This is a genomic window from Prosthecomicrobium sp. N25, assembly GCF_037203705.1.
Lineage (GTDB): Bacteria > Pseudomonadota > Alphaproteobacteria > Rhizobiales > Ancalomicrobiaceae > Prosthecodimorpha.
In genome coordinates, this window is sequence record NZ_JBBCAT010000001.1 from 2823001 (window position 1) to 3239058 (window position 416058).

Consider the following 416058-nt stretch of genomic DNA (forward strand, 5'->3'; position numbering starts at 1 on the left):
CGGCCCGCCACCTGCGCGGGCCCTGCCGGATCGACCGGGCCGCGGCCGACTTCGGCTGGCGCCCGCGCTTCGACCTCGACGCCGGCCTGGCCGATTGGCTCCGGAGGCTCGCGTGACCGGGCCTCGTGCCGCGGGCGCGGGTCCTGGCGGGCAGGCCCGTGCCCGTGCCAAGCTTGCGGCCCACGCGGCGGAGCGCTCGCCATGACGGACGACCACGACACCCGCGCCGCGCCGGTCCTGCAGCATCGGACCAAGGCCGAGGCCGTCTACGAGCACCTGCGCGAGCAGATCGTCAACGGCACCTACGCGCCGGGGCGGCGAATCACGCTCGCGGAACTCTCGGCCGAGATCGGGCTCTCCAACATGCCGATCCGCGAGGCCATGCTGCGGCTCGAGCGGGAGGGCCTGCTCGTCAGCGAGCCCCACAAGGGCATGCGGGTCGTACCCCTGTCGCTCCGGGACGCCCGCGAGATCTTCGAGATCCGCTGCGAGCTCGAAGGCCTGGCGGCCTGGCGCGCCTGCCGGGCCGGGGACGCGGGGCTGGCGGACGACCTGGAGGCGCTCAACGCCCGCTTCGCGGCCGCTCATGCCGCCGCCGACTTCACCGGCCTCGGCGCCGCCAACTGGGCGTTCCACCGCCGCATCCTGCAGGCGGCCGCGAGCGCGCAGCTCGCCCGCGCGCTGGAGGACGTCTGGACGGGCTCGCAGCGCTATCGGCTCGGCTACCAGCTCATCCCGGGCCGGGCCGCACACACCATCGCCGAGCACGCCGCCATCATCGCGGCGATCCGGGCCGGCGACCCGGAGGCGGCGCGCGCCGCCGCCCGGGCGCATATCCAGCGCGCCGGCGAGGAGCTGGCCGTCACCGTCGCCAACACCCCGGAGACCTGACATGCCGATGGCCGGCCTCGACCTTCCCGCCCGGGTTCTCGTCGCCGGCGCCGCGGGCGCGATCGGGAGCGCGCTGGCCGCCCGGCTCGCCGGGGCGGGCGTCTCCGTCACGGGGACCGACCTCGGCGAGCGGCCGCAGACCTCCGCCGCATCCGACTGGATCGCGGCCGACGTGACCCACCCCGGCGCGGCGGAAACCTTGGCGGACGCAGTCGCGCCCGGGCTCGGCGGCTTCGTGTACGCGGCCGGGATCCTGGATCCCGCGCCCTGGGACGTCGTCGAGCCCGAGGCGATGGACCGGATCTTCGCCGTCAACGTGAAGGCCCCCTTTCTCATGGCCCGGGCGCTGGCCACGCGGATGGAGCCGGGCGGCGCGATGCTCTTCGTCGGCTCGATCGCGGCGCTTCGGGCATCGCCGAAGACGCCCTTCTACGGCGCGTCCAAGGCCGCGCTGCACCATCTCGCCGCCACGCTGGCGGTCGCGCTGGCGCCGCGCGGGATCCGGGTCAACGTGATCGCGCCGGGCCTGATCGACACCCCGCTCAGCGATGCGCTCGACCGGCGGCTCGCGGACGAGCGCGGCGTCACGATCGCTGAGGTCCGGGCGGAACGGGACGGGGCGGTCCCGCTCGGCCGGCGGGGCACGCCGGAGGAGGTCGCGGCGGCGGCGCTGCCGCTCCTGGCGCGCGAGGCGAGCTACACCACGGGAAGCGTGGTGTTCACGGCCGGAGGCGCCCTGGCCGGGGTGACCTGACGACGCTCCGGCGGGCAAGCCGGACCCTGCGCCGTCGAACGCGGGCCACACGGCCATGTCCTCAAGGGCGTTGCCGGTAGGTCACGAAGGCTTGTATGCGATTGGTCAAGGGATATCGCGTAGTTTGGAGCGGGTCGCGCTCCGGGGAGCGGGGCCCATCGGCGGCATCAGCGTACGGGGCCTCATGAAGATTGCCATCGTTCTGGCGGGGATCGGCGCGGGCGGCGCGGAGCGCGTGGTGAGCCTGATGGCAGCCGACCGGGTGGCGCGCGGAGACGAGGTCCATGTGATCGGCTTCGCGCGCGCGGCCGAGGCGAGCTATTTCTCGCTTCATCCGGCGGTCAGGCTCCATGCGCTCGACGACGGCGGCCGCGAGGGCACGTCGATCGCGCGCACGCTCGTCCGCATCCTCAGGCTGAGGCGCGCGCTGAAGGCGATCGGCCCCGACCTCGTCGTCTCCTTCCTGACCAAGATCAACATCGTCACCCTGCTGGCGACGCGCGGCCTCGGCATTCCCGTCGTGGTCTCGGAGCGCAACAACCCGGAAGCCCAGCGCAGCCACCCGCTCTGGGGGCGGCTCGGCCGAATCGCCCTGCCCTGGGCCGACGGCCTGGTCATGCAGACGGACCGGATCCGCCGGACCCTGCCGGACCGACTGCGGGCGAAGGCAGTCGTGATCGCCAACCCCTGCGAGATCCGGCCCGAGCCCGTCAGCGCCGCGGCTGCGCCGCGCCGGATCGTGGCCGTCGGCCGCCTGACGGAGCAGAAGGGCTTCGACCTGCTGATCGACGCCTTTCGGCGAATCGCGGACAGGTACCCGGACTGGTCGCTGGTGATCTTCGGCGAGGGGCAGGACCGCGCGAGACTCCAGGAACAGGTGGCCGCGGCGGGACTCGCGGAGCGGATCACGCTGCCTGGCCTGACGACGAGCCCCGGCGCCTGGGTGCGCGAGGGGCGGGTCTTCGTCCTGAGCTCGCGCTACGAAGGCTTCCCGAACGTTCTCGTCGAAGCCATGGCGGCCGGTCTCCCGGTCGTCTCGACCGCCTGTCCCTATGGCCCGTCCGACATCGTGGAGGACGGCCGGTCCGGCCTGCTCGTGCCCGCCGAGGATGCCGTGGCGCTGGCGGCGGGCCTCGACCGCCTCCTCTCCGACGCGCCGCTGCGGGCAGCGCTCGCTGCCGCCGCGCCCGCCGCGGTCGGCCGCTTCGCCAAGACGACCGTCTTCGGCCAGTGGGACGCCCTGTTCCGGCGCGTTCTGTCCGGCACGCCGCCCGAGGCGTCCGGCGTGATGGTCGGATCGGACGCCGGGAGCGGCGGATGAGAGGGCCGGCCGGGGCCAAGCCGCCGATCCGCGTCGTCGCCGTCGACGACCACCCGATCGTGCTGGCCGGTGCCCGGGCACTGATCGGCGCCACGACCGACATCGTCTGCGTCGGCACCGCCTCGACCGGGAGCGAGGCCCTGGCGCTGCTCGAACGCGAGCCCTGCGACGTGGTCGTCGTCGACGTGACGCTGCCGGACATGAACGGCTTGGCGCTCGCCGCCGAGATCACCCGCCGCGGCCTTCCCGCAAGGCCCCTCCTGCTCACGTCCGACGGGGATCGCGGCCTCGTCCAGCGGGCCCTGCAGGCGGGCGCCAAGGGGTTCGTCGAGAAACGCTCCTCGGGCGAGAACCTGCTGCTCGCCATCCGGACCCTGATGCTCGGGGGGCTTTTCCTCGACAGCTACTCGGCGCTGGAAATGGCCGTCGGCTCGGAACCGGGCCCGACGGAGACCCAGCTCGGCACGGTCGGCCTCACGCCGCGCGAGCTCGACGTGCTGCGCCTCGTCGCCCTCGGTCATTCCAACAAGGAGATCGCGGCGCAGTTCGACCTGTCGGTCAAGTCGGTCGAGACCTACCGGGCGCGCGCGACCGAGAAGCTGTCGCTCCACTCGCGCGCGCAGATCGTGCGCTTCGCGCTGAGCCAGGGCTGGCTCTCCGGCGACTGACCGGCGCCCGCCCCGGCGCCCTTGTCAGGGTTTCCCCGGCTTCAGGTAGAGGGCGAGCGTGCCGAACCGGTCCTTGACGGCGAAATCCTCCACCTTCACGTAGCCGTTCGCCTCCGCGAAGCGGGCGAGCGGCGCCTCCAGGACCTTGTCGAAGCCGAGCAGAACGGCGGCCGGCGGGTCCTTCTGCAGGAGGGCCTCGATCTGGGTCGGGCTGGTGAAGCGGTAGTGCTGGGCGAGATCCGGCGGGGTGAGGTCGCCAGTGCGGTACGCGAAGGGACCGGTGGCGAGTTCGGCATAGACGGGAAGCCGGCCCTCCAGGGGATAGATCGGGTTAAGGGTGGCGACCTTGCCCGTCGCCCCGGCGGCCGCCATGCGGCGGGCGAGGTCGAGGCCGGCGGCATGGACCCGCGCCACCTCCCAGCGCTCCGGCTTGAGGGCCGACGGCGCGGCCTGCGCGAGGCGGGGGGCGTTGACCACCAGAGCCACGAGGGCTGCGGCGAGGAGCGCGGTCGAGGCCCGCCCCCTCCCCTCCGGCCCCAGCCGGGCGAACAGCATGGCGACCAGGAGCGGCAGGAGGGCGAGCGGCGGCGCGAAATATTGGGGGAAGCCGGGCGTGGGCACGAAGCTCATGACGATGCCGACCAGTCCGGCCAGGGCCACCACGGCCACGAGGGACCCGGGAACCGGCGCCGTGCGCGGCGGGGCCTCCGGTTCGCGCCGGAAGGCCAGGAGCAGGACGGCGACGAGGCCGACCAGCGCCAGCGCCACGCTTCCGCCGAGCCAGACTTCGTGGGCGAGCAGGACCTTGGCGCCGGCCGTCACCGCCGCGCCTTCGTCGGCGGCCTCCGGGAGCTTCCAGTAGGCAACGTGGGGCCCGCGGTGCCAGGCGACGACGTGCGCCATGAAGCCGGCCGGGTCGCGCGCCAGGGGGACGAGGATCGGCAGGCCGCCGAGGATCCCGCCGAGGCCGAGCGGCAGCAGCACCTTGACGAGGCGCCCGGCGGCGGAGAGACCGCGCGGCAGCAGCAGGGCGGCCAGCACCACGACGGGGACGACGACCACGGCGCTGATCTTCATGGACGCGCCGAGCGCCAGCATGAAGCCGGCCAGGAACACGAGCCCGGGATTGCCCCCGGCGCGCAGGCCGAGGATGAAGAGGGCGAGGCCGAGATACGAGAAGGGCAGCGGCAGGAAGTTGTTGGTGGCCGCCATCCCGGTCTGGCTCAGGAACAGCTCGTTGCAGACGGTCAGGATGGTGATCGACCAGCTCGCGATGCCGGACCGGGTGAAGGCATAGGAGACGACAAAGAGAGCGACCAGGAAGAAGACCCAGCCGATCAGGATGCCGACGCGCCCGGTGAGCAGCAGGTTGTCGACCCCTGAGAGCTTGGCGAGGCCATGGAAGTACCAGGCCGTGCCGGGCACGTGATTGTAGAAGAAGTCCCGGTAGATCTGCATCGTGTCGAGGAGACGGACCGGCGGCACGTACATGAGCTCGTCCTTGCGCAGGTCGAAGGTCATGATGCGCAGCGCCAAGCCGGCGAGGAGGGCGAGCGAGAGGAGCGCGAGGGCGGCCGTGCCCAGGGCGCCGGCGGCCGTGCTCCGCGTCGCGCCGCGCGCCGCGAGATCGTCAGCGGTGAAATCGGTCATGGGGCAAACCTCTGGCCGGACCCGCGCCAGGCGCCGGCGTGCGAAGAACGGTGTGCGGGAATGCGGGCCGCGGTTCGGCCGGGTCGATTACATTCATGAACGTTAGCGCATGTTTTGTACGGAGTATCGGACGACTTTCCGAATGAGTAAACAACGGATCCGGCTGCATCCTCGGTGAAGGTCCCGACCGGCGAGTAGGGAATTGCCTGACAGGCGTACAGCTTGCGCGGTGATGAGCGCTACGTTAGCATTTCTTCCAAGATGCACTTGTGTGTCATGAATTTCGACTGGTGCGAGTGCTCGCGAATTCGTGAAGGCGATTAATCATCTTGCAAAGAAGATGGGGCCATAGCTGGCTGCACGATAAGTTCCTGCTGTAGAATTGATCCAACGCTCCGGATCGAGACCGCGCCGCCCGCCCCGCCCCTAACCGCGCGGCGGCCCGTTGCCGCGGCCCAGACACGTCCCGCTTCTCCGCTCCGCTCCTGGGAGGTTCGCATGAAAGTCGTTCTTCTGGCCGGTGGCCTCGGTTCGCGTCTCGCCGAAGAGACCACGCGCGTGCCGAAGCCCATGGTCGAAGTGGGCGGGCGCCCGATCATCCTGCACGTGATGGACATCTACAGCCACTGGGGTCACCGCGACTTCATCGTCGCCGGCGGCTACAAGTGCATGATGCTGAAGAGCTTCTTCCACAATTACTACCTGTCGACCGCCGACCTCACGGTGGCGCTCGGCAACGGCTCGATGATCCTGAAGCCCACCCGCCCGCTGGACTGGAACGTGTCGGTGGTGGACACCGGCCTCTCCACCATGACCGGCGGCCGCCTGCTCCGGCTGCGCGACTGGCTCGACCGGGACACCTTCATGGTCACCTACTCGGACGGTGTCGGCAACGTCGACCTCGGCGCGCTGCTCGCCTTCCACCGCAGCCACGGCAAGCTCGCGACCGTCACGGCGGTCCAGCCGCCAGCCCGCTTCGGCAACCTCGAGCTCGACGGCGACCAGGTGACCGAGTTCACCGAGAAGGTCCGCAAGCACGAGACCTGGATCAACGGCGGCTTCTTCGTCTTCGAGCCGGGCGTGCTCGACTACATCCCGGGCCTCGCGGAGCCGCTGGAGATGGCGCCGCTCACGAACCTCGCGCGCGACGGTCAGCTGATGGCCTACAAGCACACCGGGTTCTGGCACCCGATGGACACCATCCGCGACCGCGACACACTGAACAACTACTGCGCCTCCGACCAGACCGTGCCGTGGCTCGACTTCGGCGGCGCGGGCCCGGTCCCGGCCGGCCAGGCGACCCTGGCGGGCGCGAGGACCTGAGGCATGGCGCGCATCACCACAGAGGCCGGCCTCGAGCGGGTGTTCCGCGGCAAGCGGGTGCTGCTGACCGGGCACACCGGCTTCAAGGGCGGCTGGATGGCCCTCTGGCTGCGCCGGCTCGGCGCCGAGGTGACCGGCATCGCCCTGCCCCCGCCGACCGACCCGTCCTTCTGCAAGGCGGTCCGGCTCGAGGAGCTGGTCGACAGCCGGATCGGCGACATCCGTAGCGAGCAGGACTTCGCCCGGGCCGTCGGCGGCCAGGACTTCGACGTCGTCATCCACATGGCCGCGCAGGCGCTGGTGCGCGCCTCCTACACGGCCCCGGTCGACACCTACCTCACCAACGTGGTGGGGACGGCGGTGGTTCTCGAGCAGGCCCGGCGCATGCCGTCCCTCAAGGCCTGCGTCGTCGTGACCTCGGACAAGTGCTACGAGAACCGCGAGTGGGTCTGGGGCTACCGCGAGAACGATCCCATGGGGGGCAAGGACTTCTACTCGTCCTCCAAGGGCTGCACCGAGCTCGTGGCCGCGGCCTACCGGTCCGCGCACTTCTCCCGGGACGACGGCCCGCAGATGGCCATGGTCCGTGCCGGCAACGTGATCGGCGGCGGCGACTGGGCGGCCGACCGGATCGTGCCGGACCTGGTCCGCTCGGTGGAGACAGGCGAGCCGACCCGCATCCGCAGTCCGCGCAGCGTGCGCCCCTGGCAGCATGTGCTCGAGCCCGTGCGCGGCTACCTGACGGTCGCCGCGAACATGATCGAGAACGGTGCCCCCTACGCGGGCGGCTGGAACTTCGGTCCGGACCGGCACGGCACGGTCGACGTCGGCACCCTCGCCGACATGATCGTGGCCCGCTGGGAGGGCGGCCCGCGCTACGTGGTCGAGCCGCGCGCCGGCGATCCCCACGAGGCGCGAATCCTGCGGCTCGACATCACCAAGGCCGAGGTCGACCTGGGCTGGCAACCCCTTCTCGACATCGGCGAGACGGTCGGCATGACGGTCGACTGGTACCGCAACTATCACGGCAATCCGGACGGGATCCGGGCGTTTTCCGAAGCCCAGCTCGGCCGCTACGCGGCGCTCTGGGAGCGGGCCGGCTGAACCCGACGCGGCCCTGGGATCCGTAGGCTTTCGAAGGAGATGACTTGATGCGAGTGAATTACGGGCAGGCCGTCTACGGCGAGGAGGAGATCGCCGCGGTCGTCGACACGATGCGCTCCACCACCCAGATGGGTGCGAAGGTGCGCGAGATGCAGACGCGGGTGGCCGCGCTCTTCGCCAAGCAGCACGGGATCATGGTGAACTCCGGCTCCTCGGCGAACTACCTGGCGATCGAAATCCTGAAGCTGCCGAAGGGGTCCGAGGTCGTCACCCCTGCCCTCACCTTCGCCACCACGGTCGCCCCGATCGTGCGGGCCGGCCTGGTCCCGGTCTTCGTCGACGTCGCCGACGCGACCTACAACATCGACGCCGACGCCATCGAGCGGGCGATCTCGCCGAAGACCAAGGCGCTGATGATCCCCTCCCTGATCGGCAACCTGCCCGACTGGGACAAGATCAAGGCCATCGCCGACAAGCACGGCCTGATCGTCATCGAGGACAGCGCCGACACCCTCGGCGCGACGATCAACGGCACGAGCTCGGGCACGCGATCGCACATCTCCACGACCAGCTTCTACGGCTCCCACGTGGTGACCGCGGCCGGCAACGGCGGCATGATCTGCGTCAACGACGAGGACCTCGCCCGCCGCGCGCTGCTGCTGCGCTCCTGGGGCCGGACCTCCTCGCTCTTCGTGGAATCCGAGGCGATCGAGAACCGCTTCAACGTCTCGCTCGACGGCATCTCGTACGACGCCAAGTTCCTGTTCGAGGAACTCGGCTTCAACGTCGAGCCGAGCGAGATCGGCGCGGCCTTCGGGCTCGTGCAGGTCGGCAAGCTCGACCAGAACATCGCCGCCCGCGAGCGCAACTTCGACGCCCAGTACCGGTTCTTCAAGGACTACGAGCACTGGTTCAAGCTGCCGAAGCAGCTGCCCGGCTCGCGCACGGGCTGGCTCGCCTTCCCGCTGACGATCCGCGCGGATGCGCCCTTCTCGCGGCGCGAGCTGCAGATCTACCTGGAGAAGCGGGACATCCAGACCCGTCCAGTCTTTACGGGCAACATCCTGCGGCAGCCGGCGATGGCCAATGTCGAGTACCGCGCCTTCGGCAACGGCTATCCGGTCGCCGACGAGGTGATGCGCGGCGGCATGCTGCTCGCCTGCCACCACGGCCTGGAGCAGGCGCAGCTCGACTTCATGCACGAGAGCTTCCGCGAGTTCGCGAAGGGGTTCTGAGACCGCCGCAATGTTCGGGGGGCTCCGGCCCCCCGGCTTCCGTTCGGCAGGCGGCGGCTGCCGTGATATGAAATTGCGCGATGCCCGGCTGCAAAGCCTTCATGTTTTCGACGTAGCGTGCCCGGCGTGCCGGTCGGAATTGCGAGGACGGAGGTGAGCGCCATGGAAATCGTCAAGGCCCCGAAGGTCTCGGTGCTCGTCCCCTGCCTCAACGAGGAAGAGACCGTCCAGCGCTGCTACGACACGATCGTCGCCACCTTCCGCGCGCTCCCCGGCTACGACTACGAGATCGTCTTCACCGACAACCACTCGACCGACCGGACCTTCGAGATCCTGAAGGAGATCGCCCGGGCGGACCGGCGCGTGCGCGTCATCCGCTTCAGCCGAAACGTCGGCTACCAGCGCTCGGTGCTGACCGCCTACAAGGCGGCGAGCGGCGACTGCTCGGTGCAGGTCGACTGCGACCTGCAGGACCCGCCGGAGCTGATCCCCGAGATGCTCGCCCTCTGGCGGCAGGGACACCAGGTGGTCTACGGCGTCCGCCGGTCGCTGAAGGACAGCTGGCTCGTCGCCCGCATGCGGCGCGGCTTCTATTGGCTCATCAACGCCATGAGCGAGGACGACCTGCCGCTCAACGCGGGCGAGTTCCGCTTGGTCGACCGGCGCATCCTCGACGAGTTGCGCAAGGTCGAGGACACCTCGCCCTACATCCGCGGCCTGATCAGCTCCATGGGCTTCTCGCAGGTCGGCATCGAGTACGACCGGGCCGCGCGGGTCGCCGGAGAAAGCAAGTTCCCCTTCCGGGCCATGCTGTCGTTGGCCGTCGACGGCATCCTGAACCATTCGCTGACGCCGCTGCGGCTCGCCTCCATGGCGAGCCTGCTCGTCGGCACGCTCACCATGGTGCTCCTGTTCGGCTACCTGATCGGCCGCCTCCTCTTCGGCCAGGCCTGGCCGGCCGGTTTCGCCACCACGACCGTCCTGCTGCTCCTCTCCATCACGCTCAACGCCATGTTCCTCGGGATCATCGGCGAATATGTCGGCCGTATCTTCATGCAGTCGAAGAAGCGGCCGACGCCGGTGATCGAGGCGTCCCTGAACGGCGAGCCGCTGGCCGCCGCGCACGACTACGCCGTGCCCGAGGCCCGCGCCCGCTGATGCCCGTCGATGCCGCCCGCCGCCTGATCCGGTCGGAGCGCGATCTCGGGCAATTCCTGCGCTTCGCGACCGTCGGGGCGATCACGACCGTCATCGACATCGTCGGCTTCGCCCTGCTGGTCACCGTGCTGCCGCCCGCGCCGGCCAACCTCTGCTCCTATTCGATGGGGCTGACCGTCAGCTATCTCCTGAACAGCCGGTGGACCTTCGGGGTGTCCCGCAACCCCGCCCAGGCGGTGAAGTTCGTGGCGGCCACGCTCGCCGGCCTCGGGCTCTCGACCTTGCTCGTGGCGAGCCTCTCGCTCGTCATCCCGCCGATTGTCGCCAAGGTGCTGAGCGTGCCCGTGGTGTTCGCCTGGAACTACCTGACCGTCCGCTTCTGGGTGTTCCGGGCGTAGGGGATCGGTCCCACCCGCTCATCCCCTCCCACTATGTTCCGACCTCTCGGTCTGTCTTTGCCGGGCTTGTCCCGGCAATCCAGGCCACGAAGACGGCATGCGCGTCCTGGATGCCCGGGACAAGCCCGGGCAGGACAGAAACGAAGACCGTGCAAAGGGTAGAGACTTCGCGGGCGGGGCGTCAGACCTCCGCCGTGAACTCCATGCCGTCGAAGGCCGGCTCGACATGGTCGGGCAACTGGGCCTTGAGGATGCGGTAGTCCAGGTCGATGTGCATGTGGGTCAGGATCGTGCGCCGGGCCTTCAGCCGGGCGGCCCAGGCGATCGCCTCCTCGACGGAGAAGTGGCTGGGGTGGGGATGCCAGCGCAGGGCATCGAGGATCAGCACGTCGAGGCCGGAGAGCGCCGGCAGGGCCTGGTCGGGAATGCCGCTGACGTCCGGCGAATAGGCGACCGCGCCGAAGCGGAAGCCCAGGGACGTGATGTCGCCGTGGAGCTGGCGGTAGGGCAACGCCGTGATCGGCCCGCCGGGCCCGTCGACCGTCACCGGCACGCCCTCCTCGATCCGGTGGTCGTCCGCGATGGCCGGGTAGCTCGACCCGGGTGGGGTCTTGAAGATGTAGCCGAAGGCGGCGTGGACCCGCTCGGCCGTCGGCGCGTCCATGTGGACCGAGACACGGCGGCGGCGGTTCAGCACGAAGGCGCGCAGGTCGTCGATGCCGTGGACGTGGTCGGCATGGGCGTGGGTGACGAGCACGCCGTCGACCCAGTCGACATGGGCGTCCAGCATCTGCTCGCGCAGGTCCGGCCCGCAGTCGACCAGCACCCGGGTGACATTGCCCACGGCATCGCGGCGGGTGACCAGCAGGCTCGCCCGGCGGCGCCGGTTCCGCGGGTTCGCCGGATCGCACTGGCCCCAGTCGCCGCCGATCCGGGGCACGCCGGGCGAGGAGCCGCAGCCGAGGATCCGGAAGGTCAGCGTCGCGGCCATCGGCGGGTCAGCGCTCCGCCTTCGTGAAGAGGCGGTAGAAGTTGTCCGTCGTGATCCGCGCGATCTCGTCCTCGCTCACGCCGCGCACCGAGGCGAGGACCGCGGCGGTCTTGGCCGTGTAGGCCGGCTCGTTGCGCTTGCCGCGGTAGGGCACGGGGGCGAGATAGGGCGCGTCGGTTTCCACCAGGATGCGGTCCTCGGGCGCCTCGGCGGCCGCGGCCCGGATCGTCTCGGCGGACTTGAAGGTGAGGATGCCCGAGAAGGACAGGTAGGCGCCGCAGGCCAGGCCGCGGCGGGCGAGCTCGAGCCCGGAGGAGAAGCAGTGGAGCACCATCGGGAAGGCGCCCCGGGCGGTCTCCTCCTCGAGGATGCGCGCCACGTCCTCGTCCGCCTCGCGGGCGTGGATCACGAGCGGCAGGCCGGTCATGCGCGCCGCCGCGATATGGCGGCGGAAGCCCTCCTCCTGGGCGTCGCGCGGCGACAGGTCGTAGTGATAGTCGAGCCCGGCCTCGCCGATCGCGATGCAGCGGGGGTGCTCGGACAGGCGCGCGAGGTCGTCCGGCGTCAGGTCCAGCTCCTCGTGGGCGTTGTGGCAATGGGTGCCGACCGAGCACCAGACCGAGGGAAAGCGCTCCGCGATTGCCTTGATGCCGTCGAACTTCCGGACCCGGGTGGAAATGGTCACCATCCGGGTCACGCCCGCCGCATGCGCCCGCTCGACCACCGCGTCGAGCTCGGACGCGAAGTCGGGAAAGTCCAAGTGGCAGTGGGAATCGACGAGGGACATGCGCTCGGGGTTTCTCCTGGGGGCCGCGCCCCGACGTGTGGACACGGACAGGCGGGGGCTCAGGCGTCCGCCGCGGCCTCTGGCTCCACGTATTTCGGGAACACCGGGGCCGGCGACGGCAGCACCGTTCCCCCTGCAATTCGCGTGCCGATCGCCGCGAAATCCCGTGCTCCCGGGCCCTGGCCGAGCAGGTCGAGGAGCCTGCCGCAGGAGCCCGGCATCACCGGCTGAGTCAGGATCGCGACGATGCGGATCACCTCGGCGGTGACCCAGAGCACCGTCTCCATCCGGGCGAAGTCGGTCTTGCGCAGGGCCCAGGGCTCCTGGACCGTGAAGTAGCGGTTGGCTTCCGCCACCACGAACCAGGTCGCCTCGAGCGCCCTGTGCATCTCCGGCACCTCGTAGGCGGCCCGGCAGGTCGCAAGCAGCGCGTCGGCCTGCGCCAGCAGGGCCTTGTCGGCGTCGGCGAGCGGCCCCGGGTTCGGCAGCACGCCGCCGCAGTTCTTGGCGATCATGGAGAGCGAACGCTGCGCCAGGTTGCCGAGGTCGTTGGCGAGGTCCGCATTCATCCGCGCCACGATCGCCTCGTGGCTGTAGCTGCCGTCCTGCCCGAAGGCGACCTCGCGCAGGAAGAAATAGCGCACCTGGTCGACCCCGTAGGCCTTGGCGAGGTCGAAGGGGTCGATGACGTTGCCGACCGACTTCGACATCTTCTCCCCGCGGTTGAACACAAAGCCGTGGGCGAAGACGCGCTTCGGAAGGGGCAGGCCCGCCGACATCAGGAAGGCCGGCCAGTAGACCGCATGGAAGCGGATGATGTCCTTGCCGATCATGTGCATGTCGGCCGGCCAGTAGGTCCGGTACTTCTCGGAGGCCTCGTCGGGGAAGCCGGCGCCGGTGATGTAGTTGGTCAGGGCGTCGATCCAGACATACATCACGTGTCCCGGGGCGTCCGGCACCGGAATGCCCCAGTCGAAGGTCGTCCGGCTGATCGAGAGGTCGTCGAGGCCGCCCTCGACGAAGCTGATCACCTCGTTCTTGCGCGCCATCGGGCCCATGAAGTCCGGGTTCGCCGCATAGTGGTCGAGGAGCTTGGCGCCGTAGGCGGAGAGGCGGAAGAAATAGGTCTCCTCCTCGGTCCACTCGACCGGGGTGCCGGTGCCGGTGGAGCGGCGCACGCCGTCGTCCCCGACGACGGTCTCGGCTTCGGCGTAATAGGCCTCGTCGCGGACGGAGTACCAGCCCGCATAGGTCGACTTGTAGACGTCCCCGTTCCGCTCCATGCGCCGCCAGATTTCCTGCACGGAGGCGTAGTGGCGGGGCTCCGTGGTGCGGATGAAATCATCGTAGGAGACTTGAAAAAGGTCGTCCATCTCCTTGAACACGGACGAATTCCGGTCCGCGAGCTGGCGCGCCGTCATGCCCTCCTTCTGGGCCGTCTGATGCATTTTCAGGCCGTGCTCGTCGGTGCCGGTCAGAAAGAAGACGTCGTAGCCGTCGAGCCGCTTGAAGCGGGCGATCGCGTCGGTGGCGACCTTCTCGTAGGCGTGGCCGACATGCGGCCGCCCGTTCGGATAATCGATCGCCGTGGTGATGAAGTAGGTCGGCCTGGTCATCGATCCGTCATCCTCGCGCGGGCGCGCGGCGTGCGACGCACCCCGCAGGTCTCGGTGTTGGGGATACTCAATAACGCGCCGCTTCGACAAGGGTGCGGACGAGCGAAAGGAGTGCGGCACGACGGTCGAGGTTGAGCGCGTCGACGGTGGCGATGTCGCGGGCGACGGTCCGGTGCGCCTCCGCCCAGGCCGCCGCCCGCCCGCCCTCGCCCGCCGCGGCGGCCTTGCGGGCGCGGGCGACCGCCTGCGCCTGAAAGAAGTCGACCGCCGTCTCGAAGGCCTCGTCGGCGCCGCGTCCTGCGACTTCGTCGGCGAGCTTGTGCAATTCGCGCAAGTCGACCGTCGGCAGCCGCGCCATGATCGCGTCGATGCGGCGGTGGAGCGCGACGCCGTCGCTCTCGATCATCAGGATGGCGCGGCGCAGGCTGCCCTCGGCGATCCGTGCCGCTGCCGCCATGGTGGAGGCGTCCGTGCGTTCGGCGAAGCCGAGTCCGCGGAGCCCCTCGACGACGGTCTCCTCGGAGAGCGGCTGGAGCCCGAGCCGGCGGCAGCGGGAGCGGATCGTGGGCAGCAGCCGGCCCGGCTGGTGGGAGACGACGAGGAACAGCGAGCGCGCCGGCGGCTCCTCCAGGATCTTCAGGAGGGCGTTGGCGGCGGCCGCGTTCATGTCGTCGGCCGGGTCCACGATGGCGATCCGCCAGCCGCCCTCGGCCGCCGTGGAGCCGAAGAAGCCGACCGTGCGGCGGACCTCGTCGACGGGCAGCTCGGTCTTGAAGCGCTTGTTCTTCTCGTCCCAGGGCCGGCGCAGCGCGAGGAGGTCGGCATGGGCGCCGCTGGCCACCCGCCGCGCCACCGGCGAGGCGGGATCGACCGACAGGTCGCGCGCCGCCCTGACGGCGGCGGAGGCCGGGTCGGGGTTCGCGAGCACGAAGCGGGCGAAGCGGAAGGCGAGCGTGGCCTTGCCGACACCCTTGGGGCCGCCCAGGAGCCAGCCGTGGTGGATTCGGCCCGACCGGTAGGCGTCGAGCAGCGTGGCCTCGGCGTCCGCCTGCCCGATCAGGGTGTGGCGCTCGCGCGGGAGCGGCAACCCCTCGATCGAATCGACCTCGGGGGCGGCCTCCTGGACCTGGGTGCTGGCGCGCGCCATGACGATGAATGATCCGATCCGCTAGCCGGCGCGGCCGGCGCCCTGCCCGAGCCGCGTGGCGATCGCATACCATACCGCGTCGGCGACCGTCGCGGTGTCCTGCGTCGCGTCGACGACCGCGAAGCGGGACGGGTCGGCGCGGGCGAGCCGCAGGAAGGCGTCGCGCCGGGCCTCGTGGGCGGCGGCGTCCTCCTTCTCGAAGCGGTCGGCGGCGTCGACCCCGCGCCGCGCGGCGGCACGCTGCAGGCCGACCTCGGCCGGCAGGTCGAGCAGGATGGTCAGGTGCGGGCGGAGGCCGTCCAGGGCCACCGTCTCCAGGGCGTCGATGACCGCCGGCTCCACGGCCGACTGGTAGACGCGCGTCGAGTCGGCGAAGCGGTCGCAGAGGACCCAATCGCCGCGCGCGAGTGCGGGCCGGATGGTGGCGTCGACGTGATCGGCCCGGGCGGCGGCGAACAGCATGGCCTCGACCTCCGCCCCGAAGCGCTCCGCCGCGCCGGAGAGGATCATGGCCCGTATCGCCTCCGCGCCCGGAGAGCCGCCCGGCTCGCGGGTGGTGACGACGCCGATGCCGGCGTTCCGGAGGCGATCGGCCAGGAGCCGCACCTGGGTCGACTTGCCGGCACCCTCGCCGCCTTCGAAGGTCACGAAGCGGGCGGGTGGCAGGTCGACGGGCGGCGGGGCGCCCGTCACTGGAACCCGACGGTTTCGCGCGCGACCCGGCCGACGACTTCGAGCACGGCGTCCATGGCGCGGCTCTGCAGGGTGCCGAGCCCGACGGCATCGGCGGTGTAGAGAGGCGTCTCCTGGATCACGGTCTCATCGCGCAGGACCTGCAGCTTGCCGATCTGGACGCCTTTCTCGACGGGCGCGCGGACGGGCCCCCGATAGACGATGCGGGCGCGCAGCTTGTCGCGGTTGCCGCGGGGCACCAGGACGTTGATGGCCTTGGCGCCGACCAGCTTCACCCTGCCCTCCGTGCCGCCGAAGACGCTCGCCTCGCCGGCCGGCTCGCCGGCCTTGAAGAGGGTGATCTGCTCGAAGTTGCGGAAGCCCCATTCCATCAGGCGGCGGGCGTCCTCCTGCCGTTCCTTCTCGGTCTTGAAGCCGCCCATGACGAGGACGAGGCGCTGTCCGTTCTGCACCGCCGAGCCGACGATGTTGTAGCCGGATTCCTTGATGTAGCCGGTCTTCAGTCCGTCGGCGCCGATACCCTCCGCAAGCAACGGGTTCCGATTGAACTGGCGGATCTTGTTGTAGGTGAACTCGCGCTGCCCGTAGACCTTGTACAGGTCGGGGTGGTTGGAGATGATGTAGCGCGTCAGCGTGGAGTATTCCCGGGCGGTAATCTTCTGGTCCGGGTCCGGAAGGCCCGTCGGGTTGTGGAAGACCGACTTGGGCATGCCGATCTCGCGGGCCTTCTTGGTCATCAGCTCCCCGAAGGCCTGCTCGGTGCCGGCGATGCCCTCCGCCACCGTGATGGCCGCGTCGTTGCCCGACTGGACGATGATGCCCTGGATGAGGTCGTTGACGGTCGCCTTGGAGTTGATCGGCAGGAAGGTCGAGGAGGTTCGCGAGGGCGCCCCGCCCGTCCGCCAGGCGTGCTCGCTGACCACGAACTCCGTCTCCATCGAGACCTTGCCGGCCTTGATGAGATCGAACAGGACCGCGATCGTCATCATCTTGGCGAGGCTCGCCGGCGGGAAAAGCTTGTCGGCGTTCTTCTCGTAGAGGACGGTGCCGGACTCGTGGTCGATCAGGATGGCCTGTTCGGCACGGGTCTCGAAGCCCTGGTTCGCCGCAGCCGCCTGAGCGGCCGAGCTCTGCGCGTGGCCGGGCGGCGGCGCGCCCGCGAGCGTCGCCGCGGCCATCACCAACCCCATCAGCGCGGCCGCCATCCGCCGCGCCACCGATACACCACTCATCTTCGAACTCCGGGCCTCCGGACGGACCACGGGAAAGAGGGAGCCGCCACTCCCGCCCGACTCGCCGTCGCCGATCGTGAGCCAATATGGGCGATCCGGCGCCAAGCTCCAATGGCCGGCGCGGACTCTTCCGCCCTGGGGACGCGTCCGACGCTCGGGGCGACCTGTGGTCGCGGGCGCCGCCTCAGCGGCGGAGCAGCGGGAATTCGGGTCCGTCCTCCGCCGAGGCGAAGCCCATGAGCCCGCGCGGACGCGCCGTCTCGGAACTGCGCCAGCGGGGCGGAGGGGCCAGCTCGGACTGCGGCACCGGTCCGGGCCTTGCGCGCGGCGGGGCGGCGGGCAAGGCTTGGCGTTCCGTCGCCGCGATCATGTCGCCGATGTCGCCGGTCTCGGGGTCGTCGTCATCCGCGCGAGCCGGCCGGGCCGGCCGTGCGGTCGGCCAGGCCGCCTGCGGGCGGACCGCGGCGGTGCGGACGGGCTCCGGCGCGGGCCTGAAGGTCGCGGCGAGTGTGCCGGTGAGGCTCCGGCCGAAGGAGCCGTTCATGGCCGTCACGGCGACCGGATCGGCGCCCTCCGTCAGGGTCGAGGCCAGCATGGTGTCGTCGGAGCCTTCCAGCGGCGCCCGGCCGGCATACTGCACGCGTACCCGGGTGATGCCGCGGCCCTTGAAGCCGAGCAGGTCCGCGGCGCGCTCCGAGACGTCGATCTCGCGGTTGCCCGCGTAGGGGCCGCGGTCGTTGACGCGCACGACGATCGATCGGCCGTTGGCGAGGTTGGTGACCTTGGCGTAGGAGGGCAGCGGCATGGTCGGATGCGCCGCCGAGATCGACATCCGGTCATAGACCTCGCCGTTCGCCGTCTCGCGCCCGTGGAACTCGTGTCCGTACCAGGACGCCACGCCTGTGCGGTCGTAGGCGGGGTCCTCCTGGGGGACGTAGACCCGGCCGCCGATCGTGTAGGGCTTGCCGACCTGCGCCCGGCCGCCGCCCTTCGGCACCGGGTCGCCGTCGGCGACGACGCGCCGGCTCGCCGAGACGCCGTATTTGGGATCGACGCCGGCGTGGTCGGTGGAGGCGCTGCAGCCTGCCAGCACCGTGGACGTCAGGACAAGACCGGCTGCGGGCCAGGACCGACGCCCGCGTACGCACCGAAAACTCTGGGTCATGGCAACTCCTGCCCGGCCGTACGCGCCGAGTGGGCCTGTTTCGGTCCGGCAGGGTGCCCGAAGATCGCTAACGAAGTCTCAACCGGGTCGGAAGAAGCGCCGGCCGGAGCCGGCTCAGTCGCCGATGCGGGCGGTGCCGCTCAGGCCGTCGTCGCGGGTCCAGGCGAGCTGGGTCGGCGCGGTCTTGCGGAGGGTGAAGCAGAAGACCTTGCCGTCGTACCAGGTGGTCCAGCGCTGGCAGAGGCGCCGGCCGTCGACCCACCAGCGGCCGCTGTCCTTGGGGCGCATGACGCGGCCGAGCCCCACCGCCTCCCCCGAGCCGTCGACGCGTCCATCCGGCCTGTAGGTGAGCGGGAACTCGCCGCCGAGAGGCACCGCGAGGTAGATCCGCCGGCCCCGGACGGTCTGGTCGATCTCGCGCCCTTCGAGCGTGTCGGCGGCCGCGGGGGCGGCCAGGGCAGGAAGCAGCAGGGCTGCGAACGTCGCGTGGGTGGGTCTCATCGAGGCTCTCCCTGGGATCGGATCGGCGTTCCTACGCGGCAGGGCCCTGCCCGGATCAGCGGCACGATTTCCGGGTGACAAGGATCTGACGGGTATGGTCTTCTGCGCGCCCGCGGGTTCGCCCGGGATCAGGCTCGAACCCCTCTGGAGTTTCGCCGCGAAACTGATACGAAAGACATCCGCTATCATCGAACCGTCACGAAGGCGGACATATGAGGCCGGACATGGGAGCCGCTCGCGGAAGCGGGTCCGTCCCCGGCCCGATTGGGAGGAATGAAGACCATGACGAAGACGCGCATTCTCGTCGCTGCCGCCCTGGCGCTCGGCGCCACCACCTCGGCCCAGGCTCAGGTCGAGATCCAGTGGTGGCACGCCATGACGGGCGCCAACAACGACCGGATCGTGAAGCTGGCGACCGACTTCAACGCGACCCAGTCGCAGTACAAGGTCGTGCCGACCTACAAGGGGTCCTACGCCGACACGATGAACGCCGGCATCGCCGCGTTCCGGGCCGGCAACGCCCCGCACATCCTGCAGGTCTTCGAGGTCGGCACCGCCACCATGATGGCCGCCAAGGGCGCCGTGAAGCCGGTCTACCAGATGATGGCCGAGACGGGCGAACCCTTCGACCCGAAGTCCTACCTGCCGGCGGTCACGGGCTACTACTCGACCGCCAAGGGTGACATGCTCTCCTTCCCCTTCAACTCGTCGACCATGGTCATGTGGGTCAACAACGACGCGCTGAAGAAGGCGGGCCTCGCCGAGCCGCCGAAGACCTGGCCCGAGGCCTTCGAGGCGGCCAAGAAGCTGAAGGCGGCCGGCTGGGACAAGTGCGGCATCTCGACGGCCTGGACCACCTGGGCCAACATCGAGGAGTTCACCGCCTGGCACAACCTGTCGCTCTCGACCAAGGCGAACGGCCTCGACGGCTTCGACACCGAGCTGAAGTTCAACAACCCGGCCGTCGTCCGGCATCTGACGAACCTCGTCGAGATGCAGAAGGACAAGACCTTCGACTATTCCGGCCGCACCAACGAGGGCGAAGGCCGCTTCACCTCCGGCGAGTGCCCGCTCTTCCTCACCTCCTCGGCCTTCTACGGCAACGTCAAGGCCAACGCCAAGTTCGAGTATTCGACGGCCTTCATGCCCTACTACCCGGACGTCCAGGGCGCTCCGCAGAACTCGATCATCGGCGGGGCCTCCCTTTGGGTGATGGCGGGCAAGCCGGCCGATGACTACAAGGGCATCGCGAAGTTCTTCACCTATCTGTCCAAGCCCGACGTCCAGGCCTGGTGGCACCAGGAGACCGGCTACCTGCCGATCACCCCCGCCTCCTACGAGCTGACCAAGTCGCAGGGCTTCTACGCCAAGAACCCGTCGACCGAGACCAGCGTCAAGCAGATGGCCTTCAAGGCGCCGACCGAGAACTCTCGCGGCCTGCGGCTCGGCAACCTCGTGCAGATCCGCGACCTGTGGGCCGAGGAGATCGAGCTCGCGCTGGCCGGCAAGAAGTCGCCCCAGCAGGCGATGGACGACGCCGTGTCGCGCGGCAACGCCGTGCTCCGGCAGTTCGAGCGCACCGCGGCCCGCTGATCGCGCCGGCCGGGCACCCGCCGGGCGCGGCCCGGCGGACCCCTGCCCGCCCTCCTTCGACGGAGACGGCCGCCGGCCCAGCGCCGGCGGCCTCGACTGCCCTCCGACCGGCCGCCCCCATGGACAAGCGAACCGCCTTCTCGGGGAAGCTCCTCCCCTTCCTGCTGCTGAGCCCCCAGCTCGCGGTGACGCTGATCTTCTTCTATTGGCCGGCCGCCCAGGCGGTGCGCCAGTCCTTCTTCATCGAGGATGCCTTCGGGACGACGCAGATCTTCGTCGGGCTCGAAAACTACGAGCTCCTCTTCAAGACACCCGAGTACCTGCGCGCCGTAACCAACACGGCCGTCTTCTCGGTGCTGGTCGCGTCCCTGTCGCTCGGGCTGGCGCTGCTGCTCGCCGTGCAGGCCGACAAGCACATCCGCGGCGCGACCGTCTACAAGACGCTGCTGATCTGGCCCTATGCGGTCGCCCCGGCGATCGCCGGCGCCCTCTGGCTCTTCATGTTCCAGCCCTCGCTCGGCATGGTGGCGCAGGCCATCCGGGCCCGGGGCGTCTCGTGGAACCCGCTGCTCGACGGCGTCGACGCCATGGTGCTGGTCGTCCTGGCGGCGACCTGGAAGCAGATCAGCTACAATTTCCTGTTCTTCCTGGCCGGCCTGCAGGCGATCCCACGCTCGGTGATCGAGGCCGCGGCGATCGACGGGGCGCGGCCGATGCGGCGCTTCTGGACGATCATCTTCCCGCTCCTGTCGCCGACCACCTTCTTCCTGCTCACGGTCAACATCGTCTACGTCTTCTTCGACACCTTCGGCATCGTCGACGCGGTGACGCACGGCGGCCCCGCGCAGGCGACCACAACGCTTGTCTTCAAGGTCTTCAACGATGGCCGGCTCGGCGGCGACCTCGGCGGCTCCGCGGCGCAGTCCGTGATCCTCATGGTGCTGGTGATCGCGCTGACCTCGATCCAGTTCCGCTACATCGAACGCAGGGTCCAGTACTGATGGTCGAGAACCGCGGCCTCCTCGGGCGGATCGTGCCGCATGTCGTCCTGCTCCTCGGCGTGTCCGTGGTGGCCTTCCCGGTCTACCTCGCCTTCGTGGCCTCGACCTGGGACGCCCAGACGATCGTCAACGGCCAGCTCGGCCTGACGCCGGGCCCCTACCTCGTCGAGAACTACACGCGCACGCTGGTCGAGGGGACGAAGTCGTCCACCCGCGCGCCGGTGATGGGGATGATGCTGAACAGCCTGATCATGGCGCTCATCATCGCCCTGGGCAAGATCTTCATCTCGCTCCTCTCGGCCTTCGCGGTCGTCTACTTTCGCTTTCCGTTCCGGATGGCGGCCTTCTGGCTGATCTTCTTGACCCTGATGCTGCCCGTCGAGGTGCGCATCTATCCGACCTACAAGGTCGTCGCCGACCTGCACATGCTCGACACCTATGCGGGCCTGACGATCCCGCTGATCGCGTCGGCGACCGCCACCCTCTTGTTCCGCCAGTTCTTCATGACCGTTCCCGACGAACTGGTGGAGGCCTCGAAGATCGACGGCGCAGGGCCGATGAAGTTCTTCCGCGACACGCTGCTGCCGCTCTCCATCACGTCGGTCGCGGCGATGTTCGTCATCCAGTTCATCTACGGCTGGAACCAGTATCTCTGGCCGCTCCTCATCACCACCCGCGACGACATGCAGACGATCGTCATCGGCATCCGCAAGATGATCGTCACCCAGGACGCGCTGACCGAATGGCAGGTCGCCATGGCGACCGCCGTGCTCGCCATGCTGCCGCCCGTGGCCGTCGTGCTCCTCATGCAGAAGCTCTTCGTCAAGGGCCTCGTCGAAACGGAGAAGTGAGTATGGCCGAGGTCCTCCTCGACAGGGTCGGCAAGGTCTACGGCGGCAACGTCGAGGCGGTGAAGCAGGTGAGCTTCGCGGTGCCGGACGGCGCCATGTGCGTCCTCGTCGGGCCCTCCGGCTGCGGGAAGTCGACGCTCCTGCGCATGATCGCGGGCCTGGAGACGATCACCTCGGGCGAGGTTAAGATCGGCGGACGGGTCGTCAATACGGTCGAGCCGATGGACCGGGACATCGCCATGGTGTTCCAGAACTACGCGCTCTACCCGCACATGTCGGTCTACGACAACATGGCCTACGGCCTGCGGAACCGCGGCACGCCGAAGGACGAGATCGACGGCCGCGTGCGCGAGGCGGCGCGGATCCTGGAACTCGGCGACCTCCTCGCCCGCCGGCCGCGCCAGCTCTCCGGCGGCCAGCGGCAGCGCGTCGCCATGGGCCGCGCCATCGTGCGCAAGCCGCAGGTGTTTCTTTTCGACGAGCCGCTCTCCAATCTCGACGCCAAGCTGCGCGTGCAGATGCGCGTCGAGATCAAGCGGCTGCAGCGCGCGCTCGCCACCACGTCGGTCTACGTCACCCACGACCAGCTCGAGGCCATGACGCTCGCGGATATGCTCGTGGTGATGAACAAGGGCCGGGTCGAGCAGATCGGCGCGCCGCTGGAGCTCTACGAGCGGCCGATGACGACCTTCGTGGCCGCCTTCATCGGAGCCCCGCCGATGAACCTCCTGGACGTCGCCAACGGGTCGTCGGGCCTGTCGGTCGCCGGGGCGAGCGGCGGGCTCTCGGGCGGCGCCGGCCTGCCGATCCCCGGGAGCGGGGCGATCCTGGGGATCCGCCCGGAGCACCTGCACGTGCTGTCCGGCGACGAGGTGCCCGAGGGCGGGCTGGCGCTCGACTACGCGGTATCGGCCGTCGAGGCGGTCGGCGCGGAGACGTTCCTGTACGGGACGCTCGGCGAGCGGGGCCCGAACGTGGTGGTGCGCGAACCCGGCAAGGTCTGGGCGGAGCCCGGGACCCGCCGACGGGTCGCGGCCAGGCGCGACGCCCTGCATCTCTTCGACAAGGCCAGTGGCCAGCGCATCCCATTCTGAAGGGCGGGAGTCCGGGGCGACGGGGGGCGGGCGGCGAGTCTTCCCAAGGGTGTCATCCCGGCCATCGAGCCGGGACCCATTGGCCTCACCCGCGGCACGGCCCGCCCCATCACGGCCCGCCCTTTCACGCATGGCCGAGACGGGCTGACCCGCCATTGGATCCCGGCTCGATGGCCGGGATGACAAAAAGGGGTGGGCCTCCCTTAGGCCGCCCGTCCGTCCCTGTGGCAGGGTCCTCGCCGTCTCTGGGTGAACCAGTCAAATGGCGATCCCTTACGGAGGCCCCTCCGGCCCGCCGAACCTAGCCGCCGTCGCCCTGGCGCTCGGCCCGACGGGCGGCACGGATCCGTTCGCGTTTGCCGGGCTTCTGCGGGCGCGGGCGCTCGTCGCGGACGGGGGCGCGCGGCGCGCGCTCCTCGCGCGGCGGGCGTTCCTCCCGGGGCTGGCGAAGCGGCTCCTTCGGCGCACGCTCCTCCCGTGCCGGGCGTTCCTCGCGCGGGGGACGCTCGGTCCGGGGCGGGCGTTCCTCGCGCGGAGGACGCTCGGTCCGGGGCGCACGGTCCTCCCGAGGGGCCCGCTCCGCGCGCGGCGGGCGGCCCTCCTGGCCCTCCGGCCGCGGCGCCCATTTCGTCTTGGCGGGCCGCGCCTCGCCGTCGGCGGGCACGATCTGCACCTCCTCGTCCTGCGACTTGCGCACCGCGGAGGCGAACTTCGCCGCGGCCTCGCGGGAGATCTCGAACTTGGTCTCCCGGTCGAAGATGCGGATCGAGCCGATGTCCTTCTTGGTCACATGGCCGATGCGGCAGATGAGCGGCAGGAGCCAGCGCGGGTCGGCGTTGCGGTTGCGCCCGACGTTCATGCGGAACCAGACGCCGTCGACCATGCGCGGCGGCGCCCCGGCGCCCTCCTCGCGCGGCGGGCGCTCGCGGCTCTCCCGCGGCTCGCGGATGCCGCGCGGCGCGCCGGCGTCGAAGATCTCCTCCGGTTCCGGCAGGCGGGCCCGGTAGAGCCGCACCAGAGCGGCGGCGAGTTCGTCGGCGGGGCGCGTCTCCAGGAGCTTGCGCCCGAGCACGAGGTCCTCCTCGGACTGGCCCTCGGTGAGGATCGGGTCGCTCATCAGGCGCTGCTGGTCGAGCGCGCGGATCTCGTCGGCGGAGGGCGGGTTCGCCCAGGTCACCTGGATGCGCGCGCCGCTGATCAGCATCTCGGCCTTGCGCCGGCGGGTGTAGGGGCAGAGCAGCACGCAGACGCCCTTGCGTCCCGCCCGGCCGGTGCGGCCGGAGCGGTGCAGGAGGGTTTCCGGATCGTTCGGGAGGTCGGCGTGGATGACGAGGCCGAGGTCGGGCACGTCGATGCCCCGGGCGGCCACGTCGGTCGCCACGCAGATGCGGGCGCGGCCGTCGCGGATGGCCTGCAGGGCGGTCGTGCGGTCGTGCTGGCTGAGCTCGCCGGAGAGCGCCACGGCGGCGAAGCCGCGCTCGACCAGCGCGCCGTAGAGATGACGGACGGACTCGCGGGTCGTGCAGAACACCATCGCGGCCGTGGCCTCGTGGAAGCGCAGCACGTTGACGACCGTCTTCTCCACGTCGTTCGGTGCGATCCGGATGGCGCGGTACTCGATGTCGGCATGCGCCTCGCCGGCGCCGGCGACGTCGATCCGGTAGGCGTCGCGCTGGTAGGTGCGGGCGAGCGCCACGATCGGCTTCGGCAAGGTGGCCGAGAAGAGGAGCGTCCGGCGCTCGGCGGGGGTCGACTCCAGGATGAACTCCAGGTCCTCCCGGAAGCCGAGATCGAGCATCTCGTCGGCCTCGTCGAGGACGACGGCGCGCAAGCCCGAGGGGTCGAAGCTGCCCTTCTCCAGGTGGTCGCGCAGGCGGCCCGGCGTGCCGACGACGACATGGACGCCCTCGGCGAGCGCCCGCCGTTCGCGCCGGATGTCCATGCCGCCGACCAGCGAGGCGACGCGGGCGCCGGCTTCCGCATAGAGCCACTCGAACTCGCGCTTCACCTGAAGGGCGAGTTCGCGCGTCGGGGCGATGACGAGGGCGAGCGGGGCGCCCGCCGGGGGCAGCCGCTCCGCCTCGCCGATCAGGGTCGGGGCGAGGGCCAAGCCGTAGGCGACGGTCTTGCCCGAGCCGGTCTGGGCGGAGACGACGAGGTCGCGTCCGGCGGCGTCCGGCTCCAGGACGGCGGCCTGGACGGGGGTGGGGTCCTGGTACTCGCGCGCCAAGAGGGCGCGGGCGAGCGACGGATGGGCGGCGGCAAAGGCCATGATGGCGGCTGTCTCGGTGTCAGGGAGTCCGGCCGGGCGGCTCCCGTTCAACGGACGAGGGAGCGGCGGCGTTCCGGCAGGATCGGTCGCCTGATACCCGATCCGGGCCGCCGACGCCAGTGCGGATCGAGCCGCACCCCCTAAGGTGGCTCACGCAACATTGATCGCCGGACCCGCGGGACCTGCCGCAGCGAGACTCTGGACCAGAAAACTTGTGCAGTGCAATAGAAGCGGCCTCCTGCACCGCGGACCTTCCCCGCCGTCTCCTGACAGGCCCTGTCACCAGCGCAAGCTATTCCGCTGTCGTGGCCTTGACTTCGGCGTCCCGCGGGGCGAGATGAGGGTGCGAATGAACGTTCGCTCTCACCCGAGGCTCCGACCGATGTCCCGATCCCAAGCCGCCGCCCTGGTCGAACCCTCCGCCGCCCTGTGCTGCGCGGCGGCGGCGGGGAGCCCGCACGAGCAGCGGCGCAAGCACGTCCTGCACGCGGCGGAAACCTGCTTCGCCCGCTCCGGCTTCCATGGGGCGTCGATGCAGGAAATCTGCGCGGAGGCGCAGATGAGCCCGGGCGCGCTCTACCGCTATTTCCGCTCCAAGGACGAGATCATCGACGCCATTGCGGAGGAGGATCGGATCCGCAACGCGGCGCTCCTGACCCGACTGCATGCGGAGGGGGAGCTCCTCGACCGCCTGACGTCGCTCGCCTGCAACCATCTCGCCGACATGCGCCGGCCCGGCGCGGCGGCGGTGATGGCCGAAGTGATGGCGGAAGGCATGCGAAATCCGCGCATCCGCGAGAAGTTCATGGTCAACGACTGCGAGGTCCGCGACACGATCCGGAGCTTCCTGCGGTCCATGTCCGACATCGGCGCCATCGATCCGGTGACGGACATCGAATCCATCATGAGCTTCATGTGCGCGCTCATCGACGGCCTCGTCCTGCGGGCCGCCTACGAGCCCGACCTGACGCCCGAACGCATCGAACCCATGCTCCGTCCGGTGATCGCGGGCCTGCTCCGCCCCGTCCCGGCTTCCGTTTCGAACGACAAGTGATCGCCATGTCCCGTATCGGCAAGAAGACCTTTTCCCTCGCGGACAGCCTGCTCAACGGCACGGCGGTGGCCGTCGTGCTCGGCGTCGCGCTGGCACTCTCCCCCGTCGGCCAGGTGGAGGTCGTGCGACCCGCGGAGGCCAACACGCCGCCGCCCTCGGCCTCGCCCCTGGCAGCCAGGCCCCCGGCGATCTCCGTCGTCGAGGCGGACCGGCGCGAGATCGCCGAGTCCGTCATGGTGACGGGCTCGCTGATCCCGCGCGAGGAGGTCGTCGTCGGGGTCGACATCGAGGGCCTGCGCATCATCGACCTGCTGGTCGACCAGGGCGACCGGGTGACGGCCGGCCAGGTCATCGCGCGGCTCGCCGACGACACGATCCGCACCCAGATCGCGCAGAGCGAGTCCAACATCGCCCGTGCCGAAGCCGCCATCGCCCAGGCGAAGAGCAACATCGCCAACGCCCAGTCGGCGGAGGTCGAGGCGGGGCTGGCGCTCGAGCGCGCCACGCCGCTGCGCGACAAGGGCATCATCAGCCAGGAGGTCTTCGAGACCCGCACGGCCGCCGCACGCGGCACCAAGGCCCGCCTGGAAGCGGCGCGCGCGGCCCTCGAGGTCGCCACCGCCGACCGCGGCGTGCTCTTGGCCGCCCGGCACGAGATCGAGCTGAGGCTCGCCAAGACCGAGGTCAAGGCGCCCACCGACGGCGTCGTCCTGTCGCGCAGCGCCCGCCTCGGCGCCGTGCCGTCGAGCATGAGCGATCCGCTCTTCCGCATCGCGCGCGGCGGCCGGATCGAGCTCGACGCCGAGGTGACCGAGGCGACCCTTCAGAAGATCCGGGTCGGCCAGCGGGTGGAAGTGACCCCGGCCGGCGCCGACAAGGCCGTGGCCGGCGAGGTCCGGCTGGTCTCTCCCCAGGTCGAGACGGCGACCCGGCTCGGCAAGGTCCGGGTGGCGCTGCCGACGGAGTCCGTGTCCGTCATGCGCTCGGGGTCCTTCGCCCGCGGGCGGATCGAGCTTGCCCGCCGCGAGGGCGTCACCGTCCCGCGCTCGGCCGTCATGGTCGAGAGGGGGCAGGCGAGCCTGCAGGTCGTGAAGGACGGCAAGGTCGAGACCCGCAAGGTCGAGACGGGGCTGTCGGGCGATGGCCGCGTGGAGATCGTCAAGGGGCTGGCAGCCGGCGAGCAGGTGGTCTTCAAGGCCGGCACCTTCGTGCGCAACGGAGACGCGGTCACGCCCGTGCCGGCCAGGCCCGAGGAGGTCGAGGGATGAATTGGAACGTCTCGGCCTGGGCCATCCGCAATCCGGTGCCGCCCATCCTCCTCTTCGTCGTGCTCTGCGCGCTCGGCTGGCTCAGCTTCATGAACCTGCCGATCACGAAGTTCCCGAACATCGACGTGCCGGTGATCGCCGTCACGGTGACCGAGCGCGGCTCGGCGCCGGCGGAGCTCGAGAGCCAGGTGACCAAGCGCGTCGAGGACGCCGTCTCGGGCGTCACCGGCGTGAAGCACATCAAGTCCGACATCACCGACGGCCAGTCGCTGACCGCCATCGAGTTCCGGCTGGAGATCAACTCCGACCGCGCGCTCAACGACGTCAAGGACGCGATGGCGAAGATCCGGGCCGACCTGCCGCGCACGGTCGACGAGCCGATCATCCAGCGCATCGAGGTCGAGAACCAGTCGATCGTCACCTTCGGCGCCGCCTCGCCGGGCATGACCCCCGAGGAGCTCTCCTGGTTCGTGGACGACACGGTCGTGCGCGCCATCCAGGGCCTCAAGGGCGTCGGCCGCGTCGAGCGCATCGGCGGCGTGAAGCGCGAGATCAAGATCGCGCTCGACCCGGACCGGCTGATGTCGCTCGGCATCACGGCGGGCGAGGTCAACCGCCAGCTCCGGTCGACGAGCCTCGACCTCTCCGGCGGCAAGTCCGAGATCGGCGGCCAGGAACAGGCGATCCGCACGCTCGCGAGCTCGCGCACCGCCGCCGAGCTGGCCGACACTAAGATTTCCCTCTCCGGCGGCCGGCAGGTGCGCCTGTCCGAGCTCGGCAGCGTCACCGACGTCTGGGAGGAGCCGAAGAGCTTCGCGCGCCTCAACGGCCAGCCGGTCGTGTCCTTCTCGGTCTACCGGGCCAAGGGCGCCTCCGACACGACCGTGATGGACGCGGTCAGCAAGAAGGTCGAGGAGATCGGCAGGGCCCACCCGGACGTGGCCTTCTCGAAGATCGACGACGGGGTCTACTCGACCTACGGCAACTACGAGTCCGCCATGCACTCGCTCCTCGAGGGCTCGGCGCTGGCGGTGCTCGTGGTGTTCCTGTTCCTGCGCGACCTCAGGGCGACGATCGTCGCCGCGGTGGCGCTGCCGCTCGCCGCGATCCCGACCTTCTGGGCCATGAGCGTGATGGGCTTCTCGCTCAATCTCGTGAGCCTGCTCGCCATCACGCTGGTCACCGGCATCCTGGTCGACGACGCGATCGTGGAGATCGAGAACATCGTCCGCCACATGCGGATGGGCAAGTCGCCCTACCGCGCCGCCATGGAGGCCGCCGACGAGATCGGCCTCGCGGTCATCGCCATCACGATGACGATCATCGCGGTCTTCGCGCCGGTCAGCTTCATGGGCGGCATCGCGGGCCAGTACTTCAAGCAGTTCGGCCTGACGGTCGCGGTGGCGGTGTTCTTCTCGCTCCTGGTGGCGCGCCTGATCACGCCCATGATGGCGGCCTACCTGTTCCGCAACCCGGGCCACGAGGAGCAACACGACGGGGCGATCATGCGCGCCTACACGGCGGTGCTGCGCGCGACCCTGCGCTGGCGTTGGGTGACGCTGATCTTCGGCGTCGTCTTCGCGATCGGCTCGATCATGTCGGCCTCGACGCTGCCGCAGGGCTTCATCCCGCCGGACGACCAGTCGCGCATCGTGGCCTCCATCGAGCTGCCGCCGGGCGCCAAGCTGGACGACACCGCGCGGCTGACCGACGAGGCGATGCGGGAGCTCCGCAAGCTGCCGGAGGTGCGCGACGTCTTCGTGGTGGGCGGGTCCTCGCCGACCGGGACGCTCGAGCTCCGCCGCGCCAAGCTGACGGTGCAGCTCGTCCGCAAGCACGAGCGCAAGCGCTCGCAGAAGATGGTCGAGGGCGACGTCAGCCGGATCCTCGGGTCGGTGGCGGACCTGCGCTACTACTTCGTCAACGAGCGCGGCGAGCGCGAGCTGACGGTCGGCCTGCTCGGCGCCGACGGCCGGGCCGTCAACGATGCGGCGCTTGCGCTGCAGAGCCAGATGCGGGCCGAGCCGATCTACGACAACCCGACCGCCAACGCGGCGCTCGACCGGCCAGAGATCCGCATCACCCCGCGCTTCGACCTCGCGGCGGACCTCGGCATCACCCCGGAGGCGATCTCCGAGGCGATCCGTATCGCCACCATCGGCGACAACGGGCCGAACCTCGCCAAGCTCAACGTGGGCCTGCGCCAGATCCCCATCCGGGTGCAGGTCGGCGAAGAGATGCGCGCCGACATGGAGGCGATCCACGCACTGCGCGTGCCGACCGCGCGCGGCGGCTCGGTGCCGCTCTCCGCCGTCGCCGACATCGGCTTCGGCCAGGGCCCGTCCTCGATCGAGCGCTACGACCGCGAGCGGCGGGTCACGGTCGGGGCGGCCATGTCGAAGGGCCACGCCTCGGGCGAAGGCCTGCAGAAGCTGATGTCGCTCCCGGCCGCGCGGAACCTGCCGCCGGGCGTGCGCATCCAGGAAACGGGCGACACGGAGATCCAGGCCGAGGTGTTCGGCGGCTTCGCCTACGCGATGGGCGCCGGCATCATGATGGTCTTCGTCGTCCTGATCCTGCTGCTCGGCAACGTCTTCCGGCCGGTCACCATCCTGGCGACCCTGCCCCTGTCGGTGGCCGGCGTGGTGCTCGCCCTGCAGGCGACGCAGAACCCGGTGTCCATGCCGGTGGTCATCGGCATCCTGATGCTGATGGGCATCGTCACCAAGAACGCCATCATGCTCGTCGACTTCGCGGTGGAGCAGGAGAAGCACGGCGTGCCGCAGTTCGAGGCGGTCGTCGACGCCGGCCGCAAGCGGGCCCGCCCGATCGTGATGACCACCATCGCCATGGTGGCCGGCATGATCCCGGCCGCCATGGCGACCGGCGAGGGCGGCGAATTCCGCGCTCCCATGGCGATCGCGGTGATCGGCGGCCTGATCGTGTCGACGATGCTGTCGCTCGTCTTCATCCCGAGCTTCTACACGATCATGGACGACATCGGTCATCTGGTCGGCAAGGTGCTCGGCTGGATGCTCCGGCCGAACGCGCCCGACGAGGACGAGGCGGATGCCGTTCCGGGCCACCCGCACGGCATTCCGGTCCTCAGCGCCGAGGCCGCGGCGACCGCGACGGCGGTGCCGCTGGCCGTCGCCATGGCGGCGCCGACCCCGCCCGCGGCCGCGATCGTGCCGGCGGCGGCGGCCCCGGTCACGGTGGTGCCGGTCCCGCCGACCAGCCTCGCGGCGCCGGCCGTGGTCGTGCCCCTGCGCGAGCCCAAGCCGATCGCCGTCCCGAACGGCCGGGACGAGGCGAAGCCGGATCTGCCGCAGGCGGCGGAGTAGGATGCAAGGGGTCGCGCGAGCGGCCCCTTCGCACATCCGGCGGCATCAAACGCTGCGGACGCCCTGCGGGGGTCGGACGGGCTACTCGCCCTGCCCGGCCGCGGCATCCCTGAAGGCGTGCTCGCGGCCTTGTGGATCGCGGACCGTATAGGTGCCGTCCTGGCGGCTCTCCAGGTAGCCGGGCCCGATCGGCACCTTGCCGTGGCCGCCGGGGATGTCGAGCACGTAGGTCGGCTGGCAGAGGCCGGAGACGCGGCCGCGCAGGTCACGCATCAGCGCCTGGCCCTCGGCGATCGAGGTGCGGAAATGACCCGTGCCGCGGGCGGGGTCGAGATGGTGCAGGTAGTAGGGTTTCACCCGATTGGCGACGAGGCGCCGGAACAGCCCTTCGAGCGCGTGGGGCGTATCGTTCACGCCCGCGAGCAGGACCGTCTGGGCGAGCAGCGGGATGCCGGCACGGGAAAGCCTGCGGATCGAGTCCAGCGCAGAATCCGTGAGTTCCTCGGCGGTATTGACGTGGAGGACGAGCCAGACGGCGACACGTCGGTCGAGCAGGCGCAGGAGGTCGTCCGTCACGCGGCCGGGGTCGACGACCGGGACGCGCGTGTGGATGCGGACGACGCCGAGGTGCGGGACGGCGTCGAGCGCGTCGAGCAGCGCCGCGAGCCGCCGGTCGGAGAGTACCAAGGGGTCGCCGCCGGACAGGACCACCTCGAAGATCCCCGGCCTTGCGCGGACGTAGTCCACCGCGGCGGCGAGGTCCGCCGCGCCGAGGAGACCCTCGCCCGGGCCGACGGCCTCACGCCGGAAGCAGAAGCGGCAATAGACGGCGCAGACCTGCAGGGGCTTCAGGAGCACCCGGTCAGCGTAGCGGTGGACGAGCCCGGGGAGCACCTCGTGCACCCCGTCGCCGGTCGGGTCGGCCATTTCGCCGGGCGCGATCTCGAGCTCGGCCGCATCGGGGAGGAACTGGCGGGCGACCGGCCCCTGCCCCGCCGGGTCGATCAGCGCCGCCATCTCGGGCGTGATGCGGAGCGCGAAGTCCTCGATCACGCGGGAGAGGTCCGCCGCCTCGGCCGGTGCCACGAGGCCGGCGCCGACGAGGTCTCCGACCGTGGTCAGGGGACGCGAGGTCGGTTCGGCGCCCGCGGCCGTGGCGTCGACGACGCGCAAGGGAGCCACCTTCATGCCACCTCGACGACGGCGTCGAGGCCGCCGAGCTTGGCGAGCTGGCGCAGGCGGCGCAGCACCACCTCGCCCTCGAGCTGGGCGAGCTGAGGCGGCAGGGAGAGGATGAGACGGTTGTCGCGGGCGTGGATGCCGACCTGCGGTATGATCCCCGGCATGGCGGCGGACAGGATGTAGGCGACCCGGAAGGCCGCGCCGAGGCAGCGGGCGCGCTCCTTGTAGCGTGTGGAGGCGAGTTCGCGGATGCGCGGGCTCAGCGCCTCGTCGATCAGGCCCATGTGCCGGTAGAAGCTGGCGAGCGCCAGGTAGGCCCGGCCCGGGTGGTCGACGCCGATGAAGGCGGCGTGGGCGATGATGTTGAGGCTCTGCTCGCCGCGATAGTCGGGATGCGCGCGCCAGCCGATGTCGGAGAGGAGGCAGGCGGCGACCCGGAGGCGCTTCTCCTCGGCCGTCTCGTCGATGCCGAGCGCCTCGAAGACCCTGCCGGTCCAGGGGCCGAGCTCGTGGGCGTGGCGGGGCGAGCGGGACCGCAGGGCGGCGAGCTCCTCCGAGGCCGAGATGAGGGGGTCGCGCCGTCGCTCCTCCTCGGGCAGGAGGTCGTAGAGATGACCCTCGCGCAGGCCGAGGGCGGAGAGCACGACCTCCTTCGGCCGGCCGAAGCGGATGATCTGGGCGAGCACGGTGGCGCCGTAGGCGAGCAGGTCGCGGCGCTGCTTGGAGATGACCTCGATCCGGTCGAGGGCGTCGATGTCGCCGCGCCCGACCATCCGGCAGAAGTCGAGCGCCTCGTCGGCCCGGATGGCATATTCGTGCATGACATGCAGCGGATAGCCGGTCTGGTGCATGTGCAGCTTGGCGAGCGAGCGCCAGGTGCCGCCGACCGCGTAGAAGGCCCGGCCCGGGAGACCCGTCAGCACCTCGGAGGACTTCAGGATCTCCTCGGCGATCTTCTCGGCCCGGCGCGGCGACCCCTCCGCGGCCTCGGAGAGGCGGATGCCGCCGAGCGGGTAGGTCCGCCCCTGCCCGACCCGCTGGCCCTTGAGGTCGACCAGTTCGAGGCTGCCGCCGCCGAGGTCGCCGGCGACCCCGTCGGGCTCGTGCATGCCGGACTGGATGCCGAGCGCGGCGAGCCGCGCCTCCTCGGCGCCCGACAGCACCTGCACGGGGACGCGGCAGATCCGCTCCAGCTCCTCGATGAAGGCCGGCCCGTTGGCGGCCTCGCGCGCCGCGGCGGTCGCCAGCACGTGCAGGTCCGCCACGTTGCACTGGTCGGCCAGCTGGCGGAAGCGCCTGACGGCGGCGAGCGCGGTGGCGACCGGCTGCTCGCCGAGCCGGTTGGTCTTGCCGACGCCCTTGCCGAGACCGGCGAGCACCTTCTCGTTGAAGAGGAGGGTGGGCGACCGGCAGAGCCGCTCGTAGATGACGAGACGCACCGAGTTCGAGCCGATGTCGACGACCGCGATCGGCCCCGCGCCGGCGAGCCGGCCGGGGGCATACTCGGCGCCCTCCAGCGCGTCAGTCACGATGACGTCGGAGGGGTCGGGGCGGATCGGACTTGAGGGATTTTCCACGGCCTGACAACGATGGGTTCGTCATGAAATACTTGTGCACGTTGAAAGGTTCCTCGCCTTCCCGCGGCACGATCCGCTCGTGTCCCCCGTCGGCCAGGAGCCGCCAGCTCTGCTGGTTGTCCCGGAGGTTCGCGACCATGATCTGGTCGAGCACCTGCTCGTGGACGGTGGGGTTCGTCAGCGGCGCGAGCGCCTCCACGCGCCGATCCAGGTTGCGCGGCATCATGTCGGCCGAGCCGATGTAGACGATCGCCTGCGGCGTGGGAAGCCCGTGGCCGTTGCCGAAGCAGAAGATGCGGCTGTGCTCGAGGAAGCGGCCGACGACCGACTTCACCCGGATGTTCTCCGAGAGCCCCGGCACGCCGGGCCTGAGGCAACAGATGCCGCGCACGATGATCTCGATGGAGACGCCGACCTGGCTCGCCGCGTAGAGCGCGTCGATGATGCGGGCGTCGACGAGGGAGTTCATCTTCAGCCAGATCTGCGCCGGGCGGCCGGCGCGGGCATGCTCCATCTCGGCCTCGATGTGGCCGAGGATGCGCGAGCGCACGGTCAGGGGCGAGATGGCGATCTTCTCGAGTTCCTGCGGCTGGGCGTAGCCGGTGATGAAGTTGAACACCTTGGCGACGTCGCGGCCGATCGCCGGGTCGGCGGTGAAGAAGGAGAGGTCGGTGTAGATGCGCGCCGTGATCGGGTGGTAGTTGCCGGTCCCGATGTGGCAGTAGGTCGCGAGCGACCCCTGCTCGCGCCGGACCACGAGCGACAGCTTGGAATGGGTCTTCAGCTCGACGAAGCCGAAGACCACCTGGCAGCCCGCGCGCTCCAGGTCGCGCGCCCATCGGATGTTCGCCTCCTCGTCGAAGCGGGCCTTCAGCTCGACGACCGCCGTGACCGACTTGCCCGCCTCCGCGGCCTCCGCCAGCACCTTGACGATCGGGCTGTCCTTGGAGGTCCGGTAGAGGGTCTGCTTGATGGCGACCACGTCCGGGTCGCGCGCCGCCTGGGTCAGGAACTGCACGACGACGTCGAAGGACTCGTAGGGGTGGTGGACCACGAGGTCCTTCGCCTTGATGGCGGCGAAGCAATCGCCGCCGAATTCCTTGATGCGCTCGGGGAAGCGCGGGACGTAGGGGGTGAACTTGAGCTCGGGTCGGTCGACGGCGACGAGCTGGGACAGTTCGGTCAGGGCCAGGAGCCCGTGGACCAAGAAGACCCCGTCCGGCCCGACTCCGAGGGCCGTCGCCACGAAGCCGCGCAGGCGCTCGGGCGTTTCGGCCTCGATCTCCAGCCGGATCACGGACCCGCGCCGGCGACGCTTCAGCATGGTCTCGAAGACCCGGACGAGGTCCTCGGCCTCCTCCTCGATCTCGATATCGGAATCGCGGATGACCCGGAACGCGCCCTTGCCGCGCACGTGGTAGCCGGGGAAGAGCCCGCCGATGTGGAGCCCGATGACGTGCTCCAGGCTGATGAAGCGCTTGACGCCGGGTTCCGCTTCGAGGGCGGGGAGCTCGATGAAGCGCTCGATCTTGGACGGGATGCGGATGAGCGCCGTCATGGTCGCGCTCCCGCCGGTCTTGGCGAGGTCGAGGACGAGCGAGAAGCCGAGGTTGGGGATGAACGGGAAGGGGTGCGCCGGGTCGCAGGCGAGCGGCGTCAGGACCGGGAAGACGTGGGTGAGGAAGTACTGATCGAGCCACAGGCGGTCGGCCTTGTCGATCATCGTGCCGTCGACGATCTGGACGCCCGCCCCGAAGAGCTCCTGCTTCAGCTCCCCGTAGAGGCGCTGCTGCTCCTCCGTCAGGGCGCGCACCGCCTCGTCGATGCGGGAGAGCTGCTCGGCCGGGGTCAGCCCGTCGTCCGAGCGGGTGACGATCCCGGCGAGGTGCTGCTCGACGAGGCCCGAGACGCGGACCATGAAGAACTCGTCGAGGTTGTTGGCCGAGATCGACAGGAAGCGCAGGCGCTCGAGGAGGGGATGGTTGACGTTCGCCGATTCCTCGAGGACGCGGCGGTTGAAGGCGAGCCACGAGAGCTCCCGGTTGACGAACCGCTCCGGGCTCGTCGCGAGGTCCGACGGGGGCGTCGACGTGACGATCCGCGTGCCGCCCGTCGGCAGGCCCGCCGAGAGGACCGCATCCGCGGCGGGCGGCGCCTCGCGCGCGGGTGTGGGCCGCGCCGGAGCCGCCGCCTTCTCGCGGGTTCGCCTCTGCGGCGGGCGGGCGTCTGCATTGGCGTCCATGTCTCGTCCCCTTCCGGCCGGGATTCGGTCTCCCCGGCTCTCTTCGTGGCGGAGGACCGTCCTATCTCCGCTTCATGACGGATTGTCGTCCGCCGCAGGCTCCGCGTCGAGCCCGGGCAATTCCGGTTCCCGCGGATGCAGGCGGTCGACGACCCGCATCGCCAGGCCGCGGGCGATCGGAGCCTTGGCGGCGAGCGCCTCGCGGTCGATCGCCTCCACCACGTCCCGCGCGGCGGCATAGGAGCGCTCCATCCGAATGGCGACGCCGTGCAGGAGCTGGGGGTCGACGGCGGCCTGCCGGTCGGCGAAGAGCTTGGCGAGGAGCGCCTCCAGGAGTGCGTCGTCGGGCTCCTGGAGACGGGCGGGGGTCGCCGCCCTCAGGCGCGAGGCGAGGTCGGGAAGGCGGAGGCCCCAGGCCGCCGGTTCGGTGCGGGCGGTGAGGAGGAGCTGGCGGCCTGCCGCCTGGACGGCGTTGACGAGATGGAAGAGCGCGGTCTCGTCGAGTCCCGGGCCGAGGTCCTCGACCACGACGGGGCCCGCCGCGGCGAGCGCGAGCGGGTCGGCGCCGCCGAGATCCCGGGCGGCGAGCACCGAGGCCCCTGCCCGCTCGGACCAGATCGCCACCAGATGGCTCTTGCCGGAACCCTCCGGCCCGGTCACCAGGACGACCGGCGACGGCCAGGCCGGCCAGGCCTCGAGGAGATCGTGGGCCGCACGGTTCGCCTCGCCGACGACATAGTCCTCCGGCCCGCGCCGAGGCGGCAGGGCGAGGTCGAGCGGCAGCTGTGAGGTCGGCCGTCTAGGCGCTGGCGCCATCGGGATCGTCGCTTCCGGATGCGGCGTAGAAGGGGCTGGCCAGGTATTGCTCGAGCGCGAAGCGGGCGAGCACCCCGACCGAGGCGGCGACGGGCACGGCGACCAGCATGCCGACGAAGCCGGCCATCGATCCGAAGGCGAAGAGGGAGAAGAGCAGCCAGACCGGATGGAGCCCGACCGAGCGGCCGACCCAGTTGGGCTGTAGCACGTAGCCTTCCAGCATCTGGCCGGCGAAGAAGACGGCGAGCACCGCGAGGATCCACTGCCACTCGGGCCAGAATTGGGCGATCGCCACGCCGACCGAGGCGATCAGCCCGACGCCGAAGCCGACGAAGGGGATGAAGCCCAGGATGCCGGCGAGGAGACCGATGAAGAGCCCGAAGTTCAGGCCGACGAGAGTGAGCCCCGTGGCGTAGAAGATGCCCATCGCCAGGCAGACCGAGATCTGGCCGCGCACGAAGCCGGCGACCACCGCGTTCATGTCGCGCGCCAGGCCGCGGATCGTCTCCCGGTGGCGCAGAGGCAGCCAGCTATCGATCTTGTCGACCATGCGGTCCCAGTCGAGCAGGAGGTAGAAGGCGACCACCGGCGCGATCACCAGCAGGGTCAGGATCGACATGATCGCCTGCCCGCCGTTCCAGATCGACTGCAGGACGCGGGTAATCCAGCCGGCCCCCTGGCTCAGGAAGGACCCGAGCTGGGCCTCCAGGTCCTTGGCGTTGGAACCGACGAGCTGGCCGAGACGGCCGTCCATGGCCCTGGAGCCGAAGGCCTGCAGGCGGGTGACATAGTAGGGCAGCCGGTCGACGAAGCCGCCGATCTGGTTGACGAGCAGCGGCACGACCAGGATGAGGATCACCGTCAGTCCGACGATCAGGCCGATGACGATGGCGAGCGTCGCCAGCGGTCGGGTCAGGCCGAGCCGCTCCAGGCGGTCGGCCAGGGGGTCGAGCAGATAGGCGAGCGCCATGCCGGACACGAAGGGCAGCAGCACGTCGCTGAACACGTAGAGGAAGGCGATGAACACGGCCAGGGCGGCGATCCAGAACTGGACCTGCTTCGTCAGGCTCAAGACGCCGTTCCCTCTCTCGTCCCAGGCGCCCGACCGTCAGGCGGTCGGCGGCGGGCTCACCGCCATCTGCCTCATCCAGCCGACCAGATAGGCCGCCCCCGAGGCGACGGTGGTCGCCGCGACGACCCAGATCCCCGCAGCCACGGCGGCGGTGAGGTCGACCGCGAAGGCATGATCCCCCAGAACCGTGCCGGCTAGCAAGATCTGCGCGAGCGTATTCGCCTTGGAGACGAAGAGAGGCCGCACGGCCACCGGTTTCCCCAGGATCCACGACAGGAGGTAGGCGCCGATGATGAGGAGGTCGCGGGAGACCACCAGGATCACCAGCCAGCGCGGCAGGTCGCCGCCGATGCCGAGCGCCACGTAGGTGGCGACCAGCAGGGACTTGTCGGCGATGGCGTCGAGGTGGGCGCCGAGCTCCGTGCCGAGGTTCCAGCGCCGCGCGATCCAGCCGTCGAAGGCATCCGAGGCGCCGGCGACGACGAAGATCCAGAAGGCGAGGTCGAGCCGGTCCTCGGAGATCGCCGCCACGGCGAGCGGCACCAGGATGAGCCTGGCGACGCTGATGAGGTTGGGCAGGTTCAGGTTCGGGGTCATGGCCGGTCCGTCCGCCTGAAGAGAAGTGGCGCGGGGAGCCCGTGCCGCCAAGGGCGTGCCGTGCCGCTTGCCCAGGCTGCGCTTCCGCGCCATATCGGACCGATGTCCAGCGCCACCCCGTCCCCCTCCCCCGTCCGCGAGCCCGGCGCGGCTCCCGCGCCGGCCGCCATTCTGGTCGCCGCGCACGGCGACGGCGGCGACCTTCGCCGCAACGCGGCGATCCGGACGATCGCCGAGCGCCTCGCGCGGCGGGTCGACGTGCCGGTCGCCTGGGCCGTGCTGAAGGAGCCCGACAGCTTCCCGGCCGCCCGCGCCGATCTCGGCACGGCGGCCGAGGGTCCGGTCGCGGTCTATCCCTTCTTCATGTCGGACGGCTACTTCGTCCGCGTCAAGCTGCCCCGCATGCTCGCCGCGAGCGGCTTCCCCAGACCGCAGCTGCTGCCTACCTTCGGCACCGATCCGCTCGTCGTCGACCTCCTGGAGCGGCGGCTCAGGTCGGTCGCCGCCCTGCAGGGCGGGTGCGAGCCGAAGGACTTCCGCATCCTGCTGGTCGGACACGGCTCGGGCTCCGGCGAGCCGGCCTCGCGCCTGCGCACGGAAGCGGTGGCCGCCGAGCTCGGCTACCGGGGCCTCGGGCGCGTCCACGTCGCCTTCATCGAGGAGGCTCCCTTCGTGGAGGACGCGTTCCGGGACGTGGACCCGCAGATCGTCGTGGGCTTCTTCGCCTCGGAGGGCACGCACGCCCTCGACGACGTCGCTACCCTGGTGGCGGAGCGCCCGCAGGTTCTGCACCACATCGCCGCGATCGGCTCGGACCTCGGGGTCGCCGACATGATCGCGGCGCGCATCGCGGAGGCCGCAGGATCGCTGCACGACGGTAACGAGGCTTGCATTTCCGGCGAAACCGCTTAACTCCGCGGCGAGCGAAACGAGCGCCGGACCTTGCCTCCGGCCGCGAGCGGAACGATCCGACCATGATGGACGACCAGGCGGCCGCAGCCCCGGCGCGGAACCCGAAGATTTCCTTCGTCAGTCTCGGCTGCCCGAAGGCCCTCGTCGACAGCGAGCGGATCATCACGCAGCTGCGGGCGGAGGGTTACGAGCTCTCGAAGAGCCACTCCGGCGCCGACGTGGTCATCGTCAACACCTGCGGCTTCCTCGACAGCGCCAAGGCGGAGAGCCTGGACGCCATCGGCAAGGCGATGGCGGAGAACGGCAAGGTCATCGTCACCGGCTGCATGGGCGCCGAGCCGGGCGAGATCGAGGAGAGCTACCCCAATCTCCTCGCCATCACGGGACCGCAGGCCTACGAGAGCGTCGTCGGCGCGGTGCATGCGGCGGTGCCGCCGGCGCACGATCCCTTCCTCGACCTGATCCCGCCGCAGGGCGTCAAGCTGACGCCGCGCCACTACGCGTATCTGAAGATATCCGAGGGCTGCAACAACCGTTGCTCCTTCTGCATCATCCCGAAGCTCCGGGGCGACCTCATCTCCCGGCCGGCCGCCGACGTGCTGCGCGAGGCCGAAAGGCTCGTGAAGGCCGGGGTCAAGGAACTCCTCGTCATCAGCCAGGACACCTCGGCCTACGGGGTGGACCTGCGCTACGCCGAGAGCGCCTGGAAGGACCGGCAGGTCCGGGCGAAGTTCATCGATCTCGCGCGGGAGCTGGGCGACTTCGGCGCCTGGGTGCGCCTCCACTACGTCTACCCCTACCCCCATGTCGACGAGGTCGTCGGCCTGATGGCCGAGGGCAGGATCCTGCCCTACCTGGACATCCCCTTCCAGCATGCCGCCCCCTCCGTGCTGAAGGCGATGCGCCGGCCGGCCCACCAGGAGAAGACCCTCGACCGCATCCGCGGCTGGCGCGCCGTCGCGCCGGATCTCGCGATCCGTTCGACCTTCATCGTCGGCTTTCCCGGCGAGACGGAGGAGGACTTCCAGTTCCTGCTCGACTGGCTCACCGAAGCGAAGCTCGATCGGGTCGGCTGCTTCCGCTACGAGCCGGTCCGCGGCGCCCCGGCGAACGAGCTCGGCGCACCGGTGCCCAAGGCGGTGCAGGACGAGCGCTGGCATCGTTTCATGAAGCACCAGCAGGCAATCTCGGAGCGCCTCCAGAAGGCGCGCGTCGGCCGGCGCGTGCCGGTGATCATCGACGAGGCGGGGCCGACAGTCGCCAAGGGCCGGACCAAGTGGGACGCTCCGGACATCGACGGCACGACTTACGTAACGTCACGTCGCCCGCTTCGTATTGGTGAAATCATCACTGTGAAGATCGACAGATCCGACGCCTACGACCTCTACGGCACAGCTACGGGGTAGTCGCATTCCGCAGCAAAGCCGGACCCGCGCGGGCGACGAACACTCGTTATTCGCATATGCGCCTATTCGCACTACTCTATATTAAGATTGGCATGAAACTCTCCGTACCGAAGGCGCGACGGCGCCGAACCCTGCGGTTGCGGAGGGCACGACATTGCGAATCCGACAGATCATGTTCGGCCTGAACCTGGCCTCCTTTTTCGTCTCTGCCGCACTGGCCGCGACAGTCTTCTACATCGTCGACCGCCACTCCTCCGCGATGGACCTGATGCAGGCGGGGACCACGGCGCTCCGCCAGCAGTCGGATGCCGACATGGCGCATGACGCGATTCGGGGCACGGTCTACCGGTCTCTCCACGCGGCCGCCACCAAGGACGGTTCGGTGCTGGCGGAAGTCGGCAAGGAATTCGACGAGTACGCGGAGGTCTTCCAGTCGCGCATGGGGCGTCTCGAGAAGGCCGACCTCGGCCCGGAGATCGCGGGCGCGGTGGCCAAGGTGAAGCCGTCGCTGCTCGACTACGTGAAGACGGCGCGGTCGATCGTCGAGTTCGCGGCCAAGGGCGATCCGGCCAAGGCCACCGCGAGCCTGCCGGCCTTCGACAAGGCCTTCAAGCTGCTCGAGGACGAGATGGAGGCCCTGAGCGACCGGATCGAGGCGGCCAACACGGATTTCAAGTCTCTTGCCGACGAGGCGGCCTTCTACGGCACCATCGCCAAGTATGTGGGCCTCGTGGCCGCCGTCCTGATCTCCGCCATTCTCGCCTTCGTCGCCAACCGGCGGATCAGCGGCCCGATCGGCCGGCTGACCCGGACCATGCGCGCGCTCTCCGACGGGGACCTCGCGGTCGCCGCCGAGGGGGCGGACCGCAAGGACGAGATCGGCGACATGGCCCGCGCGGTCGCGGTGTTCCGGGACTCCATGGTCGAACGCAGCCGCCTCGAGGAGGCGGCCCGGCTCGAGCAGGACAAGCGCGACGCCGAGCGCCGGGAGCTCGAACGGATCATCCTGCAGTTCCAGGCGGACATCGGCCACGTCACCGAGAATCTCGGCACCGAGATGCACCGGATGGAGAAGACTGCCGATACCCTCGGGTCGGTCGCCCGAGTGACGGCCAGCCAAGCCTCGGCCGCGGCCGCCGCCTCAACCGAATCCTCGGCCGGCATCCAGACCATCGCCTCGGCCACCGAGGAGATGGGGGCTTCGATCGGCGAGATCGCCGACCGCGCCACCAAGGCCTCCGGCATGGTGCTGACCGCGACGGAGACGGCCGAGCGGACCAACCGGGACATGGCCGCGCTCGCCGAGACCGCGCGTCAGATCGGCACCGTGGTGGAGATGATCCGCGGCATCGCAGAGCAGACCAACCTGCTGGCCCTCAACGCCACCATCGAGGCGGCGCGCGCCGGCACCGCCGGCCGGGGCTTCGCGGTGGTCGCGTCCGAGGTCAAGTCGCTCGCCGAGCAGACCGCGAAGGCGACGGGCGATATCGCCCAGCAGGTCGGCGCGATCCAGTCGGCCGCGCGCGCGACGGAGGAGTCCGTGCGCGGCATCGTCGCCATGATGGAGAACGTCAACGGCCTGACCGCCTCGATCGCGACCTCCGTCTCCGAGCAGAGCAACGCGACCCGGGAGATCACCGCCAACATCACCCAGGCCTCGCAGGGGTCGAGCGAGGTGGCCGGCAGCGTCGAGAGCGTCATGGGGGCGGTCGCCGAGACCGAGATGGCCGCCGCCAGCGCGCGCGGGGTGGCCGAGAAGCTCTCGCAGATCACCGATCGGCTCTCCAAGACGGTCGAGGACTTCCTCGGCACGATCAACGGCGAGATCCGCGACCGCCGGGGCGCCCGCCGCCTCCAGGCCGCGCGGGACTTCGAGGTCCAGCACGAGGGGCGCGTCCATCGGTCCCGCATGACCGAACTCAGCACGACCGGCGCGCGCCTCGGCACCGTCCCGGGCATCTCCGCGGGGTCGACGGTCCGGCTCCGGCTCACCGGAGAGCTGGACGTCTCGGCCACCGTGATCTGGCTGACCGCCGACGAGTTCGGCGTCCGCTTCGCACGGCCGATCTCCGATCACGATGCCGCCGCAGTGGCCGGGCGGGCTGCCGCCTGAGCCGCCCTCCCCCGATCAGCTCACCAGCCGGCAGCGCTCCCAGACCTCGGGTTCGGCGGCCGGCTGGTCGGCCGGGTAGGCATAGACCCAGTCCTCGCCGTTGAGGCGCAGGAACCGGACGGTGCCGCCGAACTCCTCCTGGTCGGGCACCCGGTAGCGGAACGCGTGGCGGGTGTAGTCGCCCTGCATCGACGTGCCGCCGGGCGTGATGATGGTCGATCCGCTGATCTCCATGCGCCGCCCGTCCTTTCGGCACCACTTGCCGTCGATCGAATCCGCCATGGCCGGCCCTGCCGCGACCCCCGCGGCGAGGGCCACGACCCCGAACATCCACGCGCGCATCGTCAAACCCCGTCGTCTGAACGCCGCTCCCGCAGCGGCAGCGCGCAGGCTAGCGCAGGCCCCGTCCGGCGACCAAACACGCTTGCGCGAACGGGTGCGGCTCAGCGGGGACGGAGCAGGTCGGCGAGCGTCCCGGCGACGATGAGCGTCGCCGCCTTGAGGTCGGCCAGATCGAGCCGCTCGTCGGGCCCGTAGGCGCCCGAGGCCGTCACGGATCGCGGCCCCGCGCCGTAGAGGACGGTGGGGATGCCCGCCGCCGCATAGTGTCGCCCGTCGGAATAGAGGGGGGCGCCCGTCGCCTCGATCGGCCGGCCGAGCACGGCCTCCGCCTTGCGCCGGATCAGGGCGACGAGGTCCTCCACGCCGGGGCGCGGGCGCAGAGGCTCGGCGAGCATGAGCCGGCGGCATTCCACCTCGATGCCGGCGCGATCTCCCGCCGCGGCCTCGATCAGGCGGATGAGGTCGGCCTCGACCGCCTCGCCGTCCTCCTCCGGGATCAGGCGGCGGTCGACCCGGATGACGGTGCGGTCGGGAACGACGTTGATGGAGATGCCGCTCGACACCGTGCCGACGGTCAGGCGGGCCGAGCCGATGCCGGGCTCGGCGCTGACGATGCCCGCCAGCCGCCGGCGCTCGCCGTAGAGGGCCGCGAGGACGGGCGTGGCCGCCTCGAGGGCGTCGGCACCCTCCTCGGGAAGGGCCGCATGGGCGGCGCGGCCGCGGATCACGATCTCGAGGTGGAGACAGCCGGCATGGACGACCGTCACCGCGTGGGTGAAGCCCGCCGCGATGACGAGGTCGGGACGGGTCAGGCCCTGCGCCAGGAGCCACTGCGGCCCGACATGGCCGCCGGCCTCCTCGTCGAAGGTGATGTGGAGTTCGACCGTGCCGGAGAGCCCCTCCCCGGTCCGGCGCAGCGCGTCGAGCGCGAAGGCGTAGGCGGCGATGTCCGACTTCGAGACCGCGGCGCCGCGGCCCCACAGGGCCCCACGTAGCACCTCGCCGGCGAAGGGGTCGAGCGACCAGCCGCTGCCGGCCGGCACCGTGTCGCCGTGGGCCTGCAGGGCCACCACCGGACCGACGCCCGAGCCGAAGCGGTGGCGGACGATCAGGTTGACGACCGACTTCAGACCGTGCTGGCGCGCGAAGGGCTCGGGCACCGCATGGCGCTCGACCGTGAAGCCCAGGGCCTCAAGGGAATCGGCGGCGGCCTCCGAGATCGCGCCGAAGTCGGCGGGCGGGATCTCGCTGCGGGTCTGAACGAGACGCCGGAGGAACTGCACCTCCGCCTCGAAACCGTCTTCCACGGCGGCCGCCAGCCTCTCGGTTGCGGCCGCCTCGGGACTTGGGACCTCGATCATGCCTTCATCCGTGCGGGCGGTCCCGGCCCGCAGGGCGGCCGGGAGGAACGCCTACCGCCTTCACGTATGCGACGACGGCGGCGCCTTGGCAAGCTGCGGCGCGGCGCGGGTCAGGGCAGGAGCACGCTGGCGCCGGTCGTCCGGCGGCCCTCCAGGTCGCGGTGGGCGTCGGCGGCGTCGGCCAGGGCGTAGCGATGGTTGACCGGGATGTGCACCGCGCCGCTGCCGACCCGCGCGATCAGGTCGTTGGCGGTCGTCTCCAGGTCCTCGCGTTTGGCCGTGTAGGTGAAGAGGGTCGGCCGGGTCGCGAAGAGGGATCCCTTCTGCGACAGCAGGCCTATGGGGAAGGCCGGCACCGGTCCGGAGGCGTTGCCGAAGGACACCCACATGCCGAGCGGCTTCAGGCAGTCGAGCGAGCCCGGGAACGTGTCCTTGCCGATGGAGTCGTAGACGACGTCCACGCCGGCACCGCCGGTCAGCTCCTTCACCCGGGCGACGAAATCTTCGTTGCGGTAGTCGATCACGTGGTCGTAGCCGTTCGCCCGGGCGAGCGCGCATTTCTCCGGACCGCCGGCCGTGCCGATGGTCGTCGCCCCGAGCACCTTCGCCCATTGGCCGGCGATGAGGCCGACGCCGCCGGCGGCGGCGTGGAAGAGGAGCGTCGTCCCCGGCCCGACCTTGAAGGTGCGGTTGAGGAGATACTGGACCGTCATGCCCTTCAGCATCATGGCGGCGGCGGTCTCGTCTGCGATGCCGTCGGGCAGCTTGATGAGGCGGTCGGCCGGGACGAGACGCTTCTGCGCGTAGGAGCCGAGGGTGGCCACGTAGGCGACCCGGTCGCCCGGGGCGACGTGGGTCACGCCCGGGCCGACCGCCTCGACCACGCCCGATCCCTCGTTGCCCGGGATGAAGGGCAATCCGGCCGGCGCCGGATAGAGGCCGGAGCGGTAGTAGCAGTCGATGAAGTTGATGCCGATCGCCTTGTGGGCGACCAGCGCCTCCCCGGGACCGGGCGCGGCGACCGCGACATCGGCCAGCCTCAGGACCTCCGGTCCGCCGGTCTCGTGGATCTCAATTGCCTTGACCATCGCGAGCACTCCCCCGTTCGGATGGCGCGACAATGGGGCGGCCGGCCGGGTACGGCAAGAGTGCGTGCCGTGCCGGGCCCGCATGGCGGAACCGCGCCGCCGGGCCGGCGTTCCCGTGCGGAGGGGCGGAGACCCGACCCCCACCGAGGAGGACGCCCATGATTCCCGATCCGACCGGCGCCGACGCGCGCACCGTCACGGCCTTCTTCGACGACAAGGCGGCGGCCGAGCGCGCCGTCGAACGCCTGCAGGCGGCGGGTTTCCGGCCCGACGACCTGCGCTTCGTGGCAGGCACCCAGAAGCAGGCCGCCGAGGCCGGGTTCGCCCGCGCCGAGGACAAGGGCCTGTGGGAAACCTTGACCGACTACCTGATCCCCGACGGGGACCGGCTGATCTACGAGGAGGCCCTGAAGCGGGGCGGCTACCTCGTCACCGCGAGCGCCAATTCCGGCAGCTACGAGCGCGCCCTCGACATCCTCGACGAGGAGGGCACCGTCGACCTCGACCAGCGCGAGGCCGAATGGCGCGCGTCGGGCTGGACCCCGGTCGACATCGAGCGACCGGCCGAGCCCGGCGGTCTCGACCGCAGCCGCGAACCCAACGTGCTCGACCGCGGCTACGACCCCGCCGCCGAGCGCCGCGGCATGCGCGACACCAGCCACGGCCGCACCCGGGCCCGCGGCTACGTCTGGCACACCGGCCCCTGAGGCGCGGGCCCGTACCTCGCGGACGGAACCGGGGCGGCGGACCTCGCGAAGGCGCCGGCACGGCACGGCGGCCCCGGAGCAGGGCCACGGATCGGATCGTCGTCCCCACTGAGGGCGCTCTGATATATCTTGCATGCAAGTTTGCCTCCGGTTAACCTGACCCCTGCGGCACATCTTTGGCCGCCGGGGGACAGGCGTTGGCGGCACGATCGACTCGGATGGGGGCGGAGGCGCCGCAGCTCTGGCGGGCGAACCGGCCGAAAGGCTCGTCCGAGACCGTCTACGCGGACCTGAAGGCCCGCATCCTCACGCTCGACATCGTGCCCGGCGGCTCGCTGTCGGAGCCCGAGCTTTCGCTCGCCTACGGTGTCAGCCGGACGCCGGTGCGCGAGGCGCTGATCCGCCTCGCCGACGAGGGTCTGGTCGACATCGTCCCGAAGTCGGGCACCTCCGTCGCGCGGATCCCCCTGGGGCTCCTGCCGGAGGCGATCGTCGTGCGCAAGGCGCTCGAGGAGGCCACGGTGCGCGCGGCGGCCGAACGGGCGACGGGGAGCGCCGTCCTGCAGCTCGAGGCCGCCCAGGCCCGCCTGACCGAGGTCGCCGAGCAGGGCGACTTCGAGGCCTTCCACCTGGCCGACGAGGCCTTTCACGCCACCATCGCGGCGGTCGCGGGCTATCCCGGGATCTGGACGCTGGTCGAGCGCGCCAAGATGCACATCGACCGCTACCGCCGGCTGACCCTCCCGCAGGAGGGGCGGCTCAGGAAGGTGATCGTCGAGCACGCGGCGGTCCTCGACGGCATTCGCCGACGCGACCCCGACGCGGCGTCCGCCGCCATGCGCGACCACCTGGCCGGGCTGGAGATCAGCATCGACCAGGTCCGCGACGCCAACCCGGACTTCTTCCAGTAGCGGGCGCGCTGGCGCCCGACGGACTTTTCACGAGGCGGACGGAGATCCGCCGGACCCATCGAACGGGAGGACAAGCATGTTGAGATACCCCGGACGCATCCTGCTGGCGGCTGCCCTCGCCACCGCCGCCGCCATCCTGCCGGCTTCGGCGCAGACGAAGCTGCGCTGGGCGCATGTCTACGAGACGAGCGAGCCCTATCACACCGAGGCGGTCTGGGCCGCCGAGGAGATCAAGAAGCGCACGGGCGGCAAGATCGAGATCTCGGTGCACCCGGCCTCGCAGCTCGGCAACGAGAACCAGATCAACGAGGGCCTCGGCCTCGGCACCGTGGACATCATCTACACGGGCGTCGCCTTCGCGGGCTCGATCCACAAGCCGCTCGCCATCACGAACGCGCCCTTCGTGCTGCGCGACTTCGACCACTGGAAGGCCTATCGCGGCTCGAAGCTCTTCCGCGACATCGCCAAGGGCTACGAGGACAAGACGAAGCACAAGGTCGTCGCCCTCACCTATTACGGCCAGCGCCACCTGACGGCCAACAAGGCGATCACCACGCCGGAGGACATGAAGGGCATGAAGCTGCGCGTGCCGCCGGCGCCGCTCTTCCTGATGTTCACCAAGTCGGTCGGCGCCAACGCCACCCCGATCGCCTTCGCGGAAGTCTACCTCGCCCTGCAGAACAAGACCGTCGACGGGCAGGAGAACCCCCTGCCGACCATCATGGCCAAGAAGTTCTACGAGGTGCAGTCGCACATCATGCTGACGGGCCACATCACCGAGTCCCTCGTCACCATCGTCGGCGGCCACGTCTGGGCGCGCCTGGACGACGGCCAGAAGAAGGTCTTCGAAGAGGTGCTGACCGAGGCGGCCGGCCGGGCGACCGACCAGATCCGGGCGTCCGAGCAGAAGCTCGCGGACGAGTTCCGCAAGCTCGGCAAGACCGTCGTGGAGGTCGACCGGAAGCCCTTCATCGCCGCCGCCGTCCCGCTCCACAACGACGCCTCGGCGGGCGCCGGCTGGAGCCAGGCCGAATACGACGCGCTCCAGGCGCTGAAGTGAACCACGGGCGTCGGGCCCGGCGCGCCTTCCGGGCGGCCGGGCCGGACGACGCCAGGGTCGGCCGGGAGGCCGCCGAGGAGACCTGCCAGAATGCAGCCGCGCGAACCCGACGACCTTGCCGAGGCGCACTTGATCGTCGCCGAGGACGAGGAGGTCAAGATCGAGTTCCACGTCGACGACGTGATCGCCTTCGCGATCTTCTGGGCGATGGCGATCGTCGTCTTCGTCCAGTTCTTCAGCCGCTACGTCCTCAACGACTCGGCCGCGTGGACCGAGGAGATCGCCCGCTACATGCTGATGTGGACGACCTTCATCGGCGCGGCGGTGGTCATGCGGCGGGGCACCAACATCGCCGTCGAGGTGCTGCTCCACTGGCTGCCGCCGGCGGGCTTCCGGGCCGTGAGTTTCCTGGTCGACGTCGCGACGGTCGGCTTCGTGGCGCTGCTCTGCTGGTTCTCGATTCTCATCACCGATCGCATGGGGATCCAGCGGATGACCGTAATCGACGTCTCGATGTCGGTCGTCTACGGCGGGATCGCCTTCGGCTGCTTCCTGATGCTCTTCCGCGCCCTGCAGCGCTTCGCCGCCAACGCCCGCCGGGGCTGGCGTCCCGATCCGAACGCGCCCGCGCTGATCATGGATTGACCCGATGGCCGTGTTGTTCGTCGTCTTCCTGGTGGCGCTGCTCGCGGGCGTGCCCATCTTCATCGCGCTCGGCGGCGCCTCGCTCGCCTACACACACTTCATCGCCGGCATCCCGGATTTCGTGGTGCTGCACCGGATGGCGGGCGGGGTCGATTCTTTCCCGCTGATCGCCGTCCCCTTCTTCATCCTGGCCGGCAACCTGATGAACACGGCCGGCATCACCAACCGCATCTACGACTTCGCCACCGCGGCGGTCGGCTGGCTGCGGGGCGGGCTCGGCCACGTCAACGTGCTCGGCTCGGTGATCTTCGCGGGCATGTCCGGGACGGCGGTCGCCGACGCCGGCGGGCTCGGCACCATCGAGATCAAGGCCATGCGCGACCATGGCTACCCGGACGGCTTCGCGGTCGGCATCACGGCCGCATCCTCGACGATCGGGCCCATCATCCCGCCGAGCCTGCCGATGGTCATCTTCGGCGTGATGGCCAACGTCTCCATCGGCCAGCTCTTCGCGGCGGGCTTCCTGCCGGGCCTCCTGATGGCCGGCGTCATGATGGCCTATGTGACGTGGTACGCGCACCGTCACGGCATCGGCCGCGACACGGCCTTCCGCTGGGGGCTGCTCGCGCGGACCTTCGTGCGGGCCGTCCCGGCCCTGCTGACGCCCGTCATCATCATCGGCGGCATGTCGTCGGGCGCCTTCACGCCGACGGAGGCGGCCATCGCGGCCTGCGCCTGGGCGCTGCTGCTCGGCGTCGTCTTCTACCGGACCCTCGACTTCAGGCGCTTCTACCTGATCTCTGTGCAGACGATCGAGACGACCGCGAGCGTGCTGATCATCGTCGGGGCCGCCTCCCTGTTCGGTTGGGTCCTGACCGTCACGCAGGTGACCGAGCAGGTCACCCAGCAGCTCCTCGGCATCACCACCGACCCGCTCGTCCTGCTTCTCATCATCAACCTGATCCTGCTGGTCGTCGGCTGCTTCATGGAGACGATCGCGGCCATCTCGATCCTCGTCCCCGTCTTCATGCCCGCAGTCCTGAAGGTCGGCATCGACCCGGTCCAGTTCGGGGTCATCATGGTGCTGAACCTGATGATCGGCCTGCTGACGCCGCCCGTCGGCATCGTCCTCTTCGTGCTGTCGCGGGTCGCCGGAATGTCCTTCGACGCCACGGTCCGGGCGGTCCTGCCCTTCCTGGTGCCGCTCCTGATCGTCCTCGTCCTGATCTCCGTCTTCCCGGTCATCACGCTCGCGTTGCCGACCCTCTGGTACCGATAGAGGCCCCTCGCACGGCGCGGACGCGTCCGCGCCCACGCCCCGGCGGGCCATGAGCCGCGAGGCCCGCCGGGGCGCTTGGCGCCTGCGTGTGCAATTGAACGAATTCGGGGCATAAGAATACAATCCGTCGGACGGGCCGGTCGTGCCGATCTGCGATGGTTGCTCCATTGTCGGCCCCGCCCGTCCCCTCCCGACACCCGCTCCGACATGATCCTGGCCCTGCGGCACCGCGGCGAGGCCGGATTGGCACGACCTTTGCTGACACTTCGCTGAAGCGGCGCCGTCGGATCGGCGCCGTCCGGATCGACAGCAGAGGACGCGCCCGCAATGGCCTCCTACATCCTGATGCGGATCTTGTACACAATCCCGATCCTGATCGGCGTGTCGCTGATCGCCTTCGGGCTCATCCACCTGGTGCCGGGCAACCCGCTCGACCTGCTGCTGCCGCCCGAGGCGCCGAAGGAACTGGTGGACCAGCTGAAAGCCAAGTACGGCTTCGACCAGCCGCTCTACATCCAGTATCTCAACTGGCTGGCCCGCACGGTGACGGGGGACCTCGGCAACTCCGTCTTCTCCGGGGCGCCGGTGCGCGAAGAACTGATCGACGCGCTCGGCAACACGCTGGTGCTCGCCATCCCGGCGGCCCTCCTCGGTTTCGCCATGGGGACGTTCCTGGGTGCGCTCGCCGGCTTCAACCGGGACACCTGGATCGACAAGCTGGCGTCCGCGCTCGCCATCACGGGCGTGAGCATGCCGCACTACTGGGGCGCCATCTGCTCGGTGATCGTCTTCTCGGTGCTGCTCAACTGGCTGCCCGCGACCGGCATGGGGCCGTCCGGCGGCGTCCCGGAATCCTGGGAGGACCTCACCCATATGGTCCTTCCCGTGGTGACCCTGTCGCTCATTCCCATGGGCGTGATCAGCCGGCTCGTCCGTGCCACCGTGCTGGAGATCTGCGGCCAGGAGTTCACGAGCGCCCTGCGCGGCAAGGGGCTCCGGCGCGCCCGGGTCGTCTACCACGTGATGAAGAACGCGGCGCCGCCCGCCATGGCGCTGATGGGGCTGCAGTTCGGCTACCTGCTCGGCGGCTCGATCCTGGTCGAGACCGTCTACAACTGGCCCGGCTCCGGCCAGCTCATGAACCTCGCCATCTTCCGGCGGGACATCCCGGTCCTGCAGGCGACGGTGGTCGTGCTCGCCTCGTTCTTCGTCGTCATCAACCTCACGGTCGACGTCCTCCAGGCGGCGATCGATCCGCGCATGCGCCGCTGACACGCGAGGAGACATCATGACGGATATCACCGCCGGTCCTATCACCGCTCCCGCACCCGTCCAGGGCAAGGGCTACTGGCGCCTCGTCGGCGAACGCATCCTGCGCGACAAGGTCACGCTGGTCGTCGCCGCCGTCCTGGTCACGATCGTGCTGATCGCGATCTTCGCGCCGCTCGTGACAAGCTACGACCCCTATACGGGCAAGATCGGCAACCGGCTGCAGCCGATCGGCACGCCCGGCCATTGGCTCGGCACCGACGAGGTCGGCCGCGACCTGTGGACCCGGCTCGCCTACGGGGCCCGGCTGTCGCTGCTGACGGGGGTCACGCCGGTGTTCTTCGCCACCCTGATCGGCGGCACGCTCGGCATCGTGGCGGGCATCGGCGGCCGCATCCCGAACACGATCATCATGCGCACCATGGACGTGTTCTACGCCTTCCCGTCCGTGCTCCTCGCCATCGCGATCTGCGGCGTGCTCGGGGCCGGGCTTTTCAACACCATGCTGTCCCTGACGATCGTCTTCATCCCCCCGCTGGTGCGCGTCTCGGAGAGCCTGACGACGCAGGTGCGCAGCCTCGATTTCGTCGAGGCGGCGCGGGCGACGGGGGCGAGCCTCGCCATGGTGATCCGCCACCAGGTGATCGCCAACGTGCTGTCGCCCATTCTGGTCTACGCCACGAGCCTGGTCTCGATCTCGATCATCCTGGCCGCGGGCCTCTCCTTCCTCGGCCTCGGCGTCGCGCCGCCGGCGGCGGAATGGGGGGCCATGCTGAACGCCCTCCGGCAGTCGATCTACGTCAATCCGGTCAACGCGGCCCTGCCGGGCTTCGTCATCCTCGCCACGTCCATGTCCTTCAACCTGATCAGCGACGGCCTGCGTTCCGCGATGGACGTCCGGCTGCCGCGCTGAGGAGGGTCAGACCATGTCAACCGAACCATCGACGAACCCGGCCCATCCCGACCTCGACGCGCGCGACCGCGGCGGGCCCGCGCAGCCGCTCCTGATCGTCAACGGCCTCAAGAAGCACTTTCCCCTGAAGGGCGGCCTGCCCTTCACCAAGAGGCCGGTCGTCCAGGCGGTCGACGGCGTCTCCTTCTCGGTCCGCAAGGGCGAGACGCTCGGCATCGTCGGGGAGTCCGGCTGCGGCAAGTCGACGACGGCGCGCCTCCTCATGCACCTGATCGAGCCCGACACGGGGGATATCGTGTTCGACGGCGATCCTGTCGGGGGCCTGCGCGGCATCAGCATCCGCGAGCTGCGCCGGCAGATGCAGATGGTGTTCCAGGACAGCTACTCGTCCCTGAACCCGCGCGCCCAGATCGCCGACATCATCGCGTTCGGGCAGATCGCCCACGGCACCCCGTATGCGGACGCGCGCGCCAAGGCCGAGGACCTGCTCGGGCGCGTCGGCCTGATGCCCAACCTGTTCGCCCGCCGGTATCCGCACGAGCTCTCGGGCGGCCAGCGCCAGCGGGTCAACATCGCCCGGGCGCTGGCCATGGACCCGCGCCTCGTCCTCCTCGACGAGGCGGTATCGGCGCTCGACAAGTCGGTCGAGGCCCAGGTGCTGAACCTGCTGCAGGACCTGAAGCACGACCTGAAGCTGACCTACATCTTCATCAGCCACGACCTCAACGTGGTGCGCTACATGAGCGACCGGGTGGTCGTCATGTATCTCGGCCGCGTGGTCGAGATCGGCGACGTGGAGGAGATCTACCGGCACCCGCGCCACCCCTATACCCGTGCGCTCCTATCCGCCATGCCGACGCTCGACCCGCGCCGGCGCACGGAGGCGCCGCCCCTGACGGGCGACCCGCCGAACCCGATCGACCCGCCCTCGGGCTGCCGCTTCCGGACCCGCTGTGCCTTCGCGGAGACCGTCTGCGCCGCCAAGTCCCCCGCGCTGGTTTCGCTCGGCGACGGGATCGACCACGAGGTCGCCTGCCATATGGACATCGCCGGGTCGGGGCACAGCAAGGCTCCGCCCGCTCCCGTCGTCGAACCGGTCCTGGAGGCCGCCGAGTGATGAACGTCCACGCCCATTTCGTCGAACAGCTGCACGGCGCCGCGCCGGTCCCCACGCCCGCCGACCTCGACAAGGTCGTCGACATCCAGGACATGACGGTCACATTCCGCTCGCGCGAGCGGACGGTCCATGCGGTGAACGGGGTGAGCTTCGCCCTGAAGCGCGGCGAGGTGCTGGGCATTCTCGGCGAGTCCGGGTCGGGCAAGAGCGTGACGCTGCGCGCGCTGATGCGGCTCTTGCCGGGTCATGCCGAGGTCGGCGGCAAGGTCGTCGTCGCCGGCCGGGATGTCGCGACGCTGTCCGAGCAGAGCCTCGAGGACGTACGCGGCCGGTCGATCTCGATGATCTTCCAGGAGCCCATGACGGCGCTCGATCCGGTCTTCACCATCGGCGAGCAGATCGCCGAGACCGTCCGCCGCCACGAGGGCTGCGACCGGCGCTCCGCGGAGGCCCGCGCGCTCGAGCTTCTCGAGCTGGTGCAGATCCCGTCCGCCAGGCGGCGGCTCAAGGCCTATCCGCACGAAATGTCCGGCGGCATGCGCCAGCGGGCCATGATCGCGCTCGCGCTCTCGTGCCGGCCGAGCGTGCTCCTCGCCGACGAGCCGACGACGGCGCTCGACGTGACCGTCCAGATCCAGATCCTGCTGCTGCTGCGCAAATTGCAGAAGGAACTCGGCATGGCGGTGATCTTCGTCACCCACGACGTGGGCGCGGCGGTCGAGGTGTCGGACCGCCTCGCGGTCATGTATGCCGGGCGCTTCGTCGAGACGGGGACATCGCTCGAACTGATCGAGGGGCACCGCCATCCCTACACGAAAGGTCTCCTCGATTCGATGCTCCACGGCGACCGCCGCGGTCAGCGCCTGGAGACGATCCCGGGCGCCCCGCCGAGCCTCGGCGCCGCCCCCTCCGGCTGCTCCTTCGCGCCCCGCTGCAAGTGGGCGAAGCCGTCATGCAGCCTGACCCTGCCCGATCCGACGGCCTTCTCGGACACCCACATGGCCCGCTGCTTCCGGATGGACCCGTCCGCCCCGGGCTTCGCCATGAAGGCGGACGCGTAAGAGACCATCGCGGTCCGATCCCGGACGCCACCCTGCCCCGCATCCCCGGCCGAAGCGCTGGGCCCCAGCGCCCTCCCCCGGCCGCAGCGCTGCGATCCGCCGCCCACGCAGGATCCCGGATCGGCGGCGCGTTCCGCGCCTTGTCCGGGAATGCGGTCGAGGGGCATGGGCCCAGCGGGGCCGACTTCGTTTGCCCCCCGCCCTCTCCCCCGCATCCCCGGCCGAAGCGCCGGGGCCCATCGCCCTCCCCACGCCGCAGCGCCACCGGATCCCGCACCGCCCTGGGCCCCGGATCTGCGGCGCTGCCGCGCCTTGTCCGGGGATGCACGGGGAGAGGCGGACCCGACGGGGGCGGATCCCCGGCTGGGACTGGAACCCGACATATTTCAATGCCTTCAATCCACCCCGCCGCCCGAACCCGGGGCACCACCTCTCCCCCGCATCCCCGGCCGAAGCGCCGGGGCCCAGCGCCCTCCCCCCGCCGCAGCGCTTCCGGATCCGCACCGCTTGGGCCCCGGATCTGCGGCGCTGCCGCGCCTTGTCCGGGGCTGTGCGGGAGGGGTTCGGGAAGGGCGCTCAAGGGTCGGTGCGGGCCGGCCCGGAGGAAAGGTCCGAAAGGGCAGCGCGGACGGAGGTCGCGCTCGGGCGGGGTTCGTCCACGGCCGTCACGCCGCCGGCGGGATGTCGCCGCGGGCCCAGCCTTCACGGACCGCCGCGACGTGGTCCGCCGTGCGGCCGGCCTCGATGGCATGGCGCAGGCCGGCCATCAGGTCCTGGTAGTAGGAGAGATTGACCCAGGTCAGCAGCATGGCGCCGAGCGCCTCCTCGGCCTTGACGAGGTGGTGCAGGTAGGCGCGCGAATAGTCGCGCGCGGCCGGGCAACTGCTCTCCTCGTCGAGGGGGCGCGGGTCGTCGGCGTGCCGGGCGTTGCGCAGGTTGACCTTGCCGCGCCGGGTGAAGGCCTGGCCGTGACGGCCGGCGCGGGTCGGCATGACGCAGTCGAACATGTCGATGCCGCGCAGGACCGACTGGACGATGTCGTCCGGCGTGCCGACCCCCATCAGGTAGCGCGGCTTGCGGACGGGGAGTTCGGGACAGGTCGCCTCGAGGATGCGCAGCATCACGTCCTGCGGCTCCCCGACGGCCAGCCCGCCGACCGCATAGCCGTGGAAATCCATGACGCCCAGCGCCCGGGCGGACTCGACGCGGAGCGCCTCGTCGTCGCCGCCCTGCACGATGGCGAAGATGCCGTGACCGGGCGTGCCGATGAAGGCGCGCCTCGACCGCTCCGCCCAGCGCAGGCTGAGGTTCATGGCGCGCTCGATCTCGGCGCGGTCGGCGGGCAGCGCCACGCACTCGTCGAGCTGCATCTGGATGTCGGAGCCGAGCAGGCCCTGGATCTCCAGGCTGCGCTCGGGCGACAGGACGTGGCGGCGGCCGTCGATATGGCTCTGGAAGGTGACCGCGTCCTCGGTGATCTTGCGCAGCTTGGCGAGCGACATGACCTGGAAGCCGCCGGAATCGGTCAGGATCGGGTGCGGCCAGTTCATGAAGCGGTGCAGCCCGCCCAGCCGCGCAACCCGCTCGGCGCCGGGGCGCAACATGAGGTGGTAGGTGTTGCCGAGCAGGATGTCGGCCCCGAGCGCCCTCACCTGCTCCGGGTACATGGTCTTGACGGTCGCCTGCGTGCCGACCGGCATGAAGGCCGGCGTGCGGATGGTCCCGTGGGCCGTTGTGACCACCCCGCGCCGCGCCGCGCCGTCGGTCGCCAGGAGCTGGAACCCGAAGGCGCCCGCGCCGCCGCCCGGGTCGGGCCCATTGTCGACAGGGCCGGGCATGGCGTGCTGGCTCACGATTCCTCCGCCCTGAACAGGAGCGACGCGTCGCCGTAGGAATAGAAGCGGTAGCCGTGGCTTACCGCATGCCCATATGCACGGCGCATGCAATCGATTCCGCTGAAGGCGCTGACCAGCATGAACAGGGTCGAGCGCGGCAGGTGGAAGTTGGTGACGAGCGCGTCGGCGGAGCGGACCGGCCGGCCCGGCGTGATGAAGATGGCGGTGTCGCCCTGAAAGGGGTGGATCCGCCCCGTCTCGTCGCAGGCGCTCTCCAGGAGCCGCAGGGACGTGGTCCCGACCGAGACGATCCGGCCGCCGCGGGCGCGCACGGCCTGGAGCGCGGCGGCCGTCTCCGGCGAGACGGTCCCCCATTCGGCATGCATGACGTGACGGTCGGTGTCGTCGGCCTTCACCGGCAGGAACGTGCCGGCCCCGACGTGGAGCGTCACGAAGTGCCGTTCGATCCCGGCAGCCGCGAGGCGGTCGAGGAGTTCCGGGGTGAAGTGCAGGCCGGCGGTGGGCGCCGCGACGGCCCCTTCCTGGCGCGCGTACACGGTCTGGTAGTCGGTCAGGTCCTCGGCGTCGGCGGGGCGCCGGGCCGAGATGTAGGGCGGCAGCGGCACGGTGCCGACCGCCTGGATCGCCTCGTCGAGATCCGGCCCGGAGAAATCGAAGGCGAGCAGCACCTGGCCGTCCTCGCCCTTCTCGGCCACGGTCGCCCACACCTCGCCGAGGAAGCAGACCCGCCCGCCCTCGCCGAAGCGCAGCCGGTCGCCGGGCTTCAGCCGCTTGGCCGGCCGTGCGAAGGCGCGCCAGGCGTGGCCGGCCTCGCGCTTGTGCAGCGTGAAGGCGACGGGGGTCCGGGCCTCGCCGCGGTGGCGGACGCCGTGCAGCTCGGCCGGGATCACGCGCGTATCGTTGAAGACGAGGGCATCGCCGGGCCGGAGCAGGTCCGGCAGGTCCCGTACGATCCGGTCCTCCAGGCGGCAGCCCTCGCCCGGCCGTACCACGAGCATCCGCGCCGCGTCGCGCGGATGACAGGGACGAAGCGCGATACGGTCGGCCGGCAGCTCGAAATCGAAGAGGTCGACGCGCATCGCGGGCTCGAGGTCGTCAGGCCGCGTCGGCCGCGACCTTCAGGGACAGGATCTTGTCCGGATCACGGACAGGCTCGCCGCGCTTGATCTTGTCGACGTTCTCCATGCCCTCGGTGACCTTGCCCCAGACGGTGTACTGGCGGTCGAGGAAGCGGGCGTCGTCGAAGCAGATGAAGAACTGGGAGTTGGCGGAGTTCGGGTTCTGGGCGCGCGCCATCGAGCAGACGCCGCGCACGTGCGGCTCGCTGTTGAACTCCGCGCGCAGGTTCGGAAGGTCGGAGCCGCCGGTGCCGGTGCCATGCGGGCAGCCGGTCTGGGCCATGAAGCCCTCTATCACGCGGTGGAACACGATCCCGTCATAGAAGCCGCGGCGGGCGAGCGTCTTGATCTGCTCGACATGGAGCGGCGCCAAGTCAGGGCGCATCTCGATGACGACGCGGCCCTTGGTCGTCTCCATGATGAGGGTGTTTTCGGGATCTGCCATGGGTCACCTTTCTCGGTCGGGCCCGCCGGCGGCGGCGGCCCCCTCGGGTGCCGCTTATCCAACGAAACGCCGCGCCCCGCAACCTGGACCCCGGCGGGGGTTCTCAGGCCCGCAGGTCGCAATCGAAGAGGACGTCGCCGCCGAGCGGATAGACCCGGGTCGCCGGCCGGAGGCAGTCGCCGAGGGTGCGCGCGCCGGGGAAACAGATGCCGGTCGGCCCGTCTCCGATCAGGACGGGAGCGACCATCACGTGGAGCCGATCCAGGGCGCGGGCGGTCAGGAAGCGCGAGACCGTGCCGATCCCTCCCTCGACCAGGATGCGGGGCAGCCCGGCGCCGACGAGCGCGGCGACGACCGCGCGCGGGTCGACGCCGTCCGGGCCGAGGGCGACGCGCAGCACCTCGGTGCCGGCGGGATAGGTGCGCGCGACGTCCTCTCCGACGACGACCAGGCGGCGGGCGCCGTCGTCCCGGAAGAGCGTCAGCCCGTCCGGCAGCCGCCCGCGCGGATCGAGCACCACCCGGGCCGGGTTGGGCCCGTCGACGAGGCGGACGTCGAGCCTCGGATCGTCCGCGATCGCCGTCGAGACGCCGACCAGCACGGCGTCCACCAGGGCGCGGACCCGATGCAGGTGGGCGAGCCCGCCCTCCCCGTTGATGTACTTGCTGTGGCCGGCCGCGGTCGCGACCCGGCCGTCGAGCGACTGTCCGAACTGGCCGATCACAAAGCTGTGACAGGACCGGGCGAAAGGGCCGAAAAGATCCGCCCATGGGGCGGGAACCGGCCGGCTTCCGTGGCGCGCCTCCAGGATTTCACGCCATTCCTGCGAGCCGGGCACGCCGTGCGCGAGATCGTGAACCGTTGTTCCGGCCGCCGCGGCCCCGTCCGCTGTCATCCAGTTGCGCGCCTGCTATGTATATGGGCAACGTCGGGGTCGGGCGTCCTGCCGTGCGGCAGGTCGCCGACGCACTCCGCCTGAATAGTTCGTTTCGGCCGGTCGCGAAAGATGACCACCGGGAGGAGTTTGCGAATGTCCGATATCGAGGCCCTCGTCGGAACGCCGCGCCGGCTCCAGGTGGAGCGGGCGACCGTGGAGTTCCGCTCGGGGCGGCCCTGCCTGCTCGTCGACGGCGCCAGCGTCGTTCTCGCCGCGCCCGTCGACAGTCTCGACGAGGGCCGGCTCGGCGTGGTCCGGAGCTTCGCCGAGGGCGGCGCGCCGCGGCTCCTGCTCACGGGCCGGCGGGCCCACTGGCTCGGTCTCATCGACGAGGAGCCGGCGGTCGTCGCCGTCAAGGCGGATCGCGACGCCCGCGGGCTGCTGGACCTGGTGCTCGGAGACCGGGAGCGGGTGGAGGCCGGCGTGCGACCCGCGATCGAGGCCGCGGACGCGGCTGGCCATGCGGCCGTGGAGCTCGCCCGTCTCGCACGGCTCGCCCCGAGCGCGCTGGTTCTGCCCCTCTCGCCCGCCAAGGCCGAGAGCCTCCGGCCGTTCCTGGCCTGTGTTCCCGTCGATGCGGTCATGGCCTACCGCCGCGAGGTGCCGGCGGACCTGCAGATGGTGTCCCAGGCGCGCGTGCCGCTGAAGCCCGGCATCCCCACCCGCTTCGTCGTGTTCCGCGGCGCCGGCAGCCTGCACGACCAGGTGGCGATCGTGATTGGCAGCCCGGACACGGCCGCGCCCGTGCCGGTCCGGCTCCATTCCGCCTGCATCACCGGCGACCTGTTCGGCTCGCTGAAGTGCGACTGCGGGGACCAGCTCCGCAACACCGTCGAACGCTTCCAGGCCATGGGTGGGGGCGTGCTCCTCTATCTCGACCAGGAGGGTCGCGGCATCGGCATCGCCAACAAGATGCGCGCCTACCGGCTCCAGGAGACCGGCTTCGATACGATCGACGCGGACGCGCAGCTCGGCTTCGCGGACGACGAGCGCAGCTACGAGGAGGCGGCGCGCATGCTGCAGCTCCTCGGCTACACGCGCGTGCTCCTGCATTCCAACAACCCGCGCAAGGGCGAGGCGCTGCGTCGCGCCGGTCTCGAGGTGGTCGCCCGCGAGCCGGTGCTCACGCCGGTCACCCGCGAGAACGCCCGCTACCTGAAGACCAAGGCGGAGCGCGCCGGGCACCTGATCGACTCGGCCTGGGTCGACGAGGTCGAGGCGGCGCTGACCGCAGCGGCGCGGAGCACGGCGGCCGAATAGGAGTCACGACGGAGCGGCCGCGGCCGCGGCGCGGAGGGCGATGCCATGGAAGCCGTGGAATCGGATCGATACCGACGGCCCGCCCGGGTCTTGCACTGGCTGATCGCCGTCCTGGTCATCGGCAACATCATCGGCGGGTTCGTGATCGCCAACGTCGAGGGCGTGGACACCATCTACAACCTGCACCGCTCGACCGGCTTCCTCATCATGGTGCTGGCGATCCTGCGGCTCCTCTATCGCCTGACGAACCCGCCTCCGCCGCTGCCTACCCATATGCCGGCGCTGCAGAAATTCGCGGCCGAAGTCGTGCACTGGGCGCTCTACGGCTTCATGATCGTCACGCCGATCGTCGGCTGGGCCGCCAGCAACGCCTTCGGGGCGCAGGTCTCGATCTACTGGCTGTTCGAGCTGCCGGCGATCGTTGGCAAGGACGAGGCGCTGTTCAAGTCGCTCATCGCCGCCCACCAATGGCTCGGCATCGGCTTTCTGCTGGCGATCCTGGTCCATATCGGCGGCGCGCTCTTCCACACGGTCGTGCAGAAGGACGGGATCCTGGCCCGCATGTGGCCGGTTTAAGTCCCGTTCGATACTTGACACACAATAGCGTCAATACGAGTAGACACTCGCGGAGGAGCCTCCTACACTCCTCTTCATGCGCTATCCGGCTCCTCATGCGGTCCTCGAACTCCTGAAGCCGATCACGTGGTTCGCCCCCATGTGGGCCTTCGGCTGCGGCGTGGCCGCGTCGGGGCGACCGCTCTCCGAAGGATGGGCGCAGGCCGGGCTCGGCATCCTGCTCGCCGGTCCCCTCGTCTGCGCCACCAGCCAGGCCGTCAACGACTGGTACGACCGGCACGTCGACGCCATCAACGAACCCGGCCGGCCGATTCCCTCAGGGCGCATCCCCGGCCGATGGGGCTTCGTGATCGCCTGCCTGTGGACGCTCCTGTCGCTCGCGGTGGCCTGGACGCTCGGTCCGATCGTGGTGGGGGCGACGGCCTTCGGGCTCGCGCTCGCGTGGGCCTACAGCGCGCCGCCGCTGCGGCTGAAGCAGAACGGCTGGTGGGGCAACGCGGCGGTGGCGCTCTGCTACGAGGGGCTGCCCTGGATCACCGGCGTGGTGGTCATGTCCGCCGTCCTGCCCGACTGGCGCGTGATCGCGACGGCGGCGCTCTACAGCCTCGGCGCCCACGGCATCATGACGCTGAACGACTTCAAGTCGGTCGAGGGGGACACGCGGATGGGCATCCGCTCGCTCCCCGTCCAGCTCGGCGTCGACGGGGCCGCGCGCCTGGCATCCTGGGTGATGGGCCTGCCGCAGGTCGCCGTCATCCTCATCCTCGCCGGCGCCGGCCGTCCCTGGCACGCCGTCGCCATCCTGGGGCTCCTCGCGGTCCAGGTCCGCCTCATGCAGGTCATGATGCGCGATCCGAAGGGCAAGGCGGCCTGGTACAACGCGACCGGAACGACCCTCTACGTGCTCGGCATGCTGGTCGCCGCCTTCGCGCTCCGTCCCGTCTGAAGGAGGCCTCCATGCAGCCCGCTTTCGGCTGGATCGCGATCGTCCGCCTCGGCCTCGTGCAGACGGCGCTCGGGGCGATCGTCGTGCTGACCACCTCGACGCTCAATCGTGTGATGGTGGTCGAGCTCGCACTGCCGGCCCTGGTGCCGGGCCTGCTGGTGACCTTGCATCACGGCCTGCAGATGCTGCGCCCCCGCTGGGGATACGGCTCCGACCGGGGCGGGGGCCGCACACCCTGGATTCTGGGCGGCATGGCGGTGCTCGGGGCCGGCGGAGTCCTCGCCGCGGCGGCCGTCGCGCTGATGAGCCTGTCGACCGGCGCGGGCATCGCCCTCGGCGTCGCGGCCTTCGGCCTCGTCGGGATCGGCGTCGGGGCGGCCGGCACCTCGCTGCTCGTGCTGCTCTCCGAGCGGGTCGCGCCGGAGCGCAAGGCGCAGGCCGCCACGATCGTCTGGATCATGATGATCGCCGGATTCGTGGTCACCGCGGCGACGGCGGGCCGCCTGCTCGAGCCCTTCTCGATGACCCGGCTGGTGCAGGTCGCCGCGGGCGTCTCGGTCGCGGCCGTGCTGCTCTCGGTCGCCGCCCTGTGGCGCCTGGAGCCGCGCACGGTCGTCCCGTCCGGCGCCCGCACGGCGGACCCGGAGCGCCGCGCCGCCTTCCGCCAGACGCTCGCGGCGGTCTGGGCCGAGCCCGAGGCCCGGCGCTTCACGGCTTTCATCTTCGTCTCGATGCTCGCCTACAGCATGCAGGACCTTATCCTCGAGCCCTTCGCGGGCACCGTCTTCGGCATGTCGCCGGGCGAGACCACGCGGCTCGGGGGGATCCAGAACGGCGGCGTCCTGGTCGGCATGATCCTCGTCGCGGTGCTCGGCCACCGGACCGAGCGGACGCCCGACGGGGTGCTGCGCCGCTGGATGGTCGGCGGATGCCTCGCCTCGGCGGTGTCGCTCGCCCTCATCGCGGCGGCGGGGGCCGCTGGACCGCCCTTCCCGCTGAAAGCGGCGGTCGCCGCGCTCGGGCTCTCGAACGGCGCCTTCGCGATCGCGGCCATCGGTTCGATGATGGCGCTCGCCGCGGGCGGGCGCTCGGCGACGGGGGATCGCGACCGGAACGGAACGCGCATGGGCGTATGGGGTGCCGCGCAGGCGATCGCCTTCGGGCTCGGCGGTCTCGTCGGCACGGCGGCGGCCGATGCCGCACGGCTCCTGGTCGGCTCGCCCGCCCTCGCCTATGCGGCCGTCTTCGCGGTGGAGGCCGGCGTCTTCGTGGTGGCGGCAGGCATCGCCGCGCGCATCCGCGCGGAGGGCGCCGGCACGGCGACCCGCCAGAGCTATCTCGGCGCCGGCGGCCCGCAGGCGGCATGACGATCACGACGGACAGGGAGGGGAAAGGCATGGCGATCGTGGAGGAAACCTACGACATCGTGGTGGTCGGCGGCGGACCGGCGGGGGCCACAGCGGCGGCCGACCTCGCAAGGGCGGGCCGCCGGGTCGTCCTGCTCGACCGGGCGGGGCGCATCAAGCCCTGCGGGGGCGCCATCCCACCCCGACTGGTGCGCGACTTCGCGATCCCCGACTCGCTGATCGTCGCCCGCGTCAAGGGCGCACGCGTGATCGCGCCCTCGGAGCGGTCTGTCGACATGGCCATCGACGGCGGCTACGTCGGGATGGTCGACCGCGAGCATTTCGACGAATGGCTGCGCGTCCGGGCTGCCGAGGCCGGCGCCGAACGGCGGACGGGAACTTTCGAGAGCCTGGTGCGCGATCCGGACGGGACGGCGGTCGTCGTCTACCGGACCAAGCCGCTGGCGCCCGAGATCCGACTCAGGGCACGCGCCGTGATCGGTGCCGACGGGGCGAATTCCGGTGTCGCGCGCGCGGCGCTCGGGCCGAAGGCGAAGGTGCCTTTCGTGTTCGCCTACCACGAGGTTGTGCGCGCGCCGGCGCCCGGGCCGGCCTATGACGGCCGGCGCTGCGACATCTATTACCAGAAGCCCTATTCGCCGGATTTCTACGCCTGGGTCTTCCCCCATGGCGAGACCGCTTCGATCGGCACCGGCAGCATGGAGAAGGGGTTCCCGCTTCGGGATGCCGTACGGCGGCTGCGGGCCGACAAGGGGCTCGAGGGGGCCGAGACCTTGCGCCGCGAGGGTGCCCCCCTGCCCCTCAAGCCGCTCAAGCGCTGGGACAACGGGCGTGACGTGGTCGTCGCCGGCGACGCGGCGGGCGTCGTCGCCCCGGCGTCGGGCGAAGGCATCTACTACGCGATGGCGAGCGGCCGGATGGCGGCGGAGGCCGTGGAGGGCTTCCTCGAGACCGGGGACGCGGCGCAGCTCGCCGGCGCGCGGCGGCGCTTCATGAAGGCGCACGGGCGCGTGTTCCTGATTCTCGGGATCATGCAGCGCTTCTGGTACACGAGCGAAGGCCGGCGCGAGCGCTTCGTCGCCATGTGCGGCGACAAGGACGTGCAGCGGCTGACCTGGGACGCCTACATGAACAAGGAACTGGTCCGGGCGGACCCGATGGCCCACCTGCGCATCTTCTGGAAGGACGTGATGCAGCTGGTCGGCGTGGTGTCGGCCTGGGGCAAGCGGTCCATCGACACTTGAGGCCAGACGTCGGCGGGCCCGTGCCGGGGAGCGCCCGGCCGGGCCGGCTCGTTCAGTCGGCCGCGCCGTCGTCGGCGCCCAGATCGCCGATGCCGTACCGGCGCAGCTTGGCATAAAGCCCCTGACGGGACAGGCCGAGGATCTGGGCGGCGGAGGCGCGGTTGTCGCCGGTCAGGTTCAGCGCCGCCTGGATGCACATCTGCTCGACGAGATCGGTCGTCTCGCGGACGAGTTCCTTCAGGGACACCCGGCCGACGAGCTCGGTGAGCTGCCCGACCGACCGCGTCAGGTCGGATTCGCGCGGCGTGGAGATGGGCCGGTGCTCGGGGAGCGACCGGATCAGCAGGCTGTAGCAGGGCACGGGACCGGTCGGGGCGGCCACCGCTGTGATCTCGACTTCCTCCTGGGCCCCGTATTCGCCCCGAAGGATGGTGGAGAAGTCGCGGATCGCTCCGTGCTCCTTGAGATTCGACACCACGAGGTCGACGTCGACGCCGGGCCGGCCGAGCCAGCGGTCCAGGCGCTGGCCGCGGGCCTGGTCGAGACTCGCCACTTCGGCGAGCGCGAGGAAGCTCTCATTCGCCTCGACGATCCGGCGGTCGAGGTCGATCATCACGAAGGCTTCGGGGAAGCCGCGCAGGATCTCCAGCGCCTGGCCGGGAACCATGCGGTTGACGCCGTCCGGGGCGACGGATCCGTCCGGCGGCGACAGTCGCGCCAGCAGGTAGGTGCCGCCGTCCTGGCGAAAGGCCGAAAAGGACGCGACGACCTCAGGCTGGTCGGAGGCCGGCCTCAGTCGGGCGGGGTCCGCGCGGCCGACCGCGCGCGCAGAGGCCACAGCCTCCTCAAGAAGGGTCGCCGAGGCGGCGCTGAAGAGGTCCTCGAGCGACTTGCCGACCATGCGGTTCGACGGCACGCCGAGCAGGATCGCGGCCGCGCCGTTCGCCTCGGCGATGCGCCGGGACCCGGCGTCGACGATCAGGACGGCCTCTGAGGACATCTGGAAGAGCAGGCGATAGCGCGTCTCGGCGCCGCGCAGGCGCTGGTACTGGCGGTCCACGGACCGCTGCAGGTCGACCATCTTCTGCTGGAGACGGCCGAGGCCCCGGAGGTCGCGGCCGAGCGCGATCGCGCCCGACCCCTCGATGCCCATGGCGATGAAGCGGATGGGGACGTCGCCGCCCTCCTGGGCGAGGTTCACCTCGCGCCAGCGGGCCACGCGCCCGCCGCGCGATTCATCCAGGAGACGCGTCACCTTGTCACGGCTGTCCTCGGCCACGATATCGACCCAAGGGCGACCCATCACGTCTTCGATGGCCAGGTCCTCGGAGCCGATGGCGACGTCGCGGATGACGCCGCTCGAATCCAGGAAGAAGGCGAGGTCGGCCGACGCGGCGATCAGATCCGCGGCGGCCGTGGGCGCAAGCTGAGCGAGCCAGGCATCCGGAGACGCAAACCGGCCCGTTCTGCTTTTCGAGACCGCTGCCTCCATGATGGCGCCCTTCGCGTGGTGCCCAATGACTATGTGGCTAGTCGCCTCCTCGCGTCAGCGGGACGCAACATGCTACGTATCTGAACGATCGCTTGTCGCCCGTCAACAGCCGAGATGTCGGCTCCTACATCGGCGACCCGGCCGATGTCGGCGTTGAACCACTGCCCGCCAACCATGACGACCAGATCCGGGTTCCGCGACGCCGCCTTCACCTCTGCGATCAGATCGGCGAGCTGCGCCCGATACCGTTCCGAACTCATGGAGAAGCCCGCGATCGCGAACCAATCTTCTCGCGCGGCACGGACAATCCGCGAGGGGTCGCCGTCCTCGACCAGGAAGGGATCCCACCCTCCCCGGCGGAAGTGCTCCTCGACCATGAGGAGGCCGAAGGTGTGCTGCTCTCCCGGTGCCGGCGCCAGCAGGGCTCTGGGCGAGGGATCGGCGGAGGGCAGGCCCTCCACGTGATCTCGACCGAAGTCCCGCAGGATCTGGTGCAGACGGCAGAGCCCCATCGTCACGTCGAAGAAGCTGCAGTCGTCCTCGAGCCAGTACTCACCCAGCCGCCGGGCCGTAGGCCCGAGCAAATCCGCCAGCAGAGACTCCGAGGACATCCCGGAGTTCATGAGATTTTCGAGATAAGCTTCGGCCGTCTCCACCTCATCGGTGATGACGATCCGGGCAAACTCCTCGACTCTTGCGTTGTCGAGTCGCAGCACCGATGATTCCGGCGATCGCAACCGGCGAGCGTCAGCCTTGTGAGACAGCAGCAAACGAGGGATTACTTCCCCTTCTACCATCCGAGCGAGCTTGATGTACTCCTCGAAATCGCCGCCGCTTCCGTTGCGGCCGGGTCGGTCCGCACCTTCATGCGGTCCGAAGCAGTCGCAGGCATTACCCCTCCCGGAGGTACCCGTCACATCGGTGGCCTGTTCAAGGCCATCCATGGGGTCCCCTTCCCTTCGCCACGGCGTCACCCGTCGCGTGCTTCTAGCGTCAGCCTCGATTGACAATGCGTCAACGTGGCCTTGGGCACGAATTGCGAAAGAATGGACCGGATCGTTTCCGGGCTGGAAATGATTGATCCGCAATTCCCCTTACCTGACCATAAGGTAACTTGAAAAGCCTGAGTGTCTCACCGGATTTACGTCAAGCTAGATTGACAACTCGTTTCGCTCAGGTAGCCTCCGATCAGGGAGGTAGAGCGTCATGCGCAGTCAGCACGCCGGGTCCGGTCAGACGTCGGGCCTCTACACGGCAGAGGAAAGACGGCGCCGCGACGCCTCGCCCTGGACGCTGGTGCAGGGGATCCTGGCACCGCTCCAGTTCGCGGTCTTCGCGGTCAGCCTGGCACTGGTGCTCCGCACGCTGCTGACCGGAGAGGGCGCCGCCGCCGCGACCGCTTCCGTCGTCCTCAAGACGCTCGTCCTCTACGCCATCATGGTCACGGGCTCGATCTGGGAGCGCGACGTGTTCGGGCGCTGGCTGTTCGCCCCGGCCTTCTTCTGGGAGGACGTGGTCAGCATGCTGGTGCTCGCGCTGCATACCGGCTACCTGGCAGCCCTGCTGACCGGCGCGCTGTCGCTCACCGACCAGCTGCTGCTCGCGCTCGCCGCCTACGCCAGCTACGTCGTCAACGCCGCCCAGTTCCTCTGGAAGCTCCGCCGTGCGCGGCTCGAGGCGCCCGGCACCCTCGTGACGGAGGGTGCGCGATGAGCGACGCGGCTTTCCTCGATCACGGGACGGGCCCCGGCTGCCGCGACGTGCGGCAGGAGCGCGGGCAGCGCGAGGTCTTCTGCGGGCTGACCTCGATCGTGTGGATGCACCGCAAGATCCAGGACGCGTTCTTCCTGGTCGTCGGCTCCCGCACCTGCGCCCACCTCGTCCAGTCGGCCGCCGGCGTCATGATCTTCGCCGAGCCGCGCTTCGCGACCGCCATCATCGACGAGCGCGATCTCGCCGGCCTCGCCGACCTCGACGACGAGCTCGACCGCGTGGTCGGCCGCCTGGTCGAGCGCCGGCCCGACATCCGCCTGCTGTTCCTGGTCGGGTCCTGCCCGTCGGAGGTCATCAAGCTCGACCTGTCGCGGGCCGCCGCCCGGCTCTCGACCCGGTTCATGCCGGAGTGCCGCGTCCTCTCCTATTCGGGCAGCGGCATCGAGACGACCTTCACGCAGGGCGAGGACAACTGCCTCGCCGGCCTCGTCCACGAGATGCCCCGGGAGGCGGCAGGCGCCGCGCCGTCGCTGCTCGTGGTCGGCGCCCTGGCGGATGTGGTCGAGGACCAGTTCCGGACCCTGTTCGCCGGCCTCGGCATCGCCGACGTCCGCTTCCTGCCGCCCCGCCAGGGGCGCAGCCTGCCGGCCGTCGGGGCCGGGACCCGCATGCTGCTCGCCCAGCCCTATCTCGCCGAGACCGCCCGCCTCCTCGAGGGGCGCGGCGCGCGGCTCCTGCCCGCCCCCTTCCCGTTCGGCGCCGAAGGCACGACCGCCTGGCTGCGCGCCGCCGCCCAGGCCTTCGGGGTCGACCGGGGTCGGTTCGACGCGGTAACCGGGCCCGGACGGGCCAGGGCGCAGGCCGCGGTGGCACGCCGGGGCGCGGACCTCGCCGGCAAGCGGGTGTTCTTCTTCCCCGACAGCCAGCTCGAGGTGCCGCTCGCCCGCTTCCTCGCGCGGGAATGCGGCATGGAGCCGGTCGAGGTCGGGACGCCCTACCTCCACCGCCAGCACCTCGCCGCCGAGCTCGACATGCTGCCGGCCGCCGCCCGGATCGTCGAGGGCCAGGACGTCGACCTACAGCTCGACCGCTGCCGCGCGGCCCGTCCCGACCTGACCGTCTGCGGCCTCGGCCTCGCCAACCCGCTGGAGGCCGAGGGCTTCGCAACCAAGTGGTCGATCGAGCTCCTGTTTTCGCCGACCCAGGGCTACGAGCAGGCCGGCGACCTCGCCGACCTCTTCGCCCGGCCGCTGCGCCGCCGCGCGCTCCTGGAGGTGTGAGATGCAGCTCACCCTCTGGACCTACGAAGGCCCCCCGCATGTCGGCGCGATGCGGATCGCCGCCTCGATGACCGGCGTCCACTACGTGCTGCACGCCCCGCAGGGAGACACCTACGCGGACCTGCTCTTCACGATGATCGAGCGCCGCGACTCGCGCCCGCCGGTCACCTACTCGACCTTCCAGGCGCGCGACCTCGGCGGCGACACCGCGGAGCTGTTCAAGACCGCGGCCCGGCAGGCCTACGAGCGGTTCCGGCCGGACGTCATGCTGGTCGGCGCCTCCTGCACGGCGGAGCTGATCCAGGACGATCCCGGCGGCCTCGCCCGCGCGCTCGCCCTGCCGATCCCGGTCGTGCCGCTCGAATTGCCCGCCTACCAGAAGAAGGAGAACTGGGGCGCGGCGGAAACCTTCCTCCAGCTCGTTCGCGCCCTGGCGGCTCCCGGCGCCCGGGCGGAGCGCTCGGCGTCCGTCTCCTCCCGGCCGCCGAGCTGCAACATCCTCGGCGCCACGGCGCTCGGCTTCCGCAACCGGGACGACGTGCCCGAGGTCCGGCGGATCCTGGAGCGGCTCGGCATCGAGGTCCGCGTCGTCGCGCCGCTCGGCGCCACCGCCGCCGACATCGCCCGGCTCGGCGAGGCCGACTTCAACGTGGTCCTCTACCCCGAGATCGCGCAGCGCACGGCCGACTGGCTGAAGCGCACGTTCGGCCAGCCGATGACCACGGTCGTGCCAATCGGCGTCGGGGCGACCCGCGACTTCATCGCCGAGGTGAAGACGCTGGCGGGAATCGACAAGAGCTTCGGCCGGGAGCAGACGCGGCTGCCCTGGTACGCGCGCTCCGTCGACTCAACCTACCTGACCGGCAAGCGCGTCTTCGTCTTCGGCGACGCCACGCATGCGATCGCGGCGGCCCGGGTCGCCTCCCGGGAGCTGGGGTTCGAGGTGGTGGGCCTCGGCACCTACAGCCGCGAGTTCGCCCGGGAGGTGCGCGCCGCGGCGGCCGGCTACGGCATCGAGGCCCTGATCACGGACGACTACCTGGACGTCGAGGCCCATGTGGCGTCGCTCCAGCCCGAACTCGTCCTCGGCTCCCAGATGGAGCGCCACATCGCCAAGCGGCTCGGCATTCCGGCCGCGGTGATCTCGGCGCCCGTCCACGTCCAGGACTTCCCGGCCCGCACCTCGCCCCAGATGGGCTTCGAGGGTGCCAACGTCCTCTTCGACACCTGGGTCCACCCGCTGATGATGGGGCTCGAGGAGCACCTCGTCACGATGTTCCGGGACGACTTCGAGTTCGGCGAAGGCCGCGCGCCGTCCCACCTCGGCCATGCGCCGGCCCCGGCCGCCCCGGCCGAGGTCCAGGCGACCGAATCCCCGGCCGCCGCGGCGCCCGCCGCCGGCTCCCCCGTTCCCTGGACGCTCGATGCCGAAAAGGAGCTCCGCAAGGTGCCCTTCTTCGTGCGCGGCAAGGCGCGACGCAACACCGAGGCCTACGCGGGAACGCGAGGCATCGCCCTGATCACCGTGGAGACGCTGTACGATGCGAAAGCGCATTTCGGCCGCTGATCCGACGCCGATCCGGATCGCGATCGTGACGCTCGACTGCCACCTCTCGAGCGTGGCGGAGCGCGCCGCGGATCGCCTGCGCGCGGAGCTGCCGGGCCTCGCGTTCAGCCTGCACGCCGCCGCGGAGTGGGACGATCCGGCGGAATTGGACGCAGCCCGGCGGGCTGTGGACCGCGCCGACATCGTCTTCGCCTCCATGCTGTTCATGGAGGACCACATCCGCGCCATCATGCCGGCCCTGGAGGCCCGCCGCGAAACCTGCGACGCCCTGGTGTGCTGCATGTCGGCGCCCGAGATCGCCCGGCTGACCCGCATGGGGCGCTTCTCCATGGCCGAGCCGGCGAGCGGCCCGCTGGCGCTCCTGAAGCGGCTGCGCGGGGCCAAGGGCTCTGGCGGGGCGGCCTCGGCAGGCGCCGAGCAGATGAAGATGCTGCGCCGTCTGCCGAAGCTCCTGAAGTACATTCCGGGCACCGCGCAGGACGTGCGCGCCTACTTCCTGGCCCTCCAGTACTGGCTCGCCGGCTCCGAGGACAACCTCGTCAACCTCGTCCGCCTGCTGGTCTCCCGCTATGCGGACGGCACCCGGAAGGGACTGCGCCAGGCCATCACCGCCGAGGCGCCCGTCGAGTATCCGGAGGTCGGCGTCTACCATCCGCGCCTGCCCGGCCGCTTCGGCGAGGACGCGGCCCGGCTGCCCGCCCCCGCCAAGCCCCAGGGGACCGTCGGCGTCCTGGTCATGCGGTCCTACGTGATCGCAGGCAACGCGGCCCATTACGACGGGGTCATCGCGGCCATCGAGGCGCGGGGCCTCCGGGCCATCCCGGCCTTCGCCAGCGGCCTCGACGCGCGCCCGGCGATCGAGCGCTTCTTCATGGCCGGCGGCCGGCCGGTGGTCGATGCGGTCGTGTCGCTGACCGGCTTCAGCCTCGTCGGCGGGCCCGCCTACAACGATGCCCGCGCCGCCGAGGAGACGCTCGCCGCGCTCGACGTGCCCTACCTGGCCGCGCACCCGGTGGAGTTCCAGACCATCGAGCAGTGGCAGGACTCCGAGCGGGGCCTGCTGCCGATCGAGGCGACCATCATGGTCGCGATTCCCGAGCTCGACGGCGCGACCGGACCGATGGTCTTCGGGGGCCGCGCCGAGGCGGAGGGCGGACGCTCGTCTCGGTCGATGAGCGTGCATGCCGAGCGCGCCGCCATGCTGGCCGCCCGCGTCGACCGGCTGGTGCAGTTGCGGCGCAAGGCCCGGGCGGAGCGCAAGGTCGCGGTCGTCCTGTTCAACTTCCCGCCCAATGCCGGCGCGACCGGTACGGCCGCGTTTCTGTCGGTCTTCGAATCGCTCTTCAACACGCTGAAGGGCCTCGCCTCCGACGGCTACCGGGTCGAGCTGCCCGCGTCCGTCGACGCCCTGCGCGACCGGATCATCGAGGGCAACGCCCGCATCTACGGCGCCACCGCCAACGTGCTCGCCCGCATCCCGACTGCCGACCACGTGCGCCGCGAGCGGCACCTCAAGGAGATCGAGACGGCCTGGGGGCCGGCGCCGGGGCGGCACCAGACGGACGGGCAGTCCATCTTCGTGCTCGGCGCCCAGTTCGGCAACGTGCTCGTCGGGGTGCAGCCGGCCTTCGGCGTCGAAGGCGATCCGATGCGCCTCCTGTTCGAGCGGAGCTTCTCGCCCACCCACGCCTTCTCGGCCTTCTACCGCTACCTGCGCGAGGACTTCGGCGCGGACGCGGTGCTGCATTTCGGCACCCACGGCGCCCTGGAGTTCATGCCGGGCAAGCAGGCCGGCATGACCGCCAAGTGCTGGCCGGACCGGCTCATCGGCGACCTGCCGAACCTCTACCTCTACGCCGCCAACAACCCGACCGAGGGCGCCATCGCCAAGCGGCGCGCGGCCGCCACCCTGGTCTCCTACCTGACCCCGCCGATCGCCTATGCGGGCCTCTACCGCGGTCTTCTCGACCTCAAGGCCTCGATCGACGGCTGGCGGCATCTCGACCCGGACGCGGAGGACCGCGGGCAGGTCGCGGCGCTCGTGCAGGCGCAGGCGGCGGTCGTCGACCTCGCCGCCGCGGAACCGGCCTGGGGCCCGGAGGAGGCAGAGGCGCGCATCGCGACCCTGGCCGCCGCCGTCTACGAACTCGAATACACGATGATCCCGCACGGCCTGCACATCGTCGGCGAACCGGCCGGCCCGGCCGCGCGCGTCGACACGCTCCTCTCCATGGCCGAGGCGGTGCACGGCGTCCGGCTCGACCGTCCCGCCGTGGAGGCGATCGTCGACGGCAGCGCCCCGCTCGACGTCTCGGCGGACGCCGGCACGGCCGGGATCCTCGCCGAGCTGCAGGCGACCGACCGGCTGCTCGCCCGCGACACGGAGCTGACGGCGATCCTCGCCGCGCTCGACGGCCGCTACATCCGTCCGGCGCCCTCCGGCGACCTGCTGCGCACGCCCGCGATCCTGCCCACGGGGCGCAACCTGCACGGCTTCGACCCGTTCCGCATCCCGAGCGCCTTCGCGCTGCGCGACGGCGCCCGCCAGGCCGCCCGCCTGCTCGCCCGGCACGTCGCCGACGGCCATCCCTTCCCCGAATCGGTCGCCCTCGTGCTGTGGGGCACCGACAACATGAAGACCGAGGGCGGTCCGATCGCCCAGGCGCTCGCCCTGATGGGCGCGCGGCCGCGCTTCGACAGCTACGGCCGGGTCTGCGGCGCCGCCCTCGTCCCGCTCGACGAACTCGACCACCCGCGCGTCGACGTCGTCATGACCATCTCGGGCATCTTCCGCGACCTCCTGCCCCTGCAGACGCGGATGCTCGCCGAGGCCTCCTACCTGGCCGGCACGGCCGAGGAGCCGGTGACCCGCAACTTCGTGCGCAAGCACGTCCTGGGCACCCAGGCCGAGAAGGGCTTCGACCTGGAGACGGCGTCGCTCAGGGTCTTCTCGAACGCGGACGGCGCCTACGGGGCGAACGTCAACCAACTGATCGAGCATGGCGGCTGGACCGGCGAGGACGAGCTCGCCGAGACCTACACGCGCCGGAAATGCTTCGCCTACGGCCGCTCGGGCGCGCCGGTGAAGCAGGCCGCGCTCCTCGACTCGATCCTGTCGCGGGTCGACCTCGCCTACCAGAACCTCGAATCCGTCGAGCTCGGCGTGACCACGCTCGACCAGTACGTGGACACGCTCGGCGGCGTGACCCGGGCCGCCAAGCGGGCCCGCGGCGCGGCCCTGCCCGTCTACATCGGCGACCAGACGCGCGGCGAGGGGACGGTACGCACGCTGTCCGAGCAGGTCGCCCTGGAGAGCCGGACCCGGATCCTGAACGAGAAGTGGTACGAGGGCATGCTGAAGCACGGCTACGAAGGCGTGCGGCAGATCGAGGCCCACGTCACCAACACGCTCGGCTGGTCGGCCACCACCGGCCAGGTCGCCCCCTGGGTCTACCGCGAGATCACCCGCACCTTTGTGCTCGATCCGGCCATGCGCGAGCGGCTGGCGAGCCTGAACCCGACCGCCGCAGCCCGGGTCGCCGGGCGTCTCATCGAAGCGCACGAGCGCAGCTACTGGACGCCCGACGAGGAGACCCTCGCGGCGCTCCGGGAGGCCGGCGACGCGCTCGAGGACCGGCTCGAAGGCGTCTCGGTCGACGTGGCCGCATGAGGATCGAGAGGGGACCTTCATGAATCACATGCCCATCATCAATCGCATCGCCAAACGTCCGGACGGGGACGGCAGCGTGCAGGTCCAGATGGACCAGCGGATCGACGTCGGCACCGCCAAGGTGTTCGCCGTCTACGGCAAGGGCGGAATCGGCAAGTCGACGACCTCGTCGAACCTGTCGGTCGCCTTCTCGAAGCTCGGCAAGCGCGTCCTGCAGATCGGATGCGACCCGAAGCACGACTCGACCTTCACGCTGACCAAGTGCCTCATGCCGACGGTCATCGACGTGCTGGAGAGCGTGAACTTCCACACCGAGGAGCTCCGCGTCTCCGACTTCGTGTTCGAAGGCTACAACGGGGTCATGTGCGTCGAGGCCGGCGGGCCGCCGGCGGGCACGGGCTGCGGCGGCTACGTCGTCGGCCAGACCGTGAAGCTCCTGAAGGAGCATCACCTTCTCGAGGACACCGACGTCGTCATCTTCGACGTGCTCGGGGACGTCGTGTGCGGGGGCTTCGCTTCGCCCCTCCAGCATGCCGAGCGGGCCCTGATCGTCGCCGCCAACGACTTCGATTCGATCTTCGCGATGAACCGAATCGTCCAGGCGATCAACGCCAAGGCCAAGAACTACGGCGTCCGCATCGGCGGGGTCATCGCCAACCGCTCGGTGGCGACCGACCAGATCGACCGGTTCAACGCCGCCTCGGGCACCCGCACGCTCGCCCACCTGCCCGACCTCGACGCCATCCGCCGGAGCCGCCTGAAGAAGGCGACGCTCTTCGAGATGGATCCGACCCCGGAGATCATCGCCGTGCAGCAGGAATACCTGCGGCTCGCCGCGATCCTTTGGGCCGGCGGCGAGCCGCAGCCGGCGCGGTCCCTGAAGGACCGAGAGATCTTCGACCTGCTGGGCTTCGACTGACATGAGCGCGACCTATTCCGAGCGGCGCGGCCAGCTCGAGACCTACTTCGACCGGACCGCCCACGAAGCCTGGAAGCGGCTCACCTCGGACGCCCCGGTATCGGGCATCCGGGCGACCGTGAGGGCCGGGCGGGACGACATGCGGCGCACCCTGCTCTCCTGGCTGCCCGCCGACCTCTCCGGCCGGCGCGTCCTAGACGCCGGCTGCGGCACCGGGGCGCTCGCGGTCGAGGCCGCCCGGCGCGGCGCCAGGGTGCTCGGCATCGACATCTCGGCCAATCTCGTCGGCATCGCCCGGGAGCGCACGCCGTCGGACCTCGGCGGCGGTGCGGTCGAGTTCCGCCCGGGCGACATGCTGGACCCGGCAGCCGGGCTCTTCGACCACGTGGTCGCCATGGACAGCCTCATCCACTACCCGGACCGCGACATCGTCGGCGTGCTCGCCGGCCTCGCGGCCCGGACGGCGGGGTCCGTGGTGTTCACCTTCGCGCCCCGCACGCCGGCGCTGGCCGCCATGCACTTCGTCGGACGGGCCTTCCCGCGCGGCGACCGGGCGCCGGCCATCGAACCGGTCACCGAGGCCCGCCTGCGTGCGCTGATCGAGGGCGACCCGCGGCTCTCGCAATGGCGGATCGGGCGCACGCTCCGGATCTCGCGCGGCTTCTACATCAGCCAGGCCATGGAGCTCGTGCGCTCATGAAACGGCTCGAGGCGACCCTGGTCGGTCTCTGGACGCGGGTCGGCACTCGCTTCCTCCCCTTCGCCGACGCGGCGACGGCGGACCTGCCGCTCGGCCGCCTGATCCGCCTGTCGCTGTTCCAGGTCTCCGTCGGCATGGCGACGGTGCTGCTGGTCGGCACGCTCAACCGGGTGATGATCGTCGAACTGTCGGTCCCGGCCTCGATCGTGGCGATCGTCGCAGCCCTGCCGCTCGTCTTCGCCCCTCTGCGCGCGCTCGTCGGCTTCCGCTCCGACACGCACCGCTCGCATCTCGGCTGGCGGCGCGTGCCCTACATCTGGTTCGGCACGCTCCTGCAGTTCGGCGGCCTCGCCATCATGCCCTTCGCGCTGCTGGTCCTCTCCGGCGACGGCGAGGCGCCCGCCTGGGCGGGGCAGATCGGGGCGGCGCTCGCCTTCCTGCTGGTCGGGGCCGGCCTGCAGACGACCCAGACGGCGGGCCTCGCGCTCGCCACCGACCTAGCCCCGGAGGCGAGCCGGCCGCGCGTGGTGGCGCTCATGTACGTCATGCTGCTCGCCGGCATGGTGCTGAGCGGCGCCGTCTTCTCCGCCGTCCTCGCCACGTTCAGCGAGCTCAGGCTGATCCAGGTCATCCAGGGCGCGGCCGTCGTCACCATGGCGCTCAACATCGCGGCGCTCTGGAAGCAGGAGGCCCGCGACCCGGCGCGCACCCGCCACGACCGGGAAACCCCGGCCTTCGTGGAGAGCTTCCGCGTCTTCCTCGCCGAGCCGAAGGCCAAGCGGTTCCTGGTCGCCGTCGGGCTCGGGACGGCCGGCTTCGCCATGCAGGACATCGTGCTCGAGCCCTACGGCGGCGAGGTGCTCCACCTCTCCGTCGGCGAGACCTCGGCGCTGACCGCCATCCTCTCGGTCGGGGCGCTCGCCGCCTTCGCGATCGCCGCACGGGTGCTCGGGCGCGGCTTCGATCCGTGCCGGCTCGCCGCCATCGGCGCCGTCGCGGGCCTGCCCGCCTTCGCGGCCGTGGCGCTCGCCGCGCCGCTGGAGTCGCCCGCCCTCTTCCGGGCGGGGACGCTCCTCATCGGCTTCGGCGGCGGATTCTTCTCGGTCGGCACGCTCACCGCGGCGATGGACCTGGAGCGGACCGGCCGGACCGGCCTCGCGCTCGGGGCCTGGGGCGCCGCGCAGGCGACCGCCGCCGGCACCGCCATCGCGGCGGGCGGCTTCGTCCGCGACCTGGTCGCCGGGATGGCCGTCGCCGGCCGGCTCGGCCCCGCCGTGACGAGCCCGTCCGCCGGCTATGCCGCGGTCTACCAGATCGAGCTCGTCCTCCTCTTCGCCACCCTCGTCACCCTCGGGCCGCTCGCGCGCTATGCCGCCGCGGCGCGGCCCGCGAACGAGACCCCCTTCGGCCTCACCCAATTGCCGGGCTGAGGCGATACCGCCGGGAGAAGTCCCATGCAGAACTCCTTCACCAGCTACATCGACCTCGCCCAGGTCGTGCTCTACGCGTTCTGGCTCTTCTTCGCCGGCCTGATCCTGTACCTGCATCGCGAAAACAAGCGCGAGGGCTACCCCCTCGACAGCGACCGCAACAACGACCGGGTGACCATCACCGGCTTCCCGGCCCCGCCGCCGCCGAAGACCTACCTGGTCGCCCACGGCGATCCGATCGTGGTGCCGCATCCCTCGCGCGACGACCGCCGCCCCGTGAAGGCGAAGCCGGTCGCGCCCTTCCTCGGCGCCCCGCTGGTGCCGACCGGCAATCCGCTGGTCGACGGCGTCGGCCCGGCCGCCTACGCGATGCGGGCGGACGTGCCGGACATGACCTACGAGGGCGAGGCCAAGATCGTGCCGCTCCGGGTGGCGCACGACTTCTTCGTCGCCAAGGGCGATCCGGACCCGCGCGGCATGAAGGTGGTGGCGGGCGACCGCTCGGTGGTCGGCGAGGTCGTCGACGCCTGGGTCGACAAGGCCGAGTACATGTTCCGCTACTTCGAGGTGGCGCTCGACAGCGGGCGGCGCGTGCTCCTGCCCAACCACTTCGCGCGGATCGACGGCAAGCGGCGGACCATGACGGTCACCGCGCTGCTCGCCGAGCACTTCCAGGAGGTGCCCGCGCTGAAGAACCCCGACCAGGTGACCTTCCTGGAGGAGGACAAGATCACGGCCTACTACGCCGGCGGCCTGCTCTACGCCACCCCCGGCCGCTCGGAGCCGCTGCTGTGAGCGCCGCCGCGGAGATCCCCGAAGGCCTGCCGGAGGCGCTGCCCGAGGGCGAGCGGCTGCTCTGGCAGGGCCGCCCGGCGACCCTGCCGCTCGCGATCGAAGCCTTCCACCTGCGCAAGGTGGCGGCCTATTTCGGCCTGCTCCTCGCCTGGCGGTTCGGTTCGAGGCTGCATGACGGCCTGCCGGCCGGCGAGGCGCTCGCCTATGCGGCCTGGATCCTGCCGCTGGCGGCCGGCGCGCTCGCGCTGATCGCGATCCTCGCCTTCGCGACGGCGCGCACGACGATCTACACCGTGACCTCCCGGCGCGTGGTGCTGCGCATCGGCGTCGCCCTGCAGATGACCGTCAACCTGCCCCTCTCGATCGTCGAGAGCGCGGCCGTGAAGCGGCGCGCGGACGGGTCGGGCGACATCGCGCTGCGGCTCGAGCCGGGCGTGCGCGCCGCCTACCTGGTCCTCTGGCCGCATGTCCGCCGGTGGCGCTTCACCCGGCCGGAGCCGTCGCTGCGCTCCGTTCCGGACGTGGCGGGGGTCGCCGACCTCCTGTCCGAGGCCCTCGCGGCGACGGCCGTGCCCGAGATCCAGCCGGAGCGGGCCCAGCCGGCTCCCGCCCCGAAGTCCCGCCGGCCCGCTGCGCTGCAGCCGCGCGTCGCCTGAAGGAGACGGAAGCCATGACCGAGACCGCCGACAAGCCCGTGCCCACCGCCGCCGTCCTCGGCGCACTGGTCCTGGTCGCCGGCGCGGTCGCGGTCGCCGCGCTCGGCCACTACGGCGGCATCGGCCGCACGGTGATGCCAGAGGCCGCGGCGGTGGCGGTCAAGGACCTGCGCTTCGAGGACCGCGGCGGTGCCGTCGCCGTCCTCGACGCCGACACGGGAGCCGAGGTCGCGCAGCTCGCGCCCGGCACCAACGGATTCATCCGCGGCGTCCTCCGGGGTCTTGCCCGGGAACGCCGGATGAGCGGAACGGGGCGGGAGCCGCCGTTCCAACTGGTCCGTCGCGCCGACGGCCGCCTCACCCTCGTCGACCCGACGACGGGGCGGCGGATCGAACTCGACGCGTTCGGGCCGACCAACGCGGAAGCCTTCGCAAAGCTTCTGCAACCTGGGGAGAAGCACTCATGACAGCCTGGTTCGAAAGACGGACGTTCGAGGTGCCCTGCACCGTCGACATCGAGCACACGCCGGAAAGCCTGCATGCCTACGTGGAACTGGACGGCTGCGAGATCGAGCCCGGCGACACGGTGCTCGTCCACGGCGCGCCGACCCGCGTTCCCTTCGGCGAGAAGCTGACCGCCCGCTGCCGGGCGAGCGTTACCCGCGCCAACCGCATCGACCGGGCGGTCACCAAGGTCGCCGCCTATCTCGAACTGACCGAGCTCTACGAGGTCGGCTTCTCGGACGGGAGGCCGTCATGATCCGCGTCGAAGGCGGCGGCCAGGCCGCGACCCTTGCCCAGGCGACCGAGGAGACGATCCTGTCGCCCCGCTTCTACACCACCGACCACGAGGCCATGGACAAGCTCGACATGAGCCGCGTCCGCGCCGAGTGGGACGACGTGATGGCCGAGCTCGAGGCCGACCACAACAAGGGGCACTTCAAGCGCACCGAGGAGTTCGCCGGCGCGACGCTCGACAAGATGCCGCCGGACCTGCGCAAGGAGTTCACCGACTTCCTGGTCTCGTCCCTGACCGCCGAGTTCTCCGGCTGCGTGCTCTACGCGGAGATCAAGCGGCGGATCAAGAACCCGGAGATCCGCAAGCTCTTCGCCTACATGAGCCGGGACGAATCCCGCCATGCCGGTTTCATCAACGAAGTCCTGAAGGATGCCAAGATCGGCATCGACCTCGGCTTCCTGACGCGGGCGAAGAAGTACACCTACTTCCGGCCGAAATTCATCTTCTACGCCACCTATCTCTCCGAGAAGATCGGCTATGCACGCTACATCACCATCTATCGGCAGATGGAGCGGCACCCGGAACATCGCTTCCATCCGATCTTCAAGTGGTTCGAGAACTGGTGCAACGACGAGTTCCGGCACGGCGAGGCCTTCGCGCTCATCATGCGGGCCGACCCGAAGCTGACCTCCGGCATCAACCGGCTCTGGATCCGCTTCTTCCTGCTCGCCGTCTACGCGACCATGTATGTCCGCGACCACATGCGCCCGGCCTTCCACAAGGCACTCGGCATGAGCCCGGACGAGTACGACCGCAAGGTCCTGGCGCTGACGAACGAGATCTCCAAGCAGGTCTTCCCGCTGATGCTCGACCTCGACAACCCGACCTTCTGGGCGGGGCTCGACCGGCTGTGGCGGCTCGCCGAGCGGATCGAGGCGGCCAAGCAGGAGAAGGGCATCGGCGCCCGCATTCGGCAGTACGGCCTCGCGGCCCGCGCCGCGCTGACCTTCGGCCGGCTCTACCTGCTGCCGGTCAAGCCCAACGCGCTGCCCGACAACGTCCGTCTGGCTCCGGCCTGGTGAGGGAGGGGCCGACGTGCCCGCGACCGGCCTTTCGATCGGCTACGTCCTCGTCCTGTGGTGGGTCTCCACGGGCCTGATCCTCTATCTGGACGGGCTGCCGCGGTGGACCTTCCGCTGGACCATCCTGGGGGCGACCGTCCTCCTGGTGGCGGGGGTCCTGGGACTTGTGGCGAGCCGGGACGAACCGACCGTCACCGGTGCGCTCACGGCCTTCACCTCGGCGGTGCTCGTCTGGGGGTGGAACGAGGTCCTGTTCCTGACCGGCGCGCTCACCGGCTCCTACCGGGGCGGCTGTCCGGAGGGGATCCGTCCGGGCCGGCGGTTCCGGCTCGCGGCCTCGGCGATCCTGCACCACGAGATCGGCCTCGCCGCGTCGGGCCTGGCGGTCATCGCCCTGACTTGGGGCGGGGACAACACGGTCGGCGCGTGGACCTTCGCGGTGCTCTGGATCATGCGGCTCTCCGCGAAGCTGAACATCTTCCTCGGCGTCCCCAACGTGGGTGCAGAGTTCCTGCCGGCGCACCTCGCCCATCTTGCGAGCTTCTTCCGGCAAGCACCCATGAATCCGTTGTTTCCCGCTTCCATCGCCTTCGGCCTCGGCGGTCTCGCGCTGCTCGTGGCCGGCGCGGTCGCGGCCGAGGGGGCGAGCTTCGAGCGCATCGCCGCGACGCTCGTGGCCACCCTCCTCGGCCTCGCGGTCGTCGAGCACCTCTTCATGGTCCTGCCGATCCGTTCGGCGGACCTCTGGCGCTGGGGCTTCGCCAGCCACGCCGCCCGACCCATCCAACCGCCGCAGGCCGGGGTACCGGGCCTGACGGCCACGCCCAAGGACACCACCAGGGGGGTTCCATGAACTACGAGGCATTCTTCCGGAAGGAACTCTCCGCGCTCAGGAAGGAAGGACGCTATCGCGTCTTCGCCGACCTGGAACGCCAGGCGGGGCGCTTCCCGAAGGCGACCATGCACACCGAGCAGGGCACCCGCGAGGTGACCGTCTGGTGCTCGAACGACTATCTCGGCATGGGCCAGAACGAGGCGGTGCTCGCCGCCATGCACGCCGCGCTCGACCGCTGCGGCGCGGGCGCCGGCGGCACCCGCAACATCGGCGGCACGAACCACTACCACGTGCTCCTGGAGCGCGAGCTCGCCGACCTCCACGGCAAGGAGGCCGCGCTCCTGTTCACCTCCGGCTACTCGTCGAACTGGGCGAGCCTCTCCACGCTCGCCGCCGGCATGCCGGGCTGCGTGGTGCTCTCCGACGCCGGCAACCACGCCTCGATGATCGAGGGCGTGCGCCACAGCCGGGCCGACAAGCGGATCTTCCGCCACAACGACCCGGAGGACCTGGACCGGCTCCTCAGCGAAATCCCGACCGACCGGCCGAAGCTCGTCGCCTTCGAGAGCGTCTACTCGATGGACGGCGATATCGCCCCGCTCGCCGAGCTCTGCGACGTCGCCGAGGCCCACGGCGCCATGACCTACCTCGACGAGGTGCACGCGGTCGGCCTCTACGGGCCGCGCGGCGGCGGCATCTCCGAGCGCGAGGGCGTGCGCGACCGGCTGACGGTGATCGAGGGGACGCTCGGCAAGGCCTTCGGGGTCGTGGGCGGCTACATCACGGGCTCGGCCGCGCTCTGCGACTATGTCCGCAGCTTCGCCTCGGGCTTCATCTTCACGACCGCACTGCCCCCCGCGGTGGCGGCCGGGGCGATCGCGTCGATCCGCCACCTGAAGGAGAGCCAGGCCGAGCGCGCCCGGCACCAGGACCGGGTCGCCAAGGTGCGCGCGGCCCTCGACGCCGCCGGCATCCCGCACATGGCCAACCCGAGCCACATCGTGCCGGTGATGGTCGGCGATCCGGTCGTCTGCAAGGCGATCAGCGACACGCTGCTCAGGACCCACGGCGTCTACGTCCAGCCGATCAACTACCCGACCGTGCCACGCGGCACGGAGCGGCTGCGGATCACGCCCAATCCGTTCCACACGGACGAGGACATCGCCCACCTGGTCGAGGCGCTCTCGACAATCTGGGCGGTGGAAGGCCTGAAGCGGGCCGCCTGAGGCCCACCCACCCGCCCGCGTTCCCGAAAGGACCGGCCATGAGACGACCGCTGAAAGTCATCCTGGCGAAGCCGCGTGGGTTCTGCGCGGGGGTCGTGCGGGCGATCGACATCGTCGAGCGGGCGCTCGACGACTACGGCGCCCCGGTCTACGTGCGGCACGAGATCGTGCACAACCGTGCCGTGGTCGAGGATCTGCGGGCGCGGGGGGCGGTCTTCGTCGAGAGCCTCGACGCGGTACCGGAAGGCGCGCTGACCATCTTCTCGGCCCACGGCGTCTCGAACGCCGTGGAGGCCGAGGCGGCCGGGCGGGGGCTCGACGTGATCGACGCCACCTGCCCGCTCGTCCAGAAGGTCCACGCCCACGGCCGCGCCTATGCGGAGAAGGGCTACGACGTCGTCCTGATCGGGCATGCCGGCCACCCGGAGGTGGAAGGCACGCGCGGCCGCGTTCCGGGCCGGCTCCACGTGGTCGGCACCGTCGGGGAGGTCGCCGGCCTCGAGGTCGCCGACCCGGAACGCGTCGCCTACATCACCCAGACGACCCTGTCGCTCGCCGACACCCGGGAGATCATCGCCGCACTGACCCGGCGCTTCCCCGCCGTGGTCGGCCCCGACATGCGCGACATCTGCTACGCGACGCAGAACCGGCAGCTCGCCGTCCTGCGCCTCGTGGAGGAGGTGCAGGCGCTCGTGGTGATCGGGTCGCGCAACAGCTCGAATTCCAACCGGCTGCAGGAGATCGGCGCCGCCGCCGGCATCCCGAGCCGGCTGATCGACGGCCCGGCGGACCTCGACCCCGCCTGGCTCTTCGGCGTCGACACGATCGGAATCACCGCCGGCGCCTCCGCGCCCGAACGGCTCGTCACCGAGACGGTGACGCGGCTCGACCACTTCCGGGACGTCTCCGTCGAGGTCCTCGACGGCGTCGAGGAGACCGTCCGCTTCCGCCTGCCCGCCCGCCTTATGACGGCGCGGCGCGCCCTGCGATCCTGAGGAGCGCGCGCCCATGGCCCGCATCGCCGCGAAAATCCGCCCGTCGAAGACAACGCCCGAGGTCGCGCCCGTGACTCTGCGCCTGGCGCCGCCCGCGCCCGAGCCGGAGCCCCGGCCGGCCGTCTTCCCCTTCTCCGCCATCGTCGGGCAGGAGGAGATGAAGCGGGCCCTGCTGATGGCCGCCGTCGACCCGAGCCTCGGCGGTGTGCTGGTCTTCGGCGACCGGGGGACCGGCAAGTCGACGGCGGTGCGCGGGCTCGCCCAGCTCCTGCCGAAGCGCCGGGTGGTCGCGGACTGTCCCTACGGCTGCGCGCCCTCGGGCGGTTTCCTCTGCGAGAGCTGCCGGTCGCCCCGCAGTGGCCCGCGCAAGACCCGGCTCGCCCCGATCCCGGTCGTCGACCTGCCGCTCGGCGCGACCGAGGACCGGGTTGTCGGCGCACTCGACCTGGAGCGTGCCCTGACGCGGGGCGAGAAGGCCTTCGAGCCGGGGCTGCTCGCCCGCGCCAACGGCGGGTTCCTCTACATCGACGAGGCGAACCTGCTGGAGGACCATCTGGTCGACCTGCTCCTCGACGTCGCCGCCTCGGGCGAGAACGTGGTGGAACGGGAAGGCCTGAGCGTGCGCCATCCGGCCCGCTTCGTACTGATCGGCTCGGGCAACCCCGAGGAGGGCGAGCTTCGCCCGCAGCTCCTGGACCGCTTCGGCCTCTCCGTCGAGGTCACGACGCCGACCGACATCAAGACCCGCGTCGAAGTCATCCGGCGCCGCGACGGCTTCGAGCGCGACCGGGCCGGCTTCGCTTCGGCCTGGGCCAAGGAGGACGCGAAGGTCCGCCGGCGCATCGAGGCCGGGCGCTCCCGGATCGAGGGGATCGACGTGTCCGACGGCGTGATCGAGGCTGCGGCGCGGCTCTGCCTCGCGCTCGGCACGGACGGGCTGCGCGGCGAGCTGACCTTGGTGCGCGCCGCCCGGGCGCTCGCTGCCCTGGACGGGGACGAGGTGGTCGGGATCGGCCATCTGAGGGCGGTCGCCCCCTCGGCGCTGCGCCATCGCCTGCGCCGCAACCCGCTCGACGACGTCGGATCCACCGTCCGCATCGAGCGGGCGATCGAGGAGGAGTTCGGTCCGTGACGGTCCCCGCGAAGGCGGCCGCGGCCGAACCGCGACGCCTGCCGGACGCCGGCGGGCATGGTTCCGGGGGCGGCCCGGGGGCCGCCGCGGACGCGGGCGACGCGGGTGCCCTCGCCTGGGCGGACGCGGTCACGGCCGCGCTTCTCTTCGCGATCGATCCGGTTGGGACCGGCGGCATCCTGGTCCGGGCCCATGCGGGACCGGTGCGGGACCGCTACATCGCCCTACTGCAGGGGCTGATGCCGCAGGGCGCGGCCTGGCGCCGCCTGCCGGCCGGCATCGGCGACGGCCGCCTCATCGGCGGCCTCGATCTCACCGCCACGCTCGCGGCCGGACGGCCGGTCGCGGAGCGGGGCCTCCTGGCGGAGGCGGACGGCGGCGTGCTGGTGGTCCCGATGGCGGAGCGGCTGCCGGCCGGCACCGCCGCCCGGCTGGTCGCCGCGCTCGACAGCGGCCGCGTGGTCCTGGAGCGCGACGGGCTCAAGGGGGTGCATCCGGCCCACTTCGGTGTCGTCGCGCTGGACGAGAGCCTCCCCGACGAGGACGGCCCGGCCCCGACCCTGGCGGAGCGGCTCGCGTTCCGCGTCGACCTCACCGCCGTCCGGATCGCCGATCTCGGGGCCGCGACGGAGGCCGACGACCTTTCCGGCCTCCGCCGGGCCGTCCGCGACGTCCGGCTCTCCGCCCCCATGGCCGAGGCGCTCGCGGTGGCCGCGGTCGCCTTCGGGGCCGGATCCCTGCGGGCGGACCTCCTGGCCGCCGCCGCCGCGCGGGCCTCGGCGGCGCTCGGCGGTGCCGCGGAGATCGCCGAGGACGACGTCATGACGGCCGTCCGCCTCGTCATCCTGCCGCGCGCCACCCGGTTGCCGGCCGCCGAAGCCGAGGCCGAGGCCGCCCCCGCAGAGCCCCCGCCGGCCGAACCGGAGGCGACCGAAACCGACGCCGCCGCGCCGGACCCGGCCGACAAGCCGCTCGCCGAGCGCATCGTCGAGGCGACCCGGGCGGTGTTGCCGGCCCATCTCCTCGCCGCGCTCCAGACCGCGCCGGTCCGCCTCGCCGGCCCGCGCCACGAGGGGCGGGCGGGGCCGGCCGGCAAGGCCGCCCTGCGCGGCCGGCCGCTCGGCGCCCGTCCCGGCGACCCGCGCTCCGGCGCGCGCCTCGATCTCGTGGAGACGCTGCGCGCCGCCGCGCCCTGGCAAAAGCTCCGGGCGGGCGTCGCCCCCTCGCCGGCCGCGCCCGGCCCCCTCGTCCGCATCGCGCGCGGCGACTGCCGGATCGTCCGGTTCCGCCACCGCACGCGCACCACCACGGTCTTCGTGGTCGACGCCTCGGGCTCCTCGGCGCTCAACAGGCTGGCGGAGGCGAAAGGGGCGGTCGAGATCCTGCTCGGCGACTGCTACGTCCGCCGCGACCGGGTCGCCGTCGTCGCCTTCCGGGGCCGATCCGCGGACCTGATCCTGCCGCCCACCCATTCGCTGACCCGCGCCCGGGCCTCCATGGCCGGGCTGCCGGGCGGGGGCGGCACGCCGCTCGCGTCCGCCATCGAGGCCGGGACCGCGCTCGCCGGCGCCGTGCGCCGCCGGGGCGAGGCGGCCCAACTCGTCTTCCTCACCGACGGCGCCGCCAACGTCGCCCGCGACGGGGCGGGCGGCCGGCCGCGGGCTGAGGCCGACGCTCTGGCGGCGGCACGGGCGCTGCGCGCCGAGGCCCTGCCCGCCCTCGTGATCGATACCGCCCCCCGCCCAGCGCCGCGCGCCCGCGCCATCGCCGAGGCCATGGGGGCCCGCTACCTCGCCCTGCCGCAGGCGGATGCCGCCACGATCGGGGCCGTGCTCAAGGCCGCGACGCCCGCGGCAGCCTGAACGAAGAAGCCCGGCGCACCGACGCCGGAGACCGGGAGACGGACATGCCGCTTCAGACCCCCCTGCTCGACCGGGTGCGCGTGCCCGCGGATCTCCGTCAATTGCCCGAGGAGGACCTGCCGCAACTCGCCGAGGAACTGCGCCGCGAGCTCGTCGACGCCGTCTCGCGCACAGGCGGCCACCTCGGCGCCGGGCTCGGGGTCGTGGAACTCACCATCGCGCTCCACTACGTGTTCGACACGCCGCACGACCGGCTGATCTGGGACGTCGGCCACCAGGCCTACCCACACAAGATCCTGACCGGCCGGCGCGACCGCATGCGCACCATCCGGCAGCCCGGCGGCCTCTCCGGCTTCACGAAGCGCTCAGAGAGCGACTACGACCCCTTCGGCGCCGGCCATTCCTCCACGTCCATCTCCGCCGGGCTCGGCATGGCGGTGGCGCGCGACCTCGACGGCCGGCAGGACAACGTCATCGCGGTCATCGGCGACGGGGCGATGTCGGCCGGTCTCGCCTACGAGGCGATGAACAACGCGGGGTCGATGGACGCCCGCCTGATCGTCATCCTGAACGACAACGACATGTCGATCGCACCGCCGGTCGGCGCCCTGTCGACCCATCTCGCCCGGCTCCTGTCGGGCAAGACCTACCTGTCGATCCGGGACGCCGGCAAGCAGCTGACCGGCCACCTGCCCGGGCCGCTCGACCGCACCATCACCCGCGCGATCGAACACGCGCGCACCTTCCTGACCGGCGGCACGCTCTTCGACGAACTCGGCTTCTACTATGTCGGCCCGATCGACGGCCACGACCTGCCGAGCCTGCTGCCGATCCTGCGCAACGTGAAGGCGGCCGAGAAGGGGCCGATCTTCCTGCACGTGGTCACCCGCAAGGGGCACGGCTACCTCCCCGCGGAGGTCGCCGCCGACAAGCTGCACGGGGTGGTGAAGTTCGACGTCGCCACCGGCGCCCAGCAGAAGCCCAAGCCGTCCGCACCGGCCTACACGCGGGTCTTCTCGGACGCGCTGATCGACGCGGCCGCCCGGGACGACCGGATCGTCGCCATCACGGCCGCGATGCCGTCCGGCACGGGCCTCGACCGCTTCGCCGAGGCGCACCCGCGCCGCTTCTTCGACGTCGGCATCGCGGAGCAGCACGCCGTCACCTTCGCGGCCGGCCTCGCCGCCGAGGGCTACCGGCCGTTCTGCGCCATCTATTCGAGCTTCCTGCAGCGCGCCTACGACCAGATCATCCACGACGTGGCGATCCAGGGACTGCCGGTCCGTTTCGCCCTGGACCGGGCCGGCTTCGTCGGCGCCGACGGGGCGACCCACAACGGCGCCTACGATCTGGCCTTCCTGTCCTGCGTGCCGGGCATGGTCCTGATGGCGCCGGCCGACGAGGCCGAGCTCGCCCTCATGGTGGCGACCGCCGCCGCCCACGACACCGGGCCGATCGCCTTGCGCTTCCCGCGCGGCGAGGGTCTCGGCGTGGCCATGCCCGAGCACCCGTCCCCGCTGGCGATCGGGCGCGGGCGGATCCTCAGGGAAGGCGGGACCGTCGCCATCCTGTCGCTCGGAACGCGCCTCGCCGAGGCCCTGAAGGCCGCCGACGAACTCGCCGCCCTCGGGTTCCCGGCGACCGTTGCGGACGCCCGCTTCGCCAAGCCGATCGACACGGACCTGGTCGAGCGGCTGGCGCGCGAGCACGAGGTGCTGGTGACGGTCGAGGAGGGCTCGCCGAACGGCTTCGGCGCGACCGTCCTGCAGCATCTCGCCGCCTGCGGGCTCCTGGACAACGGACTCAAGATCCGCACCCTCGCCTTCCCGGACGACTATCTGGAGCACGACCAGCCGGCGGCCATGCATGCCCGCATCGGAATCGACGCCCGCGGCATCGTCGGGGCGGTGGTGGCGGCGCTCGGGCTCGACAGGGCCGCCCCGGCGCTGCGCGCCTGAGGGCGGGAGATGAATGTGGCCCGCAAGCTCGACTGGGACAGGGACGGCGCCGACTGGCCGAACCGCGAAGCGAGTCGCTTCGTGGAGGCGGGCGGGATGCGCTGGCACGTCCAGGTCGCGGGCGAGGGGCCGGGCCTCCTCCTCCTGCACGGCACCGGTGCGTCCACGCATTCCTGGCGGGATCTCCTGCCCCGCCTCGCCGAGCGTCACCGGGTGGTCGCCCCGGACCTGCCCGGCCACGGCTTCTCGGAGACGCCGCCCGGAGGCGACTATACCCTGCCCGGCCTGGCGCGGGCCGTCGCTACGCTCGCCGGCGTCCTCGGCTTCGCGCCCGATCTCCTGGTCGGTCATTCCGCCGGAGCCGCGATCGCGGTCCGCATGGTGCTCGACGGGCTCTGCCGGCCGCTCGGGATCGTCTCCGTCAACGGCGCGCTGGTGCCCTATGGCGGCATGGTCGCGCCCTTCTTCGCCCCGCTCGCGCGCATGCTGGCACAGAACCCGCTGGTGCCGCGCGTCTTCGCCTGGCAGGCGCGCAACGGTCCCGCGGTCGACCGGCTGATCGGGAAGACCGGCTCCCGCATCGACGAGACGGGGGTCGACTTCTACCGCAGGCTGGTACAGACGCCCTCCCACGTCGCCGGTGCGCTCGGCATGATGGCGAACTGGGACCTGAAGACCCTCGGCGAGGACCTGCCCCGCCTCGAGGTGCCGCTCACCCTGGTGGTCGGCGGCGACGACCTGATGGTGCCCGCCGACGACGCCTTCCAGATCCGCCGCGTGGTCCCGTCCGCCTCGGTCGTCTACCTGCGCGGCCTCGGCCACCTTGCCCACGAGGAGGACCCGGACCGCTTCGTCGAGATCATCGACCGCGTCCTCGTCCTCTGCCGCCTCGGCCGGCCCCACGATCCCGCCGGCACCGGAGACCCGCCATGACCGCACCCGCCCGCCCCTCCGCCTTCTCCGCCCGTGCCGCCGCCCAGCCGCACGCCATCGTGGTCGGGTCCGGCTTCGGCGGCCTCGCCGCCGCGGTGCGCCTCGGCGCCCGTGGCTACCGCGTCACCGTGCTGGAGCGGCTCGACGAGCCGGGGGGGCGCGCCTCCGTGTTCCGGCAGGACGGCTTCACCTTCGACGCGGGCCCGACCATCGTCACCGCACCGTTCCTGTTCGAGGAGCTCTGGACGCTCGCCGGCCGGCGCATGGCCGACGACGTCACCCTGACGGCGCTCGATCCCTTCTACCGGATCCGGTTCAACGACGGGTCGACCATCGACTGCTCGGGCGACGAGACCCGAATGCGAGCGGAGATCGCCCGGCTTTCTCCCAATGACGTCAACGGCTACGAAGCCTTTCTGAAACTCTCGCGCGAGGTCTACAAGACCGGCTTCGTCGAGCTCGGCGACGTGCCCTTCGACCGCTGGACCGCCATGCTCGGCGTCGCCCCGGACCTCGTCCGCCTGGGCGCCCACCGCAGCGTCTACGGCACGGCGGCGAAATACGTCCGCGACGAGCGGCTGCGCACGCTGCTCTCCTTCCACCCGCTCTTCATCGGCGGCAATCCCTTCTCGGTGACCGCGCTCTACGTGCTGATCTCCTGGCTGGAGCGCGCCCACGGGGTGCATTTCGCGATGGGCGGCACGGGCGCGCTGGTGAAGGGGCTCGTCGGGCTGATCGAGGGCCAGGGCAACACGGTGCTCTGCGGCCGGGAGGTGACCGAGATCCTTGTGGAGGGGCGGCGGGCCACCGGCGTGCGCCTGGCGAACGGGGAGACGCTCCGGGCCGACGTGGTGGTGTCGAACGCGGATTCCGCCTGGACGCTCCGCAAGATGCTGCCCGAACGGCTGCGCGGCCGCTGGACCGACCGCAAGCTCGACCGCGCCCGCTACTCCATGAGCCTCTTCGTCTGGTACTTCGGTACGAACCGCCGCTACGAGGACGTGCCGCACCACACCATCCTGATGGGTCCGCGCTATCGCGAGCTCCTCGCCGACATCTTCCGTCGCAAGGTTCTGGCCGAGGACTTCAGCCTCTATCTGCACCGGCCGACGGCGACGGACCCCTCGCTGGCACCCCCGGGCTGCGACGCCTTCTACGCGCTCTCCCCCGTGCCGAACCTTGAGGGCGAGGTCGACTGGGACAGCGCGGCCGAGCCATACCGCCAGCGCATCGCCCGGCATCTGGAGGAGACCCTCCTGCCCGGCCTCGGCGACGCGGTGGTCACGTCGCGCCTGATGACCCCGCTCGACTTCCGCGACCGCTACCTCGCCTACCGCGGCGCCGCCTTCGGGCTCGAGCCGATCCTGACCCAGAGCGCCTGGTTCCGGCCTCACAACCGCTTCGGCTCCGTCGAGCGGCTGTACCTGGTCGGCGCCGGGACGCATCCGGGCGCCGGCCTCCCCGGCGTGCTGACCTCCGCCAAGATTCTCGACGAGGTGGTGCCCGATGCGGCCGCTCTCTCCCACTGACCTCGCCCCGGAGGAGCCGACCGGTTGGGGCGGCTCGCCGACGCGCGCGGCCGTCTTTCCGGAGGCCGGGCACCGGGCCGACCTCGCCCAGTGCCGGGCTCTCCTCGCCACCGGATCGCGCTCGTTCTTCACCGCGTCGCTGCTGCTGCCGGCCCGGATCCGGGAGCCCGCCTCGGCGCTCTACGCCTTCTGCCGGCTCGCCGACGACGCCGTGGACCTCTCGGCCGACCCGGCGGCCGGTCTCGCCGGCCTGCAGGGACGCCTCGCCGCCGCCTACGAGGGGCGGCCGGAGGACCATCCGGTCGACCGGGCCTTCGCGGGCGTGGTGCGCCGCTTCGACATTCCGCGCGCGCTGCCGGAGGCGCTGTTCGAGGGCTTCGCCTGGGATGCGGAGGGCCGTCGCTACGAGACGCTCGAGGACCTGGAGGGCTACGCGGTCCGGGTCGCGGGCACCGTCGGCATGATGATGTCCGTCCTCATGGGCCGGCGGGCGCCGGAGGTGCTGGCGCGCGCCTGCGACCTCGGCGCCGCCATGCAGCTCACCAACATCGCCCGCGACGTGGGCGAGGACGCCCGCGCGGGCCGGATCTATCTGCCGCTCGCCTGGCTCCGGTCGGAGGGCATCGACCCGGCAGGCTTCCTGGCGCGGCCGGAACCCTCCCCGGCGCTGGCCCGCATCCTGGAGGGGCTCCTCGCCGCCGCCGACCGGCTCTACGCGACCGGGGCGGCCGGCATCGGCCGTCTCCCGGCGGGCTGCCGCCCCGCGATCCGGGCCGCAGCGCTGATCTATGCCGAGATCGGGCGCGAGATCCGGCGCAACGGACTCGACAGCATCACCCGGCGGGCGGTGGTCGGCGGGCGGCGCAAGGCGTTGCTCGCGGCCCGCGCGATAGCTCCGATCGCGCCGGGCACGGGCGGGCTCCACGGGCCGCCGATCGCGAGCGCGGCGGGGCTGGTCGAGAGGACGGCTGGCCCGTCCGCCCACGCGGACGGCCCCCGCTCGGGCGCCGAGCGGATCGTCTGGGTGGTCGACCTGTTCGACCGGCTGGAGCGGGCGGAGCGGGCCCGGCGGACGGCTGCGCGCCGGCCGGGTTCCTGAGCCATGGACGAGTGGTACGGGCTCATCGAGATGATCCTGGTCTTCGCCGTCATCCTCGGCTGGGCGGTTCGGGAACTCATCTCCGTGCGGCGGGCCCAGCGGACCGACCGGGAGGACGGGCGCGACCCGTCCTGAGCCAGCCGATCACGGCCGCGCGAGGCCCTTGCCCGCGCCCGGCACCGTGCTAGCCTCGTTCCCATGCGCGATCGCCGGTTTCCCGCCCTCCTCCGGTTCGCCCTCGCCGCGGTCGCCGCCGTGGCGGGCGGGGTCGGGACGGCGCAGGCGGATTGCACGTGCCGGGCGCTCGGGCGCGACTTCGCCCTCGGGCAGACCGCCTGCCTCAGGGTCGGCGACCGCAGCCGCCTCGCCCGCTGCGACATGGCGCTGAACAACACCTCGTGGACCTTCATCGACGAGTCCTGCCCCGCCGTGTCCGAGGCCGAGGCGCCGATGACCGTGGCGGTGCTGCCGCACCTGCATATCCACGAAGGCAGCGGGATCGACGACCACTGACATCGGCCCGCCGTGCCGGGCCGTTCGGGCAGGGTTGCGCGGATCGGCTTGACTCCGGTCCGGCTTCTCCCGTACCGCCGACCCTCGCACCGCAACAAGACCGGACCCGCCGGAGCGGGGCGGGCGCGCGCGAGAGGAACCGCCATGGCCGACGTCTTCATCTGCGACTATGTCCGCACGCCCATCGGCCGCTACGGCGGCGCCCTCGCCCGCGTCCGGGCGGACGATCTGGCGGCGGCCCCCGTGCGCGAGCTGGTCCGCCGCCATTCGGGCCTCGCCGGCGCCGTCGAGGAGGTCTATTTTGGCTCCGCCAACCAGGCCGGCGAGGACAACCGCAACGTCGCCCGCATGGTCGCGCTCCTGTCCGGCCTCGGCGAGGCGGTCCCGGGCGTGACCCTCAACCGGCTCTGCGCCTCCGGCCTCGACGCGGTCGGCACGGCGGCGCGGGCGATCCGGGCGGGGGAGATCGAGCTCGCAATCGCGGGCGGCGTGGAGAGCATGACCCGGGCGCCCCTCGTCATGGGCAAGGCGCAGGAGGCCTTCCAGCGCTCCGCCGAGGTCTACGACACCACGATCGGCTGGCGCTTCGTCAACCCGCTCCTGAAGGCCCAGTACGGCGTCGATTCGATGCCGGAGACGGGCGAGAACGTCGCCGAGGAGTTCCAGGTCTCCCGCGCCGCGCAGGACGGTTTCGCGTTGCGCTCGCAGGCTCGCACGGCGCGCGCCAAGGCCGAGGGGTTCCACGCCGGAGAGATCGTCCCCGTCGAGGTGCCGGGCGGCCGCGCCGGCCCGCTCTCCGTGGCCGAGGACGAGCACCCGCGCGCCGACACCACGCTGGAGACCCTCGGCCGTCTGAAGCCGATCGTGAAGCCCGGCGGGACCGTCACAGCCGGCAACGCGTCGGGGGTCAACGACGGCGCGGCGGCGCTCGTGCTCGCCTCCGCGGCCGCGGCCGACCGGCTCGGCCTGACGCCGCGGGCCCGGGTCCTCGGGCTCGCCTCCGCGGCCGTGCCGCCGCGCATCATGGGGATCGGCCCGGCACCGTCGACGCGCAAGCTGATGGAGCGGCTCGGGCTCACCATCGGCGCCTTCGACGCGATCGAGCTGAACGAGGCCTTCGCGTCCCAGGCGCTGGCGGTTCTGCGCATGCTGGGGCTGCCGGAGGACGCCGAGCACGTGAACCCGAACGGCGGCGCCATCGCGCTCGGCCACCCGCTCGGCATGTCGGGCGCCCGTCTCGCCGGCACCGTCCTGCGGCAGCTCGAGGCGACCGGGGGGCGACTGGGGCTCGCCACCATGTGCGTCGGCGTCGGCCAGGGCGTCAGCCTCGCTCTGGAGCGGGTGTCCTGACCTGTCGCAAAAGCGACGCGGCCGGCCGATCGCGCCGCCGCGCGGGCCCGTTGGCGCCATGAATCGGCCCGATACGGATGCTTTTGAAAAGGCAAAGCTTATCGGCTATGGTCGATCAGCTCCAACCCTCCGGGTTTCCTGGCATCGGGCGACGCCGGCGGGTTTCCTGCCCGGGCGGCCCGCGCCAGGGAAAACCGCGAGCCACCCCCTGCATCCCGGCCGATGACGCGCACCGACGTATCCGTTGACCCTGCAAGTCCCGACCGCCGGCGCTTTCTCGCCTCGTCGCTGTCGGTCGGCGCCGCCGTCGCCCTGTCGGCGACCCTGGCGAGCCGGGTGGCCGAAGCTCAAACCGCCAACGGCGAACGCACGCCCTTCTCGCGGCCTGCTCTCCTCGACGAGGCGCGCAAGAGGGCGGCCGAACCCTACCAGGAGCCGCGCTTCGACCTGCCGGAGCGATTCGCGAACCTCACCTTCGAGCAGTACCGCGACGTCCGCTTCAAGCCGGACCGCTTCATCTGGCGTGGCGAGAACCGCGGCTTCCAGGCGAGCCTGACCCACACGGGCTTCATCTATCGCCAGCCGGTCGACATCTTCATCGTCGAGGACGGGATGGCGCGGGAGATCAAGTTCGACCGCGACCTCTTCGACTACGGCCAGAGCGTCCGCCCGCCGGACCCGAACGTCGACCTGTCCTTCTCGGGCGTGAAGCTGCGCCGGCCGGTCGGCAACGGAGACCGGCTGGAGGAGTTCGCCCTCTTCCAGGGCGCGACCTACTTCCGGGCCCTCGGGCGCGGCCAGCTCTATGGTCTCTCCGCGCGCGGCCTCGCCATCAACACGGGCGACGAGCGGGGCGAGGAGTTCCCCTTCTTCGAGCGCTTCTGGCTGGAGCGGCCGGAGCAGAACGCCAACTCGGTCGTCATCCATGCCTTCCTGGATTCGAAGTCCTGCACCGGCGTCTACCGCTTCACGCTCCGGCCGGGCGACGAGACGGTCGTGGACGTCGAACTCACGCTCTTCCCGCGCGTCGAGATGGACCATGTCGGGCTCGGCACACTGACCTCGATGTTCCTCTACGACGGCACCAGCCGCACGCGCTTCGACGACCTGCGCCCCGCGGTCCACGGCTCCGACGGCCTCGCGATCATCACGGGGCTCGGGGAGCACCTGTTCCGGCCCCTCAACAACCCCCGCAACCTTCAGATCTCCGCCTTCGTGGACCAGTCACCGCGCGCCTTCGGCCTCGTGCAGCGGAAGTCCGGCTTCGACGAGTTCGAGGACCTGGAGAACCGCTACGACCTGAAGCCGAGCTGCTGGGTGGAGACGGTCGGAGATTGGGGTGCGGGCGCGGTGCAGCTCCTGGAGATCCCGTCGGAGAGCGAAATCCACGAGAACATCATCGGCTACTGGCGACCGAAGGGGAAGCTGCCGCCCAAGCAGGAGTTCGCCGCCGCCTACCGGCTCCACTGGGGCCGGACCTGGCCGCCGACCGGCGATCTGGGCGTCGTCGCCGACACCCGTTCCGGCCAGGGATCAAATCCCGCCTTCCGCCGTTTCTTGATCGACTTCGAGGGCAGGATGCCGCCGGCCGGCGCCGTGCGCGCCGAGGCCTCCTCGTCCTCGGGGCGGATCTTGAACCTGATCCTGAAGCCGAACCCGGTGCGCGGCGGCTATCGGGTGGTCTTCGAGCTCGACACGCGCAACACCCAGCTCGCCGAATTGCGCGTCCTCTTGACGGACGGCAGCAAACCGGTCAGCGAAACCTGGCTCTATCGCTGGACCGCATGACGTCCCGAACGGATCACGAGATGGCCGCCGACACGCCCGACGAGACCGGTACGCTGGAGCACCCGCCCGTCGAGGACCGACACGGCGAGGCGAAGCCGGAGACGCCCGCACGCAGCGAGGTCGGGACGCTCGGCGCCTTCATCCCCTCCGTGCCGCCGGAGAGCGCGCTGGCGATGCCGGTGCAGAACTTCTGGCGCTGGGACGGCGCGAAGCCGTCCGTGACCGACCGGCCGACCGACGGGGCCACGCTGCTCGCCCGGATCGCCGTTTTCGGCGGCGCCATCCTGCTCTCGATCTTCGGCATCTCCGAGATGGTCGGCGTCGTGCGCGCCGGCGGCATCGTCGGCCTCGAATGGCCGCTGATCGTGCTCTTCGGGACCACCTTCTCGTGGATCGCACTATCGGCGTCGAGCGGCGTGGTCGGCTTCGTCGCCGGTCTCTTGGAGCGGCGCATGCCGCGGCCGGCCGAGCGGCCCCTCGCCTCGCGCACGGCGCTCGTCATGCCCGTCTATAACGAGAGCCCGGCCCGGACCATGGCGGCGCTTGAGGCGATGGCGCAATCGATCGCCGCCGAGGGCGCGGCGAGCCATTTCGAGATCTTCATCCTCTCCGACACCACCGATCCGACGGCCTGGGTAGAGGAGGAGATCGCCTTCATGCGCCTGCGCCACCGGCTCGCCGGGACCATGCAGGTCTGGTACCGGCGGCGGCACAAGAACGTCGCCCGCAAGGCCGGCAACGTCGGCGACTTCGTCACCCGTTGGGGCGGGCGCTACGACCACATGCTGGTGCTCGACGCCGACAGCCTGATGGAAGGCCGGACGATCGTCACGCTCGTGCGCGCCATGGAGGACGATCCGCGCGCCGGCATCGTCCAGTCGCTGCCGCTGATCGTCAACCGGAACACGCTCTTCGCCCGCCAGCAGCAGTTCGCCGGCCGCATCTACGGACCGCTGATCGCCCGCGGCCTCAGCATCTGGACGGGGCGGGACGGCAACTACTGGGGCCACAACGCCATCATCCGCACGCGCGCCTTCGCGGAGGCCTGCGGCCTGCCCGACCTCAAGGGCCGCAAGCCCTTCGGCGGGCACGTGATGAGCCACGACTTCGTCGAGGCCGCCCTGATCCGCCGCGCGGGCTGGTCGGTGACGATGCTGCCCTGGCTCGGGGGCTCCTACGAGGAGAGCCCGCCGTCGATCCTGGACGTCGCCTCGCGCGACCGGCGCTGGGCGCAGGGCAACCTGCAGCACACGCCGCTCGTCTTCGCCAGCGGGCTCGCCTGGCCGTCGCGGATCCACTTCGCCACCGGCATCATGAGCTACCTCGCCTCGCCGATCTGGCTGATGCTGCTCCTGACCGGCCTCGCGCTCGCCCTGCAGGCGCGGTTCATCCGGCCGGAATATTTCTCCAAGGACTTCTCGCTCTTTCCGGCCTGGCCGCGCTTCGATTCCGAGCGCGCCCTTCAGCTCTTCCTGATCACCATGGCGGTCCTGATGCTGCCGAAGGTGCTTGGGACGATCGAGAGCATTCTGCGGCCCGAGATCCGCAAGCCCGCCGGCGGCGGCTTCCGTATCCTCGCCAGCATGCTGCTGGAGACCCTGCTCTCGGCCCTCGTGGCCCCCGTCATGATGCTGATCCAGAGCCGGCACGTGATCGAGATCCTCTCCGGCCGGGACTCGGGCTGGAAGACCCAGCGGCGGGACGACGGCGGCATCCCGGTCTCCGAGGTGTTCCGCCACCACTGGCAGCATGTGGCGATCGGCGTGGTCATGGGGCTGGCGGCCTATGCCATCTCGCCGGCGATCCTCGCCTGGATGGCGCCGACCCTGGTCGGCCTCGTCGGCGCGGTCGGCATCTCCTGGGCGAGCGGATCGATGGCCCTCGGGCTCGCGCTGCGCCGGGCCGGGCTGCTGACCATTCCCGAGGAGACGTCCCCGCCAGGGGTCATCGAAAGCGCCGCCCGCTTCCAGGCCGACGCCGAGGAGGACCTGCCGGAGGTGGAGGACGGGCTGACGCTGGTCGTCAACGACCGGCGCGTGCGGGATCTCCACGAGCGGCTTCTCCTGCCCGTGCCGCTGCGCGAGCGCGGCAAGCCGGACCTCGAGCCCGTCATGGCGGAGGCCAAGATCCGGGAGGCCGTTTCGGTCGAGGAGGCCCTGCGCTGGCTGACGCCGAAGGAGCGCATGGCCGTCCTGTCCCAGCCCCAGCTGCTGGCCCAGTTGGACCGCCTCCTCGTGCCCGTCGACCAGCGCCCCACGCTGGTGCCGGCCGGCTGAGCCAGTGCCCCGTGACACCGCCTTTGCCGGCATGCCGTTGGCGTCCGGCTGACGCGATCCGGCGCGGTGGCGCCTAACCGGCGCCCCAACCGGCCCGCTTCAGCCGCTGCACCGCCACGTCGAGCGCCGACAGGAAGGTCGAGCGCTGGCGGCGGTCGAAGGGCCTCGGGCCTCCGGTCACGGCTCCGGCGCTGCGCAGGTCGTCCATGAGATTGCGGGTGGCCAGGGCCATGCCGATCGAGTCGGGCGTGAAGGGCTTGCCGGTGGGACCGATCACGGCGGCGCCGGCCTTGACGCAACGATCGGCCAGGGGGATGTCGGCCGTGACCACAACCCGGCCCGGGCCGGCGCGCCCGGCGATCCAGTCGTCGGCGACGTCCGGGCCCGCCGGGACGACCACCCGCTCGACCAGAGGGTCGGCCGGCACCTGCATCCAGCTGTTGGCGACGAGGAAGACCTTCAGGCCGTAGCGGCCGGCAACCTTGTAGATCTCATCCTTCACCGGGCAGGCATCGGCGTCGACCAGGATCTCGATGCGCTGCGGGTCCGACGTCGCGCCGTCCATGGCCCCTCCCCTGAAATGCAAGAAGGGCTCCCCCGGAGGAGAGCCCTTCCCGATTACAATTCCGCCGCGGTCCGCATTGCGGACGCTTCGCAGCCGGTCAGGCGGCGCGACTCTCGACCGAGGCGAGAATCCAGGCCACGCAATCCGACGACCGCGGATAATCACGAGTAGACACTGGATCACCTCCTTTCGAACGTTGACGACGGGATCGAATATGGGCCCGTCGCGCCGAGTCGAAAAGGGGGGCGCAAACCTCTGTACGGGGATCCAAACCAGCTGTGCCCAAAATGCCGCGGCGGCTGCATCCGCGTGGGACCCCCAGCAGACAAATCCGTTCATGGAAGGTTCTATGTTGGACCTTATCGCACCTTGGCGATCCGGTGCGCCAGTTCCACGGCGGAGCGGACGCCGAACTTCTCCAGGATACGGGCGCGGTGGACCTCGACGGTGCGCATTGTGATGCCGAGGCGGTCGGCGATCTGCTTGTTCATCAGGCCGGCGAGGAGGAGGTCGAGCACCTCCTGCTCACGGGCCGAGAGACTGGCCAGCCGGTCGGCGACGCCTTGCGCGGCGCGGGTCTCGTCGTGGCGCCGGGATTCCAGCTCCAGGGCGGCGACGACACGGCCGACGAGGTCGTCCGCGTCGAAGGGCTTCTCCAGGAAGTCGTGCGCTCCGTTCTTCAGGGCCTGGACCGCGATCGGGACGTCGCCGTGGCCGGTGAGCACGATCACCGGCTGGGCCGCGTTCTGGGCCTTGAGGCGGTCCAGCACGTCGAGGCCGGAGAGGCCGGTCATGCGCACGTCGAGCACCACGCAGCCGCGCCAGCCCGGACGCCAGGCCGCGAGGAAGGCCTCGCCGGAGTCCCAGACCGTCACCGGAAGACCGCGGGTCCGGAATAGCCAGCCGAGGCTGTCGCGGACGGCCGGGTCGTCGTCGACCACATGCACCCCCGGGGCAGCGGGTTCGGGCGCGCTCATTCGGCCGCCTCCGCGTCGGCCCATGCGGCCGGCAGCCTGACGGTGAAGACCGCCCCGCCGCCGTCCCGCTCGCCATGGTCGAGGCGGCCCCGGTGGAGCTCGGCGATGGACCGGCAGATGTTGAGGCCCATCCCCATCCCCTCGGGCTTGGTCGTCACGAAGGGCGAGAAGAGCCGGCCGGCGACGGCGGGCTCGATCCCCGGTCCCCGGTCGGCGACGCGGATCTCGACCTCCGGGCCGCCCTCCCCGCGGACGAGGGACACGCCGACCTCGAGGATCCGCCGCCGGCCGGGCGGCGTGGCGGCCATGGCCTCGATGCCGTTGCGGACGAGGTTGAGCACCACCTGCTCGATCAGGATGCGGTCGGCGCTGATCTCGGGCAAGCCGTCCTCGATCGAGAGGTCGATCTCGACCTGGTTCTTGCGCGCGTCCATGACCGCGAAGGCCGCCAGCTCCTCGACCAGCGGGCCGACCTGGACGGGGGCGAAATTGGGCTGGCGCTTGCGCACGAAGTCGTGGACGCGGCGAATGATCTGCCCGGCGCGTTTGGCCTGCAGGTCGAGCTTCTCGAGCGCCGCCGTCACCTCCCCGGGGTCGAAGGCGCCGGAGCGCACGAGGCTCAGGCAGCCGGCCCCGTAGCTCGCGATGGCGGCGAGCGGCTGGTTCAGCTCGTGGGCGATGGTGGAGGCCATCTCGCCCATGGTGATGAGGCGCCCCGTCCGCTGCAACGTCTCGGCCTGCAGCCGTTCCATCGCCTCGGCGCGCTTGCGGTCGGTCACGTCGATGATCGAGCCCATCCAGCCGCGGTGGCGGCCCGCCTCGTCGATCAGCGGCGCCTCGTAGACGAGGACGTCGAACACGGTGCCGTCCGGCCGGCGGAAGCAGGTCTCGAAGCTGGTCGGCTGGGGCGCGCCGCCGGAGAGCGCGTCGTGCCGCGCGAGCGTCTCCTCGACCAGGTCGGGCACCCAGTAGGGCATCGGCGGGCTCCGGCCCACGAGGTCTTCGGCCCGGTAGCCGACCATACGGCAGAAGGCGGGATTGACGTAGAGGATCCGGCCGTCCAGGTCGCGGGCGCGCATGCCGACCGTGAGGCTGTCCTCCATCGCCTTGCGCAGGGCGTGGGCCTCGGCGAGGCTCGATTCCGCCTCCAGCCGGCGCCGGTAGTGTCGGTTGAGCGCGAAGATCGAGAGCGCCGCGAGCGCGGCGAGGCCGAAGATCGCCGCCACCATCGCGTCCTGGGTGCGGCTCGCGCGGGCACCCGTCGTGGTGATCGACAGGACGACGTCGGGGAGCGGCGGATCGAAGGACAGCGTGTAGCGCTCCGCGCCGGGGGCGGGCACCAGCGACGACTTCCGCGCCAGTTCCGAGCCGTCGCGATCGACCAGGGCGACGAGGTTGTTCTGCGTGATCCACCAGGGAACGTGCTGGGCGAGCAGCCGGTCGAGCGAGATGCGGGCCAGGACGGAGCCCACGATGGCGCCTTGGCGCAGGACGGGGACGCGCAGGTCGGCGACGTAGCCGTGCTGGGCGGTGCGGACCGCGGGACCGACGATCGCGCCGGACAGGCCCGGGATGAGCGGCGGCTCTTCGGCCGGCTCGGCCGCGGCGGTCTCCTCCGGGTAGGCGGCGCGCACCTGGCCGTCGCGGTCCCGCCAGACGGCGGAGACGATCTCCGGGCGGGCCCCGACCAGGCCGCGCAGGCGGGCGGCGACCGCGTCGGGACGGGGCGGCGCCTGGGCGAGGTCGAAGGCGATCTGCTCGACGCTCTCGCGGCTGCCGGAGATCTGGAAGCGCAGGGCCTGCTCGACCCAGAGGGCGTCGCGGATCAGGGTCTGGCGCGTCTCCTCCCTCTCGCCGCGGTCGGCGAACCAGACGAGCGAGCCGACGAGCGCGGCGATCAGCACGATGGCGACGAGCGGAGCGAGCTCGACGCCGCGGTCGAGTGCCGTCCGGCCGCGCCGGCGCGGCTCCCACGACGGCGCGAGCGCCCGGTCCCGATGTGGAGACGTCTCGGTCACACTGTCGCGGCGCCTTCCTTCGCGGCGTCCTCCCTGCCGGAATGGTGGCACCGCTCGCTTCGGAAATCCACAATGGCGTGGCCGGGGCGCCCGGCCCTAAGCTCGCCGGCCGGCAGGGTCCGCAAGAGACCCGGGAGAGATGGGGAGGCAGACATGGTGCTTGGTCGTCTCCGTTGGCTCGCGGGCGCCCTGATCGCGCTGGCCGGCCTGGCGGGTCCCGCCGGCGCGGCGGACTATGTCATCCGCTTCAGCCACGTGGTCGCGCCGAACACCCCCAAGGGCAAGGCGGCGGAGCGGTTCCGGGAGCTCGCGGAGCGCTACACGAACGGGCGCGTGCAGGTCGAGGTCTATCCGAACAGCACCCTCTACAAGGACCGGGAGGAGCTCGAGGCGCTGCAGCTCGGCGCGGCGCAGATGCTCGCCCCCTCGCTCGCCAAGTTCGGCCCGCTCGGGATCAAGGAGTTCGAGGCCTTCGACCTGCCCTTCATCTTCCCCTCGCGGGCGGCGCTGCGGCGCGTGACGGAGGGGCCGGTCGGGCGTGGCCTTCTCGAGAAGCTCAAGGAGAAGGGCATCGTCGGGCTCGCCTACTGGGACAACGGCTTCAAGATCATGAGCGCCAACGTGCCCTTGCGCCTGCCGGAGGATTTCCGGGGGCTCAGGATGCGGATCCAGTCGTCGCGGGTGATCGAGGCGCAGATGCGCGCGCTCGGCGCCGTGCCGCAGGCGACCGCCTTCTCGGAGGCGACCCAGGCGCTCAGGGCCGGGGTGGTCGACGGCACCGAGAACCCGCCCTCGAACATGTACACGCAGGGCATGCACGAGGTGCAGAAGCACGCCACCCTGTCGGACCACGGCTATCTCGGCTACGCGGTCATCGTGAACAAGAAGTTCTGGGACGGCCTCCCGTCCGACGTCCGCAAGGCCCTGGAGCGTGCCATGGCGGAGGCGACCGCCTACGCCAACGCCATCGCGCAAGAGGAGAACGACGCCGCGCTCGACGCCATCCGGGCCGCCGGCACGACGGACCTCCACAGTCTCACGCCGGAGGAGCGCGCCGCCTGGATCCGGGCCCTGAAGCCGGTCTACGACGAGATGGCTCCCAGGATCGGGCGCGATCTCGTCGAGGCCATCGTGCGCGAGGCCGGCAAGGCGGACTAGCGGCACCCCCCGGGGTGACGCAGGGGAGCCGGCACGGTACTGTCCCGAGGGCGCCCTCGGTCGCAGGTCCCTCGTCCCCGCCCGGAGTTCAGATGTCCCCCCTCGCCCATTCTCGCGCCGCCCTGGCGCTTCTCGCAGCCGTCGTCGCCGTTGCCGGGCCCGCCTCGGCGCAATCGGCGGCCGAGCGGGAGGCCCAGCGTCTCCAGGGGCTCCTGGAATCCTATGTCGGAACGCCCGCGCCCGGCGACGCCGCGACCGTGACGGTCGCGGCGCAGCCCGGCTTCTACCGCGTGAGCCTCTCCCTCGACCGCCTGGCCCGGCCGCTGGCCGCCCACGGCGTCGCCGTGGACCCGGCGGCGCTGGAGATCTCGATCGCGCCGCGGCCCGACGGAACCTGGCGGCTCTTCGACATCGCCTATCCGCCGCTCACGATCCGGGCGGGCGAACGAACCACCCTTATCTCGCTGGACGGCACCGTCTACGAGGGGGTCTTCGATCCCGTCGTGGCCTTTTCGCGCAGCGTGACCTTCACGGCCGCGCGGCTGGCGAGCGAGAGCAGCGGCGCGGGCGCGAGCAGCCGATCCGAGGCCCGGGACTACCGGGTGGAGTCCGGGACGGTCGCCTCCGGTCCCGAAACGGCCAACACGCGCGCGACGACGACCGTTCGCGACGTGACGCAAACGATGTCGCTGGAGCTGCCCCTGCCGGCGCTGCCGGACGGCCGCCTGGTGATCACCACCGCGTCGGCCACGCAGTCGCTGGACGTCGTGCTCGACGAATGGAAGCCGCGCCGGATCCTCGATCTTTGGGCCTTTCTGGTCGCCCATGCGGGCCCCCGGCTGGTGCCCGCCAAGGCCGAGCTGCAGTCGGCCCTGTCGGCCGCCCTCCCCCTCTGGCGCCGGCTCGCGGTGGTCGGCGGGGCCGACGGGTTCTCGGTCCGCAGCGGGTTCGGCGAGATCTCCGCGAAGCACATCGGCGGCGGCCTGCGCCTCGGCGGCCTGACCCGCTCGTCGGGGCTGGGCCTTCAGCTCGACGCCAGTGGCCTCGCGGTCGCGGGGCCGAACCTGCCGGACTGGACGAAGCCGCTCCTGCCGACCGACCTGGCGCTCGACGCCGATCTCACCGGCTTCGACCTGGAGGCCGGTGCGCGCATCCTGATCGACGGCCTGGAACCGGAAAGCGAGCGCCCCTTCCCGGCCGAGGTCGCCGACCGCGCCGCCGGCGCGGCACTGCCGGCGAACGGCTTCGGCCTCAAGGTGCAGCCCGGGCGGCTGAAGGCGGCCGTCTACGAGGTCGGCTGGCAGGCCGATCTCACGGTCGGCAAGGACGCCATCTCGGGCCGGGCGACCGTCACCGCCAAGGGTCTCGACCGCGCCATCGCGGCCCTGAAGGCCGGCGGACCGGGCACGGCCGCGCAGGCCACGGTCGGCCTCTACGCCGCCAAGGCGCTCGCCAGGCGGGAGCCGGACGGCACCGACGTCTGGGTGTTCACCTTCGACGCGAAGGGCCGGCCGCTCGTCAACGGCAAGCCGCTCGGCGGCAAGGGCTGAGCGGCGCCGGCCATTTCCGGTGACAAACGCGGCCGATGGCTCTATCAATCGCCTCGGCCAGGAGCCGGGACGGGCAACATGTTCCTCGTGATCGACAACTACGACAGCTTCACCTACAACCTCGTCCACTATGTCGGCGAGCTCGGCGCGGCCCTGAAGGTCGTGCGCAACGACAAGATCTCGGTGGACGAGGTCCAGGCGCTCGATCCGGAGGGCGTGATCCTCTCGCCCGGGCCCTGCACCCCCAACGAGGCCGGCATCTGCCTCGACCTGATCGGCCGCCTCGGCGCCACGACCCCGATCCTGGGCGTCTGCCTCGGCCACCAGGCGATCGGCCAGGCCTACGGGGGCCGGGTGATCCGCGCGCCGCAGCTGATGCACGGCAAGACCTCGGTGATCCGCCACACCGGCCGGGGTGTCTTCCGCGGCCTCAACAACGATTTCACCGCGACCCGCTACCACTCGCTGGTGGTCGAGCGCGATACGCTGCCGGACGGACTGGAGGCGGTGGCGGAGGCGGACGGGCTGATCATGGGCCTGATGCACCGGGAGCATCCGGTGCACGGCGTGCAGTTCCACCCGGAGTCGATCGCCTCGGAGAACGGTCACCGCATCCTGCAGAACTTCCTCGACATCGCCCGCGACTTCAACCGCACCCGCCCGCGCCGTCCGGCCGCCGCCTGAGCTCCGAGAGACCGACGATGACCGACCTCAAAGCCCTGATCGGCAAGGCCGCCACGGGCGCCACGCTGAGCCGCGAGGAGGCCCGCACGGCCTTCGACGTCATGATGTCGGGCGAGGCGACGCCGGCGCAGATCGGCGGCTTCCTGATGGCGCTCAGGGTGCGCGGCGAGACGGTCGACGAGATCACCGGCGCGGTCGAGACCATGCGCGAGAAGATGCTGCGGGTGTCGGCCCCGGCGGACGCGATCGACATCGTCGGCACCGGCGGCGACGGCTCGGGCAGCTACAACGTGTCGACGGCCTCGGCCTTCGTGGTGGCGGCCTGCGGGGTGCCGGTCGCCAAGCACGGCAACCGGGCGCTCTCCTCCAAGTCCGGCGCCGCGGACGTCCTGCAGGCACTCGGCGTGAAGATCGACATCGGCCCGGAGAAGATCGGCGAGTGCGTCAAGACGGCCGGCGTCGGCTTCATGTTCGCGCCCTCGCACCACAGCGCCATGAAGCATGTCGGGCCGGCGCGGGTCGAGCTCGGCACGCGGACCGTGTTCAACCTGCTGGGTCCGCTCTCCAATCCGGCCGGCGTGACGCGGCAGATGACCGGCGTCTTCGCGCGGAGCTGGGTGGAGCCGATCGCCCGCGTGCTCGGCAATCTGGGGGCGCGGCGGGCCTGGGTGGTCAACGGTTCGGACGGGCTCGACGAGATCACCACCACGGGGCCGACCGCGGTGGCCGAGTGGCGGGCCGGCGAGATGCGCGTCTTCGAGGTGACGCCCGAGGCCGTGGGGCTGGAGCGGGCCCGGCCGGAGGACCTGAAGGGCGGCGACGGCAGCGTGAACGCGGCCGCCCTCAAGGCGGTCCTCGGCGGCGAGCGGATGGCCTACCGGGACATCGTCCTGATGAACGCCGGCGCCGCGCTGGTCGTCGCCGACCGGGCGGCCGACCTCGCCGAGGGCGTGCGCCTCGCCGCGGAGGCGATCGACAGCGGGCGGGCGCGCGAGCGGCTCGAGGCGCTCGTGCGCGTCTCCAACGCCTGAGCGGACCCGATGACCGACATCCTGAAGCGCATCGAGGCCTACAAGCGCCAGGAGATCGAGGCCGCCAAGGCACGGATCTCCGAGGCGGAGTTGCGCCGCCGCGCCGCCGACATGCCGCCCCCGCGCGGCTTCCTCGCCGCCCTCGAGGCGGAGCGGGCCGCGGGCCGGCCGGCGCTGATCGCCGAGATCAAGAAGGCGAGCCCGTCCAAGGGGCTGATCCGGCCGGACTTCGACCCGCCGAGCCTCGCCGCCGCCTACCGGGACGGCGGCGCCGCGTGTCTCTCGGTGCTGACCGACGGGCCGTCCTTCCAGGGCCGGCCGGAGTATCTCGCCGCGGCCCGGGAGGCATCCGGGCTTCCCGCGCTGCGCAAGGATTTCCTCTACGATCCCTATCAGGTCGCCGAGGCTCGCGCCTGGGGCGCCGACTGCATCCTGATCATCATGGCCGGCGTCGACGACGCCACGGCGCAGGCGCTCGAGGACGCGGCGGAGGCCCTCGACATGGACGTGCTGGTCGAGGTCCACGACGAAGCGGAACTCGCAAGGGCGCTGCGCCTGCGAAGCCGGATGATCGGCATCAACAACCGCGACCTGAAGACCTTCGAGACGACGCTCGCCACCTCCGAGCGCCTCGCCCCGATGATCCCGTCCGACCGCCTGATCGTCGGCGAGAGCGGCATCTTCACGCCGGCCGACATCGCACGCCTGGAGGCCGTCGGCATCGGCACCTTCCTGGTCGGGGAGAGCCTGATGCGCCAGGCGGACGTGGCCGCCGCCACCCGCACCCTGCTCGCCCGCTAGGGCTCGACCGGCGCCAGGCGGACGTGCGGCACCGCCCACATGGTGGACACGTGGGAGCGGGGCGTGGTCGTAGGGGACGGCCGGGTGTTCGGCCTTGCCGACCTCTATGTCGCCAGTTCGGCCGTATTCCCGACGCCCCCCGCCACCCGCGCCCTGTTCGCTCGCCAGGGTTCGACGACGACCGGTCGCCTGCGTCCCGTTGCAAGGCTTGACCGTGGGGGGGGGGGGGCGGCCGGCGCCGGTGATTGCCGCGACCGCAGCCCCGGGGGCCCCGCCTCCCGGAAGAGCGTCGGTCTGGCTGCATCCACCATCGGATCCGGAGGGCGCCGAGGGCAACGGTCGCCTCCGGGGTCGGCCCCCTGCCGCCACGCCGCGTCGGCGAGGGTCGGACAGCCGCTTGACCCTGGATGTCCCTGACTCTAAGGTCCGCCCGCCTTTCGCCGGCCGGTCCTCCGGCCCGGACACGGGCCCGAAACCACGCCAGGACCCGACGGCCCCATCCCCGTCCCCTGCGCCGGGCCCGCCCGCCAACGAAAGCCGGGCCGGTAGCTCAGTGGTAGAGCACGTGACTTTTAATCATGTGGTCGCGGGTTCGATCCCCGCCCGGCTCACCAACAAAATCAACGACTTAAGCCCTATTTTCGAGGCCCTTTGGAACCCACGGTTCCGAAGTTGGTTCCATATGGGTTCCAGTCTGATCGACGCTCGCGGCCGCACTGGGCTGTGGATAGACCCGGATCCGGATCCGCGACCTCGGTCTCTCGCGGTACTCTCGCACATGCCCGACGCGCCCGCGCCCCTCGACGAACTGCCGAAGCAACCGAACCCGAACGCCTCCGGTCTCTTCATGACGGATGACGAACTTCGGGTGCTCCGCGATGCCCTCGCCCGCGAACCGGCGATCGTCCGCGCGAAGGTCTATGGGTCGCGGCAGACGGGCATCCGGAGGGAGAAGGACCCGCCCTCGGATCTCGACATCGACCTCGCGATCGAGATCCCGACGGACGACCCGGAGGACGCCTTCACGGAGTTCCTGGAAGCCCGGTGGCGGCTCCACGCCGCGCCGGGTCTCCGGCTTGAGGTGGAGGATCTGACCGACGCCGGATCGCCTCGCTACGCCGCCCGTCAGGCGGGCGTCCTGATCTTCGACCGCTCCGACCCATGAGGCACTACGGACCCCCTGCCCTCATCCGCGACCTGACCCGTCTCGGCGTCGTCCAGGCGAACGCATGGTGCCCTCGCTGCCAGAGGCGCGGGGCCTTCCGCTCGATCGGTTCGCGGAGACGGTGCCCTTCGTCGCGATCAAGCGCCGGATGGTCTGCTCCGGGTGCGGGGAGCGCGAGGTCGACCTCATGCCGGACTGGACGGGGTATCGCCCGGCAGGAAGAATGTAAGAGGCAGCATGGAGGGATATTCGCTATGACCGCACTGACGAGGCCCGCCATATTAGCAATCTCTGCGGGGTTGGTACTCGGCACAGCCGTACAAGCCCAGCCGAGCCAGGAATGGAAGATCACGAGCCGTAAATCCGACGCGTTGGCCGAAACTCGTTCGGGCAGCATGTATGTGCGCCTGACGGGTCGATGTAACTCCGGCAGTCCGCATGTAGTCGTTTCCTTGGAGGGCTACCGCGGCAACGCGCTTCGGAAAATCGATCAGGTCGACCAACCAGTCACCTTTGTTGCCGAGGGTCCTGACGGCCCAACGGAACATCGTGGTTCGATGTTCGTGTTCGCTGACGAAGTGGCAATGCAAGAGCCCTTGCCCACGTATTTCGTCGATCGACTTGCGACAGCGGACCGGCTGCTGATCCGCAATGCCTCTGGCCGATCCATCGTAACCGTTTCCGTAGCAGGTGCCCGGGAGTTTCCTTCTCGCATTACGAGCCTATGCCGAAACGTTAGGCCCTAGGCAACTTGTCTCGATCGGCCCGGGAAATGGCCTCGCCGAGGTCGAGTCCGACGTCCGCCTCGACGGACTTCGCGAGGCGATCCTTTTCTCCTGTTCCGCGAACGCGGCTCACGGCGAGCGCCGGATGGCGGCCCGAATCGCGGCCGTCGAGGACCGGGTGCACAGCTACATCACGCTCGATCTTGACGGGGCGAGGGCCGCGGCCCACGTCGCGGAGACGGAGATCGCGGCCGGCCGCGGCAGGGGCCCGCTCCACGGCATTCCCTTTGCGGTGAAGGACAACTACGACGCCGCGGGCCTGCCGACCACGGGCGGTTCCCGGCTCCTCCAAGGCAACGTCCCCGGCCGGGACGCCACGCTGGTGGCGCGCCTGAAGGCGGCCGGCGCGGTGCTGATGGGCAAGCTGTCGACCTGGGAGTACGGCACCGGCAACGGTGGCGAGTACTTCGACCTGCCCTACCCGCCCGCGCGCAATCCCTGGGATCCGGAGCGCTTTCCCGGCGGCTCCTCGACCGGAGCCGGCACGGCGGTGGCGGCGGGCACCGCGACGGTGGCGCTCGGATCCGACACGACGGGCTCCGTCCGCCTGCCCGCGGCGGCTACGGGGACCGTCGGACTGAAGTCGACTCAAGGACTACTGCCCAAGACCGGCATCCTGGCGAACTGCTACGCGATGGATGTGCCCGGGCCGATCACCTGGACGGTGGAGGATTGCGCGCTCCTGATGGACGTGCTGGCCGGCCGGGACCCGGCGGACCCGACCTCGCTCGCGGCGCCGGGCGCCGATCACCGGCGCGGCTTGCGGGCCGGCATCGCGGGGCTGCGCATCGGCGTGATCGCCGACCTCGGCCCCGGCATCCCGGCCCCGGACGCCGATCTCGTGGCCGCCTTCGAGGCCGGGCTCGCCGTGCTGCGCGATCTCGGCGCGGTTCTGGTCGAGGCCTCCTTCCCGGCCCCGGTTGCCGACTTCTACGCCTGTACCAGGGTCATCGGCCCGGTGGAGTCGGCGACGATCCACGAGCGCGAACTCGTCGAGACGCCCGGGGCGATGGGCTTCGCGCTGCGCGACAAGCTGATGTTCGGCACCATGGTGCGCGCCGTCGACTACATCGCCGCCCAGCGCCGCCGGCGCGCGCTCGCCGCCGCCATGGACGCGCTGATGAGCCGCTTCGACGCGGTCGTCACCTTCGGGGCCTGCCACGTGGCGCCGCGGCTCGGGGTCGAGCCCGAGATGACGGCCTTCACCACCGACACCGCCCTGGTGCCCTTCAACATCTCCGGCCATCCGTGCCTGGTCCAGTGCACCGGCTACGGCACCTCCGGGTTGCCGCTCCACTGGCAGATCGCCGGACCCTTCCTCGCCGAACCCACCATCCTCCGGGTCGCGGCGGCCTACGAGGCCGCCACGCCCTGGCGCGACAGGAGACCCGAACCATGACCGCCGTGACCCCGCTGAAGGCCCCCGACCCGCTGGTCCACCTCACCCTCGTGGAGGCCTCGCGCCTCGTCGCGGCACGGCGCCTGTCGCCCGTCGAGCTGGTCGAGGCCTTCCTGGCCCGCATCGAAGCCGTCGACCCGATCGTGCACAGCTACATCACGGTGCTCGCCGACCGCGCCCGCGCCGCCGCCAAGGCCGCCGAGGCGGAGATCATGGCCGGCCGCTGGAAGGGGCCGCTGCACGGCATCCCTTTCGCGGTCAAGGACAACTATCATGTTAAGGGAATCCGGACGACCGGCGGCTCCCGCCTGATGCTCGACTACGTGGCCGACGAGACCTCGACGGTGATCGAGAAGCTGGAGGCCGCCGGCGCCATCCTGCTCGGCAAGCTCAACACCTGGGAATACGGCACCGGGACGGGCGAGATCTACGACGACCTGCCCTTCCCGCTCGCGCGCAATCCCTGGAACCCGGCCCGCCACACGGGCGGCTCCTCGACCGGGGCGGGGGTGGCGGTCGCGGCCGGCACGGCGATGTTCGCGCTGGGCTCGGACACCGGCGGGTCGGTGCGCCTGCCCGCGGCGGCGACGGGGGTCTACGGCATGAAGGCGACCTACGGCCTGATGAGCCGCGCCGGCTGCCTGCCGAATTGCTGGTCGCTCGACGTGGTCGGGCCGCTCACCTGGACCGCCGAGGACAATGCCATCGTGGCGCAGGCCATGGCCGGCTACGATCCGCGCGACCCGCAATCCGCGGCGGTCGCCCCCTACGACCTGAAGGCCGGCTTCGAGGCGGGCCTGAAGGGGCTCACGATCGGGGTCGTCCGCGACCTCGGCGCCGACGCGCCCTCGATGGACGCCGACGTGGTCGCCAGATTGGCCGAGACGGAGGCGATGCTCGCCGACCTCGGGGCCACCGTCGTGGAGATCTCCCTGCCGGCGCCCCTCTCCAAGTACCGGTCCGTGACGGGCACCATCAACTGGGCCGAGAGCCTGTCGATCCACGAGCAGGACTTCATGGAGCGCAGCCACCTGATGGGCCGGGCGCTCAAGGACAAGATGACCGCCGGGTTCAGCGTGCGCGCCGTCGACTACGTGGCGGCGACCCGCTACCGGCGTCAGCTCGCGGTCTCCACGGACGCGGTGATCCGCACGGTCGACGCCGTGCTGACGCCCTGTACCTTCATCACGGCGCCGAGCTTCGAGGACCAGGACCGGCTGGTGAAGTTCACCTTCGGGTCCGCCACCTCGATCTTCAACGTCACCGGCCACCCGGCCATCTCGATCCCGACCGGGTTCGACCGGGACGGCATGCCGACCTCGGCGCAGATCGTCGGCCGCTACTTCGACGAGGCGACCACCTACCGGGTCTCGCGCGCGCTGGAGAAGGCGGCCGGCACCCGGGACCGCCGCCCGGCGCTCTGACCCCCAGCCTGGAGAAGCCCATGTCCACCGCTCCCGAGTATCCCGCCTGGACGCAGGCCGAGATCGACGCCTTCGCGGCCCGCTACGGGCTCGTCAACGCGACGCCCGAGCACCTGGCGCGCATGCGCGAGCTCGCCGACCGGGTCGCCGCCGCCGGACGCGCCATCCCGCGCATGCCGAACAAGGGTGACGAGCCGGCGAGCACGTTCCGCGTCCCGCTCGGCTGACCTCCAGACCCTAGGGCGCGTCCTACCCGGCCGACGCTTGCGCCGGCCGGGGCTGCCGTGCGTCGATGCACGCGGGGACTCGGCTTCCCCCGGGGGGGCCGGAGCCCGGGCCACCCGTCCGCAAAGGGCCGTGCGCCATGGTCTCCGATAGCCTGTGGATCTGGCTGACGCTCGGCGCCGTCGGGTTCCAGACGCTGCGCAACGCGATGCACCGGGTGGCGGCCGCGACCCTGCCGGTCGCCTCCGCGACAACGGTGCGCTTCATCTTCGCTCTGCCCTTCGCGGCGGCGTTCTTCGCAGCCGTGCTCGCGGGAACGGGTCGTCCGCCCCTCGCGCCCACCCCCGGTTTCGTCGGCTTCGTGATTCTCGGCGCCGTGGTGCAGACCCTCGGATCCGGGCTGATGCTGCTCGCCATGCGGGAACGCAGCTTCGTGGTCACCATCGCGCTGACCAAGACGGAACCGATCCAGGTCGCCCTCTTCGGCTTCGTCCTGATGGGCGAACGGGTCGGCCTCGGCGATCTCGCCGGCGCCGCCCTCGCCTGTGCGGGCGTGCTGACGCTGATCCTCGCGACGGGGCATGCCGCGCTCGGGCGGACCTCCGTGCGGCCGGCCCTGCTCGGTCTCGCCGCCGGCGGCCTCTTCGGCTGCGCCGCCGTCGCCTATCGGGCCGCCATGCTGAGCCTGCCGGAGGGCCCCTTCTTCGTCAGGGCCTCCGAGACGCTGCTTGCGGCGCTGACCCTGCAGGCCGCGCTGATGATCCTGTGGCTCAGGGCGCGCCAGCCGGGCGCGCTCTCCCGCATGGTCTCCCAATGGCGGCTGTCGCTCGGGGTCGGCGGCGCAGGCGCGATCGCGTCGCAGATGTGGTTCGCCGCCTATGCGCTGCAGTCCGCCACGCTGGTCTCGATCCTGGGCCTCACCGAGGTGATCGCCGCCAACATCGCCTCGGCCCGCTATTTCCGGGAGCCGCCGACCCGGGCCGAATGGACCGGGATCGCGCTCCTGGTGGCGGGCGTGGCGCTCGCGCTGGCCGACTGACCGCGCCCCCTGACCATTCCCGTCAGTCCGGCACCGACAGGGCGCGCTGGTTGTAGAGGATCTTGCGGATGCGGGCCTGCTCCTCGGGCGGGAGCTTGGTGACGTCGGTCGACAGGTCGGCGCCGACCGCGAGGCCGCGCTGGACGGCGGGCCGCGCCCCGACCGCCTCGAACCAGCGCCGGAAATGCTTGAACTCGGCGATGTCCTGGCCCTGGCCCTTCCAGTTGACGGTCCACGGGTAGCAGATGATGTCGGCGATCGTGTAGCGGTCGCCGGCGATGTAGGGCCGGTCGCGCAGGCGCATGTTGAGGACGCCGTAGAGCCGGTTCGCCTCGTCGGTGAAGCGCCTGACCGCGTAGGACTGGTCGCCTTCCCGGTCGCCGAGGCGCAGGAAGTGGCCCGCCTCGCCGAGCTTCGGCCCCTGGTTCGCCATTTGCCAGACGACCCATTGCTGGATCTCGACCTTCTCGCGCAGGTTCTCGCCCCAGAAGGCGCCGGTCCTTTCCGCGAGGTAGAGCAGGATGGCACCGGATTCGAACACCGACAGGGGCGGCCCGCCGTCGGCCGGCTCGTGGTCGACGATCACGGGCATGCGGTGGTTCGGGTTGAGCCTCAGGAAGTCGGGCTCGAACTGGTCGCCGCGGGAGATGTTCACCGGCACGACCCGGTAGGGGATCGCGGCCTCCTCGAGGAAAATGGAAACCTTCTTCCCGTTGGGCGTCGGCCAGTAATAGAGATCGATCATCGGAACCTCCGAGACGGGTCAGGAAACCTGCAGTCTAACGGGGTTCCGGGGGGCCGCGCCGCTCGCTCCCGGCGGGGCAGCCATGACGGCTCGGCCGGACGGTCTCCGATCGGAGACCGTTCCCAGCCGGTCAGTTGCCGTTGCGGGCGATCCAGTCCTGGGCCAGGGAAACGGCCTGGCGGCGCTCCTGCTCGCTGGCGACCGAGAAGGCCTGCTCCTGGGCGTCCCGGATCCAGTCGTCCGAGGCGCCCTGGGCGCGGGCGCGGGCGATGGTCAGCCACATCAGGCCCTGCACCGACCGGCGCGGCAACTCGGCTTCGCCGGAGAAGAGCATCTGGCCGAGCAGCGCCATGGCGCCCTGGTGGCCCTTGCGGGCGGCGAGCTTCAGCCAGCGCGCAGCCTGCTTGGGGTCCCGGTCGGGGGTGCGCGGGTCGAGGTAGATGCGGCCGAGATTGTACTGGGCGTCGGCGTCGCCGAAGTAGGAGGCCGCGTAGGTGAAGATCTCGCGGGCCTTGTCGACGTTCGGCTTGACGGCCGTGTCCTGGATCCCGGTCATGTAGTAGGAGCCGAGCGCCACGAAGGCGCTCGCCACGAAGGCGGCCGAGGGCGAGCCGGGCTGGTCGTCCGCGTGGCCGTTGGCGATCTGGTTGAAGATCTCGAAGGCCTTGAGATCGTTGGTCGGCACGCCCTCGCCGTTGCGATAGATGCGGCCGAGCAGGTAGAGCGCGCCCGGATGCCCGCGCTCGCCCGCCCGCTGCAACTCGACGACCGCCGCGGCCTGCTTGCCCTGGTAGTAGAGCAGCCGGCCGTTGCGGAAGGACTCCTCGACGGAGCTCTCCGGGGGACGCGTGGTCGAGGCGGGATCGAGCGCCAGAACCGGTCCGGTCCAGGCCGCAAGGCCGATCAGGGCCACCGCCGACGCACTTGCTATGCGAAGAAACTCACACGTCCGCATAACAGACCTTTTCACCCTTACCGCCCGGATGCGTGACCGCCCCGTTCTTCGCCGGCCCGACCGTCTGGGCATACTTCCAGATCGCGCCCGAGCCGTAGTCCGTCTCCCGCGGCGTCCAGGACGCGCGGCGCCGGGCCAGTTCGTCGTCCGCCAGCGCGACCGAGATCTCGCCCGCCACCGCGTCGATGGTGATCACGTCGCCGTCCCGAAGGAGCGCGATCGGCCCGCCGACCGCGGCCTCCGGCCCGACGTGGCCGATGCAGAAGCCACGCGTGGCGCCGGAGAAGCGCCCATCGGTGATGAGCGCGACCTTGTCGCCCATGCCCTGCCCGTAGAGGGCCGCCGTGGTCGAAAGCATCTCGCGCATCCCCGGGCCTCCCTTCGGCCCCTCGTAGCGGATGACGAGAACCTCGCCCTCCGCGTAGCGACGCGCGCGCACCGCCTCGAAGCACGCCTCCTCGCTGTCGAAGCAGCGTGCCGGTCCGGTGAAGCGCAAGTTGTGCATCCCCGCGACCTTCACGATAGCCCCCTCGGGCGCAAGGTTACCCTTGAGTCCGACGACGCCACCGGTGGCCGTGATCGGCGTATTCGCCGGCCTGACCACGTCCTGATCGGGGTTCCAGGGAACATGGGACAGGTTTTCGGCGATTGTACGACCAGTCACGGTCATGCATTCGCCATGAAGGAAGCCGTGCTCCAGCAGCGTCTTCATCAACAGCGGCACACCGCCGGCCTCGAACAAGTCCTTGGCGACGTAGCGTCCGCCCGGCTTCAGGTCGGCGATGTAGGGCGTGCGGCGGAAGATCTCCGCGACGTCGAAGAGGTCGAAATCGAGGCCGGCCTCGTGGGCGATCGCGGGAAGGTGAAGAGCCGCGTTGGTGGAGCCGCCGGAGGCGGCGACGACGGTCGCCGCGTTCTCGAGGGCCTGCCGGGTGACGATGTCGCGCGGCCGGATGTTCTTCGCGATGAGATCCATGACCTGCTCGCCGGCGGTCATGCAGAAGCGGTCGCGGATCTCGTAGGGGGCGGGGGCCCCGGCCGAGTACGGCAGGGCGAGGCCGATCGCCTCCGAGACCGTCGCCATGGTGTTGGCGGTGAACTGGGCGCCGCAGGCTCCCGCGGAGGGGCAGGCGACCTTCTCCAGCTCGTCGAGATCCGGGTCCGACATGGCCCCGACCGAATGCTTGCCGACCGCCTCGAAGACGTCCTGGATGGTCACGGGTCGGCCCTTGAAGGTGCCGGGCAGGATCGAGCCGCCATAGATGAAGATCGACGGCACGTTCAGGCGGACCATCGCCATCATCATGCCTGGCAGCGACTTGTCGCAGCCGGCGAGGCCCACGAGGGCATCGTAGCAGTGGCCGCGCATGGTCAGCTCGACGGAGTCGGCGATCACCTCGCGGGAGACCAGCGACGCCTTCATGCCCTGGTGCCCCATGGCGATGCCGTCGGTCACCGTGATGGTGCAGAACTCGCGCGGCGTGCCCCTGGCGGCCGCGACGCCCTTCTTCACCGCCTGGGCTTGACGCATCAGGGCGATGTTGCAGGGCGCGGCCTCGTTCCAGCAGCTCGCCACGCCAACGAAGGGCTGGTGGATCTGATCCGTCGTCAGGCCCATGGCATAGTAGTAGGACCGGTGCGGCGCACGCTCCGGTCCCTCCGTCACGTGACGGCTCGGCAGTTTCGACTTGTCGATGCTGTTCGCCACGCCTGAACCCATTCCCCCCGGCCCGGTTGGGCCCGCCGGCGTCCTTCTCCGGCCGCTTCCGACGAGCCGGACGCTCGATCCGATTTGTGTCCGAATGGCGGCGGCTCTCTTTTGCGAAGACTATGCGAGATCCATTGAAAAAGGGTGTTGCAGCCTTGTCACAAAGATGAGGGGAAGTGTTCGCGACACCCGGCCGGCCCGCCGGTGCCGCCGGGCTTCGCGATGCCGGGCCCCTGCCGGCCGCACGGATGCTATTCTGGGCAACCAGAGATTCGCGGGCGAACCGAGCCGTGGCCGACCGACGTGACGATCCCATGATGCGCCTCCTCGCGACCGAGGAGACCGGCAGCGTCGCGGCGCTGGCGGCGTGGGGATTCGTGGCCGTTCTCGCCGTGGCAGCGGGCTTCGCGTCCTGGCAATACGCCCCGCCGACCCGGGCGTCGCGGCCGCTGGATGCGATCGAGACGACGGGGGCGATCCCGCGGCCCCAGCCGGTCCGTCCCGGCGCGCAGCCGCCGCCCGCCGCCGACCCCGGGGCCGGCCTGCAGCGCGACCTGGAACAGATCCGACAGGAGATTGCGGACCTCAGGCGCCTGATCGGGAGGACCGACCAGAGATCCGATCTCCTCGCCCGCCGCGTCGGGCAGCTCGAGGATCAGGCGGCCGTGCTCGCCAACGGCCTCGCCGACCTCGCCGGCGGGCGCACCGGAACGATCGACAAGCGACCTGCCGCTGCCGCCCCCGAGCCGCCAAGGACCGATACGCAGAAGCCCGAGCCTCAGCCGGAGGCCGCGCCGCGCATCGGCCCGCGCACCAGTCTGGAGCCGGAGCCGCGGGCCGACGCGATGCCGGCCGCGACGGCCAACGCCTCCCCGTCGACCTCCAGCGCGGCCCCGGCCACTCCACCCGCCCCTGCGGCCGTGCCGTCCGCGGCAGCGCCCGTCCCGGTCCGCACGGTGGCGATCGATCCGGGCCCGCCGCCCTCCCCGCCGTCGCAAGCCTCCCCGCCTGCCGCCCAGGTCGCAGCACCGACGCCGCATGCTCCGGAGGCGTCGCCGCCCGCCCCGCCGCAAGCCGCTCCGCCGCGTCCGGCCGGGGCCATGGCCGCTCACGAGCAGCCCGTTCCGTCGGGCCCCCCGGCAGGGCCGGGCCCGATGGCCGGGCCATCCGTTCCGGCTCCGCCCGCGGGCGGCGGGCCCTCCGTGTCGCCCGCTGCAGCGGGCCAACCGGCGGTCCAGGCCGCTCCGGCGCCGGCCGATCCCGGCAAGGCGCGTCCGGCGGCGCGGCCGAACCAGGTGCCGACCATCTCGATCGGCAACAAGACGCAGATCGCGGAGCGGCCGGGCCCGCCGACACCACTCGTGCCGCCGGCGGCCCCGCCGACTCGCATCGACTACGGCGTCGACCTCGGCGGCTTCCGCAACCTGCCATCCCTGCGCAAGGCCTGGTCGGACCTCGACGGGAAGGCGCCGCGGCTGACGCGCTCCTATGCACCGCTCGCCCAGGTCAAGGAGAACGACGAGAGCCTCGAGGTCCGGCTGATCGCGGGCCCGTTCCCGTCCTCGGCAGAGGCGGCGAAATACTGCAAGCAGGCCCAGTCGGCCGGCATCCCTTGTGCGCCGGCCGCCTATGCCGGCCAGCCGACCGGGCGCTAGGCCAGGGCGGCCCGGCCCTCAGCTCTTGGCGAGGCGGTCGAAGGCGACCAGGGTCTCGAGCAGGCCGGCCATGTCCTTCAGATGGACCATGTTGGGGCCGTCCGAGGGGGCCCGGTCGGGGTCCTGGTGGGTCTCAATGAAGACACCGGCCACCCCGACCGCGACTGCGGCACGGGCGAGCACCGGCACCATGCGGCGGTCGCCCCCCGACGAGGTCCCCTGCCCGCCCGGCTGCTGCACCGAGTGGGTGGCGTCGAAGATCACGGGGGCGCCGGTCTCGGCCATGATCGGCAGGGCGCGCATGTCCGAGACGAGGGTGTTGTAGCCGAAGCTCGCGCCGCGCTCGGTCAGCAGCACGTTCGGATTGCCCGCGCCGGTGATCTTCGCAGCGACGTTTTTCATGTCCCAGGGGGCGAGGAACTGGCCCTTCTTGACGTTCACGACCCGGCCGGTCTGCGCCGCCGCGACCAGCAGGTCCGTCTGGCGGCACAGGAAGGCGGGGATCTGGAGGATGTCGACCACCTCGGCGACCGGCGCGCACTGGGCGGCGTCGTGCACGTCGGTGAGCGTCGGCAGGCCCAGCGTCTCCCTGATCTCGGCGAAGACCGGCAGCGCCGCGGCCATGCCCATGCCGCGCTGGGCGTTGAGGCTGGTCCGGTTGGCCTTGTCGTAGGACGTCTTGTAGACGAGGCCGATGCCGATCCGGCCGGCGATCTCCTTCAAGGCGGACGCCATCTCCAGCGCGTGGGCGCGGCTCTCCATCTGGCAGGGTCCGGCGATGAGCGCGAGCGGAAGACGGTTGCCGAAGCGGACGGGGCCGACGACGACGGTCTCATGGGGCGACATGGCGATTCCGTTCGTTCCTGACTGGGACAGTGCCCGGACGCATACGCGCTTCCGGCCTCCGGCGCCAGCGCCGGCTTCAGCCGGCACCGCTCGCCGGCTCGAACGCGACCGTGACGCCGTGCAGGGCCGCGGCCGGCACGACCAGCGTGCCGGCATGCTCCATCGGGGCGAGCGCCGAGGCATGGAGGTGGCCGCGGGCGGCCTCGAGGTCCCGGACCGCGATGCGGAGGGCCGCGATGGAGAGCGCCTCCGATCCGCCGAGCGGCGGCTCCAGCCCGTAGCGGAAATGGAAGCCCTGGGGGGTAAGGACCTCAATCGCACCGCGCGGGGTCGCGATCTCCAGTCCGTAGCCGGTCATGTGGAGGGTCCGGGTGCCGACGAAGGCCGACAGGAAGGCGTGGTGGTCGGCCGGATCGCGGGCCGTCAGGGTCACGGCTGCGATCCCGACCGCACCGTTGGCGTGCCTCTGGTAGGCCGGGCGCCAGAAATTCTCGGGGAAATGCTGGCGGCAGGTGAAGAAGCCGGCTTCCGAGGGCGAGGCGGAGGTCGCCGGCCCGGGCATCGCGAAGGCGAGACTGAAGGCGACCGTGCGGACCTCGCCACCCGGCCCGGTGGCGGCGCGCTCGAAGTCGAAGCGCTCGAAGGTGGTCAGGCCGAGGGCGCCGTACTCGGCGATGTCGCGGTCGGAATCCCCCGATTCCAGGACGAGCATCGACGCACCCTCGCGCCGGGCCAGGAAGTCGCGGTTGAAGGCGCCGAAGGAGAAGCGGCCCGGGGTGGGGTCCGGGATCAGCGCCGGCCGGTCGACGGCCAGGATCTCCAGGAAGGCACCGTCGAACTGGACGAGGCGATTGCAGGTCCCCCAGGGGTGGCGGGCGGCCGGGGTCAGCGTGAAGCCGAGCCGCTCCCAGGATTCCGCCCCGGCGTCCAGGTCGTGGACGGGCAGGACGACGTGGTCGATGCCGCGCGGACCCGACATCTCAGACCGCCATCGCGGCGGCGTTCAGGATGCCGCCGGTCAGGGACACGGCGCCGAGGAACAGGCCCGCGGAGACTTCGCCCTTCTCGATCCGAGAGCTGACGTCCCGAAGCAGGGCGAGGCGCACGATCCAATAGACGACGACCTGGATCAGGATGGCGATCACGGCCCAGACCAGGAACTCCGCCAGCGCACGCGAGTGCATGGCCGCGGAGGCGAGCGGCAGCGCGTAGCCGATCATGCTTCCCCCGAAGGCGATCGCCGCCGCCGGATTGCCGGCCCGGATGAGCGCCAGTTCGTCATGGGCGGTGGCGATCCCGTAGACGGCCGAGTAGATCCCCACCATGCCGATCGACAAGCCGACATAGACGAGAAACGGCCCGAGCCCCTGCAGGCTGTCGGTCACCAGCGAGACATCCATTCCTCGTCCCCCCATCGTCGCGCGTCGCGGTCCCGTTCTAGCCGAGGCGGGTCAAACCGCAAAGCGCCGACCCTGTTCCCCGGGTAACAGCCCCGCCCTGTCGGCAAGCCTACCGTCCCCCCAGATGGCGGCACGAGCCGGCCGCCGGGGACGGGAGACGGGACGATGAACGCGATCAGGTACGTGGCGGCGGGCGGGGCGATCTACGGCGGGTTCTTCGGGTTCTTCTCGGCGGTGTTCGCGGCCGCGCATCCGGTCGCCGTCAATGCGCCGGCGAAGCCCGTGATCCAGTTCGTGCTGGCGATGCTGTGAGCGGGCCGGCCGTCAGACGAGCCGGCTCTGCTCCATCGCCGCACTGATGAAGGAGGTGAAGAGCGGGTGCGGCTCGAAGGGGCGGCTCTTCAGTTCGGGGTGGTACTGGACACCGACGAACCAGGGATGGTCCTTGAGCTCGACCGTCTCCGGCAGGACGCCGTCGGGCGACATGCCCGCGAAGGACATCCCCTTGGCCTCCAGCCGATCGCGGTAGGCGATGTTCACCTCGTAGCGGTGGCGGTGGCGCTCCAGGATCTCGGTCGCGCCGTAGATGGACGAGATCAGGCTGCCGGGCGCGAGCCGGGCCCGGTAGGCACCGAGCCGCATGGTGCCGCCGAGGTCGCCGCCCTCGGAGCGGCGCTGCAGCTCGTTGCCCTGCAGCCACTCGGTCAGGAGGCCGACCACGGGCTCCGAACACGGACCGAACTCGGTTGAGTTCGCCTCCGTCACGCCGGCCAGATTGCGCGCCGCCTCGATGACCGCCATCTGCATGCCGAAGCAGATGCCGAAATAGGGAATGCCGCGCCTGCGAGCATAGCCGGCGGCCGCGATCTTGCCCTCCGTGCCGCGCTTGCCGAATCCGCCGGGAACCAGGATGCCGTGCACGTGCTCGAGGAACGGTGCCGGGTCCTCCTTCTCGAAGACCTCCGATTCGATCCAGTCGATCTTGACCTTGACCTTGTTGGCGATGCCGCCGTGGGTCAGCGCCTCGATCAGCGACTTGTAGGCGTCCTTCAGCCCCGTGTACTTGCCGATCACCGCGATGGTGACCTCGCCCTCCGGGTTGTGGATGCGGTCGGAGATGCTCTCCCAGCGCGACAGGTCGGGCTTCGGCGCGCCCGTGATCCCGAAGGCCGCCAGAACCTCGTCGTCGAGACCCTCCCGGTGATAGGCGATCGGGACGTCGTAGATGGAGGCCACGTCGAGCGCCTGGATCACGGCCGAGGGGCGCACGTTGCAGAAGAGCGAGAGCTTCTTGCGCTCCGATTCCGGGATCTCGCGGTCGGCCCGCACGAGCAGGATGTCGGGCTGGATGCCGATGGAGCGCAGCTCCTTCACCGAATGCTGGGTCGGCTTGGTCTTCAGCTCACCCGCGCTCGGGATGTAGGGCATCAGCGTCAGGTGGATGTAGACGGCGTGTCCGCGCGGCAGGTCGTTGCCGAGCTGGCGGATCGCCTCGAAGAAGGGCAGGCCTTCGATGTCGCCGACCGTCCCGCCGATCTCGACCAGCACGAAGTCGTAGCCCTCGTTGCCGGCGACCACGAACTCCTTGATGGCGTCCGTCACGTGCGGGATCACCTGGACGGTGCCTCCGAGATAGTCGCCACGCCGTTCCTTGGCGATGATGTCCTGGTAGATCCGGCCCGTGGTGATGTTGTCCTGCTTGTTCGCGGGACGGCCGGTGAAGCGCTCGTAGTGGCCGAGGTCGAGATCGGTCTCGGCGCCGTCGTCCGTCACGAAGCACTCACCGTGCTGGTACGGCGACATCGTGCCGGGATCGACGTTGAGGTAGGGGTCCAGCTTCCGGAGCCGGACCTTGTAGCCGCGTGCCTGCAAGGCCGCGCCGAGAGCGGCGGAAGCCAAGCCCTTGCCCAGGGAGGAAACCACGCCGCCGGTGATGAAGACGTACCGCGCCATGGACCTCGACCCTATCTGGCGGCCGGCCGATTCGCAAAACGGCGGCAAGCCACTGCGCAACAAAACAGTGGACATCCCCGGCGGACCTTCCCGGCCCCGGCGCGACGTCCCGGCGATCTCATGTCACGGGGCGCGTGGGGGGTGGCCCGAACGGCCCGTCCCTGCCCGCGCCCGCCGGCGCGCTGCCGCGCCCGAAGAAGAAGCGGCGCCGTCTGCCGGCGCCGCCCGTGGTTCACTGCTGCGGCGCCGGGGCCGGCGCGGCCGGGCGCTGGAGCTGCTGCAGCTGGTCGAGGATGCCGCCGCCCTGGCCCGGCGCGGCGGGAGCCGGCGTGCCCGGGGCGGCCGGCGCACCCTGCCCGGCCGGCGGAGCGGCGCGGTCGAGGATGGAGGACGGCCGCTCGGTATGGCCGCCGGCGAGGATGGCCAGCACCAGGGAGGTCACGAAGAAGGCCGTCGCCAGAATGGCGGTGGCACGGGTCAGCACGTTGGCGGTGCCGCGGGATGACATGAGGCCGCCGCCCCCGCCGCCCATGCCGAGGGCGCCGCCCTCCGAGCGCTGCAGGAGCACGACGCCCACGAGCGCCGAAACGACCATCAGATGAATGACGATGATAACGGTTTCCATCGATCGCCCAGATGTCTCCGCGCACGGCAGGGCCGCGGCGGACGATTGTGCAAGCCGAAAGCGTCCGGCCGGACCGTGACCGGCCCGTCCAGACGCTCACATGGGGAGCCGCGAACGGCGGCGCAAATTCGGGGGCCGTCTTACACGAGCTTTTCCACGAAGGCCAGAGCGCCGGACCGAAGGGCCGTCACCGGTAGGCGCCCGCGATCCCCAGGAAGTCCGCCGCCTTGAGGCTCGCGCCGCCGACGAGCGCGCCGTTCACGTTGTCGACGGAGAGAAGTTCGGTCGCGTTGGAGGGCTTCACCGAGCCGCCATAGAGGATGCGCACCCCGCGCCCGGCCCCGCCCAGCGTCGCGACCAGCCGCTCGCGGATGAAGGCGTGCATCTCCGCCACGTCGGCGGCGGTCGGGGTGAGGCCGGTGCCGATGGCCCAGACGGGCTCGTAGGCGACGACGAGGGTCTCCGCGGTGGCACCGTCCGGCAGGGACCCGGCGAGCTGGCCGCCGACCACCTCGAGGGCCTTGCCGGCCTCGCGCTCGGCCCGGGTCTCGCCGACGCAGACGATCGCCGCGAGGCCCGCCCGAAAGGCCGCCTCGGCCTTCGCCTTGACGGTGGCGTCCGTCTCGCCGTGGTCGGTGCGCCGCTCCGAATGGCCGACGATGACCGCCGTCCCGCCGGCGTCGCGGATCATCTCGGCGGCGATGTCGCCCGTATGGGCGCCGGACGACTTGGGATGGCAGTCCTGTCCGCCGATGGCGATGCCGGTGCCGGCGGCCGTCTCGGCGAAGAGCGCGAGGAGGGTCGCGGGCGGGCAGACCATGAGATCGACCTCGGCGGAGAGCGCGGCGTCGTAGCCCTCGGCCATGGCGCGGAGCTCCGCGGCGGCGGCCCTGAGCCCGTTCATCTTCCAGTTCCCGGCGACCAGCGGCTTCATTCGACGCGCTCCTTCTTCCCTGCGGGCCAGCGGCGGTTCGGTAGCAGAAGCGGGACGGCGGCGCGAGCCCGCTTTTCGGCGGCCGGCGGCGCGGTTCCGGGTCGTTTGCCCGCCTTGCTCTCGCCGGACGCTCTCCCTATAGTCCGCGCCGCTCGCGGGGGCCCTCCCGCAGGTCGACGGATGCCGGAAAGAGTGGTCCCAGCCGGGCCGGCGGCATCCCCCTCAGGAACCGGTTCCGCCTCCATGCTCGACGTCCTGCGCCGCAGTGCCTCCGGATGGGTCTCCAAGATCCTCCTCGCCTTCCTGATCGTGAGCTTCGGCGTCTGGGGCATCGCCGACGTGTTCCGCGGCTTCGGCTCCACCACGGTCGCCGAGGTGGGGCACACGAAGATCAGCGCCGTCGAGTTCGATACCAACTATCGCCGGCAGATCGACCAGATCGGCCGGCAGCGCGGCCGGCCCATCTCGCGCGACGAGGCGCTGCGCGCGGGACTGCCGAACCAGCTTCTCAACCGGATGATCTCGGACGCCACGCTCAACGAGGCGGCGCGCCGATTCCGGCTCGGGGTGAGCGACGCCGAGGTGGTCCGCCAGATCCAGTCCGACCCGACCTTCCAGCCCGCGGCCGGCCGTTTCGACCGGGGCCTTTTTGCCCGCACGCTGCAGCAGAACGGCTGGAGCGAGGACCAGTACGTGGCGCTCGCCCGCGAGGCGGCCAACCGCCAGCAGCTGATCGACGGGGTCGCGGGCGTGATGCCGGCGCCCAAGGTCCTGCTGGAGGCGCTGAACCAGTACCGCAACGAGGAGCGCGTCGTCTCCTACATCCGCCTGGAGCCCTCCGCGCTCGGCGAGATCGCCGATCCGGCGCCGGACGTGCTGCAGAAGTTCTTCGAGGAGCGCAAGGCGGCCTTCCGCGCCCCGGAGTACCGGAAGCTGGTGGTCCTCTCCATCGACCCGAAGAGCACCGCCAAGCCGCAGGACGTCACCGACGATGACGCCAAGGCCGTGTACGAGCGCTCCGCCGCCCGCTTCGGCGATCCGGAGAAGCGCCGTGTGGACCAGATCCCGTTCGACAAGCCGGAGGACGCCGAGGCCGCGGCCGAGAAGCTGAAGAGGGGCGCCTCCTTCGACGACCTCATGGCCGAGCGCAACCTCAAGAGCGAGGACGTCGACCTCGGCCTCCTGCCCAAGGCCGGATTCCTCGACCCGGCTATCGGCGACGCGGCGTTCCGGCTCGAGAAGGCCGGTGACGTCAGCCAGCCGGTCAAGGGCCGGTTCCGGACCGTGATCCTCCGCCTCGGCGAGGTGAAGCCGGCCGGGCGCAAGCCTTTCGACGAGGTCAAGGCGCAGCTCAAGACCGAGATCGCGGAGGAGCGGGCCGGTGCCGAGATCCTCGGCCTCCACGACCAGGTCGAGGACGCGCGCGCCGGCGGCGCCCGTCTCGAGGAGATCGCCAAGCGCTTCAAGCTGACCCCGGTCGCGGCCGAGGTCGACAAGACCGGCCTGCAGCCGGACGGGACCGAGCCGCGGGGCCTTCCCGAGCCGGCCAAGATCGTGGCGGCGGCCTTTGAGAGCGACGTGGGCGTCGAGAACGACACGCTCCAGCTCGGCACCAACGGCTTCATGTGGTTCGAGGTCACCGGCATCACGCCGGCGCGCGACCGCACGCTCGACGAGGTCAAGGACGACGTCACCGCCCGCTGGAAGGCCGAGCAGACCCGCACCGGGCTCGCCGCCAAGGCGGCCGAGCTGGTCGCCCGGCTCGAGAAGGGGGAGGACATCGAGGAGGTGGCCCGCTCGGTCGGCACGGAGGCGAAGACCTCGCCCACGCTGAAGCGCGGCGAGCCGGCGGAAGGCCTGGCTGCCACTGTGGTCAACGCCGCCTTCGGGGGTCCCGAGGGCCATGTCGCCACCGTGCTCGCCGACAACGACGCCCGGGTCGTGCTGAAGGTGAAGGACGTCTCGGAGGTCGCCTTCTTCGGCGACTCCGATTCGACCAAGGCGGAGGCCAAGGAACTGGCCGGCGACATCCAGTCGACGCTGCTCGACCAGTATGTCCGCCAGCTCCGCGCCGAGATCCCGGCCACGGTCAACCAGCAGCTCGTCTCCCGCCTCGTCGGCACCAACCCGAACCAGTGAGCCGGACCGTCCGATGCGTATCGAACCGGCCGAGGACGCCTTCCTCGACGCCCTCTCCGCCGGCCGGCCGACGGTCGCCTGGACCACGCTCGTCGCCGATCTCGAGACGCCCGTCTCGGCCTACCTGAAGCTCTGCGGCCGGCGGGACCACTGCTTCCTGCTCGAATCGGTGGAGGGCGGCGCGGTGCGCGGCCGCTATTCGATGATCGGGCTCGATCCGGACCTGGTGTTCCGGGCAAAGGGCGAGGCGGGCGAGGTGAACCGCCGTTTCGCGCAGGACCGGCAGGCCTTCGAACCCGTGGAGGGCCGCTCGCTGGAGGCCCTGCGCCGGCTCATCCACGAGAGCGAGTTTCCGCTGCCCAAGGGCCTGCCGCCCATGGCGGCCGGCATGTTCGGCTATTTCGGCTACGACATGGTGCGGCAGATGGAGGAACTCGGCGCGCCGAAGGCCGATCCCGTGGGCATCCCCGACGCGATCCTGGTCCGGCCCCGGACCATCCTGGTCTTCGATGCGGTGAAGGACGAGATCACGGTCGTCACCCAGGCGCGCCCCGCCCCGGGGGTGACGCCGGCGCAGGCCTATGCGCGCGCCGTCGACCGGTTGACCGAGGTGGTCGACACGCTCGACCGGCCGATCGACAAGGCGGCCTACGAACTCGGCGAGGTCTCGCTCGACGTGCCGATGGTCTCCAACACGTCGAAGGAGGCCTATTTCGACATGGTTGCGCGGGCAAAGGATTACATCCGCGCCGGCGACATCTTCCAGGTCGTGCTGTCCCAGCGCTTCGAGGCGCCCTTCTCGCTGCCGCCCTTCTCGCTCTACCGGGCGCTGCGGCGGGTGAACCCGGCGCCGTTCCTCTATTTCCTCGACTTCGGCAGCTTCGCGGTGGCCGGCTCCTCGCCGGAGATCCTGGTTCGCGTGCGCGACGGCGACGTGACCATCCGCCCGATCGCCGGCACGCGGCCGCGCGGCCGGACGCCCGAGGAGGACAAGGCGTTCGCCGCGGAGCTTCTCGCCGATCCGAAGGAACTCGCCGAGCATCTCATGCTGCTCGATCTCGGCCGCAACGACGTCGGCCGCGTCGCGGAGATCGGGACCGTCAAGGTGACGGACAAATTCTTCCTCGAATACTACAGCCACGTGATGCACATCGTCTCGAACGTCACCGGCCGGCTCGACCCCGCCCACGACGTGCTCGACGCGCTGGCCGCCGGCTTTCCGGCCGGCACGGTCTCGGGCGCCCCGAAGGTGCGCGCCATGGAGATCATCGACGAGCTCGAGAGCGAGAAGCGCGGCCTTTACGCCGGCTGCGTCGGCTATTTCTCGGCCGACGGCGCGATGGACACCTGCATCTGCCTGCGCACGGCCATCGTGAAGGATGGCCGCATGTATGCCCAGGCCGGTGCCGGCATCGTGGCGGATTCGGTGCAGGAATCCGAGTACCAGGAGTGCGTCAACAAGGCCAAGGCCCTCTTCCGGGCCGCCGAGGAGGCCGTCCGCTTCGCCAGCGCGGCGGGGCGGCGCCAGTAGGCCGGGTCGGCCCCGCCCTACCCCGCAGCACGGTCGTGCCGTGCCGGGCGAGCGACGGGCTCCGGCCCGACGGTCCTCAGCGCGAGGACCGGATCACCTGGATGTCGAGGTCGCGGATCTTCTTGCGCAGGGTGTTGCGGTTGAGGCCGAGGAGTTCGGCGGCCTTGATCTGGTTGCCGCGGGTGGCGGCGAGGGCGGCGCCGATCAGCGGGTATTCCACCTCGCGCAGGATGCGGTGGTAGAGGCCGGGCGGCGGCAGGCCGTCGCCGAAGCCGCCGAAATAGGTGGTGAGGTGCTTCTCCATGGAGGCGGAGATGCCCTCGTCGCCGGTCTTCTCCTCGGGGGGCGAGATCAGCGCCGGCTGGCTCAACTCCTGGTCGATCACGTTGGCGGTGATGACGTCCTGGGGATAGAGCGCGGCGAGCCGGCGGATGAGGTTCTCGAGCTCGCGGATGTTGCCCGGCCAGCGGTAGCGGCGCAGCCGGTCGAGGGCCGCCTGCTCGATCTGCTTGGCCGGCAGGCCCTCCTTCTCGGCGAGCGAGAAGAAGTGGCGGACGAGGTCGGGGATGTCCTCGGAGCGCTCGCGCAGTGGCGGCAGGCGCAGCGGGACGACGTTCAGGCGGAAGTAGAGGTCCTCGCGGAAGAGCCCCTGGTTGATGAGCTGGCGCAGGTCCTTGTTGGTCGCCGCGATGATGCGCACGTCGGTCTTGATCGGGGTGCGGCCGCCGACGGTGGTGTACTCGCCCTGCTGGAGCACGCGCAGGAGCCGGGTCTGGGCGTCCATCGGCATGTCGCCGATCTCGTCCAGGAAGAGCGTGCCGCCCTCCGCCTGCTCGAAGCGGCCGGCCGACCGGCTCGCCGCGCCCGTGAAGGCGCCCTTCTCGTGTCCGAACAGCTCGGACTCGATCAGGTCGCGCGGGATCGCCGCCATGTTGATGGCCACGAAGGGTCCGTTGCGGCGCTTGCCGTAGTCGTGCAGCGCGCGGGCGACGAGCTCCTTGCCGGTGCCGGACTCGCCCGTGATCATGACGGTCAGGTCCGTCTGCATGAGGCGGGCGAGGACGCGGTAGATGTCCTGCATGGCCGGCGAGCGGCCGACGAGCGGGATCGCCTCGGCGTCGGGCTCCGGTTCGGCGCTGCGCTTGTGCTTGGGCTCGGCCAGGGCCCGGCCGACGATGGTGATCAGTTCCTTCAGGTCGAAGGGCTTCGGCAGGTACTCGTAGGCGCCGCGCTCGGAGGCCCGGATGGCGGTCATGAAGGTGTTCTGCGCGCTCATGACGATGACCGGCAGGTCGGGCCGGAGCTTCTTGATGCGCGGCAGCAGGTCGAAGGCATTCTCGTCGGGCATCACCACGTCGGTGATGACGAGGTCCCCCTCCCCTTGCGCGACCCAGCGCCATAGGGTGGCCGCGTTGGACGTCAGCCGCACCTCGTAGCCGGCGCGGGAGAGCGCCTGGTTCAGGACCGTTCGGATCGCGGCATCGTCGTCTGCGACGAGGATGTTGCCGGAGGGCATGGTGCTATCCTTCCTTGCGGGCGCCGCCTGGGCCGGCGCCGTCGATCAGTTGCCCCCGCGCGCCGGACCCGAATAGGCCGGCATGAGCACGCGGAACGTGGTTCGGCGCGGCTGGCTCTCGCATTCCACGACGCCGCCGTGATCGCGGACGATCTTGGCGACGAGCGCGAGCCCGAGGCCCGAGCCGTTGGTCTTGGTGGTGACGAAGGGGTCGAAGAGGTGCGGCAGCAGGTCCTCGGGCACGCCCGGACCGTTGTCGCGCACGCAGAACTCCATCGGCAGCGTGACCTTGTCCTTCGATCCCGGCACGGAAAGGCGGACGCCGGGGCGGTAGGCCGTGGTCAGCACGATCTCGCCGTCCGGCTGGTCGCCGATCGCCTCCGTGGCGTTCTTGACGAGGTTCAGGAACACCTGGATGAGCTGGTCCCGGTTGGCGAGGACCGGCGGCAGGGACGGGTCGTACTCTTCGACGATCTTGACCTTGCGGGCAAATCCCGACTGGGCGAGCCGCTTCACGTGATCGAGGACCGTGTGGATGTTGACCGCGGATCGCTCGATGGGGCGCTCGTCGGAGAACACCTCCATGCGGTCGACCAGCTTCACGATCCGGTCCGCCTCGTCGCAGATCAGGCGGGTGAGCGCCCGGTCCTGGTCGTCGACGGACTGCTCCAGGAGCTGGGCGGCCCCGCGGATCCCGGACAGCGGGTTCTTGATCTCGTGGGCCAGCATGGCGGCGAGGCCCGTCACCGTGCGGGCGGCGCCGCGATGGGTGAGCTGCCGGTCGATCTTGTCGGCCATGGTGCGCTCCTGGAGCATCACCACCACGGCGCCCGGCTCGTCGATGACGGGACCTGCGTAGATGTCGACCACCTTCTCGGTCCCGATCCTCGGGCTCGACACGTCGACGCGGTATTCGGAGACCGGTGCCTGCCGCTCGCGCACCTGGCCGATCAGCTCGAGGAGCGGGCTGCCGAAGGGAACGAAGTGGGAGAGCGCATGCCGGCGCATGAAGGCGGCGCTCGCCTGGAAGAAGTTCTGGGCGGAGTCGTTGGCCTCGAGGATCATGCCGTCCGCGCCGATCATCACCACCGGATTCGGCAGCGCGTTGAGCACGGCCGCGGAGGCCGAGGCGGTCGGGTCGGGGAACTGGCGCGGGGTGCGCGCCGCGTTGGTGGTCATGCGGCTCTCCTGACGGCCGTGCCGGCGAGAGCCTCGCGGACGGCGGCGTGGATGGCGGGGATGTCGAAGGACGTGAGCGCGACACGGCGCAGGGCGGCGGCGATCGGCCGGCCCGCCTCGGCGGCGTCGAAGTACCAGGCGAGGTGCTTGCGGGCGGCCCGGAGACCCTTCGGCGCGCCGTAGTGCTCGACCATCGCGGCGTGGTGCTCGACCACGAGGTCGGCCAGCTCGGGGCCCGTGGGTTCCGGCAGAGAGGGAGCGCCCGCGAGGGCGCGCGAGACGGCGCCGGGCAGCCAGGGGCGTCCCTGCGCCCCGCGCCCGATCATGACGCCGTCGGCCCCGGATTCGGCGAGGATCCGGCGCGCGTCGGCGAGGCCGAGGACGTCGCCGTTGGCGATCAGGGGAATGGCGATCGCCTCGCGCACGGCCCGGATGGCGGGCCAATCGGCCGAGCCCTCGTAGAACTGGTCCCGGGTGCGGCCGTGGACCGTGACGAGCTGCACGCCCTCGGCCTCGGCGCGGCGGGCGAGTTCGGGCGCGTTCAGGCTGGAGCGGTCCCAGCCCAGGCGCATCTTCAAGGTCACGGGCACGCGGACCGCGGCCACCGTGGCGCGGATGAGCTCCACCGCGAGGTCCAGGTCGCGCATCAGGGCGGCCCCGGACCAGCCGGTTGTGACGCGCTTCGCCGGGCAGCCCATGTTGATGTCGACGACATCGGCGCCGTTCGCCTCCGCCATGCGCGCGGCCTCGGCCATCCAGTGCGCCTCACGCCCGGCGAGCTGCACCACATGCGGCGCCATGCCCTGGCCGGCCAGCCGCAGCGCCATCTCCGGGTCGCCCTCGGCCAGCGATTCGCTCGCCACCATCTCGGTGACGACGAGATCGCATCCGAACCGCGCGGCGAGCCGGCGGAACGGCAGGTCGGTGACGCCGGACATCGGAGCCAGATACACCGGGCACCGGAACTGGTATCGTCCGAGCCTCACGCACCGTTGCGTGGCGACGTCGGGGGTCGAGGAACTCACATTCGTGCTCATTCAGTGTGCATCGAAACCACGTGATTACATCTTTGGCAGATTTTGCCGCAAGAGCAAGCGTCTTCCCGCGGCGCAACACAGGCTTTCGCGCATGACATCCGAGGGATACGGATGACGGACAAGGCAGGGCCGGTCCCCTCCGCCGGCGATCAACCCCGAGTTGCTGCAATCATCGTCGCCGCCGGGTCGGGGCGTCGCCTTGCCGGCGCGGTCGGCGGCCGGCCCAAGCAGTATCTCGATCTCTGGGGACAGCCGCTGCTCGCGCGCACGCTCGCCCGCTTTGCGGCGCATCCGGCGATCGGCAGCATCCTGACCGTGATCGATCCCGCGTTCCGGGACGACTTCGAGGCCTGCAGGGCGGGCCTCGCCGGCATCGCGGACCCGGTTGCGGGCGGAGCGACACGGCAGGCGTCGGTGCTGGCGGGGCTCAGGGCGCTGGCGCCCGACGAGCCGGACATCGTGCTCATCCACGATGCGGCGCGACCCTTCGTCTCATCTTCGGTCATCGAGCGCACGGTGGCGGCGCTGCGGGAGGCCGAGGCCGTCCTGGCCGCCGTCCCGGTGGTCGACACGGTGCAGAAGGCCGATGCCTCGGGTCTGCTTCTCGAAACGATTCCGCGCGAGGGGCTCTGGGCGGCTCAAACGCCGCAGGGCTTTCGCTTCGCCCGGATCCTGGCGGCCCACGAGGCCGCCGCGGCCGCCGGTCGCCACGACTTCACGGACGATGCCGCCGTGGCGCGCTGGGCAGGGATTGAGGTGCGCACCGTCCTGGGCGACCCCGGCAACGTCAAGATCACCACCGCGGACGACCTCGTCGCGGCGGAACGGAGGCTGCGGATGGAGGAGATGCTGGCCCTCGCAGACGTGCGGGTGGGCACGGGCTACGACGTGCACCGGTTCACGGAGGGCGACGCGGTCGTGCTGGCCGGCATCCGTATACCGCACACGCACAAACTGGAGGGCCATTCCGACGCGGACGTGGCGCTGCACGCCCTGACCGACGCGATCCTCGGGGCGCTCGGCGACGGCGACATCGGCAGCCACTTCCCGCCCTCGGACATGCGCTGGAAGGGCGCCGATTCGGCCGTGTTCCTGCGCGAGGCGGCGCGCCGCGTTGCCGCCCGGGGCGGCATGATCGCCCATGCGGACATTTCGATCGTCGCCGAGGCGCCGAAGATCGGGCCGCACCGGGAGGCGATGCGCGCGCGCGTCGCCGACATCCTCGGCATCGACGTCGACCGCGTCGGCGTGAAGGCGACCACCAACGAGGCGCTCGGCTTCGTGGGACGCCGCGAGGGCATTGCCGCGATCGCGACCGCCACGATCCGCCTGCCCTTCGAGCCCGCCCGCCGATGACGAACCTCGCGCCCCTGCTCCCTGCCGCTTCGGCCTTCGTCGCGAAGGCCCGGGCCGCCGGGCTGACCGTCGCCACCGCCGAGTCCTGCACCGGAGGGCTCATCGCCGGGGTCCTGACCGAGATCGCGGGATCGTCCGCGGTGGTCGACCGGGGGTTCGTCACCTACTCCAACGAGGCCAAGGCCGAGCTGCTCGGGATCGACCCCGCGCTGATTGCGCGTGTCGGCGCGGTCAGCCGCGAGGTGGCGGTCGCCATGGTCGAAGGGGCGCTCACCCGGTCGCGCGCGGACCTCGCGGTGGCGGTCACGGGCATCGCGGGGCCGGGCGGCGGCTCGGCCGCCAAGCCGGTCGGTCTCGTGCATCTCGCGGCCTTGCGACGCGACGGCGTACACGTCCACCGCGAATGCCGTTTCGGCGACATCGGCCGCTCCGGCGTCCGCCTGGCCACCATCGAGGTGGCGCTCGCGATGCTCGACGAGCTCGCCTGACCGGGTCCGAGGTCAGCCCCGCATCGCCCGGCGCAACTGCTCCTTGCTCAACCCGGTCAGGTCCGGGTCTCCGGCGGGCTCTCCCGAGTCCAGGCGCCCGCCTCATGGAGCGCGATGGCGACGGCCTGCTCGGGGTCCGCGACCTACTCGTCGCTCCTACCCTCCAGGTCGCCGTTCTTGAATACGTGCATACTGCGTCCGGGTTATTCATTAGTGATTTCGCATGCGTAGGCATGGTAACGTCCCTGACGGACCGGAAAGCGGATCGACGCTCGACGGCCGCGCACCGTTCGGGAGGCGGCCGGAACCAGGGCAATCCGGGCCGGTTGTCCCCCTGAGAGGGACCACGCGTGGGGGGCATCCGACTGAACCGGAGGAGACCACGATGAATCTACCGAAGATTGCTTTCGCATCCGCCGCATCGGCGGTGCTGGCCATGGCGGTGCTGCCGGCGACGACCGGCACGGCCGAGGCCGGCAAGCGCTATTGGAACGGCCACGGCTACAGCAAGCACTGGAAGGGCCACGGCCACTACGGCCATTACTACGGGCGCGGCTGGTACGGCGGCCCGCGTGTCGTCGTCGGTGGCTACTATCCCTACTACGGCGCCTACGGTGGCTACTACGGCTATTACGGCCCGCGCTGTTACTGGAAGCCGAAGGCCAACGGCTCCAAGTACATCTGCCGCTGAGGCTGAAGACCTGCCCCCGGCCGCTCGCGGCCGGGGGCCGACTTTTCGACCGGCGGCCTCCGGTCTGCTGCACCCGCGATCTGAGGCTTCGGCCCGCTGCGCGGCGCGCCTCCTCGCAGTTCCGGCAGGCGTCGGCACAGACCCGGCACAGTTCATCCATGCCGGCATGAGGCCTTCATTCCCCGCCGCAAAACCCCCGAGCTTCGCGGCAGGGGTCCACGACCCGCTTTCGTCGGCGCCTCGTCGCGCGTGCCACACACCCTGCGGGTGAGTGCCGATCATGGCTCGGGTTTGCAGTCCAGGCGCCTGGGTTCGCGGGCTTTGCATCTCGCAGGCGATTCCGGCCCGCCCGTCCGGGGAGCTAAGCCTGGACGAACGTCCTTGCTGCCGACACCCCGATCTCCTAATCACATGAGGAGTTCTGCATATGTAGGGCGGGAACGGGATCGATGCAGGACAAGCGGGCCTGGGACGGAATCGCGACGGATCCGGAGGGCTTCCCCGACCGCCTCCGGCAGTACGGTCCCATGGGGGCGGAGATCGCCGCGTTCGACTGGTCGACAACGCCGGTCGGCCCGATCCAGGCCTGGCCGGCCAGCCTGCGGACGATCGTCCACACCCTCGCCTCGTCCGGTCAGCCGATGGCCCTGTTCTACGGCCCGGCGCTGACGACCATCTTCAACGCAGGCTTCGCCCCGATCCTGGGAGGGCGTGCGGAGACGGCGCTCGGGCTGCCGCTCGCGGTCGTGTGGCACGACGTCTACGACGAGATCCTCCCGATGGTGCGCCAGGCCCTCTCAGGGCGAACGGTCTGGATGGCCGACCTTCCGCTCACCATGTGGCGCAACGGCTTCGCGGAGGAAACCCACTGGACCTTCTCGTACAGTCCGGTCCTCGACGACGAGGGCCGGGTCGTCGGCTTCCTCGACGTCGTGACGGAGACCACCGAGGCGGTGTCCGGCCGCAAGGCCCTGGCGGCGGCGAACCAGTCGCTTTCCGCCGAAATCGAGACGGCCCGTCGGGCCCTGGTCGCCCGCAACGAGGCGGAACGTCAGCGCGCGGCGCTCCAGCGCGAGCTGGTGCACCGGATCAAGAACCTCATCGCCGTCGTCCAGGCGATCGTCGTCCAGACGATTCGGGCCGCCACCTCCCTGGACGAGGCCGCCGACACGGTAACGGCCCGGCTCAGCGCCTTCGGGCGTGCGCAGGACATCTTCACCGAGAGCCAATGGCAGGCCGCCCCCCTGCACCGGATCGTCGGGGCATCCCTCTCCCCGTACAGCGAGCTGCTCGACCGGATCTCGGTCGACGGCCCGGACATCGAGCTCGACGCCCAGCAGGCGCTCGGCATCGCGCTCCTGCTGCATGAACTCACCACCAACGCGCTGAAGTACGGCGCCCTGTCCAAGGACGGCGGCAGGGTCGCCATCCGGTGGGAGTCGGACAGCGAACGCTTCGCCCTTTCCTGGGAGGAGAGCGGCGGCGCGCCCATCCCGCCACCGGGACGCAAGGGCTTCGGCAGCCGCCTGATGGAGCGGGTGGTCCCATCCTATTTCTCGGGCACGGCTTCGGCGATCTACCCGGAAACCGGCCTCGTCTACCGGCTGGAAGGCCAGCCGCTGGGGACGGGCATCGATCCGGCCGATTGACCTTCGCCCGGGGCGGGCGCACACCCGCTCGGCGGCTTGGGACCGTGCCGTCCGATATGTGACCCAGGGAGGGAACGAAATGGCATCGACCATGGCCTGGGGCGTGCTGAGCCCGGCGGGCATCGCTGTCAACAAGGTGATCCCCGGCATGCTGAAGAGCCCGGGGGTCCGCCTCGCCGCCATCGCCTCGCGGGATGCGGGCCGCGCCCGCGCGGCGGCCGATCGCTTCGGGGTCGCCAAGGCCTACGGCAGCTACGAGGAGCTGCTCGCCGACCCGGAGATCGGGGCCGTCTACAACCCCCTGCCGAACCACTTGCACGTGCCCTGGTCCGTCGCCGCGCTCAGGGCCGGAAAGCACGTGCTCTGCGAGAAGCCGATCGCGCTGACGGCCGCGGAGGCCGCGGATCTCGTGACGGTTCGGGACGAGACCGGGCGGCAGGTTCTCGAGGCCTTCATGGTGCGCCAGCACCCGCAGTGGCTGAGGGTTCGCGACCTGGTCCGGGACGGCGCGATCGGCGACGTCCGGCTCGTGCAGACGACGCTCAGCTACTTCAACGTCGATCCCGCCAACGTCCGCAACAAGGCGGACATCGGCGGCGGCGCGCTCTACGACATCGGGTGCTACGCCGTGCTGCTGTCGCGCTTCGTCTTCGGCGCCGAGCCGCGGCGGGCCGTCTCGCTGGTCGACCGGGACCCCGACATGGGCACTGACCGGCTGACGAGCGGCCTCGTCGACTTCGGCGAGGGCCGGCGGCTCGCCTTCTCCACCGCCACCCAGCTCGTGCGCGCCCAGCGCATGGAGATCTTCGGCACGACCGGTCGGATCGAGGTGCCGGTGGCGCTGAACGCGCCGCAGGACGGGACGACCACCATCCTGGTCGACATCGGCGGCGCCATCGACGGGTCCGGCATACGATCCGAGACGCTGCCGGCCTGCGACCAGTACATGCTGCAGGCCGAGACGGCGATGCGCGTCTTCCGCGGCGAGGAGGCGGCCGAGTTCCCGATCGAGGACGCGGTCGCCAACATGAGGGTGGTCGACGCGCTCTACCGGTCGGGTGCCAACGGGTCCTGGCAAGACGTCTGAGATTTCAGCATTCGCCCGGTTTCCGCACGTGGTTGCCGCTTTTCGATCCCTTGCGTTCCCACCGGGGCGCGGGCAGGATCTCGTCATCTTTCCCGGGGCGTGCGTCCGGGCAAAATGAAAAGGATCCATCCATGACCTCGACCCGTTGGACCCTCACCCGCCGCCACTTCGGCGGGCTCGCGCTCTCGACCGCGGCCATCGCGGCCTGGCCGGGCGCCTATGCGACCGCCGCCACGCCCAAGGACACGCTGGTCCTGGCCTTCGCGTTCGACGACATCATCACGATGGATCCGGCCGAGGCCTTTGAGATCTCGGCGGGCGAGATCATGGGCAACTGCTACGACCGCCTGATGCGGCTGAATGCCAAGGACACGTCCAAGGTCGACCCGGACATCGCCAAGTCCTACGAGGTGTCCGAGGACGGCAAGCTCTTCACCTTCAAGCTCAAGACCGGCCTGAAGTTCGCCTCGGGCAACCCGATCACGGCCGACGACGTCGCCTATTCGCTGCAGCGCGCGGTCACGCTCGACAAGACGCCGGCCTTCATCCTCACCCAGTTCGGCTTCACGAAGGACAACGTCAAGGACATGATCAAGGCGGTGGATCCCGCCACCGTGACGATCACCACCGACAAGGTCTATGCCACTTCGCTGGTGCTGAACTGCCTGACCGCCAACGTCGCCTGCATCGTCGACAAGCAGCTCGTCGAGAGCAAGGCGCAGGGCGGCGACATGGGCTACGCTTGGCTGAAGACGAACTACGCGGGTTCGGGCCCCTACAAGCTGCGCGAATGGCGCGCCAACGAGCTGATCGTGCTCGAGCGCAACGAAAACTACTACGGTGAGAAGGCCAGGCTCGGCCGCGTCATCTACCGCTATGTCAAGGAGAGCGCCACCCAGCGCCTGATGCTGGAGAAGGGCGACATCGACATCGCGCGCAACGTCACCCCGCAAGACATCGACGCCCTGACCGGCGCCGGCATGAAGACCAGCGCGACCGCCAAGGCGACGAGCTACTACATCTCACTGAACCAGAAGAACCCGAACCTCGCCAAGCCCGAGGTCCGCGAGGCCTTCAAGTACATCATCGACTACGACGCGATCGGCGCCACACTCCTGAAGCACATCGGCACGATCCACCAGCACTTCCTGCCGGTCGGCATGCTCGGCGCCCTGGAGACGAAGCCCTTCTCGTACAATCCCGAGAAGGCGAAGGAGCTGCTCGCCAAGGCGGGGCTGAAGGACGGCTTCAAGGTGAGCATGGACGTGCGTACGGTGCAGCCGGTGCAGGGCGTCGCCGAGGCGATCCAGCAGGCGGCCGCCAAGGTCGGCATCCAGATCGAGATCATCCCGGGCGACGGCAAGCAGACCCTGACCAAATACCGGGCGCGCCAGCACGACATCTACATCGGCCAGTGGGGCGCGGACTATTGGGACCCGCACACCAACGCCGACACCTTCACGCGCAACCCCAACAACGCCGACGACGCCAAGTCCAAGCCGCTCGCCTGGCGCAACGCCTGGGACATCCCCGAGCTGACCGCCAAGACCAACGCCGCCGCCCTGGAGCGCGACACGGCAAAGCGCACGGCCATGTACGCCGACATCCAGAACGAGTTCGTCAAGACGAGCCCCTTCGTGATGATCTGGCAGCAGACGGACGTGGCGCTCTACCGGCCCAACGTGGAAGGCTTCCAGATCGGCAAGACCTCCGACAACACGGCGCTCTACGTCGTCACCAAGAGCTGAGGACGTCCCGCGGCCGCCCCGCCCTGCCCCGGCTCGCCGGCGGCGGGGCGGTCGCGGCGGCGGTCCCCGTCGGCTCGCCGGCCCTGCCGGTCCGGCCTGCATGGCCGGACCGATCGAGGGACGCCTGAGCCGTCCCGGCCCCTTCGGAGCGCCGCATGTCCCTCGCCGACATCTCCCGACCGTTCCGCGCCTCCCGGGCCTATGGCTACGGGTCGGCGGTCGGGCGATTCTTGGTGACGGTGATCCTCACCTATCTCGGTCTCCTGGCCGTGACCTTCTTCATCGGGCGCGTCATCCCGATCGACCCGGTGCTCGCCATCGTGGGCGACCGGGCGCCCGAGCACGTCATCCAGCGCGTCCGCGAGGAACTCCACCTCAACAAGCCGCTGTGGGAGCAGTTCGCCATCTACATCGCCAAGGTGCTGCAGGGCGACTTCGGCACCTCGGTGCTGACGACCCGCCCGGTCATGCAGGATATCGCCCGGGTGTTCCCGGCCACGCTGGAGCTGGCCACCCTGGGGACGCTGATCGGGGCCGGGCTCGGCGTGCCGCTCGGCGTCTGGGCGGCCGTGCGCCGGGGCGGCATCGTCGACCAGGTGGTGCGGGTGATCGGGCTGGTCGGCTATTCGGTGCCGATCTTCTGGCTGGGGCTGATGGCGCTGCTCGTCTTCTACGCCCGGCTCGGCTGGGTCGGCGGGCCGGGCCGCATCGACGTCGTGTACGAGTACACAGTCCCGACCGTCACCGGCGTCATCCTGTTCGACGCCGCCATGGCGGGCGAGTGGGAGGCCTTCGGGAACGCCTTCTCGCACATTATCCTGCCCGCCTCGCTGCTCGGCTACTTTTCGCTCGCCTACATCAGCCGCATGACCCGGTCCTTCATGCTGAACGAGCTGAACCAGGAATACGTGGTCGCGGCGCGCGCCAAGGGATTGTCGGAAACGCGGATCATCTGGCGGCACGCGCTGCGCAATGCGGCCGTGCCGCTCGTCACCGTCATCGCGCTCTCCTACGCGGGGCTGCTCGAGGGTTCCGTGCTGACCGAGACGATCTTCTCCTGGCCGGGGCTCGGCTCCTACATCACCAACTCGCTGCAGAACGCCGACATGAACGCCGTTCTCGGCGGCACGATCGTGGTGGGCTCCGTCTTCATCGGCCTCAACCTCTTCTCCGACCTGCTCTACCGCCTGCTCGACCCGCGCACGAGGATTCGCCGATGACGGCCGACGCCGCCCCGCAGTCGCTGCGCGACTGGCTGCTTTCCGAGCGGCCGCAGTCCCGGCGCCAGGCCGCGTTCGGCCGCGCCTACGCGGTCTGGCGCGACTTCGCCCGCAACCGCCTCGCCCTCGTCGGTCTCGGGATCGTGCTCGCGCTCATCGCCATCGCCCTGCTCGCCCCGATCCTCGCCCCCTACTCGCCTGTCGAAGGAGGCGACCTCAGGACCGCCCGGCTGCTGGCCCCCTCGGCGGCGCACTGGTTCGGCACGGACGACCAGGGCCGCGACATACTCTCCCGGCTGGTCTGGGGCTCGCGCATCACGCTCTTCGTCATCGTGCTGGTGGCGGTCCTGGCGGCGCCGATCGGGCTCCTGGTCGGGACGGTCGCGGGCTTCGCGGGCGGGCTCGTCGACGCGGCCCTGATGCGCGTCACCGACATCTTCCTGGCCTTCCCGCGGCTCATCCTGGCGCTCGCCTTCGTGGCCGCGCTCGGCCCGGGCATCGAGAATGCCGTCATCGCCATCGCGATCACCTCCTGGCCGCCCTATGCACGCATCGCCCGGGCCGAGACGCTGACCATCCGCAACGCCGACTACATCGCGGCCGTCCGCCTGATGGGGGCCTCGCCGTTCAGGATCGTCCTGCGGCACATCATGCCGCTCTGCGTTTCCTCGGTGGTCATCCGCGTGACCCTCGACATGGCCGGCATCATCCTGACCGCCGCCGGCCTCGGCTTCCTCGGGCTCGGGGCGCAGCCGCCCTCCCCCGAATGGGGCGCCATGATCGCCAACGGCCGGCTCTACGTGCTCGACCAGTGGTGGGTCGCGGCCGCGCCCGGCGCGGCGATCTTCGTCGTGAGCCTCGGCTTCAACCTGCTGGGCGACGGTCTGCGCGACGCCCTCGACCCGAAGTCCGACCGATGAGGCCGCTGCTCGAGGTCGAGGATCTGCGCGTGACCTACCCGGCCCGCGACGGCGGGCGGATCGACGCCGTGCGCGGGGTGAGCTTCACGCTCGGCCGCGAGCGGCTCGGCATCGTGGGGGAGTCCGGGTCGGGCAAGTCGCAGACCGGGCGGGCCATCCTGGGTCTGACGGCGGCGAGCGGGACCGTGACGGCAAAGCGGCTGGTCTTCGACGGGATGGACCTCCTGACCATGCCGGCGCGCCAGCGGCGCGAACTGCGCGGCGGCCGCATCGCCATGATCCTCCAGGACCCGAAATACTCGCTGAACCCGGTCATGAGCATCGGCGACCAGATCGTCGAGACCCTGAGGACGCATGAGACGCTGTCCGGGGCAGAGCGGCGCCGACGGGCGCTCGCCATGCTGGAGGCCGTGCAGATCGACGATCCGGAGCGCGTCTACGACCTCTACCCGCACGAGGTCTCGGGCGGCATGGGCCAGCGCGCCATGATCGCCATGATGCTGATCGCCGAGCCCGACCTGCTGATCGCCGACGAACCGACCTCCGCCCTCGACGTGACCGTGCAGCTCCAGGTGCTCGCCATCATGGACCGGCTCGTGCGCGACCGCGGCATGGGGCTGATCTTCGTCTCCCACGACCTGCGCCTCGTCTCCTCCTTCTGCGACCGCGTGCTGGTCATGTACGCGGGCCGGGTCGTGGAGGAGATCGAGTCGGGCCGGCTCGACCGCGCCACCCATCCCTACACGCGGGGCCTGCTCGACTGCCTGCCCCGCCTCGGCGAGAGCCGGCATCCGCTGCCCACCCTCGACCGCAAGCCGGAGTGGGCGCGATGACGCCGGCCATCAGCATCCGCGACCTCGTGGTCGAGTTCGGCCCCTACCGTGCGGTCGACGGGGTCTCGTTCGACGTCGCCCCGGGCGAGAGCTTCGGCCTCGTCGGCGAATCCGGGTCGGGCAAGTCGACGGTGCTGCGCGCCATCTGCCGGCTCGTCCCGCTCGCGGGCGGCACCATCACGGTGACGCCGGCCACCAAGGGCGCGAGCGCGCCGGCGCCCGGCTCCAAGGCCTTCCGGCGTGCCGTCCAGATGGTCTTCCAGGACCCCTACGGCTCGCTGCACCCGCGCCAGACGGTGGACCGGCTGCTGGCCGAGCCGCTCGCCATCCACGGCATCGACGACCAGGAGACCCGCATCGTCCGGGCGCTGGACGAGGTCGGGCTCGGCCGGGGCTTTCGTTTCCGCTATCCGCACCAGCTCTCCGGCGGCCAGCGCCAGCGCATCGCCATCGCGCGGGCGATGATCCTCGAGCCGGAGATCCTGCTGCTCGACGAGCCGACCTCCGCGCTCGACGCCTCGGTCCAGGCCGAGGTCCTGAACCTGCTGGAGGACTTGCGCCGGCGCCGGGGGCTGACCTTCCTGATGGTCAGCCACGACCTCGCCGTCGTCACGCACATGTGCTCCCGGCTCGCCGTCATGCAGAAGGGCCGGATCGTCGAGGCGCTGTCGTCCGACGACCTCGCCAGCGGCCGCGTCGCGACGGAGTACACGCGCGTGCTGATGCAGGCCTCCGAGGGGTTCCGGCGCACGGGCTGAGGTCGTGTCAGCCCCCCGGCGCACCGGCCTCGGGCGGCAGGCGCCGGCTCAGGAACCAGCGGCGATGGGTCGGCACGGGGTCGCCCGGCGCGCTGGCGAGGACCCCGAAGGGCTCGTAGCCGAGCCGCCGGTAGAAGGCCGCGGCGCTCCCGTTTGACGTGTCCAGCCAGGCGCCGCGGCAGCCCCGGACCCGCCCCTCGGCCTCGGCCGCCGCCATCAGGGCACGCCCGACCCCACCGAGCCGCAGCGCGGGGGAGACCCACAGCATTTCGACATGGAGCCAGCCATAGCCGGTGGAGGCCATGAGCCCGGCCACGATCTCCCCGGCCGCATCCTCCCGCAGGAAGGCGAAGCGGCTGTTCAGCGACTGCGGCACGGTCGCGCGGAGGTCGGCAAGGAGCCGGGCCTCGATCGTCGCCACGAGGTCGCCGGGAGGGTCGTCGACGCGCCGGAGATGCATGGCGAGGGTTGCCTGTCCGTCCGTGTCTCAGGGCGTGAACGCGATGGTGGCGACGGCGCGACGGGTCCGGTCCGCCGACCAGGGCGCGGGGCTCGAGGGGGTGCCCCTGATCAGCGTGCCCTGCCCCTTCCGCAGCTTGACGGTGCCGCGCGCGGTGCGGACATCGACCTCGCCGGATAGTACCAGCACGCCGTATCCGCCGTCGATGCGGCCGCCCCAGACCGTCGTGCCGCGCACGCCGAGGGTCGCCACCGGGGTGCGGATGCTGACCGCCCCGCCGGACTTCTCCTCGACCTTGCCGCCGACGAACAGGAAGGCCCCGCGCGTCACGCGCAGGTCGAGGCCGCCGCCGGCCTTGGCCGGGTCGTAGACGAAGCGGTCGACGACGAGGCGGCCGTTCTCGCCGAGGGTCAGTTGCGTGCCGTCCTGCAAGGTCGCCTGCAGGCGCGCCTTCGGGCCGGAGACGAGAACGTCCTCGTAGAGGATGTTGGTGGCCGGTTCGAGCCGGCGGGTGCCGGCCTTGGAGGTGGCCGTGACCTCCGCCTCGACCTTGTCGACCTTTCCGACCGCCTGGGCGGAGGCCTCCCCGGCCCATGCCGCCCCCATGCCGATCGCCGCCAGGGCGATCCGCTTCCATCCGCAAGACATCGATGCTCTCCTCCTCACCCCGCCAGTGCGACCGGCGGGGCCTTCTCCAAATCGGCGTCGGCGATCCGGCGCAGACGCGATCCCCAGGTCCGCACCGTCTCCAGCGCGGCGCCGAGCGGCTGCGGGCGCCCGAAGAGCCAGCCCTGCCCGTAGCGGCAGCCGAGCTGCACCAGCTCGGCATGCTGCGCGGCCGTCTCGATCCCCTCCGCCACGACCGGCACCGCGAGCTGGTCGGCGAGCCGGATGATCGTCTGGACGATGCGGAGGCCGGTCGGCTCGCTCATGCCGGCAACGAAGCTGCGGTCGACCTTCAGGGTCGTGAAGGGCAGCCGCGCCAGGTAGGCGAGCGAGGAATAGCCCGTGCCGAAGTCGTCGACCGCGATGCCGATGCCGGCGGCGCGCAGGCGCTTCAGAACCGTGATGGCCTCCTCGGGGTCGGCCATCAGCGTCGACTCGGTGATCTCGAGCTTCAGGAGGCGCGGGTCGATGCCCTGCTCGGCGAGCCGCGCCTCGATCTCGTCGGCGAAGCCGGCCGCCCCGAGGTCGCGCCCGGACACGTTCACGGCGACCACCGGCATGGCGCAGGCCTCCGGGCAGGCCGCTGCCGCGATCGCCAGGTCCGGCATGACCCGGCACACCTCGGCGACCGCCCAGCGCGTCAGTTCCGTGATCAGGCCGGACGCCTCCGCGATCGGCACGAAGACCGCCGGGGACAGGAAGCCGCGCGTGGGATGCTTCCAGCGGACCAGCGCCTCGAGCCCGGCGAGCCGGCCGGTGGGCAGGTCGACGATCGGCTGGTAGTGCAGCTCGAGCTGGCCCTTGCGGATCGCCGCGGCGAGCTCGCGCTCCAGCCGGACCTCCTCCAGCGCCGCCGCGGCGAGGTCGACCGCGTCGGTGCGGACGGGCAGGTCGAGGCCCGCTTCCGCCCCGAGCATGCCGCGGAGCCGGCGCAGCAGGATCCCGAGGCTCAGCCGGACGATCGGATCGGCCTCCGCCAGCCGGCGCGCGAACTGCTCGGCCGGGATCTCGTAGAGCACGGCCTCGGTCGCCGCCACCGCGTGAGCCGACCGGGTGCCCCCGTCGATGATGGCCATCTCGCCGACGAACTCGCCGGGCCCGCACGCCGCGATCATGCGAACGCCGGACGGGTCTTCGACCCGGATCTCGACGGTGCCGGACTCGACCAGGTAGGCCGACCGTCCCGGGTCTCCGGCTCGGAACAGGAACTGCCCCGGAAGGAGCCTCACGCGGTGTGTATCGTCCAAAATGCCGGCCCCGATTTCCGATCAGGTCGGGATCCTGACTGGCAGGCTTTAACAATCTCATACGGGAATCCGCGGATCCGGGGCGGGCGGTGTCGATTCGCATTTTCGCTTTCACGGAATCACAAGCCCGCGGCTGCTAGGGGAAGTCGACCGGCCCGCCCCCGCGGCCGCTCCCCCTTGCGGAGTTCGCCTTCTTGCGCAAGCCATCGCGCCGCATGCTGTCGTTCCTCGCCGGCCTGGGCCTGGCGCTGGCGCTCGCGTTCGGCGGCGTGCAGGGGTCCGCCCCCGTCGAGGTCCTGCGCGTCGCCGCTTTCGACGCCCTGCAGCGGCTCTTTCCGCGCGCGCCGACGGGCGCGCCCGTGCGGGTGGTGGACATCGACGAGGCCAGCCTCGCAGCCCTCGGGCAATGGCCCTGGCCGCGGGATGTGCTGGCCCGGCTGACCACGCGCCTGACCGAGCTCGGGGCTGCCGCGATCGCCTTCGACGTGGTCTTTCCGGAGCCCGACCGCACCTCCCCGGCCGCCCTTGCGCAAGCGTGGGCGACCGACCCGTCCGTCGCCCGCCTCGCCGCCGCCGCGCCACTTGCCGATCACGACCGCCTCTTCGCGGCGGCGCTGGCCGCGGGCCCGACCGTCCTCGGCGCCGGGCTGCTCGCTGGGGCGAACGACGTCCGGCCGGCCGCCAAGGCGGCCGTCGCGACCCTGGGAGACGACCCCGCGGCGGGCCTTCCCGCCTTCGCGGGCGCGCTTGCGAACCTGCCTCTCCTGGAGGCGGCGGCAAAGGGGGTAGGCAGCTTCAGCTTCGCGGCCCGCGACGGCGCCATGGTCCGGCGCGTGCCGCTCCTCGCCCGCCTCGGCGACCGGATCGTGCCCTCCCTCGCCCTCGAGGCGCTCCGCGTGGCGACCGGCAGCGACACCGTCGTGGTCCGGCGCGACCCCGGCATGGGCTGGGCGGGCGCCGGCCTCGACCTGCGCCTCGGCGACACCGTCCTCAGGACCGAAACGGACGGGTCCCTGCGGCTGCACTATGCCGAGCCCGATCCGGCGCTGCGGATCTCCGCCCGGGAGGTCCTGGGGGGTCGCCCGGCGGACCTGCGGAGCCGGATCGCGGGACACATCGTCCTCGTCGGCACCAGTGCGGTCGGGCTCGGCGATCTCCGCCCGACCCCGCTCAGCCCCTTCATGCCGGGGGTGGAGATCCACGCGCAGGCGCTCCAGCAGATCCTCTCCGGCCATGGGCTGCACCGCCCGGACTGGCTGCCCGGGGCGGAGGCGCTCGCCGCTCTCGCGGCGGGGATCGCGCTGGCGGCCCTGGCCGGCTTCGCCCGGCTCGGGATGGCGCTCGCCGCCATAGGCATCGCGGCCGGCGGGTTGCCTCTGGCGTCCGTCCTCCTCTACGCGACCGCGCGGGTCCAGGTCGATCCGGTCTGGCTCCTCGCCGGTTCGCTCCTGCCGGCCGCCGCCGCCGTGATCGCCCGCCACGGCCTCATCGAGCGGGAGAGCCGCCGCCTCGTCTCCGCCTTCTCCCAATACCTGTCCCCGACCCTCGTCGAGCGTCTCGCCGCCGACCCGTCGAGCCTGCGCCTCGGCGGGGAGACGCGGGTCATCACCTGCCTCTTCACCGACCTGGAGGGCTTCACCGGCTTCACCGAGCGGGCCGAGCCCGAGACGCTGGTCCGTGTGCTGAACGCCTACCTGGACGGCCTCTGCGGGATCGCCATGGATGGCGGCGGGACGGTCGTGAAGCTCATCGGCGACGCCGTCCACGTGGTTTTCAACGCGCCCCTCGACCAGCCGGATCATGCGGACCGGGCGGTCGCCTGCGCGCTCGCCATGGACCGCTTCGCCCAGGCCTTCACGCGCGAGATGGCGGCCGGGAAGATCCGCTTCGGGGTGACGCGCATCGGCATCCACACGGGCCCGGCCGTGGTCGGCAACTTCGGCGGCGGACGACGGTTCGACTACTCGGCCTATGGCGACACCGTCAACGTCGCGGCGCGGCTGGAAGCCGCCAACAAGGTGCTCGGAACGCGCATCAGCGTCTCGGCCGCGACCGCGGAGGCGGCCGCCGCCCACCGCTTCCGGCCCTGCGGGTCGCTCCTCCTGAAGGGCAAGACCGTCGCCATCGACGCCTTCGAGCCGGTCGAGGACGGCCGCGACCCGACCGCCGACATGGTCCGCTTCCTGCGCGCCTTCGCGGCGCTCGCGTCGGGCGATCCGGGCGGCCGGGCGGACATGCTCGCCTACACGGCGAGTTTCCCGGACGATCCCATCGCCCGGCTCATGGCCCGACGCATCGAGGCCGGCGAGGACCCCCTGACGATCCGCGCCTGAAGCGCCATCCGCGAGGGCGTCCGGGCAAGGGGGCGCCTCTCGACGCCGCGGGACAACTGTGCTGAAACAACGTCCTCTACAAGAATCCGACAATGGGAGGACCGTCATGACCATCTCGATCGATCGCCGCCGCTTCGTGGCCGGCGTTTCCGCCGCCACCCTCGCCGCCCCGCTCGCGTTGGGCTCCGCGGCCGCCCAGGAAGGCGTCCTCCTGCGCCTCTCCTCCCCGGCGACCCCGACCGACCAGCGCGCCCTGGCGCTGATCGAGGTCTTCGGCCCGGCGGTCAAGGGTTTCGCGACCTTCCAGCCGCACTGGAACGCCACCCTGTTCAAGCAGGGCACCGAGCTCGAAGCCATCGCGCGCGGCAATCTCGAGATGTCGATCGCCTCCGCGCAGGAACTCGCCACGCTGATCCCGGCCTGGTCCATCTTCACGGCCGGCTACCTGCTGCGCGACGCCGAGCACCAGAAGAAGGTGTTCAACTCGGGCCTGATGGACGATCTCAAGAAGCAGACCGAGGACAAGCTCGGCGTGAAGCTCCTGACCGTCATGTATCTCGGCCGGCGGCAACTGAACCTCCGCACCGACAAGGAGATCCGCAAGCCCGAGGACCTCGCCGGCCTCAAGCTGCGCATGCCGAACTCGGAGGCCTGGCTGTTCCTCGGGCAGGCGCTCGGCGCCAACCCGCTGCCGCTCGCCTTCACGGAGATCTACACGGCGCTGCAGACAGGCGCGATCGACGGGCAGGACAACCCGCTGCCGACCAACCGTGACTCGAAATTCTTCGAAGTCACGAAGCAGATCGTGCTGACCAGCCACCTCGTCGACCAGAACTACCTGGCGATCTCCAAGAAGGTCTGGGACAAGCTCACGCCGGACCAGCAGAAGACCCTCCAGAAGGCCGCCGACGACGCGGCGGAGCTCGGCCGGCAGCGGCAGCTCAAGCTCGAGGAGGAGCTCGAGACCTTCTTCAAGGAGAAGGGCCTCAAGGTCTACGCGCCGGACGTCGACGCCTTCCGCACGCGCGTCCAGAAGGCCTATCTGGAGTCCAAGTTCGCCAAGGACTGGCCGGCCGGCCTCGTCGAGAAGATCAACGCGGTGCAGTGATCGCGACACCGGCTCGCCGCCGGTCCTGACCATCCCGGGGCGGCCGTCGCGTGCCGCCCCGCGGGCCTTCCCCTCCCTCCCTCCGGTCAGTCACCATGCGACCCATCACGAGATGGCTGCGTGCGCGGGCGGACGACGTCGCCGTCGCGCTGCTCGCCCTGATGTTCACGTCCTTCCTGGTGCAGATCATCTCGCGCTACGTCTTCAACGACCCGCTCGGCTGGACGTTGGAGGCCTGCCTGACGACGTGGCTCTGGCTCGTGTTCTGGGGCTCCGCCTTCGTCCTCGACGATCGGGACCACATCAAGTTCGACGTGCTCTACGTCTCGGTCAGTTCGGGGATGCGGCGGGCCTTCTCGATCGCCTCGGCGACCGCGATCGTGTTCGCCATGGCGGCGTCGTTCCCGGCGACCTGGGACTACATCACCTTCTACAAGATCAAGTCGAGCGCCATCATCGGCATCCGGCTCGACATCGTCTTCGGCATCTATGCGGTCTTCGCGATCGCCATCATCGTGCGCTACGGGGTCCGGGCCTGGCGGCTGATCCGGGGCGCACGCATGGAAGACCTCGACGGGGAACCGCGGTCATGAGTTTCCCGTTCGCGGTCGCCCTCGTCACCCTCTTCGGCCTCGCCGCCATCGGCGCGCCGATCTCCCTGGGCATGATCGTCTCCGCGGTCGCCTACCTGTTCGTGAAGGGGCAGGACCTCGGCCTCGCGGCCGAGCAGGTCATCCAGGGCATCTACGACAGCTTCGTGATCCTGGCGGTGCCGCTCTTCATCGTCGCCGCCAACATCATGAACGCCGGCACGATCAGCGAGCGCCTGCTCCAGTTCTGCGTTCTGCTGGTCGGTCGCGTCCGGGGCGGACTCGGTCACGTCAATGTGGTGACCAGCATCATCTTCTCGGGGATGTCGGGCTCGGCGATCGCCGACGCTGCCGGCATCGGCAAGCTGATCACCGAGATGATGGCCAAGGACGGCCGGTATCCCCGCGGCTATGCGGCCGCGCTGACGGCGGCCTCGGCGGTGATCGGCCCGATCATCCCGCCGTCCATCCCGATGGTGATGTACTCGCTCGTGTCCGATGCCTCGATCGGCTACATGTTCATCGGCGGCTTCCTGCCGGGTCTGCTGATCGGCCTCGTGCTGTCCGTCGTCAATCATTGGATCGCAGTGAAGCGCAACTTCGCGCTCGAGGAGCCCGTGCCCCTTTCGGAACTGCCGAGGACCACGTTCCGCGCCCTGCCGGCCCTGATGATGCCCGCCATCCTGCTCTACGGGATCTACGGTGGCGTCGCGACCCCGACCGAGGCCGCGGCCGTGGCAGCGGCCTATTCCCTGATCCTCGCCGGCATCTTCTACCGGGCGATCTCGCTCAGGGACCTCTACGGCGTCTTCCTGGAGAGCGCGAAGGGCTCCGCCTCGGTCGGCCTGCTGATCGGCGGCGCGCTCATCTTCAACTACATCGTGGCCAGCGAGAACATCCCCGGCCAGGTCTCCGAGTGGCTGAAGGACGTGCAGGTGTCGCCGCTCGTGTTCCTGATCGGCGTGAACGTCCTGCTCCTGGTGCTCGGCTGCTTCATCGACGCCTCGACCATCATCCTGGTCATCGTTCCCCTGTTCATACCCGCCTGCAACGCCCTCGGCATCGACCTCGTGCACTTCGGCGTCGTAGTCGTCATCAACACCATGATCGGGTTGATCACCCCGCCCTATGGCGTCCTCCTCTTCGTCACCAATGCGGTGACGGGCATCCCGCTCCGCGAGATGATCGACGAGATCTGGATCTTCATCGCCGTGCTCGTCGCCACGCTGGCGATCCTCATCCTCTTCCCCGAAAGCGTCCTCTGGCTTCCGCGCCAGTTCGGCTACGTCGGTTAGCGCCGGGCGGGCGCGTCCGGAGGCCGACCGCGGGGTCGCGCGTCGACTACGATGCGCCAAGACGAGACGCTCGATTCGCGTCACCCTGGCGAGGCCATTCACGGCCGGGCCGCCCCGCAGACCGGCCCTGCCGAAGCCTTCCCGAGCACCAGAAGGACGAGTCCATGAGCAAGGAAGAGAAGGCGCTCCGCCAGGCGATCATCGACAAGTGCCGCTGGATGAACGCCGCGGGCCTGAACCAGGGCACGGCCGGCAACATTTCGGCGCGATACGGCGACCGCATGCTGATCACCCCGAGTGCGACGCCCTACGACCTGTGCGAGCCGGAGATGATCGCCTCCATGCCGATCGACGGCGACTACGGCACCTGGGACGGCCCGCTGAAGCCGTCGACCGAGTGGCGCTTCCACCTCGACATCATGAAGGCGCGGCCCGAGGTCGGCGCGATCGTGCACACCCACTCGACCTTCGCCACCATCCTGGCGATCGCCCGCAAGCCGATCCCGTCCTGCCACTACATGATCGCGGCCTTCGGTGGCATGGACGTCCGCGTCGCCGACTACGCCACCTACGGCACGGCGGAGCTCTCGGCCAACGCCCTGAAGGCGCTCGAGGGCCGGACCGGCTGCCTGCTCGCCAACCACGGCATGATCGCCACGGGTGCCAGCCTCGACAAGGCGATGTGGCTCGCCGTCGAGCTCGAGACGATCGCCAAGCAGTACTACCACACGCTCCTGATCGGTGGCCCGGTGCTCCTGAACGAGGCCGAGATCGAGGACACCCGCAAGGGCTTCGCCACCTACGGGCACCAGGAGCCGAAGAAGAAGAAGCTCAAGACGGCCGGGTGAGCGGCGTGACCGGGCTGCCGCCGCGACGCGGAAGAGATCCTCGACCGCGCAAGGCTGCTCAATCCCGGACTTCCGTGAAGCCGCCGTCCGGGTGCACCACCCAGCGCCGGGATCCTGCGAAGACCCCGGCCACCTGCCCGGTCGACGCCACGGCCCGCAGCACGGCGAGCACGTCCGGCCGCTGCCAGGCGGTCGGGGTCGCCGGATCGGTTTCGGCGACGAGGCCCGCTCCGTCCGGCGGGACCACGAAGACCACCTTGCAGCGGTCCGGGCGGAGCGCGTCGGGCATCATGACGTGGGCCGCCTCCGGGGCCTTGAGCCAGAAGCATTCGAAGTCGCGGCAGCTCGTGGGCCGGGCCTCGTAGACCGTGCAGCCGCGCCCCTTGGCGCAGGACGGGCACCACGATCCCCGCGGCTTCTCCAGCTCGCGGATGCCCAGGACCTTGCAACAGAGCGTGCAAGTACCGCACTCGCGCCGCGCCATGTCCACCGTCTCCCGACCGGCCGTCCCTCCGCGGCCCTCCGGCTGGGTAGCAGATCGCGCGGCGAGCCGCCATCGCGACACTCACGCCGCCGCCGCGAAGCGCTCGTCGAAGGCGTAGCCCGCGCCGCGGACGGTGCGGATGGGGTCGCGCTCGCGGCCCCGGTTGATGGCCTTGCGCAGCCGGCCGACATGGACGTCGACCGTGCGCTCGTCCACATAGACGTCGCGGCCCCAGACCCCGTCGAGGAGCTGCTCGCGGGTGAAGACGCGGCCCGGCGTCGTCATCAGGAACTCGAGCAGGCGGAACTCGGTCGGGCCGAGGTGGATCTCGCGGTCGCCGCGGCGGACGCGGCGGGTCTCCTTGTCGAGCTCGATGTCGCCGGCGGCGAGGCGCGAGGAGACGAGCTCCGGCTTGGCGCGGCGCAGCATGGCCCGGATCCGCGCCATCAGCTCGGGCACCGAGAAGGGCTTCACCACGTAGTCGTCGGCACCGGTCGCGAGGCCGCGGATCCGCTCGGCCTCCTCGCCGCGGGCCGTCAGCATGATGATGGGCAGCCGCTCCGTCTCGGGCCGGGTCCGCAGGCGGCGGCAAAGCTCGATTCCCGACAGGCCGGGCAGCATCCAGTCGAGCAGGAGCAGGTCCGGGACGGCTTCCTTCAGCCGCAGATCGGCGTCGTCGCCCCGGGCGCAGGCGTCGACCTCGTGGCCCTCGGATTCCAGGTTGTAGCGGAGGAGAAGCGTCAGCGCCTCCTCGTCCTCCACGATCAGCACGCGCGCCATGGCGGGTCGGGTCTCCGGACAATCAATCGTCGGACAGGACATTGATGAGATGGGAGGTGTCGCCCTTCGGGCGGTCCTCGGCCAGCTGCTCGCCCGTCACCACGTAGTGCACCGTCTCGGCGATGTTGGTGGCGTGGTCGCCGATGCGCTCGATGTTCTTCGCGCAGAAGAGCAGGTGCGTGCAGATCGAGATGTTGCGCGGGTCCTCCATCATGTAGGTCAGGAGTTCCCGGAAGAGCGAGGTGTAGAGGGCGTCGATCTCGTCGTCACGGCCACGCACGCGCAGGGCCCGGGCGTCGTCGCGGGCCGTAAAGCTGTCGAGCACGTCCTTGAGCTGCTCCAGCGCGATCTCGGCGAGGTGCTCAACGCCGATGACCAGCTTCTTCGAGTTGAAGTTGCCGTTGATGGCGATGACGCGCTTGCCAATGTTCTTGGCGAGGTCGCCGACGCGTTCGAGGTCGTTGGAGATGCGCAGGGCGCCGACGATCTCGCGCAGGTCCATCGCCATCGGCTGGCGCTTGGCGATGATCAGGATCGCGCGTTCCTCGACGTCGCGCTGGAGACGGTCCAGGCGCGCATCGGTGGTGATGACCTTCTGGGCGAGTTCGGAGTCCATGCGGACGAGCGCCGTGATGGAGTCGGCGACGAGGCCTTCCGCGAGGCCCCCCATTTCGGCGATCGACCCGGAGAGCGCCTTCAGTTCCTGCTCGAAGGAGCGGACGATGTGTTCGGCCATGATTCCCCTCGCCTTCCTCAGCCGAAGCGGCCGGTGATGTAGTCCTGCGTGCGCCGGTCGGTCGGCTTGGTGAAGATCACGTCGGTCGGCCCCTCCTCGACCAGGCTGCCCAGATGGAAGAAGGCCGTCTTCTGCGACACGCGGGCGGCTTGCTGCATCGAGTGGGTGACAATGATGATGGTGAAGTTCGAGCGCAGCTCGTCGATCAGTTCCTCGATGCGCGCGGTGGCGATCGGGTCCAGCGCCGAGCAGGGTTCGTCCATCAGGATGACCTCGGGGCCGACCGCGATGGCGCGGGCGATGCAGAGGCGCTGCTGCTGGCCGCCCGAGAGGCTGGTTCCGGAATCACCGAGCCGGTCCTTGACCTCCTCGAACAGCCCGGCCTTCTGCAGGCTGGAGGACACGATGTCGTCCAGGTCCGCCTTCGAGCGGGCGAGGCCATGGATGCGCGGGCCGTAGGCGACGTTCTCGTAGATCGACTTCGGGAAGGGATTGGGCTTCTGGAAGACCATGCCGACCCGGGCCCGGAGTTGCACGACGTCGAGCTCGGGATCGTAGATGTCGGCGCCGTCGATCTCGATCCGGCCGTCGACCCGGGCGATCGGGATGGTGTCGTTCATCCGGTTGATGCAGCGCAGGAAGGTCGACTTGCCGCAGCCCGACGGCCCGATGAAGGCGGTGACGCTCTTCTCGGGGATGTCGATGGTGACGTCCTTCAGGGCATGCTTCTCACCATAGAAGACATTGACCCCACGGGCGCTGACCTTCGGCCGCTGCTCGACCGTGGTACCCGGCTTCTCGACCATGATGTCCATCATTCCTGCTCCCCCGGAGACTACGGGACGGCCGACCGGGTCACCAGCGGCGTTCGAACTTCTTTCTGAGCACGATGGCGAGCCCGTTCATGACGAACAGGAAGGCCAGCAGCACCAGGATCGCGGCGGCGGTCTTCGCCTGGAACGCCACCTCGGGCAGGTCGGACCAGAGGAAGATCTGCACCGGCAGCACGGTCGCTGCATCCGAGATGCTGTGCGGCACGTCGACGATGAAGGCGACCATGCCGATCATCAGGAGCGGCGCCGTCTCGCCGAGCGCATGGGCCATGCCGATGATCGTTCCGGTCAGAATGCCCGGCATGGCCAGCGGCAAGACGTGGTGGAAGATGGCCTGCTGCTTGGAGGCGCCCACCCCGAGCGCGGCCTCCCGGATCGAAGGCGGCACCGCCTTCAGGGCCGCCCGGCTCGCGATGATGATGGTCGGCAGGACCAGGAGCGCAAGGACCAGCCCACCGACGAGCGGGGCGGACCGCGGCAGGCCGAAGAAGTTCAGGAAGACCGCCAGGCCGAGAAGACCGAACACGATCGAGGGCACGGCCGCGAGATTGTTGATGTTGACCTCGATCAGCTCGGTCCACCGGTTCTTCGGCGCGAACTCCTCGAGGTAGATGGCGGCCCCGACGCCGAGCGGCAGGCAGATCACCAGGGTCACCAGCATGGTCATGGCCGAGCCGACGAGCGCGCCGAGGATGCCGGCCGATTCCGCCTCGCGGCTGTCGCCGGTGGTGAAGAATGACCAGTTGAATCCGGCCTCGACCAGCCCCTTGCCGCGCAAGAGTTCGAGCACCGCGATTTCTTTGTCGGTGATCTTGCGGACGCTCTCGCCGGCATCGATCTGAACGAGCTCCCAGGTTCTGGAGGCCGCCGACGCCGCTCCGGCGAGCGGCACGAGGACTTCGCCCTCGATCCGTTCGGGGGTGACCTTGCTCGCCTTGACGACGCCGCCGTCGACCCGGACGAGCGTGGAGCCCTGGAAGCCCGGTGCGGCAGGCGTGAACGATCCGGCCGGCCCTTGGAGCACGGCCGTGCCGCCGTCGACGGACAGAGTCAGCGCGGAAGTCCCCGCCGTCCGGCGCACGTTCGACGTGAAGCCCTTCAGGTAGAGATCGGCATCGTCGGAGACCAGCGCCGAGACCTTTACGGTCGTGCCGATGAGGGCCGGGTCGGCGCCGACCTTGCGGCGCAGGCCGTCCGCGGCACTGGACGACAGCATGCTGTTCAGGGTCTTACGGCCGGCGCGGTCGGAGAGCGCCGGCACCTGGGTGTAGAGCGCCTCACGCACGACCTTCGCGAAATCGCCCGCCTGCTTGAAGTCGTCCGGGTCGCGCCGGCCGCTCGGGTCGACGGTCTCGGCCGTCAGGGGGACGTCCAGGACCAGGGCGTGGGTCGTGAAGGCCGGAAGCGCCTTCAGAACGATGTCGGCCAGGAGAAGGACCAGGAACAGACCCGCGAAGGCGATCGCAACCACGCCGTAGGCCTTGAAGCGGGCCTCCGCGCGGTATCGGGCCTTGATCCGGGCGCGCGCCGCGTCGGAGGTGATGTCGACCGACCGGCCGGATGACAAGGAGAGATCAGTCATACTGTTCCCTGTACTTCTGGACGATCTTCAGCGCGATCACGTTGAGCGACAGCGTGAAAAAGAACAGGACGAAGCCGAGCGCGAAGGCGGAGAGCGTCTTGGCGCTGTCGAACTCCTGGTCGCCCACCAGAAGGGTCTTGATCTGCACGGTCACCGTCGTGACCGCCTCGAGCGGATTGAAGGTGAGGTTGGCAGCGAGGCCGGCGGCCATCACGACGATCATCGTCTCGCCGACCGCGCGGCTGATCGCCAGCATGATCGCCGACACGATCCCGGGCAGGGCCGCGGGCAGGACCACCTTGCGGATCGTCTCGGACCTGGTCGCGCCCATGGCGTAGGACCCGTCGCGCAGCGATTGCGGCACCGCATTGATGATGTCGTCGGAGAGAGACGAGACGAAGGGAATGATCATCACGCCCATGACGAGGCCGGCGGCCAGCGCCGACTCGGAGGCGACGTCGAGACCGAGGGAGACGCCGGCGCTGCGGATCATCGGCGCGACGGTCAGGGCCGCGAAGAAGCCGAAGACCACCGTCGGCACGCCGGCGAGGATCTCGAGGATCGGCTTGGCGGTGGCGCGGATCCGCGGCGAGGCGTACTCGGCCATGTAGATCGCGGAGAAGAGGCCGACCGGCACGGCGACACACATCGCGATCACCATGATCAGCGCCGTTCCGACGAACAGGGGGACGGCGCCGAAGGCCCCGGACTGGCCCACCTGGTCCGTACGGATCGCCGTCTGGGGCGACCACTGGAGCCCGAACAGGAAGTCGTACCAGGGATAGCGGGCGAAGAAGCGGAGGCTCTCGAACAGGACCGAGAAGACGATGCCGACCGTCGTCAGCACCGCGACCACCGAGCAGGCGATCATGATCCACAGGACCACGCGCTCGACGCGGTTACGGGCGCGGAAACGGACGTCGACCTGGTTCAGCGCCCACCAGAGGCCCACCCCGCCCAGCCCGAGCCCGACCGCCAGACGCGCCCAGTCGGAGACCGTGCTCCAAGACTTCATCGCGGCGGCCGCCGCGGCCACTTCCGGCCGCGCCTCGCCCGTGAAGGTTCCTGCATTGAGGTTGGCGATCTCGCGCAGGAGGGTGGCGCGGGCCAAGGGGTCTGACGGCTGCATGGCCGGTGGCAGGGAGCCGAGCGCGGCGGCCTCGATCAGTCCGGGCACGAGCGCGGACCAGAGCACCATGACGAGGATCATGGGGGCGGCGGCGGCGGCGACCACCCACCAGCCGTGATAGGAGGGAAGGGAGTGAAGCTTCGCGGTGCCGCCCGCCTGCAGGGAGAGCGCCCGCCCGCGCCCCATCACGAAGGAGGCCAGGACGAGCACGAGGAGCGCGGCCAAGTAAATCGTCGACATGCGGTCACCCCGCCCCCTCGGTTCGAGGGACGCCGGCCCGACCTGACGGTCGGGCCGGCCGGTTCAATCAGGCGATCAGAGGCCTTCCTTGCCGATGACCGCGAGTTCCTTGCCGACCTTGGTGGTCGCGGCGCGCTGGTCCTTCGGCAGCGGGATCAGGCCCTTGTCGGCCAGGTACCCGTCCTCGCCCATCGCCTTGTCGGACACGTACTCGGCCACGAACTCCTTGAGACCGGGGATCACGCCGACATGCTGCTTCTTGACGTAGACGAAGAGCGAGCGGGAGACCGGATACTTGCCCGACGCGATCGCCTCGAAGGTCGGCTGCTGGCCGGCGACCGTCGCGCCCTTGATCTTGGCGGTGTTCTCCTCGAGGAAGGAGTAGCCGAAGATGCCGAAGGCCTCCGGGTTGGAGTCGAGCTTCTGGACGATCAGGTTGTCGTTCTCGCCCGCGTCGACATAGGCGCCGTCCTCGCGGATCGACTTCCAGGCCGTGTCGAAGGCCTTGGCGTCGGCCTTCTTGAGGGCGTCCATCGCCGGGATCTTGGCCGCGCCCGGCTCCATGACGAGCTCGAGGAAGGCGTCGCGCGTGCCCGAGGTCGGCGGCGGGCCGAGCACTTCGATCTTCTCGGCCGGCAGCGAGGGATCGATCTCGTTCCACATCTTGTAGGGGTTGGCGACCAGCTTGCCGTCCGGGCCCGGCACCTGCTTGGCGAGCGCCAGGAAGAGCTGGGACTGGTTGACCTTCAGGTCCGGCCCCTTCTTGGCGTTGGCGATCACGATGCCGTCGAAGCCGACCTTGATCTCGACGATCTCCTTGACGCCGTTCTTGTCGCAGTCCTCGAACTCGGAGGCCTTGATGCGGCGCGAGGCGTTGGTGGCGTCCGGGTGGCCCGCGCCGAGGCCGGCGCAGAAGAGCTTCATGCCGCCGCCCGTGCCGGTCGACTCGACCACCGGGGTCTTGAACTTGCCGCCCTTGCCGAACTGCTCGGCGACGGCGGTCGTGAAGGGATAGACGGTCGACGAGCCGACGATGCGGATCTGATCGCGGGTCTGGGCCTGTGCGGCGCCGGCGAGCGCGGCAGCGGCGAGGCCGAAGGCGGCGGCGGTCGCGAACCTGGTGATCGTCACGGGAGGTGTCTCCTCGGAATAAGGGGGTCCGGCCCCTCCTGCCGGAAGGGCCCGCCGGGCGCCGCGCCACCGGGAACCCGGCAGTCGCTGGACGATCGTCCGGCAAGCGCGGTTCTACAGGTCGACGGATTCACAATTGTGACAGTCCAAGTTCCTGTGCCAGCAAGGCTTTTGTCTCGGGACCTGGCGGGCGTGACACATCGCCTACGTTGCGGAGCGACCGGTTCCCGAGTGCGCCTGCCGGCCGACGGCGCAGGCGGACGTCGCAAGATGAACTTAGACCAATTATAAAGTATTGATCCTGCAAGGATTTTTCTTGCGGCGGCGGCTGCGCGCCCCTAGAAGCGGACCTCGGCCGCACCGAACCTTCCGTGTATCCGCCGGCCTGGAACCCTACCGATGAGCAAGTCCGCGCTGTTCGCCACGACCGTCCTTCTCGCGCTCGCCGCCGCGCCTGCGGTCAGGGCCCAGCAGGCGCCAGAGCCGAAGGCGATCCTGGAGACCTACGCCAGCATCGGGCAGGCGATGTTCGAGGATGCCCATGCGGCCGGACGGCAGCTCAAGGTGGCGGTCGACGCCCTCCTGGCGGAGCCCAGCGAGGCGAAGCTCGCCGCGGCACGCGCGGCCTGGAGGGCGGCGCGGCCTTGGTACCTGCACACGGAGCCCTTCCGCTTCGGCAACAAGATCGTCGACGAGTGGGAGGGACGGGTGAACGCCTGGCCGCTCGACGAGGGACTGATCGACTACGTCGACGTGGCCTCATACGGCGACAGCTCGGACGAGAACCCGCTCTACCGGGCGAACGTGATCGGCTCCCGGACGGTCCGGATCGGCAAGAAGCTCGTCGACGCGTCCAGGATCACCAAGGCGCTGCTAGCCAAGACCCTGCACGAGGCGGGGGGCGTCGAGGCGAACGTGGCGACCGGCTACCACGCCATCGAATTTCTGCTCTGGGGCCAGGACCTGAACGGCACCAGCCCAGGCGCGGGAGCCCGGCCGGCGACCGACTTCATGCTCAAGGGCTGCAGCAACCAGAACTGCGACCGGCGCCGCGACTACCTCGCCGCCGCGACCGACCTTCTCGTCGAAGACCTCGCCGAGATGGCGGCGGCCTGGAAGCCGGGCGGCAAGGCCCGCAAGGCGCTGGCGGCGCGCGGCACCGGCGGGCTCGCGGTCATCCCGACCGGCATCGGCTCCCTCTCGTATGGCGAGCTCGCCGGCGAGCGGATGAAGCTCGGCGTGCTGCTGCACGATCCCGAGGAGGAGCAGGACTGCTTCTCCGACAACACCCACAATGCCCATGTGGAGGACCAGGTCGGCATGATGGCGGTCTGGACCGGCCGCTACACCCGCCTCGACGGATCGGTCGTCTCCGGCCCGAGCCTCGCGGCCCTGGCGGCCGCCAAGGCGCCCGACAAGGCCGCCCGGCTGGAGGCGGCCATGAAGGCGGCCTACGACCGCCTCGACGCCATCCGGCAGAAGGGCGAGACGGGCGGCATGGCCTACGACCAGATGCTGGCGAGCGGCAATGCGGAGGGCAACAAGCTCGTCCTGGACGGGGTGGACGCGCTGGTGGCGCAGACCCGCGCCCTGGAGGCGGTGGTCGCCGACCTCGGCCTCACGATCGAGGTCGAGGACTCCAGGAGCCTGTCGGACCCGAGCGCGGTGACGCGGTGAGGCGGGCGGGCACGGGCCGGGGCGCCGGCCTCGACCGGCGAAGGGTCGTCGGGGGGCTGGCGGCCGCCGCCGGAGCGGTCGTGCTCGGGTCATCGGCCCAGAGCCGGCCGGCCTGGACGGCCGCGCCCCTGCCGCCGGCGGTCGAGCCCGGCGCGCCGGCGACCCACGACTGGACCTTCGAGGCGGCGGAGCGGGAGGTCGCCCTCCTCGGGGCCGACGCGCCGCCCGTGAAGGCCTGGACCTACACGCCGGAGCCCTTCCCGGTCCTGCGCGTCAGGCGGGGCGACCGGGTTCGCGCGCGCCTCGTCAACAGACTCTCCGAGCATGTCTCGATCCACTGGCACGGTCTGCGCATCCCGAACGCCATGGACGGGGTCCAGTACCTGACCCAGCCGCCCGTGCAGCCCGGCGGAAGCTTCACCTACGCCTTTTCGCCGCCGGACCCGGGCACCTTCTTCTTCCATCCCCATTGCAACGAATCCGGGCAAGTGGGTCGTGGCCTTGCGGGAATTCTGGTCGTGGAGGGCGACGAGCGGCGCAAGCCGGACCGGGAGCTCGTCGTCGCCGTCAAGGACTGGCGGCTCGGGCCGGACGGGCGCTTCCTGGACTTCGTCACCCCGGAAGGGGCGAGCCGGGCCGGCACCTTCGGTACCTTGCGCAGCGCGAACGGGCGGCGGAGCGTCACCGAGACCGTCCCGGCGGGCGCCGACCTGCGGGTCCGGCTCCTGAACCTCGACGCGACCCGGGTCATGGAAATCGGCATCGACGGCGCCGAGGCCGCGATCATCGCGGTCGACGGCCACGCCATCGCGCCGGTGGCCCTCGACGAGCGGGGGCTGGAGACCTGGCGGATGGGGCCGGCCATGCGGCTCGATCTCCTGGTCCGCACGCCGAAGCCGGGGGGCACGGCGCGGATCAGCGACTACTTCTCCGCCGAGCCCTGGACCGTGGCGACCCTCACGGCGACGGGCAAGCCGGTCCGCAAGGCGCCGCTCGACCCGGCCATTCTGACGCGGCCGGTCTTCCCCGAGCCGGACCTCGCGGGCGCCGAGCGCCTCGCCTACACGTTCACGGCGGCCTCCGACTCCATCGCGAGCTACGCGGAGGCGATCGGGGAGGACAGTGTCCGACGGGTCCTGATGGACTCCCTCTGCGTGCGCGACCGGACCTTCTGGGCCATCAACAAGCTCTCCTGGCCAAACGCCGCCGATCCGCGCCTGCCGCCCCCGATGGCGATGCTCGCCGCCGGGCGGACCTACCGGCTGGAGCTCGTCAACGCGACGCCGCACCCGCATCCGATCCACCTGCACGGGCACGTCTTCCGCGTCCTGACGTCCTCGATCGGCGGAAAGCCGGTCTACGCGGCCGACACGGTCCTGCTCTCGCCCAAGGAGCGGGTGGAGATCGCCTTCGTGGCCGCACCCGGGGACTGGATGTTCCATTGCCACATCCTGGAGCACCTGGAGACGGGCATGATGGGCTACTTCAGGGTCGTCTGATGCGCTGGGTCACAGCCGTCGCGCTGCTGGCGCTCGCCCTCCCCCGTCCGGCCGCCGCGGACGGCCTCGACGTGGCCATCGGCGAACGGCTCTTCCGGCGCGCCTGGGTGCCCGGAACGGCCTCGACGGGGGCGGCCGACGGCCTCGGCCCGCTCTACGCCGCGCGCTCCTGCGCGGCCTGCCACCGGGGCCTGGCCCGGGCCGCCACACGCGCGCCGGACGCGGCCGACCACGGCCTCGCCTTCCGCCTCGGCGACCGGAGCGGGGCGCCGGATCCCGGCCTCGGGCGGCAAATCCAGCCGATGGCGGCGGCTGGCGTGGCGCCGGAGCCCGTTCCCTCCGTCGCCTGGACGCGGGTCGACCTTCCCGCCGGCGCCGGCCGGGTCGCGACCGAGCGGCCCGTCGCCGCCGCCGGCGCGCCCGGCCTCTCGGTCTCGCTGCGCGCGGCCCCGGCCCTCGACCAGGTCGGACGCCTCGCCGCCATCCCGGCGGAGGCCGTCCTGCGGGTCGCGGCCGAGCAGGCGGCGGGCACGGAGGGCGTCGCCGGCCGGCCGCACCGCCTGGCCGACGGGCGTATCGGCCGCTTCGGCTGGAAGGCGACCGCCGCCACCCTGCCCGACCAGGTCGCGGACGCGTTCCGCCTCGATCTCGGCCTGTCGACCCGCCGGCATCCGGAGCCCTGGGGCGATTGCACGCCCGCCCAGACGGCCTGCCGGTCGGCCCCGCACGGCGCGCTGGCCGGCGAGACCGCCCCCGAAATCGACGAGGCGATCGTGCTCCGCCTCGCCGCCTTTCTGCAGGGGCGCGGCGATCCGGGCGCGGGCCGGCCGGAGCCGCGGGGCCCCGGGCCCGCGCTCTTTTCCCAGACGGGCTGCGCCACCTGCCACCGGCCGGATCTCCCCTCACGGGTCGGCGCGGCCTATACGGACCTGCTCCTCCACGACCTCGGCCCCGGCCTCGACGACGGGGTCGCGGACGGGGCGGCCCGACCGCAGGACTGGCGGACCGCGCCGCTCGCCGGCCTCGCCGCCGCCGAAAAGTCCGGCTTGATGCATGACGGCCGCGCGCGCACCCTCGAAGAGGCGGTCGCGTGGCACGGCGGCGAGGCGACCTCCGCCCGCGCTCGCTTCTTCGCCCTGCCGCGCGCGGAACGGCGGGCGCTCCTCGACTACCTCCGAAGCCTCTGAAGGGCCGATCCATGGCGACCACGGGTTCGATATCGACAGGCCGGAGCCGCGGGACGATGCCCGGGGCGTGGCGTGGCGCCGTGGCCGGCGCCGGAGTCCTCATGGCCCTGGCGTCCGCCGCCGTGCCGTCCGCCGCTCGCGGCGAGGGCGGGCCCGCGCCCGAAAAGCTGGTCGAGATCGCCGGCCGCCTGCGCGACGGCTTCGCGGTCCCGCGCTATACGGCGCTGGCGCAGGCCGCCGCGGCGGAGCGGACCGCCTGGGACGCCTATTGCGCCGGCCCGCGCAGGCCGGCCGGGGTGGACGGCCTGAAGGCCGCCTTCGGGTCGGTGGCCGACGCCTGGGCGGCCGTGGAGGTGCTCCGCTTCGGGCCGGTCGCGGAGGGCCAGCGCTACGAGCGGATCAACCACTGGCCCGAGCGCCGCAACGCGGTCACGCGCGGGCTCGCGGGGCTGCTCGCCGGGTCCGGCGAGGACGGGCTCGCCCCGGAGACCTTCGCGCAGGCGAGCGCGGCCGTGCAGGGCCTGGCGGCCCTCGAGCGGCTCCTCTTCGACGCCGAGGCCGCCGTGCAGCTCGCGGCGCAGACGCCGGCCGGCGTGCGCCGTTGCGCGGTCGGGCAGGCGATCGCGGCCAACCTCGCCGCGGTCGCGGAGGCGGTGCGCGCCGGCTGGGCCGAGCGCTCCGATGCCGCCGCGCGCGCCGAGACGCCCGATGCGGCCCGGGAGGTGCTGACGCGCGCCGCCACCGACGTGCTGACGCTCTACCGGGCGCTGCAGGAGCAGAAGATCGGCCTGCCGCTCGGCAAGTCGCCGGTGGAGGCGAAGCCCCAGGCCGCGGAGTTCGCGCGTTCGGGCCGGGCGGCGCGCACGATCGCGTCGAACCTCGAAAGCCTGGAGGCCCTCGCCGCGCTCCTGATCGATCCCGCGCTCGACTACCGGGCCGCGACCCTGGCGACCGCCGCCTCGGCACGCTCGATCGCTGAGACGATGCCCGGCGACATCGGTCCGCTCGCGGCCGGCGCCAAGACGCGCTCGCGGGTGGTGCTGCTGAAGTCCGCGGTCGAGTCGGCCCGCCAGCAGGCCGAGGAGGCTCTGCCGGCCGCCCTCGGAATCACGCTCGGGTTCAACTCGCTCGACGGGGACTGAGATGATCGACCGGCGCAGCCTCGTCGTCGCGCTCGGCGCGGCGATCGCGACGGGCGTCTCCGGCGGCGCGCGCGGCGCCGCGCCGCTCTATGCCGGCTGCCGGCTCGACCGGGGCGGGCGCGCGAGCCTCGCCCTCTTCGACCTGGAGGGACGGACGCTCTTCTCCACCGACCTGCCCGCCCGCGGCCACGACGTGGCCGTCTCGCCGGACGGCCGGCGGCTCGTCGCCTTCGCGCGCCGTCCGGGCACCTGGGCGGCCGTGATCGACGCGGCGACCGGCACGGTGGAACGGACGATCCTCGCCGCGCCGGGCCGGCATTTCTACGGGCACGGGGTCTTCTCGCCCGACGGGGCGCTCCTGACGGCGACCGAAAACGCCTTCGACCAGGGCGAGGGGCTCCTCGGCCTCTACGACGCCCGCGACGGCTTCCGCCGCATCGGCGAGGTGCCGAGCCGCGGCGTCGGCCCGCACGACCTGGCGCTCATCTTCGGCGGCGACGTCCTGGCGGTCGCCAACGGCGGTATCCGCACCCATCCGGAGACCGGGCGCGACATGCTGAACCTCGAGACCATGCGGCCGAACCTCGCCCTGCTCGGCCGCGACGGGGCGCTGCGGGACGCCTTCGAGCTGCCCGAGGCCTGGCGGCGGGCGAGCCTCCGGCACATCGCGGTCGGGCGCGACGGCACCATCGGCTTCGGCTGCCAGTACGAGGGTCCGGCCGAAGACGCGCCGGAACTCGTGGGCGTGGTAACCCCGGCCGGGCGCCTCGAGCTCCTGCCCGTTCCGGAGGACGCCAACCTGCGCTTCGACAACTATATCGGCTCCGTCGCCTTCGACGCCTCGGGGGAGATCCTGGCGGCGACCAGCCCGCGCGGCGGGGTGACGGGCTTCTGGGACGTGCCGGGCCGCCGCTTCCTGGGCCTGAGCGCGCTGCCGGACGTGTGCGGCGTCGCCCCGGCGCCGGCCCGGGCCGGCCTCTTCGTCCTGACCTCCGGCAACGCCGGCGTCCGCCTCGCCCTCGCCGGCACGGCCACGCCCGGCCGGCTCGGCGGGTCCGACCTGGACCGCTGGGTGTGGGACAATCACATGACGCGGCTCGGCTGAGCGGGATCCGGGCCCGGCGGCGCGCCTCAGACGAGCCCGGCGACGAGGTCCGCGATGGCCAGCGAGGAGGTCAGCCCGGGGCTCTCGATGCCGAAGAGATTGACCAGGCCCGGGATGCCGTGGTCCGCCGGGCCCTGGATGACGAAGTCCTGCGCGGGCGCGCCGGGCGGCACGATCTTGGGGCGGATGCCGGAATAGCCCGGGGCGAGCGCGTCGTCCGGGAGCCCGGGCCAGTAGCGCCGGATGGCGGCGTAGAAGGCCGCGCCGCGCGCCGGGTCGACGCGGTAGTCGACGTGGTCGACCCATTCGACGTCCGGGCCGAAGCGGGCGTTGCCGCCGAGATCCAGGGTCAGGTGCGTGCCGAGGCCGCCGGGGACCGGCACCGGGTAGATCAGCCGCGAGAAGGGGGATCGTCCGGTCAGGGTGAAGTAGTTGCCCTTGGCGAGCCAGGCCTGCGGCACGCGGGCGGGGTCGAGCCCGGCGAGGCGGCGGGCGAGCGCGGGCGCGTCGAGGCCGGCGGCGTTGACGAGGGTCCGGCACGCGAGCCGCATCGGCTCCGCCCCGCCGACGTCGAGCTCGAAGCCGTCGTCCCGGACGCGCGCGCCCTCGAGCGGGCTCAGGAACGCAAAGGCCGCGCCGGCGGCCTCGGCGTCGCCCTGCAGCGCGGCCATGTAGGCGTGGCTGTCGAGGATGCCGGTCGAGGGCGACAGCAGCGCGCCGACCACGTCGAGCGCGGGCTCCAGGGCCGACACCTCGACGCGCGACAGGGGGACGAGGTCGGGGACGCCGTTCGCGGCCGCCCGGGCGCGGATCGAGCCGAGTGTGGCGGCCTCCGCCTCGGTGGTCGCCACGATGAGCTTGCCGCAGCGCCTGTGCGGAAGGCCGCGCGCCTCCAGGTAGGCGTAGAGCTTCGCCCGGCCCTCGACGCAGAGCCGGGCCATCAGGCTGCCCTGCGGATAGTAGATGCCGGCGTGGATGACCTCGCTGTTGCGCGAGGAGGTCCCGGTACCGATCGCGTCGGCCTTCTCCAGCACGATCACCTCGCGCCCGGCCTCCGCCAGGGCCCGGGCGACCGCGAGACCCACCACGCCGGCTCCGGCGACCACGCAGTCGACGCGTTCCATCAGCCCCCGTCCTCGACCAGGAAGCGCCGCACCACCGCGAGGAAGACCTCGCCGAACTCGCGCAGCTTGGCCGCGCCGACTCCGTGCACCTCGCCCATCTCGGCGAGCGACTGCGGCCGGGAGCGGGCCATGTCGATCAGGGTCCGGTCGGCGAAGACCACGTAGGCCGGCACGTGACGCTCGCGCGCGATGGCGGTGCGCTCCGCCTTGAGGCGCTGCAGGAGCCGCTCGTCGGCCGGCGACAGATCGGCGGTGGCGGCCGCGGCCTTCTCGCGCCGGGTGGCGCGCTTCTCCGACCGCTCGGCGACGATGGCGTCGCGGCGCAGCTCCACCGTGCGCCGGCCCTTGAGGACGGCAACGCCCTCCTCGGTGATCATCCAGCGGCCGTGCTCGGTCATGTCGACGGTCGCCAGGCCCGCCGCGTAGAGCTGGCCGAAGATGGAGCGCCACTGCTCCCGCGTGAATTCCTTGCCGACCCCGAAGGTCGGGAGACGGTCATGGCCGTATTCGACGACCCTGTCGGTCCCGGCACCGAGGAGGATGTCGACCAGGTACTCGCGGCCGAATCTCTGCCCCGTGCGCATCATGGCCGAGAGCGCCTTCTGGGCCGCGACCGTGCCGTCCATGGCGACGACGCCGTCGACGCAGACGTCGCAGTTGCCGCAGGGTGCGGTCGTCTCGCCGAAATAGGCGAGCAGCGCCTGCCGGCGGCAGCGCGGGGCCTGGCAGAGCGCCACGAGGGCGTTGAGCCGCTGGTGCTCGACCCGCTTCTGCTCGTCGGAGGCCTGGCTGTCGTCGATCCAGCCGCGGTAGCGCTTCAAGTCCTCCCAGCCCCAGAGCGTCAGCGTCTCGGCGGGCAGCCCGTCGCGGCCCGCGCGGCCGATCTCCTGGTAATAGGCCTCGATGCTCTTCGGCATGTCGGCATGGGCGACGAAGCGGACGTCCGGCTTGTCGATGCCCATGCCGAAAGCGATCGTGGCGCAGACGACGACGCCGTCCTCCTGCAGGAAGGTGTCGAGCGCGCGGGCGCGGTCCTCCTTCTCCAGGCCGGCGTGGTAGGGGATCGCCCGGAAGCCCCGGCCGGCGAGGCTCGAGGCCATGTCCTCCGCCCGCGCCCGGGTGGAGGCGTAGACGATGCCGCTCTCGCCCTTGTGCTCGTCCAGGAAGGCGGCGATCTGCTTCGGGGTGGACGACTTCTGGGTGATCGCCAGCCGGATGTTGGGCCGGTCGAATCCGTGCACGAAGACCTGCGGCTCGCGGCGGAAGAGGCGGGCGACGATGTCGTCCCGGGTGGCTATGTCCGCCGTCGCGGTCAGGGCGATCACCTGCGGGCTGCCGAGCGCCTCCTGGATGTCCCCGAGCATCAGGTACTCTTTCCGGAAGTCGTGCCCCCACTGGGAGATGCAGTGCGCCTCGTCCACGGCGAGGAGCCCGATCCCGGCCGATCGGAGGAAGCCCTGGGTGTCGCTCATCGCGAGCCGCTCCGGCGCGACGTAGAGGAGCTTCAGCCGGCCGGCCCGGATCTCGTCGTAGATGGCCCGGTTCTCGCCCGGCGCGTTGGTGGAGTTCAGCGCTGCCGCCGCGATCCCGTTGGCGCGGAGCTGGGCCACCTGGTTGGCCATGAGCGCGATGAGCGGGGAGACGACCAGGGTCAGGCCGTCGCGCAGGATCGCCGGGAGCTGGTAGCAGAGCGACTTGCCGCTGCCGGTCGGCATCACCGCGAAGACGTCCGAGCCGCCGAGGACCGCCGCGAGGATCTCGTCCTGGCCCGCCCGGAAGTCCTGGAAGCCGAAGATCGAACGGAGCGCCGCGCGGGCGCGGTCGAGATCGGGCATGCGGGGATACTCGCCGACGGGGGTCGGCAGCACTGGTACCGGCCGGTGCCGGGAGGGTCAACGCCGGAATGCGGGCCGGTGCCGCACCTTCACGAAAGAACCACGGCTCGGGCGGAAACTCGACGGGACCGGGCGTAGTTGCGACCCTATGTAATAGGCCGCGGGCATGCCCGGGCTGGCCCGCAGGAGCATGCGAGCGAGGGGCACTCTCCATGAATATCAATTACATGGCCGAACTTCTTGCGACCGTGAGTGAACGCGCCTCGCGACTCGTGGGGTTGGGCCCCAAGCCGCGCCCGGCGCTGGCCCGGACCGACATCGCGGTGCTGGCGGCCGATCTCGTCTCCCATCGGGGCGAGGCTTCGGGCGTGGCGATCGCGGCGGAGATCCTGTCGCGCTACGCCGGACTCGCCCCGGAGGAGCGGATTCGCTTCCTGACCGGCCTCGTCGAGCGGTTCGGCCCGGACGAGGAGCGGGTCGCCCGGGCGGTCGAGGCCTGGCGTCGCGACCCGAGCCCGCTCGCGGTCAGCGAACTCCACATCGCCGCCGAACCGCTCCGCCAGGAGCTGCTGCGCCGGCTCAATCTCGCGCCGGGCGGTACCCTCGCCCTCGTGCGCCTGCGTGCCGACGTGCTCGAGTTGACGGCCGACGAGCCGGCGCTGAAGGTGCTCGACACCGACCTGGTGCACCTGTTTTCCTCCTGGTTCAACCGGGGCTTCCTGGTCGTGCGCCGGATCGACTGGTCGACGCCGGCCAACATCCTGGAGAAGCTCATCGCCTACGAGGCCGTGCACGAGATCGACGGCTGGGACGACCTGCGCCGCCGGATCGAGCCGACGGACCGCCGCTGCTACGCGTTCTTCCATCCGCAGCTCGCCGACGAGCCGCTGATCTTCGTCGAGGTCGCCCTGACGGCCGGCATCCCCGAGGCGGTCGCGCCGCTGCTCGCGCCGGACCGCGCGCCCCTGCCCGCCAAGGAGGCGACGACCGCGGTGTTCTACTCCATCTCGAACTGCCAGGCGGGGCTCGCCGGCATCTCCTTCGGCAGCTTCCTGATCAAGCAGGTCGTCGAGGAGTTGAAGCGCGACCTGCCGCAGCTCGCGATCTTCGTGACGCTTTCCCCGGCGCCCGGCTTCGCGCGCTGGCTGGACCAGGAGCGCAATTCGGACGAAAGCCCGCTGACTCCCGCCGAGCGCCAGGTCCTCGACGCGCTGGACAGTCCGGGCTGGCATCGCGATCCGGCCGTGGCGGGGCGGGTCGAACCGGTCCTGAAGGCGGCGGCCGCCCGCTACTACCTGGAGGCGCGGACGGACCGCGGCCGTCCGGTCGACCCGGTCGCCCGCTTCCACCTCGGCAACGGCGCGCGCCTCGAACGCATCGACCATCTCGGCGACGTCTCGGCCCGCGGCCTCGAGCAGGCCTACGGACTGATGGTCAACTATCTCTACGACCTCGATCGCATCGAGGAGAATCACGAGGCCTATGCGGAAAGGAAGGTCGTGGCGGCGAGTCCGGCCGTGCGGGCGCTCCTGAAACGCGAGTCCTCGCGCGAGCTCGCCTGACCGGCCCGGTCTCCGCAGGAATTCCTGACCGCGCGGTGACGGCTTTTGATTGGCGTCAATGCCTTGGCATGCCAGATTGGCGTCAATGGCGTCACGCGCGGGCGGTCCCCGCGATCCGGTTCGCCGTGGACGCGAACGAAGGGAGGAACCGATGAAAGCCAAGGACGTGATGACCACGGGCGTCGTGACGGTGAAGCCGGACACCAGTGTCTCCGCCATCGCCACCCTGCTCCTGGAACGCCACATCAGCGCCGTTCCGGTGGTGGACGACCTCGGCACCCTGCTCGGCATCGTGAGCGAGGGCGACCTGATCCGTCGCGCCGAGACGGGCACCGACCGCAAGCCGTCCTGGTGGCTGGAGCTTCTCCGGACGCCCGAGGACAAGGCGCTCGCCTATGTGAAGAGCCACGGCCGGCGCGCCGACGAGGTGATGACCCGCGACGTCGTCACGGTTGAGGAGGACACCTCTCTGCGCGACATCGCCCGGCTTCTCGAGGAACGCCGCATCAAGCGCGTGCCGGTGGTCAAGGGCGGGCACCTGGTCGGCATCGTCAGCCGCGCCGACCTCCTGCGCGGCCTCGTCACGGCCCAGCAGGCGGCCGAGGCGAGCGCGGACGACGAGGGCATCCGCCGCAGCATCCTGGAGAGGGTGCGGAGCGACGCGGGGGTCGTCGACACGCTCCTCAACGTCACGGTGGCGGCCGGCATCGTCCATCTCTGGGGTTCGGTCGACACGCCCGGCGAGCGTCGGGCCGTCCATGTGGTCGCCGAGAACACGCCCGGCGTGAAGGAGGTCGTCGACCATCTTCGCGTGCTGCGCGGGTGAACGCCGGGGCTCAGCGGAGGGCCCCGGGATGGCTGCCCCATGACATCCGCGCCGCGGGACCTTAATCCTGGCTTCGCAGGGCCGGTCGACTCGGGCCCAGGGAGCCCCGCATGCCGGACATCGTCACGCTGACCATCAACCCGGCCATCGACCTCTGGTCGGAGGCCGAGGTGATCCGGCCGACGCACAAGATCCGGACCTGGAACGACCTCTACGATCCGGGAGGCGGCGGCATCAACGTGGCGCGGGTGCTCACCAACCTCGGGGCCGACGTGGAGGCGATCGCGATCGCGGGCGGGGTCACGGGGGCGCTTCTCGGCGAGCTGATCGAGGAGGCCCGCGTCCGCTACCGGCTGGTGCATACGGACGGCCGGACGCGCATCAATCACGTGGTCTTCGAACGGCGCAGCGGCGCGGAATACCGCTTCGTGCTGGACGGCCCGCGCGTGTCGCCTGCCGAGATCGAGGCCTGCCTGCGGGCTGTCGCCGAGGTTCCGTGCCGCTACCTCGTGGCGAGCGGCAGCCTGCCCCCCGGCGTCCCGGCGACGGTCATGGCCGAGATCGGCCGCATCGCCGCCGCATCGGGGGCCCGCTACGTTGTGGACACCTCGGGCGAGGCCCTGCGGGCGGCGCTCGCCGGGGGCGGGGTCCACCTCGTCAAGCCGAGTCTCGGGGAACTCCAGGAGCTGGTCGGCGAGGACGTCAGCGACCCGGCGGCGCAGGATGCCGCGGCCATGCAGCTCGTCGAGACCGGCCGGGCCGACATGGTCGCCGTCACCCTCGGTCCGGACGGCGCCCTGCTGGCGAGCCGCGACGGGGTGCTGCGCAAGGCGGCCCTGCCGGTCGAGGTCCGCTCCACGGTGGGGGCCGGAGACAGTTTCCTCGGCGCCGTGATCTGGTCGCTCGCCCGCGGCGAGAGCCCCGCCGAGGCGCTCGCCTGGGGCGTCGCGGCGGGCGCGGCGGCGATCTCTCAGCCCGGAACCAAACTCTGCACCCGCGAGAACGTCGAACGCCTGCACGCGCCGGTACGTCCGGCCACTCCCTCCTGAAGGAGACAACGATGTCGGGCCCTTCGGATCACCTGCTCTTGGCCGGCCTTTCCCTCCTGGCCTTCTGGCTGACGGTCGAGTTCCTGGTCTGGGCCTCCCATCCCCGCCCGCCGCGCCGCCCCCGTGCCCCGAACCGCGCCCGCAACCGACGGGGCGTCGGCGAGACCTGACTGCGGCTCGCGGCGTCTCGACCCCTTGCGCGGACGTCGGTTCCGTCATGTCCCCGCACGCCCGGCCCTGGCCAGCCATGTCCACGCACATTCCCGGACAAGGCGCGGCGCTCTCCCCAGCCGGTCCGCACTTGCCTATTGTGCCGAAAGCCAAAGACCGACAGCCATCACGGAGCCTCCCATGCCCAACCTCCTCGTGAAGCCGAGCCGGACGAGCGGCCGGGTAGTCCATGTGACGCCCGAGAATGCCGGATGGACCTATGTGGGCTTCGACGTGGTCAAGCTGGCTCCGGGCGAGGCCCACGGGGCGGAGACGCGCGACCGGGAGGTGTGCCTCGTGCTCGTCTCCGGCAAGGCCCGGGTCCAGGCCGGCGATCTCGAGACGGGCACGATCGGCGAGCGCATGTCGCCCTTCGAGGGAAAGCCCTGGTCCGTCTACGTGCCGGCCGGCAGCCGCTGGCGGGTCACGGCGGAGACCGACCTGGTCCTCGGCATCTGCTCGGCGCCCGGCAGGCCCGACTCACGTCCGGCGCGTCTCATCGGACCCGACGCCTGCTCGCAGGAGACGCGCGGCAAGGGATCCAACATCCGACACGTCACCAACATCCTGCCGGAGACCGAGCCGGCCGACTCCCTGCTGGTCGTGGAGGTGATCACGCCCGGCGGCAACACGTCGAGCTATCCGCCGCACAAGCACGACCGCGACGCGCTGCCCGAGGAATCGCTCCTCGAGGAGACCTACTATCACCGCCTGAACCCGCCCCAGGGCTACGCCTTCCAGCGCGTCTACACGGACGACCGCTCTCTCGACGAGGCCATGGTCGTGGAGGACGGCGACGTCACGCTGGTGCCGAGGGGCTACCACCCCTGCGCCACCATCCACGGCTACGATCTGTATTACCTGAACGTCATGGCCGGCCCGAAGCGGACCTGGAAGTTCCACAACGCGCCCGAGCACGCCTGGCTGCTGAAGGCCTGACCGGGCGCCGCGGGCCTATTTCCGGAAGGCCTTCATCTTCTCCCGGAAGGCCCGCGCCCAGCCCTCGCGCACGACCTGCCGGCCGCGCCCGATGGCGAGGCCGTCCGCCGGCACGTCGGCGGTGACCACGCTGCCGGAGCCCACATAGGCCCCCGCCCCGATCCTCACAGGGGCGACCAGCGACGAATTGGAGCCCACGAAGGCGTTCGCGCCGATGTCGGTCCTGTACTTGCCGAAACCGTCGTAGTTGCAGGTGATGGTGCCGGCGCCGATATTGGCCTTCGCGCCCACGCGCGCGTCGCCGATATAGGCGAGGTGGTTGGCCTTGGCGCCCGCCTCGACGGTGGCGTTCTTGATCTCCACGAAGTTGCCGATATGGGCCTCCGGGCCGATGTCGGCCCCCGGGCGGAGCCGGGAATAGGGGCCGACGATCGCGGCGGCGCCGACGCGCGCGCCCTCCAGGTGAGAGAAGGCGCGGATGCGGGCGCCCGCCTCGACCGTCACGCCCGGGCCGAAGACCACGTTCGGCTCGATCACCACGTCCTGGCCGAGGACGGTGTCGTGGGAGAAGAAGACCGTCTCGGGCGCCGTCAGGGTGACCCCGGCCGCCATGGCGGCGCGGCGGCGGCGGTCCTGGAAGACGGCTTCCGCGCGGGCGAGCTGCGCCCGGTCGTTGACGCCCTGGAACTCCGGCTCGTCGCCTTCGACGACGGCGGCCGAGAGTCCCTGCGCGACGGCGATCTCCACCGCGTCGGTCAGGTAGTACTCGCCCTTGGCGTTGGCGTTGCCGACCCGGTCGAGCAGCTGCAGGGCCTTCAGCCCGCGGAAGCCCATGATGCCCGAATTGCACAGGGTCACGGCCCGCTCGGTCTCGCTCGCGTCCTTGTCCTCGCGGATCGCCACCAGCCGGTCGTTCTTCGTGAGCAGGCGGCCGTAGCCGGCCGGCTTCGGCGTGCGGAAGCCGAGGACGACCACGTCCGTCCCGGCGGCGAGCCGCGCCCGCACGGCGAGCAGGGTCTCGGGCGTGACCAGCGGCGTGTCGCCGTAGAGCACCACCACGTCGTCCGCGCCCGCCTCGATCGCCTTGCGGGCCTGCAGCACCGCATGGCCGGTGCCGAGCCGCTGCTCCTGCACGAAAACCTGGGCCCCGGGCGCCGCCTTCGCGACGGCGGCGGCCACCGCCTCCATGCGCGGGCCGACCACGACCGCGATCCGGTCGGCGCCGGCCGCCTGGGCCGCCGCGATGACATGGCCGACCATCGGCCGGCCGCCGATCTCGTGCAGCACCTTCGGGATCGCGGACTTCATCCGGGTCCCCTCGCCCGCGGCGAGCACGATCATCAGGCAGGAACGGGTCATGGGCAGCGAGTCTCCGGGCCAACGGACCGGGACTATAGCGGGCGGAGCGGGGGCTCCGGCAAGGCTTCGCTGAAAACGCGGTTTCCGGGGTGGCTAACCGCCGAGCACCTCGAGCCCCTGGCTCCAGAAGTCCGCCTCCAGCCGGCTCGCCTGGCCGAAGATCGAGGCGAGATCCTCGAAGCGAGCCTCGGTCATGGCGCGCGCGGCCAGCCGGTCGAGCGTCGCGCGGGCGGCGACGGCCACCTCGCGGTAGGGCTCGCCGGCATATTCGGCGATCCACTCGCGGTAGGGGTTCGACTCGGAGAGCGCCCCGGGCCGGGCCGCCAGCGCCGCCGCGATCTCCGCATAGCCGACCACGCAGGGCGCAAGCGCCACGTGCAGGTCGAGGAGGTCGCCGCGCAGGCCCGTGTCGAGGACATAGCGGGTGTAGGCGGTGGTGGCGCGGGCCTCGGGGGTGCGCTCCAGGTCCCGCGGCGAGAGGCCCCAGCGACCGCAGAGGCGGACGTGGAGGTCCATTTCCACGTCCAGGATCGCCTTCAGCCCCGCATGGGCCGCCCGCATGTCCTCGAGCGTCCGCCCCTTGTAGACGGCGAGCGCATAGGCGCGGGCGAACTGGACCAGGAACAGGTAGTCCTGGACGAGATAGCTCTGGAAGGCGGCGGCCGGCAGCGTCCCGGATCCGAGGCCTTCCACGAAGGGATGGGCGACATAGGCCCGCCAGTCGTCGGGACGGGCGGCGCGCAGGCGGTCGAAGAGGTCCATGCGGCGGGCTAGCCGACCGCGTCGATCTTGGCCGGCCTCAGCTCGACGGATTCGCCGCAGCCGCAGGCCGAGACCTGGTTCGGGTTCCGGAACACGAAGCCGGAGGAGAGCTTGGTCGTTTCGAAGTCCATGGTGGTGCCGAGCAGGAAGAGCGCGGCCTTGGGGTCGACGTAGACCTTGACCCCCTTCTCCTCGACCACGTCGTCCTTCGGGTCCGCCGTCTCCACATAGTCCATCGTGTAGGACATACCGGCGCAGCCGCCGTTCTTCACGCCGACCCTCAGTCCCGCGACCGCCTGGTCCGAGCCCGCCATGATCTCCTTCACGCGGTCGGCGGCGGCGTCCGTCAGAGAGATCACCTTCAGTCCGAACATCGGCTTCTCCCCGTCAGTACCAGTCGAGCGCGACGCGGGCTTCTTCCGACATGCGGGACTGGTCCCACGGCGGATCGAAGACCATGCGGACACGCACGTCGTTGACGCCCTGCACGGCGCTGACGGCGTTCTCGACCCAGCCCGGCATCTCGCCGGCGACCGGGCATCCCGGGGCCGTCAGGGTCATGTCGATGTCGACGTTGCGGTCGTCGTCGATGTCGATCTTGTAGATCAGCCCGAGTTCGTAGATGTCGGCCGGGATCTCGGGGTCGTATACGGTCTTCAGCGCGCCGACGATGTCGGCCGTCAGCCGCTCGAGCTCCTCCGCCGGAATGGCCGAATCCGCGGGCCCGACGATGACGGGCGCGGTCTCCTGGCGGTCGTCCACTCTCAAGTCCATGGCCTGATGCCCCTCGGTTCCGCCACGTCCGTCGTCATGCGAAGAAATCATGAGCCTTTTGAAGGGCTTCGGCAAGCCTGTCGACCTCGTCGAGCCGATTGTACATCCCGAAGGATGCACGGCATGTGGAGGTGACGCCGAAACGCTTCAAGAGCGGCTGGGCGCAATGGGTCCCCGCGCGCACCGCAACCCCGTAGCGGTCGAGGATGGTGGCGACGTCGTGGGCATGGGCGCCTTCCAGGTCGAAGGCCACGATGGCGCCCTTGCCGGGCGCATGGCCGTAGATCTTCACCCGGTTGATCGACCCGAGCCGCTCGTGCGCATAGGCCCTGAGGCTCTCCTCATGGGCGGAGATGCGGGCGCGGCCGACGGATTCGATATATTTCAGCGCCGCGCCGAGCCCGACGGCCTCGATGATCGGCGGCGTGCCGGCCTCGAAGCGGTGCGGCGGCTCGCCGTAGGTGACCCACTCCTGGGTCACGTCCCGGATCATCTCTCCGCCCCCGAGGAAAGGCGGCATCTCGGCGAGCAGCTCCCGACGGCCCCACAGGACGCCGATGCCGGTCGGACCGTAGAGCTTGTGGCCGGTTATGCCGTAGAAGTCCACGCCGAGATCCTGGACGTCGACCGGCATGTGGACCGCCGCCTGCGCACCGTCGACCAGCACCTTGGCGCCGACCGACTTCGCCACCCGGACGATGTCCTTGATGGGCGTCACCGTGCCCAACATGTTCGACATGTGGGTGACGGCCACCACCTTGGTGCGCGGCGTCACCAGCTTCTCGAAGTCTTCGAACAGGAAGTTGCCCGCGTCGTCGACCGGCACCCACTTGATGACGGCGCCCTTGCGCTCCCGCAGGAAGTGCCAGGGGACAATGTTGGAGTGGTGCTCCATCAGCGAGAGGACGATCTCGTCGCCCTCCCCGATCCCCTGCCCGAGCGAGTTGGCGACCAGGTTGATCGCCTCGGTCACCGACTTCGTGAAGATGATCTCGTCCGTCGAGGCGGCGCCCAGATAGGCCCGGACGATCTCGCGGGCCTCCTCGTAGGCCTCGGTCGCGGCATTGGCCAGGTAATGCAGGCCGCGATGCACGTTGGCGTATTCGGAGGTCATCACCTTGACCATCCGGTCGATCACCGCCTGTGGCTTCTGCGCGCTCGCCGCATTGTCGAGATAGACGAGGTCGCGGCCGTTCACCTTCATGGACAGGATGGGGAAGTCCCGCCGGATCGCGTCGACGTCGTAGGGGGTCGTATCAGCAGCGAACGTCACGTCCTGTCGCCTTTCGTCCCGGGGCCCGCACCGCCCCTCAACCGCACCCCCGGACGGACCCGCGCCATGCGGGCCCCGGTCCGGGGCTCGGGACTCGGGGCCGGCGTCAGCCGGCCCGCGTCGCACGGCGCTCCAGCCAATGCTCGACCTCCGCCGCCACCGCGTCCCGGACGGCCTCGTTCTCGATGGCGTCGAAGACCTCGCCCAGGAACGCCACGATCAGCAGCTTCTCGGCCTCTGACTCCGGGATGCCGCGGCTCATGAGATAGAATTTCAGGCGGTCGTCGATCTCGCCCGTGGTGGCGCCGTGGCCGCAGACCACGTCGTCGGCGAAGATCTCGAGCTCCGGCTTGTTCATCGCCTCGGCGGAATCGGACAGCAGGATGGCGTTCGACGACATCTTGCCGTCGGTCTTCTGGGCGTGCTGGCGCACGACGATCTTGCCCTGGAAGATCGACCGGGCCTCATCGTCCACCACCGCCTTGTAGAGCTCCCGGCTGGTGCCGTGCGGCACGGCGTGGTCGATCACCAGCGTCGTGTCGCCGTGCCGCCGGCCGTCCAGCAGCGTGGCGCCGCGGGTGGAGAGCGTCGCGTGCTCCCCCGCGAAGGTGAGGAAGAGCTGCGACCGGGCGACCGCCGCGCCGGCTCCGAGCGCGAAGTGCTCGAGCGCGGCCTTCTCGCCGAGCGTGACCACCAGGGTCGAGAAGTGAACCGCAGTCACGGCCTCGGTCTGCAGCTTGATCCAGGTCGCCTTTGCGCAGTCCTCGAGCCTGAGCTCCGTCACCGCGTTGGTGTGCATCGGCACGCCCTCGGGGCCCCGGAAGGTCTCCAGGAAGGTGACCTCCGCGTTCGGCTCGACCTCGATCACGTGCCGGAGTGCGACCGACGCGGCCGCGCCGGTTGAGACGTGAGCGATCTCGATAGGCTTCTTCGGCTTGGCCTTGGCGGATACGCGGATCACCATGCCGTCGCGCATCAGCCCGGTGTTGAGCGTCACGATCGGGTCGGCGCTGGCGGCCGCGGAGATCCCGAGCCGCTCGCCCAGGGTATGGCCGTGCGGCAGGAGGGTCGAGAGCGGGTGCGTCGAGACCCCGTCGAGACCGGCCACGTCCGACAGGAGCGGCTCGAAATGCCCGTTGACGAAGACGAGGCGGTGACGGTCGACGCCCGCGAGGGAGGCCGGAGCCGCGGCGACGGCGCGCGCCGTCTCCGGGTCGGCCGGCCGGGCGAGGGGCGGCACCCCGCGCAGGAGCGCGCGCAGGTCCGTGTACTTGTACTCCTCGACCCGCCGATGCGGCAGGCCGGCCTTCTCGAACCGGGCGAAGGCGGCGTCGCGGAGCTGCAGGATGGCGGAACTGTCGGCGCGCTCCGGCTTCTGCCGGTAGGCTTCGATCAGATCCTTCTCGGCCTGCGTCCGCAGGATCGCGGGCTGGACGGTCATGGCGGCGGCCTCCGGCATCAGGCGGCCTCGCCGACGTAATCGGCGTAGCCCTTGGCCTCGAGTTCCAGCGCCAGTTCCGGCCCGCCGGAGCGGACGATGCGGCCCCGCGAGAGGACATGCACGAAATCGGGCCGGATGTGGTCGAGCAGGCGCTGGTAGTGGGTGATCACCACGAAGGCCCGTTCGGGCGAGCGCAGCGCGTTCACCCCCTCGGAGACGACCTTGAGCGCGTCGATGTCGAGGCCGGAGTCGGTCTCGTCGAGGATGCAGAGCTTCGGCTGAAGGACCGCCATCTGCAGGATCTCGTTGCGCTTCTTCTCGCCGCCCGAGAAGCCGACGTTGACCGGCCGCTTCAGCATGTCCGGCGAGATCGCCAGCTGGCCGGCCTTCTCGCGGACGAGCCGCATGAAGTCGGGCGTGGAGATCTCGCCCTCGCCGCGCGCCTTGCGCTGGGCGTTCAGCGCCGCCTTCAGGAACGTCATGTTGGCGACGCCCGGGATCTCGACGGGATACTGGAAGGCGAGGAAGAGGCCGCGCGCCGCCCTCTCGTCGGCACCGAGGGCGAGCAGGTCCTCGCCGTCGAACGTGACCGTGCCCTCGGTCACCTCGTAGTCCTCCTTGCCGGCGAGCACATAGGAGAGCGTCGACTTGCCGGAGCCGTTCGGCCCCATGATGGCATGGACCTCTCCGGGGTTAACCTTGAGCGACAATCCCTGAAGGATTTCGCGGTCTTCGTCGGCGATCTTCGCGTGAAGGTTCTGGATCTCGAGCATGATGTCGTCTCTGTCCGTGGCGGCGCCGCTGGAGCGCTCTGCCGTTCTGTCCGGGGGATGGAGCGCCGGCCCGCGGCCCTCGTCGGGGCGGCCGGCGCGGAGGGTCAGCCGACCGAGCCTTCCAGGCTGATGCCGATCAGCTTCTGGGCCTCCACGGCGAACTCCATGGGGAGCTGCTGCAGGACGTCCCGAACGAAGCCGTTGACGATCAGGGCCACCGCCTCCTCCTCGGAGAGGCCGCGGCTCACGCAGTAGAAGAGCTGGTCCTCGGAGATCTTGGAGGTGGTCGCCTCGTGCTCCACCGTGGCGCTCGCGTTGCGGGTCTCGATGTAGGGCACCGTGTGGGCGCCGCAGTCGTGGCCGATCAGGAGCGAGTCGCAGTTGGTGAAGTTGCGCGCGTCGGTCGCCCGCTTGTTGATCGAGACGAGGCCCCGATAGGTGTTGTTGGAGCGCCCGGCCGAGATGCCCTTGGAGATGATCCGGCTCGACGTGTTCTTGCCCAGGTGGATCATCTTGGTGCCCGAATCGACCTGCTGGTAGCCGTTCGAGATGGCGATCGAGTAGAACTCGCCCTGGCTGCCGTCGCCGCGCAGGATGCAGCTCGGGTACTTCCAGGTGATGGCCGACCCGGTCTCCACCTGGGTCCAGGAGATCTTCGCCCGCGCCTCGCGGCAATCGCCGCGCTTGGTGACGAAGTTGTAGATCCCGCCCTTGCCGTCCTTGTCGCCCGGGTACCAGTTCTGCACCGTCGAGTACTTGATCTCCGCGTCCTCGAGCGCGACGAGCTCGACCACGGCGGCATGCAACTGGTTCTCGTCGCGCTGCGGGGCCGTGCAGCCTTCCAGGTACGAGACGTAGGCGCCCTTTTCGGCGATGATCAGCGTGCGCTCGAACTGGCCGGTATTCTTCTCGTTGATCCGGAAATAGGTCGAGAGCTCCATCGGGCAGCGCACGCCCGGGGGCACATACACGAAGGATCCGTCGGAGAAGACCGCGGAATTCAGCGTCGCGTAGTAGTTGTCCGTGACCGGGACGACGGAACCGAGGTACTTGCGCACCAGCTCCGGGTACTCGCGGATCGCCTCGGAGATCGAGCAGAAGATGACGCCAGCCTTCTTGAGTTCCTCGCGGAACGTGGTTACCACGGAGACAGAGTCGAACACCGCGTCGACCGCGATGCGCGCGCCCTGGACACCCGCCAGCACCTCCTGCTCCCTGAGCGGGATGCCGAGCTTCTCGTAGGTGCGCAAGAGCTCCGGGTCGACCTCGTCGAGCGACTTCGGACCCGCGGTGCCCTTCGGGGCCGCGTAGTAGTGGAGGTCCTGGAAGTCGATCTTCGGATAGTCCACCCGCGCCCAGGTGGGCTCTTCCATGGTCAGCCAGCGCCGATAGGCCTCCAGCCGCCATGCGAGCATCCACTCGGGCTCGCCCTTCTTGTCCGAGATGAAGCGGACGATGTCTTCGCTGAGGCCCTTCGGGGCCAGGTCGGACTCGATCTGAGTCTCGAAACCGTACTTGTACTGGTCTACGTCGATCGCGAGGACCTGTTCGACCGTCTCCTGGACTGCAGGCATTTTTCTCTCCCCCGACGCGGCTTCAAGGACCGCCGGTTCAAGACGATTCCACGGGACGAAGGGCGAGCCCTCCGCATGATGTGCTTACGCAGCGCGACCGCGATCGGTTTGGACCCGGGCGGCGAGCTTCCGCCAGACCGCCACGAAGCCTTCCAGGTCCTCGCGCGTCGTCGACCATCCGAGGCTGACCCGGAGTGCGTTGCGGACGAGGTCCGCGGGCACCGCCATGGCCTTCAGCACGTGCGACGCCGCCACCTTGCCCGAAGAGCAGGCCGAGCCGGAGGAGATCGCGACGCCTTCGAGATCGAACGCGATCACCGCCGTTTCAGCCGGCAGGCCCGGCAGGGCGACGGATGCGGTATTGGCGAGACGATCCGCGGTTTCCCCGAAGACCGTCACAGTGCCTGATATAGAGCGCAAGGCGCCGATGAGCCAGTCCCGCTCGGCGCGAACCTGCTCGATTCTTTCGAGATCCTGCCTTGCGGCGAGCGCCGCCGCGCCGAAGGCGGCGATCGCCGGGACCGCCTCGGTGCCGCCGCGGCGATTGGCCTCCTGCCCGCCGCCGGGGAGCAGCGGCAGGGGCCGCAGCTCGGCCTTGCGGGCGACCAGCGCCCCGGCGCCCTGGATCCCGCCGATCTTGTGCGCGGAAAGCGTCAGGACGTCGGCGTCGAGCTCCTCGATCGGCAGGCGCCCGGCGGCCTGGACCGCGTCGCAGACCAGGACGCCCCCTGCGGCCCGAACCAGCCGGGCGATCTCGCCGATCGGCTGCAGCACGCCGGTCTCGCTGTTGGCCGCCTGGACGGCGACCAGCGCCGGACCGGTCCCGGCGGCGAGCCGGGCCGCCAGGTCGTCGAGGCGCAGCACGCCATCGGGCCCGACCGGCACGACCTCGACCCGGTCGGCCGGGAATCGCCCGCCGCGCAGGACGGAGGGGTGCTCGGTCGCCGAGACCAGGAGGCGCTCCAGCCGCAGCGCCCGGGCGCCCGCGACCCAATCGGCGCTGAGCGCCGTGACGTTCGCCTCCGTGGCCGAGGCGGTGAAGACCACCTGCCCGGCCGGCACCCCCGCGAGCGCGGCGACAGCCACCCGCGCCGCCTCGACCCGGGCCCGCGCGGCCCGCCCCTCGGCATGCACCGACGACGGATTCCCGCCCGCGCGCATCGCCTCGAGCGCCGCCTGGACCGCCTCTTCGCGCGGCGGCGAGCCGGCATTGTGGTCGAGATAGATTCGCCTTGTCGCCATTTCCGCCGACTTCCTCGCGAGGACCGTGCCTCTGCTCGTCGAAACTCTTGAAACCGTCCCCCTCGATCATGATAACAGAGGACGATTGCAGGCCGGACAGCTTTCGTCCGGCCCTTTGCCACACCGGACCCGAGCGGACCCCGACCGAGAGCCGACCCGACGACCCGAGCCGCCCTCCCCGGCCCGCCGTCATCCGCCCCGCTCGCCGGGATCCCGAGACCATCGCAAGGACGACCGCACCCATGCCCGAAGTCATCTTCAACGGACCGGCCGGACGCATCGAAGGCCGATTCCAACCGGCCAAGGTGCGCAACGCCCCCATCGCGCTCATCCTGCATCCGCACCCGCAGTTCGGCGGCACGATGAACAACCAGGTCGTCTACCAGCTGTTCTATCTGTTTGCGAAGCGCGGTTTCGCGGTCCTGCGCTTCAATTTTCGCGGCGTCGGGCGCAGCCAGGGCGAATTCGACCACGGCGGCGGCGAGCTCTCCGACGCGGCCGCGGCGCTCGACTGGGCGCAGACCGTCCACCCGGACGCGCGTTCCTGCTGGATCGCCGGCTTCTCCTTCGGCGCCTGGATCGGCATGCAGCTCCTGATGCGCCGGCCCGAGATCGAGGGCTTCATCTCCATCGCACCGCCGGCCAACCTGCACGACTTCTCGTTCCTGGCCCCCTGCCCCTCCTCCGGCCTGATCATCCACGGCGACGTGGACAAGGTCGTGCCCCAGAAGGACGTCCAGGGCCTCGTCGACAAGCTGAAGACCCAGAAGGGAATCACGATCGACCAGAAGATCGTCGAGGGCGCCAACCACTTCTTCGAGAACAAGGTCGAGGAGCTGATGTCGGCCTGCGAGACCTACGTCGACAAGCGCCTCGCCCGCTCCGACGCCGCCTGAAGCCGCGCCCCGCATACGCCCGGGACGAGATCCACAGGCTCGCTTGACATCCCACCCAGGGGGCCTTAAACGACCCCCCATCGCCGCGGGCACCACCCTCGGCGAACGAAAATGCGGGGGCGTAGCTCAGTTGGTTAGAGCGCCGGCCTGTCACGCCGGAGGTCGCGGGTTCGAGCCCCGTCGCTCCCGCCAGTTTCGACGAAGAGGCCCGGGTTCGCCCGGGCTTTTTTCGTTTCGGCATCCCCCTCGGCGGGACGCCCCCGCCTCACATCGGCATGCAGGTGTCCGCGGAGAGCAGCGTCGTCAGGCTGGTGCCGATGTGGCTCATCATGGCGTAGCGGTAGAAGCCGCGGACCCGGACGCCGCAGCCCTCGGTGCCGACCGAGAAGTTCTCGGTGGTCGCGTTGAAGCCGTAGGTGGCCCCGACCGCATAGCGCTGGGTGTCGCGGACGGTGAGGCACGAGGGGCTCTTGATGCTGTAGCAGCGCGCCGCCTCCTCGACCGCGAATTGCAGCGACACACGGCTCCAGGCCATCAGGCCGAGGTCGACGAGCGCATAGAGGAACAGGGCGAAGACCGGGAAGGCCAGCGCCGTCTCCACGGCCGAGACGCCGCGCCGGTCGCGCGCCAGCCGGGTCATTGCAGCCGGACCAGGGGACGGGTCGTGAAGGTGAGGCCGTTCGGCAGCAACGGCGTCGCCAGCCACGGCGTGTAGCGGGCGGTCAGCGTCAGGGTCGCGTAGGTCCCGGCCGTGGCCCCGCCGCTGCAGGTCGACGAGCAGGCGATCTCCTGGACCCCGGTCGTCGCCGGGCAGCCGCAGAACTGGCGCGGCGCCGACGCCATGGTGATGCCCGACGCGCCCGCCGCTCCCTGGACGACCGCCGTGATCCGGGCCGCGTCGAAGCCGCCAACCACCGCGGACCGCAGGCCCGACTGCGCGGCATTCTGGACCTGGAGGCCGCGGAACAGCCCGAAGCCGAAATCGGTCGCCAGCAGCGCCAGCATGAAGAGGAGCGGCAGCACGAGCGACAGCTCGAGGATCGCCGCCCCGCGGCGGTCCGCCACCAGGCCGCGGCGCGCCGGAAGCCGGCCTGCCGACTTACTCCACCAGCCGCGCACCCGCGCCTCCGATCGTCCGCGTGCCTCGGCCCGAGCAGTTCAGCTCGAACTGGGCGTTGCCCGAAAAGGTGATCGTGTCCGCCACCAGCTGCGTGCAGCCGCCGCCCGCCCCGGCCCCGCCCGCATAATCGACCTTGCCGGTCGGCACGTAGATCGCGCCCTGGATCGACTGGGTCGAGCCGCCGTTGAACTTGAAGGTCGTGCCCACAGGCATGTTGCGGTCGGCGAAGACGGCGATGCCCGCGAGCGGACCCGAGGTCGGTGCTGACAGATTGACCGAAGCCCCGCCGGAGATGGCCGCCGTCGCATAGTTCGAGCCCGTCGACGAGGTGAAGACGAGCGTCACCCCGGTGCCCGTGATGGTGGCGCCGCCGTTCACCGTGAGGCTGCCCCGGTCGATGTAGTAGATCCCGGGCTCGAGCGTCGCCTCGGCATTGGCATTGAAGCTGAGGCCGTTGCAATAGACGCCCGGGCTCAGCGTCTTCTTGCCCTTCACGTCCAGGCTGTTCGCGGTGCAGCCGGTCCGCGGCGGGAAGGTCGCCGTCGCGTAGGGGTCGGGGCTGACGGCCGAACCGGTCCGCATGCCGTCCGTCGCCGTGATGGCCGAGGACCCGCTGATCCCGCCGACGGTGTCGACCGATTGCGCCCGCAAGGTCGCCGACCCGCCGACCACCAGCGCGCTGGCGGACGCGGAGTTGTCGTAGAGCCCGCACTGGCTGAGCCGCACGTCCGACGTGCCCTGGATCGTCACGGCGCCGGACGTCGTGCGGTTGAGGGCCAGGACGCAGCCGCCGCCTTCGATCGGCAGCGCGACCGAGCGGACCGAGGCGCGCACAGGCGTGGCGTTCCACAGGGCCGACACCCAGCGCGGCTCGTCCTGGACGATCGTCACCTCCACGGCGGTCGGCCGCGCCGCGTAGGCGCCCTGGGTCGGGGGCCGGCTCACCGTGACGACCGCGCCGCCCGTCCCGTCCACGAAGCCGATCGAGGCGGCGACCGCCTTGGCCTCCGCAAGCGCCGCCGCCGCCGAGGTCTTGCCCGCCGTGGCGCCGCTGACCGCCGCGAGATCCGAGGCGCCCTGCATGGTGCGCTTCGAGTAGAGCCACAGCCCCGCCTCGCAGGCGAAGCCGGTCAGCCCGATCCAGACCGGCACCATGATGGCCGCCACCACCGAATAGCCGCCGGTCTCGTCGGCCAGGACGGCCCGGAAGGTGGAGAGCGAGGCGGAATGAGATTGGGGCATCGACACGTCGGCAGGCACTGAGGAGGCTGCATAGTCCTGAATGAGACTGCGCCGTAACGCTCACGCCTGCAATGATTACCGAGGATCTCGGTTGCGAGCTTGTGAATACTTCAACATTTAACAAGTCGAGACGAGTGCGGCCGCCACCCCGACCGGCGATTTCGGCCCTGTCCGTGGCGGCCGCCCCGCGCCCCGCGCCGGGGCAGGATGCGCGGCCCGGACCTGACAGGCCGGGCCGGCCACGCTATATGTGCCCCGCGGCGCCCCCGCCGCCATGTCCCGACGGTGCCGCCTCCCGGCCCCGGCGGCGCTCGCCTGTTCCGACGAGGCTTCAGACCGATGTCCGGCACCCAGATCTCCTCCGACGGCCTGCCGCCCTCGCGCAAGAAGGCGCTCTTCCGCGCCTGGCATCGCGGGACGAAGGAAATGGACCTTCTCCTCGGCACCTTCGCGGACGCCCACCTGGCGACCCTGTCCGAGACGGACTTCGCGGAGTTCGAGCGGCTGATGGACGTGCCGGACCGCGATCTATTCGCCTGGATCATCGACCGCGAGGAGACGCCGGGCAACTACGACACGCCGCTCTTCCGGCAGGTCAAGGCCTTCCACACGCAGCCGGGCGGTCTCGTCATGCGTTGAGCCCCCGGCGCGCCCTCGCCGGCCGCTCGCCGAACCCACCCCCTTCGCGGCGCCCCGGCGCCCGCACGGATCTCGACGCATGAAGCCCCTCAAAGGCCTGTTCGACCGCCACCGCCACGTCACCGTCGCCAGCCTGCCCGACGGCCTGGAGGCCCTCGCGATCGGCGACCTCGCCCGCGCGCAAGGCGGACGCGGCGGCCGGCCGGGCCTCCTGGCGGTGGCGCGCGACGGCGCCCGCATGGCGAGCCTGGAGGCGGCCCTCGGCTTCTTCGCCCCAGACGTGAAGGTGATGACCTTCCCGGCCTGGGACTGCCTGCCCTACGACCGCGTCTCGCCCACCCCGGAAGTCGTCGCGCGGCGGATGAACACGCTGTCGCGCCTCGCCAAGCCCGAGGCGACCGACAAGCCGGTGGTCCTGCTGACCACCGTCAACGCCGTCGTCCAGCGCGTGCCCGAGCGCGCGCTCATCGCCGCCGAGACCTTCTCGGCCGTGCCCGGCAATCGGGTCGACATGGCGGACCTCGTCCGCTGGCTGGAGAACAACGGCTTCTCGCGCACGTCGACGGTTCGGGAAACCGGCGAATACGCCGTGCGCGGCGGCATCCTCGACCTCTACGCGCCTGGCGCCGAGGCCCCCGTCCGGCTCGACTTCTTCGGCGATACGCTGGAGTCGATCCGCCGCTTCGACGCCGAGACCCAGCGCACCACCGGCAGCCTGAAGCGCCTCGAATGGGTGCCCATGTCGGAGGTGACCATCGTCCCCGACACGGTGAGCCGCTTCCGCCGTGCCTACGTGGCCCGCTTCGGCGCGACCACCAAGGACGACGTCCTCTACCAGCACATCTCCGAGGGCCGCCGCTACGCCGGCATGGAGCACTGGCTGCCGCTCTTCCACGAGAAGCTGGAGACGCTCTTCGACCATGTCGGCGACGTGCCGCTCGTCCTGGAGAGCCACGTCGAGGAGAGCGTCGGCGAGCGGCTCGACCAGATCCGCGAGCACTACGAGGCCCGCCGCGAGGCGATGGGCGACGCGCGCGGCGGTGCGGTCCCCTACAAGCCGGTCGAGCCCGAGGCGCTCTACCTGACCGCGGCGGAGTGGCACGGCCGGCTGGAGGCCCGCAAGGTCGCCAACCTTTCCCCCTTCGCGGTTCCGGACAGTCCCGCGGTCCTCGACCTCGGCGGCCGCCAGGGGCGCAGCTTCCTGACCGAACGCCAGGCCGGGGACGTCAACGTCTTCGACGCGGCGGTCTCCCACGTGCGCGAACTCGGCAAGGCCGGGCGCCGGGTGATGATCGCCGCCTGGTCGGACGGGGCGCTCGATCGCCTGGCGCAGGTCCTCGGCGACCATGGCCTGACGGACCTGAAGCCGGTCAGGACCTTCCCCGAGATCCTGGCCCTGCCGAAGGGCGCGGTCGGCGTCGGGGTGCTCGGCATCGAGGCGGGCGTCGAGATCGACGACGTCGCCATCCTGGGCGAGCAGGACATCCTGGGCGACCGCCTCGTGCGGGCCAAGAAGCGTCGCGCCAAGGGCTCCGAGTTCCTGACGGAGGTGACCGGGCTCGCCGAGGGCGACATCGTCGTCCATGTCGACCACGGCATCGGCCGCTTCACGGGCCTGAAGACCATCACGGCCGCCGGCGCCCCGCACGACTGCCTGGAACTCGTCTATGCGGGCGGCGACAAGCTCTACCTGCCGGTCGAGAACATCGAGCTCCTGACCCGCTTCGGCTCCGACGACGCCGAGGTCCAGCTCGACAAGCTCGGCGGCGTCGCCTGGCAGGCCCGCAAGGCGAAGATGAAGAAGCGCATCCGCGAGATCGCGGACAGCCTCATCAAGACCGCCGCCGCCCGCCTCCTGCGACCCGCCCCGGTCCTCACCCCCGCCGAGGGCCTCGCCGACGAGTTCGCCGCCCGCTTCCCCTACGAGGAGACCGACGACCAGCTCGCCGCCATCGCGGCCGTGCACGAGGATCTCGCCGCCGGCCGGCCGATGGACCGCCTGGTCTGCGGCGACGTCGGCTTCGGCAAGACCGAGGTGGCGCTGCGCGCCGCCTTCACGGTCGCCGCCTCGGGCAAGCAGGTCGCCGTCGTGGTGCCGACCACGCTTCTCGCCCGCCAGCATTTCCGCACCTTCGAGGAGCGCTTCCGCGGCCTCCCCTTCCGGGTCGCCCAGCTCTCCCGTCTCGTCTCCGCCAAGGACGCCGACGCCACCCGCAAGGAGCTCGAGAGCGGCCACTGCGACATCGTCGTCGGCACCCATGCCCTGCTCGCCAAGGGCGTCAAGTTCCGCGACCTGGGGCTCCTGGTCGTCGACGAGGAGCAGCACTTCGGCGTCAAGCACAAGGAGCGCCTGAAGGAGCTCAAGGCCGACGTCCACGTCCTCACCCTGACCGCCACCCCGATCCCGCGCACGTTGCAGCTCGCCCTGACGGGCGTCCGCGAGCTCTCCGTCATCGCCACCCCGCCGATCGACCGGCTGACCGTGCGCACCTTCGTGTCGCCCTTCGACGCGCTGGTCGTCCGCGAGGCGCTCCTGCGCGAGCACTACCGTGGCGGCCAGTCCTTCTATGTCGTGCCGCGCGTCTCCGACCTCGCTGCGCGCAAGGAGTTCCTGGAGCAGACCGTGCCGGAGGTGAAGGTCTGCATCGCCCACGGCCAGATGCCGGCGACCGAGCTCGAGGACGTCATGACGGCCTTCTACGAGGGCAAGTACGACGTCCTTCTCTCCACGACCATCGTCGAGTCCGGCCTCGACATCCCGACCGCCAACACCCTCATCATCCACCGTGCCGACATGTTCGGCCTCGCCCAGCTCTACCAGCTGCGCGGCCGCGTCGGACGGTCGAAGGTCCGCGCCTATGCGCTCCTGACCGTCCCGGCCGACAAGACGCTGACCGCCGGGGCGGAGCGGCGGCTGAAGGTGCTCCAGTCTCTCGACAGCCTCGGGGCGGGCTTCCAGCTCGCCAGCCACGACCTCGACATCCGCGGCGCCGGGAACCTGCTCGGCGACGAGCAGTCCGGCCACATCAAGGAGGTCGGCTACGAGCTCTACCAGCAGATGCTCGAGGAGGCCGTCGCCTCGCTGAAGGCCGGCGACATCGAGGAGGTCCAGGAGGAGAAGTGGTCCCCGTCGATCACGGTCGGCACCCCCGTCCTCATCCCCGAAACCTACGTCGGCGACCTGCAGCTCCGCCTCGGCCTCTACCGGCGCCTGGCGGACCTGGAGACCACCGAGGCGATCGACGCCTTCGGGGCCGAGATGATCGACCGCTTCGGCCCCCTCCCCGAGGAGGTCGAGCACCTGCTCAAGATCGTCTTCATCAAGAGCCTCTGCCGGAAGGCCAACGTCGACAAGATCGACGCCGGCCCGAAGGGCGTCGTGATCTCGTTCCGGGAGAGCAAGTTCGCCAACGGCGCCGGCCTCGTCCGCTGGATCGCCGAGCAGGGCTCGCTGGCCAAGATCCGGCCCGACCAGAAGATCGTGCTGACCCGCGACTGGCCGCGCCCCGAAGACCGCCTCAAGGGCGCCGCCGTGGTTCTCGCCCAGCTCGTGCGCATCGCGGAAGGCAAGGACGTCGCCGCCCCCAGGACTCCCGACTCCCCGGCCGCCCCGCCCCAGGATCCCAAGCGCCTGCACCTGAAGCCGACGCCGCCCCCCGCCCCGCCCGCGGTCGTGCCCCGCGGCCGCTACCCGTCGCTGACGAGCCTCGGCAAAGGCAAGCGCGGGCGGTGACCGGCCTCGCCGGTCACGGTGCCCCGGGGAAGAGACGGCGGCCGGCGTAGTCCGGCGGGAGCTTCAGGAAACCGGGCGCCGACGGGTCGACGAGGCTCTCCGCAAAGCGGTCCCGCCACGTCTCCGGCTTCCGCGTCCCGATCCCGAAGACGTAGACGGCCTCGCCCTCGCCCCGCCCCCAGGACAGGTAGAGGGTCGTGAAGCCTTCCTCGTCGAACAGGCGGGCGAGCGCCTGGGGCGAGAAGCGCCAGAAGTCGCCGTAGTCGGTGTGCTGCGGCTGGATCCAGGGCACCACCAGGATCACGATGTCGGCGGACAGCGCGCAGAGATGCGCGAAGGCCGTGCGGAAATCCCAGACGTGCTCCAGCGTGGTGTGGTTGAAGACGACGTCGAAGCGCCGTTCCAGCGCGGGATCGAGCGGCTTTTCGAGATCGAGGAACAGCTCGTCCTCGCGACCCTGCAGCACGCCCTGTTCGGTCCCGTAGTTCGTGATCGTGTAGGAGCGCTTGCCCGGGAAATAGTCGGCGTAGCGCCGCCCTTCCTTGTCCTTGTCCTCCCAGGCGCTGACGTTGACCACGTCGCCGGAGAACAGGGGTGCTAAGCGCGCGAGCTCCCGGTTGGACCACCGGCGGGCGGCGGAGAAGCACCGGTCCTCCCAGCTTCGCCGGAAGCCCATGCGGGTCAAGGCCTTGCCGAGCCGCCGCCGAACACTCATCCCCTGCCCCCCTTGTGCCGCGAGCCCTGGCCGGCCGATGGCGTCTGCCCCGCACGCGGGTCTAGGGAGCCAATGTGATCATTGTCGGGCGGGGCATCGCCAGCGCCGCCATGCCCCGGACGGACGAGCGCGGCCCCTGGGGCGCCCTGCGAACGCGAAAGCCCCGCCCGGAGGGTCCGGACGGGGCTCGCAACGGTCGCAAGACGGAGGCGGATCAGCCGTTGACGGCGTCCTTGAGGCCCTTGCCGGCCCGGAACTTCGGCGCCTTCTGCGCCGGGATCTTGATGGTCTCGCCGGTGCGCGGATTGCGGCCCTCGGAGGCGGCGCGCGCGGCCACGTTGAAGTTGCCGAAGCCGGCGATCTTCACGTCGTCGCCCTTGGACAGCGCGGCGGAGATCGCATCGAAGGTCGCGTCCACCGCCTCACCGGCGGCGGCCTTGGTCAGGCCCGTTTTGGTGGCGACCTCGGCGATCAGCTCGTTCTTGTTCATGCCTCAAGTTCCTTCTTGGTCTGGCCGGCCGGGCCCGCCGGACCCGGTCCTGCTGATGAACCTCGCGGCCGGGCGCAACCCGGCCTCGCGGGGAGGCCTCCGGGCCTCGCGCGGCTCGATCCGGACCCGGAGCCCTCGCGCGTCTGACGCCAGGGCCCGCGCCGCGACTTCAACGATGCAGGACCGAGCCGGCCCGCACGAGTCGCCCTCGCGGATCATGGGCTAGCCAAAAGCCCGGAAAACGCGCGGTCCGCAAGGCTTTTTCGCGCAGAGCGGCCACTTTTTCGAGCATCGGTGCCGCCTTTCGGGTCCCGGTCGCGCCCGATCGCGGCCCCCATAAGAAAAACCCCGCAGCCTTGCGGCTGCGGGGCTTCGATGGTCTTCGCCGGGTCGGCGTTCAGTGGGCGGTCACGCCGGACGCGTCGTCGTCGGCCGCGACCGGCGCGGTCGCCGGTTCCTCCCACTCGATCGGCTCGGGCAGGCGGGACAGCGCATGCTTCAGGACCTCGTCCATCCGGCTGACCGGCACGATCTCGAGCCCGCTCTTCACGTTCTCGGGGATGTCGGCCAGATCCTTGGCGTTGTCCTCCGGGATCAGCACCTTCTTGAGGCCGCCGCGCAGCGCCGCGAGCAGCTTCTCCTTCAGGCCGCCGATCGGCAGCACCCGCCCGCGCAGGGTCACCTCGCCGGTCATGGCGATGTCCTTCGAGATCGGGATGCCGGTCATCACGGAGACCATGCAGGTCGCCATGGCGATGCCCGCGGAGGGCCCGTCCTTCGGGGTCGCGCCCTCGGGCACGTGGACGTGCACGTCGCGCTTGTCGAAGAGCGGCGGCTCGATGCCGAAGTCGAGGGCCCGGGAGCGGACGTACGAGGCCGCCGCCGAGATCGATTCCTTCATCACGTCCTTGAGGTTGCCCGTCACCGTCATCTTGCCCTTGCCGGGCATCATGACGGCTTCGATCGTCAGCAACTCTCCGCCGACCTCGGTCCAGGCGAGGCCCGTCACCGCGCCCACCTGGTCCTCGCGCTCCGCCTCGCCGTAGCGGAAGCGGGGCACGCCGAGGTAATCCTCGAGCACCTTCATGTCCACCAGGACCTTGTCGGTCTTCTTCAGCACCAGATCCTTCGTGGCCTTGCGGGCCAGCGTCATGATCTCGCGCTCGAAGTTGCGCACGCCCGCCTCGCGGGTGTAGCGGCGGAGGATCTGCTTCAGCGCCTCGGGCGTGATCTCGAACTCGCCGGCGCCGAGGCCGTGGTCCTTCATCGCCTTCGGGATCAGGTGACGGCGCGCGATCTCGGCCTTCTCGTCCTCCGTGTAGCCCGCGATCCGGATGATCTCCATCCGGTCCATGAGCGGCGCCGGGATGTTGAGCGTATTGGCCGTGGTCACGAACATCACGTCCGAGAGGTCGTACTCGACCTCCAGGTAGTGATCCATGAAGGACTGGTTCTGCTCGGGATCGAGCACCTCCAGCAGCGCCGCCGACGGATCGCCGCGGAAGTCCATGCCCATCTTGTCGATCTCGTCGAGCAGGAAGAGCGGGTTGGACTTCTTGGCCTTGCGCATCGACTGCAGGACCTTGCCCGGCATGGAGCCGATATAGGTCCGGCGGTGTCCGCGAATCTCCGCCTCGTCACGCACGCCGCCGAGCGACATGCGCACGAACTCGCGCCCGGTCGCCTTGGCGATCGACTTGCCGAGCGAGGTCTTGCCGACGCCCGGAGGGCCGACGAGGCAGAGGATCGGCCCCTTCAGCTTGTTGGCGCGGGCCTGCACGGCGAGATACTCGACGATGCGCTCCTTGACCTTGTCGAGGCCGAAGTGGTCGGTGTCGAGCACCTCCTGGGCATGGACCAGGTCCTGCTTCAGCTTCGACTTCTTGCCCCAGGGCAGGCCCAGGAGCCAGTCGAGGTAGTTGCGCACCACGGTCGCCTCGGCCGACATCGGCGACATCTGCCGGAGCTTCTTCAGCTCGTTGCCGGCCTTCTCGCGGGCTTCCTTGGAGAGCTTGGTCTTCTTGATGCGCTCCTCGAGCTCGGCCAGCTCGTCGCGGCCGTCCTCGCTGTCGCCCAGCTCCTTCTGGATCGCCTTGATCTGCTCGTTCAGGTAGTACTCGCGCTGCGTCTTCTCCATCTGGCGCTTGACGCGCGTGCGGATGCGCTTCTCGACCTGGAGCACGGAAATCTCCGACTCCATGAAGCCGAGCACCTTCTCGAGCCTCTGCGAGACCGAGACGATGGCGAGCAGTTCCTGCTTCTCGGGGATCTTCACCGCGAGATGCGAGGCGACCGTATCGGCGAGCTTGGAATAGTCCTCGATCTGCGTGACGGTGCCCAGGACCTCCGGAGAGACCTTCTTGTTGAGCTTCACGTAGTTCTCGAACTCGCTCACCACTGAACGGGCGAGCGCCTCCATCTCGACCTTGGAGCCGACCTCCTCGGGGAGCGGCTTCACCTGGGCCTCGTAGAGGTCCTGGCGATCGGAGAACTTGACGATTTCGGCGCGGCTCGCCCCCTCGACGAGCACCTTGACGGTGCCGTCCGGCAGCTTCAGAAGCTGCAGCACGGAGGCGAGCGTGCCGATGGTGTAGATGGCGTCGGTCGCCGGATCGTCGTCCCCCGCGTTGATCTGGGTGGCGAGCAGGATCTGCTTGTCGGCGCGCATCACCTCTTCGAGCGCGCGAATGGACTTCTCGCGGCCGACGAAGAGGGGAACGATCATGTGCGGGAAGACGACGATGTCCCGGAGCGGCAGCACCGGATAGACGTCGGCGGATCCCCCGGCAGTGCGGGGCTTCTCGGTCATTGCTCTCATGTCCTTTCTCGTCGCACCTCGTCCCGGGCACGTGTCGCGGCCCCGAGGGAGGGCGGACCCGCGACGGCCCGGTGCGACGGTCCGGAGGGGTCAGGATCCCCCGGGCGACGCCACCGCTCTCGGCCGATTGCTTCCCGTCCCGATGGGCTGGGCCCGCGAAGCAGTCTCCGACGACCGTATCAGGTAGGTATTAGGTGGCTATGGGCACGGGGGGTGTCAAGGAAAACGCCCGCGCCTCCCACGGATATTCCACGCGTGGTGAAAGGCTTTTCGAAGCAAGGACTTGGCAGTCTCCGGCGCGGCCGGGCCCGAGCCGCGGCGGCCGGCCCCGCTCCGGCGATCGCGAGGCAACGTTACCGGATTGGCACAGGTGGGCCACTGGATGGGCCGCGCGAGGCGCGGGCCCGTCCCGCCCGTCTCATGCGCCGTCGGCGGGTCGGGCGAGGCCGAACATGAAAACGCCCGCCGGTAGGGCGGGCGCTTTCGAATCGAACCGGCGCGAGAACCTCAGGCCGACGTCGCCGCCTCCTGGCGATCCTCGTAGATGTAGAGGGGCCGGGCCTTGCCGTCGACGACCTCCGAGGAGATGACGATCTCCTTGACGCCCTTGAGGCCGGGCAGGTCGAACATGGTGTCGAGCAGGATCCCTTCCAGGATCGAGCGCAGGCCGCGTGCGCCGGTCTTGCGCTCGATCGCCTTGCGGGCGACCGCCTTCAGCGCCTCCTCGTGGAACACGAGTTCGACGCCCTCCATCTCGAACAGCCGCTGGTACTGCCGGGCCAGAGCGTTCTTGGGCTCTGTAAGGATCTTGACCAGCGCCTCCTCGTCCAGGTCCTCGAGCGTCGCCACGATGGGCAGGCGTCCGATGAACTCCGGGATGAGGCCGAACTTCAGGAGGTCCTCCGGCTCGACCATCCGGAAGAGGGTGCCCGTGCGGCGCTCCTCCGGAGCGGCGACCCGGGCCTTGAAGCCGATCGAGGTGCCGCGGCCGCGCTCGGAGATGATCTTCTCCAGCCCCGCGAAGGCGCCACCGACCACGAACAGGATGTTGGTGGTGTCGACCTGCAGGAACTCCTGCTGCGGGTGCTTGCGGCCGCCCTGCGGCGGGACCGAGGCCACCGTGCCTTCCATGATCTTGAGCAGCGCCTGCTGGACGCCCTCGCCCGACACGTCGCGGGTGATCGAGGGATTGTCCGACTTGCGGCTGATCTTGTCGACCTCGTCGATGTAGACGATGCCGCGCTGCGCTCGCTCGACGTTGTAGTCGGCCGCCTGCAACAGCTTCAGGATGATGTTCTCGACGTCCTCGCCGACATAGCCGGCCTCGGTCAGGGTCGTGGCGTCCGCCATCGTGAAGGGGACATCCAGGATGCGGGCGAGCGTCTGCGCGAGCAGCGTCTTGCCCGAGCCGGTCGGCCCGATGAGCAGCACGTTCGACTTCGCCAGCTCCACGTCGTTGTTCTTCGACGCGTGGTTCAGGCGCTTGTAGTGGTTGTGGACCGCGACCGACAGGACCTTCTTGGCATGATCCTGGCCGATGACATAGTCGTCGAGAACCTTGCGGATCTCGCGCGGCGTCGGAATGCCGTCGCGGGACTTGACCAGCGAGGATTTGTTCTCCTCGCGGATGATGTCCATGCACAACTCGACGCATTCGTCGCAGATGAACACCGTCGGTCCGGCGATCAGCTTGCGCACCTCGTGTTGCGACTTGCCGCAGAACGAGCAGTAGAGAGTGTTCTTGGTGTCGCTTCCGGTGACCTTGCCGCTCATCATCGTCTCCGTCGGGTGGCGCCCGCCCCGGTCGTCGGGACCGCGGCGGAGCCACGCCTCTTACAGGAGCCTCGGCCCCGGCTCGCCGCCCCGCTGGGACGCTCCGCCTCGGCTCCGGCCGGAAGCCGGGCGGACCGGCTCCCCATCAATGTCTCGCGCCCCGGACGACCCCGCCCGAGCGGCGCTGGACGAAACCCCGAAGGATCTCGTCCGGATCGACCCGACCCCAAGCTCCAATGCAATCATGCTAGAGCCCGAAAGATCAAGGTTGTCTTAAGGCGAAACTCGCCTCGGTTACGCTTGGTCCCCGCAGCGGTACTGCGACGAATACGCTCGCCGCGGCAGGCCGCGGCGCCGGATCAGCCGGCGGACGCTTCCAGGGCGGCGCGACTGGAGATCACGCCATCGATCAGCCCGAACTCCTTGGCGCGGTCGGGCGTCATGAAATTGTCGCGCTCCAGGGCCGTTTCGACGGTCGCGGGATCCTGGCCGGTATGCTTGCCGTAGATCTCGTTCAGCCGCTTCTTGAGCGCCAGGATCTCCTGGGCGTGCAGCTGGATGTCGACCGCCTGGCCGCGGAAGCCCGCGGACGGCTGGTGCAGCATGATTCGGGCGTTCGGCAGGGCGAAGCGCGCCCCCTTCTCGCCGGCGGCGAGGAGCAGCGACGCCATCGAGGCCGCCTGGCCGATGCAGAGCGTGGACACCTGCGGCTTGATGAACTGCATCGTGTCGTAGATCGCGAGGCCCGCCGTCACCAACCCGCCGGGCGAGTTGATGTACATCGCGATCTCCTTGTTCGGGTTCTCCGCCTCGAGGAAGAGGAGCTGCGCGCAGACCAGCGTCGCCATGTAGTCCTCGATGGGACCCGTGATGAAGATGATCCGCTCCTTCAAGAGGCGCGAGTAGATGTCGTAGGCCCGCTCGCCCCGGTTGGTCGTCTCGACGACCATCGGCACGAGCATGTTCATGTAGGTGTCGACGGGGTCCCTCATGAGGTCCTCGGTCCTTTGCGGTTGACTGCCTCGCGCATCCGGCGCGGCCGGGCCGGCGGCGCCGGCCGATTCTCGATGGTCCCGCCGGCGCTCTCCGGACCGATCCGGAACGGCGGGCGCGCGCAGACGGGTCGTGTGCCGGTCACTCTTCGGACTTCTCCGGGCACTCCCGATGTCATCTCCGATACATATTGCAAGAAACCGGCCAGAGGAAGGGGCGCGGGCCGCCCCTCGACCTCGGCTCACGGTAACCTGAAAAGCTTACCAAGGGACGAGCGCCGGGAACCGAACGAAGAAGCCCGTCGCGCGGGACGGGCTTCGCTCACGTCAGATATCGGGTGGAGGAGGCCGGGGATCAAGCCTCCTCCGGCTCCTTGAACAACTCGTCCTTGGAGACGGTCCTGTCGCTCACCTTCGCCTGGCCGAGGATCCAGTCGACGACCTTGTCCTCGAAGAGCGGCGCGCGCAGCGTGGCGAGCGCCATCGGGTTCTTCGAGTAGTACTCGTAGACTTCCTTCTCCTGGCCCGGGAACTGGCGGACGCGCTCGACGAGGGCTCGGCTGACCTCCTCGTCGGTCACCTTCACGTCGTTCTTCTCGCCGACCTCGGAGAGGACGAGGCCGAGGCGCACGCGGCGCTCGGCGATCTTGCGGTAGTCCGCGCGGGCCGCCTCCTCGGTCGTGCTCTCGTCCTCGAAGGTCTTTCCGGCCTGGGCCATCTCGTCGGAGACCTGCTTCCAGATCTGCTCGAACTCACCCTCGACCAGCTTCCCGGGCAGCGTGAAGGTGTAGAGCGCGTCGAGCGTGTCGAGGAGCTTGCGCTTGACCTTGGCGCGCGACGCCGAGGCGAACTGATTCTGGATCTGCTCCTTGATCACCTCGCGGAGCTTCGCCACCGATTCGAGCCCGAGCTTCTGGGCCCACTCGTCGTCGACGACGAGCTCGCCGGGCGCCTGCACGGCCTTCACGGTGACCTCGAACTCCGCCGGCTTGCCGGCGAGATGCTTGGCCGGATACTCCTCCGGGAAGGAGACGTTGACTGTCTTGGCGTCCCCCGCCGAGGCGCCGACGAGCTGCTCCTCGAAGCCGGGGATGAACTGGCCCGAGCCGAGCGTCAGGTCGACGTCCGTGCCGGATCCGCCCTCGAAGGCCACGCCGTCGAGCTTGCCGACGAAGTCGATGGTGACGCGGTCGCCGGTGGCCGCCGGGCCCTCCTTGGCGACGAACGGCCGGTTGCCCTCCGCGATGCGGTTGACCTGCTCGTCGACCTCGGCCTCGGTCACCTCGGCGACCGGGCGCTCCAGCTCGATCGAGGACATGTCCTTCAGGTCGAACTCGGGGAGGAGCTCGTAGGACGCGGTGAAGACCAGGTCCGCCTCGCCGGAGACGACCTTCTCGGCCTCGGTCTCGTCGGCGAGCTTGACCTCGGGGTTGAGCGCCGGACGCTCCTTGCGCTCCTCGACCACGCTGCGGATCGTCTCGCCGATCACCGTGTCGATGATCTGCGCCATCTCCTGCCGCCCGACGAGGCGCTTCAGGTGGGCGACGGGCACCTTGCCGGGCCGGAAGCCGTTGATCCGGACACGATCCTTCATCTCGTTCAGCCGCGCGTCGAGACGGCTGGAGAGATCATGGGCCGGCACGACGAGCCTCAGCTCGCGCTTGAGGCCCTCGGAAAGAGTCTCGGTCACCTGCATGGGGGCGTAGTCCTGTTCGTTATCGGGGTACGGCGACGCGCCCCCTCCGGTGCCCGACCGGGAAGGCGCTCCGCCCACGTTTCGGGCGCCGTCATAGTCGGGACGCGCCGCATTGGGAAGCGAAATGTGGGATGCGGCCCGGAATTTCCAGGTCCGGACGGGCCGGGCGTCGGTTGCCGATCGCCCGCCCTCCGCCTATGGTGCGGCGCGATGCGGGTGTGGTGGAACTGGTAGACACAACGGATTTAGGTTCCGTCGCCGCGAGGCATGGGGGTTCGAGTCCCTTCACCCGCACCACCCCCCTCCTCCTTCCAGAGCCAGGCCGCCCCGCGCACGCCCGACGAATCCCCGTGGAGCGCCTTGACGATCGGCGTCTCGACCGTGTCGGCGAAGACGTAAGGGGCGACGAGGCCGGGAAGCACCCCGTAGAGCTCGTCGACATTCGACATGCCGCCGCCCAGCACGAAGACGTCCGGGTCGACAATGTCGATCAGGAGCGCGATGGAGCGGGCCAGCCGGTCGGCATAGATCGCGAAGGTTTGCCGCGCGGCCGCGTCGCCGGCCCGCATGCGCTCGACGATCTCGCGGCCCTTCAGCGCCGCCCCGGTGCGCTCCCGGTGCTCGCGCTCGAAGCCGACGCCGGAGCACATCATGTCCAGGCAGCCCGTCCGCCCGCACCAGCAGGCCGGACCCGGATACTCCTCCGGCCCCTTCGGCCAGGGCAGCGAATAATGCCCGATCTCGCCCGCGAGGCCCTGGAAGCCGGTATGCGGGCGGCCATCCAGGGCGATCCCCGAGCCGTGACCGGTGCCGAGGATGAGGCCGTGGACGACCCGCGCCCCCGCCCCCGCCCCGTCGACCGCCTCCGACACCGCGAAGCAATTGGCGTCGTTCTGCAACCTCACGGGCCGGCCGAGCGCGGCCTCCAGGTCGCGGCGCAGCGGACGGCCGTTGAGCCACCAGGAATTGGCGTTGCGGATGAGGCCCGTGCGCGGGTTCTCGCTGCCCGGCATGCCGATCCCGATGCTGCCGCGCCGCCCCGCCGCCTGCTCCACCGCGAGGACGAGGTCGCGCACGGCCACGATCGAGCCATCGTAGTCCTCGCGCGGCGTCGGGATGCGGCGGCGGAACAGCTCCGCCCCGGCCTCGTCGAGCCCGATCGCCTCGATCTTCGTGCCGCCCCAGTCGATCCCGATCAGCATCCGCCGCCTCTCCTCGCGCGCCTCGCAACAGGGCTACCGCATCGCCATCCGTGTCTCAACGGAGAGGCTGGCCGCGCCGATGGCTCTATATCAAGAAGACGAAGAAGGACCGCGACCTTGCCCGCCACACCCCCGCCCCGCCCCGCCGGAACGCCCGTACGCCTCGTCGAGCGCCGCCTGCCGCCCGATCTGGACGAGGCGCTTCTCGCCCGCCTGGTCGACGGCTTCTATGAACGCGTGCGCGGGGACGAGCGGCTGGGGCCCGTCTTCGACGCCGCCATACCTCCTGGGGCCTGGCCGGCCCATCTCGCCCGCATGCGCGCCTTCTGGGGTTCGGTCGCGCTGGGGGCCGGCGGCTACGACGGCCGCCCCGTGCCGAAGCACGTCGGCCTGCCCGGCATCGACGACGCCCTCTTCGCCCGCTGGCTCGCGCTCTTCCGCGCCACCGCGGAGGACCTCGCCAGCGCCGAGACGGCCGAGATCCTGGTCGAATACGCCGAGCGGATCGCCCACAGCCTGCGCCTCGCCGTCGCCTTCGCGGAAGGCCGCGACACGGTCGGGCTGGAGCGGCTCCGGGCCGGATAGGCCTCAGTCGCTGCCGCCGTAGTCGGGCTCGTCGTCCGCCGCCATCAGCGACCCGGGCGGCAGCGCCGCCTCCCGCGCTTCCCGGTAGAGATCGGCCAACGCCGGGCGCAGCTCGGGCGCGAGGTGCTCAGCGGTGAGCCCCGGGCCGGCCCGCCGCCCGCACTCCCCGTGCAGCCAAACCGCCGCCGCGGCCGCCTCGAAGCCGGGCAGCCCGCGCGCCAGGAGCCCGCCCGCAATTCCGGCGAGCACGTCCCCCGAGCCCGCCGTGGCGAGGTCGGGCGGCGCGTTGTCGTTGATGGCCGCCCGGCCGTCGGGTGCGGCCACGACGGTGTCGGCCCCCTTCAGGACGACCACCGCGCCCGAGCGCCGCGCCGCCGCCCGCGCCCGCTCCGTCTTCGGGCCCCCGGCGAGGTCGGGGAAGAGGCGGGCGAACTCGCCCTCGTGCGGGGTCAGGATCACCGGGCCGCCGCCGGACCGGATCAGGCCGAAAAGGGCCTCGGGATCCTCCGCGAAGCTCGTCAGCGCGTCGGCGTCGAGCACCGCGCCCCGCGCGCCCCCGAGCACGGCCCCGACGAGGCTGCGCGTCGCCTCCCCGACCCCGGCGGCCGGCCCGATCACAACCGCGTTCAGCCGGCGGTCCGCGAGGAGTCCGCGAAGCCCGTCGGCGCCCGCGATCTCGGCGATCATGACGGCGGTCAGGTGGGTCGCCGCGACCCGCGCCGCCGCCGGATCGGCCGCCAGCGTGACGAGGCCGGCCCCCGCCGCCAGCGCGGCGCCCGCCGCCAGCCGCGCCGCCCCGGTCCTGAGCGCCGGCCCGCTGACCACCACCGCATGCCCGCGCGCGTATTTGTGGTCGGCGAGGCCCGGTGCGGCCAGCCGGTCGCGCCACAGGGGCGGACGGTTGCGGAAGAGCCGCGGGCCGATCTCGCGGAGCGTCCAGGCCGGGATGCCGATGTCGGCGAGCGTGACCGTGCCCGCATGCACCCGCCCGGGCAGGAGCAGGTGGCCCGGCTTCAGCCGGAAGAAGGTGACCGACCCCTCGGCCCGGATCGCGGTGCCCAGGACCGCGCCCGTCGCCCCGTCGATGCCGGACGGCAGGTCGACCGCCAGGACCGGCCGGCGCGACCGGTTCACCGCGTCGACCACCGCCGCCGCCTCCCCGTCGAGCGGCCGCGCGAGCCCGGCCCCAAAGAGCGCATCCACCACGGCGCCCGCCCGGCCGAGCAGCCGCGGCGCGCTGCCCCCGTCGAGCGGCTCCACCGGGTCGCGCCAGGTCGCGGCCGCCAGCGCCGCGTCGCCGGCGAGCCGGGCGCGGTCCCCCAGCAGCGCCAGCGTCACCAGGTAGCCGCGCTCCTTCAGGACCCGGGCGGCGACGAAGCCGTCCCCGCCGTTGTTGCCCGGCCCGCAGAGCACCAGCACGCGGGTGCCGAGGGGATGACGGACCGAGACCGCGTCCGCCACCGCCCGTCCGGCCCGCTCCATAAGCGTGATGCCGGCGGTCCCGGCGTCGATCGCCAGCCGGTCGGCACGGCCCATTTCGGCGGGGGTGAGGAGCTCGATCATGGCGGCGTCCGGTTGGATCCGGCGGAAGAGTGGCGGCTGCGCCCGGCCTCCGCAAGGTCCGCGCGGCGGGCGCCTCCGCGTCTCTCGGGTCCGATTCGGTGGTTCGCCGCCGTCCGCGCCGCGGCGAGGCGCCGGATGTTCCCGCGGGCGGGCGCGACCGAGCGTCGCGGGCGTAGTTGTGCGCAGGCACGACGACCGGCGCGCCAGGGCACGGGAGCCTCTCGGCCCGTCGTGGCCCACCCCGGCGAGGCGCCCGCGCGTCGAGAGCCCGATGCTCAGCCGTTGGTCACCGAACTGGGCAAATCGTGTGCACAGATCTTGTGCATATGCCTAGTTTAACGGCTATTGCGTCCGTGCCGACAGGACACCAGAATGCCGGAAGGACCCGTCCTGCGCGATTTCTGGGCGTGTCGGAATATCGGTTCCCAATGGCACGCGGCGTGCTAATGACGGTCGCGGACCGGTGACGAGCCGGTCCCTCTCACATCTTCGGAGTGTCGGAGGCGATGAAGAAGATCGAGGCTATCATCAAGCCCTTCAAGCTGGACGAGGTGAAGGAGGCGCTCCAGGAGGTCGGACTCCAGGGCATCACCGTCACCGAGGCCAAGGGCTTCGGCCGGCAGAAGGGCCACACGGAACTCTACCGCGGCGCGGAATACGTCGTGGACTTCCTGCCGAAGGTGAAGGTCGAGATCGTGCTTCCCGACGAGATGGTCGAGAAGGCGGTCGATGCGATCCGCAAGGCCGCCCAGACCGGACGCATCGGCGACGGCAAGATCTTCGTCTCCAACATCGAGGAAGCCGTCCGCATCCGCACCGGTGAGACCGGGTTGGACGCGATCTGATCCCCTCAGCCCGCCTAGACCCCGGCAGTACCCCGCCTTTCGGGCCCGTCTTCCCGACCGCGGCAGCGCGCCCGCCCAGAAATCCAAGAAAGGGAACCGTCCCATGAAGACCGCCAAGGACGTCTTGCAATTCATCAAGGACAACGACGTCAAGTACGTTGATTTCCGCTTCACCGACCCGCGTGGCAAGTGGCAGCACGTCACCTTCGACGTGACCATGATCGACGAGGACATCTTCGCCGACGGCACCGCTTTCGACGGTTCCTCCATCGCCGGCTGGAAGGCCATCAACGAGTCCGACATGATGCTCATGCCGGATCCGGCCACCGCCTGCATCGACCCCTTCTTCGCGCAGACCACGCTCTCGATCGTCTGCGACATCCTCGAGCCCTCGACTGGCGAGCGCTACACCCGCGACCCGCGCGGCATCGCCAAGAAGGCCGAGGCCTACATGAAGTCGCTCGGCGTGGGCGACACCGTCTACGTCGGCCCCGAGGCCGAGTTCTTCATCTTCTCGGATGTGAAGTACTCCGCCACGCCGTACAAGACCGGCTTCCAGGTCGACGATCCGGAGCTGCCGATCAACACCGACACCGATTATGACGGCGGCAATCTCGGCCATCACGTCAAGACCAAGGGCGGCTACTTCCCGGTTCCGCCGATCGACTCGTGCCAGGACATCCGCGGCGAGATGCTCGCCATGATGGCCAAGATGGGCGTCACGGTCGAGAAGCACCATCACGAGGTGGCTTCGGCGCAGCACGAGCTGGGCATGAAGTTCAACACCCTCACCCTGATGGCCGACCAGATGCAGATCTACAAGTACTGCATCCATCAGGTCGCCCAGGCCTACGGCAAGACCGCGACCTTCATGCCGAAGCCGATCTTCGGCGACAACGGCTCGGGCATGCACGTCCACCAGTCGATCTGGAAGGGCGGCAAGCCGGTCTTCGCCGGCAACCAGTATGCCGACCTGTCGGAGACCTGCCTCTACTACATCGGCGGCATCCTGAAGCACGCCAAGGCGCTCAACGCCTTCACCAACCCGTCGACGAACTCCTACAAGCGTCTCGTCCCGGGCTACGAGGCCCCGGTCCTGCTCGCCTACTCGGCGCGCAACCGCTCGGCCTCCTGCCGCATCCCCTACACCACCTCGCCGAAGGCCAAGCGCGTGGAGGTCCGCTTCCCGGATCCGACCGCCAACCCCTACCTCGCCTTCGCGGCGATGCTGATGGCCGGCCTCGACGGCATCAACAACAAGATCCATCCCGGCCAGGCGATGGACAAGAACCTCTACGACCTGCCCCCGAAGGAGCTTAAGAAGATCCCGACGGTGTGCGGCTCGCTCCGCGAGGCCCTCGAGTCGCTCAAGAAGGACAACGCCTTCCTGACCGCCGGCGGCGTCTTCGACGCGGACTTCATCGAGAGCTACATCGAGCTCAAGTGGGAAGAGCTGATGCGCTACGAGATGACCCCGCATCCGGTCGAGTACGAGATGTACTACAGCGTCTGATCCGCGATCGGACGACGGCAGACGTCAGAAGGGGCGCCGGCGACGGCGCCCCTTTCGTTTTTCGGCAGCCGGCTGCGCTCACGCCCCGGCCGTCTCCGCCCCGCCCCGCCCCAGCGCCACCGCCTGCACGACCGCGAAGCCGAGCACGGCGGCGGCCTGCGCCAGCACGAAGGCGATGCCCAGCGCCGTCGGGTGCAGCACCGGGACGGCGAGGAGGCCGAGGCTGGCGGCGACCCAGGCGAGGTTCGCGCCCACCACGATCCAGACCCCGGCGCGCGGGATCGGCCGGCTCCGGGCGAGCCAGAGGAGCCCGGCCACGAAGGGCAGGAGCACGAGCCCCGCCTCCCGCAGCAGGGCTTCGGGCAGGCCCAGCCAGCCCGCGAGGGCGCCGCCGCCGAGGGCGAGCAGGAGCCCGGTCGCACCGCTCGCGGCGGCGTCGAGCAGCAGGGCGGTCTTCAGCAGTCGGTCGGTGGTCATCGTCGTGTCTCCTGTTTGGTGGGACGATGGCCCGATGCTGCCCGGCGGCGGGCGGCCGGTCGATTAAGCGGCAGGTAATTGGATCGCGGCCCGGCGGGGGCCTAGGATCGCCCCATGACCCGGATCCTCGCCCCCGCCCGTCGCCCCGTCGGCGACCTCCTGCGCGAATGGCGCCAGCGCCGCCGCCTCAGCCAGCTCGACTTCGCCCTGGACGTGGATATCTCGCAGAAGCACCTGAGCTTCATCGAGAGCGGGCGTTCCGCCCCGAGCCGCGACATGGTGCTGAGGCTCGCCGAGCGGCTCGACGTTCCGCTGCGGGTCCGCAACCTGATGCTCCTCGCCGCCGGCTACGCCCCGGTCTTCCCGGAACTGCCCCTCGACGATCCGGCGCTCGCCGCCGCGCGCGCGGCGATCGACATGGTCCTCGCCGGCCATGAGCCCCTGCCGGCGCTCGCCGTCGACCGCCGCTGGACCATGCTCGCCGCGAATGCCGCCGTCCCCCGCCTCATCGGCGCAATCCCGGACGCGACCTTGCTGCGCCCGCCCGTCAACGTCCTCCGCCTCAGCCTCCACCCCGGCGGCCTCGCCCCGCGAATCCTCAACCTCGGTGCCTGGCGTGCCCATCTCCTCGATCGCCTGCGCCGCGAGGTGGATGCGAGCGCCGACCCCCACCTCGTCGCCCTCCTGGAGGAGCTCCGCGCCTATCCGGCGGGGCCCAGCGAAGACGTCGGCCCCGCCGAGGATCCGTCCGGGCTCTTCGTGCCCCTCCGCCTCTTAACGCCCGCCGGCCCCCTGTCGCTTTTCTCCACCACCACCGTCTTCGGCACGCCCACGGAGATCACCCTCTCGGAGATCGCCATCGAGGCCTTCTTCCCGGCCGACGAGACGACGGCGAAGCGGCTCCGGCAGCTGGCGGATCCGCAAGCCCCGGCCGACCCTACGCCCTGACGGGCTCCGCCCTGCGCCCGGGCGACGCGTTGCGCGGCCGGCGGCGGGGCGGCCATACTCGCCCGAACAACGGAGCCGACGCGCCTCGGTTGCGCCCGGCCAAGGAGGAACCCCATGCACGACTTCTACGGCGAGACGCAGCGCGCGCTGCAGGACCGGTTCGATACGCGGCGGCTCGCCGACCGGCTCGACATGGCCATCATCCACGACACGGTGGAGCCCGACGAGAAGGCCTTCATCGAGAGCCGCGACCTCTTCTTCCTCTCCACCGTCGGGGCGGACGGCCAGCCGACCGTCTCCTACAAGGGCGGACCGGTCGGCTTCGTCCGGGTCGTCGACGACCGCACCCTCGCCTTCCCCAACTACGACGGCAACGGCATGTACCTGTCGATGGGCAACGCGGCGGCGACCGCCAAGGTCGGCCTGCTCTTCATCGACTTCGAACGCCCGCACCGCCTGCGGGCCCACGGCGTCGCCACCGTTTCGGCCGACGATCCCCTCCTCGGCAGCTTTCCCGGCGCCGATCTGGTGGTGCGGGTCGCGCTCACGTCGATCCACGTGAACTGCCCGCGCTACATCCACCCCCATGTCCGCAAGGAGACGTCCCGCTACGTCCCGCAGGCCGGCTGCGAGCAGCCGGTCCCCGGCTGGAAGCGCATCGACCTCCTCCAGGACGCCCTGCCGGGGCGCGATGCGGACGCGGCCGCGAAAGGCGGGGGCGTCATCACCAAGGACGAGTACGTGGCGCTCATGGTCGAGGGGAAGATCTGAGACCCGAGCAGGGGAACGGCGGGCGCCACCCGGGTGACGCCCGCCGTCTCCCGTCCGGCTCGACCTCGCGTCAGCCGGTCGTGACGGCGGTCTCGACGTCCGAGGGATCCACGTCGTGCGACAGGCCGGCGGCGAGCTTCTCGCGGTCGAGTTCACCTTCCCACCAGGCGACCACGATCGCCGCCACGCCGTTGCCGGTAAGGTTGGTGAGCGCCCGGCACTCGGACATGAACTTGTCGATGCCGAGCAGGATCGCCATGCCGGGGACGAGCGCGGGATTCACGACCGCCAGCGTGGCGGCGAGGGTGATGAAGCCGGCGCCGGTCACCCCGCTCGCGCCCTTGGAGGTCAGCATGGCAACGACCAGGATGGTCATCTGCTGGCCGAAGTCCAGGTGGACGCCCATGGCCTGAGCGATGAACAGCGTCGCGAGCGTCATGTAGATGTTGGTGCCGTCGAGGTTGAAGGAGTAGCCGGTCGGCACCACCAGGCCGACCACGGACTTCGAGCAGCCGAGCCGCTCGAGCTTCTCCATGAGCTGCGGCAGCGCACTCTCGGACGACGACGTGCCGAGCACGATCAGGAGCTCGTCCTTGATGTAGCCGAGGAACTTCAGGATCGAGAATCCGGCCACCCGGGCGATGAGGCCGAGCACCACGAAGACGAAGAGCGCGGCGGTCAGGTAGAAGGTGGCGATCAGGCCGGCGAGGCTGCCGAGCGCCTGCGGCCCGAACTTGCCCACCGTGTAGGCCATCGCCCCGAAGGCGCCGATCGGCGCGGCCTTCATCACGATGGCGATGACGCCGAAGACCGCATGCGCGACGTCGTCGATGAGTGCCCGGACCGTGTGGCCGCGCTCGCCCAGGATCATCAGCGCGAAGCCGAACAGGATGGCGAAGAGCAGGACCTGCAGGATGTCGCCCTTGGCGAAGGCGCCGACGACGCTGTCCGGGATGATGTTGAGGACGAAGTCGACCGACTTCATCTCGCCGGCCTGCTTGGTGTACTGCACCACCGCCGCGGCGTCCGGCGCCTTGCCGCCGAAGCCCGCCCCCGGCTGGATGATGTTGCCGACGAGCAGGCCGATGGCGAGCGCGAAGGTCGAGACGATCTCGAAGTAGAGCAGCGCCTTGACCCCGACCCGCCCGACCTTGCGGGCGTCCTGGATATGCGCGATGCCAGAGACGACCGTGCAGAAGATGACCGGCGCGATCACCATCTTGATCAGCTTGACGAAGCCGTCGCCCATCGCCTTGACCCAGTCGTTGGTGGCGAAGGCGGGGAAGAGCCAGCCGACCAGGGCCCCGAGAACGATCGCGGCGAGCACCTGGACGTAGAGAAGACGATAGAGCGGCTTGCGCTCGGAGACGTGTTCGACATGCGCGACGGCTGTCATGGCTGCTCCTCCCTTTTGAGATGGGCGAGCGAATACAGCCGAAACGCGCGACGGCTCAATTGTGGTTATCCGAAGATTCGGTTTTCCACATGGATATGACAGAAAGCTTACTATCAGACGACAGGACTTCGGTATCATCGACATCTTGAGCGTCGGCATGCCGGCGCCGCAAAGACTTCTGCCTTCAAATCATGGGCAGGCCGCGGGGCTTGCGCCCGCGCGGGAAGGCGGCGTCGATCCGCGCGATCTCGTCCGCCCCGAGCACGAGGTCGCCCGCCGCCGCGTTGTCCTCCGCATGGGCGAGGCGAGCCGCCTTCGGGATGGCGAAGACCGAGGCCCGGCGGGTCAGGAACGCGAGCGCCACCTGCCTCGCCGTGGCGCCGCGGGCGGCCGCGATCTCGGCGAGCACCCTGCCCCCGGGACTGGTCGGCGCCGGAAAGGGCTGGCCGAACGGCGTGTAGGCGGTCACCGCCACCCCGTTCGCCTCGCACCAGGGAACGACCGCGTGCTCGATGGCCCGCTCCTGCAAGTGGTAGAGCACCTGGTTGCAGGCGATCCGCCCCGGACCGGCGATCGCGAGCGCCTCGGCGAGATCCTCCTCGTCGAAGTTGGAGACCCCCCAGGACAGGATGCGGCCGTCCCGGACCAGGTCCTCGAAGGCCGCGATCGTCTCCTCGAGCGGCACGCGGCCGCGCCAATGGAGCAGGTAGCAGTCGATCCTGTCCGTCCCGAGCCGGCGCAGCGACCGCTCGCAGGCGGCCTTGGTGCCGGCCCGGGAGGCGTTCTGGGGCAGCACCTTGGTGACCAGGAATACCTCGTCGCGCCGCCCCTGGATGGCCTCGCCGACGAAGAGCTCGGCGTCCCCGTACATCTCCGCGGTGTCGATATGGGTCATGCCGAGGTCGAGACCGCGCCGCAGGGCCGCGACCCCGGCGCGCCGATCAGTGTCGTCGAGCTTCCAGGTCCCCTGCCCGATCACCGACACCGCGCGCCCTGCGCTCCCGAATGGCCTCGTCCGCATGGTCCGCCTCCCGTCCCCGCTCGTCCGACGGCAGAGCAGCGCGTCACCGCGTGCCCGTCAAGCCGACGGGGCCGAAACCCGGCCGGCGAGCGCACGTTCCCGCGACCGCCTTTCAGACCATGCGGAACCGAAAGCCGAGCTTCCGCATTGGACCGGTATCGTCCCAAGACGAGGAGTAGCAACCATGAAGAAGAGCATCATCCTCCTGACTGCCGGCACGCTCCTGGCCGCCTCTCCGGCCTTCGCCGCGCAGTACTACGTCGTGCAGGACTCCAGCACCAAGAAGTGCACCGTCGTGAGCGAGAAGCCGACCACCACGACCACCACGGTCGTCGGCGACGGCACCGTCTACACCACGCAGGAACAGGCCACCTCGGCCATGTCGAAGGTCAAGGTCTGCTCGAAGTAATCGCGGATCTCCGCAGATGTCAGGCCGGTCCCGGATGGCCCGGGGCCGGCCTTTCGCTTTTTCGCCGTCCGCAACAATTCGTGAGACCTTCGACAGCGATGGTGAGGAACCCCTGGTCCACCACCGGGTTCACCGGACAGACCCGAACAGGAGGCTCATGCCATGAACGACACTCTTGAAAGACCCGGCTACATCCCGAACGAATCCGACCTTCGCCGCTTCGACCTCATCGGCGGCGCCGTCGCCGTGCTGATGATCCTCGGCCCGCTGCTCGCGGGCGCCATGCACGGCTGATCCCGGACGGGGCGGTCGCCCGGCTCAGGGCCCGCCCCAGTCGAGCCGACACAGTTCGGCGGAGCGGCCGGCAAAGTTCCAGTTCCGGCCGAATCCGCGCATTCGGCTCTTCTCGGCCCGCGCCACGGTGATGTCCGGCGCGATCCAGTATTCGCTGTTGCTGACCACCACGTTCTCGCCGCGCGTCTTGCCGGCGATGGGCTTCACCACGCCGTCGACCACGTTCTCGATCCGGAAGATGCGGGTCTGGTCATCCACCTCGTAGGTGATCGGCGCCTGCCGGACCCCCAGAAAGTTGCCGACGAGAATCTTCAGGAGCCCGGTGGTCCCCCCGGCCTTGCCGGTGAAGATCCGCGTCAAGGCCTTCACCTGGTAGATGTCGGCCGCGTGGTCGACGAAGACGCCGGCCGTCCAGTTGCCCCGGCTCATAAGCCCCGGGATCTCCATGACCAGACCGACCTTGAGCCCGGAGAGGTCCACCTCGCCCATGTGGCCGCGGTCGATGCGGATGCCTGCCCAGGTCTGGCAGTAGCCCTCCGTCGGCGGATGCTGCCCAAGCGACAGCACGCAGGGGCAGAAGACCGTGCAGTTGCACGAGAGCACCAGTTCGCCGTCGAGCTTCCAGGGTTCCTCGGCCACGCGCGCCTCCCCGCCTCACACCATCTCCAGGAGCCGCGCCCCGACCGGCGAGGCGAGCAGCAGCGCCGCGCCCCAGAGGATCAGCGCCGCGCCGATCGCCCGGCTCAGCCAGAGGATCGAGACCGTCTTCTCGACCGCCATCGCCACCCCGATCACCGCGATCCAGACGACGTTCATGACGCCGACCGCGAACATGACCGTCATCAGGGCCCAGCAGCAGCCGAAGCAGAAGAGCCCCTGCTCGAGCCCGAGACGATAGACGCCCGCCGCCCGCTCCGTCCACCGCGCGAAGAAGAAGGGCATCGGCGACCGGCAGCGCACGAGGCAGGCGTGCTTCATCGGCGTGAACTGGTAGAGCCCGGCGGCGATCAGCGTCGTGCCGGCGAGGACGAGGCTCGCCGGCGCCATCGCGGGCGTCAGCGCGCGCAAGGCGGTCAGGCCCCATTGGGCCAGCGTGGCGAGCGCCGAGAAGCCGACCCAGACCGTCAGGTAGCCGGCCGCGAGCACCAGGACCGACACGGCGCGCTCGCCCTTCCGGGCGGCCGCCTCGGCGATGTCCGCATAGGTGCCGAGCATGGGGGCGGCGGTCGGGAGCATCATGGCGAGCGCCATCATGACCCACATGAGGAACACGACCGCCAGGTCCCGCGGCCCCCAGGCGCCCGCGCCCGGCATGCCGAAATGCGCCCCGTCGGGCGAACAGAGGACGGCGATCGACGCGCGCACGCTTTCCGGCAGGCCGGCGAGCCCGTTCAGCCCGTTCAGGATGCCCATGCCCGGCCCGAGGGTCGCCATGTCGGTCGAGGCGAGCATGGAGCCGACCACGGCGGCGAGCCAGGCCCAGCCGAGCGCGGCCCCGGTCGCCACGGTGGCGATCATGACCGTGCGCGGCCGTCGCGCGAGCCAGGCGAGGCTGCGGTCGGGGGCGGCGAGATGGGGATGTCCGTCGAGGCTCATGGGTCCGCGTCAGTGTCGGCCGATCCGGGGCGGCGAGGCAAGCGTTGCGGGAGAGATGCCATGGAATTGTGTCCTGCGATTTGACTTGGGCCCGGTGCATCGGCGACGGCCCCGCCCTATACCGGACGCATCGACAGCCGGAGCCGAAGCGATGACCGACGCCCTCCCCGCCCCGTCCGCCCCGTTCGACGTCGCCGTGGTCGGCGCCGGGCCGTCGGGCCTCGCCGCGGCCCTGCATCTCGCGCGCTCGGGGTTCCGGACCGTCTCCATCGCGCCGAAGAGCCCGCCCGAGGACCAGCGCACGACAGCCCTGCTCGGCAGTTCGGTCGGGCTCCTGCAGCACCTCGGCGTCTGGGACGCGCTCGCGGCACGCGGCGCGGCGCTGCGCACCATGCGGCTCGTCGACGTCACCGGCCGGCTCGTCCGGGCCCCCGAGGTCGCCTTCCACGCCCGCGAGATCGAGCGCGACTCCTTCGGCGTCAACGTCATGAACCGGGACATCACCGACGTCCTGTCGACCGCCGCCGCCGAAACGCCCGGCCTGACGCGCCTCGAAGGCACGGTCGAGACCGTCACGATCGGCGAGCGGCTGGTCCGCCTGGAAACCGGCGCCGGTGCGGTCGTGGAGGCCCGGGTCGCGGTCGCCGCGGACGGGCGGCGGTCGCGTCTGCGCGAGGCGGCCGGCATCGGCATCGACACCTGGACCTACCCGCAGTCGGCGCTGGTCCTCAACGCCGCGACCGAGGCGGCCCACGACGAGATCTCGACCGAGTTCCACGGACCCAACGGCCCCTATGTGCTGGTGCCCCTGCCCGGCCGCATGGTCTCCATCGTCCTGATCGAGAAGCCCGAGGCCGCCGAGGCCCTGAACGCCCTCTCCGACGAGGACCTCGGGCGCGAGCTGGAGCGCCGCGCGCACTCGCTCCTGGGCCGCATGACGGTGGTCGGGCCGCGGCAGGTCTATCCGCTGTCCGGGCTGACCGCCAAGGCCTTCGGGCGGAACCGGGTGGCGCTGGTCGGCGAGACGGCCCACGTCTTCCCGCCCGTCGGCGCGCAAGGGCTGAACCTCAGCCTGCGCGATGTCGGCCACCTCGCCGAGGCGCTCGTCCGGGCGCGCCGGTCCGGCCAGGACATCGGCGGCGCGGAGACGCTCGCCGCCTACGACCGCATGCGCCGGCCGGACGTCAAGTCGCGCACCCTCGGCGTCGACATCGCCGACCGGGCACTGCTCTCCGACCTCCTGCCCGCCCAGATCGCCCGCAGCCTCGGCCTCGCGCTCGCCGACCGGATCGCCCCGCTGCGCCGCCTGATCATGCGGGAGGGCCTGGCGCCGAGCTTCCTGACCCCACGCGTCATGCGCCCCGAGCGGCCGCGGCGCGCCGTCGAGCCCTGAACGGCCCGCCCGGCATGCCTCCCCTGCCCGGCCTCCGGTTGACCCGACCGGGGCCGGCGCGGGACAGTCGCGCCCAGGAGACGACCGGCCCCGCCAGAGGGCCGGCCAGGGAGGCGATGTGATGAACCTGCACAAGATGCTGCTCGCCCGGAAGGCGGCCGGCCGTCCGGTGACCGTCGGCCTGATCGGGGCCGGCAAGTTCGGCACCATGTTCCTGTCGCAGGTCCGAGTGACCGACGGCATGCACCTCGTCGGCGTCGCCGACCTGAGCGTGCCGCGCGCCCGGGCGCAGCTCGCCGCCGCGGGCTGGCCCGAGGAGCAGGTCTCCGCCGCCTCGCTGTCCGACGCCGCCGCCACCGGCCGCACCCATGTGGGCGACGACGCCGAGGCCCTGATCGCCTGCCCGGCCGTGGAGGTCGTCATCGAGGCGACCGGCGACCCCAAGACCGGGATCCGCCTGTGCCTGAAGGCGATCGAGAACGGCAAGCACATCGTGATGGTCAACGTCGAGGCCGACGCGCTCGCCGGCCCCCTCCTCGCCCGCCGGGCCGAGCAGGCCGGCGTCGTCTATTCCCTCGCCTGGGGCGACCAGCCGGCGCTCATCTGCGAGCACGTCGACAGCATCCGCGCCTGCGGCTTCCGGGTCGTGGCCGCCGGCAAGGGCACCCGCTACCACCCGACCTACCACCATTCGACGCCCGACACGGTCTGGGACATTCTCGACCGCTACCTCAAGATCACCGACCGGTCGTCGATCAATCCGAAGATGTTCAACAGCTTCGTGGACGGGACGAAGTCGGGCATCGAGATGACCGCCGTCTGCAACGCGACCGGCCTGCGGTCCCAGAGCGAGGGCCTCTCCTTCCCCCCCGCGACCCGCTTCGAGCATGCCGAGGTGTGCAAGCCACGGTCGGAGGGCGGCGTGCTCGAGTTCGCGGGGGTGACCGAAGTGACGTCGTCGGTCTACCGGGACGGCACGGACGTTCCCCATCACCTGGCGCTCGGCACCTACGTGGTCTTCGAGGCCGAGAGCGACTACGCCCGGCGCTGCTTTCGCGAGTACCACATCCTGCCCGACTCCTCGGGCCGCTACGCCGCGCTCTACCGCCCGACCCACATGATCGGCCTGGAGCTCGGGCTTTCGGTCGCCTCGGTGGCCCTGCGGCGCGAGCCGACCGGCGCCCCGACGGCCTTCGTGTCCGACGTCGTCGCCACGGCCAAGCGCGACCTGAAGGCGGGCGAGATCCTCGACGGCGAAGGCGGCTTCTGCGTCTGGGGCAAGCAGACCCCGGCGCGCCGGTCCCTCGACGAGGGCTACCTCCCGCTCGGCCTCGCCCAGCACGTCCGGCTCGTCAAGGACGTGGCCGAAGGCGAACGGCTGCGCTGGACGGACGTGGAGGTGGACGCCGCCGACCTCGCCGTGCGCACCCGCCGGGAGATGGAGGCGACCTTCGGTCCCGATGCGGTGTGACGGTCCGCCGGGCGTCAGGATGGGCTGCGCCGACCCGCCTGCCAGTGTACGCCGGCGCCCGGAACAGGTCGGCATCCGGGGCCGTTGCAGGACCTCTGCCGGGAGGTTCGCATGGGTTCGGACGGCATCACGCATGGTCCCCTGGACCCCGGGACGGTGCATCTCTGCGTCGACATGCAGCGCATCTTCGCCCCGGGCTCGCTCTGGTCGACGCCCTGGATGGAGCGCGTCTTGCCGCGCGTGACGGCGCTCGCGGAGCGCCATGCTGCGCAAACCCTGTTCACCCGCTTCATCCCGCCGGAGCGCCCCGAGGACCGGCCCGGCGCCTGGCAGCGCTACTACCGCCGCTGGCGAGAGGCGACGCGCGAGCATCTCGACCCCGCCCTCCTGGAACTGGTCGAGCCGCTCGCCCGGCTCGCGCCGCCGGCGGAGACGATCGACAAGCCGACCTACTCCGCCTTCGCGGCCGGCGCGCTGCCGCAGCGCCTCGCCGCCCGGGAGGTCCACACCCTGGTCGTCACCGGCGCCGAGACGGACGTCTGCGTGCTGGCGACCGTGCTCGGCGCCGTCGACCGCGGTTACCGGGTGATCGTCGTCTCGGACGCGATCTGCAGCTCCTCGGACGCCGGCCACGACGCGCTGATGACCATGTACCGCGGCCGCTACGCCCTGCAGATCGAGGTGGCGACCACCGAGGAGATCCTCTCCGCCTGGTCCTGACCGCCCGGCCGCGCCCTCAATGGTAGCCCTCGCCGGACCTGAGCCGTCCCCGGAAGGTCCAGTAGACGAAGACCGAGTAGCCGAGCACCACCGGCAGCAGCAGGAGCGTGCCGACGAGCGAGAAGATCTGCGATTCCGGGGCGGCCGCCGCCTGCCAGATCGTCACCGTGTCGGGCACCACGTAGGGCCAGGACGACACCGCGAGCCCGGCGAAGCAGAGGAGGAAGATGCCGATCGTGCCGAGGAAGGGCAGGACCGTGCCGCCCGACCGGATCGACGCCCAGACGAGCAGGACCAGCCCGGCCGCCAGGGTCGGCAGCGGCCACAGCCAGCGCAGGGTCTCGGCCGCGAACCAGCGCTCCGAAACCCGCGGGGACGCGAAGGGCGTCCACAGGCTCACCGCCGCCACGAAGGCCGCGAGCCCGACGAGGAGCCACGGCGCCAGCCGGCGCGCATGGTCGGCGACCTCGCCCTCGACCCGCATCATCAGCCATCCGGCCCCGATCATGGCGTAGCCGGCGACGAGCCCGAGCCCGCAGAGCACCGAGAAGGGGGTCAGCCAGTCGAGGGAGCCGCCGGCGAACTGCCCGTCGGCGACGCGGATGCCCTGCACGAGCCCGCCGAGCACCAGCCCCTGCGCGAAGGCGGCGAGGATCGATCCGCCCGCGAAGGCCACGTCCCAGATGCCGTGGTTCGGCTTCGCCACCCACCGGTACTCGAAGGCGACGCCCCGGAAGATGAGCGCCAGAAGCATGACGATGACCGGCTCGTAGAGGGCCGGCAGGATGATCGAATAGGCGAGCGGGAAGGCGACGAAGAGCCCGCCGCCGCCCAGCACCAGCCAGGTCTCGTTGCCGTCCCAGAAAGGGGCGACCGAGTTCATGATGGTATCCCGCTCGCGCTCGCCGCGCGCCGTCGCGAACAGGATGCCGACGCCGAGGTCGAAGCCGTCGAGGATCACGTAGAGGGCGACCGCCGTCCCGATGAGCGCGATCCAGACGACCGGGAGAAGCTCCATGCCGCTCATGTCTCACTCCTCGCGGTCGCGGCCCGCACGGCGTCCACGGACGCCGACAGGGGGCTCGAGGGCACGCCCGGCTCCGCGTGGGTCACGTCGGGCGTCGGCCCGGCGTGGATCAGCCGGTTCACGTAGAGGATGCCGGCCGTGAAGACGAAGCCGTAGACCACGACGAAGAGCGCCAGCGACACCGCCACGCGCATGGGCTCGATCGGCGAGGCCGCGTCCGCGGTGCGCAGGAGGCCGGTCGCGAGCCAGGGCTGCCGGCCGATCTCGGTGACCATCCAGCCGGCGATGATGGCCAAAAAGCCCATCGGCCAGGACCACGCGGCAGCGGTCAGGAACCCGGTCGCCGCGTCCAGCCGGCCGCGCAGCCAGTGCCAGCCGCCCCAGGCCGCGAGCGCGACCATCAGGACGCCGAGGCCGACCATGAGGCGGAACGAGAAGAACACCGGCCAGACCGGCGGCCGGTCCGCCGGGGCGAAGTCCTTCAGGCCCTTGAAGAGCCCGTTCCAGTCGTGGGTGACGATGACGCTCGCGAGGCGCGGGATGCCGATCGCGTAGTCGTTGCGCTCCTCCGCGGCGTTGGGCAGCGCGAAGAGGAGGAGGTCGGCGGGATGCGACCCGTCCCAGTGCCCCTCGATGGCGGCGAGCTTCGCGGGCTGGTGATCGCGCGTGGCGAGACCGTGCAGGTCTCCGATGACGATCTGCAGGGGCGCCAGGACCAGGGCCATGCCGAGCCCCATGCGGAGCATGATCCGGCTCTCGTCGATGAAGCGGGAGGCGAGGAGATGCCGCGCCCCGACCGCCATCACCACGATGGAGGTGGTCAGGTAGGCCGCCGTCACCATGTGGGCGAGCCGGTAGGGGAAGGTCGGGTTGAAGATCGCCGCGATCCAGTCGACCGGGTAGGCGATCCCGTCGCGGACCGCGTGCCCGGCCGGAAATTGCATCCAGCTGTTCGCCGAGAGGATCCAGAAGGCGGAGAGCAGGGTCCCAACCGCGACCGCCGTCGCGCTCGCCGCCATCATGCCGGGCGACACCCGATCCCATCCGAACAGCATGATGCCCAGGAAGGTCGCCTCCAGGAAGAAGGCGGTCAGCACCTCGTAGCCGATGAGCGGTCCGACCACGTTGCCGACCACCAGCGAGAAGCGGCTCCAGTTGGTGCCGAACTGGTAGGAGAGCACGATCCCGGACACGACCCCCATGGCGAAAGAGACCGCGAAGATCTTCGTCCAGTAGCGCGCGAGCCGCAGGAAGATCGGATCGCCCGTCCGGAGATGGCGCAGGTGAAGCGTCGCCACAAAGGCCGAGAGCCCGATCGTGAAGGCCGGAAAGACGATGTGGAACGTGATCGTGAAGGCGAACTGGACCCGCGAGAGCCACACGCCGTCGAACCAGTCCGTCATGCCGCTGCTCCCAGGGCTGCCCCGCGCCCGAACCGTCGAGCTTGCGATCGGTTCGGTCCGTAATAGCCCGGAGGCGTGCCGTCTGTGATCTCGTCACCGACCCCGGCCGCTTCCGCCCGCCCCCCGTCGCGGCTAGATTGCCGACCCCGGCGAGCGGCGCGAGGCATCCCGTGACGGCGAGACTGACCCATATCGACGAAACCGGCGCGGCCAACATGGTCGACGTCGGCGACAAGGCGGTGACGCGGCGCGTGGCCGTCGCCGAGGGGCGGGTGCGCATGAAGCCCGAAACCCTGGCGATGATCCGCGCCGGCCAGGCCAAGAAGGGCGACGTGGTGGCGACGGCGCGAATCGCCGGCATCATGGCGGCGAAGCGGACCCACGAGCTGATCCCGCTCTGCCACCCCCTGCTCCTCACCAAGGCGGCCGTCGAGATCGAGCCCGACGAGGCTCTGCCCGGCCTCGTCGTGCGCGCGACGGTGCATGTCGGCGGTCAGACGGGGGTCGAGATGGAAGCCCTGACGGCTGCCACCGTCGCGTGCCTGACCATCTACGACATGGCCAAGGCGGTCGACCGCGGCATGATCGTCGAGGGCGTCCGGGTGCTCGAGAAGTCGGGCGGCAAGTCCGGCGACTGGCGGGCGGAGTGACGGCCATGGCGGTGTCCGGATCCCCGCTCCTGTCGGTCGAGGAGGCGCGGGCGCGCATGCTGGCCGGCGTGGTGCCGGTCGGCGCCGAGTCGGTCGCGCTCGCCGAGGCGGAAGGCCGGGTCCTCGCCGAGGACCTGACCGCCACCCGTACGCAGCCGCCCTTCCCGGCCTCGGCCATGGACGGCTACGCCCTCCGCGCGGCCGACATCGCCGCCGTCCCGGCGCGCCTGCGCGTGATCGGAACGGCGCCGGCCGGCCGCGCCTTCGAGGGCCGCCTCGGTGCCGGCGAGGCCCTGCGCATCTTCACCGGCGCGCCCGTGCCCGAAGGCGCCGACACGGTGCTCATCCAGGAGAACGCGGAGGTTGCCGCGGACGGCACCATCCTGGCGCTCGACGCCACCCCGCGCGGCCGCAACGTCCGGCCCGTGGGGCTCGACTTCCAGGCCGGCGAACGCCTGATCGACGCCGGCACGCGGCTCGACTGGCGGGCGGTCTCGCTCGCCGCGGCCATGAACCACCCGGTCCTCCAGGTGCGCCGTCGCCCGCGCGTCGCCGTCCTGGCGACCGGGGACGAACTCGTCCGCCCCGGCGAGACGCCCGGCCCGGACCAGATCGTGGCGTCCAACAATTTCGGGGTCGCCGCGATGGTGAGCGCGCTCGGCGGGGAGCCCGTCGACCTCGGCATCGCGCCCGACGACGAGGCCGCCATCGGGGCACGCATCGCCGCCGCCCTCGAGACGCGGGCCGACGTACTGGTCACCCTCGGCGGCGCCTCGGTCGGGGACCTCGACCTGGTCGGCCGGACCCTCGGCGACGCCGGCATGGAGCTCGCCTTCTGGAAGATCGCCATGCGGCCCGGCAAGCCGCTCATGGCCGGCCGCCTCGGGCCCATGCGCGTCCTCGGCCTGCCCGGCAACCCGGTCTCGAGCCTCGTCTGCGCGATCCTGTTCCTGAAACCCCTCCTGCGCGCCCTCCTGGGCGTCGCCCCCCTGCTCGACCCGGAGGTCGACGCCGTGGCGGCGGTCGACCTGGCCGCCAACGACCATCGGCAGGACTACCTGCGCGCCGAAATCGAAAGCCGGGACGAAAGCGGACTGCCCCGGGTGCGCCCCTTCCCCGTCCAGGACTCCTCCATGCTGACCCGCCTCGCCCGGGCGGACTGCCTGGTCCTGCGCGCCCCGAACGCCCCGCCGCTCCCCGCCGGCGGCCGGTGCCGAATCATCCCCCTCTCCTGACCGTCTCAGCCCGCTCCGGCGCCGGACCGCCGCGGCCCGTTCCGCAGCGTTCGGGTTCGTTCCCGGCCGCATATTCTTCGTTCCCGGTCCGTTTTAACGGAAAATTGACGCTTGTAGAACATGGAGAGAACGTGTAGCTTCAGTTCGCGCTTTGTACACGTCACAGGCTTCATCCAGGTTTTCGTGGAGACGACCCCCGTCCCCCATAGGAGATCCGGACGCCCGAGCGGCAGAGTGGCGACGAAGGATTCGAACCACCAAACCGAACCCGAGGGGCGACAGGACCCATGCTCACCCGCAAGCAACTCGAGCTCCTGATGTTCATCCACGAACGCCTGAAGGAAACGGGCGTGCCTCCCTCCTTCGACGAGATGAAGGACGCGCTGGACCTCAAGTCGAAGTCCGGCATCCACCGGCTGATCACAGCGCTCGAGGAGCGCGGCTTCATCCGCCGCCTGCCGAACCGCGCCCGTGCGCTCGAGGTGGTGCGGCTCCCCGACTCGGTCGCGCCGAGCCTCGCGGCAGCCCGCAACGGCAAGGCCTTCGCGCCTTCCGTGATCGAGGGAAGCCTCGGCAGGCAACGCCCGGTCGGCTCCGGCGACGACAAGAACGGCGCGGTCTCCATCCCGGTGATGGGGCGCATCGCCGCCGGCACCCCGATCTCGGCGATCCAGAACTACACCCACGCGATCCCCGTCCCGGCGGACCTCATCGCCGGCGGCGAGCACTTCGCCCTGGAGGTGCGCGGGGACTCCATGATCGAGGCCGGCATTCTCGACGGCGACACCGTGGTCATCAAGCGTGCCGACGGCGCCGACACCGGCGACATCGTGGTGGCGCTGGTGGACGACGAGGAGGCGACGCTGAAGCGCCTGCGCAAGCGGGGGGCGTCGATCGCCCTGGAGGCCGCCAATCCGGCCTACGAGACCCGCATCTTCGGACCCGATCGCGTCAAGATCCAGGGCAAGCTCGTCGGCCTCATCCGCCGCTACTGACCGGATCGGCCACGCGGCCCTCCGATTGCCGGAATTCCTCAGTCCGACACGCCCGGGTCGCGGCCGTCTCCGTCGTCGTCCGGCAGCAGGGACGGCGCCCCGGAGGGTGCCGGCCGAAGGGCGGTGCCGGCCCGGCCGGGACGGTGCCCGTCGGCTGCGGGACCGGCCGGTTGCGTCACACGACCGGTCACCGGCGCGGGCGCCCCCGCCGGCTCGGCCGTACGCGAACCGGTGGTGGCCGGAGCGGGCGGCGGCGGGCGGGCGTTCCAGGGCCGGGTCCGGCCCGCGACAGCGGGCTGAAGCGAAGCCGGCAAGGGCGCCACCGCCGAGGGCGTCCCCGGCACGGAAGGGCCCTGCGCTCCGGCCGGCGGGCCGTTGGCCGGACGGGCGGGCCAGCCGAGCGCGAGGCCGCCGGTCTCCGCCAGGACGGCGCGGTCGACGACGACGGTCAGCGCCCGGCAGCCGGGCGGGGCGTCCAGGCGGGTGACCACGATCGCGGCCCGGCGGCAGTCCTCGTCGAAGGCACGCGGATCACGGACGACGGCAAGAACGCGGGGCCGCGTCCCGGGGGAGGCCACATGGATCGCGCAGCCGAACGGATCGCACTGCCAGCCCGCCGCCAGGGCGGGGTCGCGGACGGCGCGCGGGTCGGCGTCTGCGGCGAGCCAGACCTGCGCGGCGAATCGCGCCCGCGCCGCGTCGAGCACCGCCAGGCGCCCGTCGCCACCCCTCACGGCGATCGGCTCGGCATCCGCGCCGACGAGAATGTCCGGAGCCTGCGCGAAGGGAGCGACCGCCACAGCGGCTGCCGCCGGAACGAGGCCGAGGAGACGCCAGCGACGGGTCCAAAGCGTCAGCCAGAGGATCGCCGCGACGGCGAGCGGCAGGGCCGCCGGATGGATGCGCCCGATCAGCCCCTCGCCGCCCGGCAGGCCGGCGACCTCGCTCGCGACCGCCAGCATGGCCTCGATCCCCATCCCCATGAGGACGAGGGGCCAGGACTCCAGGCCGAACGGCATGGCCAGCATGGCCAGGAGCGCCATCGGCATCACGATCGTGCCGACGACCGGCAGCACCAGCATGTTGGCGAGGACGCCGTAGGGCGCCGCGCGGTGGAACTCCGCCGCCACGACGGGAGCCGTCGCGAGGCCGGCCACGACCGACGAGAAGGCGAGCCCCGTCACGTGCGCGGCGAGCCAGCGCAGGAGCCGACCGGCCGGGCCGGCCAGCGGGTTCACCAGGCGGGTCGGGTCGCGCGGGCGGTCGCGCCAGACCTCGTAGGCGGCCACGAGCGCGAGCACCGCCAGGAACGACATCAGGAACCCGGGCTCGGCCACCGCATGGGGTTCGAAGGCCAGGATCGCCAGCGCCGAGACCGCGACCGTGCGCTGAGTCAGGGCGGGTCGGTCCGCCAGGACGGCCAGCAGGCCGACCGCGAACATGATGTAGGACCGGTCCGTCGCCACGCCGCCGCCGGAGATCAGCAGGTAGCCGGTGACGGCCGCGAAGGCCGCGACCGCGGCCACCTTCTTCACCGGGATGCGCAGCGCCAGTCCGGGGACGAGCGCCAGCAGCAGGCGGACGGCAGCGAGCACCGTGCCGCCGACCAGGACCATGTGCAGGCCCGAGATCGAGATGATGTGCGAGAGCCCCGAGGCGCGCATGGCCTCCTGGTCTGCCTCCGGGACGGCGCGGCTCTCGCCCACGATCAGGGCGGCCGCCATCGCGCCCGCCCGCCCCGGCAGGGCCTGCCGGATCCGCTCGGCGATGTCGTGGCGCAGTGTCGCGACCCCGGCGGCGAGGCGCAACGCGCCGGGCGGCGGCCCGAGATCCTGGCGCTCCACCCGGCCGAGGACGAAGCCCGAGGCCCCGCGCCCCTCGAAATAGGCCCGCCGGGCGAAGTCGTAGCCGCCCGGCAGCACGGGGCCGTCGGGCGGCCGAAGCCGGGCGAGGAAGCGCACCCCCTCCCCGATCCGCGCCCCGCCGTCGCGCCCCCGGGCGGCCGTCGCGGCAATCCGCTTCGGCCATTCCGCCGGCGCCGGCCCGCGGGTCTCCATGGATTGCACCGCGACCAAGAGGCGCGTGCCGCCGTTCGCCGTCCCCTCCGCCTCCTCGACCCAGCCCGTGACCGTGACGGTCCGCTCGCGGTCGAGCCGCGGCGCCGCGACGGCCAGGCTCTCCAGCTTGCCGGCAAAGAGCCCCGCAGCGGCCATCGCGGCGAGCACCAGGACGCGCGCGTCGCGCCCGCGCTGCCGCGCCGTCAGGGCGGCAGCCGCGAACCCGACCGCCACGATGGCCAGGGCCCAGGCCTGCGGCTCCTGCGGCAGCTTCAGGTAGCCGAGGGCGCCGAGCCCGAAGGCGACCACCGCCCAGGGAAACCCGGCTCCCCTGTCGAGTTCGGCCGCCAGCGTGTCGGCGATCCGCTCGCGCAGGAGAGAGGCCTCCAGCGCGATCCGGCGCGCGCCTCCCGGGACCGCGAACGCGGCAACGGACCTCCGCCGCCGGCTCCGCACGGAACCGGCGTCCTCTCTCCCGTCTGTATCCACCGGCGAGCCCCCCGGCTCCCCGCGGAAGCCCTCCACGCGGCCCCCTTGCTTACTTTTCGGCGAACCCATGCTACAGGAACCGCCCTCATCGTGACCACCGGCCCGGGCCCGACCCGGCCGAAGACCCGGACCTCCCATGGCTGATCCCGTCGTCACCCGCTTCGCCCCGTCGCCGACTGGCTTTCTCCACATCGGCGGCGCGCGCACGGCGCTGTTCAACTGGCTCTTCGCGCGCCACACGGGCGGCAAGATGCTGCTGCGCATCGAGGACACGGACCGGGAGCGCTCCACCGAGGCGGCCATCGAGGCGATCCTGGACGGCCTGCGCTGGCTCGGGCTGGACTGGGACGGCGAACTGACCTTCCAGTTCGCACGCATGCACCGCCACGCCGAGGTCGCCCACGAGCTCCTGGCGCGCGGCATGGCCTATCGCTGCTACGCCTCTCAGGCCGAGCTCGAAGAGATGCGCGAGACCGCCATGAAGGAGGGCCGCCCGCCCCGCTACGACGGCCGCTGGCGTAACCGGTCGCCCGAGGAGGCGCCGGCGGGCGTCAAGCCGGTGATCCGCTTGCGCGCGCCCCAGGAGGGCGAGACCGTCATCGACGACGTGGTGCAGGGCCGCGTGGTCTTCCGCAACGACGTGCTCGACGACTTCGTGCTGCTGCGCTCCGACGGGACGCCGACCTACATGCTGGCGGTGGTCGTCGACGACCACGACATGAGCGTCACCCACATCATCCGGGGCGACGACCACCTGACCAACGCTGCGCGGCAGACCCAGATCTACCGCGCGATGGGCTGGGACGTGCCGTCCATGGCCCACATTCCGCTGATCCACGGGCCGGACGGCGCGAAGCTCTCCAAGCGCCACGGCGCGCTCGGCGTGGACGCCTACCGGGCCATGGGCTACCTGCCGGAGGCCATGCGGAACTACCTTTCGCGCCTCGGCTGGAGCCACGGCGACGACGAGATCTTCTCGACCGCGGAGGCGGTCGGCTGGTTCGACCCGAAGGACATCAACAAGGGCGCGGCCCGCTTCGACTTCGCCAAGCTGGAACACCTGAACGGCATCTGGATCCGGCGCACCGACGACGACGAACTTGTCCGCCTCGCGCTCGATCTCCTGCCCCACATCCCGAACGGCGCCGAGTTCGCGCGCCTGGCGTCGGAGCCGGGGCTCGGCCAGTTCCGGGCCGCCATGCCGGGGCTGAAGGAGCGCGCCCGGACGCTCCTGGAACTTCTCGATGGCGCCCGCTTCCTCATCGCCGACCGGCCGCTCGCGCTCGACGACAAGGCAACGGCGCTCCTCGACGAGGCTGGCCGGCGCACGCTCGCCGGGCTCGCGGCGCGACTGGAAGGCCTGAACGCCTGGACGGTGGAGACGACGGAGGCCGCGGTCCGCGCCTTCGCGGAGGCGGAGGGGCTGAAGCTCGGCAAGGCGGCGCAGCCGCTGCGCGCCGCGCTGACCGGACGCTCGACCTCGCCGGGCATCTTCGACGTTCTGGCCGTTCTCGGCCGCGAGGAGAGCCTTGCCCGCATCAGGGAGCAGGTCCGCGACTGAGTCCTGCCGCAGCGCACAATTCGAGTGCGCCCGCCGAGGATTTGGGCTAGCTTTTCTTGCGGCACCGCATCATCCCTTCGGCGTGCTTGTGGCGCCACAGCAAATGGGCTACGGGTCCGTCTGACGGGTTTCGGCATTCCCCTCCGCGGCTGATCGTCGCGGTTAGGGAGTGATGCTAACGCCTTGAGCCGCCACACCGATGCCTCCTCGCTCCACCATTCCGGGGGTAGCCGAATGACCGACAAGATCGCCCGACTTTCGATCGGCAACGAGAGCCTGACCTTCCCCGTGAAGGACGGGAGCATAGGACCGAGCGTGATCGACATCTCGAAGCTCTACGGGGGCTCGAAGATGTTCACCTACGACCCCGGCTTCACCTCGACCGCCTCGTGCGAGTCGAAGATCACCTACATCGACGGCGACGAGGGTGTGCTGCTCTACCGCGGCTATCCGATCGAGCAGCTGGCCGAGCACACCGACTTCCTCGAGACCTGCTACCTGCTGCTCTACGGCGAGCTCCCGACCGACGCCGAGAAGACGGACTTCGTCTCGCGCGTGACGCACCACACCATGGTGCACGAGCAGATGAGCCGGTTCTTCACCGGCTTCCGACGCGACGCCCACCCGATGGCCGTCATGGTCGGTACCGTCGGCGCGCTCTCGGCCTTCTACCACGACTCCCTCGACATCACCGATCCGCACCAGCGGATGGTCGCCTCGATCCGCATGATCGCCAAGATGCCGACGATCGCCGCCATGGCGTTCAAGTATTCGATCGGCCAGCCGTTCATGTATCCGAAGAACGACCTGGACTACACGTCCAACTTCCTCCGCATGTGCTTCGCCATTCCCTGCGAGGAGTACAAGGTCGACCCGGTCCTCTCCAAGGCCCTCGACCGTATCTTCATCCTGCACGCCGATCACGAGCAGAACGCGTCCACCTCGACCGTCCGGCTCGCCGGCTCCTCGGGCGCCAATCCCTTCGCCTGCATCGCCGCCGGCATCGCTTGCCTGTGGGGCCCGGCCCATGGCGGCGCCAACGAGGCGGCGCTCGACATGCTGACCGAGATCGGCACGCCGGACCGCATCCCGCACTATGTCGCCCGCGCCAAGGACAAGAATGATCCGTTCCGCTTGATGGGCTTCGGCCACCGGGTCTACAAAAACTACGACCCGCGCGCCAAGATCATGCAGCGCACCTGCCACGACGTGCTGAAGGTCATGGGCCACACCGACGACCCGCTGCTGCAGGTCGCCATGGAGCTCGAGCGGATCGCGCTTCACGACGAGTACTTCATCGAGAAGAAGCTTTATCCGAACATCGACTTCTATTCGGGCATCACGCTGAAGGCGATGGGCTTCCCGACCTCGATGTTCACCGTCCTCTTCGCGCTCGCCCGCACCGTCGGCTGGATCGCGCAGTGGAAGGAGATGATCGAGGACCCGTCCCAGAAGATCGGCCGGCCGCGCCAGCTCTACACCGGCGCCGCCCGGCGGGATTTCGTGCCGCTCGACAATCGGGGCTGACCCCCTCGCGGTCGGACTTGCCGGGGGCGCCAGGGGCGCCCCCGTTTTCGTGCCGGCGCCGGCCCGCAGCGGACCCTGCCCTACCCGGGTTGCCGGCGCGCGGCCTGAAGGACGGCCGCCGCGGCCGCGTCCGCGGGCTTCTGCCCGTCCGGCAGGCGCATGAGGTCGTCGAGACGGTCGAAGAGCGCGAGCTGGCTGTCCCGTGCGGGGCCGCCCCGCAGGAGCTCGGCCACGGCGCCCGCCAGGGCCGCCGGCGTCGCCGCCTCGTCGATGAACTCCGGCACCGCCGCCTCCCCGGCGATCAGGTTCGGCAGCACCACCGAGCGCACCCGGATCACCCCCTCCAGGCCCTTGGGAACACGAACCAGCCGCTTGGCGCGCCGGCCGAGCCAGTCGAGCCGGTAGGCGACGACCGTCGGCACGCGGGCGAGCGCCAGCTCCAGCGTCACCGTTCCCGAAGCCGCCAGGGCCACCTCCGCATCGCCGAACGCCGCGCGCTTGGCGGCCTCACCGGTCACGATCCGGGGTCGAACCGGCCAGGCGGCCGCCAGCCGCTCGATCTCGCCGAGCAGGTGCGGTACGGCCGGAAGCGTCGCCTCCACCGGCCCGACTTCGGTGCGGAGCCGGTCGATCACCGCCCCGAACAGGGGCATGAGGCGGCCGACCTCCGTGCGGCGGCTCCCGGGCAGCACGACGAGTTGGCGAATGGCGGGGACCTCGGCCTGCCCGCCAGACCGCTCCGCCCGGATCCCGGCCAGGCTTTCGAGCGCCGGATGGCCGACATAGACGGTCGGCGGCCCGCCGAGGATGCGGTGCACCTCCGGCTCGAAGGGCAGCACGGCCAGGAGCCGGTCGCAGAAGGCGGCGAGCTTGCGCGCCCGCCCTGGCCGCCAGGCCCAGACCGTCGGCGAGACGTAGACGACGATCGGCAGGTCCGGCCGCACCGCCCGCACCCGCCGCGCCACGCGCCGGCAGAAATCCGGACTGTCGATCAGCACGAGCACGTCCGGCCGGGCCGCCAGGACGGCCGCCGCGGTTTCGGCGATGCGCCGCAGAAGCAGCGGCAGGCGCGCGAGCACCGGGCCGATGCCCATGACGGCGATGTCGGACATGGGGAAGAGGCTGGCGAGGCCCGCGGCCGCCATGGCCGGGCCGCCGACCCCCTCGAAGCGGGGCGAGGGCACCGCCCGCCGCAGGCCGGCCATCAGGCTTGCGCCGAGCTGGTCGCCCGAGGACTCGCCCGCGACCAGGAAGACCTTCAGAGCCTCGGCCATGATCAGCCTCCCGGCGCGCGTTCCGCCTCGTCGGGGAGCGCGAAGCCGAGCACGAACAGGCCGAGCCGGTCCGCCACCTCCGCCAGGATGTCCTGGTCGACGATCAGCGTGCGGCCCGCCTCCACGGCAACGCCGGCGAGGCCGGCCGCGGCCGCGTTGCGGATGGTCGCCGGGCCGATCGCGGGCAGGTCGAGCCGGGCGTCCTGCTGGGGCTTCATGCATTTGACGAGCACGCCGGCCGCCCCGCGCACCCCCTGACCCCGCCGCGCCCGCGCGACGTCCTCCAGGAGCGCATCGGTGCCGCGCGCATCCTCTCGCCCGATCACCGCCCCGCCCGAGGCGACCACCGCCTGGCCGAGGTCGGAACGCCCGAGCGCCTTGGCGGCGCGGTAGCCGACGAGCACGTCGGCGAGGTCCTCGTCGGTCGGCCGGTAGCGGCCGAGCAGACCCGAGCGGGCGAGCAGCCCGGGCGCCACGTCGGCCGGCGAGACGATCCGGAAGCCGCGCCTCTCGATGATTCGGGCGATCTTGCGCAGCACGCTGTCGTCGCCGTCGCGGAGCATCGACCAGTGGCGCACCACCTCGACCACGCCGGTGAAGTCGACCTCCCGCCAGGTCGGCATGCGCCGGTCCGCGAAGGTGCCGAGAAGCAGGATGTCCTGCGCGCCGAAGGTCCTCATCAGCCTGAAGAGCTCGCCGAGCTGGCCGCGCTTGAGCCAGGCATGGGGGAAATCCTCGATCTCCCGGGAGGCCTCGCCCTCGACGCCGGCGATCATCACCTCGCGGCCCTGCGCCATCGCCTGCTCGGCGGCGATCAGCGGGAAGTCCCCGCCGCCGGCCAGGATGACCAGCGGCCCGGCCTTCGATGACGGCTCCGTCGCGGCCATCGCCGAAGTCACCCCTCGCGGCCGGCGCGCGGCATGCAGAGCGCCCGGTCGCCGCCACCCCGGATGAAGTCGACCACCTCCATGACCAGCGGCTCGGCGGCGAACATGGCGGCCACGTCCGCGACCCTCTCCATCAGCGTCCCCTCGTCGGAAAAGAGCATCCGGTAGGCGGCGCGCAGCCGGTGGATGTTCTCCCTCTCGAAGCCGCGCCGGCGCAGGCCGACGATGTTGAGGCCGCCGAGGCGGGCGCGGTCACCGATCGCGGAGCCGTAGGGGATCAGGTCGTTCTCCAGGCCGGACAGGCCGCCCAGGAACGAATGCGGTCCGACGCGCACCCACTGGTGCACCGCCGAGAGGCCGCCCAGGATGGCGAAGTCGCCGACGGTCACATGGCCGGCGAGGGTCGCGTTGTTGACCAGGATGACGTTGTTGCCGACCCGGCAGTCGTGCGCCACATGGGCGCCCACCATGATGAGGCAGTTCTCCCCGATCGAGGTCAGCATGCCGCCTCCCTCGGTGCCCGGGTTGATGGTGACCTGCTCGCGGATGACCGTGTTGCGGCCGATCACCACACGGCTCGGCTCGCCCCGGTACTTCAGGTCCTGCGGCGGATGGCCGATCGACGCGAAGGGGTAGATCTTGCAGCCCGGGCCGATTTCGGTGCGGCCGGCGAGGCTCGCGTGGCTGACCACCTCGACCCCGTCGCCGAGCACGACCTCCGGACCGATGACCGAGAAGGGGCCGATCACGACCTCCTCGCCCAGCCGGGCGCCGTCCTCGACGACGGCGGAAGGGTGGATCCGGGCAGCCATCTCAGTCCTTCACCAGCATGGCGCTCACCTCCGCCTCGGCAACGAGCGTATCGCCGACCTTGGCCTCCCCCCGATACCACCACATGTTCGCGCGGTTCTTGAGCTTGGTCATGTGGTATTCGACACGATCGCCGGGGACGACCGGCTTGCGGAACTTCGCCTTGTCGATGGTCATGAAGTAGACGACGCTCGGCCGCCCGCCGCCGAGCGCGGCGGCCACGCACATGGCGCCGGCGGTCTGCGCCATGCCCTCGATGAGGAGCACGCCCGGAAAGACCGGCCGCCCCGGGAAATGGCCCTGAAACTGCGGTTCGTTGAAGGTGACGTTCTTGATGCCGACGCCGGACCGGTCTCCGTCCATGTCGACGATGCGGTCGACCATGAGGAACGGGTAGCGGTGCGGCAGCAGCTCGAGCACCTTCAGGATGTCCGCGGCTTCCAATGTGACGGTCGCTTCGCTCATCGACGTCCTAGCCTTCTTCTTGCTCTTGCCCGCCGGCGGCCGCCTTGCCGCTCCTCTCGGCGAGGCGCTTCAGGGTGGCGATCTCGCGCGCCCACAGCGCGATCGAACGGGCCGGCGACCCGCCGACGCGGGCGCGCGGCGCGACGTCCCGCATGACACCCGCCTGGGCGCCGACCTGTGCGCCGGCGCCGATCCGAAGATGTCCGGCGATCCCGACCTGACCGGCGAGGACCACGAAATCCTCCAGGGTGGTCGAGCCGCTCACGCCGACCTGGCTAACGATCACGCAATGCCGACCGACCACCACGTTGTGGGCGATCTGGACCAGATTGTCGATCTTCGTGCCCTCGCCGATGATCGTGTCCCGGTTGGCACCGCGGTCGATCGTCGTGTTGGCGCCGATCTCGACGTCGTCCTGCACGACGACCCGCCCGATCTGCGGCACCTTCTGGTGCCCGCGTGGACCCATGGCGAAGCCGAAGCCGTCCTGGCCGATGCGCACGCCGCCATGGATCACCACGCGGTTCCCGATCAGGGCATGGATGATGGTCGCATTCGCCCCCACGTGGCCGTTCCGTCCGATGCGCACGTCGTGGCCGATGACCGTGTTGGCGCCGATCACCGTGCCGGTCCCGATCTCGGCCCGGGCCCCGATCACGGCCCCGGGCTCGATCGTGGCACCGGGCTCGATCCGCGCCGAGGGGTGCACGCGCGCCTCCGCCGAGATCCCGCCCGGCTCGCCGCCATAGGGCCCCTCCAGCCGGAAGGCGGCGGGAAACAGGCGCGCGAGCACGGTCGCGAAGGCCCGGTAGGGTTCGGCCGTCTCGATCGCGGCCACCTCGCGCGGAACGCGGCCGACGAATCGCGGATGCACGAGGCAGGCGGTGGCATGCGTCGCCGCGAGCTGGCCGAGATACTTCTGATTGTCCAGGAAGGCGAGGTCCCCGGATCCCGCCGTGTCGAGCGGCGCGACCCCGGTCACGGTCACGTAGCCGAGGGCCGGATCGACGAGCCGCCCGCCGCACCAGGCGGCGATCTCCTCCAGGGCGACCGGGCGCGGCACTGCGAAGAATCGGGGATCGGACATGACGGCCCTGCGGACTAGGGACTCCGCCGGCGACCCGACGGCCCTTCTGGGATGGCCGTACCACGCCGGCCCCGAAACGAAAAGGCCGCCGCGGGAAGCGGCGGCCTTGGAGATCCGGTGCGGGCCGGACGATCAGAACTGGGTGCCGCCGCTGAAGCGGAACACCTGCTCCTGGTCGCCCTTCGCCTTGGTGAGCGCGAAGCCGAAGTCCGCCCGCAGCGGGCCGAAGGGCGACCGCCACAGAAGGCTGAAGCCGGCCGACGAGCGGATCGCCGCGGTGTCCGTGTAGCTGAACCGGCCCACGATCTTGCCCTTCGAGTCACGGATCGGACGACCTTCCCGCGGAAGGTTGTCGTCGAGATTGAAGAGCGTGCCGGCGTCGGCGAAGACGCCGGTGTAAAGGCCGAACTCCTCAGGCGTGAAGGGGAACGGCCTCATCATCTCCGCCGTAGCCGCCACGTAGGTGCGGCCGCCCAGCGCCTCGTTGATCCGGTAGGAGTTCTTGTGGCCGCCGGGGGTGATCCGCGTGATGTCGCGCGGGCCGATGCCGGCCGCCGCGAAGCCGCGGATGGTCTCGCCGCCGAGGAAGAAGTTGTTGATCAGGTCGACCGGCTCGCCGACGCCTTCGATATGGCCGCCGCGCAGGCGGAGCATGCCGATGAGGCCCCAGTCCGCGTAGATCTCGCGGTAGTAGCGCGAGTCGAACGTGGCCCGGACATAGCTGACGTCGCCGCCGAGGCCCGCGAAGTCGGTCTGGAACTTGACGTAGATGCCGTCCCGCGGGAACTGGATGTTGTCGAGCGAGTTGTAGACCACGTTCGCCGACGGCATCGACGTGACGGTGTAGCGGTGGCAGTTCGAGCCGCCCGGGCAGGGATTGAAGATCGTGGCGTTCTTCTTGCCCCCGGCGATGAACTGCTTGTAGGCCAGCGAGGCCTCGCCGTCGCGGTAGTCCTGGTTGACCTGTGAGCGGGACAGCATGATGTCCTGCGACATGATCGAGTAGCTGGTGCCGAGCGTCAGGTTGTCGGTGATCGGGAAGCCGAAGCGCACGGTCGCGCCCTGGGCGTCCTCCGAATAGGCCCGGTAGAAATTGTCCTCGTAGTGGGTCGTGTACAGGTCGATGCCGGCCGACAGCCGGTAACCGAGGAAGTACGGCTCCGTGAACGAGAAGCTATAGCCCTTCTGGTACTCGCCGAACTGCGCCGCCACCTTGATGAACTGGCCGCGGCCGAGGAAATTGCGCTCGCTCAGCGACACGTCGCCGATGATGCCCTCGGCCGTCGAGTAGCCGGCACCGAAGCCGAGCTCGCCGGTCGACTGCTCCTCCACGTCCACGTTCAGCACGACGCGGTCGGGCGAACTGCCCGGCTCGGTGGTGAGCTTGACGGACTTGAAGAAGCCGAGCCGGTTCAGCCGGCGCTCCGCCTGGGTCACGTAGGTGCGGTTGAAGGCGTCGCCCTCGGCGATGTCGATCTCGCGCCGGACGACGTAGTCCCGCGTGCGGCTGTTGCCGCGCACGTTGATCCGCTCCACGTAGGCGCGCGGACCCTCGTCGATGTAGTAGGTGATCGCGATGGTCTTGTTGCCGTAGTCGCGGACCGCGCGCGGGCGGACCTGCGCGAAGGCGTAGCCGAGCTTGGAGGCTTCGGCCACGATGGCTTCCATAGACTTCTCGATCTCCTCGGCATTGTAGGTGCCGCCGGGCGAGGTGCGCACGACGCTGCGCAGCCGGGCCGGGTCCAGCTCCGGCAGCGTCGACTGCACGTCGATCTGGCCGAAGGTGTAGAGCTCGCCCTCGTCGACCGTGAAGGTCACGAAGAAGATGTTGCGCTCGCGGTCGAGGTCGGCGCTCGCCGAGAGGATCCGGAAGTCGGCATAGCCGTTCTTGGTGTAGTGCTTGCGGATCGCCTCCTGGTCCTGCGTCAGGCGATCCGGGTCATAGGTGTCGGTGGTCCGGATGAAGCCGAGCAGGCCGGTCTCGCGGGTCTTGATGACGTCGCGCAGGCGGCCGTCCGAGAAGGCGTTGTTGCCCACGAAGGTGATGCGCGAGACGGCCGTCTTGTCGCCCTCGTCGAATTCGAAGACGAGATCGACCCGATTGTCCGAGAGCTCGATGATCTTGGGCTCGATGGTGGCCCGGAAGCGGCCGTTGCGGCGGTAGGCCTCGAGCAGGCGCTGGACGTCGCTCTGCACCTTGGAGCGGGACAGGAAGCCGCGCACCTTCGATTCCACGACCGACTTCAGCTGCTCGTCCGTGAGCCGCTTGTTGCCCTCGAAGGAGATGCGGTTGATGAGCGGGCTCTCCTTGACGGTGACGATGACCTGGCCGCCGCTCGGCTGGATCTGCACGTCGGAGAAGAGGCCGGTCCCGTAGAGCGCCTTGAGGCTCTCGTCGATGTCCTGGGCCGTCATGGCGCGGCCCCGGTTGGTCATGTAGGAGCGAACCGTCTCGGCCTCGACGCGCTGGTTGCCGCGCACCACGATCGAGGATTGCGCCTTGGCGATGCTGACGCCGATGAAGTCGAAGCCGGTGCCTCCGACGGGTACGAGTGACACGAAGGCCGCGACGACCACGGTCTTCTTGATCCCTGTCGAGAACGCTCGCATCGATTCGAAGTCCTGTTCTTCTTGCGAGGCCCGGCGGCCCAGACCCTTACGCAGTCGATGGATTCCCACCGTCGTTCCCTCGTGTTGTACAGGCTTTTGGGGCCCGTTCAAGCCGACCCGGTCCGCCGTTCTGGCGTATCCGGACCGACCGTTGCTCATCAGCCACGCCGCAGCCGGACCTGCCGCATTGCATGCGAAAGCCCGTCCAAACCTTTGGTGCCACGAAGGAAGACCGGCATGCTCACGCCCCCCAGCCGAGCTTCGTGGCGAAGTGGATGACGTCGTTCCAGTTGGCGACCAGCATCAGCATGAGGACCAGGGCGAGGCCGACCCGGAAGCCGAAGTCCTGCGCCCGCTCGCTGAGCGGCCGGCCACGCACGGCCTCGATGGCGTAGAAGACCAGATGGCCGCCGTCGAGAACGGGAATCGGCAGCAGATTCAGGAGGCCGATCGAGGTCGAGATGTAGGCGAGCCAGACCACCAGCGCGACGAAGCCGAGCTTCGCGGTCTCGCCCGAGGCCTGGGCGATGCGGCCGATGCCGCTGATCTGGTCGAGATACTCGCGCCCCGTGAACAGGCGGCCGAAGAACCCCATGGTCTGCTCGACGATCATCCAGTTCTGCGCCACGCCCTCGCGCAGCGCCCCGGGGATCGAGTAGGTCTGCTGGATCCTGTGCGCCGGGTCGAGGCTCGCCCGGATGCCGAGCATGCCGCGCCGCTGGACGCCGAGGCTCGTGTCGAGCGCCGTCATCCGGGGCACCAGCACGATGTCCATCGGCTTGCCGTCCCGCGCGATGCGGACGTCGAGCTTCTCGCCCGCGCTGCCCGCGACCACCCGGATGATGTCCGAGAAGCTGCCGATCGCCGTGCCGTTGATCGCCTCGATCCGGTCGCCCGGCAGGATCCCGGCTTCCGCCGCGACTCCGCCCTGCGTGACCTCGCCGACCACCGGCAGCAGGACCTGACGCCCCTCGCTGGCGTAGACGGCGGTGAAGATCACGGTCGCCAGGATAAAGTTGGCGAGCGGGCCGGCGGCCACGATGGCGGCGCGCTTGGAGATGCTCTGGCCCTGGAAGCTGACCGCCCGCTCGGCTTCGGACATCGCCGCCAGCCGGTCGCGGTCGGGCGTCGAGGCCGCGCTCTCGTCGCCCTCGAACTTCACGTAGCCGCCGAGCGGGATCGCGGCGATCCGCCAGCGGGTGCCGTGCCGGTCGTACCAGCCGACGAGTTCGGGCCCGAATCCGATCGAGAAGGCGCGCACCTTGACGCCGCACCAGCGCGCCACCTGGAAGTGGCCGAGCTCGTGGACGAAGACCACGATGGTGAGGACGAAGAGAAAGGGGACGCCGTAGCTGACGGTCGTCCAGAGGGCGTTGATCAGTCCGCCGAAAAGGTCCATTTCATCCTCTCCCGGCGGGCATCCTGACCGCCAGTGGTTACTCAATTGCTCATCGGACAGTTCGTATTCGGCTCAAGGATTACGGACTTGGTTAACGAAATCTGGACTGTCCGGTCCGGCGCGGGCGCGACGTCCCGCCGCTCGTGAGTGCTTTAGCTCGCGTTTGCGGCAAGACCGCGGAGTTCCGCCTCGGCAAGCGCACGCGCCTCGCGGTCCAGCGCCAGGACGTCGTCGAGGCTCCCCGGGTCGGCGGTGAGCCCGCGCGCCTCGGCCGCCTCGAGGGTCGCGCCGACCATCCGGGCGATGTCGAGGAAGCCGATCCGGCCGGCCAGGAAGCCCGCCACCGCGATCTCGTCGGCCGCGTTGAGCACCGCCGGGGCGCCCCCTCCCGCCTCGAGCGCCGCATAGGCGAGCCGCAGCGCCGGAAAGCGCTCAAAATCCGGCTTCTCGAAGGTGAGCGTGCCGAGCGCGGCGAGGTCGAGCCGGGCGGTCGGGGCCGGCCCGCGCTCCGGCCAGTGCAGGCAGTGGGCGAGCGGCGTGCGCATGTCGGGCGAGCCGAGGCCGGCGATCATCGAGCCGTCCCGGTAGGCGACGATGCCGTGGACGATCGACTGCGGATGAACCAGCACCTCGATGCGTTCGCCCGGCAGGCGGAAGAGGTGATGCGCCTCGATGACCTCGAGACCCTTGTTCATCATCGTGGCGGAATCGATGGTGATGCGCGAGCCCATCGACCAGTTCGGATGCTTCAGCGCCTCCGCCGGGGTGGCCCGCCGCATGGCCTCGAGGCTCGCCGTCCGGAACGGGCCGCCCGAGGCGGTCACCACGATCTTCTCCACCGCCCCCGCATTGGCTGCCTCGAAGCATTGGAAGATCGCGTTGTGCTCCGAATCGACCGGCAGCAGGCGCACCCCCCGCCGGGCGACCGCGTCCATGAACAGCCGGCCGGCGGCCACGAGGCATTCCTTGGTGGCGAGTGCGACGGTCCGCCCCGCCTCCACGGCCGCGAAGGTCGGCGCGAGCCCGGCGGCGCCCACGATGGCGCCGATCACCATGTCGGCCGGCGCCGCGGCCGCCTCCAGCACGGCCGCGGGACCGGCGGCCGTGTCGATGCCGGTGCCCGCCAGGGCCTCGGCGAGCGGCCGGTGGAGGGCCGGATCGGCCAGCACGGCGCGCTCCGGCCGGAAGCGCAGGGCCGCCGCGACGAGGCCGTCGAGGTCGGAGCGGGCCACCAGGGTAACGGCGGCGAAGCGGTCCGGATCGCGGGCGACCAGGTCGAGTGCCGAGCGACCGACCGAGCCAGTCGCCCCGAGGATCGTCAGCCGCCGGGGCTCTACCATGCGACGAGACCCTCCGCCGGCGCCAGAAAGCCGGCGCGCAGCGCGCCGATCAGCACGGCCAGCACGGCGGCCGCCACCAGCCCGTCGATGCGGTCCAGGATGCCGCCGTGGCCCGGGATGACATGGCCGGAATCCTTGACCCCGAATCGCCGCTTCAGCGCGCTCTCGAAGAGGTCCCCGCCCTGGCTCGCCACCGACAGGAGCGCCGCCACCGCCATCACGGGGGCGATGCTGCCGCCCCGCCCCCAGGCCACCGTGGCCGCGCCGAGCATGACCGCCGCGGCGAGCCCGCCGAGCGCCCCGGACCAGGTCTTCTTCGGCGACACCGCCGGCCAGAGCTTCGGCCCGCCCAGGGCCCGGCCGGAGAAGTAGGCGGCGATGTCGGTACCCCAGACGACCGCGAAGAGGAACAGCATGGCGAGCAGGCCGAGGGCATCCGAGCCGCGCAGCAGCACCATGGCGAGCCCGGGAAGGAGCGCGTAGAGCGGCCCGAGGATGAGCCACCCGCGGCGCTCGGGATCGGATGTCAGCGACGCCCGGCCCCCCACCAGGATCCATGCCACCCCGCCGGTCAGGATGGCGCGGACCGGCGCGCCCATGGCCATGAGGACGACCGAGAGCGCGATCAGCCCGCAGGCGACCACCACCACCTTGTCGGCCGCCCGCCCCGTCACGATGGCGTTCCACTCCGCGAAGGCGAGCGCCGACACGCAGGCGACGAGCAGCCCGAAGGCGATCCCGCCGGCGATCGTCGCCCCGATCGCGACCGGGGCCATGAGGAGGGCGGAGAGGATGCGGAGCGAGAGTTCGCTCGCCCCGGGCGACGGCGGCGGGGACGGCGGGGGCGGGGTCGAGGGTCCCGGGCCGTCGCTCATGGCGCCGACCGCGCTTCGACGCCGCCGAAGCGCCGCTCGCGGGCCTGGTACTCGGCCACCGCCCGGTCGAATTCGGCCTCGTCGAAGTCCGGCCAGCAGGTCGCCGGGAAGACGTATTCCGCGTAGGCGGACTGCCAGAGCAGGAAGTTGGAGATCCGCTTCTCCCCGCTCGTGCGGATAACGAGGTCGGGGTCGGGAATGCCGGCCGTGTCCAGGTGGCGCGCGATCGTCTCCTCGCCGATCTCGGACGGGTCGATCGCGCCCGCCTTGACGGCCTCGGCGATGCGCCGCATGGCGCGGACGATCTCCTGCCGGGCGCCGTAGTTGAAGGCGATGACGAGGGCGAGGCCAGTGTTCCCGGCGGTCAGGGTCTCGGCCTCCTCGAGCAGGGCGCGGATGTCCGGCCACAGCCCGTCCCGCTCGCCGACCACCCGGATGCGGACGTTGTTGGCGTGCAACTCGGCCAGGTCGCGCCGGATGAAGAAGCGCAGAAGGCCCATGAGGTAGGTCACCTCGTCGGGCGGCCGGCGCCAGTTCTCGGAGGAGAAGGAGTAGAGGGTCAGGACCTCGAGGCCGATGTGGCCGGCATGGCGGACGATCCGGCGGACGGTGTCGAGCCCCTTCCGGTGACCTTCGGTGCGCGCCAGCCCGCGGGCCGTGGCCCAGCGGCCGTTGCCGTCCATGATGATGGCCACGTGGCGCGGCAATCCGGCCGTCCCCGCGAGGGGTCGCTGGTCGGGCGAGGCCTCCAGGGTCGGCATCGGGATTCAGACCTTCATGATGTCCTGCTCCTTGACCGACAGCATCTTGTCGATCTCGGCGATGGTCTCGTCGGTCTGCTTCTGGACGCGGTCCGCGAAGCGGGCCTCCTCGTCCTCGGGCATGCCGTCCTTGGCCGCCTTCTTCAGGCTGTCCATGCCGTCGCGTCGCACGTGCCGGACGGCCACGCGCGCCTGCTCGGCATATTTGTGGGCGACCTTGACGAGCTCCTTGCGACGCTCGGCGTTGAGTTCGGGGATCGGGATGCGCATGGTCGCGCCCTCGACGATCGGATTGAGGCCCAGGTTGGCCTCGCGGATCGCCTTGTCGACCGCGCTGACCATGCCGCGGTCCCACACCGAGACCACCAGCATGCGCGATTCCGGCACCGAAACGGAGGCGACCTGGTTCAGCGTCATGCGCGAGCCGTAGGCCTCGACGGTGATCGGCTCGAGGAGGTTCGTCGAGGCCCGGCCCGTTCGCAGGCCCGCCAGCTCGTCCTTGAACACGTGCACGGCTTGCGACATGCGGTGCTTGATGTCGTCCATGTCGAACTTGTGCGCTGCCATGGGAATCACCTCAAGTTTGCGGCCGGTTCTCGTGGCCGAGCCGGCCTTGTCATTGTGGCGAGGTTCGGGCCCGCTCAGCCGGCCACCACGGTGGCCCTGCCCCGCCCGGAGAGAACGTCGATCAGCGCCCCGGGCTCCCGGATCGAGAAGACGATTATCGGAATCGCATTGTCCCGGGCAAGTGCGAATGCCGCCGTGTCGAGGACCTTGAGGTCCCGCGCGATCGCCTCCTCGAAGCGGAGCGCCTCGTAGCGGCGCGCAGACGGGTCCTTCTTGGGGTCGGCGGTGTAGATCCCATCCACATTCGTCGCCTTCAGGATGGCGTCGCAGCCCATCTCGGCGGCGCGTAGCGCGGCGGTCGTGTCCGTGGTGAAGAAGGGGCAGCCCGTGCCGCCTGGGAAGAGCACCATCCGGTCCTCGGCGAGCCGCGCCCGGGCGTCCCGCTGGGTGAAGGTGTCGCAGACGCTCGGCACCGGCATGCCGGAAAGCGCCGCGGCCCTGATCCCGCGCGCCGCCAGCGCCTCGCGCATCGCCAGCGCGTTCATCACGGTCGCCAGCATGCCCATGTGGTCGCCGGTGACCCGGTCGGTCCCCTGCTGCTGCAGCCAGGCGCCGCGGAAGAGATTGCCGCCGCCGATCACCACGCCGATCTCGGCCCCGAGCGCGTGCGCGGCGACGAGATCGTCGGCGATGCGCCCGACCACGTCCGGGTCGATGCCCATCGCCTGGCTGCCCGCGAGCGCCTCGCCGGAAAGCTTCACCAGGACGCGTTTCCAGCGAAGGTCGGCCATGGCTGTCTCCTCGGTCACGGGCGGTCGGGGGCGTGCATACAGGAGCGGCGCCGGGATGTCATCCCGGCGCCGCTCACATTCAAACCTCGTAGAAAATCACTTCGTTCCGGCCGCGGCGGCCACTTCAGCCGCGAAGTCGGACTCGGTCTTGGCGATGCCCTCGCCGATGACGTAGCGCACGAAGGCGGTCACCTTGATGGGCGCGCCGACGTCCTTCTCGGCGGCCTTCAGGGCGGCCTCGACGGTGAGGTCCGGGTTCACCACGAAGTGCTGCTTGAGGAGCGTGACCTCCTCGTAGAACTTGCGGATACGCCCTTCGACCATCTTCTCGACCACCGCCGCGGGCTTGCCCGACTGGGCGGCCTGCTCGGCGAAGATGGCGCGCTCGCGCTCCACGATGGCCGGGTCGACCTCTTCGGTCAGGACCGCGACCGGGGTCGGGTCGTGCGCCGCGATGTGCATCGCGACCTGCCGGCCGAGGCCGTTCAGCATCGCCTTGTCGCCGGTCGACTCCAGGCCGACGATGACGCCGATCTTGCCGAGGCCGTCCGCCACCGCGTTGTGGACGTAGTGGGCAACCACGCCGTCGCTCACCTGCAGGTAGGCGGTGCGGCGCAGCTGCATGTTCTCGCCGATGGTGGCGACCGCGTCGGTCAGCCGCTCCGCGACGGTCTTGCCGCTGCCCGGATAGGGGAGGCCCGAGAGCGTCTCGACGTTGCCGCCGGCATCGAGGCCGAGGGCCGCGATCGTGGCGACCAGGGTCTGGAACTGCTCGTTGCGCGCGACGAAGTCGGTCTCGGAGTTGACCTCGACCAGGGCCGCGCGGGTGCCGCCCGCGCCGACGCCGATGAGGCCCTCCGCGGCCGTGCGGCCGGACTTCTTGGCGGCCTTGGACAGGCCCTTCTTGCGCAGCCAGTCGACCGCGGCCTCCATGTCGCCGCCGGTCTCGGTCAGCGCGGCCTTGCAGTCCATCATGCCCGCGCCGGTCTGGTCGCGGAGCTCCTTCACCTGGGAAGCCGAAATCGTCATGGGTCGTCTCTCGGTCATGTCGCGTCCGCGCCCGGGGGCCACGGTGCGATCCTGGAAGTGTCTCTGGCGCCGGCGGTCCGCGCCCCGCTCCCAAGCGAACGGGGCGGCCGCGGCGCTCGCGCGCCGGCCGCCTCCGATCAGTGGAGCCCCGCCGTGACGGGACCGTGACGGTCCCCGCCGGCTGGGTCGGGCAATCGCGGAACCGTCCGTCGCCGAACGGCGGAGGGCCCGGGAACTCCCGGACCCGGCGCGCAATCAGGCCGCGGCGTCCTCGGCCGAAACCGCCGGCTCTTCCGGCGGGGCTTCGGAGGCGCCGACGTCGACGCCGAGGTCGCCCTGGGCGCGGCCGATGCCGTCGATCGCCGCACGGGCGATCAGGTCGCAGTAGAGCGCGATGGCGCGGCCGGCGTCGTCGTTGCCGGGGATCGGGAAGGCGATGCCGTCCGGATCGCAGTTGGAATCCAGGATCGCCGCGACCGGAATGCCGAGGCGCTTGGCCTCCTGGATCGCGATGGCCTCGCGGTTCGTGTCGATCACGAAGATGAGGTCCGGCAGGCCGCCCATGTCCTTGATGCCGCCGAGCGCCTTCTCGAGCTTCTCGCGCTCGCGGTCGAGAGTCAGGCGCTCCTTCTTGGTGAGGCCGGTGACCTCGGCGCCGAGCATCTCCTCGAGCTTGCGCAGGCGCTGGATCGACTGCGAGATCGTCTTCCAGTTGGTCAGCATGCCGCCGAGCCAGCGGCTGTTGACGAAGTACTGGGCCGACCGGCGCGCCGAATCCGCGACCGCTTCCTGGGCCTGGCGCTTGGTGCCGACGATCAGCACGCGGCCGCCGCGGGCGACGGTGTCCGAGATCGACTTCAGCGCCTGGTGCAGCATCGGCACCGTCTGGGCAAGGTCGATGATGTGGATGTTGTTGCGGACGCCGAAGATGAACGGCGCCATCTTCGGGTTCCAGCGGTGCTTCTGATGGCCGAAGTGGACGCCGGCCTCGAGCAGCTGGCGCATGGTGTAGTCGGGCAGCGACATGCCTGCCGTCTCCTTCTTTCCGGTTCGTGCCTCCGCGGGGCGTATCGCGTTCCCTGCCCGCCCCTCGTCGGAACGCGCAGAAAACACCGGAAGGCCGGCCGCACCGGGGAACCGTCCCCGATCGTCCGCCCGACCCCGCGTGTGGAATGGCGCGGGTTATAGGGGCGCGGCGGCGGGAATGCAAGCGGAGCCGCCGTCTTTCGCCGGTTTCGGGCCCGGCCCGAGGGACCTGCCGGAAACATGGACTTGCCCGGCGGCTCGCCCTCGACTATCAGACCGCCCCTTTGCCGCAGCGCCGGGAGTGCGACATGGCCGACATGCAGGGCGCCCTCGGGGTGGACTTCGGCACCACCAACACGGTCCTCGCCGCCGCCGGCCCGGACGGCCCGACCGTACTCCCGTTCGACACCGGCGAGGGCCCGCTGACCGCGTTCCGGTCGGTCCTGTGCTTCTGGCAGGCGATGATCGAGGGCCGCGCCGAGCGGCGGGTCGAGACCGGGCCCTGGGCCCTCGACCGCTACGTGGCGGACCCGCACGATTGCCGCTTTCTGCAGAGTTTCAAGAGCTTCGCGGCGAGCCGCTCCTTCACGGACACGATGGTGTACGGCCGGCGGCTCACCTTCGAGGCCCTGCTCGCAACCTTCCTGGAGAGCCTCGCCGGCCACTACGGCGGCCGGATCCCGACCGGGGCCCGCGTCGTGGTCGGCCGGCCCGTCACCTTCGTGGGCGGCGCCCCCGACGAGGCGCTGGCGCTGGCGCGCTACGAGGCGGGCTTCCAGGCGGCGGGCTTCGACGAGATCCACTTCGTCTACGAGCCGGTCGCGGCCGCCTATTTCTTCGCCGAGCGCCTGGCGGCCGACGCGACCGTGCTGGTCGCCGACTTCGGCGGCGGCACCAGCGACTTCTCGGTCCTGCGCTTCGAGCGGCGCGGCGGCCGCCTCCACGCCGCCCCGCTCGGCGCCGCCGGCGTCGGCATCGCGGGCGACAGCTTCGACAGCCGCATCGTCGAGCATCTGGTCGGCCCGCGCATCGGCCGCGGCTCCGCCTACCGCTCCTTCGGCAAGGTGCTGCCGCTCCCGGTCCACTACTTCGCGGACTTCGCCCAGTGGCACACCCTGTCGCTTCTCAAGTCGCCCGCGACCTTACGCGAGCTGAGGGAACTCGCCCGCACGGCGACCGACCCGGAGGCCCTGGAGCGCTTCCTGACGCTCATCGAGGAGGATCTCGGCTACGCCCTCTACCGGGCGGTGGCGCGCACCAAGCTCGCGTTGTCCGACGCCGACCGCGCGACCTTCGACTTCGCCGCGGAAGGCATCGCGATCCGGGCCGAGGTCCGCCGCGCCGACTTCGAGGCCTGGATCGCCGGCGACCTCGCCCGGATCGCCGCCGCCGTCGACGCGGCCCTCGACCGGGCCGGCACGCCGGCCGCCGCCATCGACCGCGTGTTCCTGACCGGCGGCACCTCCTACGTGCCCGCCGTCCGCCGGCTCTTCGCCGAGCGCTTCGGGACGGAGCGGATGGAGTCCGGCAACGAATTCGATTCGATCGCCGCCGGCCTCGCCCTCATCGCCCGCGAGCCGGATCTCGAGGCCTGGACGGCCCCGCGCCCGGCCTGACGCCTCACTTGGCGTCCTTGGCCACCTGCATCTTCACGATCACGTCGGGATTGGCGACCGTGCCGTTCTGCGCCTTCTCGCCCTTCTTGATCTTGTCGACGAACTCCATGCCCTGCACGACCTCGCCGAACACGGTGTACTGGCCGTTCAGCCAGCTCGAATCCGCGAAGGTGATGAAGAACTGCGAGTTGGCGCTGTTCGGGCTCTGCGACCGCGCCATGCCGAGCACCCCGCGCTTGAACGGGGTCGGGGTGAACTCGGCGTTGAGCGCCGGCAGGGTCGAGCCGCCGGTGCCGTCGCCCTTCGGGTCGCCGGTCTGGGCCATGAAGCCGTCGATCACCCGGTGGAACTTCAGGCCGTCGTAGAAGCCCTGCCGGGTCAGGGTCTTGATCCGCTCCACGTGCTTCGGCGCGAGGTCCGGCCGGAGCTTGATGACGACGCGGCCGTCCTTCAGGTCCAGGTAGAGGGTGTTCTCCGGGTCGGTCGCCCCTTGCGCGGACGCAGGCACGAGGCCGGCGAGCCCGATCGGGGCGGCGAGGAGGGCGGCGAGGAGGGTCCGGCGCAGCATGGTCGTCCTTGTCGGATGGAGGGGCGGCTTCAGCGGCCCGTGCGGGCCGCCAGACGGGCCGCGACGCCCGCCGGCACGAAGGCCGAGACGTCGCCGCCCATCGCGGCGATCTGCCGGACCAGCGTGGCGGTGATGTGGCGGACGGCGGGCGAGGCCGGCAGGAAGACGGTGCGGATCGCAGGCGCCATGATGCCGTTCATGCCGGCCATCTGCATCTCGTAGTCGAGGTCCGTGCCGTCGCGCAGGCCCCGGATCAGGATCGTCGCGCCCTCATCGCGCGCCGCCGTCACCACGAGGCCCTTGAAGGCGATGACCGAGACCCGGCCCTGGTCGGCGCCGATCCCGGCGACCGCCTCGCGGATCATCGCCTCGCGCTCGGCGAAGTCGAACAGCGGCGCCTTGGCGGGGTGGACCCCGATGGCGACCGCCACGGAATCGGCGAGGTCGAGCGCCTGGGCCAGGATGTCGACGTGGCCGTTCGTGACGGGGTCGAAGGAGCCGGGATAGAGGGCCTTGCGGGTCATGAGTCTCAGTAGCGCGGCCTTCCCCGCCCCGCAAGGCATGCCGCCCGGCCCCGACTTGTTTCGTCCCGCCCCCGGATTGTTGCGTCCCGCCCCGCGGGTGTTGCGGCCTCGAAACCCGATTTCGCGAAGGACGTAAAACGGACGACACGGGAGGCCCCTATCGTCGTCGACATCAGAGATGAAGACGAGATGAACACCCCGCACCGAGACCGTTCACGACGGGCGTGATTAGGTCGGTGCCATCGAGACGCCACGGAGCCTGAGATGAGCCTCCTCAAGACCCTTCCCACGATCGCCGCCCTGGCCTGGATCGCCGGTCCGATCGTCCTCGGCGCCAGCGCCGAGACGCCGGTCGCCGCCGAGACCCCCGCGATCGTCAAGTCTGACCGCATCGCCGACGCCTTCGCGCTGTTCGACAGCGGCAAGGCCGGCCCCGAGACGGTCCGCACGATCACCGTGGAGACCCGCGACGAGGCCAACCAGACCTCGACCCTGACCCGCATCCCCGTCGTGGAGACCGCCAGCCGGTGACACGACCACCCTTTGGAGGCCGGGGCGGCACCCCACCCGCACCCCTGACCATCGCCGCCTCGGTCTCCAAGACCCCTGGAAGTCCCGCCCGCTGACCCCGGGCGTCCTTGGATCCCCCCTTCGTGGCTAGCCATCCAGCCACCACCTCGGCCGCGCTCCCTGACGAGCGCGGCCTTTTTCTTTGTGCAGCCGCTCGCCGCCGCGCCGCCTCCGCCCTACCTGCCGGCCGATGAACGCCCCGACCCGAGCCTGCACGATCCGCCTCCTCGGCCCCGGCGACCTCGAACACGTCGAGGCCCTGCTGACCGTCTTCGGCGAGGCTTTCGGCGAGCCCGAGACCTACGGCGCGGCCCGGCCGGACGCGGCCTATCTCCGGCGGCTGCTCGCGCGCGATTCGGTCATCGTCTTCGTCGCGCTGGCGGAAGGCGCCGTCGTCGGCGGCCTCGTCGCCTACGAGCTGCCGAAGATCGAGCAGGCGCGCAGCGAAATCTATCTCTACGACCTCGCGGTCGCCGAGCCCTTCCGCCGGCAGGGGATCGCCACGGCCCTGATCGAAGCTTTGCGGACCGAGGCGGCCGCCCGGGGCGCCTGGGTGATCTTCGTGCAGGCCGACTACGTCGACCCGCCCGCGATCGCGCTTTACGAGAAGCTCGGCACCCGCGAGGAGGTGCTGCACTTCGACATCCCGGTGCCCGGGCCGAAGCGCGGGCCCTGACCGCCCGGCCTCAGCCGCGCCAGCGCGCGAGCGCCAGCATGGCCCCGCCCGCCACCAGCCCCCAGAGCGCGCCGCCGATGCCGAGGAACGACACGCCCGAGGCCGTCACCACGAATGTGACGATCGCGGCCTCGAGCCGCTTCGGGTCCGCGACCGCCCCGGTCAGCGCCGCGCCCAGCGAGCCGAGGAGCGCCAGCCCCGCCACGGCCTGGATCAGGATCGGCGGCGAAGCGCCGAGGAACGCCGTCGCCGCGACCGCCGTCAGCCCGAAGCCGAGATAGGCGCAGGCCGCCACCGCCGCCGCCCACCAGCGCCGGCGCGGGTCCGAATCGGCGTCGGGCCCGGCGCAGAGCGCGGCCGTGATGGCGGCGAGGTTCAGGGCGTGGCCGCCGAAGGGGGCGACCAGGATGCTGGCGAGGCCGGTCGCCCGGAACAGGAGCCCCGGGTCCGGCCGGTAGCCGTTGACGGCCAGGATCGCGATGCCGGGGATGTTCTGCGACGCCATGGTGACGATGAAGAGCGGGATCGCGATCGCGGTCACGGCCTGGAGCGTCAGCGTCGGGGTGACCAGGATCGGATGCGGCGCAAGCGGCCCGAGGTCCGCGAGGGTCACCCGGGTGGTCGCCGCGATCAGCACGGCGGCGACGAGGACGGCGGCCGGGACGGCGAGGAGCCGGTTCACCCGCGCCACCACCGCCCAGGCGAGCACGATCGGCAGGCCGAGCGCCGCGTTCTCGGCGACGGCACGGACCGGCGCCGTGCACAGCCCGAAGAGCACGCCGCCCAGCATGGCGCTGGCGAGCGGGGTCGGGATCGCCGAGACCGCCCGCCCGAGCGGCTTCCACGTGCCGGCGAGCACGATCAGCACGCCCGAGACCAGGAAGCCCCCGACCGCCGCCGGAAACCCGCCCGCCACCGCCCCGGTCGCGACCAGGAGCGCCGCCCCCGGCGTCGACCAGGCGACCGACACCGGCATCCTGAGCCGCCAGGAGAGCATCAGCGCGAAAACCGCCTTGCCGATCAGCAGCGCCATCAACCCCGAAGCCGCCTCCGCCTGCGTCGCCCCCACCGCCATCAACCCCTGTACGGCGACCGCGAAGGAGCTCGCGAACCCCACGAAGGCGGCCAGCAGGCCGGCGGAGACGGCGGCGAGGGAGGGAAACGGGCTCGGCGGCGAGGCGGCGGCGCTTTCGGACATGGTCCTGCTTCTAGGCCAATCCGGGCGCGCCGTTAAGGTCGGGCTGCTGCGCCGTCAGAGGCTGGACGGATCGGGGGCCCAGGCCCGCTCACACCGACGGCTCAGCCGCCTCCGCGCGGTCCCGTTCCCGCTTGCGCCGCCGGTTCTCCGCACGCTGCTTCTCCCAGGCGCGGCCCTCGGTCCATTCGATCCACCAGCGGCGCGGGGCGGAGACCTCGGCGGGCCAAGTCTTGAAGGCACACCAGCCGGGGAACTGGGCCTTGACGGGGCGCAGGCCGGGGAAGAAGCGGGAGAGGCGGTTCTGCCACCACGGGGCGTCGTGCAGGCTCAGGTGGGCGTTGCGGCCGTCGAGCAGGGTCGCCCGGGCGGGCTTCATGTCGATGACGTGGATCTGGTGGCGGCCGAGCCGGGCGAGCTCGGCCAGCACCGCGTCGAGCTCGTCGTCCGGGATGTGCTCGAGCACGTCGCAGCTCATGGCGAGCTCGAACGTCTTCTCCGGGACCTTGTCGATCCCGGCGACCGCCGGGTCGAAGCGTGCCACCTCCGGGCAGCCGACCTTGGCGGCCACCCGGCTGGAGATCTCGCTGCGGCCCGCCCCGTAGTCGATCAGCGACGCCGGCCTGAGGGCCATGATGTGCGGCAGGATCGTCGCCATGTGGCGGCCGCCGAAGCCGTACTGGGTGGCATGCAGGTGCCGGTAGTCCTCGACGTACTTGCGTTCCATCACGACCTCGATGCGGACAGGGCCGGCGGACGCGGCCGGATCGGCGGCTGACGCGCCGCCGAGGACGGGCGGGGCTCAGCCCTCGCCGCCGCCGTCGTCCCCGGGACCGTCCTCGCCGTCGCCCTCGCCGGGGCCGCCGTCGCCGGGGCCGTCCGGACCCTGGCCGCCGGCTTCGATCTCGGCGTCGTCCTCGTCCTCGCGCACCCGCTCCACGGAGACGACCTTCTCGTCGGCCGCCGTGTTGAACACGATGACGCCCTGGGTGGAGCGGCCGGCGATGCGGATGCCCTCGACCGGGCAGCGGATGAGCTGGCCGGCATCGGTGACCAGCATGATCTGGTCGCCATGGTCGATGGGGAAGCTCGCCACCAGCGGACCGTTGCGCGGCGTGACCGCCATGGCGACGATGCCCTTTCCGCCCCGGCCCGTGATCCGGTACTCGAAGGACGAGGTCCGCTTGCCGTAGCCGTTCTCGGAGACGGTCAGGATGAACTGCTCGGCCGCGCTCATCTCGACATAGCGGCGCTCGCCGAGCACCAGGGCGCCGTTGGTCTCCTCGCCCTCGCCGTCCGACCCGTTCGCGTCCGCTTCGGTTTCCCCGCGCAGCGCCCGGCTCCGCTTCAGATAGGCGAGCCGCTCGTCCGACGAGGCCTCGAAGTGGCGGATGATCGTCATCGAAATCACCCGGTCCTCGTCGGCGAGCGCGATGCCGCGCACGCCCATCGAGTCGCGGCCCTTGAAGACGCGGACGTCGGTGACGGGGAAGCGGATGCACTGGCCGAGCGCCGTGGTGATCAGCACGTCGTCGGTCTCGGTCGCCGTCTCGACGGAGACGATGCCCTCGCCCTCCTCGAGCTTCATGGCGATCTTGCCGTTCCGGTTCACCTGGACGAAGTCGGAGAGCTTGTTGCGCCGGATGGTGCCCTTGGTGGTGGCGAACATCACGTCGCGGCTTTCCCAGGTCGATTCGTCCTCCGGCAGGGGCAGGATCGAGGTGATCCGCTCGCCCTCGGACAAGGGCAGGATGTTGATCAGCGCCTTGCCGCGCGCCTGCGGGGCCGCGAGCGGCAGCCGCCAGACCTTGGTCTTGTAGGCGATGCCCTTCGAGGAGAAGAACAGGATCGGCACGTGGGTGTTGGCCACGAAGAGGCGGGTGACGAAATCCTCGTCCTTCATGGCGACGCCCGAGCGGCCCTTGCCGCCGCGCCGCTGCGCCCGGTAGGTGGACAGCGGCACGCGCTTGATCCAGCCGGCATGCGTGACGGTGACGACCATGTCCTCGCGTTGGATCAGGTCCTCGTCGTCGACCTCACCGTCGAGCTCGAGGATCTCGGTGCGGCGCGGCGTGGCGAACTCGGCCCGGATGGCGCCGAGCTCGTCCTTGATGATGGTCAGGATGCGGGCACGCGAGCGCAGGATGTCGAGATAGTCCTCGATCTCGCGGGCGAGCTTCTCCAGTTCCTCGGCGATCTCGTCGCGGCCCAGCGCGGTCAGGCGGGCGAGGCGCAGCTCGAGGATCGCGCGCGCCTGCTCGTCGGAGAGCCGGTAGGTCGTCCCGTCCGGGTTCAGCGTGTGGCGCGGGTCGGCGATCAGCGCGATCAGCGGCGCCATGTCCTTGGCGGGCCAGTCGCGGCCCATCAGCCCGGCCTTGGCGGTCGCCGGGTCGGGCGCATAGCGGATGAGGCGGATCACCTCGTCGATGTTGGCAACCGCGATGGCGAGGCCGACCAGCACATGGGCGCGGTCGCGCGCCTTGTTGAGCAGGAAGCGCGTGCGCCGTCCGATGACCTCCTCGCGGAACGCCACGAAGGCCTGCAGCATGTCGCGGACGGTCATCAGCTCCGGCTTGCCGCCGTTCAGCGCCACCATATTGGCGCCGAAGGTCGATTGCAGGGCCGTGAACTTGTAGATCTGGTTCAGCACGACTTCGGGGACCGCGTCCCGTCGCACCTCGATCACCACCCGGTAGCCGTCCCGGTCGGACTCGTCGCGCACCTCCGCGATGCCCTCGATGCGCTTCTCGCGCACGAGCTCGCCGATGCGCTCGACCATCGAGGCCTTGTTCACCTGATACGGGATCTCGTTGATGATGATGGCCTCGCGGCCGCCCCGCACGGTCTCGAACTTGACCCGGCCGCGCATCGTGATGGAGCCGCGGCCCGTGTGGTAGGCGGAGCGGATGCCGGACCGGCCGAGGATGATGCCGCCGGTCGGGAAGTCGGGCCCGGGGATGATCTCGATCAGGTCGTCGATGCCCATGTCGGGCCGGTCGATCAGCGCGATGGCGGCGTCGATGACCTCGCCGAGATTGTGCGGCGGGATGTTGGTCGCCATGCCGACCGCGATGCCGCCGGCGCCGTTCACGAGCAGGTTCGGGAAGCGCGCCGGCAGGACGGTCGGCTCGCGCTCCGAATTGTCGTAGTTCGGCTGGAAGTCGACCGTGTCCTTGTCGAGGTCCTCGAGCAGGCTGTGGGCGATCTTCTTGAGGCGGACCTCGGTGTACCGCATGGCCGCCGGCTGGTCGCCGTCGACCGAGCCGAAGTTGCCCTGGCCGTCGACCAGGGGCACCCGCATGGCGAAGTCCTGCGCCATGCGCACGAGCGCGTCGTAGACCGACTGGTCGCCGTGCGGGTGGTACTTGCCGATCACGTCGCCGACGACGCGGGCCGACTTGCGGTACGCCTTGTTCCAGTCGTAGCCGTTCTCGTGCATCGAATAAAGGATGCGGCGATGCACCGGCTTCAGGCCGTCGCGCACGTCCGGCAGGGCGCGGCTCACGATCACGCTCATGGCGTAGTCGAGATAACTGCGCCGCATCTCGTCGGCGATGTTGATCGGCTTGATGTCCGACGGCGGTGTCCCGCCGGCGCCCGGCTTGTCGTTGTCGGCCAAGTCTCGTCTCTTCACTCGGGCGGCGCTGCCGCCGGGGTCGGGGGCCCCTCTATAGGCGATTCCGTGCGCGGGCGCCAATTCGCAGGGACGTCACTCTGGATTCCGGGCGCGCCCGCACGTGCCTGCGCGCGAGGAGGGTGAACCGGACCCGCGTGGCGCATTCATGGCGAGTTCAGGGCGGATGCGGCTCGATCGGGGGAGCCTGCGTGCTCTCGTCCGGGACCGATCCATGCCCCTCGCCCTCCGCCCCCTGCTCGCCCGCTGCCTCGCCGGCGGGGCCGCGTGCCTCGTCGTCGCCGCGGCCGTTCCGGCCGGGGCCGAGACCGCGCCGAAGCGCGTGGCCCTCGTCCTCGGCAACGGCGCCTACAAGGCCCAGCCCGCCCTGCCCGGCGCGGTCGCGGACGCCCAGGCGGTCGCAGCCGCGGTGCGCCGGCTGGGCTTCGAGGTGATCGAGGCGACGGACCTCGACCGGCGGCGGACCGAGGAGACCCTGGCGCGCTTCTACCGCGCCGTCGACGGCGCCGAGGTCGCCTTCGTGTACTACAGCGGCCACGCCCTCCAGGTCGGCGGGCGCAACCTTCTGCTCCCCGTCGACGCGGCGCTGGCCGGCCCCTACGACCTCGATTTCGAGACCGTGCCGCTCGCGGGCCTCATGGACTATCTGGCCGCCCACGCGCGGCGTCGGATGCTGGTGATCGACGCCGCCCGGGCGAACCGCGCCGTGGGCCGCGGCTTCGTCTCCGGCTCGGGAGAGATGGTCACGGCCGGCGAGGGCCTCGCGCCCCTTCCGGCGGGCGAGAACACCCTGGCGCTCGCCGCCGCCGCGCCGGGCCGGCTGGCGACCGCTCCGGCCGGGCCGGGCGGCGGCTCGGCCCTGACGGCGGCGCTCCTCGCGGAGATCGGCACCGCGGACCGGGGCGCGGCCGACATCCTCGCGCGCGTCGCCGAGGGCGTGCGGGCCCGGACGGGCGGTCGCGACGAACCGGCCCTCACCGGCACGTTGCCCCCCGCCGTCAGGCTGGCCGAACGGCGCGCCCTCGAGGGTTTCAAGCCGGTCTACCGCGTGCTGGCGCGCCGCGGCGAGCCGCTCACCCCCATGGACATGCCCGTCCCGGCCGCGCCGGGCGACCCGAGCCTCGCCCTCGTCTTCGAGCGCATGCCCGCCACGGGCGAGATCGTGCGGCTCACGCGCGAGGCGGCGGCCGGCGGGCCCGTGTGGCCCGGCGACCGGATCCGGCGCGACGACTCCCCCGGCCTCGGCTTCCGCCAGCAGGCCGCCCCGCCGGAGCGGCGGCTGGACGCCGCCTTCCGCGTCGAGGGCGCGCTGACCCGGCCCGCCCAGGGGCGCATCGAGATCGAACTCACCGACGATGAGGCCGCCGTCGAGGCGTCGCGCCGACGCCGCACCGAGGAGGCGTCGGCCGCCGCCGCCGCCATCGACGACTTCGCCCGCCGCAACCCCGCCGTCGTGATCGACGTGCCGGTCGGCGTCGGCCCGCGGCCGATCCCCGTCGAGGTGCCCCTCGCCGGGACCGGGCGGGGCGAGGCGGAGGCGGGCGACGGCCCGCGCGCCGGGGTCGACCGCACCCCCGAGGCCGGCCGGCTCGCCGTCGGCGGCGTGCAGGTGGCTGCGAACGGGGCCTTCCCGCTCTCCGGCGTCGGCCAGCTCACCTTCGAGGCCCCGGTCGGCGCGGAGGGGAGCACCTCCACCATGACGCTCGCCGCGGCGGGCGGCGGACGCAGCGCCCGCGCCGAGGTAACCATCCGGGCGACCGTCACCGACTGCGACCGCCTGGCCGGCGACCGGCTCGACCGCCAGGGCATCGCCGGCGGCGTCTTTCCCAACGAGATCGACCCGCAGCAGGCCGTGGCCGCCTGCCGGGCCGACATCGCCCGCTACGGCGAGATCCCCCGCTTCCGCCTGCAGCTCGGCCGCGCCCTCTTCGCCTCCCGGGACGCCGCCTCCGCGCGGCTCGAGTTCCAGCGCGCCGCCGACCTCGGCCATGCGCGCGCCTACTACTACCTCGGCTACCTGGAAGGCGTCGGCGCCGGGGGCACGATCGACAACGCCGCCGCCAACGCGCTCTTCCGCAAGGGCGCCGACCTCGGCGACGTCTACGCCACCTACTCGATCGGCAAGTCGACCTTCTACGGCCGCGGCCTGCCCAGGGACCCGAAGCGCGGGCTCGAGCTGCTGATGGCCTCCACGGAGGGCGGCCACACCTACGGGATGAACGAGCTCGGCGCCATCTTCGAGCGCGGCGACGGCGTGAAGCGCGACCTGGAGCGCGCGCGGCGCTGGTACGAGGCCGCGGCGGCGCTCGGCGACACCTACGGGCTCCACAACCTCGGGCTCCTGTACCTGAACGGAAAAGGCGTGCCGAAGGACCTCCGCAAGGCCCGGGAGCTCTTCGAGAAGGCGGCCGCACAGGGCCACGCGGCGGCCACCAACGAGCTCGGCCGCCTCTTCTTCAACGGCTGGGGCGTGCCGAAGGACGTCCGCGCCGCGGCCGACCACTACCGCCGCGCCGCCGAGCTCGGCGAGCCCTACGCGGCCTATAGCTACGCCTGGATCCTCGGCACCGGCGCGCTCGGCGGCGGGGCCGACGAGGCCGGCGCGGCGCGCTACCTGGCCCTGTCGGTCGCCGTGCAGATCCAGCCCCGCCACGACATCGCCCGCGACGCAAGAACCTCCCTCGCCCGCCTCCCCGCCCGGGCCCGGCTCGCCGCCCTCGCCGAGGCGGTCCGCCGTTTGGACCCGGAGGCGGCCGGCCGGATCGGCGCCTCCCGGGCGGAACTCGACAGGCTGGTCGAGCGCCTGTCGCGGGCGGGCGTCGACCTCGCCGCCGGTGCGGACCTCGACGAGGTCCTGATCGGCGCGACCCGCGCGGCCTGGCTCAAGGACCGGCCCCGGCTCGACACCTTCTGAAGACGCCGTTCAGGGCGGGTTCAGCGCGGGGGCCGTAACGTCAGGAGAACGGCCGGGCGCGACGCCCCGCCACTCCCATCCGGATACCGACCGAAAGCGCCGGGCGCGAATGCGCGCCCGAACGGATCCTCATGCGCTGCCCCCGGGCCGCGCGGCCAACCGACGAGGAGTTCGATCCATGGCAAAGCGTCTCATCGCGGCAGCCCTCGGCGGCGTCGCCCTCGCGGCCGCCGCCCCTGCCGAGGCCAGGCCCTTCGGGATCGTGGTCGGCTTCGGGCACGGCTGGCACGGGCCGGCCTGGCACGAGCCGGTCTACGTCCCCCAGGTCTACGCGCCGCCCGTCTACGAGCCCGAATGGATCGAGGAGGATGACGACGAGGCCGTCCCGGTCCGCCCGCGCCGCACCTGGTCGAAGCCCGCCGGCAAGGCGAAACCGCGGATCGTGCGGACCGAGACGTCCAGGCATGCGCCCCGCCACGTCGTGCGCGACGCGGACACGCCGCCGCGCGGCACCCGGTCGGCCGCGCGCGGCGGCTCGGACGGACCCGGCCCCGGCGGCAGCGGCGGCCCGGGCGGTCCGGTCTCGCCCGCCTCCCGCGACGGCGGCGGCGCTCCGCGCTTCGCGGCGGTGCCGGACGGCGGCGGCCCCGGCAACGGCTCGGGCGGCGGCGGCGGGCCGGCCTTCTCGCGCGCCCCGGGCGGCGGCGGGGGCGGCGGCGGAACGACCTTCTCCCGCAGCCCCTCGGGACCCGGCGGCGGCTCCGGCGGCTCGGGCGGTCCGATCTTCTCCGGCGCGCCGACGAACGGCGGCGGCGGCTCCGGCGGGCCGGTCTTCTCCCGTCGTCCCGACGGAGGCGGCGCCGGCTCGGGCGGCAGCGGCGGACCCATCTTTTCGACCGCGCCCAGCCAGTCGGGCGGCTCCACGGGCCGGTTCTTCTCCCGCGCGCCCGGCGGCGGCGGCGGCTCCAACGGCGCGGTGATCTCGCGGGGCCCCGTGGGCAACGGCGGCGGTCGCTCCTTCTCCTCCATCGGCGGCAGCGGCTCGGGCACCTTCACCCGCCGCAAATGACGCGACCGTTCGGCGCCCCGGGCACCGCGGGTCCGGGGCCGCCATCCCCTTGCTTTCCCGGTGCCGATGGTCCATTCCCCGCCGGGACGGCCGCAGGGCCGCGAGAGGGGACCGACCCGCCATGACCGACAGCGCCGGCAACACCTGGACCTACGCCAAGGCGGGCGTCGACATCGATGCCGGCAACGCCCTCGTCCGGCGCATCAAGCCCTTCGTCAAGGCCACCGCCCGCCCCGGCGCCGACGCCGAGATCGGCGGTTTCGGCGGCCTCTTCGACCTCAAGGCCTGCGGCTATGACGACCCCGTCCTGGTCGCCGCCAACGACGGCGTCGGCACCAAGCTCAAGGTCGCCATCGAGGCCGGCCTGCACGACCACGTCGGCAAGGACCTGGTCGCGATGTCGGTCAACGACCTCGTCGTGCAGGGTGCCGAGCCGCTGTTCTTCCTCGACTACTTCGCCGCCGGCAAGCTCGACGTCGACACCGCCGCCACCGTCATCAAGGGCATCGCCGAGGGCTGCCGCATGGCCGGCGCCGCCCTGATCGGCGGCGAGACCGCCGAGATGCCCGGCCTGTACGCGGACGGCGACTACGATCTGGCGGGCTTCGCCGTCGGCGCCGTCGAGCGCGCCCGCATCCTGCCGCGCCCCGACGTCGGCCCGGGCGACGTCGTCCTCGGGCTCGCCTCCTCGGGCGTCCATTCGAACGGCTTCTCGCTCGTCCGGCGGCTCGTCGCCGAGGCCGGCCTCGGCTGGGCCGACGAGGCGCCCTTTGCGCCCGGCACGACCCTCGGCGCGGCGCTGCTGACGCCGACCCGCATCTACGTGAAGCCGCTCCTCGCCGTCCTGCGCGAGACCACAGCCGTCAAGGCGCTCGCCCACATCACCGGCGGCGGCTTCTGGGAGAACATCCCCCGCGTCCTGCCCGCCGGCACGGCCGCGCGCATCGATCTCGGCGCCGTGCCGGTCCTGCCCGTCTTCAAGTGGCTGTCGCAGGTCGGCGGCGTCGCCGAGCGCGAGATGCTGCGCACCTTCAACTGCGGCATCGGCATGGTGGCGGTGGTCGAGGCCGAGGCGGCCGAGGCGGTCGCCGACGGGCTGGCCGCGCGCGGCGAGACGGTCGTGCGGCTCGGGGTGGTCGAGGCCGGGCCGGACGAACCCTTCGTCGATCCGGTCGGCCGTCTCGACCTCGCCTGGTGACGGCCATGGTGCGGCGGCGGCGCGTCGGCATCGCGATCTCGGGCGGCGGATCCAACATGGCCGCGCTGGTCGCGGCCGCACGCGCGGCGGACTATCCCGCCGAGGTCGCTCTTGTCGTCTCGAACCGGCCGGACGCCGGCGGCCTCGCCAAGGCGGCCGCGGCCGGCGTCCCGACCGCGGTCGTGGACCACAAGGCCTTCGGCGACCGCCAGGCCTTCGAGATCGCGCTTCACGCCGAGATGGTCCGGCACGACGTCGAGCTCGTCTGCCTCGCCGGCTTCATGCGGCTGCTGACGCCCTGGTTCATCGAGTCCTGGATGGACCGGATGATCAACATCCACCCGTCCCTGCTCCCCGCCTTCCCGGGGCTCCACACCCACGCGCGCGCCCTCGCCGAGGGCGTGAAACTCGCCGGTTGCACGGTCCACTTCGTCCGACACGCCATGGACACCGGCCCGGTCGTCGGCCAGGCCGCCGTCCCCGTGCTGTCCGCCGATACGCCCGAGACCCTCGCGGCCCGCGTGCTCGCCGCCGAGCACCGGCTCTATCCCCGTTGCCTCGCCCTGGTCGCCTCCGGCCGCGCCGCGGTGGTGCGGGAGGGCGGCACCGAGCGCGTGGCGATCGCCGCGGAGCCGCCACCACCGGAGGCCTTCGTCTGGCCGTCCCGGGACTGACACGCGGTTTCTGTCGGACGGCCCGGCCGGATTGCAGACAATTGCTCGCGTTTTCGTGACCGCGGCCTTACTACATTCCAGACTTTAGATTGAACGCGCCCACAACCTTGCGCATTGTCGATCCGAACCGACAGATCTTCGGAGGTTGTCCCATGCGTTCCCTTGCCAAGCCCGCGCTCGTCGCCGCCCTCTTCGCCGCCGTCTCGTCCGGCGAGGCCCTCGCCCAGGCCGGTAAGCCTGCGGTGCGCCTGACCAACCAGAGCCAGGGCCAGACCGTTCAGCCCGCGCGCGTCGCCGCGCCGGCGCCTGCGGCCAAGAGCTGCAACACCATGCTGTGCCCGCAGTTCGTGGTCGTCACCGGCTACTGAGCCGGCCCACCCCGGCCGCTGCCTCTCGACTCCCGCCGCCGGCCACGGGCCGGCGCCGCCCGTCCGCCTACTTCGCGCAGGCGGGCACGCTGCCCAGGAGTTCGCGCATCCACGCGTCCGGGATACGGCTCGATTCGGTCAGGCCGGCCAGATCGGGATCCTTGACGCCACGCATCACGCGCTGGGCCGCGCATTGGCAGGCGTCGACGATCTTCATCTTGTCGGCGTCCTTGCGGCTGTTCTCGGTATAGACGCAGGTGTCGAGCAAGGCGCGCCGGACATAGTCCCGGTCGATCGTCTTCTCGACCGCCTGCGCGCCCGCGAGGCCGGCCGCCAGGAGCACCGTCGCGGCCGCGATCCCACCCGTCAGGCGCAAAGCCCGGCTCGTCATACGTCCACCCCCGTCCCGGCGACTCCCGCCTGACGCATGGGTACAGCGACCGGGCCACTCCGCTCAAGAGGCGACCGCGACGCGATGCGCGTCCGGCTGACAACCGTCGCGCCGACGGCTCCGCTCCGCTTCCATGTGCTCGTTCCAGCTCTTGAGCAGCACCGCCCGGCGGGTCGGATAGCGCTCGGCCAGTTCGTCGACCCGGTCGATGCGGTCCGTGCGGAAATGGCGGAAGCCCTGCCGGAGCTCGCACCAGGCGATCAGGATGCGCGCCGCCTCCAGGTATCCGAGCGCGATCGGCCAGACGGTGCGCTGCGTGAAGGCCCCCTTCTCGTCCCGGTAGGCGAGCCCGAGCTTGCGCCCGTTGCGCAGCGCCCGCCGCAGGATGCCGAGATCGACCCGGTCCTCGGCGGCCTCCCTGTAGCTCGGCGCGATCAGCTGGGCGTCGGCGAAGACGGGCTTCAGCGGCGCGGGGATCACCGCCAGGATCTTGGCGATGGCGTCCTCCGCCGCGCGCACGAGCCCGGGATCGCCCCGCTCCTTCACAAAGTTGGCACCGAGCATCAGCGCCTCCAGCTCGTCGGCGCCGAACATCAGGGGCGGCAGGTCGAAGCCGGGATCGAGCACGTAGCCGATCCCCGCCTCGCCGCGGATCGGCACCCCGGTTCCCTGGAGCTGCAGGATGTCGCGATAGACGGTCCGGACCGAGATGCCGAACTCGCCCGCGATGGTGTCGGCCGTCACCGGCCGGCGGTGGCGGCGCAGGATCTGGACGAGGTTCAGGAGGCGCTCGGTCTTCTGCATGGCGGCGATCCTGACACGAGTCTCCTGTCGATCCGTGTCAGGAGCGTGGCAGGAGCGGCCCGGACGCGGACGGCTCGGCCGCCGCGTGCCGGGCGAGCCGGCGCGCGATCGGCTGCCGGATGCGGGCGGGGAGCGCCAGGAAGGCGTCCCTGAGCCGCGGACGGAGCCGGCGCGACCAGCCGTCGAGCCAGAACCGGCCGACGATCCCGAACGGCACCGCCACGTCGACCACCTCGCAGGCGCTGTCCGTCCACAGGAACTTGTATGGCACCGCCGGGGCGAGAAGGTCCGCCGTGGCGACCCCGCGCTCCGACAGCACCCGCATGATGTCCTCGAGATGCAGCTTGCCGGGGCTGACCTCGTCGTAGCCCGGGTCTCGGGCGGTGATGTAGGCATAGTAGCGGCCCTGGTGCAGGAAGCCCCACTGGACCGAGATCGGCACCTCGTCCGCCATGAGACCCATGGCCAGGATCTCGAGGCCCGGCGCGTCCGGAAGCCCGTCCACGAAGGCACGGAAGCCGGGGTCCATGAAGGCGGTCGAGGTGAGCCCCTTTTCCTCCAGGGTCTGCAGGCGCTTCTCGAAGCCGACCGCCAGGGCCTCCCGCAATGCGGCGGGGCTGAAGATCCGGTGCTCCACCCGCGTCGCGATGCGGGCGAGGCGGTTGCGCTGGTTGCGCAGGTTCTTCCGGGACTTCGTCGACAGCGTCTTGAGCAGCGGCTCGAAGCCGCCGGCCGCCGCGAGATCCACATAGGGGGCCGCGTCCACGCTGCCGATCGCGAAGCCGCGCGCCATCAGGGGGGCGCGCAGGGGCGAGTCGGCGCGCATGCGGCGGAGCACGAGACCGTCGATCGCCGCGCCTCCGAAGAGCGCGTCGAGCACCGCCCGCGCCACCGCCTCCCCGTCCGCATCGTCGGCGGCGAGGATGTCGCCGTACTGGCCGAAGGGCGCGCCGAGCTCGACCGCGAGCCGGACAGGTCCCTGCCGGACGACCCGCAGCGGCGCCACCGCGATGAGTTCGCCGCGCCGGCGCACCGCCACGACCAGCGGAGCGGACCCGTCCCGGCCGGCGTGATGCCGGGCGGCATGCATCGACCAGGCGGCGGACTGGAACAGCACGGGCCGGCTGCAGCGCCGCTCCAGCGCCTCCCAGTCCGGGCGGAGAGCCTCTATCGCCTCGAGTGTATCGAGACGTTCGGCCACGAGGCTGTCGCGCGCCGTCGTATCGGAGGCGGGGGCACGGGTCAGCGCGGCCGTCGCGGAGAGCGCCGCCATGGTCATTTCCTCAGCGCGTAGGCTTCGATGCTGCGCACACCGAGCGGCGCCGTCGGATCGACCCGGAAGTCGATCGTGAAGGGACGCTTGCGCGCCTTCTGCAGCCCGGTGACCTTGTAGGCCGCCGCCAGGCCGCACTTGGCCATCGCCGCGATCCCGTCCGTCGACTGCGACAGCCGCGCGCCGGGCACGTAGCGCCGCAGGATGCCGTTGGCGTAGTTGACCAGGTAGGCGTTGCGCAGCTCGTCGGTCCAGTGCTCGGTGGTGAAAGACACGTTCAGGCAGTCGTGGTTGACGATCCGGTGCGGGCAGTTGAGCGGCCAGTGCAGCATGCGGCCGGGCTCCAGGTCGACCACCTCGGCGTAGTCGTCGAACCAGGGCTGGTAATCCAGGCTGACCTCGTGGGCCTCGCCGAGGACGATCTTCTCGATCCGATCCTGCGGCAGGAAGGGCGCCGAGTTCGGATAGGCGTAGACCTTCTTGACGCCGCGCACCTGCCAGAGCGTCTGCCCCGGCACGTCGGCATGATAGTAGACCTGGATCTTCGGCGAGGAGATGAGGATGCTCATCTTGTGCCGGTAGGTCTTCTGGCCCGTCCGCTCGTCGAGCTCCTCGTAGATGTCGCGAAGCATGCCGGCATAGGCCGGATCCACCTCGCCCGGGTTCTGGATCAGGATCCAGATCCGCCCCTGGCGCACCGTCTCGATCACCTCGCGGCCGGAGAGCCCGACGATCTCGCCCTCGCGCCGGCTGCGCGGGTCGTGCGTGACAGGGTCCATGGTGTTGACGTGATAGGAGCCGCGCGGCAGGCGGTCGATGAGGGACGCCAGCGCGTCGTCCGAGAAATGAGGCGAGGTATGGAAAGCATGGCCGAGGTTCACGGTATGCTTGCCGAAGAGTTCGGCATGCCGATGCTGAAAGTCGGTGAAGACGCAATCCCGCAACATGAAAAGCCTCCTCGTACGTGGCCTGTACGCTGAGGAACAGTATGGGAATTTAGTAAATGGAATCAACACAATGCATGTCGGCAAGCTGACCTGATTGGATTAACCTTCAATATTCATGGTAAACACGGTGGAAGGTGGCCTTGACCCTACGGAGCATGCGCGCTAAAATTGCAGTGCCTTTAGGGAGACGCTATCATGGATAGAACAACCTTCACCTTCAAAGCATCTGACAAACCAATGACTATATTTGCCGGTGTGTCGCCGCGTGATCTGACGATCAAGAACGAAGGCGGTCACCCCATCGAATGCAGTTACTCGGGAAAGGTGCACATTATAAATTCAGGGAATTCGATCTATCTGGTGGAGCCCGGAACCATAACCCTCCGCGTGCCGGGCCCGGAGTCGACGTCCGAGCAGGCGACCGTGTCCGTACTGTCTTGTTGCCCGTCTAATCGGCCAGCCTGATCCAGACCTTGTTGTCGTGGAAGGCCGCCCCGCCGAACGGGGCGGCCGGGTCGGCGCCGGTCAGGACGTTGATGCCCTCGCCCTTCTCGAAGGCGGCGTTCGGTTGCAGGCCCTCGGTGACGAGCACGCCCGGCCGGACGCCGTCGAACAGCCGCGCCTTCAGGACCACGTCGCCGCGGCGGTTGCCGAGCCGCACGCGCGCGCCCTCGCCGATACCGAGCCGGGCCGCGTCGTCCGGGTGGATCATGACGGCCGGCTCGCCCTCGCGCTTCCGGCCCGTCGGGCTCTCGTTGAAGGTGGAGTTGAGGAAGCTGCGGGCCGGCGAGGTGGCGAGCCGGAAGGGATGCTCCGCGTCGGCGACCTCGATCGCGTTCCACTGGTCGGGCAGCGCGGGGAGATCGCGCCACGGACCCATCGGGCCGTCGTTCGGGGCCTTCACCTTCGGCCAGTCGGGCTTGAAGCGGAACTTGCCGTCCGGATACGCGAAGCCGCCGAGATAGTGGGCGGTCTCGAAGTCCGGCTGGCAGTCGATGAAGCGCGCGGCCTCGAGCTCCGCGAGCGTGCCGCGCCCGGAGCGGCGGAGCATCCAGTCGATGTGCTCGCGCGGGGTCATCGAGAAGCCGCGGTGGCGGAAGCCGAGCCGCCGGGCCAGTTCGACATGGACGGCATGGTTCTCGCGCGCCTCGCCGGGCGCCTCGACGAGCTTCGGGCCCAGGAGGATGTATTGGTGGCCGCCGCCCCGGTAGATGTCGTCGTGTTCCAGGAACATGGTCGCCGGCAGGACCACGTCGGCCATGCGCGCCGTCTCGGTCATGAACTGCTCGTGGACCGCCACGAACAGGTCCTCCCGGGCGAGCCCGCGCGCCACCAGCCGCTGGTCGGGCGCCACCGACGCCGGGTTGGTGTTCTGGATCAGCATGGCGGTGACCGGCGGTCCGTCCTTCAACGCCTCCCGGTCGCCGGTCAGCACCGCGCCGATGCGGGACTGGTCGAGCGCGCGGATCCGGTGGTCCTTCAGGTCGGCGCCTTCGATCAGCGTCTTGTCGAGGCCGTAGATGGCGCCGTTGTTGTGGAAGGCGCCGCCGCCCTCGTGTTGCCAGAGACCCGCGACCGTCGCGATCGAGGCGGCGGCATGCATCGCGACGGCGCCGTTGCGCTGCCGGGTGAAGCCGTAGCCGAGGCGCAGGAAGGTGCGCTTCGTCGTCCCGATCAGGCGCGCGAAGGTCTCGATCTCCTCGACCGAGAGGCCGGTGATCGCCGCGGCCCAGGCGGGCGAGCGGCTCTGCAGGTGCGCCTCCAATTCCTCGGGGGCGTCGGCATAGCGGGCCATGTAGGCGCGGTCCGCGTAGCCGTCGCGGAAGAGCACGTGCATGACCGCGCAGGCGAGTGCGGCGTCCGTGCCGGGCTTGAGGACCAGCGGCAGGTCGGCCTGCTCCATGGTCGCGTTGCGGTAGACGTCGACGACCGCGATCTTCGCCCCGCGCTCCTTCCGCGCCCGGGTCGCGTGGGTCATCACGTTGACCTGGGTGGCGACCGCGTTGGTGCCCCAGATCACGACGAAGTCGGACTTCGCCATCTCCCGCGGGTCGGGGCCGGCGAGCCGGCCCGTGCCGGCGATGTAGCCGGTCCAGGCCATGTTGGTGCAGATCGTGTCGAACTGGCCGGAATAGCGCCCCTCGTGCCGGAGCCGGTGGATGCCGTCGCGCTGCACGAGGCCCATGGTGCCGGCGTAGTAGTAGGGCCAGACGGCCTCGGTGCCGTGGGCGGCCGCGGCCTTCACGAAGGCCTCGGCGATGCGGTCGAGTGCCTCCTCCCAGCTCGCCTGCCGGAACTGGCCGGAGCCCTTCGGCCCCGTGCGGATCATCGGCGTGAGCAGCCGGTCCGGGTGGTGGAGACGCTCCGCATAGCGGGCGACCTTCGCGCAGATCACCCCCGCCGTGTAGTCCATGTCCTCCGAGCCGCGCACCCGCCCGATGGTGCGCTCGTCGAGGATCTCGACGTCGAGCGCGCAAGTGGACGGGCAGTCGTGCGGGCAGGCCGAGTGGCCGATTCGAACGGGCAGCGGACGGTTCATGGGCGACGGATCCGGATGAGTACGGACCGACCCTAGCAGACCCGCGGCCCGCTGCGGAGGCCCGCCTATTCGAAACCCGCCCTGCCCCGGCCGCTCTTGACGTCGGACCGGCGTTTCTTGGCGGCGATGCGGCGCTCCTTGGAGGCCCGGGTCGGCCGGGTCGGCCGGCGGGGCGGCGGCGGCGGCTCGGCGGCCTCGCGGACGAGGGCGACCAGCCGTTCGCGCGCGTCCTCGCGGTTGCGCTCCTGCAGGCGGAACCGGTCGGCGCGGATGACGAGCACGCCCTCCTGGGTGAGGCGCCGGCCCGCGAGGCGGGCGAGTCGGGTGCGCACCGGCTCGGGCAGGTTGGGCGAGTTGGCGACGTCGAATCGGAGCTCGACGGCGGTCGAGACCTTGTTGACGTTCTGCCCGCCCGGCCCGGAAGCGCGCATGAAGCTCTCCTCGAGCTCGCGCTCGTCGATGGCGATCAGCGGCGTGACTTCGATCCAGCGTCCGTCCGGCATGCGTCTCCTCGTGCGGCCGCTCGCGCCGACGCCGGCATGATGGCCCGAAGCCCGGGCCGATGATAGCCTCCCGGCCCGCCCCCACCCGGCCTGACAGCCCCTGGAGACTCGATGACCCCGTCCCGCGACATCGCCCGCCTGATCGAGATCATGGCCGCCCTGCGCGACCCGGCGACGGGCTGCCCCTGGGACGTGGAGCAGGACTTCCGCTCCATCGCGCCCTACACGATCGAGGAGGCCTACGAGGTCGCCGACGCGATCGAGCGGGACGACCCCGTCGATCTCTGCGAGGAACTGGGCGACCTGTTGCTGCAGGTGGTCTACCACGCCCGCATGGCCGAGGAGGCCGGCCTCTTCGCGTTCGGCGACGTGGTGGAGGCGATCACCCGCAAGATGATCCGGCGCCATCCGCACGTGTTCGGCGACGCCGAGGCGCGCTCGGCGCGCAGCGCCAAGGGACAGTGGGAGCGCATCAAGGCGGAGGAGAAGGCCGAGCGGGCCGCGTCGAAGGCCGCCCACGGCCTGCCCGCGCCGCCCGCCGGGCTGCTCGCCCAGGTGCCGACCGCGTTGCCGGCCCTCGAGCGCGCCGTCCGCCTGCAGGCGAAGGCCGGCACCGTCGGCTTCGACTGGAACGACCCCAAGGCCGTGCTCGCCAAGATCCGCGAGGAGCTCGACGAGATCGAGGCCGAGATCGACCGCGCGCCGCCCGATCCCGAAGCCCGGCGGGACGAACTCGGCGACGTGCTCTTCGCGGTCGCCAACCTGGCGCGCCACCTGGCGCTCGACCCGGAAGGAGCGCTCCGGCAGGCGAACGAGAAATTCCGCCGCCGCTTCGCCCATATCGAGCGCCGCCTCGCCGAGACGGGGCGCGCGCCCGCGCAAGCGAGTCTCGAGGAAATGGAGACGATCTGGCAGGAGGCGAAGACGGCCGCGCGGTGAGGCCCGCGGTCAGGCGGTCCCGCCCTGGATGCGGCGGGCGACCATCACCGACAGGGGCAGCGCCCCCAGGTAGCCGAGGATGCCCGCCGCCGGCACGGCCTTCATGGCCGCCCCTTCGAGACCGGGGGTGACGAGAACGGCGGTGACGGCCATTCCGGCGAGCGTCGTGCCGAGCATGATCCAGACGAGGATCGCGACCTTGAAGATGGCTCTGTCCATCCTCCGCGCCCGGCGAAAGGCCGGAGCGCGTCGGTACCCCTCGAACCGATCGAGCGGAGCCTCGTCCGCTGCCGAAGGGGAAGCCTTGATGGAGATCCAGCTGGTTCGGTTTATTTCACCTGATGCCTATGTTTGCGGCCGCCCAACCCACCGGGCCAGCGCGACGGCGAGCGGGAAGCCGATCAGGTAGGCGACGAAGGTGGCCGACCGGATGGCCTCCTGGTCGATGCGGTCGAGCGCGGGCGTGATCATGATCGCTGCGACGGACAGCCCGGCCATGGCGGTCCCGAGCAAGAGCCAAAGAATAATCGTGAAACGCGGCATCGGTACGATCCAGTGTTGAAGGGTGGGAAACCGCCCGTTCAAACGAACGTATATTCATTTATCTCTATCAATTGCATACAACATAATACTTACTCTCAAGTTCCGTCCATTTCAAGACTTTTTCCTCCCGCCCCGGCGATCGCCGGCAACCAGAAATCGGCCCGCCCGCCTGCGAAAAAGCGCGAGGTTCTTTTCGGGCACACGCGCGGTCAGCGCGACCCCCGCCTCTCCGTCCGTGCGGTCGAGCACCTCGGCCGAGCGGTAGAGCCAGGCGAGCAGCGCCCCGTCGGCGGGCGGCACGAGCAGCTGGAAAACGGCCCGGTCGCGATTGAGGCGCTTTTCGATGACGTCCAGAAGACGGTCGACGCCCTCGCCGGTGACGGCCGAGAGCGGCAGGCGCACCGGTCCGTCGCCCGCTTCCGCAGGCGTGTCCGCCAGCAGCCGCGCCCGGTGGTCGGGGTCCAGCAGGTCGATCTTGTTCAAGACCTCGATCATCCTCTGCGGGTCCCTCGGGTCCAGCCCGAGCACGCGGAGCACGTCCTCCACGTCGCGGGCCTGTGCCAGAGTGTCCTCGTGCGCGACGTCCCGTACATGCACGATCAGGTCAGCCTCGATCACTTCTTCGAGGGTCGCCCGGAACGCCGCCACCAGGTGCGTCGGCAGATCGGAGACGAAGCCGACCGTGTCCGACAGGATGATCTCGCCGCCGTGCGGCAGCCGAACGCGCCGAAGCGTGGGGTCGAGCGTGGCGAAGAGCAGGTTCTGGGCGAAGACGTCGCTGGCGGTCAGCCGGTTGAACAGGGTCGACTTGCCGGCATTCGTATAGCCGACGAGCGCAATAACCGGATGCGGCACCTTCTTGCGCGTCTTCCGGTGCAGCGCGCGCGTGCGGCTGACCGACTCCAGCTCCGTCTCGAGCTTGGCGATCCGTTCGGTGATGATCCGGCGGTCCGCCTCGATCTGGGTCTCGCCGGGCCCGCCCAGGAAGCCGAAGCCGCCGCGCTGGCGCTCGAGATGGGTCCAGGAGCGGACGAGGCGGCTCTTCTGGTAGTTGAGGTGGGCGAGTTCCACCTGCAGCCGGCCCTCGCGCGTCCGCGCCCGGGCCCCGAAGATCTCCAGAATCAGGCCCGTGCGGTCGAGCACCTTCGCGTTCCAGGCGCGTTCCAGGTTGCGTTGCTGGATCGGCGAGAGCGGATGGTCGACGACGACGAGCTTCGCCTCGTGCCCCTCGACCGCGGCCTTGATCTCCTCGACCTTGCCCTGCCCGAGGAGCGTCGCCGGCCGCAAGGCGGACAGACGCACCACGGGACTCTCGACCACGTCGAGGTCGATCGCCGCCGCTAGTCCCACCGCCTCCTGGCGTCGGGCCTCCGATGACCGCCGCGACCGCGACGTTTCGCCGCTCTCCGCGTCCCGCGCCTCGCGCTGATCCGTCCGGATCGGAACGACAACGATGGTCCGGGTTCGCGCCGCCGTCCGATCGACGCTCTTGCGCGCCGGCCGAGGGCTCGGCGGCACGCTTTCACCGTCGACAGGACCGTTTTTCGACGCGTCGCCGCCGCCCGCCCCTTGTCCGGAGCGACCGGTGCCCTTCCCTGATCCTCTCGACGTCAATCGCTCACCCGGTTTCCGGACTCGTCGGGTTCGAACAGCTGCAGGGGCGCCCCGGGCATCACCGTGGAGATCGCGTGCTTGTAGACGAGCTGGGAATGCCCGTCGCGCCGGAGCAGAACACAGAAGTTATCGAACCATGTGACGACACCCTGGAGTTTAACGCCGTTCACGAGGAAGATCGTGACGGGTGTCTTGTTCTTCCTCACATAGTTGAGGAACGTATCCTGGAGGTTCTGTGCGCGGTCCGCCATCTTTTTTTCGACCTTATATTCTGATGTATTCGTGGTCGCGAATGTAATTTACCGTCGCATCGAGCCGGCCTAGCCTTGAACGGCTGCCCAGATCGGGTTGCACGCTTTTCATATTAAGGGCAGGAAGCGCCATTCGTCCAGAACAAGTCGGACCGCAAGGTTTTTCGCGCCCGCGCGGTAAGGCATTCAGGCGCCGACGCTTTCGCGCCCGCTCCCGATCTCGGCGTGATCGTGGAAGATCTGCCGCAGGCGCGCGGCGACGGATCCGGGCGCTCCGTTGGCGACCGGCGCGCCGTCGATCCTGACGACCGGCATGACGATCTGGGTGGCCGCGGTCACGAAGGCCTCCCGCGCCGACAGCGCCTCCTCCACCGTGAACGGCCGCTCCTCGACCCGCAGCCCCTCCGCCGCCGCCGCGGCGAGCACGACGGTGCGCGTCACCCCGCGCAGGATCCGGCTGTCCGCCTGCCGCGTGACCAGGGCCCCGTCGGCCGTGACAATCCAGGCGTTGGTGGACCCGCCCTCGGTGACGAACCCGTCCTGGTCGACGAACCAGGCCTCCCGGGCCCCCGCCTCGCGCGCCTTCTGCTTGGCCAGCACGTTCGGGAGCAGTCCGATCGACTTGATGTCCGCCCGCGCCCAGCGGATCTCCGGCACGGTGACGACCGCGATGCCCTCCTCGGCAAGCTGCGCGCCCCGTGCCCGATCGAGCGACTTCGCCGTCACCACCAGCGCCGGCTTTACCGCCGGGACGGGGAAGAAGTGGTCGCGCCGCGCCACCCCCCGCGTCACCTGGGCGTACACGATCCCGTCGGTCACGCGGTTGCGCCGCACCACCTCGCGCAGCACCGTCCCGAGCGCTTTGCGCGACATCGGCATGGCGATCGCCAGTTCGCGCAGGGACCGCTCCAGCCGGTCGAGATGCAGCCGCTCGTCCACGAGCCGCCCGCCTCTGACCTCGCAGACCTCGTAGACGCCGTCGGCGAACTGGTAGCCACGGTCCTCGATGTGCACGCTGGCGTCGCGGTGCGGCACGTAGCGGCCGTTCACGTAGGCGATGCGGCTCATCAGTTGACCCCGAGCGATTTGAGCTTGCGGTGGAGCGCGGAGCGCTCCATGCCGACGAATTCGGCGGTGCGCGAGATGTTGCCGCCGAAGCGGTTGATCTGCGCCACGAGATACTCGCGCTCGAAGATCTCGCGGGCGTCGCGTAGCGGCAGCGACATCAGGTGCTCGCCGCCGGTGGAGTTCGGCAGCGCGGGCAGCATGGCGCCGATCTCGGAGGGCAGGAGGTCCGCCGTGATGACGGCCTCCGCGTCGCCGCGGGTCAGGATCAGCAGGCGCTCCACGTTGTTGCGGAGCTGCCGGATGTTGCCCGGCCAGTCGTGGGCCTGCAGGACCGCCATGGCGTCCTCGCCGATCCGCCGGACCGGCAGCCCGGAAGCGCGCGAGATATGCTCCATGAAGTGGGTCACCAGGGCCGGGATGTCGTCGCGCCGCTCGGCGAGCGCCGGGACGCGCAGCGGCACGACGGCGAGCCTGTGGAAGAGATCCTCGCGGAAGTGACCCTCCTGGATCTCCCGCGGCAGGTCGCGGGCGGTGGAGGAGAGGATCCGGACGTCGACCTGCACCTTGGTGGAGCCGCCCACCCGCGAGAAGGACTGTTCGACGAGCACCCGCAGGATCTTGTTCTGCGTCTCGCGCGGCATGTCCGCCACCTCGTCGAGGTAGAGGGTCCCGCCATGGGCCTCCTCGAGCGCCCCGACCTTGCGGCCCCTGCCCTCGCTCGGCTCGGTCCCGAACAGCTCGATTTCCATCCGCTCCGGCGTGATCGTGGCGGCGTTCACGGCCACGAAGGGACCGGCGGCGCGCAGCGAATTCTGGTGGATGAGGCGGGCGACCAGTTCCTTGCCGGCGCCCGACGGGCCGGAGATCATGATGCGGCTGTTGGTGGGGCCGACCCGCTCGATCTGCTGGCGGAGCTGGTTCATGATCGTCGAGCCGCCGACGAGCGCGGAGGTCTCGCCGGAACGGGCCCGGAGCTCCTTGTTCTCCCGGCGCAGCTTGGAGGCCTCGAGGGCGCGCTCGGCGACGAGCACCAGCCGGTCCGCCTTGAACGGCTTCTCGATGTAGTCGTAGGCCCCGCGCTTGATGGCCGAGACGGCCGTCTCGATGTTGCCGTGGCCGGAGATGACCACCACCGGCAGGTCCGGATGCTGCTCGCGGATGATGTCCAGGACCGCGAGGCCGTCCAGCTTCGATCCCATCAGCCAGATGTCGAGGAAGACCAGCGACGGCCGGCGCTTCTCGATGGCTGAGAGCGCCTCGTCGCTGTTGCCGGCGGTGCGTGTGCCGTGCCCCTCGTCCTCCAGGATGCCCGAAACGAGCTCCCGGATGTCGGCCTCGTCGTCGACGATGAGGATGTCGGATGCCATGTCGTCCGTTCCGTTCTCGGTTGTCGTCAGCCGGAGGCCGCTGCGGCCACCCCCGCGCCGGGCGCCGGCCCGCCGCGACGGCCGCCCGCCTCGCCGGGCGCGGAGTCCGTTGCCGTCTCGGAAACCGGCAGGACCAAGCGCATCATGGCGCCGTGCCCTCCGGTCGCCACGGCGGGGGCGTCGAGCAGCTCGATGCGTCCGCCGTGCTCTTCCAGGATCTTGCGCGTGATGGCGAGGCCGAGGCCCGTGCCCTTCTCGCGCGTCGTCACGTAGGGCTCGAGCAGTCGGTGCCGGTTCTCCCGCGGGAAGCCGATGCCGTTGTCGATCACGTCGATCACGATCTCCTCGCCCACCCGCCGGGCCTCGACCTCCACCCGCCCCTTCTCGGGCGGCCGCCCCTCGACCGGCTCGACCGCCGCGATCGCCTCGGCGGCGTTCTTAACGACGTTGGTGAAAACCTGGGAGAGCAGCCGGTGGTCGTAGCGGCCGATGATGGGCGCGTCGGGAAGGCGCGTCACGAACTCGATCTCGGGATTGCTCACGCCGATCAGGAAGACGGATTCGCGCAGCGACTCCAGGAGGTTGCCCTTCTCCTTCTGGGGCTTCGGCATGCGCGCGAAGGACGAGAACTCGTTGACCATCCGCTCGATGTCGCCGACCTGCCGGATGATCGTGTCGACGCACTGGTCGAAGACCTGCCGGTCGTCCTCCACCTTCTTGGCGTAGCGCCGCCGGATGCGCTCGGCGGAGAGCTGGATCGGCGTCAGCGGGTTCTTGATCTCGTGCGCGATGCGGCGGGCGACGTCGGCCCAGGCGGAGGAGCGCTGGGCGCTGACCAGGTCCGTGATGTCGTCGAGGGTCACGACGAAACCCTCCGAGGAGGAGGATTCGGTCGTGAAGCGGACGATGATCGTCCGCTCCTGGCCGGCCCGCCGGAGCGTCACCTGCATCTGCTTCGGCCGCTGCGGGTTGTCGGTCACCGCCTCGGCCATGGCGGCGGCGAGTTCGGGCGCGGCCTCATCGAGCGGCTTGCCCAGGATGTTCGCCTCCGCGGTGTCGAGAAGGGCGAGCGCCGACCGGTTGGCGAGGGTCACCCGCCGTTCCCCGTCGATGCCGAGCACACCCGCCGTGACGCCGGCCAGCACCGCCTCGGTGAAGCGCCGGCGGCGGTCGATCTGGTCCTTGGCGGCGATCAGTTCGGCGCGCTGTGAGCGGAGCTCCGCCGTCATGGTGTTGAAGGTCTCGCCGAGATGGGCGAGGTCGCCCTCCTTCTTGCGCACCGGCACCTGTACGCCGAGCTGGCCGCGCGAGACGTAGTCGGCGGCGAGGATCAGCCGGCGGATCGGCGCCACCAGCCGATTGGCGAAGCCGATGGCGGCCCAGATGGCGGCGAGCAGCAGGATCAGGGTGACGCCCACGAAGATCAGCGCGAAGGCGATCTGGGCGCCGTAACGGCTCTTCTCCAGCTGGCTGTAGTCCGCGGCGGCGTCGGTGGCGAGCCGCACCTGGTCGAGCACCTCCCCGTCGAGCGGGCGCGTCGCGTACAGGAAGGTGTCCTCGAACTCGTCGAGCTTCAGCACCGTGCCGACCTGGTTGGTCTGGCCCGGCACGATGACGACCGGCCCGTCCTCCTCCGCCCGCTTGAAGGTCTCGGCGGGCGGCATCAGGATCTTCTCCCAGGTCGCGTCCAGCTTGATGCTGGTGACGACCGAGCCGTCGGACTTGAGCAGGAAGGCGGCCGGGATCTGCCGGAGCGCCGCCTGCTGCTGGAAGAAGTTGTCGAACCGGGTCGGCTCGTAGTCGTAGAGCGAGCGCGCCCGGTCGATCTCGGCGCCGAGGGCGAGCGTGTCGCCGCGCAGCGCCCGCGCATGCTCCTGCATGTAGGCGTTGCCGACCTGCGCGGCGTTCTCCACGATGGTGCGCGTCCGGACCTCGAACCAGCGGTCCAGCCCCTGGTCGAGCGTGATGGAGGCGAGCACCGCGACCAGGACTGCCGGCGCGGCCGCGATCAGGCTGAAGAGGCCGATCACCCGCCAGTGCAGCCGCGCCCCCGCCCGCCCGTCGCGCCAGGCGACGTAGAGGCCGACCAACTCCCACAGGATCAGTCCGGCGAGCGCGATCAGGAGCCCGCCGTTGATCGACATCGCCGTCTCGACCACGCGGTCGGTCGGCGTGACGGGGGTCAGGTCCGTGAGGATCAGGAAGGACGTGATCACCGACAGGAGCGACAGGACCACGAGGACCAGGCCGACGAGCCGAACCCGCTTGTTCCGCTCGCCGATCGGCGCGGAGACGTGCTTGGGGATCGTGAGGATCTCTTCGGTCTGACTCATGCGGCGCGCGCGACTCCCCCTTCGGCGGGCGAATCCTTCGGCCGGAATTGTTGCCGAAATGCGGCACTGTGGCGAGCGGAACACAGAAGCCCGGCGCGACGCCTCGCCCGACCGCCGTCGCGGGTCGTCAGAACCCCCCTGGCATTCCGCTGCGGTCTCCGCGGCATACCGTATATCCTCGTACAGAAGGTGCGTGCTAGCCTCGCGGTTCCTCCCGCCCCCGGATCCCCCGATGAACCGCACAGCACCGCGCCTGCCCGAGGACAGCTTCGCCGATCTCTTCACGCCGAAGCTGATCACCACCCTGCGGGAAGGCTACGACGTCGGGCGGCTCGTCTCCGACGTGATCGCCGGGCTGACGGTGGCGATCGTCGCGCTGCCGCTCGCCATGGGCATCGCCATCGCGTCCGGCACCACGCCCGACAAGGGGCTCTTCACCGCCGTCGTCGCCGGCTTCATCATCTCCGCGCTCGGCGGCAGCCGCTTCCAGATCGGCGGGCCGACGGCGGCCTTCATCGTCGTCGTCTACCGGACGATCGAGACGCAGGGCTACGACGGCCTGGTGCTCGCGACCTTCCTGGCCGGCCTGATCCTGGTGGCGGTCGGCTACCTGAAGCTCGGTACCTATATCAAGTACATCCCCTACCCGGTCACGATCGGCTTCACGGCCGGCATCGGCATCACGATCTTCGTCAGCCAGGTCGCCGACCTCCTGGGCCTCTCGGCCGGCAAGCTGCCGGGCGAGTTCGTCGCCAAGGTCGAGGCGCTCTGGCACGCTCTGCCGACCCTGAACGCGTCCGCCGTGGCGCTCTCCGCGCTCTCGCTGGCCGTCATCCTGGGCTTGCGGCGCACGCGCCCGAAGTGGCCGGGCTTCCTGATCGCGGTCGTGCTGGCCTCCGTGGTGACGGCGCTGTTCCAGCTCGACGCGGTGACCATCGGCTCGAAGTACGGCGAGATCCCGCGCATGCCGCCGTCGCCGGAACTGCCGGCCCTCTCCTTCGCCAAGATCAAGGCCGTCCTGCCCGACGCGATCACGATCGCGGTGCTGGCCGGCATCGAGTCCCTCCTCTCGGCCGTGGTCGCCGACGGCATGACCGGCCGCCGCCATCGCTCCAACTGCGAGCTCGTCGCCCAGGGCTTCGCCAACGTCGCCTCCGCGCTCTTCGGCGGCCTGCCGGCGACGGGCGCCATCGCGCGCACGGCGACCAACATCCGCTCCGGCTCCACCGGCCCGGTCTCGGGCGTGCTGCACGCGGTCTTCCTGCTGGTCTTCATGCTGGTCGCTGCGCCGCTCGCCTCCTACGTGCCGCTTGCCGTCCTCGCCGCCATCCTGGCGATCGTCGCCTGGAACATGGCGGAGGTGCATGTGGTCGGCCGACTCCTGGTCAACTCCGGCTGGGGCGACCGGACCGTCCTCCTCTCCACCATGCTGCTGACCGTCTTCTACGACCTGACGGTCGGCATCGAGGTCGGCGTCGTGCTGGCCGCCATGCTGTTCATGCACCACATGGCCGAGGCCGTGCAGGTCGAGGCGCACGGCAACGTCGACCTTATCGACCGCGACCGGGCCGACGATCCCGAGCGGACGCCCTACGACCCGAGCCAGCAGATCCGCGATGACGTGGTGGTCTACCGCATCAACGGCCCCTTCTTCTTCGGCGCCGCCAACCAGCTCACCACGACCCTCTCGCGCATCGGCACGCGGCCCAAGCGGCTGGTGCTCGACTTCGCAGGCGTGCCGCTCGTCGATTCCACCGGCGCGGCAACGCTGCGCGGCGTCGTCGCCGACATGCACAAGCGCGGCGCCGACGTGGTGCTCGCGGGCATGTCGCGCCCGGTCCGCCGCTCGCTGGTCCGCTTCGGCATCCACCGCCCGCACGTGAGCGTGCTGACCGCTCCCTCCGTCGCCGCGGCGCTCGAACGGATCGACCACGAGCCGCTGGCGGCCGAGTGAGCCTCAGCGGGCGGCCGCCGGCAGGGGCAGTCCGCCGCCGCTCTTCAGGGTCTCGATAACGATCCGCGAGGTGACGTGCGCCACGCTCTCCTGCGCGAGCAGCACGGCGTTGACGAAGCGCGCGAAGGCGGCGAGGTCGGCGACCGCGATCTTGATCAGGTAGTCCATGTCCCCGGTCAGCGCATGCGCCTCCAGGACCTCGCCGCAGTCGGCGATCAGGTCGCGGAAGCGCCGGGCGTTCGCCTCCGAATGGCGGGCGAGCTGCACGTTGACGAAGGCCGTGACGCCGAGCCCCAGCGCGGTGCCGTCGAGCTCGGCCCGGTAGCGGCGGATGACGCCCGCCTCCTCCAGCCTCTGCCGCCGGCGCGAGCATTGCGAGGCGGACAGGTGGACCCGCTCGGCGAGGTCCTGGTTGGTCAGCCGCCCGTCCTCCTGCAGAGCCGCGAGGAGGCGGAGGTCGTACCCGTCGATGGCGACGGCATCCTGCATGGAAAACCCTCTTCGTGCATGGTTCGTGCGAAACTTAATCGGTTAGCGACTAGAATGCACGCCTCTTGCGAGCCCTTCTTGCGATGATGGCGCATCATCGTTTCGAGGAGGAAACGCCGTGGGTCCCTTTCCGCATGACGCCCCCGCCGCCGTGATCGACGAAGCCAACCCGATGGGCACGGACGGCTTCGAGTTCATCGAGTTCGCCCATCCGGACCCGGAGGCGCTCGGCCGGCTCTTCGCCACCATGGGCTTCGAGGCCGTCGCGCGGCACCGGTCCAAGGCTGTGACCCTCTGGCGCCAGGGCGACGTCAACTACGTCATCAACGCCGAGCCGCAGAGCTTCGCCGCCGGCTTCGCCCGCCGCCACGGCCCCTGCGTCTGCGCCATGGGCTTCCGGGTGGTGAACGCGCTCTATGCCTACCAGCGCGCCATCGCGCTCGGCGCCAAGCCGGTCGAGAGCGTCGTAGGCCCCGACGAGCTGCGCATCCCGGCGATCGAGGGGATCGGCGGCTCGCTCATCTATTTCGTCGACCGCTACGGCGACAAGGGCTCGATCTGGGACGTGGACTTCGTCTGGACCGGCGAGCGCGACCCGAAGCCCGAGGGCGTCGGCCTCCACTACCTCGATCACCTGACCCACAACGTCCATCGCGGCCGGATGGACTACTGGTCCGACTGGTACACCCGGCTCTTCAATTTCCGCGAGATCCGCTACTTCGACATCGAGGGCAAGCTGACGGGCCTCACCAGCCGCGCCATGACGAGCCCCTGCGGCAAGATCCGCATCCCGATCAACCAGTCCGCCGACGACCGCAGCCAGATCGAGGAATACCTGCGCGCCTACAACGGCGAGGGCATCCAGCACATCGCCTGCGGGGCCCGCGACATCTACGCCGCCGTGGAAGGCCTGCGCGCCCGCGGCCTGCCCTTCATGCCGGCCCCGCCGGCCACCTACTACGAGCGCGTCGACACCCGCCTGCCCGGCCACGGCGAGCCGCTCGACCGCCTGGAGGCGAACGGGATCCTGATCGACGGCGAAGGCGTCGTCGACGGCGGCACCACCAAGGTGCTGCTGCAGATCTTCTCCGGCACCGTGGTCGGCCCGATCTTCTTCGAGTTCATCGAGCGCAAGGGCGACGACGGCTTCGGCGAGGGCAACTTCCGCGCCCTCTTCGAGTCCATCGAAGAGGATCAGATCCGCCGCGGCGTCCTCTCCGCGGCCGAGTAGGGTGCACCCGGGCGCCCGCGGAAGAGCGGGCGCCCCTTCAGTTCGCGCCCGCCTTCATGGCGGCGGCGAACTCGGCCACGACCGCATTCTCCTCCTTGATCATGTCGGCAAAGCCCGCCGGCGTGGCCCCGACGTGGCGAGCAGCGTCACGACGGCCGGATCCTTCAGGGCGTCGTCGACGGCCTGGTTCCCCGTCGCGACGAGGTCCGGGGCCATCCCGGCGGGCCCGAACAGGCCCACCAGATCTGCGCCACGGTGCCGTCGTGGGAAAGCCTCCCCACGAGTGTCACCCCGGCCATCGAGCCGGGGCCTATGGGCCGCCCGGCGCGGCACGTGCGTCGCCCACAAGCGGCGCGAGGGCAACACCTGATCAGCCCGAGACCGTCTCCGGGCCGGCCGAGACGGGGATCGGGTTCGGCGCCGCGAAATGGCAGGCCGCCGCATGGCCCTCCGTCCCGACGGGCGCGAGCGGGGGCGGCACCGTGCGGCAGATCTCCTGCACGATCGGGCAGCGGCTCGCGAAGGAGCAGCCGACACGGACCTCGGTCGGAGACGGCACGTCGCCGCCGAGCACGATGCGCCGCGACCGCCGGTCCGGGTCCGGCTCGGGTGCGGCGGAGAGGAGCGCCTGCGTGTAGGGATGGTGCGGCGTCCGGTAGACCGCCCGCTTCGGTCCGATCTCGACGATGCGGCCGAGATACATGACGGCGACCCGCGTGGCGATGTGGCGGACGACCGCGAGGTCGTGGGCGATGAACAGGTAGGAGAGCCCGCGCTGCGCCTGCAGGTCCTGCATCAGGTTGATGATCTGCGCCTGCACCGAGACGTCGAGCGCCGACACCGGCTCGTCGGCGACGATGAAGGCGGGGTCGACCGCGATCGCCCGCGCGATGCCGATCCGCTGCCGCTGCCCGCCGGAGAACTGGCGCGGATAGCGGTCCATGGTCGACGGGCTGAGCCCCACCTGGACGAGCAGTTCCGCCACCCGCTCGCGCCGGGCCCGCCGGCCGCGCACCAGCCCGAAGGCGTCGAGCGGCTCGGCCACGATGTCGGCCACGCTGCGCCGGGGGCTGAGCGAGCCGTAGGGGTCCTGGAAGATCATCTGGAGCCGCTGCCGCAGCTGGCGCAGGCTCCCCGCCCCGAGGCCGGTGATGTCCCGCCCCTCGAAGCGCACCGCCCCCGCCGAGGGCTCGATCAGGCGCAGGATCAGCCGCCCGAGCGTGGACTTTCCGCAGCCCGACTCGCCCACGAGCGCGAGCGTCTCGCCCGGCGCGATGTCGAACGAAACCCCGTCGACCGCCCGCACCGGCTTCGGCCGTGGCCCGAGATGGAGCCCGCCGCCGGCTTCGAACACCTTGGCGAGGTCGCGCACTTCGAGCAGCGGCGCGCTCACTGGGCCGCTCCCGCCACGGCCGGCGCCGCCTCGGCCTCCGCGGCGACCCAGCAGGCCGCCCCGTGGTCCGGCCCGAACGCGAAGGTCGGCGGCTGGTCGACGGCGCAGCGCTCGCGGCGCACGGGGCATCGCGCGAAGAAGGCGCAGCCCGCCTTGACCGACCCGGCCGTCGGCACGCCCCCGGGGATCTGGTAGAGCCGCTCCCGATCGTCGTCGAGCCGCGGGATCGATTGCAGGAGGGCCCGCGTGTAGGGGTGACGCGGTGCGCGGAAGATGTCGCGCACCGCCCCGGTCTCCACCACCCGCCCGGCATACATGACGATCACCCGCTCGCAGGCGTCGGCGATCACCCCGAGGTCGTGCGAGATGAGCAGCACCGCGGTCCCGAGCCGCCGGCGGATGTCGGCGATCAGGGCCAGCACCTGGGCCTGGATGGTCACGTCGAGCGCCGTCGTCGGTTCGTCGGCGATGAGAAGCCGCGGATTGCAGGCGACCGCCATGGCGATCATCACCCGCTGGCGCATGCCGCCGGAGAACTGGTGCGGATAGGCGTCGACCCGTCCCGCCGGATCGGGAATGCCGACGAGCTTCAGGAGCTCCAACACCCGCCGCCGGCGCGCCTCGCGCGGCATGCGCTCGTGCAGCAGGATGGCCTCGCCGATCTGGTCGCCGATGGTCATCACCGGGTTGAGCGAGCTCATCGGCTCCTGGAAGATCATGGCGATCTCGCGCCCCCGGATCTCCGGCATGCGGGCGCGCGGCAGGGTCAGGAGGTCCGTCCCGTCGAAGAGGATGCGCCCCGAGGCGATCCGGCCCGGCGGCTCCGGGATCAGCCGCAGGATCGAGAGCGAGGTCATCGACTTGCCCGACCCGGACTCGCCCACGATCCCCACAGACCGCCCGGCCCCGATCTCGAAACTCACCGCGTCGACGACCCTGATCGGCGTCGCCGACCCGAACTCGACCGACAGGTTCTCGACCTTCAGGAGGGCTTCGCTCATGCGGCGGTGTCCGGGTCCAGGACGTCGCGCATGGCGTCGCCGAAGAGGTTGAAGGCGAGCACCACCAGCGTGATGGCGAGGCCCGCGCCGATCACCGGCCACGGCGAGCCGAACATGTTGTTGAGCCCGTCCCGGATGATGTTGCCCCAGCTCGGATGCGGCTGCTGGGTGCCGAGCCCGAGGAAGCTCAGCGACGCCTCGAGCCGGATCGCGGAGGCCGTCCAGAGCGTCATCAGGACGACGATGGGCGCCGCGATGTTCGGGATGACGTGGCGCAGGATGATCACCGGCGTCGTCACCCCGACCGCGATCGCCGCCTCCACGTAGGGCTCCTGCCGGACCGCCATGGTCTGCGCCCGCGCGACCCGGGCGAAGCCCGGCACGAAGGCCGCCGCCAGCACAACGACGATGTTCCAGAACCCCCCGCCGAGCGCCGCCGCGATGATGATGGCGAGCAGGAGCTCCGGGAAGGAGATCAGGAGGTCGACGAGGCGCGAGACGATCCGGTCGGTCCAGCCGCCGAAATAGCCCGCCACGACTCCGACGGCCGTCCCCACGATCGCGGCGATGAGCGGCGCCAGCACGCCGATGACCAGCGAATTGCGCGAGCCGTGGATCATGCGGGAGAGGACGTCGCGGCCGAACTGGTCGGTGCCGAGCCAGTTCGCCGCCGAGGGGGGCCGGTTGATCTTGACGTAGCTCTGCGCGAGCGGGTCATAGGGCGCGATCAAGGGCGCCAGGATCGCCACGGCGACGAAGAGCATGATGATCACGAAGGCCACGATCGTCGCCGGACGGCCGAAGAGCGCGAGCTTCAGCAGGTCGAACCGCCCCGGCTCGGGCGCGATCAGGTCGGGAGCCTCGGTCGCGACGGCCATCAGCGCACCCGGATTCGCGGGTCGACCACGATGTAGAGGAGGTCGATCGCCAGGTTGACGACCACCACGCACAGCGCGAACACGATGATACCGCCCTGGATCACCGCGTAGTCCCGCTCCGCGATGGCGCCGATCAGGAGCGTGCCGAGCCCCGGCCGATTGAACACCAGCTCGACCGCGACCGACCCCGACAGGGTGGCGAGCAGGCTGATGCCGAGCCCGGTGGTGAGCGGCAGGAGCGCGTTGCGCAGCGCGTGCCGGTAGATCACCCGCGGCTCGCGGGCGCCCTTGGCCCGGGCGGTGCGCACATAGTCCTTGCCGAACACCTCGAGAAGCGACGTCCGCGTGAGCTTGCTCATGAAAGCCGACTTCAGGAACGCGAGCGTCAGGGCCGGCAGGACGATGTGGTACATCCGGTTGCCGAAGTCGGTGCCGCCGCCGTTGATCGGAAACCAGCCGAGGTTGAGCGAGAAGACGATGAGCAGCACGGCGCCGAGATAGAAATCCGGCACCGCGTAGCCGATCAGCGAATAGAGGCGCACCCCGGAATCCGCCAGGCCGTTGCGGTGGGTCGCCGCCAGCACCCCGAGCGGGATCCCGGCGAGGAGGCCCATGAGCGTCGCCACGAGGGTGAGCTCGACCGTGTAGGGCAGGTTGTGGGCGATCAGCTCGACAACAGGCCGATTGTGGATCAGCGACTTGCCGAGATCGAGCGAGAGGACGCCCTTCAGGAAGTTCAGGTACTGCTGCCAGAGCGGCACGTTGAGCCCGAACTTCTCCCGATAGGCGGCGAGCTGGTCGGGCAGCGCGTTGTCGCCGAGGGCCGCGAGCGCGGGATCCCCCGGCAGGATGCGCATGGCGACGAAGACCAGCGTGAGGACGAGGAAGACCGTCGGCACGGCATCGACGAGACGCCAGAACAGATAGCGGGCCATGCCGAGGGTCCCCTCCCGTCCGCTCAGGCGGTCTTCGTGGCGCGGTGGAAGCGCCAGCGCGCGTAGCCGCCCTTGACCGGGTAGCCGAGCTCGACGTTCGCCCGCCGCGCCACCGTGAAGGAGAGCGTCGACAGGCCGATCAGCGGCAGGTCGCGCAGGACCTGGAGCTCGATCTGCCGGCAGAGCGCGTCGTATTCCTTGAAGCTCGTCGCCGCGAGCGCCTTGTCCAGCAGGCCGTCGATGCCCGGCATGACCACGCCGTAGTGGCTGTAGTTGCCGCCGCCGTTGCCGTCCGACTTCACCTCCGAGGCCGCCGCCAGCTGCTGGAAATAGAGCTGGGTCGGGATCGGCGGATAGCTCGAGGAATGCATCGCCAGCGTGTTCTTGTCCGACCGGTTGTCGGCATGGTAGGCGGTGTGGTCGCCGATTTTCAGGTCCATGTTGAAGCCGGCAAGCCGGAGCTGCTCCTGCACGATGAGCATCGTCGAGGCGTAGTCCTCGCGCTTGGAGCAGAGCGCCGTGAAGCTGATCCCGTTCGGGAAGCCCGCCTCGGCCAGGAGCGCCTTCGCCTTCTTCGGATCGTAGGGGTAGCGCAGCTCCTCGGGCAGTTGCTCGGCCGTGAAGCCGCCGGGGAAGTTGGCGGGCTGCAGATTGGCGAGCACGCCGCCCATCGGGGCGAGCGCCTCGGCGACGGCCTTGCGGTCGATCGCGTGGATGAGCGCCTGCCGGACCTTGAGCTTGTCGAAGGGCGGGCGGGTCAGGTTGACGTGAAGCGTGTTGAACGAGCCGGGCGCGGTCATGTCCATCTTCAACGTCGGGTCGCGCTGCAGCATGGACTGCACCCAGCCGGGCGCCCGCACGGCTTCCATCATGTCGATCTTGCCGGACAGCAGCGCCAGCGTGCGCGCGGTCGTGTCGGCGATGTAGAGGCACTCCACGTTGGCGATCTTGGCCTTCGGGCCCCAGTAGCCGTCGTGCCGCTTCAGGTAGACGCCGCCGTTGGGGTCGAACTTGACGAGCTCGTAGGGGCCCGTGCCGACGGCGTCGGTCGCGAAGGCCTCGCCCATCTTCTCGGCCGCCTTGCGGGAGACGATCGACGTGTTGTTGAAGAAGACCGTGGTGCCGAGGAAGTTGGCGTCCGGGCTCTTCAGCCGGATGGTGACCTGATAGGGGCCGTCCGCGGCGATGCTCTCCACGTTCGCCAGGATGGTGGTGTTCGTCCCGGTCTTCTTGGCGCGCTCGTAGGAGTAGACGACGTCGTCGGACGTCATCTCGCCGTAGCCCTTGTGGAACTGGACGCCCTCGCGCAGCTTGAAGCGCCAGACCTTGGCGTCCTCGGAGACTTCCCACTTGGTCGCGAGCGTCGGCAGGTACTCCTCGGGCTTCAGCGCGAAGGTGCCGTCCTCGGGCCGGACGAGCTGCTCGTAGATCTGCTCCGTCGCCCAGTTGTCCGAACCCTGCGTGGTCAGGTTCGGGTCCGAGTGGCGCGGCTTGCCCGCCGCGATGCCGATGCGGATGACGTCCTTCTCCTGCGCCTCGGCGGGCCCCAGCCCGGCCGCGCCGGCGGCTGCGGCGGCCGCGCCGAGTTTCATCACGCTGCGGCGGTCCAGTCTCATCATCGCGGCTTCCTCCCTGTACGTCCGTTCTTCGTCTTCGCGTCCCGACGAGTCGGCGGGGCCGCCGCCCGGATCGAGGCGTCCGGTCTCGGCGATCCCGGCGCGGCCGGGGATCGTCAGATCCTCTTGCGGATCTCGTCCTCGTTCACCTCCATGCCGAGCCCGGGCCCGTCCGGAACGCGGAAGCGGCCGTTGTCGGGCTTCGGGATCGAGCGGAAGCCGGCGTCCATCCGCCCTCCCGCGTCGGCGAACTCGGCCGGCTTGGTGAGGTGCATGATGGTGGCCAGCACATGGAGATTGGCGAGGTTGCCGATGGTCGGCTGCGTCTGGTGCGGCACCAGCTCGACCCCGTGGGCGTAGCAGATCGCGGCGCACTGCATGAGCCCGGTGATGCCGCCCATCTTGACGATGTCCGGCTGCACCATGCGGACGCCGGCCTCGACCATGTCGACGAGCGCCTGGACCGTGTAGGTTTGCTCGGCCGCCGAGACCGTGATGTCGAGCCGCTGGGCGACCTCGCCCATGGCGCGCACGTCGTAGTGCTGGACCGGCTCCTCGAACCAGATGTAGCCGAGCTCTTCGAGCGCGCGGCCGACCCGGATGGCGCCGCCGACCGAGTACTGGTTGTTCGCGTCGAAGGCGAGCGGGAAGTCGTCGCCCACCAGCTTGCGGACCGCCTTCGCCTTGGCGATGTCGCCGGGGATGTCCTCGTCCTGCCGGGTGCGGTCGCCGTCCCAGCGGATCTTGATGGCCGCCGGGTTCTCCTTGCGCCAGCGCGCCTCCACGACGCGCACGGTCTCGTCGACGGTCCGCCCCGCATTGCCGCCGATCGAGGCGTAGTAGGGGATCTCCTTCCGCCAGGCGCCGCCGAGCAGCTTCCAGACCGGCAGGCCGAGCGCCTTGCCCTTGATGTCCCAGAGCGCGATGTCGACCGCCGCGAGCGCGCCGGTGAGCGCGCCCTCCGGGCCGAGCTTGATGTGTCTGTGGAAGAGCCGGTCGTACAGGACGGCGTGGTCGAGGGCGTCGGCGCCGACCAGCGCGGGCGCGAGGTCCCGCTCGACGATGCCGAGCGAATGCAGGCCGCCCTGCATGGGCGAGGCTTCGCCCCAGCCGGCGACGCCGTCCTCGGTGGTGATCTTGACGAGCGCGCTGCGGCGGCCCGGCGGGTCTCCGGAAGCCCAGGTGACCTGCATCGCCTCGACCGACTTGATGCGCGTGCTGGCGGCCAACGGCCCCTCCCTCCTGCAGCGCCCCTCAAGGCTTGAGGTGCGCACCTCGACCTCCACGGGGCGGATGGCCCCGTGGGCGCCGGCAAGCCGCGCCACCTGGGCGCATCCGGTCCCGGTCGTCTGTCGTGCCGGCCGAAGGTTGTTCCCCCGTGCGCGGCGCGTTGCGGCGTTTCCCCTGGCGGCCGGCGGGGATACCGTCAGCCTCGGATCACCATAACGGCTCTGCATCCGCATGCAAGCGGAACCGCACGGTCCCGCCCCGCATGCCTAGCCTGCGTAGACCTGCAGGCGCCGGTGCCGGGAGACTACATTCCCGTCCGCGAATACGACTTCGTCCGTCTCCCCGTAGTGCTTGCCCTTCCGTTCATATTCGTCGCTGACGATGCTCGACGTGCCGAAGCGGGCCCCGGGACGGACCGGAGCGTAGTGCCGCGTCTCGCAGGAGACCAGCACGACCGGGCCGGGGAAGCGGAAGCTGCCGTAGACCTCGCCCATCGCCCGTCGCATCAGGAGGCCGGAATGGACGAGGGTTTCCCGGCGATAGATGGGGTGGGTTTCGTCGAAGGCCGCCAGGGATTCCAGCCATTCCGCCTCGGTCAGTACGCTCTGGGCCGTGCCCCCGCGCATGCCTTTCCGCCAGCCGCCGGGCCCGATCTCCGGCCGCGGGTCGGGGACCCGCAGAAGCGGCCAGTCGGCTGCGAGAGGCGCAGGCTCGGCCACGTCAGGCAGGTCGATCCACCCGCTCGCCGCCGTCTCGCCCTCCGCATCCCGCAGGGCGAGCTCCGACCGCACCCGCCCCGCCCCGGCGACCAGCGGCCCGGCCTCGATCGTCACCTCGTCGCCGTTGTAGACCGGCCGGCGGAATCGCGCCCCGATCCCGCCCCGGGCCGCCCAGTCGAGCCCCCAGGCCTCGATCGCGACCCGGCTGAAATGGCCGTACAGGAACGCCCCGGGCACCAGGGCGGCGCGGTACCCCATGGCCCTCGCCACCGCGTCGTCATGCACCGACCCGCGGTAGCGGGGTGAGTCGTCGAGGCGGATGGTCAGGCGGCGGCTTTGCGGGAAGGACGCGGTCATGGGCTCCATCTCCTCAGGCCCCCGGCAACGGCCAGGTGGTGACCGCTCCCGCGGCCTCCGCGCGGGCGATCGTCTCGGGCGGGAGCCCGAGGATATCCCTGAGAACCGTCCCGTTGTCGGCCCCGAAGGGCGGGGCATGCCGCCGCTGCCCGCCGGGGGTGAGGCTGAGGTGCAGGGGCAGCCCGGGATGCGGATGCCGCCCCGCGTCCGGGTGCTCCAGCCAGGTGTAGAAGCCCCGGTGGGCTAGGTATTCCGAGCGCGCGAGGTCGGACGGCGTCATGACCGGCGCCGCCGGCACCCCGGCCGCCTGCAGGAGGTCCGCCGCCTCGTGCTTGTCGCGCCCGCGCGTCCAGTCGGCAAGGAGGGCGGAAATCGTATCCTCGTTCGCCCGCCGTGCCTCGAGGCTCGCGAAGCGGGGATCGTCGCCGAGTTCCGGCCGGCCGATGGCGGCCGCCAGGGTGCGCCATTCCGAGTCCGAGCGCGCCGCGATCACCATCCACTCGTCCTCGCCCCGGGTCGGGAAGGCGTCGTGCGGCACCGCATGGGGCGAGCGGTTGCCCCGCCGCGGCGGATCCTCCCCGGTCTCGATCGCCGCCAGGATCTCCGCCCCGATGAACTGCATGGCCGCCTCCACCTGCGGGATCTCGACCGCCTGCCCCTGCCCGGTCCGCTGGCGGTGAAGGAGCGCCGTCAGGATCGCGGCGGCTGTGTTGAAGCCGCCGATCGGGTCGAGATACGAGGGGCCGGTCGTCTCCGGCTGGCCCCCTTCGTAGCCGATCAGGCTGGACATGCCGGTCGCCATCTCCATGGTCGGCCCGAGCGCGGCATAGCCCGACATGGGACCGGTCTTGCCGAAGGCCGGCAGCTCCGCGACCACGATCTCCGGGCGCACCGCCTTCAGTCCGTCGTAGTCGAGCCCGAACTTGCGCAAGGTTCCGGGCCGGAAGTTGCAGAGGATCACGTCCGACCGCGCCGCGAGATCGCGCAAGATCGTGCGCCCCTCCTCGGTCTTCAGGTCGAGGATGCAGGAGAGCTTGTTGACGTTTTGGGAATTGAACAGGAACGACCGGTCGAACGGCCGCTCGCCGGCAACACCGTCCGGGAAGTTGACCGGGTTCGGCGCGTCCTTGTTGAGCCGCCAGGAATTCACCCGGTTGGGCGATTCCACATGGATCGACTCCGCGCCCAGGAAAGCGAGGACCCGCCCCGCCATCGGACCCGCCCAGGCGGTCGCCACCTCGACGACCCGCAGCCCGGCCAGCGGCCCGCGTCCGGGCGAGCCCGGCGCGATCCGCGGCGCCCCGCCGGCCTCGGGCGCCTCCGCCGGAACCCCGGTTTCCCCGAGCCCGGGGGCGCCCCGCTCGACCCGGCGCGGCGTCGCCCCGAAGCGGTAGGCCGGCCCGAGGATGCGCCGGCCGTCCGCCAGGAATTCCCAGTATCCGCGGCTGTCCAGGTGCCGGTTGCGGCCGAGTTCGGCGAGGCCGAAGGACTTCGCCGCGATCACCTCGGCCCGCTGCAGCCGGTCGACCAGGTCCTCGGCCTCCCATCCGGCGACGCGCTCCTGGATGATCGCGAAAAGCGCCGCCCAGTTGTCCCGGCGAACGGCGGGGTCGGCGAAGCGGGGGTCGGCCTCCAGGTCCTCGAGGCCGAGCGTCCGGCACACCGCCGTCCAGCGGTGGTTGTAGATCCAGATGCAGACCCAGCCGTCGTGGCAGAGCACCTGGCCCGCCGGGATGTTCAGGTCCGCCCGGCTGCGCAGCGTCCCGTTGTAGATGTGCTGCATCACATAGGGAAAGCACATGGCCGCCGCCGTCTCGGCCTCGTCGACGGCGACATGCTGCCCCCGCCCGAGCGCCGGCCTCGCGAGCAGCGCCGCCGCCGCCCCCACATAGGCCGCGAGCCCCGCCGCGAAGCTCGCCCGCGCGCCGGAGCCGTAGAGCGGCTCCCGCCCGTGGGCGCCGTTGTTGAACATCATGCCCGAGAGGGCCTGGAGCACGATCTCCGGCCCTTTCCAGCCCGCGAGCGGACCGTCCGTTCCGAACGGACTGACCCGCACCGTCACGCTGTCGGGATTGAGACGGGCGACATCCCGGTCGGACAGGTCGCCCGGCAGCACCACCACGTCCGCCTCGCCGAGAAGGCGGTCGAGCCGTGCCCGGTCCTCCGGGGCGGCCCGGTCGAGGACGACGGAACGCTTGCCCGTATTCAGATGACGGAAGAGGAGCGACGAACCGTCGGCCCGCGACAGGGGGGCGGCGCGGCGCAGCGGCGATCCGCTGGGTCCCTCGACCAGCACCACATCGGCCCCATGATCGGCAAAAATACGGGTGCAGAATTGACCCGCAATCGAGTCGGAAAGATCGAGAATCCGCAGTCCCGCCAGGGCCGAGTCCAAGATTTCGTCCTCCCGTTTCCGCGCTCGGGCGCGAGGGGCCGCCCAAGGCCCCGTCGCCTCCGGTCCGTCATCGGAGGGTGCGGCCCGTTGGTCTCGCCGGAAGGCTAGAGACCATTGCATCCGGATGCAAGCCATCGCCGCCTGGCCTTGCCGCGCGCCGCCGCGCCCTGCTATGACGCAACCGGAACCTGGAGCTTGCGGGTGGCACATGAGCGTGAGTGACGGCGGCAAGGCGATGACGGCACGCGAGCTCGCCAGACTGCTGGGCGTCAGCCAATCAGCCGTATCGCGCGCCTACACGCCGGGCGCGTCCATCTCGCCGGACCTGCGCGAGCGCATCCTGTCCGCCGCCGATCGCTTCGGCTACCGCCCGAACGCCATCGCCAGCATCCTCTCCCGCCAGCGGAGCAACATCGTCGGCCTGGTCGTCTCCGACCTGAGAAACCCGTTCTATCCCAAGCTCTTCGAGCGCCTGACGCGCCGCCTCCAGGAGCGCGGGCAGCAGACGCTGGTGTTCAACATCGCGCCCGGCAGCGACGTGAAGCAACAGCTCGCGGCCCTTCGCCAGTTCCACGTCGACGCCCTCGTGATCGTCTCCGCGACGGTGCTCTCCGGCCTCGACCTCGCCTGGGCGGCCGAAGGCCGGCGCGCCATCCTGGTCAACCGGGTGGCCCCCGATGCCGGCCTCGCCTCGGTCACCTGCGACAACGTCGGAGGCCCGCGCGCGATCGCGGACCACTTCCATGCCCTCGGCCACCGGCGGGTGGCCTACGTGGCCGGCCTCACCGCCACCCATGTCGGTCGGGAGCGTCAGTCGGCCTTCGCCACCCGCGTGGCCGAGCTCGGCATGACCCTGTCTGCCCTCGTCCCGGGCGGCCGCTACGCCTACGAGGTGGGGCACGCCGCGGCGGTCGGGATCGCCCGGGCGGGTGGCGTCGACGCAATCTTTTTCGCCAACGATATCATGGCGTTGGGCGGTATGGACGCGCTCCGCGAGGTCGCCGGCCTGCGCATTCCCGAGGACGTCGCCGTGGCCGGCTTCGACGACATCGACATGGCCGCCTGGCCGCACTACCGCCTGACCACCTACCGCCAGCCGGTCGACGCCATCGTGGAGCGGACCATGGCCCTCCTCGACGGGAACGACCCGCCTCCCGGCTTCGTCGACGTGGTCCCGGGCGAACTGGTCGTCCGCAATTCGACGGTCCGCGAAGCCGCCGTTTAGAAGCACTCCCTCGCAATCCCCACCTTCGGAACTGCGCCCCCCCTCTCCCCCACAGTCCCGGCCGGAGCGCCGGATCCAGCGCCGTCCACCGGCCGCAGCGCTGCGGAGTCCCGCCCGCGCTGGACCTCGGATCGGCGGCGCAGAGGCGCCTTGTCCGGGGTTGCGGGCCGAGAGATGGGGCACTCGCACAGGGCGTCCCGCCCCACCGACCGGCACGCCCGGCATCCTCCCAACTCACGCTCTGAGTTGCGTACCTCAGAACTCCCTGTCATAAAGTGCCGGAACCCGGACGCCACGAGCCGGGGTCGGAGGAGACAGCATGGGAAAGCTTGCGACTTGGGCGCTGGCCGCGACGGGCCTGGCGCTGACGGCCGGCGCCGCCTTGGCCGACACCACCGTCAAGTGGATGCACATCGAGATCAATCCGGCCCAGATCAAGATCTGGGAGGAGACCGCACGCGCCTTCGAGGCGAAGAACCCGGGCGTCAAGGTCGAGATGCAGTTCCTCGAGAACGAGTCCTTCAAGGCCAAGTTGCCGACCCTGCTCCAGTCCAAGGACCGACCCCACATCATCTACAGTTGGGCCGGCGGCGTCCTGAAGACTCAGATCGAGGCCGGCGTCATCGACGACATCACCGACCGTGTCCAGGGTTATTCCGAGCAGATCACCCCCGCCGCGCTCGCCGCCTTCACGTATAACGGCCGGGTCTACGGCCTGCCCATCGCCATGTCGCAGGTCGGCTTCCTGTACAACCGCGACCTCATGGGCAAGGCGGGCGTCGACGCCTCGGGTATCAAGACCTGGGACGATCTGCTCGGCGCCGTCAAGAAGATCAAGGCGGCGGGCATCGTGCCCATCGTGGTCGGCGGCGCCGACAAGTGGCCGCTGCACTTCTACTGGACCCATCTCGCTGTTCGCCTCGGCGGCAAGGCCGGTTTCGAGGCGGCGCTCAAGGGCGAGAACGGCGGCTTCCAGAGCGAGACCTATCTGAAGGCCGGCGAACTCTTCAAGCAACTGGTCGACCTGCAGCCCTTCCAGAATGGCTTCCTGGGCTTCAAGAATCCGCAGGCCGTCGGCTACTTCGGCGACGGCAAGGCGGCCATGACCCTCGCCATCTCCACGGCCTACCACGCCCAGCGCGCGCTCGCCGCCGACAAGGCAGGGCTCGGCGAAGACAAGATCGGCTGGTTCGACTTCCCGACCGTGCCCGGCCAGAAGGGCGAGCCGAGCGACACGCTCGGCGGCATCACGGGCTGGCTCGTCACCAAGGGCGCCCCCAAGGAGGCCACCGACTTCCTCAAGTTCTTCATCTCGAAGGACGTGCAGACCAGGCTGGCAGCCGGCAATTTCATCATCCCCATCGTCGCCGGCGCCGACGCGGGCCTCAACAACGCCTTCATGAGGCAGATCGCCGACAACCTGGCCAAGTCCAAGTACCACCAGAACTTCTACGACCAGAGCCTCGGCCCGTCGGTCGGCCGCGTCGTCAACGACGTCTCCGCCGAGATCGCCGGCGGCACCATGTCGCCCGCCGATGCCGCCAAGGCGGTGCAGGAAGCCTGGAAGCAGGGCAACTGACGGTGAGGCGGATCCGCATCGCCCGCCGGAGCCGAGCGTCCACGGGTCCCGGCTCGACAGCCGGAACGGCACCCGTGGGGCGTCCGGCCCGGGTCCGGCCTGCGGCGCCTGGGGCAATGCCATTGGGTCCCGGCTCGAGGGCCGGGATGACACGTGTGGGGCGGCCGGACCCGGTCCGCACAGCAAGTTCGGCGGCGCAGTTTTCCTACAAGCCTCCCCCCGCGTGTCGCCCCGGCCCTTCCCTCCCCTACGGAGCTCGCGAGGCGACATGGCCGTGATTGCTGCCCGACGCGTTCCCCGGGACGGATCGCTGACTGCGGTCCTCCTGTTCCTGCCGCCGGCGCTCCTGCTGTTCACCCTGTTCGTGGTGCTGCCGATCGGAGAGGCGGCCTGGTACAGCGGCTTCAACTGGAACGGCTTCGGCAGCCCGACCAAATGGGTCGGCTTCGACAACTACCGGGCCGTGCTGGACTCGCGCGCCTTCGGCCTGGCGTTCCGCAACAACATCCTCATCATCCTGGTCTCGCTCCTCGTCCAGCTGCCGCTCGCGCTGACGCTGGCGTTGCTCCTCGCCGAGAAATTCCGAGGCGCCGTGGCGCTGCGCATGCTGTTCTTCATGCCCTACGTGCTGGCCGAGATCGCCACCGGGCTGATCTTCAGCTTCGTCTACGACGGCGACTACGGCCTGCTCGCCTCCATCTACCGCCTGTTCGGCGCCGAGGCCCCCCATCTGCTGGCGAGCCCGGACACGTCGATGCTGGCGATCCTGATCGTCATCGTGTGGAAGTATTTCGGCTTCCACATGATGCTGTTCATCGCCGCCCTGCAGAGCCTCGACCGCAACCTGATCGAGGCCGCACGCATCGACGGCGCAGGGCGGCTGCAGACGCTCCGCTACATCGTCATCCCCCTGCTCTACCCGACGATCCGGCTCTCGGTCTTCTTCGCCGTGGTCGGCTCCCTGCAGCTCTTCGACCTGGTCATGCCGCTGACGCGCGGCGGACCGGCGGATTCGTCGAACACCATGGTGAGCTTCCTCTACAACTTCGGCGTCACGCGCATGCGCGTCGGCTTCGGCAGCGCTGTCGGGGTCATCCTCTTCGTGATCTGCGTCACCTTCGCGTTCACCTACAAACGCTGGTTCATGCGCGATGAGTAGCACCCACCTCGCCACCCCTGCCCGGCTGGAGACACCCGCCCCCGCCTTCGACCCGGCCGGCCCCGCCCGGGCGCTGTTCCTGGCCCTCGTCGTCGTCTTCGTGGCGACCCCGCTCGTCGCCACCGTGCTCGGCGGTTTCAAGGGTCTCGGCGAGCTGCGCGTCAACCCCTTCGGCCTGCCCGACGCCTGGGAATGGCGGAACTACGCCGACATCCTGCTCTCCCGGCGCTACTGGCAGATGCTCGAGAACTCGCTGATCATCTCGAGCCTGACGGTCGTGCTGACCCTGATCGTCGCCTCCATGGCGGCCTTCGTGTTCGCCCACGTGAAGTTTTACGGCAGCACGATGCTGCTCAACTACATCACCATGGGGCTCCTCTTCCCCGCCGCGACTGCCATCCTGCCGCTCTTCATCAAGGTGCGAGACTTGGGCCTGCTCGACACCTATTTCGGCGTCGTGCTGCCGCAGGTCGCCTTCAGCCTCGCCATGAGCATCCTGCTGCTGCGCCGCTTCTTCAAGGACCTGCCCCACGAGCTCCTGGAGGCAGCGCTGGTCGACGGCTGCAGCTACATCGCCTTCTTCCGCTTCGTGACGCTGCCCCTGTCCCGGCCGATCCTGGCGACCGTCGGCACGATCGCCTTCGTGAACAGCTGGAACAGCTACCTTGTGCCGCTCGTGATGCTGAACTCGGACAGCCTCTATCCCTGGCCGCTCGGCATCATGGTCTACCAGGGCGAATACTCGTCCGAGTGGAACCTGATCCTCGCCTACATCACCCTCACCATCCTGCCCACCATCCTGCTCTTCCTCGCCGCCCAGAAGCACATCGTCGCCGGCCTGACGGCCGGGGCCGTGAAAGGCTGAAGCCGCGGGAGCCCCGGAGACCATCCATGAGAAAGATCGGCATCGGCGTCGTCGGCTGCGGCAACATCAGCCGCAAGTACCTGGAGGCCATGAAGCGGTTCGATACGATCGAGCTGAAGGCGGTCGCCGATATCCGCACCCCGGCCGCCGAGGCCTGCGGGGCGGAGTTCGGCGTGCCGGGCCTGCGCGTCGACCAGCTCCTGAAGCGCGACGACGTGGAGATCGTCATCAACCTCACAGTGCCGCTCGCCCACACGGACGTGAGCCTCGCCGTGCTGCGCGCCGGCAAGCACGTGCATTCCGAGAAGCCGCTCGGGGTGAACGTCGCCGAGGCCCGCAAGGTGATGGACCTCGCCGCCGAGAAGGGGCTGCGCGTCGGCTGTGCGCCCGACACCTTCCTCGGCGGCGGCCACCAGACCGCCCGCAAGCTGATCGACGACGGCGCGATCGGCACCCCGGTCGCCGGCACGGCCTTCTTCATGTGCCCGGGCCACGAGCGCTGGCACCCGGCGCCCGGCTTCTACTACCTGCGCGGCGGCGGGCCGATGCTCGACATGGGGCCCTACTACATCACCGACCTCGTCCAATTGCTCGGGCCGGTGGCGAGCGTCATGGGCTCGACCTCGCGCATCCGCACAGAGCGGCTCGTCACCTCCGAGCCGATGAAGGGGACCATGATCCCGGTCGAGGTCGCCACCCACGTGGCCGGCACGCTCGAGTTCGCCTCCGGCGCGATCGTCTCCATCGCCATGAGCTTCGACGTGCCGAAGCACCGGCATACCCCGATCGAGATCTACGGCACGGAGGGGAGCCTCCTGGTGCCCGACCCCAACCGCTTCGGCGGCGAGGTGCAGCTGGCGAAGACCGGCGGCGACTTCGCGCCCGTGCCGCTCAGCCACGGCAACGCGGAGGGCGAGTTCCGTTCCATCGGCGTCGCCGACATGGCCGCCGCGATCCTCTCCGGCCGGCCCCACCGGGCGAGCGGCGCGCTGGCGCTGCACGTGCTCGAGGCCATGGAGGCCTTCCAGATCTCGTCGGACGAGGGCCGGCGCGTGAAGCTCGAAACCACCGTGGAGCGGCCGGCCATGTTGACGCCGGGCCTGCCCACGGGCGCGATGGACTAAAGGAGACAGGCATGCGCAAGGCCATGATCGTCTGGGGCGGATGGGCCGGGCACGACCCGGATCTCTGCGCCTCCATCGTCCGCGGCTGGCTGAAGGCGGAGGGCTTCGACGTGCGCGTCGAGACCGAGACCGCCGCCTTCGGCGACCCCGCCATCCACGACCTCGACCTGATCGTCCCGATCTACACCATGTCCAGGATCGAGAAGCCGGACGCCCTCAACCTCTGCGCCGCCGTGCGCGCCGGGGTCGGTCTCGCCGGCCATCACGGCGGCATGTGCGACGCCTTCCGGGACAATGTCGACTACCAGTTCCTGTGCGGCGGCCAGTGGGTCGCGCACCCGGGCAACATCATCGACTACCGGGTTGACGTGACGCGTCCCGACGACCCGATCATGCGCGGCATCGCGAGCTTCGACTACCGCTCCGAGCAGTACTACATGCATGTCGACCCGGCCAACGAGGTGCTTGCGACCACCACCTTCTCCGGCGAGCATGCGCCCTGGATCGAGGGGGTGGTGATGCCGGTCGTCTGGAAGAAGCGCTACGGCGCGGGCCGCGTCTTCTACTCCTCCCTCGGGCACCGGGCCTACGAGCTCGACGTGCCGGAGGTGAGGACCCTCATGACGCGCGGCATGCTCTGGGCGGCCCGGGGATGACGACGCAGGAGGCGCCGCCCCCGCCGGGGCGGGTCACGCTCGACGATGTGGCGCGGGAGGCGGGCGTGTCGCTCGCCACCGCCGACCGGGTCGTCAACCGGCGTCCCGGCGTGCGCGACAGGACGGTCGCCCGCGTCGAGGCGGCCGCGGCCCGCCTCGGCTACCGGGCCGACCCGGCCGCCTCCCGCCTCGCCCGCAACCGCAGCTACCGCTTCGCCTTCCTGCTGCCGACCGGGGCGAACTCCTTCATGACGGAGCTCGCCGCCCAGGTCCGGCGCACGGCCGAGTGGCTCGCGCCGCAGCGCGGCTTCATCGATCTCGTCCATGTGGACGTCTTCGACCCGGCGGCGCTCGCCGCCGCGCTCGAACGTGTGCCCGACGGGATCGACGGCGTGGCCGCCGTCGCGCTCGACCACCCGCGGGTGCGCGCCGCCATCGACGACCTCGCCGCCCGCGGCATCGGGGTCGTCACGCTCGTCTCCGACGCGCCCTCCTCCCGCCGCTTCCACTATGTCGGCATCGACAACCCGGCCGCCGGCCGCACCGCCGGCACGCTGATGGGCCGCTTCCTCGCCAGCCGGACCGGATCCGTGGGGCTCGTGGCGGGCTCGCTCGCGCTGCGCGACCATGCCGAGCGGCAGTTCGGCTTCCACCAGGTGATGGCGGCCGAGTACCCGAACCTCACCGTCCTGCCGGCCCTGGAGGGGCGCGACGACGCCCGGCGCACCCGCGCCCTGGCCGAGCGCCTGATCGCCGAGACCCCCGACCTCGTCGGCATCTACAATGTCGGCGCCGGCAACCGGGGCATCGCCGCGGCGCTCGAGGAGACGGGCCGCGCCCACGACCTCGTCTGGATCGGCCACGAGCTGACCGCCCACAGCCGCCGCTACCTGCTGCACGGCCTGATGGACGCCGTCATCAGCCAGGACCCCGGCCACGAGGCCCGCTCCGCCGCCCGCGTGCTGATGGCCCACGCCACCGGCGAGCCGATCCTCGCCGACCAGGAGCGCATCCGCATCGACATCTTCCTGCGCGACAACCTGCCCTGACGCCCGTCCCCGTACGGTCCAACCCATCCCGCCGTCATCGCCCGGGACCTGCCCGGGCAGGACAGAAACGGAAGGCAGAGCAAGAGTCGAGTGTGCGCGCGCAAATTTCGATAGCGCCCCTCAGCCCCGCGCCTGCGCGGCACGCCAGGCGAGATACTCCGCCTCCGCGTCGGCGCGCAGGGGATAGTACTTGCGCATGTCCCCGCCCTCGCTCAGCCGGAGGCGCGAGAAGACCTCCCAGTCGGCGTGCTTCCGCCCCTCCTCGACCACCTTCTCGGCGAGCGCGACCGGCACCACGACCGCGCCGTCGTTGTCCGCCACCACGATGTCGCCCGGCATGACGAAGACCCCGCCGCAGGCGATCGGCACGTTGACCGCGAAGGGGAAGATGTTGGTCTGGGCGTGGAAGTTCGGCGTGGTGCCGCGCAGCCAGACGCCGGGTCCCATGCTGCAGGCCTTGTCGGAATCCCGGATGCAGCCGTCGATCACGACGCCCTCCCCGCCGACGCCGGCGAAATAGGCCATCATCATCTCGCCGAAGATGCCGCTGGTCATGTCGCCGCGCGCGTCGATCAACACCATGTCGCCCGCCTCCGCATGGTAGAGGACGTGCCGGTGCAGCTGCTTCTCCGGGTCGTCGTATTCGGCCGCCCCGAACATGTCCTCGCGCATCGGCATGAACTGGAGCGTCAGGGCCGGGCCGGCCGAGACACGGCCGGGCGTGTAGCTGCGCGGGCCCGTGATGGCGACGTTGCGGATGCCGAGAAAATAGAGCTCGCTGGCGATCGTCGCGCTGCCGATCTCCTTCAGCGCCGCCACGAGGTGCTTCGGCGGACGGGTGATGTTCTGCGTGTGGGTCATGGAGAACTCCGGAGAAAGGCGGCCATGAAGCGGGATCAGTCGTCCCAGCGCGGGGCCTTGGCGGGGTGGATGCGGCGATAGCCCCGATCGAGGCGCCGGATCTCGGCGATCTCGTCGGGACTCAGGGACACGTCGCGGGCGGCGAAGTTGGCGCGGAGGTTCGCCTCGGTCGACGAGGCAGGGATCACCGCGTGGCCCTCCGCCATCAGGAAGGCGAGCGCCACCGCGGCGGCGGTCACGCCCTGCGCCCCGGCGATGCGGCCGAGGACTGGGTCGCCGCCGACCTCGCCCTTGGCGAGCGGCTGGTAGGCGGTCAGCATCACGCCGCGCGACCGGGCGAAGGCCGTCAGCCGCGGCGCCTGCAGGTAGGGATGGATCTCGACCTGGTTCGTGACGATCGCGCCGGGGCCGAGCAGGGCCTCGGTGCGCTCCAGGAGCGCGACGGGGAAGTTGGAGACGCCGATCATCCGGGTAAGGCCGCGTTGCTGCGCCTCCGCGAGCGCGGTGACGTAGTCCTCGAGCGGCACCCGGTCCATCTCGCTCGGCCAGTGGATCAGGAGGAGGTCGACGGGCCCGAGGTCGATCGTCGCGAGGCTCAGCTCGACACTGGGCATGAAGTCCGCCCCGGCGAGATTGCTGTCGGCCACCTTGGTCGTCACGAACACCTCGGACCGGGGCAGGCCCGAGCGCCGGATCGCCTCGCCGACATTGATCTCGGTGCCGTAGGACTGGGCCGTGTCGAAGTGCCGGTAGCCGACCTCGATCGCGGTCTCCAGGGCTGTGAGGCCGGCGGGGCCGATCCGGCCATACGTGCCGAGGCCGAACTGGGGAACGGGCGAAGCGTAGGACATGGGGTGGATCATCCCTTGGTGGCGCCCGCGGTCAGGCCGCCGACGAAGTGCTTCTGGAAGATCAGGAAGAGGAGCGCGATCGGCACCGTCATCACCATCGAGGCGGCCATCACGGCGCCCCAGTCGGTGTTGAACTCGGTCGAGAACTCGGCGAGCCCGATCGGCAGGGTCTTGACCGAGGAATCCGTCGCGAAGCAGAGCGCGAAGATGAACTCGTTCCAGGTCGTAATGAAGGCATAGACCAGCACGGCCATGATTCCGGGCAGCGACAGCGGCAGCGTGATGGCGAAGAGGATGCGCAGCCGGCTCGCCCCGTCGACGATGGCCGCCTCCTCGAGCTCGATCGGGATGGCACGGAAGTAGCTCGTCAGCATCCAGACGCTGAGCGGCAGGGTGATGATCATGTAGACCATGATCAGGCCCCAGTAGGTGTTCACGAGGCCGAGCACCCGCAGCGTGATGAAGAGCGGCACGATGATGGCAGCCGTCGGCAGGAGCTGGCCGACCAGCACGCAGCTCTGCCAGAAGGCCTGGCCGCGGAAGCGGAAGCGGGCGAAGCCGTTGGCGGCGAAGATGGCGAGGATCAGGGCGAGCCCGGTCGATCCGACCGAGATGATGATCGAGTTGAGGAAGTAGCGCGGGATGTTGCTCTGGAAGATGACCTTCTCGTAGTTCGCGAGCGTCGGGTTCTCGGGCCACCAGTGCGGCGGGATCGTGTAGAGCTCGCGCAATTCCTTGATCGAGGAGACGCCCATCCAGACGAAGGGGAAGAGGCACACGAAGACGACCAGGGCCGATCCCAGGAGGATCAGCGGCCAGCCGAGGCCCGGCCTGGTCAGGCTGCCGGCTTCAGACGGGATCGCGCTCATGTGCCCTCCCCCGCCCGGTCGGCGAGCAGCCGGATATAGACGAAGACCACCACCATCACGACGGCGAAGAAGAGCACGCTGAGGGCCGCGGCCTGGTTGAACTCGACCGCCTCGAAGGCGAGCCGGAAGATCTGGATCGGCGTGATGAGGGTGCGGTTGGCCGGGCCGCCGCGCGTGATGGCGTAGATGATCGTGATGGCGTTGAGGCCCCAGATGACGAGGAGCAGCGTGACGGCCGTCACCACCGGACGGATCTGCGGCAACATCACGTGGCGGATCTCGCCCCAGTAGTTCGCGCCGTCCATCCGCGCCGCCTCGTAGAGGTCGTTGGGGATCGACTGGAGCGCGGCCAGCACCATGATCGCCACGAAGGGAAAGAGCTTCCAGACGTTGATGGCGATCATCGCGGGCAGCACGGTGTCGCCGCGGGTCAGCCAGCCGATCGGCTCGGGCAGGATGCCGACCCCGGTCATCATGTAGTTGATGATCCCGAACTCGGTGTGGAACATCCAGGCCCAGGTCGTCGCCGCCACGATGCCGGGGATGATCCAGGGGACCAGCGCGACGGAGCGCACGAGGGCGCGGCCGGGGAAGTTCTGGTTGAGCAGGATCGCGGTGGCGACCCCGAGCAGGACCTGGAAGACGATCGAGCCCGCCACCCACCAGAGCGTGTTCCACAGCGCCTGGGTGGTCACGCGCGGGCGCAGGACGGCCGAGAAGTTCTTGAGGCCCACGAGGTTGCCTTGGTCGTCCGTCACGCTGAGCCAGCCCGTGTAGACCACCGGGTAGGCGATCAGCATGAAGAGGACGACCAGCGCCGGCAGGGCGAAGACCAGGCCTGCATTGCTGCGCATGGGAGGAAGGCGCTCCGGGTTGGGGCGGGACGGCGCCGAAGGGAGGCTTCGAGGCACGTCGGCGCGGCCGGGTCGCGCCCGGCCGTCGCATGTCGGGGGAGCCGGACGGCGAGCGGCCGGGTCCCCGGTGACTCATAAGGCGGGGCCCTGCCGGTCGGCGCCCGGAAGGGCCGCGGCCTCAGAGGAGCGCGGTGATCTCCTCGGCCACCTGGTCCATCGACTTCTGCACAGTCTGTTCCCCGAGCAGGATGCGCTGGATGCCGTCGAAATAGGCCTGGACCATCTTGACCCAGTTCTTGTGGGCCGGGACCGGGCGGCCGTAGGGCAGCATCGTCGCGAAGGGCTTCAGCATGGGATCCTGGAACCGCTCGGCCTTGAGCGAGGAGATGCGGGCCGGGAACGTGTCCGTGTAGAAGGCCTGGTTCTCGGCGGTGCTCAGGAACTGGATGAGCTTCTTCGCCTCCGCCGGGTTCTTGGCCGCCTTGGGGATCACGTAGCTCCAGCCGCCGAGGATCGCGGCGGTCTGCTTGCCTTCGGGATGCGGGATCGGCATGGCGCCGAGGCTGAGTTTCGGGTTCTCCTTGGCGATGGCCGGCAGGTCGAACTGGCCGGACTGGTAGGCCGACACCGTGCCGGCGACGAAGAGACGGCGAAGCGACAGGCCGTCGTTCTCCAGCGTCGATTTCGGCGCGAGGCCTTGCTTGTAGAAGTCGGTGTAGAAGGTGACGGCCTTGACCGCCTCCGGCTTGTTGATGAGCACCTGCTTCTGGTCGGCCGACAGGATGTCGCCGCCGGCCATCCAGATGAAGGGCAGCGAGCGGAAGATCGTGTTGCCGACCTCGCCGCCGCCCGTGATGCCGAAGCCGGAGCGCCCGCTCTTGGTCAGCGCCTTGGCGGCCGCCACGAGCCCGTCCCAGGTCTCGATCGGCTTGTCGGGATCGAGCCCGGCCTCCTTGAAGTGGTCCTTGTTGTAGATGATGCCGTGGGTCTCGATCCGGTACGGGACCGCCCAGGCCTTGCCGTTCCAGGTGACGTAGTCGAGCGCCGACTTCTGGTAGTCGGCCTTGTCCTGCAGAGTGTCGTCGAGCGGCAGGACGAGGTCGTTCTGCGCGTAGCCGTTTACCCAGCCGTGCTGGACCTCGATGACGTCGGGCCCCGCGCCGGAGCGCATGGCGGTGAGCACCCGCTCGGGCAGGCCGTTGGAGACCGTCACCTCGATCTTGACGGTGATCCCGGGATTGGCGGCCTGGAACTTCTGGACGAGCTCGCGCGCCCGCGCCTCGCCCCAGTTCGGCGCCCACCAGGTGACCTCCCCGGCCTTCGCGGGCAGGGACGCGGCGCCCGCCAGGAGCGCCAGGGCCAAGAGGCCCGTTCGGGTCTGAGCGTTCATGTCTCTTCCTCCCTTGGGGGAGCCTTCCCGGCTCCGGTTCTTCGTTGGATTCCTCCTCAAGCGGTTCGCGCGGCGGGTCCCTCCTCCCGGCGGCCGGCGGACCACGAGGGTCCGAGCAGATGCGCATGGGCGACGAGGGCCCTCATGTAGCCCACCGTGTAGGCGTGCCCGGCGTGCCAGGGCGCCGCGCAGGTGAGGTCCGGGACGTGATCCGGCACCATCACCCCGTCGAAGGACTCGTCGCGCAGGATGCGGACGATCTCGGTCATGTCGACGTCGCCGTCGTCCACGAAGGCCTCCACGTAGGACGGGACCTTGCCGCGTACGTTGCGGAAGTGGACGTAGGCGATCGCGCCGGCCCGGGCGTGACGTCGGGTGGTCTCGTAGACGTCGCCGCCCGCCATCTCCTGCAGGGACCCGATGCAGAACTCGAGCGCGTTGGCCCGGCTCGGCCGGAGCGCCAGCAGACGGTCGTACTTCTCGTGGCTGTTCACGAGCCGGCCGCAGCCCCGCAGGGTCTCGACCGGCGGGTCGTCCGGATGCGCGGCGAGGCGCACGCCCGCCTCCTCGGCGACCGGCACCAGCTCGTCCAGGAAGCGGCCCAGCCTCTCCCACAGCTCCGCCTCGGTGACCCGCACCGGGCCGGCGCCCGGGCGGGCGTCGCGGGTGCGCATGTTCCAGACCATGCCGTCCGGGATCGGCCGCGCCGCGTCCTCCGGCGAGAGGTCGTAGGTGACCGTCGTCGCCCCGCCGCGGGCGAGCGGCGCGCGCCGCCAGCCCCAGACGCCGGCGATCGAGAAGTTGTAGCCGATGACCGGGATCCCGGCCCGGCCGGCGGCGCGGACGAGGCGCTTCAGACCGTCCATCTGGTCCGCCCGGCGCGGCCCGTCGAGAAGCACGTCGGACCAGTGCGCAGGCGAGAAGTTCTCGAGCGCCGCCACCTTCAGCCCGTGCCGGGCCAGCATGGCGACCGTCCCGGACAGCCGCTCGTCGTCCCAGGCTGGCTCGTTCCGGCAGTCCCCGAGGATCGGCCCGACCTGACCGCCGGTGAGGTAGGGCCCGGCGTCGGCGCCGCCGGCATAGTCGTTGAAGTGGATCACCACGTCGCCCACGCCGAGTTCCGCGGCGAAGCGTGCGCCGTCCTCGGAGAGGTTCTTGCCGGTGAGCGTCAGTCCGACCCGCATGTCGCAGGCTCCGGGAAGGAACTCTTGGCCAATTCATATTTGAACCGACCGAGTTCTCTAAGAAATACTGTGCCACGTCTTGGGCGCAAGTCAACGCCATCTCCCCGGCACGCCCTCACTATCGGTGATTTCCGAGAGGGGGGCCTCCGGGGGCCGGAAACGGGATCAGCCCCCGGCCTTGCGGCGCGCGATCGCCCGGGCCTGCATGGCGTCGGGCATCATCTGCATGAGCTCGATCCGGTGGCCGTCCGGATCCTCGATCCAGCACTGCCAGTTGCCGTCCGCGCCGAGCACCTTGGGCCGGATCAGCGGCACGCCGGCCGCCTCGAGCTCGCGGACCGACTGTTCGATGTCGGGCACCTCCAGGCACATGTGGTTGTAGCCGACCGCCTCCCGCTCGGCCGCCCGGTCGCCGACCCCCTCGGGAAAGACCTCGAGATACTGCGTGTCGGTGATGCGCAGGTAGAGCAGCCAGAGCCGGCCGTCCCGGTCGATCCGCATCAACTCCTCGAAGCCGAGCTTGCCGACGTAGAAGTCGAGCGTCGGGCCGATGTCCTTCACCCGGATGGCGACATGCGTGATGCACGAGACGGTCAGCATGGCTTCCTCCCTCGCGGATGCCCGGTTCCGGCTCCGCCCCTTGCCGGGGGCGGGGAGCTTGCCAGGTCATTCCAGATATGAAATTCTATCGTTCAAATATGATGGTAAGAGTCGCCGACCGCCCATGTCAACCGCCGAGCCCAGCAGCCCCGCCCGGGATCGCCCCTCCGGGCCCGCCGGACTGGAGCCGAAGCACACCATTCCCGCCATCGACCGCATGATGGACGTGCTGGGCGTCCTGGAGCGGCGCGAGGCCGGCGCCTCCATCACGGCCCTCGCCGCCGAGCTCGCGGTGCCGCGCACGACCGTCTACCGGATCCTCAACACCCTGCAGGCGCACGACATGGTCCAGCGGGACCCGGGCGGCTCCTACCGCCTCGGCCGCCGCATCCTGCGCCTCGCCGCCCATGTGAGCCCGGCCGCCGTCGACGTCGACCTCGCCGCGGTCGCCCAGCCCTTCCTGGACCGGCTGTCCGCCGACCTCGGCGCCAGCGTCAAGCTCTCCGTCATCGACCACGAGGGCGTATACGTGCTCGCCGTCGCCCAGGGCCGGCGCGAATACGCGCTGACGGTGGCACCCGGCCAGCGCATGCCGATCCACGCCGGCGCCGCCAGCAAGCTCCTCCTCGCCCACCTGCCGCCGGACCAGCAGGCCTGGTGGCTGTCGCGGCCACTTCAGGCCTTCACGGCGCGATCGATCACCGACCCGAAGCGCCTGCGTGCCGAGCTCGCCCGCATCATCCGCCAGGGCTGGGCGCAGGACCGCGGCGAGCACGCCCCGAGCATCCACGCCTACGCGGCCCCCGTGGTCGGCCGCGAGGGCCGGGTCGTCGCCGCCCTCAGCGTCCCCTTCCTGCTCGGCACCGCCCCCGACCGCATGGAACAGATGCGCCTAGCCGCCATCGCCACCGCCCGCGCGATCTCCGACACGATTGCATCCTGAGCCTCGGGCCAAGGAGCCGTCGGGAGATCCGGACGCCGCCCGCCCGGTCCGCAGCGCCGCGGCCGGCGGAAGGCGCTGGCCCCCCCGGCTCTGCGCCTCTTTTCGGCCGGGGATGCAAGTAGAGGGGCGGCCCTGGGCCGACGCCGCCGGCCTCAGCCCGCGAAGGCCACCGCCACAGCGCCGATGCCCTCGAAGCGGGCTTCGACCCGGTCGCCGGGCTTGGCTGGGAAGGGTCCGACGCGGGCACCGGTGATGACCACGTCGCCCGCCTTCAGGCCTCCGCGGCGGTCGGCGGCGTGGGTCGCCAGCCAGGCGAGGGCGTCCAGGGTGGCGGCGGTGCTGCGCCCGGACGGGCCGTCGTGGATCGTGGCGCCGTTGACGACGACCCGGACCGGCACCGACGCGAAATCGAGGGCGAGGCCGGCCGGCGTGCCGGTACCGAGGAGAACGGTGGCGTTGCTCTGCTGGTCGGCGAGCGCGGTCAGCATCGCGACGCTGCGCCGGTCCGCGAAGGCCGACCCCACCATCTCCACCGCCGCATGCACCGACGCGACCGCCGCCCGCACCTCCTCGACGCGGTAGGGGCGGCCGATCGGCGGCAGGTCCGCGCCGAGCACCAGCGCGATCTCGATCTCCACCTCCGGGTCGCGCAGCGCGCCGACAGGGTACACGGTCCCGTCGGGATGGAACCGGTCGCGGTCGATCGGCGCGCCGTAGTAGTCCGGGACCGGCGCGACCTTCCAGCCGCCCACCCCGGCCCGCGCGACGGTCGCGTCCTGGATCGCGTAGGCCTCCGCGGCCGTCGACGGCTTCAGGTCCTCCGGCAGGTCGGCGATGGCGGTTCCCTGGCGGGCGGAGCGAAGCAGATCGGCGGCGCGGGTGGCTGTACGGCTCAAGGGACGACCCCGGTGCTGGAACGATGAGGACGGCGACGATAGGGGGCGCCCGTGGACCGGTAAAGCACTGATCCGGCTTCATGGAGACCGACCTCGGCCCTCCCGCCGCACCACCGTCAGGGACGGAACGGCATCGGCCCCCGCACACCGGGTCCGCCCGGGGCTTCACGTCGGCCGGCCGTGCGCCTCCAGGCTGGCGGCGAGAGGCGTGGTGCCGGCGCCGGGAAGCTCCGGGCGCCGGTAGCGGCCGTCGACCACGCGGATCGGCTCGACGAAGTGATCCTTGATCCACGGGATGTATTCCAGGATCGAGGAGGCCGGGTGCCAGAAGCTCAGGTGCACGTGGACCTGGCTCATCTCGCCCGCATGGGGCGCCACCGGCAGCCTGTGCGCCAGCGCCAGGTCGGCGACCTCGATATATTCCGTGATGCCGCCCACGCGCGTCACGTCCGGCTGCACGAAATGCACCGCGCCGGCATCGACGAAGCTGCGGAAGGCGTCGAGCGTGTAGAGCTGCTCGCCGAGCGCCACGGGGATCGCACTCGCCTGCGCCAGCGCCGCATGGGAGCCGACGTCGTCGTACCACATCGGCTCCTCGAACCAGAGGATGTCGAGCGGCGCCGCGGCCCGGCAGAAGCGCAGGCAGGTCGGCAGGTCCCACTTGCCGTTGCCGTCGATGGCGAGCGTCACGTCCGGGCCGATGGCCCGGCGCACGGCCTCCAGCCGGCGCACGTCGCGCATCGGATTGTCGTGCCCGACCTTCACCTTGAGCCGCCGGAACCCGTCCGCCTCGACCGCCCGACGGCAGAGGTCGACCAGCAGGTCGTCGCCGAAGGAGAGCCAGCCGATGTCGGTATTGTAGGCGTCGAGCTCGGCCCGCGTCGCCCCGCCGAGATGCAGCCAGAGCGGCACCCCGGCCCGCTTGGCGGCGAGGTCCCAGAGCGCGACGTCGACGGCCGCAACCGCCAGGTGGGTGATGCCGGCGCGTCCGACCCATTGCGTGGCCGGATTGCGCGCCAGCTTGCGCCAGAGCCGCCGGTGCTCGCGCGCGTCCTCGCCGATGAGGAGCGGCGCGTAACAGTCGCGGATGCAGGCGGTGATCAGCCGGTCGGAGGCGAGGTGCGCGTGCGTGCCGGTGAAGCCCCAGCCCTCCAGACCGTCCTCCGTCCGGATCCGCGCGCCGACCACGCCCCAATGCGTGATGCTGTGGGTGGAATCGGCGATCGAGTCCGCCGTCAGCGGCAGGTGCATGATGAAGGGGTCGACGGCGGCGATCTTCACGGCGGGGGATCTCCCAGGCTTCTGCCGGGCGAGGGCCGCCCCGGGGCTTGCCGGCGCGACCATGCGGCCTCAGGCCAGCGCGGGCCCCGCGGTGCGACGGGGCGCGACGCTCACCAGCTCGCCAGCCACTGGTCGAGCGGCATGACGTCGTTGGGATCGCCGCTGTCGCGCATCCAGCTGTCGACGATCCAGTCCCGGCCGCCCGCCACCTCCTGGAACACCGCCGTCGCATGGGCGTACAGGAAGCCGCCGCGCGATTCCGGGCGGATCACGCGATGATGCCGGAGCAGGCCCTTCTCCTGGAGATAGACCAGGATGGTGGTCGAGTTGGTGGCCTCGTCGAGGCAGTCGGTCTGGCCGCGCTTGTTGGCGTGCTTGGGCTCGGAGCCGCGGATGTCGGGCGGACCGCCGAGCAGCGGTGCGGCATGCTTCTCCCACCACTGGACAGCCAGGTCGATCGCCTCCCGCTCCGCCTCGGGCGTGGCGGCGTGCGAGGCGAAGAGCTCCGTGAGCGTCTTCAGGTCCTCGCCGCTCATCGGGATCGCCGTGCGCAGCCGGCACTCGAAGCCGTGGCAATAGACGAGCCTGTCGCCGGAGGGCAGCGACATGCCGCCCCGCTCCTGGTACCAACTCACCAGTCCGTAGGGCGGGCGGAACGGCACGGGCTCGGGGATGGGCCCGATCGAGCCGGTGACGACCGGGTCGGCGGCGCGCCGCGCCTTCGGCTTGGCGGGCTTCGCGGTCGCCACGGTGGCGGACGCCTCGATGGCCTTGCCGGCTTCCGCCGGCTTGTCACCCTGGCCGGCCGCGGCCGCGGGCAGTGCCGCCAGGGTGGCGGCGAGGACGAGGGCAGGCCCGATCGATCGCATGGTCTGGTCCCGGCGGTTGATTCGTTGGCAGAGGATATCGCCTCCGGCCCGCCCCGCGCTATGTCGCGCTCGGGAAGCCCGGGGGACTTCGGCATCCCGGGCCCTTTCGCGGCCCTCGCCGAGATGATAGGCGGTGGCCCATGACCGAGATCAGACCCGTCCATGTGATCGGCGGCGGCCTCGCCGGATCGGAAGCCGCCTGGCAGCTCGCCGGCCGCGGCGTCCCCGTCGTGCTCCACGAGATGCGTCCGGTGCGCGGCACCGAGGCGCACCGGACCGAAGGGCTCGCCGAGCTCGTCTGCTCCAACTCCTTCCGCTCCGACGACGCGGCCACCAACGCCGTCGGCCTGCTGCACGAGGAGATGCGCCGGGCCGGCTCGCTGATCATGGCCTGCGGCGACCGCCACAAGCTCCCGGCCGGCGGCGCGCTGGCGGTCGACCGCGACGCCTTCTCGGCCGACGTGACCGCCGCCCTGGCGGCGCATCCGCTCGTGGAGATCCGCCGGGAGGAGATCGCCGGCCTGCCCCCCGGGGACTGGGACGAGGTGATCGTGGCGACCGGCCCGCTCACCTCGCCCGCCCTCGCCGAGGCCGTGCGGTCGCTGACCGGCGAGACCGAGCTCGCCTTCTTCGACGCGATCGCGCCCGTCGTCCATCTCGACTCCATCGACATGACGCGGGCCTGGAAGCAGTCGCGCTACGACAAGGCCGGCCCGGGCGGCACGGGCGCGGACTACATCAACTGCCCGCTCGACCGGGACCAGTACGAGGCCTTCGTGGACGCCCTGCTCGCGGGCGAGAAGACCTCCTTCAAGGAGTGGGAAGCCTCGACGCCCTATTTCGACGGCTGCCTGCCCATCGAGGTCATGGCCGAGCGCGGCCGCGAGACCCTGCGTTTCGGGCCGATGAAGCCGGTCGGGCTGACCGACCCGCACCGTCCCGAGAAGCCCTGGGCGGTCGTCCAGCTCCGCCAGGACAACGCCTTCGGCACGCTCTGGAACATGGTCGGCTTCCAGACCAAGCTGAAGCACGGCGAGCAGGTCCGGGTCTTCCGCACCATCCCGGGCCTGGAGCAGGCCGAGTTCGCCCGCCTGGGCGGCCTCCACCGCAACACCTATCTCAATGCGCCGAAGCTGCTCGACCCGACGCTGCGCCTGAAGGCCCTGCCACGCCTGCGCTTCGCCGGCCAGATCACCGGCTGCGAGGGCTACGTCGAGAGCGCCGCCGTCGGGCTCCTGGCCGGCCGCTTCGCCGCCGCCGCCCGCCTCGGCCACCCGGCCGTACCGCCCCCGGTCACCACCGCACTCGGCGCCATCCTCGGCCACATCACCGGCGGCCACCTGTCGGTCGAGGGGGACGGTCAGGCCGCGCCGCGCTCCTTCCAGCCGATGAACGTCAACTTCGGCCTCTTCCCGCCGATCGAGGCGCCCAAGTCGCGCGACGGCAAGCGCCTGCGGGGCACCGAGAAGACGCTCGAGAAGAAGCGCGCCCTCTCCGCCCGCGCCCTCGCCGACCTCGCCGCATGGCTCGCCGGCGACATGGCCGCCGCCGCCGAGTAGGCCCGCCCGAACGCGAAACGGGCGCGACCTGTCCGGCCGCGCCCGCGTGCTTTCAGGCAGGGGAGCGGCATGGGCCGTCATCCCCCGGTTCGCCTGGACGTTCCCTGAACCTGTCGCAAGGACCGATAATCCCTGTCGGATCGCCTCCCGGGCCTGCCTTCAGCAGGCCCGGCTCTCCGCAAACCCCTGGCGCGTGGCGAGCAGAACGTGGCCGACCGCGACGCGGGACAGGAAGAACGGTTCGGTCTCTCCGGCCTTCGCCAGGCGGATCACCGCCCGGGCCAGTTCGTTACGCAGACACGACGCATCGATACCCGACGTGACGGGGCGCATCTTCTTGAGGTGCCGCTCCGCCTCGTCCATCGCAAGACCCAAGGACTTGACCTCCTCGGGTGTGAAGTCGGCCTTCTCGTAACGTGAGACCACAGCCTGCCTCCCGAGTCCTCCCGCGCCTATTTGTATGATTATTAGGCCGGCGCAACATCCATACAGTAACACCGTCCCGGACGGGCGGTCCAGTACTGAAAAACACGGTCAGCGTACAGTCACCGCTGGAGCTTGGCGGTTCAAATTTTACAGAAAACGATTTCACGACATGTTGTCGTCATCGAAACGCGTGCTGCAGCGTCTGGCGCAGGCCGTGGTCGGTCAGGTCGAGGCGGAGCGGCGTCACCGAGACGGCGCCGCGGTCGAGCGCCCAGAGGTCGCTGCCCTCGGCTGGCGACAGCCGCTTCGGCCGGTAGGCGATCCAGTAGTAGGGGAACCCGCGGTTGTCCATCCGCTCGTCGACATGGATGAGGTCGCCGTTGCGCTCCCCCTGCATGGTGACGATCACGCCGTTGCAGTCCGCCGGCGCCCGGTTCGGGAAATTGACGTTCATCAGGATCCCGTCGGGGATCCCGGTCTTCAGGATGGTCCTGACGATATCGGGCCCGAGCGCCCGCGCCGTCTCCCAGGGCACCTCCGAGCCGTCCTTCCAGCCGAAGGCCTGGCTCATGGCGATCGACGGGAAGCCCAGGATCGTCCCCTCCATGGCGCCCGCCACCGTGCCCGAATAGGTCACGTCGTCGGCGATGTTGGCCCCGCGGTTGACGCCGGAGAGGACGAGGTCCGGCTTGCCCGGCAGGATGTGGCGGATGCCCATGATCACGCAATCGGTCGGCGTGCCGCGCACCGCCATGTGCCGCCCGTCGATCTCGCGCAGGCGCAGCGGATCGGAGAGCGTCAGCGAATGGGCCTTGCCGGACTGGTCGGTCTCGGGCGCCACGACCCAGACGTCGTCGGTCAGCGCCCGCGCGATGTCCTCCATCACGGCGAGGCCGGGCGCATGGATGCCGTCGTCGTTGGTGATCAGGATGCGCATCGGGCCCTCGAACGCTTCGCCAGGAACTTTCCATGCCGGACGGGACGCGGCAGGCCCAGGCCCCACCGCATGGCCCGCCCCGCGTCGAACGTCAGCCCTTCGCGATGACCTCGAGGCCACCCATGTAGGGCCGCAGCACCTCCGGAACGGTCACCGAGCCGTCCTCGTTCTGGTAGTTCTCCAGGACCGCCACGAGCGCCCGACCGACCGCCACGCCGGAGCCGTTGAGCGTATGCACGAAGCGCGTGCCCTTGCCCTCCGCGGGCCGGTAGCGCGCATTCATGCGCCGCGCCTGGAAGTCCCCGCAATTGGAGCAGGACGAGATCTCGCGATAGGCCCCCTGCCCCGGCAGCCAGACCTCGATGTCGTAGGTCTTCTGCGAGGCGAAGCCCATGTCGCCGGTGCACAGCACGATGGTGCGGTACGGCAGGCCGAGGCGCTTCAGCACCTCCTCGGCGCATTGCGTCATGCGCTCGTGCTCGGCGGCGGACTGGTCCTGCGTGGTAATCGACACGAGCTCGACCTTGAGGAACTGGTGCTGCCGGATCATGCCGCGCGTGTCCCGCCCCGCCGACCCGGCCTCCGAGCGGAAGCAGGGCGTCCAGGCGGTGAAGCGGTAGGGCAGCGCCGGCTCGTCGAGGATCTCCTCGCGCACCAGATTGGTCAGCGGCACCTCCGCGGTCGGCACCAGCCAGAAGCCTTCCCGCGTCTGGAACAGGTCCTCGGCGAACTTCGGCAGGTTGCCGGTGCCGTAGGCGCTCTCGGTCTTGACCAGGAACGGCGGGTCGACCTCGGTGTAGCCGTGGGTGTCGGTGTGCAGGTCGAGCATGAACTGGCCGAGCGCGCGCTCGAGCCGCGCGAGCTTGCCCTTCAGGAACACGAAGCGGGCGCCCGAGACCTTGCCGGCCCGCTCGAAGTCCATCAGCCCGAGCGCCTCGCCGATCTCGAAATGCTGCTTCGGCGGGAAGGAGAAGTTCCTCGGGGCGAGGTGGCGGCGGACCTCCACGTTGCCGTGCTCGTCGGCGCCGACGGGAACGTCGTCCTGCGGCACGTTGGGGATCTCGGCGAGCTTGGCGTCGAGCTCCGCCTGGATCTCGCGCTCCGTCGCCTCCCCGGCCTGGATCTCGGCCTTGACGCTCGCGACCTCGGCCATCAGCGCCTGGGCGCGCGCCTCGTCCTTCTGCTGCTTGGCGCGGCCGATCTCCTTGGAGGCGGCGTTCTGGCGGGCCTGCAGCTCCTGGAGGCGGGTAATGTGGGCGCGGCGGCGGTCGTCGACCGCCAGCAGCTCCGCCGAGAGCGGGGCCTTGCCGCGGTTCGTCAGCGCCCGGTCGAATGCCTCCGCGTTGTCGCGGATCCACCTGATGTCGAACATGTCTCACCTCGAATGCGTCGGGCGGCCGGCGAATCGATCGGGCCGCCTTCCGCAGCGGGACCTTGGATCAGGTCCCCGCCGTTTCGCCATCCGGAGCCTTGCGGGCCTGCCTCTCGACGAAGGCGACGGCGAAGATGGTGAGTTCGTAGAGGAGGATGGTGGGCACCGCAAGCGAGATCTGGGAGAGCGGATCGGGCGGCGTCAGCACCGCCGCGGCCACGAAGGCGATCAGGATCGCCCAGCGCCGCCGCTCCCGCAGGTCCTTGGCCGTCAGCACGCCGATGCGGCCGAGCAGCGTCAGCACCACCGGCATCTGGAACACGATGCCGAACGCGAAGGTGAGCGACATGATCAGCGAGAGGTACTCGCTGACCCGCGGCAGGAGCTCGATCTTGATCTCGCCATCGCCGCTCTGCTGCATCCCGGCGAAAAACCCGAGGATGAAAGGCAGCATGAAGTAGACGAGACCGGCGCCGAGCACGAAGAATACGGGCGTCGCCACGAGGTACGGGAAGAAGGCCTGCTTCTCGTGCTTGTAGAGGCCGGGCGCTACGAACTTGTAGATCTGCGTCGCGATCACCGGAAAGGCGATGAAGAGCGCGCCGTAGAAGGCCACCTTGATCTGCGTGATGAAGAATTCCTGCGGCGCCGTGAAGATCATCACGGCTGGCTTTCCGGTCATGGTCCGGATCGTCCAGTCGTAGGGCCAGACCAGGAAGTTGTAGATGGGCTTCGCGAAATAGAAGCAGACGATGAACGCCGCGACGATCGCCAGCAGCGAGCGGATCAGCCGCTGCCGCAGTTCGATCAGGTGCTCGATCAGCGGGGCCCGGGAGGCCTCGATCTCGTCCTCGTCGCTCATCCGTCAGGCGCTCTTGGTCGGCGTCGTTGCGTCGGGGACCGGCGCCGGGGCGGGCTTCGGCGGCTCGAGGTCGAGGGGTAGCTGCGGCTCCTGCAGGTCCGGCAGCCCGAGGCTCTCGGCCGATGGCGCCGGCGGCTCGGCGACGGCCGGCGCGGCATCGGCGGTCGCCGGCGGCGTCATCGGCGCGTCCAGGCCGGCCTCGATCCGCGCCATCTCGCTGTTGAGCTCGTTGGAGACCTGCGTGACCGGCGCCAGCGCGGAGTCGATCTCGTTGCGGATCATGTTGGCGGGATTGTAGGACTTCAGGTCCTCGACGCTCTTCTTGACGTCCTCGAGTTCCGCCTCGCGGATCGCCTCGTTGACCTGCCCCTGGAACTCGGCGGCCATCCGGCGGATCTTCCCCATCCATTGGCCGGCCAGCCGAAGCAGCTTCGGCAGGTCCTTCGGGCCGACGACGACCAGCGCCACGACCCCGATGATGAGCAGTTCGCTCCAGCCAACGTCCAGCATGTCGTCCTGCCGAGGCCCCCTGGCGGAGGCGCGCTCGCGCCCGCCCGGATGGGGGCCGCATCCCTCGATGGCCTGCCCTGTCGCACGGCCCGTTGCCGTGCGCAAGGCCGGAAATGGAGGCCCGTCCCGCGCGAGGGCGCGGCGGGCCGTCCGGCGGTCAGGCGGGCGTCAGCTGGCCTTGGACTTGTCGTCGGCGGTCGCCACCGGCGCGTCGGCGCGATGGTCGATGGTCTTCACCGGCGGCGTCACGGTCGGGGCGACCTCCGCCTCCTTGTCGTCGTCCTGCATGCCCTTCTTGAAGCTCTTGATGCCCTTGGCGAAGTCGCCCATCAGCTCGGGGATCTTGCCGCGGCCGAAGAGGAGCAGCACGACCACCAGGACGATGAGCCAGTGCCAGATGCTGAAGGAACCCATTTCGTCGTCTCCACTCCCGCCCAGCGGGCACCCTGTCCCGGTCCGGTCTTTTGCCTGTCGGCGCCCGTGATGGCCCAGCCGCGACCATCGGTCAAGAAAATTGGCGGCGGAACCTTACCCCGGGGCGCCTTTGTCGGACCCAGGGTGCACATATGGTGTGGCAGCACTGTGGGGAAAGGGGGCGGGCCCCCGGCCGCCCCGCGATCCCGCCGCCGTCACTTGGCGAAGACGAGAACCTCGGCCGGATCGACCGAGACCGTCACGTCCGTGCCCGGCGGCAGGGCCGGCCCCCCGCGCAGCCGCGCCTTGAGGGGCTGGTCGAGCCCCTCCACCGCCACCTCGACGAGGTCGACCTCCCCGAGGAACCGCGTCTCGACCACGCGGCCCGGCACCCCGGGGCGCCGGTTCCGCCGGTCCGGCGGCGCGTCGGCGGGTTGAAGCGCGACGCCCTGCGGCCGGATGGCGACCTCGACCGCTTGCCCCTCGAGCGTGCCCGGCGTCTCGAAGCGGCCGAGCGGCGTCTCGACCTCGTGGCCGCCCGCACGCCCCTCCACCACGTTCAGCTCCGAGAAGAACCGCGCGGTGAACAGGTCCGCGGGACGGTGGTAGATCTCCGAGGCGGTGCCGACCTGGACGAGGCGTCCCCGGCGCATCAGGGCGATGCGGTCGCCCATCCGCATCGCCTCCTCCGGATCGTGCGTGACGACGAGCGACGTGGCGCGCGTCTCGCGCAAGACCGCCAGCGTCTCGTCCCTCACGCTGTCGCGCAGGCGCCGGTCCAGGCCCGAGAAGGGCTCGTCCATCAGGAGCACCGAGGGCCGCGGCGCGATGGCGCGCGCCAGAGCGACCCGCTGCTGCTCGCCCCCCGAAAGCTCGTGCGGATAGTCGAAGGCATGGCTCTCAAGGCCCACGCGGGCGAGCGCTTGGAGAGCCTCCCGCTCGGCTTCCCCCTTCGGCAGGGCCGTCAGGCCGAACATCACGTTGGCCACGATCGTCAGGTGCGGGAACAGCGCATAGTCCTGGAACATGAGCCCGACGCCGCGCCGCTCCGGCGGCAGGAAGGCCTTGGGGCCGCTCACCTCCTGGCCGTTGATCAGGATGCGCCCGGCGCTCGGCTGCTCCACCCCGGCAGCGAGCCGCAGGAGCGTGGTCTTCCCGCAGCCGGACTGTCCGAGCAGGCACAGCACCTCGCCCGGCTCCACGTCCAGGCTGACCCCGTCGACGGAGACGACGCCGTCATAGGCGTGCCCCACCGCCTCGAAGGTGAGGCGCGCCGCGATGGTGGCGGCGGCCTTGGCCCGCGGCCCGGCGGGGCGCGACGTCCTGAGCGCGGCCCCGGGGCCGGCCTCCCGATCGCTGATGCTCACGCCGCGGGGCTCTCCATTGCCGATCTCATTCCTCGTCCTCCGGCGGCACCCCGCCGCCCTCCTCCGCTTCGAACAGATCGGCGAGCTCGGCCTCGTCGATCGGGTCCTCGTCCTCGCCCAGGCCCTCCGGATCGCCCGGCACCGGCACGTGGAAGCCCGGCGGCACGTGGCCCTCGATCAGCCCCGCGCCGCGCAGCTCGTCGAGGCCGGGCAGGTCCTGGATCGACTCCAGGCCGAAATGGACCAGGAACGCCTCTGTCGTCCCGTAGGTGATCGGCCGGCCCGGCGTGCGGCGGCGCCCCCGCATGCGGATCCAGCCGGCCTCGAGCAGGACGTCGAGCGTGCCCTTCGACATGGACACGCCGCGGATCGCCTCGATCTCGGCCCGGGTCACCGGCTGGTGATAGGCGATCGTGGCGAGCGTTTCCAGCCCGGCGCGCGGCAGCCGTCGCGTCTCGTGGGCCTCCCGGCTCATCAGCCAGGCGAGATCCTCGGCGGTGCGGAACATCCACTTGCCGGCGACGCGGACGAGGTTGACCCCGCGCGTGGCGTAGTCGGCCGCGAGAGCGGCCACGAGCCCCGGGACGTCGGCGCCGGCCGGAAGCCGCGCCGCCAGCGTGTCCTCGTCGAGCGGCTCGGCGGACGCGAACAGGATCGCCTCGGCCATGCGCAGGGCCTCCCGGTCGACCGTGGCAGCCTCCGGCGCGGGCGCGGACGCGGGGGCGGGACCGTCCTCAGCCATCGTCGGCCCTGCCGCCGTCCGGATCCTCCGGCGCTTCCTCGCGGCGGGGCCGGATGTAGAGCGGCGCGAAGGGCTCCGCCTGCCGGATCTCGAGCCGGCCCTCCCTGACCAGTTCGAGGCTCGCCGTGAAGGAGCTGGCGATCACGGTGGCCCGCATCTCGGGGCTCATGTAGCGCGCCAGGAAGCTCTGGATCGGCGTCCAGTCGCCGATCCGGCCGATCAGCCGCTCCAGGATCTCGCGTGCGTCCGCCAGCGCCCAGACGCTCCGCCGGGCGACGCGCACCGCGGTCACCATCTGGCGCTGCCGCTGGCCCGCATAGGCGGAGAGGAGATCGTAGAGGCTCGCCGTCCAGGTGTCGCGCCTGAGGAGCGCGATCGGCTCCGGCGCGCCGCGCGCGAAGACCTCCCGGCCGAGGCGGTTGCGGTTGACGAGCCGCCCGGCCGCCGCCCGGATCGCCTCCAGGCGCTGCAAACGGAAGGCGAGCGCGGCCGCGAGCTCCTCGCCCGAGGGCTCGTCGTCGGCGGCGGGGCTCGGCAGCAGCAAGCGCGATTTCAGGTAGGCGAGCCAGGCGGCCATCACCAGGTAGTCGGCGGCGAGCTCGAGCCGTGTCTTCCGCGCCGCCTCCACATAGGCGAGGTACTGGTCGGCGAGCGCCAGGATGGAGATCCGGGCGAGGTCCACCTTCTGCGACCGGGCGAGCGCCAGGAGAAGATCGAGCGGCCCCTCGAAGCCGGCGACGTCGACGACCAGGATCGGCTCCTCGCCCTCCGCGCCGGCCACGGCCCCGCGTGGCGGGGTCGACCAGTCCTCCTCCGCCGGGGGCAGCGGAAACAGGGACGGCTGGGTGGCCTCCGGCGCGGCGGCCGGCCCGCTCTCACCCTCGCGCTCCCCGTCTGCGGACAACGGTTCCTCCAGGCGGCGCCGGCCTCAGGCGACCGAGGCGCCCATCAGGCGGTCGAACTCCGCGCGCGCGGCGGCGACGTCGAACGGCGCGGGTGACTTGCGGAAGGCGAGCGCCCGGCCCGTGCGCACCGCGGCGGCCCCGGCCAGCGGCCGGCACGCGGCCGCCACCGCCTTCATTTCCGCGAGGTCTCCGTTGCAGTGAAGCACGAGGTCGCACCCGGCGTCGAGCGAGGCGCGCGCATTCTCGCCCGGGGTGCCGGCCAGCGCCTTCATGGAGACGTCGTCCGACATCAGCGCGCCCGCGAAGCCGAGCCGCCCGCGGATGATTTCCTCCACCACGTAGCCGGAGGTCGTCGCCGGATTGCGCGCGTCGAGGGCCGTGTAGACCACGTGCGCCGTCATGCCGAGCGGCATCTCGGCGAGCGCCGCGAAGGGCGGGAAGTCGGTGGCCTCGAGGACGTCGCGCGAGGTCTCGACGACGGGAAGCTGGTGGTGGCTGTCGACACCGGCCCGGCCGTGGCCGGGGATGTGCTTGACGACCGGCAGCACGCCGCCGGCCAGCAAGCCCTCGGCGGCCGCACGCCCGAGCGTCGCCACGACGCCGGGCTCGAGGCCGTAGGCGCGCGCGCCGATCACGTCATGCGCCCCCTCGACCGGCACGTCGAGAACCGGCAGGCAGTCGACGTCGATGCCGACGGCGGCGAGGTCCGCCGCGATCAGCCGCGCGCCGAGCCAGGCCGCGCGGCGCCCGGTCTCCGGATCGCGGGCGAACAGGTCACCGTAGGCGCGGCCGGTCGGATAGGCCGGCCAGTGCGGCGGGCCCATGCGCTGCACGCGCCCGCCCTCCTGGTCGATCAGCACGGGCGCGTCGGGCCGGCCGACCGCGTCTCGCAGGCTCGACACGAGATCGGACACCTGCGCGGGCGTCTCGATGTTGCGCTTGAACAGGATGAAGCCCCAGGGACGCTCGCCGGCGAAGAAGGCCCGCTCCTCCGCCGAGAGGACCGGTCCGGCGCATCCGCTGATGAAGGCGGCGTTCGACATGCTGTGGCCCTTCGGCTGGGTGCCTGCGGCGGCCGGGCGGCGCGCCTCGGAGCGCTTGCGATCGGAAGCGGTGACGGGACGGCTCCGGCCGGTCCGCGGCTAGCCACGCGGGACCGCCTGCGTCTCGGGACGGGGGACGCCGGAGAGGGCCCGCCCCTTGGCCGGGGCGCGGCCCTCCCGCGGGTTTAGCGGCCGGCGACCACGCAGTCGCCGCCCTTGGCCTTGATCTGCGAGCAGAGCTCCTGGGCCTCCTCGCGCGAGCCGGCCACCACGCGGGCTCGATAGTAGGTGCCGCGGGCGCCGAGGTTCGCCTCCTGGACGTCCAGGCTGCGGCCGCTGGCGAGGTCCGGATACTTGCGCTGGAAGTCCGAGAAGGACCTGCGCGCCTCGTCGGCCGACTTCTGCGAGGAGATCTGCACGTAGGCCCCGCCACCGGCGCCGCGCGGCTGGGCGGCGGCGGTCTGCGTCGGAGCGGGCGCGGCGGCGATCGGGGCCGGAGCGGCCGGCGCGGCCGGAACCGGCACGGTACCCGTCGTGGCGACCCGGGTCGGCGGCACGGGGCCGAGCGCCAGCGGCGCACCGGAGGTCTGGGGCTGGGTCTGAGGCTGGGCCGCCGGACGCGCCGGCTGGACCGCCGCGGGCTGCGGCGCCGCGGCCTGGACCGGTGCGGCCGGCTTGGCGGCGACGGGTGCCGGCGGCGCAACCGGAGCCGGCGCGACCGCGACGGGCTTCGCCGGGACCGGGGTCACGGCGGCGGGTGCGGCGGCGGCCGGCGGCGGCGAGACCGGGGCCGGCGCAACGGAGACGCTCGGCACGGCGACGGGCGTCACTGGCACGCGTGAGACCGGGGCGGTGGCGACGGGGGACACGCTCGCCGTTGTCTGCGGCACGGGCACCGGCGGGGTCGCCGAGAGCGACGCGATGGTGGTCTCCTTCGGCAGCGGCGCGGACGGAGCCGGCGGCGCGGCGGCCTCGACGCGGGGCGGCGCGACCGGCGGCTGCGCCGAGGGGCGCGGCGCGGCATCGCCCGACGGCACGATCGTGCCGTCCGGACGGACCACCACGGTGCGCACGGTCTTCGGCGCCTCGGGGGCGACGGCGCCCGGAGAGCCCGGCGCGATCAGGCGGATGTTGCGGCCGTCGGACCCGCGGCTGGTGACCTGGTCGACCGGATCCTCCTGGCGGCTCACCAGGCGCGACTTGTCCTCCACCTTGTCGGCGGAGAGGTTCGGGCCGGACGGCGGCTGCGCCGTGGAGGTCGGCTTCACCTTCATGGGCCGGGTGTCGGCCATGATCAGCGGCGTCCCGCCACCGCCGGCGACGTCGACGCCCGCATAGGCACGCCAGCCGAGGAATCCGAGGCCGCCCATGACGAAGACGCCGAGGGCCACGCCCGCCATGGCGAGCCCGCGCCGCGACTCGCGCGCAACCGGCCGTGCCGCCGCCCGCTCGGTCGCTGGATGGTCCGGCATCACCGGGGCGCCCGCATCGTAGGGCAGCGCCTCGCGCGCCGCCGCCGCGATTTCGTCGCGGCCGAAATCGGCGAAGGTGGGTTCCGGATAGGCCGGGGACGCGGGACGGGGCGGCACCGCGATCCGCTCCGCCGCGACGGGCTCGGGCACGGCGCGCAGGGGCGCGGTACGTTCGACGGCGGCCCGCTGCGGGGCCTGGGCCTGGACCGGGGTCGGAGCCTGGACCGGGGTCGGAGCCTGGACCGGCGCCGCGGCGCGGACGGGCACCGGAGCCGGAGCCGGGACGGCCTGCTCCACGTAGCCGGGATCGGCGAAGAAATCCTCGAAGGCCGGATCGTAGGAGCCGTCCGCCACGCCGCTGCGGTAGGGCGCGGGCTGCGGCCGGGTCGGTGCGGAGCGCTGCGCCTCGAGGGCCGGATCGATGCCGTAGGCGGCGGAGGCGACGTGCGAATTCATGGGAACGACCTTCGGGGACGCGGCCTCAGCCACCGGGGGGCCGGCCGGCACGCGCTGGCGCGGAGCCCGGTCGGGATCGACGGAGGAACGGAGCTCGCTGAAGAGCTCCTGCTCCAGGGCGGAGATCTGGTTGGGCATGGGCTGGCGACCGACATGGGCGCGCCCCTGCGGCATGAGCTGGGGCGGCAGCGTGATCGGCTCCTCGGAGCGCGCGGGCTCCGGGAAGGGCGAACCACTGACGATCCGGGCGAGCTCGACCAGCGGATCGTCGTCGTAGGGCCGGTCGTTACGGGCGAGCGGGCGCTTCATGTCGGACATCGGATTCGTGAACCTCCGTCACTCGGAGTATCCCCTCGGGGAACAGCGCCCGTAAAGCGCTCACGGTCCGATTATCGCATTTCGTCGGGCGCTTCGACACCCAATATAGCGAGCCCGGACGCAAGAACCAAAGCAACGGCGCGAACCATCGCCAATCGGGCCGAGGACGATAGTGGATCGTCAACGTTAATAAACCGTAATTGAGGCAGGTCTTTGCCCCTGTTCCAGTGCGCGTGCAGTTCGCTCGCCAAGTCGTACAGATAGAAGGCTATCCGGTGCGGCTCGTGCGCGGCGGCCGCCTGTTCGACCAGGCGCGGCCATTCCGCGAGCCGTCTTATGATCGCCATCTCCCCGATATCGGCCAACCGGTCGAGGGGAGCGGCGGCGAGCGCCGCGTCGGTAAGCGCCAAATCGGGCAATTCCTCGGCGGCCTGGCGGAAAACCGATCGCGTCCGTGCATATGCGTACTGTACGTAGAAGACCGGGTTGTCCTTCGACTGCTCGGTGACCTTCTGGAAGTCGAAGTCGAGCGGTGCGTCGTTCTTCCGGTAGAGCATCATGAAGCGGACCGCGTCGCGGCCGACCTCCTCGACCACGTCCCGGAGGGTGACGAAGTCCCCGGCCCGCTTCGACATCTTCACCGGCTCGCCGCCGCGGGTCAGCCGGACGAGCTGGCAGAGCTTCACGTCGAGCTCCGCCTCCCCGTCCGTGATCGCCCGGACCGCCGCCTGCATCCGCTTCACGTAGCCGCCGTGGTCGGCGCCCCAGATGTCGATCTGGGTCCCGAAGCCGCGCAGGAACTTGTCGTAGTGATAGGCGATGTCGGAGGCGAAATAGGTGTAGGAGCCGTCGGACTTCATCAACGGCCGGTCGACGTCGTCCCCCGCCGCGGTGGCGCGGAACAGCGTCTGCTCCCGGTCCTCCCAATCCTCGACCGGCGCGCCCTTCGGCGGCGGCAGGCGGCCCTCGTAGATGAGGCCACGGGCCCTCAGGGCCTCGATCGCCGCCTCGACCCGGTTGCCGAAGGCCCCCCGCGACAGCGAGGCCTCCGAGAAGAAGACGTCGTGCTCCACGTTGAGGACGCGCAGGTCCTCCTTGATCATCGCCATCATGGCGTCGATCGCCACCTCGCGCACCACCGGCAGCCAGTCGGCCTCCTCCCGGTCGAGGAGGCTCGTGCCGAAGCGCAGGGCCAGGCTCTCGCCGACCGGCTTCAGGTAGTCGCCCGGGTAGAAGCCCTCCGGGATCGTCACCGTCTCGCCGAGCGCCTCGCGGTAGCGCAGGTACGCGGAGCGCGCCAGCACGTCCACCTGCGCGCCGGCGTCGTTGATGTAGTACTCCTTCGTCACGTCGTGGCCCGCATGAGCGAGGAGGTTGGCGAGCGCGTCGCCCACGACGGCGCCGCGGCAGTGCCCCACATGCATCGGCCCGGTCGGGTTCGCCGAGACGTACTCCACGTTGACTTTGGTGCCCGGCGCCACGCCGCGACCGTAGTCGGCGCCCGCCCGGATCACCGCCCCGACGAGCCCCGTCCAGTAGCCGGGCCTCAGGCGCAGGTTGAGGAAGCCCGGCCCGGCCACCTCCGTTTCGGCGACGTCCTCGTCCGCCGCGAGCTCTCCCGCCAGCGCGATGGCGATCTGCCGCGGGTTCTGTCCGGCCGCCTTGGCGAGCACCATGGCGGCGTTGGTGGCGAGGTCGCCATGCGCCGGATCGCGCGGCGGCTCGACCGTCACGCGGTCGAGGTCGAGCGGCTTTCCGTCCCGATCCTTCAGGTCGAGCACCGCGACCGCCCGGCGGACGCGCATGGTGAAATCGGCGAAGACGTTCATGGCTCTCAGGGGCCCGTGGTTCGGGGACGGGCGGCGGGGCGCGGCCGTTCGGGCCCGGGGCTAACGCAATTCCGGGGTGGCGTCAAACAGCCGCCGGTGCTCGATCAGGGCGAACCGGTCGGTCATCCCGGCGATGTAGTCCGCGACCCGGCGCGCCCGCCGTTCCGGCCCGCAGCCCTCGAGCCCCTCGCCCCACTCCGCCGGCATGGCGTCCGGCCGGTGCATGTAGGCGGAGAAGAGATCCTCCACGACCGCCTCCGCGTCGCGCATGACGCCCATCACCGACGCGGAGCGGTAGACGTGCCGGTACAGGAACGCCTTGATGCCCCGGTCGGCCTCGACGATCTCCGCCGGAAAGGCGACGAGGTCGACGTCGAGGGCCCGGACCGCGTCGGACGAGGCCGGCGCGAGCCGGTCGATGCGGGCGAGGCTCTCGCCGATCACGCCCTCCACCATGCGGGTGATGAGCCGGCGCGTGACCTCCTGGATGAGGCGCCCGAGGTCGAGCCCCGGGTGCCGGCTGCGCACGTCGCGCAGGATCTCGCCGGCGAGCGGAACGCCCTCGAGCTGGTCGGGCACGATCAGTCCGGCGCGCAGGCCGTCGTCGATGTCGTGGGCGTCATACGCGATGTCGTCGGCGAGCGCGGCCGCCTGCGCCTCCGCGCCCGGCCGGCTCCAGAGCCCGAGGTCGTGCCGCTCCTGGTAGACGCGGATCGCATAGGGGAGCTCGGCGGCGACCGCGTGCCCCTCCGCGTCGCGCCGCCCGAGCGGCCGGCCCTCCCGGTCCGTGAGCGGCCCGTTGTGCTTGACGAGGCCCTCGAGCGTCTCCCAGGAGAGGTTCAGCCCGTCGAAGCCCGCGTAGCGGCGCTCGAGCGAGGTGACGATCCGGAGTGTCTGGGCGTTGTGGTCGAAGCCGCCGAAGCCCGCCATGGCGCGCGCCAGGGCCCGTTCGCCCGCATGGCCGAACGGCGTGTGGCCGAGGTCGTGGCCGAGCGCCAGCGCCTCGGCGAGGTCCTCGTCGAGGCGCAGCGCCCGGGCGAGGGCGCGGGCGATCTGGGCGACCTCGATGGTGTGGGTCAGCCGCGTCCGGAAATGGTCTCCCTCGTGGTAGAGGAAGACCTGCGTCTTGTGCGCCAGCCGGCGGAAGGCGGTGGAGTGGATGATCCGGTCGCGATCGCGCTGGAATGGCGTCCGCGTCGGGCTCTCCGGCTCGGGCACCAGCCGGCCCCGGCTCAGCCCCGGATCGGCCGCGTGCGGCGCCCGCGGCTCCCCGCCGAAGCCGATGCCGTCGAGCCGGCGCGCCATGGGGCCTCCCCTCGCCGCCGGCCGGACCGCCGGGACGACCCCGGGGCCGCACCGCCGGCCTTGAATTCGCTGCGTCCCCAGCGCAATTAGATCGGGGACGGTCCCGACGCAAGCGGGTCCTCTTGCTCCCGGCCCCGGGCCCTGACGAGGTGAGACGATGGACGGCGCCACTGCCACGCTCGACGAACCGGTCCGCGTGACCGACCGCGCCGCACGGCGCATCCTGAAGATCGTCGCGGGCGAGCCGGACGGCACGGCCCTGCGGGTGTCGGTCTCCGGCGGCGGCTGCTCGGGATTCCAGTACGGCTTCGACCTGACCCGCGAGCGCGCCGAGGACGACATCGTCATCGAGCGCGCCGGAGCGACCGTGCTGATCGACCCGGTCTCGCTCGAGTACATGGCCGGCTCGGAGATCGACTTCGTCGACAGCCTGATGGGCCAATCCTTCCAGATCAGGAACCCGAACGCCACCGCGAGCTGCGGCTGCGGCACCAGCTTCTCGCTCTGACGATCAGGGGCTCGCCGCGTCGGCGCTGCGGGCCCGCAGGGCTGCCTCCGCCCGCCCGAGCCGTTCGAGCGCCTGCGGGTAGCCCGGGTCGAGCTTCAGCGCCTGCCGGAGATCGGCGACCGCCCGCTCCGGGTCGCCCTTGTTCATGAAGGCCCAGCCCCGGTGATTGTAGGCGTTGGCCAGGCCCGGATCGAGCCGGATCGCCCGGTCGAAGTCGGCGATAGCCCGGTCGTACTCGGCCTTGGCGTTCCACGCGAAACCGCGGTTGTTGAGCGCCTGGGCGTGGTCCGGGTCGAGCCGCAGGGCCTGGTCCAGGTCCGCGATGGCGTGGTCGAACTGACCCTGCGCGTTGTAGAGCGCGGCGCGGTTGACGAAGGCCTCCGCGAGCGGCGCGAGCCGGATCGCCTGGTTGAGGATCGCCAGGGCCCGGTCGCGATGCCCCTGGGCGTAGATGGCAGCGGCCGACCGGCTGTAGCTCTCCGCGAGGTCCGGCGTCAGCTCCACGGCCCGGTCGTAGTCGGCGATCGCCCGGTCGAAACGGCCCATGTTGCTGAACACGACGGCCCGGTTGGCGAGCGCGATCGCATAGTCGGGCTCGATCCGGAGCGCGGCGTCGAGATCCGCGAGGGCGAGATCGAACCAGCCGATGTTGTTGTGCGCGACACCCCGGTTGTTCAGCGCGGCGGCATAGTCGGGCTTGAGGCGGATCGAGATGCCGTAGTCCGAGATGGCGCGCACGGGATCGCCCTTGGCAGCAAAGGCGAAGCCCCGGTTGTTGTAGGCGTCCGCGTCGTCGGGGCGCAGGCGGATCGCCTCGTCGAGGTCCTCGATCGCCCGGTCGTGGTCGCCCCGCAGGTTGAGGGCGAAGCCGCGGTTGTTGCGGGCCGGCGCATGGGCCGGATCGAGCCGCAGCGCCCGGTCGAGATCCGCGATGCCGCGCTCCACGTCTCCCTGGTGCACCCGCGCGAAGCCCCGGTTGTTGAGCGCCACGGCGAAATCCGGCACGAGCGCCAGGGCCCGGTCGAGATCCGCGACGGCGCGGGCGTAGTCGCCCTTCCGGTTGCGGATGTAGGCCCGGTTGTTCAGGGCGTCCGCATGGTCGGGCTGCAGGGTCAGAACGCGGTCGAAATCGGCGAGCGCGCGGTCGTCGTCTCCCTTGCGGCTCCAGGCGAGCCCGCGCGTGTGCAGGACGCCCGGCAGGCCCGCGCCGAGTTCCACGGCCCGGTCGAAATCCGCGATCGCCTCGTCGAGGGCCCCGCGGTTGAACTGCGCGAAGCCGCGGTTGGCATAGGCCGCCGCGAAGCCCGGGTCGAGCCGGATCGCCCGGCCGAAATCCTCGATGGCCCGCAGGTAGTCGCCGTCGCGATTGTAGGCGAAGCCCCGGTTGTTGTGGGCGATGGCGAGGTCGGTGCGGAGCCGGCCACCCTTGGCGATGATCTTCGAGCAGCCCTGGACGGTCGGCGCAGGCTCGCGGCAGCCGTCCCACTCGGCGGCGCGCAGGGGTCCGGCGCCGGCTGCCAGGACCACGAGGGCGGCGAGCCCGGCCAGGGCGTGTCTCATCGAGGAACCTCCCCGGTCGCGCGTCGACACGGGCGGCCCGTCCGCCGCCCTCCCCGACTTTGCGCCAAGCCCGCCCCCGGCTCAACCGGGCGCCCGCGCCCGTTCACCCGTGGCGCAAGGGGACGACCGGCGTGCCGTGGGTGTGGAAGCTCTCGATCGTCTTCAGCCCCCAGGCCTGCCCCTTCTTCCGCTCCGTCTCCGTCCAGGTGACCGTCTGCCAGTCCGGATCGAGGATGAGCCGCGCCCCGGCGTTGGCGATCTCGACGCGGTTTCCGGCCGGCTCGTAGACGTAGAGGAAGAAGGTCTGCTGGACGGCGTGCTTGTGCGGCCCGGTCTCGATGAAGACGCCGTTCTCCAGGAACAGGTCGGCCGCCTCCAGGATGTGCTCGCGCTGGTCGACCGCGTAGGTGAGGTGGTGGAAGCGGCCCCGCGAGCCGGTGAAGTCCCGCGTGTAGGCGATATCGTAGGTCTTGTTGTTGACCGTGAACCAGCAGCCGGCGAGTTCCCCGGAATCGAGCACGATCTGCTCGGTGACCCGGCTGCCGAGCGCCTGCGGCAGGAACGCCTTGATGGCGGCCACGTCGTTGGCGAGCAGGTTCAGGTGGTCGATCCGGCGCACCGCCGCGCCGCGCCCGTGATAGCGCTGGGCCTGGTTCTTCAGCGCCGGCCGCTCCTCCGGCGGCGCCACATACTTGCGGGTCTGGAAGTAGATCTCGAAGACGTGGTCGTCCGGGTCGCGGAAGCGGTACGCGGGCCCGTGCCCGAGGTCGCCCTCCGTCCAGCCGATCCCCGCCCCGAGCGCCTCGATGGCCGCCACCCGCCGGTGGAGCGCCGCCTCGCTCGTCGCCCGGTAGCCGATGTGGCCGACGCCCGTGGTGTTCGACGCGGTCAGCTTCAGCGTGTGGAACTCGTAGTCGTCCCAGGCCCGCAGGTAGACCGAGTCGCCCTCCCGCCCGCTTTCGGTCAGCCCCAGGAGATCGACGAAGAAGTCGAGGCTCTCCTGCGGCTTGTCGGTGAAGAGTTCGACATGGGCGAGGTGGGCAGTGTCGAAGATGGGTTCCGTGGTCATGCGTCTCCCCCGGGGCGCGGGAACCAGGCGGCGGGGTCCCGTTCTGCTCTGCGGCTGGCGCACCATGGGGCCAGCCGATCGAGCGATCAAATGATCAGATTGCAGGCATTGATGAAGCCGGCTCAGCCGGCCGCCCGGGTGGTCGATTGGGCGAATTGGTATATACCAAGAGTCGCGGCACTCGCCGATTCCCTGCGCGGATCGACGGCCACTGCCGCGCCGCTTCGACCGGAAACGCCGCTTCCGAAAAGGGCCTAGCCGGCGACGCAAGCTGTGCTTGACAAGCGACTGACCGGCTGGTGGCATATACCAATCTGGGGCGGAGGGGTGTTCGGTGCCCGACATCGCGGTCATCGGCGGCGGGATCACGGGGCTCGCGACGGCCTACGAGCTGGCGCGCCGGGGCCATGCCGTCACGGTGCTCGAGGCCCGGCGGATCGGCGCCATGGCGTCCGGCTGGACCCTCGGCGGCGTCCGCCAGTCGGGCCGGCACCCGGCCGAGCTGCCGCTGGCCCGCGCCGCCGTCGAGCGCTGGGCGGGCCTCGACGCCGAACTCGGCGCGGAGACGCAGTACCGGCGCGGCGGCAACGTCCGGCTGGCGCGGACCGAGGCCGAGGTCGCGGTCATCCGCGCGCTCGTCGCCGAACACCGCGCCCTCGGCTTCGACATCGAATTCCTGGCCGACAACGCGGCTGTCCGCGCGGTCGCCCCGGCGATCGGCCCCGCCGTCCTGGCCGCCTCCCTGTGCCCGACCGACGGCCATGCCGATCCGGACCGGACCACCTCCGCCTACCGGCAGGCGGCCGAACGCCACGGCGCCACCGTCCGCGAGGGCGTCAGCGTGCGGGCGATCGAGACCGCGGCCGGCCGGGTGACCGGCGTGGCGACCTCGGAGGGCCGGATCGGCGCCGACCGGGTGGTGCTCGCCGCCGGCATCCACGCGCCCGAGCTCCTCGGCCCCCTCGGCCTCGACCTGCCGCTCCGCGTCATGCAGGTGTCGGTCCTGCAGACCGTGCCCGTGCCCCCGCTCCTCGCCCAGGTCTTCGGCGTCGCCAATGCGGACTGCGCCGGCCGCCAGCAGGCCGACGGCCGCCTCCGGGTCACCAACGGTGTCGGTCCATGGCCGGGCGATCCCGCCCGCTGGTCGCCCGACGCGGTGCAGCCGCCGGCCGCCGCGGTCGGCGACGTGATCGCGCGCGTCGCGCAGGTCCTGCCCGCCTTCGCGGACATCCCCGTCGCACGGGTCTGGGGCGGCCTCATCGACCTGACGCCCGACGCCCTGCCGGTCCTCGACGCCGCGACCGGCGTCGACGGCCTGGTGGTCGCCGCCGGCTTCTCCGGACACGGCTTCGGCATCGGCCCGATCACCGGCGAGATCGTCGCCGCCCTCGCGACCGGGGACGAGACACGATTCGATCTTGCGCCCTTCGCGCTTTCCCGGTTCGCTGGGACGACCGGGCATGCCGCGCTGACGCTCCACGGCTGAGGGGTCCGCCCCTCCGGTCCAACGACAACCCGACGCCCAGAGGCGCCCGAGAGGAGACAGGTCACGATGAGACGGACACTCGTATGGACGGCGATCGCCGGCGCGCTCGCCGCGACGCCCGCGGCGGCGCAGAAGACCACGCTCACCGTCGGCATGCAGAGCCAGGACGCCGGCGTCCTCGACCCGCACATCAATTCCGGGACGCCCGGCAAGGCCTTCCTGCAGTGGATGTTCAACGGCCTCGTCCGCATCAAGCCGGGCGAGCTGTCGCCCGACTTCATCGAGCCCGACCTCGCCGAGAGCTGGACCTCCTCGCCGGACGGCAAGGAATGGACCTTCAAGCTCCGCCAGGGCGTCCAGTGCCACCACGACTACGGCGAGTTCACCGCCGAGGACGCCGTCTATTCGCTGAAGCGCGCGTCCACCAAGGACAGCTCCGCCTTCTCGTCCGACTACGCGTCCGTCGACAAGATCGAGGCGGTCGACAAGTACACCCTGAAGATCACGCTCAAGGAGGCGATCCCGAGCCTCCTCGGCATCGTGATGAACTACCACGGCGGCAACATGGTCTGCAAAAAGGCCGCCGAGGAGCTGGGCAAGGACGGCTTCGCCAAGAAGCCGGTCGGCACCGGCCCCTTCATGTTCGCCGAGTACGTGCCCCAGCAATACGCCAAGGTGGTCGCCAACCCGAAATACTTCCGCGGCGCGCCGAAGCTGAAGGAGATCGTCTACCGCTTCATCCCGTCCGACAGCTCGCGCGACCTCGCCTTCCAGGCCGGCGAGATCGACATGATGCTCGGCCGCCAGGAGCAGGCCTGGGTCGACCGCATGACCGCGATCCCCGGCACCAAGGTGGTCGCCATGGCGCCGGCCGAGATGTCCGTGCTGCACCTCAACATGAGCCTGCCGCCCTTTAACGACATCCGCGTCCGCCAGGCCTTCGCGATGGCGATCGACCGCAACGCGATCTGGCAGTTCCGCGGCAAGGGCATCTCCCGGCCCGCCGTCTCGGTCGTGCCCTCGGGCTACTCCGGCACCAACGACCAGGCCCCGCTCTACCCCTATGACGTGGCCAAGGCCAAGGCGCTGCTGGCCGAGGCGGGCTACCCGAACGGCATCACCGTCAAGGCGATCCACACCACCCTGCCGGGCATGATGAGCTTCATGGAGGCCACCCAGGCCCTTCTCAAGAAGGCCGGGATCACCATGGAGATCATCCCGGTCGAGCATCCGACCTTCCACGCCCAGATCCGCCAGGACCTGTCGCAGGTGGTGCACTTCCAGGCCGCCCGCTTCCCCGTGGCGGACGTCTACCTGACCCAGTTCTTCCACTCCCGCTCGACCGTGAAGACCCCGACCGCGGTGACCAACTTCTCGCACTGCTCGGTCGCCGACGCGGAGATCGACGCGGCCCGGTCGGAGACCGACAAGGCCAAGCAGATCGCGCTCTGGAAGACCGCGCAGGAGAAGATCGTCAAGGAAGTCTGCGCCGTCCCGGTCAACGAGATGCTGCAGCTCTGGGCCTACAAGGACAGCCTCGACCTCGGCTACGAGCTCAAGGCCTCCCTGAACCTCGGCCCGCCGATCCTGGAGACGACCCGCTTCGTGAAGTGACGAGGGCCTGAGGCCCGCGGCCCCGCCCCTCCCCGGGCGGGGCCCGTCCCCACGACGAGCCGAGGGCACCGCGATGGGCGCATTCCTCCTGAAACGGCTGGCCTTCTCGGTCGTCACCCTGTTCGCGGTGCTGACCCTCGTCTTCGTGGTCGTCCGCATCGTGCCGGGCGACCCCGCCCAGGTGATCCTCGGCGACCAGGCCGACGCCGCCGCCATCGCGGCCATGCGCGCCCGCCTCGGCATCGACCGTCCGTTGCTCGACCAGTACGGCTCCTTCCTCTCCGGCGCGCTGATCGGCGAATGGGGCGTGTCGCTGGTGACCGGCCGCCCCGTGATCCGCGAGATCCTGGACGTGCTGCCCTGGACCCTGGAGCTGACCCTGGTCTCCATGGTGATCGGCGCCGCCATCGGGGTTCCGATCGGCGTCTGGGCGGCCGTCAACCGCAACCGCATGCCCGACTACGTCGCCCGCCTCGGCTCGCTGCTCGGGCTGTCCTTCCCGCCTTTCGTCTCCGCGATCATGCTCCTGATCGGCTTCGCCCTGGTCCTGCGCTGGTTCCCGGTGATCAGCGCCAACCGGTCGACGCCCTGGGCCTGGTTCCAGTCGATCATGCTGCCGGCCGTCAACCTCGGGCTGATCATGGCCGCCTACATCACGCGCGTGACCCGCTCGGCCATGCTCGAGGTGATGCAGGAGGACTACGTGCGCACCGCCCGCGCCAAGGGCGTGCCCTGGGGCGCCATCGTCTGGCGCCACGCGCTGCGCAACGCGCTGATCCCGATCGTCACCATCGTGGGCCTCTACGTCGGCATCCTGATCGGCAACTCGGTCCTGACCGAGATTGTCTTCAACCGCCCGGGCCTCGGCAAGCTCATCATCGGCGCGCTGAACCAGCGCGACTACCCGATGCTCCAGGGCATGATGGTGATCTACACGCTGATCGTGGTGCTGGTGAACGTCGCCACCGACCTCACCTACGCTCTCGTCGACCCGCGGGTGAAGCTCTCATGAGCCTCTCGGTCCACGACCGCCCGGCCGGCACCGGCCGCCGCCGCCCGCGCTGGGTCGACGCCACGCTCGCCGCCTTCGCGGCCAACAAGACCACCTGGTTCGGCCTCGTGGTCGTTGTCCTGGTCGCCCTGGCGGCCGCGCTCGCCCCCTGGATCGCCCCGCACGACCCGCTCGAGCAGGACGTCCTCTTCCGCCTGAAGCCGCCGGACGAGAACTTCTGGCTCGGCACCGACTATTTCGGTCGCGACATCCTCTCGCGCCTCCTCTACGGCGCCCGCATCTCGCTCGCCATCGGCATCCTGTCGACGGTCGTCGCCCTCGTGCTCGGCTCCGTCATCGGCATCCTGGCCGGCTGGTACGGCGGCCGCTTCGACGTGGTCGTCATGCAGGCGATGGACATGCTGCTCGCCTTCCCGGCCCTGATCCTCGGCCTCATCCTCGTCGCCATGCTGGGGCCGACCATGACCAACATCGTCATCGCCATCGCGCTGACCTCGGTCCCCTCCTTCGCCCGCATCGCCCGCGCCCCGACCATCGCCGTCAAGGAACGCGACTTCATCCAGGCCGGCCGCTCGCTGGGCTTCTCAGACCTGCGCCTGATGGCCGGCCACGTGCTGCCCAACATCTTCCCCGAGATACTGGTCATGGGCTCGCTCTGGCTCGCCAACGCGATCCGCACCGAGGCCTCCCTCGCCTTCATCGGCCTCGGCGTGAAGCCGCCGACGCCGACCTGGGGCGGCATGATCCGCGAGGGCTTCGAGAACATCCTCGACAGCTACTGGCTGGTTCTCTCCCCGAGCCTCGCCATCCTGATCGTCGTCTTCGCCCTGAACGTCCTCGGCGACGGCCTGCGCGACGCGGTCGACCCGAAGCTGAAGGGCGAGCAATGACCGGCCCCGTCCTCGAGGTCCGCAACCTCACCACCTCGTTCCGCGTCGGCGGGCAGTGGCTGAAGGCCGTCGACGACGTCTCCTTCGAGGTCGCCGCCGGCGAGACGGTGGCGATCGTCGGCGAATCCGGCTCCGGCAAGAGCGTCACCTCGCTGTCGGTGATGCGCCTGGTCTCGGCCATCAACGGCCGCGTGGACGGCCGCGTCCTGCTCGACGGAGAGGACCTCGTCGCCGTCGACGAGGAGCGCATGCGGCGGATCCGCGGCAACAGCATCTCGATGATCTTCCAGGAACCGATGACGAGCCTGAACCCGGTGCTCACCATCGGCTTCCAGATCGCCGAGGTGTTGCGCTACCACCGCGGCCTCGACAAGGCCGCCGCCCGAGCGGAGGTCCTGCGCATCCTGGAGCGCGTGCGCATCCCGGGCGCCGCCCGCCGGCTCGACGATTATCCCCACCAGCTCTCCGGCGGCATGCGCCAGCGCGTCATGATCGCCATGGCGCTCGCCTGCCGGCCGCGGCTCCTGATCGCCGACGAGCCGACCACCGCCCTCGACGTCACCATCCAGGCCCAGATCCTCGACCTCATCCGCGACCTGCAGGCCGAGGAGGGCATGGGCGTCCTCTTCGTCACCCACGACATGGGCGTCGTCGCCGAGATCGCCGACCGGGTCCTCGTCATGTGGAAGGGCCGCAAGGTCGAGGACGGGCCCGTCGCCGACATCTTCGCCGCGCCGCGCGAGGGCTACACCAAGGCTCTGCTCGCTGCCGTCCCCCGGCTCGGCGAGATGAACGACCTCGCCCGGCCGCGCCGCTTCCCCGTGATCGACCCGGCCGACGGCGCCGTCAAGGTCGCCGCCCGCGAGGTCCGCGACACGGTCGCCGGCGGCGCGCCGCTCCTGACCGTCGAGGGCCTGACCACCCGCTTCCCCATCCGCTCGGGCGTGATCGGCCGGGTGACCGGCCACGTCCACGCCGTCGAGAACGTCTCCTTCAGCCTGAAGGCCGGCGAGACCCTGTCGCTCGTCGGCGAGTCCGGCTGCGGCAAGTCGACGACCGGCCGCTCGATCCTGCGGCTCGTCACGCCGGTGGCCGGCGAGGTGCGCTACGCCGGCGAGGACGTCCGCACCCTCGACAAGGCGGGCCTGCAGCGCATGCGCCGCAAGATGCAGATGGTCTTCCAGGATCCCTTCGCGAGCCTCAACCCGCGCAAGTCCGTCGGCGCCGCCATCGCCGAGCCCATGCGCGTCCACGGCCTCGCGGACGGCCCCGCCGCGCGCGACCGCACCGCCGACCTCCTCCGCCGCGTCGGCCTCTCCCCCGACATGGCGGACCGCTATCCGCACGAATTCTCCGGCGGCCAGCGCCAGCGCCTCGCCATCGCCCGCGCCCTGGCGGTCTCGCCCGAGCTGATCGTCGCCGACGAGGCGGTCTCCGCGCTCGACGTTTCCGTCAAGGCGCAGGTGCTCAACCTCATGCTCGACCTGCAGGACGAGATGGGGCTCGCCTATCTCTTTATCTCGCACGACATGGCCGTGGTGGAGCGCGTCAGCCACCGGGTAGCGGTGATGTATCTCGGCGAGATCGTCGAGATCGGCCCGCGCGCCGCCATCTTCGCCGATCCGCAGCACCCCTACACCCGCCGGCTCCTCTCCGCCGTGCCGGTGCCCGACCCGGCCCGCCGTCGGGCCCGCGGCAGTGTGCCGGTCGGCGACCTGCCGAGCCCGATCCGGCCCGTCGGCTGGCAGGCGCCGCCGACCACGCTCGCCGAGGTGGCGCCGGGACATTTCGTCCGCAGGCCGGTCGCCTGAACGGACTTCTCAGCGCCCTTCCGCCCGCGCGATCACGGCCCGCGCGGTCCTGAGCACGTCCGCGTCGAAGCCGGGGTCGCGCTCCTGCACGACCGCCACCACGTCCTTCAGCGATTCCAGGAGATCCGGCGCCGCGGCGATCAGGCGCGCGTCCGCCTCCGAGCGCTCCCTGGAGGTGCCGAGGACCTGGAATCCGCCCTCGTTGCCGCGCCAGACGGACGGATGCGGCCAGTTGTTCTGGCCCGGCTGGAAGCTCCAGGGACCCGGCGTGTATTTGGGCATGGGACGGCTCCGATCGCGGAGCGCCAGTGTCGCAGCAGGCCGGGCGGACGGCCAGGGGCAAGCGGCCTCACATCTTGGAGAGGCACGGACACCGTCGTGCATGGCGCAGCCGGCATGTCGCAACTGCAGGAACCGCCCGGCCGGACGAACGTTGCCGGGGCGTCCGGGCAACCAGCAGAGGTATCCTCATGCCGACCTTCGCGTTTCGCTTTGTCGGACCGGATCAGTCCTTCGACACCAGCGAGCCGGCCGACTTCGCCACCGTCGAGGAAGCCCGCGAGGAACTCGTCCGCGGCGGCCGGGAACTCATCGCCGACGCCCTGACCCACGACGAGCAGATCGGCCTCGCCGCCATCGAGATCGTCGACGCCGACGGCCGCTGCCTGGAGACCGTCCGTCTGGCGGACCTTCTCCCCACGATCCCGAGCGACGAGAGCCTGGGCGATTGCCCCTGACCGGCGACGCCTGCTGGTGCGCTCTCGGGCTGCGCCGCATTCTATGTCAGGCTTCGCAGGCGCCCGGCCGACACCGGGGGTCCCGCCCCGGCCGGAGGAGCCAGGAATGCCGAACGTCTCTGGTCCGGTCCGGCGCACCGGCGTCCTCGCGGCGACCATCATGGCCTCCTCGATGGCCTTCATCGACGGCAGCGTGGTGCAGATCGCCCTTCCCGCCGTTCAGCGGGACCTCGGCGCCGACTTCGCGAGCCTGCAGTGGGTGGTCGGCTTCTACAACCTGATGCTCGGCGCCCTCGTGCTGGTCGGCGGAGCGCTCGGCGACGCCGTCGGTCGGCGACGCGTCTTCCTGGCCGGAACGCTGGTCCTCGTGGCGTCCTCGCTCGCCTGCGGCCTCGCGCCCTCCGCACCGGTGCTCGTCGCCGGCCGCGCCGTCCAGGGCGTCGGGGCGGCGCTGATGATCCCGCAGAGCCTCGCCCTGATCGCCGCGACCCACCCGGAGGAGATCCGCGGCCGCGCGATCGGCACCTGGGCCGCCGCCTCGGCGCTCACGACAGCGTTCGGGCCGCCTGTCGGCGGCTTCATGGTCGACGCCCTCTCCTGGCGCGCCGCCTTCCTGGTCAACCTCCCCGTCGGCCTCGTGGCACTCTGGATGACCCTCCGCTTTGTGCCGGAGAGCCGTGCCGAACCCGCGAGGCCGGTCGACTGGGTCGCCGGCCTCCTCGCCGCGGCGGGACTCGGCGCCCTGACCGCAGCCCTGATCCACGCGCCCGGCCACGGCCTGGCGGACCCGTCCGTGCTCGCCGGCCTCGCCCTCGCCGCCGTCGCCCTGCCGGCCTTCCTGGCCTGGGAGGCCCGCGCCGCAGCCCCGATGGTGCCGCTCGGCCTGTTCCGGAACCGCGCCTTCGCCCTCCTGAACCTCCTGACCCTGCTTCTCTACGGTGCCCTGTCGGGGGCCCTTTTCGTGGTGCCCTACACGCTCGTCGGCCTCGGGGGCTACGGCGCCGCCGAGGCGGGCACGGCGATGTTGCCCATGGCGCTGGCGATCGGCCTTCTCTCGCGGTCCTTCGGGGCGCTCTCCGATCGCGTCGGCGCCCGGCCGCTTCTAGCCCTGGGTTCGGCGGTGGTGGCCGCCTCCATGCTCTGGCTCGCCGCGACCGGAACCGGGGGCGGGCTCTGGGTGGGCGTCGTGGGTCCGCTCCTCGGGATCGGCTTCGGCATGGCCATGGTGGTCTCCCCCCTGACCACCGCCGTGATGACGGCCATCGGCGACGCCCTGAGCGGAACCGCCTCCGGCATCAACAACGCCGCCGCCCGGGTCGCCGGCCTGCTCGCCGTCGCGGTGACCGGGGCCCTCGCGGTGGCGCTCTACGCGCCGCGCCTCGCGGCCGGCCTCGCGGCGGCGGGCCTGGAGCCGGCCGTGACGGCAGGGCTGCTCGCCGAGGCCGACCGGCTCCTCGACCTCCCCGCCCTCGCGTCCCTCCCCGAGCCGTCCAGGACCACGGCCGAAACCTCCGTGCGCGCCGCCTACCTGTACGCCTTCACGCTCGCCGTGGCGGCCAACGCCGCGCTCGCCGGTCTCGCCGCGGTCGTCGCCCTGTGGCTGCCCCGGTCCGTGCCGGTATCGGACCGGTCCGCGAAAGCAGTCACCCCGTCGAACCGGTCGGAACACCAGCCCGGTGGCGAGCTTTGACCTGTACCGGGATCAGTCGTCCACGGGCCGGAGGGCACCCGGCCCTGGCCCACGTCCTCGGCCCGACTGGGGCACTATGGACAGGGTTAATGAATTGTTCGATGATTGAGGTTGCTGATCTTGGAGAGTGATATGTTCGAGTTCCTCAAGAACCGCAGATCGCATAGGCGCGCCGAGGAGATCGGACGGCTCATCGGCGGGCGACTGGAGTCCTTCCTGGTGGGCCGCGCCCATCCGGAATCCCACCGTCTGCTCGCGGCCTTCGGCGAGCGGATCGAACGCATCAGGGCCGACGGCGCCGCCCCGACGGACGACCGCATCCGCGCCGAGGTGAGCCGGTTCCTGGCGGAACTCGACACCTTCTGCAGCGCCATGGCCAGCGAGGCGCGCCTCGCCTGCCGGAGCTTCGAGGCGGACATCCGCGACCTCGGCATCGAGGGCCAGCTCGACCAGATGCTGGAGCGCAAGCTGAAGCGGCTGAGGCTCGACCTGGTCCGCAGCGCGATCGCCCGGGTCAAGCCCGGCGAGGCGTCCAAAGCCGCGGCCTGACGCGGCCGGACCGCCTCAGCGCAGCACGGCCGGCAGCCGGCGCCGCCACTTGTCCGCCCGGGACAGGCCCGAGCTGCGCACGAAACTGCGGTTCCGGCTGGGCTCCTCGGCGGGCGTGCTCGCGACAACCACCGGCGCGCGCTCGATGACCGGCTCCGGCCGGGGCGCTTCGCGCCGGGGCGGGGCCGCGGCCGGGACCGGGACCGGCTTCGGGCTCCGCCGCACAGGCTTGCGGGCGGCGAGCCTCGGCTCCGCGGCGACGGGATCAGGGTCGGCCTCGACGGCCTCCACCGGCCGCGGCCCGAGGTCCGGCAGGATCCGCGGCGCCGGGCGCGACGGAGCCCCGGCATCGGACCCCTTGGCCTTCTGGGGTTTCGGTGCGAACACGTCGGCGGCCTCGTGCGAGACCCTTGCAGGCTCTTCGGCCGGCAGGTCGAGCAGGCCCCAGGTCGGCCCCTTGGCCGAACGCCGGGACGATTTGATTTCAACGACGAACGGCTTGATTGTCTTCCGCATGTGCCGGGGCTCGACCGCTTCTCGACTGTCGGGATGATGGGGGCAGCCCGGAATCGGCCTGCTTCTGTTCAAGCTATGCTCGGCAGCAGGAAGTGCAAGAGTATTCCCGCCGTTCTCGCAAAACATTGACGCGCGAGAGGACTGCCCATTTCACAGGCTCGATGTGGCCTGCCTGTCGAAACTCGACGCCAGCCTGCTCCGCCACTCGGCCCGGCTGCAGGCCAACTCTCCGCACCCGTCTGCCGCGGCGGCCCGGTCCGCCATCGCACGCAGCCTTCGGCTGCGGCCTCTGAGGACGCCCGCCGCCGCCCCTGCCCCGCAGGCGGGGCTCGGGCGCGGCAGGCGGCAGGACCCGCGTCCGCGGGCGGTCAGTCGTGGCGACGGCGGTCGGCCAGGATCTCGGCCATGGTGACCTCGTCTTCCTTGCAGCAGACGCAACCTTGGTTCGACTTCCAGACCATCCGTCCGACCACGACGAGCGCGATCAGCATTCCAATTCCAGCGGACACCTCCATGACGGCATTCCTCCATGGATTCCCTGGCATAACTTAAGAACGGCCCGGTTACGTCCTGGTTCCAACCGTCAGTCCGGAATGCCGAACCCGCCTTCGTCGTCAATGATCTTGGCCGAAAGCCTTTCCAGTTTTCACGATGCCAGCGCTGGCCTTGCGGTGCCTCAATCGCGACAGGTGCGCAAACGCCGGCCCGAAACAGCGGGATCAGGTGACGGAACAGTAGCGTCAGGCCTGGGCACCCGATAAAACGTATTCAGATTCCTGTTTACGGGAGGGAACCGATGAGAGCGTCGCGACGAGCATCGAGCCGGGCCGGGATGGCGGTCCTCTGCCTTCTCGCCGGCCTGGCCCCTGCGGCCGCCGGCAGCCCGACCGTGGATGCGGTGCGGGCCCGCGGGCACCTGGTCTGCGGCGTCAACGAGGGCCTCCTCGGCTTCGCCGCACAGGACCCGTCCGGCACCTGGCGCGGCTTCGACGCCGACTTCTGCCGCGCCGTGTCGGTCGCGGTCCTCGGCAAGGACACCGACGTCGTCTTCGTCCCGCTCGGGACCGCCAACCGCTTCGAGGCGCTGAAGAGCGGCAGCATCGACCTCCTCGCCCGCAACACCACCTGGACGATGCAGCGGCAGGTCACGCTCGGCTTCGACTTCGCCGGCGCGAGCTTCTTCGACGGCCAGGGCTTCATCGCCCGGGCCGACCGGGGCCTGACCTCGGCCCAGCAGCTCGCCGGTCTCAAGGTCTGCGTGGTCAAGGGCACCACCACCGAGACCAACATGGCCTACTACTTCCGCCAGCACGGCCTCGCCGCCGAGACCCGCGGCTTCGACGGCCGCGACGCCATGCTGGCCGCCTACAAGGCCGGCGACTGCGACGCCTACTCGGGCGACCGCTCCGCCCTCTTCGCGGACCGGGCCGGCTTCGAGGCGCCGCAGGACCATGCCGTCCTGCCCGAGGTGATCTCCAAGGAGCCGCTCGGACCGCTCGTCCGCGCCGGCGACCGTACCTGGAGCGAGGTCGTCCGCTGGACGCTCTACGGCCTCGTCAACGCAGAGGAAGTCGGTCTCACCCGGGCGACCGCCGCCGCGCCGCTCGCCGGCGATGCCGCCCGCCTGGCCGCCGGGGCCGACGCCTCCGGGGCGGACCTCGGGCTCGCCCCGGGCTGGCTCCCCGCGGTCGTGCGCAACGTCGGCAACTACGGCGAGATCTTCGAGCGCAACGTCGGCGAGGCGGGCCCGCTCGGCATGAAGCGCGGTCTCAACGCCCTCTGGTCGCGGGGAGGCATCCTCTATGCGCCCCCGATGTGGTGAAGCCCGGGCCGGCGTGAGCCGGCTCGGCACCCTGCTCCTCGTCCTCGTCGCCCTTTTGGCCGGCGTCCCGGGCCGTGCCGACGCGCAGGTCCGCCCGACCTTCGAGGCCGGCGACACGGCGCTCGTCAGCCCGGAGACCGAACGCGGCCTCGTCGCCGCCATCGAGGCCTACCGCGCCATCGTCGCGGCCGGCGGCTGGCCGACCATCGTGTCGGCCCGCGGCCTCAAGCCGAACGACAACGACGCCGCCGTGGCGACCCTGCGGCGTCGCCTCGCCATCACGGGGGACCTGCCCGCCGCCACGACCAGCACCTTCTACGACGCCGCGTTGCGCGACGCCGTGGTGCGCTACCAGATGCGCCACGGCCTGCGCCCGAACGGCGTCGCCTCCGGCCTGACGCTCGCCCACATGAACGTCTCGGCCGGCGAGCGCCTGCAGCAGCTGGTCGGCAACCTGGAACGGCTCCGGGCCAGCCTCGCCAAGGTCCCGCGGACGAAGTACGTCGTCGTCAACATCCCCGACTTCGAGCTTCAGGGCGTCTCCGGCGGCCGCGTCGAACTGGTGACCCGGGTCATCGTCGGCAAGCGGACCACACCCACGCCGGAAGTGGTCGCAGCCGTCCAGGCCGTCGACCTCCTGCCCTATTGGCACGTGCCGTCCAGCATCGCGTACCGCGACCTCGTGCCGACGATCCGCAAGGATCCCGGCTACCTCGCCTCCAAGAAGATCCGCGTCTACTCGTCCTACGGCGGCGGCGAGGTCGACCCCTCCGAGGTGAACTGGTTCGGCGAGGACCTCCAGCGCTACACCTTCCGCCAGGACCCCGGCCCGCAGAACGCCCTCGGGCTGATCCGGCTCGACATGCCGAACCGTCACATCGTCTACATGCACGATACGCCGATGAAGGATCTTTTCGGCCAGGACGAACGATCCTTCAGCGCCGGCTGCGTCCGGGTCCAGTCGGTCGCCGACGTGGCCGCCTGGCTGATCGGCGACGGGACGACGGGGCAGTCCCTGCTCGACGCGGCCGCCACAGGGCAGAAGACCACGATCAAGATCGCCCGGCCGGTACCCGTCCACTTCGTCTACCTGACGGCCTGGGTCTCCGACGGCGTGGTCCAGTTCCGCAATGATCTCTACAACCGCGACGCGCCCCCCATGCCGGAGGACGCCACGGCCGCCGCCGTCAAGGCGCCGTTCCAGAGCCTCGCGCCCTGACGCGGTGAACAGGGCTCCAGGGGCGGGCCCGGTCGCCCGCCCCTGCCCCGCCCGGCCGTCAGCCGCGGCGGGCCGCCTCGATGGCCGCCACGTCGATCTTGCGCATGGTCATCATGGCCTGGAAGGCCCGCTTCGCCTCGTCGCCCCCGGCCGCGATGGCCTCTGTCAGCACCCGCGGCGTGATCTGCCAGGACACGCCCCAGCGGTCCTTGCACCATCCGCAGGCGCTCTCCTGGCCGCCGTTGCCCACGATGGCATTCCAGTAGCGGTCGGTCTCCGCCTGGTCGTCGGTGGCGATCTGGAACGAGAAGGCTTCCGTCTGCCGGAAGGCCGGCCCGCCGTTCAGCCCCAGGCAGGGAATGCCCGCGACCGTGAACTCAACCGTCAGCACGTCCCCCGCCTTGCCGGACGGATAGTCGCTCGGCGCCCGATGGACCGCCGTCACCGCGCTGTCCGGAAACACCTCCGCGTAGAACCGGGCCGCCGCCTCGGCGTCCCGGTCGTACCAGACACAGATCGTATTCTTCGGCATGCTCGTCCTCCCCTCGTTCGCCGCCCGGCCGGCCGGCGCGGCTCCGTCGTGCCCCGCCCCGGGATCAGCCCCGGCGGGAAAACCGCGCCGAACGCCGATGTGTTTCCCGCCGTCGCCCCGTACCGCCCCCTGCCCGGCTTGGGGCGATCCCGAGCCGCCATGGCCGGACTGAGGGCAGATCGACTGTCCACCATAGTCCACCCTGCCATGGATCCCGGGTCATCACCGCGGCGATCCTCCGGACCGGAGCGGCCTTCGGGAGCCGTCCGGGCAGGTCCGTCTAGCCGACCCGGCGCCCCTCCGGATCGATGAGGGGCATGCCGTCCTCCTTGTGGAAGGGGCCCGGCGGCCATCGGTCGAGAAGATCGAGAACCGTCTCGCTCGGACGGCAGAGCCTGACGCCCTTGGGCGTGCAGACGATCGGACGGTTGACGAGGACCGGGTGGTCCACCATCGCGGCGAGGAGGGTCTCGTCGTCGACGCCGGGGTCGAGCAGCCCCAACACCTCGGCGGGCGACTTGGTCTCCCGCAGGGCCGACCGAGGCGTCAGGTCGGCCGCCGCGAAGAGGCCGAGCAACTGCGCGCGGGTCCATCCGACCTTCAGGTACTCCACCACCACCGGGTCGTAGCCGGCGGCCCTGATGATCTCGAGCACGTTGCGGGACGTGCCGCAGTCGGGATTGTGGTGGATGACGATGCTCATGGCCTTTTACGGCTTTCCCCTGTCAGCGGGCTTCACCCGCGGCTCACGGCAACAGAAACGGCCGACGACGGATTGGCATGATCTGCCCCCGGCGTACAAGGGCGCGGCCCCAAGGAGCCCGTGACCGGGACACGGCGGGAGGTCGGGGGCAGACACCCTGGGGTCGGGAACGCGGCCCGTTCGGCCACTCCGGATCGGCGGCCGGTCCGGCACGGAACATGCGTACCACCTCCCGGTTCGGCTCGATCAACTTGGAGGAGAGCCGATGTTCTTACGAATTGACAAGCTGCAGGTCGATCTACCCGCACCCAAGCGACCGGACCCGAATGCAGGGGCGGCACTTCAGGAGTTGCTCGGCGGCAAATATGGGGAGATGTCGACGCTCGGGAACTACATGTTCCAGAGCTTCAACTTTCGAAGCAAATCGAAGCTGCGGCCGTTCTACAGCCTAGTGGCGAGCATCACTGCGGAGGAACTCGGTCACGTCGAGCTGGTCAGCAACGGCGTCGCCATGCTGAACAACGGCCCGGACAGCGATGCCGACGAGGCGGACGGCGGCGACATCTCGGATGCACCGTTCGAGGACATGAAGGACATCCGGCTGGCCGCGGCCTTCCTGTCCGGCGCCGGCGGAGCCATGCCGGTCAACAGCAACGGCCAGTCCTGGAACAACGACTTCATCACGACCACCGGCAATGTGGTCATCGATCTCCTGCACAACTTCCACCTGGAGTGCGGCGCCCGGCTGCACAAGCTCCGGGTCTACGAAACGCTGACCGATCCCACCGGGCGGGAAGTGTGCGGCTATCTCCTCGTGCGGGGATCGGTTCACGCCCACGCCTACGCCCTGGCGCTGAAGAAGATCACCGGCGTGGACATCGAGAAGATGCTGCCCTGCCCGAACATCAACCTCGACCGGATTCCGGAGTCCCAGAAGTACCTCGCCGAAGGCTCGCACCGGCGCCTTTATACGTTCTCACCGGACGACTACCGGGACATGGCCGGCATCTGGGGCAACGGCGAGACCGCCCTGCCCGGCGATCCTCCCGGCGAGTTGGAGATCGTGGAAGGGATGCCCGAGGGGGGCAAGATCCACCAGCTGACCGGCATACCCAGCGCCTTCACGCCGGACTATGCCCCCGAGGAGATGTTTGAAATCGCCACGAAGCTCTACCAGGCCTCGCGGTGACGCCAAAAGGCGGGGTCGGCGCATGACGACCCCGCCACCCTGGGCTCGGTCCGACCGTATCCGTTCGGACCCGCGTGATGGGGCGGGCCAGGGCGGCGGCCCGGTGACCGTCGTCCGAACCGCGCGCCTGTGATCCGCGGCCTGCGATGGACGACCGCGCCACGCACGGGCCTGGCGCGGCGGCGTGGGTATCCGCCCGTGCGCGGGTCCCCTCGCGCAGGGGGAGCCGGTACGCGGCCGATGCTCGAGTCACTTGACCTAGATTGGGTCCAAGAAATCCGGGAACACCTTCCCGGCCCCACGGAGACCGCCGACACGACAAAACGTCTGCGTTCCGGCAGGCTTGCCCATCACTGGATTTCGCCCAGGGCGGGCCCTCACCGACCGAGCCGGTCTCGACCAGCATCGCCCCGGGGCCGGCGCGTCGAGCCCCGCGGCCTCCGGCCGCGATCGGACCGAAATCAGCTGCCAGCGCTCTCGACGGGCGCGCTTCGACTGGCTATCAACGGCCGAGACGGAGGCGGTGCGGGCTCCGAGGCCGGCCTCCCGGCCGGGACGCCGGCAGACGGAGGGCAACCCCCGAGCGCCGGTCCCTTCCGTTTCCGGCAGCTCCGGCCACGCTCGGCCCGGCGTTCGCCGGCCGGCACGACGGCACGGACGGATGGGTGGCCGAGCGGTTTAAGGCAGCGGTCTTGAAAACCGCCGAAGGCGCAAGTCTTCCGTGGGTTCGAATCCCACCCCATCCGCCAATCATCTGTCTATCACCGTCCTATGGCGTCCATCGTTGTCCCGCGATCCCAAGGGAAATTGGCGCTTACGGTCTTAGATTCTCTTTTGGAGTGCGTCACTGTACGCTGCCGTAACTAGGACCCACGTTAGGACCGTTTCCGGTTCCAACATCTCGGTCCTAATATCGGAGTGGTCCTAACGGCGAGGCTGGCTGGGCGGCGAGTGCCTGCCGAAGCTGCGCCCGAACGAGATCGAGATCGCCCGCGTCACGCTCAGGTCGACGACAACGGATGTCTTCTCGATCCGCGCCCGCCGCCTGAAGGACCGCATCGCCCATCGGATCCGGGACGAATACGACGACCAGGGCGCGGGCGACGGCTACACCGTCCGGCCCAAAACGTCCCGGCTGCCACTCACCATGCGGGAACCGATCCGCCTGATCGACGGCGCCCTGCCCGGCGGCCTCGTCGGCTTCTGGCGAGACCTCAACGCGGAGGGCGGGTCGGATCCGGCCGGGATGATCGACTTTGCCAGGGCATCGTCGGCGTTCGATCCGCAGCTTGCCGAGTGGTACAGGCAGGTGAACGAGGAATGGTACCGGGAGAATTGGTCGAAAGAGTACGAGGGGAGCTTGAACGAAATCGGATGATCCGCTTCGCCTCGGGATAAACTGGCATAGCCGGCTCAATCGCACCGTCTTCGGCCACGGAGTGCCGTCGGGCAAGAGTGGTAGTCGACCCGGCGAGTTTCTCCCGATGTTAGTTTCGGGCCGGCATTAGCGGGGGCGCGGCCGTCACGTCGGTCCAGTAGGCTTGCCAACCCAACAAATCGATCTCCCGGTAGAATATCCGCGTCGGGGCCCTCGGGGGGACGTGACCTTCGGCAGATTTTCGTCTTTGCTCGATGAGGATTACGATGACGGTTTATCGTCGATGTGCTCCGATGCTTAGAGGTCCGCTAAGTCCAGGAGCCCTGCCGCAAGCGAGACGGCTCCGGCGACGAGGACGATTGCACGCGTCCACACACGGAAATGCGCGTCCGTTAGCCTCTCCAGCAGGCTCCGGCTTGCGGCTGTTCCGAGAAAGGACGCCACCACGATGGCGATGGCGCTGGCGGTTTCGGCCGACCACGACCCGGGTGGCGACAGCGCGGTGAAGTAGACGATCTTGAACAGGTTGCCGAAGAACTGGCAGGCCGCCTTGGTGGCGACCACGAGGCGCCTGTCCGCGCCGCTGCGGACGAAGAACGCGTCGAGGAGGGGCCCCGAGACGCCGGCGAAGAGCTGAGTGCCGACGCTTGTCATCCCACAGATCGCCGCGCCCGTCGGCCGGTCGGCCTTCGGCACCAGCCGGTCGGGCAACGCCAGCGCCGCGAAGGGCAGAATGCCGATCGCAATCAGGACCACCGCACGGTCGGGAACGAAGCGCAGGACCGAGAAGACGGCGAACGCGACGAGGCCTCCGGCGATGAACCAGGCCAGGATGCGGGGGTCGACCCAGCGCCACCACAGCAGGGCCCGCCAGACGTTCGACGCGGCTTGCGCGATGCCGTGGTAGGTCATGACCACGGGCATGGGCAGGCCGAAGGCGATCAGGGCGCCGATCAGGATGAGCCCGCCCGCCATTCCGAACACGCCGGAGATGAAGGACGTCCCGAAGACGGCCGCGCAGACGATCGCGACGACGACGCCGGATCCGGCGTCGGCCAGCATCAATCCCGTCCCGTGTAGACCGGTTCGGGCCGCGTGAGGAAGCTCAGGAGCACGTGCTTGGCGAGGGCGTGGTTCTTGCCGTGGAACGAGGAGTGCGCGATGCCGGGCAGCACGGCGAACTGCTTGTCCGGATGAGGAATCCGGGCGAAGAACGCGGCGACGTCCTCGAAGGCGGCGATGCCGTCCCACTCGCCCCGCATGATCAAGGTCGGGGCGTGGATCGACGCGGGGTCGACGAGCGGCAGTTTCGTGCACATGTCGATGTAGGTGCCGTTCGGGATCGACGTGTCGAGCGCCACGACGGCCTCGGAAAAGGCCGCGATGACTTCGGGGTCGGCGGTGCCCGGGTGATCGCGCTCGAAGATCGTCCGGATGAAGGCCGCGTCCAGCGGCCGGCGCCGGGCCGCCTGGAACTGAGGCAGACGCTTGCGGCGCTCCGTGAGCGTCGGGCTGCCCTCACCGGTCCAGACCAGGGCGTCGAGCACAAGCCTGTCGACCCGATCCGGGCGGCGGCTCGCATAGCCGGCGGCCCGGAGCGCTCCTGACGATCCTCCGTAGAGATGGACCCGTTCGCGCTTCGTATGGTCGAGGATGTGCCCGACTGCGACCTCCAGGTCGTCGATACCGTCGGCGACGTCGTAGTCGCGGTCGCGCCATTTGTCCGAGCGGCCGTAACCCTCGCAGTCCAGACACCAGGCGTCGAAGCCCTCCCGGGCGAAGAGGTTCATGAGCGAGTAGGCGTCGGAGTCGCCGACCATCAGGTCGAAGCAGGGCTCCGAGGCCATCGACGAGCCGTGGACGAAGAGGACGGGTCCGCGCGGCGGCCGTGCCCTGCCGTCAAGGCGCTTGTTGAGGAGATGCAGGCGCACGTCCTCGAGCTTGGACACGAAATGCCGTTCGGCGACGATCGATCCGCCCATCACGATCTCCCAAGACAAATCCAGATGAAGTTTGATGAGCCAATTCTTGCATTGGTTCATGATCAATCTAAGTCTTGACATGGACCATAGCAGATAAGACAATCACTTCAATAGGTACCAACCAAGAAATTGGTCCATCAACTTGAGGGCCACCGAACGGTCCTCGGTACGAAGAAGACGGAGGAAGACTCGATGAGTGGCAAGCTGGTTTCGCGACGCCGCATGATCGGCGGAATGGCCGCCCTCGGCGCGCTCGGTCTCTCGGCACCCGCGCGGGCCCAGGCCGGCTATCCCGCCAAAGGCTTCAAGGTGATCGTGCCGACTGGACAGGGCGGCGGCGCCGACGTCCTGGTCCGCGCCTTCACACCGAGCTGGAGCCCGTTCCTGAACAACCAGAGCTTCGAGTTCGAGTATCAGCCTGCCGCGAGCGGGCAGGTTGCCTACGAGCTCTTTCTCGGCAAGCGCGAGCACGACGGCTACAATCTGCTGTTCGGCAACATGGGTCCTGAGACGATCATGTACGTCACGCAAGGACCGAAGTATAAATTCCCCGGCGACTACATCTATTTCTGCGGCGTCGATATCGACGATTGCGGCATCTCCGCCCGCAAGGACAGTCGCTACAAGGCGATCGGCGACGTCATCGAGGACGGCCGGAAGCGCACGCTCAACATCGCGGTGACCCGCATCCCGCATCCGGGCACGATCGGCCTCCTGATCCTGTCGGAGCAGACGGGCTGCAAGTTCAACATCATTCCCTACGCGGGCGGCAACCAGGCGACGACGGCGCTGATGAACGGCGAGGTCGATCTGCTTGGCGGCGGCATCTCGGGCGTGCCGTTCGAGGCCAACGGGACGCTTCGGGTGCTGACCGTGTTCAATCGTACGAAGAACCAGCTGGCGCACATCAATGACAATGCGCCGCTCGCCAATGTGGCGCTGGGCGTCAACATGCCCGACCTCTACACGTCCCGCTCCTTCGCGATCCATGCGGACTGGGCCGAGAAGAATCCGGACAGCTTCCGGCTTCTGAAGGAGACGTCGGCCAAGGTCTTCGCCGTGCCGAAGTTCAAGGAGGACATCAGCAAGACGCCGCAGCCCTGGGACGTGGTCAAGTATGCCGACCAGGAGACCTGCATGGCCTACGCCCGCGGCATCGCGGAGTTCGCCGCCCAGTTCAAGTCCCAGCTCACGGCAAAGAAGTGATGTCCGCTGGAGGGCAGCCGGACGCCTCCCCGGTCGCCGGCAGCGACACGGCGCCGCCGAGCCTGGCAGACGGGTTCGTCCCGCTGCTGGCCGCGGGCCTGACCGGCTACTATCTGGTCTCGACGCTGGACCTCACCTGGGAGGCGCGCAGCACCGGGACTCTCGTCGGCTCCGCGCTGCTCGGCCTTTGCGCCCTGCAGTTCGCCCGGATGGTGGTCGAGCGTTCGACCGGGGTCGCCGTGCCGGGCTTCGGCGGGCTTTTCGCCGATACGCCGCACAACAGGACACGGCTCGCCCTGATCACCGCGCTTGCGGGCTTCGTCCTTCTCATTCCCTGGACGGGCACGACACTCGGGCTTTTCCTCCTGCTCCTCGCCGGCATGCTGGCGATGGGGGTGCGCAGCCCCTTGCAGCTTTTCGGCATCGCGGGGGGAGTCTCGGCCTTCGTGCTGATCCTGTTCCTCGGCCTCTTGAAGAGCCGCCTGCCGAGGGGTGCGTTGGACTCCTGGCTCCTGTCCCTGCCGGGCCTCCTGGGAGGCTAGGATGGATCTGCCGCTCGACCTGCTTCTTCAGCTCTTCTTCAAGTCGATCGGACTGTGGTGGGTCATCCTGCCGGCCACCCTGATCGGCATTGTCGTGGGCATCCTGCCCGGCTTCAGCGCGCAGAATACGCTGATCATGCTCCTGCCGCTGACGCTCTCGATGAGTGTCGAGGCCGCGCTCGCCTTCATGATCGCGCTCTACTGCGCCACGCAGCTCGGCGGCGGCATCCCCGCCATCCTGTTCAACATGCCCGGGGAAGGCGGGGCGGCGGCGACCACCCTCGACGGATACCCGATGACCCGCAAGGGGCAGGCGCAGCAGGCCCTGGTGCTCTGCTTCTCCGCCTCGGCCTTCGGCGGGCTGATCACGACCGTCATCACCATCCTGGCGCTTCCCGCGCTGAGCCGGATCGGCTTCTACATCCGCAGCGTCGAGATGATCGCCTTCATGTTCTTCGGCTTGACGCTGATCGCGGCGATCGCCTCGAAGGACGTCCTGAAAGGGCTCATCGCGGGATTTCTGGGCCTGATGATCGGCGCCATCGGGTCCGACCCGGTCTTCGGCACGCCCCGGGCCACCTTCGACCTCCTGGAACTCTACGACGGCGTGCCGATCATCGCGGCACTGGTCGGCCTCTTCGCCATCTCGGAAGCCTTCTGCATGCTGGAGGAGGAGACCGTGATCCAGGCATCGGCCCTGGCCGACGCCAAGCGGGCGCGGTGGGCCGACACGCTCGACGGGCTGCGCATGACCCTACGCTATTCCTGGCAGACGGTCTGGACGTCGCTGATCGGTCTCTTCATCGGCATCCTGCCGGGCGCGGGTGCGACGATTGCCGCGTTCCTCGCCTACCACTACTCCAAGCTCCTTTCGCGCACCCCGGAGCTTTATGGGACCGGCCACCCGCCGGGGGTGATCGCACCGGAGTCGGCCAACAACGGTGTGACGTCCGGCACGCTGGTGCCGGTGCTTGCGCTCGGCATCCCGGGGGGCGCGACCGGTGCCGTGATGATGATCGTGCTCAGCTACAACGGCATCGTGATGGGACCGCGCCTGTTCACGGACAAGCCCGAGATCGCCTACGGCGTCTTCGTCCAGATGTTCGTGGCGTATCTTCTGATGATCGCCCTCATCCTGCCGCTCGCGCGCTATATGAGCCGCGTCGTCTGGATCCCGACGCGGTTCCTGGTGCCCGTTATCCTGGCCATGATCGCGGTTTCGGCTTTTGCCGAGCGCGAGTACATCTTCGACATGGGTCTCGCGGTCCTGTTCGGCGCATTGGGCTACGTGGCACGGCGCACCGGCTACGAAGTGACGGCGATCCTGGTCGGCGTGCTCCTCGGCCCGTTGTTCGAGACCTATCTGCTGCGGTCGCTCCGGGTTGGGCAGGGGGATCCGATGATCCTGTTCTCGTCGCCGATCGGCAACGCGATCTGGCTCATGTCTGTCGCCGCCCTCGTGCTGCCCTGGATCCGGGCTCGCCGCCGCAACGGCGTCCTGGCCCGGGCGGCGGCCGCCGGCAACGAATAGGGAGCCGAGATGGCGACGACGATCCGGACCGATACGCCCGTCCTGGAGACCACGTCCGGCCGGATCCGCGGCTTCGCGGCCGACGGGATTCACACCTTCCTGGGCATTCCCTACGGCGCCCCGACCGGCGGCGCCGCGAGGTTCCGGCCGCCTCGCCCCGCCGAGCCTTGGACGGGCGTGCGCCCCGCGATCGTGTACGGAGCCGCCTGCCCCCAGGCGCCGCGCGAAGCCGGGGCGCCCTCCGAGCGGCACTTCGTCGAGGAGGCCTTCCTGCTCGGCTTCAACCATTCCCGCTACGACGAGGACTGCCTCCGCCTCAACGTCTGGACGCCGTCGCCCGACGTCGCGAAGCGACCCGTCATGGTCTGGCTGCACGGCGGCCACTTCGCCTCGGGCTCGGGCCACGATATCGCGGCCTTCGACGGCACCAGCCTGGCGCGGCGCGGCGACGTGGTGGTGGTGACCCTGAACCACCGCCTGAACGTGCTCGGCCACCTCGAGCTCGGATGGGCGCGGGCCGATCTGGCCGGCTCCGGCAACGCCGGCATGCTCGATCTGGTGCTGGCCCTCGCATGGGTGCGCGACAATATCGGCGCCTTCGGCGGAGATCCGGACAATGTCACGATCTTCGGCCAGTCCGGCGGCGGCGCCAAGGTCACGACCCTCATGGCGATGCCGGCTGCCCGGGGCCTGTTCCACCGGGCGATCGTGCAAAGCAATTGCGCGCTCCGGCAAACCGGGATGGCGGACGCCGAGCGCATCGCCCGCGCCCTGTTCGCCGAACTCGGGATCGCGGACGAGGATCCGGATCGGCTCGCCGAGGTCCCCTACGCGGCGCTGTCGCGAGCCGAACTCGCCGTGATGGCGCGGCTGGCGCCGCAGCAGAACCCGGCCCGGCGCAACCGCCGCATCCGCTGGGAGCCGGTCGTGGATGGCCGCATCCTGCCGCATCATGCCTTCGATCCGGTCGCTCCGCAGATCTCGGCGCATGTGCCTCTGCTGGTCGGGACGACGCTCAACGAGTTCACCACCGGGATCGGCCAGCCCGATATCGACGGCACGAGCCTGACGGCGGTGCGGCAGTCCCTCGCCGCCGCCTACGGCTCCGACGCGGACGCGATCCTGGCGCACTTTCGCGCGCGCCACCCGGCAGCCTCGCCCTTCGATCTCCTGTCGCGCATCTATTCCGCCACCATTCGGGAGTGGGCCGTGATCCAGGCGTCCCGCCATGCGGCCCTTGGTGGAGCGCCGTCCTGGCTTTACTGGTTCACCTGGGCGACGCCGGTGCTGGACGGGCGGCCGCGCGCCTACCACAATGCGGAGTTGCCGTTCGTCTTCCACAACGCCGATCGCTGCGCGTCCGCGACCGGGGGTGGAGCCGATGCCCTCGCGCTGGCGGACCGGGTCGCGGATGCCTGGATCGCCTTCGCGCGCCACGGCGATCCGAACCACGCCGGCCTGCCCGCCTGGGCCCCGTTCGCCGACGATCGGGTGACCACGATGGTGTTCGACACGACATGCGAAGCGCTAGACAATCCGGATGGACCGGAACGGGCCGCGGCCGGGCCGGCATGAGGACTTCGGGGAGGCGAGGAGCGTGCTGAACGGGTCGGATGGGTCGCTGAGGGAAGGGCGGCGGGCTCTCGAGCAGATGCAGCGGTGGATCGCGGACGGCGACTGGCCGATCGACAGCCGGGTACCGCCGGAACGCGACCTGGCGATCTCGCTCGGCGTGTCGCGCGGCGCGCTACGCAACGCCCTCGCCAGGCTCGAGGAGGACGGGCAGATTTGGCGCCACGTCGGCAAGGGCACGTTCGTCGGCACCCGGCCGCAGACGGGCCTCGTCGACCTGTCCCAAACGATCCAAAACACCAGCCCGCCCGAGGTCATGGAGATGCGGCTCATCCTGGAACCGAACGCCGCGCGACTTGCCGCCATGAACGCCACCGCGCCGCAGATCGCCGGCCTGCATGCCTGCCTGGTCCGGATCCGCGCGGCGGCGACGTTCCAGCAGTATGTCGTCTGGGACGACCGGCTGCATGCCTCGATCGCCGCGGCGAGCAAGAACAACCTTCTCACCACGTTCGTCGAGACTCTCCACGCGGTTCGCAGGGCCGTGATCTGGGCCCGCCTGCGCGACAAGGATCCGCCGCGCGCCGACAACCCGAGCCTTGACGAGCACGACGAGATCGTACGGGCGATCGAAGAGCGCGATCCGGAGCGTGCGGGCCGCGCCATGTACGCGCATCTGGACCGGGTCAGAGCCGAATTTGCGCCCAAGCGCTACGGTCCGTGATCAATCCGGAACTCCGCGACATTCAAAGCGGTCTTGAACTCGACAGCGGGCGAGAGACCGCAAGACCGGACTTCCCGCGCCCCCCGGAGCCGCATAGAAGAATCTGCAAGATCGATGAACGCCTGCCTCAGGGTCAGTTCAGAGCCCGGACGCTAGTCTCCGATCATCAACTCGAACCCGGAGACGGTTCCATGTTCTCGAAGATCGCCGCCGCTGTCCTTACCGCCACCGTCATCGCCGGCGGCTCGGTCGCCACCGCCACCTCGGCCTCGGCCGGGTACTTCCATCATCACGGCTACTATGCCCCGCACTACGTCTACAGGCCCTACGTGAACTACTATTACGCGCCGGCCTGTCACTACAAGACCGTGCAGATCTGGACCTATCACGGCCCGGCCTGGGTCGAGAAGAAGGTCTGCTACTGATCCCTCCGACGTCCCTCCCTGTTCCTCCCCACCGAACTCGGCCGGCGCCTCGCGCCGGCCTTTTTCGTCGGCGGCCGGAGGGCCGTCAGGGCGTCTTGGCGGGAGCGGAGGCGGGCGACCCTTCCGGCCGGTGGTCGGTGCGGCCCGCCACCTCGCGATTCGACCACATCACCCAGCGGTTCGGCGTCTCGCGACTCTGGCTGGAGAAGAAGCGGTGCCGCGTCTGCTCCGGCGGCAGGATGGCGTCCGTCATGTTGTCGAGGACGAGGTACCCCTGGTCGGTCTCGACCGTCAGCACCGCGTGCCACTCGCCATTGTAGGCGACGACCACCGTCATCAGCAGGGACGAACGGGGCCAGCCGAGCTCCTGGAGCTTCTTGCGCTTCAGCAGCGCCATGTCCTCGCAGTCGCCCTTGCCGTCGATCGGATAGCTCCAGAACTCCTCGACGCCGAGATACTTCTGGTCCGTCACATACGTGATCGACCGGTTCACCTCGCGGTTGACCCGCTCCAGCTCGGCCCGCTTCTCGGCGGTCAGTTCGGGCGGGGTCGCGATGCGGTTGTAATGCGCGCAGGATCCGGTCTCGCGCTTGCAGAAATCCGCCCACCCGCTCGGCGTCGTGGCACGGCGGAAACCGGGGTCGGCCGAGGCCGCCGAGGCTGCGCAGAGCCCGGCGAGAAGGCCGAGAGCGAAGGCGGAGGCACGCCTCCCGCCCACACGAGCCCGGCGGCGATGCCCGCTCGGCGGGCCGCCTTCAGCGTCAATCACGGGATCACCTCGACAGTCGTCGGCAGAGACCTGGATCAAGCGCCGCACCGCTCCATCGCGGTCGGTCATTTTGTTCCATCAATTTATCGAACGCCGCCGAGTCTCAGCAAGTGAGGGTATCGCGCATCTTGCAGGTTTGTGCAGCATGGCCGGAAACCGTCACCGATCCGACACACTGCCGAGCCTGCGTCGGCCCCTCGCCCCATCCGGGCCATGCAGAAGGGGCGGGACTCGCTCCCGCCCCCTGCCGAAGTCGTCGAAGGACGTCGGACGTCAGAGCGCCCGCTTGCGCTGCTGGATCATCATGAAGGTGTCGTACGTGTATTCGGAGATCTGGAACCAGAGATACTGGTCGGCCCGGAACGCCACCTGCGAGTCGTAGATCTTCTTGAAGGACGGGTTCTTGGCAGACGTCTCGGCATAGATCTCGTTGGAGACCTTGAAGCAGGCCTCCATGATCTCGTTGGAGAAGGGCCGCAGCTGCGCGCCGTTGGCGGCTAGGCGCTTGATCGCCCCCGCGTTGCCGGCGTCGTATTTAGCCTGCATGTAGACGTTGGCCATCGCGGCGGCCGTGGTCACCAGCGACTGGTAGTGCTTCGGCAGCTCGGCCCAGGCGGCCTGGTTGATGAAGAACTCGAGCATCGCGCCGCCTTCCCACCAGCCCGGATAGTAATAGTAGGGCGCCACCTTGGCGAAGCCGAGCTTCTCGTCGTCGTAGGGACCGACCCACTCCGCGGCGTCGATGGTGCCCTTCTCGAGCGCCGGATAGATGTCGCCCCCGGCGATCTGCTGCGGGATGCCGCCGAGCTTGGCCAGCACCTGGCCGGCGAAGCCGGCGATTCGCATCTTGAGGCCCGAGAGGTCGGCGACCGACTTGATCTCCCTTCGGAACCAGCCGCCCATCTGCGCGCCGGTGTTGCCGCCCGGCAGGCCGATGAAGTTGGACTTGGCATAGAACTCGTTCATCAGCTCGTTGCCGCCGCCATAGTAGCGCCAGGCGTTCTGCATGCGCGAGTTGAGCAGGAACGGCGCCGCGGTGCCGAGCGCAAAGGTCGGGTCCTTGCCGACATAGTAGTAGGCGGCGCTGTGGGCCATCTCGACCGTACGGTTGGTCACCGCGTCGGCCGCCTGGAGGCCGGGAACGAGTTCGCCGGCCGCGAAGACCTGGACCTGGAACGCCCCGTCCGTCGCCTCGGAGACGGCCTTCGAGAAAAGCTCGGCCGCGCCGAAGATCGTGTCGAGCGATTTCGGAAAGCTCGAGGTCATGCGCCACTTGATCTGCGGGTTCGACTGCGCGATCGCGGGGGCCGCGAGCGCGACGCTGCCCGCGCCGGCAACGGCCGCGGTCTTCAGGAACTGACGCCGCTTCATGGGAGATCCTCCATACCCTAACGACATGACGGACCGATCAAAGCCGGCCAGCCATGCGATTTCGAGGCCCTGGGGGACCATGGATCCGGCATGGGATCAAGAAACGGCGAAGCGCTTCAGCCTGTCAGTTATCGCATGGCTAAAATGACGTAGAGGATAACCGTGCCTGGGGCCGTCGCTACCACGGGACGGGGCGGTTCGTCCCAGGACGTCAGCGCACAGTCATTAAGTATAGTCTGCTAAAGAATTTGTTAAGATTGCGGTGACGACTTAGCCTGGAGTCGTTGACCCAATAGGAGGGAACAGTCTTGCGCATTCATATCATCGCGACTGCATGTATTCTCGCCGGCATCAGCCAGGCACCGGCCTTCGCGACCACCATGCCGGCTCAGACGAGCCCGCACGGGGTGACCGGTTCCGACGCGCAGGCTTCGGCTGCCCAAGGACCGGCGACGATGGTGGTCGCCGATCGCGCCCCCAGCCGCGAGGGCAAGCCCGACCGCCGGGGCGGCCGCGAGGGTCGTCCCGCCGAAGGCGGCGGCACCACCAGCCCGCGCAGCTGAAGGCCCGCCGGCGCGGGCGATCCGCGTCCGGCACTCACCTTGGGGACCGCCCCGCTTCGACCGGCGGCGCCGGGCTTGTCCCGGCGCTCCACCGCGCGAGGACCTTGCCGTGCCGAGGTCCCGGAACGAGCCGGGGGCGACGCAGGGGATCGGACCGGTCTGCCAGCCCTGGCCGAGGCTTGAACCTGGCGATGCGACTCTCCGGAGCCGCATCGCCGCTCCCGGCCAACCTTGCCGGCCTCAGGCCGCCTTGCCGGCCACGCGCGCGCGGCGCCTCGCCTGCCGGGCGGCCCGCCAGAGGATCAGCTGCTTCTGCCATCCCGGCAGGTCGACCACGGTTCGGAACGGGTCGCCGCCGAGCTTCTCCATGCGCGCGAGGTAGGGCTCCACCAGCGCCACGGCCAGGAAGGCCGGCCCCGTCTCGACGGGAACCGACGGCATCAGCGCGCGGGTGCGCGCCAGATGCTTGCGCGCATGGCCGCGCATCTCGGTGAGCGCCGCGAGGATCGCCGGCGTCGATCGCCCCGCGAGCACGTCGGCCCGCTGCGCCCCGTAGCGGTCCAGGACATCCGCGGGCACGTAGACCTGCCCCCGTGCCGCATGGAAGCCGACGGCGCGCAGGAGGCCCGTGATCGCATAGGCGACGCCGGCATGGCCCGCGGCCTCCGCCGTGCCCGGGTCCCGCCCGCCGGCGAGCACGATCGCGGAAAGCTGGATCAGCGCCGAGGCGGTCTCCCCCGCATAGCCCTCCAGGTCGTTAAGGGTCGGCATCGGATCGTCGTAGAGGTCGAAGCTGCGCGCCTCGATGAGCCGCGTCAACGCCGCGCGCGGCAGGCGGAACCGCTCCACCGTGTCGAGCAGCGCGGCGGCGACCGGATGGGCGCCGGCCTCGCCGCGGGCGGTCCCCTCCAGGAGATCGTGCCACCACTGCAGCCGAACCTCGCCCGGCAGCGGGTCCGACACCCGGTCGCGCACCCGCGCGATCTCGCCCGAGAAGGCCGTCAGCGCATAGAGGTGCGGTCGCGCCGCGGAGGGCGCGAAAAGCCCCGCCAGGTAGCGGTCCTTGTCGGTGGCCCGCACCTCCTCGGCGACTCGAGCGTAGATGTCGTTCATCGTGGGAAGCATAGGGCGGGACCGCTGCGGGTCCACGAGGATCGTCCGGCCGTTCCTGGCATTCTCAGGCCTCGACGGCCAGGAAGGCCCCCGCGACGCGGCGGTTCTCGGCGAGGAGGATGTTGTAGGTCCTGACAGCCGCGCCGGTCGCCATGGGATCGGCCTGGATCCGTCGATCGCGCAAGGCCTGGCGCAGCCCGGCCGCGAGCGGGACGAGGTCCGTCCCGGTCCCGACGAGCAGCATGTCGATGGGCTCCGCCTCGGCGAAGAGCCGCGCGAAGGCGGCGGCGTCGAGATCCGCCGGGCGTTCCGCGTCCCAGGCCCAGATGCCCGAGGGCAGACAGAGGATCGAGCCGCGGTGGCTCATGCCGGCGAAGCGGAAGCCGCCGTTGCCGTAGGCCTCGATCGCCGCGCGTCCGGGAAAGTGCCCGCCACCCAGGCTCGGCGCCATGCGCTCTCCCCGGCCGTTCAGGCCTTCGCCTTGCTGGCGACCGGCGCCGCCTTGTCGGACGCCGCCGATTCGCCGCCGCCGGTGCGCAGGTTGAGGAAGATCAGCAGCGGCGCCGACACCACGATGGACGAGTAAGTGCCGATGATGATGCCGACCAGCATGGTGAAGTTGAAGCCGCGCAGCGCCTCGCCGCCGAAGACAAACAGCGCCAGAACGGCCAGGAATGTCGTCAGAGTCGTCGCGATCGTGCGCGAGAGCGTCTGGTTGATCGACAGGTCGATCAGCTCGGCCAGCGGCATCTTCTTGTATTTGCGCAGGTTCTCGCGGATGCGGTCGTAGATGACGACCGTGTCGTTGAGCGAGTAGCCGACGATCGTGAGCACCGCCGCCAGGCTCTGAAGGTCGAACTGAAGCTGGAAGGCGATGATCACACCCATGGTCAGCAGCACGTCGTGCACCGTCGTCAGCACGGCGCCGACGGCGAACTGCCATTCGAAGCGGAACCACAGGTAGACGAGCACCAGGAAGAGCGAGACCGCGACCGCGATGGCGCCGTCCCGCCGCAGGTCCGCCGAGACGGACGGTCCGACCACCTCCGTGCGCCGGATCTCGTAGGTGTCGCCGAGCGCGTCCTTGACCTTTGCGAGCGCCACCTGCTGGGCGGCGTCGCCGCCCTCCTGCTGGGGCAGGCGGATCATCACGTCGTCCGGCTGCCCGAAGCCCTGCACCTGGGCCTCGCCGAGGTCGAGCTTGCCGATGGTGGAGCGCACGGCGGCGATGTCGGCCGGACCGCCCTTGTGGCGGACCTCGATCAGATTTCCGCCGGTGAAGTCGATGCCGAAGTTGATCCCCGAGATCGCCCATAGGGCGAGGGAAATCGTCATGAGCACGACGGACACCGCGAAGGTGACCCGCCGCCACCCCATGAAGGGGATCTTGGTATCGTCCGGGACGAGGCGCAGCATGGGCGTGGTCCGCGATCAGAGAGGCACGCGCGCGGGCCGGTAGTGGCGCACCCAGAGGGCGACCATCAGCCGGGTGACCGTGACGGCGGTGAAGAAGGAGGTGATGTTGCCGATGGCGAGCGTCACCGCGAAGCCGCGGATCGGGCCGGTGCCGAGGAAGAAGAGCACCGCCGCCGCGATCAGTGTCGTGAGGTTGGAGTCCGTGATGGTGCCGATCGCCCGCGTGAAGCCGGTGTCGATCGCCGAGATGGCCGATCGACCGAGCTTCTGCTCCTCGCGGACGCGCTCGTAGATGAGCACGTTCGCGTCGACCGCCATGCCGATCGACAGCACGATGCCGGCGATGCCGGGCAGCGACAGCGTCGCCCCGAGCGCCGACAGGATCGCGAAGGTGAAGCAGACGTTGATGATCATCGCCAGGTTGGCGAAGAGGCCGAGCAGGCCGTAGCTGGCGGTCATGAAGGCGATGACCGCCACCGTGCCGACCGCGGTCGCCAGCTTGCCGGCCTCGATGGAGTCCGCGCCGAGGCCCGGGCCGACGGTGCGCTCCTCCACGATGGTGAGGTTCGCCGGCAGCGCGCCGGCGCGCAGCAGCAGCGCCAGGTCGTTGGCCGACTGGATCGTGAAGTTGCCCGAGATCTGCCCCGAGCCGCCGAGGATCGGCTCCCGGATGGTCGGGTAGCTGATGACGTCCTTGTCGAGCACGATGGCAAAGGGCCGGCCGACGTTCTGCTGCGAGATCAGCGCGAACTTCTGCGCCCCCGACGTGTCGAAGCGGAACGACACGACGGCCTCGTTGGTGCGCTGGTCGAAGCTCGCCTGCGCGTCGACGAGCTCCTCGCCGGTCAGCATGGCGCGGCGCTGGACGAGCACGGGCACGGGCGGATCGTCGGTGGAATAGAGCACCTCGGTGTCCGCCGACTTGGTGCCCTGCAGGGCGCCGGCGCCGACCTCCTCCACCATGTGGAAGGTGAGCCGCGCCGTCTGCTGGAGGATGTTCTTCAGCCGGTCGGTGTCCTGAAGGCCCGGCACCTGCACGAGGATCCGGTTGGCGCCCTGGCGGGCGATGAGCGGCTCGGTGGTGCCGAGCTGGTCGACGCGCCGGCGGATGACCTCGATCGACTGCTCGACCGCCCGGCGGATGCGGTAGTCGATGCCGGCCTGGGTCAGGGACAGGCGGAAGACCCCGGGCTCGGGCGATTCGACCGTGATGTCGAACACGCGGTTGCCGCCGAGCAGGCTGTCCGCGAGGTTCTGGATCAGCCCCTCCAGCTTGCCGCGCGCCCGGTCGGTCTGCGCGGCGTCCGAGACCCGCACCTGCACCGTGTTGCCCTGGATGCCGAGGCCCGTGTAGCCGATGCGGTCCTCGCGCAGGACGCGGCGGACGTCGTCGCGCAGCACCTCGAGTCGGTCCTTGACGATGCCCTGGCTGTCCACCTCGAGCAGCACGTTGGAGCCGCCCTGAAGGTCGAGGCCGAGGGTCATCTGCCGCTTCGGGATCCAGCCCGGCAGGTGGGAGAGCTGCTCGCGCGAGAAGAAATTGGGAATCGTCAGCAGAATGCCGGCGAGGCACAAGATGACGATAGCGATGATCTTCCAGCGCGAGAAATAAAGCATCGGATCCTGTCCATTCGCGGGCGGGGCCGCGCGGCCCCGCGGGACGTCACGCGTCCTTGGCGGGCTCGCCCTTCGAGCGCACTTCGGCGACCGCGCTGCGCACGATCCGGACGCGCGTGCCCTCGGCGATCTCCACCTCGAGCTCCGTGTCGCTGACCACCTTCGAGACCTTGCCGATCAGCCCCCCGGAGGTGACCACCTGGTCTCCCCGGCGCAACGCCGCGACCATCTCCTGGTGCCGCTTCGCCTGCTGGCGCTGCGGGCGGATGATGAGCACCCACATGATCACCAGGATGAAGACGAAGGGGACCAGCTGGATGAAGAGGTCGGTGGCACCTCCTCCGGGCGCCGCCGCTTGGGCGTACGCAGGCGTCACGAACATCGAGAGCTCCTCGAACGGGGGTCTGGATCGCGGCTTCATATGGACCAACGATGCGGTCCGAACAAGCGCGCGTTCGGTGGATTTCGGAACGGCAGGCCGGTCCCGAAGCGGGCGGACTATATCGATCGCGCGAACCTTTGCAAACGCCGAGCGCCTTCGGACGCCCGGGGCCGCCGCAGCCGCCGTTCCCCCCGCCCCGCGCCCGTGCTAAGGCGCTCCCCCGAGCCCGCCAGCCCCGAGCCGAGACCGACGCCGTGACCGACACGCCCTCCTCAGCCGACTTCGCCCGCCTCGCGGACCGCCTCGACGCCCTGATCGCGCTCGTGGCCCGCGCCGTTCCCCCCGCCCCGGTCCGGCCGGACCTCGCGGCGGCGGACGCCTTCGTGTGGCACCCCCTCGGCGAGCGCCTGCAGCCCGTGCCGCGGGTCAACCGGGTGGAGATGACCCTCCTGCAGGGCATCGACCGCGCCCGCGACATCCTCCTCGACAACACCGAGCGCTTCGCCCGAGGCCTGCCGGCCAACAACGCCCTCCTGTGGGGCGCGCGCGGCATGGGCAAGTCCTCGCTGGTCAAGGCGGCGCACGAGACCGTCAACCAGCGCCTGCGCGCGGAGGGTCGGGAGACGCTGAAGCTCATCGAAATCCACCGCGAGGACATCGAGAGCCTGCCCGCCCTCATGTCCCTCCTGCGCGACGATCCCCGACGGGTGGTCATCTTCTGCGACGACCTCTCCTTCGACGGCGACGACACGTCCTACAAGTCCCTGAAGGCCGTCCTGGAGGGCGGCATCGAGGGCCGGCCCTCGAACGTCGTCTTCTACGCCACCTCCAACCGCCGCCATCTCCTGCCGCGCGACATGATGGAGAACGAGCGCTCGACCGCGATCAACCCCGGAGAGGCCGTCGAGGAAAAGGTGTCGCTCTCCGACCGCTTCGGGCTCTGGCTCGGCTTCCACAAGTGCAGCCAGGACGACTACCTTGCCATGGTGCGCGGCTACGCGGCCCATTTCGGCCTCGTCGTCGAAGACGCCGAGCTCGTCCGCGACAGCCTCGAATGGTCGACCACCCGCGGCTCCCGTTCCGGCCGTACCGCCTGGCAATATATCCAAGACCTCGCCGGCCGCCTCGGCACGGCGATCGACGCCTGAGAGCGCGCCCCGGAAAAGCAGAGAGGCGGCGGGGGCCTTTCCTGGGACCCTGGTCGCCGCCTCGATGGCCCGCCCGGGTCGCCCCGGGCCGGGAAGCTCAGTTGTTGGCGAGGAGCTGCTTCGGATCGACCGGGCGCTGCCCCTTGCGGATCTCGAAGTGGAGCTGGGGCTGGCTGACGCCGCCGGTGGCGCCGGCCCGCGCGATGATCTGGCCGCGGGTGATCTTCTCGCCGCGCGCGACCAGGAGCTCGCTGGCATGCGCATAGGCGGTGACCCACCCGTCCGAGTGGCGGACGAGCACGAGGTTGCCGTAGCCCTTGAGCTCGTTGCCCGAGTAGATCACCTCGCCGTCCTCGGCCGCCTTGATGGACGTGCCTTCCGGGACCGCCAGGTTGATGCCGTCGTTGCGCTCGCCGTTGGCGGTGCCGAATTCCTTGATCACCCGGCCGCGCACGGGCCAGCGGAACGAGGGCTGGCCGCTCTTGGCGGAGCCGCGCGCGGCCTCGTCGTCGCTGCCGGTCTTGGTCAGGTTGCCGACCATCGCCTCCGGCTCCGCCTTGGAGATCGAGGCGGTCTGGTCGAGCTTGGCGGGCGCGTAGCTCGAGGCCGGCGGCGCCTTCACGGGCTCCGGCGCCTTGGCGACGACCTGAGGCTGCGGGGCGACCCCGGCCGGCGCCGGGGCCTGGGCGACCGGCGTGGCGGGCCTTGCAGGGGTTCCGGGCTGCGCCGCGACGGTCGGCTGGACGGCAGCGACCCGGGTCGGGGCGCCGGCCGGCACGGTGATGCGCTGGCCCGGCCGGATCGCGTCCGACTTCAGGCTGTTCGCCTGCATGAGCTTGGCCTTGGTCGTCCCGTAGCTGGCCGCAATGCGGTCGAGCGTGTCGCCCGGCCGGACCACGTGGGGCGCGGAGGCCGCCGCGAAGGGGGCCGGCTGAGCGGCCGGGGCGGTCGCGACGGGCGGCGCCGCGAGCTTGCCCTTGACGGCCGGCGCAGGCACCGTCGCGGTGACGGCCGGCGGCTTCAGCACGTTGGCGACCGGCGGCTGCGCAGCCGCCGCGGCGTTGTAGGTCGGAATGACGATCTGCTGGCCCGGGTAGACGCGGGACGGATCGGCGATGTTGTTGGCCGACAGGATCGCCGCCGCCGGCACGCCGTAGCGGCGCGACAGCGTGTCCACCGTCTCTCCGCTCTGCAGCGTGACGGTCGAGCCGGAGCCGGTCCAGCCGTTGGGCGAGCCGACGGTCGGCTGCACTGCGGCGGCGCGCGGGGGCTGGTAGGTCGGGGCGGGCGGCGGCGTGTAGGCCGGCGCGGTCGGGGGCGGCAGCATCGTCTGCTGGACCGGGGCGGTGCCGCCGCCGATCGAGCCCGTCGTGTCGCCCTGCCCTGCCGGGGCCGGCTGCCCGGACAGGATCGTCCGCTGGTTCGCCGTGCTGCCCGTGAAGGTCGGGATGTCGCCCAGCCGGGAGACGTCGGAACTGCAGCCTGCCGCAGCCAGCGAGGCCAAGGCGACGAACGCCACGTGGCTCAACGTCGAGGACCGGAAACTCGAGAGCATACGCATCGCCCAACCCACTCACGCGCACCAAACCAATGCGCATGATTAAGCCCGGCTAACGTTGACAAAGGCTTAAGCGCCCCGCCGAATTCGACGCGAACCGCGCGGGGCCCGTTGGCGTCTTCTTCGCAAATCCGCGGATTCCGCAGCGCCGGCCGGCGCGGATCGGTTAAGGGCGCCGCAATTCCGCCCGAGGCCTTACCGGCCCGCCCTCAGAGCGTCTGCGCCCGTCCGGGCACGAGCGGAACGGCGCGGATCTCCCCGAGGTCCTCCTCGACGAGGCCCCGATCTCCGCGCGTCAGGCGGAGGAGCCGTTGCGGCGCGCCCGCCGCCCCGACCGGCATCACCAGCGCGCCCTCGGGCCGCAGTTGCTCGAGGAGCGCGGCCGGCACCTCCGGGGCCGAACCCGAGACCAGGATGCGGTCGAAGGGCGCATGGTCGGGCCAGCCCAGGAATCCGTCCCCGACCGCCGCGACGACGTTGCCGGCCCGCAGCGCCGCGAAGCGCTCCACGGCGAGTTCGACCAGCGTCCGGTAGCGGTCGAGCGTGAACACTGTGCCGGCGATCCGGGCGATGACGGCCGCCATGTAGCCGGAGCCGGTGCCGACCTCCAGAACGCGCTGGCCCGGCGCGGGCCCGAGCGCCTGCAGCAGGGTCCCGACGGTCGACGGCGCCGGGATGGTCTGCCCGCACTCGATCGCCAGCGGCCGGTCGTTGAGCGCGCGATGCCGGTCCTCGGCGGTGACGAAGAGCTTGCGCGGCACCTGCTCGATGGCGCCGAGCACGGTCATGTCCCTGAGCCCGCGCACGCGCAGGCCGAGGATGAGCCGGGCGAGCCGCACCCGCTCCTCCTCGTCGAGGGACAGGATCGAGGGGTCGATCGGCGGGCGGTAGGCGTCGCTCATCGCAGGGGGGCTCCGGCAGGCCCCGCGATATGCGCAAAGCCCGGCCGATGACTCAAGCGTCGCCGCGCTTTCCGCGCATCGAGATCTGCTTGCGCGCCGACCGCCGTTCGCGCCGTCCGGCCGGCGGCGCCGGCAGGAGCGAATCGACCGCCCACGGCCCGCCGCCGTAGGCGACGAGCGCCAGGGCCATCGCGGCCCAGGTGATGTGGATCGCCCAGCCCTCCGGGACCGTGAGCTGAATCACAGCGGTCATGACCAGCATGGCGAGCGCCACGAACCGGGTCAGCACCCCGAGCACGAGCAGGATCGGCAGGACGATCTCCGCCGCCGACACGATCCAGGCCGTCGCGAGCGGGAACGGGAACGGCACCATGAGGCCGAAGAGATGGAGCCGGAACTCCTCCGTGAACACGTATTTCGCCCCGGTCGACAGAGCGAAGCCGTCCCAGCGCGTCAGGCCGGACAGGAAGAAGGGCGTGGCGAGCCCCAGCCGCAGCAGGAGCTGCGTGACCTCGGTCGGCGTCTGGGCGAGCAGGCCGTTGTACTTCCGGAAGAGGCGGAGCATGGACGCCCTCGTGTCGGTGGATCGGGGTCGACCTTGTTGGAACCGGGACTGTGATTCAAGCGGGGGCCGTCTCCTCGACGGCCGCGAACAACCCCGCCGCGAGGAGCCCCACCAGCGACCGGCCGAAATCGAAGGCCTCGTCGGCCGAAAACCCTTGCTCGGCGGCGGCCGCCAGGCTGGCGCCGCCGAGCAGGCCGGCCAGGAAGGCCGCGTCGGCCCGCGGGATCACCCTCGCCGAGACCTCCGCCCCGGGCCGTGTCACGGCGACCGATTCGGCCGACCATACCGTCGGCGGCACGACCGTGTCGCCCTGGTGCGCCTGCCAGATCGAGCCGACGGGGTGCTCGGAGACGACCAGCGCCGCCGCCGGGTGCGGCCTCAATCGAACCGCCCCGAGCCGCTCCGGCGCGATCCCGGACAGCGCCTGCGGGCCGATCGCCTCCGCCTCGGCCGCGTGGTAGGCGCGCAGCCAGGCGACCTCCAGCCGCGCCACGTCGGCGAGATAGGGAAGCCCGGCGGCAGGGGGAAAGCCGGCGACGAAGGCGGGGAAGTCGCCGCCGTATCGGAACAGGAGCGGCGAGGCCGGCTTCGTGCGCGCCACGTAGACGCGCGCCAAGCCGCGGAAGAACTCCTCGCCCACCAGCCGGAGCGTCACCGGGAAGGCGGCCTCGAGCGCACCGACGAGACCGACCGCCACGTTGTTCCGGTAGACCGCGAAGCGGACCGGGTCCGCCCGCCCGTCGCGGGTCGTGAGGCCCGCCGGCACGGGACCGGCGGGCTCGTCGAGGGCGGCCGAGAAGGCCGCGCGGAAGTCGGTCGCCATGCGTCAGGCGCTCCGCCGCATCGTCGGCGCCGCGGCGCGCGCCATGGCCGCCTCCGCCCGCCGCGCCTCCGCTACGAGCACCGGCAGGTCCGGCACGTCATTGTCCCATTCGACGAGGGTCGGCACCGGCCCGCTCCGGGCCAGCACGGCCTCGTAGAGCCGGAACACGTCCGGCTTCACCGCGGACCCGTGCGCGTCGATCAGGAGCCGCGCCCCGGCCCCGTCCACCGTCTCGTCGTAGCCGGCGAGGTGGATCTCGCCGACGAGGTCGAGGGGAAAGCGCGCCACGATGTCGAACGGGTCGAGCCCGTGGTTGACCGCCGAGACGACCACGTTGTTGACGTCGAGCAGCAGCCCGCAGCCCGTCCGGCGGGCGACCTCGGCCAGGAAGTCCACCTCGTCGATCGTGCTCTGCGCGAAGACCAGGTAGGTCGACGGGTTCTCCAGGAGCATGCGCAGCCCGAGACGGTCCTGCACCTCGGCCACATGCTCCGCCACCGTCGTGAGGGTCGCGGGCGTGTAGGGCAGCGGCAGCAGGTCGTTGAGGTAGCCCGTGTCGTGGGTCGACCACGCCAGATGCTCGGAGAAGCTCTCCGGCCGGTAGAGGTCGACGAGCCGCCGCAGGCGGTCGAGGTGCTCGCGGTCGAGCGGGCCCGGCGCGCCGATCGACAGGCCCACCCCGTGCAGCGACAGGGGGTAGCGCTCGCGGATCGCGGCGAGGTGGCGGTGCGGCGGCCCACCCTCCCCCATGTAGTTCTCTGCGTGGATCTCGAAGAAGCCGACGTCCGGCGCATCCTCCAGGACGGCGCGGGCGTACTGCGGCTTCAGGCCGATGCCGGCGCGGGCAGGCAGCGCGCGAGCGTTCGGGGTCGCGTCCGGCATGGCGGCGTCTCCGGGGAGAAGCGAACGGGGCGTCCGGGCTCGCGGACGCCCCGGCGGGGGCTCAGCCCTTCGGCAGGTCGCGCTTCAGCGGCTCCAGCGAGCCGACCCGGCCGTCGGGCAGCTTCATGCTCATGCAGGTGCCCTTCGGGACCGCCTTCCACGCATTGCCCTGGTAGTCGATCTTGGAGGTCCCGGAACAGGTCGTGCCCGGGCCGGCCGCGCAGTCGTTCTGGCCCTTCAGGGCGATCCCGTAGCACTTCTCGTTCTCCTGCGCCTGGGCCGGCGCGGCAAGGCCGGAAAGCGCGGTGGCGAGCGAGCCCGCGAGGGCCAGGGACAGGGTGCGGGTGGTCATGGTCGAGCTCCGAGGCTGTTGAGGGTGTCCGACCGACCCGCAAGCAGCGGGCCGATACCGTTCTATTCGGGACGCTCACGCCTCAGGTTACCGGCCCCCCCGCCGCACACGCAAGCGTGATCCCGGCGGCCCGCTGACACGAAAAAGCCCCCGGCGCCGCTCGGCTCCGGGGGCTTCGGCCCGCGCGCGGCGGACGTGACGGTCAGCCGACGATCTCGCTGTCGGAGAAGAAGAAGTAGATCTCCTCGGCGGCGGTCTCCGGGGCGTCCGAGCCGTGCACCGAATTCTCGCCGATCGACAGGGCGAACTCCTTGCGGATCGTGCCCTCCGCGGCGTTGGCCGGGTTGGTGGCGCCCATCACTTCGCGGTTCTTGGCGATGGCGTTCTCGCCCTCGAGCACCTGCACGACGACCGGCCCGGACGACATGAACTCGGTGAGTTCGCCGAAGAAGGGACGCTCCTTGTGCACGGCGTAGAACTGCTGGGCCTGACGCAGGCTCATCCAGATCCGCTTGGAGGCGACCACGCGCAGGCCCGCGGCCTCGAGCTTGGCGGTGATCGCGCCCGTCAGGTTGCGGCGGGTCGCGTCGGGCTTGATCATCGAGAAGGTGCGTTCGATCGCCATGGGTCGTCCTCGCGTGCGATGCGGAAAAGGTGGCGGGCTTATAGCGCGGCCCTCCGCCCGCGCCAAGCCCGAGCCGGCCCCCTGGCGGGGGCCGGCAGGGGCAGTAGGCAGTGGGCAGTAGGGAGTAGTGACTTGGGCGGCCCCCTCTGGGTAGGGCGGATCCCGTCGGCTCCCTATCCCCTGCTCACTGCCTACTGCCCGCTGCGTCCTACTGCCTAATCGCGACTGCCGCCCAAAAACAAAGAGGGCGCGGTCTCCCGCACCCCCTGACACCATGCAACGGCCAGCGCCGTCTCAGTTCGTCGGCACCGTCTCGCTCGACTTTTCCGGCGGATTCGGGTGGCCCGGGTCCTCGGGCGTGTTGACGAGCGTCATCTCGGCCATGTCGCCCTCGCGCTCCCGCACCGTGAAGCTCGGGATCACGACGTTCTTGGCGACGACGGTGGTGTTGTTCACCGGGTCGGAGCGGTAGACGAGGTTGCCGGACGGGTCGCGGAACTCAACCACCGCACCCTTCGGCCCGATCAGCTCCACATGGCTGACCACCGCCGCGGGATCGATGTCGGAATAGCTGAGGATCGGCTTCGCCGCGGGCGCGACACGGTCGCCCCGGTACGCGGCGACGACCCCGACGGTCGCGCTTACCGACCCGAGGGCCACGACGCCCACGACGGCCCCGGCTACGAAGCCGGCAACCATCATCTTGTATTCGCTACGCATTGGATGCCTCCCTCGGCATTACACCTGGGGGCGGAAAACTCGCTGCGTCCTGCCATCTATTTTTCAACGACGGACGCTCCTATTCGTCCGGCGCCGGCAGGCTCGCCTATCCGCTCACTCTAGTAAGGGAATATAGCGCAGGAGCGTTACATCCCGTTTGCCTGAAACGCTCAACTTGTTTCAAGGTTGCGTGAAATGTTTCGATCCGGTTAATTTTTCCGATCTCGATCCGTCAAATTACGAGGATGTGGCCCGCCTCGCCGCTCCTACTCCCGGTCCCCGTCCGGCACGAACATGTAGCCCGCCCCCCGGATCGTGCGGATCACCTTGGGATTGGCGGGATCCGGCTCGATTTTCTTGCGGATGCGGGTGACGCGCACGTCGATCGCCCGGTCGAAAGCGTCCGGGTCGCGGGCGTTGGCGAGGTCGAGCAGCCGCTCGCGCGACAGGACGCGGTTGGGGTTTTCCGCAAAGGCCTTGAGCAGGTTGAACTCGGACGCGGTGATCAGCACCTCCCCCTCCGCGCCGCCCCGCAGGTGCCGGGTCTCCATGTTCAGCCAGCGCGTGCCGAAGCGAACCTCCTGCGCCTTCTGCTGTGCCGGGGCCTCGCGGGCGGCCGCCTGCGCGGCCGCGCGCCTGAGCACGCTGCGGATGCGCGCCACCAGCTCGCGCAGCTCCGCCGGCTTGGCGATGTAGTCGTCGGCCCCGAGCTCGAGCCCGACGATCCGGTCGATCGGGCTCGCGGTCGCGGTCAGCATGATGATCGGGACCTGGACGGCCTTCTCCTTCAGCGACCGGATGATCGACAGCCCGTCCTCCTCCGGCATGTTGAGGTCGAGCACGATCAGGTCCGGCGTCTTCTTGGCGAGCGCCTCGCGCAGGGCCTGTCCGCCCGACAGCGGCGCCACCTCGAAGCCGTGCAGCTTCAGGTAGTCGGCGACGGTCTCGCGGGTGGCCTTGTCGTCGTCGACGATGGCGATCTGCGGAGCCTGCGTCATGCCTCGGGTCCCTTTTCGCCGCGCGCCCGGAGCGGCAGATGGATCGCGAACGTGGTGCCCTGCCCGGGTCCGGCGCTGTAGGCCTGGATCTTGCCCCCGTGGAGGGCGACGATGTGCTTGGCGATCGAGAGCCCCAGCCCGGTCGAGCCTTCGCCGCCGGTCGGCTTCGCCGACAGCCGCTGGAAACGTCCGAACAGCCGCCCGAGATCCTCCGGCGACAGCCCCGGCCCTCGGTCGATGACCGACAGCCGGACCTCGTCCCCGCCCGCCTCGAGCCGGACCAGGACCGGCCCACCGATCGGCCCGTACTTGATGGCATTGGAGATCAGGTTCTCGAGGGCCTCGCGCAGGCGGTCCGGATCGGCCTCGACCCGCACCGGCGACGCCGCCTCGACCGTCAGCGTCTGCTGCTTGCGCTGCGCCATCGGCCGGTAGTCCTCGACGACGTCCTCGACGAGCGCCACCAAGTCGACCGTGTCCGGCCGGAGCCGCACGTCGAGCTGGTCGTTCATCGCGTCCTTGAGGAGCTGCTCGATCATGCGCGTCATCGACTGCGCCGGCTCGACGATGCGGGTCAGCTGGTTGCGGATCATGTCGGCGGGCACCGGGTCCCGGTCGATCAGCTCCGCGATGATCTCGGCCCGGCCGAGGATGACGCTGATAGGGTTCTTCAGGTCGTGTGCCACCATGCCCAGGATGTCGCTCTTGAAGCTGTTCGCGCGCTTCAGGATCTCGCGCTGCAAGGCCAGCCGCTCGTTGGCCGCGGTGAGGTCGCGCGTCCGTTCGGCCACGCGCCGCTCCAGCGTGCGGTTCGCCTCGGCGATCTGCTCGTAGAGGATCACGTTGTCGAACGCGATGGCGAGCTTGCCGCAGAAGACTTCGACGAGCGCACGGTCGGTGTCGGACAGGTCCTTCTCCGCCTCCAGGACCGCCACCACCTCGCGCCCGCTCCCGGTCCTCAGGTAGAGGACGGAGCGCCGGTCGAGGAACTGGTGCCGACCGACCTGGAACGCCTGGTCGACGACGCTCTTGAGGTCGGCGGAGAGCGGCTTCGGATCGACGACCAGGTCGCGGTAGACGCCCGAGCCGGCAATCACCGCATAGCCATCCCCACGTGCCCCCTGGCCCTGGCTGTCGCGCAGCACCAGGATGCCGGCGCAGTCCACCTTCAGGAGCGAGCCGATCTGGGTCAGCACCCCTTCGGCGAGCTGCTGCATCGAGGTGTGGTTGAAGAGCCGCGCGGCCGCGTCGATGATGATCTCCAGGCCGCGCCGCGTCTCCTCCATGCGCTGGAGCTGCTGGTAGGACCGGAGCGCGGCGGTCAGGGCCGTGAACAGCTTGTCGGCCGTGAGCTCGGTCTTCGCCTTGTAGTCGTTGATATCGTAATCGACGATGACCCGCCGCTCCGGCGCCTGCCCCGGCTGGCCGGTGCGCAGGATGATCCGCACCATGTCGTTCTTGAGGGTGTTGCGGATGAAGTCCACGAGGTCGAGCCCGGCGCTGTCGGTCTCCATGACCACGTCGAGCAGGATCACGGCGAGGTCGGGATGCTGGAGCACCAGCCGCCGCCCCTCCTCCGCCGAATGCGCCGAGATGATCTCGATGCCCTGCCCGTTCAGCGAGTAGTCGTAGAGCGCGAAGCGGGTGCCGTCGTGCACGGCGGGTTCGTCGTCGATGATCGCCACCTTCCAGGCGCGCTCGACGGGGCTGACGGGCGGTTCCTCGCCGTCGTCGAGGAAGACGACGAGCTCGTCACTGGACATGCGCGTTCACCATCTCCTTGCGGGACGCGGCCGCGATCGGGTCCACGGCCTCGATGTCGTCGTTGTCCATCGGCGTCACCACCGGCATCACGATCCGGAACGTTGTTCCCTTGCCCCCCGCGGATTCGAGCGTGATGCGCCCGCCGAAGCGGTGGTGCACGATATTGTAGACGATGTGCAGACCCAAGCCCGTTCCCCCCCTGCCTCGCTTGGTCGTGAAGAAGGGCTCGAAGGCCCGCCGCTGCGCCTCCTCGGTCATGCCCATGCCGTTGTCCGCGAAGGTCACCTCGACGCTGTCCTCCCCGATCCTGCGGGCGGCGATGCGGATCTCGCCCTCCTCGCCCTCCGGGAAGGCATGCGCCAGGGTGTTCATGAAGAGATTGGTGATCACCTGCCCGTAGGGGCCCGGATAGCTGTCCATCTTGATGCCCTCCGGCAGGTCGACGGTCAGCGTATGCCGGTACTTGCGCAGCGTCGGCTTCAGGCTCGCCAGGATCTGCTCGGTGGATTCCTTGAGGTCGAAGAAGCGTCGGTCCGCGTGCGTCCGGTCGACGGCCACCTGCTTGAAGGACTGCACCAGCTCGCCAGCCCGGCTGAGGTTGGAGACGAGCTGGCCGGCCGCCTCGCGCACGCCGCCGACGAACTCCATCAGCCGCGACTTGCGCAGCGCCCCCGTCTCGAGCTCCGCCTCGAAGGCCTCGCTGCGCCGGTCGAGCGTCGAGGCGACCGTCAGGCTGATGCCGACCGGATTGTTGACCTCGTGCGCCACGCCCGCCACCAGACCGCCGATCGCCGCGAGCTTCTCGGCCTCCACCAGGTTCTCCTGCGCCTCCCGCAGTTCGGCGAGCGCGGTCTCCGCCGCCTCCTTGGCGGCGCGCAACTCGTCTTCCGCGCGCCGGCGGTCGGTCACGTCGTAGTGCCAGAAGATGTGCGCCGGCCGCCCGTCGAACTCGATCGGCCGGACCTCCATCAGGCACCACCAGGCCTGCCCGCCCGTGCGGCGCATGCGCACCTCCCAGCCGGAAACGAGCCCGTGGCGCTTGACGGCGTCGGAGAGGCGCACCGCGTCGGCCGCGTTGGCGAAGCTCTCGTGGAACAGCCGGCGCACGTCCGCGCGGTCGTCCCCGAGCCCGAACAGGGCCTCGTACTTGCGGTTCGCGTAGAGCCGGTGGCCGCCTTCCGCCGACACGATCGAGATGCCGATCGGGCTCGTCTCCAGGATGCCGCGCCAGCGCCGCTCCTGCGCCTCCCGTTCCAGCTCCACGTGGCGCTTGGCGATGACGTTCTCCCGGAAGACCTCGACGGCCCGCGCCATGGCGCCGATCTCGTCGCGCGCCGCGAGCCCCCGGATGATTCGCTCGTAGTCTCCCTCCACGATCGCCCGCATGGTGCTGCCGAGTTCCTGCAGCGGCTGCAGGATGGAGCGCGCCACCGCCCAGCTGGCCAGCAGGCTGACCGCGAGGAAGGCGAGCCCGACCAGGAAGTAGCGCTGCGTGACCGTCACGAGCGCGTTGTCGAACTGGGCCTGGGCGGCGCTCTCCCGGCCGCGGATGCGGATCGACAGCCGGTCGATGGTCGCCGCCATGGCGGCCTGGTTGCCGTCGATCGCCGCGACCAGGAAGCGGGATTGCTGGTCGAAGCTCGCCGCGAGCTTCTCCAGGCTGACCCTGAGGGCGGCCGCCCGCGGCACCAGGCGCGCGAGGGCCTGCCGCTGCAGCGGCGCCTCCGACAGGTCGACCATGACCGGGATGGTCCGCTCGATGGTGGCGAGGTGCTCCCGGGCGCTCTTGAGGGACTCGGGATTGCGCGAGAGATAGTAGGCGTTCGCGTCGACCAGGGTCTGCGAGAAGGACTCGCGCGACTTGCCGAGCGCCGGCCAGATCAGCGACTTGTTGTTGTCCGTCGCGGAATCGATGATGGCGTAGAGCCCCGCCATGTCGGTCGCCGCCTTGAGGAACTCCGTCTCGTAGACGGAGCGGATGCGCACGTTGACGTCCCTGAGGGCGTCGAAGCCGACCAGGAATCGCGTGGTGATCTCCGCCACCGCGTTGAGCTCGGCCGCGATGTCGCTCTCCGCCACCCGCGCCCCGCGCAGCCGCGACAGGAGCTCGTCCTGCCGCCGGACGATCTCGGCCAGCACGTCCGGCGTCGGCCGGTTGAAGTATCGGTGGATGAGCGACTGCAGCCGTCCCGCCTCAGTGTCGACCTCCACCAGCAGGCGTTCGTAGCCGCGGATGCGGTTGAGTTCGTTCCAGGACGAGGTGATGTCGATCGAGCCGCGCCAGATGAGCAGGCCGAAGACCAGGATGCCGATCGCGTTGATGGCGACGATGAGGAAGATGCGCCAGCCGATCGGCAGCCGGCGGAGGAGGCGCGCCCAGGCGGACTCCCGCCCGGCCGGTCCGACGGATCCGGCCGGGAGCCCGGCGCTCGGTGCGGCTGCCTCGGATGCCATCGGGCGACGGTCACTCCAGCTTTCGGATGCGCTCGATCAGGGCCTGCATGCGCGGATCCGTGACGAAACGGTCGTACACCGGCTGCATCGCCGCCGCGAAGGCTTTCTTGTCGACATCGGTGACGATCACGGCCCCCGCCTCCTTCGCCGCCTTCTGCGACCGCTCCTCCCACTCCGACCACTGCGCCCGCATGAAGCGGCTCGACTCCCGCGCCGCCGCCTTGAAGATCGCACGGTCCGTCTCGTCGAGCGATTGCCAGGCCCGCGCCGACATGACCAGCACCTCCGGGGTCATGACGTGCTCGGTCAGCGAATAGAACCGGGCATGCCGCATGTGGTCGGTGGTCACGTAGGACGGCCAGTTGTTCTCCGCGCCGTCGACGATCCCGGTGGCGAGGCCGGTCAGCACCTGCCCGTAGGGCAGCGGCACGGCGTCGGCCCCGAGGGCGCTGATCATCGCCACCATCTGGTCGGACTGCTGCACGCGGATGCGCAGGCCCTTGAGGTCCGCGGGCGTGCGCAGGGGCCGGACGGCGTTGTAGATCGAGCGGGCGCCGGAGTCGTAGAAGGCGAGGCCGACGAAGCCGTAGGGCTCGAAGCCCGCCAGGATCTCCTCCCCGATCGGCCCGTCGATGACCCGGTGCATGTGCTCGACGGACCGGAAGAGATAGGGCAGCGCCAGCAGGCCCGCCTCGGGCACCAGGCCCGTGAAGGGCGCCGCGCTCGACCGGTTGAGGTCGATCGCCCCGACCCGCGTCTGCTCGATCGTCTCCTTCTCCTCGCCCAGCTGCCGAGAGTGGAAGACCTTGATCGAGTGCCGGCCGCCGCTCTTCTCCTGCACGATCCAGTCCATGACCAGCAGGGCCTGGACGGTCGGATAGTCGAAGGCCTGCGTGTCGGCGGCCCGGAACTCCCGCCCGGCAGCAGGGACGACGATCCCCGCGAGCACGGCCAGAGCCAGCATCGCGACCCGTAGAAAGCCCATGTCCCCGCCTCCCGTTCCCGGCCCCGGACCATGCCCGGCGAGTGAACGACGACCGCGTCCGGCCCGTCAAGGGAAGCAAGCCGCAGCCTGGACCGCGACTCCGGCCGCTCGACTGCCCGAACCTCTCCCCCGCATCCCCGGACAAGACGCGCGGGCGCCGCGGATGCGGGTCCGGCGCCCGCGGCAGCCGGCGGCTCGGCTGTTCAGGATTCCGAACACGATGCCGGCTGGCATCGGCCGCCCCTGAACGAGTGTTCAATTCCCGTCACGGCACATTGTGCATTGCACAATTCCACCCCGGCCGGGTCCCGGGACGGCATCCGTCGCCGGCTCGCCTCGACATCCGGCGTGGCTGGGGCTATGTGCGGGGGGCGAGGCCCGGGCCGCCGCCGCGCACCCTGGGGAGGGACATGATGATCGAAGCCGACCGTTCCCGCTGGTTCGTCACCACCGAGTGGCTCGCGGCGCATCTCGACGCCCCGGACGTGGTCGTCGTCGACGCCTCCTGGTACCTGCCCACGATGAACCGGGACGGCGCGGCGGAGTATGCCGCAGCCCACATCCCCGGCGCGGTGCATTTCGACCTCGACAAGGTCAAGGACGAGACGAACCCCCTGCCCCACATGCTGCCGTCGCCCGAGGCCTTCGCGTCGGCGGTCCGCAAGCTCGGCATCGGGGACGGCATGCGCATTGTCGTCTACGACGGCATCGGCCTCTTCTCGGCGCCGCGCGTCTGGTGGACCTTCCGGGTCTTCGGCGCGCGCGACGTCTGCATCCTGGAAGGCGGCTTCCCGAAATGGCGCGCGGAGGGCCGCCCGGTCTCCGACGAGGCGGTCGTCCGCCAGCCGCGCCACTTCACCGCGCGCATGGACCACGGCATGGTCCGCGACGTCGAGGACGTGAAGCGCGCCCTCGCCTCCGGCTCCGCCCAGGTGGTGGACGCGCGGCCGGCCGATCGCTTCCGCGGCGAGGCCCCCGAACCCCGGCCGGGCCTCTCCTCGGGCCACATGCCCGGCGCCCTCAACGTCCCCTTCGCGGCGATCGTCGCGGACGGCAAGCTGCGCAGCCCCGAAAGCCTGGCCGAGACCTTCGCGGCCGCCGGCGTCGACCCGGCGAGGCCGGTGATCACGACCTGCGGGTCGGGCGTGTCGGCGGCGATCCTCTGGCTCGCGCTCGAGTCCATGGGCCACAACCGGCTCGGCCTCTACGACGGCTCCTGGACCGAGTGGGCGAGCCGGGACGACACCGAGATCGTCTCCGGCCCGGCCTGACCCGGCGCCCGCGTCAGCGATGGAGCGCCGCGCGCACCATCTCGCCGCTCGCCGGCTCGTAGGTGAGTTCGACGGGGAAGCCGCTGTCGTTGACAGCGACGATCACGGTGCAGCGGTGCTCGCGCTCGGTCTCGAGCACGCGGTAGCCCATGGATTCCAGCTTCGCCTGCAGCGTTCCCGTGGACACCGCGGCGGTGCCGGCGGCGGGCGCGGGGCAGCGCGGGCCGTCCGCCCGGGCCGGCAGGACGAAGGCGCCGAGGGCGAGGCCGGCGGCGAGGAGGGCGGTCAGGGTGCGGGTCGTCATGGCATGTCTCCTGCTTGGGCGTTGTCGATGCGGAGCATGATGACCCAGGCGGGCTGAAGCGCCGCTGGCACTCGATGTCAGTCTTCTGTCATGGAAGTCGAGGCGCCGCCCTCAGGCCTTGGCGCCATCCTTGCCGGGATGCCGCAAGCCGCCATGGATCGGCAGCCACCGGGGCGTCGAGGCCCGGTAGGCCTCGTAGGCCTGCCCGAAGTGACGGGCGAGCGCCTCCTCCTCCACCCGGCTCTGCCTGACCAGGACGGCCACGCCCGCGATCAGGCAGACGAGAGAGAAGACCGACGGCAGCGCGAGGAAGAAGCCCACCTGACCGGCGATCACCGCCAGGAAGATCGGGTTCCGCGTCAGGCCGTATGGACCGTCGGTGAAGAGCCGCGACGGCATCCGCCCGCCCGTCCCGGACCGCCAGTCGGCCTCCAGATAGGAATGGACATAGTCGACCGCCCCGAGCGCGGCGATCATCAGCAGGATGCCGGTGGCGACCACCGCGGGCCGGTTCGCCAGCGCCTCGAACGGGAGCAGGAGCTGGTCGATCCCGGGGAACGGCACCCTGGCGACGCAGACGATCAGGATCGAGGCGCGGAAGAGCCGGAACACCGACTGGTGCCGCCAGTTGGCCGACCCGCGCGCCCCCGGGTCCGCGTGGGACCAGCCGGTCCGCGCACGGAAGGCCAGCAGCCGCACCGTGTAGTGCAGCGCCACGAAGCCGAAATAGCAGGCCATAAAGCCCCGGGCGAACGCGTCGAAGGTCATGAACCACCTCGACGTGCACATTACCACGATCGGTGACTAAAATAAAAACCACTGAATACGATTATAGAAACATTCCAGTCACGACGAATGCGTATTCGCGGCCTGTCCCGCGTGTCTCTGCTCGGCGGCTTTCCCGTCTGGCACGGCCGTGGCCCAAGAGGACCGAGCCCGGGACCTGTGAGGGCACCCGGGCAGGCTCCGCTGGAGATGAGGCCCGTTGGCAGGACCCCGGCGGGTCAGTGCAGGATCTGGCTCAGGAACAGCTTGGTGCGCTCGTGCTGCGGATTGCCGAAGAACGCCGCCGGTTCGTTCTGCTCGATGATCTGGCCGGCGTCCATGAAGATGACCCGGTTCGCCACCTGCCGCGCGAAGCCCATCTCATGGGTGACGCACAGCATGGTCATGCCCGACTCGGCCAGGCTGATCATCACCTCGAGCACCTCCTTCACCATCTCGGGGTCGAGCGCGGAGGTGGGCTCGTCAAAGAGCATGATCTTGGGGTTCATGCAGAGCGAGCGGGCGATGGCGACACGCTGCTGCTGTCCGCCGGACAGCTGGCCCGGATACTTGTTGGCCTGTTCCGGGATGCGCACCCGCTTGAGGTAGTGCATCGCCACCTCCTCGGCCTCCTTCTTGGGCAGCTTCTTCACCCAGATCGGCGCGAGCGTGCAGTTCTCCAGGATGGTGAGATGCGGGAACAGGTTGAAGTGCTGGAACACCATGCCGACGTCGCGGCGCACCTCGTCGATCTTCTTGAGGTCGTTGGTGAGCTCGATCCCGTCGACGACGATCTGCCCCTTCTGGTGCTCCTCCAGGCGGTTGATGCAGCGGATCATGGTCGACTTGCCGGAGCCGGACGGTCCGCACACGACGATCCGCTCGCCCTTGTTGACGGTCAGGTTGATGTCCTTCAGCACATGGAAGTCGCCGTACCACTTGTTGACGCCGGCCATGCGCACGGCGACCTCGTTCAAGACCTTCATCTTGGAGCGGTCGGCCTTGAGTTCTTCGGCGGACACCGCGTTTTCGATCGTCATCGTGGGTCTCCGGATCAGCGTTTGTGGCCGGTGTTGAGCCGGCGTTCCATGAACATCGAGTATCGGCTCATGCCGAAGCAGAAGACGAAGTAGAAGATGGCGGCCACGAGGTAGCCCGTGCCCGCCACCGTCGGCGCCGCCCAGTTCGCGTCCGTGCGGGTGAAGTTGATCATGCCGAGGAGGTCGAAGAGCGACACGATGGCGACCAGCGTGGTGTCCTTGAACAGGCCGATGAAGGTGTTCACGATACCCGGGATGACGAGCTTCAGCGCCTGCGGCATGACCACGAGCAGCATCATCTTCCAATAGTTGAGCCCGAGCGCCATGGCGCCCTCGTACTGCCCCTTCGGGATCGCCTGCAACCCGCCGCGCACCACCTCGGCCATGTAGGCCGCCGAGAAGAGCGACACGCCGATCAGCGCGCGCAGCAACTTGTCCACGTCCGTGCCCGCCGGCATGAACAGCGGCAGCATGTTGGAGGCCATGAACAGCACGGTGATCAGCGGCACGCCGCGCCAGAACTCGATGAACATGATCGAGAGCAGGCGGATGATCGGCATCTTCGACCGTCGCCCGAGCGCAAGCATGATGCCGAGCGGCAGGGAGAACACGATGCCGGTGACGGCGACCACCAGGGTCACCAGCACGCCGCCCCACAGGTAGCTTTCCACGTCCTCCAGGCCGAAGAGGCCGCCGCGCAGCAGCACGAAGGCGACGATCGGGAATGCCAGGAAGAAGAGCAGCGCGTTCAGCCGCTTCAGCGGCGCCTTCGGGATCATGAGCGGCGCCAGCAGCCCGAAGAAGAGCAGGAACACCACGTCCACGCGCCAGCGTTCCGGGATCGGGTAGCGCCCGTAGACCCATTGCAGCCAGTAGGCCTTGGCGTAGGGCCAGCAGGCGCCGACGTCCGCCGACTTTCGGCAATCCTCGCCCGAGGTGCCCTGGAACACCGCGCGCACCAGCGCAAAATCGATGAACTGCCAGGCGATCCAGCCGAAGATCACGATGCCGATCAGGGTCAGCAGGATGTCGCCGGGCGTCGCGAAGAGCCGCGCCCGCGCCCAGGCATAGGGTCCCACCACCGACGACGGCGGCGGCTCGGCCTGCTTCAGTTCGGAGCGGACGAAGGCGATGCCACCTGGTGCGCCGTCGGAAACCATGGTCATCGGTCAGCGCTCCACGATGGCCATGCGGCCGTTGAACCAGTTCATGAAGGCCGAGGTCGCCAGACTCGTGCCCAGGTAGATGAGCATCCAGATCGCGATCACCTCGATCGCCTGGCCGGTCTGGTTGAGGACCGTGCCGCCCGTGTAGACGAGGTCTGGATAGCCGACCGCCACCGCGAGCGAGGAGTTCTTGGTGAGGTTCAGGTACTGGCTCGTCAGCGGCGGGATGATCACCCGCATGGCCTGCGGCACGACCACCAGCCGGAGGGTGTCGCCCGGACGCAGCCCGAGCGAGCGGGCCGCCTCGGTCTGGCCGTGGCTGACCGCCATGATGCCGGCCCGCACGATCTCGGCGATGAAGGCGCCGGTGTAGATGACGAGCGCGAGCAGCAGAGCCATGAACTCCGGGATGACCCGGGTACCGCCCGCGATGTTGAAGGTCGACTTGGTGGGCGCGTTGACGGTGAGCCCCGAGCCGGTCGCCAGGAAGGCGATCGCCGGCAGCCCGACGATCAGGCCGAGGCTCGTCCACCCGGTCGGGAACCGTTGCCCGGTCGCCGCCTGCCGCCGGCGCGCCCAGAAGCGGATGCCCAGGGAGAGCAGGATCGCGACCAGGAGCCCGCCGGCGACCGCTTCGCCGGAGGCCGGCGTCCAGACGAACTCCGGGATGATGAGCCCGCGGTTGTTCAGGAAGACCCACCCGCTCACCGGCTGCAGCGACTGCCGCGGGCTCGGCAGGAGCGCCAGCACGGCGAAGTACCAGAACAGGATCTGCAGCAGAAGCGGCAGGTTGCGCACGATCTCCACGTAGAGGGTCGCGAGCTTCTGGATCACGAAGTTGGAGGACAGCCGCGCGATGCCGGCGATGAAGCCGAGGAGCGTCGCCAGCACGATGCCGAGCCCGGCCACCAGGGCCGTGTTGGCGAGGCCGACCAGGATCGCCCGCCCGTAGGAGGAGTCTTTCGGGTAGTCGATCAGCGACTGCGAGATGTCGAAGCCCGCCTGCGCGCCGAGGAACCCGAAGCCTTGCGCGATGTTGCGCTGCTGCAGGTTGACCGCCGCGTTGTGCACGAAGGTCCAGACGACCGCCACCACGAGCGCGAGCGTCAGCACCTGGTAGAGGACGCCGCGGACCTCCGGGTTGTTGAGCCACGAGCCCCCGGACGTCTCGTCCCGTTTCGCTTCACTCGCCATGCTACGCCCCACGCTCGCCCGAACCCCCGGGCGCAAGTCACCCCCAAGGCCGCCGGCGCGGCCCGGAAGGGTCACGCGGCGTCCGCGAACCGGCCTGCCGGGCCGGAGGGTCCGGGCCGCGTCCCCGAGAGGACGGCGGCCCGGCCCTGGGTCACCGGATCAGCGGATCGGGGGCGCGTACTGGAGGCCGCCCTTCGACCACAGCGCGTTCACGCCGCGGGCGATCTTGAGCGGAGACCCCTGCCCGACATTGCGCTCGAAGCTCTCGCCGTAATTCCCGATATGCTTGACGATCTGGTAGGCCCAGGCGTTCGACAGGCCGATGCCCTCGCCGAACTTGCCTTCCTTGCCCAGCAGGCGGCGCACTTCGGGGTTGGTGGAGTTGAGCATCTCGTCGACGTTGGCCTTGGTGACGCCGAGCTCCTCAGCCGTGATCAGGGCGAAGAGCGACCACTTGACCACGTTGAACCACGCGTCGTCGCCCTGGCGGACCAGCGGGCCGAGGGGCTCCTTCGAGATGATCTCCGGCAGCACGATGTGGTCGGCCGGGTTCGTCAGCCGCAGGCGCTCCGCATAGAGGCCGGAGGCGTCCGTCGTCATGGCGTCGCAGCGGCCGCTGTCGTAGGCCTTGTTGACCTCGTCGCTCTTCTCGAAGCTGACGACCTCGTACTTCATGTTCTTCGAACGGAAGAAGTCGGCGAGGTTGAGCTCGGTGGTGGTGCCGGTCTGGGTGCACACCGAGGCGCCCGACAGCTGCAGGGCGGAGGTGACGTTCAGGCTCTTGCGAACCATGAAGCCCTGGCCGTCATAGTAGTTGATGCCGGCGAACTTCAGGCCGAGCGACGTGTCGCGCGACATGGTCCAGGTCGTGTTGCGCGACAGCACGTCCACTTCGCCCGACTGCAGCGCGGTGAACCGGTCCTTCGCCGACAGCGGCGTGAACTTCACCTTCGACGGGTCGTTGAAGACGGCCGCGGCCACGGCCCGGCAGACGTCGACGTCGAAGCCGACGTAGTTGCCCGACTGGTCGGGCTGGGCGAAGCCGGCGAGGCCCGGGCCGACGCCGCATTGCAGGAAGCCCTTGGCCTTGACGTCGTCCAGCGTTCCCGCCGAGGCGGCTGTGGCGGCAAATCCGACCGCGACGCCGAAGGCCGCCGCGACGATCTTGGTTTTCATGTTTGGACCCTTACTGTTGGCCGTTTTACGTTCGCGTCTGCGCATATGTCCGAAAGGTCCCGTACCTGACCCGGACTTGCGGTCCGCAGAAGCAAGCTGCGGGCCGAATGGCGCGCGGGCCGCTCCTGCTCGGTTTTTCGGTCGCCGCTCCCCGTCCGCCCGCGACCGGACCGAGGTGGCGGCCCAGCCATCTCAGGCTATTCATGACGACGGGTCAAGGGGGCGTGCGCCCGAAACTGACGCCGTGCTAAGGGAAGTTCCCGACGCGGCCGGACCCGAATCCCCGAGGAAACCATGAGCCAGAACGCCGAGAACGACGAAATGCCCCGCCGTGCCCCGGCGCTGGCCACCCGCCTCTCCCATGCCGGACGGCCGCAGGACGCGTCGCTTCCCTTCGTGAACCCGCCGATCGTCCGGGCCTCCACGGTGCTCTTCGAGAGTGTCGGCGCGATGCAGGGCGGCAAGGCGCGGTATGTCTATGGAAGACGCGGAACGCCTACTTCGGAGGCATTGTGCGACGCCATGACGGACCTCGAGGGCGCGGCCGGATCGGTCGTCACGCCGTCGGGCCTCGCGGCCATCTCGGTGGCGCTGCTCTCGGTCGTCTCGGCCGGCGACCACCTGCTCGTCGTGGACACCGCCTACCACCCCTGCCGCCATTTCTGCGACACCGTGCTGAAGCGGATGGGGGTCGAGACGGAATATTACGATCCCGCCGTCGGCGCGGGCATCGCGGCGCTGTTCCGGCCGAACACGCGCGCCGTCTATCTCGAGGCGCCCGGCTCGCTCACCTTCGAGATGCAGGACGTGCCCGCCATCGCGGCCGCGGCGCGCGCCCGCGGGATCGTGTCGATCATGGACAACACCTGGGCCACCCCGGTCTTCTTCCGCCCCCTCGACCACGGCATCGACATCACCCTCCTCGCCGCCACCAAATATGTCGGCGGCCACTCCGACCTGATGCTCGGCACCGTCTCGGCCAACGCCGCCCTGTGGCCCGCCGTGAAGGAGACCAGCGGGTCGCTCGGCATGTTCACCGGCGCCGACGACATGTTCGCGGCCCTGCGCGGGCTGCGCACCATGGACCTGCGGCTCCGTCGCCACCAGGAGAGCGCCCTCGCGGTCGCCCGCTGGCTGCAGGGCCGGCCCGAGGTGGGCCGCGTGCTCCACCCCGCGCTGGAGACCGACCCCGGGCACGCGCTCTGGCGGCGCGACTTCTGCGGCGCCACGGGCCTCTTCGGGGTCGTGCTCGCCGCCCCCTACCCCTCCCGGGCGGTCGCCGCCATGCTGGACGGGCTGCGCTGGTTCGGCCTGGGCTATTCCTGGGGCGGCTTCGAAAGCCTCGCCATTCCCGCCGACGTCGCACTTTCCCGCACGGCCACGCGCTTCGAGGCCGCGGGCCCGCTGATCCGCCTCCATGTCGGCCTGGAGGACCCCGCCGACCTCATCGCCGACCTGCAGGACGGCTTCCGGCGCCTCACCGCCGTCGCGGCCGCCCCGGCCGACGAAACCGACCTCTGACCGGACACCCTCATGCGCCGGCTTCTCGCCTGGATGGGCCGGCACGGAACCGCCCTGTCGGCCGCCTCGATCTTCATCGGCCTCGCCACGCCGGATCTCGCCGCGCTCGTGCGGCCGTGGCTCGCCTCCCTGGTCACCGTCATGCTGGCGCTGGCCTTTCTGATGATCGACCCGGCGGCCGTCGCCGCGACGCTGCGCCGGCCCCGGCCGATCCTGGCGGGCGCGCTCGTGCTCGCGGTGGCGACCCCGCTGGCCTTCCGCCTGGCCGGTCCGATTTTCGATCCGCTACTCGGGCCCGGGCTCACCCTGGCCCTCTTCATCTTCGCCTTCGGTCCGCCGACCCTCTCCTCCCCGGCTTTCGCCGCCCTGATGGGGCTCGACGGCGCGCAGGCGCTCACGCTGTGCCTCGCCCTGACGCTCGCCTCGCCGCTGGTCGTGCCCGCCGTCGCCGGGCTGATCGGCGTCGACTTCCCTCTGGACGCCGCCCGCCTCGCCCTGCGGCTGGCCGCCATCGTGCTGCCCGCCGCGGCCGCTGCCGCGATCGTCATCGTCCTCGCGGGGCGCGACAGGATCCTGCGCAACCGGGAGGCCGTGACCGGCACCTTGATCGTTCCCCTCGCGATCTTCGCGGTAGGATCCATGGACGGGATCACCGCCAAGGTCGCGGCGGAACCGCTGCACATGGCCGGCATCCTTCTTTTCGGTATCGCCCTTGCGGTCGGCGGGATCTTGGCGACCAGCCTGGTGCTCTGGCCCGCCGGCCGGTCCTCCGCGCTCGCCCTCGGCTGGTGTGGAGGCAACCGCAATCTCGGGCTGCTCGTCGGGGCCATGTCCGGGAGCCTGCCCGACGACACCTGGTCCTATTTCGCCATGGCGCAATTCCCGATCTACGCCCTCCCCCTCGTTGCCGGGCGGGTCTACCGTGTCCTTCTCCGTCGCGCGCCGCGGTGAGCGGCGGCACCGCCCTTCAGATCGACGAATTGCGGTGACAGCATGACGCAGGGACATCATACAACTTGTCATTTTTCGTCAATCCTCGTGGGACGGTCAGTTTCCAAATCAGAAACAGCCCCCTCGCACAGGTCGACCTAGGCAATTTTCCGACTAGAAGACCTTTCGATTTTGAGGGCTCATCATAATATATGCGAATAAAGCGCAGCCGATCGGGACTCAGTTCAGGAACTTTAGAATTTTCTATTGTGGATCGTCTGATCACCGAATCAAGGTGGGCTTCTAATACAAGTACTTCATTCGAGGCCGCAGCGTTTGTCCGGAAGGGGTCAGGATATACACGGTTGCATCGACGCGAACCTTGAATTACTTTACGTCATGCGGCCGGGCCAAGAGGGGTGTCCGGTCGAGGGGCGGTTGCGCCGCACCAGTCTGCGTCAGGGTCCGATCGGGGCGGTTCCGACACAGGTCCACGGGCCGCGTTCCGGCACGGCCCGATCACAAGGATCTTCCTGGTCCACGGAGACGTTGATGTTGCTACAGCCCAATTCCCCGGCACCCGGGTGGATGTCGGATCCCCAGGGTCTTTCGCTGCAACGAAGCAAGTTGTCGAATATTTCAAAGGCCGGAAGCGAACTGCTGAAGGCACTATCCCATGAGGGCCGCCTGACGATCCTGGCCCTCCTCTGCGAGAAGGAGCGATCCGTTACCGAGCTCGAGACGATTCTGGAGCTCCGGCAGCCTGCCGTCTCCCAGCAGCTCGCTCGCCTGCGGCATGACAACCTTGTTGCCACCCGGCGAGAGGGGAAGCTCATCTACTATTCACTCGCGAGCGAGCAGGCGCGCGAGGTGGTCTCCACCCTGACCCGTCTCTACGGAGAGGGCTGACCCGCGGCACCGGTCCGGTGGCGCGGGTCCGAGGGCCGGCGCCACGGTCGGGCACCACGGTCCCGATTCGAACGGGATCCCATCATCACGCCGAGGCCGCGAACGGAGCCTCAGCGCACGTCCTTGCCGAGCGCCTGGCTCGCATCGAGCATGTCGAGGTTCGCGAGAATCACCGCATTGCCGGGGTCCATGGCGCGCGCGGCGGCCAGCTTGGAGCGTGCGGTCTTCAGCTCGCCCCGGAGCATGAGGGAGTAGCCCTGGTTGTTCAGGATCACCGGCGTCGTCCCGACGATTCGGATCGCCTGCGTGTAGGCGCGGTCGGCGAGATCGAACCGCCGGAGCCGATCGTAGCTCGCCGCCAGGCCGACCCAGGCCTCCGCGTCCCGCGGCCCCTCCTCCACGGCCTTCCGGAAGGCCTGCTCGGCGAGCCCGAAATGGCCCTCGCGGTAGTGCCGCTTGCCGACGCTGACCGGGTCGGTCGGCAGGTCTCCGGTCAGGCCCGAGGCGGCCGCGATGGTGGGACCGGGCGCATCGGGCACATAGGCCGCGGGCTGGCTCGCGACCGTGCCGGTGACCGCTCCGTCGGTCCTGGCGTCCGCGGTAGACGGATCGAAAAGCTTGCCCATTGTGCCCGTGGACTCGCAACCGCCAAGCAGCGGAGCCATGAGGATCGACAAGGACAGGATGCGCCGGACAGATGCTGACATGACCCGCTACCCGAGACTGACCCCGCCGCGACGGCGTGGGTGGATCGACTGACCGGCATCAAAGCACGCAATCCTTAAATACTTCCCTCTGCCGCAGCGGGCGTCCTATCACGGTTCAATTCGAGTAACCTTTCAGTCGGATGTAGACCGGCAGGATGGTGACGATCAGCAGGACCGGGAAGACGAACAGGCCGAGCGGAATGACGAGCTTGGCTGGCAGCGCGTAGGCCTTCTCCTCCGCCCGGCTGAGCCGCTGGTGCCGCATGTCGTCGGAATAGATGCGCAGCGCCTCCGTCAGGCTGGACCCGAGCTCCTCGGACTGCTGCAAGAGCGTCGCGAACGAGCGCGCCTCCGTGATGCCGAGCCGGTCGCCCAGCATGTCCAGCGCCTCGCCGAGGGTCCGCCCGGCGCGCATCTCCAGGTTCGTCATGGCGAGGTTGGCGGACAGCGACGGATAGCTGGTCGAGAGCTCCCGGCCGACCCGGTCGAGCGCCGATTCCATGGAGAGACCGGCGTCCGCGCAGACCACCATCAGGTCCATGAAGTCCGGGAAGCCGGCCCGATGTTCGTCCCGGTTCCGCGCCACCCGCCGGCCGACGTAGATCGACGGCAGCAGGTAGCCCAGGATGAGCCCGCCGAGCACCACGAGCCAGAAGACCGCCCCCGCCATGCCGAGGGCCGCCGCCGTTGCGGAGGCCGCCAGCCCGACCACGATGGCGGCCCCGAACCGCGCCGCGAAATACCACGCCACCGCACCCGGCTGCAGGAAGCCGGCCTGCATCAGCTGACGCCGGATCTTCACGACTTCGCGGACGTCCTCCGGCACGAAATTGCGCGTCACGCTGTCGAGCAGCTTCGCCGCCGCGGCCCGGCTCTCGCCGAGCGGCGACCGGGGATCGACCGCCGTCACCGCGATGTCGAGCGAGCCGACGTCCGCCGCGCGCCGTCGGATCGCCCCGCGCGACTGGACGAGTTGCCCGACCGCGATGGTCACCGCCGCCACGGCCAGGAAGAGCATGGCGCCGGGCAGGATGGAGATCGCGTCGGACCCCGCCAGGAAGGTTTCGAACTGGTCCAGCATGGAAACCCGGCCCCGCGCCTAGATCTTGAAGTTGATCATCTTCTTCATGATGAGATTGCCGGTCAGCATCCACCCGATGGCGATGCCGAGCGCGGTTTGCGTCACTTTCAGGTGGATGATGTCGCCGTAGAAGCCCGGGTTCATGTAGTTGACCGCGCCGAAGAACATCACCGGCATGGCGGAAAGCGCCAGCGCCGAGAAGCGCCCTTCCGACGACAGCGCCCGGATCTTGCGCCGCATCTTGAACCGCTCGCGGATCACCCGGCTGAGGTTCGCCAGGATCTGGGCGAGGTTGCCGCCCGTCGAGCCCTGGATCGCCACCGCGGTCACGAACAGCGGCAGGTCCTCCTGGCCGACCCGGAACAGCAGGTTGCGCATGGCCGTCTCCAGGTCCGACCCGTAGGTCACCTCGTCGGCCAACATGCCGAACTCCGTGCCGACCGGGTCGCCCATCTCGCGCGCCACCATCGAGATCGCCACCGGGACCGGGTGCCCGGCCTTGAGGGAGCGAACGATGATGTCGATCGCGTCCGGGAACTGTGCCGCGAATTTGTCCAGGCGCCGCTTGCGCAGGGTGCGCAGGACGAGGAGCGGCAGCACGAGCCCGCCGGCGACGAGGCCGCCGGCCGAGAGGGCCGGGTCGTGCCGCCACACATAGAGCCCGGCCGCAGCCGCGAGCCCGGTCGCCACCATGACCGCCAGCACCTTCGGAATGCCGAGCGTCGTGCCCGACTGCAGGACGAGACGGTTGAAGGCCTTGACGGGGATCAGGTAGAGGCCCTCGCCGGTCAGCCCTCGCTCGCGCCTGAGGATGACCAGCGCCTCCTCCCGGTTCGGCTTCTCGCCGAGGATCCTGAGCCGCCGGTTCACCCGGTCCCGGTAGCTCTCGCCCTTGAAGACCAGGAGGTACACCGCCTCGACCACGAGCACGACCGCCGCGGCCACGAACAGGGAGACGAGGATCGAGGGGTCGAGTTCGTCGAGCTTCAGGGACGGCATGGCGGCCTCACAGCGGCTTCGACGGGTCGAAGTGCGATCCCGGCAGGTTGATGCCCTTGGCGACGAGCTCGGTCAGGAAGCGCGGACGCACGCCGGTCGCCACGAAGTTGCCGTGGATGGTGCCGTCCTCGTCCGTTTTCGAGCGCACGAACTTGTAGATCTCCTGCATCTGCAGGATGTCGCCCTCCATGCCGGTGATCTCCGCGATGGAGGTGATGCGCCGCTTGCCGTCGCTCATGCGCTGGAGCTGCACGATGACCCGGATGGCCGCGGTGATCTGCGCCCGCATGCTCTGCACGGTCATGGGCATCGCCGACATGCCGAGCATCTGCTCCAGGCGCGAGATCGCCTCGCGCGGGTTGTTGGCGTGGATGGTGGCCATCGAGCCTTCGTGGCCCGTGTTCATGGCCTGCAGCATGTCGAAGGCCTCCTCGCCGCGCACCTCGCCGAGGATGACCCGGTCCGGCCGCATGCGCAGCGCGTTCTTGACGAGGTCGCGCTGGCGGATCTCGCCCTTGCCCTCGATGTTGGGCGGCCGCGTCTCCATGCGCGCCACGTGCGGCTGCTGGAGCTGCAACTCGGCCGCGTCCTCGATCGTGATGAGGCGCTCGTATTCGGGGATGAAGGCCGAGAGCGCGTTGAGCATCGTGGTCTTGCCCGAGCCGGTGCCGCCCGAGATGATCAGCGTGATCTTCGACTTCACGGCCGCCGCGAGCAGGTCGGCCATCTGCTGCTTGATCGCCCCGACCTCGACGAGGGCGGAGAGCGACAGCTTCTTCTTGGAGAACTTTCGGATCGAGACCAGCGGCCCGTCGACCGCGATCGGCCGGATCGCCACGTTCACGCGGCTGCCGTCGAGGAGGCGCGCGTCGCAGAGCGGATGGCTCTCGTCGACCCGCCGGCCGACCGCCGAGACGATCTTGTTGACGATGCGCAGGAGGTGCGCCTCGTCCTTGAAGCGCGTCTGTGTCTTCTCCAGCATGCCGCGCCGCTCGACGAAGACGTTCTCGTGCCCGTTGATCAAGATGTCGGCGATGGAGTCGTCCTTGAGCAGGGGCTCGAGCGGCCCGAGCCCGGTCATCTCGTCGAGGATCTCCTTGGTGAAGATCTCGAGTTCCTGGGCGTTGAGGGCAATGCGCTCGGCCTGGACATACTGCGAGACGAGGCCGCCGACCTGCCGCTTCATCTCCGCTTCCGGCAGCTTTTCGAGCGCCGACAGGTTGATCTCCTCGATCAGCCGGCGATGCAGGCGCACCCGGGCGTCGAGGAGCTTGTTGGTGAGCCGGGTGACGCCGGCGTCGCTCTCGACCGGGGCCGGCGACGGCGCGATCAGCGGCCCGGCAGCAGGCTCGGCGGCGGGCGTGGCGACCGGCGGCGGAGGCGGCAGGTCCTCGGCCGGCAGCGCGAAGGCCTCGGCGATGGCGGCGGCCCCGGGCGGCTGCCAGGCCGGCGGCTCCTCGCCCACGGGCAGCGGCGGCGGCGGCAGCTCCGTGAGCTGGACGGCGGGCGCGGGCGGCGGCGGCAGGGTCTCGGGACCCGGCGGCGCGGCGGCGTGGCGGCGGGCGGTGAAGCGTCCGAGCATCGGGTCGGCTCCGGATGGGGGCGCGCCGTCAGGCGGCGCCGGGGGACGGGGCGCGGCGGGCGCGCCCGCGGGACATCACTTCTCGCCAGGCTCGGCGAAGAGGATCTTGCGCATGTCGGCGAGCACGTTGTTGGAGGCCTTGATCTCGTGGAGCGGCACGCCCCGGTCGATCGCCTCGCGCACGAGCCGGTAGTTGTTAGAGACCACGCCGGCGAGCATCGTCCCGAGCGCCGCCTCGATGTCCGACTTCCGCAGCCCGGTGCCGAACATCCGGCTCTCGTAGCGGTTGACGATCGCCTTCGGGGTCGCCTCGTCGCCGAGACGCTCGCGGATGGCGAGCGCCAGCCGCCGCGCGAGCCGGAGCCCTGGCACGGTCATCTCGGTGACGATGAAAAAGTGGTCGGAGCCCACCAGCACGTCGTCGGTCCACGGGAACCACGTCCGCGGCAGGTCGATCACCACGTTGTCGAAGCGCTGCGCGACCAGGTCGAGAAGCCGCGTCACCACCGCCGGATGGAAGCTGCGCATCTCCGCGGGGCGGTTCGGCGCGGCAAGTACGGCCAGCCCGGAGGTGTGGTGCGACAGCATCATGTCGAGCAGGTGCTGGTCGAGCCGCTCCGGGTTCGGCAGGATCTCGTCGAGCGCAAGCCGCGGCTCCAGGTCGAGATGGTCCGCGCAGGCGCCGTTCTGGAAGTCGAGGTCGACCAGGCAGGTGGCCGACTTGCCCTTCTCGCCCTGCAGGATGAAGGCGGTCTGGACCGCGAGCGTCGTCACCCCGACCCCGCCGGCGGCCGGCAGGAAGGTGTAGATCTCCGCTTCCTTGGTCTCCATCGCGGGGGCCGCCTGGACCGCCTGGACGGCCTTCAGGCAGGTGCGGGCGAGCTCGGCCGGCTCCACCGGCTTGCGCAGGAAGTCCGTCACCCGGATCTGCAGGAACCAGCGCGCCAGCGCCTCGTCGAAACCCTCGGTGACCACGATCACCGGCACGCGCCCGCCGGTCCGCGCCATGAAGCGCTGCAGCGCCAGGAGCTCGTTGCGCGAGCCCGTGTCGAGGAAGACCACGAAGGCCGCCGATCCCTCGGCCGGGACGCGCGCCTCGGCGCGTTCGAACGTGTCGGCGATGAAGTCGAGGGAGAAGCGCGGCCCCGCCGCGAAGGCGGCCTTGAGCTCCTTCTCCAGCGCCGGGTCGGGCGCCACGACCGTCACCTTGAGGGCGACGACCTTGTCCTGCGGAGGGGTACGGCTGAAGAACATCGGCACGATTTCCGGATCACGCATCAGATCGAGGCCCGAGAAACCCGTCCGCGCCGCCGGACGCGCGGAGTGTTCCTCCCCTCTCCTGCCGATGAGACGCCCCGGCCCTTAAGATGACCTGAAAGCAAACCTGCCGGACGGACGCGGGGACGGCCGGGATGGCAGCGCGGAAAACGGACCGCAAAACGCAGCAGGTCAAATTTCAGGACAATTGCCTAAAGTCTTCGCGAACGGGACAGCTACAACGCGAAAGGGCGGCGCTCGCCGCGCCGCCCTCGAAGTCCGCCGGTCCACTCGCCTCGATGTCTACTTGGCCATGGCCGCGGCGCCCGCCGGGGGTGCTGCGGACTGATCCGACAGCTCGGATGTCGTGGCCGGCACGGGCGGCAGGATCATGCCCTTCTTGTAGCGCTCGACCGAGGCGACGGCGCGCTGCCCGTTGACGGGCAAGCGCGTGTCGTTGACGTAGGGCGGCCAGGGGTCGATCGTCTGCGCCACCTTGTTGGCCGCCACCGCGTCGCCGAACTGCAGCGTGACGGTATCCCGGTTGTCCAGGTAGTTGTCCGAGGAGCAGCCCGCCAGGAGCAGCCCGACGGCGGCGATCGCCGCCAGGGTCTTCGCTTCAGCGCTTCGCGACACGGTTGCCTCCGTTCGGCATGTCGAGGATGTGGCCGGACAGGCCTTCGGCCGGGGTCGGAAGCGGCGGCTGCACCTTGTCCTTCCGGACCTCCGTCTTGCCCAGGAGGAAGAGTTCCGGATCGTTGGGCGCCCTGAGGTTGTCGAGAGGTGTCCTGAGCGCCTGGCCGGGAACCACGGGACGCACCAGCCGGGGCGTCACGATGATCACCAGCTCCGTCTCGCTCTTCTGGTAGTTGGTCGAGCGGAACAGGGCGCCGAGGACCGGGACGCTGCCGAGCCAGGGAAGCTGCTGCAGCATGTTCGACGAATTCGCCTGGAGCAGACCCGCGATGGCGAAGCTCTGTCCGTCCCTCAGCTCGATGGTCGTGTCGGCGCGCCGCACGATGAGCGAAGGGATCGTGGTCCCGCTCAGCGTCAGAGGGTTCGAGTAGTCGAGCTCGCTGACCTCGGGCACAATCTTGAGGTTGATCAGTCCGTTCTCGAGGACCGTGGGCGTGAACGCCAGCCCGACACCGAACTTCTTGTATTCGATGGTGACCTGGTTGTCCTTGTTGTTGACCGGGATCGGGTATTCGCCGCCGGCCAGGAAGCTCGCCGTGTCGCCGGAGAGCGCGACCAGATTCGGCTCCGCGAGGCGCCGCCCGATCCCCTGCTCCTCAAGCGCCCGAATCAGCAGATCCGCACGGATGCCGTCCCCGAGGATCTGTGCCACCGCCACGCCGAACGGATTGTCGCCGCTCAGCAGACCCGGCGTACCCGTGAAGGCGCCGCCGACATTGGCATTGGGCGGATAGGTCCCGCTCGTCGCGCCCCCGCTGCCCAGATTCCGCGAGATGCGGCTGGAGCCCAGGCCCCAGTTGATGCCGATCTCGCGCCCCGCGTTCCGGTTCGCCTCGACGAACCGCACCTCCAGCATGACCTGCTGCGAGCCGCCGACCGAGAGCGAGTTGATCACGTCCGGCCCGAACTGCTTGGCGATCAGCATCGCCTTGTCGGCCGAGACCGCGTCCCGGACGGTGCCGGACAGCATGATCTTGCCGTTGTAGGTCGAGACTCGGATGTTGGAGGAGGGCAACCGCCGCTGGATCTCGCTCTCGAGCCGCCCCGTGTCGTGCGACACCTCGATGTCGACGATGCCGAGCAGCTGCTTGCGCGAGTCGTAGACCGAGACGTTCGTGGTCCCGATTGCCCGGCCGAGCACGTAGAAGGACTTGTCCGTCAGCGGGACCACGTCGGCGATCTCCGGATCGCCCACGACCAGGTCCGCGAACGGGTTCTCGACCCGGAGCGTCTCGGACTTGCCTTGCGACACCCGGATGTGCTCCGGCCGCCCAGAGGCGACCCGCACGATGCGCTCCTGGGCCTCCGCGGGCCCCGCCGCGCCGACCGTGCCCCACGCCAGCCCGGCGGCCACCGCCGCCGCCATGATGAGGGTCCCGGCCCAACCGGGACGTCCTGTCCCGGGCCTCGATTTGCCAATCTTCAACTCACACCCCCAATCGCCGAACGAGCGATCGACTGAAGCCCGGACCGGCGGGCGGCGGCCTCTGCCACCCACCCCGTCCCGGACATCGGCCCGCCCGTCGCGACCCTCGGGGTCGAGCCGAATTTCTATTCCACCTCGGACCGGACGCCGTATTCCTGGCGCTTCGTGGCCCGCGAAACCGAAACCGTGGCCTGGCGGATGCGCTGGCTGCGCACCACCGCCGACTCCACCTCGCCCGCCGGCCTGAGGACGAGCGAGATCGTCCCGACCGAGGAGGCGAAGGCCACCTTCTGGGCGATGCCCGAGTGCACCTCGAGCGTCACCGCCTTGGGGATCGAAGGCTTCTCGGCGCGCTGGTCGAAGCTCTGGTCGATGGCGAGCACGCGCGCCCGCTCGACCAGCACCTCCGTGATGGCGTCGCCCTCGCCCTGGTGGCGGGTGAGCAGCACGTCGACCCGGTCGCCCGGCAGGACGAAGCCCGCCACCCCGTTGACCTCGTCGACCCGCACCGTGACCGCCTTCATGCCCTCGTCGATCACCGCCGAGAGCGTCGCCCGCTGGCCGGGTCCGGAGACCTTGGCCTGCAGGAGCGGCTCGTTGGCCGAGATCGCGGCGAGCGCCATGCGGCGGCCCGGCTGCTGGAACATCTCCGCGACGGTCCGGAACACGCCGAGCGGCACGGCTTCCGCCGGCCAGGCGATTTCCTTCAGCGCCGCCGCCGTCACCTCGGTGCCGAACGCCAGATCCTTCGCGGCGACCACCACCGTGGACGTGGCGAGCTCGCGCGGCGCCGTCGCCTCGATGGTGCGCATCCGCTTCTCCGCCTGACGCTCGAGCCAGGTCTGCGACAGGAAGACCGCCGCGGCCCCGAAGACGAGCGCAAGGAGAAGCATGACGATGGTGTTGGTCCGCAAGACCGGATCCTCGCTGCCTTCACCCTCCCTTTCCCCGGACGGAGCCTGCGCGCTGCGCCATAAACAAGCTCTTAAGCGTAAAATCGCAGCAAAGCACATGGTGAACGAAGTCTTTTCGATACGTCGGAAGACGTACATTAAATCTTTGTTAACCCTGATGTTCCACGGTCTTCTCCAGTCGCCGTGATCCTTGGACGGGATCGAAGACCATGCGAGCCTGGATCGGATATGCCCTCACGGCCAGCGTCACCGGCCTCGCCATGGCGGGCGCGGTGTGGTGGCGCTACGCCGACGACATTCCCGAGACGACCCTGGCCGCCTCGCCCGCCGCCCAGTCCGCCCCGCCCGCGGCGGTCCCCGTTCCGCCCACGCCGGCCCCGCCACGCGCCGCCCCTGCCGAGGGTGGACCGAAGGCGCAGCGCCGCTTCCCGCAGTCCGCCTTCTCGCCCGGCGAGATCATCGCCCCGGCCCCCTCCGTCACCGCCAAGACCCTCGCGGTCGGCGCGGACGGGGTCGTCATGCCGCCGGCCGGCGCCTTCGCGCCCGTCACCGATGCCCGCGACGCCGACCCGCAGCCGACCGCGTCGGTGCGCACCGCCGCCCTGACGCCGCCCGCCGAACCCATCCGCTCCGTCCCCGCCCGCGCGGAGGAGATCCGGCTCAACCTCCCCTCGGTCGCCGACGCCCGCACCCTGACGGGAGACGGCCGCCGCATCCGCCTCTCCGGCCTCGCCCTGCCCCCGGAGGGCAAGGCCTGCCGCAAGCTCGACGGCACGGCGGAGCCTTGCCGCGACAGGGCCCGCACGCAGCTCGAACTCTTCCTGCGCCACCGTCCGGTGGTCTGCGCGGTTCCGGCCGGCTCCAAGGCCGCCGCCGACGGCCGCTGCCGCATCGGCGAGGCCGATGTCGCCGAATGGCTCGTCCGCTCCGGCTGGGCGCTCGCCGAGGTCGACGCGCCCGAAAAGCTCAGGAAGGCGGCCGCGGAAGCGCAGCGCCAGCGCCTCGGCATGTGGCGCTGATCAGCCCGCCCCGATCTCCGAGAGCGCCGCGCGGATCGAGGCCGCCGTCAGGCCGGCGATCTCTTCCAGGTCCGCCGGTTCGGCGATGTAGGGCGGCGCCAGGATCACCGTGTCGCCCCGGACTCCGTCGACGTTGCCGCCGCAAGGGTAGCAGATGAGCCCGCGCGCCAGCGCCGCGTCCCGGATGCGGATGAAGAGCTTGTGCTCGGCCGCGAAGGGTTCTTTTGTGGCGCGGTCGGCCACCAGCTCCAGCCCGACGAAGAAGCCGCGCCCGCGGATGTCGCCGACCGCCTCGATGCCCTGGGTGGCCCCCTTCAGCATCTCCATGAACACCGGCCCGAGCCGCCGCACCTTCCCGACGAGCCCGTCGCGCCGCACGATCCGCTGCACCGCCACCCCGGCCGCACAGGCCGCCGTGTGGCCCGTGAAGGTGTGGCCCGTCAGCGGCCCCCCATAGGCCGCGTCCAGCACCACGCCGATCCGCCGGTGGTAGACCGTCGCCCCGAGCGGCAGGTAGCCACCGCCTAGCCCCTTGGCGACCGGCATGATGTCCGGCACCACCCCGTCATGCTCGAGCGCCCGCCACGTCCCGCAACGCCCTGCGCCGCACATCACCTCGTCGGCGATCATCAGCACGCCGTGGCGGTCGCAGACGTCCCGCACCAGGGCCGCGTAGCCCGGGGGAGCCGGCACCACGCCGCCCGCCGCCCCGACCACCGGCTCGAACACGAAGGCCGCAACCTTCTCGGCCCCGAGCCGCAGGATCTCCGCCTCCAGCTCCGCCGCGCACCAGGCCCCGACCTCCGCCGGCGCGACGCCCGCCGGGGGCCGGTAGACGTTCGCGGGCGAGATCAGCGACCCTTCGATCAACGCCCCTTCGTAGGGCGCCCGCCGCTCCAGGAACCCGGAGATCGACAGCGCGCCGAGCGTGTTGCCGTGCCACGACCGGTGCCGGGAGATGAACCGTCTGCGGGTCATTTCGCCTTTGGCCGCATGGTATTGCAGCGCGATCTTCAGAGCCGACTCGACCGCCTCCGAGCCGCCCGAGACGAACACCATGCGGTCGAGCCCGCCCCCGCAGGACTCAGCCACCAGCGCCGTCAGCTCCTCCAGCGGATCGCTCGTAAAGGTGTAGCGGTAGCCGTGCGCGATCCGGTCGAGCTGCGCCGTGATCGCCGCGTTGACCTCCCGGTTGCCGTGCCCGAGGCAGTAGACCGCCGGCCCGCCCGACCCGTCCACGTAGCGCTTGCCGCTCGCGTCGAAGACATGCATCCCCGACCCATACGCCACCTTCGGTAGCCCACCGCCGGCGATCGAGATGGTCGGCTGCGCGGCGGTCATGGTCTGGCTCCTCGGTTCGGGTCGCGGCGAGGCTGGTCCGAAGCCCCGCCGCGGTCAAGTCCGCGCTCCCCCGGGGCCCGGTGCCGAACGGGGTCGCTGGCACCGTCCGGCCCGGCTATCATCCGCCGAGGGGCAGAGGAGGACCGCGCCGCCATGATCACCGTCTTCGCCGAGGCGAGCCGCCGCCACGAACCGCCGGGCTTCGTCGTCGCCGGCCGGATCCGGCCGAGCCCGGAGCGGCCGGAGCGCATCGATCTCCTGATGGAGGGCGTGCGTGCGGTCGGCGCCACCCTCGTCGAGCCGCCCCCGGTCACCCTCGCCGAGGCCGCCCTCGTCCACGACGCCCGCTATCTCGCCTTCCTGGAGACGCTGGTCGAGCGCTGGGGACGCCAGCCGGACGCGGCCGCCTATCCGATCCCGAACATCCACGCCCTCGGCCGCCCGGGCCTGCCGCCCGCCTCCTATCCGGAGAGCGTCATCGGCCAGGTCGGCTGGCATCTCGGCGACGGCTCGGCGCCGATCCTGCCCGACACGCTCCCCGCCGCGCTGGGGGCGGCGGCCAGCGCCCTGCACGGGGCCACGCTGGTGCTCGGCGGCGAGACGCTGGTCTATGCGCTGTCGCGCCCGCCCGGCCATCACGCGAGCGCCGACATGGCGGCGGGCTTCTGCTACCTCAACAACAGCGCGCTGGCGGCCGAGGCCCTCACGCGCGCCGGCCGGCGAACCGCCATCCTCGACGTCGACGTCCATCACGGCAACGGCACCGAGGCGATCTTCTACGACCGTGCCGACGTCCTGACGGTGTCGCTGCATGTCGACCCCGCCCGCTTCTACCCCTTCTTCTGGGGCTACGCCGCCGAGACCGGCGCCGGCGCCGGCGAGGGCTTCAACCTGAACCTGCCGCTCCCGCGCGGCACCGGGGACGCCGCCTACCTGGAGGCGCTCGGCCTCGCGCTCGACCGCGTCCGCGCCTTCGCGCCCGACGTCCTCGTCCTCGCCGCGGGCCTGGACGCCGCCGCGGACGACCCGTTCCAGGGCTTCGCCCTCTCGCAGGGCGGCTTCGAGGCGATCGGGCGGGCCGTCCGGGCCCTCGGGGTCCCGGTCCTGGCCGTCCAGGAGGGCGGTTACCCCTCCCCGACGCTCGGCCTCAACCTCGCCGCCCTTCTCTCCGGCCTCGGCGCATGACGGCGCTGATCCGCCCGGCCCGGCCCGAGGAGTGCGAGGCCGTCGCCGGCATGGTCCGCACCCTCGCCCGCGACACGGGGGCGGAGACGGTCCCGGCCGTGACCGGCGAGACCTTGCGCGCCGAGGCCTTCGGGGCGAGCCCGCTGCTCCGCCTCTGGGTCGCCGAGGCCGACGGCCGTCTGGTCGGCATGCTGGTCGGCGTGGTGGCCTTCTCGACCTGGCGCGGCGGTCGCGGCCTCTACGTCTGCGATCTCTACGCCGAACCCGCCCGCCGCGGCTCGGGCCTCGGCCGCCGGCTCCTGGCCGCCGCCGCCCGCGCGGCCCGGGACGAGGGCCTGTCCTACATGAAGCTCGAGATCATCGGCACCAACCAGGGCGTCGCCCGCTTCTACGCCCGCCTCGGCTTCGAGCCGGTCGAGGGCGACGTGACCTGGGTGCTGGAGCGCGACGGCCTCGATCGTCTGGCGGCCGGCTGAGGCATTCACGCAGAAGCCGTGGGTGGACCCCACCGCCCCCGCGAACGCTTCCGGCGCCGTCCCGGGAAAGCCTTCCCCGCGGTTGTCACCCCGGCCATCGCGCCGGGGCCTAATGGCCGCCCCGCGGCCCGGCCGTAAAGCTGCCAAAAAGCCGCGACACCCGGCACGGCCAATGGATCCCGGCGCGATAGCCGGGATGACATCGGGGTGAGGGGCTTGGAGAAAAGCCACCGCTCTGCCGGCGGACGGCGAGCCCACAGCCCCCACAAACGCTTCCCGCTCCGAAGCCGGCGTCAGAGGTCCTTCCGGTACACGATGAAGCCGGAGCGCTGGGCCAGCGTGTCGTAGAGCCGCTGCGCGGTCAGGTTCGTCTCGTGCGTCTGCCAATAGACGCGCGGCGCGCCGGCCTCCCGGGCCCGGGCGTAGACCGCCTGGATGAGCGCCGTCGCCACGCCCCGCCCCCGAGCCTCCGGCGCGGTGAACAGGTCCTGCATGTAGCAGGTCGGGCCGATCATGACGGTGTTGCGGTGGTAGAGGTAGTGGGTCAGACCGATGAGCCGGTCGCCCGCGGCGGCGACGAGGCAATGGACCGGTTCGGATGCGTCGAAGAAGCGGCCCCAGGTCGTGCGCGTGACCGCCTCGGAGACCGCGGTCGGCCCCTTGCGCTCGTAAAAGGCGTTGTACCCCTCCCAGAGGGCGAGCCAGGGCTCGTACTCGTCGGAGCGCGGCAGACGGATCTCGAAGGGCGTCGACATGGGGTCACCTTGCCAGAAACCGGGAGCTGCGTGAACGCCCCGAGCGCCGGCCCGGGATCACACGTCGAAGGTCGTCTCCTTCTCCCAGGCCGTGAAATGGCCCGCATAGGCCTCCCACTCGCCCCGCTTGATGGCGAGATAGGCCCTGGAGAACCCGGCCCCCAGCATGGCGCGCAGCGTCTCGTCCGCCTCGAAGGCGCGCAGCGCGTCGAGGAGGTTGAGCGGCAGGCGCACGGCGTTCTCCACGAGGTGGCCGTCCGTGTACATGTTCACGTCCGAGCGCGGCCCCGGGTCCGCCTTCGCGGCGAGGCCGTCGAGGCCGGTGGCGATGATGGCGGCCTGCAGCAGGTACGGGTTGGCGGCGCCGTCGCCGAGCCGGAGCTCGAAGCGCCCCGGCCCCGGCACGCGCACCATGTGGGTGCGGTTGTTGCCGGTCCAGGTCACCGTGTTGGGCGACCAGGTCGCGCCGGAGAGCGTGCGCGGCGCGTTGATGCGCTTGTAGGAATTGACGGTGGGGTTCGTCAGCGCGGCGAGGGCCGCCGCGTGGCGCATGATCCCGCCCAGGAACCAGCGGCCCTCCTCGGACAGGCCGAGTTCCGCCTCCGGGTCGGCGAAGCGGTTGCGCGTGGCGCCGAGGTCCCAGACAGAGATGTGGGCGTGGCAGCCGTTGCCGGTCAGGCCGGGGAAGGGCTTGGGCATGAAGGTGGCCCGGAAGCCGTGCTTCTCGGCGACCGACTTGACCATGAACTTGAAGAAGGAATGCCGGTCCGCCGTGACGAGCGCATCGTCGAAGGCCCAGTTCATCTCGAACTGGCCGTTCGCGTCCTCGTGGTCGTTCTGGTAGGGCTGCCAGCCGAGCGCCAGCATGGCGTCGCAGATCTCGGCGATGACGTCGTAGCGGCGCATCAGCGCCTGCTGGTCGTAGCAGGACTTGGCCGCCGTATCGAGCCCGTCGGAGATCGCCTGGCCGTCCGCCGTGGTCAGGAAGAACTCCGCCTCCACGCCCGTGCGCACGCGCAGGCCCTGCTCGGCCGCCTTGGCGACCATCCGCTTCAGCGTGTTGCGCGGCGCCTGCTCGACGAGTTCGCCGTCCATGACGCAGTCGGCGGCGACCCAGGCGACCTCCTTCTTCCAAGGCAATTGGACGGCGGAGGCCGGGTCCGGCACCGCGAGCATGTCCGGGTCGGCCGGGGTCATGTCGAGCCAGGTCGCGAAGCCGGCGAACCCGGCGCCCTCCTTGGCCATCTCGGCGATCGCCTGGCTCGGAACCAGCTTGGCGCGCTGCCCGCCCGCCAGGTCCGTGTAGGAAATCAGGAAATACTTGATTCCGTTATCCCTGGCGAATTGATCGAGGTCGCGGGCCATGGGTCGGGGTCCCTGAAGGAGCGGGTGGTCAGAACTTGCCTTGTCCGGGAATCCAGTCGGTGCCGGCGAGCGGGACGCCGGCCATCGCGGCGGCTTCGATCGTCAGGGCGCAGAGGTCCTCGGGCTCGAGATTGTGCAGATGGCTCTTGCCGCAGGCGCGCGCGATGGTCTGCGCCTCCAGCGTCATGACCTTGAGGTAGTTGGCGAGCCGGCGGCCGGCGATCTCCGGGTCGACCCGCTTCATCAGCTCCGGATCCTGCGTCGTGATGCCGGCCGGGTCCTTGCCCTCGTGCCAGTCGTCGTAGGCCCCCGCGGTGGTGCCGAGCTTGCGGTACTCGTCCTCCCAGTGCGGGTCGTTGTCGCCGATGGCAACCAGCGCCGCCGTGCCGATCGAGACCGCGTCCGCCCCGAGCGCCAGGGCCTTGGCGACGTCCGCCCCGTTGCGGATGCCGCCGGAGACGATCAGTTGCACCTTGCGGTGCATGCCGAGGTCCTGCAGCGCCTTCACGGCGGGGCGGATGCAGGCGAGGGTCGGCATGCCGACATGCTCGATGAACACCTCCTGGGTCGCCGCGGTGCCGCCCTGCATGCCGTCCAGCACGACCACGTCGGCGCCGGACTTCACCGCGAGCGCCGTGTCGTAGTAGGGCCGCGCCCCGCCGACCTTCACGTAGATCGGTTTCTCCCAGTCGGTGAGTTCGCGCAGTTCCAGGATCTTGATCTCGAGGTCGTCCGGGCCGGTCCAGTCCGGGTGGCGGCAGGCGGAGCGCTGGTCGATGCCCTTCGGCAGCGTGCGCATCTCGGCGACCCGGTCGGTGATCTTCTGCCCGAGCAGCATGCCGCCGCCGCCCGGCTTCGCCCCCTGCCCGACCACCACCTCGATGGCGTCGGCGCGGCGCAAGTCGCGGAGGTTCATGCCGTAGCGCGACGGCAGGTACTGGTAGACGAGGATCTCCGAATGACCCCGCTCCTCCTCGGTCATGCCGCCGTCGCCGGTCGTCGTTGAGGTGCCGGCGAGCGTCGCGCCGCGCCCGAGCGCCTCCTTGGCGGGTCCGGAGAGCGAGCCGAAGCTCATGCCCGCGATGGTGATCGGGATCTTCAGCGTGATGGGCTTCCTGGCATGCCGCGCCCCGAGCGTGACGGAGGTCTCGCAGCGCTCCCGGTATCCTTCCAGCGGGTAGCGCGAGATTGAGGCGCCGAGGAACAGCAGGTCGTCGAAATGCGGCAGCTTCCGCTTCGACCCGCCGCCGCGGATGTCGTAGATCCCGGTCGCGGCCGCACGGCGGATCTCGGCCAGCGTGTACTCGTCGAACGTCGCCGACCTGCGGGGCGGCATGGGCGGGTTGGAATAGGTCATGCGCACCGGCCCTCAATAGGCATCGACGTTGTCGATGTGGAAGTTGTAGAGCTTGCGCGCCGAGCCGTAGCGCCTGAACTCCTCCGGCCGGACGTGGGTCGCCCCGGCTCGTTCGAGGAGGCCGGCGAGAAGCGCCAGGTGCTCGGGCCGCATCTCCTTCTCGATGCAGTCCGCCCCCAGGCTCTTCACCGACCCGCGCACGAAGAGGCGCGCCTCGTAGATGGAATCACCCAGCGCCTCGCCCGCATCCCCGAGCACCACGAGGTTGCCCGACTGCGCCATGAAGGCCGACATGTGGCCGATGTCGCCGTGGACGACGATATCGATGCCCTTCATCGAGATCCCGCAGCGCGAAGAAGCGTTGCCCTCGATGACGAGGAGCCCGCCGCGCCCAGTGGCGCCCGCATACTGGCTGGCATCGCCCTTCACCACGATGGTGCCGGACATCATGTTCTCGCCCACCCCCGGTCCGGCCGAGCCCTTCACCGTGATGACGCCGTCCTGGTTCATGCCGCCGCAGTAGTAGCCGACGTTGCCGTTGACCGTGACGGTGAGCGGCCGGTCGATGCCGACCGCCACCGCATGGAGACCCTGCGGGTTCAGGACCTCGAAATGGGTGTCGTTGGACCCCTCGGGCAAGGCGTGAAGGGCGCCGTTCAGCGCCCGCAGGGGCTCGCGGGCGAGGTCGATGACCGGCATCTCAGATCGCCTCCGGAACGGGGGTCGTCACCGTCAGTGCTCCCAGAAGTAGACCCGGGCGGGCTCGGGCTCCCAGACGCGCGCCTCCGCGATGCCGGGGAGCCGAGCCATGGCGCGGTATTCGGAGCCGAAGGCCACATAACGGCCGGTCTCGGCCATCACCGCGGGCTTGCAGGCGATCGGGTCGCGGACGACGCCGAAGCCGTGGCGCGTGCCGACCACGAAGGTGAAGAAGCCGTCGAGGTCCTGGAGCGTCCCTTCGAGCGCCTCGCCGAGGTTGCAGCCCTCCGCGAGCCGGGCCGAGATGTAGGCGGCGGCCACCTCGGTGTCGTTCTCGGTCTCGAAGGTGAGGCCTTTCCTGATCAGCTCGCGTCGCATGTTGTTGTGGTTCGACAAGGACCCGTTGTGAACGAGGCACTGGTCGGGCCCGGTCGAGAAGGGGTGCGCGCCCATGGTGGTCACGGCGGATTCCGTCGCCATGCGGGTGTGCCCGATCCCGTGCGTGCCGGCCGCGCCCGCGAGGCCGAAGCGGTCGACCACCGTTCGCGGCAGACCGACCTCCTTGTAGATCTCGATCGCCTGGCCCTCGCTCATGAAGCGCAGGCCGGGCCGGGCCGCCGCGGCCGCTGCCTTCAGGGCCGCCCCGTCGACACCGCCGGCGACGACCGCGTGGTTCGCCTTGACCGTGACGGTCACCGGCGTGCGGAGCGAGACGGACAGGGCGTCGTCCAGTCCCGGGAAATCGACCTCGGGACGGGCGGACTGCACGGTCACCTTGGCACCGCCGCCCTCGCCGGCGCCGTAGATGGCGATGCCGGCGCTGTCCGGGCCACGGTCGGTCAGGGACACCAGCATGTCCGACAGGAGCGCGCCGAGCTGCGGCTCCATGCCCTTGTCCTTCAGAAACAGTCCGACGATGCCGCACATGCCTGCCGTCCCGCCTGGCGCGCCCGGCGAACCGGCCACCCGGCCGGACGCGAGGCGCCGCATCCCGGTTCAGCTCTAGCACCCGGCCGACCAGCACTCAACTGCAATGAATGAATTATTCCTATGAAGAAAACAGAGAGGCGAGCCCCGACGGCCTGTGCTAGAAGCTCGCGCATGGTCAGGACTCCCGAGTCTCCGTCCACACCCCCGCCCGCGACCGGCGCCGGCCCGCAGCCGCCCGCCGCCGCGCGCCCGCTCGGCCCCGCCCTCAGCCAGGACCCGCACCGCGTCCGCGAGGCGCGCGAAATGGTGCTGGAGGTCGCGATCGGGCGCGAGGTGCGCGAGCTCAGGAAGAAGCTCGGCATCACGGTCGCCGAACTGGCCGCCGCCACGGAGCTCTCCGTCGGCATGCTCTCCAAGATCGAGAACGGCAACACCTCGCCGTCGCTGACCACCCTGCAGGCCCTCGCCCGTGCGCTCGGCGTGCCGGTCACCGCCTTCTTCCGACGCTTCGAGGAGGAGCGCGGCGCGGTCTTCGTGAAGGCCGGCGAGGGCGTCGACGTCGAGCGCCGGGGCACCCGCGCCGGCCACGCCTACACGCTCCTCGGCCACATCGGGGCCAACTCGGGCGGCGTGACGGTCGAGCCCTACCTGATCACCCTCAACGAGGCCTCGGACGTCTTCCCCACCTTCCAGCACGAGGGCCTCGAGTTCCTCTACATGCTGGAGGGCGAGGTCACCTACCGGCACGGCGCGAAGCTCTACCCGATGCAACCGGGCGACAGCCTCTTCTTCGACGCCGACGCGCCGCACGGCCCCGAGACGCTGACCAGCCTGCCGGCCCGCTATCTCTCCATCATCTCCTACCGCCAGGGCGGCGCGACGGAGCGCGATCCATGACCTACTCCGTCCTTTCCCTCGTCGCCAACGCCTTCTCGGGCCACCGCCGCTGGACCCCGGCCTGGCGCAAGGCGGCGCCGAAGCCGTCCTACCAGGTCCTGGTGGTCGGCGGCGGCGGCCACGGCCTCGCCACCGCCTACCATCTCGCCGCCACCTACGGGATCCGCGACGTCGCGGTCCTGGAGAAGGGCTGGATCGGCTCGGGCAACGCCGGCCGCAACACGACCATCATCCGCTCCAACTACCTGCTGCCCGGCAACATCCCCTTCTACGAACTCTCCATGCAGCTCTGGGAGCGGCAGGAGCGCGACCTGAACTTCAACACGATGGTCAGCCAGCGCGGCGTGCTGAACCTCTACCATTCGGACGGCCAGCGCGACGCCTATGCGCGCCGCGGCAACGCCATGCGGCTCCACGGCGTGGACGCCGAACTGCTCGACCGCGAAGGCGTCCGCGCGCTGGCGCCCTTCCTCGACTTCGACAACGCCCGCTTTCCCGTCATGGGCGGCCTCCTCCAGCGGCGCGGCGGCACGGCCCGGCACGACGCCGTCGTCTGGGGCTACGCCCGCGCCGCCGACCGCCTGGGCATCGACATCGTCGAGGGCTGCGAGGTGCTTGGCTTCCTGCGCGAGGGCGACCGGATCGTCGGGGTGGAGACCAGCCGCGGCGAGATCCGGGCCGGCAAGGTCGGGCTGGCGGTCGCCGGCAACACCTCGCGGGTCGCCGCCCGCGCGGGCCTGAAGCTGCCGATCGAGAGCCACGTCCTGCAGGCCTTCGTGTCGGAGGGGCTGAAGCCGCTGATCCCCGGGGTCATCACCTTCGGGGCCGGCCACTTCTACATCAGCCAGTCCGACAAGGGCGGCCTGGTCTTCGGCGGCGACATCGACGGCTACGCCTCCTACGCCCAGCGCGGCAACCTGCCGGTCATCCGCGACGTCTGTGAGGGCGGCATGGCCCTGATGCCGATGATCGGCCGCGCCCGCATCCTGCGCCACTGGGGCGGCATCATGGACATGTCGATGGACGGCTCGCCGATCATCGACCGGACCCCCGTGCCCGGCCTCTACCTGAACGCCGGCTGGTGCTACGGCGGCTTCAAGGCGACCCCCGCCTCGGGCATGACTTTCGCTCATCTCCTCGCCCGCGACGAACCGCACCCCGCCGCCGCCCTCCTCCGCCTCGACCGCTTCCGAAACGGCCTCGTGGTCGACGAGAAGGGCGCCGGCGCCCAGCCGAACCTGCACTGACCCCCCATGGCCCGCGCTCTCCCCGCCCTCGCCGGATCCCGCCGATGCTGATCCCCTGCCCCTATTGCGGGCCGCGCGACGCGGCCGAGTTCGTCTACCGCGGCGACGCCGCGCCGAAGCGTCCGCCCGAGGGCGCCGGCGAGGAGGCGGCCTTCGACTACGTCTACCTGCGCGACAATCCCGCCGGGCCGGTCGAGGAACTGTGGTGGCACCGGGCGGGCTGCCAGTCCTGGCTGGTGGTCGGCCGCGACACCCGCACCCACGTCGTCTCCGGCGCCCGCCTCGCCGCCGAGGAGGTGCGTCCGTGACCGGCCATCGCCTGCCGACGGGCGGCCTGATCGACCGCACCCGCCCCCTCGGCTTCCGCTTCGACGGCCGGTCGATGCGGGGCTATGCGGGCGACACGCTGGCCTCCGCGCTGCTCGCCTCCGGCACGCGCCTCGTCGGCCGCTCCTTCAAGTATCACCGCCCCCGCGGCCTCTTCGCCGCCGGCCCGGACGAGCCGAATGCCCTCGTGGAGATCGGCACGGGCCCCCGGCGCGATCCGAACACCAAGGCGACCCTGGTCGAGCTCTACGAGGGCCTGGAGGCGACCAGCCAGAACCGCTGGCCGTCGCTCGGCTTCGACCTGATGGCCGTCAACGGGCTCTTCTCGAAGCTCTTCGTCGCCGGCTTCTACTACAAGACCTTCAAGTGGCCCTCGGCCTTCTGGGAGAAGCTCTACGAGCCCGCGATCCGCCGCGCCGCCGGCCTCGGCCGCCTCTCCGGCGAACCGGACCCGGACGCCTACGAGACGGCGACCGCCCATGCCGACCTGCTCGTGGTCGGCGCGGGCCCGGCCGGCCTGATGGCCGCGCTGGCCGCCGGGCGCGCGGGCGCCCGGGTGATCCTGGCGGAGAGCGGCCCCCGGCTCGGCGGCGCCCTCCTGGAGGAAACCGGGCCGGTCGGCGGACGCGCGGCGGTGGAGGTCGCGGCGGCCCTCGAGGCGGAGCTCGCGAGCCTGCCGAACGTCCGCATCCTCCGGCGCACGACCGTGTTCGGCGCCTACGACGGCGGCGCCTTCGGGGCGCTCGAGAAGGTGTCGGACCACCTCGCCGCCCCGCCCCCCGGCGCGCCGCGCCAGCGGGCCTGGACGCTCCGGGCGAAGCGCGCCGTGATCGCCGCCGGCGCCACCGAACGCCCGATCGTGTTGCCCGGCAACGACCTGCCGGGCGTCATGCTGGCCGGCGCCATCCGCACCTACGCCCTCCGCCACGCCGCCGCCGCCGGCCGCGCCGTGACGCTCTTCACCGCCCACGACGCCGGCTGGCGCGCCGCCCGCGACCTCGCCGCCGCCGGCGTCGAGGTCAAGGCCGTGATCGACCCTCGCCCCTCCGTGGCCGCGGTTCTGAGGCAAGGGGTCGAGGCCTGGGGCATCGGCGCGCTGGCGGGCAGCCGCGTCCGCCGGGCGCTCGGCCGCGGCAGGATCGAGGCGATCGAGGTCGAACGCGACGGCGGCGGCACGACCGTCGTCCCGACCGACGCGCTGGGCCTGTCGGGCGGCTGGCAGCCCAACATCCAGCTCGGCACCCATCTCGGCCACCGTCCGGTCTGGTCGGAGGAGCACGCCGCCTTCCTGGCCGGCGACCTGCCGCCCGGCCTCCGGATGGCCGGGGCCGCCGCCGGCGCCCGCACCCTCGCCGCCGCGCTCGACGGCGGAGCCCGGGCCGGAACCGAGGCGGCCGCCGACCTCGGCTTCGCCGCGACCCTGCCGGAGCTGCCGAAGACCGAGGACGAGCCCGCGGCGCTCGCCGCCTTCTGGCACGTGGCCGCCGATGGCAAGGCCTTCGTCGATCTCCAGCACGACGTCACCGCCGACGACGTCGCGCTCGCCGCCCGCGAAGGCTACGTCTCGGTCGAGCACCTGAAGCGCTACACCACGCTCGGTATGGCAACCGACCAGGGCCGCACCGCCAACCTCAACGGCCTCGCGATTCTCGCCGGGCTGACCGGCCGCAGCATCCCCGAGACCGGCATCACGACCTGGCGCCCGCCCGTCGAGCCGGTCGCCATCGCGGCCCTGGCCGGTCCGCACCGGGGCAAGGACTTCCGCCCGACCCGCCTCCTGCCGACCCATCCGGTGTCCGTGGAGCTCGGCGCCGAGATGGTCGAGATCGGCCCCTGGCTGCGGCCGGCCTGGTTCCCGCGCCCGGGCGAGGCGGACTGGCTGGCGTCGGTCATCCGGGAGGTCACGGCGGTCAGGACCGCGGCCGGCGTCACCGACATGTCGACGCTCGGCAAGATCGAGGTCTTCGGCGCCGACGCCGCCCTCTTCCTCTCCCGCCTTCATGCCAATTCGGTCATGAAGCTCGCCGTCGGGCGCTGCACCTACGGGCTGATGCTGCGCGAGGACGGCTTCGTCCTCGACGACGGCACAATCGCCCGCATCGGCCCCGAGCACTTCGTCATGACCTGCTCGACCGCCCATGCCGCCAAGGTCTGGGAACACGTTGAGTTCTGCCGGCAGGTGCTGTGGCCGGAGCTCGACGTGGCGGTCCAGTCTGTCTCCGAGCAGTGGGCGCAGCTCGCCCTGGCGGGTCCCCGATCGCGCGAGATCCTCGCCCGGGTCGCGGACCCTGGCACGGACGTGTCGAACGAAGCCCTGCCCTTCGCGGGCTTCCGCCCGGCGACGGTGCTGACCGGCGTGCCGGCCCGGCTGTTCCGTCTCTCCTTCTCGGGCGAGCGCGCCTACGAGATCGCCGTCCCGGCCCGCCAGGGCGCGGCGCTGATGCGCGCCATCCTGGCGGCCGGGCGCGACGTCGGCATCGTGCCCTACGGGCTCGAATCGGTCGGCGCCATGCGGATCGAGAAGGGGCACCCGGCCGGCGGCGAGCTCAACGGGCAGACCACCGCGCACATGCTGAACCTCGGCGGCTTCGCGGAGCGCACCCACGACTGCGTCGGCCGCGTGCTGGCCAACCGTCCGGCCCTCAAGGACCCCGCCCGCGGCCGCCTCGTCGGCCTGAAGCCGGTCGACCGCGCGGCGCGCGTCCGGGCCGGCGCCCACCTCGTGCCGGCCGCAGGACCGGTCGGCGCGGAGACGGACCAGGGCTGGGTCACCTCCGCCCACTACTCCCCGACCCTCGGCCACTGGATCGCGCTCGGCATCCTGGCCCACGGGGACACCCGCCACGGCGAGGTCGTCCGCGCCGCCGACCCGCTGCGGGGCAGCGAGATCGCCGTGGAGGTCGTCGCCCCCTGTTTCGTCGACCCCGAAGGGAGCCGCGCCCGTGGCTGAAGTCACGTCCCCTCCGCCCGCGACCCTGACGCCGGCCGAGCACGCCCTCGTGCTGGTGACCGCCTCCGCGGCCCGCCGCCCCGCCGCCGAGACCGCCCTGGCGGCCGGCTTCGGGACGGCGCCGCCGGCCGGCCCAGAGGTCCGGATGGCCGGCTCCGTCGCCATCCTGGGCCTCGGCCCCGGCCGCTGGCTGCTGGCCGCCCCGGACGCCACCGGCCCGGGCCTCCTCGCGCGCGCCGGCGCGGCGCTCGGGGCGACGGCGCTCGCCACCGACCAGTCGGACGCCCGCGCGGTCTTCCGCCTCGCGGGCCCGCGGCTCGCCGACCTCCTGGAGCGGATCACGGCCCTCGACCCGCAGGGGCCCGAACTCGCCGTCGGGGCCGCGGCGGCCACCGACGTGATGCAATGCCCGGCCTGGCTCTGGCGCCCGTCCGCCGACGCAATCCTGGCCGCCGTGCCGCGCTCCTACGCGGCCGACTTCGAACGCACCGTCGCGCAAGCGGCGGCCACGCTGGCCGCGGCCCTCGCCGCCGCGAACGCCTGATCGGGGCACCCCGCAGGCCTCGGCTCATCGGCCCTGTATACAATGAAGCGCGACCGCACCCATGGTTTTCAAGGGGCCTGAGGCTCGGCGATCGGCGCGCCGTGCCGTCGGTCCGCCGTCGGTCCGCCGTCGCGCACAATCCCTGCGCAGTATACCGAAGTCGGGCTGCCTACGCGCTAACACCAGCGCAGCGCGGGCTCATTTTTTCCAAATGAATTGATCGACTTAGCCTTTCGGGGCCCTGCTCAAACTTAGTCCATCCGCCGGCATTGTATCCAAAGACCGCGCCACCTATCGTGGCGGCATCGCCGGCCCCGCCGCCACCGATCCTTGTCCGGTCGCGGCCCGCCGGCCTCCCTCCGCGCGCACAGCCCGCGCCCCGTCTTCCCGCGAGGACCCGCCGATGAACGCTCCCGTCAAGATCGAGACCCAGCCCTGGCGGATGTCCGCCGCCGAGGCCTCCGCCCTCATCCTCGCCCGCAAGATGAGCGTCGAGGAACTCACCCGCTCCTGCCTGGCGCGCATCGCCGAGCGCGACGCGGACGTGAAGGCCTGGGCCTGGCTCGACCCCGACCGGGCGGTCCGCAAGGCGCGCGAGCTCGACAAGGTGCTGATCCACGCCGGCCCGAAGAGCCGGCTGCACGGCATTCCGTTTGGCGTCAAGGACATGATCGACACCGCCGAGATGCCGACCACCAACAACTCGCCCATCTACGCCGAGAACCAGCCGAGCCACGACGCCAACGTGGTGCGCATCATGAAGGCCCACGGCGCCTTCGTGCTCGGCAAGACCGACACGGTCGAGTTCGCCGCCGGCGGCCGCAAGGCCCTGACCCGCAACCCGCACGACTTCGCCCGCACGCCCGGCGGCTCGTCCTCGGGCTCCGGCGCGGCAGTCGGCGATTACCAGGTGCCGATCGCCTTCGGCACCCAGACCGGCGGCTCCCACATCCGTCCGGCGAGCTTCAACGGCTGCTACGGCATCAAGCCGACACACAACACCATCTCGTGGTCCGGCGCCCGCCACCTCTCCCCGACGCTCGACACGCTCGGCTGGTACGGCCGCTCGGTGGACGACCTGATCATGGTCGCCGAGGCGGTGCGGGTCTGGGGGATCGCGGAGCTGGCCCCCGTGTCCGTGGCCGGGCTGAAGGTCGGCTTCGCCCGCACGTCCAACTGGGTGAAGGCCGAGCCGGCGACCGTCGACGCCATGGAGCGCGCCCGCAGCCTGCTCGCCGCGGCCGGCGCGATCGTCACCGACCTGGAGCTGCCGGCCCCCTTCTCCGGCCTCAACGACGCCCAGCGGGTGGTCATGAACGGCGAGGGCCGGGTCCAGTTCCTGCCCGACTACCTGCAGAACTACGAACTGCTGCACGAGGACTTCCGCAAGAAGGTGGAGAACGCCGAGGGCTTCACGCCCGCCCAGCTCCTCGCCGCCTGGGACCTCGCCGCCGCGTGCCGGCCGGTCTTCGACGGCCTGTTCGGACCCGACCTGGACGTGATCCTGACGCCGTCCTCCTGCGGCGAGGCGCCGTTCAACCCGTCCGAGACGACCGGCGACGCGGTCATGAACTCCATGTGGACCCTGCTCCACGTGCCCACCGTCAACATCCCCGGCCACACAGGCCCGAACGGCCTGCCCGTCGGCGTCACCCTGGCGGGCCCCCGCCTCGGCGACGCCCGGCTGCTCGCCATCTCGAAGGCCGTCGCCCCGGTGATCGACCCGCTGGCCGCCTGACCGTCGGGCCGGGAGGGGCCGGCGATCCCGGCCGCGCCCTCTCGGTCCGCACTCCCGGCCACCCCCTCTCGGTCCGCAGTCACGGCTACCCCCTCTCCGTCCGCAGTCCCGGCCGGAGCGAAGCGGAGAGCCGGGAACCAGCGCCCTCCGCCCGCCGCAACGCATCCATCTGCCGCCCGCGCTGGATCCCGGATCTGCGGCGCTCACGCGCCTTGTCCGGGATTGCGGTGGCGAGGTGGGAGCGGCGCGGCGGTGTCCCCCGCGTGGCACCCGCGTGGGCGTCCGGGGACTAACCCCCCATCGCCCACGCGCGCCCCGGGGCAGTCCGCCGACCAGCCTCTTCCCGCTCCCTCTTGTGTTTTAGTAATTGCGAATATACTTTAAGGGACTTGCATGGCAGTCGCCCGCGCGGAATCCTGTCGGCGCCACGCGCGGACAGTGCCGGGAGTCCTGCCGGACCCGGGCCGTTGGAAGGGAACCATGGACAAGGCCGGACCGGATGTCGGGACTGCGGACCAGTGCGGCTCCGCGTCGGAACTGGAGATCCTGGAGGGCAAGGCCGACCAGGCGGCGCGCCTGCTCGCCGCGCTCGGCAACACCAAGCGGCTCCTCGCGCTCTGCCGGCTGAAGGACCAGGAAATGAGCGTCGGCGCGCTCGCCGATGCGGTGGGGCTCAGCCAGTCGGCACTGTCCCAGCATCTGGCGCGCCTGCGCGACATCGGCATCGTGGCGACCCGGCGGGAGAGCCAGACCATCTACTACCGCCTCGCCTCCGAGGACGCCCGCCAGCTGATCACGCTGCTCTACAACATCTATTGCCGGTGACCGTCATGACCCACGTCGTCTGCCCGGCCTGCCAGACGGTGAACCGCGTTCCCGAGGAGCGCATGGCCGACTGGCGTAAGGCCCGCTGCCCGAAATGCAGCGGCAGCCTCTTCGCCGCAGCCCCCATCGAAGCCTCCGCGGACCTGCTGCAGCGCACGGTGGAGCGCTCCGACCTGCCGGTCGTGGTCGATTTCTGGGCCGCCTGGTGCGGCCCTTGCCGGATGATGGCGCCGGCCTTCGCGGAAGCCGCCGCGCGGCTCGCCCCGAACGCCGTGTTCCTGAAGGTCGACACCGACGCCGAGCCGGAGCTGTCCGCCCGGCTCGGGATCCGCTCGATCCCGACCCTGATCCTGTTCCGCGGCGGCCGCGAGGCCGCCCGCCAGGCGGGCGCGCTGACGGCGCCGCAGATCGCCCAGTGGGTGGCCCGCGCGTCCTGACCGTCGATCGCCCGCGCGCGTCCTGACGGCCCGGGCCGCACGAAAGCAAGGGCGACCCGGACCGCCGGACCGCCCCTCATGAACCGTGCCCGACGTCAGGCGGTCTCCTCGACCTTTATCGCCTTCAGCTTGTCGATGCCGAGCGCCTGCAAGGCGAGCCGCTCGTAGAAGGGCTCCGACTTGCCAATCCGGATCTTGCGCAGGAAGTAGCGTTCGAAGCCGATCTTGGCCGCGTGGACCCAGCGCCCGGAGGCCGACCAGTTGACGTTGCGCGGCGGGATCTGCGGCTGCGCCACGAAGGCCACGCCCCCGTCGCCGAAGTCCGCGAGGCACACCGCGTTCCAGGTCGCCTCCGCGTCCGGCGCCAGCCCCTCGATCAGCCGGGCGATGTTGTGGGCCGTAGCGGTGACCATGCTCTCGATCATGAAGCCGGTCTTGGGCACGCCCACGGGCACCGGCGTCTTGCCGATGGGCGGGATGGCGACGCAGACGCCGACCGAGAAGACGTTCGGAAAGGCCGGGTTGCGCTGGTGCTTGTCGGCCAGGATGAAGCCGCGCGGGTTCGTGAGGCCGGGGATGTCGCGCACCGCCGGGACGCCCCGGAAGGCCGGCAGCATCATCGCATACGCGAAGGGCAGGTCGTGCGACGTCTTCAGGCTGCCGTCCTCGGCGAGCTCGGAGACGGCCATGCGCCCCGCCTCGACCCGGTCCACCTTGGCGTTGCAGATCCACTTCACGTGATGCTGCCGCATCTCGCTCTCGAGCAGGCCCTTGGTGTCGCCGACCCCGTCGAGGCCGAGGTGACCGATATAGGGCTCGGCGGTCACGAAGGTCATCGGCACCCGGTCGCGCACCTTGGCGTCGCGCAGCGCCTTGTCGAGCACGAAGGTGAATTCGTAGGCGGGCCCGTAGCAGGACGCGCCCTGGGCCGCGCCGATGATGACCGGACCGGGATTCTTCACCAGCCGGTCGAAGGCCTCCTTGGCCTTGAGCGCGTGATCGACATGGCAGATCGACTGCGTGTGGTGCTCGGGGCCGAAGCCCTCGATCTCGTCGAAGGCGAGGTCCGGCCCGGTCGCGACGACCAGGTAGTCGTAATCGACGAAAGCCCCCGTCGTCAGCTCGATCCGGTTCTCGGCCGCATGCAGCCGCGCCGCGCCCTCCGGGTGGAGGCGGATGTCGCGCTTGGCGAACACCGGCTCGAGGTCGACCTCGATCGCCTCGCGGTCGCGCCAGCCGACGGCGACCCAGGGATTGGAGGGCACGAAGGAGTATTTCGTCCCCTTGTTGACGACCGCGATCTCGTGCGCCTTGCCCAGCAGGTCCCGGAGCTCGTAGGCCATGATGACGCCGCCGAGACCGGCGCCCAGAACAGCAACCCGTGCCATGGATGAACCTCCCTGTCGCCCGCCCTCTCCGGGGCCGGCCGTCGGAGCCGGCGGCCTCGATATTCGGCTTGCGGCTTCGCTATCACCAGTATATTAGAAAATACGAAAACACAAACGGAAAAGGAGGCCCCGATGTTCGGCTTTCGACGCAAAACCGTGAACACCCTCACGCCGCAGGAGGTGCAGGAGCGCCTGGCGGCGGGCACCATCACGCTCGTCGACGTGCGCGAACCGGCGGAATGGGCTGACGGCCGCATCCCGGGTGCCGTCCACGTGCCGCTCTCCGCCTTCGCCGAGCGTGCGAGGACCATTCCCGAAGGAAAGCCCGTCGTGTTCTACTGCCTCTCGGGCGGGCGCTCCGGCCGTGCCCTGGCGCTGTGCAAGGACCTCGGTCTCGCGCACGATACGCACATGGCCGGAGGGATCTCGGCCTGGCGGGCGCAAGGCCTGCCCGTGACCCGCTGAAATGGTCGGCGCGGGCCCTTGTCATCCGCCGAATTAATTAGTATATGCTAATATACAAACACAAGGGAGTGTCCCATGACCCTCGACCGTAGCGTCCTCGCCTTCGCCGGAGCCATGGTGCTCCTGTCCGTCCTGCTCACCGCCTTCGTGCACCCCTACTTCGTCTGGTTCACGGTCTTCATCGGCCTGAACCTCATCCAGTCCGCCTTCACCGGCTTCTGCCCGGCCGCTTCCGTGTTCAGGGCGCTCGGGATCAAGCCCGGCTGCGCGTTCTGACGAGGACGCCCCCATGCGCCTGCCCCTCGCCGCCCTCCTCGCCGGCCTGGCCTCGCCCGCCCTGGCCGGCACGGTCGTGGTGTCGCCCGTCACCATTCCCGAATGGAAGGCCGTCTACGGCCGGGTCGAGGCGCGCGACACCATCCCGGCGCGCGCCCGGCTCGGCGGCACCCTCGTCGACCTCCGGGTCAGCGAGGGCGACAGCGTCAAGGCAGGGCAGCGCCTGGCCATCGTGCGCGACGACAAGATCGCGTTCCAGGTCTCGGCCCTCGACGCCCAGTTGAGGGCCCTGCAGGCGCAGCTCCAGAACGCCGAGAGCGAGCTGTCCCGCGGCCAGACCCTGGTCGAGCGAGGGGTCGCCACCGCCCAGCGCCTCGACCAGCTGCGCACCCAGGCGGACGTCTACCGCAGCCAGATCGCCGCCACCGAGGCGCAGCGCCAGGTCATCCTCCAGCAGGGCACCGAAGGCGAGGTGCTCGCTCCGGCCGACGGCAAGGTCCTGACCGTCCCGGTCACCCGCGGCGCCGTGGTGATGCCCGGCGAGCCCATCGCCACCATCGGCGCCGGCGGGTTCTTCCTGCGCCTCGCCATCCCCGAGCGCCACGCCTCCCTGCTCAAGGAAGGCGCGGCACTCGCCGTGGAAACGGGGGTCGAGACGGTCGAAGGGCGCCTCGCCAAGATCTATCCGCAGATCGGCAACGGCCGCGTCGTCGCCGACGTCGAAGTGCGCAACCTGCCGACCGCCTATGTGGACGCGCGCCTCCTGGTGCGCGTGCCGATCGGCGAGCGGACGGCGCTGCTCGTCCCCGCCGGCGCGGTCGCGTCCCGCTCCGGGCTCGACTTCGTGACCGTGAAGGGCCCGCAGGGGACGACCGAACGGTCCGTCGTCCTCGGCGAGCGCCGGGGCGACGCGGTCGAGGTGCTGACCGGATTGCGGCCGGGCGACGAGGTGGTCACGCCATGAAGCTCGGCCTGGCCGGCAGCCTGACGCGGACCTTCATCGGCTCCGCGCTCACCCCGCTCTTCCTCCTCGCCGCCCTCGCCATGGGCCTCGTCGCGCTCGTCACGCTGCCGCGCGAGGAGGAGCCGCAGATCTCCGTGCCCATGGTCGACATCCGCGTCTCCGCGCCGGGCCTGCGGGCCGAGGACGCGGTGAAGCTCGTCACCGAGCCGCTCGAGACCATCGTGACGGGGATCAACGGGGTCGAGCACGTCTACTCGCAGACCCGCGACAACGGCGCGACCGTCACAGCCCGCTTCGTCGTCGGCACCTCGTCGGACGCCGCGGTCCTGCGCGTCCACGACAAGGTGCGGGCCAACATGGACCGCATCCCGGTCGGCATCCCCGAGCCGCAGATCGTCGGCCGCGGCATCGACGACGTCGCCATCGTCTCCCTGACGCTCGCGCCGAGGCCCAGCGTTGCGGCCGACGTGACCGCCGCCGACCTGACCCGCATCGCCCGCGAGCTCCGCGCAGAGGTGGCGAAGGTCGAGAATGTCGGGCTCACCTACCTGGTCGGCGAGACCGGCGAAGCGATCCGGATCGCCCCGAACCCGGAGAAGCTCGCGCTCTACGGCATCACCCTGCAGCAGCTCTCTGCCAAGGTGACGGCCGCCAACCGGGCCTTCCCGACCGGCCTCGTGCGCGACGGCGGCGAGCAGATCGAGGTCATGGCCGGCGAGACCCTGCAGACCCCGGCGGCAGTCGGCGACCTGCTGCTGACCGCCCGCGACGGGCGTCCGGTCTACGTCCGCGACGTGGCGGACATCGCCTTCGCCACCGCGACCGGCGAGACCTACGTCGCCTACGTGACCCGCGGCGCCGACGGCGCGATGGTCCGCGTGCCGGCCGTCACGCTGGCGGTCGCCAAGCGGGCCGGCGCCAACGCGGTGACGGTGGCCCACGAGATCCTGGGGCGCGTCGAGGGCCTGCGCGGGTCGCTGATCCCGGACAGCGTCGACGTGGCGGTCACGCGCGACTACGGCGACACCGCCAACGAGAAGGCGAACGAGCTCCTTTTCCACCTCGGCCTCGCCACCCTCTCGATCATCGCCCTGGTCTGGCTCGCCATCGGGCGCCGCGAGGCCTTCGTGGTGGCGATCGTCATCCCGGTGACGATCCTCCTGACCCTCTTCGCCGCCCGGCTGATGGGCTACACGCTCAATCGCGTCTCGCTCTTCGCCCTGATCTTCTCGATCGGCATCCTGGTCGACGACGCCATCGTGGTCATCGAGAACATCGCCCGCCACTGGGGCATGGCGGACGGCCGCTCGCGGCGGGACGCCGCCGTGGAGGCGGTCGCGGAGGTCGGCAACCCGACCATCGTCGCCACCCTGACGGTCGTCGCCGCCTTGCTGCCGATGCTCTTCGTCAGCGGCATGATGGGCCCCTACATGAGCCCTATCCCCGCCAACGCCTCGGCGGCGATGATCTTTTCCTTCTTCGTCGCCGTGATGGTGACGCCTTGGCTGATGCTGAAGGTCGCCGGCCGGGCGCCGGTCCACGGCTCCGACTCCGGCCACGGCGCGCTCGGCCGCGCCTACGCGGTGGTCGCCCGGCCGATCCTGCGGTCCAAGGGCGCGAGCTGGGCCTTCCTCCTGGCCGTCGGCGTCCTCACCCTCGGCTCCCTGGGGCTGTTCTACACCAAGGACGTCACCGTCAAGCTGCTGCCCTTCGACAACAAGTCCGAGCTCGCCGTCACCATCGACCTGCCCGAAGGCGCCTCCGTGGAGGCGACGGACGCGGTCGCGCAAGGCATCGCCCGGGTGGCGCTCGGCCTGCCCGAGGTGGTCTCCGTCCAGACCCACGCCGGCACGGCCGCGCCCTTCAACTTCAACGGCCTCGTGCGCCATTCCTATCTTCGGGCGGAGCCCCAGCTCGGCGACGTCCAGCTGAACCTCACCCCGAAGGGCGAGCGTTCGCGCGCGAGCCACGACATCGCCCTCGACCTGCGCCGCCGGATCGCCGAGGTCCCGGTCCCGGCCGGCACCTCCCTGAAGGTGGTCGAGCCGCCGCCCGGCCCGCCCGTGATGGCGACCCTGCTCGCCGAGATCTACGGGCCGGACGCCGACACCCGGCGCCGGACGGCCGCCAAGGTGGAGGAGGCCTTCCGGTCCGTTCCCTTCGTGGTCGACATCGACAACAGCTACGGCACGCCCGCCCGCCGCCTGCGCGCGACCATCTCGACCGACGACCTGGAGTTCTTCCGCGTCGAGGAGAGCGACGTCTTCGACACGCTCAGGATCCTCAACGGCTCCTCAACGGTGGGCTACTCCCACCGGGGCGGCGGCCGGGCCCCCATTCCGATCGTGCTGGAGCGCCCGAAGTCCGAGCGCGTCGTCGACGAGCGCAGCCTGACCACGCCGATCCCCGCCAACGTGCTGCCGGGCGACCGCGGCGTGGTGGAACTCGGCGACGTGGTGCGCACCCGCGTCGAACCGGCGAGCTTCCCCGTGTTCCGCCACAACGGCCGCTACGCCGAGATGGTCACCGCAGAACTCGCCGGCGCCTTCGAGGCGCCCCTCTACGGCATGCTCGCGGTGCAGGACGCCCTCGACCGCCAGGACTGGACGGGCCTGACCCGCCCCGCGGTGGCGCTCCACGGCCAGCCCGCCAGCGAGGCGAAGCCGACCCTCCTGTGGGACGGCGAATGGGAGGTGACCTGGGTGACCTTCCGGGACATGGGCGCGGCCTTCGGGGTGGCGATGCTCGGCATCTACATCCTGGTCGTCGCCCAGTTCGGCTCCTTCAAGCTGCCGCTCGTCATCCTGACACCGATCCCCCTCACCTTCATCGGCATCCTCGGCGGGCACTGGCTGTTCCACGCGCCCTTCACGGCGACCTCGATGATCGGCTTCATCGCGCTCGCCGGCATCATCGTCCGCAACTCGATCCTGCTCGTCGACTTCGTCCGTCACGCGCCGCGTGAAGCGCCCGGCGAGGGTCCGGGGGCGGCCCCCGTCGCGCGGCCGCTGACCGACATCCTGATCGAGGCCGGCTCGATCCGCTTCAAGCCGATCCTGCTGACCGCGCTCGCGGCGATGATCGGCGCGGCCGTGATCCTGACCGACCCGATCTTCCAGGGCCTCGCCCTCTCGCTCCTCTTCGGGCTCGCCTCCTCGACCCTGCTGACCGTCCTGGTCATCCCGGCCATCTACCGGGTGCTGAGGACCTGAGGCGCGGCGTCGCCGGTCAATAGGCGGAGCGCTTCGCCAGCGCGAGGCCGAGCCCCACCAGGGCGGCCCCCGACGCATACCGCAAGCGCCGGACGAGGGACGGCCGACCACAGGGGCCGGCCGAATTCCCAATTTCCAGACGCCCGGAGAGCTCTGGAACTCGTTGAAAAGATTGGCGACCCCGGTTGGACTCGAACCAACGACCAACAGCTTAGAAGGCTAGTTCCACCCCTTGATTTCATTGCACTTGGCTTGGCACGGGAGTCAAGGGGTCGGTCCGGAATGCTTGGCACGGCAAGACAGCATGGACTAGTTCGTGACAAGCGCGATTGATCGGGAGACCTCAGCAACGCTCACGCGCGCGCACTCTCGTCCTTCGAGTCAAGCGCGAGCAGAGCTATTGTAACAGAGGTCGGAACTGTCGAAATTCGCCGGGCGTGCCGGATTCAACGTGACCTAAGTTTATAGATTCACGCCGAAGCCCCTATCCCTCGACCACGGTTATCTCCGGCCCTGCCTGATGCGGCCTCCGGAAGCGGGCGTACGGAGCATCAATCGAGGCTGATTCCCGCCCGCGATCTGCCCGCAGCGCGCGCTTACAGGGCGCTGCGCCTCAGGATCGTTCCGGCAGACGGACCGATCAAAGCCCAGCAAACCCTAAAGGAAACCGCCGATGCCGAAGGTTCCGCAGGAGACCACGTCTTACGATGGCCCTGTCGGGACGATGGGAATCGGCTGAACGAATAAGAGGGGCTCGAGGCTATTCGCGGTCACTACGAGTTCCGGTCAAGGCGACGATCATCGTGGCGGTACCTGTCGCAAGTGCAGCCGCCGCGAAGGTAAGGCTTGTGCCGTGCGCTATTGCTTCGGCTCCGGCCATGGCGCCCTGAGCGAGACCGGATGCCGGCGCGCAGCGGGAGGCCGCGATGGAGGCGCCGGCCAGGAGACCGACAATCGCGTCACGTTGAGCAGGCCAGAATTGGCCGCGGCGCTGGGACGTGGCGCTGCCCATCCCTGACGTGTTGTTGGCAGCCTGGAGCAAGGCATAACCGATTTGTAAGCCCGACCAGCGGCACCAAATAGCCGATCAGACCGAAGGCGAGGAGCGCGACGGTCAGGATGATGGAGCCTATTGTCATCACGGCGAGGCCGGCGGCGACGATCGCCGTCGACCGACCCGGTCGGTGAGGTGTCCGGCGGGCCGTCCGACCAGGGCCGAGACGATGGGGCCGACCGACATGACCATGCCGCGGGTCCAAGCCGAGAGCCTCGAGAGGTGGAAAGGCCCGATCACCAAGGTCGCCATCACAACCATGGAGACCAGTACGTTGATGAGCAAACCTATGCCCAAGCCGGCTCGCGCAGCAGCCGAGCGGCAGTAGCGGCGCGGCGGAACGGGTTTTGATTCGAACGAATAGCGCGATTCCGACGCCGGCGAGCGGCAGCAGCGGAACGGTCGCCTGCACAGCGCCGGTCCCCGCGAAGCAGCCGGCCAATAAAGTCAGTCCCAGCGCCGCTGCCCCAGCCGCGTCGTAGCGCCTGCGCATCAGCCCTGAAGCCACATCGTCGCCGGGCAGGCTGCGCCGGAGAACGATCGGCGTGACCGGTGTAACGGACACGTTCACCTGGAAGACGGCCGGCCAGTCGAGAGCAACGACCAGACATCCCCGAAAGAGGGTCCGAGCGCCGTATTGGCTGTCGACATCGCGCCAACGGTCCCCATGGCCCGGCCCATACGGTCCGAAGGTTCGACCGCGTTCACGAAGGCGACTGTAAAGGCCAGCATCGCACAGCCGCCGGCACCCTGGATTGCCCGCCCCCACATCGCCCATATTGATGATCCGTAGTTGGAATAAAAACAATTGCCCGCTGAGCTATCTGCACCAAAGACAATGGACCGCTGTTCCGACTGACAGTATTAACTTCACCATCATTCCTGCCAAAATGACCTTTACCTTACCGAGTACACGTTCTCCTCCCGCGCGACTAGACTAAAAGGCGACGCTGAGCGCCTTTCCTAGTTCGGCGCGGCGACTAACAATTTCAGGATTGCGTAATCTTCAATGCGAGATCCGGTCGTAAGCGAATCGCCTAAACAGTACCCGTCATGTCACTGAGTGTGTTATCGAAAGCTGGTACTGGCCACGAATCAGGGCTTTGGCGACGAGGAAGCGCAGCACGAACTATGTGGAGCTGGACGCATCGTCATGACGGCTTGGCTCACAATCCATACGCGCAGGGTGCTGGGTGCATTCATCGAGACGCTTGGTCCGCTTCAGGGTTGGGAGCGCCTCTTTCTTATCAGCCCGTGGCTATCAAGCTTCGGTAAGGAATGCGGCATGAGCTTCGAGCAGTTCACGAAGCGCGTCCGCGACGACCGCCCTAAGGTCTATGTGGTAACTCGTCCCCCGGAATTCGACTGGCACAGGCAAGCGGTAGACGCTCTCGCCGCCACAAAGAGCGCCAACATCGCCCTCCTCCCCGGACTGCACGCCAAACTCTTCGTGGCCGAAACCAAATCCATGTCGATCTCTATGATCACATCCGCAAACTTTACGGCCCAGTCCCTGAACAACCAAGAGATAGGTCTCTTGATCAGAGGGAAGGGAGACGGTCAAGCGCTTGTCCATCGGCTTCAGCGCGAAGCTACAGAAATCTACCGTACCGAGGGCCGCAAACTCGTAGCCCAGAGAAACCTTTGAGGGAGAAGCATGGACACGATGAAAGACTGGTTCGGGCTCGCGAATGCCCACACGGATTTCTTCGTGAATAACGAGACTGACAGGCGTGTCCTCTTCGCGAGATCCGAATTGAACTCGCAATTGCAGTCGCGGTTAGCCCGTTGCTTCCGCACCTCGTACCCACCTAAGATGGTTCTATACGGCAACTGGGGAGCAGGTAAGACGCATACGATGCGCCACGTCGAATACGAACTCGAGCAAAACCAGAACTACAAGGCCCGCACGTTCTTCGCTGAATTGCCTGACGTCACCAAGAAGTCAACTTTCCAAGTGGCGCACGCTGCCTTCATGGACTGCATGAGCCAGGATAACGTCAGGCGTTGGTTTTCGTTATACCATGCCAAGAAGGCCCAAGACACTGAAGAACTTGTCCGTAAGTTCACCCAGTCAGGCGACATCGCGAAGGCATTCATGTCCCTCCTTTTGCCCGGGGAAGGTGCCCGCATCGCTTGGGACTGGCTCCGAGGAATTGAACTCAAGAGCGCCGATGCCCGGACGGTCGGCCTACCAACCTGTCTCGAGCAGTCGACACAGTTAGTCGCGGTCCTCCGGATGATTGGTCTTATCGTCTCCGAAATTGAAGATCGGGTACTCATATGGTTACTCGACGAGGCTGAAAAGCTCAAAGACGTAACGGACGGCATTCCCCACTGGACCGCATCTCTGAGGCATCTCTCCGACGTCCAGAATCGACAACTCGGCTTCATCATCGCCGCCTCTTTCCGCGATCTCGACGATGGCCCAGATGCCCTTGTCGATCTGCAAGTCCGCACCCGCATAGGCGAAACCAATTATCTTCAACTGCCTGACTTCCAGGCGGATCAGGCTGAAGAGTTCTGCAAGGCGTTACTTGCCGACTGGATCGATCCCCAAATACGCGATCAGATCATCAAATCTTATCCCGCCGAACTCGACGGCGACCGAGCGGACCCGCAACTCTTCCCCTTCACCGATAAGGGTTTCGAAAAATTTGTGAACGACATCTGCTTGAGGGAAGGTAGCACCAACCCTCGCGGTATTCAGCAGGAGATGGACGCCGCTTTCAATCGGGCGATGGACGACAAACGGCACATCCTTTCCCGCGACTATCTTGACAGCGCGGCGGTATAGCGAACAGGCAGTGGACATGGCGCTTACACCTTGGCGGGTTAAACCCGCCCTTTCTCAGACGGTCAAAGAGGTCATCGTTGGGGCCCCGCCGGCGACGCAATCAAATGCACTTCTGCTGGGCCGCACGGCGGAGGTGACGCCTAATCCCGCAGCACCGGTATTTCTCTCTCATGGGAAGGAGCAAGTAGTGGCCGTCGTTGGAAAACGCGGTAGCGGGAAAACCTTCACGCTCGGCTGCATCGTCGAGGGCTTATCCACCAAGCAAATTCAAACCCCCGTGGGGAACTCGACCGACCGCCGCGGCGTCATCGTCTTCGACCCGCTTGACAACTACTGGACGATGCGGTTCCCGATCGTCGCCGGGGACAACGAGGAACTCAACCGTCTGCATGACGCTGCGTCTCGGCAAGGATTACTCAATCTAGAGTTCGACGTCGAATGCTGGCTTCCCGGGCGGACCTGCCGTCGGCAAACCGACCCCAAGTGGTTTCGTGTGCTGCTTCTAAAACCACGCAGCTTACTCCGTGAAGACTGGGAGTTGATGCTAAACGTAAATACAGTCAGTGACCCAGTGGGGCAGGCACTGCTAGACACCATTAGGTTGGCCTCCTATACCGGATATCAGAAAAACGGCCAGCAGGCCGGTCCGCGAGAAGACTATTCAATTACAGACATCGTCAATGCGGTAGATTCGGATACCAATTCGGCAGTCTATCATCCGGAAACCTTGCGGGCCCTTCGTCAACGACTACAGTCTATTGAGTCCCAGGGCATCTTCGATCCCGCCGGCACCAACATACAGGAACTGTCAGTCTCTGGCCGCGCGTCTATAATTCTCCTGAGTCGTGCCTCCGAAAGTCTACGCGAGATCATCATCTCGCTCGTTGTAAGAGGTCTAATGTCGGACCGGTCCGAAGCGTCTAACGTTAGGCGACTGCTCGCCGTGGACACCACGGCAGACGCGCAGGAACGGACCCGACTCGAAGCTTTCGCGGCGGCCGCAACCCCCAAGACAACCGTCTTCCTTGATGAGGCTCAGAATTTTTTGGCGCCGGACAGCAACGGGCCGTCCAAGGCGATCATCACCAAACTCGTCAAGGAAGGACGAAATTTCGGACTGTCGGTCGTATTGGCGACACAGCAGCCCTCGGCAATAGACAAGCGGATCCTAAGTCAGGTTGAAACGTTCATCGCCCACTCTCTCGTTACGGAAAGTGACATTCGGTCCGTCCGCGACAATCTTAAGTGCGATGCACCGGAATCAATTCAGTACTCGCAGGATGATTTGGATTTCGCCGCCGCACTCCGACGGTTGAGTTCGGGGCAATGCATCGTCTCCTCAAGCAACAACTCTCTCGCCGGGTTTAATCGATTATTTTTCATGAACGTAAGAGCAAGGGCTACTATGCATGGAGGTCTCGAATTGTGACCTCGGGGGCACTACTATATTCGACCGTGTTCCGTTCCCGTCTAGGGACTCTCAATCTATCTCTCGAGGCGAGCGACAAGTCGTTTGCGGCGCGCGAGCGAATAAGGCGCAGCCTCGAAAACAAGCTCAGAGCTAGAAAAAAAATCTCAATCCGCGATGCTGCGTGGCAACCACTATTGACCTATCTGGTCGACAAGGGCTTCGTCCGCAGGAGCGGCAAAGGCAAGTACAAGTACCGCTACGAGAAGGACGCCGTCGGAGTTGTGCGGCTATTAGATGCGAAGGACACGCCCATACTTGAGGGCGATTTCGCAATAGCCGACGTCTGGTTATCGGATGAACGTATTAGGTCGACTATCGGCGCACCGACCGTCGAAAACGTAGGTGAAGTGCTCGACTTCGCGATTCAGACCGAGATTATTTCGGCTTCGAAAGGGAATTGGACAAGTTCCGGTACCCTTGCCGCAGAGTTGCGTCGCGTCGGAGGCGAGACGGAGAACCCGTTCCTAATCGGACCTGAGATCGCGGTCTATGTCCGGACACTTTTCCGACTGGACGGTTGGACGCTCAAGGCCATCATTTCACGTTTCGCCGATATGCCAGACCCTTTCAACCGAGAGGACATGATCGAAAAGTTCGGTGAAATTGTAGTCGAAGTCGGCGGGATCGTGACGAAGGTCGTCAAGAATAAATCGACTGTAAAAGAGTACGCGGCTTTGACTGAACTGGTCGGGAGAAACATCAAAAAGCGTGCCGGGAAAACCGAGGAAGAAACAGTCAATCTCGGTGTGCTCGAACACAGGGTATCGCCTCGCCTCGAGTGGCTTACCGACCTCCGCGCCCTGGCCAAGACCCGACGGAACGCTTTCGAATACACAATGGGCGAGCAGGCCGCGTGTTTCCGCGCGGCGATGGAGAAATTGGGAGAGACGGAGGAGTCCCGCGACGAGGCGGCACTAGCCTTTCTCGTCGCCTCCGATTGGTCATCACGCGAACTCGCAAACTTTTGTGAAGCCGATCCGTTCACGGCGATCCTTAAAGCTTATGCTCTCGTCCGGCCGTCCATCGGCCCGGCCCGGATTGAAGACGTCGCTTACATGGCTGGGATCCTCATTCGCAATCCTAGCAAGAACGTCGCTGCACTATCTGAATACATCGTCGAGATTGCAAAGGAACGCGAAGAAGTGAGTGTGTCCGGTGATCGCTTCACCAGATCCCCCAAACTCGTTCACATCAAGGAGAAGCTCTGGAAGCAGTAAAAACTACTTGCCTTCCATTTCCGTTCGCCGAGGCCGGCGGGCAGGGTACTCCCCATCAACAACGCCACATAATGCCGGCGGGACCGACCATTATTTTCAAGGTATGCGTCAGGACATCCAGCTTCTTGGGTCAAGTCGAGCTACGACGTCGGTTAGGGGTGTACAGAACAGCGGCGCAGCGTCCGTCGGGTCGGGTCCCGGCAGAGATTCAGTTCCGGCGGCGAGCGCGGTCCGCGGATGGTTTGGCTGCCGTTGTGCGCAGGGCAATAGCGTATTTCACCTAAACCGTACGCATCCGGCGAGCACCACGGTCGCCGTCGTTGACAGCGTGGGGCTTCAGGCGGCGACCTGCTGATCCTGCTTCGGTTGCCAGTTCCAGGGCAGCAGTCCTTCGGTAAGCATCCGGCGAAGCCCGCGGGATATGGTAAGCGCTGTTCTCAGGCCACGGCCTCGGCGGCCGTCCTGCCGAATGCCCACGGCAGCAGTTCGTCGATCCGGCTC

The 416058-nt window shown here is 70.5% G+C and carries 373 protein-coding genes, 4 tRNA genes and 2 pseudogenes (1 of these 379 only partly in view); 186 read left to right on the forward strand and 193 right to left on the reverse strand.

Going from position 1 to position 416058, the window contains the following annotated elements; all coding sequences use genetic code 11:
- From WBG79_RS12850 to WBG79_RS12870, 5 genes are all read left to right on the forward strand, one after another.
- Positions 1 to 116: the 3' end of an NAD-dependent epimerase/dehydratase family protein gene (locus WBG79_RS12850; RefSeq protein ID WP_337357497.1), read on the forward strand. It extends 778 nt beyond the left edge of the window; the window shows 116 of its 894 coding nt (coding positions 779-894); its start codon lies off the left edge, out of view; its stop codon occupies positions 114 to 116.
- Positions 117 to 201: 85 nt separating this feature from the next.
- Complete coding sequence (locus WBG79_RS12855; RefSeq protein WP_337357498.1) at positions 202 to 891, forward strand: GntR family transcriptional regulator; 690 nt, start codon at positions 202 to 204, stop codon at positions 889 to 891.
- A 1-nt stretch (position 892) separates the two neighbouring features.
- Positions 893 to 1645, forward strand: coding sequence for an SDR family NAD(P)-dependent oxidoreductase (locus tag WBG79_RS12860; RefSeq protein ID WP_337357499.1), 753 nt, complete (start codon positions 893 to 895; stop codon positions 1643 to 1645).
- A 184-nt stretch (positions 1646 to 1829) separates the two neighbouring features.
- The gene (locus WBG79_RS12865; RefSeq protein WP_337357500.1) at positions 1830 to 2966 is read left to right on the forward strand and encodes a glycosyltransferase family 4 protein; all 1137 of its coding nucleotides are present in this window, start codon (positions 1830 to 1832) and stop codon (positions 2964 to 2966) included.
- The gene (locus tag WBG79_RS12870) at positions 2963 to 3634 is read left to right on the forward strand and encodes a response regulator transcription factor (protein ID WP_337357501.1); all 672 of its coding nucleotides are present in this window, start codon (positions 2963 to 2965) and stop codon (positions 3632 to 3634) included. The genes WBG79_RS12865 and WBG79_RS12870 overlap by 4 nt, the downstream gene beginning before the upstream one ends.
- Positions 3635 to 3658: 24 nt before the next feature.
- Here WBG79_RS12870 and WBG79_RS12875 read toward each other — a convergent pair whose 3' ends face one another.
- Positions 3659 to 5284, reverse strand: coding sequence for a hypothetical protein (locus tag WBG79_RS12875; RefSeq protein WP_337357502.1), 1626 nt, complete (start codon positions 5282 to 5284; stop codon positions 3659 to 3661).
- A gap of 498 nt (positions 5285 to 5782) precedes the next feature.
- On the opposite strand from WBG79_RS12875, the gene rfbF reads away from it, so the two are divergent.
- The 5 genes from rfbF to WBG79_RS12900 all read left to right on the forward strand — a co-directional run bounded on the left by rfbF (position 5783) and on the right by WBG79_RS12900 (position 10502).
- A complete protein-coding gene (gene rfbF / locus WBG79_RS12880) occupies positions 5783 to 6607 on the forward strand; it encodes a glucose-1-phosphate cytidylyltransferase (RefSeq protein ID WP_337357503.1) in 825 nt (274 codons plus the stop codon).
- 3 nt (positions 6608 to 6610) lie between these two features.
- Positions 6611 to 7711, forward strand: a complete 1101-nt coding sequence (rfbG, locus tag WBG79_RS12885; protein WP_337357504.1) for a CDP-glucose 4,6-dehydratase — start codon at positions 6611 to 6613, stop codon at positions 7709 to 7711.
- 47 nt (positions 7712 to 7758) lie between these two features.
- Entirely contained in the window at positions 7759 to 8946 is a 1188-nt protein-coding gene (locus WBG79_RS12890; RefSeq protein WP_337357505.1) for a DegT/DnrJ/EryC1/StrS family aminotransferase, read from the forward strand.
- Positions 8947 to 9108: 162 nt separating this feature from the next.
- Entirely contained in the window at positions 9109 to 10104 is a 996-nt protein-coding gene (locus tag WBG79_RS12895; protein ID WP_337357506.1) for a glycosyltransferase family 2 protein, read from the forward strand.
- Entirely contained in the window at positions 10104 to 10502 is a 399-nt protein-coding gene (locus tag WBG79_RS12900; protein ID WP_337357507.1) for a GtrA family protein, read from the forward strand. Before WBG79_RS12895 ends, WBG79_RS12900 begins: the two co-directional genes overlap by 1 nt.
- 181 nt (positions 10503 to 10683) lie before the next feature.
- Here WBG79_RS12900 and WBG79_RS12905 read toward each other — a convergent pair whose 3' ends face one another.
- The 8 genes from WBG79_RS12905 to WBG79_RS12940 all read right to left on the reverse strand — a co-directional run bounded on the left by WBG79_RS12905 (position 10684) and on the right by WBG79_RS12940 (position 18634).
- Entirely contained in the window at positions 10684 to 11493 is an 810-nt protein-coding gene (locus WBG79_RS12905) for an MBL fold metallo-hydrolase (protein ID WP_337357508.1), read from the reverse strand.
- Positions 11494 to 11500: 7 nt separating this feature from the next.
- Positions 11501 to 12280, reverse strand: coding sequence for a TatD family hydrolase (locus WBG79_RS12910; RefSeq protein ID WP_337357509.1), 780 nt, complete (start codon positions 12278 to 12280; stop codon positions 11501 to 11503).
- Positions 12281 to 12339: 59 nt separating this feature from the next.
- Positions 12340 to 13896 carry a methionine--tRNA ligase gene (gene metG / locus WBG79_RS12915; RefSeq protein ID WP_337357510.1) on the reverse strand — a complete coding sequence of 519 codons (1557 nt, stop codon included), beginning with the start codon at positions 13894 to 13896 and terminating at the stop codon, positions 12340 to 12342.
- Between the two features lie 67 nt (positions 13897 to 13963).
- Positions 13964 to 15043: a DNA polymerase III subunit delta' gene (locus tag WBG79_RS12920; protein ID WP_337357511.1), complete on the reverse strand. Its 1080-nt coding sequence runs from the start codon at positions 15041 to 15043 to the stop codon at positions 13964 to 13966.
- A gap of 21 nt (positions 15044 to 15064) precedes the next feature.
- Entirely contained in the window at positions 15065 to 15736 is a 672-nt protein-coding gene (gene tmk / locus WBG79_RS12925) for a dTMP kinase (RefSeq protein ID WP_337357512.1), read from the reverse strand.
- Complete coding sequence (locus WBG79_RS12930) at positions 15733 to 16968, reverse strand: D-alanyl-D-alanine carboxypeptidase family protein (protein WP_337357513.1); 1236 nt, start codon at positions 16966 to 16968, stop codon at positions 15733 to 15735. The genes tmk and WBG79_RS12930 overlap by 4 nt, the downstream gene beginning before the upstream one ends.
- Positions 16969 to 17152: 184 nt before the next feature.
- Positions 17153 to 18133: a septal ring lytic transglycosylase RlpA family protein gene (locus WBG79_RS12935; RefSeq protein ID WP_337357514.1), complete on the reverse strand. Its 981-nt coding sequence runs from the start codon at positions 18131 to 18133 to the stop codon at positions 17153 to 17155.
- Positions 18134 to 18247: 114 nt separating this feature from the next.
- Positions 18248 to 18634, reverse strand: a complete 387-nt coding sequence (locus WBG79_RS12940; RefSeq protein WP_337357515.1) for a hypothetical protein — start codon at positions 18632 to 18634, stop codon at positions 18248 to 18250.
- Between the two features lie 282 nt (positions 18635 to 18916).
- On the opposite strand from WBG79_RS12940, the gene ugpB reads away from it, so the two are divergent.
- The 4 genes from ugpB (at position 18917) to ugpC (ending at position 23173) form a co-directional block, all read left to right on the forward strand.
- Positions 18917 to 20227: a sn-glycerol-3-phosphate ABC transporter substrate-binding protein UgpB gene (gene ugpB / locus WBG79_RS12945; protein WP_337357516.1), complete on the forward strand. Its 1311-nt coding sequence runs from the start codon at positions 18917 to 18919 to the stop codon at positions 20225 to 20227.
- A 119-nt stretch (positions 20228 to 20346) separates the two neighbouring features.
- Positions 20347 to 21228: a sn-glycerol-3-phosphate ABC transporter permease UgpA gene (gene ugpA / locus WBG79_RS12950; RefSeq protein ID WP_337357517.1), complete on the forward strand. Its 882-nt coding sequence runs from the start codon at positions 20347 to 20349 to the stop codon at positions 21226 to 21228.
- Entirely contained in the window at positions 21228 to 22079 is an 852-nt protein-coding gene (ugpE, locus tag WBG79_RS12955; protein WP_337357518.1) for a sn-glycerol-3-phosphate ABC transporter permease UgpE, read from the forward strand. Before ugpA ends, ugpE begins: the two co-directional genes overlap by 1 nt.
- Positions 22080 to 22081: 2 nt before the next feature.
- The gene (gene ugpC, locus WBG79_RS12960) at positions 22082 to 23173 is read left to right on the forward strand and encodes a sn-glycerol-3-phosphate ABC transporter ATP-binding protein UgpC (RefSeq protein WP_337357519.1); all 1092 of its coding nucleotides are present in this window, start codon (positions 22082 to 22084) and stop codon (positions 23171 to 23173) included.
- A 301-nt stretch (positions 23174 to 23474) separates the two neighbouring features.
- Here ugpC and WBG79_RS12965 read toward each other — a convergent pair whose 3' ends face one another.
- Positions 23475 to 25445, reverse strand: a complete 1971-nt coding sequence (locus WBG79_RS12965; protein ID WP_337357520.1) for a DEAD/DEAH box helicase — start codon at positions 25443 to 25445, stop codon at positions 23475 to 23477.
- A gap of 382 nt (positions 25446 to 25827) precedes the next feature.
- Between WBG79_RS12965 and WBG79_RS12970 the strand changes: the two genes are divergently transcribed.
- The 3 genes from WBG79_RS12970 to WBG79_RS12980 are packed head-to-tail and all read left to right on the forward strand — an operon-like array spanning position 25828 to position 31111.
- On the forward strand, positions 25828 to 26499 hold the full coding sequence (locus WBG79_RS12970) for a TetR/AcrR family transcriptional regulator (protein WP_337357521.1): 672 nt from the start codon (positions 25828 to 25830) through the stop codon (positions 26497 to 26499).
- A gap of 5 nt (positions 26500 to 26504) precedes the next feature.
- Positions 26505 to 27767: an efflux RND transporter periplasmic adaptor subunit gene (locus WBG79_RS12975; RefSeq protein WP_337357522.1), complete on the forward strand. Its 1263-nt coding sequence runs from the start codon at positions 26505 to 26507 to the stop codon at positions 27765 to 27767.
- Positions 27764 to 31111, forward strand: a complete 3348-nt coding sequence (locus tag WBG79_RS12980; protein WP_337357523.1) for an efflux RND transporter permease subunit — start codon at positions 27764 to 27766, stop codon at positions 31109 to 31111. The genes WBG79_RS12975 and WBG79_RS12980 overlap by 4 nt, the downstream gene beginning before the upstream one ends.
- Before the next feature lie 81 nt (positions 31112 to 31192).
- On the opposite strand, the gene WBG79_RS12985 is transcribed toward WBG79_RS12980, so the two are convergent.
- The 6 genes from WBG79_RS12985 to WBG79_RS13010 form a co-directional block, all read right to left on the reverse strand.
- Positions 31193 to 32299 (reverse strand): lysine-2,3-aminomutase-like protein, encoded by a 1107-nt coding sequence (locus tag WBG79_RS12985; RefSeq protein ID WP_337357524.1) that lies wholly within the window; start codon positions 32297 to 32299, stop codon positions 31193 to 31195.
- On the reverse strand, positions 32296 to 33822 hold the full coding sequence (locus WBG79_RS12990; RefSeq protein ID WP_337357525.1) for a Ppx/GppA family phosphatase: 1527 nt from the start codon (positions 33820 to 33822) through the stop codon (positions 32296 to 32298). The genes WBG79_RS12985 and WBG79_RS12990 overlap by 4 nt, the downstream gene beginning before the upstream one ends.
- A complete protein-coding gene (locus WBG79_RS12995) occupies positions 33815 to 36112 on the reverse strand; it encodes an RNA degradosome polyphosphate kinase (RefSeq protein WP_337357526.1) in 2298 nt (765 codons plus the stop codon). The genes WBG79_RS12990 and WBG79_RS12995 overlap by 8 nt, the downstream gene beginning before the upstream one ends.
- A 72-nt stretch (positions 36113 to 36184) precedes the next feature.
- On the reverse strand, positions 36185 to 36928 hold the full coding sequence (locus WBG79_RS13000) for a hypothetical protein (protein WP_337357527.1): 744 nt from the start codon (positions 36926 to 36928) through the stop codon (positions 36185 to 36187).
- Positions 36912 to 38000: an AI-2E family transporter gene (locus WBG79_RS13005; RefSeq protein WP_337357528.1), complete on the reverse strand. Its 1089-nt coding sequence runs from the start codon at positions 37998 to 38000 to the stop codon at positions 36912 to 36914. Before WBG79_RS13005 ends, WBG79_RS13000 begins: the two co-directional genes overlap by 17 nt.
- A 36-nt stretch (positions 38001 to 38036) precedes the next feature.
- On the reverse strand, positions 38037 to 38597 hold the full coding sequence (locus WBG79_RS13010; protein ID WP_337357529.1) for a CDP-alcohol phosphatidyltransferase family protein: 561 nt from the start codon (positions 38595 to 38597) through the stop codon (positions 38037 to 38039).
- Positions 38598 to 38699: 102 nt separating this feature from the next.
- Here WBG79_RS13010 and WBG79_RS13015 point away from each other — a divergent pair, with 102 nt between their 5' ends.
- The 3 genes from WBG79_RS13015 to WBG79_RS13025 all read left to right on the forward strand — a co-directional run bounded on the left by WBG79_RS13015 (position 38700) and on the right by WBG79_RS13025 (position 43028).
- A complete protein-coding gene (locus WBG79_RS13015) occupies positions 38700 to 39509 on the forward strand; it encodes a sirohydrochlorin chelatase (RefSeq protein ID WP_337357530.1) in 810 nt (269 codons plus the stop codon).
- 65 nt (positions 39510 to 39574) lie between these two features.
- The gene (gene rimO, locus WBG79_RS13020; protein ID WP_337357941.1) at positions 39575 to 40915 is read left to right on the forward strand and encodes a 30S ribosomal protein S12 methylthiotransferase RimO; all 1341 of its coding nucleotides are present in this window, start codon (positions 39575 to 39577) and stop codon (positions 40913 to 40915) included.
- A 172-nt stretch (positions 40916 to 41087) separates the two neighbouring features.
- Complete coding sequence (locus WBG79_RS13025; protein ID WP_337357531.1) at positions 41088 to 43028, forward strand: methyl-accepting chemotaxis protein; 1941 nt, start codon at positions 41088 to 41090, stop codon at positions 43026 to 43028.
- A gap of 15 nt (positions 43029 to 43043) precedes the next feature.
- Here WBG79_RS13025 and WBG79_RS13030 read toward each other — a convergent pair whose 3' ends face one another.
- The 3 genes from WBG79_RS13030 to WBG79_RS13040 all read right to left on the reverse strand — a co-directional run bounded on the left by WBG79_RS13030 (position 43044) and on the right by WBG79_RS13040 (position 45819).
- Positions 43044 to 43370: a hypothetical protein gene (locus tag WBG79_RS13030; RefSeq protein WP_337357532.1), complete on the reverse strand. Its 327-nt coding sequence runs from the start codon at positions 43368 to 43370 to the stop codon at positions 43044 to 43046.
- A gap of 101 nt (positions 43371 to 43471) precedes the next feature.
- Complete coding sequence (locus tag WBG79_RS13035; protein WP_337357533.1) at positions 43472 to 44731, reverse strand: M20/M25/M40 family metallo-hydrolase; 1260 nt, start codon at positions 44729 to 44731, stop codon at positions 43472 to 43474.
- 110 nt (positions 44732 to 44841) lie between these two features.
- A complete protein-coding gene (locus tag WBG79_RS13040) occupies positions 44842 to 45819 on the reverse strand; it encodes a quinone oxidoreductase family protein (RefSeq protein ID WP_337357534.1) in 978 nt (325 codons plus the stop codon).
- Between the two features lie 158 nt (positions 45820 to 45977).
- Between WBG79_RS13040 and WBG79_RS13045 the strand changes: the two genes are divergently transcribed.
- The 9 genes from WBG79_RS13045 to WBG79_RS13085 all read left to right on the forward strand — a co-directional run bounded on the left by WBG79_RS13045 (position 45978) and on the right by WBG79_RS13085 (position 54781).
- Positions 45978 to 46526, forward strand: coding sequence for a hypothetical protein (locus tag WBG79_RS13045; protein WP_337357535.1), 549 nt, complete (start codon positions 45978 to 45980; stop codon positions 46524 to 46526).
- Between the two features lie 218 nt (positions 46527 to 46744).
- Positions 46745 to 47437, forward strand: coding sequence for a GntR family transcriptional regulator (locus WBG79_RS13050; RefSeq protein WP_337357536.1), 693 nt, complete (start codon positions 46745 to 46747; stop codon positions 47435 to 47437).
- Positions 47438 to 47513: 76 nt separating this feature from the next.
- Entirely contained in the window at positions 47514 to 48497 is a 984-nt protein-coding gene (locus WBG79_RS13055; RefSeq protein ID WP_337357537.1) for a sialic acid TRAP transporter substrate-binding protein SiaP, read from the forward strand.
- 90 nt (positions 48498 to 48587) lie between these two features.
- Positions 48588 to 49142 carry a TRAP transporter small permease gene (locus tag WBG79_RS13060; protein WP_337357538.1) on the forward strand — a complete coding sequence of 185 codons (555 nt, stop codon included), beginning with the start codon at positions 48588 to 48590 and terminating at the stop codon, positions 49140 to 49142.
- A gap of 4 nt (positions 49143 to 49146) precedes the next feature.
- Positions 49147 to 50421 (forward strand): TRAP transporter large permease, encoded by a 1275-nt coding sequence (locus tag WBG79_RS13065; RefSeq protein ID WP_337357539.1) that lies wholly within the window; start codon positions 49147 to 49149, stop codon positions 50419 to 50421.
- Between the two features lie 327 nt (positions 50422 to 50748).
- Complete coding sequence (locus tag WBG79_RS13070) at positions 50749 to 51693, forward strand: ABC transporter permease (protein WP_337357540.1); 945 nt, start codon at positions 50749 to 50751, stop codon at positions 51691 to 51693.
- A 16-nt stretch (positions 51694 to 51709) separates the two neighbouring features.
- Entirely contained in the window at positions 51710 to 52603 is an 894-nt protein-coding gene (locus WBG79_RS13075; protein ID WP_337357541.1) for an ABC transporter permease, read from the forward strand.
- Between the two features lie 13 nt (positions 52604 to 52616).
- A complete protein-coding gene (locus tag WBG79_RS13080) occupies positions 52617 to 53720 on the forward strand; it encodes an ABC transporter ATP-binding protein (protein WP_337357542.1) in 1104 nt (367 codons plus the stop codon).
- Between the two features lie 92 nt (positions 53721 to 53812).
- Positions 53813 to 54781, forward strand: a complete 969-nt coding sequence (locus tag WBG79_RS13085; protein ID WP_337357942.1) for an ABC transporter ATP-binding protein — start codon at positions 53813 to 53815, stop codon at positions 54779 to 54781.
- Positions 54782 to 55446: 665 nt separating this feature from the next.
- On the opposite strand, the gene tgt is transcribed toward WBG79_RS13085, so the two are convergent.
- The 4 genes from tgt to WBG79_RS13105 all read right to left on the reverse strand — a co-directional run bounded on the left by tgt (position 55447) and on the right by WBG79_RS13105 (position 59095).
- Complete coding sequence (gene tgt, locus WBG79_RS13090; protein WP_337357943.1) at positions 55447 to 56619, reverse strand: tRNA guanosine(34) transglycosylase Tgt; 1173 nt, start codon at positions 56617 to 56619, stop codon at positions 55447 to 55449.
- Positions 56620 to 56630: 11 nt separating this feature from the next.
- Complete coding sequence (gene queA / locus WBG79_RS13095) at positions 56631 to 57716, reverse strand: tRNA preQ1(34) S-adenosylmethionine ribosyltransferase-isomerase QueA (RefSeq protein WP_337357543.1); 1086 nt, start codon at positions 57714 to 57716, stop codon at positions 56631 to 56633.
- 16 nt (positions 57717 to 57732) lie between these two features.
- Positions 57733 to 58200 carry a peptidylprolyl isomerase gene (locus WBG79_RS13100; protein WP_337357544.1) on the reverse strand — a complete coding sequence of 156 codons (468 nt, stop codon included), beginning with the start codon at positions 58198 to 58200 and terminating at the stop codon, positions 57733 to 57735.
- Between the two features lie 103 nt (positions 58201 to 58303).
- Entirely contained in the window at positions 58304 to 59095 is a 792-nt protein-coding gene (locus WBG79_RS13105; protein WP_337357545.1) for a RibD family protein, read from the reverse strand.
- A gap of 135 nt (positions 59096 to 59230) precedes the next feature.
- Here WBG79_RS13105 and ribA point away from each other — a divergent pair, with 135 nt between their 5' ends.
- From ribA to WBG79_RS13130, 5 genes are all read left to right on the forward strand, one after another.
- Positions 59231 to 60397 carry a GTP cyclohydrolase II RibA gene (gene ribA / locus WBG79_RS13110; RefSeq protein ID WP_337357546.1) on the forward strand — a complete coding sequence of 389 codons (1167 nt, stop codon included), beginning with the start codon at positions 59231 to 59233 and terminating at the stop codon, positions 60395 to 60397.
- 45 nt (positions 60398 to 60442) lie between these two features.
- Complete coding sequence (locus tag WBG79_RS13115; RefSeq protein ID WP_337357547.1) at positions 60443 to 60973, forward strand: cytochrome b; 531 nt, start codon at positions 60443 to 60445, stop codon at positions 60971 to 60973.
- 76 nt (positions 60974 to 61049) lie between these two features.
- Entirely contained in the window at positions 61050 to 61919 is an 870-nt protein-coding gene (gene chlG / locus WBG79_RS13120) for a chlorophyll synthase ChlG (RefSeq protein ID WP_337357548.1), read from the forward strand.
- Between the two features lie 11 nt (positions 61920 to 61930).
- Complete coding sequence (locus tag WBG79_RS13125) at positions 61931 to 63286, forward strand: BCD family MFS transporter (protein ID WP_337357549.1); 1356 nt, start codon at positions 61931 to 61933, stop codon at positions 63284 to 63286.
- Positions 63287 to 63315: 29 nt separating this feature from the next.
- The gene (locus WBG79_RS13130; RefSeq protein ID WP_337357550.1) at positions 63316 to 64530 is read left to right on the forward strand and encodes a geranylgeranyl diphosphate reductase; all 1215 of its coding nucleotides are present in this window, start codon (positions 63316 to 63318) and stop codon (positions 64528 to 64530) included.
- Between the two features lie 52 nt (positions 64531 to 64582).
- On the opposite strand, the gene ppsR is transcribed toward WBG79_RS13130, so the two are convergent.
- On the reverse strand, positions 64583 to 66022 hold the full coding sequence (gene ppsR, locus WBG79_RS13135) for a transcriptional regulator PpsR (protein WP_337357551.1): 1440 nt from the start codon (positions 66020 to 66022) through the stop codon (positions 64583 to 64585).
- A gap of 29 nt (positions 66023 to 66051) precedes the next feature.
- A complete protein-coding gene (locus tag WBG79_RS13140; RefSeq protein ID WP_337357552.1) occupies positions 66052 to 66966 on the reverse strand; it encodes a cobalamin B12-binding domain-containing protein in 915 nt (304 codons plus the stop codon).
- A gap of 262 nt (positions 66967 to 67228) precedes the next feature.
- Between WBG79_RS13140 and bchF the strand changes: the two genes are divergently transcribed.
- The 26 genes from bchF (at position 67229) to mdoH (ending at position 98069) form a co-directional block, all read left to right on the forward strand.
- The gene (bchF, locus tag WBG79_RS13145; protein ID WP_337357553.1) at positions 67229 to 67735 is read left to right on the forward strand and encodes a 2-vinyl bacteriochlorophyllide hydratase; all 507 of its coding nucleotides are present in this window, start codon (positions 67229 to 67231) and stop codon (positions 67733 to 67735) included.
- On the forward strand, positions 67732 to 69015 hold the full coding sequence (locus tag WBG79_RS13150; RefSeq protein WP_337357554.1) for a ferredoxin:protochlorophyllide reductase (ATP-dependent) subunit N: 1284 nt from the start codon (positions 67732 to 67734) through the stop codon (positions 69013 to 69015). Before bchF ends, WBG79_RS13150 begins: the two co-directional genes overlap by 4 nt.
- Position 69016: 1 nt before the next feature.
- Complete coding sequence (bchB, locus tag WBG79_RS13155; RefSeq protein ID WP_337357555.1) at positions 69017 to 70582, forward strand: ferredoxin:protochlorophyllide reductase (ATP-dependent) subunit B; 1566 nt, start codon at positions 69017 to 69019, stop codon at positions 70580 to 70582.
- On the forward strand, positions 70557 to 74252 hold the full coding sequence (locus tag WBG79_RS13160; protein WP_337357556.1) for a magnesium chelatase subunit H: 3696 nt from the start codon (positions 70557 to 70559) through the stop codon (positions 74250 to 74252). The genes bchB and WBG79_RS13160 overlap by 26 nt, the downstream gene beginning before the upstream one ends.
- A gap of 28 nt (positions 74253 to 74280) precedes the next feature.
- A complete protein-coding gene (gene bchL, locus WBG79_RS13165) occupies positions 74281 to 75171 on the forward strand; it encodes a ferredoxin:protochlorophyllide reductase (ATP-dependent) iron-sulfur ATP-binding protein (protein ID WP_443147454.1) in 891 nt (296 codons plus the stop codon).
- 1 nt (position 75172) lies between these two features.
- Positions 75173 to 75871, forward strand: coding sequence for a magnesium protoporphyrin IX methyltransferase (gene bchM / locus WBG79_RS13170; RefSeq protein WP_337357558.1), 699 nt, complete (start codon positions 75173 to 75175; stop codon positions 75869 to 75871).
- On the forward strand, positions 75868 to 77301 hold the full coding sequence (locus tag WBG79_RS13175; RefSeq protein WP_337357559.1) for a BCD family MFS transporter: 1434 nt from the start codon (positions 75868 to 75870) through the stop codon (positions 77299 to 77301). Before bchM ends, WBG79_RS13175 begins: the two co-directional genes overlap by 4 nt.
- A 24-nt stretch (positions 77302 to 77325) precedes the next feature.
- Positions 77326 to 78096 (forward strand): photosynthetic reaction center subunit H, encoded by a 771-nt coding sequence (gene puhA, locus WBG79_RS13180; RefSeq protein ID WP_337357560.1) that lies wholly within the window; start codon positions 77326 to 77328, stop codon positions 78094 to 78096.
- Positions 78093 to 78752, forward strand: a complete 660-nt coding sequence (gene puhB, locus WBG79_RS13185) for a photosynthetic complex putative assembly protein PuhB (protein WP_337357561.1) — start codon at positions 78093 to 78095, stop codon at positions 78750 to 78752. Before puhA ends, puhB begins: the two co-directional genes overlap by 4 nt.
- A gap of 14 nt (positions 78753 to 78766) precedes the next feature.
- On the forward strand, positions 78767 to 79219 hold the full coding sequence (gene puhC, locus WBG79_RS13190) for a photosynthetic complex assembly protein PuhC (RefSeq protein WP_337357562.1): 453 nt from the start codon (positions 78767 to 78769) through the stop codon (positions 79217 to 79219).
- Positions 79216 to 79512, forward strand: coding sequence for a hypothetical protein (locus tag WBG79_RS13195; protein WP_337357563.1), 297 nt, complete (start codon positions 79216 to 79218; stop codon positions 79510 to 79512). The genes puhC and WBG79_RS13195 overlap by 4 nt, the downstream gene beginning before the upstream one ends.
- Complete coding sequence (gene acsF, locus WBG79_RS13200) at positions 79509 to 80573, forward strand: magnesium-protoporphyrin IX monomethyl ester (oxidative) cyclase (protein WP_337357564.1); 1065 nt, start codon at positions 79509 to 79511, stop codon at positions 80571 to 80573. Before WBG79_RS13195 ends, acsF begins: the two co-directional genes overlap by 4 nt.
- Positions 80574 to 80586: 13 nt before the next feature.
- Complete coding sequence (puhE, locus tag WBG79_RS13205; protein ID WP_337357565.1) at positions 80587 to 81426, forward strand: putative photosynthetic complex assembly protein PuhE; 840 nt, start codon at positions 80587 to 80589, stop codon at positions 81424 to 81426.
- Positions 81423 to 82634: a 5-aminolevulinate synthase gene (gene hemA / locus WBG79_RS13210; protein WP_337357566.1), complete on the forward strand. Its 1212-nt coding sequence runs from the start codon at positions 81423 to 81425 to the stop codon at positions 82632 to 82634. Before puhE ends, hemA begins: the two co-directional genes overlap by 4 nt.
- 38 nt (positions 82635 to 82672) lie before the next feature.
- The gene (gene ispH, locus WBG79_RS13215; RefSeq protein ID WP_337357567.1) at positions 82673 to 83629 is read left to right on the forward strand and encodes a 4-hydroxy-3-methylbut-2-enyl diphosphate reductase; all 957 of its coding nucleotides are present in this window, start codon (positions 82673 to 82675) and stop codon (positions 83627 to 83629) included.
- 157 nt (positions 83630 to 83786) lie between these two features.
- Positions 83787 to 84761, forward strand: coding sequence for a magnesium chelatase ATPase subunit I (gene bchI, locus WBG79_RS13220; RefSeq protein ID WP_443147455.1), 975 nt, complete (start codon positions 83787 to 83789; stop codon positions 84759 to 84761).
- Positions 84758 to 86623, forward strand: coding sequence for a magnesium chelatase subunit D (locus WBG79_RS13225; protein WP_337357569.1), 1866 nt, complete (start codon positions 84758 to 84760; stop codon positions 86621 to 86623). The genes bchI and WBG79_RS13225 overlap by 4 nt, the downstream gene beginning before the upstream one ends.
- A gap of 44 nt (positions 86624 to 86667) precedes the next feature.
- A complete protein-coding gene (gene dxs / locus WBG79_RS13230; RefSeq protein ID WP_337357570.1) occupies positions 86668 to 88581 on the forward strand; it encodes a 1-deoxy-D-xylulose-5-phosphate synthase in 1914 nt (637 codons plus the stop codon).
- A 15-nt stretch (positions 88582 to 88596) separates the two neighbouring features.
- A complete protein-coding gene (gene bchO / locus WBG79_RS13235; protein ID WP_443147431.1) occupies positions 88597 to 89514 on the forward strand; it encodes an alpha/beta fold hydrolase BchO in 918 nt (305 codons plus the stop codon).
- A complete protein-coding gene (locus WBG79_RS13240; RefSeq protein ID WP_337357572.1) occupies positions 89511 to 91043 on the forward strand; it encodes a phytoene desaturase in 1533 nt (510 codons plus the stop codon). The genes bchO and WBG79_RS13240 overlap by 4 nt, the downstream gene beginning before the upstream one ends.
- Positions 91021 to 92142 (forward strand): phytoene/squalene synthase family protein, encoded by a 1122-nt coding sequence (locus WBG79_RS13245; protein ID WP_337357573.1) that lies wholly within the window; start codon positions 91021 to 91023, stop codon positions 92140 to 92142. Before WBG79_RS13240 ends, WBG79_RS13245 begins: the two co-directional genes overlap by 23 nt.
- Before the next feature lie 3 nt (positions 92143 to 92145).
- Positions 92146 to 92277 carry a hypothetical protein gene (locus WBG79_RS13250; RefSeq protein ID WP_337357574.1) on the forward strand — a complete coding sequence of 44 codons (132 nt, stop codon included), beginning with the start codon at positions 92146 to 92148 and terminating at the stop codon, positions 92275 to 92277.
- Between the two features lie 63 nt (positions 92278 to 92340).
- Complete coding sequence (locus WBG79_RS13255; protein ID WP_337357575.1) at positions 92341 to 92655, forward strand: hypothetical protein; 315 nt, start codon at positions 92341 to 92343, stop codon at positions 92653 to 92655.
- A gap of 144 nt (positions 92656 to 92799) precedes the next feature.
- Positions 92800 to 94005: a 3-oxoadipyl-CoA thiolase gene (pcaF, locus tag WBG79_RS13260; RefSeq protein WP_337357576.1), complete on the forward strand. Its 1206-nt coding sequence runs from the start codon at positions 92800 to 92802 to the stop codon at positions 94003 to 94005.
- 222 nt (positions 94006 to 94227) lie between these two features.
- On the forward strand, positions 94228 to 95793 hold the full coding sequence (locus WBG79_RS13265; RefSeq protein ID WP_337357577.1) for a glucan biosynthesis protein: 1566 nt from the start codon (positions 94228 to 94230) through the stop codon (positions 95791 to 95793).
- Between the two features lie 20 nt (positions 95794 to 95813).
- Positions 95814 to 98069 carry a glucans biosynthesis glucosyltransferase MdoH gene (mdoH, locus tag WBG79_RS13270; RefSeq protein WP_337357578.1) on the forward strand — a complete coding sequence of 752 codons (2256 nt, stop codon included), beginning with the start codon at positions 95814 to 95816 and terminating at the stop codon, positions 98067 to 98069.
- A 73-nt stretch (positions 98070 to 98142) separates the two neighbouring features.
- On the opposite strand, the gene WBG79_RS13275 is transcribed toward mdoH, so the two are convergent.
- From WBG79_RS13275 to WBG79_RS13285, 3 genes are all read right to left on the reverse strand, one after another.
- Positions 98143 to 98634 (reverse strand): YaiI/YqxD family protein, encoded by a 492-nt coding sequence (locus WBG79_RS13275; protein ID WP_337357579.1) that lies wholly within the window; start codon positions 98632 to 98634, stop codon positions 98143 to 98145.
- A 359-nt stretch (positions 98635 to 98993) separates the two neighbouring features.
- On the reverse strand, positions 98994 to 99611 hold the full coding sequence (locus tag WBG79_RS13280) for a response regulator transcription factor (RefSeq protein ID WP_337357580.1): 618 nt from the start codon (positions 99609 to 99611) through the stop codon (positions 98994 to 98996).
- Positions 99608 to 101629, reverse strand: a complete 2022-nt coding sequence (locus WBG79_RS13285; protein WP_337357581.1) for a two-component system sensor histidine kinase NtrB — start codon at positions 101627 to 101629, stop codon at positions 99608 to 99610. The genes WBG79_RS13280 and WBG79_RS13285 overlap by 4 nt, the downstream gene beginning before the upstream one ends.
- Before the next feature lie 153 nt (positions 101630 to 101782).
- Here WBG79_RS13285 and WBG79_RS13290 point away from each other — a divergent pair, with 153 nt between their 5' ends.
- The 12 genes and pseudogenes from WBG79_RS13290 to WBG79_RS13340 all read left to right on the forward strand — a co-directional run bounded on the left by WBG79_RS13290 (position 101783) and on the right by WBG79_RS13340 (position 112890).
- Complete coding sequence (locus tag WBG79_RS13290; protein WP_337357582.1) at positions 101783 to 102787, forward strand: TRAP transporter substrate-binding protein; 1005 nt, start codon at positions 101783 to 101785, stop codon at positions 102785 to 102787.
- A 92-nt stretch (positions 102788 to 102879) separates the two neighbouring features.
- Complete coding sequence (locus WBG79_RS13295) at positions 102880 to 104337, forward strand: hypothetical protein (RefSeq protein ID WP_337357583.1); 1458 nt, start codon at positions 102880 to 102882, stop codon at positions 104335 to 104337.
- Between the two features lie 78 nt (positions 104338 to 104415).
- Positions 104416 to 105021: an anthranilate synthase component II gene (locus tag WBG79_RS13300; protein WP_337357584.1), complete on the forward strand. Its 606-nt coding sequence runs from the start codon at positions 104416 to 104418 to the stop codon at positions 105019 to 105021.
- 17 nt (positions 105022 to 105038) lie between these two features.
- Complete coding sequence (gene trpD / locus WBG79_RS13305; RefSeq protein WP_337357585.1) at positions 105039 to 106052, forward strand: anthranilate phosphoribosyltransferase; 1014 nt, start codon at positions 105039 to 105041, stop codon at positions 106050 to 106052.
- Between the two features lie 9 nt (positions 106053 to 106061).
- Complete coding sequence (trpC, locus tag WBG79_RS13310; RefSeq protein ID WP_337357586.1) at positions 106062 to 106853, forward strand: indole-3-glycerol phosphate synthase TrpC; 792 nt, start codon at positions 106062 to 106064, stop codon at positions 106851 to 106853.
- 33 nt (positions 106854 to 106886) lie between these two features.
- A pseudogene (locus WBG79_RS27615) lies at positions 106887 to 107270 on the forward strand (hypothetical protein); the annotation flags it as partial.
- A gap of 122 nt (positions 107271 to 107392) precedes the next feature.
- Positions 107393 to 107467 (forward strand) — tRNA-Lys (locus WBG79_RS13315).
- A gap of 164 nt (positions 107468 to 107631) precedes the next feature.
- Positions 107632 to 108018 carry a hypothetical protein gene (locus tag WBG79_RS13320; protein WP_337357587.1) on the forward strand — a complete coding sequence of 129 codons (387 nt, stop codon included), beginning with the start codon at positions 107632 to 107634 and terminating at the stop codon, positions 108016 to 108018.
- Positions 108019 to 108888: 870 nt separating this feature from the next.
- Positions 108889 to 110202 carry an amidase gene (locus WBG79_RS13325; RefSeq protein ID WP_337357588.1) on the forward strand — a complete coding sequence of 438 codons (1314 nt, stop codon included), beginning with the start codon at positions 108889 to 108891 and terminating at the stop codon, positions 110200 to 110202.
- Positions 110199 to 111626, forward strand: coding sequence for an amidase (locus tag WBG79_RS13330; RefSeq protein WP_337357589.1), 1428 nt, complete (start codon positions 110199 to 110201; stop codon positions 111624 to 111626). Before WBG79_RS13325 ends, WBG79_RS13330 begins: the two co-directional genes overlap by 4 nt.
- A gap of 20 nt (positions 111627 to 111646) precedes the next feature.
- Positions 111647 to 111853 (forward strand): hypothetical protein, encoded by a 207-nt coding sequence (locus tag WBG79_RS13335; RefSeq protein ID WP_337357590.1) that lies wholly within the window; start codon positions 111647 to 111649, stop codon positions 111851 to 111853.
- 137 nt (positions 111854 to 111990) lie between these two features.
- Complete coding sequence (locus WBG79_RS13340) at positions 111991 to 112890, forward strand: EamA family transporter (protein ID WP_337357591.1); 900 nt, start codon at positions 111991 to 111993, stop codon at positions 112888 to 112890.
- A gap of 22 nt (positions 112891 to 112912) precedes the next feature.
- On the opposite strand, the gene WBG79_RS13345 is transcribed toward WBG79_RS13340, so the two are convergent.
- From WBG79_RS13345 to ilvD, 3 genes are all read right to left on the reverse strand, one after another.
- A complete protein-coding gene (locus WBG79_RS13345; protein WP_337357592.1) occupies positions 112913 to 113635 on the reverse strand; it encodes a glutathione S-transferase N-terminal domain-containing protein in 723 nt (240 codons plus the stop codon).
- A gap of 130 nt (positions 113636 to 113765) precedes the next feature.
- The gene (locus WBG79_RS13350) at positions 113766 to 114548 is read right to left on the reverse strand and encodes a tetratricopeptide repeat protein (protein ID WP_337357593.1); all 783 of its coding nucleotides are present in this window, start codon (positions 114546 to 114548) and stop codon (positions 113766 to 113768) included.
- 28 nt (positions 114549 to 114576) lie between these two features.
- Positions 114577 to 116310: a dihydroxy-acid dehydratase gene (gene ilvD, locus WBG79_RS13355; protein ID WP_443147432.1), complete on the reverse strand. Its 1734-nt coding sequence runs from the start codon at positions 116308 to 116310 to the stop codon at positions 114577 to 114579.
- 278 nt (positions 116311 to 116588) lie between these two features.
- Here ilvD and WBG79_RS13360 point away from each other — a divergent pair, with 278 nt between their 5' ends.
- Positions 116589 to 117953: an SPOR domain-containing protein gene (locus WBG79_RS13360; RefSeq protein ID WP_337357595.1), complete on the forward strand. Its 1365-nt coding sequence runs from the start codon at positions 116589 to 116591 to the stop codon at positions 117951 to 117953.
- Positions 117954 to 117971: 18 nt separating this feature from the next.
- Here the strand turns inward: WBG79_RS13360 and kdsA are convergent, their stop codons facing one another.
- The 3 genes from kdsA to WBG79_RS13375 all read right to left on the reverse strand — a co-directional run bounded on the left by kdsA (position 117972) and on the right by WBG79_RS13375 (position 120199).
- Positions 117972 to 118799, reverse strand: a complete 828-nt coding sequence (kdsA, locus tag WBG79_RS13365) for a 3-deoxy-8-phosphooctulonate synthase (protein WP_337357596.1) — start codon at positions 118797 to 118799, stop codon at positions 117972 to 117974.
- A gap of 76 nt (positions 118800 to 118875) precedes the next feature.
- Positions 118876 to 119778: a VOC family protein gene (locus tag WBG79_RS13370; RefSeq protein ID WP_337357597.1), complete on the reverse strand. Its 903-nt coding sequence runs from the start codon at positions 119776 to 119778 to the stop codon at positions 118876 to 118878.
- 1 nt (position 119779) lies between these two features.
- Positions 119780 to 120199, reverse strand: a complete 420-nt coding sequence (locus WBG79_RS13375; RefSeq protein WP_337357598.1) for a DUF350 domain-containing protein — start codon at positions 120197 to 120199, stop codon at positions 119780 to 119782.
- 165 nt (positions 120200 to 120364) lie between these two features.
- Between WBG79_RS13375 and WBG79_RS13380 the strand changes: the two genes are divergently transcribed.
- Positions 120365 to 120511, forward strand: a complete 147-nt coding sequence (locus tag WBG79_RS13380; protein WP_337357599.1) for a hypothetical protein — start codon at positions 120365 to 120367, stop codon at positions 120509 to 120511.
- 12 nt (positions 120512 to 120523) lie between these two features.
- On the opposite strand, the gene WBG79_RS13385 is transcribed toward WBG79_RS13380, so the two are convergent.
- From WBG79_RS13385 to tpiA, 3 genes are all read right to left on the reverse strand, one after another.
- Entirely contained in the window at positions 120524 to 122152 is a 1629-nt protein-coding gene (locus WBG79_RS13385) for a CTP synthase (RefSeq protein WP_337357600.1), read from the reverse strand.
- A gap of 232 nt (positions 122153 to 122384) precedes the next feature.
- Positions 122385 to 122777, reverse strand: a complete 393-nt coding sequence (gene secG / locus WBG79_RS13390) for a preprotein translocase subunit SecG (protein WP_337357601.1) — start codon at positions 122775 to 122777, stop codon at positions 122385 to 122387.
- Between the two features lie 187 nt (positions 122778 to 122964).
- Positions 122965 to 123711 carry a triose-phosphate isomerase gene (tpiA, locus tag WBG79_RS13395; protein WP_337357602.1) on the reverse strand — a complete coding sequence of 249 codons (747 nt, stop codon included), beginning with the start codon at positions 123709 to 123711 and terminating at the stop codon, positions 122965 to 122967.
- Positions 123712 to 123954: 243 nt separating this feature from the next.
- On the opposite strand from tpiA, the gene WBG79_RS13400 reads away from it, so the two are divergent.
- Entirely contained in the window at positions 123955 to 125850 is a 1896-nt protein-coding gene (locus WBG79_RS13400; RefSeq protein WP_337357603.1) for a peptidylprolyl isomerase, read from the forward strand.
- A gap of 13 nt (positions 125851 to 125863) precedes the next feature.
- Positions 125864 to 127381, forward strand: a complete 1518-nt coding sequence (gene trpE / locus WBG79_RS13405; protein ID WP_337357604.1) for an anthranilate synthase component I — start codon at positions 125864 to 125866, stop codon at positions 127379 to 127381.
- A gap of 76 nt (positions 127382 to 127457) precedes the next feature.
- Here the strand turns inward: trpE and ntrC are convergent, their stop codons facing one another.
- The 3 genes from ntrC to dusB are packed head-to-tail and all read right to left on the reverse strand — an operon-like array spanning position 127458 to position 131113.
- Positions 127458 to 128897: a nitrogen regulation protein NR(I) gene (ntrC, locus tag WBG79_RS13410; RefSeq protein ID WP_337357605.1), complete on the reverse strand. Its 1440-nt coding sequence runs from the start codon at positions 128895 to 128897 to the stop codon at positions 127458 to 127460.
- A gap of 45 nt (positions 128898 to 128942) precedes the next feature.
- A complete protein-coding gene (locus tag WBG79_RS13415; RefSeq protein ID WP_337357606.1) occupies positions 128943 to 130076 on the reverse strand; it encodes a two-component system sensor histidine kinase NtrB in 1134 nt (377 codons plus the stop codon).
- Entirely contained in the window at positions 130073 to 131113 is a 1041-nt protein-coding gene (gene dusB / locus WBG79_RS13420; RefSeq protein ID WP_337357607.1) for a tRNA dihydrouridine synthase DusB, read from the reverse strand. The genes WBG79_RS13415 and dusB overlap by 4 nt, the downstream gene beginning before the upstream one ends.
- A gap of 111 nt (positions 131114 to 131224) precedes the next feature.
- Here dusB and WBG79_RS13425 point away from each other — a divergent pair, with 111 nt between their 5' ends.
- The 10 genes from WBG79_RS13425 (at position 131225) to WBG79_RS13470 (ending at position 141863) form a co-directional block, all read left to right on the forward strand.
- The gene (locus WBG79_RS13425) at positions 131225 to 132469 is read left to right on the forward strand and encodes a bifunctional 2-C-methyl-D-erythritol 4-phosphate cytidylyltransferase/2-C-methyl-D-erythritol 2,4-cyclodiphosphate synthase (RefSeq protein ID WP_337357608.1); all 1245 of its coding nucleotides are present in this window, start codon (positions 131225 to 131227) and stop codon (positions 132467 to 132469) included.
- Positions 132466 to 132957, forward strand: coding sequence for a CinA family protein (locus WBG79_RS13430; RefSeq protein ID WP_337357609.1), 492 nt, complete (start codon positions 132466 to 132468; stop codon positions 132955 to 132957). Before WBG79_RS13425 ends, WBG79_RS13430 begins: the two co-directional genes overlap by 4 nt.
- Positions 132958 to 133342: 385 nt before the next feature.
- On the forward strand, positions 133343 to 133648 hold the full coding sequence (locus WBG79_RS13435; RefSeq protein WP_337357610.1) for a hypothetical protein: 306 nt from the start codon (positions 133343 to 133345) through the stop codon (positions 133646 to 133648).
- A gap of 449 nt (positions 133649 to 134097) precedes the next feature.
- Positions 134098 to 135297: a sensor histidine kinase gene (locus WBG79_RS13440; RefSeq protein WP_337357611.1), complete on the forward strand. Its 1200-nt coding sequence runs from the start codon at positions 134098 to 134100 to the stop codon at positions 135295 to 135297.
- Positions 135298 to 135376: 79 nt separating this feature from the next.
- On the forward strand, positions 135377 to 136384 hold the full coding sequence (locus WBG79_RS13445) for a Gfo/Idh/MocA family protein (RefSeq protein WP_337357612.1): 1008 nt from the start codon (positions 135377 to 135379) through the stop codon (positions 136382 to 136384).
- A gap of 131 nt (positions 136385 to 136515) precedes the next feature.
- Positions 136516 to 138132 (forward strand): ABC transporter substrate-binding protein, encoded by a 1617-nt coding sequence (locus tag WBG79_RS13450; RefSeq protein WP_337357613.1) that lies wholly within the window; start codon positions 136516 to 136518, stop codon positions 138130 to 138132.
- 155 nt (positions 138133 to 138287) lie between these two features.
- Entirely contained in the window at positions 138288 to 139352 is a 1065-nt protein-coding gene (locus WBG79_RS13455; protein ID WP_337357614.1) for an ABC transporter permease, read from the forward strand.
- The gene (locus WBG79_RS13460) at positions 139349 to 140272 is read left to right on the forward strand and encodes an ABC transporter permease (protein ID WP_337357615.1); all 924 of its coding nucleotides are present in this window, start codon (positions 139349 to 139351) and stop codon (positions 140270 to 140272) included. Before WBG79_RS13455 ends, WBG79_RS13460 begins: the two co-directional genes overlap by 4 nt.
- On the forward strand, positions 140269 to 141105 hold the full coding sequence (locus tag WBG79_RS13465; protein WP_337357616.1) for an ABC transporter ATP-binding protein: 837 nt from the start codon (positions 140269 to 140271) through the stop codon (positions 141103 to 141105). Before WBG79_RS13460 ends, WBG79_RS13465 begins: the two co-directional genes overlap by 4 nt.
- Positions 141102 to 141863 (forward strand): ABC transporter ATP-binding protein, encoded by a 762-nt coding sequence (locus WBG79_RS13470; protein ID WP_337357617.1) that lies wholly within the window; start codon positions 141102 to 141104, stop codon positions 141861 to 141863. The genes WBG79_RS13465 and WBG79_RS13470 overlap by 4 nt, the downstream gene beginning before the upstream one ends.
- A gap of 7 nt (positions 141864 to 141870) precedes the next feature.
- On the opposite strand, the gene WBG79_RS13475 is transcribed toward WBG79_RS13470, so the two are convergent.
- The 3 genes from WBG79_RS13475 to WBG79_RS13485 are packed head-to-tail and all read right to left on the reverse strand — an operon-like array spanning position 141871 to position 144218.
- Complete coding sequence (locus WBG79_RS13475) at positions 141871 to 142323, reverse strand: GNAT family N-acetyltransferase (protein WP_337357618.1); 453 nt, start codon at positions 142321 to 142323, stop codon at positions 141871 to 141873.
- 27 nt (positions 142324 to 142350) lie between these two features.
- Complete coding sequence (locus WBG79_RS13480) at positions 142351 to 142971, reverse strand: FecR family protein (protein WP_337357619.1); 621 nt, start codon at positions 142969 to 142971, stop codon at positions 142351 to 142353.
- Positions 142972 to 142985: 14 nt separating this feature from the next.
- Positions 142986 to 144218, reverse strand: coding sequence for an EAL domain-containing protein (locus tag WBG79_RS13485; protein ID WP_337357620.1), 1233 nt, complete (start codon positions 144216 to 144218; stop codon positions 142986 to 142988).
- 212 nt (positions 144219 to 144430) lie between these two features.
- Between WBG79_RS13485 and WBG79_RS13490 the strand changes: the two genes are divergently transcribed.
- The 5 genes from WBG79_RS13490 to WBG79_RS13510 all read left to right on the forward strand — a co-directional run bounded on the left by WBG79_RS13490 (position 144431) and on the right by WBG79_RS13510 (position 150410).
- Positions 144431 to 146569 carry a CHASE2 domain-containing protein gene (locus tag WBG79_RS13490; protein WP_337357621.1) on the forward strand — a complete coding sequence of 713 codons (2139 nt, stop codon included), beginning with the start codon at positions 144431 to 144433 and terminating at the stop codon, positions 146567 to 146569.
- A 106-nt stretch (positions 146570 to 146675) separates the two neighbouring features.
- A complete protein-coding gene (dctP, locus tag WBG79_RS13495) occupies positions 146676 to 147677 on the forward strand; it encodes a TRAP transporter substrate-binding protein DctP (RefSeq protein ID WP_337357622.1) in 1002 nt (333 codons plus the stop codon).
- Positions 147678 to 147772: 95 nt separating this feature from the next.
- The gene (locus WBG79_RS13500) at positions 147773 to 148270 is read left to right on the forward strand and encodes a TRAP transporter small permease (protein WP_337357623.1); all 498 of its coding nucleotides are present in this window, start codon (positions 147773 to 147775) and stop codon (positions 148268 to 148270) included.
- On the forward strand, positions 148267 to 149562 hold the full coding sequence (locus tag WBG79_RS13505) for a TRAP transporter large permease (RefSeq protein WP_337357624.1): 1296 nt from the start codon (positions 148267 to 148269) through the stop codon (positions 149560 to 149562). Before WBG79_RS13500 ends, WBG79_RS13505 begins: the two co-directional genes overlap by 4 nt.
- A gap of 164 nt (positions 149563 to 149726) precedes the next feature.
- Positions 149727 to 150410: a class II aldolase/adducin family protein gene (locus WBG79_RS13510; RefSeq protein WP_337357625.1), complete on the forward strand. Its 684-nt coding sequence runs from the start codon at positions 149727 to 149729 to the stop codon at positions 150408 to 150410.
- 58 nt (positions 150411 to 150468) lie between these two features.
- On the opposite strand, the gene WBG79_RS13515 is transcribed toward WBG79_RS13510, so the two are convergent.
- The 7 genes from WBG79_RS13515 to WBG79_RS13545 all read right to left on the reverse strand — a co-directional run bounded on the left by WBG79_RS13515 (position 150469) and on the right by WBG79_RS13545 (position 157325).
- Complete coding sequence (locus WBG79_RS13515) at positions 150469 to 150894, reverse strand: hypothetical protein (protein ID WP_337357626.1); 426 nt, start codon at positions 150892 to 150894, stop codon at positions 150469 to 150471.
- Between the two features lie 81 nt (positions 150895 to 150975).
- Positions 150976 to 151674, reverse strand: coding sequence for a phosphate regulon transcriptional regulator PhoB (gene phoB / locus WBG79_RS13520; protein ID WP_337357627.1), 699 nt, complete (start codon positions 151672 to 151674; stop codon positions 150976 to 150978).
- Positions 151675 to 151696: 22 nt separating this feature from the next.
- Positions 151697 to 152410, reverse strand: coding sequence for a phosphate signaling complex protein PhoU (gene phoU / locus WBG79_RS13525; RefSeq protein WP_337357628.1), 714 nt, complete (start codon positions 152408 to 152410; stop codon positions 151697 to 151699).
- A 17-nt stretch (positions 152411 to 152427) separates the two neighbouring features.
- Positions 152428 to 153225, reverse strand: a complete 798-nt coding sequence (gene pstB, locus WBG79_RS13530; RefSeq protein ID WP_337357944.1) for a phosphate ABC transporter ATP-binding protein PstB — start codon at positions 153223 to 153225, stop codon at positions 152428 to 152430.
- A 40-nt stretch (positions 153226 to 153265) separates the two neighbouring features.
- Positions 153266 to 154825, reverse strand: coding sequence for a phosphate ABC transporter permease PstA (gene pstA, locus WBG79_RS13535; protein WP_337357629.1), 1560 nt, complete (start codon positions 154823 to 154825; stop codon positions 153266 to 153268).
- Positions 154818 to 156194 carry a phosphate ABC transporter permease subunit PstC gene (gene pstC / locus WBG79_RS13540; RefSeq protein ID WP_337357630.1) on the reverse strand — a complete coding sequence of 459 codons (1377 nt, stop codon included), beginning with the start codon at positions 156192 to 156194 and terminating at the stop codon, positions 154818 to 154820. Before pstC ends, pstA begins: the two co-directional genes overlap by 8 nt.
- 75 nt (positions 156195 to 156269) lie before the next feature.
- Entirely contained in the window at positions 156270 to 157325 is a 1056-nt protein-coding gene (locus WBG79_RS13545) for a PstS family phosphate ABC transporter substrate-binding protein (RefSeq protein ID WP_337357631.1), read from the reverse strand.
- A 399-nt stretch (positions 157326 to 157724) separates the two neighbouring features.
- On the opposite strand from WBG79_RS13545, the gene WBG79_RS13550 reads away from it, so the two are divergent.
- The 5 genes from WBG79_RS13550 to WBG79_RS13570 all read left to right on the forward strand — a co-directional run bounded on the left by WBG79_RS13550 (position 157725) and on the right by WBG79_RS13570 (position 163935).
- Positions 157725 to 159002: an imelysin family protein gene (locus WBG79_RS13550; RefSeq protein ID WP_337357632.1), complete on the forward strand. Its 1278-nt coding sequence runs from the start codon at positions 157725 to 157727 to the stop codon at positions 159000 to 159002.
- A gap of 80 nt (positions 159003 to 159082) precedes the next feature.
- Positions 159083 to 160501, forward strand: a complete 1419-nt coding sequence (locus tag WBG79_RS13555) for a multicopper oxidase family protein (RefSeq protein WP_337357633.1) — start codon at positions 159083 to 159085, stop codon at positions 160499 to 160501.
- Positions 160501 to 161688, forward strand: coding sequence for a di-heme oxidoredictase family protein (locus WBG79_RS13560; protein WP_337357634.1), 1188 nt, complete (start codon positions 160501 to 160503; stop codon positions 161686 to 161688). Before WBG79_RS13555 ends, WBG79_RS13560 begins: the two co-directional genes overlap by 1 nt.
- A gap of 101 nt (positions 161689 to 161789) precedes the next feature.
- Entirely contained in the window at positions 161790 to 162830 is a 1041-nt protein-coding gene (locus tag WBG79_RS13565; protein ID WP_337357635.1) for an imelysin family protein, read from the forward strand.
- A 1-nt stretch (position 162831) separates the two neighbouring features.
- On the forward strand, positions 162832 to 163935 hold the full coding sequence (locus WBG79_RS13570) for a DUF1513 domain-containing protein (protein ID WP_337357636.1): 1104 nt from the start codon (positions 162832 to 162834) through the stop codon (positions 163933 to 163935).
- A gap of 26 nt (positions 163936 to 163961) precedes the next feature.
- On the opposite strand, the gene WBG79_RS13575 is transcribed toward WBG79_RS13570, so the two are convergent.
- Together WBG79_RS13575 and recQ are read right to left on the reverse strand one after the other, a co-directional pair.
- A complete protein-coding gene (locus WBG79_RS13575; RefSeq protein WP_337357637.1) occupies positions 163962 to 165059 on the reverse strand; it encodes an NAD(P)/FAD-dependent oxidoreductase in 1098 nt (365 codons plus the stop codon).
- Complete coding sequence (recQ, locus tag WBG79_RS13580; RefSeq protein WP_337357638.1) at positions 165059 to 166894, reverse strand: DNA helicase RecQ; 1836 nt, start codon at positions 166892 to 166894, stop codon at positions 165059 to 165061. The genes WBG79_RS13575 and recQ overlap by 1 nt, the downstream gene beginning before the upstream one ends.
- Before the next feature lie 212 nt (positions 166895 to 167106).
- Here recQ and WBG79_RS13585 point away from each other — a divergent pair, with 212 nt between their 5' ends.
- The 5 genes from WBG79_RS13585 to iolB all read left to right on the forward strand — a co-directional run bounded on the left by WBG79_RS13585 (position 167107) and on the right by iolB (position 171480).
- Positions 167107 to 168456, forward strand: coding sequence for a malonyl-CoA decarboxylase (locus tag WBG79_RS13585; RefSeq protein WP_337357639.1), 1350 nt, complete (start codon positions 167107 to 167109; stop codon positions 168454 to 168456).
- A gap of 151 nt (positions 168457 to 168607) precedes the next feature.
- Positions 168608 to 169282 (forward strand): CBS domain-containing protein, encoded by a 675-nt coding sequence (locus WBG79_RS13590; RefSeq protein ID WP_337357640.1) that lies wholly within the window; start codon positions 168608 to 168610, stop codon positions 169280 to 169282.
- Positions 169283 to 169392: 110 nt separating this feature from the next.
- Complete coding sequence (locus WBG79_RS13595) at positions 169393 to 170331, forward strand: 1-phosphofructokinase family hexose kinase (RefSeq protein WP_337357641.1); 939 nt, start codon at positions 169393 to 169395, stop codon at positions 170329 to 170331.
- Positions 170332 to 170342: 11 nt separating this feature from the next.
- The gene (locus tag WBG79_RS13600; protein ID WP_337357642.1) at positions 170343 to 170501 is read left to right on the forward strand and encodes a hypothetical protein; all 159 of its coding nucleotides are present in this window, start codon (positions 170343 to 170345) and stop codon (positions 170499 to 170501) included.
- 181 nt (positions 170502 to 170682) lie between these two features.
- Complete coding sequence (gene iolB, locus WBG79_RS13605; RefSeq protein ID WP_337357643.1) at positions 170683 to 171480, forward strand: 5-deoxy-glucuronate isomerase; 798 nt, start codon at positions 170683 to 170685, stop codon at positions 171478 to 171480.
- A gap of 15 nt (positions 171481 to 171495) precedes the next feature.
- Here the strand turns inward: iolB and glmU are convergent, their stop codons facing one another.
- From glmU to WBG79_RS13650, 9 genes are all read right to left on the reverse strand, one after another.
- Complete coding sequence (glmU, locus tag WBG79_RS13610; protein WP_337357644.1) at positions 171496 to 172839, reverse strand: bifunctional UDP-N-acetylglucosamine diphosphorylase/glucosamine-1-phosphate N-acetyltransferase GlmU; 1344 nt, start codon at positions 172837 to 172839, stop codon at positions 171496 to 171498.
- A gap of 93 nt (positions 172840 to 172932) precedes the next feature.
- Positions 172933 to 173601: a thiaminase II gene (gene tenA / locus WBG79_RS13615; RefSeq protein WP_337357645.1), complete on the reverse strand. Its 669-nt coding sequence runs from the start codon at positions 173599 to 173601 to the stop codon at positions 172933 to 172935.
- Between the two features lie 8 nt (positions 173602 to 173609).
- Complete coding sequence (gene sufA, locus WBG79_RS13620; protein ID WP_337357646.1) at positions 173610 to 173975, reverse strand: Fe-S cluster assembly scaffold SufA; 366 nt, start codon at positions 173973 to 173975, stop codon at positions 173610 to 173612.
- 13 nt (positions 173976 to 173988) lie between these two features.
- A complete protein-coding gene (locus WBG79_RS13625) occupies positions 173989 to 174375 on the reverse strand; it encodes an SUF system Fe-S cluster assembly protein (protein WP_337357647.1) in 387 nt (128 codons plus the stop codon).
- 34 nt (positions 174376 to 174409) lie between these two features.
- Positions 174410 to 175648, reverse strand: a complete 1239-nt coding sequence (locus WBG79_RS13630; protein WP_337357648.1) for a cysteine desulfurase — start codon at positions 175646 to 175648, stop codon at positions 174410 to 174412.
- A gap of 106 nt (positions 175649 to 175754) precedes the next feature.
- On the reverse strand, positions 175755 to 177089 hold the full coding sequence (sufD, locus tag WBG79_RS13635; RefSeq protein ID WP_337357649.1) for a Fe-S cluster assembly protein SufD: 1335 nt from the start codon (positions 177087 to 177089) through the stop codon (positions 175755 to 175757).
- Between the two features lie 17 nt (positions 177090 to 177106).
- The gene (gene sufC / locus WBG79_RS13640; protein ID WP_337357650.1) at positions 177107 to 177862 is read right to left on the reverse strand and encodes a Fe-S cluster assembly ATPase SufC; all 756 of its coding nucleotides are present in this window, start codon (positions 177860 to 177862) and stop codon (positions 177107 to 177109) included.
- Between the two features lie 104 nt (positions 177863 to 177966).
- Complete coding sequence (sufB, locus tag WBG79_RS13645; RefSeq protein ID WP_337357651.1) at positions 177967 to 179436, reverse strand: Fe-S cluster assembly protein SufB; 1470 nt, start codon at positions 179434 to 179436, stop codon at positions 177967 to 177969.
- Between the two features lie 84 nt (positions 179437 to 179520).
- Entirely contained in the window at positions 179521 to 180678 is a 1158-nt protein-coding gene (locus WBG79_RS13650) for a cysteine desulfurase family protein (RefSeq protein WP_337357652.1), read from the reverse strand.
- A 242-nt stretch (positions 180679 to 180920) separates the two neighbouring features.
- On the opposite strand from WBG79_RS13650, the gene WBG79_RS13655 reads away from it, so the two are divergent.
- Positions 180921 to 181574 carry an alpha/beta hydrolase gene (locus WBG79_RS13655; RefSeq protein WP_337357653.1) on the forward strand — a complete coding sequence of 218 codons (654 nt, stop codon included), beginning with the start codon at positions 180921 to 180923 and terminating at the stop codon, positions 181572 to 181574.
- Positions 181575 to 181689: 115 nt separating this feature from the next.
- A tRNA-Asp gene (locus WBG79_RS13660) sits at positions 181690 to 181766 on the forward strand.
- Positions 181767 to 181839: 73 nt separating this feature from the next.
- Here WBG79_RS13660 and WBG79_RS13665 read toward each other — a convergent pair.
- From WBG79_RS13665 to WBG79_RS13675, 3 genes are read right to left on the reverse strand one after another with little or no spacing between them, the layout of a single operon-like run.
- Positions 181840 to 182214 carry a TadE/TadG family type IV pilus assembly protein gene (locus tag WBG79_RS13665; protein ID WP_337357654.1) on the reverse strand — a complete coding sequence of 125 codons (375 nt, stop codon included), beginning with the start codon at positions 182212 to 182214 and terminating at the stop codon, positions 181840 to 181842.
- Positions 182211 to 182639: a TadE/TadG family type IV pilus assembly protein gene (locus WBG79_RS13670; protein ID WP_337357655.1), complete on the reverse strand. Its 429-nt coding sequence runs from the start codon at positions 182637 to 182639 to the stop codon at positions 182211 to 182213. Before WBG79_RS13670 ends, WBG79_RS13665 begins: the two co-directional genes overlap by 4 nt.
- A gap of 34 nt (positions 182640 to 182673) precedes the next feature.
- On the reverse strand, positions 182674 to 183936 hold the full coding sequence (locus WBG79_RS13675) for a TadE/TadG family type IV pilus assembly protein (protein WP_337357656.1): 1263 nt from the start codon (positions 183934 to 183936) through the stop codon (positions 182674 to 182676).
- A 339-nt stretch (positions 183937 to 184275) separates the two neighbouring features.
- Here WBG79_RS13675 and WBG79_RS13680 point away from each other — a divergent pair, with 339 nt between their 5' ends.
- Both WBG79_RS13680 and mfd read left to right on the forward strand, forming a co-directional pair.
- Positions 184276 to 184575 (forward strand): FAD assembly factor SdhE, encoded by a 300-nt coding sequence (locus WBG79_RS13680; RefSeq protein WP_337357657.1) that lies wholly within the window; start codon positions 184276 to 184278, stop codon positions 184573 to 184575.
- A 79-nt stretch (positions 184576 to 184654) separates the two neighbouring features.
- On the forward strand, positions 184655 to 188308 hold the full coding sequence (gene mfd, locus WBG79_RS13685; RefSeq protein ID WP_337357658.1) for a transcription-repair coupling factor: 3654 nt from the start codon (positions 184655 to 184657) through the stop codon (positions 188306 to 188308).
- Between the two features lie 13 nt (positions 188309 to 188321).
- Here mfd and WBG79_RS13690 read toward each other — a convergent pair whose 3' ends face one another.
- From WBG79_RS13690 to tig, 6 genes are all read right to left on the reverse strand, one after another.
- A complete protein-coding gene (locus WBG79_RS13690; RefSeq protein WP_337357659.1) occupies positions 188322 to 189023 on the reverse strand; it encodes a hypothetical protein in 702 nt (233 codons plus the stop codon).
- Between the two features lie 214 nt (positions 189024 to 189237).
- On the reverse strand, positions 189238 to 189513 hold the full coding sequence (locus WBG79_RS13695; RefSeq protein WP_337357660.1) for an HU family DNA-binding protein: 276 nt from the start codon (positions 189511 to 189513) through the stop codon (positions 189238 to 189240).
- 397 nt (positions 189514 to 189910) lie between these two features.
- On the reverse strand, positions 189911 to 192322 hold the full coding sequence (gene lon, locus WBG79_RS13700; RefSeq protein ID WP_337357945.1) for an endopeptidase La: 2412 nt from the start codon (positions 192320 to 192322) through the stop codon (positions 189911 to 189913).
- Positions 192323 to 192838: 516 nt separating this feature from the next.
- A complete protein-coding gene (gene clpX, locus WBG79_RS13705) occupies positions 192839 to 194104 on the reverse strand; it encodes an ATP-dependent Clp protease ATP-binding subunit ClpX (protein ID WP_337357661.1) in 1266 nt (421 codons plus the stop codon).
- Between the two features lie 359 nt (positions 194105 to 194463).
- Positions 194464 to 195096, reverse strand: a complete 633-nt coding sequence (locus WBG79_RS13710; RefSeq protein WP_337357662.1) for an ATP-dependent Clp protease proteolytic subunit — start codon at positions 195094 to 195096, stop codon at positions 194464 to 194466.
- Between the two features lie 355 nt (positions 195097 to 195451).
- Complete coding sequence (tig, locus tag WBG79_RS13715) at positions 195452 to 196792, reverse strand: trigger factor (protein ID WP_337357663.1); 1341 nt, start codon at positions 196790 to 196792, stop codon at positions 195452 to 195454.
- 212 nt (positions 196793 to 197004) lie between these two features.
- Between tig and WBG79_RS13720 the strand changes: the two genes are divergently transcribed.
- Positions 197005 to 197089, forward strand: a tRNA-Leu gene (locus WBG79_RS13720).
- 8 nt (positions 197090 to 197097) lie between these two features.
- Here WBG79_RS13720 and WBG79_RS13725 read toward each other — a convergent pair.
- Positions 197098 to 197994, reverse strand: a pseudogene (locus WBG79_RS13725) (ROK family protein); the annotation flags it as partial.
- A 117-nt stretch (positions 197995 to 198111) separates the two neighbouring features.
- Here WBG79_RS13725 and WBG79_RS13730 point away from each other — a divergent pair.
- Entirely contained in the window at positions 198112 to 198579 is a 468-nt protein-coding gene (locus WBG79_RS13730) for a group III truncated hemoglobin (RefSeq protein WP_337357664.1), read from the forward strand.
- 3 nt (positions 198580 to 198582) lie between these two features.
- On the opposite strand, the gene WBG79_RS13735 is transcribed toward WBG79_RS13730, so the two are convergent.
- On the reverse strand, positions 198583 to 200142 hold the full coding sequence (locus tag WBG79_RS13735) for an NAD(P)H-hydrate dehydratase (RefSeq protein WP_337357665.1): 1560 nt from the start codon (positions 200140 to 200142) through the stop codon (positions 198583 to 198585).
- A 506-nt stretch (positions 200143 to 200648) separates the two neighbouring features.
- Between WBG79_RS13735 and WBG79_RS13740 the strand changes: the two genes are divergently transcribed.
- Together WBG79_RS13740 and glnA are read left to right on the forward strand one after the other, a co-directional pair.
- Positions 200649 to 200987: a P-II family nitrogen regulator gene (locus WBG79_RS13740; protein WP_337357666.1), complete on the forward strand. Its 339-nt coding sequence runs from the start codon at positions 200649 to 200651 to the stop codon at positions 200985 to 200987.
- A gap of 103 nt (positions 200988 to 201090) precedes the next feature.
- Complete coding sequence (gene glnA / locus WBG79_RS13745; RefSeq protein ID WP_337357667.1) at positions 201091 to 202500, forward strand: type I glutamate--ammonia ligase; 1410 nt, start codon at positions 201091 to 201093, stop codon at positions 202498 to 202500.
- A gap of 78 nt (positions 202501 to 202578) precedes the next feature.
- Here the strand turns inward: glnA and WBG79_RS13750 are convergent, their stop codons facing one another.
- Entirely contained in the window at positions 202579 to 202977 is a 399-nt protein-coding gene (locus tag WBG79_RS13750; RefSeq protein ID WP_337357668.1) for a hypothetical protein, read from the reverse strand.
- A gap of 114 nt (positions 202978 to 203091) precedes the next feature.
- On the opposite strand from WBG79_RS13750, the gene WBG79_RS13755 reads away from it, so the two are divergent.
- On the forward strand, positions 203092 to 203925 hold the full coding sequence (locus tag WBG79_RS13755; protein WP_337357669.1) for a helix-turn-helix domain-containing protein: 834 nt from the start codon (positions 203092 to 203094) through the stop codon (positions 203923 to 203925).
- Positions 203926 to 204039: 114 nt separating this feature from the next.
- Complete coding sequence (locus tag WBG79_RS13760) at positions 204040 to 204696, forward strand: pyridoxamine 5'-phosphate oxidase family protein (RefSeq protein WP_337357670.1); 657 nt, start codon at positions 204040 to 204042, stop codon at positions 204694 to 204696.
- Positions 204697 to 204766: 70 nt separating this feature from the next.
- On the opposite strand, the gene WBG79_RS13765 is transcribed toward WBG79_RS13760, so the two are convergent.
- On the reverse strand, positions 204767 to 206092 hold the full coding sequence (locus WBG79_RS13765; RefSeq protein ID WP_337357671.1) for a dicarboxylate/amino acid:cation symporter: 1326 nt from the start codon (positions 206090 to 206092) through the stop codon (positions 204767 to 204769).
- 184 nt (positions 206093 to 206276) lie between these two features.
- A complete protein-coding gene (locus WBG79_RS13770; RefSeq protein WP_337357672.1) occupies positions 206277 to 207113 on the reverse strand; it encodes an aldo/keto reductase in 837 nt (278 codons plus the stop codon).
- 184 nt (positions 207114 to 207297) lie between these two features.
- Between WBG79_RS13770 and WBG79_RS13775 the strand changes: the two genes are divergently transcribed.
- Together WBG79_RS13775 and WBG79_RS13780 are read left to right on the forward strand one after the other, a co-directional pair.
- Positions 207298 to 207522 carry a hypothetical protein gene (locus WBG79_RS13775; RefSeq protein ID WP_337357673.1) on the forward strand — a complete coding sequence of 75 codons (225 nt, stop codon included), beginning with the start codon at positions 207298 to 207300 and terminating at the stop codon, positions 207520 to 207522.
- Positions 207523 to 207684: 162 nt separating this feature from the next.
- The gene (locus WBG79_RS13780; protein WP_337357674.1) at positions 207685 to 207816 is read left to right on the forward strand and encodes a hypothetical protein; all 132 of its coding nucleotides are present in this window, start codon (positions 207685 to 207687) and stop codon (positions 207814 to 207816) included.
- A gap of 24 nt (positions 207817 to 207840) precedes the next feature.
- Here WBG79_RS13780 and WBG79_RS13785 read toward each other — a convergent pair whose 3' ends face one another.
- Together WBG79_RS13785 and WBG79_RS13790 are read right to left on the reverse strand one after the other, a co-directional pair.
- Positions 207841 to 208455: a DUF1326 domain-containing protein gene (locus tag WBG79_RS13785; RefSeq protein ID WP_337357675.1), complete on the reverse strand. Its 615-nt coding sequence runs from the start codon at positions 208453 to 208455 to the stop codon at positions 207841 to 207843.
- Positions 208456 to 208470: 15 nt separating this feature from the next.
- Entirely contained in the window at positions 208471 to 209412 is a 942-nt protein-coding gene (locus WBG79_RS13790) for a DUF2182 domain-containing protein (RefSeq protein ID WP_337357676.1), read from the reverse strand.
- 151 nt (positions 209413 to 209563) lie between these two features.
- On the opposite strand from WBG79_RS13790, the gene WBG79_RS13795 reads away from it, so the two are divergent.
- The 3 genes from WBG79_RS13795 (at position 209564) to WBG79_RS13805 (ending at position 212996) form a co-directional block, all read left to right on the forward strand.
- Positions 209564 to 210805 (forward strand): UbiH/UbiF family hydroxylase, encoded by a 1242-nt coding sequence (locus WBG79_RS13795; protein WP_337357677.1) that lies wholly within the window; start codon positions 209564 to 209566, stop codon positions 210803 to 210805.
- A 121-nt stretch (positions 210806 to 210926) separates the two neighbouring features.
- Entirely contained in the window at positions 210927 to 212276 is a 1350-nt protein-coding gene (locus WBG79_RS13800; RefSeq protein ID WP_337357678.1) for an NAD(P)H-dependent oxidoreductase, read from the forward strand.
- A gap of 111 nt (positions 212277 to 212387) precedes the next feature.
- Positions 212388 to 212996 carry a cysteine hydrolase family protein gene (locus WBG79_RS13805; protein ID WP_337357679.1) on the forward strand — a complete coding sequence of 203 codons (609 nt, stop codon included), beginning with the start codon at positions 212388 to 212390 and terminating at the stop codon, positions 212994 to 212996.
- A 16-nt stretch (positions 212997 to 213012) separates the two neighbouring features.
- On the opposite strand, the gene cydB is transcribed toward WBG79_RS13805, so the two are convergent.
- Positions 213013 to 214023, reverse strand: coding sequence for a cytochrome d ubiquinol oxidase subunit II (cydB, locus tag WBG79_RS13810; protein ID WP_443147433.1), 1011 nt, complete (start codon positions 214021 to 214023; stop codon positions 213013 to 213015).
- On the reverse strand, positions 214020 to 215426 hold the full coding sequence (locus WBG79_RS13815; protein WP_337357680.1) for a cytochrome ubiquinol oxidase subunit I: 1407 nt from the start codon (positions 215424 to 215426) through the stop codon (positions 214020 to 214022). The genes cydB and WBG79_RS13815 overlap by 4 nt, the downstream gene beginning before the upstream one ends.
- A 170-nt stretch (positions 215427 to 215596) precedes the next feature.
- On the opposite strand from WBG79_RS13815, the gene moaC reads away from it, so the two are divergent.
- The 3 genes from moaC to lexA all read left to right on the forward strand — a co-directional run bounded on the left by moaC (position 215597) and on the right by lexA (position 218306).
- Entirely contained in the window at positions 215597 to 216076 is a 480-nt protein-coding gene (gene moaC / locus WBG79_RS13820) for a cyclic pyranopterin monophosphate synthase MoaC (RefSeq protein ID WP_337357681.1), read from the forward strand.
- Between the two features lie 5 nt (positions 216077 to 216081).
- Positions 216082 to 217311 carry a molybdopterin molybdotransferase MoeA gene (locus tag WBG79_RS13825; RefSeq protein WP_337357682.1) on the forward strand — a complete coding sequence of 410 codons (1230 nt, stop codon included), beginning with the start codon at positions 216082 to 216084 and terminating at the stop codon, positions 217309 to 217311.
- Positions 217312 to 217598: 287 nt separating this feature from the next.
- The gene (gene lexA / locus WBG79_RS13830) at positions 217599 to 218306 is read left to right on the forward strand and encodes a transcriptional repressor LexA (RefSeq protein WP_337357683.1); all 708 of its coding nucleotides are present in this window, start codon (positions 217599 to 217601) and stop codon (positions 218304 to 218306) included.
- A 38-nt stretch (positions 218307 to 218344) separates the two neighbouring features.
- Here lexA and WBG79_RS13835 read toward each other — a convergent pair whose 3' ends face one another.
- Entirely contained in the window at positions 218345 to 220819 is a 2475-nt protein-coding gene (locus WBG79_RS13835) for a ComEC/Rec2 family competence protein (RefSeq protein ID WP_337357684.1), read from the reverse strand.
- Between the two features lie 169 nt (positions 220820 to 220988).
- On the opposite strand from WBG79_RS13835, the gene gltX reads away from it, so the two are divergent.
- Together gltX and gltA are read left to right on the forward strand one after the other, a co-directional pair.
- Positions 220989 to 222413, forward strand: coding sequence for a glutamate--tRNA ligase (gene gltX, locus WBG79_RS13840; RefSeq protein ID WP_337357685.1), 1425 nt, complete (start codon positions 220989 to 220991; stop codon positions 222411 to 222413).
- A 234-nt stretch (positions 222414 to 222647) separates the two neighbouring features.
- Positions 222648 to 223940, forward strand: a complete 1293-nt coding sequence (gltA, locus tag WBG79_RS13845) for a citrate synthase (protein ID WP_337357686.1) — start codon at positions 222648 to 222650, stop codon at positions 223938 to 223940.
- 80 nt (positions 223941 to 224020) lie between these two features.
- On the opposite strand, the gene lpxB is transcribed toward gltA, so the two are convergent.
- From lpxB to rpsB, 14 genes are all read right to left on the reverse strand, one after another.
- Entirely contained in the window at positions 224021 to 225214 is a 1194-nt protein-coding gene (gene lpxB / locus WBG79_RS13850) for a lipid-A-disaccharide synthase (protein WP_337357687.1), read from the reverse strand.
- A 2-nt stretch (positions 225215 to 225216) separates the two neighbouring features.
- Positions 225217 to 226101 carry an LpxI family protein gene (locus WBG79_RS13855; RefSeq protein ID WP_337357688.1) on the reverse strand — a complete coding sequence of 295 codons (885 nt, stop codon included), beginning with the start codon at positions 226099 to 226101 and terminating at the stop codon, positions 225217 to 225219.
- Between the two features lie 8 nt (positions 226102 to 226109).
- Positions 226110 to 226913 carry an acyl-ACP--UDP-N-acetylglucosamine O-acyltransferase gene (gene lpxA, locus WBG79_RS13860; RefSeq protein ID WP_337357689.1) on the reverse strand — a complete coding sequence of 268 codons (804 nt, stop codon included), beginning with the start codon at positions 226911 to 226913 and terminating at the stop codon, positions 226110 to 226112.
- A 1-nt stretch (position 226914) separates the two neighbouring features.
- Positions 226915 to 227376, reverse strand: coding sequence for a 3-hydroxyacyl-ACP dehydratase FabZ (gene fabZ, locus WBG79_RS13865; RefSeq protein ID WP_337357690.1), 462 nt, complete (start codon positions 227374 to 227376; stop codon positions 226915 to 226917).
- A 7-nt stretch (positions 227377 to 227383) separates the two neighbouring features.
- Positions 227384 to 228463 carry a UDP-3-O-(3-hydroxymyristoyl)glucosamine N-acyltransferase gene (lpxD, locus tag WBG79_RS13870; protein WP_337357691.1) on the reverse strand — a complete coding sequence of 360 codons (1080 nt, stop codon included), beginning with the start codon at positions 228461 to 228463 and terminating at the stop codon, positions 227384 to 227386.
- 132 nt (positions 228464 to 228595) lie between these two features.
- Positions 228596 to 231073, reverse strand: a complete 2478-nt coding sequence (gene bamA / locus WBG79_RS13875; RefSeq protein ID WP_337357692.1) for an outer membrane protein assembly factor BamA — start codon at positions 231071 to 231073, stop codon at positions 228596 to 228598.
- 241 nt (positions 231074 to 231314) lie between these two features.
- Entirely contained in the window at positions 231315 to 232472 is a 1158-nt protein-coding gene (rseP, locus tag WBG79_RS13880) for an RIP metalloprotease RseP (RefSeq protein ID WP_337357693.1), read from the reverse strand.
- A 152-nt stretch (positions 232473 to 232624) separates the two neighbouring features.
- Positions 232625 to 233812 carry a 1-deoxy-D-xylulose-5-phosphate reductoisomerase gene (locus WBG79_RS13885; protein WP_337357694.1) on the reverse strand — a complete coding sequence of 396 codons (1188 nt, stop codon included), beginning with the start codon at positions 233810 to 233812 and terminating at the stop codon, positions 232625 to 232627.
- Positions 233806 to 234687 (reverse strand): phosphatidate cytidylyltransferase, encoded by an 882-nt coding sequence (locus tag WBG79_RS13890; protein WP_337357695.1) that lies wholly within the window; start codon positions 234685 to 234687, stop codon positions 233806 to 233808. The genes WBG79_RS13885 and WBG79_RS13890 overlap by 7 nt, the downstream gene beginning before the upstream one ends.
- Positions 234684 to 235448 carry an isoprenyl transferase gene (locus WBG79_RS13895; protein ID WP_337357696.1) on the reverse strand — a complete coding sequence of 255 codons (765 nt, stop codon included), beginning with the start codon at positions 235446 to 235448 and terminating at the stop codon, positions 234684 to 234686. Before WBG79_RS13895 ends, WBG79_RS13890 begins: the two co-directional genes overlap by 4 nt.
- Positions 235449 to 235454: 6 nt before the next feature.
- Positions 235455 to 236015: a ribosome recycling factor gene (gene frr / locus WBG79_RS13900; protein ID WP_337357697.1), complete on the reverse strand. Its 561-nt coding sequence runs from the start codon at positions 236013 to 236015 to the stop codon at positions 235455 to 235457.
- A gap of 74 nt (positions 236016 to 236089) precedes the next feature.
- Complete coding sequence (pyrH, locus tag WBG79_RS13905) at positions 236090 to 236806, reverse strand: UMP kinase (RefSeq protein ID WP_337357698.1); 717 nt, start codon at positions 236804 to 236806, stop codon at positions 236090 to 236092.
- Positions 236807 to 236902: 96 nt separating this feature from the next.
- Entirely contained in the window at positions 236903 to 237835 is a 933-nt protein-coding gene (gene tsf, locus WBG79_RS13910) for a translation elongation factor Ts (protein WP_337357699.1), read from the reverse strand.
- 255 nt (positions 237836 to 238090) lie between these two features.
- On the reverse strand, positions 238091 to 238861 hold the full coding sequence (gene rpsB, locus WBG79_RS13915; protein ID WP_337357700.1) for a 30S ribosomal protein S2: 771 nt from the start codon (positions 238859 to 238861) through the stop codon (positions 238091 to 238093).
- Between the two features lie 308 nt (positions 238862 to 239169).
- Between rpsB and WBG79_RS13920 the strand changes: the two genes are divergently transcribed.
- Positions 239170 to 240477, forward strand: coding sequence for an Hsp70 family protein (locus WBG79_RS13920; RefSeq protein WP_337357701.1), 1308 nt, complete (start codon positions 239170 to 239172; stop codon positions 240475 to 240477).
- A 4-nt stretch (positions 240478 to 240481) separates the two neighbouring features.
- Here the strand turns inward: WBG79_RS13920 and WBG79_RS13925 are convergent, their stop codons facing one another.
- Positions 240482 to 241045: a peptidylprolyl isomerase gene (locus WBG79_RS13925; protein ID WP_337357702.1), complete on the reverse strand. Its 564-nt coding sequence runs from the start codon at positions 241043 to 241045 to the stop codon at positions 240482 to 240484.
- Positions 241046 to 241074: 29 nt separating this feature from the next.
- A complete protein-coding gene (coaD, locus tag WBG79_RS13930) occupies positions 241075 to 241569 on the reverse strand; it encodes a pantetheine-phosphate adenylyltransferase (protein ID WP_337357703.1) in 495 nt (164 codons plus the stop codon).
- A gap of 264 nt (positions 241570 to 241833) precedes the next feature.
- On the opposite strand from coaD, the gene WBG79_RS13935 reads away from it, so the two are divergent.
- Positions 241834 to 242100, forward strand: coding sequence for a hypothetical protein (locus tag WBG79_RS13935; RefSeq protein ID WP_337357704.1), 267 nt, complete (start codon positions 241834 to 241836; stop codon positions 242098 to 242100).
- Between the two features lie 229 nt (positions 242101 to 242329).
- Positions 242330 to 242815, forward strand: a complete 486-nt coding sequence (locus tag WBG79_RS13940) for an AAC(3)-I family aminoglycoside N-acetyltransferase (protein WP_337357705.1) — start codon at positions 242330 to 242332, stop codon at positions 242813 to 242815.
- A 10-nt stretch (positions 242816 to 242825) separates the two neighbouring features.
- Here the strand turns inward: WBG79_RS13940 and WBG79_RS13945 are convergent, their stop codons facing one another.
- The 3 genes from WBG79_RS13945 to gyrA all read right to left on the reverse strand — a co-directional run bounded on the left by WBG79_RS13945 (position 242826) and on the right by gyrA (position 247554).
- Positions 242826 to 244013: a benzoate/H(+) symporter BenE family transporter gene (locus WBG79_RS13945; protein WP_337357706.1), complete on the reverse strand. Its 1188-nt coding sequence runs from the start codon at positions 244011 to 244013 to the stop codon at positions 242826 to 242828.
- Positions 244014 to 244101: 88 nt separating this feature from the next.
- A complete protein-coding gene (locus WBG79_RS13950) occupies positions 244102 to 244737 on the reverse strand; it encodes a class I SAM-dependent methyltransferase (RefSeq protein ID WP_337357707.1) in 636 nt (211 codons plus the stop codon).
- 75 nt (positions 244738 to 244812) lie between these two features.
- Positions 244813 to 247554 carry a DNA gyrase subunit A gene (gene gyrA / locus WBG79_RS13955; RefSeq protein ID WP_443147456.1) on the reverse strand — a complete coding sequence of 914 codons (2742 nt, stop codon included), beginning with the start codon at positions 247552 to 247554 and terminating at the stop codon, positions 244813 to 244815.
- A gap of 304 nt (positions 247555 to 247858) precedes the next feature.
- Here gyrA and WBG79_RS13960 point away from each other — a divergent pair, with 304 nt between their 5' ends.
- From WBG79_RS13960 to WBG79_RS13980, 5 genes are all read left to right on the forward strand, one after another.
- Positions 247859 to 250558 (forward strand): caspase family protein, encoded by a 2700-nt coding sequence (locus tag WBG79_RS13960; RefSeq protein WP_337357709.1) that lies wholly within the window; start codon positions 247859 to 247861, stop codon positions 250556 to 250558.
- Positions 250559 to 250736: 178 nt separating this feature from the next.
- The gene (locus tag WBG79_RS13965) at positions 250737 to 251627 is read left to right on the forward strand and encodes a hypothetical protein (protein ID WP_337357710.1); all 891 of its coding nucleotides are present in this window, start codon (positions 250737 to 250739) and stop codon (positions 251625 to 251627) included.
- A gap of 121 nt (positions 251628 to 251748) precedes the next feature.
- Complete coding sequence (gene purM / locus WBG79_RS13970) at positions 251749 to 252825, forward strand: phosphoribosylformylglycinamidine cyclo-ligase (RefSeq protein ID WP_337357711.1); 1077 nt, start codon at positions 251749 to 251751, stop codon at positions 252823 to 252825.
- A 5-nt stretch (positions 252826 to 252830) separates the two neighbouring features.
- Complete coding sequence (purN, locus tag WBG79_RS13975) at positions 252831 to 253499, forward strand: phosphoribosylglycinamide formyltransferase (RefSeq protein WP_337357947.1); 669 nt, start codon at positions 252831 to 252833, stop codon at positions 253497 to 253499.
- Positions 253500 to 253651: 152 nt separating this feature from the next.
- Positions 253652 to 253867 carry a hypothetical protein gene (locus tag WBG79_RS13980; protein WP_337357712.1) on the forward strand — a complete coding sequence of 72 codons (216 nt, stop codon included), beginning with the start codon at positions 253652 to 253654 and terminating at the stop codon, positions 253865 to 253867.
- Positions 253868 to 253934: 67 nt separating this feature from the next.
- On the opposite strand, the gene WBG79_RS13985 is transcribed toward WBG79_RS13980, so the two are convergent.
- The 6 genes from WBG79_RS13985 to arfB form a co-directional block, all read right to left on the reverse strand.
- A complete protein-coding gene (locus WBG79_RS13985; protein WP_337357713.1) occupies positions 253935 to 254258 on the reverse strand; it encodes a hypothetical protein in 324 nt (107 codons plus the stop codon).
- A 63-nt stretch (positions 254259 to 254321) separates the two neighbouring features.
- Positions 254322 to 255062 carry a helix-turn-helix transcriptional regulator gene (locus WBG79_RS13990; RefSeq protein WP_337357714.1) on the reverse strand — a complete coding sequence of 247 codons (741 nt, stop codon included), beginning with the start codon at positions 255060 to 255062 and terminating at the stop codon, positions 254322 to 254324.
- 37 nt (positions 255063 to 255099) lie between these two features.
- Positions 255100 to 256335: a GNAT family N-acetyltransferase gene (locus WBG79_RS13995; RefSeq protein WP_337357715.1), complete on the reverse strand. Its 1236-nt coding sequence runs from the start codon at positions 256333 to 256335 to the stop codon at positions 255100 to 255102.
- Between the two features lie 2 nt (positions 256336 to 256337).
- The gene (locus WBG79_RS14000; RefSeq protein WP_337357716.1) at positions 256338 to 257282 is read right to left on the reverse strand and encodes a hypothetical protein; all 945 of its coding nucleotides are present in this window, start codon (positions 257280 to 257282) and stop codon (positions 256338 to 256340) included.
- A 448-nt stretch (positions 257283 to 257730) separates the two neighbouring features.
- Complete coding sequence (locus WBG79_RS14005) at positions 257731 to 259821, reverse strand: molybdopterin-containing oxidoreductase family protein (protein ID WP_337357717.1); 2091 nt, start codon at positions 259819 to 259821, stop codon at positions 257731 to 257733.
- 65 nt (positions 259822 to 259886) lie between these two features.
- Positions 259887 to 260324 carry an alternative ribosome rescue aminoacyl-tRNA hydrolase ArfB gene (gene arfB / locus WBG79_RS14010; RefSeq protein WP_337357718.1) on the reverse strand — a complete coding sequence of 146 codons (438 nt, stop codon included), beginning with the start codon at positions 260322 to 260324 and terminating at the stop codon, positions 259887 to 259889.
- 111 nt (positions 260325 to 260435) lie between these two features.
- On the opposite strand from arfB, the gene mazG reads away from it, so the two are divergent.
- Positions 260436 to 261263 (forward strand): nucleoside triphosphate pyrophosphohydrolase, encoded by an 828-nt coding sequence (gene mazG / locus WBG79_RS14015; RefSeq protein ID WP_337357719.1) that lies wholly within the window; start codon positions 260436 to 260438, stop codon positions 261261 to 261263.
- Between the two features lie 9 nt (positions 261264 to 261272).
- On the opposite strand, the gene WBG79_RS14020 is transcribed toward mazG, so the two are convergent.
- The 7 genes from WBG79_RS14020 to WBG79_RS14050 all read right to left on the reverse strand — a co-directional run bounded on the left by WBG79_RS14020 (position 261273) and on the right by WBG79_RS14050 (position 268439).
- The gene (locus WBG79_RS14020) at positions 261273 to 261482 is read right to left on the reverse strand and encodes a hypothetical protein (RefSeq protein WP_337357720.1); all 210 of its coding nucleotides are present in this window, start codon (positions 261480 to 261482) and stop codon (positions 261273 to 261275) included.
- A 126-nt stretch (positions 261483 to 261608) separates the two neighbouring features.
- Positions 261609 to 261806, reverse strand: a complete 198-nt coding sequence (locus WBG79_RS14025; RefSeq protein ID WP_337357721.1) for a hypothetical protein — start codon at positions 261804 to 261806, stop codon at positions 261609 to 261611.
- 111 nt (positions 261807 to 261917) lie between these two features.
- Positions 261918 to 263324: a GTPase HflX gene (gene hflX, locus WBG79_RS14030; RefSeq protein ID WP_443147434.1), complete on the reverse strand. Its 1407-nt coding sequence runs from the start codon at positions 263322 to 263324 to the stop codon at positions 261918 to 261920.
- Between the two features lie 92 nt (positions 263325 to 263416).
- Positions 263417 to 263671, reverse strand: a complete 255-nt coding sequence (gene hfq, locus WBG79_RS14035) for an RNA chaperone Hfq (RefSeq protein ID WP_337357722.1) — start codon at positions 263669 to 263671, stop codon at positions 263417 to 263419.
- A 186-nt stretch (positions 263672 to 263857) separates the two neighbouring features.
- Positions 263858 to 264739: a D-amino-acid transaminase gene (locus tag WBG79_RS14040; RefSeq protein WP_337357723.1), complete on the reverse strand. Its 882-nt coding sequence runs from the start codon at positions 264737 to 264739 to the stop codon at positions 263858 to 263860.
- Positions 264739 to 266106, reverse strand: a complete 1368-nt coding sequence (gene ntrX, locus WBG79_RS14045) for a nitrogen assimilation response regulator NtrX (RefSeq protein ID WP_337357724.1) — start codon at positions 266104 to 266106, stop codon at positions 264739 to 264741. The genes WBG79_RS14040 and ntrX overlap by 1 nt, the downstream gene beginning before the upstream one ends.
- Positions 266107 to 266132: 26 nt before the next feature.
- Positions 266133 to 268439: a sensor histidine kinase NtrY-like gene (locus tag WBG79_RS14050; protein WP_337357725.1), complete on the reverse strand. Its 2307-nt coding sequence runs from the start codon at positions 268437 to 268439 to the stop codon at positions 266133 to 266135.
- Positions 268440 to 268671: 232 nt separating this feature from the next.
- On the opposite strand from WBG79_RS14050, the gene WBG79_RS14055 reads away from it, so the two are divergent.
- The gene (locus tag WBG79_RS14055) at positions 268672 to 270393 is read left to right on the forward strand and encodes a SulP family inorganic anion transporter (protein WP_337357726.1); all 1722 of its coding nucleotides are present in this window, start codon (positions 268672 to 268674) and stop codon (positions 270391 to 270393) included.
- A gap of 3 nt (positions 270394 to 270396) precedes the next feature.
- Here the strand turns inward: WBG79_RS14055 and WBG79_RS14060 are convergent, their stop codons facing one another.
- The gene (locus WBG79_RS14060; RefSeq protein ID WP_337357727.1) at positions 270397 to 270882 is read right to left on the reverse strand and encodes an Lrp/AsnC family transcriptional regulator; all 486 of its coding nucleotides are present in this window, start codon (positions 270880 to 270882) and stop codon (positions 270397 to 270399) included.
- Positions 270883 to 271000: 118 nt separating this feature from the next.
- On the opposite strand from WBG79_RS14060, the gene hppD reads away from it, so the two are divergent.
- Positions 271001 to 272113 (forward strand): 4-hydroxyphenylpyruvate dioxygenase, encoded by a 1113-nt coding sequence (hppD, locus tag WBG79_RS14065; RefSeq protein WP_337357728.1) that lies wholly within the window; start codon positions 271001 to 271003, stop codon positions 272111 to 272113.
- 370 nt (positions 272114 to 272483) lie between these two features.
- Here the strand turns inward: hppD and WBG79_RS14070 are convergent, their stop codons facing one another.
- The 8 genes from WBG79_RS14070 to WBG79_RS14105 form a co-directional block, all read right to left on the reverse strand.
- Positions 272484 to 273506: an ABC transporter ATP-binding protein gene (locus tag WBG79_RS14070; protein ID WP_337357729.1), complete on the reverse strand. Its 1023-nt coding sequence runs from the start codon at positions 273504 to 273506 to the stop codon at positions 272484 to 272486.
- Positions 273503 to 274507, reverse strand: a complete 1005-nt coding sequence (locus WBG79_RS14075) for an ABC transporter ATP-binding protein (protein ID WP_337357730.1) — start codon at positions 274505 to 274507, stop codon at positions 273503 to 273505. Before WBG79_RS14075 ends, WBG79_RS14070 begins: the two co-directional genes overlap by 4 nt.
- Entirely contained in the window at positions 274504 to 275385 is an 882-nt protein-coding gene (locus WBG79_RS14080) for an ABC transporter permease (RefSeq protein WP_337357731.1), read from the reverse strand. Before WBG79_RS14080 ends, WBG79_RS14075 begins: the two co-directional genes overlap by 4 nt.
- Entirely contained in the window at positions 275385 to 276320 is a 936-nt protein-coding gene (locus tag WBG79_RS14085) for an ABC transporter permease (RefSeq protein WP_337357732.1), read from the reverse strand. The genes WBG79_RS14080 and WBG79_RS14085 overlap by 1 nt, the downstream gene beginning before the upstream one ends.
- A 23-nt stretch (positions 276321 to 276343) precedes the next feature.
- On the reverse strand, positions 276344 to 277939 hold the full coding sequence (locus WBG79_RS14090; RefSeq protein WP_337357733.1) for an ABC transporter substrate-binding protein: 1596 nt from the start codon (positions 277937 to 277939) through the stop codon (positions 276344 to 276346).
- Between the two features lie 113 nt (positions 277940 to 278052).
- The gene (locus tag WBG79_RS14095) at positions 278053 to 279165 is read right to left on the reverse strand and encodes a mandelate racemase/muconate lactonizing enzyme family protein (RefSeq protein ID WP_337357734.1); all 1113 of its coding nucleotides are present in this window, start codon (positions 279163 to 279165) and stop codon (positions 278053 to 278055) included.
- Between the two features lie 267 nt (positions 279166 to 279432).
- A complete protein-coding gene (locus WBG79_RS14100; protein WP_337357735.1) occupies positions 279433 to 280242 on the reverse strand; it encodes a MaoC family dehydratase in 810 nt (269 codons plus the stop codon).
- Between the two features lie 13 nt (positions 280243 to 280255).
- Positions 280256 to 282847 carry a CaiB/BaiF CoA transferase family protein gene (locus WBG79_RS14105; protein ID WP_337357949.1) on the reverse strand — a complete coding sequence of 864 codons (2592 nt, stop codon included), beginning with the start codon at positions 282845 to 282847 and terminating at the stop codon, positions 280256 to 280258.
- Between WBG79_RS14105 and WBG79_RS14110 the strand changes: the two genes are divergently transcribed.
- The 7 genes from WBG79_RS14110 to WBG79_RS14140 all read left to right on the forward strand — a co-directional run bounded on the left by WBG79_RS14110 (position 282846) and on the right by WBG79_RS14140 (position 290294).
- Positions 282846 to 283862, forward strand: coding sequence for a LacI family DNA-binding transcriptional regulator (locus tag WBG79_RS14110; protein ID WP_337357736.1), 1017 nt, complete (start codon positions 282846 to 282848; stop codon positions 283860 to 283862). The two genes, WBG79_RS14105 and WBG79_RS14110, sit on opposite strands and share 2 nt — an antisense overlap.
- A gap of 319 nt (positions 283863 to 284181) precedes the next feature.
- A complete protein-coding gene (locus WBG79_RS14115) occupies positions 284182 to 285441 on the forward strand; it encodes an extracellular solute-binding protein (RefSeq protein WP_337357737.1) in 1260 nt (419 codons plus the stop codon).
- 268 nt (positions 285442 to 285709) lie between these two features.
- A complete protein-coding gene (locus WBG79_RS14120) occupies positions 285710 to 286600 on the forward strand; it encodes a carbohydrate ABC transporter permease (RefSeq protein ID WP_337357738.1) in 891 nt (296 codons plus the stop codon).
- Positions 286593 to 287465, forward strand: coding sequence for a carbohydrate ABC transporter permease (locus tag WBG79_RS14125; RefSeq protein WP_337357739.1), 873 nt, complete (start codon positions 286593 to 286595; stop codon positions 287463 to 287465). The genes WBG79_RS14120 and WBG79_RS14125 overlap by 8 nt, the downstream gene beginning before the upstream one ends.
- A gap of 26 nt (positions 287466 to 287491) precedes the next feature.
- On the forward strand, positions 287492 to 288589 hold the full coding sequence (locus WBG79_RS14130; RefSeq protein ID WP_337357740.1) for a Gfo/Idh/MocA family protein: 1098 nt from the start codon (positions 287492 to 287494) through the stop codon (positions 288587 to 288589).
- An 11-nt stretch (positions 288590 to 288600) separates the two neighbouring features.
- Positions 288601 to 289245: a ThuA domain-containing protein gene (locus WBG79_RS14135; protein WP_337357741.1), complete on the forward strand. Its 645-nt coding sequence runs from the start codon at positions 288601 to 288603 to the stop codon at positions 289243 to 289245.
- On the forward strand, positions 289242 to 290294 hold the full coding sequence (locus WBG79_RS14140; RefSeq protein WP_337357742.1) for a LacI family DNA-binding transcriptional regulator: 1053 nt from the start codon (positions 289242 to 289244) through the stop codon (positions 290292 to 290294). The genes WBG79_RS14135 and WBG79_RS14140 overlap by 4 nt, the downstream gene beginning before the upstream one ends.
- A gap of 120 nt (positions 290295 to 290414) precedes the next feature.
- Here the strand turns inward: WBG79_RS14140 and WBG79_RS14145 are convergent, their stop codons facing one another.
- The 7 genes from WBG79_RS14145 to WBG79_RS14175 form a co-directional block, all read right to left on the reverse strand.
- Positions 290415 to 291155, reverse strand: a complete 741-nt coding sequence (locus tag WBG79_RS14145) for a ribonuclease activity regulator RraA (protein ID WP_337357743.1) — start codon at positions 291153 to 291155, stop codon at positions 290415 to 290417.
- A gap of 35 nt (positions 291156 to 291190) precedes the next feature.
- The gene (locus WBG79_RS14150) at positions 291191 to 292006 is read right to left on the reverse strand and encodes an aldo/keto reductase (protein ID WP_337357744.1); all 816 of its coding nucleotides are present in this window, start codon (positions 292004 to 292006) and stop codon (positions 291191 to 291193) included.
- An 8-nt stretch (positions 292007 to 292014) separates the two neighbouring features.
- Positions 292015 to 292875, reverse strand: coding sequence for a carbohydrate ABC transporter permease (locus tag WBG79_RS14155; RefSeq protein WP_337357745.1), 861 nt, complete (start codon positions 292873 to 292875; stop codon positions 292015 to 292017).
- Positions 292872 to 293729 (reverse strand): carbohydrate ABC transporter permease, encoded by an 858-nt coding sequence (locus WBG79_RS14160; RefSeq protein WP_337357746.1) that lies wholly within the window; start codon positions 293727 to 293729, stop codon positions 292872 to 292874. Before WBG79_RS14160 ends, WBG79_RS14155 begins: the two co-directional genes overlap by 4 nt.
- Before the next feature lie 178 nt (positions 293730 to 293907).
- A complete protein-coding gene (locus WBG79_RS14165; protein WP_337357747.1) occupies positions 293908 to 295119 on the reverse strand; it encodes an ABC transporter substrate-binding protein in 1212 nt (403 codons plus the stop codon).
- Positions 295120 to 295175: 56 nt separating this feature from the next.
- Positions 295176 to 296303 (reverse strand): mannonate dehydratase, encoded by a 1128-nt coding sequence (locus WBG79_RS14170; protein WP_337357748.1) that lies wholly within the window; start codon positions 296301 to 296303, stop codon positions 295176 to 295178.
- A 165-nt stretch (positions 296304 to 296468) separates the two neighbouring features.
- Entirely contained in the window at positions 296469 to 296903 is a 435-nt protein-coding gene (locus WBG79_RS14175) for a VOC family protein (RefSeq protein ID WP_337357749.1), read from the reverse strand.
- Positions 296904 to 297027: 124 nt separating this feature from the next.
- Between WBG79_RS14175 and WBG79_RS14180 the strand changes: the two genes are divergently transcribed.
- The gene (locus tag WBG79_RS14180; RefSeq protein WP_337357750.1) at positions 297028 to 297846 is read left to right on the forward strand and encodes an IclR family transcriptional regulator; all 819 of its coding nucleotides are present in this window, start codon (positions 297028 to 297030) and stop codon (positions 297844 to 297846) included.
- Between the two features lie 152 nt (positions 297847 to 297998).
- Here WBG79_RS14180 and WBG79_RS14185 read toward each other — a convergent pair whose 3' ends face one another.
- From WBG79_RS14185 to WBG79_RS14195, 3 genes are all read right to left on the reverse strand, one after another.
- On the reverse strand, positions 297999 to 298742 hold the full coding sequence (locus WBG79_RS14185) for a 2-keto-4-pentenoate hydratase (RefSeq protein ID WP_337357751.1): 744 nt from the start codon (positions 298740 to 298742) through the stop codon (positions 297999 to 298001).
- 165 nt (positions 298743 to 298907) lie between these two features.
- Positions 298908 to 300023 carry a mandelate racemase/muconate lactonizing enzyme family protein gene (locus WBG79_RS14190; protein ID WP_337357752.1) on the reverse strand — a complete coding sequence of 372 codons (1116 nt, stop codon included), beginning with the start codon at positions 300021 to 300023 and terminating at the stop codon, positions 298908 to 298910.
- Positions 300024 to 300133: 110 nt separating this feature from the next.
- Positions 300134 to 300892 (reverse strand): hypothetical protein, encoded by a 759-nt coding sequence (locus WBG79_RS14195; protein WP_337357753.1) that lies wholly within the window; start codon positions 300890 to 300892, stop codon positions 300134 to 300136.
- 140 nt (positions 300893 to 301032) lie between these two features.
- Between WBG79_RS14195 and trmFO the strand changes: the two genes are divergently transcribed.
- A complete protein-coding gene (trmFO, locus tag WBG79_RS14200) occupies positions 301033 to 302451 on the forward strand; it encodes a methylenetetrahydrofolate--tRNA-(uracil(54)-C(5))-methyltransferase (FADH(2)-oxidizing) TrmFO (RefSeq protein ID WP_337357754.1) in 1419 nt (472 codons plus the stop codon).
- A 159-nt stretch (positions 302452 to 302610) separates the two neighbouring features.
- Here trmFO and WBG79_RS14205 read toward each other — a convergent pair whose 3' ends face one another.
- From WBG79_RS14205 to WBG79_RS14265, 13 genes are all read right to left on the reverse strand, one after another.
- Entirely contained in the window at positions 302611 to 302877 is a 267-nt protein-coding gene (locus WBG79_RS14205; protein ID WP_337357755.1) for a hypothetical protein, read from the reverse strand.
- 178 nt (positions 302878 to 303055) lie between these two features.
- Entirely contained in the window at positions 303056 to 303814 is a 759-nt protein-coding gene (surE, locus tag WBG79_RS14210; protein ID WP_337357756.1) for a 5'/3'-nucleotidase SurE, read from the reverse strand.
- Positions 303815 to 303905: 91 nt separating this feature from the next.
- Positions 303906 to 305186, reverse strand: a complete 1281-nt coding sequence (serS, locus tag WBG79_RS14215; RefSeq protein ID WP_337357757.1) for a serine--tRNA ligase — start codon at positions 305184 to 305186, stop codon at positions 303906 to 303908.
- 67 nt (positions 305187 to 305253) lie between these two features.
- Positions 305254 to 306048 carry a twin-arginine translocase subunit TatC gene (gene tatC / locus WBG79_RS14220; protein ID WP_337357758.1) on the reverse strand — a complete coding sequence of 265 codons (795 nt, stop codon included), beginning with the start codon at positions 306046 to 306048 and terminating at the stop codon, positions 305254 to 305256.
- Between the two features lie 3 nt (positions 306049 to 306051).
- A complete protein-coding gene (tatB, locus tag WBG79_RS14225) occupies positions 306052 to 306558 on the reverse strand; it encodes a Sec-independent protein translocase protein TatB (RefSeq protein ID WP_337357759.1) in 507 nt (168 codons plus the stop codon).
- Positions 306559 to 306726: 168 nt separating this feature from the next.
- Positions 306727 to 306972, reverse strand: coding sequence for a twin-arginine translocase TatA/TatE family subunit (locus WBG79_RS14230; protein WP_337357760.1), 246 nt, complete (start codon positions 306970 to 306972; stop codon positions 306727 to 306729).
- 215 nt (positions 306973 to 307187) lie between these two features.
- Complete coding sequence (locus tag WBG79_RS14235; protein WP_443147457.1) at positions 307188 to 308333, reverse strand: ABC transporter ATP-binding protein; 1146 nt, start codon at positions 308331 to 308333, stop codon at positions 307188 to 307190.
- Positions 308334 to 308364: 31 nt separating this feature from the next.
- The gene (gene scpB / locus WBG79_RS14240; RefSeq protein ID WP_337357761.1) at positions 308365 to 309081 is read right to left on the reverse strand and encodes an SMC-Scp complex subunit ScpB; all 717 of its coding nucleotides are present in this window, start codon (positions 309079 to 309081) and stop codon (positions 308365 to 308367) included.
- Complete coding sequence (locus tag WBG79_RS14245) at positions 309074 to 309916, reverse strand: segregation and condensation protein A (protein ID WP_443147458.1); 843 nt, start codon at positions 309914 to 309916, stop codon at positions 309074 to 309076. Before WBG79_RS14245 ends, scpB begins: the two co-directional genes overlap by 8 nt.
- Positions 309917 to 310009: 93 nt before the next feature.
- Positions 310010 to 311029, reverse strand: a complete 1020-nt coding sequence (gene nagZ, locus WBG79_RS14250) for a beta-N-acetylhexosaminidase (RefSeq protein ID WP_337357762.1) — start codon at positions 311027 to 311029, stop codon at positions 310010 to 310012.
- A 185-nt stretch (positions 311030 to 311214) separates the two neighbouring features.
- Positions 311215 to 313275, reverse strand: a complete 2061-nt coding sequence (locus WBG79_RS14255) for an SPOR domain-containing protein (protein WP_337357763.1) — start codon at positions 313273 to 313275, stop codon at positions 311215 to 311217.
- Positions 313276 to 313346: 71 nt separating this feature from the next.
- Positions 313347 to 315104, reverse strand: coding sequence for an arginine--tRNA ligase (gene argS, locus WBG79_RS14260; RefSeq protein ID WP_337357764.1), 1758 nt, complete (start codon positions 315102 to 315104; stop codon positions 313347 to 313349).
- A 60-nt stretch (positions 315105 to 315164) separates the two neighbouring features.
- Positions 315165 to 316409: a deoxyguanosinetriphosphate triphosphohydrolase gene (locus WBG79_RS14265; protein ID WP_337357765.1), complete on the reverse strand. Its 1245-nt coding sequence runs from the start codon at positions 316407 to 316409 to the stop codon at positions 315165 to 315167.
- Positions 316410 to 316566: 157 nt separating this feature from the next.
- Between WBG79_RS14265 and erpA the strand changes: the two genes are divergently transcribed.
- Positions 316567 to 316917 (forward strand): iron-sulfur cluster insertion protein ErpA, encoded by a 351-nt coding sequence (gene erpA / locus WBG79_RS14270; RefSeq protein WP_337357766.1) that lies wholly within the window; start codon positions 316567 to 316569, stop codon positions 316915 to 316917.
- Between the two features lie 3 nt (positions 316918 to 316920).
- Here the strand turns inward: erpA and WBG79_RS14275 are convergent, their stop codons facing one another.
- On the reverse strand, positions 316921 to 318477 hold the full coding sequence (locus WBG79_RS14275) for a tetratricopeptide repeat protein (RefSeq protein WP_337357767.1): 1557 nt from the start codon (positions 318475 to 318477) through the stop codon (positions 316921 to 316923).
- A gap of 103 nt (positions 318478 to 318580) precedes the next feature.
- Positions 318581 to 319546, reverse strand: coding sequence for a VOC family protein (locus WBG79_RS14280; protein ID WP_337357768.1), 966 nt, complete (start codon positions 319544 to 319546; stop codon positions 318581 to 318583).
- A 334-nt stretch (positions 319547 to 319880) separates the two neighbouring features.
- Between WBG79_RS14280 and WBG79_RS14285 the strand changes: the two genes are divergently transcribed.
- From WBG79_RS14285 to WBG79_RS14305, 5 genes are all read left to right on the forward strand, one after another.
- Positions 319881 to 321032 (forward strand): NAD(P)/FAD-dependent oxidoreductase, encoded by a 1152-nt coding sequence (locus WBG79_RS14285; RefSeq protein WP_337357769.1) that lies wholly within the window; start codon positions 319881 to 319883, stop codon positions 321030 to 321032.
- Positions 321033 to 321098: 66 nt separating this feature from the next.
- Positions 321099 to 322646: an ABC transporter substrate-binding protein gene (locus WBG79_RS14290; protein ID WP_337357770.1), complete on the forward strand. Its 1548-nt coding sequence runs from the start codon at positions 321099 to 321101 to the stop codon at positions 322644 to 322646.
- Between the two features lie 73 nt (positions 322647 to 322719).
- Positions 322720 to 323658: an ABC transporter permease gene (locus WBG79_RS14295; RefSeq protein ID WP_337357771.1), complete on the forward strand. Its 939-nt coding sequence runs from the start codon at positions 322720 to 322722 to the stop codon at positions 323656 to 323658.
- Positions 323655 to 324548: an ABC transporter permease gene (locus WBG79_RS14300; protein WP_337357772.1), complete on the forward strand. Its 894-nt coding sequence runs from the start codon at positions 323655 to 323657 to the stop codon at positions 324546 to 324548. Before WBG79_RS14295 ends, WBG79_RS14300 begins: the two co-directional genes overlap by 4 nt.
- Positions 324545 to 326359 (forward strand): ABC transporter ATP-binding protein, encoded by a 1815-nt coding sequence (locus WBG79_RS14305; protein WP_337357773.1) that lies wholly within the window; start codon positions 324545 to 324547, stop codon positions 326357 to 326359. The genes WBG79_RS14300 and WBG79_RS14305 overlap by 4 nt, the downstream gene beginning before the upstream one ends.
- Positions 326360 to 326368: 9 nt before the next feature.
- Here WBG79_RS14305 and WBG79_RS14310 read toward each other — a convergent pair whose 3' ends face one another.
- The gene (locus tag WBG79_RS14310; RefSeq protein WP_337357774.1) at positions 326369 to 326641 is read right to left on the reverse strand and encodes a hypothetical protein; all 273 of its coding nucleotides are present in this window, start codon (positions 326639 to 326641) and stop codon (positions 326369 to 326371) included.
- A 188-nt stretch (positions 326642 to 326829) separates the two neighbouring features.
- Between WBG79_RS14310 and WBG79_RS14315 the strand changes: the two genes are divergently transcribed.
- The 3 genes from WBG79_RS14315 to WBG79_RS14325 all read left to right on the forward strand — a co-directional run bounded on the left by WBG79_RS14315 (position 326830) and on the right by WBG79_RS14325 (position 329335).
- Positions 326830 to 327096: a DUF6894 family protein gene (locus tag WBG79_RS14315; RefSeq protein WP_337357775.1), complete on the forward strand. Its 267-nt coding sequence runs from the start codon at positions 326830 to 326832 to the stop codon at positions 327094 to 327096.
- A 106-nt stretch (positions 327097 to 327202) separates the two neighbouring features.
- A complete protein-coding gene (locus tag WBG79_RS14320) occupies positions 327203 to 328786 on the forward strand; it encodes an MFS transporter (RefSeq protein WP_337357776.1) in 1584 nt (527 codons plus the stop codon).
- Positions 328787 to 328918: 132 nt separating this feature from the next.
- A complete protein-coding gene (locus tag WBG79_RS14325; RefSeq protein WP_337357777.1) occupies positions 328919 to 329335 on the forward strand; it encodes a hypothetical protein in 417 nt (138 codons plus the stop codon).
- 15 nt (positions 329336 to 329350) lie between these two features.
- On the opposite strand, the gene WBG79_RS14330 is transcribed toward WBG79_RS14325, so the two are convergent.
- Both WBG79_RS14330 and WBG79_RS14335 read right to left on the reverse strand, forming a co-directional pair.
- Entirely contained in the window at positions 329351 to 329851 is a 501-nt protein-coding gene (locus WBG79_RS14330; protein ID WP_337357778.1) for a hypothetical protein, read from the reverse strand.
- 368 nt (positions 329852 to 330219) lie between these two features.
- Entirely contained in the window at positions 330220 to 330366 is a 147-nt protein-coding gene (locus tag WBG79_RS14335; protein ID WP_337357779.1) for a hypothetical protein, read from the reverse strand.
- 317 nt (positions 330367 to 330683) lie between these two features.
- On the opposite strand from WBG79_RS14335, the gene WBG79_RS14340 reads away from it, so the two are divergent.
- Together WBG79_RS14340 and WBG79_RS14345 are read left to right on the forward strand one after the other, a co-directional pair.
- On the forward strand, positions 330684 to 331673 hold the full coding sequence (locus WBG79_RS14340; RefSeq protein ID WP_337357780.1) for an amino acid ABC transporter substrate-binding protein: 990 nt from the start codon (positions 330684 to 330686) through the stop codon (positions 331671 to 331673).
- 13 nt (positions 331674 to 331686) lie between these two features.
- Positions 331687 to 332892, forward strand: a complete 1206-nt coding sequence (locus WBG79_RS14345; RefSeq protein ID WP_337357781.1) for a L,D-transpeptidase family protein — start codon at positions 331687 to 331689, stop codon at positions 332890 to 332892.
- Between the two features lie 58 nt (positions 332893 to 332950).
- Here the strand turns inward: WBG79_RS14345 and WBG79_RS14350 are convergent, their stop codons facing one another.
- Positions 332951 to 333424, reverse strand: coding sequence for a VOC family protein (locus tag WBG79_RS14350; RefSeq protein ID WP_337357782.1), 474 nt, complete (start codon positions 333422 to 333424; stop codon positions 332951 to 332953).
- Between the two features lie 280 nt (positions 333425 to 333704).
- Positions 333705 to 334127: an arsenate reductase (glutaredoxin) gene (gene arsC / locus WBG79_RS14355; protein ID WP_337357783.1), complete on the reverse strand. Its 423-nt coding sequence runs from the start codon at positions 334125 to 334127 to the stop codon at positions 333705 to 333707.
- 265 nt (positions 334128 to 334392) lie between these two features.
- Here arsC and WBG79_RS14360 point away from each other — a divergent pair, with 265 nt between their 5' ends.
- The 3 genes from WBG79_RS14360 (at position 334393) to WBG79_RS14370 (ending at position 336694) form a co-directional block, all read left to right on the forward strand.
- A complete protein-coding gene (locus WBG79_RS14360; RefSeq protein WP_337357784.1) occupies positions 334393 to 335316 on the forward strand; it encodes a manganese catalase family protein in 924 nt (307 codons plus the stop codon).
- A gap of 659 nt (positions 335317 to 335975) precedes the next feature.
- Positions 335976 to 336065: transfer RNA gene (locus tag WBG79_RS14365), tRNA-Ser, on the forward strand.
- Between the two features lie 398 nt (positions 336066 to 336463).
- A complete protein-coding gene (locus WBG79_RS14370) occupies positions 336464 to 336694 on the forward strand; it encodes a hypothetical protein (protein ID WP_337357785.1) in 231 nt (76 codons plus the stop codon).
- Between the two features lie 297 nt (positions 336695 to 336991).
- Here WBG79_RS14370 and WBG79_RS14375 read toward each other — a convergent pair whose 3' ends face one another.
- Together WBG79_RS14375 and WBG79_RS14380 are read right to left on the reverse strand one after the other, a co-directional pair.
- On the reverse strand, positions 336992 to 337756 hold the full coding sequence (locus WBG79_RS14375) for a TSUP family transporter (protein ID WP_337357786.1): 765 nt from the start codon (positions 337754 to 337756) through the stop codon (positions 336992 to 336994).
- On the reverse strand, positions 337756 to 338676 hold the full coding sequence (locus WBG79_RS14380; RefSeq protein WP_337357787.1) for an alpha/beta hydrolase: 921 nt from the start codon (positions 338674 to 338676) through the stop codon (positions 337756 to 337758). The genes WBG79_RS14375 and WBG79_RS14380 overlap by 1 nt, the downstream gene beginning before the upstream one ends.
- Positions 338677 to 338868: 192 nt before the next feature.
- Here WBG79_RS14380 and WBG79_RS14385 point away from each other — a divergent pair, with 192 nt between their 5' ends.
- The 6 genes from WBG79_RS14385 (at position 338869) to WBG79_RS14410 (ending at position 344676) form a co-directional block, all read left to right on the forward strand.
- Complete coding sequence (locus WBG79_RS14385) at positions 338869 to 339882, forward strand: Bug family tripartite tricarboxylate transporter substrate binding protein (RefSeq protein ID WP_337357788.1); 1014 nt, start codon at positions 338869 to 338871, stop codon at positions 339880 to 339882.
- Positions 339882 to 340424: a hypothetical protein gene (locus WBG79_RS14390; RefSeq protein WP_337357789.1), complete on the forward strand. Its 543-nt coding sequence runs from the start codon at positions 339882 to 339884 to the stop codon at positions 340422 to 340424. The genes WBG79_RS14385 and WBG79_RS14390 overlap by 1 nt, the downstream gene beginning before the upstream one ends.
- A gap of 1 nt (position 340425) precedes the next feature.
- The gene (locus WBG79_RS14395; RefSeq protein ID WP_337357790.1) at positions 340426 to 341955 is read left to right on the forward strand and encodes a tripartite tricarboxylate transporter permease; all 1530 of its coding nucleotides are present in this window, start codon (positions 340426 to 340428) and stop codon (positions 341953 to 341955) included.
- A gap of 9 nt (positions 341956 to 341964) precedes the next feature.
- The gene (locus WBG79_RS14400) at positions 341965 to 343530 is read left to right on the forward strand and encodes a carboxylesterase/lipase family protein (RefSeq protein ID WP_337357791.1); all 1566 of its coding nucleotides are present in this window, start codon (positions 341965 to 341967) and stop codon (positions 343528 to 343530) included.
- 22 nt (positions 343531 to 343552) lie between these two features.
- Positions 343553 to 344251 carry a FadR/GntR family transcriptional regulator gene (locus WBG79_RS14405; protein ID WP_337357792.1) on the forward strand — a complete coding sequence of 233 codons (699 nt, stop codon included), beginning with the start codon at positions 343553 to 343555 and terminating at the stop codon, positions 344249 to 344251.
- A gap of 191 nt (positions 344252 to 344442) precedes the next feature.
- Complete coding sequence (locus WBG79_RS14410) at positions 344443 to 344676, forward strand: hypothetical protein (RefSeq protein ID WP_337357793.1); 234 nt, start codon at positions 344443 to 344445, stop codon at positions 344674 to 344676.
- 85 nt (positions 344677 to 344761) lie between these two features.
- On the opposite strand, the gene WBG79_RS14415 is transcribed toward WBG79_RS14410, so the two are convergent.
- Both WBG79_RS14415 and WBG79_RS14420 read right to left on the reverse strand, forming a co-directional pair.
- Positions 344762 to 345445, reverse strand: coding sequence for a transglutaminase-like cysteine peptidase (locus WBG79_RS14415; RefSeq protein ID WP_337357794.1), 684 nt, complete (start codon positions 345443 to 345445; stop codon positions 344762 to 344764).
- Positions 345446 to 345718: 273 nt separating this feature from the next.
- On the reverse strand, positions 345719 to 346816 hold the full coding sequence (locus WBG79_RS14420) for a TRAP transporter substrate-binding protein (RefSeq protein ID WP_337357795.1): 1098 nt from the start codon (positions 346814 to 346816) through the stop codon (positions 345719 to 345721).
- Between the two features lie 308 nt (positions 346817 to 347124).
- On the opposite strand from WBG79_RS14420, the gene WBG79_RS14425 reads away from it, so the two are divergent.
- A complete protein-coding gene (locus WBG79_RS14425) occupies positions 347125 to 347379 on the forward strand; it encodes a hypothetical protein (protein WP_337357796.1) in 255 nt (84 codons plus the stop codon).
- Between the two features lie 240 nt (positions 347380 to 347619).
- On the opposite strand, the gene WBG79_RS14430 is transcribed toward WBG79_RS14425, so the two are convergent.
- The 5 genes from WBG79_RS14430 to yajC form a co-directional block, all read right to left on the reverse strand.
- Positions 347620 to 348492: a phytoene/squalene synthase family protein gene (locus tag WBG79_RS14430; protein WP_337357797.1), complete on the reverse strand. Its 873-nt coding sequence runs from the start codon at positions 348490 to 348492 to the stop codon at positions 347620 to 347622.
- Positions 348493 to 348556: 64 nt separating this feature from the next.
- Positions 348557 to 348943 carry an Mth938-like domain-containing protein gene (locus tag WBG79_RS14435; RefSeq protein WP_337357798.1) on the reverse strand — a complete coding sequence of 129 codons (387 nt, stop codon included), beginning with the start codon at positions 348941 to 348943 and terminating at the stop codon, positions 348557 to 348559.
- A gap of 17 nt (positions 348944 to 348960) precedes the next feature.
- Entirely contained in the window at positions 348961 to 349908 is a 948-nt protein-coding gene (gene secF, locus WBG79_RS14440; RefSeq protein WP_337357799.1) for a protein translocase subunit SecF, read from the reverse strand.
- 15 nt (positions 349909 to 349923) lie between these two features.
- Positions 349924 to 351525, reverse strand: a complete 1602-nt coding sequence (secD, locus tag WBG79_RS14445) for a protein translocase subunit SecD (RefSeq protein WP_337357800.1) — start codon at positions 351523 to 351525, stop codon at positions 349924 to 349926.
- Positions 351526 to 351571: 46 nt separating this feature from the next.
- A complete protein-coding gene (gene yajC, locus WBG79_RS14450) occupies positions 351572 to 351907 on the reverse strand; it encodes a preprotein translocase subunit YajC (protein ID WP_337357801.1) in 336 nt (111 codons plus the stop codon).
- Positions 351908 to 352218: 311 nt separating this feature from the next.
- Here yajC and WBG79_RS14455 point away from each other — a divergent pair, with 311 nt between their 5' ends.
- Positions 352219 to 353055: an ATP-binding protein gene (locus WBG79_RS14455; protein WP_443147459.1), complete on the forward strand. Its 837-nt coding sequence runs from the start codon at positions 352219 to 352221 to the stop codon at positions 353053 to 353055.
- 97 nt (positions 353056 to 353152) lie between these two features.
- Here WBG79_RS14455 and WBG79_RS14460 read toward each other — a convergent pair whose 3' ends face one another.
- From WBG79_RS14460 to WBG79_RS14515, 12 genes are all read right to left on the reverse strand, one after another.
- Positions 353153 to 354574 carry a peptidoglycan DD-metalloendopeptidase family protein gene (locus tag WBG79_RS14460; RefSeq protein ID WP_337357803.1) on the reverse strand — a complete coding sequence of 474 codons (1422 nt, stop codon included), beginning with the start codon at positions 354572 to 354574 and terminating at the stop codon, positions 353153 to 353155.
- A 248-nt stretch (positions 354575 to 354822) separates the two neighbouring features.
- Entirely contained in the window at positions 354823 to 355515 is a 693-nt protein-coding gene (locus WBG79_RS14465) for a protein-L-isoaspartate(D-aspartate) O-methyltransferase (RefSeq protein WP_337357804.1), read from the reverse strand.
- Positions 355516 to 355567: 52 nt separating this feature from the next.
- Positions 355568 to 356080 carry a DoxX family protein gene (locus tag WBG79_RS14470; protein WP_337357805.1) on the reverse strand — a complete coding sequence of 171 codons (513 nt, stop codon included), beginning with the start codon at positions 356078 to 356080 and terminating at the stop codon, positions 355568 to 355570.
- A gap of 55 nt (positions 356081 to 356135) precedes the next feature.
- Positions 356136 to 356903 carry a DNA-binding domain-containing protein gene (locus tag WBG79_RS14475; protein WP_337357806.1) on the reverse strand — a complete coding sequence of 256 codons (768 nt, stop codon included), beginning with the start codon at positions 356901 to 356903 and terminating at the stop codon, positions 356136 to 356138.
- Positions 356904 to 356906: 3 nt separating this feature from the next.
- Positions 356907 to 357785, reverse strand: a complete 879-nt coding sequence (gene bufB, locus WBG79_RS14480; protein WP_337357807.1) for an MNIO family bufferin maturase — start codon at positions 357783 to 357785, stop codon at positions 356907 to 356909.
- A gap of 61 nt (positions 357786 to 357846) precedes the next feature.
- Entirely contained in the window at positions 357847 to 358137 is a 291-nt protein-coding gene (locus WBG79_RS14485) for a BufA1 family periplasmic bufferin-type metallophore (protein ID WP_337357808.1), read from the reverse strand.
- A gap of 202 nt (positions 358138 to 358339) precedes the next feature.
- Entirely contained in the window at positions 358340 to 358762 is a 423-nt protein-coding gene (ndk, locus tag WBG79_RS14490; protein WP_337357809.1) for a nucleoside-diphosphate kinase, read from the reverse strand.
- 294 nt (positions 358763 to 359056) lie between these two features.
- A complete protein-coding gene (locus tag WBG79_RS14495) occupies positions 359057 to 359482 on the reverse strand; it encodes a hypothetical protein (RefSeq protein ID WP_337357810.1) in 426 nt (141 codons plus the stop codon).
- Between the two features lie 266 nt (positions 359483 to 359748).
- Positions 359749 to 360480: a response regulator gene (locus tag WBG79_RS14500; protein ID WP_337357811.1), complete on the reverse strand. Its 732-nt coding sequence runs from the start codon at positions 360478 to 360480 to the stop codon at positions 359749 to 359751.
- Entirely contained in the window at positions 360477 to 362243 is a 1767-nt protein-coding gene (locus tag WBG79_RS14505; RefSeq protein ID WP_337357812.1) for an ATP-binding response regulator, read from the reverse strand. The genes WBG79_RS14500 and WBG79_RS14505 overlap by 4 nt, the downstream gene beginning before the upstream one ends.
- Complete coding sequence (locus tag WBG79_RS14510) at positions 362233 to 364698, reverse strand: ATP-binding protein (RefSeq protein ID WP_337357813.1); 2466 nt, start codon at positions 364696 to 364698, stop codon at positions 362233 to 362235. The genes WBG79_RS14505 and WBG79_RS14510 overlap by 11 nt, the downstream gene beginning before the upstream one ends.
- 10 nt (positions 364699 to 364708) lie before the next feature.
- Complete coding sequence (locus tag WBG79_RS14515; protein WP_443147435.1) at positions 364709 to 365683, reverse strand: TRAP transporter substrate-binding protein; 975 nt, start codon at positions 365681 to 365683, stop codon at positions 364709 to 364711.
- A gap of 413 nt (positions 365684 to 366096) precedes the next feature.
- Between WBG79_RS14515 and sseA the strand changes: the two genes are divergently transcribed.
- The gene (sseA, locus tag WBG79_RS14520) at positions 366097 to 366954 is read left to right on the forward strand and encodes a 3-mercaptopyruvate sulfurtransferase (RefSeq protein ID WP_337357814.1); all 858 of its coding nucleotides are present in this window, start codon (positions 366097 to 366099) and stop codon (positions 366952 to 366954) included.
- Between the two features lie 13 nt (positions 366955 to 366967).
- On the opposite strand, the gene WBG79_RS14525 is transcribed toward sseA, so the two are convergent.
- The 6 genes from WBG79_RS14525 to WBG79_RS14550 form a co-directional block, all read right to left on the reverse strand.
- Positions 366968 to 367258 (reverse strand): PepSY domain-containing protein, encoded by a 291-nt coding sequence (locus WBG79_RS14525; protein ID WP_337357815.1) that lies wholly within the window; start codon positions 367256 to 367258, stop codon positions 366968 to 366970.
- A 111-nt stretch (positions 367259 to 367369) separates the two neighbouring features.
- A complete protein-coding gene (locus tag WBG79_RS14530; protein WP_337357816.1) occupies positions 367370 to 368026 on the reverse strand; it encodes a methyltransferase family protein in 657 nt (218 codons plus the stop codon).
- 236 nt (positions 368027 to 368262) lie between these two features.
- Complete coding sequence (locus WBG79_RS14535; RefSeq protein ID WP_337357817.1) at positions 368263 to 369063, reverse strand: amino acid ABC transporter ATP-binding protein; 801 nt, start codon at positions 369061 to 369063, stop codon at positions 368263 to 368265.
- A 14-nt stretch (positions 369064 to 369077) separates the two neighbouring features.
- Positions 369078 to 370223 (reverse strand): amino acid ABC transporter permease, encoded by a 1146-nt coding sequence (locus WBG79_RS14540; RefSeq protein WP_337357953.1) that lies wholly within the window; start codon positions 370221 to 370223, stop codon positions 369078 to 369080.
- Between the two features lie 9 nt (positions 370224 to 370232).
- Entirely contained in the window at positions 370233 to 371423 is a 1191-nt protein-coding gene (locus tag WBG79_RS14545; RefSeq protein ID WP_337357818.1) for an amino acid ABC transporter permease, read from the reverse strand.
- 159 nt (positions 371424 to 371582) lie between these two features.
- Positions 371583 to 372599: an amino acid ABC transporter substrate-binding protein gene (locus WBG79_RS14550; protein WP_337357819.1), complete on the reverse strand. Its 1017-nt coding sequence runs from the start codon at positions 372597 to 372599 to the stop codon at positions 371583 to 371585.
- A 294-nt stretch (positions 372600 to 372893) separates the two neighbouring features.
- Between WBG79_RS14550 and metC the strand changes: the two genes are divergently transcribed.
- The 3 genes from metC (at position 372894) to WBG79_RS14565 (ending at position 375959) form a co-directional block, all read left to right on the forward strand.
- The gene (gene metC / locus WBG79_RS14555) at positions 372894 to 374120 is read left to right on the forward strand and encodes a cystathionine beta-lyase (RefSeq protein ID WP_337357820.1); all 1227 of its coding nucleotides are present in this window, start codon (positions 372894 to 372896) and stop codon (positions 374118 to 374120) included.
- A 12-nt stretch (positions 374121 to 374132) separates the two neighbouring features.
- Positions 374133 to 375071 carry a sodium:proton symporter gene (locus WBG79_RS14560; RefSeq protein ID WP_337357821.1) on the forward strand — a complete coding sequence of 313 codons (939 nt, stop codon included), beginning with the start codon at positions 374133 to 374135 and terminating at the stop codon, positions 375069 to 375071.
- 531 nt (positions 375072 to 375602) lie between these two features.
- The gene (locus WBG79_RS14565; protein ID WP_443147436.1) at positions 375603 to 375959 is read left to right on the forward strand and encodes an ArsR/SmtB family transcription factor; all 357 of its coding nucleotides are present in this window, start codon (positions 375603 to 375605) and stop codon (positions 375957 to 375959) included.
- A 110-nt stretch (positions 375960 to 376069) separates the two neighbouring features.
- Here the strand turns inward: WBG79_RS14565 and WBG79_RS14570 are convergent, their stop codons facing one another.
- The 8 genes from WBG79_RS14570 to cpaB all read right to left on the reverse strand — a co-directional run bounded on the left by WBG79_RS14570 (position 376070) and on the right by cpaB (position 384621).
- Positions 376070 to 376666 carry a tetratricopeptide repeat protein gene (locus WBG79_RS14570; protein ID WP_337357822.1) on the reverse strand — a complete coding sequence of 199 codons (597 nt, stop codon included), beginning with the start codon at positions 376664 to 376666 and terminating at the stop codon, positions 376070 to 376072.
- Positions 376667 to 376781: 115 nt separating this feature from the next.
- Positions 376782 to 377747, reverse strand: a complete 966-nt coding sequence (locus WBG79_RS14575) for a type II secretion system F family protein (RefSeq protein ID WP_337357823.1) — start codon at positions 377745 to 377747, stop codon at positions 376782 to 376784.
- An 18-nt stretch (positions 377748 to 377765) separates the two neighbouring features.
- Positions 377766 to 378746: a type II secretion system F family protein gene (locus tag WBG79_RS14580; RefSeq protein WP_337357824.1), complete on the reverse strand. Its 981-nt coding sequence runs from the start codon at positions 378744 to 378746 to the stop codon at positions 377766 to 377768.
- A 7-nt stretch (positions 378747 to 378753) separates the two neighbouring features.
- A complete protein-coding gene (locus WBG79_RS14585) occupies positions 378754 to 380328 on the reverse strand; it encodes a CpaF family protein (RefSeq protein WP_337357825.1) in 1575 nt (524 codons plus the stop codon).
- A gap of 75 nt (positions 380329 to 380403) precedes the next feature.
- Complete coding sequence (locus WBG79_RS14590) at positions 380404 to 381582, reverse strand: AAA family ATPase (RefSeq protein WP_337357826.1); 1179 nt, start codon at positions 381580 to 381582, stop codon at positions 380404 to 380406.
- A gap of 306 nt (positions 381583 to 381888) precedes the next feature.
- On the reverse strand, positions 381889 to 382221 hold the full coding sequence (locus tag WBG79_RS14595) for a hypothetical protein (RefSeq protein ID WP_337357827.1): 333 nt from the start codon (positions 382219 to 382221) through the stop codon (positions 381889 to 381891).
- Positions 382205 to 383647, reverse strand: coding sequence for a type II and III secretion system protein family protein (locus tag WBG79_RS14600; RefSeq protein ID WP_337357828.1), 1443 nt, complete (start codon positions 383645 to 383647; stop codon positions 382205 to 382207). Before WBG79_RS14600 ends, WBG79_RS14595 begins: the two co-directional genes overlap by 17 nt.
- Before the next feature lie 185 nt (positions 383648 to 383832).
- Complete coding sequence (gene cpaB, locus WBG79_RS14605) at positions 383833 to 384621, reverse strand: Flp pilus assembly protein CpaB (protein ID WP_337357829.1); 789 nt, start codon at positions 384619 to 384621, stop codon at positions 383833 to 383835.
- 209 nt (positions 384622 to 384830) lie between these two features.
- Between cpaB and WBG79_RS14610 the strand changes: the two genes are divergently transcribed.
- Complete coding sequence (locus WBG79_RS14610; RefSeq protein WP_337357830.1) at positions 384831 to 385640, forward strand: thermonuclease family protein; 810 nt, start codon at positions 384831 to 384833, stop codon at positions 385638 to 385640.
- Here the strand turns inward: WBG79_RS14610 and WBG79_RS14615 are convergent, their stop codons facing one another.
- On the reverse strand, positions 385641 to 386981 hold the full coding sequence (locus WBG79_RS14615) for an aspartate aminotransferase family protein (RefSeq protein WP_337357831.1): 1341 nt from the start codon (positions 386979 to 386981) through the stop codon (positions 385641 to 385643). It lies immediately after the preceding gene.
- Between the two features lie 153 nt (positions 386982 to 387134).
- Here WBG79_RS14615 and WBG79_RS14620 point away from each other — a divergent pair, with 153 nt between their 5' ends.
- Both WBG79_RS14620 and WBG79_RS14625 read left to right on the forward strand, forming a co-directional pair.
- Positions 387135 to 388166 carry a histone deacetylase family protein gene (locus WBG79_RS14620; protein ID WP_337357832.1) on the forward strand — a complete coding sequence of 344 codons (1032 nt, stop codon included), beginning with the start codon at positions 387135 to 387137 and terminating at the stop codon, positions 388164 to 388166.
- Positions 388163 to 388642: a GNAT family N-acetyltransferase gene (locus WBG79_RS14625; RefSeq protein ID WP_337357833.1), complete on the forward strand. Its 480-nt coding sequence runs from the start codon at positions 388163 to 388165 to the stop codon at positions 388640 to 388642. Before WBG79_RS14620 ends, WBG79_RS14625 begins: the two co-directional genes overlap by 4 nt.
- A gap of 293 nt (positions 388643 to 388935) precedes the next feature.
- On the opposite strand, the gene WBG79_RS14630 is transcribed toward WBG79_RS14625, so the two are convergent.
- Genes WBG79_RS14630 through WBG79_RS14650 form a run of 5 tightly spaced genes read right to left on the reverse strand, consistent with a single transcriptional unit; the run spans position 388936 to position 393745 of the window.
- The gene (locus tag WBG79_RS14630) at positions 388936 to 389397 is read right to left on the reverse strand and encodes a GNAT family N-acetyltransferase (RefSeq protein ID WP_337357834.1); all 462 of its coding nucleotides are present in this window, start codon (positions 389395 to 389397) and stop codon (positions 388936 to 388938) included.
- A 57-nt stretch (positions 389398 to 389454) separates the two neighbouring features.
- A complete protein-coding gene (gene glnT / locus WBG79_RS14635; protein ID WP_337357835.1) occupies positions 389455 to 390762 on the reverse strand; it encodes a type III glutamate--ammonia ligase in 1308 nt (435 codons plus the stop codon).
- A 28-nt stretch (positions 390763 to 390790) separates the two neighbouring features.
- Entirely contained in the window at positions 390791 to 392119 is a 1329-nt protein-coding gene (locus WBG79_RS14640; RefSeq protein ID WP_337357836.1) for an FMN-binding glutamate synthase family protein, read from the reverse strand.
- A 12-nt stretch (positions 392120 to 392131) separates the two neighbouring features.
- The gene (locus tag WBG79_RS14645; RefSeq protein WP_337357837.1) at positions 392132 to 392818 is read right to left on the reverse strand and encodes a GXGXG domain-containing protein; all 687 of its coding nucleotides are present in this window, start codon (positions 392816 to 392818) and stop codon (positions 392132 to 392134) included.
- A gap of 33 nt (positions 392819 to 392851) precedes the next feature.
- Complete coding sequence (locus tag WBG79_RS14650) at positions 392852 to 393745, reverse strand: class II glutamine amidotransferase (protein ID WP_337357838.1); 894 nt, start codon at positions 393743 to 393745, stop codon at positions 392852 to 392854.
- A gap of 174 nt (positions 393746 to 393919) precedes the next feature.
- Here WBG79_RS14650 and WBG79_RS14655 point away from each other — a divergent pair, with 174 nt between their 5' ends.
- From WBG79_RS14655 to trxC, 8 genes are all read left to right on the forward strand, one after another.
- Entirely contained in the window at positions 393920 to 394645 is a 726-nt protein-coding gene (locus tag WBG79_RS14655; RefSeq protein WP_337357839.1) for a helix-turn-helix domain-containing protein, read from the forward strand.
- Positions 394642 to 395892, forward strand: coding sequence for a sarcosine oxidase subunit beta family protein (locus WBG79_RS14660; protein WP_337357840.1), 1251 nt, complete (start codon positions 394642 to 394644; stop codon positions 395890 to 395892). Before WBG79_RS14655 ends, WBG79_RS14660 begins: the two co-directional genes overlap by 4 nt.
- Before the next feature lie 44 nt (positions 395893 to 395936).
- On the forward strand, positions 395937 to 396200 hold the full coding sequence (locus WBG79_RS14665) for a sarcosine oxidase subunit delta (RefSeq protein ID WP_337357841.1): 264 nt from the start codon (positions 395937 to 395939) through the stop codon (positions 396198 to 396200).
- Positions 396197 to 399169 (forward strand): sarcosine oxidase subunit alpha family protein, encoded by a 2973-nt coding sequence (locus WBG79_RS14670; protein WP_337357842.1) that lies wholly within the window; start codon positions 396197 to 396199, stop codon positions 399167 to 399169. Before WBG79_RS14665 ends, WBG79_RS14670 begins: the two co-directional genes overlap by 4 nt.
- On the forward strand, positions 399162 to 399713 hold the full coding sequence (locus WBG79_RS14675; protein ID WP_337357843.1) for a hypothetical protein: 552 nt from the start codon (positions 399162 to 399164) through the stop codon (positions 399711 to 399713). Before WBG79_RS14670 ends, WBG79_RS14675 begins: the two co-directional genes overlap by 8 nt.
- 403 nt (positions 399714 to 400116) lie before the next feature.
- The gene (locus WBG79_RS14680) at positions 400117 to 401451 is read left to right on the forward strand and encodes an amidase (protein ID WP_337357844.1); all 1335 of its coding nucleotides are present in this window, start codon (positions 400117 to 400119) and stop codon (positions 401449 to 401451) included.
- A 480-nt stretch (positions 401452 to 401931) separates the two neighbouring features.
- Entirely contained in the window at positions 401932 to 402276 is a 345-nt protein-coding gene (locus tag WBG79_RS14685; protein WP_337357845.1) for an ArsR/SmtB family transcription factor, read from the forward strand.
- A 5-nt stretch (positions 402277 to 402281) separates the two neighbouring features.
- Complete coding sequence (gene trxC / locus WBG79_RS14690; RefSeq protein WP_337357846.1) at positions 402282 to 402713, forward strand: thioredoxin TrxC; 432 nt, start codon at positions 402282 to 402284, stop codon at positions 402711 to 402713.
- A gap of 95 nt (positions 402714 to 402808) precedes the next feature.
- Here trxC and WBG79_RS14695 read toward each other — a convergent pair whose 3' ends face one another.
- Positions 402809 to 404101, reverse strand: a complete 1293-nt coding sequence (locus WBG79_RS14695) for an NAD(P)/FAD-dependent oxidoreductase (RefSeq protein ID WP_337357847.1) — start codon at positions 404099 to 404101, stop codon at positions 402809 to 402811.
- 132 nt (positions 404102 to 404233) lie between these two features.
- On the opposite strand from WBG79_RS14695, the gene WBG79_RS14700 reads away from it, so the two are divergent.
- The 8 genes from WBG79_RS14700 to WBG79_RS14735 all read left to right on the forward strand — a co-directional run bounded on the left by WBG79_RS14700 (position 404234) and on the right by WBG79_RS14735 (position 415557).
- Positions 404234 to 404566 carry a rhodanese-like domain-containing protein gene (locus tag WBG79_RS14700; RefSeq protein ID WP_337357848.1) on the forward strand — a complete coding sequence of 111 codons (333 nt, stop codon included), beginning with the start codon at positions 404234 to 404236 and terminating at the stop codon, positions 404564 to 404566.
- 75 nt (positions 404567 to 404641) lie between these two features.
- A complete protein-coding gene (locus WBG79_RS14705; RefSeq protein WP_337357849.1) occupies positions 404642 to 404842 on the forward strand; it encodes a YgaP family membrane protein in 201 nt (66 codons plus the stop codon).
- A 13-nt stretch (positions 404843 to 404855) separates the two neighbouring features.
- Complete coding sequence (locus tag WBG79_RS14710) at positions 404856 to 405806, forward strand: efflux RND transporter periplasmic adaptor subunit (protein ID WP_337357850.1); 951 nt, start codon at positions 404856 to 404858, stop codon at positions 405804 to 405806.
- Positions 405803 to 409018 (forward strand): efflux RND transporter permease subunit, encoded by a 3216-nt coding sequence (locus WBG79_RS14715; protein ID WP_337357851.1) that lies wholly within the window; start codon positions 405803 to 405805, stop codon positions 409016 to 409018. The genes WBG79_RS14710 and WBG79_RS14715 overlap by 4 nt, the downstream gene beginning before the upstream one ends.
- A 2207-nt stretch (positions 409019 to 411225) precedes the next feature.
- Complete coding sequence (locus WBG79_RS14720) at positions 411226 to 411720, forward strand: hypothetical protein (RefSeq protein WP_337357852.1); 495 nt, start codon at positions 411226 to 411228, stop codon at positions 411718 to 411720.
- Positions 411721 to 411738: 18 nt separating this feature from the next.
- Entirely contained in the window at positions 411739 to 412869 is a 1131-nt protein-coding gene (locus tag WBG79_RS14725; protein WP_337357853.1) for a P-loop NTPase fold protein, read from the forward strand.
- Between the two features lie 16 nt (positions 412870 to 412885).
- Positions 412886 to 414298, forward strand: a complete 1413-nt coding sequence (locus WBG79_RS14730) for an ATP-binding protein (protein WP_337357955.1) — start codon at positions 412886 to 412888, stop codon at positions 414296 to 414298.
- A gap of 176 nt (positions 414299 to 414474) precedes the next feature.
- Positions 414475 to 415557 carry a hypothetical protein gene (locus WBG79_RS14735; protein WP_337357854.1) on the forward strand — a complete coding sequence of 361 codons (1083 nt, stop codon included), beginning with the start codon at positions 414475 to 414477 and terminating at the stop codon, positions 415555 to 415557.
- Positions 415558 to 416058: the final 501 nt, after the last annotated feature.

What these genes read in the sequence shown, in the direction of transcription:
- WBG79_RS14020 (WP_337357720.1), bottom strand. Translation starts at nt 261,482, where the DNA reads ATGGACAGAGCCATCTTCAAGGTCGCGATCCTCGTCTGGATCATGCTC.
- ugpB (WP_337357516.1), top strand. Translation starts at nt 18,917, where the DNA reads ATGACGAAGACGCGCATTCTCGTCGCTGCCGCCCTGGCGCTCGGCGCC.
- lpxD (WP_337357691.1), bottom strand. Translation starts at nt 228,463, where the DNA reads ATGTCCGATCCCCGATTCTTCGCAGTGCCGCGCCCGGTCGCCCTGGAG.
- ilvD (WP_443147432.1), bottom strand. Translation starts at nt 116,310, where the DNA reads ATGGGTTCAGGCGTGGCGAACAGCATCGACAAGTCGAAACTGCCGAGC.
- WBG79_RS13890 (WP_337357695.1), bottom strand. Translation starts at nt 234,687, where the DNA reads ATGAGCGACGGCCCGGGACCCTCGACCCCGCCCCCGCCGTCCCCGCCG.
- WBG79_RS14110 (WP_337357736.1), top strand. Translation starts at nt 282,846, where the DNA reads ATGAGCGTGAGTGACGGCGGCAAGGCGATGACGGCACGCGAGCTCGCC.
- WBG79_RS14410 (WP_337357793.1), top strand. Translation starts at nt 344,443, where the DNA reads ATGTTCTCGAAGATCGCCGCCGCTGTCCTTACCGCCACCGTCATCGCC.
- WBG79_RS13600 (WP_337357642.1), top strand. Translation starts at nt 170,343, where the DNA reads ATGTCGGGCCCTTCGGATCACCTGCTCTTGGCCGGCCTTTCCCTCCTG.
- WBG79_RS13275 (WP_337357579.1), bottom strand. Translation starts at nt 98,634, where the DNA reads ATGGACGGCGCGACGTCGGACCCGCAGCGCATCGAGATCCTGGTCGAC.
- WBG79_RS14620 (WP_337357832.1), top strand. Translation starts at nt 387,135, where the DNA reads ATGATCACCGTCTTCGCCGAGGCGAGCCGCCGCCACGAACCGCCGGGC.
- WBG79_RS14195 (WP_337357753.1), bottom strand. Translation starts at nt 300,892, where the DNA reads ATGCGATCGATCGGGCCTGCCCTCGTCCTCGCCGCCACCCTGGCGGCA.
- arsC (WP_337357783.1), bottom strand. Translation starts at nt 334,127, where the DNA reads ATGAGCATCGTCATCCACCACAATCCCGACTGCGGCACGTCCCGCAAC.
- WBG79_RS14625 (WP_337357833.1), top strand. Translation starts at nt 388,163, where the DNA reads ATGACGGCGCTGATCCGCCCGGCCCGGCCCGAGGAGTGCGAGGCCGTC.
- WBG79_RS13940 (WP_337357705.1), top strand. Translation starts at nt 242,330, where the DNA reads ATGAACGCCCCGACCCGAGCCTGCACGATCCGCCTCCTCGGCCCCGGC.
- gltA (WP_337357686.1), top strand. Translation starts at nt 222,648, where the DNA reads ATGACCGACAAGATCGCCCGACTTTCGATCGGCAACGAGAGCCTGACC.
- dusB (WP_337357607.1), bottom strand. Translation starts at nt 131,113, where the DNA reads ATGAGCACGAATGTGAGTTCCTCGACCCCCGACGTCGCCACGCAACGG.
- WBG79_RS14140 (WP_337357742.1), top strand. Translation starts at nt 289,242, where the DNA reads ATGACGACGCAGGAGGCGCCGCCCCCGCCGGGGCGGGTCACGCTCGAC.
- WBG79_RS13985 (WP_337357713.1), bottom strand. Translation starts at nt 254,258, where the DNA reads ATGACGAGCCGGGCTTTGCGCCTGACGGGTGGGATCGCGGCCGCGACG.
- dctP (WP_337357622.1), top strand. Translation starts at nt 146,676, where the DNA reads ATGACCATCTCGATCGATCGCCGCCGCTTCGTGGCCGGCGTTTCCGCC.
- WBG79_RS14230 (WP_337357760.1), bottom strand. Translation starts at nt 306,972, where the DNA reads ATGGGTTCCTTCAGCATCTGGCACTGGCTCATCGTCCTGGTGGTCGTG.
- WBG79_RS14340 (WP_337357780.1), top strand. Translation starts at nt 330,684, where the DNA reads ATGGCGGTCCTCTGCCTTCTCGCCGGCCTGGCCCCTGCGGCCGCCGGC.
- WBG79_RS14580 (WP_337357824.1), bottom strand. Translation starts at nt 378,746, where the DNA reads ATGCCGTCCCTGAAGCTCGACGAACTCGACCCCTCGATCCTCGTCTCC.
- WBG79_RS13625 (WP_337357647.1), bottom strand. Translation starts at nt 174,375, where the DNA reads ATGGACTTGAGAGTGGACGACCGCCAGGAGACCGCGCCCGTCATCGTC.
- WBG79_RS14090 (WP_337357733.1), bottom strand. Translation starts at nt 277,939, where the DNA reads ATGATGAGACTGGACCGCCGCAGCGTGATGAAACTCGGCGCGGCCGCC.
- WBG79_RS14570 (WP_337357822.1), bottom strand. Translation starts at nt 376,666, where the DNA reads ATGTCAGCATCTGTCCGGCGCATCCTGTCCTTGTCGATCCTCATGGCT.
- WBG79_RS14170 (WP_337357748.1), bottom strand. Translation starts at nt 296,303, where the DNA reads ATGCGGGTCGGACTGACGCTCACCGGCAAGAACCTCTCCGAGGACGGC.
- WBG79_RS14525 (WP_337357815.1), bottom strand. Translation starts at nt 367,258, where the DNA reads ATGACGACCCGCACCCTGACCGCCCTCCTCGCCGCCGGCCTCGCCCTC.
- rfbF (WP_337357503.1), top strand. Translation starts at nt 5,783, where the DNA reads ATGAAAGTCGTTCTTCTGGCCGGTGGCCTCGGTTCGCGTCTCGCCGAA.
- arfB (WP_337357718.1), bottom strand. Translation starts at nt 260,324, where the DNA reads ATGCCGGACGGACGCTGGATCGAAGTCACGCCGCTGATCGCCATCGAC.
- WBG79_RS14465 (WP_337357804.1), bottom strand. Translation starts at nt 355,515, where the DNA reads ATGAGCGACGCCTACCGCCCGCCGATCGACCCCTCGATCCTGTCCCTC.
- WBG79_RS14180 (WP_337357750.1), top strand. Translation starts at nt 297,028, where the DNA reads ATGTCAACCGCCGAGCCCAGCAGCCCCGCCCGGGATCGCCCCTCCGGG.
- ugpE (WP_337357518.1), top strand. Translation starts at nt 21,228, where the DNA reads ATGGTCGAGAACCGCGGCCTCCTCGGGCGGATCGTGCCGCATGTCGTC.
- mfd (WP_337357658.1), top strand. Translation starts at nt 184,655, where the DNA reads ATGAAGCCCCTCAAAGGCCTGTTCGACCGCCACCGCCACGTCACCGTC.
- WBG79_RS13735 (WP_337357665.1), bottom strand. Translation starts at nt 200,142, where the DNA reads ATGATCGAGCTCCTCACCCCCGCCGAAATGGGCCGTGCCGACCGGCTG.
- purN (WP_337357947.1), top strand. Translation starts at nt 252,831, where the DNA reads ATGGTGCGGCGGCGGCGCGTCGGCATCGCGATCTCGGGCGGCGGATCC.
- WBG79_RS13050 (WP_337357536.1), top strand. Translation starts at nt 46,745, where the DNA reads ATGGGGGCGGAGGCGCCGCAGCTCTGGCGGGCGAACCGGCCGAAAGGC.
- mdoH (WP_337357578.1), top strand. Translation starts at nt 95,814, where the DNA reads ATGGCCGCCGACACGCCCGACGAGACCGGTACGCTGGAGCACCCGCCC.
- tenA (WP_337357645.1), bottom strand. Translation starts at nt 173,601, where the DNA reads ATGGACCTCTTCGACCGCCTGCGCGCCGCCCGTCCCGACGACTGGCGG.
- lpxA (WP_337357689.1), bottom strand. Translation starts at nt 226,913, where the DNA reads ATGGCTGCCCGGATCCACCCTTCCGCCGTCGTCGAGGACGGCGCCCGG.
- WBG79_RS14060 (WP_337357727.1), bottom strand. Translation starts at nt 270,882, where the DNA reads ATGCAGGATGCCGTCGCCATCGACGGGTACGACCTCCGCCTCCTCGCG.
- WBG79_RS13445 (WP_337357612.1), top strand. Translation starts at nt 135,377, where the DNA reads ATGGCATCGACCATGGCCTGGGGCGTGCTGAGCCCGGCGGGCATCGCT.
- secG (WP_337357601.1), bottom strand. Translation starts at nt 122,777, where the DNA reads ATGGAAACCGTTATCATCGTCATTCATCTGATGGTCGTTTCGGCGCTC.
- WBG79_RS13010 (WP_337357529.1), bottom strand. Translation starts at nt 38,597, where the DNA reads ATGACCCCGAACCTGAACCTGCCCAACCTCATCAGCGTCGCCAGGCTC.
- WBG79_RS14590 (WP_337357826.1), bottom strand. Translation starts at nt 381,582, where the DNA reads ATGTTCTTCAGCCGTACCCCTCCGCAGGACAAGGTCGTCGCCCTCAAG.
- WBG79_RS14585 (WP_337357825.1), bottom strand. Translation starts at nt 380,328, where the DNA reads ATGCTCGGACGCTTCACCGCCCGCCGCCACGCCGCCGCGCCGCCGGGT.
- WBG79_RS13965 (WP_337357710.1), top strand. Translation starts at nt 250,737, where the DNA reads ATGGCAAAGCGTCTCATCGCGGCAGCCCTCGGCGGCGTCGCCCTCGCG.
- WBG79_RS14655 (WP_337357839.1), top strand. Translation starts at nt 393,920, where the DNA reads ATGGTCAGGACTCCCGAGTCTCCGTCCACACCCCCGCCCGCGACCGGC.
- WBG79_RS14535 (WP_337357817.1), bottom strand. Translation starts at nt 369,063, where the DNA reads ATGACGATCGAAAACGCGGTGTCCGCCGAAGAACTCAAGGCCGACCGC.
- WBG79_RS13140 (WP_337357552.1), bottom strand. Translation starts at nt 66,966, where the DNA reads ATGGATGGCCTTGAACAGGCCACCGATGTGACGGGTACCTCCGGGAGG.
- WBG79_RS13130 (WP_337357550.1), top strand. Translation starts at nt 63,316, where the DNA reads ATGGCGATCGTGGAGGAAACCTACGACATCGTGGTGGTCGGCGGCGGA.
- WBG79_RS14350 (WP_337357782.1), bottom strand. Translation starts at nt 333,424, where the DNA reads ATGCCGAAGAATACGATCTGTGTCTGGTACGACCGGGACGCCGAGGCG.
- WBG79_RS14430 (WP_337357797.1), bottom strand. Translation starts at nt 348,492, where the DNA reads ATGAACGACATCTACGCTCGAGTCGCCGAGGAGGTGCGGGCCACCGAC.
- trmFO (WP_337357754.1), top strand. Translation starts at nt 301,033, where the DNA reads ATGACCGAGATCAGACCCGTCCATGTGATCGGCGGCGGCCTCGCCGGA.
- WBG79_RS12930 (WP_337357513.1), bottom strand. Translation starts at nt 16,968, where the DNA reads ATGAGTGGTGTATCGGTGGCGCGGCGGATGGCGGCCGCGCTGATGGGG.
- WBG79_RS14475 (WP_337357806.1), bottom strand. Translation starts at nt 356,903, where the DNA reads ATGGCGACCGACTTCCGCGCGGCCTTCTCGGCCGCCCTCGACGAGCCC.
- tig (WP_337357663.1), bottom strand. Translation starts at nt 196,792, where the DNA reads ATGCAGGTGACCGAGACTCTTTCCGAGGGCCTCAAGCGCGAGCTGAGG.
- WBG79_RS14720 (WP_337357852.1), top strand. Translation starts at nt 411,226, where the DNA reads ATGACGGCTTGGCTCACAATCCATACGCGCAGGGTGCTGGGTGCATTC.
- WBG79_RS13815 (WP_337357680.1), bottom strand. Translation starts at nt 215,426, where the DNA reads ATGACGGACTGGTTCGACGGCGTGTGGCTCTCGCGGGTCCAGTTCGCC.
- WBG79_RS12970 (WP_337357521.1), top strand. Translation starts at nt 25,828, where the DNA reads ATGTCCCGATCCCAAGCCGCCGCCCTGGTCGAACCCTCCGCCGCCCTG.
- WBG79_RS14600 (WP_337357828.1), bottom strand. Translation starts at nt 383,647, where the DNA reads ATGGCGGCGGCGGTGGCCGCCGGGCTGGCGTGGGGCACGGTCGGCGCG.
- mazG (WP_337357719.1), top strand. Translation starts at nt 260,436, where the DNA reads ATGACCCCGTCCCGCGACATCGCCCGCCTGATCGAGATCATGGCCGCC.
- WBG79_RS13455 (WP_337357614.1), top strand. Translation starts at nt 138,288, where the DNA reads ATGTCCCTCGCCGACATCTCCCGACCGTTCCGCGCCTCCCGGGCCTAT.
- dxs (WP_337357570.1), top strand. Translation starts at nt 86,668, where the DNA reads ATGCCGCTTCAGACCCCCCTGCTCGACCGGGTGCGCGTGCCCGCGGAT.
- WBG79_RS14685 (WP_337357845.1), top strand. Translation starts at nt 401,932, where the DNA reads ATGGACAAGGCCGGACCGGATGTCGGGACTGCGGACCAGTGCGGCTCC.
- WBG79_RS13650 (WP_337357652.1), bottom strand. Translation starts at nt 180,678, where the DNA reads ATGGCGACAAGGCGAATCTATCTCGACCACAATGCCGGCTCGCCGCCG.
- bufB (WP_337357807.1), bottom strand. Translation starts at nt 357,785, where the DNA reads ATGCCGGACGCGACCCCGAACGCTCGCGCGCTGCCTGCCCGCGCCGGC.
- WBG79_RS14175 (WP_337357749.1), bottom strand. Translation starts at nt 296,903, where the DNA reads ATGCTGACCGTCTCGTGCATCACGCATGTCGCCATCCGGGTGAAGGAC.
- WBG79_RS13070 (WP_337357540.1), top strand. Translation starts at nt 50,749, where the DNA reads ATGGCCTCCTACATCCTGATGCGGATCTTGTACACAATCCCGATCCTG.
- WBG79_RS14335 (WP_337357779.1), bottom strand. Translation starts at nt 330,366, where the DNA reads ATGGAGGTGTCCGCTGGAATTGGAATGCTGATCGCGCTCGTCGTGGTC.
- WBG79_RS14615 (WP_337357831.1), bottom strand. Translation starts at nt 386,981, where the DNA reads ATGACCGCCGCGCAGCCGACCATCTCGATCGCCGGCGGTGGGCTACCG.
- WBG79_RS12985 (WP_337357524.1), bottom strand. Translation starts at nt 32,299, where the DNA reads ATGAAGGTGGCTCCCTTGCGCGTCGTCGACGCCACGGCCGCGGGCGCC.
- WBG79_RS13320 (WP_337357587.1), top strand. Translation starts at nt 107,632, where the DNA reads ATGCCCGACGCGCCCGCGCCCCTCGACGAACTGCCGAAGCAACCGAAC.
- WBG79_RS13695 (WP_337357660.1), bottom strand. Translation starts at nt 189,513, where the DNA reads ATGAACAAGAACGAGCTGATCGCCGAGGTCGCCACCAAAACGGGCCTG.
- WBG79_RS13040 (WP_337357534.1), bottom strand. Translation starts at nt 45,819, where the DNA reads ATGGTCAAGGCAATTGAGATCCACGAGACCGGCGGACCGGAGGTCCTG.
- WBG79_RS13060 (WP_337357538.1), top strand. Translation starts at nt 48,588, where the DNA reads ATGCAGCCGCGCGAACCCGACGACCTTGCCGAGGCGCACTTGATCGTC.
- kdsA (WP_337357596.1), bottom strand. Translation starts at nt 118,799, where the DNA reads ATGTCGCCCCATGAGACCGTCGTCGTCGGCCCCGTCCGCTTCGGCAAC.
- WBG79_RS14150 (WP_337357744.1), bottom strand. Translation starts at nt 292,006, where the DNA reads ATGTCCTACGCTTCGCCCGTTCCCCAGTTCGGCCTCGGCACGTATGGC.
- iolB (WP_337357643.1), top strand. Translation starts at nt 170,683, where the DNA reads ATGCCCAACCTCCTCGTGAAGCCGAGCCGGACGAGCGGCCGGGTAGTC.
- secD (WP_337357800.1), bottom strand. Translation starts at nt 351,525, where the DNA reads ATGCTTTATTTCTCGCGCTGGAAGATCATCGCTATCGTCATCTTGTGC.
- WBG79_RS13795 (WP_337357677.1), top strand. Translation starts at nt 209,564, where the DNA reads ATGACCGACGCCCTCCCCGCCCCGTCCGCCCCGTTCGACGTCGCCGTG.
- WBG79_RS13195 (WP_337357563.1), top strand. Translation starts at nt 79,216, where the DNA reads ATGACAGCCTGGTTCGAAAGACGGACGTTCGAGGTGCCCTGCACCGTC.
- trpD (WP_337357585.1), top strand. Translation starts at nt 105,039, where the DNA reads ATGACCGACCTCAAAGCCCTGATCGGCAAGGCCGCCACGGGCGCCACG.
- WBG79_RS13045 (WP_337357535.1), top strand. Translation starts at nt 45,978, where the DNA reads ATGATTCCCGATCCGACCGGCGCCGACGCGCGCACCGTCACGGCCTTC.
- WBG79_RS13160 (WP_337357556.1), top strand. Translation starts at nt 70,557, where the DNA reads ATGCGAAAGCGCATTTCGGCCGCTGATCCGACGCCGATCCGGATCGCG.
- WBG79_RS14400 (WP_337357791.1), top strand. Translation starts at nt 341,965, where the DNA reads ATGGCGACGACGATCCGGACCGATACGCCCGTCCTGGAGACCACGTCC.
- WBG79_RS13400 (WP_337357603.1), top strand. Translation starts at nt 123,955, where the DNA reads ATGCTCGACGTCCTGCGCCGCAGTGCCTCCGGATGGGTCTCCAAGATC.
- WBG79_RS14510 (WP_337357813.1), bottom strand. Translation starts at nt 364,698, where the DNA reads ATGGCATCCGAGGCAGCCGCACCGAGCGCCGGGCTCCCGGCCGGATCC.
- WBG79_RS14025 (WP_337357721.1), bottom strand. Translation starts at nt 261,806, where the DNA reads ATGCCGCGTTTCACGATTATTCTTTGGCTCTTGCTCGGGACCGCCATG.
- WBG79_RS13375 (WP_337357598.1), bottom strand. Translation starts at nt 120,199, where the DNA reads ATGGATGTCTCGCTGGTGACCGACAGCCTGCAGGGGCTCGGGCCGTTT.
- ispH (WP_337357567.1), top strand. Translation starts at nt 82,673, where the DNA reads ATGAGACGACCGCTGAAAGTCATCCTGGCGAAGCCGCGTGGGTTCTGC.
- metC (WP_337357820.1), top strand. Translation starts at nt 372,894, where the DNA reads ATGAGCCAGAACGCCGAGAACGACGAAATGCCCCGCCGTGCCCCGGCG.
- WBG79_RS13345 (WP_337357592.1), bottom strand. Translation starts at nt 113,635, where the DNA reads ATGATCGATCTCTATTACTGGCCGACGCCCAACGGGAAGAAGGTTTCC.
- WBG79_RS13015 (WP_337357530.1), top strand. Translation starts at nt 38,700, where the DNA reads ATGTCCAGCGCCACCCCGTCCCCCTCCCCCGTCCGCGAGCCCGGCGCG.
- WBG79_RS13240 (WP_337357572.1), top strand. Translation starts at nt 89,511, where the DNA reads ATGACCGCACCCGCCCGCCCCTCCGCCTTCTCCGCCCGTGCCGCCGCC.
- WBG79_RS12895 (WP_337357506.1), top strand. Translation starts at nt 9,109, where the DNA reads ATGGAAATCGTCAAGGCCCCGAAGGTCTCGGTGCTCGTCCCCTGCCTC.
- WBG79_RS12975 (WP_337357522.1), top strand. Translation starts at nt 26,505, where the DNA reads ATGTCCCGTATCGGCAAGAAGACCTTTTCCCTCGCGGACAGCCTGCTC.
- WBG79_RS14050 (WP_337357725.1), bottom strand. Translation starts at nt 268,439, where the DNA reads ATGAGTCAGACCGAAGAGATCCTCACGATCCCCAAGCACGTCTCCGCG.
- glnA (WP_337357667.1), top strand. Translation starts at nt 201,091, where the DNA reads ATGAAGACCGCCAAGGACGTCTTGCAATTCATCAAGGACAACGACGTC.
- ppsR (WP_337357551.1), bottom strand. Translation starts at nt 66,022, where the DNA reads ATGGAGGCAGCGGTCTCGAAAAGCAGAACGGGCCGGTTTGCGTCTCCG.
- bchB (WP_337357555.1), top strand. Translation starts at nt 69,017, where the DNA reads ATGCAGCTCACCCTCTGGACCTACGAAGGCCCCCCGCATGTCGGCGCG.
- WBG79_RS14390 (WP_337357789.1), top strand. Translation starts at nt 339,882, where the DNA reads ATGTCCGCTGGAGGGCAGCCGGACGCCTCCCCGGTCGCCGGCAGCGAC.
- WBG79_RS13760 (WP_337357670.1), top strand. Translation starts at nt 204,040, where the DNA reads ATGCACGACTTCTACGGCGAGACGCAGCGCGCGCTGCAGGACCGGTTC.
- WBG79_RS13265 (WP_337357577.1), top strand. Translation starts at nt 94,228, where the DNA reads ATGACGCGCACCGACGTATCCGTTGACCCTGCAAGTCCCGACCGCCGG.
- tpiA (WP_337357602.1), bottom strand. Translation starts at nt 123,711, where the DNA reads ATGAAGCCGCTGGTCGCCGGGAACTGGAAGATGAACGGGCTCAGGGCC.
- rseP (WP_337357693.1), bottom strand. Translation starts at nt 232,472, where the DNA reads ATGGACCTTTTCGGCGGACTGATCAACGCCCTCTGGACGACCGTCAGC.
- WBG79_RS14325 (WP_337357777.1), top strand. Translation starts at nt 328,919, where the DNA reads ATGTTCGAGTTCCTCAAGAACCGCAGATCGCATAGGCGCGCCGAGGAG.
- WBG79_RS13425 (WP_337357608.1), top strand. Translation starts at nt 131,225, where the DNA reads ATGACGGACAAGGCAGGGCCGGTCCCCTCCGCCGGCGATCAACCCCGA.
- bamA (WP_337357692.1), bottom strand. Translation starts at nt 231,073, where the DNA reads ATGCGAGCGTTCTCGACAGGGATCAAGAAGACCGTGGTCGTCGCGGCC.
- WBG79_RS13105 (WP_337357545.1), bottom strand. Translation starts at nt 59,095, where the DNA reads ATGACAGCGGACGGGGCCGCGGCGGCCGGAACAACGGTTCACGATCTC.
- phoU (WP_337357628.1), bottom strand. Translation starts at nt 152,410, where the DNA reads ATGGCCGAACACATCGTCCGCTCCTTCGAGCAGGAACTGAAGGCGCTC.
- WBG79_RS12890 (WP_337357505.1), top strand. Translation starts at nt 7,759, where the DNA reads ATGCGAGTGAATTACGGGCAGGCCGTCTACGGCGAGGAGGAGATCGCC.
- WBG79_RS14160 (WP_337357746.1), bottom strand. Translation starts at nt 293,729, where the DNA reads ATGCGCAGCAATGCAGGCCTGGTCTTCGCCCTGCCGGCGCTGGTCGTC.
- WBG79_RS14575 (WP_337357823.1), bottom strand. Translation starts at nt 377,747, where the DNA reads ATGCTGGACCAGTTCGAAACCTTCCTGGCGGGGTCCGACGCGATCTCC.
- WBG79_RS12900 (WP_337357507.1), top strand. Translation starts at nt 10,104, where the DNA reads ATGCCCGTCGATGCCGCCCGCCGCCTGATCCGGTCGGAGCGCGATCTC.
- WBG79_RS14505 (WP_337357812.1), bottom strand. Translation starts at nt 362,243, where the DNA reads ATGTCCAGTGACGAGCTCGTCGTCTTCCTCGACGACGGCGAGGAACCG.
- WBG79_RS13000 (WP_337357527.1), bottom strand. Translation starts at nt 36,928, where the DNA reads ATGGCGCCAGCGCCTAGACGGCCGACCTCACAGCTGCCGCTCGACCTC.
- WBG79_RS13465 (WP_337357616.1), top strand. Translation starts at nt 140,269, where the DNA reads ATGAGGCCGCTGCTCGAGGTCGAGGATCTGCGCGTGACCTACCCGGCC.
- WBG79_RS13430 (WP_337357609.1), top strand. Translation starts at nt 132,466, where the DNA reads ATGACGAACCTCGCGCCCCTGCTCCCTGCCGCTTCGGCCTTCGTCGCG.
- WBG79_RS14420 (WP_337357795.1), bottom strand. Translation starts at nt 346,816, where the DNA reads ATGAAGCGGCGTCAGTTCCTGAAGACCGCGGCCGTTGCCGGCGCGGGC.
- WBG79_RS14660 (WP_337357840.1), top strand. Translation starts at nt 394,642, where the DNA reads ATGACCTACTCCGTCCTTTCCCTCGTCGCCAACGCCTTCTCGGGCCAC.
- WBG79_RS13480 (WP_337357619.1), bottom strand. Translation starts at nt 142,971, where the DNA reads ATGTCTTGCGGATGGAAGCGGATCGCCCTGGCGGCGATCGGCATGGGG.
- WBG79_RS13595 (WP_337357641.1), top strand. Translation starts at nt 169,393, where the DNA reads ATGCCGGACATCGTCACGCTGACCATCAACCCGGCCATCGACCTCTGG.
- WBG79_RS13885 (WP_337357694.1), bottom strand. Translation starts at nt 233,812, where the DNA reads ATGGTAGAGCCCCGGCGGCTGACGATCCTCGGGGCGACTGGCTCGGTC.
- WBG79_RS13855 (WP_337357688.1), bottom strand. Translation starts at nt 226,101, where the DNA reads ATGGCCGCGACGGAGCCGTCATCGAAGGCCGGGCCGCTGGTCATCCTG.
- WBG79_RS14145 (WP_337357743.1), bottom strand. Translation starts at nt 291,155, where the DNA reads ATGACCCACACGCAGAACATCACCCGTCCGCCGAAGCACCTCGTGGCG.
- WBG79_RS14545 (WP_337357818.1), bottom strand. Translation starts at nt 371,423, where the DNA reads ATGGCGAGTGAAGCGAAACGGGACGAGACGTCCGGGGGCTCGTGGCTC.
- WBG79_RS13340 (WP_337357591.1), top strand. Translation starts at nt 111,991, where the DNA reads ATGGTCTCCGATAGCCTGTGGATCTGGCTGACGCTCGGCGCCGTCGGG.
- WBG79_RS12995 (WP_337357526.1), bottom strand. Translation starts at nt 36,112, where the DNA reads ATGGACGCCAATGCAGACGCCCGCCCGCCGCAGAGGCGAACCCGCGAG.
- WBG79_RS14265 (WP_337357765.1), bottom strand. Translation starts at nt 316,409, where the DNA reads ATGGCGCGCCGGCTCGACGGCATCGGCTTCGGCGGGGAGCCGCGGGCG.
- WBG79_RS14310 (WP_337357774.1), bottom strand. Translation starts at nt 326,641, where the DNA reads ATGCCCAAATACACGCCGGGTCCCTGGAGCTTCCAGCCGGGCCAGAAC.
- metG (WP_337357510.1), bottom strand. Translation starts at nt 13,896, where the DNA reads ATGACCAGGCCGACCTACTTCATCACCACGGCGATCGATTATCCGAAC.
- WBG79_RS13805 (WP_337357679.1), top strand. Translation starts at nt 212,388, where the DNA reads ATGGGTTCGGACGGCATCACGCATGGTCCCCTGGACCCCGGGACGGTG.
- WBG79_RS14435 (WP_337357798.1), bottom strand. Translation starts at nt 348,943, where the DNA reads ATGGCGCCGAGCCTGGGTGGCGGGCACTTTCCCGGACGCGCGGCGATC.
- argS (WP_337357764.1), bottom strand. Translation starts at nt 315,104, where the DNA reads ATGAACGTCTTCGCCGATTTCACCATGCGCGTCCGCCGGGCGGTCGCG.
- WBG79_RS14115 (WP_337357737.1), top strand. Translation starts at nt 284,182, where the DNA reads ATGGGAAAGCTTGCGACTTGGGCGCTGGCCGCGACGGGCCTGGCGCTG.
- WBG79_RS13415 (WP_337357606.1), bottom strand. Translation starts at nt 130,076, where the DNA reads ATGACCACCAACGCGGCGCGCACCCCGCGCCAGTTCCCCGACCCGACC.
- WBG79_RS14485 (WP_337357808.1), bottom strand. Translation starts at nt 358,137, where the DNA reads ATGACCACCCGCACCCTGTCCCTGGCCCTCGCGGGCTCGCTCGCCACC.
- WBG79_RS13665 (WP_337357654.1), bottom strand. Translation starts at nt 182,214, where the DNA reads ATGACCCGGCTGGCGCGCGACCGGCGCGGCGTCTCGGCCGTGGAGACG.
- puhC (WP_337357562.1), top strand. Translation starts at nt 78,767, where the DNA reads ATGACCGAGACCGCCGACAAGCCCGTGCCCACCGCCGCCGTCCTCGGC.
- WBG79_RS14380 (WP_337357787.1), bottom strand. Translation starts at nt 338,676, where the DNA reads ATGGGCGGATCGATCGTCGCCGAACGGCATTTCGTGTCCAAGCTCGAG.
- ugpC (WP_337357519.1), top strand. Translation starts at nt 22,082, where the DNA reads ATGGCCGAGGTCCTCCTCGACAGGGTCGGCAAGGTCTACGGCGGCAAC.
- WBG79_RS13325 (WP_337357588.1), top strand. Translation starts at nt 108,889, where the DNA reads ATGGCGGCCCGAATCGCGGCCGTCGAGGACCGGGTGCACAGCTACATC.
- WBG79_RS13330 (WP_337357589.1), top strand. Translation starts at nt 110,199, where the DNA reads ATGACCGCCGTGACCCCGCTGAAGGCCCCCGACCCGCTGGTCCACCTC.
- WBG79_RS13925 (WP_337357702.1), bottom strand. Translation starts at nt 241,045, where the DNA reads ATGCTGCGCCGGACCCTCCTCGCCGCCCTCCTCGCCGCCCCGATCGGG.
- WBG79_RS14715 (WP_337357851.1), top strand. Translation starts at nt 405,803, where the DNA reads ATGAAGCTCGGCCTGGCCGGCAGCCTGACGCGGACCTTCATCGGCTCC.
- WBG79_RS13450 (WP_337357613.1), top strand. Translation starts at nt 136,516, where the DNA reads ATGACCTCGACCCGTTGGACCCTCACCCGCCGCCACTTCGGCGGGCTC.
- WBG79_RS13990 (WP_337357714.1), bottom strand. Translation starts at nt 255,062, where the DNA reads ATGCAGAAGACCGAGCGCCTCCTGAACCTCGTCCAGATCCTGCGCCGC.
- WBG79_RS13675 (WP_337357656.1), bottom strand. Translation starts at nt 183,936, where the DNA reads ATGCCCCAATCTCATTCCGCCTCGCTCTCCACCTTCCGGGCCGTCCTG.
- WBG79_RS13825 (WP_337357682.1), top strand. Translation starts at nt 216,082, where the DNA reads ATGGCGGTGTCCGGATCCCCGCTCCTGTCGGTCGAGGAGGCGCGGGCG.
- WBG79_RS14130 (WP_337357740.1), top strand. Translation starts at nt 287,492, where the DNA reads ATGAGAAAGATCGGCATCGGCGTCGTCGGCTGCGGCAACATCAGCCGC.
- WBG79_RS13030 (WP_337357532.1), bottom strand. Translation starts at nt 43,370, where the DNA reads ATGCGCGCGTGGATGTTCGGGGTCGTGGCCCTCGCCGCGGGGGTCGCG.
- WBG79_RS13125 (WP_337357549.1), top strand. Translation starts at nt 61,931, where the DNA reads ATGCAGCCCGCTTTCGGCTGGATCGCGATCGTCCGCCTCGGCCTCGTG.
- WBG79_RS14315 (WP_337357775.1), top strand. Translation starts at nt 326,830, where the DNA reads ATGCCGACCTTCGCGTTTCGCTTTGTCGGACCGGATCAGTCCTTCGAC.
- WBG79_RS14135 (WP_337357741.1), top strand. Translation starts at nt 288,601, where the DNA reads ATGCGCAAGGCCATGATCGTCTGGGGCGGATGGGCCGGGCACGACCCG.
- sufA (WP_337357646.1), bottom strand. Translation starts at nt 173,975, where the DNA reads ATGTTCGGACTGAAGGTGATCTCTCTGACGGACGCCGCCGCCGACCGC.
- WBG79_RS13575 (WP_337357637.1), bottom strand. Translation starts at nt 165,059, where the DNA reads ATGGAACGCGTCGACTGCGTGGTCGCCGGAGCCGGCGTGGTGGGTCTC.
- WBG79_RS13100 (WP_337357544.1), bottom strand. Translation starts at nt 58,200, where the DNA reads ATGGCAGATCCCGAAAACACCCTCATCATGGAGACGACCAAGGGCCGC.
- WBG79_RS14165 (WP_337357747.1), bottom strand. Translation starts at nt 295,119, where the DNA reads ATGAACGCTCAGACCCGAACGGGCCTCTTGGCCCTGGCGCTCCTGGCG.
- WBG79_RS13920 (WP_337357701.1), top strand. Translation starts at nt 239,170, where the DNA reads ATGGCCGACATGCAGGGCGCCCTCGGGGTGGACTTCGGCACCACCAAC.
- surE (WP_337357756.1), bottom strand. Translation starts at nt 303,814, where the DNA reads ATGCGCATCCTGATCACCAACGACGACGGCATCCATGCGCCCGGCCTC.
- WBG79_RS14300 (WP_337357772.1), top strand. Translation starts at nt 323,655, where the DNA reads ATGAGCCTCTCGGTCCACGACCGCCCGGCCGGCACCGGCCGCCGCCGC.
- yajC (WP_337357801.1), bottom strand. Translation starts at nt 351,907, where the DNA reads ATGTTCGTGACGCCTGCGTACGCCCAAGCGGCGGCGCCCGGAGGAGGT.
- WBG79_RS13250 (WP_337357574.1), top strand. Translation starts at nt 92,146, where the DNA reads ATGGACGAGTGGTACGGGCTCATCGAGATGATCCTGGTCTTCGCCGTC.
- WBG79_RS13300 (WP_337357584.1), top strand. Translation starts at nt 104,416, where the DNA reads ATGTTCCTCGTGATCGACAACTACGACAGCTTCACCTACAACCTCGTC.
- WBG79_RS14280 (WP_337357768.1), bottom strand. Translation starts at nt 319,546, where the DNA reads ATGACCACGGAACCCATCTTCGACACTGCCCACCTCGCCCATGTCGAA.
- WBG79_RS13505 (WP_337357624.1), top strand. Translation starts at nt 148,267, where the DNA reads ATGAGTTTCCCGTTCGCGGTCGCCCTCGTCACCCTCTTCGGCCTCGCC.
- tsf (WP_337357699.1), bottom strand. Translation starts at nt 237,835, where the DNA reads ATGACGATTTCGGCTTCCCAGGTGAAGGAGCTCCGCGACCAGACCGGC.
- WBG79_RS14255 (WP_337357763.1), bottom strand. Translation starts at nt 313,275, where the DNA reads ATGTCCGACATGAAGCGCCCGCTCGCCCGTAACGACCGGCCCTACGAC.
- WBG79_RS14330 (WP_337357778.1), bottom strand. Translation starts at nt 329,851, where the DNA reads ATGCGGAAGACAATCAAGCCGTTCGTCGTTGAAATCAAATCGTCCCGG.
- purM (WP_337357711.1), top strand. Translation starts at nt 251,749, where the DNA reads ATGACCGACAGCGCCGGCAACACCTGGACCTACGCCAAGGCGGGCGTC.
- frr (WP_337357697.1), bottom strand. Translation starts at nt 236,015, where the DNA reads ATGGCAGCGCACAAGTTCGACATGGACGACATCAAGCACCGCATGTCG.
- WBG79_RS13755 (WP_337357669.1), top strand. Translation starts at nt 203,092, where the DNA reads ATGACCCGGATCCTCGCCCCCGCCCGTCGCCCCGTCGGCGACCTCCTG.
- WBG79_RS13710 (WP_337357662.1), bottom strand. Translation starts at nt 195,096, where the DNA reads ATGAGGGACCCCGTCGACACCTACATGAACATGCTCGTGCCGATGGTC.
- WBG79_RS13500 (WP_337357623.1), top strand. Translation starts at nt 147,773, where the DNA reads ATGCGACCCATCACGAGATGGCTGCGTGCGCGGGCGGACGACGTCGCC.
- sufD (WP_337357649.1), bottom strand. Translation starts at nt 177,089, where the DNA reads ATGACCGTCCAGCCCGCGATCCTGCGGACGCAGGCCGAGAAGGATCTG.
- WBG79_RS14120 (WP_337357738.1), top strand. Translation starts at nt 285,710, where the DNA reads ATGGCCGTGATTGCTGCCCGACGCGTTCCCCGGGACGGATCGCTGACT.
- queA (WP_337357543.1), bottom strand. Translation starts at nt 57,716, where the DNA reads ATGCGCGTCGACCTCTTCGATTTCGAGCTGCCGGCCGACCGTATCGCG.
- WBG79_RS13150 (WP_337357554.1), top strand. Translation starts at nt 67,732, where the DNA reads ATGAGCGACGCGGCTTTCCTCGATCACGGGACGGGCCCCGGCTGCCGC.
- WBG79_RS12910 (WP_337357509.1), bottom strand. Translation starts at nt 12,280, where the DNA reads ATGTCCCTCGTCGATTCCCACTGCCACTTGGACTTTCCCGACTTCGCG.
- WBG79_RS13770 (WP_337357672.1), bottom strand. Translation starts at nt 207,113, where the DNA reads ATGCGGACGAGGCCATTCGGGAGCGCAGGGCGCGCGGTGTCGGTGATC.
- WBG79_RS14705 (WP_337357849.1), top strand. Translation starts at nt 404,642, where the DNA reads ATGACCCTCGACCGTAGCGTCCTCGCCTTCGCCGGAGCCATGGTGCTC.
- WBG79_RS14100 (WP_337357735.1), bottom strand. Translation starts at nt 280,242, where the DNA reads ATGACCGCGTCCTTCCCGCAAAGCCGCCGCCTGACCATCCGCCTCGAC.
- WBG79_RS13780 (WP_337357674.1), top strand. Translation starts at nt 207,685, where the DNA reads ATGAACGACACTCTTGAAAGACCCGGCTACATCCCGAACGAATCCGAC.
- WBG79_RS14725 (WP_337357853.1), top strand. Translation starts at nt 411,739, where the DNA reads ATGAAAGACTGGTTCGGGCTCGCGAATGCCCACACGGATTTCTTCGTG.
- pstA (WP_337357629.1), bottom strand. Translation starts at nt 154,825, where the DNA reads ATGACTGATCTCTCCTTGTCATCCGGCCGGTCGGTCGACATCACCTCC.
- hemA (WP_337357566.1), top strand. Translation starts at nt 81,423, where the DNA reads ATGAACTACGAGGCATTCTTCCGGAAGGAACTCTCCGCGCTCAGGAAG.
- WBG79_RS13075 (WP_337357541.1), top strand. Translation starts at nt 51,710, where the DNA reads ATGACGGATATCACCGCCGGTCCTATCACCGCTCCCGCACCCGTCCAG.
- WBG79_RS13065 (WP_337357539.1), top strand. Translation starts at nt 49,147, where the DNA reads ATGGCCGTGTTGTTCGTCGTCTTCCTGGTGGCGCTGCTCGCGGGCGTG.
- pcaF (WP_337357576.1), top strand. Translation starts at nt 92,800, where the DNA reads ATGGCCGACGTCTTCATCTGCGACTATGTCCGCACGCCCATCGGCCGC.
- WBG79_RS14515 (WP_443147435.1), bottom strand. Translation starts at nt 365,683, where the DNA reads ATGGGCTTTCTACGGGTCGCGATGCTGGCTCTGGCCGTGCTCGCGGGG.
- pstB (WP_337357944.1), bottom strand. Translation starts at nt 153,225, where the DNA reads ATGGACATCATGGTCGAGAAGCCGGGTACCACGGTCGAGCAGCGGCCG.
- trpC (WP_337357586.1), top strand. Translation starts at nt 106,062, where the DNA reads ATGACCGACATCCTGAAGCGCATCGAGGCCTACAAGCGCCAGGAGATC.
- chlG (WP_337357548.1), top strand. Translation starts at nt 61,050, where the DNA reads ATGCGCTATCCGGCTCCTCATGCGGTCCTCGAACTCCTGAAGCCGATC.
- clpX (WP_337357661.1), bottom strand. Translation starts at nt 194,104, where the DNA reads ATGAGCGGCAAGGTCACCGGAAGCGACACCAAGAACACTCTCTACTGC.
- WBG79_RS13995 (WP_337357715.1), bottom strand. Translation starts at nt 256,335, where the DNA reads ATGGCGGCGCTCTCCGCGACGGCCGCGCTGACCCGTGCCCCCGCCTCC.
- WBG79_RS13280 (WP_337357580.1), bottom strand. Translation starts at nt 99,611, where the DNA reads ATGAGCGCGCCCGAACCCGCTGCCCCGGGGGTGCATGTGGTCGACGAC.
- WBG79_RS13055 (WP_337357537.1), top strand. Translation starts at nt 47,514, where the DNA reads ATGTTGAGATACCCCGGACGCATCCTGCTGGCGGCTGCCCTCGCCACC.
- ntrX (WP_337357724.1), bottom strand. Translation starts at nt 266,106, where the DNA reads ATGGCATCCGACATCCTCATCGTCGACGACGAGGCCGACATCCGGGAG.
- ugpA (WP_337357517.1), top strand. Translation starts at nt 20,347, where the DNA reads ATGGACAAGCGAACCGCCTTCTCGGGGAAGCTCCTCCCCTTCCTGCTG.
- WBG79_RS14695 (WP_337357847.1), bottom strand. Translation starts at nt 404,101, where the DNA reads ATGGCACGGGTTGCTGTTCTGGGCGCCGGTCTCGGCGGCGTCATCATG.
- WBG79_RS14650 (WP_337357838.1), bottom strand. Translation starts at nt 393,745, where the DNA reads ATGTGCGGCATCGTCGGACTGTTTCTGAAGGACAAGGGCATGGAGCCG.
- WBG79_RS13295 (WP_337357583.1), top strand. Translation starts at nt 102,880, where the DNA reads ATGTCCCCCCTCGCCCATTCTCGCGCCGCCCTGGCGCTTCTCGCAGCC.
- sseA (WP_337357814.1), top strand. Translation starts at nt 366,097, where the DNA reads ATGATCGAAGCCGACCGTTCCCGCTGGTTCGTCACCACCGAGTGGCTC.
- WBG79_RS14075 (WP_337357730.1), bottom strand. Translation starts at nt 274,507, where the DNA reads ATGAGCGAAGCCCTCCTGAAGGTCGAGAACCTGTCGGTCGAGTTCGGG.
- WBG79_RS13370 (WP_337357597.1), bottom strand. Translation starts at nt 119,778, where the DNA reads ATGTCGGGTCCGCGCGGCATCGACCACGTCGTCCTGCCCGTCCACGAC.
- tatB (WP_337357759.1), bottom strand. Translation starts at nt 306,558, where the DNA reads ATGCTGGACGTTGGCTGGAGCGAACTGCTCATCATCGGGGTCGTGGCG.
- WBG79_RS14125 (WP_337357739.1), top strand. Translation starts at nt 286,593, where the DNA reads ATGAGTAGCACCCACCTCGCCACCCCTGCCCGGCTGGAGACACCCGCC.
- WBG79_RS13550 (WP_337357632.1), top strand. Translation starts at nt 157,725, where the DNA reads ATGAGCAAGTCCGCGCTGTTCGCCACGACCGTCCTTCTCGCGCTCGCC.
- gltX (WP_337357685.1), top strand. Translation starts at nt 220,989, where the DNA reads ATGGCTGATCCCGTCGTCACCCGCTTCGCCCCGTCGCCGACTGGCTTT.
- lexA (WP_337357683.1), top strand. Translation starts at nt 217,599, where the DNA reads ATGCTCACCCGCAAGCAACTCGAGCTCCTGATGTTCATCCACGAACGC.
- ribA (WP_337357546.1), top strand. Translation starts at nt 59,231, where the DNA reads ATGTCCGATATCGAGGCCCTCGTCGGAACGCCGCGCCGGCTCCAGGTG.
- WBG79_RS13960 (WP_337357709.1), top strand. Translation starts at nt 247,859, where the DNA reads ATGCCCCTCGCCCTCCGCCCCCTGCTCGCCCGCTGCCTCGCCGGCGGG.
- WBG79_RS13290 (WP_337357582.1), top strand. Translation starts at nt 101,783, where the DNA reads ATGGTGCTTGGTCGTCTCCGTTGGCTCGCGGGCGCCCTGATCGCGCTG.
- WBG79_RS14640 (WP_337357836.1), bottom strand. Translation starts at nt 392,119, where the DNA reads ATGACCTATTCCAACCCGCCCATGCCGCCCCGCAGGTCGGCGACGTTC.
- WBG79_RS14730 (WP_337357955.1), top strand. Translation starts at nt 412,886, where the DNA reads ATGGCGCTTACACCTTGGCGGGTTAAACCCGCCCTTTCTCAGACGGTC.
- bchF (WP_337357553.1), top strand. Translation starts at nt 67,229, where the DNA reads ATGCGCAGTCAGCACGCCGGGTCCGGTCAGACGTCGGGCCTCTACACG.
- WBG79_RS12905 (WP_337357508.1), bottom strand. Translation starts at nt 11,493, where the DNA reads ATGGCCGCGACGCTGACCTTCCGGATCCTCGGCTGCGGCTCCTCGCCC.
- WBG79_RS13690 (WP_337357659.1), bottom strand. Translation starts at nt 189,023, where the DNA reads ATGAGTGTTCGGCGGCGGCTCGGCAAGGCCTTGACCCGCATGGGCTTC.
- nagZ (WP_337357762.1), bottom strand. Translation starts at nt 311,029, where the DNA reads ATGTCGAACGCCGCCTTCATCAGCGGATGCGCCGGACCGGTCCTCTCG.
- WBG79_RS13765 (WP_337357671.1), bottom strand. Translation starts at nt 206,092, where the DNA reads ATGACAGCCGTCGCGCATGTCGAACACGTCTCCGAGCGCAAGCCGCTC.
- gyrA (WP_443147456.1), bottom strand. Translation starts at nt 247,554, where the DNA reads ATGCGGCGCAGTTATCTCGACTACGCCATGAGCGTGATCGTGAGCCGC.
- rfbG (WP_337357504.1), top strand. Translation starts at nt 6,611, where the DNA reads ATGGCGCGCATCACCACAGAGGCCGGCCTCGAGCGGGTGTTCCGCGGC.
- WBG79_RS13380 (WP_337357599.1), top strand. Translation starts at nt 120,365, where the DNA reads ATGAACGCGATCAGGTACGTGGCGGCGGGCGGGGCGATCTACGGCGGG.
- WBG79_RS13775 (WP_337357673.1), top strand. Translation starts at nt 207,298, where the DNA reads ATGAAGAAGAGCATCATCCTCCTGACTGCCGGCACGCTCCTGGCCGCC.
- WBG79_RS14540 (WP_337357953.1), bottom strand. Translation starts at nt 370,223, where the DNA reads ATGGTTTCCGACGGCGCACCAGGTGGCATCGCCTTCGTCCGCTCCGAA.
- WBG79_RS13025 (WP_337357531.1), top strand. Translation starts at nt 41,088, where the DNA reads ATGTTCGGCCTGAACCTGGCCTCCTTTTTCGTCTCTGCCGCACTGGCC.
- WBG79_RS12965 (WP_337357520.1), bottom strand. Translation starts at nt 25,445, where the DNA reads ATGGCCTTTGCCGCCGCCCATCCGTCGCTCGCCCGCGCCCTCTTGGCG.
- WBG79_RS14665 (WP_337357841.1), top strand. Translation starts at nt 395,937, where the DNA reads ATGCTGATCCCCTGCCCCTATTGCGGGCCGCGCGACGCGGCCGAGTTC.
- glnT (WP_337357835.1), bottom strand. Translation starts at nt 390,762, where the DNA reads ATGGCCCGCGACCTCGATCAATTCGCCAGGGATAACGGAATCAAGTAT.
- WBG79_RS13510 (WP_337357625.1), top strand. Translation starts at nt 149,727, where the DNA reads ATGAGCAAGGAAGAGAAGGCGCTCCGCCAGGCGATCATCGACAAGTGC.
- WBG79_RS13515 (WP_337357626.1), bottom strand. Translation starts at nt 150,894, where the DNA reads ATGGCGCGGCGCGAGTGCGGTACTTGCACGCTCTGTTGCAAGGTCCTG.
- secF (WP_337357799.1), bottom strand. Translation starts at nt 349,908, where the DNA reads ATGCTGCGCCTCGTCCCGGACGATACCAAGATCCCCTTCATGGGGTGG.
- WBG79_RS13335 (WP_337357590.1), top strand. Translation starts at nt 111,647, where the DNA reads ATGTCCACCGCTCCCGAGTATCCCGCCTGGACGCAGGCCGAGATCGAC.
- trxC (WP_337357846.1), top strand. Translation starts at nt 402,282, where the DNA reads ATGACCCACGTCGTCTGCCCGGCCTGCCAGACGGTGAACCGCGTTCCC.
- WBG79_RS13570 (WP_337357636.1), top strand. Translation starts at nt 162,832, where the DNA reads ATGATCGACCGGCGCAGCCTCGTCGTCGCGCTCGGCGCGGCGATCGCG.
- ntrC (WP_337357605.1), bottom strand. Translation starts at nt 128,897, where the DNA reads ATGCCCTCCGGCAACATCCTCGTCGCAGACGACGATGCCGCGATCCGA.
- WBG79_RS13085 (WP_337357942.1), top strand. Translation starts at nt 53,813, where the DNA reads ATGACGGTCACATTCCGCTCGCGCGAGCGGACGGTCCATGCGGTGAAC.
- WBG79_RS14105 (WP_337357949.1), bottom strand. Translation starts at nt 282,847, where the DNA reads ATGTGCCACCCGCAAGCTCCAGGTTCCGGTTGCGTCATAGCAGGGCGC.
- WBG79_RS14680 (WP_337357844.1), top strand. Translation starts at nt 400,117, where the DNA reads ATGAACGCTCCCGTCAAGATCGAGACCCAGCCCTGGCGGATGTCCGCC.
- sufC (WP_337357650.1), bottom strand. Translation starts at nt 177,862, where the DNA reads ATGCTCGAGATCCAGAACCTTCACGCGAAGATCGCCGACGAAGACCGC.
- WBG79_RS13255 (WP_337357575.1), top strand. Translation starts at nt 92,341, where the DNA reads ATGCGCGATCGCCGGTTTCCCGCCCTCCTCCGGTTCGCCCTCGCCGCG.
- WBG79_RS13115 (WP_337357547.1), top strand. Translation starts at nt 60,443, where the DNA reads ATGGAAGCCGTGGAATCGGATCGATACCGACGGCCCGCCCGGGTCTTG.
- WBG79_RS13945 (WP_337357706.1), bottom strand. Translation starts at nt 244,013, where the DNA reads ATGTCCGAAAGCGCCGCCGCCTCGCCGCCGAGCCCGTTTCCCTCCCTC.
- puhA (WP_337357560.1), top strand. Translation starts at nt 77,326, where the DNA reads ATGCAGAACTCCTTCACCAGCTACATCGACCTCGCCCAGGTCGTGCTC.
- acsF (WP_337357564.1), top strand. Translation starts at nt 79,509, where the DNA reads ATGATCCGCGTCGAAGGCGGCGGCCAGGCCGCGACCCTTGCCCAGGCG.
- WBG79_RS12860 (WP_337357499.1), top strand. Translation starts at nt 893, where the DNA reads ATGCCGATGGCCGGCCTCGACCTTCCCGCCCGGGTTCTCGTCGCCGGC.
- WBG79_RS14375 (WP_337357786.1), bottom strand. Translation starts at nt 337,756, where the DNA reads ATGCTGGCCGACGCCGGATCCGGCGTCGTCGTCGCGATCGTCTGCGCG.
- WBG79_RS14305 (WP_337357773.1), top strand. Translation starts at nt 324,545, where the DNA reads ATGACCGGCCCCGTCCTCGAGGTCCGCAACCTCACCACCTCGTTCCGC.
- WBG79_RS14040 (WP_337357723.1), bottom strand. Translation starts at nt 264,739, where the DNA reads ATGAGCCGCATCGCCTACGTGAACGGCCGCTACGTGCCGCACCGCGAC.
- ndk (WP_337357809.1), bottom strand. Translation starts at nt 358,762, where the DNA reads ATGGCGATCGAACGCACCTTCTCGATGATCAAGCCCGACGCGACCCGC.
- WBG79_RS14055 (WP_337357726.1), top strand. Translation starts at nt 268,672, where the DNA reads ATGAACCGCACAGCACCGCGCCTGCCCGAGGACAGCTTCGCCGATCTC.
- WBG79_RS14000 (WP_337357716.1), bottom strand. Translation starts at nt 257,282, where the DNA reads ATGTTGCGGGATTGCGTCTTCACCGACTTTCAGCATCGGCATGCCGAA.
- tatC (WP_337357758.1), bottom strand. Translation starts at nt 306,048, where the DNA reads ATGAGCGACGAGGACGAGATCGAGGCCTCCCGGGCCCCGCTGATCGAG.
- WBG79_RS13440 (WP_337357611.1), top strand. Translation starts at nt 134,098, where the DNA reads ATGCAGGACAAGCGGGCCTGGGACGGAATCGCGACGGATCCGGAGGGC.
- WBG79_RS14645 (WP_337357837.1), bottom strand. Translation starts at nt 392,818, where the DNA reads ATGCCGGTCATCGACCTCGCCCGCGAGCCCCTGCGGGCGCTGAACGGC.
- pyrH (WP_337357698.1), bottom strand. Translation starts at nt 236,806, where the DNA reads ATGGCCGACCTTCGCTGGAAACGCGTCCTGGTGAAGCTTTCCGGCGAG.
- cydB (WP_443147433.1), bottom strand. Translation starts at nt 214,023, where the DNA reads ATGAGCGGCATGGAGCTTCTCCCGGTCGTCTGGATCGCGCTCATCGGG.
- WBG79_RS13475 (WP_337357618.1), bottom strand. Translation starts at nt 142,323, where the DNA reads ATGCATCTCCGGCGCGTCGACGACCCTCCCGGCGACCTCGTGGCGACG.
- glmU (WP_337357644.1), bottom strand. Translation starts at nt 172,839, where the DNA reads ATGACCCGTTCCTGCCTGATGATCGTGCTCGCCGCGGGCGAGGGGACC.
- WBG79_RS13035 (WP_337357533.1), bottom strand. Translation starts at nt 44,731, where the DNA reads ATGATCGAGGTCCCAAGTCCCGAGGCGGCCGCAACCGAGAGGCTGGCG.
- WBG79_RS12870 (WP_337357501.1), top strand. Translation starts at nt 2,963, where the DNA reads ATGAGAGGGCCGGCCGGGGCCAAGCCGCCGATCCGCGTCGTCGCCGTC.
- WBG79_RS13080 (WP_337357542.1), top strand. Translation starts at nt 52,617, where the DNA reads ATGTCAACCGAACCATCGACGAACCCGGCCCATCCCGACCTCGACGCG.
- hfq (WP_337357722.1), bottom strand. Translation starts at nt 263,671, where the DNA reads ATGGCGGACCGCGCACAGAACCTCCAGGATACGTTCCTCAACTATGTG.
- WBG79_RS12980 (WP_337357523.1), top strand. Translation starts at nt 27,764, where the DNA reads ATGAATTGGAACGTCTCGGCCTGGGCCATCCGCAATCCGGTGCCGCCC.
- WBG79_RS13790 (WP_337357676.1), bottom strand. Translation starts at nt 209,412, where the DNA reads ATGAGCCTCGACGGACATCCCCATCTCGCCGCCCCCGACCGCAGCCTC.
- WBG79_RS14080 (WP_337357731.1), bottom strand. Translation starts at nt 275,385, where the DNA reads ATGGCCGTCGCGACCGAGGCTCCCGACCTGATCGCGCCCGAGCCGGGG.
- lon (WP_337357945.1), bottom strand. Translation starts at nt 192,322, where the DNA reads ATGACCGAGAAGCCCCGCACTGCCGGGGGATCCGCCGACGTCTATCCG.
- erpA (WP_337357766.1), top strand. Translation starts at nt 316,567, where the DNA reads ATGGACGGCGCCACTGCCACGCTCGACGAACCGGTCCGCGTGACCGAC.
- WBG79_RS13585 (WP_337357639.1), top strand. Translation starts at nt 167,107, where the DNA reads ATGAATATCAATTACATGGCCGAACTTCTTGCGACCGTGAGTGAACGC.
- WBG79_RS13895 (WP_337357696.1), bottom strand. Translation starts at nt 235,448, where the DNA reads ATGCCGACCCTGGAGGCCTCGCCCGACCAGCGACCCCTCGCGGGGACG.
- WBG79_RS14500 (WP_337357811.1), bottom strand. Translation starts at nt 360,480, where the DNA reads ATGACGCAGGCTCCGCAGATCGCCATCGTCGACGACGACAAGGCCACC.
- pstC (WP_337357630.1), bottom strand. Translation starts at nt 156,194, where the DNA reads ATGTCGACGATTTACTTGGCCGCGCTCCTCGTGCTCGTCCTGGCCTCC.
- trpE (WP_337357604.1), top strand. Translation starts at nt 125,864, where the DNA reads ATGCGTATCGAACCGGCCGAGGACGCCTTCCTCGACGCCCTCTCCGCC.
- WBG79_RS14565 (WP_443147436.1), top strand. Translation starts at nt 375,603, where the DNA reads ATGTTGCTACAGCCCAATTCCCCGGCACCCGGGTGGATGTCGGATCCC.
- scpB (WP_337357761.1), bottom strand. Translation starts at nt 309,081, where the DNA reads ATGGCTGAGGACGGTCCCGCCCCCGCGTCCGCGCCCGCGCCGGAGGCT.
- WBG79_RS13560 (WP_337357634.1), top strand. Translation starts at nt 160,501, where the DNA reads ATGCGCTGGGTCACAGCCGTCGCGCTGCTGGCGCTCGCCCTCCCCCGT.
- WBG79_RS13460 (WP_337357615.1), top strand. Translation starts at nt 139,349, where the DNA reads ATGACGGCCGACGCCGCCCCGCAGTCGCTGCGCGACTGGCTGCTTTCC.
- WBG79_RS14155 (WP_337357745.1), bottom strand. Translation starts at nt 292,875, where the DNA reads ATGAGCGCGATCCCGTCTGAAGCCGGCAGCCTGACCAGGCCGGGCCTC.
- WBG79_RS14360 (WP_337357784.1), top strand. Translation starts at nt 334,393, where the DNA reads ATGTTCTTACGAATTGACAAGCTGCAGGTCGATCTACCCGCACCCAAG.
- WBG79_RS12865 (WP_337357500.1), top strand. Translation starts at nt 1,830, where the DNA reads ATGAAGATTGCCATCGTTCTGGCGGGGATCGGCGCGGGCGGCGCGGAG.
- WBG79_RS14295 (WP_337357771.1), top strand. Translation starts at nt 322,720, where the DNA reads ATGGGCGCATTCCTCCTGAAACGGCTGGCCTTCTCGGTCGTCACCCTG.
- WBG79_RS12935 (WP_337357514.1), bottom strand. Translation starts at nt 18,133, where the DNA reads ATGACCCAGAGTTTTCGGTGCGTACGCGGGCGTCGGTCCTGGCCCGCA.
- WBG79_RS13980 (WP_337357712.1), top strand. Translation starts at nt 253,652, where the DNA reads ATGCGTTCCCTTGCCAAGCCCGCGCTCGTCGCCGCCCTCTTCGCCGCC.
- WBG79_RS14385 (WP_337357788.1), top strand. Translation starts at nt 338,869, where the DNA reads ATGAGTGGCAAGCTGGTTTCGCGACGCCGCATGATCGGCGGAATGGCC.
- WBG79_RS14495 (WP_337357810.1), bottom strand. Translation starts at nt 359,482, where the DNA reads ATGCGTAGCGAATACAAGATGATGGTTGCCGGCTTCGTAGCCGGGGCC.
- serS (WP_337357757.1), bottom strand. Translation starts at nt 305,186, where the DNA reads ATGTTCGACATCAGGTGGATCCGCGACAACGCGGAGGCATTCGACCGG.
- WBG79_RS14610 (WP_337357830.1), top strand. Translation starts at nt 384,831, where the DNA reads ATGCGAGCCTGGATCGGATATGCCCTCACGGCCAGCGTCACCGGCCTC.
- WBG79_RS14710 (WP_337357850.1), top strand. Translation starts at nt 404,856, where the DNA reads ATGCGCCTGCCCCTCGCCGCCCTCCTCGCCGGCCTGGCCTCGCCCGCC.
- WBG79_RS14470 (WP_337357805.1), bottom strand. Translation starts at nt 356,080, where the DNA reads ATGCTCCGCCTCTTCCGGAAGTACAACGGCCTGCTCGCCCAGACGCCG.
- WBG79_RS13655 (WP_337357653.1), top strand. Translation starts at nt 180,921, where the DNA reads ATGCCCGAAGTCATCTTCAACGGACCGGCCGGACGCATCGAAGGCCGA.
- tgt (WP_337357943.1), bottom strand. Translation starts at nt 56,619, where the DNA reads ATGCCCGGCCCTGTCGACAATGGGCCCGACCCGGGCGGCGGCGCGGGC.
- WBG79_RS14370 (WP_337357785.1), top strand. Translation starts at nt 336,464, where the DNA reads ATGCGGGAACCGATCCGCCTGATCGACGGCGCCCTGCCCGGCGGCCTC.
- WBG79_RS14530 (WP_337357816.1), bottom strand. Translation starts at nt 368,026, where the DNA reads ATGACCTTCGACGCGTTCGCCCGGGGCTTTATGGCCTGCTATTTCGGC.
- bchM (WP_337357558.1), top strand. Translation starts at nt 75,173, where the DNA reads ATGAGCGCGACCTATTCCGAGCGGCGCGGCCAGCTCGAGACCTACTTC.
- WBG79_RS13680 (WP_337357657.1), top strand. Translation starts at nt 184,276, where the DNA reads ATGTCCGGCACCCAGATCTCCTCCGACGGCCTGCCGCCCTCGCGCAAG.
- lpxB (WP_337357687.1), bottom strand. Translation starts at nt 225,214, where the DNA reads ATGGCCGAGGCTCTGAAGGTCTTCCTGGTCGCGGGCGAGTCCTCGGGC.
- WBG79_RS12855 (WP_337357498.1), top strand. Translation starts at nt 202, where the DNA reads ATGACGGACGACCACGACACCCGCGCCGCGCCGGTCCTGCAGCATCGG.
- WBG79_RS13385 (WP_337357600.1), bottom strand. Translation starts at nt 122,152, where the DNA reads ATGGCGCGGTACGTCTTCATCACCGGCGGCGTGGTTTCCTCCCTGGGC.
- bchI (WP_443147455.1), top strand. Translation starts at nt 83,787, where the DNA reads ATGAAGCGGGCCCTGCTGATGGCCGCCGTCGACCCGAGCCTCGGCGGT.
- WBG79_RS13565 (WP_337357635.1), top strand. Translation starts at nt 161,790, where the DNA reads ATGGCCCTGGCGTCCGCCGCCGTGCCGTCCGCCGCTCGCGGCGAGGGC.
- WBG79_RS12875 (WP_337357502.1), bottom strand. Translation starts at nt 5,284, where the DNA reads ATGACCGATTTCACCGCTGACGATCTCGCGGCGCGCGGCGCGACGCGG.
- sufB (WP_337357651.1), bottom strand. Translation starts at nt 179,436, where the DNA reads ATGCCTGCAGTCCAGGAGACGGTCGAACAGGTCCTCGCGATCGACGTA.
- recQ (WP_337357638.1), bottom strand. Translation starts at nt 166,894, where the DNA reads ATGCCCGATCTCGACCGCGCCCGCGCGGCGCTCCGTTCGATCTTCGGC.
- coaD (WP_337357703.1), bottom strand. Translation starts at nt 241,569, where the DNA reads ATGACCCGCAAGGCCCTCTATCCCGGCTCCTTCGACCCCGTCACGAAC.
- WBG79_RS12940 (WP_337357515.1), bottom strand. Translation starts at nt 18,634, where the DNA reads ATGAGACCCACCCACGCGACGTTCGCAGCCCTGCTGCTTCCTGCCCTG.
- WBG79_RS13800 (WP_337357678.1), top strand. Translation starts at nt 210,927, where the DNA reads ATGAACCTGCACAAGATGCTGCTCGCCCGGAAGGCGGCCGGCCGTCCG.
- WBG79_RS14085 (WP_337357732.1), bottom strand. Translation starts at nt 276,320, where the DNA reads ATGGCCCGCTATCTGTTCTGGCGTCTCGTCGATGCCGTGCCGACGGTC.
- fabZ (WP_337357690.1), bottom strand. Translation starts at nt 227,376, where the DNA reads ATGAGCGAAGCGACCGTCACATTGGAAGCCGCGGACATCCTGAAGGTG.
- WBG79_RS13245 (WP_337357573.1), top strand. Translation starts at nt 91,021, where the DNA reads ATGCGGCCGCTCTCTCCCACTGACCTCGCCCCGGAGGAGCCGACCGGT.
- WBG79_RS14320 (WP_337357776.1), top strand. Translation starts at nt 327,203, where the DNA reads ATGCCGAACGTCTCTGGTCCGGTCCGGCGCACCGGCGTCCTCGCGGCG.
- WBG79_RS14630 (WP_337357834.1), bottom strand. Translation starts at nt 389,397, where the DNA reads ATGTCGACGCCCTTCGAGATCCGTCTGCCGCGCTCCGACGAGTACGAG.
- WBG79_RS13950 (WP_337357707.1), bottom strand. Translation starts at nt 244,737, where the DNA reads ATGGAACGCAAGTACGTCGAGGACTACCGGCACCTGCATGCCACCCAG.
- WBG79_RS13750 (WP_337357668.1), bottom strand. Translation starts at nt 202,977, where the DNA reads ATGACCACCGACCGACTGCTGAAGACCGCCCTGCTGCTCGACGCCGCC.
- WBG79_RS14275 (WP_337357767.1), bottom strand. Translation starts at nt 318,477, where the DNA reads ATGAGACACGCCCTGGCCGGGCTCGCCGCCCTCGTGGTCCTGGCAGCC.
- WBG79_RS14700 (WP_337357848.1), top strand. Translation starts at nt 404,234, where the DNA reads ATGTTCGGCTTTCGACGCAAAACCGTGAACACCCTCACGCCGCAGGAG.
- WBG79_RS13740 (WP_337357666.1), top strand. Translation starts at nt 200,649, where the DNA reads ATGAAGAAGATCGAGGCTATCATCAAGCCCTTCAAGCTGGACGAGGTG.
- WBG79_RS13435 (WP_337357610.1), top strand. Translation starts at nt 133,343, where the DNA reads ATGAATCTACCGAAGATTGCTTTCGCATCCGCCGCATCGGCGGTGCTG.
- bchL (WP_443147454.1), top strand. Translation starts at nt 74,281, where the DNA reads ATGCCCATCATCAATCGCATCGCCAAACGTCCGGACGGGGACGGCAGC.
- WBG79_RS14290 (WP_337357770.1), top strand. Translation starts at nt 321,099, where the DNA reads ATGAGACGGACACTCGTATGGACGGCGATCGCCGGCGCGCTCGCCGCG.
- WBG79_RS14395 (WP_337357790.1), top strand. Translation starts at nt 340,426, where the DNA reads ATGGATCTGCCGCTCGACCTGCTTCTTCAGCTCTTCTTCAAGTCGATC.
- rimO (WP_337357941.1), top strand. Translation starts at nt 39,575, where the DNA reads ATGGACGACCAGGCGGCCGCAGCCCCGGCGCGGAACCCGAAGATTTCC.
- rpsB (WP_337357700.1), bottom strand. Translation starts at nt 238,861, where the DNA reads ATGTCGCTGCCCGACTACACCATGCGCCAGCTGCTCGAGGCCGGCGTC.
- WBG79_RS13175 (WP_337357559.1), top strand. Translation starts at nt 75,868, where the DNA reads ATGAAACGGCTCGAGGCGACCCTGGTCGGTCTCTGGACGCGGGTCGGC.
- WBG79_RS14560 (WP_337357821.1), top strand. Translation starts at nt 374,133, where the DNA reads ATGCGCCGGCTTCTCGCCTGGATGGGCCGGCACGGAACCGCCCTGTCG.
- WBG79_RS12920 (WP_337357511.1), bottom strand. Translation starts at nt 15,043, where the DNA reads ATGGCGCGCGCCAGCACCCAGGTCCAGGAGGCCGCCCCCGAGGTCGAT.
- WBG79_RS14550 (WP_337357819.1), bottom strand. Translation starts at nt 372,599, where the DNA reads ATGAAAACCAAGATCGTCGCGGCGGCCTTCGGCGTCGCGGTCGGATTT.
- WBG79_RS14005 (WP_337357717.1), bottom strand. Translation starts at nt 259,821, where the DNA reads ATGAACCGTCCGCTGCCCGTTCGAATCGGCCACTCGGCCTGCCCGCAC.
- WBG79_RS13470 (WP_337357617.1), top strand. Translation starts at nt 141,102, where the DNA reads ATGACGCCGGCCATCAGCATCCGCGACCTCGTGGTCGAGTTCGGCCCC.
- phoB (WP_337357627.1), bottom strand. Translation starts at nt 151,674, where the DNA reads ATGGCGCGCGTGCTGATCGTGGAGGACGAGGAGGCGCTGACGCTTCTC.
- WBG79_RS13590 (WP_337357640.1), top strand. Translation starts at nt 168,608, where the DNA reads ATGAAAGCCAAGGACGTGATGACCACGGGCGTCGTGACGGTGAAGCCG.
- WBG79_RS13935 (WP_337357704.1), top strand. Translation starts at nt 241,834, where the DNA reads ATGAGCCTCCTCAAGACCCTTCCCACGATCGCCGCCCTGGCCTGGATC.